Origin of the sequence: Sphingomonas bisphenolicum (assembly GCF_024349785.1) — a bacterium.
GTDB lineage: Bacteria > Pseudomonadota > Alphaproteobacteria > Sphingomonadales > Sphingomonadaceae > Sphingobium > Sphingobium bisphenolicum.
Window position 1 is genome coordinate 1086590 of record NZ_AP018817.1, and the last position, 451105, is coordinate 1537694.

Here is a 451105-nt window from a genome sequence, read left to right on the forward strand (position 1 = left end):
GATCAAGAAGGAAGGCGAAAGCGGCCGCAAGAAGCTGAACCAGTGGACGCGCTATGGCACCGTGGGCCTGACTGCGGTGCAGGGCTATTTCATCGCCGTGGGCCTTGAAAGCTTCGGCGCCCAGTCGGGTGTCGCGGCGGTGATCGAACCGGGCCTGCTGTTCCGCCTGACCGCGGTCGTGTCGCTGATCGGCGGCACCATGTTCCTGATGTGGCTGGGCGAACAGATCACGTCGCGCGGGATCGGCAACGGCGTGTCGCTCATCATCATGGCGGGCATCGTCGCCCAGTTGCCGGTTACGCTCAGCAATCTGTTCAAGTCGGGCAGCGAAGGGTCGATCTCCGGCCTGCTCATCATGTTCGTCATGGTGATGGCGCTGGGCCTGATCCTGCTGATCTGCTTCATGGAGCGGGCGCAGCGCCGGGTGCTGATCCAATATCCCAAGCGCCAGACCCGCCAGGGCCTGATGCAGGCCGACCGCAGCCATCTGCCGCTCAAGGTCAATACCGCGGGTGTCATCCCGCCGATCTTCGCCAGCTCGCTGTTGCTGATGCCGCTGACCATCTCGCAATTTGCGGGCCAGACCGTGGCGGGCGAAAGCAAGTGGGGCGATTTCGTCCTGACGCTGAACCAGTATCTGTCGCATGGCAGCCCGGTCTATATGGGGCTCTATGGTCTGGGCATCGTCTTCTTCTGCTTCTTCTACACCGCCGTGGTGTTCAATCCCGAAGAGACGGCCGATAACCTCAAGCGCAATGGCGGCTTCATTCCCGGTATTCGTCCGGGCAAGAATACCGAAAATTATCTGGATTATGTGCTGACGCGCATCACCGTCATCGGCGCGGCCTATCTGGCCTTCATCTGTCTGGTGCCGGAATTCGCCATCGCGCGGGCGGGCATTCCCTTCTACCTTGGTGGGACTAGCCTGTTGATCGTCGTCAATGTTACGGTGGACACCGTGACCCAGATTCAAAGCCATCTGCTCGCTCACCAATATGGCGACCTGATCAAGAAGGCGAAGCTCAAGGGGCGCCTGCGCTAGGCGACCACAGATAGGGCGCACAACAGGGGAGTATGCGCGCAATGAACATCATTCTGCTTGGCCCGCCGGGGGCCGGCAAGGGAACGCAGGCGAGCCGACTGGTCGAGCAACGCGGCATGGTGCAACTGTCCACGGGGGACATGCTGCGCGCTGCGGTGAAGGCCGGAACGCCGGTCGGACTTCAGGCCAAGGCGCTGATGGAATCCGGCGCGCTGGTTCCCGACGAAGTGGTGTCCGGCATCATCGGCGAGGCGCTCGACGCGCTGGCGCCCGAGACGGGCGTTATTTTCGACGGCTATCCGCGGACCGAGGCGCAGGCCCATTCGCTCGACACCATATTGTCGGATCGCAGCCGCACGCTCGACCATGTGATCGAGCTGGAAGTGGACGAGGATGCGCTGGTCGAGCGGATCACCGGTCGCTTCACCTGCGGCACCTGTGGCGCGGGCTATCACGACCTGTTCCACAAGCCCAAGGTCGAAGACACGTGCGACAAATGCGGCGGTCACGAATTCAAGCGCCGGCCGGACGATAATGAGGACACCGTGCGTACCCGCATGGCCGAATATCGCGCGAAGACCGCGCCGATCCTGCCGATCTACGAAGCGCGCGATATCGTGTCGCGGGTCGATGGCATGGCCGATATGGGCGAGGTGAGCGCGGCGATCGCGGCCATATTGGACGGCGACGCGGCCTGAGCTAGTGTCCGCCCTTCGGACGAGGGGAGGGCGGATATGCGCATTATCACATTATTGGGATGGGCTGGTGCGGCGATGGCCGCCCCGGCCCATTCCGCCGTTACGGCCACCGGCGATGTCGGTTTCGTCATTGAAAGCAGCGTCGAGATCGCAGCCGGTCCCGATGCCGTCTATGCACTGCTGCTGACGCCGGGCCGCTGGTGGAGTGACAGTCACAGCTATAGCGGCGATTCGGCCAATATGACCGTGGATGCCCGCGCCGGCGGCTGCTTCTGCGAGACGATCCCGGCGGCAGGCGGGGCGTCGGGGTCGGTCGAGCATGGGCGCGTCGTCTATGTCGCGCCGGGGCGGCAATTGCGCCTGTCCGGCGCGCTGGGGCCTTTGCAGGCCGATGCGGCGACCGGTACGCTCGACCTTGTGCTCACGCCGGCGGGGAAGGGGACGAAGGTCCGCATGACCTATGTGGTGGGGGGCTATCTGCGTACGCCTCCGGCCCGGATTGCGCCGTTGGTTGATCGGGTGCTGGATGAGCAGTTGCAGGGGTTGAAACGGGCGGCGGAAGCGCCTGCGCCCTGAGCCGCGTGGCACGACGCGGCCGATCGAAGCTGTCGGGAAAGAAAACAGCAAAGAAAAGCGCATCGGCCGCGCCCGTTAACCATGATCGTAGCAGATTCATTGCTCCGCTGTTGCTATGGAGGCGCATGGACGGATCGCTGCGCGCTCGTGGCCGCTTGACGGAATTGGACGCTTTACGCGGGATCGGCGCGCTGTGTGTGCTGATTTTCCATTATTCGACCCGCTTCCACGAACTGTTTCCGCAAGCCTCGCATGTGCCGTTCAGCTTTCCCGGCGGCAATTATCGCGTGCTGCTGTTCTTTACTATTTCGGGCTTCGCGATTTTCTTCACGCTCGATCGCATCCGTACCGTCGCCGACTTCATCGTCAATCGCTTCGCCCGTCTCTATCCCGCCTATCTGGTGGCGATGCTGCTGACGCTGGGGATCGAATATCTGGCGCAGGCGACGCAGTTGCTGGTCGGCCCGGTCGCGATCCTCGCCAATTTCACGATGCTCCAGGGCTTCGCCTTCATGCCGGAGGTGGATGGCGCCTATTGGACACTGACGGTCGAGATCGCCTTCTATTTCTGCATGATCGCGATCTGGAGGTTCTTCGGCATCCGGCGGCTGGAACCGGTGCTGGCGTTCTGGCTGGCGGTGCGCTGGCTGTTCTGGCTGTGGCCGGACATGCCGGAACGAATCATCATGCTGCTGGTGTTGCGCTATACGCCCTTCTTCGTGATCGGGATGCTGGCCTATCGCCTCTGGTCGGGTCAGCGGACGTTGATCCAGCAGGCCCCCTATGCGGCGCTCGCGCTGCTGTCGATCGCGACCATGGAGACGTGGGACGTGACGATCGTAGGCTGTGTCCTGATGATCACCTACCTCGCGCTGATCCATGGATATTTGCGCTTCCTCAGCCTGCGTCCGCTCTTGTGGCTGGGAGGGATCAGCTACAGCTTCTATCTGATCCACCAGCATGTCGGTTTCGTCGTCATGCTGGAGTTCGCCAAGGCGGGCTACAGTCCGTGGCTCGGCTTTGCCGCCGCCTTTACCGTGGCGCTGACATTGGGCACGGTCATCAACCGGGTGGTGGAGCGGCCCGTCGGCGAAGCGATCATCGCCTGGTGGAAGCGCCGCCGCGACGCCCAACTGGCCACGACGAGTGCGGTGACCAGCGAGGGCTGAACAAAAAGGGCGCCGCCGTCGTCGGCCGCGCCCCGTCTTATAGCTGCGCTATCGCCTTATTGCGCGACGGGCGCCGCAGCGGCCGCATTTTCGGGCAGGCCGCCCATCTGCGTCACCATCTTGGTATAGGCGTCCAGATAGGCCAGCACGATCACCTGACCGATATCGGTATTCTGGTAGCCGCCACCCCCGACCGCGGCGAGGCCGCCCATCCAGCCCAGGCCGCCGCCGCCGCCGAAGCTCAGGTCCGACTTGCGGAAATAGCCCTCGGCCATCACTTCTTCCTCGGTGGTGCGGGCGTTGACGACGGAGAGCATGACATTGGCCTCGCTCTTCTTGACCGAGATGCCGCCGGCCAGTGCACCCAGCGTCCGTCCGCCCAGGAAGCCGCCGACCAGCCCGCCAAGGGCGTTGCCGCCGCTATTCTTGTTGGTGGTGACGATATCGGGCTGGATGAAATAGTCCGCCGCCTTGACCTGGCCCTTGCCCAGGTTCGACCCGGCCTGCAATTCGCCCGAATCCGCCATGGCGCGTTCCATGTTGCGGCTGGCCATCGACCGGCCGCGATTGACGATGCCGAAACAACCGGACTGCTGGACGAACAGCTTGATGATCGCTTCCGGGCTGCCCAGGTTCAGTTCGCGCCACCACTGATTGTCCGGCTCGACGATGGCGACGGTGCCAAGGCGCTTGGTGCAGCGGGGAATTTCCATCTGCTTCCTGGTCTGGGCCTGACGACCCGACGATCCCTTGTCCGCTGCGATCGCTTGCGGCGTCGCCATGGCCAGGCAGACCATGGCCGCCGTCAGCTTGTTCAATCCACGCATTTCAAGAACCCCGTTTGTTGCTTGATCGAGAAAATGTCGTGCGCCCCGTCTTTTGCGAAAGCGTATCACAGGGCAGGGACGCTTCCAAGCAATGTGGGCCATGGATGACGGGCTTTGTCATCCTGTGCGCGATCCTGCTGACAGGGGGCGCAACTGCTGCTATCGGCGCGCAATGACCGATCTCAGCCATATCCGTAACTTCTCGATCATTGCCCATATCGACCATGGCAAGTCGACGCTCGCCGACCGCCTGATCCAGCGCACCGGCGGCCTGACAGACCGCGAGATGAGCGCGCAAGTCCTTGATAACATGGACATCGAGAAGGAGCGCGGCATCACCATCAAGGCCCAGACGGTCCGGCTCGACTATGTTGCCAAAAATGGCGAGACCTATGAGCTGAACCTGATGGACACGCCGGGCCATGTCGACTTCGCCTATGAGGTGTCGCGCAGCCTGGCCGCGTGCGAGGGCGCGCTGCTGGTCGTGGACGCCGCGCAGGGCGTGGAGGCGCAGACGCTGGCCAATGTCTATCAGTCGATCGAGCATGACCACGAGATCGTGCCGGTGCTGAACAAGATCGACCTGCCCGCCGCCGAACCGGAAAAGGTGCGCGCGGAAATCGAGGAGGTGATCGGCCTCGACGCGTCCGAGGCGGTGCTGGCCAGCGCGAAGTCGGGCATCGGCATCGACGATATATTGGAAGCGATCGTCAAGAAGATCCCGCCGCCCAAGGGCGACCGCGACGCGCCGCTGGAAGCGATGCTGGTCGATAGCTGGTACGATCCCTATCTGGGCGTCGTCATCCTGGTGCGCGTGATGAACGGCGTCATCAAGAAGGGCCAGAACGTCAAGTTCATGATCGGCGGCACCGAACATCTGGTCGACCGCGTCGGCTGCATGCGGCCCAAGATCGAGCAACTGCCCGAACTGGGGCCGGGCGAGATCGGCTTCATCACCGCGCAGATCAAGGATATCAGCCAGACCCGCGTCGGCGACACCATCACCACGGTCAAGAACCCGGCGGCCAAGCCGTTGCCGGGCTTCAAGGAAGTGCAGCCGGTGGTGTTCTGCGGCCTGTTCCCGGTGGATGCCAACGACTTCGACAAGCTGCGCGACAGCATCAGCAAGCTGCGGCTCAATGATGCCAGCTTCTCCTTCGAGATGGAGAGCAGCGCGGCGCTGGGCTTTGGCTTCCGCTGCGGATTCCTGGGCCTGCTCCATCTGGAGATCATTCAGGAGCGACTGACCCGCGAATATGATCTGGACCTCATCACCACCGCGCCGTCGGTGGTGTACAAAATCCAGCTCACCTATGGCGCGGGCGAGATCGAGCTGCACAATCCGGCCGACATGCCCGATCCCACTAAGATCGACGAGATCGAGGAGCCGTGGATCGAGGCGATCATCTATTGCCCCGACGAATATCTCGGCTCCATCCTGAAACTGTGCCAGGATCGGCGCGGCATTCAGAAGAACCTGACCTATGTCGGCGGCCGCGCGCAGGTGACCTATGAACTGCCGCTCAACGAAGTGGTGTTCGACTTCTACGATCGCCTGAAGTCCATCAGCCGGGGTTATGCCAGCTTCGACTATCACCAGATCGGCTATCGCGAGGGCGATCTGGTCAAGATGAGCATCATGGTCAATTCAGAGCCGGTCGATGCGCTCAGCATGATCGTCCATCGCGGCACCGCCGAATCGCGCGGCCGCGGCATGTGCGAGCGGCTGAAGGACCTGATCCCCCGCCATCTGTTCAAGATCCCGATCCAGGCGGCGATCGGCGGCAAGGTGATCGCGCGCGAGACGATCGCGGCGATGCGCAAGGACGTGACCGCCAAATGCTATGGCGGCGACATCAGCCGCAAGAAGAAGCTGCTCGACAAGCAGAAGGAAGGCAAGAAGCGGATGCGCGAATATGGGTCGGTCCAGATTCCGCAGGAAGCCTTCATCGCCGCGCTGCGCATGGGCGACGAAAGCTGATCCCATGAACGACCGCCGCGCCGCAGGATCGTCCCGCCGTTGAACGGGAACGATCTTGTCCTGTGACGGCGCAACGTCCGGGCCGTTGACCGGCAAGGGTCAACCGGACAATGGGCTGGCCGGGCAGGTCGCACGGATCGAGCGGGCGGCGGCGTTTCTGGCCAATGGCCTGTCGCTGGGCACCTGTCCCGACGCGGCGGGGCGACGGCGCGACGCCATGCCGGCCAAGTTGATCGGCAACGGTTTGCGCGAACTGGACCTGTTCCTGACCGACCTGATCGTGGAGGCGGGGCGGGTCCACCGGCTGGGCGCGGCGGCCGGGGGCGATCCGGGCGTGCATCCGGGTCGGCGCATCTATAGCGCGGCCGAGGCCTGGCGGCGCACCGGGCCGCAACTGGGGCTGGCGATGGACGCGCGCGCGCGGTTGCGCGAAATGCGCGCGGCGCAGAACCGCCATTGTTTCGGACGCCTGCGCGGGGAGGGCGCCGAGGCCGCGATGCAACGCGCCTGCGCCGACTATGCGCGGTTGGCGGGCGAGGTGCTGGCGGCGGTCAGGGGACGGGCGGGAGCGCCGAATTTCGACACCGCCGCAGGAAAATGATGCTTCAACAGCGCGGTTTCATGCTTCCGCGGTTGCAGGAAGGTTGAGGATTGGCGCCACGAGCAAAGTCCGACGCAATCCTGACTATTGGTAAAAGAGAACCCTGTTTCGACCGGATTCCTTGGCGCGGTACATCATCCCATCCACCAGGGACAATAGCTTGTCCTGATCGTCCATTTTACTCTGCACCAGCAGCGCGCCGATGCTGGCCGTAACGTTGATATGCTGGTCCGCCTCGGGAATATAGACGGATTCTATGGCTTTTGTGAAACGGTCGAGCACAGTCAGCATTCCCGGCTGGCTGATATCGGGTATCGCTACACAAAATTCCTCCCCTCCCATTCTTGCGATCAAATCGCCATCGCGGCAACTGTCCGCCAAGGCTTCCTTGACACGGATGAGCACCCTGTCCCCGGCGGAATGTCCATAGCGGTCGTTGATGGCCTTAAAATGATCGAGATCGATCATGGCGATGCCCAACTGCGCCTTTTTCGGGTCGCCGCGGGCGTCCCAGTCGGCCGACATGGCCGCGAATTTTCGAGCAAATGCGCGCCTGTTCAGGGCACCGGTCAGCGGATCAATATCCGCCAATGTCCGCATTTCGTCCACCTGATGATGAATGCGGAGCGACGACGCCACCCAATGGGCCATAGCCTGTAATCGTATTAGGTCCGCCACATCCTGCGCATTTCTATGGCAATGACCGATGTTAATTGTACCAAAACAGCGCGACCCGCTCAGCAAGGGAACATCCAGGCATGACTGCAGCCCCTTGCTGGTCAGCATTTTACAGTCCCAATCCTCCGATAAGGTGAGGTCGGGGCATATTTCCGCTTTCCCCTGCGCAAAGACGCGTCCGACCATCGTGCCGGCAATAGGGACCGGCATATCCAAAGGAATGGCGTCATTCCCCTCCATGGCCACCAGGCGAAGATGCGTAGCGTCAACCGGCAGAGCGATTGTTACGCGATCGGCACGGAAAATCGCGCGCGACCAGCGCGCTATCACTTGCATAATGGTATCGATGTCCGGAGCTACAGATAGCTCTACGATAAAACGAACTGGAAGCTCGATCGACAAGTCGTTGGCGCAAGCTTCGTCTACGGATCTCTTCAGATCGCCGTCGCTGAGACTATAATGGTGAGGATTAGCGTTATTGCTCGTCACGACCCTCTATCTTCGACCCGTTTCTCTTGTTTTAGCGCCATATTTCCCAATGGCAAATAAGGAGCGCATGAGAGGGGAAGATACTGTATCCCCTATCTGTCTCTAGCCCGTAGCCGACTGGCCCGGCATCGATCCAACCTCTTTTTCTGCGCCGGGGGGATGAAGGCTCTCGGGCGTCCAGCCGCACCGGTGGGATTGCCCTGCAATCGGGATACCGCGCGACCGGGGCCGCCCCATCGGCGGCGGGGCGCATAGTCGATGGCGGAGCAATGCGTTGCTTGCAGGTCCGCATAAATATCCCGTACTGGTATATGCAGAGCGGCGAAAATATGGCGATCAGGACGCGCACCAGTCGATCGGGTTGCGCGACCAAGCCCTGGCATGGCCCTTAAGGATCATCAACTGGCCGATCGACACGCCGTCGCGCAGCAGCAGCCGGGCGGAGGGATCGGGATCGGCGGCGTCGGGCCGGGCCTCGAACGCGCCGCCGTTCAGCATCGCGGCCAGCGCGGCGCGGCCCTTTTGCGCGCGCGCGGCTTCGGCCGAGCAGCGGGGGGCGGTGTCGCTGGGGACGCTGATGTCGGAGAGATGATAGCGTGTGCCGCGCCAGGCATAGGCGTTGGCGGACAGGATGCAGGCGTCGCCCCGGACGTCGTCGCACAGCGCGAACCGTGCGTTGATGCTGGTGGGCGCGGCGACGTCTTTCGCGGCGTCGCCGGGGGCGGGCAGAATATGTGCGATGAGCAACGCCACGGCCCCGGCAATGCCGAGCGCGGCAAGCAGCAGGCCGATCGGGACGACGCGCGTGCGCTGTTCCTGCTTGTCGTTCAGCCAGGCGCCGGCGTCATCCGGGTGGCGATCGCCGACGTCGTACAGATTGCGTGCCATGGTGCATCCCAAATGGAGCGGATGCTTTACCATCGCTTATGGAAAATTTCGGTTAACCAGCCGGAGCGCCGCTTTGCAACGGCGTGCGGCCTCACGGACTGGCCGGTTGACGGATCGGCCGGGCCATGGTCAAGTCGGCGGGCTGTAGCGACGGAGGCGGCGTGAGCGATACCTGGTTGTATGACGAGCATCCTGCGATGTTCCGGGCGCATCCCGTCCTGTTCCTGCTGCTGCTGGTTTCGGTGGTCGGCATCGTCGCGATCGCGATCTGGTGGGTGCTGCACAAGGGCGAACGACTGGCGCTGAGCGAGCGCGAAGTGCTGATGGAGCGCGGATTGCTGGCCAAGCAGCGGACCGAGGTCGCGCTGTCCTCCATTCGGTCGGTGCGCATCACTCAAAGCCTGGGCCAGCGCATCTTCGGCGTCGGCCATGTCGAGCTGTTCAGTGCCGGCGATATCGCCGAAATCGCGATCAAGAACATGCCGCGGCCCGACCGCATCCGCGCGATCGCCGCCGCGCGCAACCTGGACCTGCTGCCGCAAAGATAGACTATTTCGTCCAGCCCCTTGACTTGAGCCGATTTATTTCAACGATAGGGTTAACAAAAGAGGGGCCGCAGAGCCTCAATTCGCAAGAGGACGCCATGTCAGGAACGTCCGTTCACAAAGGGGTGAACGGCGGGATAAGGGGTCGTCTTCCATGGTTGGTTTGCGAGTGATGCCGTCTTTGCCGGACCTGACGGCCGAGCAGCGCGCCGAAATCCGCCACGCCTGCGGCTTTGCCTGCGTGCGGTGCGGCGTCACCATCTACCGCTATCTGGGGCTGCCGGACGGGCCGGGGGCGACCTTGCTGTGCCCGACATGCCACGGATTGGTGGAGGAAGGGCGGCTGACCGCGACCCAGGTCCACAGCTTCCACGCCAATCCGGTGGTGCGCCAGCGCCATTTCGCGCGCGACCGGCTGCCCTTTTCGGCGGAATTGCCGCAACTGATCGTCGGTGGATCGCGGCTGCTGCGCGACACGCCGATCCCGATCACGCTGGAGGGCGAGCCGATCCTGATCTTCGCGCCGCCGCGCCGGACCAATGGCGCGACGCGGATCAGCGTGCGGCTGGGCTCGCCCGACGGGGTGGCGACGCAGATCATCGACGGCAATGAATGGAAGCCGACCGATGGTAGCTGGCATTTCCTGCTGCGCGGCGACCGCTACAGCATGATGGCGGCGCGGGGCGATGGCCTTGCGGTGCTGCGGATCGTCGCGCGCAACCGGATCGCGGTGGAGCATCTGCGCACCACGATCAACGGCCGCCGGCTGGAGGTGACGCCCGACTGGCTGGAGATTGACGGCAAGCGGCATGTCGACCAGATCGGCAGCGGGACGCTGATCGGGCTGGAGCTTTAGGGCGCAACCTGCGGTTTCGGGCGGGGGCGGAAGTCCAGCGCGACCGGGCGCATGACGCCGTCGGCGCGGACCCGGACGCGGACCAGCCCTTGCAGGCGCGGATCGGCCAGCTTGCGGGAGAGGGCGATCGCCTGGCCCTGCGAGGCGTAGAATATCCCGCTTTCAAGCCTGCGGACCTCCTGCCGCGCGCCCAATGTCGCACGGAGGATGATGGCGCAGTCCCCGGTCGCATCCGTTGGGGATACAGGGCGCACCGTTCGGATGTGCGGCGCGATGCCGGTGACGCACAGGGCGCTGGCATAAGCGGGGTCGACCCGGCTCTCCCCCTCGCGCAACGGCGCGGTCGGCCAGGCGTAGCGATAGCGCACATAATGGCCGCGCAGCAGGTCGCGCGGGTCATAGCCCTCGATCGGGATCAGCCAGTCCTCCCCCTGCTGCGCCTGCCGGTGGATCATGGCCCAGCTTGCCAACAGGGCGGCGAGCGGCAGCAGCAGCGCGGCGGCAAGGATCAGGCGATGGCGGGCTGGCGTCATGCGCCCTCTCCGCGCGCAGGGGCATAACGGCGCGACAGGCGGATCGTGGCCCAGGCGACGGCCATGGCGAACAGGCCCGACAGAATCAGCCCCACGCCGCTGCCCAGCAAATCGTCATTCAGTTCGAAGCTGAGGATGATGATGCGCAGCGCGACCAGCGCGACGGCGGCCTGGAAGATGCGCCGCCAACGGGCATGGATCGCACCGGCGGCGACCGCGCCCCAGAGCGCGAGGAAGAACAGGCTGGCGATCCAGGTGCTGGCGTAGTGGCTCAGACCGGGCAGCAGCGCCTGGCCCAGATGCAGTACCGCCGCGACGACCAGCAGCGCTGCGGTCGCGCGGCCGGACGCGGTGCGCCGGGCATAAGCGGTCGCCGCGGCGGCGCAGAGCAGGGCGACGCTCTGGATCGCGGCGCTGCCGGGCAGGATCGCGCTGTCGCTGTCCCAGCCGCGCAGCAGCAGGACGATGCTGACGCCCGCGAAGATCGTCGTAGCGGCCATTTGTTCGATCAGCCGCCAGAAGGCGGGGCGATCGCTCCTGTCGCGCATCAGGGCGGCGGCGCCGGCGACCAGGATCGGCGGGCAGGCGATCAGTCCCCAATAGAGCGACGGATGCGTCGGCGAGACGCGACCGAATAGGGACCAGACACGGTCATGATCGTCGGCGTGCGCCCACAGCGTGCCCAGCAGCCCTGCCATCCACAGGCCCGCAACCGGCCAGCCGCGCCCGAACAATAGAAGCAGCGGCGAGAAGAGCAGCAGCCAGGCGAGCAGCGGCTGCCACAGCGGCGAACTGGTCTGGTAGACCTGCCCCAGATGGCCGAAAAAGGTGAGGCCCAGCACCGCCGCCACGAAGAGCAGGGCGTCGCAGACTATTGGGTTCAGATCGCCTTTCAACAACCGCCACCCGATCCATGCCGCGAGCGCGGCCATGATCGCAAAATGGATCGCCAGCCGCGCCGTGCCGGGAATCGCCTCCCAATTGGCGGCGACGATCGACACCAGCCCCAGCCCGATCGTCAGCGCGCCCAGCCCGACGATCGCCCAGACGCCGATCGGCCGGCTATGCGCGGCTTCCCACGCGCCGATCGCGCTGGCGGTATCGGCGTCGATCAGCCCCGCCGCCTGCCACGCCCTGAGTTTCCGTTCCGACATGGCGGGGAGAGTAATGGGGCCGGCGCGGAGGGCAATGGGGTTGTGAGGGTGGGGCAACGAGGCGATTGCTTATTGGCGCAGTCTGCGAGCGGTCAGAAGCGGGCGCTAGGTAGACGGATTTTTACGTCGCCTTTCGCGTGAAGTCTCGCGCAAAGCAGACCGCGCGAAATCGCCCAAAAATGGACATGTTCCCCCTGCCGCTGGCAGGAGTGGAATGGAAGGAACCACCCATCCGCGCAACCCTCCCTTACGCTATCACCAATTCCATCCCCGCCTTCACCCGGTCGAGGGCGAGGAAGCTGTGGAAGCTGGCGACGAAGTCGGTGTCCGACAGCAGGCGGCGGGTGGTGGCGTCATAATGGCGCATGTCGGGCGATACGATCAACAGGATGAAGCTGCAGCCGCCCGTCACATAATAGCATTGCTGCACAGCCGGATCGGCGCGGAACAGCGCCTTGGCGCGGTCGACCGTGGCGGAGCGTTCGTCGGTCAGATGGACTTCGACGATCGCGGTGATGTCCAGGTCCACTGCATCGGGATCGACGATCGCGGCGTTGCGGGCGACGATCCCGGCCTTTTCCATGGCGGCGATGCGGCGTTGCACCGCTGCGGTGGAGAGGTTCACCGCCTGCGCGATGGCGCGTTGCGGCGTGCGATTGTCGCGCTGGATGATTCGCAGGATCGCGCGGTCGAACGGGTCTGGAGTGCGCATATCGGGCATGGACGAGTAATTGTTGCATTTTCTGGGGCAATCAAGAGCATTTTTCCCGCTGTTGTGATGATAATATTCGGGATCGACAGGCGGTCGGGCGGGAAAGACGGACGGGTATGACCAAGGGATCAGGCGGAACGATGCTGGCGGGCATCGCGTGCGGTGTGGGCGCGGGGGCTCTGTGGGGGCTGGTGTTCGTGGCGCCCGAAGTGGTGCGCGGCTTCACCCCGTTGCAGCAGGCGGTCGGCCGTTATCTGGCCTATGGCGCGCTGTCGCTGATCCTCGTCGCGCCGCGCTGGCGGATGCTGGCTGCGCGGATGACGCCGCGCCTATTGTGGGCGCTGGCCTGGCTCGCGCTGGCCGGCAACCTCTTTTACTATGTGCTGCTGGTGAGCGCGGTGCAGATGGGCGGCGTCGCCATGACATCGCTGGTGGTCGGTTTCCTGCCGGTGGCGGTGACGATCATCGGCAGCCGGGAGGCGGGCGCGGTGCCGCTGCGACAATTGGCGCCCTCGCTGCTGCTGTGCGTCGCCGGCGCGCTGTGCATCGGCTGGCAGGCGGTGGTCATGCCCGGACCGGGGCCGGTGGCGACGCGGCTGCTGGGCTTTGCCTGCGCGGTCGGGGCGCTGATCTCCTGGACCGCCTTCGCCATCGGCAATAATCACTGGCTGCGGCGGCAGGGCGACATGCCAGCGCAGGACTGGAACCTGCTGATCGGGCTGGCGACAGGATGCCAGGCGCTGCTGTTCCTGCCGGTCGTGCTGTGGCTGGGGCTGGGCCGGCATGACGCCGCCGCCTGGACGCAGTTCGCCACCGTCTCGGTCGCTGTCGCGCTGCTGGCCTCGATCGTGGGCAACGCGCTGTGGAACCGGGCGAGCCGGTTATTGCCGCTGACCATGGTCGGGCAGATGATCCTGTTCGAAACCGCCTTCGCGCTGATCTATGGCTTCGCCTGGGAAGGGCGCTGGCCGACCGGGCTGGAGAGCGCGGCCTTCCTGCTGGTGGTGCTGAGCGTCGTGACCTGCATCGCGGCGCATCGGCGGCCGGTGGCGCAGCTCGTCACAACCGCCTGATTGCGCGCTTTCCCCTTCGACGGATTCGCTATAGGGCGCTTTGCATGACCAATATGTTTCTTGTGATGGGCGGGGGCGCCGTGGGCGCCGCCTTGCGCTATCAATTGGGGCGCTTCGCCGGGCAGATGGCGCCCGGTACGGCCTGGCCCTGGGGTACCTTCGCCGCCAATCTGATCGGCGGTTTCGCCATGGGGCTGCTCGCCGGATGGCTGGCGCGCGGGGGCAGCGTGTCGGGCGAACCGATCCGCCTGTTGCTGGGCGTGGGCGTGCTGGGCGGCTTCACCACCTTTTCCGCGTTCAGCCTCGAAACCATGCTGATGATCCAGCGCGGCGATATCCTGCTGGCGAGCGGCTATGCGCTGGCGTCGGTGATCGGCGCGATCGTGGCGCTGTGCGTGGGCCTGACCGTGATGCGGAGCGTCGTGGCATGAAGGGGCGTCCTCCCGCCAGGCCCGGCGCGGGCGCGACCGGCGGCAAGAGGCCGCGCGACGGCAAGCCTGCGGGCCGATCCGCAAGCGGCAAGCCGTCGGACAAGCGCTTCGGCGACAAGAAGCCGGGTGATAAAAAGCCCGCTGACCGCAAGTTCGACCGGAAATCCGCCGACGGCAAGCCCGGCGCGCCCGGCCGCGCCCGTGGGGGCGCGAAGGCGGCAAGTGCGCGCAAGGGGGAGGGCGGCAAGCCGCCGTTCAAGCCCCGCACGAAAGCCGCTGCGCCCGCCGCGGCCAAGGCCGCACCGGCCGCAGCCAAGCCCGTCGCCGCCAAGAGCAGCGCCGCCAAGGGCGTGTCGCTCGACGTGCGCCAGTTCCGCGTGGCCGCCGACGATGACGGCATCCGCCTCGACCGCTGGTTCCAGCGGCATCTGCCCGATGTCGGCTTCAATATCGTGTCGCGCTGGTCGCGCACCGGCCAGTTGCGGGTCGATGGCGCGCGCGCCGCGCCGGGCGACCGCATCGTCGAGGGGCAGACGATCCGCGTCCCCCCCGCCGAAGCGCGGCCCGATATGCCCGAAAAGGCGAAGCGCGTCCGCGTCATCGACCTGACGCCCGACGAGATCGCCTATGCGCAGGAGATGGTGATCCATCGCGATGCGCAGGCCATCGTCATCAACAAGCCGCCGGGGCTGGCCACGCAGGGCGGGACCAAGACCGACGAGCATGTCGACAAGCTGCTCGACGCGCTGCTGTTCGATTCCGAATCGCGCCCCAAGCTGGTCCACCGGCTGGACAAGGACACGTCGGGCGCGCTGCTGCTGGCGCGGACCAGCCGGTCGGCCGCGCATTTCGCCAAGACTTTCTCCAGCCGCACCGCGCGCAAGGTCTATTGGGCGCTGGTGATCGGCGTGCCGTCGATCAATGACGGCATGATCGAGCTGCCGCTCGCCAAGCAGCCGGGCACCGGCGGCGAGAAGATGCATGTGGACGAGGAAGAGGGGATGCCCGCCCGCACGCGCTATCGCGTGATCGAACGGGCCGGCAACCGCGCCGCCTGGGTCGAGCTGCAACCCTATACCGGCCGAACGCACCAGTTGCGCGTCCATCTGGCGGCGATCGGCCACCCGATCGTGGGCGACGGCAAATATGGCGGCAAGGACAGTTTCCTGACCGGGTCGATCAGCCGCAAGATGCACCTGCATGCGCGCCGCATCCGGGTGGATCATCCCGATGGCGGGCGGGTGGACGTGATGGCGGACCTGCCGACCCATTTCGCCAACAGCCTGGAGGATCTGGGCTTCGACCTCTCCCTGGGCGACATGCCGCTGGACGACGAGATCGACCGGACCCCGACCCGCGAGGACGAGAAGAAGTTCGCGCGCCAGCACGCCAAGCAGGTGCGCAAGGATCGCAAGGGCGAGCGCCGGTCGCGGGGTGGCGGCCGCGGCGAATGACGCCGGGGGCGCCCTATCGCTGGACGGATGAGGCGGCGATCCGCGATTTCGTGGGACAGGCGGGCTTCGGCCTGCTCTGCGTCGCCGCGCCCGACAGGATGCATGTGGTGCATCTGCCTGTCGTCTGGCTGGACGATCGGCGGATCGGCCTGCACATCCATCGCGCCAATCCGATCGTGCGGCATCTGGACGGAGCGGACGCACTGATCGTCGTTACCGGGCCGCATGGCTATGTCAGCCCGGACTGGTATGGCCTGCCCGACAAGGTGCCGACCTGGAACTATCTGTCGGCCGAATTGCGCGGGCCGATGGCGCGGCTGGACCGGGACGCGACGATTGCGCAGATCGATGCGCTCACCCAGGAGCAGGAGCGGCGGCTGGCGCCAAAGCCGGTCTGGACCCGCGACAAGATGGGGGCGGGCCAGTTCGACCGGCTGCTCGGTGGGCTCGTCGGCTTCGCCATGCGGGTGGACGCGCTGCACGGCACTGCCAAGCTGGGGCAGGACAAGCCGGAAGCGGCGCGGATCGGCGTGGCCGATGCGCTGGACGCCGGTGGCAATGCGCCGCTGGCGGCGCTGATGCGGGCGACTCTGGGCGAAGGGGACGCGGCATGAGCAATCGCCTGGTCGTCTTCGATTGCGACGGCACGCTGGTCGACAGCCAGCACAGCATCTGCACCGCCATGGTCCGCGCCTTCGAGGATGTGCAACTGCCGCCGCCCGAACGGCTGGCGATCCTGTCGGCGGTGGGCCTGTCGCTGCCGGTCGCGATGGCGCGGCTGCTGCCCGATGCGGAGGCGGATTTCCACGATCATCTGGCCGATCGCTACAAGCTGGCGTTCCAGGCGATGCGGCGCGAGCAGGGGGTGCAGGAACCGCTCTATCCCGGCATCGCCGATCTGGTGGCGGAACTGGACGCGGCGGGATGGTTGCTGGGGGTGGCGACCGGCAAGTCGGACCGCGGCCTCAACCTGTGCCTCACCCATCATGGTATCATCGACCGGTTCGTGACGCTGCAGACCGCCGATCGCCACCCGTCCAAGCCGCACCCCTCGATGCTGATGACCGCGATGGCGGAAGCGGGGGCGGCGCCCGACACCACGGTGATGATCGGCGACACCAGCTTCGACATCGCCATGGGGCTGGCCGCGGGCGTGCGCAGCATCGGCGTGGCGTGGGGCTATCATCTGCCGGGCGAACTGGTCGCGGCGGGCGCCCATGCGGTGGCGATGGACAGCGCGGAATTACGCGGCCATATCGGCGCGCCATGACCGATCTTCCGCCCGCTCCGCCGCCCAAACCCAATCCCGATTCGGTCGCGCGCCAGCGCCATTTCGCGATCGGCCTGTTTCGCCTGTCGGGTGCGCTGATCGTGATGTTCGGCTTTCTTGCCATCATGCAGCGCTTCGCCTGGGTGCAGGGCGACAAGGCCAAGGCATTCGGCGCGATCATGGTGGTGACCGGCCTGTTCCAGTTCATCGCCGTGCCGCGCATTTTGCTGGCGCTGTTCCGCACGCGGCCGCCGCAATGAAGCGTTTCTACACCGACGTGACGATGGTCGCCGAGGATGGCGGCTTCGCCATCCGGCTGGACGGCCGCGCCGTCCGCACCCCGGCGCGCGCGCTGCTGGTGCTGCCGACGCCCGCGCTGGCCGAAGCGGTCGCGCAGGAATGGCGGGCACAGGGGGAGACGGTCGATCCGCCGTCCATGCCGATGACCGGCCTCGCCAATGCGGCGATCGATCATGTCGCGCCCAGGCCGGCAGCCTTTGCCGACGGGATAGCGCAATATGCGCAAACCGACCTGCTCTGCTATCGCGCCGACGGGCCGGCGACGCTGGTCGCGCGGCAGGCAGCGGCGTGGGAGCCGCTGCTCGACTGGGCGCGGACGCGCTACGACGTGACGTTCGCCGTTACGCAGGGGATCATCCCGGTGCCGCAGCCGCCCGAAACGCTCGCCCGGCTGGGCGCGGCGGTCGCGGCCTGCGATCCTTTCACGCTGGTCGGCCTGTCGACGCTGGTGTCGCTCAGCGGATCGCTCGTCTGCGGGCTGGCGATCGTCGAGGGGGGACATGACCTCGACCGGGTGTGGCAGGCGGCCGAAATCGACGCGGCGTGGCAGGTCGAACTATGGGGCGAAGATGCGCTGGCCGCCGCGGCCACGGCACGGCGCACGGCCGATTTTGCCATGGCCGGCGCCTTTTCCGCGATGAGCCGGTGCTAAAGCGTTAGGAACCCGAACGCTGTTTCGTTCATTCTGTTGTTGGCAGGGGCGCATAGCGTCCGGCCAACTATCCAATGCCGTGACAAGGGAGACCCAGACGTTGGCATCAACGTTCCGCAACACCGCTTTGACCCTCGTTTCGATGCTCGCCGCGCCGCTGGCGCTGGCGCAGCAGACACCCGATGCCGCTCCGCCCGAAGCGCCGTCGGCCGAAGCCGCGCCCGCCGCCGCTGAAACGCCCGTCGCGCGCGAACTGACCCCGGCCGAAATCGCCGCCTTCAACAAGGCCGTGACCGACTTCACCGCCGGCCAGGCGGCCCAGCAAAAGGGCGACAATGCCGGTGCGGTCGCCAAATATGACGCCGCCATGCCGGCGATCCGGACAGCGGTAGAGGCCGACCCGTCCAAGGGCGACAATGTCAATTTCCTCGCCAATGCGCTCTATGCCGATGCCGCCGCCTATGGCGCGCTGGGGCAGATGGACAAGGTGATCGCGCTCTATGGCGAATCGCTGCCGCACTGGCGCAAGGTGGTGGAGGCCAAGCCCGCCGATGCGGCCGGCCGCAACATCCTGGCCGGCATCCTGATCCAGATGGGGAACCAGGAATTGCGCGACCATGACCGGGGCGCGGCCGATACCTATTATGAGGAAGCATTGACCCTGGCGCGCCAGACCGTAACGGATCAACCGGGCGACGCGGTGAGCAGGAACGTGCTGCTGTCGGCCCTGATCGGCGCCAGCCAGACCTCAACCGAGGAGGGGTTACGCGACGAGGCCATCACGATGGGCAAGGCGATGATGGCCGACGGCACGATCGACGCCATGAACAAGCCATCGATCGAAACGATGACCGGGCCTGCGGGCACGGTGGGGTAGGTTCCATCCCCGACAAGACGAAAAAGGCCGGGGCGATGCTTCGGCCTTTTTCGTAGGCCGGTTCGGTTGGCTGGAATGACGGCTGAGGGAGTGCGCTTCGCTTCGCGACCGCTGCGTCAGCCGTTCCCGATCTTGTCGGCGTAGAGCATCCGGCCCGGCCCCAACAGGCCCAGCACCTGCGGCACGATATGGGGGGCGACAGCGAAACAGCCTTCGGAGCGACCGCATTTGCCCCAGGCGGCGACATGATCCTCGCTCACATAATCGGCGCCATGGATGACGATGGCGCGCGGTTCGGCATTGTTGTTCTGGGGGTCGAGGCCCAGCAGGCGCATCGACCGGCCATGCTGGCCGAAATACATGTCGCCCGTCTTGAACGCGCCGGACGAACTGGCGAGCGAGTTGAACTCGTTCGAGAAACTGTGCAGCCAGCCGGAATGTTCGGGGTCGGAGCCGCGGCCGTGCGAGACCAGATAGCTGCTGGTCTGGCCGCCAATCAGGTCGACGATATGCATGCGCGGATTTTTCGACGGGGCGTCGAAATCGACGATCGCCAGCCGGTCGCGCAGGGCGAAGGCGTCGGCATGGCGGTCGAGCGCCGCCTTGGCGCGTTCCAGCAGCGCGGCATAGGGCTTTTGCGCCACTGCGCGCGGCGTTGCAGGCACGGTGGGAACCGGCGCCGGACTCAATGGTTCAGGCCCTGTCGAGGACAGCGCGGCGCGACCCATGCTGTCCGACAGAAACGAAAAGGCGAGTCCGCTTAAAGCGAACTTCGTAAAATTGCGGCGATCCATGGCCGCAATATAGCAAAGGCGACGCCCCGGTCCAAGAGCGGGGCGGGCGCTTTCACTCGCCTGTCGTGCTCGTCCCGTCCGCTGGCTGGCTCTGTTCGCCGCCTTCGGGCAGGCGCGAGGTCATGCCGGTCGCTTCCGCATCATCCTGAATCTGCTGCTGTTCCGACACCGAAGGCGGCGGCGCGGCCGGAGTCGCGACGGCATTGTTCTGCGGCTCGGGCTGCGGCGCTTCGGGTTCGTCCACGATCACATTTTCGACCGGCGGCTCGACCAGATTGTTGGTGACGGTCGGGGTGTCCTCTTCCTTCTTGCCGCAGGCGGAGAGGAGCAAGGCGCCGGCGAGGGCGGCGAAAGCGAGTGTGCGCATGGATCAGTCCTTCGATGCGATAGCGGGAGAGGGGGCGGCGGTGGGATCGACGCGGCGGCTGGACGCCTCGATCTTCTGCGCGAGCAGCTTGTCCCAGCCATAGGGGTCGGCGCGGAAGCTGACCGTGCCGTTATTGCCGGCGAAAGCCGTCCAGTAGAGCAGATAGACCGCCACCTGGCTGGGCAGCGATACGCGCTGGGTCTTGCCTTCGTCGATCAGCGTCTGGATCTGGCCGTTCAGATTGGGGTCGGCCGCGACCATCAGTTCGGCCAGCGCCACCGGCTTTTCCAGGCGGATGCAGCCATGGCTGGCCAGCCGGTCATAGCTGGAGAATTTGCCCCGCGACGGGGTGTCGTGCAGATAGACGGCGAAGGGGTTGTTGAAGTCGAACTTCAACCGGCCGAGCGCGCTGCCGGGGCCTGCCGGCTGGACGATGCGTTCGCCGCCTTCGGGCGTCTTGACGATCTTGTAGCCCTGTCGCGCCAGCGCCGCCCGCCCCTTGGGAAACAGTTCGCGATTGGCGATCGACATCGGCACGTTCCAGGGCGGATTGACCACGATCGAATGGATGCTGGAGGTCAGCATCGGCGTCTGGTTGGTCGGGCTGCCGGTGACCGCGCGCATCGAGGTGACCGGCTGGTCGCCTTCGAACACGGTCAGCACGGCGGCGGCGATGTTCACCTGCACCCGATTGACCGGCAGGCTGCGCGGCATCCAGCGCCAGCGTTCCATATTGGCCATGATCGCGGCGATGCGGTCATCGACGCCGACATTGAGTTCGGCCAATGTGCGCGTGCCGAGCGTGCCGGTGGGTTCGAGACCATAGCGGCGCTGGGCGCGCTGGATCACGTCCACCAGTTTTTCATTCTGGGTGACGGCCGGATCTTCCAGCGCGATGCGCGCGCGCACCACATCGGGCGCGCTGGACGCGGTCAGCGTCGGCCAGCCGCCCTTGTCGCGGATCGCCTCATATTTGGCGAGGCCCTTGCGCAGCGTGTCATAACCCGACCAGGGCGGGGTGAGGCCGGTGGACCATTGCGACAGCCGATCCTCGCTCACCGCCTTGGCGAGGCCGGGGCGCGGGTCGAAGGCGCCGGGGCGCAGCGCCCAGATCTGGAGGAAGTCGGCGGTGTCGACGCGGCCGGTGCTGAGCGCCTTGGCGCGATCGAGCAGGGCGCTCACGAGCGCATCGCCGCTCAGCGGGCCGCTCGCCTTCTGCCGGGCCATCAGCCCTTGCGCCGCGCCATTCTTCAGCCAGTCATTGGCCCAGGCCTCCTGCGCCGGGGACAGCGCCGGGATCGGCACGGGCGGCGGGGGGACCGGGACGGGCTGGATGGTCGGCACAGACAATGTGGGCGCCACGGCGGGCGGCGGGGTCTGCGCCACGGCGGGGAACGCGGCGACGCCAAGCAGCGCCAGCAGCGGGATACGGATCAGATCGGGACGGTTCATGCTGGACCAGATAGCGCAAAGCCGCCACGGTTCAAATCGCCATAGCGGAAAAGATCATGCTGCACGTTGTTCACCATCCCGCCTATGTCTCCCCTGCAACAGATGGCGGCCGATTTCGTTTCGACAAATATGGGCTGGTGATGGATGCACTGCGCGAAAGCGGCCTGGATTTCCAGACGGTTGAGCCTGTGCCGATGCCGCGCGCCTGGATCGAGGCGGTGCATGATCCCATCTATGTGGAAGAGGTCGTAACCCTGACGGTGCCGCCGGAAAAGGCGCGGCGGATCGGCTTTCCGGTGACGGAGCGGGTCATGCGCCGGTCGATGCTGTCGCCCGGCGGCACCTGGGCGGCGGCGAAGCTGGCGAGGGCGCATGGCTATGCCGCCAATGCCGCGGGGGGCAGCCATCATGCGCTGCACGATACGGGGGCGGGCTATTGCGTGTTCAACGACCTGGCCATCGCCGCCCATCGGCTGATCGCGGAGGGCGATGCGGGGCGTATCCTGATCCTCGACCTCGACGTGCATCAGGGGGACGGCACCGCGTCGCTGCTGGCCGGGCGCGGCGATATCTTCACCCTGTCGATCCATGCGGAAAAGAATTTCCCGGTGCGCAAGGCGCGCTCGACGCTCGATGTCGGGCTGGAGGATGGGACCGGCGACGCGGCCTATCTGGCGGTGCTGGCGGAGGTGCTGCCGCGCGTGCTGGACGATTTCGCGCCGGATTTGATCCTCTATCAGGCGGGGGTCGATCCGCATGGGGCGGACCGGCTGGGACGGCTGGCGCTCACGGATACCGGACTGGATATGCGCGACCGCTATGTCATGCGGCAGGCGCGGGGGCGGGGCGTGCCGCTCGCCAGCACCATGGGCGGCGGCTATGGCGAGGATCGCATGGCGATCGCCCGGCGCCACGCCGCCTGCATGATCCGGCTGGCGGAGGAAGCGTCCGTTTAATGCAACGTGCCGGCATCCGCCGCGGCCGTGGCTTCGGCCTTCGTCTCCATCAGCCTGGCTGCGATCAGGCCGGCGAGCGCCAGCGCGACGAAATCGCTGAAGGCGAGATAGAGAATATAGCCCCAGGGCGCATGGTTGAAGACCGCCTGGCCGATATGCAGCCATAGGACGGCCGCCAGCGCGAACAGGATGGAGGCGCGGGCGCGGCTGGCGAAATCGGCCAGTGCGAAACGCAGGGCGAGCGCGATCAGCACGCCCACGACCAGCGCCAGGATCAGCCCGCCGATCAGCGCGCCGCTATCCATCACCGGAAAGCCGCCTTCATTGTAGAATATCTGCGCTACCGGCCCCTTGCCGTAGAGGATGGTGCCCTGCGCCGTCGCGGGGTCGGGGATGACATAGACGCCGGTGCCGGTCGGGGTCAGCGCCTGCGCCATCGCGGCCTGCAGGTTTGCGCTGGCCTGTTCGTCGGTGCGGCTGAGCGCCAGCGCGGACAAGGGCGTGCCCCAGAAGATGAAGCCGGTGATGAAAATGGCAAAGCCGCCCAGAAGGCCGCCGACAAGAGTGCGAACCATGATGCCTCCCCCTTTTCCTGATATGAAGCTGACGCATCAACGCAGGGCGGGCAACATCTTTCCCCAATGGGGCGTCAATCCACCGGGCGCGCGGCCTTTTCGGCGATGCCCGACACGCCTTCGCGCCGGTCCAGCTCGTCCAGCACCGCGTCGAGCGGCACATCGACATCGGCCAGCAGCAGCAGCAGATGGAACAGCAGGTCGGCGCTTTCGCCGATCACTGCGTCGCGATCGTCCGCCATGGCGGCGATCACCGTCTCGACCGCTTCCTCGCCGACCTTCTGCGCGATCTTGGCGCGGCCCCTGGCGGTCAGCTTGGCGACATAGGAGGCCGACGGGTCGGCGCTCCGCCGCTGGCGGATGGTCTGTTCGAGGCTATGAAGGGTCGCGCGCATGGCCGCCATCAAGCGCCGTGCGCGCGACCCGTCAATCGATTATTTGCGCTTGCGGGCCGCAAAGAACATGCGGCCGGCCAGAACGGCCGCACCCATGCCGAACAGCGCCATCTGTTCCGGCTCCGGCACCGGCGTGGGCGTGCCGCCCGACGAGCCGCCGCCGCTGGTCGAACCACCCGACGACGAACCACCGCACTTTCCGAACCAGCACCAGAAAGTGGCGTTGGCGGGCGCCGGCACGGCAGCGCCCATGAGGCCGACGGCGCCGGCCATGAGAAGCATCTTAGGAAGTTTCATATCAAATCACCCCGTTTGCGTTGAACCTGTAATGGTTGAACGCGACCCGGACTTGGTTAAGCAGGGTCCATGCCATGGGGTAGAATTCCCAGTATTTCAGGGAAGAATGATGGTTAACATCGCAGCGGAAATCATGGTTGCTGTAAAGTAAATCGACATTTTCAGGCCGACCGTACCGGCACGCCCGCCGCCGCGAGCGCGCGATGGGCCTCAGCGATCGTGTGTTGGCCGAAATGGAAGATGGACGCGGCCAGCACTGCGCTGGCATGGCCCTGCACCACGCCCTCGACCAGATGGTCGAGTGTGCCGACCCCGCCGCTGGCGATCACCGGAATCGATACCGCGTCGGCGATGGCGCGGGTCAGCGCCAGGTCGTAGCCCGCCTTGGTGCCATCTCCATCCATCGAGGTGACGAGCAGTTCGCCCGCCCCCAGGTCCGCCAGGCGCAGCGCATGTTCCAATGCGTCGATGCCGGTCGGCTGGCGACCGCCATGGGTGAAGATTTCCCACCGGCCTTCGCTCACTTTACGCGCATCGACGGACCCGACGATGCACTGGCTACCGAAGCGGTCGGCGATGTCGGCGACCAGTTCGGGCCGGGCGACCGCCGCGCTGTTGACCGCGACCTTGTCCGCGCCTGCCAGCAGCAGCGCGCGCGCATCGTCCGGCGTGCGCACCCCGCCACCCACGGTGACGGGCATGAAGCAGACTTCGGCGGTGCGGCGCACCACGTCGAGGATGGTGCCGCGCGCTTCATGGGTGGCGGTGATGTCGAGGAAGCAGAGTTCGTCCGCCCCGGCCGCGTCATAGAGCTTGGCCTGCTCGACCGGGTCGCCGGCATCCTTCAGATCGACGAAATTGACGCCCTTGACCACGCGCCCATTGGCGACGTCGAGGCAGGGGATGACGCGGGTGCGGACGGTCATGCGACTGGTTTCCAATACCCGTGGGATGTCACGTTACTCACGCCGCCGCCTTGGCGACCGCCAGCGCGGTCTTGAGGTCCAGCCGCCCGTCATAGAGGGCGCGGCCGGTGATGACGCCTTCGATCCCCTCGTCGGCATGGAGGCTGAGGATGCGGACGTCCGCGATCCCCGCCACGCCGCCGCTGGCGATCACCGGAATGTCGGTGGCGCGGGCGAGATCGACGGTCGCGTCGATATTGCAGCCCTTGAGCATCCCGTCGCGGCCGACATCGGTGAAGAGCAGCGATGCGACGCCGGCATCCTCGAACCGGCGGGCGAGGTCGATCACTTCCATATCGCTCTTTTCCGCCCAGCCGTCGGTCGCGACGAAGCCGTCGCGGGCATCGACCGCGACGACGATGCCACCGGGAAAGTCGCGCGCCGCCGCCTTGACGAAGGCGGGGTCTTTGAGCGCTGCGGTACCGATCACGATGCGCGAGACGCCGAGGTCGAACCAGCGCTCCACCGCTTCGCGATTGCGGATGCCACCGCCCAACTGGACATGGCCGGGAAAGGCGTCGACGATCTTCTCGACCGCCTGCGCATTGACGGCATGGCCGGCGAAGCTGCCGTCGAGGTCCACGACATGGAGATGCTGCGCGCCCGCTTGCGCGAACAGCAGCGCTTGCGCGGCGGGATCGTCGCCATAGACGGTGGCGCGGTCCATATCCCCCTCGGCGAGGCGGACGACCTGGCCGTTCTTCAGGTCGATGGCGGGAAAGACGATCAGGGACATTATGCGACTTCCAAAATTCCGTTCGGTTCGAGCTTGTCGAGAACCTGTTGCGCGAGGGTTCTCGACAGGCTCGAACCGAACGGATGTTGCATTATATCACGGCTTCCAATCCAGAAACCGCGCTATAAAGGCCAGCCCGTAACGCTGGCTTTTCTCGGGGTGGAACTGGCAGCCGATGATGGTGTCGCGCGCGACTGCGGCGACGAGAGGCCCGCCATGGTCGGTCGTCGCGGCGACATGGGCGGGATCGGCGGCCTCATAATGATAGCTGTGCAGGAAATAGGCCTCACCCGCCTCGATGAGCGGCGGCGCGCCGTTCAGCACCACATCGTTCCAGCCCATATGCGGCACCTTGACGGCGGCGTCGGTCGGTTCGATCCGGCGGACGGTGCCGGGAATCCAGCCCAGCCCCTCATGCCGGCCGAACTCTTCGCCGGCATCGGCCAGCAACTGCATGCCCACGCATACGCCCAGGAACGGCGTGCCGCGCCCGTTCACCGCCTCGTTCATGGCGTCGACCATGCCGGGGATCGCGACCAGCGCATCGCGGCAGGCGCGGAAAGCGCCCACGCCCGGCAGGACGATGCGATCGGCCCTGGCCACGACATCGGCGTCGGCGGTGATGGCGACATCGTGCGCGCCAGCCTTGCGCAGAGCATTATGGACCGAATGGAGATTGCCCGCGCCATAGTCGATCAGGGCGATCATGCGAGCAGGCTCTCCAGAGTGACGCCCGCCGCCGCGCGCACCGGGTTGAATGCGATCACCTCAGCCGTAGCGGCGCCGTTGACGACGAAGGGATCGGTCGCCGCCTTCGCCTCGATCGCCGCGCGATCGCCACGGGCCAGCAATATGCCGCCGGTGCGCGGCTCACGGCGGCCGGCCAGCAGCAGCCAGCCATCGGCAATGCCGCGGTCCAGCCAGGCCCGGTGGTCCGCCAGATGGCCGTCCAGAATATCGGCCGGAGCCGTATAGGTCAGCGATATGATGAACATGGGTCCAGCCTTTCGTTGCGCTGTTACAACATGCCCTTGGTCGAGGGAATCGCGTCCGCCTTGCGCGGGTCGATCTCCACCGCCTGGCGCAGCGCGCGGGCCAGACCCTTGAACGCGCTTTCGACGATATGATGGTTGTTGCTGCCATAGAGCAGCTCGATATGCAGCGTGATGCCGGCTGCCTGGGCGAAGCTGTGGAAGAAATGCTCCACCATCTCCGTGTCCCATTCGCCGACCTTGGTGACGGTGAAAGGCAGCTTGCACACCAGCCAGGGGCGACCCGAAATGTCGAGCGCCACGCGGCTCAGCGTCTCGTCCATCGGCGAATAGACGCTGCCATAGCGGCTGATCCCACGCTTGTCGCCCAGCGCCTTGCCCAGCGCCTCGCCGATCGCGATCGCGGTATCCTCGGTCGTGTGATGCTGGTCGATATGCAGGTCGCCGACCGTCTTCACATCCATGTCGATCAGCGAATGGCGCGACAGTTGCTCGATCATATGATCGAGGAAGCCGATGCCCGTCGACACCGTATAGAGGCCAGTCCCGTCGAGGTTGACGGTGACGTCGATCTGGGTTTCCGCCGTGTTGCGGTGAATCTCGGCCGTGCGCATGGCCGCCCTATAGCGTGTAGCGCCCATCATGCAATCTGCTCATGCAATCCGCCTGCGGGGGTTGACCGCCTGTTTCGGGCCGTTAGGACATTGCGCCATGAGCGAAGATCTGCCCGACAGCCTGATTCCCTATGACGAAATCGTGCAGGAGGCCCTGCGTGCAGTCGTCGGCCGCGTGCTGGGCGAGGTGCAGCAGTCCGGCGGCCTGCCGGGCGCGCATCATTTCTACATCACCTTCAAGACGAACGCGCCGGGCGTCGACATCCCCAAACATCTGGTGGAGCGCTTCCCGGACGAGATGACGATCGTCCTCCAGAATAAATATTGGGACCTGAAGGTCAGCGACCATCATTTCGAAGTCAGCCTGACCTTCAACCAGGTCGCGGCCCACCTCAACATTCCCTTCAGCGCGATCACCGCCTTCGTCGATCCCGCGGTCAATTTCGCGCTGCAATTCCAGGTCGCGGCGGATGAATTGCCCGAACCGCATGACGAAGCGGAGAATGACGGGCCGCAGGTGACGGCCGAAGACGGCTCCAATGTCGTAACGGTGGACTTCGGGAAGAAGAAGTAAAGCTGTCCGTCGGCGGGGCAGGTCACCCCGTCGGTCATTGGAATTTTCCAGCCTTACCTTACATGACAGTCTCTTGAGATTCCTTCTCAAAAGGAGACTGTCTTCATGCCCGCCACCACCCGCACCGAAACCGACAGCATCGGCGCCATAGAGGTGCCCGCTGCCGCCTATTGGGGCGCGCAGACGCAGCGGAGCATCGAGAATTTCCCCTTCGGCGACACCGAACGGATGCCGCTCGGCATCGTCCATGCGCAGGCGATCGTGAAGCAGGCGGCGGCGCGGGTGAGCGGGACGCATGGGCTGGACGCCAGCCTCGTCGCCGCGATCGAGGATGCGGCGCAGCAGATCGTGTCAGGGGCGCTGGACGACCAGTTCCCGCTCGTCATCTGGCAGACCGGGTCGGGCACCCAGACCAATATGAACGTCAACGAGGTGATCGCGGGTTTCGCTAATGAGCAACTGGCGGGCACGCGCGGCGGCAAGAGCCCGGTCCATCCCAACGACCATGTGAATATGAGCCAGTCGTCCAACGACAGCTTCCCGACCGCGCTGCACGTCGCGACCGTGATGGCGACGCGCGACCGGCTGATCCCGGCGCTCGAAAAGCTGACCGGGGCGTTGACCGCGAAGGCGCAGGCCTGGAGCCATATCGTCAAGATCGGTCGCACCCATACGCAGGATGCGACGCCCTTGACGCTGGGCCAGGAGTTTTCCGGCTATGCCGCGCAACTGGTCAGCGGCCGGGCGCGGATCGAGGGGGCGCTCAACGGCAATATCCGCAAGCTGGCGATCGGCGGCACGGCCGTCGGCACCGGCCTCAACGCGCCCGAAGGCTGGGCCGAGGATATGGTCGCGGCGATCAGCGATATCGCGGGCACCCCGTTCGAAAGCGCGCCCAACAAGTTCGAGCAGCTCGCCGCCAAGGATGGGCTGGTCTTCTTTGCGGGCGCCTTGAGCACGCTGGCGGTGTCACTGACCAAGATCGCCAACGACATCCGCTTCCTGGGATCGGGGCCGCGATCGGGGCTGGGCGAACTGGACCTGCCCGCCAACGAGCCGGGCAGTTCGATCATGCCGGGCAAGGTCAACCCGACCCAGTGCGAATCGCTGACCATGGTCGCGGCACAGGTGATCGGCAATGCGCAGGCGGTGACGATCGGCGGGATGCAGGGCCATTTCGAACTCAACGTCTTCATGCCGCTGATCGGCGCCAATGTGCTGCGCTCCATCCACCTGCTGAGCGTCGGCATGGAGAGCTTCGCCGAACGCTGCGTCGAGGGTCTGGTGGCGAACGAGGCGCGGATCGCCGAGCTGGTCGACCGGTCGCTGATGCTCGTGACCGCGCTGGCGCCCGAGATCGGCTACGACAATGCCGCCGCCATCGCCAAACATGCGCACAAGAAAGGGCAGACGCTGAAAGAGGCCGGGCTGGAGCTGGGGCTGGTGGATGAGGCGACCTTCGACCGTCTGGTGCGGCCGGAAAATATGGTCTGATCCAGATCAACATGGCGGAACCGGCCGGGCTTCGATACATTAACCCTGTATGAAGAAAACACCCCTCACCCCCTCCGCCCCGCTGGTGACGATCCGTCCGCCGAAAAAGGCGGGAATGCTGCGAAAGGCGGCGCGGGTCGGGGCGACGGTGGTCGCCGCCCGGGTCGCGGCGGCGACGGGAAAGAAGGGCGTGTTCGGCCTGATCGCAGGCGCGGGCGCCAAGCGGATCATCATGCGCTACCCCGCCGGCGCGCTGTTCGTAACCGGGGCCTATATGGCGGGCAAGCTGTACGAGGCCAAGCGCGAGGCGGAGCGCAAAAGGAACCTGAAACTGCTGCCAGACAAGAGCGGCGAGCCGATCCCGATCGAAACGGCGCGGAAAGCCAAGGGTTAAAGCGCCGCCTGCCAGTCGCGCACCGCGTCGATCGGCCAGGTCAGCATCAGGACGTTGAGCGTCAGATTGTCGCGGATCACCGCGAGCGCAAGCAATTCCAGCGCGACGGCGAGCGTGACCGTCACCCAGACCGGCGCGCGGGCGGCGAACAGGAAGCCCAGCGTCATCATGCCGATATCGCTCATCGAATTCAGGATCGTGTCGCCCGAATAGCCCAACGCGATCGTCGCCGTGCGATAACGGTCGATGATGATCGGCGAATTCTCCAATATCTCCCATGCCGATTCGATCAGGACGGCCAGCGCCAGCCGAGGCCCGATCGGCCGGCGTTTCAGCAACAGGCGCGCGCCCGCGTAGAACAGGAAGCCGTGGATCACATGGCTGAGGCTGTACCAGTCGGCGATATGCTGGCTGTTGCCGCTGTCGAGCGCGCCATGCCACAGTTCCACATGGCCGCAGGTGCAGATGGGTGGGCGGTGCATCAGAAACAGAATGATGCAGGCGGCCAGCGCGATCAGGGCGGCGGCGATGAAGCCGCGCCGGTTGGCCAGTCGTCTGCGTCGCATCGTCTCTCCCCACCGCCCTCTTGCAAAATCGCGTCTCAGGCGTCACTAGCGGCCATGGCCGACACCATTCCTTCAGAGACCCCCGATTTCAAGCGGCGGGGCGTTCTTTTCGTCCTTTCCTCCCCTTCGGGCGCGGGCAAATCCACCATTGCGCGCAAGCTGCTCGCCGCCGAACCGGACCTGTCCATGTCGGTATCCGCGACCACGCGGCCGATGCGACCCGGTGAAGTCGATGGGAAGGATTATCATTTCGTCGATCTGGAAGAATTCCGCCGGATGACGAGCGACCATGAATTCCTGGAATGGGCGCATGTGTTCGGCCAGCGTTACGGCACGCCACGCGGCCCGGTCGAGGCGATGCTGAAGGCTGGTCAGGACGTATTGTTCGACATCGACTGGCAGGGCGCGCAGCAGTTGCACCAGATTGCCGGCGGCGACGTGGTCCGCATCTTCATCCTGCCGCCGTCGATGGAGGAGCTGGAGCGGCGCCTGCGCGGGCGGGCGACCGACAGCGAGGCGGTGATCGAGGGTCGCATGGCGCGCGCCGCGGGCGAGATCGCGCATTGGGACGGCTATGACTATGTGCTGTGCAATGTCGATGCCGACGATTGTTTCGCGCGGGTCCAGACCATCCTCCACGCCGAGCGGATGAAGCGCAGCCGGCAGACCGGCCTGATCGGCTTCATCCGCAAGCTGGGCCGCTACCACCAGGAAGATTAAAGCCGGTCGAACCCGGCCGGGTCCGCCCAGTCGGGATGGGTCCAGGCCATCGCCTTGAACAGCGTCCCCATCTCCGCCGCGTCGGTCAGGCGATGGCGGGCCGCCTCCACCTCCGCAGCGCGGGCAGGGGCGGTGCGGGCGAGCTGGTCGGCGCGGGCGTCGATGCCGAGCTTGCGCAGATAATCGCCCTGGCCGACCGGGCCATGAACCCGCAGGCCCGCCTGGCGCGCCATATTGCCCAGCACGTTGAAATCGACATGGGTCGTCAGGTCCACCTCGCCCGGATCGGTGAAGGGATCGGCGAACTGGTGCGCCTTGACCGCCTGCAACGTGTCGCCCAGCGCCGGGCCTTCATGGCCATAGTCGATGATGATCGCGGCGCCGCCCTGCCTGGCGATGCGGTGGGCCAGGGCATAGGCGATGCCGGCGCCGACGATCGGCGATTCGAGGATCGCGCCTTCGGGCGCGTCCACTGCAAAGGGTGGCAGGCCCGATTCGATGCGGCGATAGCCGGGGACGGGGAGGAAGCGGCCCTCCGCCTCGCGACTGACGACGACGCGCTCGCGCCATTCGTCCCCGACGCGGATGCACTGGCGGACGGGCAGGGCATCGAAAAATTCATTGGCGACCACCAGCAGCGGGCCGGTTTCGGGCAGGCTGTCGATGCTGTCATGATGGATGGCATGGGGCAGCAGGGCGAGCTGGCGACCGCGCAGCGCGGGGCTGGTTTCGACCAGATGCACTTTGGGCGCGAGCGCCGCCCGCTCCATCGCCCGCAGCGCGTCGGCCGCCAGCGTGCCGCGGCCCGGCCCCAGCTCGGCATAGACGGTTTCGGGGCGGCGGCCCGACCGCATCCAGACGTCGGCCAGCGCCAGGCCGACCAGCTCGCCGAACATCTGGCTGATTTCCGGCGCGGTGGTGAAGTCGCCGTCCGCGCCCAGGGGGTCGCGGGTCGCGTAATAATGCTGGTTCGCCTCCGATATATAATGGGCGACCGAGATCGGCCCGCCCGAGGCGATCTGCCGCGCCAGCCGATCCGCCAGCGATGCTGTTTCAGGCGACACTGTTCGCCCCGGCGATCGGTTCCACCCGCACGCGGCGGCGGCCGGCGGTGCCGATCAGGTAGAGGCCGCCCAGGATCATCGGCACGCACAGCCATTGGCCCATATGCAGGCCGGTGCGCGCGGCGAACTCCATCAACTGCGCGTCGGCCTCGCGGAAATATTCCACGCCGAAGCGGAAGCAGCCATAGCCCAGCAGGAAGATGCCGACCAGCATCCCCGGCTTGTAGCGGGCGCGGGTCTTCCAGAAGGCGAAGGCGAGGATCAGGAACAGGACGACGCCCTCCAGTCCGGCTTCGTAGAGCTGGCTGGGATGACGGGGGTAGGGGCCGCCGGTGGGGAATATGATGCCCCAGGGGACGTCGGTTTCCTTGCCCCACAATTCCCCGTTCACGAAATTGGCGAGGCGGCCGAAGAACAGGCCGAAGGGCACGACGCAGGCGACATAGTCATGGATGCGCAGCCAGCTCAGCTTTTCCTTCCAGGCCATGTAGAGAATGCCGAGCGACACGCCGACCGCGCCGCCATGGAAGGACATGCCGCCATGCCACAGCTTGAAGATGTCGAGCGGATGGGCCAGGATTTCGGGCTGGTAGAAGATCACATAGGCCAGCCGCCCGCCGATGATGATGCCGAGCGTCGCATAGAAGATCATGTCGTCGGCATGGCGCCGGCCCATCGGCGACCCCGGCTGCGCGACCAGCTTGAGCAGATACCAGTAGCCGATCAGGATGCCGGCCAGATAGGCGAGGCTGTACCATTTGAGCGTGAAGAAGCCCAGATTGAGGGCGACGGGGTCCAGCCCCAGATCTTCAAAGCGAATGGCGCCCGAAGCGGCGGCGGCAAGGTCCAGGATCAAAATGGCGTCCTCTTGGGAATTGGAGTGCGGACATAGAACAAGCGGCGGCCAAGATGAAGGGGGGACGGGGATTTGATGGTGCCGGCGGGTCGCGACGGGGCCGGGTGGGCGCCGCGGCCGAAGTTCACGCCGTTGTCGGGTGATTTGCGCGAAAAGCGCCGCCGACGCGCCTGCGACGCTATCGCGAGGCTACAGGTGGGTGAAGGGACGGTCATGATCGGTTCACACCAACGCGACGGGGACGCGACAGGGACGCGCCGGGTTCGCGCCATCCACGCGCCACGGACGCCATGGGCCAGCGGCTGGCAGGCGTGGGGGGTGACGAGGGGAGGGGCTGGTCCATCGGTGAGGGTAAACCAGAGAATGGGGGAATAGGAAAGACGGTGGTGCGGAGGAGCGAAAGCGGACTGGATGCCTGTCCGCTGACGGGGTGAGCGATGACCGCTGACGACCATTTTAAGCCTGTCGCCCCTTAAAATAACTTTCTCAATTGCTGCCGTTCTCTTCGTTCCGTAGCCCTGGCTTAGTTGGAGGACGCAGGATGAAATTTAAGAGCATCGCAGAAAACATTTCGGTTGAGAATGGCGTCGCGCAAATCGCATTCGACCTAAGTGGGGCGCCAGCCGCTTACATTATAATCTCACGTCCCTGTGACGGAAACGTGGTGGCAGAGTTCTTTGGTGAAGATCATTATGTTGAGGTTAAAGATCAGCTTTACGGCGGCTACGGGCAAATTGAGACGCTTCTTATCGAAGATACCTGCCGGTTTCGTATACGGCTCAGGAACACGATTCCCGATATTGGAGCCGATCTCACTATCATGACGTGCCTGCCAATGCCGGAAGCGATCTTGAACCAATTGCGAACCTTGGAGCGCGGCTGACCGGATTGTCTGATATCCCGCACTCGAGCTTGAAAGCCGACAGTCCCCTATCCACCCAAATCAGTCCACCGCGCCCGCATCCTCCAGCCCCTTCGCCGCGCGCACGCCCTGGCGGCCGCGCTGTGCCAATGCTTGTTTCAGCGCGGTCGGATGTGGAGCGATCAGGAAGCCGAAGCTGACCGTGCCATGCTTCGTTTCGACCGCATGGTGCAGGCGGTGGGCCTGGACGATGCGCTTCATGTAGCGCGAGCGCGCGACATAGCGGTGCGTCACCCGCTGATGCACGATGATGTCGTGAAAGCCCAGATAGATGGCGCCATAGGCGGCGATGCCCGCGCCCACCGCGGTCGCCCAACTGCCCCAGCCCCATTGCACGCCACCGAGCAGCAGCAGGATGGAGGGCAGGGCGAAGATCACGAAATAGAGGTCGTTCGCTTCCCAAAAGCCGGTGCGCGCGCGGTGATGGCTGGCGTGGAGGAACCAGCCAGGGCCGTGCATCACCCAGCGGTGCATGACATAGGCGAACCCCTCCATCGCGGCGATCGTGGCGAGGAAGAGGAGCAGGAGGGTGAGGGGCGACATCAGGGCAATATAGGGGCGGCGGGGGGCGGTGGCGACCCCGTAATGATCCATGAGCGCCGTCCTTCATCCGTTCGTTCGAGCGACACCATGTCGCCCCGTTCGGCCCGGACGGATTCGCAGCCTGTGTCGCGCACGCGAAAAGGGCCGCGATCGCTGGCGCGGTCGCGGCCCTTTTCACCTCCGGAAGGCGTGTCGGATCAGAAGGCCGCGGTCAGCGTGCCGACGACGCCGGCCTTGCTGATATTGTGGCCCGCCGGCGAATAGAGCGACTTGTCGGTGTCGACATAGGAGACGCCGAAGGTCAGATGCTGCCAGGTGTAGGTCGCGCCGATATTCCAGTCGGTATAGCCCTTGCCGATGGTCAGGTAGCTGGGGCCGAAGCTATGCGCCAGATGCGCCGACACGCCCAGCGGGGTGTTGGGGATCGAGGCCGACAGGTCGCCTGCGACGTAGAGATTGTCTTCCTTGCCGTTGCCGACGGACAGCGCCTTCGCCTTGGGGGCGTAGTTGACGGTCAGCTTGGCGGTGGCGGGGCCGAAGGTGCCCTTGACCGAGGCATAGGGCTCGACGAAGTCGGTGTTGAGGCCGGCATTGCCGGGATAGTAATAATAGAGCACGCCGACGTCGATCGTGGCGGCGCCGACCGTGGTCGTATAGCCGCCGATCAGGTCGAGTTCCTGGTCGGAGCCGGCCGCGACATAATCGTCGATCGAGCTGCCCCAGACCGACGCGTAGAAGCCCGAAGCGTGGCTGACGGTGATGCCGCCCTGCAGCGCGAACTTCTTGTTGGTCTGCGAAATGCCGCGGAAGCGATAGTCGGTGACGACGGCCGCGTTGCCGGTGACGGTGATCTCGGGCGTGGGCTCGTCCTGGGCCATGGCAGGCGCCGAAACGGCGGCGAGCGCGCCGACAAGAGCGCCGACAAAGACGGGGGCCGAGAGGCCGAGAATGGACTTACGCATATTAATCCCCTTGATGGTTCTGCGATCGTCCCGCCTGCGTCCAGGCGCCCGCCTCTATGCTTCCCCCGCTCGGGATGGGCCGGCTGCCTCAACATGTGTGGAAATGCCTGTCCTCATTGCGCTGCACAAGATTTTATTGCTCGCCAATGTCTTTTGCTGCCCTAATGTTGCTGGACTGCAACAAAATTCCGTTAGGGCCACGCGCGATCAAGCCCGCCGACAGGTCAGAAGCGCGCAATTGCTGGGGGTAGCCGCTTATGGTCGCCCTGTGTCGGGCGCGTGGTGGATGACGCGCTGCGGGTAGGGAATGGCGATGCCATTGTCGCGGAACAGCTGCCAGACGCGACCCAGCACGTCCGACTTCACATTGCCCACGCCGCCTTCGGGGTCGCTGATCCACACCAATATGTCATGTTCGACGCGGCTTTCCCCGAAACTGGTGAGCCAGACATTGGGCCTGGGATTGCGCAGTACGCGGGGGCTGTCCTGTGCGGCCTGGAGCATCAATTGCTGGGCGAGCTTGAGGTCGGAGTCGAAGGCGATGCCGACAGGGATGCGAACGCGGACGTTGCGGTCGGAATAGGACCAGTTCTCCACCTCCTGCGTCATCAGATTCTCGTTGGGAATCAGATGTTCCTTGCCGTCGCGAGTGATGACGGAGACGGCGCGGACGCCGATCTTGTTCACCCAGCCGAAACTGTCGCCCACGACGATGACGTCGCCCGGCTTGATCGAGCGGTCCATCAGCAGGATGATGCCGGCGATCAGATTGCCGAAGGTCTTTTGCAGGCCGAAACCGATGGCGAGGCCGAGCGCGCCGGAGAAGACGGCGAAGGCGGTCAGGTCGATCGACAGCAGATCGACGCCGATGAAGAAGGCGGCGACGATCACCGCGATGGCGGCGAGCTTTTGCGCCAGCAGCTTCTGCGTCGGATCGAAGCCGTCGGTCTTCTGGATCGATCGACCGATGAGGCGATTGGTCAGGCGCACGGCGGCGAAGAGCGCGACGCAGGTGGCGGCGATCGAGAGCAGACCGAGCAGGGTGATGCGGCGCTTGCCCAGGGTGAAGCCGATGCGATCGAGCATCTCGCCCACCGGGACGATGCCGCCGCTGCTGCCCGACACGATCAGGATGAAGAGGATGAGCGCGAGCGGCGCGACCGCCCAGCGGGGTATGGCGAGGCCGCGCAGGATGTGGGTGGCGAGCAGCGCCACCGCCCCGCCCAGCGCCGTGCCGACGACGAGATGGGCGAGCGATCCGGTCGGCCAGAGGACGAGCGCCAGCGCCAGCAGCAATGCGGCGACGCCATGGCGCAGGATAGCGCGGACATGGCCGGCCAGCGCGTCGCCCAGCGGCGGCAGGCGATGACGCAGGCGCGGGGCGAGGGCGCGGCCGATGGCCCAGGCGGCGGCATAAAGCAAAATGGCGAGCAGCAGCGCGACCATCGGGTGGACGATGTCCGGGTCGCCGGGCAAGAGCGCCAGCAAATGGGTGGCGCCAGGGGTCATCGGCGGGGTCATTTTCTAGCCGGCATCCCGTATCGCCCGGAAGCGGGCGAGGCCGGCGTCGAGGTCCGCGATCAGGTCGGCCGGGTCTTCCAGGCCGATATGGAGGCGGACCGCCGGGCCTTCGGCGTTCCATATCGTCGCGCTGCGATAGCGGGCGGGATCGACGGGCAGGGCCAGGCTTTCGAAGCCGCCCCAGCTATAGCCGATGCCGAAATGGGCGAGGCCGTCGATCAGGGCGGCGCGGGCGGCCTCGTCGCCGCCATCGAGGATGAAGGTGAAGAGGCCGGTCGAACCGCTGAAATCCCGCTGCCACAGGGCGTGGCCGGGGCAGTCGGGGAGCGCAGGATGGAGGACGCGGGCGACATCGGGCTGGTCTTTCAGCCAATGGGCGATGGCGAGCGCGCTGTCCTGATGCTGTTGCAGCCGGACGCCCAGCGTGCGCAGGCCGCGACTGGCGAGCCAGGCGTCGTCGGGGCTGACCATCTGGCCCAAGAGATAGGCGGTCTGGCGAATCCTGGCGAACCAGTCGGCGGTCGCGGTCACGCTGCCCATCATCACGTCGCTATGGCCGACGATATATTTGGTGCAGGCGAGGATCGCAATATCGACCCCATGGCTGAGCGCGGGGAAATAGAGCGGCGTCGCCCAGGTATTGTCGAGCAGAGTGACGATGCCGTTCGCCTGCGCCCAGGCGGTCAGCGTGGGCACGTCCTGCACCTCGAAGGTCAGGCTGCCGGGGCTTTCGAGGAACAGGGCGCGGATCGGGCCGCCTTCAAGATAGACATCGAGCGAGACGGTTGCGGGATCATAATAGATCGTTTCGATACCGTAATTATCGAGCAATTGGGTGCAGAAATTGCGGGTCGGGTCATAGGCGCTGTCCACCATCAGCAGCCGGTCGCCGGGCTTGAGGACGGCCATCAGCGCGCAGGCGATCGCCGCGACGCCCGACGGGTAGAGCATCGTGCCTTCCGCGCCCGGCTCCATTTCGGTGAGCGCGTCGGCAAGGGACCAGGCGGTCGGCGTGCCCTTGCGTCCGTAGAAGAGCCGTTCATGCGTGCTGCTGCCCGCGGCTTTGCGCAGATGGGCGACATCGTCATAGAGGATGGTCGAGGCGCGCCAGACAGGTGGGCTGACAATTGCGCCGGGCTGGCCGGGCATCCCGGTCCATTCGGGCTTGCGGCCGGCTTGCGCGAGTTTGGTGAGGGGCCTGCGCCCATCCTTGCCGGAAGCGTCTTCGCTCATGCTGCGCCCGTCGCCTTGGGCGTGGCGGGGTCGAATCCCCATTCCGACCAACTGCCGTCATAGAGGGTGACGGCGTCGTTGCCGAGCGTTTCGAGGCCCGCGAGCAGGATCGCGGCGGTGACGCCGCTGCCGCAGGTGGTGATGACTGGAGCGGCCGGGTCGATGCCTGCGCCCTCGAACAGCGCGCGCAGCTCTTCGCCCGCCTTCATGCTGTTGTCCGGGTTGAACAGGGCGGAGGAGGGGAGATTGCGCGATCCGGGGATATGGCCCGACGCCATGCCGGGGCGCGGTTCGGCCTCTTGCCCGGTGAAGCGGCCTGCGCCGCGCGCGTCCAGCACCTGTTCCGCGCCGCTCGCGACATTGGCGATCAGGTCCGCCTTGGTGCGGACCTGACCGGCTGCGCGACGGGCGATGGCGGTGCCGGGGGCGGGCGTTGCCGCGCCGCTCTGCGTCGGCCGTCCCTCCGCCACCCATTTGGGCAGGCCGCCGTCGAGAATCATCGCGGATGCGCCAAGGCCATAGAGGCGCATCATCCACCAGCCGCGCGCGGCGCTGTGGGTGGGGCTGTTGTCATAGACGATGATGCGGCTGTCGGGATGGATTCCCAGCGCCTGGACACGCTGCGTCATGAGATTGTCGGGCGGCAACATGCCGGGGGTCGGGTCGGCCGGATCGTTGAGGGTCGGCAGGTCGAGAAAGACGGCGCCCGGGATATGGGCGGCTTCATATTCGGCGCGCGGGTCGCGGGGGGTGCCGGGCAGGAACAGGCTGGCGTCGAGGATGACGAGGTCGGGCTGGCCAAGCTGGGCGGCGAGGTCTGCGGTGGACAGGAAAATGGTCATGCGGCGTCCTTCGGCCCTTGTTCGCCCCTGTCTTAGAGCGGGACGGCAAGGGATTAAAGGGCGTTGCGCCTATCAGGCCGGCGTAAGTTCCGCCGCGGCGCGGGCGGCGGGGCGGCGATATTGGCGCGGCCCCTGGTCCAGGCGGAGCGGGGCGAGGCGCTCGGCCGGCGGCTCCTGCTCCTGCCCGACGATGAAGGCGCGGGCGGTGCGGCCCTGTTCGACCGGATCGGCATCCTGCGGCCCCCAGCGATAGGCGGCGTCGAAGGCGGCCAGCGGGATCAGCAGGCTGCGCTGGCCCATCGTCACCGGCACGATCTGGTCGGGCGACAGGCGCAGCTCGCCCGCAAGCTGGAGCGTTTCGCCCGATGCGATCGATACGGCGCTATGCAGCGGCAGGCCGTCGTCGCCGGTGAAGAAGCCGTTGAGCAGGGCCTGCTGCTGCGCGCCGCCATTGCCCAATATGCCGCGCACCAGCACGTCCTGCGCCGGGCGGTCGCCGCGATTGTGCAGGATCAGGCTGTAGCTGATTGTGACGCCCATCAGGGAATAGCGCGCCTGCGACACGGTCATGTCCATGTCGAGCCAGGGACGCTCGGCCGGGGCGGAAGCGGGTGCGCGCGCGGTGGCGGGGGCGGCGGGGGTGAGTCGCACGGTGTCGGCAGGCGGTGGTGGCGCGGCGGGCGGGGCGACCGGATCGGCTAAGGGTTCCGCAGCCGGTTCGGCCAGCGGTTCCGCGGTCGGACGGCGGCGGCGTAGCAGAAAGGCGGCGGCCAGCACGGCCAGGGCGAGTAGGCCGCCGATGATCCAGGGCAGGGACAGGGGGCTGGCGTCTTCCGCCGCCGAGGCGGGCGCGGCGGCCGGTTCCGGACTGTCCGTGGCGTTGGTCGCGGGCGCGGGAGGCGGCTGGAGCGTTGGCGCGACCGCGGCGCTGGCGTTGGCCGGGGCGTCGTCGGGCGCGGGCTGCGCCGGCGTGGCGGCGGCGGGTGCGGCTTCGGGCTGGCGCGTCGGCTGCGCGGGCGGCGGCGTCGCGCGATCGGTGGGACGCGGCGCGCGGGGCGTTTCCGACGGCGTCGCGGGTGGGGCAGGGCGCGGTCGGCTGGGCTGCGGCGTCGGCTGCACCGTGGCGGGCGGCGGCGTCACCGTGGGTGCTACGACCGGGGGCGTAACGCTGGGCGTGACGGGATCGCGATAGACGTTCAGTTCCGGGCCCTGCCGGTTGGGATTGGGCGCGGGCGTCGTATTGGCGGGCGGTAGCTGGAAGCCGGGGGCGGTTTCCGCCGCCTGTTGGGCATGGACGGGCGCGGCGGAAAGTGCGGCAATTGCCAGCAGCGGCGCCGCGAACGGCAACGGACGAATATGAGACCCCATGGCCCTGCCAAGGCACAAGAATGGCTGAACCGCAAGTGAACAATGCAGGCCGATGACATCAGGCGTGCAATCGCGTAGATGGCCGGGCATGACCGACCTTCCCACCGCGCCCCTGCATCTGGGGCAGAGCAGCGCCCTTCCCGCCAGCCCGGAAGCGGCCGTGCTGGATTATGTGCCCAATCCGCGCCCCGGCAAACCCTATCTGGTGCGCTTCACCGCGCCCGAATTCACCTCGCTCTGCCCGGTGACCGGCCAGCCCGATTTCGCCCATCTGGTGATCGATTATGCGCCGGGCGCGACGATCGTCGAATCGAAATCGCTCAAGCTGTTCCTGGGCGCGTTCCGCAACCACGCCGCCTTTCACGAGGATTGCACCGTGGGCATCGGCGAGCGGTTGTTCGCCGAGATGGACCCGGTCTGGCTGCGCATCGGCGGATACTGGTATCCGCGCGGCGGCATCCCGATCGACGTCTTCTGGCAATCGGGCGAGCCGCCGGCGGGCCTGTGGCTGCCGGCGCAGGATGTGCCGGGATATCGCGGGCGGGGGTAAATCCCGAACGGAGATGGGGCGGGTCGGCCCTGTTTGACAAACGGGCAACAGGGTTCGACCAACGACATGCCGGCCGTACGCCATCGCTTGACCGATGCAGCGAAACGGCCGATCCCGCGTTTATTGCGCGTGAGACATGATTTCATGCGCTCCCAAGACGTGTCGGAGTCTTCATCCTATGCCCCTCAAGACCATTCTGCCGCTGCTGATCGCGGCTGCGCCTGTCGCCATTGCGGCCCCCGCCCTGGCGCAAAGCGCGCCAACGCCCGGTTCCATGCCCACCGGCCCCGCCGCCGGGATCACCACGCAATTGCCGCGCGGCGCCGCGCCCAGCCATTATGCGATTCAAGTGACGCCCGATGCGGCGAACCTGAAGTTCAGCGGCAAGGTGACGATCGATGTCAGCGTCGCGACCGTGCTGCCGGCGCTGGTGCTGAACGCCGCCGACCTGACCGTTTCGTCCGTCATGCTGACGCCGGCAAAGGGCAAGGCGATCAAGGGCACCGCCAGGATCGATGCGGACGCCCAGACCGTCAGCCTGGATTTCGGCAAGCCGGTCCAGCCGGGCAGCTACAAGCTCGACATCGTCTATGCCGGCGTCATCAACCAGCAGGCGAACGGCCTGTTCGCGCTCGACTATACCGACAATGCGGGCGCGGCGAAGCGCGCGCTCTTCACCCAGTTCGAAGCGCCCGATGCGCGCCGCTTCGTGCCGAGCTGGGACGAGCCGAGCTACAAGGCGACGTTCGACCTGTCCGCGGTCGTTCCCGCCGACCAACTGGCGGTCGGCAACATGCCGGTCAAGACGAGCAAGGATATGGGCGGCGGCAAGAAGCTGGTCACGTTCGGCACCAGCCCCAAAATGTCCTCCTACCTGTTGTTCTTCGGCCTGGGCGAACTCGACCGCGCCACCAAGATGGCGGGCAATACCGAAGTCGGCGTCATCACCGGCAAGGGCAATACGGGCAAGGCGCAACTGGCGCTCGACGCGTCGGCCAGCATCCTGCCCTATTATAACGATTATTTCGGCGTCCCCTATCCGCTGCCCAAGCTGGATAATGTCGCGGGACCAGGCCAGAGCCAGTTCTTCAGCGCGATGGAGAATTGGGGCGCGATCTTCACCTTCGAGCGCGCCTTGCTGGTCGATCCGCGCTTCACGTCGGAAGCGACCAAGCGCCGCATCTATGAAACCGTCGCGCATGAAATGGCGCATCAGTGGTTCGGCGACCTCGTCACCATGGCCTGGTGGGACGATCTGTGGCTGAACGAGGGGTTCGCAAGCTGGATGGCGACCAAGGTGACCGACAAGCTGCAACCCGACTGGGAAATGCTGCTGACCCGCGTGGACGGGCGCGAGGCGGCGATGAGCCTCGATTCGCTCGCCACCACCCATGCCGTGGTGCAGAAGATCACCACCGTCGATCAGGTGAACCAGGCGTTCGACGCCATCACCTATCAGAAGGGTGAGGCGGTCATCACCATGCTGGAAGGCTATGCCGGCGAGGATGCATGGAAAGCGGGCATCCAAGCCTATATGAAGGCGCATGCCTACGGAAACACCGTGACCGACGACCTGTGGAAATCGGTCGAGGGCGCGGGCGCCACGGGGCTGGTTTCGATCGCGCATGACTTTACGTCGCAGCCGGGCATTCCGCTGGTCACCGTCGACAGCGCGGTCTGCAAGGGCGGATCGACCGTCCTGACGCTGAGCCAGGGCGAATTTAGCCGCGATCAGAAGAGCAAGACGCCGCTGCGCTGGAACGTGCCGGTCAAGGCGCAGACCATCGGCGGCGAAGCGCAGCGTCTGATTTTGCAGGGCAAGGGCACGGTGACGCTGCCGGGCTGCGGCGCCTATGTCGTCAATGCGGGGCAGACGGGCTATTATCGCTCGCTCTATCCGGCGGCCAATGTGAAGGCGCTGGCGAAGGATTTCACCAGGCTGGCCAGCATCGACCAGACCGGCTTGCTTGCGGACAACTTCCAGCTTGGTTTGGGCGGGTATCAGCCGATCGGGCTGGCGATGGACCTGGTGGACGCGGTGCCCGCGACCGCCAGCCCCGCCGTGCTGGCGGAGGTCCCGGAATATATCAGCGGCGCTTATGACATGCTGGAGAGCGACAAGGCGGCGCAGGCGAAGGTGGCGGCCTATGGCTCGGCCAAGCTGGGGCCGGTGCTGGCGGATATCGGCTATGACGTGAAGCCGGGCGAAGCGGCGCAGGCGCCGGTGCTGCGTCAGGCGCTGGTGGCGACGCTGGGCGATATGGGCGACAAGACGGTGGTGGCCGAAGCCAATCGTCGCTTCGCCCAGCCTGCCCTGCTCGATGGGCCGCTGCGCAACACCTGGCTGTCGATCATCGCCAAAAATGCCGATCAGGCGACCTGGGACAAGCTGCGCGCCATGGCCAAGGGCGCGACGACCGACCTGGAGAAGAGCAGCACCTATGCGCTGCTGGGCGGCGCGAAAGACGAGAAGCTGGCGGCGCAGGCGCTGGACCTCGCTTTGACCGACGAGCCGGGCAAGACGACGAGCGCGGCGATCATCAGCGCGGTCGGTTACGAGCATCCGATGATGGCGGTCGATTATGTGCTGGCGCATCGCGCGCAATATGAGGCGCTGATCGACGTCTCGGCGCGCAGCCAGGCGCTGGCGCGCCTCGGTGGCGGGTCGGCCGACCCGGCGATGGCGACCAAGCTGGACGCCTATGCCACCCAATATCTGACGCCCGAATCGCGCAAGGTGGTGGATCGCGCCATTTCCGCGATCAAGACGCGGATCGAGACGCGGGGCCGGTTGCAGGCGCCGCTCACCGCCTGGTTCGCGGGCAGGAAATAAGCAGGAAGGGCGGTGGCGCGATCCACCGCCCTTTTTGATTCAGAGGATTCGCCGTTCGCGCGCGGCGCGTTCCAGATCGTCGCGGAAGGCGGGGTGGGCGATGGCGATGAGCGCGCGGGCGCGATCGGCCAGGCTCTTGCCCTTCATGTCGGCGGAGCCGAATTCGGTGACGATGATATGGGTATCGGTGCGCGGCGTCGTGACCGGGCCGTCGAGCCAGGGGACGATGCGCGATATCGTGCCTTTCGCGGCGGTCGCATGGCAGGCGATGATCGACCGGCCGCCCTTCGACGCATAGGCGCCGCGCACGAAATCGAGCTGGCCGCCGGTCCCGCTATATTGGCGGCCGTTCACGAATTCCGAATTGCAGGCGCCCGACAGGTCCAGTTGCAGCGTGGCGTTGACCGAAAGCATGGCGTCATTCTGCGCGATGACATGCGGCGCGTTCACATATTCGACAGGCCGGGCGTCGAGCGTCGGATTGTCGTGCAGGAAATCGTAGAGCGGCTGGTCGCCCATGGCGAAGGTGAAGACCGATTTGCCGGGGTGCAGGCTCTTGGCGCTGTTGTCGACCACGCCTGCCTGGATCAGGCTGACGAGGCCGGGCGAGAGGAGTTCGGTGTGGATGCCCAGGCGCCGATGGCTCATCAGCGCGGCGCAGACCGCGTCGGGCACCGCGCCGATGCCCATTTGCAGGCAGGCGCCATCCTCCACCATGGCGGCGATGATCGCGCCGATCGCGTCGTCCGTGGCGTTGCGGGGGAGGGACGGGGTCTGGCAGAGCGGGACATGATGTTCGACCAGCGCAGCGACGTCCGACACATGGATCAGGCAGTCGCCATGGACATAGGGCATGGCGGGGTTGACCTCCACGACTAGCCGCGTGCCGCTGCGCGCGACCGCCAGCGCATAGTCGGTGTCGGTGCCGAGGCTGAAATAGCCATTCGCATCCATCGGCGAGACGGTGGTGATGAAGCTGTCCACGCCGATATGCTCGGTCAGGGCGCGGGGTATCTGGTGGAACGGGACCGGCAGCAATTCAGCCAGGGGACCGGAGCTGGGGTCGGATTCGGTCGCCGACAGCGCGTCGTTGGCGCGCTCCACGCCGCCATGGAACAGGCTGATCCGGCGGATGCGGTCGGCGAGGTCCGGTGCGAGGATCGCGGCGGCGGACGCTGCGGGCGCGAGCATGGCGTAGAGGGTGGCGTCGCGCAGCGCGCCGGCGCGCACCCGATCGGCCAGCGCCGCCGCCAGCGCGGGCGGGAAACTGACGGCGAGGCCGGCAGCGATCTGCGCGCCATCCGGGATCAGCGCGACGGCCTGCTGCGCCGACATCCGCTTCGCGTCATATAGTTCCTTGATGGTCATGCCCTCTCCCCGGCGCTTTGGGGCCTTGTCGCCCGGCGCCGCGGAGAGGGCAATCCACCTTTAGTGGGAAGTCAGCGTGGCAGCCCCAGCGCCTTGCCGATGTCGTCCCAGGCGACCAGTTTGAAATTCTGGGCGGCGGTCGCATTGTGGCTGTCCTGCGCCACGAACAGCCCGCCGGGATAGGCCGGGCCGAAATCGCCGAGCATCAGGTCGATGCCGTCGGTTTCCTCCGATCCGCCGATGGCGCCGTCCACCACGCGGAAGCGACCGACATAGGAGTCGTCGCTGATCCGGTAGACGACATAGGCATTGTCGCCCTGGCTGGACACGAGGACATAGCCGTCCTTCGCGCCGATCGGCGCGATGGCGACGCCTTCGGCATCCATGACCAGATTCTTCCCGTCGGCCGCGGCGATCTTCGTCGGCGTGGGCGATCCGGCGGCGCGCGCGTCGAAGCGCCACAGGCCGACATCCTCCTCCGCCACATAGAGGGTGCCGGTGCGATCATCGACGGCGCAGCCTTCCGACTGGGTGCCGAGCTTCATGGTGCGGACGATCGTGCCGGTCGGCATCGCGCCCGATGCGTCGAGCGCGACCTGATGGATGGTGCCGTCCTTCAGCACGATGAAGCCGTAGGTCGCCGCGCCTTCACGCGACAGGCAGACGCCATAGGCCTCGCCGGTCCCGGCATCGACCTTGCCCAGCGCCGTGAGCTTGGCCGTGGCGGGGTCGAGGCGGAAGAGCGCGAGCTTCGCGTGGGCGACATCGCTGCGGTCGGACGCGACGACGAGGATGCCGGGCTGGCCGCCGATCGTCACGCCGTCGCGCAGATCGACATTGTTGACCCGGCCCGCGTTCAGGAAATCGCGGGTCTTGCCGTCGAGGCCATAGACGTACAGCCCGGCCTTCTTGTCGGTCCCCACGATCAGGCTCTGCGCCGGGTCGGCGGCATTGCGCCAGATCGCCGGATCGTCGGCCGCGTCGGCATTGGCCGTGCCGACCGGGGTGGTTTCGCCGCGCGCGGTGACGTTCACCGCCGGCGTGGTGTTGGCGATGCGGGTCGCGACGGGGACTTCGGTTTCCGTCGTGGCGCAGGCGGCGAGGGCGAGAAGGCTGGTGAGGCCAAGGGTCAAACGGATCATGCGGGTTCCTCTTATTTGCCGCGGGCGACGCATTTGCCGCCGTCCGGGCCGATCAGGCCGGTGCAAGTACGCTGGGCGATAGTCGGCTCGGTCGTGTCGGTCAGGTGATTGCCGTCCGCCCGCTTTTCCAGGTCGAAGCCGTCATAGAGCTTGCCCGATGCGGTGAAGGTGCGAAATGTGAGCCGGTCGATACCGCCGTCATTGGCCACATCCACCACCTGATAGAGTTCGGTCGCTTCGGCAGTCTTGTCGGGCTGGGTGCGGGCGCGGTCGTTGAGGCCGTACATTTTGGCGCCGGTGACCGAGACAAGATAAACCGGCCCCTGGATCGCGCCATTCCTGCGCGTCGTGGCGGAGGCTTCGCGTCCCGCTTCGGAGGTCAGGCGGCTGTAGCAATGGTCATGGCCTTGCAGCACCAGATCGACCTTGCGCTTGTCGAACACCGGCTTCCACGCGGCCTTAATCTCCGCCGTGTCCTGCGGCCGGGCGCAGGTGAAGACGGGCTGGTGGAACAGCACGATATTCCATGTCGCCTTGCTGGATGCCAGCGTGGCGTCGAGCCATTTGGTCTGCTGCGCCATGGTGCCGAGATCGATCGCCGAGGTGCCGTCGAGGATGATGAAGCGTACGCCCTGATAGTCCACGAAATAGGTCGTCTTCAGGCCCGGCACGCCATTGTCGGGCAGGGCGAACTGGAGCGGGAAATACGGGCCGAGCCGGCGGCTTTCCGTGCCGTCCGGCAGCGCCACGTCGACATATTCATGATTGCCGGTGGCGGGCAGTTGCGGGACGATCGACCAGTTATAGCCGCCCGCCTGGTTCCATTCGCCCCATTCGTCGTCATGGTCGAGATCGTCGCGCTGCGCCGCGAGATCGCCGGCATGGGCGACCAGTTCGATGCCGCCATTGGCATGGAAGGCCTGACGAATGACGCGGCTGGCATAGGTCAATATGCCGTTCTGGATGTCGCCCAGATAGAGGAAACGGAAAGGCTTCGCCTCTGTCGAAGCCGTGCGGAATTGCAGCCATTCGCTCCAGCCCGCGCTGCCCTTGAGCCGATAAGCGTAGACGGTGTCGGGAGTCAGATTGTCGAAGCGGATCTGGTGATAGAGGGCCGGGCCGTTGGCGCTGTCCTTTGCCGTTCCAGGCGAACCCGCGATGGTCTGCGCCTTTTCCTCCAGCGTCGGGCCGTCGACCGCGATGGCGATCTGCGCTTCGCTGGGCGACTGGGCGGCGTCGGTGCGATAGGCCACCGCCATGCCGCGGGCCGGATCGGCGGCGGGCGTCAGGATGATGCGGTCGGGCAGGCTGCGCGCGGCATAGGGCGTGCCGGTCGAGCGCGGGACGGGTGGCGTCGGTGTCTGGGCATGGGCGGGCGCCGTGCCGGCCAGCAGAGCGATGAGGGCGAGGCGGATCATGGCCTGGACTCCGGTAAAAGCAAAAAGCCGGCCGGGTAAGGGAACCCGGCCGGCAGAGGGGAACAAGGGGCGGATCAGAAGCTGGCGGTGACGCCGAACTTCGCGGTCCAGTTATATTCTTCATATTGCAGGATGCGCTTCGACCCGGCGTAGTTCTGATAGGCGAAATAGGGTTCGTTGGTGGCGTTGATCCACTCGGCGAACACGCGCACGCCCGGCGCGACCCGGTATTTGGCGCTCAGGTCGAGCTGGAAGTGATTGTCGACATAGCGGTCCTGATCGGCTTCGCTGCCCAGTTCGTCCAGATATTTGTCGCGATAGGTGCCGGCCGCGCGCAGCGAGACCGGACCCTTTTCGTAGCCCAGCACCAGGTTGAAGGTGTTCTTGGACGAGGACATCAGCGGGATTTTGCGCGGATCGCTGATGTCGCCGTCGGTCGGCACCGTGCCCTTGGCGTCGGTATAGGTATAGTTGGCGTTGAGCAGCAGGCCGTCGAACGGCGCGGGCAGGAAGCTGAACACCTGGCTGTAGGACAGTTCCAGTCCCTTGATCTTCGCCTTGTCGCCATTGATGTAGGTGGTCAGTTCCTCATAATCGACGCCCATGATCGTGCCCGGATCGGTGATCCGCTGTTCGACCACGAAGTCCTTGACCGACTTCCAGAAGAAGCCGGCGGTCAACGCCGCATTGGTGCCGAAATACCATTCGGCCGACAGGTCGGCGTTCCACGCCTGATAGGGTTTGAGGTTCGGGTTGCCGAAGGTCGCCTCGCGATCCTCGTTGATGTCGAAGCGCGGCGCGAGGTTGGACAGCTTGGGACGCACGAGGCTCTTGTAGCCGCCCGCGCGGAAGACGAGGTTGCGGACGGGTTCGTAGCGGACCGTCAGGCTGGGCAGCCAGTTGGTGTAGTTGCGGATGAAGCGGTTGGGCGTGATCGTGACATTCTCGTCCGAGTCCGTTTCGGTCAGGAAGGCGCGGATGTCGTTGCGGGTCTGCTCCATGCGGACGCCACCGATGACGCGCAGCGTCTCGCTGTCCCAGCGGCCCAGCAGGTAGGTCGCGAGGATGTCTTCCTTCACCGAATAATCCGATGTCGCCGAATTGAGCGTGGAGTCCAGCTCGTTCCGTTCGAAATTGGCGATGTTGTCGTAGAAGAAGTCGGTCGGGCCGGTGTGGCTGGGCAGGGGCAGGATGTCCTGGATGCGGTAGGTCTGGCCGCCCAGCACGTCGGCGAGCGTGTAGTCGCCGTCATAGTCGTCATAGACGTCGGCCTGAAGGTCGTAGCTCTTCTTGCGCCAGCGCGCCTTCATGCCCGTCTGCACCGTGAAGGTGCCGCCATCGCTTGCAAAGGCGCGCGAAATGTCGCCCTTGATCATATATTCGCGGTCCTTCGAATTGGACAGCGTGGTGCGCTCCAGTTCGTTGAAACCATAGCTTTCGGGGTCGAAGAAATCGGCGGTGTTGCCGCTGACCGTGAAGGTCGGCTTCATCGGGTTGGAATAGTCGAAATTCACGTCGACGCCGTCCCCGTCGAAACGGGCGCGGAAACGGGTGGGATCAATCGAGCCATTCTCGCGCTCGCTCGATTCGGACCAGCTGCCGGCATAGGTGGCCTTCCACGGGCCGGTTTCGGTGACGCCGCCCAAGGTCAGCGACTTGATCCGCTGGCGCTCGAACCGATCCTTCATGCGGCGGCGTACTTCGATGCGGCCGTCTTCGTCGCTGAACTGGACGGTATCGCCCGAAGCCGATGCGGGAGGCTCGCTCATGATCAGGGTCACGTCGCCGCGATATTCCTGGTCGTCGAACTGGCTGTAGATGCCGCGCGCATAAAGTTTGGTCGTGTCCGTCGCGAGCCAGTCGAGGCTGAGCGAACCACCGAGGCGCTTCCGCTGCACGTCATAGTCGCGATACTGGACTTCTTCGGCATAGGCGGTGCCGTCGTCGGTCTGGTTCCAGTCGGCCGCCTCGATATTGTCGGTCTGGAACTTGCGCTTATAGTAGCTGACGCCACCGGCGATGCCGAACCGGTCGGTGATGCGGGTCGAAAAGTCGAAGCTGCCCTTGGGCGTCAGTGCATCGGCATAGTCGTTATAGCTGCCTTCCAGCTTGACCGTGTAGAGATCCTTCTTGCGGTCGAAGGCGCTGGTGGTGTTGATCTCGATCGACGCGCCGATGGTGTCGGCGTCCATGTCCGGCGTCAGCGACTTCTTGATTTCGATCGATTCGATCAGTTCCGACGGGATGACGTCGAGCGCGACCGAGCGGACGTCGCTTTCCGGTGCGGGGATGCGCGTGCCGTTGATCGAGGCGGCGTTGAGTTCGGGATCGAGGCCGCGGACCGAAACGAAGCGGCCCTCACCCTGGTCGTTCAGGATGTTGACGCCGGGCAGGCGGCGGATCGATTCGGCGACATTCTGGTCGGGGAACTGGCCGATGGCGTCGCGGGTCAGGACGCTTTCGACACCGTCGGCGGCGCGCTGACGGGACAGCGTCGAGGCCTGGTTGGCGACCTGGCCGACGACGATGATCGATGCGTCGATATTCGATCCGATCCGGATGTCGGCATCGACATCGCCGCTGGCGGGCACGATGACGGTGGTGCGGACCGGATCGGCGCCGACATAGCGGGCCTCGATCGTGTAGGTGCCGGGCGCGACATCGGGAAAGCGATAGCTGCCGTCACGGCCCGCTTCGGCGATGCGGCCGGTTTCCACGATGCGCAGTTGCGTCGATTGTAGCGCGCGCGTGCCGGTGCCGTCGGACACGGTGCCGGCGATGGTGCCGGCAAAGGCCGCTGCGGGGGTCGCGAGCGCGAGCATGATGGCTGCGCGGCTCGCGCCGCGAAGTAGGTGGTTCATCGATATTCTCCCTGTTGGCGCGGCAATGCGGCGTCGTTCCGCCTGCCAGTCGTTGAGGCGCGCAGTGGGAGATTGATGTTACGACTTCATTCCAGAGCCGTGACAGATCCGTGAATATCGCAGATATTAGACAGGGAAAAAGCGCGCGGCCCGGATCGGGCGGGCGTCCGAAGGTCGGAGGCTATTCCCGTTCCCGGCCCTTGCCCACGTTGAGATAGGCCGCGACCGCATCGACGCTGTCGCCGACGATGTCGACGGCCTCCTCCAGTTCATCGGGCGACACGTCGAAGCGGCAGGTCCAGTAAAGCAGCGCCGCTTCATCATCCAGCGTGACGCGATCGACATCCCGATCCGGTTTCATGATGCGTCCTCCTGTCCCATCGGACAGGCAGAAACGCATAAATGGCGGCGCTTTTCCGCTTCCCTTTGGGACAGGTGACCGGGAAAGGCTTAGCTGAGCGGGCTGCTGGCCCAGTTTTTGAGCTTGGCGTAGAGCGCGGCGATAACCCCGGCGAAGATCAGGATCGCGAGCGGCACGGCCCAGGGATTTTCCGCCACCAGCGCCAGCGGCGCGTCGCTGTCGGTGCTGGCGACGATGCCGGCGAAGGCGACGCCGAACAGGCTTTCGCCGACGATGAAGCCGGTCGCCATCAGCACGCCCATGCGTTCGGCAAATTCCGGGTTCGACTGGCGTAGCGACCAGCGGTTGTAGAAATGGCCGATCACTGCGCCGACCGGGATCAGCAGGGTCAGCGCCATCGGCAGGTAGATGCCCATGCCGACCGCGAGCGGGGGCAGGCGCAGCTTGCCGGCGCGGCCGAGCAGTTCGTCGACCAGCACCACGACCGCGCCGATCCCTGCGCCGATGCCGATCAGCCCCCAGTCGAGATCGCCGCCCAGCACGCCCTTGGCCAGCGCGGAGATGAGCGCCGCCTGCGGTGCGGGCAGGGCGTTTGGCCCGGCGCCGGGCGCGCCGGCGAAGCCGAAGGCGCTGTTGAGCAGGTCGAGCACCGGCGGGATCACCAGCGCGCCGAACAGCACGCCCAGGATCAGCGCGATCTGCTGCTTCCACGGCGTCGCGCCGACCAGCTGGCCGGTCTTGAGGTCTTGCAGATTGTCGTTGGAGATGGTCGCGATGCCGAAGACGATCGCCGTCGTGAACAGGGCATAGGCGATCAGCGCCTGCGTCTGCTTGGGATCGCCGCCGCCCGATCCGTAGATGGCGGCCAGCATCAGCGAAGCGCCCAGCACGGCGAGGATGCCGACGCCCGAAATCGGGCTGTTCGACGCGCCGATCAGGCCCGCCATATAGCCGCAGACCGACGCGATCACGATGCCCGCGACCAGCACATAGGCCAGGGTCAGGCCGATCACGGGCACGGGGTTGGCGGCGATCGGGCCGCCCTGCGCGAAGACCCAGAGCAGGAAGCCGATCGGCACCAGCGCGGCGAGGATGGTGCCGCCGACGATGGAGATAGGCAGGTCGCGCTCGGTAATGTCGAGGTCGGCGGCGTTGCCTGCCTTGCGCGTGGCGTTGGCGACCAGTGCGGAGCGGATGCCGCTGACGATGGGGCCGAGGATCTTGAGCAGGGTCCAGATCGCCGCGACGCCGATCGTGCCCGCGCCGATGAAGCGCGCCTTCATGCGGAAGGTGGTGCCGACGAGGTCGGCCAGGTCCGCGCCGGCGGGAACAGGCGTGGTCAGATAGGGCACGATGCCGACCCAGCTGATGAGCAGGCCGATGAACATGGCGACGCCGACCGACAGGCCGACGAGATGGCCGACGCCGATCAGCGCCATCGAAAAGCTGGTGGAGACCGACGTCGCGCCCGCGCCGAATTTGAAGAAGGTGGCGGCTTCTTCGGCCAGGATCTTCGTCTTGGCGATGATCGAGAAGCTGGCGGCGGCGATCGCGCTGGCGACGATCGCGGCGAGGCCGCGGCGGTTTTCCTCCAGCCCCTCGCGCGAACCCGCGCCGACCTTCAGCACTTCGGCGGCGGCGACGCCTTCGGGATAGGGCAGGTCGGAGCCGGTGACGAGCGCGCGGCGCAGCGGCACCGAATACATGACGCCCAATATGCCGCCCAGCGCGATGGTGCAGGCCGACAGCCAATAGGGGAAGCCCTGCCACCAGCCGATGATGACCAGGCCAGGCAGCACGAAGATGATCGCCGAGAGCGTGCCGGCGGCGGACGCGATGGTCTGGACGATATTGTTTTCCAGGATCGTGCCGGTCGCAAACAGCCGCAGCACCGCCATGGAGATGACCGCCGCGGGGATGGAGGTGGCGAAGGTCAGGCCGATCTTGAGGCCCAGATAGACGTTCGCCGCGGTGAAGATGAGGGTGATGAGCGCGCCGAGGATCACGCCCCTGATCGTCAGCTCCGCCATCGGCGTTGCCTTGCTATCCGTCGTCACCCGCATGTCCCCTTGGCTTTTTCTGGCGTCCTTGATCCGGCTGGTAATAATGTTGCTTGGCTGTGGATCAATCGGAAAGTGATATGCAACCGACTATGGACCCGCGATGGGCATGAGGACAGAGCAAAAAGGCGGCGCTGTTCAGGAAGTTTTGCCGCCACTCGTGCCGACCGGCCGGGCATGGTCGAGATAGGCGTCCACCAGTCCCGTCCAGCGCTGATAGCCGCGCGCATTCATGTGCAGTCCGTCGGGGCGGAAGAGCGAGGCGTCTGGCAGGCCGTCGCGCGCCAGCAAGGCGGTGCCGACGTCGAGATAGTCGAATTTCTCCGCTCTGGCGCGTGCTGCGATGGCGGCGTTGACCTGCGCCATCTTGGGCCAGAGCGTCCAGCGGATCGGGCTGGGCTTGAGCGAGAGCCAGACGATGGCGGCGCGGGGATAATCGGCGCGCAGCCGCTTGAGCAGGGTCAGGATGTCGCGCGATACGGCGTCAGGCGTCGTGCCGGCGGCCAGATCATTCTCGCCCACATAGACGACTACCGAGCGCGGCGGGACGGGCGGGAGCAGCCGCTTGTAATAATGGAGGACATGGGCCGTGGTCGCGCCGCCGAAGCCGCGATTGACGGTGCCGATGTCGGTGAAGCTGCCCGCTATGTCCCACAGCCGGATGCTGGAGCTGCCCAGGAAGAGCGTGGCGTCGCGCATCGGGGGACCGGCGCTGTTGGCTTTGGCGAAGGCCTCCACCTCATTGGAGAAGGGGAAGGTCGGGTCGGCATTGGGGCCAGGGCCGGGGGCGGCGCGGGCGGGGGCTGGCGGCGGCACGGCCGCGGCAGGAGCCGCCAGCGCGCAGGCGAGCAGCAGCGTCAGCGCCGTGCGGCGCAGGCCCGCGGCCGGCAATCCGATGCCCGGGCCGATGTCCAGCACCTTAGTGGCGGTGGAGCGGGCGCAGGCGATATTTGCCGTCCGCATAGGGGCCGAACATGCCGGTGATGGCGGGATGATCGACCGGCTCGTCGCTGTCGTCGGTGACCAGATTCTGCTGGCTGACATAGGCAACATAGCTGGATTCGCCATTTTCGGCGAGCAGGTGATAGAAGGGCTGGTCCTTGTCTGGCCGCGCGGTTTCAGGAATCGCTTCATACCATTCCTCGCTATTGGCGAAGACCGGATCGATATCGAACACGACGCCGCGAAAGCCGAACATGCGATGCTTGACCACATCGCCGATATTGAAGCGGGCATGGACGATCGGCGGGGCAGTGACGCCGGCGCCGAAAATCTGAATCGTGTCTTTCATTCCCCCAATTTAGGATGCTGCCCGGCGGACACAAGAAAAATACCGGAAAGGCCGCTTGGCAAGCGCGATTTCATTCGCTAATGGCCGCCCCTCGACCGGGACGGCGCAGGCCGGACCTTCTGCGGAGAGGTGGCAGAGTGGTCGAATGCACCGCACTCGAAATGCGGCGTGCCCGAGAGGGTACCGTGGGTTCGAATCCCACCCTCTCCGCCAGTTTCTCCACGAAATCTGTTTTCGTCGCTCTCGAAAAGGGCGGCTGTACGTGTCGATTCACGCCTCTTTCTCTTGACGGCCAATATGGGATCGCGGGGCGGCGTGCGATATGTCGATCCGGTTCGTGTCATCGATAGTGACGACGCGCTGGCGCGCAACGCGCGCCTTGCCGCCACTGCCGGTCTGGAGGGCGCGAAATCCGGGCCCTGGAGCAGAACCCTGCCCAAAGGACGGCCTTCGGTCCGCCCCGCAGCGATCAATGATTGCTGACGAGCAGAACCCTCAATTCCTCCCACAGCGGACTGTTGAATTGCAGAACATATGTCCCCGCGACATTATAGGGCGCCTCTGTGAGGTCCAGGCAGCGAAAGCCCCCTGCCTCGATGTCGATATTTTGGGGCGTATCCAGCTTCCGATAGGAATTTGTCAGCAGACAATATTTGAATTTGGGGAAAAGCTTTGCGGCAAATCCCATGATGACGTCATCGGGCAGATGCTGAAGCACGTCTTTCATGATCAGCAAATCGCCGCCTCTGACATCCATGACATCGTCCGGCATGACGTCGAAATTCGCGTCATCCGATGAGTGAAGCGCGATATTTTGAGCGACTATGGTGGGAACGACATCATATCCCTGATAGGATACGCCGTCGTAATTGATGAACTTCGAAAACTGCCAGTCGCCGCAGCCGACGTCTGTCACCGAACGAATATTGTTCAGGGCGATGAATTGCTCAAGAAACATACGGTATGCCATGGTGTGATATGGGCTTGATCCGCTGCCCGAATGGCCACCCCAATCCGAAACATCCTTGTCGTATTTGTGTGAAAACACAGACGCTAACGGTAGGGACTGCATGTTATCTCTCCACTTCACGCTATGAGGAGATGGGATAGCCGCGCTACATGACATGTCAACCGATGTGCTGCCGTCATGATGTCCTTCCATTGCCGGATTATGGGGCGTCGCTGCGTCGGTGTCGGAAAGCCGCTGTCTGCCGTAGTCCGACCGGCGCATTTTGGGACGGAGTTCGCGCAAGATCGACCGATTGTCGCCGGGAGGCGGCGATGCCGTGGCCCCGTCCCAGGGCAATCTTTCCGGCAGCGGCCGATACCGGACCTTGGAAACGGTAAGTTTCGATTGAGAACCGGAACAGAAACATTTGTCAGAATTTTAGCCCCTGCGCGGCGGGGACCTGCCCGTTCGGTGGCGGGCGCCATCGACCATCGAGACGAGGAATTTCCAATTGCCCGAACGTCGTAGCTGGCCAGCCATCATCCTGGGTTTCGTCATCGCCGCCATAGGCGTGGTTTTGACAGGCGGGGGCATATGGCTCGCTACATTAGGCGGCTCGCTTTATTATGGGCTGGCCGGGGTAGCGATGCTCTTCGCCGGCGTGATGCTGATGCGCAGTCGGATGCTGGGCGCCTACGCCTATATCGCCGTCGTGGCGGCCACCGTGCTCTGGGCCTTTTTCGATGCCAGCAGCAATCTCGTCTGGGCGCTGGTGCCGCGCATCATCGCGCCGGTCGTGCTGCTGGTCGCGACCTTCCTGGTCATGCCGACGCTGACGCGGGCGGCCAATCGCTGGAAGCTGGCGGGCGCGGGCGTCGGCGTTGCGGTGGTGGCGACGGCGCTGTTGTTTACCTTCCTGGGTACGCGCGACGTTTCGGTCGCGGCGCTGCCTGCGCCAAATTCGATAGGGATGATGGACCCGTCGGGCATGGCGACGGGCGCGGACTGGCCCGCTTATGGCGGTACCGGCGCGGCGCGGCGCTATTCGCCGCTGACCCAGATCAATGCCGGCAATGTCGCGCAGCTCAAGCAGGTCTGGCTGGCGCATACCGGCGACATGCCGAGCGACGCGGCCGCCGCCGCCCAATATGGCGCCGAAACGACGCCGCTGAAGGTCGGCAATGCGCTCTACCTCTGCTCCGCCAAGAATATCATGATCTCGCTCGACGCGGCCACGGGCAAGGAGCGCTGGCGCTTTGACCCCAAGGTGCCGAACGCCTGGATTCCCTACACGGCCGCCTGCCGCGGGGTGAGCTATTATGCCGTCCCGAACGCCGCGCCCGGATCGCTCTGCGCCAGGCGGCTGATCGAAGGGACGCTGGACGCCCGCCTGATCGCGGTCGATGCCGAAACCGGGCGTCCCTGCCCCGATTTCGGAACCAACGGCCAGGTCGATGCCAAGATCGGCATGGGCAAGGTCTTCCCCGGCCTCGTCTCGATCAACTCGCCGCCGGTCATCATTCGCGGTATCGCGGTGACCGGGCACCAGACGCTGGACGGGCAGCAGCGCTGGGAGCCGTCGGGCGTGATCCAGGGTTTCGACGCGGTCACCGGCAAGCTGCGCTTCGCCTGGGACATGAAGCATCCCGAATGGAATAGCTATCCGCCCGAAGGCCAGCAATGGTCGCGCGGCACGCCCAATATGTGGACGATCGCCAGCGGCGACGAGGCGTTGGGGCTGGTCTATCTGCCGATGGGCAACAGCACGGTCGATTATTGGAGCACGATGCGTTCGCCGGTGGAAAACAGCTTTGCTACCTCGATCGTCGCGCTGGACGTGACGACGGGCAAGCCGCGCTGGACGTTCCAGGCGGTCAAGAACGACGTATGGGACTATGATTTCGGCAGCCAGCCCACGCTGATCGATTATAAGGGCAAGGCCGCCCTGCTGGTGTCGTCCAAGCAGGGCGACATCTATGTGCTGGACCGGGCGACCGGCCGGCCGCTGACGCCGATCGGCACGATCAGGGCGCCGGGCGGCGGCGTCGAACCCGGCCAGCGCGCGCCGACGCAGATCGTCTCGCTGTGGCAGACGCTGCGCAAGGCGCCGCTGACGGAGTCCGACATGTGGGGCATGTCGCCGATCGACCAGATGATCTGCCGCATCAATTTCCGCCGGGCGAGCTACAAGGGCTTCTTCACGCCCCCTGAAACGACCCGCCATTCGATCGAATATCCCGGCTATAATGGCGGGACGGACTGGGGCAGCGTCGCCGTCGACCCTGCGCGCGGCGTGATCGTCGCCAACTATAACGACATGCCCAATTATGTCCGCCTCGTGCCCCGCGCCGAGGCCGACAAAAAGGGCTGGTTCACCCGCGAGCAGAAGGCCGACATGGCCAGGCAGGACAAGGGCGGCAACGCCAGCCGGGGCGGCAAGCCCCATGCCGAGGGCGCCGGCGATCCGCAGGCGGAAACCCCCTATGCGATCGATGTGAATGCAGGATGGCAGATGCCCTTCACCGGGATGCTGTGCAAACAGCCCCCCTATGGCGGCATCCGGGCGATCGACATCGCCACCGGCAAGACGATCTGGGACCGCCCGTTCGGATCGGCGCGCAAGAATGGCCCGTTCGGCATCCCCAGCTATCTGCCCTTCACCATCGGCACGCCCAATAATGGCGGCTCGGTGGTGACGGCGGGCGGCCTGATCTTCATCGCGGCGGCCACCGACGACCTGTTCAAGGCGATCGACCTCAGGACCGGCAAGATCATGTGGCAGACGGCGCTGCCCGCTGGCGGACAGGCGACGCCGATGGTCTATGAACAGAATGGCCGCCAATATGTGGTGCTGATGACCGGCGGCCATCACTTCATGAAGACCCCGATCGGGGATCAGGTGATCGCCTGGGCCCTGCCGACCAAAGGATGATGCGTGACGTCCCATACAGGCCAGCCAGCGGCGCCGTTTGAATGAGCGATCCGGGGTGGACCGCCCATATCCGGGCCAACATCGTCCTCTACGGCGCGCTGGCGGCCAATATGGGGATCGCGGTCGCCAAGTTCGTGGCGGCTGCGATCACTGGATCGTCGTCGATGCTGACCGAAGGCTTTCATTCGCTGGTGGACAGCGGCAACCAGTTGCTGCTGCTTTACGGCCAGAAGCGCGCACGCCGCCCCGCCGATCGCGCCCATCCCTTCGGCTATGGCCGCGAACTGTATTTCTGGGCGTTCGTCGTCGCGATCCTGATTTTCGCCGTGGGCGCGGGTGTATCGATCTACGAGGGCTGGGCGCATATCCAGGCGCCCGAGCCGCTGCGCGACCCCGCGATCAACTATATCGTCCTGGGCATCGCCTTTGCGATGGAGGGCGCGTCCTGGCTGATCGCGATGCGCGACTTCGATCGCAAACGCGGTGCGGCGAGCTGGTGGCAGTCGGTGCGGCGATCGAAAGATCCCGCGGGCTTCATCGTCCTGTTCGAGGACAGCGCGGCCCTGATCGGCCTCCTCATCGCGGGCGCCGGCATCTGGGCGAGCCATCATTATGGCGATGCCCGGATCGATGGGATCGCATCGATCATCATCGGCCTGGTGCTGGCCTTCGTCGCCATCATGCTCGCGCGCGAAGCCAAGGGCCTGCTGATCGGGGAAAGCGCCGACCCGGCTTTGATCGAACAGGTGTGGCGTGCGGTCGAGCGTCGGCCGGAGATCGTGGCGGTCAATCATGTCAGGACCATCCACACCGCGCCCGATGCGGTCTTCGTCGCGATCAGTGCGGATTTCGAGGATGCGCTGACCATGGGCGAGGGCGAAACCCTGATCGAAGCGATCGAAGCCGAACTCAAGCGCGCCATGCCGGAGCTGACGTCCATTTATATCCGGCCGGAAAAGCGGGAAAATGCCGTTCATGTACTTTAGGACATTTGCAGGCCGTCACAACGGAATGTCGACCGGCCCCGGATAACCAGGAACACCCCAATTTCCTTATACTGGCAAGGCGGTCGTATATTTGGTGAGCGACAGCGCGAAATGCGACGACGCGCCGCCGACGGCGGGATGTTCCAGCAGGACGCGCATCAGGAAGCGCTCATAATCCTCGACGTCCGCCGCGACCACGCGCAGCAGATAATCCCAGTCCCCCGACATGGAATAGCATTCGATGATCTCCCGCCGCTCGCGCACGAACGCCTCGAACGGCGCCCGCACCTCGCGCGCATGGCTGCGCACGCGGATGTTGCAGAAGACATTGACCTTCCGGTCGATCGCCACGGCATTCAGCAATCGGACCGCCGGGCCTAGCACCCCCGCCGCCTCCAGTGCCTTGACCCGCCGCCAGCAGGACGCGGCGGAACTGCCGACCCGATCGGCCAGTTCCGCATTGCTGAGCGTGGCGTCCGATTGCAGCTGGTCGAGAATGCGCCGATCGACGGCGTCCAGATCGATCATGTTTCATATTTCCTAATATTGTGAAACCTGTGGTTCAATTTATGGCGATAACCCGCATATATTGAAACAGGATTTCGGCTTTTCCATGCGATAAGGTCGGCATGGGACAGGATATGCACGAACGACCGAAGGGCGCTGCCGAGGACTGGACCATTGCCCAGGACTGGGGCCGTTATACCGCGGCGGAACATGCGATGTGGGACCGCCTGTTCGAACGGCAGGGGAAGATGCTGCCCGGCCGCGTCGTGCCGGAATTTATGGCGGGCCTCGACATATTGCGCATGGACAAGCCGGGCATTCCCAATTTCGATGCGCTGTCGGAACGGTTGATGAAGGCGACAGGGTGGCAAGTCGTCGCGGTGCCCGGGCTGGTCCCCGACGCCGTATTTTTCGACCATCTCGCCAACCGTCGCTTCGTCGCGGGGCGCTTCATCCGGACCCCCGACCAGATCGATTATCTGGAGGAGCCGGACATCTTCCATGACGTGTTCGGCCATGTGCCGCTGCTCGCGAACCCGGTATTCGCCGATTACATGCAGGCCTATGGGCAGGGCGGGCTGCGCGCCGACGGCCTGGGCGCGATCGAGCGGCTGGCGCGGCTTTACTGGTATACGGTCGAATTCGGCCTGATCCGCCAGGACGACGGGCTCAAGGTCTATGGTGCCGGCATCGTCTCCTCCTATGGCGAATCCCTGTTCGCACTGGACGATCCGTCGCCCCATCGGCTCGGGTTCGATCTGAGGCGGCTGATGCGGACCAACTACAAAATCGACGATTATCAGCAGAGCTATTTCGTGATCGACAGTTTCGAAGACCTTCTGCGCCAGACGGCCCAGACGGATCTCGCGCCGCTTTATGCGGAACTGGACGGTCAGCCCGACCTTGCCACCGACGCGCTGTTGCCGGGCGACCGGGTCTTCACCCGCGGAACGCAGGCCTATGCCCACAGCCGGCGGCGGCCGGTGCATGAGAGCGCTGAAGACGCCGGCCCTGTTTCATGACTGACATAAAGAGAGAGGATTTGCCCATGGCCACTCACGCCAGCCCTGCAGCGGAGCCTACGACCGACAATCCGCTCGGCCTCAACGGTTTCGAATTCGTCGAGTTCACCTCGCCCGATCCGGACGGCATGGCCGCGCAGTTCGAGCAGCTTGGCTTTACCGCGACGCATCGCCATCCGGTGAAGAACATCACCCGTTACAAGCAGGGTCGCATCAACCTGATGCTCAACCGCGACGATGCCGGTCGCGTCGCGGCGTTTCGGGGCGAGCATGGCGCATCCGCCAGCGCCATGGCGTTCCGCGTCAACGACCCGCAGGCGGCGATGCGCTGGGCGCTGGACCATGGCGCCAGGCGCACCGACGAGGATGACACCGTGATCCAGGGCATCGGCGGCTCCTACCTCTATTTCGTGGCGGACGATGCCGATCTCTATGCCGACTGGGCGGCGTTCCCCGGCTGGCGCGAAGCGGAAGCGCGAAACAATGTCGGCCTCGACCTGCTCGACCATCTGACCCACAATGTCCGGCGCGGCCAGATGCGGGTGTGGAGCGAATTCTACCGCACGCTGTTCAATTTCGAAGAGCAGAAATATTTCGATATCAAGGGACAGGCCACCGGCCTGTTCAGCCAGGCGATGATCGCGCCGGACAAGGCGATCCGTATTCCGCTGAACGAAAGCCAGGACGACAGGAGCCAGATCGAGGAGTTCATCCGCCAATATAATGGCGAGGGTATCCAGCATCTCGCGCTCACCACCGCCGATATCTACGACACGGTCGAGCGGCTGCGCGGGCGCGGCGTAACGTTGCAGGACACGATCGAAACCTATTATGAGCTGGTCGACAAACGGGTGCCCGGCCATGGCGAGGATCTGGAGCGGCTGCGCGCGAACCGTATCCTGATCGACGGCGATGTGGAGAGCGAGGGCATATTGCTGCAGATCTTCACCGAGAATATGTTCGGCCCGATCTTCTTCGAGATCATCCAGCGCAAGGGCAATGAGGGTTTCGGCAACGGCAATTTCCAGGCGCTGTTCGAAAGCATCGAGCTGGACCAGATCCGGCGCGGCGTCATCACGGTGGACGAATGACGGACCTGTTCCTGACCGGCTTTGGCAACCATCATGCGACCGAGGCGATTGCCGGCGCGCTGCCGGTCGGACGCAACTCGCCGCAGCGCGTGCCCTTTGGCCTTTACGCCGAGCAGTTTTCGGCGACCGCCTTCACCGCGCCGCGGCACGAAAACCGGCGTAGCTGGCTCTACCGTATGCGGCCGAGCGCCGGTCACGGCCCGTTCCTGGCCTATGATCGCGACAGCCTGCTGCGATCCGGTCCCTTTGCCGAAAGGCCCGCCTCGCCCAATCGCCTGCGCTGGAACCCGCTGGACATGCCGGTGGAACCCACGGATTTTGTCGATGGCCTGGTCACTTATGCCGGCAATGGAGATGTCGCGGCGGGGGTGGGTTGCGGCATCCATCTCTATGCCGCGAACCGGTCGATGGTCGATCGCGCCTTTTTTTGCGCCGATGGCGAACTGCTGATCGTGCCGCAGGTCGGTGCGTTGCGGATCGTGACGGAGATGGGCGTCCTGACCGTTGCGCCGTTGCAGATCGCGCTGATCCCGCGCGGCATCCGTTTCCGGGTGGAACTGCCGGGCGGGCCTGCGCGCGGCTATGTCTGCGAAAATTATGGTGCGCTGTTCCGCCTGCCGGACCTTGGCCCGATCGGGTCCAACGGCCTGGCCAATCCGCGCGATTTCGAAGCGCCGGTCGCGGCGTTCGAGGATGTCGAGCGGCCGACCCAGATCGTCCAGAAATTCGGCGGCAGGCTGTGGGCGACGACGATCGACCACAGTCCCTTAGATGTGGTCGCCTGGCACGGCACGGTCGCGCCCTATCGGTACGATCTGACGCGTTTCAACACGATCAACACGGTCAGCTACGACCATCCCGATCCGTCCATCTTCACCGTGCTGACATCGCCCAGCGACACGCCCGGCACGGCCAATATCGACTTCGTGATCTTTCCGCCGCGCTGGATGGTGGCGGAGGACACGTTCCGCCCGCCTTGGTTCCACCGCAACGTCATGAGCGAATATATGGGGCTGATCGAGGGCGAATATGACGCCAAGGCTGGCGGCTTCGCACCGGGCGGCGCCAGCCTGCACAATGCCATGTCCGGTCACGGGCCGGACGTGGCGAGCCATGACAAGGCGGTCGCCGCAGCGCTGGCGCCGCAGCGGATCGAGGGGACGATGGCCTTCATGTTCGAGAGCCGCCACATGATACGGCCGACCGCCTGGGCGATGGACACGCCGCTGCTGCAATCCGACTATGATGCCTGCTGGGCGGGCTTCCGCAAGGCGCAATTGCCGGTCGCAAAGGGGGATTCGTGATGGCGGACTGGTGGACGACCGACGCGACGCATGACCCGGCGCTGACCAGCTGGGTCGAAAGCGCGCAGGGCCATGCCGATTTCCCGATCCAGAATCTGCCGATCGGGCTGTTCTCCCCATCCGGTCTGGCGCCGCGCATCGGCGTCGCGATCGGCGACCGCATTCTCGACCTGCGGGCCTGCGCGGATGCGGGGTTGCTGCCCGACGATCTGGCGGCCGCCTGCCGCGGCAGCGTGGTGAACGACCTGCTCGGCTTGCCGGCCGACCGGCGGCGGGCGCTACGCCATGGCGTGAGCGGATTATTGTCCGATCCGGCGCATCGGTCAGCGGCGGCTTTTTTGCATGCCGCGGCGGACTGCACCCTGCACGTCCCCGCGCGGATCGGTGACTATACCGACTTCTATGTCGGCATCCATCACGCCAATAATGTCGGCCGCCAGTTCCGGCCCGACAATCCGCTGTTGCCCAATTATAAATATGTGCCGATCGGCTATCATGGTCGCGCCTCCTCGATCCGGGCATCGGGCGTGCCGCTGCGGCGACCGCTGGGCCAGCGCAAGCCGCCCGAGGCCGATGCGCCGGTCGTCGGGCCGACCACCCGCCTCGACTATGAGCTGGAGCTGGGCGTATGGATCGGGCCGGGCAATGCGCTCGGCACCCCCATTCCGATCGCGCAGGCCGCCGATCATGTCGCCGGCTTCTGCCTGCTCAACGACTGGTCCGCGCGCGATTTTCAGGCGTGGGAATATCAGCCGCTCGGCCCCTTCCTGGCCAAGAATTTCCAGTCGACCATCTCGCCGTGGATCGTCACAGCCGAGGCGATGGCGCCTTTCCGCATGGCCCAGCCCGCGCGGCCGCAGGGCGATCCGCAGCCGCTGCCCTATCTGCTGGACCCGGGCGATCAGGCGCATGGCGCGCTCGCCCTCACGCTGGAAGCCTGGCTGCTGACCGCGAGGATGCGGGAGGCGGGGGGGACGCCCGTTCGCCTCAGCCGCGGTCCTGCGACCAGCATGTACTGGACCGTGCAGCAGATCGTCGCCCATCATGCGTCCAATGGCTGCAACCTCAATCCGGGCGACCTGCTGGGGACGGGCACCATTTCCGCGCCCACAAGCGACGGTTTCGGCAGCCTGATGGAGCTGAGCATCGGCGGCAAGGAACCGATCACCCTGCCCAATGGCGAAACCCGCGCCTTCGTGGAGGATGGCGACGAGATCATCCTGCGCGCCCATGCGTCGGCGCCGGGGCGCGTGTCCATCGGTCTGGGCGAATGCCGGGCGATGGTGATGCCAGCGCCATGAGCGAGGTCGTCCTGCATGGCTATTGGCGATCGTCGGCTGCCTATCGCGTGCGGATCGCGCTCAACCTCAAGGGCGTCGCCTATGCGCAGGTCAATCACGACCTGCGCATAGGCGCCCAGCGCGACGACGCCTATCTGGCGATCGCGCCGCATGGACTGGTGCCCGCGTTGCAGGTCGGCGACACGGTGCTGATCGAAAGCCCGGCCATTCTCGAATGGATCGACGCCCGGTGGCCGGAACCGGCTTTGCTGCCGCAGGATGAGGACGACAGGGCGATCGTCCGGTCGATGGCGGCGCTGATCGCGTGCGACATTCATCCGCTCAACAATCTGCGCGTCCTCCGGGCGCTGAAGCAGGATTTCGGCGCGGATCAGGCGCAGATCGATGCCTGGAGCCATCGCTGGATCGGCGCGGGCTTCGCGGCTCTCGAACAGATGGTCGCGCGCCATGGGGCCGGCCATGCGTTCGGCGACGCGCCGACGCTGGCGGACTGTTATCTCGTGCCGCAGCTTTTCAACGCCCGGCGCTCCGGCGTCGACCTGATGCCTTATCCCGCGCTGGTGGCGGCCGGTGACAAGGCCGCCGCCTTGCCGCTCGTTGCCGCGGCGCATCCCGAGATGCAGCCGGACGCCGACGCATGAGCGAAGGGCGGGTGGCGGCGACGCCGGCGGGAGTCCGATTGTGCCCGCTCGATAGCCTGGAAGACGGCGCCGCCCGGAATTTCGTGTTGCAGATGCGCGCGGGCCGTTTCCACGGCTTCGTCGTGCGCGATGGCCATCATCTGTCGGGCTTTGTCGATCGCTGCCCTCATGCCGGCCTGCCGCTGGCGCAAAAGCTGGACGACTATCTGACACCCGATGGACGCTTCATCGCCTGTAGTTGGCACGGCGCGTTGTTCGACAAGCAGGATGGCCGGTGCGTCGGCGGTCCCTGCGTCGGCCAGTCGCTCGGCGCGTGGCCGGTGGCGCTGGTCGAAGACTGGGTGGTCACGGCCTGATGGCGCGGCCTATGCCATGTGGATCAGGGCGGACCGCCGCGCCGGATATCCGGCAAAATTTTCTGTCGTCCGAACGAGCATTGCTTGTAGGACGCTTCTCTATAAGATCGATAGATAAGCCGCATGAGTCGGCGCGGAGTGTCTATGCAGGACGGACAGGAGCAGGATGGTTACGGCCCCGAGGGCCTGTTCGGGCGCTGGCGCGCGCGGCTGGCGCAGGCCTTGTTGCGCGAACCGTCCGTCGTGTTGATCGAGCGGGACGCCGACGCGCTGTTTCCCTTTACCCTCCCGGACGAGGCTTGCCTGCCGCCGCGCGAAACGGTGAATTGACGGAACGATCATTTCGCTATCGCGAAACATAGCCTAGATCGGGCACCTCATTCCCATCGCCCCATTTTTCAGGAGATAGCATGGCCACTAATCCCCGCGCCGTCACGCGCGCCGTCGACAGCCTGTTTCTGGAGCGCTGGTCGCCCCGCGCCTTCGATTCCTCGGCGATTCCGCAAGAGGATCTGGACACGATCTTCGATGCTGCGCGCTGGGCGCCGTCGGCGTTCAACTATCAGCCCTGGCGCTTCCTCTATGCGCACCGTGACGGCGCCGACTGGTCGCGCTTCCTGGACGTGCTGCTGCCCTTCAACCAAGGCTGGGTGCAGAATGCTGGCGCGATCGTCTTCATCCTGTCCGATACGCTGATGGCGGCGCCGGGGTCCGACGATTTCAAGCCGTCGCACAGCCACAGCTTCGACGCGGGCGCGGCCTGGGCGTTGCTGGCGCTGCAGGCGACGCGGCTGGGCTATCACACCCACGGCATGACGGGCGTCGATTTCGACAAGGCGCGCGCCGAACTGGCGGTGCCCGAACGCTTTCGTATCGAAGCGGCGGTCGCGATCGGCCGGCAGGGCGACAAGGCGATACTGCCCGAAGCATTGCAGGCGCGTGAAGCGCCCAGCGACCGCAAGCCGGTCGAAGCCTTCGCCCATGCGGGCAGTTTCGCGGGCTGATCTCCGATGGTGCTCCCCCGCCTTGCGGTGGGGGGGCGATCTGGGGCAGGATGGCCAAGGGCGTCGCAGCGGCGGCGCGTCTTCGCCACCACGAGTGCCTGTCGTTCATGTCCCTGTCCGAAATGATCGCCGGAAGCGCCGTCGCCGCGGTCCTCACCAATCCCCGACTGCCCGATAATCCGATCGTCGCGTGCAACGACGCCTTCGTGGCGCTGACCGGATACCGGCAGGCGGAAGTCGTCGGGCGCAATTGCCGTTTCCTGTCCGGCGCGCATACGGAGGCGGCGGGGATCGACGCCATCCGCGCCGCGCTGCGTGACTGGCGGCCGGTGCTGGTCGAACTGCTCAATTATCGCAAGGACGGTACACCGTTCCGCAATGCGGTGATGATCGCGCCGATTTTCGGAACGGACGGGGCGCCGGACTATTTTCTCGGTTCCCAGATGGTGGTCGAGGATGCGGCGACGCAGCGGGCGGACGACGCCGCCGCGCTGATCGCCACGTTGACCGAGCGCCAGCGCGCGGTGCTGGTCGGCATGGCGCAAGGCCGCCTCAACAAGCAGATCGCCTATGATCTGGGCCTGACCGAACGCACAGTGAAGATGCACCGTGCGGCGATGCTGCGCGCGCTGAACGTGCGCACCGCGGCGGAGGGCATCAGGCTGGCGATCGAGGCGGGGCTTTAGCATGGCGGGGGCGCATCGCTGATGGTGCTGCTGGGCATTGCGATCATCGTGGCGGGATTCCTGCTGCGCTTCCATCCGCTGCTGGTGATCCTGGCGTCGGCGATCGTCACCGGGCTGGCCGCGGGGCTCGATCCGCTGGCGATCCTCGCTGCCTTCGGCAAGGCGTTCAACGAGGCGCGTTATGTCAGCATCATCTGGATCGTGCTGCCGGTCGTCGGCCTGCTGGAGGCGCATGGGTTGCAGGAACGGGCGCGCGGCCTGATCGCGACGATGCGCGGGGCGACGGTCGGGCGCTTCCTGACCTTCTACCTGATCCTGCGGCAGATGCTGGCTGCGGTCGGGCTGACGTCGGTCGCCGGGCATCCGCAGACGGTGCGTCCGCTGGTCGCGCCGATCGCCGAGGCGGCAGCCGAAACGCAGGCGGGCGAGCTGGACGAGGATGCGCGCGAAGAGATCAAGGCTTGGGCCGCGGCGACCGACAATGTCGGGCTGTTCTTCGGCGAGGATATCTTTTTGGCCATCGGATCGATCCTGCTGATCAAGGGGCTGCTGGAGCAATATGGCATCAGCCTGGAGCCGTTCCAGCTATCGGTCTGGGCGATCCCGACCGCGATCGCCGCGCTGCTGATCCATGGTTTTCGCCTGTGGCGGCTCGACAAGCGGCTGGCGCGCATCCGGGCGGAGCGCGCGCCATGATCACGCTGCACTGGGTTTATGCGCTGGCGGGCGCGGTGTTCGCCGCCTTCGCGCTGCTGGGCGTGGCGGACCGCGGCAACCCGCGCCGCTGGACGACGGCCGCCTTCTGGGCCTTGCTCGCGACATCCATGTGGGCGGGTGATGCGCTGGGCGACCTGGGCAATGGCGTACTGGTGCTGGGCCTGGTCGCGCTGGGTGCGCTGGGGCTGGGCCGGGGCGACGGCGGCGTGCCGGCGGAGGTGCGGCAGGCGCGGGCCGATCGCTTCGGCAACCGGCTGTTCGCCATCGCGCTCATCATTCCGGTGACGGCGCTGGCCGGCACCTTCCTGTTCAAGGCCGCGCCCGGCTGGTTCGACCCGAAGCAGGCGACGCTGATCGCGCTGGCGCTGGGCGTGCTGATCGCGATGACGGCGGGGTGCCTGTGGCTGCGCGCCGGAGCGAGCGTGCCGTTGCAGCAGGGGCGGCGGCTGATGGATTGTGTCGGCTGGGCCGCGATCCTGCCGCAGATGCTGGCCAGCCTGGGCGCGGTGTTCGCGCTGGCGGGGGTGGGCGATGTCGTGGGCGCCATCGTACAACAGGCGATCCCGCAGGGCAGCCTGATCGGCGCGGTGATCGCCTATGGCCTCGGCATGGCTCTGTTCACCATGGTCATGGGCAACGCCTTCGCCGCCTTTCCTGTGATGACGGCGGCGATCGGTATTCCGCTCTTGATCCGCACCTATCATGGTGACCCCGCCATCGTGTGCGCCATCGGGATGCTGGCGGGCTTCTGCGGCACCCTGCTGACGCCGATGGCAGCCAATTTCAACCTGGTCCCGGCCGCCCTGCTGGAACTGAAGGACAAGCATGGCGTCATCAAGCGGCAGGTCGGCACCGCCGTCCCGCTGCTGATCGTCAACATCGCGCTCATCTACTGGCTGGCTTTCCCATGACGCTTCTGACGCCCGATATCGCGAACCTTTTCGCCGCGCTGACCCTGTCGCATCTGGGGCGGCGCTATCCCTACAAGATGGACCTGGTGCTGGGCGGGCCGGAGGATGCACGCCCGCCGGAGGATCATCACCCGATCTTCCACGGCAGTTTCGACTGGCATAGCTGCGTCCATGGCTGGTGGCAGGTGATGCGGCTGATGCGCCTCTTCCCCGACATGGCGCAGGCCGGCGAAATCCGGGCGCGGGCCGACGCAATGCTGGTGCCGGACAAGGTGGCGGGCGAACTCGCCTATCTGCACCGGCCCTTGAGCGCCGGGTTCGAGCGGCCCTATGGCTGGGCCTGGGCGCTGGCGCTGGATGCCGAACTGGCGCGGCACGATGCGCCCTGGGCGGCGGCCTTCGCCCCGCTGGCGGACGCCTTCGCGGCGCGGTTCCACGCTTTCCTGCCCAAGCTGACCTATCCGCTGCGGGTCGGCACCCATTTCAACATCGCCTTTGCGCTCACCCTGACGCTGGACTGGGCGCAGACGCGCGATCCGGCGCTGGTCTCGCTGATCCGCGACAAGGCGATCGGCTGGTTCGGGCGGGACCGGGGGTGCCAGGCGTGGGAGCCGGGCGGTGACGAATTTCTCTCGCCCGCTCTATGCGAAGCGCTGTTGATGAGCCGGCTGCTGGACCGCGCGGCCTTTGCCGACTGGTTCCACGCTTTCCTGCCCGATCTGGCAGGGGGCGAACCGGCGACCTTGTTCACGCCGGCCAGCGTGTCGGATCGCAGCGACGGCAAGATCGCGCATCTCGACGGCCTGAATTTGAGCCGTAGCTGGTGCTGGCGCGCGATCGCCGCTGCGCTGGGGCCGGACGATGCAGTCGCCACCTTGGCGCGCGACGCCGCGCAGGTCCATGTCGCCGCCAGCCTGCCCCATGTCGCGGGCGACTATATGGGCGAACATTGGCTCGCCACCTTCGCCCTGCTGGCGCTGGAGTAAGCGCTAGTTCGTGACCGAATGGACGAACATATAGCCTTCGTTGCGAATGGTGCGGATGACCGGGCCTTTGAGGCCGCAGGCGGACAGCTTGCGACGCAGGCGGCAGAGCTGGACGTCGATCGACCGGTCATAATGGTCGGCGGTCGCGCCATGGACACGGTCGAGCAGGCGGCTGCGGTCCAGGACCTGGCGCGGATGTTCGACGAAGACGCGCAGCAGCTGAAATTCGCCGTCGGAAAGGGACACGGCCGCTCCTTTCGGATCGAATAGCTGGCCGGTGGTCATGTCCACGCGCCAGCCTTCGAACGAGGCGAAGCCGCGCGCGGCGGGGGCGTCCGCGCGCGCGCCCGGCGCCATCCGGCCGCGTAGCGCGGCGCGGATGCGGGCCAGTAGTTCGCGCGGGTTGGCGGGCTTGCACAGGCAATCCTCCGCGCCCAGCTCCAGCGCGGCGATCCGGTCCGCTTCGCCGCAGGCGGCGCTATGGACGATGACCGGCAGGCGGCGCTCGATCGCCAGTTCGCGCAGCAGCGCCGCCCCCTGTTCCGGGGCGATGGCGGGGTCGAGCACCACCAGCGCATAATCATGCTGCGCCAGCGCCGTGCGCATCTGCAATGGCGATTCGGCGCACTCTACGATCAGGCCGTAGCGGGCGAAATTGTCAGCCAGCTGGGCGAACTGGGCGCTGTCGTTATCGACGATGAGAAGGCGACTGTGCGAGATCGTCATGCCCGCAAGGACGCTGCCGCCAGCGCAAAACCGTCCCGTCTCGCTTGTCCATGCGCGCCTGCCATTGCAGCCGCGCCGTCAGCAGGCGTTCGCCCGCAGCGTAATGGGCGCGTAGCTGGCTGGCCAGCGCGTCGTCGAGCAGGTCGCGCGTCGCCAGCGGGCGGCCGAACCGGCCGGACGCGTTGGCGCGGCGCAGCAGGCGACGGCTGACGCCGTACCAGCCGGGGATATCGATCAGCCAGCTCTTGTCGGCGACGGCGCGGCGGGTGAAGAGGTTCATCGCCCGCGCCAGCCAGAGCAGCGGGCGGCTGAGCGAAGGATTGCGCGCGCTCCAGTCGATATAAGCGAGGTCGACGTCCAGCCCGAAGCGCGCGGCATAAGCGGCGGCGAAGCCGCGCAGGTCGGCGCGGAAATCCTCATAACGAAAGACATGGACCTGGTCCGGCCCGAACAGGGCGTCATAATGGGCGATCAGGCGGATCGTGTCGAAATGGTCGAGGCGGAAGCCCGGCGCCTCGTCGCGTTCAGGCGCCACCGGGCTGAGCGAATCGCGGCCGAACAGATAGCGACGCAGGCCGAAGGTGCCGCCGCCCTTCACATATTGCAGCCAGGCCGACACGATCGCCGACAGCGGATCGCGCACGAAGATGACGATCTGCGCGTCGGGCAGGGTACGGCGGATGCGATCGGCGACATCCTTGCTGAGGTTGCCGGCCAGGCCGCCATTATGCAGCCCGCCGGTCAGATTTTCCTCGCACAGGATCATATCGTCAGGCGCGTCGCCCAGCCGTCGCCGCGCCGCCGCCGGATCGAAATGCAGCGCCCCCGCGTCGAGGAAGGCGGCGCGCACGGTCGCGCGCGGAATATAGCGGCGGTTGCGGATGGCGGGGTAGAAGCTGTCCTGGAACCAGGTCGTGCCGGTCTTGTGATAGCCGATATGGACGATCGCGGCCATCAGGCGGCCTTCGCGAGGGTTGCAGACATGGCCACATCCGCATCGCCTTCGCCCAGGCACAGGCGGCAATGCCGGTCCCATGAGAGGCTATCCGCCGCCCAGGCCCGCGCCCTGTCGCCGATGCGGCGGCACAAGGCCGGGTCGGCGACCAGCAGGTCGAGCGCGGTGCGGATCGCGTCGATCGACTGGCCATCGACGATGAAGCCGGTCACGCCGTCGCGGACGAATTCGGCCGGGCCGCCATCGCGCCCGACGATGCATACCAGCCCCTGCGCCATGGCGTCGGCGACCGACAGGCCGAAGCCCTCGATCTCCGCGCCGTCCTCCATCGTAATCTGCGGGTGGAGGAAGATGTCGGCGGCGGCATAGGCGTCGGCCAGGTCGGCGGTCGACACATAGCCGGCCATGGTGACCACGCCGTCGAGGTCGCAATGGCGGATCGTCTCGCGCACCCGTACCGAATCGATGCCGCGGCCGACGATGACATGGCGCAGATGCGCGCCGCCCTGGACGCAGCCGGCGACGGCCCGCACGGCGGCGGCGATATTCTTGCGCGCGACGAGCCGGCAGACGGTGAGCAGTTGCGCGCCGCCCGCGCCCCGCGCGAAGGCGGTAGGCGCGCGCTCGGCCGGCATGATCACGCCGTTCCAGGCGGTGAAGGTGCGGTCTGTCAGATGCGGCAGGCGATCGAGCAGCAGCGCACGCGTCACGTCGCTGACCGCGACGATCCGCCGCGCACGGCGCAGCGCCAGTCGCAACAGCAGCAGCGCGATTCCGCGTGGCCGCCCGACCTCCCGGCCATGGACGGTGACGACCAGCGGACGCGGGAAGAGCAGGGCGGGCAGCGCCGCGCGCCAGGTGCAGGCATGGATCAGCGCCGGGCGATCGCCGCCCAGCCAGGCGCCCAGCATCGCCCGGAACAGTCGCGCATAGACCACCAGCATGGCCGCCGCGCCGACGTCGATCAGATCGACGCCATCCTGTCGCACCCGGCCCGGGCCGGCGGAGGATTTGGCGAAGACGGTGACGCGGCGACCCTGCGCGGCATAGGCGCGGGCGACTTCGCGCGCATAGGTCTGCACACCGCCCTCATCGGGGGCATAGACGCGGGCGACGAGCCAGAGCGATGGGGGCGCTTCAGACATGGGCGACCCGCTCCAGCCGTGGGAGGCCATCTAGGGCGGGGCGCGCCGCCGACTGGCTGCGCGCGAGATAATGGGTGAGCGCGCGCGCCGCCCGGACGCTGGCGGTGTCGCCAAGAGCGTCGAATGTGCGGGCGACGCCCTGCTGCTGCGCCTCCACATAGGCTGTATGGCTGGCGATGGCGTCGGCCGCCGCATCGGCGATGCCCTGCGCCGACTCCAGCACCGGGCCATAGCGCCAATGGCCATAGCTGCGGTCCTCCTGCCAGTCGGCGCGATGGCCGTTCAGGAACAGGCAGGGGCGGGGGCGGGCGAGATATTCGTAGATCTGGCTGGAGACGTCGCCCAGATAGAGCGAGGCCATATGGACATAGCGCATGTCGATGCTGGCCCGGCTGCCCAGGTCGATATGGACATGGGGCAGGCGCGCGAGGTCGGCGAGGCGGCGCTTCATCGCGGCGCGGCGTCGCCGATTGTCGAACAGGCGGATGTGCGGCGCGACGATCAGGTTGAACCGGTCGTCCTGCGCGAACTGGCGGATGACATCCTCCCCCATGGCCGGCCAGGAGGAGAGGCGGGGCGAGAAATGCGGATTGTAGAGAATGACCGGCCGGTCCTGTGCGAACAGGCGCTGGCGGTCGCTTTTGGGACCGGTCAGGTCGAACTTGCTGTAGCCGGTGATGGCGTAATGGCCTTCGCGGATCAGCCCTTCGTCCAGCATCCGCCGCCGCTGCTTTTCGCCCGCCAGCAGGACGAAGTCGAACCGGGCGATGCGCCGGTCATAGCCGACCGCCCGGTCGCCCGCGCCGTGACAGGTATGGATGAAGCGGGTGCGCGACAGGCCCAGCCGCTTGAGCAGCAGCGATGTGCGTTCGGGCACGACGATCGCGTCATAATCGGCAAGCTTGCCCCGTGCGGCGAGCAGGACGGCCAGTTTGGGCGGGGTCGTCCCGCCGGTCAGCCCGGCCAGCGCGTCCAGCCAGCGCCCGCCGCACCGCAGGAAGCGGAGCGCCCCGGCCCCGCGGGTGGCGGCGATGTCGCGCGCCAGCGCCAGATGGTCGTCGGTCGCGGCCATGACGTCCACGGCGAAGGCGGGGTCGCGCGACAGTGCGATCGCGACCGGCAGGGCGTGGAATAGCTGGTGGATTTGCGCGTTGAAGAAGAAGCACAGCCGTTGTGGCGGGGCCAACGCCGCAGCATCGCTCCGGTCGAACCAGTCGCGTCCCATGATAAACTCCATTCGATCAGACCCGAATGGAGGGATGGCGGACTTTTATCGCGGAGGAATTTCAGCATGCGTCAGGGCGTGGACGGCTTGCAACATTCGCGCGACGTAACGGCCGGGCAGCGTCATGAACGCCGGCCGGCCGATAGGGTTTAGTCGCGCAGCAGCTCGTTGATGCCGGTCTTGGACCGGGTCTGGGCATCCACGCGCTTGACGATCACGGCGCAATAGAGGCTGGGGCCGGGCGTGCCGTCGGGCAACGGCTTGCCGGGGAGCGAGCCGGGGACGATCACCGAATAGGGCGGCACTTCGCCCATGAAGACCTCCCCGGTGGCGCGGTCGATGATCTTGGTCGACTGGCCGATGAACACGCCCATCGACAGGACCGACCCCTTGCCGATACGCACGCCTTCGACCACTTCGGATCGCGCGCCGATGAAACAGTCATCCTCGATGATGACCGGATCGGCCTGGAGCGGCTCCAGCACGCCGCCGATGCCGACGCCGCCCGACAGATGGACATTCTTGCCGATCTGCGCGCAGCTTCCCACAGTGACCCAGGCGTCGACCATCGTGCCTTCATCGACGAAGGCGCCGATATTGACGAAGCTGGGCATCAGGATCGCGTTCTTCGCGATATGCGCGCCGGCGCGGGCGAAGGCGCCGGGGACCGCGCGGAAACCGGCGGCGCGGAACTCCGCCTCGCCCCAGCCCGCGAACTTGCTGGGTACCTTGTCCCACCAGAAACCGCTGCCCGGGCCGTTGTCGATCAGCGCATTATCGTTGAGGCGGAAGGACAGCAGCACCGCTTTCTTGAGCCACTGGTTGACCTGCCAGCCATCGGCGGTCGGCTCGGCGACGCGGCCCTTGCCGCTGTCGAGCAGGGCGAGCGCTTCATTGACCGCATCGCGCACCGCGCCCTGCGTGGTCAGGCTGACATTGGCGCGGTCGTCCCACGCGGCGTCGATAGTGGCTTGCAGGTCTTGGCTCATGGATGCTCCCCAATGATGGCGGCCAGAAATGGCGTCAGATGGTCGGTTTCATAATCGATGAAATCGGGATGATGGTCGTGATTGCCCGCTTCCGAGCCATTATTGACCCAGATGGTGGTCATGCCGATCGCCTTGGCGGGCTTGAGGTTGCGGGCCATATCCTCGAAAAAGGCGGCGCGGGTCGGATCGACGCCATGGACGCGGCACAGCGTGGCATAGCCCGACGGATCGGGCTTGGGCACATATTGGCAAGCATGGACGTCGTGAATCAGTTCGAACGCGTCGCCCAGGCCCAGCCGGTCCAGCACCCGCCGCGCATAGGCGGCGTCGCCATTGGTGAAGATCAGGCGGCGGCCGGGCAGGGCGACGATATGGGCGTTGAGCGCCGGGTCTACCTCCAGCCGGTCCATCGATATGTCGTGGACATAGTCGAGATAGGCGTGCGGTTCGATGCCATGATGATGCATCAGGCCCGCCAGCGTGGTGCCATGCTCCATGAAATAACGCTTCTGCGTTTCCCGTGCGATCGCCGGGTCGCAACCGAGCAGCCCCTGGATAAATTCGCCCATCTTCACGTCGATCAGCGCGAACAGGTCCGCCTTCGCCGGGTAGAGCGTATTGTCCAGATCGAAGATCCAGCTATCGATATGGGCCATATCCGCGCGCATGGCCGCGCCCTAGTCCGGTGCGGGGGGAAGGGCAAGGCCTCTAACCCTTCTCCCCATACGCCCTTATCGTCATCGCCGCGCAGGCGGGGATTCATCTCCCACCCTGTAATCCCGCCGCAAGGTCTGGAGATGCATTCCCGCCTTCGCGGGAATGCCGAGCCTATATCCTATCCTCTCAACATCCCAGCGCTTCGCTGTCCTGATAGAAAGCCTGCACCGCATCCCACGCATCCTCCGCCGTCTCCACCCAGGTCAGCAGATTGAGGTCGCTGTGCGAAATCACGCCCTCATCCGCCAGTGCCTCGAAATCGACGACGCGGTTCCAGAAATCCTTGCCGAACAGCAGGATCGGGATCGGTTTCATCTTGCCGGTCTGGATCAGGGTCAGCAGCTCGAACATCTCGTCGAACGTGCCGAAGCCGCCGGGGAAGACCGCCAGGGCGCGGGCGCGCAGCAGGAAATGCATCTTGCGCAGCGCGAAATAGTGGAACTGGAAGCTCAGCTCCGGGGTCACGAAGCGGTTGGGCGCCTGTTCGTGCGGCAGGACGATGTTCATGCCGATCGTGGTCTGGCCGGCATCCTGCGCACCGCGATTGGCGGCTTCCATGATCGAGGGGCCGCCGCCCGAGCAAACGACGAAATGGCGGCATCCCGCCGCGTTCACCGGATATTGCGCGGCGATCCGGGCCAGACGGCGCGCTTCCTCATAATAGCGCGCCTTGGCGCCCAGATTCTCCGCGACCCGCTTTTGCTCCGGCGTCGTCGCGGCGTCGATCCGCGCCTGGACCTGATCCGGTTCGGGGATGCGCGCCGAACCGTAGAAGACGAAGGTCGATTCGATTTTCGCTTCGTCCATCAGCAATTGGGGTTTCAGCAGCTCGAGCTGGAAGCGCACCGGGCGCAGATCTTCGCGCAGCAGGAATTCGGTATCCTGGAAGGCCAGCTTGTAGGCCGCGCTCTGGGTCTGGGGCGTGTCGAGCTGCTTCCTGGCGTCATGGGCCTCTTCGCGGGCCGGACGGAATTTGCGTTCTTCGATTTCTTTTTTCGTCATTTGCACCAACTTAGTGTGCCGCAATGACAAATCCAAGTCTGCTTGGTTCGGACGGAATGCTCGACCCCATAATCCGTTAGCGGCAAAAGCCGCCGCGGCCGCCCATGTCAAAATGGAAATGGTCATGATGGGCGGCGTTGTAGTCGGGGCTAAGGACGGTGTTGAACCGCTTGCAGGCGCTGGCGTGGACCAGTTGCAGGAACTGGCGGGTCTGTCTGTCGCCGTCCCAGTCCTTCTGGATGCTGATGCGCCGCCCGTCGGACAGGACGAAGGCGGATACGTCGATCGCATTGCTGTGCGCATGTTCGGACAATTTGCCGCTGCCCGCGATCGGCCGGCAATTATAGGTGCCGAACGTCTCGATCTTCTCGATCTCCGCGCCGAAGATCACGCGCGCGGCGGGTTGCACGCCATAGCGCGCCCAGGCGGCGAAATTGGCGGCCAGATTGCACGTCATCGCGCCCAAATTGGTGGCGGGCACGCCGATGTCGATCAGCTTCACGCTGTTCACCGCGCTGCATCCGCCCCCGAAATTCCGGTCGGGCAGGGGAGTGAAAGCGACCGCCTGCGATTGCAGTTTCGCGAAACATTGGCGCGTTTCCAACGCCGGTTGTGCGGGCGCACGCACCGGCTGGGACGGGGGCGTCGGCGTGCGCGCCACCCGACCGCGCGGCACCAGGTCGCCGCTACATCCGCTCAATCCCAGCGCCAACAGCGCGGCCAGCGCGACGCCGTGCGCCGTCCCTATCCTTTTCGCCCACTCGCTCATGAGTCGGGATGCTAACAGGCAGAATCTTTACGAAGGTTAACGCCGCATTCGCTTCGTCCGATTTTCCTATGCCGCTTGACACTCCAGCCGAAATCTCTAGTGCCGCCGACGGGCCACGCGGTCCCAACGCCGCGCTGCTCTCTGTAAGGAGACGCTACATGACTGATCTGACTGCCGTTGACGCCACCCTTGCGCCTGCCGCAAAGCCCGCAACCCGTCCGGCCCGCCCCTTTTTCTCTTCCGGTCCCTGCGCCAAGCCTCCGGGCTGGGATGCTGCCAAGCTGGCGACCGAGTCGCTCGGCCGTTCGCACCGCGCCAAGATCGGCAAGACCCGCCTCGCCTACAGCATCGACCTGATGCGCGAGCTGCTCAATCTGCCCGACACCCACCGCATCGGTATCGTCCCCGGTTCCGACACTGGCGCCTTCGAAATGGCGATGTGGACGATGCTGGGCGCCCGCCCCGTCACCACGCTGGCCTGGGAAAGCTTCGGCGAAGGCTGGGTGACGGACGCCGCCAAGCAGCTCAAGCTCGACCCCACCGTCATCCGCGCCGACTATGGCCAGTTGCCTGACCTGACGCAGGTCGATTTCAGCAATGACGTGCTGTTCACCTGGAACGGCACCACCTCGGGCGTGCGCGTGCCGAATGCCGACTGGATTCCGGCCGACCGCGAGGGCCTGACCTTCGCCGACGCGACCAGCGCGGTGTTCGCCTATGACATCGATTGGGCGAAGATCGACGTCGCCACCTTCTCCTGGCAGAAGGTGCTGGGCGGTGAGGGCGGCCATGGCGTGCTGATTCTCGGCCCCCGTGCCGTCGAGCGCCTTGAAACCCACGCTCCCGCCTGGCCGCTGCCCAAGGTGTTCCGCCTGATGGCGATGGGCAAGCTGGCCGAAGGCGTGTTCAAGGGCGAAACCATCAACACGCCGTCCATGCTGGCGGTCGAAGACGCGATTTTCGCGCTGGAATGGGGCAAGTCGCTGGGCGGTTCGGCCGGTCTGATCGCGCGCAGCGACGCCAATGCGGCGGCGCTCAGCAAGATCGTCGCGGAGCGCGACTGGCTCGGCCATCTCGCCGTCGACGAAGCGTCGCGGTCGAAGACCAGCGTCTGCCTGACCGTCGAAGGCGCCGACGAAGCCTTCATCAAGGCCTTCGCCGCCCTCCTCGAAAAGGAAGGCGCCGCCTATGACATCGCCGGTTATCGCGATGCCCCGGCCGGCCTGCGCATCTGGTGCGGCGCAACCGTAGAAACGGCGGATATCGAGGCGCTCGGCCCATGGCTCGACTGGGCCTACGCCCAGACCAAGGCTGCCGCTTAACTTCTATTTTTACCGTCATTCCCGCGAAGGCGGGAATCCATCTCCGGTCCTATCGACATAGGCAATGTCGGGAGATGGATCCCCGCCTTCGCGGGGATGACGGATATATTTCCAAAGGAAACACACATGCCCAAAGTCCTTATTTCCGACAAGATGGACCCCCGCGCAGCCGCGATCTTCCGTGAGCGCGGCGTGGAAGTCGACGAGATCACCGGCAAGACGCCGGAAGAGCTGATCGCCATCATCGGCGACTATGACGGACTCGCCATCCGCAGCTCGACCAAGGTGACGAAGGCGATCCTCGACGCCGCCACCAACCTCAAGGTCATCGGCCGCGCCGGCATCGGCGTCGACAATGTCGACATCCCCTATGCCTCGGCCAAGGGCGTGATCGTCATGAACACGCCGTTCGGCAACTCCATCACCACCGCCGAACATGCCATCGCGCTGATGTTCGCACTGGCCCGCCAGTTGCCAGAGGCCAATGCCCAGACGCAGCAGGGCCTGTGGCCCAAGAACGGTTTCATGGGCGTGGAAGTCACCGGCAAGACGCTGGGCCTGATCGGCGCGGGCAATATCGGGTCGATCGTCGCCAGCCGCGCGCTGGGCCTCAAGATGAAGGTCGTCGCCTTCGATCCGTTCCTGACGCCCGAACGCGCCATCGAAATGGGCGTGGAAAAGGCCGATCTCGACACGCTGCTGGCCAAGGCCGACTTCATCACGCTGCACACGCCGCTGACCGACCAGACCCGCAACATCCTGAGCAAGGACAATCTCGCCAAGACCAAGAAGGGCGTGCGTATCATCAACTGCGCGCGCGGCGGGCTGATCGACGAAGCCGCGCTCAAGGAGGCGATGGATTCGGGCCATGTCGCGGGCGCCGCGCTCGACGTGTTCGTGCAGGAACCGGCGAAGGAATCGCCTTTGTTCGGCACGCCCAACTTCATCTGCACCCCGCATCTGGGCGCGTCGACCGACGAAGCGCAGGTCAATGTGGCGCTCCAGGTCGCCGATCAGCTCTCCGACTATCTGCTCGACGGCGGCATCACCAATGCCCTCAACGTGCCGTCGCTGTCGGCCGAGGAAGCGCCCAAGCTCAAGCCCTATATGGCGATCGCGGAGAAGCTGGGCAGCCTCGTGGGCCAGTTGGAAGGCGACCAGATCACCGGCGTCGCAGTGGAGGTGGAAGGCCATGCGGCCGAACTGAACCAGAAGCCGATCACCGCCGCCGTGCTGGCGGGCCTGATGCGCGTCTATTCGGACACGGTGAACATGGTCAACGCGCCCTTCCTGGCGAAGGAGCGCGGCCTGGACGTCCGTGAGGTCCGCCACGACCGCGAAGGCGATTACCAGACGCTGGTGCGCGTCACCGTGACCACCGAAAATGGCGAGCGCTCGGTCGCGGGCACGCTGTTCGGCCACGCCCAGCCGCGCCTGGTCGAACTGTTCGGCATCAAGGTGGAGGCCGATCTCGACGGCACCATGCTCTACATCGTCAATCAGGACGCGCCGGGCTTCATCGGTCGACTGGGCAGCAAGCTGGGCGAATCGGACGTCAATATCGGCACTTTCCACCTTGGCCGTCGCAACCAGGGCGGCGAAGCCGTGCTGCTGCTGTCGGTCGACGGCACCGTCACCGAACCGCTGCGCTGGGAAATCTGCAACCTGACCGGCGTGAAGCAGGTGAAGCTGCTGCGCTTTGCCTGATCTAAGTCGGAACGGAAACCGTTCGGTTCGGGCAGCTTCGAGCGAAGTCGAGAAGCGTCGTCGAGAACAGGTCTCGACAAGCTCGAACCGAACAGCGGATGGGGATGGCCTAGCCCAAAATTTCCGCTAAAGGGCCTGTCCCATGACCACCATCCCGCCAAGCCTCCTCCCCGAGGGCCTGTCCGATCGCCTGCCGCCGCAGGCCGAAGCCTCCGCGCGGCTGGCGCGCCGCGTGCTCGATACGGTCGCGACCCATGGCTATGAGCGCGTCATGCCGCCGCTCGCCGAGTTCGAGGACACGCTGACCCAGCGTCTCAAGTCCATGCGCGCGCAGGATCTGGTCCGCGCCGTCGATCCGGTGTCGCAGCGTAGCCTGGCGTTCCGCCCGGACATGACCGCGCAGGTCGGCCGCATCGCCGCCACCCGGCTGCGCGCCGCGCCGCGCCCGTTGCGCCTCTCCTATGCCGGGCCGGTGATCCGCCAGAAGGCCAGCCAGCTCCGCCCTGAGCGCGAAAAGATGCAGCTTGGCGCCGAACTGATCGGCAGCGACAGCGCCGCCGCCGCGGTGGAGATCGTTAATATCGCGATCGAGGCGCTGACCGCCGCGGGCGTCACCGGCATCACCATCGACTTCACCTTGCCCGACCTGATCGATGCATTGGCCGCCGGCCCGCTGCCGCTCGATCCGCAGGAGATCGAGGCGGTTCGCGCCGAACTGGATGCCAAGGACGCCGGCGCGTTGGCTGCGATCAGCCCCGCGGCCGCCGCCTATCTGCCGCTCATCGAAGCGACCGGGCCTTTCCATGCCGCTATGGAGCGACTGGAGGCGTTCAGCGCACAATTGGGCGGCGCGATCGACAGCCGCATCGCCGGCCTGCGCGCGATCGCCAAGCCGATCGGCTGGGACATCACGCTGACGCTCGACCCCACCGAACGGCATGGTTTCGAATTTCAGAACTGGTTCGGCTTCTCGATCTTCGCCGAAGGATTCATCGGCGAGATCGGTCGCGGCGGCAGCTACGCCATCGCCCGCGCCGACGGGGCGGACGAACCGGCCATGGGCTTCTCCCTCTATCCCGACCCGCTGATCGACGCGGGCTTCGGCGGCGAAAGCCCTAAGCGGCTGTTCCTGCCGCTCGGCCATGACGCCACGCGCGCGACAGACCTGCGCGCGCAAGGCTGGCATACCGTCGCCGCCTTGTCCGGGGACGAGGATGGCGCGGCGCAACGCTGCTCGCACTGGCTGGACGGAACAGGCCCGCGCGCCTACTGACTTGACTTCGCCGGGGCAGCGCGGCTAACGCGCGCCCCGAACAGGGCGTGACATGCGCCCGCTTGATCCCACCGGCATGCCGAGTCCCGTCGAAGGGCATGGCCGGTCCGCGCGGCGGGCGGAGGACTGTATCTGTGGCAAATGTAACCGTGATCGGCGCTCAGTGGGGCGACGAAGGCAAGGGCAAGATCGTCGACTGGCTGTCGGAGCGCGCCGATGTCGTCGCCCGTTTCCAGGGCGGCCATAATGCCGGTCACACGCTGGTCGTGGGCGAGAAGGTCTACAAGCTCTCGCTGCTGCCGTCGGGCATCGTGCGCGGCACGCTGTCGGTCATCGGCAACGGCGTGGTGCTGGACCCCTGGCACTTCCGCGATGAAGTCGCGAAGCTGAAGGGGCAGGGGGTCGAAATCAATCCCGACAATCTCCAGATCGCGGAAACCTGCCCGCTGATCCTGCCCTTCCACCGCGACCTTGATGGTCTGCGCGAAGACGCATCGGGCGCGGGCAAGATCGGCACCACTCGCCGCGGCATCGGCCCGGCCTATGAGGACAAGGTCGGCCGCCGCGCCATCCGCGTTTGCGACCTCGCCCATCTCGACGATCTGGACCTTCAGATCGATCGTCTGACCGCCCATCACGACGCGCTGCGCGCCGGTTTCGGCGAAGCGCCGATCGACCGCGTCCAGTTGATGGCCGATCTCACCGAAATCGCCGATTTCATCCTGCCCTTCGTCAAGCCGGTCTGGCTGACGCTGAACAAGGCGAAGGCAGAGGGCAAGCGCATCCTGTTCGAAGGTGCGCAGGGCACGCTGCTCGACATCGATCACGGCACCTATCCCTTCGTCACCTCGTCCAACACGGTGGCGGGCACGGCGGCCAGCGGCACCGGCCTTGGCCCCAATGCGGCCGGTTTCGTGCTGGGCATCGTGAAGGCCTACACCACCCGCGTCGGCTCCGGCCCGTTCCCGACCGAACTGGAAGACGCCACCGGTCAGCGGCTGGGCGAGCGCGGCCATGAATTTGGGACCGTCACCGGCCGCAAGCGCCGCTGCGGCTGGTTCGACGCCGTGCTGGTGCGCCAGTCGATCGCCGTGTCGGGCGTCACCGGCATCGCGCTGACGAAGCTGGACGTGCTGGACGGCTTCGACACGCTGAAAATCTGCGTCGGTTACAAGATTGGCGACCAGACCTTCGATTACCTGCCCGCCCATGCGCAGGATCAGGCAAAGGCCCAGCCCATCTACGAGGATATCGAAGGCTGGCAGGACACCACGGCGGGCGCGCGAAGCTGGGCCGAACTGCCCGCGCAGGCGATCAAATATATCCGCCGGATCGAGGAACTGATCGGCTGCCCGGTCACGCTCGTGTCCACTTCGCCAGAACGCGACGACACGATCCTCGTCCGCGATCCCTTCGCGGATTAAGGGACATGGCCGAGCAACGCTTCGAACGCCACAAGCAGGCCTGGACCCAGGACGAGATTCAGAAGCTGCACACGCTGGCGAAGAAGGGCATGGGCCTTAAAGCCATCGCCAAGGCGCTGACCCGCACCGAGGAATCGGTCAAGGCCCGTGCCAAGGAAGACAGCCTGAACATCGCCAAGCTGCGGTGAAAACCATCCGTTCGTTTCGAGCGAAGTCGAGAAACGAATAGCATGAGCTTCGCGTCTGGACGCTCTCGAACAGCCATGCGAAGACCGCCCCGCACCAACAGGGAAGGCTTCGCATGGCGCTCGACATTCTCGTTCTCTACGGCTCCTATCGACGCGGCAGGTTGGGCATCCGCCTGGCCGACTATATCGTCCGGGAAATCGAAGCGCTGGGCCACAAAGCCGAACTGATCGACGCAAAAGCGGTCGATCTCCCCATGCTCGACCTGCGCTACAGCGACTATCCCGCCGGTGAAGCGCCCGCCGCCATGGCGCAACTGGCCAATCGCCTGACCGCCGCCGATGCGTTCGTCTTCGTCGCGGGCGAATATAATCGCGGGATGCAGCCGGGCCTCAAAAATCTGGTCGACCATTATCTCAAGGAGTTCGATCGCCGCCCCGCCGCCATCGCCAGCTATTCGATGGGGCGCTTTGCCGGCGTCAACAGCCATGCCGACTGGACGGTGACGCTGTCGGCCATGGGCATGGCGGTGGTGCCGGAACGCCTCAGCGTCGGCCAGATCGGTCAGACGTTGGACGAGCAGGCGCAGCCACAGGGCGACGGCGGCGCAGCGCTGGAACGCGGCTTTGCCGGCTTCGCGAAAAGCTTCATCTGGTGGGCGGAGGCGGCGAAGGCGAAGCGCTAAACCGCCGGTCGATCCACACCAGCACATAACCTGCCGCGACAAAGCTAATCGCGATCAGCACCGCGTTGATCGCGACCTGCCCCACGCCGAATTTCGTCACATTGATGAAGGGATAGGCGTAGCTGCCTTCCATCATCCCGCGCAGCAGGGCATAGGGCAGGTATAGCGCGGGAAAGATCGCCCAGACCCACGGATCGCGCCGGCCCAACTGCCCCTTGGGTGCGAAGCCGATCCACCAGGGCGGCACCAGCACCGGCGTCACCTTATGCAGCAGCGTATCCGCCAGCAACGCCCCGCCGCTCAGCGACAACAGCCCGCGCAGCAGCAGGCCATAGACGATGCCGACCAGCAGGATCGACAACAGCATCCCGCCCACAAGCCGGGGTGACACGCTGCGGCCCAGTGCAATCGCGCCCAGCGTCAGGACGACGAGGATATTGGCCCAGATGGTGAAGAAGCGCATCAGGGTCCACAGCGTCGCGCCGATCGATCCGGTCTGCGCCAGCGTGGCGTCGAACTGCACCGCCAGCCCGGTCAGGCTGACCAGCATGACGATCGCTGCGCCGATACGATAGCCGGTCATGTGGCGATCCTCCCCCGTTCATCCTCTTCGCCTGCCGCAATCACGGTCGCGGCCACCAGATCGCCGGTCACATTAAGCGCGGTGCGGCACATGTCGAGGAAACGATCGACTCCCAGCACCAACCCGATCCCTTCGGGCGGAACGCCGACCATGCCCAGGATCATCGCCACCACCGGCAGCGATCCGGCGGGCACGCCTGCAGTGCCGACCCCACCCAATATGCACACCAGCATCACCATAAATTGCTGCGTCAGGCTAAGGTCGACACCGAAAAACTGGGCGAGGAACAACACGGTGATGCCTTCGAACATCGCCGTGCCATTCTGGTTGGCGGTGGCGCCGATGGTGAGGACGAAGCGCGAAATGCGGCGCGGCAGGCGCAGCTTGTCCTCCGCCACCCGGATCGCGGTGGGCAGGGTGGCGTTGGAGGAGGCGGTGAAGGCCATGACGCTCGCCTCCTGCACCGCGGCGAAGAAGCGCAGCGGCGACCGCTTCGCCAGAAAGGCGATCAGCAGCGGATAGATGACGAACATCTGGATCACGAGCGCCAGCAGCACGACCCCGACATAGGCGGACAGGCGGATCAGCAAGTCCCAGCCGAACTGCGCGGCGAGATTGAACATGAAGCATGCGATGGCGATCGGGGCGAGGCGGATGACGATGCCGATCAGCCGCATCGTCACCTCGAACAGCCCCTCCATCGCGGTCAGCAATATCTTCGACTGTTCGGTCTGCACGAGCACGAGGCCAATGCCGAAGAAGAGGGCGAAGACCATCACCGCCAATATGTCGTTATCGGCCATCGCGCCGATGATATTGTCGGGAATGATCGCGATCAGCGCCTGCATGCCGCTCGGCGTGTCGCCGCTGCGGGCCAGGATCGCCTTGGCGCCCGAACCCGCATCGGCCAGCATCGCCTGCGCCTGCGCCGGGTCGACCCCGCCGCCCGGCCGCAGCAGGTTGACGAGCAGCAGGCTGATGACGACGGCGATGCCCGATACGACCAGTGTGTAGAGGAGGGTGCGGACCCCGATCCGCCGCAACGATCGCATCTCCCCCATTTCGGCGATGCCTACGATCAGCGCCGACACGAGCAGCGGGATGACGAGCATGAACAGCAGCCGCAGGAAGACCTGCCCGATCGGCCCGGTGACATAGGTGGTGACGATATCGACCCAGCGCGCCTCAGGGGCCGTCATATAGACGGCCAGGCCCAGGATCAGGCCGGTCAGGAAGCCGGCCAGCATCTGCCACTGGAGCGAGAGCGCCGCCTTCTTGCCGCTGCTGTCGGACGCGTCGCTGGTCACAGGCTTCTCCGCTGGATCCCCAATTCAACGAGTCGCGAGGGCGCGAGTTGCGTCGGCCCCGATATTTCGTTTCGCTATGGCATCAAGGGAGCATTTCCGCGACGCTGGCGTTACCGCAGTCGATTGTTTCCGGAGACCTGCATGATCGTCGATCCCGTTCCCAGCCTGCGCCGGCTGGCCGCCGAAGTCTGGAAGCCGCTGACCCTGTTGTTCGTCTGGGACTGCGCGGTCACGATCACTTATTATGTGTTGCCCTTCAAGGCGCCCTCGCTGCCGCTGACAATCTTCGGGTCGGCGCTCGCGCTGTTCCTGGGCTTCCGATCCAACAGCGCCTATCAGCGCTGGTGGGAAGGGCGGATATTATGGGGCGCGATGATCAATGCGTCGCGCAGCCTGGCCCGTGCGGCTCGCAACTTCCTGCCCGATCCGCAGGCCCGCGACCTGAAGCGCGAGATCGTGATGCGCCAGATCGCTTATGTGAACGCGCTGCGTTGCCAGTTGCGCCGCCAGCCGATCGGCGAGGATGTGACCAGTTTCCTGCGCGAAGAGGACAGGGGCAAGGCGCTGGCCCGCGCCAATCCCGCCAACGGCTTGCTCGACAGCACCGGCCGGCGCATCGACATCGCCCGACGCGAAGGCTGGATCGATACCATCCAGCAGGCGCAGATGGAGGCGGTGCTGGTCGATATCGCCAATGCGCAAGGCGGGATGGAGCGGATCAAGAACACGCCGTTGCCGATGCAATATCGGTTCTTGCCGACGCTGTTCGCCCATATCTTCTGCATATTGCTGCCGATCGGTCTGGTCGAATCGCTGGGTTTCGCGACCCCGCTGGGATCGACGGTGGCGGGCCTGATGTTCTTGGCGGTGTTGCGGATCGGCGACGATCTGGTCGATCCCTTCGACAACAGTGTGCATGACGTCCCGCTGTCGGCGATGTGCCGGACGATCGAGATCGACCTGCTCCAGTCGATCGGCGACCCCGCGCCCGAACCGGCGCAGCCGGTGCGCGGCGTGTTGTGGTGAAGGAGGCTCGTTTTCCCGCCTGCGCGGGAACATGTCAGCCTCTGCTTACCCCTTCTGCCCGTCGTCCACCATGTCCGGCGCCAGTTCCAGCCCCGCGCGACCATGGGCCGCGCCATGCGCCGGCGCCTTGGGATGTTCTACGTCGATCGGTTCCTCGACCTCCAGCATCCCTTCCCATTTGGTGATGACGGATGTCGCGATGGCGTTGCCCAGCACGTTGGTCGCGGTGCGGCCCATGTCCATGAAGTGATCGACCGCCAGGATGAAGGCGATGCCCTCCACCGGCAGGTCGAACTGGCCCAGCGTCGCGGCGACCACTACGAGGCTCGCGCGCGGCACCGCGGCGATGCCCTTGCTGGTGACCATCAGCACCAGCAATATGGTAATCTGCGTCGCGATCGGCAGGTCGATGCCATAGGCCTGGGCGATGAAGATGGTCGCAAAGGTCGAATACATCATCGACCCGTCGAGGTTGAAGCTATAGCCCAGCGGCAGCACGAAGCTGTAGATGCGGCGCGGAATGCCGAAGCGGTCGAGTTGCTCCAGCATCTTGGGGTAAGCCGCTTCGGACGACGCGGTGGAGAAAGCGATCAGGATCGGTTCGCGGACATAGCGGATCAGTTTGAACATCCGCTTGCCCAGGAAAATCGATCCCGCACCGAACAGCAGCAGCCACAGGCAGAAGAGCGCGATGTAGAATTCGCCGACCAGCGCGCCGTAGGTTTTAAGGACGCCCAGCCCCTGCACGGTCACCGACGACGCCAGCGCGCCGAACACCGCGAACGGCGCGACGCGCATGACATAGCCCGTCACCTGCAGCATCAGTTCGACCATCGATTCGATGACGGTGATGATCGGCTTGCCCTTGTCGCCGATGGCGGTCAGCGCAACGCCCACGAACAGCGAGAAGACGACGATCTGGAGGATCTGGTTGTCCGCCATCGCCCCGATCATGGAGGTCGGGAAGACATGGAGGATGAAGTCGCGGAAGTTGAGCGCTTCGGTGCTGACGCCCGCATCCGCACCGGAACGGACCAGGTTGAGGCCCTCGCCCGGCGCGAAGAAATTGACGAAGATCAGGCCCAGCGTCAGCGAAATCAGGCTGGCGATGATGAACCAGGCGAGCGCGCGCCCGCCGATCCGTCCCAGCGCCGCGCTGTCGCCCATATGGGCGATGCCCGCGACCAGCGTGGAAAAGACCAGAGGCGCGATGATCATCTTGATCAGGTGCAGGAAGATGTCGGCCAGCAGGTGGAAATAGCCCGCCACATCCTTCGCCAGCGTCTCGTCGCCGCCGACCCAAAGATTGGCCACGAAGCCGGTCAACACCCCCAGGACCATGCCGATGAGGATGAAGGCTGTCAGTCTGTTTCGCATCAAATCCCTTTAGGCTGCCCGTGCGCAGCCCCCGCCTATTGTACGTCTGTCAGGCCGACACCTAACAGGCGCATGGGCCACCCGCAATCGCGGCGCGTCCCCGCGCATCAGGGAAGACGAAGCAGCGCCGCCTTTCCACGCCCCTGGATGTGTGCGCTCAGGGGTAAAGCAGTCCTTCGCGCCAATCCCCTTGCGCGCCGACGCCGGCCCGTTCGAACAGGCGGCGCTCGTGCAGCCGATGTTCGCGATCCTGCCAGAACTCGATCCGTTCGGGGGTGAGGCGGAAGCCCGACCAGTGCGGCGGGCGTGGCACCGGACCTTCTGCGAAGCGGGCGCTGACCGTATCGAAACGGTCCATGAAGGTCTGCCGGTCGGGCAGGGGGCGGGATTGGTCGGACGCCCAGGCGCCGAGCTGGCTGTCGCGGCTGCGGGTCGCGAAATAGGCGTCGGCGGTCGCGTCGTCGACCGGGCCGACCGCGCCCTCGACGCGGATCTGGCGGCGCAGCGATTTCCAGTGAAAGAGCAAGGCGGCATGCGGGTTTTCCAGCAACTCGCCCGCCTTGCGCCCCTCGAAATTGGTGTAGAAGACGAAGCCGTCCGGCCCATGGCCCTTGAGCAGGACCATGCGGACGGCCGGCCGCCCGCGCGCATCGGCGGTGGCCAGCGCCATGGCGTTGCTATCGTTGATTTCGGTATCGCGCGCTTGGGCGTACCACTCGTCGAACAGGGCGAAGGGATCGGTCATGCCCGATCCTTAAGCGGCGGCCCCGGCCCTGTCGATACGCCGCTGTCGATAAGGGGAAGCAGGATCCGGGGCGGCGCATGGCCGCCCCGGATCGCGTGGGTGGATCAGAAGCGAAAGCCCAGGCCCGCCGACCAGCTGGTATAGCTGCCCGCCTTGATCAGGTTCATGTTGAAGCGGACGAGGTCGCGGGTGTTGCGCGCGCTTTCCTCGCGACCGCGCAGGCCCAGCGACAGCGTCACTTCATGGAATGTGTTGTAATAGAGCTTGTCGCCCGCATAATTGGTCATGGCATAGCTGACCCGCGCCGACGTGTTGCGCCCCAGCCCCCGGAACTTGAGCGGCAGGTCATAGGCGATGCCGTTGCGGAACGCCCAGTTCTTCAAGCCCGGATTGACGTTATAGCCGGTGATGCCGGTGCTCAGCGTGGTGGTATAGCCCACCATGTTGCCGATCACGAGCCGGCCGCGACCCAGGCCGTCGAACACGTAACGGCTGGCGATGGTGGTGGACAGCATGTTGCCGACCGATCCGAGCTGGTCCGACGCCGTGATGCCATAACCGACGCGCGGCTCCAGCGACCAGCGGCGGGCGATGACCGGAAATTCGACGCCGACGCCGAACTGGGCGGTGGCGGCGCGCGCGCCGTTCACTTCGGAATAGCTGACCGGCAGGTCGAATTTCAGCAGCGCGCGGCCGCCTTCGGTCAGGCGAAAGCTGCGGGCGACGCGCCCGTCGATCCGCATGAAGTCGTAACGACCGCCGTTCGACGATCCGCCGCTATAATTGGCGCCCATGATCCAGGGATCGCCCGCCGTGTTGGTGCCGCCGCTGGCCGCATCCTGTTCGATCGCCGAATCGCCCGACGTCAGGTCGAGGCTCGACCGAATGAGGCCGCTCTGCACCGATCCCGGATTGCCCGCGAGCGGATCGACCGGCGAATAGCGCGCCAGCGACTTGAGCAGCAGGCGGACCAGCCGTTCGGCCTCTGCATTATCGATATCGTTGAGATAGCTGTCGAACAGGTCGTAGGAGGCCTGTCGCGACGTGCCGTTGAAGCGATTCTGATAGACTTCGCCCGCGACGTCGAGCGCCGGGATCGAGATACGGAACACCGAACTGTTCACGTCATAATAGCCATAGATGGGCAGCCCCCGGAAATCGATCAGGCCGCTGACCGGCAGCAGGTCGTTATAGCGCGCGCCATAGCGTTCGCGCAGCCGCTGCGGATTCATGAAATCCTGCCCGTCATTGGCGATGTCCAGGCCATAGCTGTCGGTGATCGACACCCCGCCGCCCACGCCCAGCGTCACGCCGATACGGAACAGGCTCTGAATGCCGTCCAGCTGTTGCGGCGAAGGCGGCGGCGGCCCGACCTGCGCCTGTGCGACGGGCGCCATCGCCCATAGCGCGGCCATCGCGCCAACCGCGCTCCATCCGAATTTATGCATGTTTTACAACCCCCAAAAGATAGGTCCGCCACCCCGGGGCGGACTGCCTGCCGCTAGCAGCGCGATTTTTCGCGCACATACCCCGGCAGGGGTATCCGACGGCATCAAAGCCACGCACGGCTTGAATGTCGGCGCGGCATCGTCCACATAGTCGGCAAGTGATGCTTTTGTGCAACAGGTAGAATGATGGCCGATCCCTATTCCCTTCTGGGTGTGACGCGCAGCGCGACCGATGCGGAGATCAAATCCGCCTATCGCAAGCTCGCCAAGGAGCTTCACCCCGACAAGAACAAGGATAACCCACAGGCGGCGGACAAATTCTCCGCCGTCACCAACGCCTATGATCTGCTGTCCGACAAGGACAAGCGCGCCCGTTTCGACCGGGGGGAGATTGACGGCGACGGCAATCCGGCCGCGCCCTTCGGCTATGGCGGCGGGGGCGGCGGGGGCGGCGGCGGTTTTCGCGGCCAGCCGGGTGGCGGCTTCGATCAGGGCGGGGCGGACTTCGGCGATATCTTCGAAGGGCTGTTCGGCGGCGCCGGTCGCCGCGCGGGCGGGGGCGGCGGCTTTGGTGGCGGATTCGGCCGGCAGGCGCCCCCGCAGAAGGGCGCGAACGTCGCCTATCGCCTGGCGGTCCAGTTCACCGACGCGGCGACCCTCGCGCCGCAGCGGATCACCTTGCAGGACGGCAAGACCATCGACCTGAAGCTGCCCGCCGGGGTCGAAAGCGGCACCCAGATGCGCCTGTCGGGCAAGGGGCAGGCCGGGCCGGGCGGTGCGGGCGACGCGATCGTCACGATCGAGGTCAAGTCGCACCCCTTCTTCACCCGCGACGGCGACAATGTGCTGCTCGACCTGCCCATCACCCTGGATGAAGCGGTGAAGGGCGGCAAGGTCAAGGTGCCGACCGTCGACGGACCGGTCATGCTGGGCGTGACCGCAGGCGCATCCTCCGGCAAGACGCTGCGCCTGCGCGGCAAGGGCTTTACCGGCAAGGACGGCCAGCGCGGCGACCAGTTGGTGACGATCCAGATCGACGTGCCGTCCGACGACCCGGCGATCAAGGCGCTGGTCGAAAGCTGGCAGGACGAACGGCCGGTGCGCGCCCATCTGGGCGTGTGATGCGTTAACCCGCCCATGCCGATGCCATCGCCCCTGTCGCCCGAATCCCGCCGCCAGGTGGCGCAGGAGGCGCGGGCGCATTTCCATCGGCAGATGGACCGGGTGCGGCCCGGTTCCCAATTGTTCGAGGTGGTGAAGCGGGTCGCGGTCGGCACCTATAGCGACGGCTTCATCCATGCCGGCAATCTGGCCTATCTGTCGCTGATGACGCTCTTTCCCTTCTTCATCGTCGCGGCGGCGGTGGCGAGCATCTTCGGTCGCACGCAGGACGGGGTGCAGGCAGTCAACGCCTTCCTTTACACCGTGCCGCGCGGCGTCGCCGATGTGGTGCGCCAACCGATCAGCGACGTGCTGACCGCGCGCAGCGGCCCGCTGCTGTGGCTGGGCGGCCTGGTCGGGCTGTGGACGGTGGGCAGCCTGATCGAGACGATCCGCGACATCCTGCGCCGCGCTTATGGCACCAAAAGCACCAAGCCCTTCTGGCGCTATCGGCTGGGCGCGATCGGCATCACCCTGGTCAGCGTCTTCGCGCTGATGTTCGCTTTTTCTTTGCAGGTCGCGATCACCGGCCTCGACCAGTTTCTCCATCAGATACTGCCCTGGGCGGACGAAGCGATCGGTCTGGTCGCTTCGGCCAGGCTGGTGCCGATGGCGATAACCTGCCTCGCCTTATGGTCGCTGTTCGCGGCCCTGACCCCCACCGCCTATAAGCCGCGCCGCTTTCCCAAATGGCCCGGTGCGGTCGCGACATCGCTCTGGTGGTACGGCACCGTGCTGCTCTTGCCGCCCACCCTGTCGCTGCTCGGCGGCTATGGCCGGACCTATGGCAGTCTGGCGGGTGTCATGATCACCCTCATTTTTTTCTTTCTCGTCGGGCTTGGCGTGGTAATTGGCGCGGAATTGAATGCGGCGCTGGCGGAATTTCCCGAAGAGGAACTGGACGCGGCGGCGAAGGACCAAGGGAACGGAACGACGATATGAACGGCTTGATGGCAGGAAAGCGCGGGCTCATCATGGGGCTGGCGAACGACAAGTCGCTCGCCTGGGGCATTGCCCAGCAATTGCACGCGCAGGGCGCGGAACTGGCCTTTTCCTATCAGGGCGACGCGCTGGCCAAGCGCGTGCGGCCTTTGGCGGAGCAGGTCGGCTCGGATTTCCTGATCGACTGCGACGTCACCGACATGGACAAGCTGGATGCGGCGTTCGCCGAGCTGGAAGCGCGCTGGGGCACGATCGATTTCGTGGTCCACGCGATCGGCTTTTCCGACAAGAACGAACTGCGCGGCCTCTATGTCGACACCAGCCTGGATAATTTCCTGCTGACCATGAACGTCTCTGCCTACAGTTTTGTGGCAGTCACGAAGCGCGCCCGCGCACTGATGCCGAACGGCGGCAGCATCCTGACCCTGTCCTATTATGGCGCGGAAAAGGTCATCCCCCATTATAACGTCATGGGCGTGGCGAAGGCGGCGCTGGAAACCAGCGTCAAATATCTGGCGATGGACCTCGGCCCGGAAAATATCCGCGTTAACGCCATCTCCGCCGGCCCGATCAAGACGCTGGCGGCCAGCGGCATCGGCGATTTCCGCTACATCTTGAAGTGGAACGAACTGAACTCGCCGCTGCGCCGCAATGTCACGATCGAGGATGTCGGCGGCGCGGGCCTCTATCTGCTGTCGGATCTGGCGTCGGGCGTGACCGGCGAAATCCACCATGTCGATGCGGGCTACAATGTCATCGGCATGAAGGCCGAAGACGCACCGGACATCGCGCTGGATAAGTGATACCTAAAAAAGCCCTCTCCCCTCGGGGGAGAGGGAGGGGCCCGTCGCGAAGCGATGGGAGGGTGAGGGGGCCATGCGACGACCTGATCCTGAAAATGCTGACTCCCTGAACAGGGCGCGCGCCATGCGTCGTGATCCGACCGAACCAGAAAAGCGACTTTGGTCGAAACTGCGCGACCGGCAGTTGGGCGGCGTCAAGTTTCGCCGACAGGTCTGGCTGGCGGGCTTCATTGTGGATTTCTACGCCGCCGATCTCCGGCTGGTTATCGAAGTTGACGGCGACGACCACGCCGCTAGGGAAGCAGCCGATGAGAAGCGATCCCTGATATTGCAACGCGAAGGGTTTCGGATCATCCGTTTCGCCAATGCGGATGTGATGCGTAATATCGAAGGGGTTTTGGAGACAATATCGATGACGGCGCGCCTTGCCCCCTCACCTTCCCACTCGCCTGCGCCGAGCGGGCCCCTTCCTCTCCCCCAAGGGGAGAGGAAAATATGAGTTTCAACAGTTTCGGTCGCGTCTTCCGCTTCACCACTTGGGGCGAGAGCCATGGTCCTGCCATCGGTGTAGTCGTCGACGGCTGCCCTCCCGGCCTCCCTTTAAGCGAAACCGACATCCAGCCCTGGCTCGACCTGCGCAAGCCGGGCACGTCCAAATTCACCACCCAGCGGCGCGAAGCCGATGAGGTCCGCATCCTGTCCGGCGTGTTCGAAGGGCGCACCACCGGCACGCCCATCAGCCTGATGATCGAAAATACCGACCAGCGGTCGAAGGATTATTCCGACGTCGCCAAGGCGTACCGCCCCGGCCATGCCGACTATGCCTATGACGCCAAATATGGCTTCCGCGACTATCGTGGCGGCGGACGCTCCTCGGCGCGCGAGACGGCCAGCCGGGTCGCAGCGGGCGCGGTCGCCCGCGCGGTCATTCCCGAAGTCGATATCTTCGCCTATGTCAGTGAAATCGGCGGCGACGCGATCGACTACGATAATTTCGATGCCGCCCAGATCGGCCAGAATCCCTTCTTCTGCCCGGATGCGGAGGCCGCCGTCCGCTGGGAAGCGCTGGTCGATAGCGCGCGTCTGGACGGATCGTCGCTCGGCGCGGTGGTTGAATGCGTCGCGTCGGGCGTCCCGGCGGGGTGGGGCGCGCCGCTCTACGCCAAGCTCGACAGCGAACTGGCCAGCGCGATGATGAGCATCAATGCGGTCAAGGGTGTCGAGATCGGCGACGGTTTCGCCGCCGCCCGGCTGCGCGGCGAGCAGAATGCCGATCCCATGCGGCCTGCTGCGGATGGGGGCAATGACGGTCCCATCTTCCTCGCCAACCATGCCGGCGGCATTGCCGGGGGCATTTCGACGGGCCAGCCGGTCAAGGTCCGCATCGCTTTCAAGCCGACCAGCTCGATCCTGATCCCGGTCGAAACCGTGACGCGCGAAGGTGAAGCATCGGACATCGTCACCAGGGGGCGTCACGATCCCTGCGTCGGCATCCGCGGCGTGCCGGTGGTCGAAGCGATGATGGCGCTGGTGCTGGCCGACCAGAAGCTGCTCCACCGCGCGCAATGTGGCGATCGGGACGACGACTGACGCGCCGAACCGCGCCAATCCCGCGCCCAACGTCGAATCGACGCGAGACGACTCGCTTCTATTACGATAGGATGACGGTCATCGCCCGCGGGAGGGCGAGCGGCAGAGCGTAAGCATGGGGAGCGTCATTACGCGTCAAAGCGTTTTTCTCGAAAAACGCTGAGATTAAAAATGCGGATTGACGGTCAAAACGTCCCCTTAAAGCCGCGACACGGGCCAGCCATGCAACCATGGCTGGCCCATTTCGTTTCACCCCTGAAAGGACACGCGACCACGCGATCCGCAGGGGGGCCATATGCATTTCATCACCGCGCTGCTGGGCGTCTACCGCGCGGAAATCGGCCTGCTCATCCTTGCCTGCATGTTCGTCGCCTTCGTGCGCGAACGCTATTCGCCGACCGTCATCGCCGTGGTCGGCGCCTGCGCCTACGGCATCTTCGGGATGCTGAATGAAAAGGCGATGTTCTCCGTCTTTTCCAACAGCGCGCCGCTGACGGTCGGGGCGATGTTCGTCCTGTCGGGCGCGCTGGTCCGCACCGGCGTCATCGGTCGTGTCGCCGATCTCATCATGACCCGCGCGGAACGGCATCCGCGCATCGCGCTGGCCGAAGTGGCGCTGGGCGCATTGCTGCTGTCGGCCTTCCTCAACAACACCCCGGTCGTCGTGCTGCTGATCCCGATCATGTTCAAACTGGCGCAGGCGACCGGTTATCCGGTCAAGAAGCTGCTGATCCCGATGAACGTGATCGCGGTTCTGGGTGGTTGCCTGACCTTGGTCGGCACCTCCACCAATCTGGTCGTGGCGGGGATCGCGGCCGAACAGGGGATGGACCGGTTCGGGATTTTCGACATCAGCCTTTATGGCGCGGCTGGCGCGGCGGCGGGCATCGTGGCGCTGCTCTGCCTGTCCTTTCTGCTGCCCAGCGATCCCCCGTCGATCGCGGGCGAGGATGGCGGCGCGGTGCAGGATTATCTGACCGAACTCGTCGTACCGCAGGACAGCGACGATATCGGGCGCGAAATCGGGGCGCTGGGCCTGTTCGGGCGATCGGTGCAATTGCTCGGCCTCAAGCGTGGCGGCGACATCAGGCGACAGGAACTGGACGCGGAGGAATTGCGTTCCGGCGACCATCTGATCGTGCGGGCGGATGGCGCTGCGATCATGACATTGCGCGAATCGGGCCGATTCGAACTGGGCGTCGCCGCCGATTCGCGCACCAGCGCGCAGGATGGCACCGTGGTCGAGGCGATGATCGCGCCCAGCCACCCGTCGATCGGCGAGCGGTTGATGGACATTCCCTTCCTCCATGCCCTGCGCGTGCGGATCATCGGCATCCATCGCGCACGCCACCTGCCCGGCCCCGATCTCGCCGAAACCCGCGTTCGCGGCGCGGACCGGCTGCTGGTGGCCGGCGGCGACGATGCGATGCGTGCGCTCAGGGACAATCCGCACCTGATCGGCGTCGATATCAGCCGCACCCGCGCCTTTCGCCCGCGCAAGGCTTGGATCGCCATCGCTGCGATGGCGGGCGCGGTGCTGCTGTCCGCCTTCGACGTGGTCGGCATCGGCCTGGCCGCCGTGATCGCCGTGGGCTTGATCCTGGTCACCCGCTGCATCGACCCGGAAGAAGCCTGGGGCGCGATCGACGGCGACACGTTGATCCTCATCTTCGCCATGCTGGCCGTGGGTCTCGCGCTGGAACAGGCGGGCAGCGTCGCGCTGATGGTCGGCTGGATCACCCCGTTGATGCAGGTCGCGCCGGTCTGGACGCTTGTCTTCATCGTCTATTTCGCGTCGCTGATCCTCTCTGAACTGCTCAGCAACAATGCGGTCGCGGCGCTGCTGACGCCCATCACGATTGCGTTGGCGCATCAGTTGGGCGTGGACCCGCGTCCGCTGGTGATCGCGCTGATGATCGGCGCGTCGGCCTGTTTCGCCACGCCGATCGGCTATCAGACCAATGCGCTGGTCTATGCGGCGGGTGACTATCGCTTCGCCGATTTCGTGCGGATCGGCGTGCCGATCAACATCGTCGTCGGGCTGGCGGTGTGCAGCGCACTGGTCCTTCTGGGCTGAACTGGCCCTGTTCCCGCGGCTGCGGTCGCGCCATCACCGCGCAAATGCACGAGGATTACCGTATGACCAGCCTGCACTTCACCCAGGTCGACGCCTTCGCCGACGCGCCCTTCACCGGCAACCCGGCCGCGGTGATGCCGCTCGACGCCTGGCTCGACGACGCCACGCTTCAGGCGATCGCGGCAGAGAATAATCTCTCCGAAACCGCCTTCACCGTCCCGACGCCGGATGATCCCGATGCGGATTACGCGCTGCGCTGGTTCACCCCCACGGTGGAAGTGAAGCTGTGCGGCCATGCGACGCTGGCCAGCGGCCATGTGCTGATGGCCGACGCGATGATCCGCTTCCGCACCCGCCATGCCGGCATCCTGACCGTCACGCGCGACGGTGACGGCTATGCGCTGTCCTTGCCCGCTTGGGACATGGCGCCCCGGGCGCTGCCGGATCTGGCGGCGGGGTTAGGCGGTGCGCCTGTCGAATCGCATTGGCGCGACGGCGGCTACAGCCTCTTTCTCTTCCCCGATGCGACCGCGATAGGCGCGTTGACCCCCGATTTCGCGGCGCTCAGGCGTCATGGCGACGTCATGCTGATCGCGACCGCGCCGGGGGACGACAGCGACATCGTCAGCCGCGTCTTCGTGCCGGGCGGCGGGGTCGACGAAGACCCCGTCACCGGATCGGCCCATAGCCTGCTCGTGCCTTTCTGGGTGGCGCGGCTGGGCAAGGCGCACCTCAGCGCCTATCAGGCATCGGCACGCGGCGGCCGTCTCGGCTGCACCCTGGCCGGGGACCGCGTTATCCTGGCCGGCCAATGCCGCACGATTATCGAGGGCCGGTTCTTTCTCTAAGCCGAACGGGGGACTACCCCGGAAACAGCCCCATCAACCTGGCCAGCGCCCCGCGCACGGCGGCGCGTTGCTCCTTCTCTGGCGACATGCCGATCCGCACCACCGTCAGCCGCTGCGACGGGGAGATGAGGATATATTGGCCATTATGGCCGACGCAGCCGAACAGGCTGTCGGGCGCGCGCCCCGGCATCAGCGCGCTTTCGTCGCTTTCCCGATTGAGCCACAGATGCGCGCCATAGGCGGGGTTGCGCGGCGAGGGCATACGCATGAAGTCCACCCATTTTTCCGGCAATATCTGATGCCCGTTGGGCGACCGTCCGTCGTTGCGCAGCAATTCGCCGAACCGTCCATAGTCCCGCGCGGTCATGTGCAGGATGCTGCCGCCGATCATCGTGCCCGCCGCATCATATTCGGGGGTCAGGCTGGGCAGCTTGCCCGGGGCCTTCAGCCGCCCGTCGATGAAGGTCGCCATCGCCTGTCGTCGTACGGCAGGGTCGGCGCTGCTGGTCAGCATCCGCGTCATCAGGTCCGACAGAATGACGCTGCTGCCGGTCGAATAGGAAAAGACCGCGCCCGGCGCATGGGCCAGCGGCTTGGATTCGGCATAGGCGCGCATGTCCCGCGCGCCGTCCGTAAACAACATACGGACCGTGTCGCCGCTGGTGATCGGCTCGCCATCCTCGACATGGTCGAGCCCCGACCGCATCTGGAGCAACTGGCGCAGCGTGATCTTCCCGCGCGGATCGCCCGGCTGGCTCCAAGCCGCGACCGGCACCGGTGAATCGAGCGCCAGCCGCCCGTCCGACACCATCAGCCCCACCAGCACCGCGGTCACGCTCTTGGCGATCGACCAGGACAATAATTTGGTGTCGGGGCCAAAGCCGGGGGCGTAGCGCTCGGCGATCACCTGGCCGTCGCGCATTACCAGCAGCGCGCGCGTCTCGCCCATCGCCTCATCCTCGAACAAGGGGTCGATCGCGGCGCGCAGCGCTCCGGCACCCACCACGGCGTCGCTGGCCACGGCATAGACGGGTGGGGGCGCTGGGGCCGCACGGACGACCAGCGTCCCCGCCACTACGACGCCCGCGGCACCCAGCGCCAGTCCAAGACGCTTTACGATTCGGCTATCGATCTGCATAAGCCGCCGCCCTTACAGAAGGGAATCGAAAAGGGCCATGGTGGTTCGACGCAAATGGTGGGTATCGGGCGGCTTGCTCCTTCTGGCGCTGCTCGCGCTCGTCGCTTGGCAATGGACGACGCTCAGCGCGCGGGCGCGCCTGGGCGCGGCCTATGGCGCGCGGATCGGCTGTTCCTGCCGCTATGTCGAAGGCCGCGCCATGGGCAGTTGCGAGGCGGACAAGGAACCGGGCATGGGCCTGGTGCGCCTGGAGGACTTGCCCGACCAGCGCGCGGTGGAAGCCAGTGTGCCGCTGCTTGCCAGCCGCACCGCGCGGTTCAGGCCCGGCTGGGGGTGTCTGCTCGATCCGGCGGGGTGAGGGGCGTCGAATGCGGCTGGTCTGGCAGCGACCAGTTATTGCTTATGGTCAGGATGCTTCGTTTGCCTGCTTGCAGACGTTGATGTGAGATGACACGCTGGCATCATGCGGTGCCTTCCTCATCTTTTCCTTCCCCTATTGTTTGTTGGGTGTTCTTCCCCCGCAGATGAACATCAGAAGGGGGCGATGAACAATATAGAACGTATGCTTGTCATGCCTGCGGAAGCTCGTCCGTGGCATGAGTATGCCCGGTATTATTCGGCGGAGCCTGATGGTAAAATCGTGGGGATATTCATTATCCCAGATGAACGAGATCGTCAAAATGAGTTTTATAATCTGCCTGCCGGCCAACGTCGTTGGGTAGATGACTATCGCAATTTGCCATCTATAAATGATGGTGGCTGTGGTGTTTTGACCGTGACGCTCTACCCGAAGTCTCAAAAACGAGAAGGCCCATTTTGCAATGGCGAGGCTTGATGTCGCGCTATCCAGCAAGAGCCGCAGAAGCTGCCATTCCGCTCCCCACCCATATTCGCCGCCCAAACCCCTAGCCCCACCACCCCCCAGCCGCTAAGGCTCCCCCATGCGGCCCGACATTCCCACGCTTCTCCACGACATATTCGGTTTCACCGCCTTTCGCGGGGTGCAAGAAGCGGTAGTGGGCCGCGTCATGGCGGGCCAGCCGACGCTCGCCATCATGCCGACGGGCGCGGGCAAGTCGCTCTGCTACCAGCTTCCGTCCGCCGCGCTCGATGGCTGCTGCGTCGTCGTCTCGCCGCTGATCGCGCTGATGCACGACCAGTTGCGCGCCGCCAACGCCGTGGGCCTGCGCGCCGCCAGCCTGACCAGCGTGGACGCCGACTGGCGCGAAACGCAGGATCGGCTGCGCAACGGCGATCTCGACCTGCTCTATGTCGCCCCCGAACGCGCCAGCCAGGAACCGTTCCGCAACCTGCTCCGCGCCGCGAAGGTCGCGCTCTTCGCGATCGACGAAGCCCATTGCGTCTCCGAATGGGGCCATGATTTCCGCCCAGACTATCGCCTGCTCCGCCCGTTGCTGGACGAATTTCCTGACGTCCCGCGCCTCGCGCTGACCGCCACGGCGGACGCCCACACGCGCGAGGACATTCTCGTCCAGCTCGGCATTCCGCGCGACGGGCTCATCATCTCCGGCTTCGACCGGCCCAATATCCGCTACGTCGTCCACCCGCGCGACGGCCTGACGCGCCAGTTGGCCGATCTCGTCGCCGCCAATCCCGGTCCCGGCATCGTCTATGCCCAGACCCGCGCCGCGACCGAGAAACTCGCCGAAACGCTGGGGAAGGGCGGCCGCGCCGTGCGCGCTTATCATGCCGGGCTGGACCCGGCGGTGCGCGCCCGCAACCAGGCGGCCTTCATCGCCAGCGAGGATATGGTGATGGTCGCCACCGTCGCCTTCGGCATGGGCATCGACAAGCCCGACGTGCGCTTCGTCGCCCATGCCGGCCTGCCCAAATCGATCGAGGGCTATTATCAGGAATCGGGCCGCGCCGGCCGCGACGGCGAACCGGCGGTCGCGCATCTTTTCTGGGGCGCGGAGGATTTCGCCCGCGCCCGGATGCGCATTGCCGAACTGGAGCAGAGTCGCCAGCAGGGGGAACGCACCCGCATCGCCGCACTCGGCGCACTGGTAGAAACCGCCACCTGCCGTCGCGCGATCCTGCTCCGCCACTTCGGCGAAAATCCGCCCGCCACCTGCGGCAATTGCGACAATTGCCTCTCACCCCCGGCCAGCGTGGACGCGACGCAAGTCGCCCGCAAATATCTCTCCGCCGTCTATCGCACCGGCCAGAGCTTCGGCGCGGGCCATATCGAAGCGGTGCTGACCGGCGCCCCCAACGACAAGGTGCGCGAACGCGGCCATGACAAGATTTCCGTCCATGGCATCGTGTCAGGCGAAGACGTCGCGTTGCTGCGTCCAGTGTCGCGCGCCTTGCTGGTGCGCGACGCGCTGGAGACAACCGAACATGGCGGCCTGATGCTCGGCCCCAACGCCCGCCCCATCCTGCGCGGGGAAGAAGAGGTGCGCATCCTCGTGCCGCCCAAGCGCGAACGGCGCGGCCGCAACGCCCGCAATGGGGCGGAGGCCAACCCGGTCGGCGATCCGCTGTTCGACGCCTTGCGCGCCTGCCGCCGCGAACTGGCGCAGGAGGCGGGCGTGCCGCCCTATGTTATCTTCCACGATTCGACCCTGCGCGAAATGGCCGAGCAGCGCCCATCCAGCATCCGCGCAATGAGTCACATCAGCGGCATCGGCCAGAAGAAGCTCGACGCCTGGGGCGATGCCTTCCTCAGCGCGATCCGGCCCTATCTCTGAACCAAATTTCTTGAAAGCGACAAGCTGAGCGCGCATGGCTCACCCAAAGGAGACGCATATCATGTTCCGCAAGCTGACCGACCGCATTCTCGTATCCCCGCAGATCAGCGTCGATCAGGTCGGCGAAGCCAAGGCGCAGGGCGTCACCCTCATCATCAACAACCGCCCCGACGACGAGGAGCCGGGCCAGGTCAACGGCGCTGAGATCGAGGCGGCGGCCAAGGCTGCGGGCATCGCCTATCTCGCCGTGCCGGTCGCCCATGGCGGCTTTGCCCCCTGGCAACTCGACGGCATGGCGCAGGCGCTGGAACAGGCGGGAGACGGCAAGCTGCTCGCTTATTGCCGCTCCGGCACCCGCAGCACGCTCCTCTGGGCGCTGACCCGCGCCCGCGCCGGCGACAATGGCGACGTGCTGGCGGCGCAGGCCGCGGCGGCGGGCTACGACATCGCTCCCGTCCGCCAGATCATGGACGCCCTGGCGCCGCAATAATCGCGCGCGTCACCACAGTACGCCATCGACCGGCTCTAGCGGCGGCGGAGCGGGCAGGCCGATCGCCTGATTGAGATCCGCCTCGATCGTGGTGGTGATGCTGGTCAGCGGCAGGTCATGGACATCGTTGCCGAACGGATCGACCAGGTCGTCGCCGATCTGCAGCACGGCCAGGAACATGAAGCCCGCCGCCGCCGACCCGATCGGCGTCGCCATCCCCAGCGTCTCGACCAGCCCCACGGGCAACAGGATGCAGAAGAGGCGGGTGAAATATTTGGGGAAGGCGCGATATTGCGCGGGCAGCGGCGTGTTCTTGATCCGCTCCATTCCGCCCTGCGCGTTGGACATGTCGACCAGCAGGGCTTCGATCCGGCTTTGCTGGATGGTGTCGATCCAGCCGCGCCGCACCGCGTCCATAACCTGTCGGTCCGACCCGTCCAGCATGCCGTTGGCCGGGTTGCGGCGATCCAGTTCGGGCACGGGGTCGTCCCCCAGCACCCGCCGCATGTCGGGTGCGGGATCTTCCCGCCGCAACTGGCGGCGCAGCGCATGGACATAGGCGACATGGCGCTTCACCAGCATCGTCGCCATCCCCCGCGCCTCGGGCGTATCGGGCAGATAGGCGAGGATCGCGCGTGCGAAGCTGCGCGACACATTGACCATCGCGCCCCACAGGATGCGGCCTTCCCACCAGCGCTGATAGGCGCTGTTGACGCGGAACCCCAGCACCAGCGCCAGCGCCGTGCCGAATATGGTCAGCGGCAGAGCAGGCGCGCGGAAGGGCGAGATATAATAGAAGATGGTGACCGCCAGGTCCCAGAAGAACAGCGCGATCAGCGCGCTCCATGCTTTCTCGAAACTCTGGCGGATGCGGGGGGAGCGTCCAACGATCATGACCTGTCTCTAAAGGGCGTCGCCGCCCTCATCGTCCAGTTTCAGCCAGGCATGGCGCAGCGCCAGGCTACCGACGATGCCGACCGCCTTCAGCGTCGCGGCATGGATGGACGGCGTGGTATCGGTCAGCGCGAAGCCAAGGCAGATCAACCCCAGCAGCATGGCGGCATAGATGGGCAGCGCTTCGATATCGTTCCAGGCCATTGGCGGATCGGCCTTCGGGTAGCGCGGGCTCAGCATCGACATGGGCGGATACTCCGTGACGAATTGCGGGAAACGCCCGTAAAATGATGCGCTGCAAAAGCTGCGGTCAACCGTCTGCGTCAGGCGCAAGCCAATGTTGCACGGCCTGAAATCCAGCAAGAAAGCCTTACAAAAAAGCGGGTTTCCAGAGACGGAGCAATGAAAGCATACGGTTCTGCAATAGGCGATCTATTGCGTTGCAGCATCGCTTCCCTAGCTTGATGCGATGCCCGATCGTTTTGCCGAAATCGAATCCTTCGTGAAGATCGCCGAATCCGGCACGCTGTCCGAAGCGGCGCGTCGCCTGGGCCTCTCGCTCGCGGCGACCAGTCGCCGCCTGTCGCAACTGGAGGCGCGGCTGGGGGTGATGCTGATCCGCCGCAACAGCCGCCACCTGTCGCTGACGGAGGAAGGCTCGCTGCTCTACGACCGGGCGGGGCGGGCGCTAAGTGCGATCGACGATGTGGAAACCGACGTCATGCGCCGCGCGACGGAGGCGACCGGGCTGCTGCGGGTGGTGACGACGATCGGCGCGGCGCGGATGCGTCTCGCACCGCTGTTTCGCCATTATGCGGCCTTGCACCCCGACGTCGCGATCCATCTGGAAACCGCCGCGCAGGCGACCAACATCGTCGAAACCGGTCATGACATCGCCATCTGTTTCGATCCGCCGCCCGATTCCGCCCTTACCATGAAGCGGCTGACCGACAATCCGCGGCTGCTGTGCGCCGCGCCCGCCTATCTCAACCGGCGCGGGCGCCCTGGCGCCATCGGCGACCTGTTGGTCCATGACAATATCGTGGTGGGCGAGGCGCAGCAGGAGCTATGGCGCTCCGTCGTCGGCAGCGGCCATGGGCCACGGGTGACCCTCAGCACCAATGATGGCGACATGGCGCGCGCCTGGGCGCTGGACGGCGCAGGCATCGTCATCAAGTCGCTCTGGGAAGTGGCGGATGATCTGGATGGGGGCCGATTGCAGCAATTGCTGCCCCATGTCGCGCTGCCCGCCGCCTCGATCGTCGCGCTCTATGTGCCGGGGCAGGGCGAGATGGCCAAGGTCCGCTCCTGCCTCGACTTCCTGTCCCGCCACCTCAAGAAAGGCTGGCCCGTCTCGCCCGCCGACAGGGCTACACCCGCCTGAACGGGAAGGGCGCCACGGTGCGCTCATAGCTGTGCAGGTCGAGCGCGCGCGTGACCGGCGGTAGCGCGCGGTCGGGGCAGGCGCGGCGTTCGCACAAAGGACAGGTCGGGCCGATCCCGGTCGCTTCGCCCCGGTCCACGTCGATTCCGTCGGCATGGGCGATCCGGCCCGCATGTTTGGCCTCGCACCCCAGCGCGATGACCGACCGGCCGCGCGCCGCCCCCGGCGACAGGCCGATCGCCAGCGTCAGGAAGCGCTTGCCGTCCAGCGTCTCGATCAACTGCGGTGCGACCCGATCCGCCTCCTGTGCGCCATGCGCGTCCCAGCGCGGGCAGGTGCCGCCGTAGCGGGCGAAGGGCCAGGCCTCGCCATCGAACCGCTTGGACACGATCCCGGCCCGGTCGACCTTCGCCATGAAGAAGGGGATGCCCCGCGCGCCGGTGCGGTTGAGGCTGGTCAGGCGGTGGGCGAGCTGCTCGGTCGACACCCCGAACCGGTCGCGCAACAGGGGCAGGTCGTGCCGACTCTGCTCGGCCGCCTGCCGGAAACGGTCATAGGGCATGATGAGCGCCGCGGCGGCATAGTTGGTCAGCGCCATGCTGGCCAGGCGGCGGCTGTCCTCGTCGGGCGGCGCGGCGCGGGCGATCTGGGCGGTGATCGCGTCGGCCAGTTCCTGCGCGCACAGATGATAGGCGATGGCGAACAGGCGGCCCGACGGGCGTAGTCGTTCGCTCAGCATCACCCGTCGCCGGTGCATGTCATAATGGCGCAGCCTGTCCGCCAGCACGTCGCCGCGCACCACCTGGCACGCCATGCCGTGCCGGTCCTTCAGCCGCGTGCGCAACTCCGCCTGCAACAATAGGGGGTCGTCGGGCAGGGTGGCGGCGATCGCCTCCGCCCCCGCGTCGATCTCGGCAAAATGATTGCCAGCCCGCGCGATCATCTCGCGCAGCCAGTCGACCGGCGCGACCAGCGGGACAGGGCCACCGTCGCCCCGCGCCAGTGCCTCGCCCGGCATTCGCCGCAGGTCGCTCAGCGCACGGTAGAAACGGGCGATCGCCTCGCTGACGCCGGGATAATTTTCCGCGACCTCCAGCACCTCGTCACGGGCGATGCCAATGTCGCGCACCAGCGCGTCGGACAGGATTTCACTCAGTTCGCCGGGGCCACCCTCCTGCGCCTGCGCCGTGAAATCGCGAATATCGATGTCATAGGTATTGGCCAGCCGCAGCAGCATCTGCGCGGTCAATGGCCGCTGGTTGCGCTCCAGATGGTTGAGATAGCTGGGCGACACGCCCAGTTCCTCCGCCATTTGCGTCTGGTTCAGTCCCAGTTCGCGGCGCAGCACGCGCAACTTGGGGCCAAGATAGAGTTTGCGGTCGGTCAGTTCTGCCATAAGGTCATAATGTCATAGAATGACATTATGACCAAATAGGATTGTGACTTCGGGCCACTCATCGGCCTTATAAAATGCGATTAACCTGTCTAACTCGGTGTCCATCAGCCCCGACGGGCGCAGCCGCGAAGGACACATATATGACCACCGATACGATCGCACAGACCCGCGAGCCGACCCGTTCGCGCGCCGTGTTCTCACCTGAAGATTTCGGCCTGATCCGCACCGCCATCGCCCATTATCTGCGTGAGGTTCAGGACCAGCCGGAATCGGTCAAATATGCCAATCTCTACCACCGTCTCGGCCGGGTCGCGTAACCAGCCGCATTGACTGAACGACAAAGGGCGCGGGATCATTCCCGCGCCCTTTCGCCTGCCCATTGAACAATAATCTGTTCCCGCCTGCGCGGGAACAGGCTGTGTCAGAAGAACCGCGTCATCCAGTAGAACAGTGCCCCGATCGCGGCGCTGGCCGGCAGGGTGACGACCCAGGCGACGATGATGCTCGACGCCACGTTCCACCGGACCGCCGACAGCCGCCGCGACGCGCCCACGCCGACGATCGCGCCGGTGATGGTGTGGGTGGTGGACACTGGAATGCCCAGATGGGTCGCCATGAACAAAGTGATCGCGCCGCCGGTTTCCGCGCAGAAACCCTGGGCCGGGGTCAGGCGCGTGATCTTCGATCCCATGGTGTGGACGATCTTCCATCCGCCCAGCAAAGTGCCCAGGCCCATCGCCGCCTGGCAGCTCAGCACCACCCACAGCGGGACATGGAAACCGCCGGTCAGCATCCCCTGCGAATAGAGCAGGACCGCGATGATCCCCATCGTCTTCTGCGCGTCATTGCCGCCATGGCCCAGAGAATAGAGCGAAGCGGAGACAAGCTGGAGCTTGCGGAACACGCTGTCCGCGCCCTGCGGCGTGAACCTGCGGAAGATCCAGCTGATGAGCAGGACCAGCATCAGCGCCAGGAACAGCCCGACTGCGGGCGATATCACGATCGCCGCGCTGGTCTTGAACACCCCGCTCCACACCACCGCGCCCAGTCCCGCCTTGGCGGTCCCCGCGCCCAGCAGTCCGCCGATCAGCGCATGGCTGGAGGAAGACGGTATACCCAGCCCCCAGGTGATGAGGTTCCAGGCGATGGCCCCCATCAGCGCGCCGAAGATCACCTGCGGATCTATGATGCTGGCGTCGACAATGCCCTTGCCCACCGTTTCGGCGACATGCAGGCCGAAGAAGAGGAAGGCGATAAAGTTGAAGAAGGCGGCCCAGGCGACCGCATATTGCGGCTTCAATACGCGGGTCGACACGATGGTCGCGATCGAGTTGGCGGCGTCGTGCAGGCCGTTCAGGAAATCGAACAGCAGGGCGACACCGATCAGCGCGATCAGCAGGGGGAGGGCGATGGGGTCCATGAAACTGTTGCGTAATCAGGCGTGGTCTATGACCAGGCCGGAAATCTCGTTCGCGACATCCTCGAACCGGTCGGTGACCTTTTCCAGATGGCTGTAAATCTCGTTGCCGACGATGAAGTCCATCGTGTTGCCGGCCTGCGCCTGCTGGAACAGCGCCTTCAGCCCGGCTTCGTGCAATATGTCGGCATGGCCCTCCAGCTTCACCAGCCGCTCGGTCAAATCATGCAACCGCGTGGAATTCAGGTTGAGCGAACGCAGCAGCGGCATCGCCTCGGCGGTAATGCGGGCACATTCGACGATCAGCGCGCTCATATCCTGCATTTGCGGGGCGAAGGTCTTGACCTCGTACAGCGCGATCGCCTTGGCGGTCTGGTTCATCTGGTCGATCGCGTCGTCCATCACGCCGATCAGGCCGGTGATCGCGCTGCGGTCGAACGGCGTCACGAAGATGCGGCGGACGTCCTGCAGCACGTCGCGGATGATGTCGTCCGCCTCATGCTCGCGGTCCGAAATCTCCTTGATATGCGCCGCCATGTCGGGGCCGCCCTTCAACAGCTTGGCCAGCGCGTCGGCGCCGAATACCAGGGTCGCGGCATGATCCTCGAATTGTTCGAAGAACCGCCCCTGCTTGGGCATCAGCGCGTGAAACCAGCGGAGCATTCCAGTCCTTTCATTCTGTCTGTCGCGGATCGCCAGCAGCAGCCGCAGGAACCAGCCCGGATCGGCGGGCGGTTCGCGGAAGGCCGCGATGATCGATTGCAGGTCGGGTTCGTCGACCGCTTTTGCGGCTTCGGCGACGGGGAACCAACGCAGCTCCCTTTGGCCCTGTTCGGGCCATTGCGTCAGGTGGCCGGTGACCGCAAGCGGAAAAACCTCGACCGTGGCCTCGCGCGACCCGCCCTTGCGCTTGCGCTTGTCATAGCTGTAGCGGCCCAGCGGCGCGGGGCAGGCGATGCCGTGAATGCCCGCTTCCTCATAGGCTTCCAGTTCGGCGGCGCGGTGCCCGGCGAGCCCCTTGATCCGGTTGCCCTTGGGAATCACCCAGCGTCGCGTCTCGCGCGACGTGATGAGCAGGATCTGCATCGATCCGTCGGCGGCGGTGCTGTAGGGCAGGGCGGCAATCTGGCGCATCAGCCGACCCTTCCTGGGGTCATGCCCTGTTCTATCCTCTTGCCCCCGACGCGTTCCATCCGCGCCTTGTAACGTAAATGTCATTTTTCGCAATCGGCCCCTGCGCGACATGTGCAGGGGCCGATGCATAGCATCAGATCGACAGGCGCGCCGTCAGGCGGATGTCGCGGCCGGGCAGCGGCGCATAATCTTTGAGGAAGCTCGCCGCGCGGCGTGCTTCGACATCGAAGATATTGTTCGCCGACAGCGTCAGCGTCGTGCGGTCATTGCCCTTGAGCGGCTTCCACGACAGCGACGCATTGACCAGGGTGAAACCGTCCGTGTCGGTCTCGCGAACAGCGGTACGGTTCTGGGCGAAACTATGCTCCACCTCGCCGCGCAGGCTCAGCCGGTCGCCCTGCGCTTCCAGCCCGCCCAGCAGCCGCAGCGGGGGAATGCGCGGTGCCGGGCCATTGCCCTTGATCGTCGCGCGGACATAGTCGGCCACGCCGTCGAAATTGATGGCATAGCCGCCGACCTGCGCCAGCTTGACCGTGGTTTCCGCCTCAAAGCCCATATAGCGGGCGTCGGCCTGATTATATTGATAGCAGGGGAAATCGAGTTCCGCGCCGCCGTTCACCGCCATGCAGGCGCTGTCGTCGACAAGCGCGTCATAGATATAGCCGCTGAACCAGTTGTGATAGGCCGACAGCGATATCGTATAGCCCTCCCCCTGGCCGCGCAGCGTGCCTTCGACGCCCCAGCTCTTCTCCTTGCCGAAATTCGGATTGCCGACCTCGAACGCCTGCGTGCCGGCATGATTGCCGCGGGCGAACAGCTCTTCGGCCGACGGCGCGCGCTCGGTACGCGACAGGTTCAGGCCCAGCCGCCAGCCCGGGGCGAGTTCATGGCTCGCCCCGATCGAACCGGACACCGTGTCGAAGCTGCGGTCGTAGGAGGGGTTGAACAGCGTCGCGTCGGCATCGGCGCTGACATCGGTATGTTCGAAGCGTCCGCCGACCTCGACCCGCGTCGTGCCCAGGTCGATCGACTGGAGCGTGAAGACGCCGATCTGGTCGGTCTGGTTGCGCGGCAGGAATTTCTCTTCCCCCACGACATAGAATTTGCGGGTGAAATACTGCGCGCCGACTGCGCCGTCCCATCCGCCGCGCTTGGCCTGCACCAGTTCCAGCCGCGATTCCATCGACTGGTTGTAGAAGGTCGTGCCGACCGCGCCCGTATCCTCGATTTCCTGGTGCTGGTAATCGGCGAACCCCGCGCGGAAGCGGATCGATTCCAGCAGGCTGCCATTGACCGGCAGTTCGGCGCGCATATCGACGCGGTCCTGCTTCATGTGCAGCCGCACCTGCTCCGCCTCGCCGCCGGCTTCCGTGGCGTAACGCACCGGCACGCCATAGAAATTGTCGGTATGCGCGACCGAAAAGCCCAGATTGCCGCCATCGGTGATCAGCGCCGCGCCGCCCGCAACCTCCCATGTCTCGGCCGCGCTGTTGGGCAGCTTGCCGCGCAGGGTCGACAGCCCTTCGATCTCCGGATCGCCGCTCGCCGCGGCCTGCGCGCGCAGCGCCGGGGTCAGGATATAGCTGCCCGTGTCGAGATTGCCGGTCTTGGTATAGCTGCCGTCGAAATGGACGACGAACTTGTCGCTTAGAGGGACTTCGATTTCGCCCGATCCGGTGCGCTCGTTCGACGCGCTGCCATAGGTGCCGATCGCGTCGATATGGACCGGCTCGTCGGGCACGCGGCGCGGGATGCGGCTGTCGATCACATTGACCACGCCGCCGATCGCGGACGATCCGTAGAGCAGCGCCGCCGGGCCGCGCAGCACTTCGATCCGGTCGGCGGTCAGCGGGTTGATCGCCACGGCATGGTCGACCGAGGTGTTGGAAACGTCGAAGCTGCCGATTCCGTCGGTCAGGATGCGCACCCGCTCCCCCTGAAAGCCGCGCAGCACGGGGCGCGACGCATTGGGGCCGAAGGAGGTGGCGGACACGCCCGGCTGGCGCGCCAGCGTCTCGCCGATGGTGGAGCGCAGTTCCCGCGTCAGCTTCTGTCCGGTGATGACCGACGTGCCCGACAAAATGTCGCCCTGCTTGCGCGGGATGATCGCGGTGACGACGATATTGGCCTGCGCGTCATGATAGGCCCCCTGGTCCCCGGCATCACCTGCGTCCGGAATCGGCGTGGTCTGGGCAAGAGCGGGCATGGCAAGGCACAGCGCGGTAACGGCGCAGCCTGCGCGCAGCATCAAAAAGCGGGACATGAGGATCAACCCTTTGGTTCTGGTCTATGTGATCCTGTATCCAGGATGATACATCATATCAAGATCGTTTCGCCGCATTTTTGCTGCGACGCGACATTATCACGCTTGATCAGAGGAAGAGAAATTCCGCCAACGCCTCGACCGCGGGCTTTTCCGCCGCGCGCGGCGCTACAGCCTGGCGAATCTCGACCGCGGGCAGGGGAATGTCCAGCGCCAGCCGCTTGATCCCGCTCATCCGGCCCAAGTCGCGGGCCAATGTCCCGAACGCTGCGAAACAGCCCGCGCCATCGCGCAATGCGGCGATGATCTCGAACATATTGTCGCTTTCCAGCAGCGGCATCACGTTGCGCACCCGGCCCTTGGCCAGCGCCGCATCGATGATGTCGCGCATCCCGCTGCGCGTTTCCATCGACAGCATCGGCGTCATGGACAGGTCGTCGCGGCTGACGCTGTCGGCCCGCGCCAGGGGATGGCCGCTATCGGCATAGAGGTTGAGCGGTTCCGACCAGCCATAGCGGGACTTGAGGTCGGCCGGCTCCTCCAGCGCATAGAAATAGGCGATGTCCGCCCGCCCATTGGCCAGTGCCACCGCCGCGTCCTGCGCCGTGTGGACATGCAGGTCCAACGTGATCGCGATATCCTCGTTCGCCGCCTCGAACGCGGCCAGCGCGTCCTGAAAATGCCCGAAGACAGGCGGGGGCGCGGCGAGGGCAATGAGCTGGCGAGGCGGCTCTTCCGGCGCTTCTGGTGGTGGTGGGAAAGGGGAGGCGGGCGAGGGCGTTGGCAGCGATGTGGGCGTGCGGTCCTGTGCCGTCTCCTCCACCGGCGCAGGCCTGTCTTCGCTCAGCAGCGTCATCGCCTGCGCCGTCTTGCGCCCCGCCGGCGTCAGCCGCGCGTCGCCGTCCAGATCCTCGAACAGGCGATAGCCCAGCCGCATCTCCAGCGACGCCAGGTCGCGCAGCACCTGCTCCACGCCGACGCCCAGCGCATCGGCGCAGCGCACGACGCCGCCCGCCGCCACCATCTGCGCGAATATGTCCAACTGGCGCAGGGAAGGGCTGTCCATGGGGCGGTGATAGAGGAAATATCGCAGGGGGTTAAGGGCGATCTTCGTCCTATCCTGCAATGGACTGTTGACGAGCGCCATCCGATGATGGCAGTGCGGCCGCCTGCCGGGCGGGTATAGCTCAATGGTAGAGCACTAGCCTTCCAAGCTTGTGATGCGGGTTCGATCCCCGCTACCCGCTCCACGCTGTTTCAGCGGCCCGGCGACGGCGGTCCCGAACTGCCCCTTTCGACCAGCGTGAACAGGAATTCCGGTGCATCGACCGGGCCGTTGGCGAGCGCGTCGATGACGGACCGGCCCATATCCTCCAGCGGCTGGCGCACGGTGGTCAGCGGCGGCCAGGATGTCAGGCTGGCGCTGGTGTCGTCGAAGCCCGTCACCGACAGATCCTCCGGCACGCGCAGCCCGATGCGATGCGCCAGCGTCAGCACGCCCAGCGCCATCTCGTCATTGGTGGCGAAAATGGCGCTGGGCGGCTGGGGCAGCGCCAGCAACGCCTCGCCCGCCTCGATGCCGGACGCGAAATCGAACCGGCCCTGCACGAACAGCGCGTCGTCGACCGCGATGTCCGCCGCCGCCAGCCCGTCGCGAAATCCCTCGACCCGGCGCAGCGCTGCGCGATGGGTCGGCGGCGGGGTGATGACGCCGATGTGGCGATGGCCGAGCGCGATCAGATGATCGGCGACCATCCGGCCCGCGGCGCGCTCGGGCGTATGGATGGTGAAGCTGGCCGCGACCACCGATCCGGCGATGCGCGCATAGGGCAACTTCATCTCCGCCAGCCGGGCCAGCAGCCCTTCGTCGTCCGACAGCGGCGGCACCAGCAGCACGCCGTCCGGGCGCAGCGCCGCCACCAGCCGGTCGAGCACGTCGAAACGTTCCTCGCCACCCGGCGAAATCGGCTCCACCACCAGATGATAGCCCAGTTCGCGGCAGCGCCAGGCCGCGCCGATCTGGATACGGCTGACATAGCCGGGCGCGGGGTTGTTGTAGAGGAAGGCGATCATGAAGGACTTGCCCCCCGCCAGCCGACGCGCCGACTGGTTGGGGCGATAGCCCAATTGCCTGATCGCGGCGTCTACCCGCGCCTGCAATTCGGGACTGACATTGGGCGCCTTGTTGACGACGCGCGACACCGTTTTGATCGATACCTGGGCGAGAGCGGCGACGTCGTGGATGCTGGTCATGGATCTTCGCAATGTTGGAGCGGAAGGACTGGAACGGGAAGCGTCGACCATGGCGACAGCGGATGGCGATTGGCAAGTCGGCCGTCGCAAGTTTATGATCGGGTCGCGGCACAGGAGCGACGGGAAGACCGATCATGACCAACATCGTCAATCTGCGGCAGGCGCGCAAGGCGAAGGCGCGCATGGACAAGGCGCAGGTCGCGCAGGAGAACCGCGCACGCTTCGGCCGGACCAAGGCGCGGCGCCTGGCGGATACGCAGGAAGAGCAGCGCCGCGCCGCCCTGCTGGATGGCGCAAGACGCGAGTCCGAAGAAGGCTAGGGCGTCGCACTATATCTATAGTGATTATTGGCGCGATATGCGGCTTATTCTGTAAATGAGCCATTCATATTGAGATGAACGCCTATTCATCTTGTTCATCCTGACCCCGAACTGTCACAATTCGTCGCGATTCTGATCCACTGCCTGCGTTGAATCGCGCAGTCGGCCGTTGGTCCTTTGCTATGACTGGAAATATTCGCACAAACCGCCCCGCCAGGGCCGCGATTGCCGCTGTTCTGGCTTTGACTGCAACCCCGCTGCTGGCCCAGACCGCCGCGCCGCCGGTCATCCCGACCGTTGCGCCTGCCACGGCCATGGCCGCGCCTGCGCCTATGACCGCCCCGATGACTGCGCCGGCCGCGACGCCGACCCCCGAATTTACGCCCAGCCAGCCGGTGGTGCAGGCCACCCCGCCGCTGGAGGAGCGCATCGCCGCCGCGACCGCCGCTGCGGAAGCGGAACAGGCTGCGGCCCCGGCCGCCAAGCCGCGTTCGACGCCCGCTCAACCCATCGCCCGGGCCGCCGCACGCACGGCTGATCCCGTCGCCCAACGCCCTGCGCCGCGTCCCGCCACTGTGACGCCGATCGCAGCCGCACCCGCGGAAACGGCCGCGCCGGCACAATCGACCCCGGCCGTTACGCCGGTGCAGGAGGCCGCGCCCGCTCCGGTCGCCCAAACGCCCGCACGCACCGACCAGGCGATGCTCTGGGCATTGGGCGGCGGCGCGCTGCTGCTGCTGGGCCTGGGCGGCGCTGCGCTGATGCGCCGTCGTCGTCCTGACGAGGATGCGGTCGATGCCCGCGTCGAGCCGGTCACGTACGCGCCTGCGCCGGTTGCCATTACACCGGCCCCTGCCATGGCTGCGAGCGCCCCGATCGCGCCCCGCCCGGCGCTGGCTGCGGCGCGCACGCAGGATGCGACGCTTGAAGCCATGGTCACTGCCGCGCCCAGTGCGGACAATCCGTTCCTCACCCGGACGAAGCGGCTGCGCCGCGCCCAGCATCTGATCGCTCAGCGCGAAGCCGCCGCGATCGCTGCGCCCGCGCCGCAGACGACCCATGCGGAACCGGTGCCCGCTGCGGCGCTCGACCGTAGCCAGACCGTCTATCGCTTTGGCAACGATCGTAAGCCCTCGGGCTTCCTGAAGCCGAGCACCAGCTAACGGCGCGCAACAGCGCATCCCATGGGACGGAAGGCCAACCGGCTTTCCGTCCCTTTTTCATGGGTCGCATCGGTTGCGCTTTGGGCCCCCGCCTGTTACCGGCGCGCCGGTCATTACCGCGCCATTTTACAGAAGGCTCGCCCGCACATGTCCGACAAGATCAACCGTATCGTCCTTGCCTTTTCCGGTGGTCTCGACACCAGCGTGATCCTGAAGTGGCTGCAGCAGACCTATCAGTGCGAAGTAGTGACCTTCACCGCCGATCTGGGGCAGGGCGAGGAACTGGAACCCGCCCGCGCCAAGGCGCGGCTGATGGGTGTCAAGGAAGAGCATATCTTCATCGACGACCTGCGCGAGGAGTTCGTGAAGGATTATGTCTTCCCGATGATGCGCTCCAACGCGCTCTATGAAGGCCTCTACCTGCTCGGCACCTCGATCGCCCGGCCGCTGATCGCCAAGCGCCAGATCGAGATCGCCAAGCAGTTGGGCGCCGATGCCGTGTCGCACGGCGCCACCGGCAAGGGCAATGATCAGGTCCGCTTCGAACTGGGCTATTATGGCCTGGCCCCCGACATCAAGGTGATCGCGCCGTGGCGCGAATGGGATCTGACCAGCCGCACCAAGCTGATCGAATTCGCCGAAAAGCACCAGATCCCGATCCCGCGCGACAAGCGTGGCGAAAGCCCGTTCTCGACCGATGCGAACATGCTGCACACCTCGTCGGAAGGTAAGGTTCTGGAAGATCCGTGGGAAGAAACCCCGGACTATGTCTATTCGCGCACGGTGAACCCGGAAGACGCGCCCGACGCACCCGAATATATCACGATCGATTTCGAGCGTGGCGATGGCGTGGCGATCAACGGCGTCGGCATGTCGCCTGCGACCCTGCTCGAAACGCTGAACGATTATGGCCGCAAGCATGGCATCGGTCGCCTCGACCTGGTGGAAAACCGCTTCGTTGGCATGAAGTCGCGCGGCATGTACGAAACGCCGGGCGGCACCATCTATCACCTCGCCCATCGCGGTATCGAGCAACTGACGCTCGACCGTGGCGCTGCGCATCTGAAGGATGAGCTCGCCCCCAAATATGCCGAGCTGATCTATAACGGCTTCTGGTTCTCGCCGGAGCGCGAGATGTTGCAGGCCGCGATCGACTATAGCCAGGAAAAGGTGACGGGCACCGTCCGCCTGAAGCTCTACAAGGGCGGCGTCTATGTCGTGGGCCGCAAGTCGCCTTATTCGCTCTACAGCGAAAAGGTCGTGACGTTCGAGGACGATGCCGGCGCCTATGACCAGCGCGACGCGGCAGGCTTCATCAAGCTCAACGCCCTGCGTTTGCGCCTCCTGGGCCGCCGCGACCGCTGATCTTTCCCATGCCGCCCGTTACATTATGCGACAAAGTGGCGGGCGGCATGACATATCTGCGGGACAACTGGCTTCCATAACCATCGTCAAGGGCGGCGGACATGCCGCCCATCAGATGCAAAGGAAGACAGACATGCTTCGCAAATTCTTCACCACCGTTGCGGTCGGTTCGCTGTTCGTCGGGGGCCTCGCGGCGACCCATCTTGCTTATGCCCAGCCCGGCGCCGAAGGCGGCCCGCGTGGCGGCATGATGGCCATGGCCGACACCAACAAGGACGGCAAGATCAGCAAGGCGGAACTGACCGCCGGGCTGGAAGCCCGCTTCGCCAAGATGGACGTCGATCGCGACGGCCAGATCACCCAGAAGGATCGCGACGCGATGCGCCAGCAGCGGCAGGACGCCCGCTTTGCCGCGCTCGACACCGACCGCAATGGCCAGATCAGCAAGACCGAATTCGTCGCCGGGCATGAGGCCCGCGCCGACAAGCGCCAGGAACGCCGCACCGAGGCCGGCAAGCCCGGCGAACGTGATGGGCGCGGCTGGGGCGGCCGTGGCGGTCATCGTCGCGGCCCCGGTCATGGCGGTCCGGGCGACGGCTTTGGCGACGCGAACAAAGATGGCGCCATGACCAAGGCCGAATTCATGGCCCGCCCGATCGCGATGTTCGACAAGGCAGACGCGAACAAGGACGGCTTCGTCACCGCCGAGGAGATGAAGGCGGCGCGTCAGGCGATGCGGGCGCAATGGCAGGACCGCAAGGGGCCGCCGCCCGCGCCCCAAAACTGATCGGCCTATCGGGTGGCGCAGGATGCGGGGTTCTTCCCCTGGCTCCGCACCGACGCCACCCGCACCGGAAGGACGAAGGCTTGTCCCCCCTGCTTTCCCCCTTCGCCCTTCCAACCTTTCTCCAGCCATGACAGACAGGCAGCATGAGCGACCGACCCCATCTCCTGCTCGTCGATGACGAGCGTTCGATCCGCGAACCGCTTGCCCAATATCTGGGCCGCAACGGCTTTCGCGTCACTGCCGTGGACAGCGCGTCCGAAGCGCGGCTGCGCCTCAACGCCAATGCGATCGACATGGTGATCCTGGACATCATGATGCCGGGCGAGGACGGCCTATCGCTCTGCCGCCACATCCGCGAGACGAGTGAAATTCCCGTCATCCTGCTGACTGCCCGCACCGAAGAGACGGACCGCATCGTCGGCCTCGAAATGGGCGCCGACGATTATGTGCTCAAGCCCTTTTCGCCGCGCGAACTGGTCGCCCGGATCAAGGTGATCTTCCGCCGCGTCGCCACCGGCGGCCAGCGCGTCACCGCGCCCGACGGCGCCAATTACAGCTTCGCCGGCTGGCTGCTCAAGACGCAGGAACGCACATTGGTCGATAGCGAGGGCGTGTCGCTGCCGCTCTCGACCGCTGAATATAATCTGATGCTCGCCTTCGCCACGCGCCCCAATTCGGTGCTCAGCCGCGACCAGTTGCTCGACATCACCCAGGGGCGGGAGGCGAATGCCTTCGACCGGGCGATCGACAACCAGATCAGCCGCCTGCGCAAGAAGATCGAGCCGGACCCGAAGAATCCCACGCTCATTAAGACCGTCTGGGGCGGCGGCTACACCCTGTCGGCAGAAGTCCGCAAACTGTGAAGCGGCCCACATGAAAAAGCTCCGTCTGTGGCCGCAAAGCCTGGTCGGTCAGGTCATCGCGCTGGTCGCGATCGCGCTGTTCGTGGCGCAGGCGATCAATTTCGGCCTGCTGCTGCGCGAACGGCAGCGGCTGGAACTGACCGGGCAGACCGCCCCCGCCGTCTATCGTGTCGTCGATGCGCTCGACAATCGGGCGGAACGCCGGGGCGATCGGGACCGGCAGCGTGAACGGATGCGTGCGCGCTTCGTGACCGGCGCGCCCTCGCTGCCCGGCCAGGCGCGTCCCGACATCGAACGCCGCGCCACCGCCATGTTCGAGGATATTGGCCTGCGCATCCTGACCGTGCGTGTAGTCGAAACGAGCGAAGTCATGCCGATCCGGCGCTGGGAACGCATCCGGATGCGGGCAAACGGGGATGGACCGCACGACCATCGCGTCGGCCTCCTGACCCTCGCGGCCGAATATGAGCCGGGCAAGTGGGTCGTGGCGCAGGCCCGCACCGGCGGCGACCGGCCGCAGCGCTTTGGCGGCTGGCTGGTCGGCCAGACCCTGATCCTCTACGTCATCGTCCTGCTGCCCCTGCTCTGGATGGGGCGTCGCCTCGCGCGTCCGCTGAAACAGCTCACCGGCTCGGCCCGGCAATTCGCCCGCACCGGCGCGGCCGACGCGGTGGACGAACGCGGCCCCGGCGACGTGCGCGATCTCACCATGGCGTTCAACGCCATGCGGGCGCGCATCATCGCGATGCTGGACGAAAAGGACCGGATGCTGGGCGCGATCGGCCACGATCTGCGCACCCCGCTTGCCTCGCTGCGCGTGCGCACCGAATCAGTCGAGGACGACGCAGAGCGCGCGCGCATGTCCGAAACGATCGACGAGATGAACCGGATGCTGGAGGATATCCTCTCGCTCGCCCGCGCGGGGCGCAGCACGCAGGCCGCGCAGAAGGTCGATCTCGCTGCGCTGGCCGACGCGGTGGTGGAGGATTTCATCGAATTGGGATCGCCCGTCGATCTCGCCGACTGCGACCGCGCCGTCGCCTTCGTCCGCCCCCAGCAAATCCGTCGCGCGCTGCGCAACCTCATCGAGAATGCGATCGTCTATGGCGACTGCGCCCATGTGTCGGTGCTGCATGAAAACGGCACGATCCGTATCGCCGTTGCCGACGACGGGCCAGGTATTGCAGAAGATCGGATGGAAGAGATGCTCCAACCCTTCACCCGGCTGGAAGGCTCCCGCAATCGTGAAACCGGCGGATCGGGCCTGGGCCTCGCCCTGGTCCGCGCGATCATGGCCGAACATCAGGGCGAACTGCGTCTGGCGAACCGGCCCGAAGGCGGGCTGGAAGCGAGTTTGGTGCTGCCGGCCTGACGGTCAGGGAAAGCCGCCGTTCCGCAAACCACCCTTTCCCGCCATCCAAAGACAAGCCGATCTCCCCACTTCCACGCGCCGCCTGTCCGGCATCCCGAAAACCGCTTTCCTACAGGATGAAGACAGCCCTAAGGGCCAGCCGATCTTTCATAGCGTGAAAACATGCCGAAACCGGCCCATTCCGCGGGCTCGGAGCCATGATGCGCATGTCCTATTCCATGAGTCACATGCAAGAAGTTAGGGAATATCCGCCCTAAGCGCCAAGCCCTCAATGCTTGCCCGGCTTGCTCGACGTCCCCGGCGCGGTGGGATTGATCAGCGCGGCGCCGCTGGGCAGGCCGGTGCCACCCATATCGAGCTTCTGCGCCTCTTCCTTCGCCACCCGCTGGGGATTGTCGCGTTCCTTGATCGCGGCCTTGGTTTCGGCGTCCTGGTCCGCATCGTCGGCATCACTGCCGCCGCGGGTCCAGCCCAGGATGATCGACATGCGCCGGTTGCGCGGATCATAGGCGTCGTTCTTGATGAAGGGTTCGCGGTCTGCCACGCCTTCGATCCGCGCGAAGCGGGCGTTGCCGATGCCGCTGTCCGCCAGGGCCCGGCGCGTCGATTCGGCACGGCTGGACGATAGCATCCAATTGTTCATGGTCCGGCCCGATGCATAGGGCAGGCCGTCGGTATGGCCGCGCACGATCAGCGGGTTGGGCATGGTCTGCAACACCGTCGCGACCTCGGAGATCAACGCGCGGGCCTGCGGCACCAGCCGATCCGTGCCCATCGCGAACATCGCGAAGTCCGCCTCGTCGATCAGGTCGATGCGCAACCCTTCGCGGGTCTCGGTAAAGCGCACATTCTTGCGCAGCTTGCCCAGCCCCTTGCGCGTCATCCGCTCTTCCAGGGTCTTCTTGATCGATTCGAACTTCTGCCGATCCTGCGCGCGCGTCGCCTTGCCGCCCTGATCCTTGGTGCCGGTGGCGTCGCGCGGGATGGTGATCGACAGGTTGCCGATGCCGCCCGTGGTCGGGTAGTTTTCTTTGCCCATCATGCTGTCGCCGCCCATCAGGCCGGTCGACCCGGCCGACGCCATCTTCAACTCGACCAGGGTGGGGGTGAAATAGTCGGCCAGCGCCTTGCGCTGCTTTTCGGTGGTTGCGCCCAGCAGCCACATCAGCAGGAAGAAAGCCATCATCGCCGTCACGAAGTCGGCATAGGCGACCTTCCAGGCGCCGCCATGATGGCCGCCATGCCCTTCGACGATGATCTTCTTGACGATGATCGGCCGCGGTTCCGGCTCGTTCGCGCCGCGCTTCTTTTCCGCCATGGCTTATTTGCCCCGCATACCGTCGAACACCTCGGCAAAGCCAGGCTGGTTGGCATGGGTCAGGCCCGACCGCGCGGCTTCGATCACCAGCGGCTGCGGATGGCCGTGCAGCGATGCGATGATGATCTGCTTGACGACATGATAGATCGCCCCGTCCGCCTCGATCACGCTGCGGCAGCGGTTGGCGAACGGATTGACCATGCCATAGGCGAGCAGAATGCCGAGGAACGTACCGACCAGCGCCGAACCGATCATCGCGCCCAATATGGCGGGCGGCTGGTCGATCGATCCCATCGTCTTCACCACGCCCAGAACCGCCGCGACGATGCCGAGCGCGGGGAGCGCGTCTGCCAGTCCTTGCAGATTGTCGGCCGGCTTGATCGCTTCATGGTGATGGGTTTTCAGAGCGTTATCCATCACGTCCTCGACCGCGTGCGGGTCGAGCGTACCGGACGAAATGACGACCAGACGCAGCGTGTCGCTGATCAGGTGGACCAGCGCCTTGTCCTTCATCAGCTTGGGATATTCGGTGAAGATGGTCGAACTGGCCGGATCTTCGATATGTGGTTCCAGCGCGACCGGCCCCTCGACCCGCAGCGTCTTCATCAACTTGCTGACGAGGAAGATGCAGTCGAGGAAATCCTGCTTCTTGTACTTGGCACCCTTGAAGACCTTGCCTAGACCACCGCCCAGCGCTTTCAGGTCCGCGCCGCTATTACCGATGACGAGCGCACCGACGGCCGCGCCGCCGATGATCAGCATTTCATGGGGCAGGGCGTGCAACACCGGACCGAGGTCGCCGCCGGTGAAGGCGAAGCCGCCAAACACCATGACGAGCAGAATGACGAGGCCGATGGCTGCGAACATGATTATCCCCGATTGACGCGCCCGGAGGCGGTAGCTTTCCGGCCTCGCGTGCGACGCCGTGTCCTTGTGGTTAATACGGACTGGTTAGCGTCCGGTTTAGGACCGCACCGCTTTTTACCGGGCGATCAACTGATCAGGTCGAACAGGGTCTTCTGGTTGATCCGGGCATAGGTCGATTGCGCCGCATCCAGCTGCAACAACTGCGCCTTCACATTGGCGATGACTTCCTGAAGATCCGTCGATTCCAGCCCCGCCCGTCGTTCGGTCAGGTCCAGGCCGATATTGGTCAGCCGCGTGCCCACCACCTCCAGCCGGTCACTGCGCACGCCCTGCTTGGCCTGCTCGACGGTGATATGACCCTGCGCCGACTTTACGCCCTCCAATGACGAAGCGATGGCCGTGTCGTCGCCACTTTGGATCGCTGTGATGCTCTGCCCCAATATGTCGTCGATCGACATCGGCGTACCGTTGACGTCGATGCCTTCGGACACTTCCTGTCTGGTGCCCACCACCGCCAGGTTGAGGCCCTTGCTGACCGGCACCAGCACGCTCTGTCCATCGTCGAAGACGGATACGCCCTGATAGTCCTTCTGGTTCAGCAGTTCGGTAATGGTGGTGCGGATGGTCGACATTTCCTCGACGATCGCGGCGCGGTTGGTTTCGTTGAGCGACCCGTTGCGGGCCGACGTCACCAATTCCTGGGCGCGCGTCAGCAGATTGTCGACTTCCGACAAATTCGCTTCGGCATTGCCCGAACGCGCGGTGCCATAGCTGATATTGGTCTGCCAGGCGGCTTGCTGCGCCTGGGCGCGGCCGATGTCGGACACCTGGACCCAGGCCAGCGCATTGTCGGACGGCTTGTTGAGCGTGACCCCGGTCGAGATCGCGGTCTGGCCGTCGACCAGATCCTGGGACAGTTTCTGCTGCCGGCGAATTTCGGCGAGCATGATCTTGTTGGTGATACCTACCATGGCTCAGTCCTTCGGTCAGATGATGTTCATGATAGAATCGATCGTCTCTTTGGCGATCTGCAGGATTTTGGCGGAAGCCGAATAGGCCTGCTGGATGCGCAGCAGGTCGGCGGCTTCCATATCCAGGTCGACGCCGCTGACGGCTTCGCGCGCGGCGACCGACTGGTCGTTGCGACTCGTCGCGGTGTCATATTCCGCCTTGGTCGATGCCAGCAAAGTGGCCTGCGACGCGATCAGCGTCGTCCAATTCTGTTCGACGCTGCCATTGCCGCGCAGGGTGGAACCGACCGTCAGCAGATTGCCGTTGAGCGTGCCGTCGGCTGACTTCAGCGCCAGTTGGGTCGGATCGGTCACCAGTGCGGACAGCGTCGCCGCCGTCGTGCCGGCCAGCAATGCGCCGCCGGCCGCGCCGGCGTCGGTCCGCCCCTGCGCGTGCCAGGCATTGACGTCGGTGACGAATTGCGCGGCCAGTGTATCCAGCGCGGTGCGTCGGTCGGCGACGGTGTCGGCGGCGGAAAACAGGCCGCCCAGCGTGCCGTTCGCAGGGGCGGCAAGGGCCGTGCCGTCCGCCAGGCTGAGCGACAATGTACCGTCGTCATTGGCGGCCATCGACAGGCTGGTCGCACTGTTGCCGCTGACCAGCGTCTGGCCGCCAAAGCTGATCTCCGCGCTGTCATGCGCGCCGAAGCTGATCGTGACGTTCAGATTTTCCGACAGCGTCTGCAAGGCCGAATCGCGACTGTCGAGCAACTGGGCATAGGCCGATGTGCCGGGCTGGGCGCGCAACAGGCTGTTGTTGATGTCCGCCAGCGACGCCAGCGACTGGTTGATCGTGGCGACCGATGCCTGGCCCTCGGTCGCAATCCCGGCGGATACGGTCGCAAGATCCGCGCTGGTCTGGTTGAAGGACTGGGCGACGCGGCTGATGCTGTCGAGCGTGGTGACGCGCAGCGACGTGTCGCTGGGGCTGGCCGCCAGCTTCTCCATATTCTGGAACATGCCGGTCATCAGTTGCCCGATGCCGGTGCCTGTGTCGTTGAGCGCGGTTTCCGAATCGGTCAGCCAGCGCAGGCGCGACGTCGCGCTGCCCAGCGCCATGCCGGTGTTGCGGACCGACGCGTCGAGATAGGGGTCGGATGCGCGGTCGATGCCCGCGACTTGCGTGCCGCCGAAATTGGCGCGCGAGATATAGGTTGCCATCGTCGCGGTGGACGACCCCGATTCGATCGTCGTGACCGACCGGCGCGCATAGCCGCTGGTGCTGGCATTGGCGATATTTTCGGCGATCGCGGCCATCGCCGATCGATAGGCCTTCGTGCCCGAAGCGCCGATGATGAAGAGGTCGCTCATGCGCTTGTCGCCGGCGTGGGGCCATTAGGGGCGGTGGGTGACGGCGTGTCGCTCACCCGGTCGCCAAATTGCTTCAGCAGCAGTTCGGCGATGCCCATCGCGCCCTTGCTGGCCATCGCGTCTGCGGTGCGGGAATCGGCCATGTCGCGAAACTGCTGGGTCGCCGCCGAATCGTCGATGCCCTCGGCAAGGCTCGCCGATCGCATCGCGCCGATCATCTGGCGCAGGAAGACGGCCTCGAACTGCTGCGCCACCTTCTGCAGCGACGCCTTGTTCGATTGTCCCGGGCTTGCGCTGGTCGGGGCGGGGGAGGTTGTCGTCGCTACCTGCATCACAGCACCACCAGTTCGGCTTTCATTGCGCCCGCCTGTTTCAAGGCTTCGAGGATCGCGACCATGTCCGCCGGGGAAGCCCCGATCGCATTGACCGCCTTGACTATATCGGCCAGCGACGCCCCACCTTTAAAATTAATCATCGGTTTCTTCTGTTCGTCGATGCTGATGCTGGTCGATTGCTCCACCGCGGTCTGCCCCTGGCTGAAGGGAGCGGGCTGGGAAATGCGGGGACTTTCGTTGACGCTGACGGTCAATTTGCCATGCGCGACCGCGGCCGGATGGATTTTGACCGCGCCGTTGATGACGACAGTGCCGGTGCGCGCATTGACGATCACCTTGGCCGGCGCATCGGCGGGCGAAATCTCGATATTCTCGATCATGCCCATCATCATGATGCGGTCTTCGGCGCCGGGTGCGGCATCGATCGCGATCGATACGGCGTCCATCGCGCGGGCGCGGCGGTCGCCAAAGGCATGGTTGACGCCGTCCGCGACGCGCAGCGCCGTGGTCAGGTCCGCTTCGGCCAGGTTGAAGGTCAGCGTCGGCGCGGTGTCGAACCCGGTCGCGACCGCGCGTTCCACCGTCGCGCCGCCGGGGATACGCCCGGCCGAGGGAATGTTGACCGACACCTGGCTGCCGTCCGCGCCGGACACGCCCAGGCCGCCGACGGCGAGGTTGCCCTGCGCCATGCCGTAAATTTCGTTATCCGCACCGCGCAGCGGCGTCAGGATCAGCGTGCCGCCGCGCAGCGACTTGGCCTTGCCCAGCGCCGATACGGTGACGTCCAGCCGCTGGCCCGGCTTGGCGAAGGCGGGCAGGTCGGCGGTGACGAGTACGGCGGCCGCGTTCTTCAGTGCCGGGTTCACGCCCTGCGGCAGGGTGAGGCCGAAGCGCGAAACGACGCCTTTCATGCCCTGCGTCGCATATTCGATGCTGTCGTCGCCGGTGCCCGCCAGGCCCACGACGATGCCATATCCGGTGAGCTGGTTGGGACGGACCCCCTGGAAGGTGCCCAGATCCTTGACCCGCTCGGCCTGGGCGGCGGGCGCGGCGACCAGCGCACACAGCGGCGCGAGGATCGGCAGGAGCAGGCGAAGCAGACGGAACATGGATTTGCCGCTTTCCATCAGAAGGGACTGATCGAGGAGAAGAAGCGCTGCAACCAGCCCTGACGGCTGGCATTGGCGATCTCGCCCTTGCCCTTGTATATAATCTTGGCGTCGGCGACGCGGGTCGATGCGATGCGGTTGTCGGGCGCGATATCGGCCTGACGTACGAGGCCGCTGATCTGGATGAATTCGTCGCCGCGATTGAGCGTCAGCGCCTTCTCCCCCTTCACCAGCATCGTGCCATTGGGGTAGGTCGCCGCGATCGTCACGGTGATTTCGCCGCTCAGCGCGTTGGACTGGCTGGCGTTGCCCTTGCCGGTGAAGCTGTTCTGGCCCCCGGCTGACACGTCGCTGGCGGAAAACAGCTTGGACAATATGCCGGTGCTCGGCGGCGTGATGCCGACCGATCCGTTGCGCGCCGTGTCCGCGCTCGTCGTCTTGCTCGCCTGCGTCCGTTCGACCAGCACGATGGTGATGATGTCGCCCACGCTGGTGGCGCGCGCGCCGCTGGTCAGCGGGGTATAGCCGGTCGACGCCTGAAAGATCGATCCGTTCGCGGGCGGCGCGACGGGCTGTGCGATCACGGTCGGCGCATAGAAATCGCGCTCGATGTCGCGCTTCTTCTGCTTGGCGGCGTCGGCGGGCGACGCGGCCAGCGCGATCAGCGACAGCGTGGCGACGGTGGCAAGGGTACGGCGCATCATCTGGCCTTAAATATTCTGGTTGACGTACTGGAGCATCTCGTCGGTGGCCTTGATCATCTTGCTGTTGACCTCATAGGCGCGCTGCGTCTCGATCATGTCGACCAGCTCTTCCACGATGTTGACGTTCGATGTTTCCAGATAGCCCGATCGCATCAAGCCGCGGCCTTCGAGGCCCGCGACACCGACCTGCGGCACGCCGCTGGCGGCGCTCTCGGTCAGCAGGTTGCCGCCGATGGACGTCAGGCCCGCCGGGTTCATGAAAGTGGCGATTTCGATCTGGCCCAGGTTGCTTGGCGCGCTTTCGCCCTGCAACGTGGCGGACACGGTGCCGTCATTGCCGATCGACACGGACGTTGCGCCCTGCGGTACGGTGATCTGCGGGATCAGCGGCAGGCCGTCGCTGGTGACGACGGTGCCTTCGGCGGTGACGCTGAAATTCCCGGCGCGGGTATAGGCGGTCGAACCGTCGGGCTGCTGCACCTGGAAATAGCCCGATCCTTCGATCGCGATATCCAGCACATTGTTGGTCTGGTTCAGCGTACCCTGCGTGTTGATCTTGCTCGTGCCCTGCAACGCGACGCCGGAGCCGAGATTGAGGCCGGTGGCGAATTTATTCTCGCTGTCCGAATTGGAGCCAGCCTGGATGATCTGCTGATAGGCCAGCGTCTCGAAATCGGCGCGGTCCTTCTTGAAACCGGTCGTGTTGACGTTCGCCAGGTTGTTGGCGATCACGCGCATCTTCGTGTTCTGCGCGTCGAGGCCAGTGCGGGCGACATGAAGGGCGGCGTTGCTCATCGTTCATTTCTCCGTGGCGCATCCCCGAAGGGTGCTTATGCGTCAGTCACAGCAAGATGCGTGCCAATATTAACCATCGAGTTTCATGAGCGACGCGCCGCCGTCGTCCAACTGCTTGGCGGTGTCGATCATCTTCACCTGGGTTTCCCAGGCGCGGCTGGCTTCGATCATCTGGACCAGCGCCTGGGTCGCATTGACGTTCGATCCTTCGACCGACCCCGATGTGACGGTCGCCAGCGGATCGGACGGCAGGGCGCCGCCATTGACTTCGCGGAACAGGTCGTCATTGCCTTTGGCGATGCTGGAGCCGGCGGCGTTGACCAGCTTGAGCTTGTCGACCTGCTGCGGATTGGCCGGATCGCCGCCCTGGGGCACGCCCCAGATGCTGCCATCCTTGGCTATGGAGATGCTGTCCATCTGCGGCAGGGTGATGGGGCCGCCTTCGCCCAGCACCGGCAAGCCGTCGCCGGTGGTGAGCAGGCCGCTGTCGGTGACCTTCAGGTCGCCGCGACGCGTATAGGCTTCGCTGCCGTCGGTGGCCTGAACGGCGAGCAGAGCATCGCCGTTCATCGCCACATCAAGCGGATTGCCGGTTTCGGTGACCGCGCCTTGCGCCATGTCGGCCGCGATCACCTGTTCCGACGCCTGCGCGCGGGTGTCGAAGGTGTCGCCCTTGATCCAGCGCGTCTCGGCATTGGCGATCTCGGCGCGAAAGCCGACGGTATTGACGTTCGCGAGATTGTTCGCGACCGCCGTCTGCCGCGCCATCGCGCCGCGCATCGCGGTAAGGGCCGTGTTGACGAGCCGATCCATGGGCTAAGCCTTCTGTCTGTGCCTGATCTTAGGTGCGCAGGTTGACGATGGTCGTGGTCAGCGTGTTCGCCGCCTCGATCGCCTTGCTGTTCGCCTGGAAATTACGCTGCGCCGCGATCAGGTTCACCAGTTCGTCGGTGATGTCGACGTTGGAGCGTTCCAGCATGCCGCTGTTCACCGCGCCGAACATGCCCTGATTGGCGGTGCCCAGGATCGGCGAGCCGCTGGCGACGGTCGATGTCCAGTGGGCGTCGCCCTCCTGCCGCAAACCTTCCTGGCTGTTGAAGGACGCCATGGCGACCTGACCCAGATAGACGGTGCTGCCATCGGCATACACGGCCGATACCATGCCCTTTTTGTCCACGCCCACGCTGGTCAGCTGCGCGCCGGTGGCCGTGCCGTCAAAGGTGTTGGGAATCTGCAGGTCGGTCAGGTCGGCCGGAGTCGCGCCAGTGGGGTCTACGGTCGTCGCGCCAGTGGTGGGATCGACAGCGAACACCTGGATGCGCGCGCCGGTCGTATCGACGGCATAGCGGTCGTCATCGACGGCGAAGGCGCCGTTGCGGGTATAGCTGATATTGCCGTCTTCGCCCTTGACCGTGAAATAGCCTTCGCCGGTGATGGCGAGGTCGAGCGTCTTGTCAGTGGTTTCCAGCGTGCCCTGCGTGAACTGCTGGGCGACGCCCTGCACGCGTACGCCCTGGCCGGCAACCTGGCTGGTGGTCTGCATCGGCGCGGCGGCGAAGATGTCGCCGAACTGCGCCTTGCTCTTCTTGAACGCGGTGCTGCTGACGTTGGCGACGTTGTTCGAGATGGTCGACAGGTCGGTCTGGGAGGCCTTGAGGCCCGAGAGGGAGATGTAGAAGGACATGGCGTTGCTCCTTGGGTGAAAAGGATGTGTGAAAAAGCGGTAGGTTTACATCAGGCTGATCGCGTCGGACGGGCTGTAGCTGCCGAGCGCGGTGATGAGTTTGGAGGACGAGCCGTCGGCGGGTGACTGGACCGCGGCGATGGTGGCCCAGGTCGCGACCTTGGTGGGGGTCGCGCCGTTGACCTTGACCTGCAGGGCGGAGGTGGCGACGGTTGCGCCCGTGTCATCCTTGCCGTCCCAATAGAAGGTCACGTCGCCCGCGGCCTGCGATCCCATGTCGATGGTCTTGACCACATTGCCGCTGCTATCGACCAGATCGATGGTCGCGCCTTCGGTGGCGGCGGGCAGGGTGATCTGGCCCGCATAGGTGCCGGATGCATCGGGCGCGGCGATATTGCTCTGCACCAGCATCGACTTGCCGATCCAGCTCGCCGCGTCGCCCAGTCGCGTGCCGGTCAGCTCGCTCGCCAGGCTTTTGAGGGTCTGGTTCATTTCCGCGATGCCGGACGAATTGGTGATGGTCGCCATCTGCGACACCATCTGCGCGTTATCGACCGGTTCGAACGGGTCCTGATATTGCATCTGCGCGGTCAGCAGCGTCAGGAAGCTGGCCTGGCCCATCTCCGCGCTGCCGGTGCCGACGATGGCCTTGGGATTATAGACCGACAGGCCAGCGCTGTCGGTTGCGGTGGTCGTCGTCATTTGCCGATCCTTATGGTTTCGAGCATCAGGGATTTGGCGGTGTTGAGCACCTGCACATTATTCTGGTACATGCGGGCGGTCTCGATCATGTCGACCAGTTCGGCATTGCCATCCACCGCCGCTTCCCAGACATCGCCATTCGCGTCGGCCAGCGGGTGGTTGGGGTCGTGGCGCTTGGTCGGCTCGGCATTGGTGGTGACGACATTCTTGACCTTCACCGTCGATACGCCGGGCGTGTCGGTGACGGATTCGAATACCGGCTTGATCGCGCGATAGGCCTCGGCGGCGCTGCCGGTGACATTGCCGGCATTCGCCATGTTGGACGCGGTGGCGTTCAGGCGCACAAGCTGCGCGCTCATGGCGCGGCCTGCAATGTCGAAGACGTTCATGGGCGGCGAGTTGCTCATGCTCATTCTCCCTTCAGGGCGCGGTTGATGGTGTTGATGCGACCCTCCAGGAAGGACAGGGTCGTGCGATATTTGACCGCATTTTCGGCAAACAGCGTCTGTTCGGTGCTGAGTTCGACGGTGTTGCCGTCCAGGCTGGGCTGCAACGGCACGCGATAGCCCATGGCATCGTCGGCGGCCTGCGACACGTCGGTCGCGCTGCTGCCGGCCCGGGTGGTCGCTTCCTTCAGCGCGGACTCGAAATCGATGTCGCGCGCCTTATAGCCCGGCGTGGAGGCGTTGGCGATGTTGGACGCGAGCAGCGACAGGCGTTGCGAACGCAGCGCCAGCGCCTTCCCATGTATCCCGAAGAGAGTGTCTTCCACCGACATTGTCATATTCGCTCTAAAAGTTTGTCGTCCCCCGCCGTTCTGACCCCTGATGGCGTCTCCTGCGGGTGATCCAGCCTGAGATCAGCAAGAGCCGTGCCAATTTGCGTGGGTGACGCATCGGCCGCACGGACAATCGCAGAAAACCAGGCTTTTCGCGGGATAGGCGGCAAGGGCGGCAAATTTTTGCCGGTCGGCGGCAGGGCGTTGCCGCCGTCGGACGAGACGACAAGGAATGGGCGCTCATGATCGCGATTATCGGCCATTTGTTCGATCCATTGACCCTGGCGGCGATGTTGGGCGGGATCGCTTTGGTGGCGCTGTTCCAGAATGGCGTCGGGGCGATGGCGCGCGCCATGGCGGCGCTGCATCCGCTGATGACCGCTGACCCGGCGCGCGATCGCGACGCCGCGCGGGCGGCGATGTTGAAGATCGACCAGGTGGCGCAGCTCCGCGGCCTGTCCTGCACCGACCGGGTAAAAACCGCCAATGTCTTCCTGACCGAAGCCGCACGCAAGCTGGCAAACAGCGATCGCGCCGACATGTTCGAACTCTGGGCGGCGCAGGCGTTGGCCGACCGGGCGCAGCGCCATGGCGCGGTCCACAAGGCGTGGTTGTCGATCGCGGACGCCGCGCCGGCGCTGGGCATGGCCGGCACGATCATCGGCCTCATTGGCATGTTCGCCGCCATGGATGATCCCGCCGCGCTTGGCCCCGCCATGGCGCTGGCGCTGCTCACCACCTTCTACGGCGTCGTCATCGCCAATATCATCGCCGCGCCGGTTGCTGCGCGCCTTGCCGACCTGTCGGAGCGCGAACTGGCCTGGCAGCGGGAAGTGGCGGACCGGATGCTGGCGATCGCGCGCCGCGAAAATGCGCCGGTGCGCCGCGCCACGATCCGCGAAGTCGCATGACCGTCCCGTCCGCCACAGCATCGGCCACCGCCGCCCGGCGCAATCGCTGGGCGGTCAGTTTTGCCGATCTGCTGCTCCTCCTCCTCGCCTTTTTCGTGCTGCTGCAGGCCAGCGGATCGCGACGCGACGCCATGCTGTCGCAGGTCAGCCAGCAATTTGGCGGACGGGCGATGCGGCAGGGCGTGGAATTGCGCGCCGCCGAGCTGTTCGTGCCGGGCGAAGCGCTGTTCAATGAGGCGGGGCGGGCGCAACTGGCTGCGGTCGCGCGCCGGTTCGCGCGCGAACCGGGCCGGGTGGAAATCCACAGCGACGGATCGGACCGGGGCCGCCAGCGCTTCGACGATTGGGATCTGGCCGCCGCCCGGCTGGGCGCAGTCGCCCGCGCGCTGCGGCTGGACGGCATCGCGCAGGATCGGCTGCTCATTCGCGGCCTCGACCAAGGCGATGGCAAGGCCGGGCAGGGGCAGCGCATCACCATCGCGCCGGGCCGTTAACGATATTTGGCACGGATATTGCTGAAATCCTGACAAAGACCGTTCGTCCGTCAGGAGACATGCCGTGTTGCGATTTTCCTCCCTTCTTCTTGCCGCCGTCGCGCTGACCGGCGTGTCGCCCGCGCTGGCTCAGGCCCAGGGAAGTCAGAAATTCGAGAATCTCGACCGGATCGACAGTCTGGTGGCGATGACCGTCGGCGCTAATCTGGGCGAACCGGGCGGCCCCGCCGCCCCGGTGGATCGCCGTCTGCGCCTGGCGGCCTGTCCGACCACGCCCAGCGTGGAAGGGCCGGTATTCGGCGCGGCGATGGTGCAATGCGCCGCGCTGGGCTGGCGCATCCGCGTGCCGCTGGTCGCGGGCGCGGCCGCCGCGGCATCGGGGCCGGTGCCGCGCGCCGCTCCGGCCTATGGCGCCGCCAACCGCTTCAACCGCGCCGCGCCGGTCGCGGCGAAAGAGGCGGTCGTGCGCAAGGGCGATCCTGTGCAACTGATGGCCGGCAACGCCGTTTTCAGCGTGTCGCGCATGATGGTCGCGGACGAGGATGGCGCCATGGGCGAGACGATCCGCGTGCGCGAAGACAAGAAAAGTTCGCCGATTTTCGCCCAGGTCGTACAAATGGGCGTCGTGCGCATTCCGGGATTTAATGATTTTTGAACTTGTCCGTTATAGGCAGTAGGGACGAGTGAAGGATTATCCAATGATCAAGTCTGTGGGCCAGAATATCAGCGCCGCCATAGAGGCGACCCGCCTGCGGGAAGGGGCCAGGACGCGCGCGTCGGCATCCACCGGATCGGCCACGACATCCGCCAGCGCCGCATCGGCCAGCCCTGCCGCGCGCATGGCGGCTGAAGGCGCGCCGGTCGATATGGACCGGGTCGCCGCCATCAAGGCTGCGATCGCATCGGGCAACTACCCGGTCGACGCCAACGCCATCGCCGAACGCATGGTCGCCCTCGACCTGTCGGCTGCCTGATAGAGGACAAACGTCATGCCACTGGGTCTCGCCGCGCTGGATGATCTCTTCGAAGCGTTCGAGGATCTTCGCGACGTGCTCGACGGCACGGATGCCACCGCGATCGAGGTCGCCAGCAATCGCGTCAGCCGCGCGGCTTCGTCCGTCCGCGCGATCGGCGCCTGGCGTTCCGACCCGGCCGTGATCGAACGGTTGAGCGTCATGGTGCCGCTGCTAGACAGCGCGCGCATCCGCGTCAAGCTGCTCGCCGATCATGCCCAGCAGCGACTCGCCATCCTTGCCGCCCATGGCGCGCAGACCGCCCCGCTGACCTATGGCCGGTAGACGCCGCTGAAAATAATTTCGAGTTTCGACTAAGGCTTGTGGGGATTCACCGGGAATTGATGACGGCTGCAGCGAGGTGGATCATGGCCTCGAAGCTGCGATCGGTTTTGCAGGCGCGCATGGCGATACGCTTGAATTCCTTGAGTTTGCAGAAGAAGTTTTCGATGAGGTGGCGCCACTTGTACATTTCGGCGTCGAGCGGGATGGGTCTGGCGCGTCGCGGGTGCTGCGAGATGACGATTTTTGCACCCCGCTCGTTGAGATCGGCGACGATATCGTTGCTGTCGAAAGCCTTGTCAGCGAGCAGTGCGCCGAACTTGATGCCGTCGATGAGTGGAGCAACGCCAACCGTGTCGAAGCGGTGGCCGGGCATCAAGCGGAAGCGGACAAGGTTGCCCAGCGCATCGGTCAAAGCCAGGATCTTGGTCGTCATGCCTCCTTTGGAACGACCAATGGCCTGGCTCTGAGTCCCCCTTTTGCGCCCTGGCCGTGCCGGTGAACCTTGACGATGGTGGCATCGATCATGGCGTATTCCATGTCGGGTTCATCCGACAGAGCATCGAAAATCCGCTTGAAAACATCGGCTTCCCGCCAATCGCGAAATCGGCGGAATGCCGTGCTCCAATTGCCGAACATCGCCGGTAGGTCGCGCCATGGACTTCCAGTGCGGACAATCCACAGCACTGCCTCCACGAACAGCCGGTTGTTTCTGCCGCTGCGTCCGGGGTCGGTGATCTTGCCCAGACAGTGCGGTTCCATCTGCGCCCATTGGGCGTCCGTCAGTACAAAGCGATCCATCCAGAGTGTGAATCACAACTCCAGCAAAAGGGGAATCCTAAATCCCCACAGCCCTTAAAGCGGCGCCCTTCGGCGCCGTTTTTCGTTGTAGGGCGCGAAATCCTTAATCGCGTTAACCAAATCTTGGCACAAGCCTTGCTCTAATGTCCTCGCTAGCAAGTGAGGATTTTAGTCGTGTCGGCTTTCGCAGACATATCAGCAACCGGGAGTTCGACAGGTAATCGCGTCACCAACGCGATTGCGATGGCGAGCCGCCGTACTGGTGTCGACTTCTCCTATTTGCTCGGTCAGGCCAAGATCGAATCCAGCCTGAACCCCACGGCCCGTGCGGCGACATCGTCCGCCACCGGCCTCTATCAGTTCATCGACCAGAGCTGGCTCGCCGTCGTCGACAAGCATGGCAGCGAATATGGGCTGGGCTGGGCGTCCGACGCGATCCAGCAGAGCGGCGGCCGCTATTATGTGGCCGACCCCGACCTGCGCAAACAGATATTAGACCTGCGCAAGCACCCCGAAACCGCATCGGTCATGGCGGCGGAACATGCGGCCGACAACAAGGCCTATCTGGAATCGAAGCTGGGCCGCGAAGCCCAGCCGGTCGATCTCTACCTCGCCCATTTCCTCGGCGTCGGCGGTGCCTCCAAATTCCTGGCGGTCCATGACCGCGCGCCGGATGCGACGGCGGCATCGCTGTTCCCGTCCGCGGCGCGCGCCAACCGTTCGATCTTCTTCGACAAGCAGGGCCACGCCCGCAGCTTCGCCGACATCCGCGACCGCTTTGCGTCGAAGCTCCAGAAGAACTCGGACGGCCTCGGCGCCGACATCCAATATGCTTCCGCTGCGCTGCCTTCGGGCGCGAAGACGGTCCAGCCCGCCGACTATGTGCGGATTGAAACCCAGCGCCTCGCCGAGCAGCCTGACATCATGGTCAAGCCGCAACCGCAGACCGCCCGCCTCGCCTATCTCATGCTCGCCACCCTCGGAAGGTAAACGGCCGCAATGTCTCCTGCCCAAGTCAAAGCGAAGATCTGGATGAGCGCCGTCAAGGGCGCCGTGCTGCCGTTCGCCACGCTGATGGTCGTCGTGTTCATGATGGTCCCGGTGCCGGCGATCATGCTGGACATCGGCTTCATCACCAACATCATGATTTCCCTTGCGGTGCTGATGGTGGCGCTGAACGCGGGCAAGCCGCTCGATTTCTCCAGCTTTCCCACCGTGTTGTTGTTCGCGACCCTGCTGCGCCTCGCGCTCAACGTCGCCTCGACCCGCGTCGTGCTGGTGCAGGGACATGAAGGCTCCGACGCGGCCGGGCAGGTGATCGAAGCCTTCGGCCACTTCCTGATCGGCGGCGACTATGTCGTGGGCATCTTTGTCTTCGCCATCCTGATGATCATCAACCTGGTCGTCATCACCAAGGGCGCGGGACGCGTGTCCGAAGTGTCGGCGCGTTTCACCCTGGACGCCTTGCCGGGCAAGCAGATGGCGATCGACGCCGACCTGAACGCCGGTTTGATGACGCCGGAAGAAGCCAAGATCCGCCGCGTCGAAGTCGCGACCGAGGCGGACTTCTACGGCTCGATGGACGGCGCCAGCAAGTTCGTGAAGGGCGATGCGGTCGCTGGCATCCTGATCCTGGTCATCAACATCGTCGGCGGCATCATCCTGGGCGTGGTCAGCCATGGCCTCGCCATTGGCGAAGCCGCGCAGACCTATATCATCCTGGCGATCGGCGACGCGCTCGTGGCGCAGATCCCCGCGCTGCTGCTCTCCATCGCCGCCGCCTCCATCGTCACCCGCGTCAAGAGCGAGCAGGATCTGGGCGGCCAGATCGCCGGCCAGTTCGGGTCGGGCCGCGCCTGGGTGCCGGTCGCCGCGATCCTGGGCTTTCTGGGCATCCTGCCTGGCATGCCCCATCTCATCATCCTGTCGGCCGCGGCGGTCGCGGGCGGCATTGCCTGGCAATTGCGCAAGGCTGTCCAGAAAAAGGCGGCCGAGCCTGCTCCGGTCGCGCCTGCGCCCAATCCGGCCGTCATCGAATGGGACGATGTGTCGGACGGCGCGATCCTGGGTCTGGAAATCGGCTATGGCCTCATCAGCCTGGTGGACGAACGCAAGGGCGCGCCGCTCATGGCCCGCATCACCGGCATCCGCCGCCAGCTATCCAAGGAACTGGGCTTCGTCGTGCCGATGGTTCGCGTGAAGGACAATCTGGCGCTCGAACCCAATCAATATCGCATCACCATCGCGGGCGTGGTCGTGGGCGAGGACGAAATCTGGCCCGACGATCTGCTCGCGCTCGACAGCGGCGCGCTGGAAGGCACGGTCGCCGGTCGCCCGGCCAAAGACCCGACCTTCGGCCTCGACGCCGTCTGGATATCGCAGGCCAAGCGCAGCGAAGCCGTGGTTGCGGGCTATACCGTCGTCGATCCGCCGACGGTGGTCGCCACGCACCTCAATCAGCTCATCGCGATGAACGCCGCCGAAATGTTCGGCCTGGATGAAGCGCGCAAGCTGCTCGACAATCTGAAGGACGCTGCGCCGCAACTGGTCGATGGCCTGACGCCCGGCACACTCAGCCTGACGCAGATCAGCGCTCTGTGTCGCGCCCTGCTGGGCGAAGGCATCGCGCTCAAGGACTTCCGCCGCATCTGCGAGGCGATGGTCGACGCCGCACGCCCCGACATGAGCCACGAACAACTGGTCGAGGCGGTGCGCCAGCGCATCGGCGCGCTCATCATCCAGGGGCTCGTCCCGGTCAAGATGCCGCTGCCGGTCATCACCCTTGACGGCGATCTCGAAGGCTTGCTGGCGCAGGCCATGCGCGTCGCGGGCGACGCCAAGCATCCGATCGAACCCGCGCTCGCCAACCGCATCGTGGAGGCGGTGATCCACGCCGCCCGGCCGCTGATGGGGCAGGCGCGCAACTTCGCCATCGTCACCTCGCCGGTCGCGCGCCGCGCGCTCGCCCGGCTGTTCAAGCCGCATCTGCCCGAAACGCCGGTGCTGTCCTTCCTCGAAATTCCCGATGGCAAGGGCGTGGAAGTGGTCGCGGTGGTCGGCAACGAGCAGCGCCCCACGCCCCGCCACGACCCCGCGCCGCGCCAGGACCAAATGCGCGAACGGGTTGCCTGAAAGGAGGCTGAGCCATGTATATGAACAAGATTGCGGCTGGCGCCCATACCTATGGCAAGCCCGGCGAAAATAGCCCGGAGCGGCTGGCCCGCCAATATATGCCGCTGGTGCGCAAGATCGCCTGGCACGTCCATGGCCGCGTTTCGACCGCGATAGAGATTGAGGACTTGCTCCAGATCGGCATGGTTGCGCTGGTCGAGTCCGCCAACAGTTTCGAGGATCGGGGGCTGGGCTTCGCCGCCTATGCCCAACTGCGCGTGCGCGGCGCAATGATCGACCATCTGCGGCGGCAGGCAACGATTTGCCGGTCGGCAATGGCCAGGCGGAAAGAACTTGCCAAGGTGCGCAACCGGCTGGAACAGAAGCTCGGCCGCCTGCCGACCGAGGCCGAAATGTCGGCAGACATGGGGCTTGAGCCGGCCGCCTATCGCGAGATCGCCGACAGCGTCGAAATGGTTCAGCATACCAGCATGGACGAAGTCTATTCCGACCAGTCGATGTGGTTTGCCGATGTCGAGGATCGCGCCGACGACATCATGGAACGCGAGTCCCTCAAAAAAGCGCTGGCCGCCTGCATCGGCGAACTGCCCCAGCGCGAAGCGATGGTCCTGCAACTCTATTTCGTCGAGGAACTGAACCTGGAGGAAATCGGCCACACGCTGGACATCGGCGCCGCCCGCGTCTGCCAGATCAAGAAAGCGGCGCTCGACAAGCTGCGCGAAAAACTGCGCGACTGGGACGACTGACATTCAGGCTGGCGGTGTTCCCGCGAAGGCGGGAACCCGGTCCTACGATCTCCATGACGCGCCCAACGGCTGATTACCTATCCATCACTCATCATTCGCCGCCAGCGGCCCGACCCGCCGCCCATCCGTCGTCGGCCAGCGGAACCGCAACGGACGATAGCTTTGCGTGCGCCACCACGGATCGGCGACCTGGAACAGGCCATGTTCTTCCGCCTTGCGCCCCAGATCCTTGCGCGCGGTCAGCGCGGCCAGCACCGGCGCGGCGAACAGGCCGGCGACCACCGGCGACATCCAGCCCAGGCTGCCGGCCTTCACCGCCATCGCGGTCAGCCCCGCGCCCAGCAGCAAATGCCATTTGAACAGCCAGATCGCACTGGTGATCGCCATGCCGTCGCGATCGCGGGTCTGCCCGTTCCAGCTTGCCTTGCGGCCCATCAAGATGCTGAACAGGTTGATCGTCTGCGTCAGCATCGCCACCGGCGCCATCAGGATCGACAGGATGATATCGACCAGAACGCCGCGCGTCATTCCCGCCGCGCCGCCAAAACCGATGCGCCGGGCCGGATCGGCCATCGCCCAGATGATCGCCAATATCTTTGGACCGAACAACAGCACCGCCGTCAGCGCCAGCAATCCGCCCGACGGCAGGATCGCGGCGGGCGGCCACACCCCGGCCAGCGCGCCACCCAGCACCACCAGCATCAGCGCCAGCCACAGCGGCGACGTGCAATAGGCCGACGCGCCGACCAGCAACTGGAACCGGCTGACCGGATGCAACCCGGCGATCTTCACCAGCAACGGCACATGCTGGATATTGCCCTGGCACCAGCGCCGGTCGCGGGTGAACAGGTCCGGCATGGAGGGCGGAAATTCCTCGAAACTGTCGTCGGCCGTGACCATATGCACGTCCCAGCCGCGCCGGCGCAGCAGGGCGGCCTCCAGCATGTCGTGGCTCAAAATATGCCCGCCGAACGGCGCACGGCCCGGCAGTTCGGGCAGGCCGCAACTTTGCGCGAAGGCGCTCACCCGCACGATCGCATTATGGCCCCAGAACATGCCCTCCGATCCCGCCCACCAGATCATGCCCGCGGCGGACGTCGGACCGAACAGGCGGCTGGCGAATTGCTGCCAGCGCGCGAACAACGTGGCCGCGCCCATCACGGTGGGGACGGTCTGGATCAGCCCGACATGCGGATGCCGCTCCATGTCGGCGGCGAGGCGGGCCATCGTCTGCCCGCTCACCACGCTGTCGGCGTCCAGCACCACCATATAATCGTACCCGCCGCCGAAACGCTGCACCCATTCGGCGATATTGCCTGGCTTGCGGCCGATGTTGAGCGCGCGCCGACGATAATGAACGGGGCGGGAGAAGGAGGCGCGCATTTCCTGATAGGCGCGGCGCTCCACCTCGCCACTTTCGGGACTGGAGTCCGACAGGATGAAAAATTCGAACCGCTCGCCGCCCATCACCTGCGCCAGCGACCGCTCCATGATCGACAGCCGGCCCAGCACGCCCAGGAAATCCTCATTGCACACCGGCAGCAGGATCGCGGTCTTGCCCTTCAGCGGGGTGGCGGCATTCAGCGGACGCGGCGTCACGCTCCGCCCCTTGCCAACCGTCAGCAGCAGGAAGCCGATCATTGCGGTGGCGAAGCCGAAGGCGATCCAGGCGAACAGCGGAATGAAGAGCGCGAGATAGACGCCTTCCCACGCGGAAATACCGTCCAGCCCGATCGATCGGCGCATTTCATGCGCAGCCATCGCGGCGGGCAGCAGGGCGAGCAGCACCACCAGCAGGCGGCGCGCCCAGATGTCGATATTGAGCGGGCGGCGCGCGATCAGGTCGGGCCGGGCGCCGAAATCCTGTTCCGGCATCGCCAGCGGATTTTCCGGCGGCACCTGTTCAAAGGCGCGCGCCAGCGGCTTTCCCCCGGCATCGGTGGTCGGCGCCTGCACGCCTCCATTCCCCATCATTCCTCAGACCCATCGCGATTGACCCAATATGTCACAACCGCCCGATGCATAGACGGTTCCCGCTAAGCGCCCAGCGGATAATGCACATATTCGCTCAATCCGCGATCGCCGGTCCGCAACTGGAGCCGAATATCGGCCGACTTGCCCTGTGCGCGCTTGATGTCGAGCACCGTGCGGAACAGGCCGTCGCGGCCCAGCACCGGATAACCGGCCTTCTTGATGAGCGTACCGCCGGCTACGTCCGCCCAGATATCGGGCTTGCTCCCCGCAGCTACGCCCGCAAAGTCGATCACCAGCCGATCGGCATCGCCGTCGCCGCGCCCGCGCCAGACATTCTCGACGATGGCGATGCCGGCAGAGGCCGGCGCGCGCGCCGCGGACCAGTCGAGCCGATAGGCCAGGTCGATCCGCGCGCCTGCGCGCGGCGCGGCATCGGGCGTCCAGTAGGCGGCGACATTGTCGGTATATTCGCTGTCGGTGGGGAAGGCGTAGAGGCGTACGGCGCCTGCACCCAGCGGCTCGGTCGGCGTCGACCAGAGCGAGGGGCGGCGATCGTAGAAGACGCCATCATCCTGATAATGGTCGAAGTCGCGGTCGCGTTGCAGCAGGCCGAAGCCCTTGGGGCTCACTTCCGTGAAGGCGCTGAAATGCGGCGCGGACGGGTTCACGATCGGCCGGGCATGGGCGGTCCCGTCGGCGCTGGCGATCGACAGCATGTCGCTGTCATGGATTTCTGGCCGCCAGTCGGTCCCCTGGATGCGGTTCGCCTGATCGTACCAGAACATGCTGGTCATCGGCATCAGCCCCAGTTCGGGGATGGCGCGTCGGGGGAAGAGGGCGGCGGTGATATCCTGCCGCACCCCCTGCGGCCCCAGGCTGCTGACGAAACGGAACGCGCCGCTGATCGATGCGCCGTCGAGCAACGCATAGATAGTGACGCTGCTTGCGCCCGTCCGTTCCAGCCAGAAATGGGTGAAGCGGGGAAACTCTTCCTTGCCGGCCAGACTGGTGTTGATCGCGATCGCGCGGGCCGACAGGCCGAATTGCTTCTGCGGGCTGGGCGCGCGGAAATAGCTTGCGCCGAGGAAGGACAGCCAGTCGCTGTCGCGCGCCGCATTCATGATGCGGAAGCCGGCAAAGCCCGCATCCGGCCCCAGCGCCGCCACGGCATTGCCTGCGGGCGTGTCGAACATGGTCGGATCGTAGCGCAGCGGGGCCGCGCGCCCTTTTTCCACGATCGCGATCGACACCGGCTGGGCGGCGTTCACCGAAAGCGGGAAGAAACGGACCCCGGTGTCGCCGGGCAGGTCGCCCCATAGGGTGCGCTCGTCGCGGAACCGCGCCTGATGCAGGGCGTCATAATCGACCTTCGCCGCGCCGGGATGCGGCGGCGTCTCCCTGAACGGCGCGCGGGCGAGGCGCTGCATCTGCCCGACCAGTCGATCCCATGAAAAGACGTCGCCGCCAGTCTGGGCCAGCAGCATGTCCGGAAGAAGAAGGGCGGATGCGGAGGCGGCGATCATCGCGCGCCGGTTGATCTGGGTCATGGCCTTTATCATGGGAGGCACAACCGGCGAAGCCAAGTCTGTATCCGCGCCTCCATGCGAAGAAGCCTCCGCCCGGGGGGACGGAGGCTTCAAACAGGCTGGTCGTTCGATCGAAGGTGTCGCCCCCGGCACGGTGGGGACTGTTGATGTGCCGGGGGCCACTTGGGCGGCTGGCGGTGACCAAGACCTCAGCCGACCAATCTTGTTACGCCTTAGCCGATCAGCTTGAGCACGCCCTGCTGGCTCTGGTTGGCCTGGGCCAGCATCGCGGTCGACGCCTGGCTCAGGATCTGCTGCTTGGCGAGCGCCGTCGTTTCGGCCGAGAAGTCGGCGTCTTCGATGCGGCTGCGGGCGTCGGTCAGGTTGGTGATGTTGTTGGTCAGGTTGTTGACCGTCGATTCGAGGCGGTTCTGCACCGCACCGAGGTTGGCGCGGGTCGTGGCGATCGAAGCGATCGCGGTGTCGAACGTGTCGAGGTCAGCCGAGGTGCCGGTGGTGACATCGACCGCCAAAGCGTTGGTCATTGCGGTCGTCACGTCGTCCAGCGTGATGTCGACAGTGTCGGACGCGTTGGCGCCGGCCTGGATCGTCACGGTGGCGGTGGAACCGTCGAACAGCTTCGTGCCGTTGAATTCGGTGTTCGCCAGCGTATCGGTGATCTGGGTCTGGAGCTGCGCGACTTCCGCCTGGATGTTCGCCTTGGCGTCGGTGTCGTTGGTGCCGTTCAGCGCCTGGACCGACAGTTCACGCATACGCTGCAGCATGTTGGTGACTTCGCCGAGCGCACCTTCCGCCGTCTGCGCCAGGCTGATGCCGTCATTGGCGTTGCGGACGCCCTGGGTCATGCCCTTGATCTGCGCCGTCATGCTCGAAGCGATGGCGAGACCGGCGGCGTCGTCCTTCGCGCTGTTGATGCGCTTGCCGGTCGACAGGCGTTCCATCGCGGTGCTCAGCGACTTGCTGGCCATCGACGAAGCATTGGCCGAGCGCAGCGCTGCAGTGTTGGTTCCGATAACAGTCATGGTGTTCCCTTTCGTTTCACTATCAGGTCGCTGCCATCCGTTAGAGCGCTTGCGGCCTCGAAAGGGGATAACGGCGGGGCGCCATGGGCTTTTAGCGCCGATGTCGATTTTTTTGGAAAGGGCGTGATTCGGGCGGTCCGAAAACCCCCTTACGCGGGCGCGACGCGCGCGCCTTAGACCAAGGTCGAAGATATTGCCGTTTTTGCCGGAAAAAAACTGCCGCATTGCGGCAAGCCGGCAGACGGCATTAACTATCTGATAACCACAGACGGGCTATTTGTTAACCATCGAAGGGGGTTGGGGCGTACGGGGGTACAAGCCAGCCAAATGATGGGGTTTTGTTCATGTCGACACTAGACGTGAGCCGTGGCGTCTGCGCGCTTCTTCCGGGGCTGCAGCACTGGCTTGAAAATGCCTTCTATGAAGTGCGCATCGTCGATGCGGCCGACCCCCGTGACAGGGACGACCGGCGTATCCTGCTGGCGACCGAGATCGGTCACGCCACCTATCGGGACATCCTGATCAACGTTATCGACGGTGCGCCTTCGCTGCTGTCCGCCGCCAATGGTCTGCCGGCGCGGGTCGCCTTTGGCATAGCGGACATGGGCTTCGCCTTCGCCCTCATCGCCGAACTGGCCCGTCCCTCCGCGATCCCCGCGGTCGGCGACAGCGGCAGCGCCCGCCTGATGACGCTGGCCGGCCGTGTCGCCCGCAGCGACGCCACCGTCCTGATCCAGGGCGACACCGGCACCGGCAAGGAAGGCATGGCGCGCTTCCTGCACGCCCAGTCGGGTCGCACCGCCCACGACTTCATCGCCGTCAACTGCGCGGCGCTCCCGGAAACCATGATGGAAGCGATGCTGTTCGGTCATAAGAAGGGCAGCTTCACCGGCGCATCCAATGCGTCGGAAGGGCTGTTCCTCGCGGCGGACGGCGGCACGCTCTTCCTCGACGAAATCGCCGAACTGCCGCTCTCGCTCCAGTCCAAGCTGCTGCGCGCGCTGCAGGAAGGCGAAGTGCTGCCGGTCGGCGCCACCCATCCGGTCCCGGTCAATGTCCGCATCATCGCGGCCTGCAACCGCAATCTCGCTAACGAGGTCGCGGCCGGCCGTTTCCGCGAAGATCTTTACTGGCGCTTGAACGTCATGCCGCTGGAACTGCGCCCGCTGGCCGAACGCCCCGGCGATGTCGCCGCGATCGCCGCCGCCATGCTGCTGCGTCAGCAGGACATGGGCAAGGCCGGCTTCGTCTGGCCGACCGCCGCGGCGATGGACAAGCTCACCGCCCATGTCTGGCCCGGCAACGCCCGCGAACTGGGCAATGTGCTCCAGCGCGCGCTGGTGCTGCGCGACGGCGAGATGATCGAGGCGGACGATCTGCATCTGGCCCGCGCGCCGCAGCCGCTGCGCGTCGTCACGCCGATCGTGGCGCCTGCGTCGGTCGCGGTCGAGCCGACCCGCCTGCGCGACGTCGCCCATCACAGCAAGCTGGAAGCCATCCGCATCGCCCTGCGCGAAACCGATGGCCACCGCGCCGCCGCCGCCCGCAAGCTGGGCATTTCCGAACGCACGCTTCGCTATCGGCTCGCCGAGATGCGCGAGCTGGCAGCGGCTTGAAGGAGGGCTGAACCATGGCCATCAACGGCATTTCACCCACCGACAGCGTGATGGCGATCCGCAACGCCATCCTGCAAAAGAATGCGGCTTTGCGCGATGTCGCCTCGACCGGTCCGGTCGACGGCGCGTCGGGCGCCGGCGGCACGCAGGGCACGGCGCCCGGCGGCTTCACCGAAGCGCTCAACAGCGCGCTGCAACAGGTCAACGGCCTGCAGAATCAGGCCGGCGAGGCGGCAGCGTCGTTCGAACGTGGCGAAACCACCGATATCGCCGCGGTGATGCTGGCCAAGCAGCAGGCGTCGGTCAGCTTCGAGGCGACCCTCCAGGTCCGCAACAAACTCCTGTCCGCCTATAAGGACATTATGAGCATGCCGGTCTAAGCCATGGAAAACGCACTCAGCACCAATGTCGGCGCATCGGCGCCTGCTCTCACCCCGGCGCCCGCCTTTGGCGGAGGCGCCAAGGGCGTGGACGCGCTCAAGGCGCGCTTCACCGGCTTCATCAAACAGCCCGCCGTGGCGAAAAGCCTGCCGCTGCTCGGCCTGCTCGGCACCGTCGCGGTGGCCGGGGCCGCCTGGCTCGCGCTGCGCGAACCGCCGCAGCGCGACCTGTTCCGCGCCTTGCCCGATACCGACAAGTCGGCCGTCGCGCAGGTGCTGGACCAGAATGGCATCAAATATGACTTCGATAACAGCGGCGGCATGACCGTTGGCCAGGACGATTATTTCAAGGCCAAGATGATGCTCGCCGCGCAGGGCCTGCCCAAGAGCGCGCCCGACGGCAACAGCATGATCGACAGCCTGCCGATGGGGGCTTCGCGCGCCGTTGAAGGCGAAAAGCTGCGCTCGGCCCGCGAAATGGACCTGGCCCGCACGATCGAGGCGATCGACAGCGTCGAAACTGCCAAGGTGCATCTCGCCGTCGAGCCGCCCAGCGTCTTCCTGCGCGAACGGAGCAAGCCGTCCGCTTCGGTGATGCTGCGTCTCGCCAATGGCCGCACGCTTACCGACCAGCAGGTCAGTGCGATCGTCCATCTCGTCGCCTCCTCGATCCCGGAACTCAACCCGGACGATATCTCGGTGGTCGACCAGAATGGCCGCCTGCTCAGCAACAATGACGGCAACGCCGCCGACGATCGCCAGCTCGCCGTTCAGGGCAAGATCGAGGATCGCTATCGCCAGTCGGTGATCGCGCTGCTGACGCCGATCCTGGGCACCGGCAATTTCTCGACCGAGGTCCATGCCGAACTGAATTTCGCCGAGCGCCAGGCGACTCGCGAAACCTATCCGCAGGACGAAGCCCGTCTGCGCAACGAAACCGGCACCTGGGCGTCCGATCCGCGCGGCCAGGGCGCGGGCGAAGCATCCGGCATTCCCGGCGCGCTCAGCAATCAGGCCCCGGTCAACCCGACCGTGACCCAGACCAACCCCAATGGCCAGGCCGTGGCGCAGGGCCAGACCGCGCAGGGCGCGCAGGCGGGTCAGCCCGGCACCCCGCCCAACCCGCTGATGAAGACCGAAGAAACGTTCAACCGCAGCTTCGAGCTGGGCCGCGAAGTGTCGGTCACCCGCGACGCCATCGGCACGGTCAAGCGCCTGTCGGTCGCCGTGGCGCTCGACACTGCGCCCGATGGCAAGGCCCGCACGCCACAGGAAATCGCCGCTTTGGAAGCGCTGGTGAAGGGCGCGGTCGGCTTCGACCAATCCCGTGGCGACGTGGTGGCGCTGTCCTCGCGCAGCTTCCTCAAGACGCAAGAGGCGACGACACCCTGGTATGAAGCCGACTGGATGTCGCCGCTGGTGCGCAACGTGTCGGCGCTGCTGGTCGCGCTCCTGGTCATCTTCGGCATCGGTCGCCCGCTGCTCAAGCGCCGCGCCGCCGCGCCCGACGCTTTGGCTGCGCCGACCCCGGAAGAAGGCCAACGCATCGGTCGCGAGATTTCCAGCGAAATCACCAAGCAGGCCGTCGTAGCCGGCCCGAACGGCGCCGAACCCAAGATCACGCTCGACATGATCTCCTCCACTTACGACTACGCCCAGCGCGCCGACCTGATCCGCAACTTCGTGAAGCAGGATCCCGATCGCGCCGCTCTGGTTGTCCGCGACCTGCTGAAGGAGGCTAAGAAGGAAAATGCCTGAGATCGTCCCCGGTCGCCCTGAAGCGCTGAAAGGCAGCGCCGCCGCCGCCGTCCTCCTGATGTTGTTCGATGAGGATGAAGCCGCCCAGATCCTGTCCCGCCTGGAACCCGAAGAAGTCCGTCAGCTCGGCTATGCCATGTATGACGTGCAGGATGTCGATCCCGAGGAGGTCAACGAAGCGCTCGATCATTTCGTGACCAAGGCGAAGAAGCGCACCACCATCGGCTATGGCGCGACCCGCCATATCCGTGGCGCGATGACCAAGGCGCTGGGAGAAGAGCGCGCGGAGACCATCCTGGCGCGTATCACCCCGCCGACCCGTTCAACCCAGCTAGAAATGCTGAAATGGATGGACGCCAAGGAAATCGGCACGCTGATCGAGATGGAGCATCCGCAGATCATGGCGATCGTGCTGGCCCATCTGGAAGCGCCGGTCGCCGCCGACGTGCTGCAATTGCTGCCGTCCGAATATCAGGAAGAGATCGTCTATCGCATCGCCACGCTCGGCCCGGTGTCGAACGAGGCGCTCGATGATCTGGAACAGTTGCTGCTGCGCGGCCCGGTCAAGAAGCAGGGCGCGGCGTCGCAGCGCGGCGGCACGGTCGAAGCGGCCGCGATCATGAACAATGTCCGCAAAGACAATGAACTGCGGATCATGAAGGCCGTCGCCAAGCGCGACAAGATGATCGCCCAGACGATCGAGGAAGAGATGTTCGTCTTCGACAACCTGATCGACATGGATGACAAGAATCTGGGCACGCTGATGCGCACTGTCGACAGCCAGGTGCTGGTCGTGGCGCTCAAGGGCGCGAACGACATGCTCAAGGCGAAGATTTTCAGCTCCATGTCCGCCCGCGCCGCGCAGGCGATCGCCGACGAGATCGAGGAACGCGGCCCGATCCGCCTCGCCGAAGTCATCGACGCGCAGAAACTCATCATCGCCACCGCGCGCCGCATGGCCGACGCTGGCACCATCATGCTGGGCGGCAAGGGGAACGACTTTGTCTAACTTTTGGGGGGGCGTTGCGGTTCAGGATGCGACGCCCGTTGCCGTCGCGGGCTTCCGCCCGGCAGAAGGCGGCTTTCGCAGCCTCTATGCCAGCCTGCCCGGCCAGACCGGGACCGGCACGATGCGCAATGGCGTGATCGAAGCGGAGCCGGAAATCGACCTGATGGAGGAGGCCCGGATGGAGGCCTTCACCATGGGCTTCGATGAAGGTTGCCGCGTCACCGCCCAGACCCATGGCGAAGAGAGCGACGCACGCGAGCGTTTGACGCAAGCGCTGGAAACGCTGTCACCTGCGCCCAGCGGGATGCTGTCCACCATGCTGTCGGCCACCGTCGTCCGCCTGGTCGAACAGATTGTCGGCGAAGTGGAGATCGACATCGAACGGCTGGTGCAGCGCTGCGACACCGTCGCCGCCTTCATCGAGGATAATGAGGGCAAGAGCGCCCTGCATCTCCATCCCGACGACATCACCCTGCTGGAAGGCGAGACGATCGGCGTCAAGCTGGTCGGCGACAAGGCCATGCATCGCGGCTGCGTGCGGCTCGAAACCGCCGATGGCTGGGTCGAGGACGGCCCGGACGTCCGTCTGGCCCGCCTGCGCGCGCTGATGGACGATATGGAAGGGAAAGCATGATCCGCGCCGCGCTGGCCCAGGCCGAAAGCCTGTTCGACCACCTCCAGGTCCAGAACCGCGCGCCCCGCCGGATCGGCCGTCTGGTCAGCCATGATGCGGGCATGTTGGAAGTTACCGGCTTTCGCCGTCCGATCGGCTCTGGCGCGCGCGTCATGGCCAGCGACGGCTCCGTCTGCCGCGCCGAAGTCGTGGGCTTTCGCGGCGACCGCACCTTGCTGGTCCCGCTCGATGCCGACGCCCCGCTGGAAAACGGCATCCGCGTCGAACCCGACAGCCAGGCCAATATGGTGCAGGTCGGCGATGGTCTGATCGGTCGCGTCATCGACGCCATGGGCCAGCCGCTCGATCGCAAGGGGCCGATCATCGCGGGCGGCACCTGGCCATTGAACGGTGTGAAGGGCAACGTCCTCGACCGGGGTCGCGTCACCGAAGCGTTCGACCTGGGCGTCCGCGCCGTCAACGCGCTGCTCACCGCCGGGCGCGGCCAGCGCATCGCCATCATCGCTGGCTCCGGCGTCGGCAAATCCGTGCTGATGGGCCAGATGATCGCCGGGGCCGAAGCGGATATCGTCGTCGTCGGCCTGATCGGCGAACGTGGCCGCGAAGTCAGCGACTTCCTGGAAACCAAGCTCAAGCACACGATGCACAAGAGCATCGTCGTCGCCGTGCCCGCCGATCATCCCCCGGTGCTGCGCCTGCGCGCCGCCGCGCGCGCCACCGCCATCGCCGAATATTATCGCGCGCGGGGCAAGAAGGTGCTGCTCCTCATCGACAGCCTCACCCGCTGCGCCCATGCCCAGCGCGAAATCGGCCTGGCGCTGGGCGAGCCGCCCGCGATGAAGGGCTATCCGCCCTCCGCCCTCGCGCTCATCCCCCGTCTGGTCGAGCGGGCAGGGGTGGACGCCCGCACCGGCGGGTCGATCACCGCGCTCTACACCGTGCTGGCCGATGGCGATGATACCGACGATCCGATCGTGGACGCCGCCCGCGCCATCGTGGACGGCCATTTCGTCCTCTCGCGCCATCTGTCCGAACAGGCGATCTTTCCCGCCATCGACATCGGCAAGTCGCTTTCGCGCGTCATGGCCGACGTGGCGCCGGACGAGCATCGCATGGCCGCCGCCAATTATCGCCGCCTCTGGGCCGCCTATGAGGAAAATCGCGATCTCATCCTGATGGGCGCCTATCGCCCCGGCAACGACCCGGTCATCGACGAAGCCGTCCGCCGCCGTCAGGAAATCCTCGACTTCATCCGCCAGGACCAGAAGAGCCGCATCGACCTCGACACCAGCGCCGATGCGCTGGTCGCGGGCTTTAGCGCATGAAGGGGCTGGTCGGCCGCCGTCAGCGCGTGCTGCGCGTCCGCCATGTCCAACATGCCATGGCGGTCGCGGAAACGGCTCGCGCGCGCGACGAAGCCGATGGCCTTGCCCGCAATATCGACCGCCTGCGCAAGGTGCGCAGCGAATTGTTCGAGACGGAGGGCATGGCCACCGGCGCGTCCTTCGCCGCCATGCAGGAACTGGCGACCCGGCTGGAACAGGCCGGGCGACAGCTTGACGGCGCGCTTTATGATGCCAAGCGCAAGGTCGAGGCCAAAGAAGGCATGACTCTTGCAGCGAACCGCGAGAAGGAAATCGCCACCCGCCTCAAGGACCGCGCCCGCGCGGATCTGGAGGAGTGGCGTGAGACAAGGCTTGCCGCGCTGCCGCGCTATCGCCGGATGCAGCGTAACGGGGACGTTTGATGATGACCATGCTGACCAGCCTCAAGGCGCTCTTGTTCGCCACGCCCGCATCGCCGGGTGTGAAGACCGACGCCATGTCGGCCGACGGCAGCACGGACTTCGCGCAAGTGTTGAACAGCGTGGGCACTATGCCGACCGTCGCCGCGCAGCCGGCTGCGCCGGTTGCCGCCGCAACGGAAAGTGTCGCGCCCGTTATAAATAGCATTGAAAATCAAGAGATTGATGTGCCTGACTGGCATCCTGCCATCGCGATTTCGACACCTCCGGTTGCCTCTGTCGCACCCTTGCCAAAATCGGGAAAACCCCAAACAACTGTCCAGCTCGTCGTCGCACTTTCCGAGGTGGACGAGGCGTTCGCGCCCGCCACGCCCGCCACGCCCGCCGCACCGGTCGAGCCACCAGTCGAGATCGTTTCCCTGAATGATGACGACGCGCGGGACGACATTTCCTTGCCGCAACAGGCGCAGGGTGCCGGGGCTGCTTCGGCGCTGCCCGCGACCATAATGGTTGCCAAGGCCCCGATCGCGTCTGCCACCGTCGAGCGGTCCGTGCCCGCGCCGGTCAAGGCGCATCCCGCGCGGCCGCACGATGCCGTTTCGGTCGATCCTGTCGCCGCCTCGCTGCCGACCGAAACATCCGGGGCGCTGGACACGCACGAACCGTCGGCGTCCGAAGACGAGACGATGCCCGTTGCGCAGGACGACCGCCAGCCGCCGGCTCAGCCGACCGCGCCTGTTCCAATCGCTGCGCCTGTCGTCGCGCAACCCGAAATAGCACCAGCCGAAGCAGCACCAGCCGAAGCGGTCCAGGCCAAGAAGGCCGCTGGTCCGTCCCCCGTCTCGCGATCGACCGCCGCACCGTCCCCCATGCCGCGGTCCGTCCCGGACGCATCGGTCGATCGACCCAGCCTCATCGCTGCGGAAGCAACAGCATCGCCGTCCCCCGTGATCCCGATGCCCCCGACCGTCGCGTCGAACGACGTCGCGCCGATGCCGGTCGAGGCCGCGCCGCTTGCGTCCGTCGCACCAGCGCCAGAGGCGAGCGCCGTGTCGCCGCTGCCGACGCAAGCTGCGATCGCCTCCGCCGATCTGCCTGTAGAGCAAAGGTCGATCGGCAAGCCCGCTGCCATGCCTGCCCCGGACGCCACGCACCCGGCCAGCCAGCCTGCTCCGGCTACCCTCATGCAGAATGCCGACCTCGCGCCAGCCGCCCGGCCGGTCCCGCAGGCCACTCCCGCATCGCCCGTCGCTGCACCGATCGCGGAAACCTTGTCGGCCACGCCGGTCGTAACGCCTGCGCCCGCGGCTTCGGAAGCGAACGACCTGGATCAGCCCATCGACATCGCACAGGCGAGCCTCCCCACCGGGCCCACCAAGCCGCGCGCGGAGGCCGTCTCGCTGCTCCAGTTGGTGCGCGATCATATGAGCTTGCGCGCGCCGCGCCGAACCGAAACCGCCGCATCAGTCCGCGACACGGTCCCCGACGCAGCGCCCGCGATCCTGCCGACGGCGATGAACGACGGTATATCGATGCTGGCACCGCTGGTTCAGCCAAGCACGCCGCCGCTCGCGACCATCGCAACCGCCATCCCGACCGTCGATCTCTCCGCCAGCCTCGGCGCGCAGGTGGTGGACATGAGCGTATCAGGCCAGTGGATCGACGGATTGGCGCGCGACATCGCCGGCCTGTCGGCCAATGGCGCGCAGGGCCGGTTCCAGATCAACGCCGACCAGCTCGGCCCGATCCAGGTCGATATCCGCCAAGGCGCCGACGGCGCCGCCGTCAGCCTGACAGTCGCGACCGACGCGGCCGAACAGGCCTTGCGGCAGGAGGGCGACCGGCTGAAGCTGGACGCGGGTCTGTCCGCGGTGCGCATCAGCGAGGTGAAGATCGAGCGTGCGCCGCCTGTCGCGGAAACCGCGCGGGCGGACAGCGGCGGCAACCAGAATTCGTCGCAACAGCCATCCGGCGGTCAGGGCCAGAACGCCCATCAGGCCATGGGGCAGGGAGCGGGTCAGGGGATGATGGGGCAGTCGTCGGCCCAGTCGCATATGCAGGGTCGCGGCCAGCCGCGTGAAAATATCGCCTTCGGGCATAAAGCGGGGAGTGATGCTGCCGTTCTTAACCATACGGACGTCGGCGAAAACGCCGGCGGGGCCGTTCGCGCGCGCTACGCGTGACCAGCACTTTATCCTAGGGGACCAGAACGATGAGCGACGAGCCTAAGGCCAAGAAAAAGAAGGGCGGGAGCATGAAGATGATCCTGCTGCTGGTCGTCGGCGTCGTCGTGGGTGGCGCAGGCGCAGCGGGCGGCCTGTACGCGGCCGGCTTCTTCAGCCCCAAGGCGGAAGGGCCGAAGGAAGACCCGAACAAGCCGGTGCTGGTGCTGGCGGGTGAGGATGCGCAGGCGATCGCGACTGCCCATGGCTGGGCGGGCGAAGCGGGCGGCGGCGGCGAAGGCGGCGGTCATGGCGGCGGCGGGGAAAGCCATGCCGTGTCCGCGGGCCATGCGCCCGGCAAGGGCATGGACCTGCCGACGCCGGCCAATCCGGCCGCCTATCAGGCGACCTATTTCCAGCTTCAGGCGCCCTTTACGTCGAACATGTCGGACACAGATGCCTTTGCGCAGATCACCATCGCCGTGTCGACCTATTATGACTATCGCGTGATCGCCGCGATCAAGCAGCATGAGATGCCGATCCGCAGCCAGGTGCTGATGATGCTGGCAGAGCAGCCGCAGGAAGTGCTCGATACGCCGAAGGGCAAGCAGATGCTCCAGGGCAAGATCAAGGGCATCATCAACGATATCCTGAAGCAGAAGACCGGTTATGGCGGCGTGGACAACGTCTATTTCACGAACTTCGTTATCCAGTAAGTGTACCGCAGAGCGTCCTCCGCAGCGCAACGAAACGGCTGAAACGGGCAAGGCCCGCCGCGATCGTCGCTCGCGCAGATCGTCGCCCTATTAACTCCAATTTTACCATTTTCGTTATTAATGGCCCTGCACCACAGGATCGGGACGTCCCCTGATCCGCTATGGGGCAGGGGACCAAGATGGACGACGTACAGACCTACGCCTTCGGGCGCGGGGATTCGCAGGCGCCGATCATGCTGCCGGGGCTGGACCGGCTGGGCGAAAAGCTCGGCCGGCGTATGCGCGCCTTGATCGAACCGATCGCCGGCGTGCGCCCGCATGTCGTAGCGCAGGACACGCGTGTGCTGGACTTCGCGGCCTGGACGGCGGAAGTTCCGGCCTTTTGCAGCCTGTCCATCTATCGTCTGCTGCCGCTCAAGGGCCAGATGCTGTTGCGCATGGACGCAGCCATGATCTCCACCATGGTCGATTGCTTCTATGGCGGCATCGGCAATCGCCCGCTGCCTACGCGCGGCGAGTTCACACCGACCGAAGACCGGCTGATCGCGCGCCTGTCCGATTCCATCGCCACCCGCCTGGTCGAAACCTGGGCCGACATCCTGCCGCTGGAGCAGGGCCTGGTTCTGCGCGAAAGCGCGGTGGGCTATGCCGCGGCGGCGCAACCCGGCGACCAGATGGTGCTGCAACGCTTCACCGTCTCCATCACCCGCGAACAGGAATGGCCGATCGACCTGGTCTTTCCCTTGTCAGCCCTGCGGGGCGTCGAGGCGCTGATGGGCAGCAACATCCCCGCCGACGAGGAGCATCTCGACCCCGTCTGGCAGGCGCGGATCGCCAGGCGGATGCGCGACATCCGCATGCCCGCGCGCACCGTATTGGCGCGCCCCAACCTCTCGCTGGCCGAGCTGATGCAGCTCAAGGTCGGCGACGTCATCCCCGTCACCATCGGCCGATCGCTGCCGTTGATCGTCGGAAACCGCATCGTCGCGCATGGCACGATCGGCGAACAGGACGGCCGCGCCGCCTTCCAGATTGAAAAGCTTGCACAGGGACCAGACCAATGAGCGACATGAGCGAAGCGCCCCGCATGGAGCGTGGCGAAGATCCGGTGAGCCGGATGACCAACAACCGCCAGTTCAAGCTGCTGGCCGATATCCCCGTCCGCATGTCGGTGGAGGTCGGCTCCACCTCGCTGCGCCTGGCCGAAGTCATGGACCTGGCCGAAGGCAGCATCGTCGAACTGGACCGCCAGGCCGACGATCTGCTCGACATCATGGTCAATGGCGCGCTGATCGCAAAGGGGGAGGTGGTGACGGTGAACGGCCGTTATGGCATCCGCATCGTCGATATCGCCGCGACCGAAAATCGCCTCGCCGGCATCGAACGGCGCGGCTGACGGGGCGCTTCTGATTTTACGCCATTGATTTTCAGCTTGCCTTCCGCCGCGAAACTGCGGATCGCAGGCGGGTTAACCATAGCTGCGGGCAGGCCATTTCATGTTCTGGTATTTCGTCAAACTGCTGATCCTGCTGCCGCTGGTGGGCGGCATGGCCTTTGGCGCGCTGTGGCTGTGGCGCAAATATCAGCCCGGCATGATGGCGGGGCAGGGCGACCGGTCCCTGAAGCTGCTCGAAGCGCTGCCGATGGGCGCCTTCGGCAAGCTGGCCGTGGTCGAGTTCGAGGGCAAGAAGATCCTGCTGTCCGTCACCCGCAGCCGGATCGAGAAGATCGCGGAAGGCGATCATGTCCGCCTGCGCTGAGGCCGGACCGTTGCGGCGGTGGTTGCCCGCCCTTGCGGCCATGATCCTTCTTGCGGTCCTGCTCTTCACCGTCCCCGCCTTTGCCCAGGCCGCGCCCGCCGCCGCACCACCCGTCGATAACAGCGGCGCATTGAGCCGCGCTATGGGTCAGATTTCGGGCGACGGCCGCTCGCTTTCGCTCAGCCTTCAGATCCTCGTCCTGATGAGCCTGCTGACGGTGCTGCCGTCGCTCGTGCTCATGATGACCAGCTTCACCCGCATCATCATCGTCCTGTCGCTGCTGCGCCAGGCGCTGGGCCTGCAACAAACCCCGCCCAACCAGGTGCTGGTCGGTCTGACCCTCTTCCTCTCGCTGTTCGTGATGCGCCCCGCGATCGACACCATCAATGCGCAGGCCTTCGATCCCTATGGCAAGGGCCAGATCAGCATCGAGGAAGCGGTCGGCCGCTCGGGCAAGGTGCTGCACGGCTTCATGTCGAAGCAGACGCGCGAAAGCGACCTCAAGCTGTTCCAGAATCTCGCCAAGGCGCCCGCCTTCCGCACGCCCGACGACATTCCCTTCACGATCCTGCTACCCGCCTTCGTCACCAGCGAATTGAAGACCGCGTTCCAGATCGGCTTCATGATCTTCCTGCCCTTCCTCATCATCGACCTGGTCGTCGCGTCCACGCTGATGGCGCTGGGCATGATGATGCTGTCGCCCACGATCATATCCATGCCGTTCAAGCTCTTATTGTTCGTGCTGGTCGATGGCTGGGCGCTGACCATGGGGTCGCTCGCGGGATCATTCGCGACATGACCAGCCATCCTCTCCCCCATCCATTGGTGCGGTAGGCCATGGAAAATGCCGATTTCTTCATGGGGTTGGCCCAACAGGCGCTGTGGATCACGGCGCTGGCTGCTGCGCCCGTGCTGATTCCGGCGCTGATCGCGGGCCTCATTATCGGCATGGTGCAGGCCGCGACCTCGATCAACGAACAGACATTGAGCTTCATTCCCAAGATCATCGTCGTCGGCGGTATGCTGGCGCTGTTCGGCGGGTCGATCATGGTGCTGATCGCCGACTTCACCCGCGAAATCTTCGAACGCATCCCGGACCTGCTCCAGTGAGGAACGGGCAATGATCGCGCCGGGCTTCGCCGGGGTCGAAAACCAGCTCTGGGTCTGGCTGATCGCCATGATCCGGCCGGGCGCGGCCTTCATCGCCGCGCCGGTCTTCGGCGCGCCCGCCGTCCCGCTGCAACTGCGCCTGATCCTCAGCCTGGCGCTGGGCCTCGCCGCGCTCAATAGCGTCACCATCACCCTGCCGCAGGACGGCGTCGCCAGCTTCGAAGGCGTGATGATGGTCGCGGGCGAAGTCATGGCGGGCCTCGCCTTGGGGTTTGCGGTCCAGATCGGCTATGCCGCCGCCTTCGTCGCGGGGGAGACAATCGGCAACGCCATGGGCCTCAATTTCGCGGCGATGGTCGATCCCTCGTCGGGCCAGTCGACCCAGGTGCTGGGCACTTTCCTCTCGATCCTCGCTACCTTCCTGCTGCTCGGCATGGACGGTCATCTGCTGCTCGCCAGCTTCGTGGTGCAAAGCTATCAGGCGATCCCGCCCGGCGCTGGCATATTGTCGAACGACACCGTCTGGCGCCTCATCTCCTTCGGCGGCGCGCTGCTGGGCGCAGGCGTCACCGTGGCGCTGCCGGTCGCTTTCGCGCTGGTGCTGGTGCAGGTGGTGATGGGGATGCTGGCCCGCGCCGCACCCTCGCTCAACCTGTTCGCGGTCGGGATGCCGGTGGCGATGATGGCGGGCCTGATCCTGCTCGCCATCGCCACGCCGATCATGGCTGAAGGCATGACCGCCTCGCTCAAGGCCGGGCTGGAAGAAGCCCAGTCGATCGCGGAAGGACGATAAGCGATGGCGGACAGTCCAGGCGGCGGCGAAAAGACCGAGAAACCGACCCAGAAGAAACTGGATGACGCCGCCAAGAAGGGCGACATCCTCCAGTCGCGCGAGTTGGGCACGGCGCTGGTGGTGATGGCCGGCATCGCCTGGCTGGCGATCACCGGCCCGTCGCTGATCGACGCCCTGTCGGACATGCTGACCGACGCGCTGCGCTTCCGTCGCGAGGATATTATCGACTTCTCGCCGGCCGCGCGGGGGGCCGAACTGCTCGGCGCGATCGCCCTGCCGGCGGCGGGCGTCATGCTCGCCACCTTCATCGCCGCGATCGCCGCGCCCGCCTTGCTCGGCTCGCTCGGCTTTCGTCCCGGCGCCTTCGCGCCCAAGGCGTCGAAGATGAACCCGGCGGCGGGCATCAAGAAGATTTTCGGCACGCAGGGCCTGATCGAACTGGTGAAATCCATCGCCAAGATCGGCCTGCTGGGCAGCATCGGCATCTGGTTCATCTGGGATCGGCTGACGGAGATCACGGCGCTGGGCAAGATGGGCGTCGCGCCCGCCATGGCGGACCTGGGCAATCTGTTCATCCTGACCTGTCTGGTGATGGCGGGCGGGCTGTTCCTGATCGCGGGCATCGATGTCCCCGCCCAGATCATGCAGCGCGCCAAGCGGCTGGGCATGAGCAAGCAGGAGATCAAGGACGAGCATAAGGAAAGCGAAGGCTCGCCTGAAATGAAAGGGCAATTGCGGCGCCGCCAGTTCGAGGTGCTGAACGGCTCCACCCGCCAGGCGGTGGCGGAGGCCAGCGTCATCATCACCAACCCGACCCATTTCGCCGTCGCCCTGCGCTACAAGCCGGGCGTCGACGCCGCCCCGATCGTGGTCGCGCGCGGCTGCGACGCGATCGCCGCGGCGATCCGTGAATTGGCGGACCAGAATGGCGTGACCGTCCTGCAATATCCCGACTTGGCGCGTGCCATCTACTTCACCTCGCGCGCCGGACAGATTGTGAATGAAGGGTTATATATGGCGGTGGCGACCGTCCTGGCCTTCGTCTTCCGCGTGGAAAACAAGATGGCGACCGAAATGGACCGGCCCTTCATCACCGTGCCCGAAGATCTGCGGTTCAACGCGGATGGACGCAAGCAATAAGCGCCATGGCAAACCGGCTGCACCTCTTATGGGTCGGTGCGGCCCTGTTGCTGCTGGTCTTCGTCCCCGCCTATATATCAACCCTGACGCCGGGGCACGGCATCCCGCGTGACGGCACTTCGCTGGTGGTCGGGCGCGATTTCCTCAATATCTGGATGTACGGCCGCGCCGCGTGGGAGGCGAACCCGCAGCGCTATTACGACATGGACGCCTATCTCGCCGCGCTGGGGCCGATTGTGGGCGGCGGATATCCCGGTCAGCTCTGGTCCTATCCGCCGGTCGCCATGTTGGTCGCCGCGCCATTTGGCCTGCTGCCCTATCTGCCCGCGCTGGCGCTGTGGACATTGTGTGGAACCGTCGCCTTCCTTGTCGCACTCCGCCTGTGGACGCGCGCATGGCGGGTCGTCGCCCTGCCGCTGGCCGCGCCCGCCGCGTTGCTGGGCGTCATGTCCGGCCAGTTCGCGCTGTTCGCCGCCGCGATCCTCCTGACCGTGCTGCGCTGGCGCGACAGCCGACCCTGGCTGGCCGGGGCGCTGGTCGGCCTGTTGCTGGTCAAGCCGCAGCTGGCCTTGCTCGTCCCGATCCTGTTCCTCGCCACCCGCAACTGGCGCGCCTTCGCCGCGGCCGCCCTGTCCAGCCTGGTGCTGGCGGCGATCGTCGCGCTGCTGTGGGGTGTCGATATCTGGCGCATTTATGTCGCAACCGGCATTGCCAACCAGTCGCTGGTCCTCAGCGATCCCGACCATCTCGCCGGCCCGTTCATGCCGACCCTCTTCATGAACCTGCGCGTCGTCGGAGTCCCTGTCTCGCTGGCGAGCGGGCTGCAAATGGCGCTCAGCCTGCTGGCCGCCACGCTTGTCTGGCTGCGCTTCCGCCACCGGCCTGCCGCCACCGACCTGTCGGCCAACCTGCTGTTCCTCGCCTGCGCCGTGTCGGCCACGCCCTATATGCTCTCCTACGACACCCTGTCCTTCGCTGCGATGGCGGTGCTGGCGCTCGCCGTCGGGCAGGGCGGCCGGATCGTGCCGAACCTGGCTTTTTTCCTGCCTTTGCTGCAACTGGCTGCCGGCATGGCAGGGCTGCCCGGCCCCGGCCTCATTCCCATCGCGGTCGCCCTTTATCTGATGCGCGAAAAAAATATGCATGATGCATTAAAGTTTAACCGCGCTCGTCCGTAATCTCTTCATTGGGGACGCATTAGGATTGGTGCGTCATGAACGACTATGTTTCCAGAAGCGAACTGACGCCCGTCGACAGGGCCGTTTCGCGCGCGCCATCACCCGTCCAGGCCGTGCCGCCTGTGGCGGCCAGTCGTTCTGCCGAGGTGCCCGTTCGGGAAAAAGTGCAGCCCGCGCCACAGACCAGGGCCGTCGTCGTCGATGACGATCTTGCCAGCGTCGCAGAATATGTGGAAGTTCATGCAAGGATCTCTGAAATTCTTGCCGACCTTCAGTCGGGCGGCGGCAGCGTCGATGATGCGGCTGGCGCGATCCAGGCGATGATCCCGCGCCCGATGGTGCTTGTGCCGCTGCCGCCCGCCAGCAAGGAAGCGGTGGAACATGCCGCCGTGCTGGCCCGGCGCATCGTGGAGCGCGCATCCTATTCCCACGCCGCGCAGGCGCATCTGTCGCGCGGGACGGTAGAGCAGGTCACCACGTCCGCGGGCTGAGTCCTATCGTTCCGGCGCAGCGAAAATCATTCCTAAAGGTCTTGCCGCTAGCGCCGTTCTATCCCCTTGAAAGGACGGCGCATGACTTCGGTAGGCAGCAGCATTTTGACGGCGCTCAACGCAGGGTCGGGTATCGACACCTCGGCGTTGGTCTCCAGTCTGGTGAGCGCGACCCGCGAGCCCAAGCAGACGGCGATCACCAGCCGCCAGACGCTCAACAGCTCACGCATTTCGGCGCTGGCTTCCGCCATCAGCTCGCTCGACACCTTTGCCGACGCCCTGACCGAAGTGCTGTCGGGCGCCGCCTATACCGGCACGGCCGCCTCCAACGACGCCAGCATCGCATCGGTCACCCTGTTGAGCGGCGGCAGCCCCAGCGGCCTGCCCGCCCAGTTGACGGTCGATCAGCTCGCTTCGGCCCGCGTCTATTCCTCCGCCGCAACCAGCGGCGCGACCGGCAGCACCGTGATCGGCACCGGCAGCTTCACCATCACCAACGCGGCCGGCGAAGCAACCACGATCACGCTCGATTCGAGCAACAACACATTTGCCGGCCTCGCCGCCGCCATCAATGCCGGCGACACCGGCGTCACGGCGCGGGTCGTCACCGATACGCAGGGCACGCGCCTGGTCTTCAAGGGCGCGACCGGTGCCGACAATGATTTCACGATCAGCACCAGCGCCGACGACAGCAGCAGCATCCTGGGCGGCATGAGCTTCACCAGCTCCTCCACCCCGCAGAACGCCAAGATCACGCTCGACGGCGTGGCCTATGAATATGCCAGCAACACGATCGACGATGCGATCCCCTATCTGCGGATCGACCTGAACAAGGCGTCGCCCGGCACCACCGTGACCCTGTCGATGAGCCAGCCCACGGCCGGTCTGTCCGATCTGCTCAAGGAATTTGTCGACGCCTACAATACGTTGATGAAGGCACTGAACACCGCAACGGCGACCGGTGCGGATTCGTCCAGTGCTGGCGTGCTGAACGGCGTGGCCGGCGTGCGCGACATGAAGCGCCAGTTGGCGTCGATCACGTCGACCCAGTTGTCGGCGACCGGCACCTACAAGACGCTGTCGGACATCGGCGTGTCGACCAATCGCGACGGCACGCTGACGCTCGACACCGCCCGGCTGGCCACGGCGATGGAAACCGACCCGGAAGGCGTCACCAACATGGTGAATCCCAAGGTGTCGACCACCGCCAGCCCCGGCCTATCCGCTCTGATGGACACCGTCCGCGACAATATCGAGAAGGACGACGGCCCGCTCAAGACCGCGCAGAAGCGCTACGACGCGGAGGCCGAGGAATTTACCAAGCAGCTCGAAGATCTGGATGAGAAGATGACCAATTATCAGGAGCATCTGACCACCATCTACGCAGCGATGGAGACGCGGCTGTCCGCGCTCAAGGCGACGCAAAGCTACCTCGAACAGCAGATCGAGGTCTGGAACAATAGCAACAGCAATTAATCGGGGACGCAGCAGACAATGTTCTACAATCAGGGTTATGCAGGCGCCAGCGCGGCACGCCGTTACGCCGCTGTCCATTCGGGCAGCCGCACCGAAGGCGCTACGCCACATGCATTGGTGAAAATCCTGTTCGACGAGTTGCTGCAGGCGCTCGAAGCGGCGGCGCTGGCCGAGCGCAACGGCGACCGGGTCAAGGTGTCGGACAAGCAGGCGCGGGCGATGTCGATCCTGTTCGCGCTCGAATCGAGCCTGGACTTCGACAAGGGCGGCGACATTTCGGTCGGCCTGGCGCAAATCTACCGCGAAGCGCGCCGGCTGCTGCTGGTCGGCGCCAAGGAACGGTCTGCCGAGCCGGTCGATCAGGCCCACGCCATCATCGCCGAAATCGCTGAAGCCTGGAACCAGATCGGTCGTTGAAAGCCGCGCGCCTGCCCATCCGGGCGGGGTTGCGCCCTCAACAAGCCACCTGTATAGGCGGCACTCGCACAAGGGCGGCCCGGCGGGGGCCGCCTTTTTGCGTTATATTCCCTGCGCATCGGACGCGCAGCATCAACCCAGAAAGGGAAGGCTCATGTCGATTACGCCGCTCATGCCCGTTTACCCCCGGTGCGATGTCCGTCCGGTGCGAGGCGAGGGCTGCTATCTGATCGGGGATCGCGGCGAGCGTTATCTCGACTTTGCCAGCGGCATCGCGGTCAACCTGCTCGGCCATGGCCATCCCAAGCTGGTCAAGACGATCGCCGATCAGGCCGCGACGCTGATGCATACGTCTAACCTCTACGGGTCGCCGCTTGGGGAGGCGTTCGCGCAGACGCTGGTGGACAACAGCTTCGCCGACACCGTCTTCTTCACCAATTCGGGCGCCGAAGCGGTCGAATGCGCGATCAAGACCGCGCGTCGCTATCATTATGCGAACGGCGAAGCGCACCGGCACAAGATCATCAGCTTCGACAACGCCTTTCACGGGCGGACGCTGGGGACGATTTCGGCCACCAGCCAACCCAAGATGCGCGACGGTTTCGAACCGCTGCTGCCCGGCTTCCAGGTCGTGCCGTTCAACGATCTCGATGCGGCGCTGGCGGCAATCGACGACAATACGGCCGGATTCCTGCTGGAGCCGGTGCAGGGCGAAGGCGGCGTGACGCCCGCGACGGTCGCGTTCCTGACCGGCCTGCGCAAGGCATGCGACGAACATGGCCTGCTGCTGATCCTGGATGAGGTCCAGTGCGGCTATGCGCGCACCGGCACCTTCTTCGCGCATGAGCAATATGGCATCACCCCGGACATCATGGCGGTCGCCAAGGGCATCGGCGCGGGCTTCCCGCTCGGTGCCTGCCTCGCGACCGAGGAAGCGGCCAAGGGCATGGTCTTCGGCACCCACGGCTCCACCTATGGCGGCAACCCGCTTGCCATGGCGGTGGGCCAGACCGTGTTGGAAGAGGTGCTGGCCGACGGATTCCTGGACCATGTGAAGGCGATGGGCGCGCGCCTGCGTGCGGCGCTGGAGCAGCTCATCCCCAATCATGACGCCATGTTCGAGGATGTGCGCGGCATGGGGCTGATGCTGGGGGTCAAGATGAAGGACGCCTATGATGCGCGCGCCTTCGTCGGCCATCTGCGCGACCATCATGGCCTGCTGGCAGTGTCGGCGGGGCAGAATGTGCTGCGCATCCTGCCGCCCCTCGTCATCGAGGAAAGCCATATCGCCGAATGTATCGAGAAGATCTCCGCCGGCGCGCGGACCTTCGCCGACGCCAAGGCGGCATAACACTAACTTCCGTTCGCCCTGAGCGAAGTCGAAGGGTATCGCCGAGCGAAGCGAGGTGCCTTCACTTCGTTCAGGCGAGGGCTTCGACTTCGCTCAGCCCGAACGGATTGGGGGGTGGTTTCAATGACCAAGCATTTCCTGAATCTCTCCGATGCGGGCGGCGACGCCATCGCCGCGATGATCGCGGACGCCATCGACCGGAAGGCCGCGCGGGCGGGCAAGCCCAAGGGCGCGGCGGATGCCGACGCGCCGCTGGCCGGCCACACGCTGGCGATGATCTTCGAAAAGAACAGCACCCGCACCCGCGTCAGCTTCGATATGGCGATTCGGCAGCTGGGCGGCTCGTCCCTGATCCTCGAAGGCGCGACCAGCCAGATCGGTCGTGGCGAGACGATTGCGGACACCGCGCGGGTTCTGTCGCGTATGTGCGACGCGATCATGATCCGCACCGACGATCATGCCAAGATCGAGGAAATGGCGCACTATGCCACCGTCCCGGTCATCAATGGGCTGACCGACCTGTCGCATCCTTGCCAGATCGTCGCCGACCTGCTGACCGTGGTCGAACATGGGCTGGCGCTGCCGGGCAGCCAATGGGCCTGGCTGGGCGACGGCAACAACGTCCTCCATTCGATCGTAGAGGCGGCCGGCCTGCTCAAGTTCGACGTCCGCATGGGCATCCCCGACGGCTACGATCCCGATCCGGCCTTTGCGCAGGCGGCGCAGGCCTCCGGCTCGACCATCACCCTGACCCGCGACGCGGCCGAGGCCGTCCGCGGCGCGGACGTCGTCGTCACCGATACCTGGATTTCCATGGGCCAGTCCCATGCGCAAGAAAAGCTGGCGGCGATGATGCCCTATCAGGTAACGCCCGATCTGATGGCGCAGGCCAAGCCACAGGCCAAATTCCTCCACTGCCTGCCTGCCCATCGCGGCGAGGAAGTGGTTGCGCAGGTTATCGACGGCCCGCAATCCCTGATCTGGGACGAGGCGGAAAACCGCATCCATGCCCAGAAATCGGTGCTGCTCTGGGCATTGGGGCGCCTCGGTTGAGTTTATGGGCGGGCTTCCTATCTAGGCAGTTCGCCCGCATCATCGGATGCCGCCATCTTGTCCGGTCGTTGAAACGCCGGACGACCGGAGCTGTACATTGACGTCTGCCGCCCATCTCGACCAGGCCCTTGGCTTCACCATCACCTCGCGCCACGCGCGCGGCCGGCTCGTGCGACTGGGGCCGGTGCTCGATCAGGTGCTGGCCGCCCATGCCTATCCGCCCGCGATCGAACGGCTGCTCGCCTCCGCCCTTGTCCTGGCGGCGCTGCTGGGCAGCACCTTGAAGCAAGCAAACGGCCAGCTGACCTTGCAGGCGCAGACCGAAAATGGCGTCGTCAGCCTGCTGGTGGCCGATTACAAGGATGGCGACCTGCGCGGCTATGCCAAGTTCGATGCCGACCGGCTGGCCGAGCAGGGTGCCGATCCGACCCTGTTCGGCCTGTTCGGCAAGGGCTATCTGGCGATCACCTTCGACCAGGCGGTGAGCGGCGAGCGCTATCAGGGCATCGTCCCGCTGGAGGGCCAGTCGCTGGCGCAGGCTGCCGAACATTATTTCTTCCAGTCCGAACAAATCCCCAGCGTGATCCAGATCGCGACCCGGCATGACAAGGGCGCAGGCTGCGTCGCGGCCGGTATGCTGCTCCAGCATCTGCCGGAGGGCGAGGTTGGGCGCGAGCGGCTGCATGTCCGCCACGACCATCCGGAATGGGAACATGTCCAGGCGCTGGCCCAGACGCTGAAGCCGGACGAACTGACCGACGACGCCCTGCCGCTGACCGATATCGTGTGGCGCTTGTTCCATGAGGAAGAGGAAGTGCGGGCGACCGATCCGACGCCGCTCGCCAAGGGCTGCCGCTGCGATATCAACCATATCCGCGACGTGATCGGCCGGTTTTCGGCCAGCGAACGGCTCGAAATGGCGGACGAAAAGGGCATTATCGGCGTGGATTGCGCCTTCTGCTCGCGCCTGTTTCCGCTCGCGCTCGACAGTTTCGTTGCGCATTGAACCGGCAAAGATTTCGCTAACGAGATTTGTAATTGGGGCAGCCCCGGTCGCTTGCGCTATGAAAATGCCGCAATTGGACGGCATGGACGATGTGGGCAGCCATGGGCGGCCAGAGCCTTTTGGCTGTTTACGGGATATGCGGGATCATGAAGAGGGCGGGACTGCACGCGCTCGGCGCGGTTGCGATGATGATGGTGGCGATGACCGTGGCGTGGATCGGCACGGGGGCGGCGGCGAACGTCCCGCCCCCCCGTTGACGCCCATGGCGCTGCGCACGCTGGAAACCGGCGAATGGGAGTTGCGCGGCCGTGGCGAAGGCGCGGAGACGCGCAAGCTATGCGTCAGCGACCTGCGCCAGTTGCTGCAGGTACGGCATGGCAAGGCGCTCTGTCGCAGTTTCACCATCAGCGACGACGCGCATGCGATCACGGTTACCTATGATTGCGCGGCGGCGGGCAATGGGCGTACCGACCTGCGCGTGGAAACCAACAAACTGGTCCAGATCCGGTCGCAGGGGGTGGCGCAGGGCGCGCCCTTCGCCTTCGCCGCGGAAGGGCGGCGCGTCGGCGACTGTTCCTGATCGTGGCGCCGCATCGTGCTGCGCTTGCACTGCGGCGTTCCGGGCGGTAGCGCGGGATCATGGTTGCCAATAATGGAAAATTCGCCGTCGTGCTGCTGTCGGGCGGTCTCGATTCGATGGTAGCGGGCGGACTCGCGCGGGAGGCCGGCTATGGCATCTTGGCCCTGTCGATCGACTATAATCAGCGGCATCGGGTCGAACTGCGCGCCGCGGCCCGGGTAGCCGAAGCGCTCAATGCGATCCGCCACATCGTCCTGCCGCTGGACCTGACCGCGTTCGGCGGATCGGCGCTGACCGCCGATATCGCCGTACCCAAGAGCGGGGTAGGGGACGAGATTCCCGTCACCTATGTCCCCGCGCGCAACACCATTTTCCTGTCGCTGACCCTGGGCCTGGCCGAAGTGGCGGGAGCGAGCGACATCTTCATCGGCGTCAACGCGCTCGACTATTCGGGCTATCCCGATTGCCGGCCGGAATTTATCGACGCCTTCCAGAAGATGGCGACGCTGGCGACCAAGGCGGGGGTGGAAGGCCATCCGATCCGCATCCAGACGCCGCTGCAATATATGAGCAAGGCCGACATCGCCCGCGAAGCCGACCGGCTGGGCCTGGACGCGGGGATCAGCTGGTCCTGTTACGACCCCACGCCCGACGGCAAGCATTGCGGTCTGTGCGACAGCTGCCGCCTGCGGTCGAAGGGTTATCAGGAAGCGGGCCTGCCCGATCCGACCATCTATGCCACGCAGCCCTGAACCATGAGCTACGCGGTCAAGGAAATGTTCCTGACCCTTCAGGGTGAAGGCGTGCAGGCGGGACGGCGCGCGGTGTTCCTGCGCTTTGCCGGCTGCAACCTGTGGAGCGGGCGCGAGCAGGACCGGCGCGATGCCGTCTGCCGCTTCTGCGACACTGATTTCGTCGGCACCGACGGTCTTGGCGGCGGCAAATTCGCCGATGCCGATGCGCTGGCCGATGCGGCGCTGGCCTTCTGGGGCGCTGGCGACGAAGGTCGCTATATTGTCCTGACCGGCGGTGAACCGATGTTGCAGGTCGACGATGGGCTGGTCGATGCGCTCCATGCACGCGGCTTCACCATCGCGATCGAGAGCAACGGCACCATCGCCGCCCATGCCGGCATCGACTGGATCTGCATCAGCCCCAAGGCGGGCAGCGACATCGTGCAGCGGTCCGGCCATGAACTGAAGCTGGTCTGGCCGCAGCCCGGCGGCGGGCATAGCCTGGCCGATGTGGCCGCGATGGAGGGATGGGCGTTCGACCATCATCTGCTGCAGCCGCTGGACGATCCCCACGCGGCTGACAATGCCCGCGCCGCGATCGCTCTGGTGATGGATCGGCCGCAATGGCGGCTGACGGTGCAGGCCCATAAATATCTGGGCCTGCGTTAAACGTCAGTCGATCAGGGCTTCACGCCCGTCCGGTTATTCCATGCCTGATGACAGGCGGGCAGCAGCACGCCCTTCTTCCAGCATTTGGGGTCGAAGGACGGCAGGGCCACCACATAATCATAGCCCGGCGTGCCGTAGAATTGCTCGCCCGCCGCAACCAGCGACTTCTTGATCGAACCCAGACCTGCGCGGCCGACCTCGTGCAATGTTCCGCGCTCGGCGAAGATCGCCTGCCGTCCGACTTCCGCCGTGGCCTGGCAAAAGCCCTTTTGCGCCTGCACCGTCGAATAGCCCGAATAGATGCGCGTATTATACATGTCCGACGCCGACTGGCCCGGCTTGCCCTTGCCCACGGTGCGCTGGAAATAGCCCAGCAGTGCAGCCTGCGCGCTGTCCAGCTCCGCATCATGATGGGCGATCATCGCATTGTAATTGCTGATCGCCAGCAAGGTGGGTTCGAACTGGCATTGCAGCGCCGCGACATTGAGCGCGGCTCGCAGGTTCCACGCCAGCCCGGCCTTCACTTCCGCCGCGGTGGCGCCCGGCAGGCCCATGGCGGCGGCTGCGGCGTCGTCGGTCAGCGGCGGGGCGCTCATGTCGGGAGGCGACCAGAAGAACTGGGCCGCTGCCGGTTGCGCGATGATCGGCGCGATGGCCAGGGTGAGACCGGCCAGCGCGCGGCGCAACGGGAAACGCAATGTCATCGAATCAGCCTCTCTGGAAGGTCGTGGTAAACCGACGCCTTCATATTGTTCTGTCATGATATCAGGCATGAACGATCTGGCCAGCGTTACTGGTCGGACAGGACTTCCGCATCTTCGGCAGGCGCTTTTTCCGCCACGGCCTTGGCAGGCATACTGCTGTTTTCGGCGGCATTGCCGCTGGGCAGGGCGATGGCGGTGCCTTCGCTCTGTACGCCATCCAGGTCGGTCATGGCATCGGTAGCGGTGCCGTCCACCACTTCCATATCCTTCATCTGCACCTTGTTTCCGCCCTGCTCCTTGTCGCCGCATCCGGCGAGTGCGATGCAGCCTGCCAGAAGCGCGGCGGTAAGGGCGGTATTGGTCGTCCGGCGCATCCGGGTCTCCTTGAAAAAAGGGTTCAGGCCCGGCCCCCGCCCGGCGAAAGAAGGCGCGAACCTAGCGGCCCGTCTCGCATTGCTCAACCCCTGTGCCGCAACGGGCCAAGCGACTGAGAAAAAGCGGGAAATGATCGCGAAGGGCGGAATCGAGCGCGGCCATGGAGGCGTTGCCGCCCAGCGCGGCGATGCTGGTCACCGGAAATTCGCTGATGCCGCAGGGTATGATGCCCTCGAAATGCGACAGGTCGGGATCGACATTGATCGAAAAGCCGTGAAGCGTGACCCAGCGCCGCACGCGAATGCCGAGCGCGCCGATCTTTGCTTCCCGGCCATGGGGGTCGTCGGTCCAGATGCCGATCCGGCCCTCCGCGCGGCGCGCCGCGATCCCAAGGTCGCCCAGCGCCGCGATCATCCAGCCTTCCAGATGATGGACGAAATTGCGGACATCCTTGCCGCGTTCCCGCAAGTCGATGTTGAGATAGCCGATCCGCTGCCCCGGCCCATGATAGGTATAGCGCCCGCCGCGCCCGGCGTCATAGACCGGAAAGCGCGGAGACAGGAGTTCGACCGGATCGGCGCTCGTCCCGGCGGTATAGAGCGGCGGATGCTCCAGCAGCCAGACCCGCTCCTGCGCCTGCCCTTCGTAAATGGCGGCGGCGCGCGCCTCCATATCGGTCAGTGCGGCAGGATAATCGACCGGTGCAAGATCGATTCGCCATTCGACCTGATCGGGAAAGGTCGGGCGAGCGGGCGGAAGGTCGGGCATGGGGCGCTTCCTTGACTTGCGCGGGGCGAGCGATCAAGTCTCGGGCCGCATTTTCAACATGACGCTTTTCAGCATTTTGGGGCAGGCAGTATAGATATGGCGACAATGTCGATCGGCAAGGCGTGGGAGGAGGCGGTCGCTTTCGTCGCGCGCGAAGCGACCCTGCTGTTCCCGGTGGCGCTGCTGTTCGTGGCGCTGCCTGGCCTCATCCTGCAGGAAATGACGCCGCCCGAATTGCAGGCCTGGTTCGCCGCGCCCAAGGCGGACACGATTCCCGCCATGCCGCCCGGCTTCGGCCTCGCCATGCTGCTGACCATCATCCTCATCTGGTTCGGGTCGCTGGCGTTGTTCGCGCTGGCGCTGCGCCCCGGCATCAGCGTGGGGGAAGCGTTGCGCCTCAGCTTTGCGCGCCTGCCGGTGCTGATCGGCACGGCGCTGGTGGTGGTGGGCGCCGTGGCCGCGGTCTTTGTTGGCGCCGCGCTGGTCGGCGTCGTCCTGTCCCTCGCATCGAAGCAACTGGCTGCGGCGATCGGACTGCTATTGGGCTTCGGCGCCGTCGCGCTCGTCTTTTTCGCCAGCATCCGGCTCGTATTGCTCAATCCGGTGGTGATCGACAGCAGGGCGGGGGTGATGGACTCGCTGCGCCGCGCCTGGGCGTTGACGCGCGGCTATTTCTGGCGGCTGTTTGGCTTTCTCATCATCGTGATGCTGCTGTCCACCATCGCCGGATCGGCAGCGCAGGTCATTGTCGGTCTGCTCGGCGGCCTGATCGCCGGTGCGGAAGGGGCGCGGCTGGCTGGCGGCCTGGCCGGGGCGGCGGTGTCGAGCGTGGTCCAGGTCTATATGCTGGTGATGCTGGCGCGGCTCTATCGTCAGGCCGCCGACTGATCCAGCAGCGGCACATGCGGGGCAGCATCGCGCGGCAATATGCCGGCCAGACGCGGGTCGACGAAGGTTTCGATTTCTCGCCCATAAGGCACGAAACCCGACCTTAGATAGAAGGTGAGCGCCGCCGGGCTGTCGAGCGTGCAGGTATGGACCCAGAACCGTTCCACCCCCTTGCGCCAGGCCAGCGATTTGGCCTGCGCCATCAGCCAGCGACCCAGCCCCTTGCCACCCAGTTCCGGCACCAGCCCGAAGAAGCTGAGTTCGCAATCGGGAAGCGAGCGGAAGTCCAGTTCCAGCAGGCCGACTTCGGTGCCGCGCGGGTCGGTGACGGCATAGACCTCCACGGCCGGGTCGTGGAGAATCGCCGTGAGCGCCGAATCGGTCATCACCAGTCGCGAAAACCACAGCCATGGTGCCCCGACCCGCCGGAACAGCGTGCGATAGGCGGCCAGGTCGGGTGTCTTCCATGGCACCAGCCGCAACGGGGCGGGCGGAACCGGCGCGGGCCGCGGCCGGTCCCGCATCTCCAGATGGGTGACGATCGTCGCCACCATGCCCGGCTCCACCGGCGTCAGCGCCATGGGGTTCAGCTCCAGCTCGCCATCGGCGGCAGGCTCATCAGGATCGCGTCGATATTGCCGCCGGTCTTCAGGCCGAACAGCGTGCCGCGATCATGCACCAGGTTGAATTCGGCATAGCGCCCGCGCCATTCCAGCATGGTGCGATAGTCTGCCTCGTCCCATGCGTCGCCCATGCGCCGCCGCACGATCGGCGGGAAGGCGTCGAGGAAGGCGTCGCCCACGGCGCGGGTGAAGGCGAAATGGGCGTCGAACGCCGCATCGTCCGCACATTCCAGATGATCGTAGAAAATGCCGCCGACGCCGCGATGCACGCCGCGATGGGGAATGAAGAAATATTCGTCGGCCCATGCCTTGAAGCGCGGATAATGATCGGCGTCATGCGCATCGCAGGCGGCCTTGAACACGCCATGGAAAAAATCCGTATCCTCCCCGCGCGGCAGTGGTGGATTGAGGTCGGCGCCGCCGCCGAACCAGCTCTTGGTCGTCACGAGATAGCGCGTATTCATATGCACGGCGGGCACATGGGGGTTGGCCATATGCGCGACCAGGCTGATGCCGGTGGCGAAGAAGGCGGGGTTATCGCCCGCGCCATGGATGGTCTGGGCGAAACCCGGCGCAAATTCGCCACCCACGGTGGAGACATTGACGCCGACCTTCTCGAACACCTTGCCCTTCATCACGCCGCGCACGCCGCCCCCACCTTCGCCCGGCGTCTGGCCCTCGGCCTCCCGGTCCCAGGCGGTATAGTCGAAGCGCGCCTCGCTGCCGGCCTCCCGCTCGATCGCCTCGAACGCGGCGCAGATGCGGTCGCGCAGCGATTCGAACCAGTTGCGCGCCGCCTGCTGCCGCGCATCGAGGGCGAAGGGCACGGCGGGAATCGGGTTGCTGGCGGTCATTGTGGAAACTTTCCGGTCTGGCGAAGGGCCTCGGCGACGGCGATGCCCGTGGAAACGGCGATGTTCAAGGATCGAAAGCCTGGCGCCATCGGGATGCGGACGCGGATGTCGGCCAGGTCGCGCACGTCGTCGGGGACGCCCGCGCTTTCCGATCCCATCATCAGCACGTCGTCCGGCTGGAACTGGACGTCGGGCAATGTCTGCGAGGCATGGGCGCTCAGCAGCAGCAGGCGGCGGCCTTCCGCGCGACGCACCGCGTCGAAGGCGCCGAAATTGGCGTGGCGGGTGACGTCCGCGGCCTCGCCATAATCCATCGCCGCGCGCTTCAGGCGGGTGTCGGAAAAGGCGAATCCGGTCGGCATGATGATGTCCACGGGCACGGCGAAACAGGCGGCGAGGCGCAGGATCGCGCCGACATTGCCGGCAATCTCGGGTTGATAAAGGGCGATACGCATGGCCCGCGCCTTAATGCACTGCGGCAAATTGTCATAGGGGGCGCGAGTTTGCTGTTGGCAAAGAGCGCGCAGTCCGGTTATCAGGCGCGCAAACCACGCCGGGGGGTAGGCGGGGACCGTACTTGCACGGCACCCTAAATCCCTTGATAAACAGAGTCGGTCACGGCATTGCGGCGGGGTCAGGGACGTTATTGCAAGGGTAGAGGTGCATGGCGAGCGTTGAACATATAGACGGCACGGGTCCATCCGGCGAAGATGGCGTGCGCCGCCGCGATTTCATCAACATCGCTGCGGTGAGCTTCGCAGGGGTCGGGGCTGTCGCCACCGTCCTCCCGCTCATCGACCAGATGAACCCCAGCGCCGACGTGCTGGCGCTCGCATCGACGGAAGTCGATCTTTCCGCGATCCAGCCGGGACAGGCGATCAAGACCACCTTCCGCAGCCAGCCGCTGTTCGTGCGCCAGCTGACGCCGAAGGAAATCGCCGAGGCCGACAAGGTGGACGCTTCGACGCTGCGTGATCCGCAGACGCTGGAAGAGCGCACCGTCGACGGGAAGAAGCAGTGGCTGGTGACGATGGGTGTCTGCACCCATCTGGGCTGCGTGCCGCTGGGCGCGGGCGAAGGCGAGAATCGCGGTGAATATGGCGGCTATTTCTGCCCATGCCATGGCTCGTCCTACGACACCGCCGCGCGCATCCGCAAAGGCCCCGCGCCCAAGAACCTGGAAGTGCCGAAGTTCAGCTTCACTTCCGACACCGCCATTCTCGTAGGCTGAGGTAAGAAACCATGAGCTTTCCCTGGGCTGAGCAATATACGCCTAAGCATCCCGTGATGCAGTGGGTCGATGAGAAGCTGCCGCTGCCGCGTCTCGTCTATAACGCTGTGGGCGCGGGCTATCCCGTGCCGCGCAACCTCAATTATTTCTGGAACTTCGGTGTTCTGGCCGGCCTCGCGCTGGTGATCCAGATCGTTACCGGCGTCATCATGGCGATGCATTATGGCGCCAATGACCTGGTCGCCTTCAGCACCGTCGAACAGACGATGCGCGACGTCAACGCGGGCTGGCTGATGCGCTACGCCCATGCCAACGGCGCCAGCTTCTTCTTCATCGTGGTTTATCTCCACATCTTCCGCGGCCTCTATTTCGGCTCCTACAAGGCGCCCCGCGAAATGGTGTGGCTGCTCGGCCTCGTCATCTTCCTGCTGATGATGGCGACCGCCTTCATGGGCTATGTGCTGCCCTGGGGCCAGATGTCCTATTGGGGCGCGAAGGTCATCACCGGCCTGTTCGGCGCGATCCCCGTGGTGGGCGAGCCGATCCAGACCTGGCTGCTGGGCGGCTTCGCTCCCGGTAACGCCTCGCTCAACCGCTTCTTCTCGCTGCACTTCCTGCTGCCCTTCGTGATTGCAGGCGTCATCATCCTGCACATCTGGGCGCTGCACATTCCGGGTTCCTCGAACCCGACCGGCGTGGAAGTGAAGGGGCCGCAGGACACTGTGCCCTTCCATCCCTATTACACCGCCAAGGACGGCTTCGGCGCGGGCATCTTCCTGATCGCCTTCTCCATCCTGCTGTTCTTCGCCCCCAACTTCCTGGGCCATCCGGATAACTATATCGAAGCGAACCCGCTCTCGACCCCCGCGCACATCGTGCCGGAATGGTATTTCTGGCCCTTCTACGCCATCCTGCGCGCCTTCACGGTGGACTTCTTCTTCATCCCGGCCAAGCTGCTGGGCGTGCTGGCGATGTTCGCGTCGATCCTGCTGCTGTTCTTCCTGCCCTGGCTGGACACCTCGCCGGTGCGTTCGGGGCGCTATCGCCCGACCTTCCGGAAATTCTGGTGGATCCTGCTCGCGGACGTAGCGGTGCTGGGTTACTGCGGCGGCGCGCCGGCGGCGGAACCCTTCGTGATGATCTCGCAGATCGCGGCGGCCTATTATTTCGCCCATTTCCTGATCATCCTTCCGCTGATCTCGCGCTTTGAAAAGCCGCTGCCGCTGCCCGGCTCGATCACCGAGGCCGTGCTGGCGAAATATGGCAAGACCGACGGCGAAACCGTCGCGGTCCCGGCCGAATAAGGGGTAGAGGTAATATGGTACGCATCGGCGCATTTCTCGTCGGCCTCTTCTTCGCGGGCTGGCTGGTCATTTCCTTCCTCGTAGGCGCCTATGCCTATGTCACTGAGCCGCCGGCGGCCACGGTGGAGCATGAGTTCCACCTGGCGCCCAAGCATGTGTCTTTCTCGTTCGACGGACCGCTCGGCAAATATGACCAGGCGCAGTTGCAGCGCGGCTTCCAGGTGTTCAAGGAGGTCTGCTCGGCCTGTCACAGCCTGAAATTCGTCGCTTTCCGCGACCTCGCGGCGCTCGGCTATAATGAAGCGGAAGTGAAGGCGATCGCCAAGCAGTGGGCGATCAAGACCCCGTCGGTCGATCCGGCCACGGGCGAAGCGTCCAGCCGCGAACCGGTTCCGGCCGATCACTTCCCCAAGCCCTTCGCGAACAATGTCGCGGCGGCAGCGGCGAACAACAATGCGATCCCGCCCGATCTGTCGCTGATGACCAAGGCCCGCCATCATGGCAGCGCCTATGTTTATTCGCTGCTGACGGGCTTCCAGGCGCAGCCGGCCGAATTGCTCAAGGAGTTCCCGGACTCCAAGACGCCGGAAGGGCTGCACTACAACCCATATTTCGCCAACCTGAACCTCGCCATGGCGCCGCCGCTGACGGCCGAAGGCCAGGTGACCTATGGCGACGGCACCAAGGCGACGGTCGACCAGATGGCGCAGGACGTAGCTGCGTTCCTGACCTGGACCGCCGAACCGAAGCTGGAAAATCGCCGCCGTGCAGGGCTTGCGACCATCCTCTTCCTGCTGATCGCGACGGGCCTGGCCTATATGTCCTACCAGAATATCTGGGCGGACAAGAAAAAGGCCGCCGCCTGACGGCCGATGTCCGCAGGGACGACAGACTAAAGGGGGCGCGGTTTCGATTGGAACCGCGCCCTTTTTCATTATGGAGACGCCATGAGCATCGACAGCCTGACCGCGCTGGTCCGCACTATCCCCGATTTCCCCAAGCCGGGCATCCAGTTCCGCGACGTGACTACCCTGCTGGCCGACGCCAGGGGGCTGGCCGAACTGGTCGATCATATGGCTGCGGTGGCCCGGCCGCTCGATCCGGACCTGATCGTGGGGATAGAGGCCCGCGGCTTCATTCTGGGCGCGGCGCTGGCGCTGGCGCTGGGCAAGGGCTTCGTGCCGTTACGCAAGGCAGGCAAGCTGCCCGGCAAGACCGTGGGCATCGACTATGTGCTGGAATATGGCACCGACCGGCTGGAATTGCACGAAGGACAGGTGCCGCATGGCGTGCGGGTGCTGCTGGTCGACGATCTGATCGCCACCGGCGGCACCGCGCTGGCGGCCGCGCAACTGCTGCGCGAACAAGGCGCGAGCGTCCTGATGGCCCTGTTCGCCATAGACCTGCCCGATCTGGGCGGCATGGCCGCGCTGGAGGCGGACGGCGTCGCGGCGCAGGCGATCATCGCCTTCGACGGCGACTGACCTTCGACGGCCATGTGGTGGGGTTGAGGCATATGCTGGCAAGGGCGAACCGGTCGATCTCGGGCATCCGTCACGCCGTCCTCGCGTTTGCGCTCCTGATATCGGGCTGTGCCGCGCCCTTGCCCTTGCGATCGCTAGCGTGCGGCGGGGGCGCCCCGATCATCGCTGCGACGCCCGACGGACAGATGGCCGCCACCACATTGTCCGTGCTCACCTATAATATCGAGGGGCTGGGCTGGCCCGCCCGCACGGGCCGCGCACCGTCGTTGCGCGCCATCGGCGATCGCCTCGCAAATCTGCGCGCAGCGGGACAGGCGCCCGACATCATCCTGTTCCAGGAAATGTTCAGCGGGGCAGCGAAGCGGGCGGTCGCCGCCACCGGCTATCCCGCGATCGTCACCGGTCCCCGCCGCACCACCCGCGCCCGTGGCGTGACGAAGGAAACGCTGCCCGGCCGATCCCATATCAAACGCGGCGAGATCGGCCTGCACCTGACCGGCAGCGGCCTGGCCATCGCGTCGCGCTATCCGATCGTGGAGGTCGATATGCACGCCTATGGTCGTCGCTCCTGCGCGGGGATCGACTGCCTCGCCAATAAGGGGATCGTGCTGGCGCGCATCGTCATTCCCGGCGTGCCGACGCCGATCGACATTTACGACACGCATATGAACAGCCGCGGTGCCTCGCGTGCGCCGGCTCATCGCAACCTCGCCGCGCACGACCGCCAGTCGCTCGAAGCCTCGGCCTTCATCGACCGCAGCCATGACGATGCCTATCCGTTGATTTTCGGCGGCGATTTCAACATGCGCCATTCCGAATCGCGCTGGGAGAATTTCTCGCGCTATCAGTCGCTCGATCTGGTGCATCGCATATGTGCCAATCCTGCGTCGGATTGCGACGTGCGCCTGTCCTGGGACGGCGACGAACCGTGGATGGACACGCAGGATCTGCAATTTTTCTGGCCGGGCGACAGGGTGTCGATCCGCCCGATCCGGGTCGAGGCGATGTTCGACGGCGGCCTGAGCGGTCCGCGATTATCCGACCATGACGGCTTTTTGGTCACCTATCGCCTGTCCTGGCCCCGCGGCCAGCCCCCGCAGGGCTGTTAAACTCAGGCGGCGCGCGCCAGCGCTTCTGGCAGCAGGTCCACCGCCGCAGCCAGCCGTTCGTCGAGCAAGTCCAGCAACTCCATCCAGCCATGAATGTGATCCAGCTCGCCTGGTCCGTCCGATATGCCGCGCAGGCCCATCAGCGGCACGTCGAAGCGTGCGCAGGCCCGCGCCACCGCGAATGTCTCCATGTCGACCATGTCCGCATCGATCGTGGCATAGTCCGCACCACCCACGATATTCGCGCCGGTCGACAGGCGAGCGAGCGGCAGAGCCAGCGGCGTCGCCAGCGGCAGGTCGACGGGATGGTCGATGAAGGGGGTCACGCCCCTGGTGAAGCCCAGTCGCGACGCATCCATGTCGCGCCACGATACACTCGCCACCTGGAATATATCGCCGAGCGGGCAAAGGCGCGATCCCGCGGATCCCAGGCAGACTAGGAGGTCGGGCAAGGCACGTTGCCGCTCCATATCCTGCAGGGCCATGCCGGTGGCCAGCGCCGCTTCGACCGGTCCGACACCGGTCAGCAGCGGCGTGAATCGCGCGCGCAGATGCGGTCCATATTCGGCTTCGACCGCCATCACGAACAGCACGCGCCGACCGCCCATGGTTTCGCATCCCGTCGTCATGGCCGATCCTTTGCCCTCATTGCCTGTCTGTAATGTTCGGGACATCCCCGTGACAGCAGCGCAGCTTATAGTCGAGAGCCTGTTTCCCCGTGAGTCGACCATGCGCATGCCCATTCCCATTCCCTTCCCCGTCCGATTCTCCGATGAGGAAACGATCACCGCCGCCGACATAGAAGCCTGGGCAAAGGTTGAGCGTGCCCTGGCGGGCAAGCGCGACGCCTGCCAGAAGCTGCGCCGGGGAGTAGCTGCGGCACGCTAGGCCGGATCGATCAAAGAAAGGAAAAGAGAAAGCCCGCCGCTTCGAGAGAAGCGACGGGCTTTGTCATGGTGGGCGTGGCAAGGATTGAACTTGCGACCCCTGCGATGTCAACACAGTGCTCTACCACTGAGCTACACGCCCGCCGTGGAGGGGGCCAATAACGGGGGTAGGGCGACCGCGCAAGCGGGAAATTGAAACGCGCCGATATTCTTCTGGCCGATATTCTTCTGGACAGGCCGGGGGTGACTCATATGCTGCGATCCAAACAGGGGGACGCCAAGACATATGCTGCCATCGCCATCTTCGCCGGTTCAGGCGGCGTCCCGGCTGCCCTTCTATCGCCAGCTCTATGTCCAGGTGCTCGTCGCGATTGCGCTGGGCGTGCTGATCGGCCATGTCTGGCCCGACGCAGGCAAGCAACTCAAGCCGCTGGGCGAGGCCTTCATCAAGCTGGTGAAGATGGTCATCGCTCCGGTCATTTTCCTGACCATCGTCACTGGCATTGCGGGAATGAAGGAGCTGGGCGCGATCGGCCGGGTGGCGGCCAAGGCGTTCGCCTATTTCCTGACCTTCTCCACCCTGGCGCTGGTCGTCGGCCTCATCGTCGCCAATGTCGTGCAGCCCGGTGCGGGCCTCAACATCGATCCCGCGACGCTCGATGCCGGCAAGGTGGCGGACTATGCCCATCAGGCGCATGAGCGCACGCTGACCGGTTTCCTGATGAGCATCATCCCGTCGACCATGGTGTCGGCGGTGGCGGACGGCAACATCCTTCAGGTATTGTTCGTGGCGATCCTGTTCGGCATTGCGCTGACCATGATCGGCGACAGGGCGCAGCCGCTGATGACGGTGCTCGAATCCGCCAGCCATGCGGTGTTCAAGCTGGTCGCCCTGCTGATGAAGGCGGCGCCGATCGGCGCCTTCGGGGCGATGGCCTTCACCATCGGCGAATATGGCGTCGGCACGCTCGCCAATCTCGCCGGGCTGGTGGCGACCTTCTACCTGACCTCGCTGCTGTTCGTGCTGGGCGTCTTGGGCACGGTGGGCTGGTTCGCGGGGTTCAACATCCTCCACTTGATCCGCTATCTGAAGGCGGAACTGCTGCTGGTGCTGGGCACATCCTCATCGGAAGCCGCGTTGCCCAGCCTGATCGAGAAGATGGAGCGCGCCGGTTGCCGCAAGTCGGTCGTAGGGCTGGTCGTGCCGACCGGCTACAGCTTCAACCTCGACGGCACCAATATCTATATGACGCTGGCGGCGTTGTTCATCGCGCAGGCGTGTAACGTCCATATCAGCCTGGAGCAGCAAATCCTGCTGCTGCTGGTCGCGATGATCTCGTCGAAGGGCGCGGCGGGGGTCACCGGCGCGGGCTTCATCACGCTCGCCGCGACGCTCTCGATCGTGCCGTCGGTGCCGGTGGCCGGCATGACGCTGATCCTGGGCGTCGACCGTTTCATGAGCGAGGTCCGGGCTCTCACCAACTTCATCGGCAATGCCGTGGCGACGATCGTGGTGTCGGCCTGGGAGAAAGGGCTGGACCGCGAGCGGTTCAACGCCGCCATGGCGGGGCGGCCGCTCGATCCGACGCCCGACATGGAGGAAGTGGTGCCCGATTAAAGCCGGGCGTCGCGGGAGCCGGTTTTAGGGATTGTCCGTCGAGGCCGGGACGCTTTCGCTGCCGAACATTCGCTCGACCTCCAGCACCAGGTCGCGCAGGTGGAAGGGCTTGGACAGCACCTTGGCCTGCGGCACCGCCTTGCCGGCCTTCAGCGTGACCGCGGCGAAGCCGGTGATGAACATGATGCGCATGTCCGGCGCCACCGACGCGGCATGTTGCGCCAGTTCGATACCGTCCATTTCGGGCATCACGATATCGGTCAGCAGCAGGTCGAACCGGTCCGTGTCGATATGGGGCAGCGCGTCGCGGCCATTCTCCACCGACACGACCTCATACCCCGACCGTTCCAGCGCACGGGCCAGATAGGTCCGCATGCTCTCGTCATCTTCGGCCAATAAAATGCGAACCATCGCCCCCAACACTCTCATCCGGCCGCCCCGCAGCCCTTGGCGCGCACCCGACGGGGTGGCGCGAAGCCCCTTTATATGCGACAAGGTGTAAATATTATCCAGCCGGGCAAGTTTTTTCGGCGCGCTGGCGAAAGGAGCCGCATTGGATCATTCCGCGCCGCGCGCCCCGACCCATAGCGAAGCCGCCTTCGACCTGTACGGTCCTGCGATTCCTGATCGTCCCGCCGTGATTTCTGTCCCCCATGCGGCCCGCGACTATGGCGACGATCTGCTGGCCGACGCGCGCGTGCCCTTGTCGATCCTGCATCGGTTGGAGGATCGCTGGGCCGACCTTCTGGTCCACCCTTTGATCGCGCTGGGTTTCACCGTCGTCGTCGCCCGCGCGCCGCGCGCGCTGATCGACCTCAACCGACATGAGCGCGAGATCGATCCCGGCATGATCGCCGACCTGCCGCGCGACGCCGCGCTCCAGAGCAGCGCCAAGCTGCGCGGCGGCCTTGGCCTCTTCCCGCGTCGCCTGCCGGGCGCGCATGAATTGTGGCGCGGCCCGATGCGCTGGGCGGAGGCCCGCCGCCGGATCGAAACACTGCACCGGCCCTATCACGCGGCGTTGGCCCAGGTGATGGCCGCGGCGCGCGACGCGCACGGCCATGCGATCCTGATCGACATTCATTCCATGCCGCCGCTGCCTCCGTCCGGCGCCGGCAGGCCGGCGCCGGCTATTGTGCTGGGCGACCGGTTCGGTCGCAGCGCCTCGACCCGGCTGATGACGCTGGCGGCCGATGTCGCGGGGGGTCAGGGCCTGATCGTGGCGCAGAACCACCCTTATGCCGGCGACCATCTCATCGACCGGCATGGCCGGCCGGAGCACGGGTTACACGCGCTGCAGGTCGAAATCGATCGCGTGCTCTATCTGGATGCGACGCTGGACCGACCGGGGCCGGGTCTGGTGCGGATGCAGGCGGTCGTGACGCGCATGGTGCAAGCGCTGGCGGCGGAATTGCCGCGCGCGGGCTATGCACTGGCCGCCGAATAGGGGTCAGCGGCCGGCTGCGATCACCCACCGCGCACCCGTGGTGCTGAGATGGTGCGAATCGAAATAGAGCGGCTCGCCGTCGCGTTCGATGGCGCAGGAGCCGGTCGGGCACAGGGCCGCGACGGGATCGATCAGCGACACCCCACGCGCCTGCCAGCGGGCGAAGAGGGCGCGCAGATGCGCGGTTCTTGCTTCGACATGGGCGCGGTCGATGCCGCGTGCCTCTGCCAGCTTTCCGGCCTGCGCCAGATGGGCCAGATGGCGCGGTACGTCGAACGGCTGGGGCGGCACCGGCCCGATCAGCACCACCTGCCGTCCTTCGGCACGGATGGCGGCGATGGTGCGGTCCAGCTTGGCGACGAAGGCGGGATCATCGAAATCGCCATTGGCCCAGAAGGCGGCCAGGTAAATGCGCCGGATTGCCGGATCGGCGCGAATCGCATCGAATGCCGTCTGGTTCGCGGCGGCGCAGCGGGCGTCCTTCGCCTCATAGCCCAGCACAGGCGGGCAACTCGACGTGGTACGTTCGATCAGCGATCGATTCTGCGCCTTGGCATCCAGCGACAAGGCGTAGGCCAGTTCGACGCCATGGCTGTCGCCCCACAGCATAGCGTCGGGCGGCACCGATGCGCCGAGGGTGCAGGGCGTCGCGTTACGCATGAATATGTCGTGGCATTGCTTGCGCGTCGGCGCGAAATCCTTCTGCCCTGCCATCTGCGCCAGCACCTGCGGACCGAAGCGCGAGGGCCAGCCGCCCATCGCCAGCAGCGTCAACGCCAGCGCGCAGAGCAGGCTCATCGCCGCCGCGGTGAACAGGAAGATCGTCCGCGCCGGCATGCGTCGTGGATCGCGGAAGGGGCGCTCGACCAGGCGCCAGGACAATGTTCCCGCCAGCAGCGCTGCGCCGATAACCGCGATCCGCGTCCCTCCCGCGAGCGGCAGGTCGGTCGCATATTCGGTGAAGACGATCAGCGGCCAGTGCCACAGATAGAGTGAGTAGGAGATCAACCCTATGCCGACCAGCGGGCCCCAGCCCAGCAACCGGCCGATCCGCGTGTCGGGGGCGGCATGGATCAGTGCAGCGGCGCCCAGCACCGGGGCGAGGGCGGTGATGCCGGGAAAGATCGTGGTGCGATCGTACAAGGCGACGGCCAGTGCGATCGCGAGCAGCCCCAGCCCGGCCACCAGTTCGCGCAGCCAGCGCGCCCGGATCGCCGGCACGGCGCCCAGCGCCAGCAAGGCCCCGGCAAACAATTCCCAGGCGCGGGTCGGCAACAGGTAGAAGGTGAAGCCGCTGGTGTCCCGTTGCATGACGATCGCGAGCGCCAGCGATGCTGCGGCGATGGCGGCCACGACCCCGGTGCGCCAGCGCGGCGCATAGCGCGCCAGCAGCATCAGCAGGATCGGGAAGCCGATATAATATTGCTCCTCCACCGCCAGCGACCAGGTATGGAGCAGGGGCTTCACGTCTGCGCCGCCGGAAAAATAGCCGGTGTCGGTGAAGAACCACAGATTGGAGGCGAACAAGGTCGCCGCCAGCGCCGACCGCGGCACGCCTTCCAGATCGCCGGGCAGATAGAACCAGGCCACGCCAGCCAGCACGATCAGGATCATCAGCGCCAGCGCGGGCATGATCCGGCGGAAGCGGCGTTCGTAGAAACGGGCGAGCGAGAAGCGGCCGTCATCGACTTCGCGGGCGATGATCCCGGTGATCAGATAGCCCGATATGACGAAGAAGATGTCGACCCCGACATAGCCGCCCGAAAAGCCCGGCACATGGGCGTGGAACAGCAGCACCGGCAGGATCGCGAGTGCGCGCAGTCCGTCGATGTCGCGGCGATAGCGCGCGGCGGAATGGGGGGCATTGGCGGTTCCATCCGCCGGTCCCGAAGCGGGAACTGGTCCGTGCATGGCGCCGGGCTTAACGGCCAAGCCCTGACATTTGCTTTATGCGGGCGGATGCGACTCGGAAAAAGAGTGCGACTGCGCAGCAGGCTGCGACGGCGGCGCGGTGTGTCGGCGCCCGATTGCGGAATTTGCAATCGCACCTCTGTCCTTCGCATTTGCGAAAATCCGGCCGGCGAGACAAAAAGACTGTGCCTTTCAGGCATCCTCTCCTAAAACTTTCGGGCCGGTCTTGCGATCGGCCTTTTTTTTGTCATTCGGTTGGGCTAGAGCGACATTGCTGTTCGGCGCGCCATATAACAAGTTTCTGGAGAGGAGCCGCCGGTAAGACCGGCAAGGCGAGCCGAAGTATCAGGGGGATCGAGCGCCAGCCGCGCTCTCCCCCTTTTTTCTCGCCCGGCTCAGGCCGTCTCCATTTCCTTGCCATAAGCGACGACCGCCGCCACTTCGGCCTTGTCGCCCAGCACCACGCCGACGCGCTGGTGCAGGCCGGTAGCGGCAACGTCCATGATGGGCATGAAGCCGTCGCTCGACGCGCCGCCCGCCTGCTCGATCAAATAGCTCATCGGATTGGCTTCATACATCAGGCGCAACTTGGCCTTGCCCGGATTGCGGTGGTCATAGGGGTACATGAAGATGCCACCGCGCTTCAGGATGCGATGCACGTCGGCCACCATGGAGGCGGTCCAGCGCATGTTGTAATCCTTGCCGCACGGCCCCGCGCCACCCGCGACGCGCTCGTCGATATAGCGGGTGATGGCGGGCGACCATTGGCGGCGGTTGGACATGTTGATCGCGAACTCGCACTTGCCCTGGGGCATCTTCATGTCCGGGTCGGTCATGACCCAGCTTCCCACTTCGCGGTCGAGCGTGAATTCGAACACGCCGGTGCCGACGCTGAGCACCAGCAGCGTCTGCGGCCCGTAGATGGCGTAGCCCGCAGCGACCTGCTGACGGCCGTCCTGGAGGAAATCCTCTTCCGTCACCTGCCGCCCGGCGCAGGCGTCGGGCGCCTTCAGAACCGAGAAGATAGTGCCGACCGACAGATCGACGTCGATATTGCTGGAGCCGTCGATCGGATCGAACAGCAGCAGATATTCGCCCTTGGGATAGCGATTGGGGATGAGATGGATCGTCTCCATCTCTTCCGAGGCCATCGCGGCCAGATGCCCGCCCCATTCATTGGCGTCGAGCAGCAGTTCATTGGCGATCACGTCCAGCTTCTTCTGCACCTCGCCCTGCACATTCTCGCTGTCCAGGCTGCCCAGCACTTCGCCCAGCGCACCTTTGCTCACCGCATGGCTGATCGTCTTGCACGCGCGCGCGACGGTTTCGATCAGCAGGCGCAGTTCGCCGGGCAGGACATTGGCGTTGCGTTGCTGTTCGATCAGGAAACGGGTCAGGGTGGTCCGGGACATATGCCGCCTTTCGCAAGAGATGGGTTTTGCGGCGCTATGCCGCGGCATGGAAGGGAACGGCCCGTCGCTACGGCACCCGTCCGCGCAAGTCCAGACGCCGCATCATCCTTCCGTCGCCCGCCGTTGCGCGTCGTCGCGCCCGACCGCCAGGCCGCGGACGCGGGTTGCATCCTCCTCCGCGCCGCCGGCCTGGCGATAGGCGTGCTCGGCCCCGGCATAATCGCCGGCCCGTTCTGCGCACAGGCCGGCGTTGAACAGCAGCGACGGGTGGCCGGGCAGCGTCCCCGCCATTGCCGCCCATTGGCCGCGGGCCGCCACCGGATCGCGCTGCGACAGGCGGATGCTGTCCTTGAACGCCTGTCCCATCGCCTTGTCCATGCCCTCGCGCCCTTCGCGCAGGCGGATGCGATAATCCTCATGGCGCGGCAGAATGTCGTCGGCGAAGCGGTCGGCCGCGGTCCGCACCATTCTGGCGACGACCTCCCTGGGGCTGGGCTTGCCCTTGTCGCCGGGGCAGGTGGTGATGGTCTCGCTCTGCGGCCGGGTCTGGGTATAGAGGATGCGCCCGTCGTCGCTGCGCGCCACGCGCAGGGGGGAGGAGAAGCTGACCATTTCCTGCAGGCAGGTCGCCTCCACCTTGTCCTTGCGCACGCATTTGTCGCCCTGCTTCTCGGCGCATTGCTCGACCTTGCGCTTGACGTCGCCCTCGCGCACCGATGCGTCGGCCATGCCGCTGACCAGCACATCGGCGTCCGGCCCGCGGCGCGACAGGGCAACGAGGTCGTAATAGGGCCGCCCATCGGGGCCGCGCCGGCTCAACTGCCCCTCGATCGCCAGCCCCAGCGCCATGCCGTCGCGGCCGGCGATCCGGTCGATGCCGATGCTGCGGGCCAGGCTGACCTCGCGATAGGGCGCCGGAAAATGGCCGTTCATTTCGAAGACTTCGGCATAGGCCGGCGCCGCGAGGCCCAGCGCCGCAAGGCACAGCATGAAACGCATCGATATTCCCCCCAAATCGAACGGTCCAGCATTAGAAACTGGGCCTTCGGGCATCAAGCAGCAACAAAGCGACGCTAGCATGATCGCGCCGTTTCGGTACGCTGCTGCTTGTCCCGACCGGGTGCAATAGAGGATGCTATGGACAGTCTGATTACCGCCTTCACCGACCCTACGGCCCTTGCCGCGCTTGTTGCGCTGGTGGTGATGGAGGTGGTGCTGGGCATCGACAATCTGGTCTTCATCTCCATCCTGACCAACAAATTGCCCGAAGCGCAGCGGCCCAAGGCGCGCAAGATCGGCATCGGCCTGGCGCTGGCGATGCGGCTGGTGCTGCTTTCCATGATCGCGTGGATCGTGGGACTGACGCAGCCTGTGTTCGACCTGGGGCTGAGCGGCCCGCTGGACCAGCATGGCGCGCCGACGTTCGAAACCAATTTTTCCTGGCGCGACCTGATCCTGATCGCAGGCGGCCTGTTCCTGATCTGGAAGGCGACGCGGGAAATCCACCATAATGTCGATCCGACACCGGCGGACGGGGGGCTGGACAAGAAGGGCGTAGCGACCATGACCTTCGGCGCGGCGATCGTGCAGATCATCCTGCTCGACATGATCTTCTCGCTCGATTCGATCCTGACGGCGGTGGGCATGACGGACAATCTGGCGGTCATGTACATCGCCGTGATCGTGGCGGTGACGGTGATGCTGATCGCGGCCGATCCGCTCGCCAACTTCATCGCGCGCAACCCGACCGTGGTGATGCTGGCGCTGGGCTTCCTGCTGATGATCGGCGCCGTGCTGATCGCCGACGGTTTCGGCGTGCATGTGCCCAAGGGCTATATCTACGCGGCGATGGCTTTCTCCACGCTGGTGGAGTGTCTGAACATCTTCGCGCGCCGCGCGCAGCAGCGGAAGAATGCGGCAGAGTAGGGGCGGCAAGGTCATAGCGCCGAAGTTCACACCGTTGTCGGGCGATATCGGCCCGACGCGCTTGCCAAGCGCCTGCAAGGCGTCCCCGACGCGTCCCTTCCTACACCATGGCGGCACGACCGGCGCGCCAGGGACGCGGCGCTTTTCGCGAGGCAGGGGAGGGCAGGCATGGTGATCCATCGATCAGGATAGATCAGATGAAATCCTACATTGGAAGCTTATTGGATTGTGCCGGATCGATTGCGCAGGCGGGCGGAAGATGCAAAAGGCCGCCGCGACTATCAGGACAGGACTAAGACCCATGCTGGCAAAAATCGAACCGGGCGCGACCTTCAAGGATAATCTGGCCGGGCTGCCGTCGATCGACGGGCTGGCGCGTATCGACCTGACGGATGCGCGTGGCGCGATCGTTGCGACGATCGAAAACCAGCCGGGCAAGCAGGGCTCGCTCGCGGTCTATCATTATCTTGGGCAGGCGTTCGGCGCGCTGGACGCGGCTGCGGCGGACCATGGCCTGGCCCTATTCGCGGAACATAGCGCCGATGCCCGCAACCGTCCGGGCGCGCATCCCAATGTCGATCGGCTGATCGCGATTGCCGAAGGTGGCGCGGCGCTGGACATCGTGGTGGTGGCTGAGGGCTGACCGGGCCTTTTGTTGCTTTCAGAAGAAAGAGGCTTCGACAGGCTCAGGCGTAACATAGAGCAAGGGGGCAGGATCGCATGATCCCGCCCCCGTTTTTTCGTCAGGCCGCGGCGCGGCGTTCCTTCAGTTCTTCATTGAGCATTTCGGCCAGCAGGAAGGCCAGTTCCAGGCTCTGCGCCGCGTTCAGGCGCGGGTCGCAATGGGTGTGGTAGCGGTCGGCGAGGCCCTCGTCGGTGATGGCGATGGCGCCGCCGGTGCATTCGGTGACGTTCTGGCCGGTCATTTCGGCATGAATGCCGCCGCCGAAGCTGCCCTCGGCGCGGTGGACGGCAAAGAAGCCGCGCACTTCGGCCAGGATGCGCTCGAACGGACGCGTCTTGTAGCCGTTCGCCGCCTTGATGACGTTGCCGTGCATCGGGTCGCAGGACCAGATGACCGGATGGCCTTCGCGCAGCACCGCGCGCACCAGCTTGGGCAGGCCCGCCTCGATCTTGTCATGGCCGTAGCGGGTGATGAGCGTGATGCGCCCGGCTTCCCGCTTCGGGTTCAGCGTGTCGAGCAGGCGTAGCAGTGCATCCGGTTCCAGGCTGGGACCGCATTTCAGGCCGATCGGATTGCCGATGCCGCGCAGATATTCGACATGGGCCGACCCTTCGAAGCGGGTGCGGTCGCCGATCCACAACATGTGCGCGGACGTATCGTACCAGTCGCCGGTCAGCGAATCCTGGCGGGTCAGCGCCTGTTCGAACGGCAGCAGCAGCGCTTCATGGCTGGTGTAGAAGCTGGTGCCGCCCAACTGGGGCACGGTTTCGGCGTCCAGACCGCAGGCGCGCATGAAGTCGAGCGCCTGGCCGATCTGGTCGGCCATCGCCTCGAATTTCGCGGCCCAGGGGCTGCGGCCCATGAAATCGAGCATCCAGCCATGGACGCGATCCAGCGACGCATAGCCGCCGGTCGAGAAGGCGCGCACCAGGTTCAGCGTCGCGGCCGACTGGTTATACGCCTGCACCATGCGCTGCGGGTTCGGCTCGCGGGCTTCGGGCGTGAAGGCGATGTCGTTGACATTGTCGCCGCGATAGCTGGGCAGTTCCACGCCGCCGATCGTCTCGGTATCGGCCGAGCGCGGCTTGGCGAACTGGCCGGCCATGCGGCCGACCTTCACCACCGGCAGCTTCGACGCGAAGGTCAGCACCACCGCCATCTGAAGCAGCACGCGGAAGGTGTCGCGGATATTGTTCGGATGGAATTCCGCGAAGCTTTCCGCGCAGTCGCCGCCCTGCAACAGGAAGGCGTCGCCGGTCACGACCTTGGCGAGATCTGCCTTCAGGTTGCGTGCCTCGCCCGCAAAGACGAGGGGCGGAAACTGGCCAAGCTGGGCCTCTACCGAGGCAAGCGCCTCTGCGTCCCGGTAAAAGGGCATCTGGATGCCCTTATGCTCCCGCCAGCTTTCCGGCGTCCACTTCGCCGCCACGTCGAGTCTCCTTCGCACAAGATAAAATAGGCGCCGCCCCTACGCTTGTCTGCGGAGCAAGGCAAGAATGTACCAGTTAGGCCATGGGCGCACGCAATGAATTGTCGCGATCAGGCTTTCAGAGGAACCTGGTCGGCTCGCTCTATTTCGTGCAGGGCCAGCGCTCGTTCAAGGCCACGCTGACGAGGACCGAGGCGGGCGTCTTGCGCTGGTCGGGCCAGCGTTCGAGATAGGCGATGACGGTCTTGCGGGCTTCTTCCGCGCTCATCCGGTCGGGCCAGCAGACCGGGCGGGCGCGGCCGATGAACATGTCCTTGCGGATGCCGTCGACCACGCCGACGATATAAGCGGTGCAGGCGAGCGCATATTCCGGCGCCTTGTTGCGGCATTTGGCGAGCAGGGTCGTGCCGGTTTCGAACATGAAGGCCTGCGCCGCGACCGGGGTGGGGGATGCGGCGAGCAGGGCAGCGGCTAAGGGGAGGAGGCGCATCATCATGTGTCCCTTATCCTGTTCCGGCCTGCGCGGGAGCAGGCTGTTTTTTCTTCAATTCTTTCGCTTCGCGGTGAAGGCGAAGGTCAGCGCCACCTGCGGACCAAGCCCGCCGCTGCTGTCGCCATTGCCCACGCCGAAAAGCGCGCGGGTGATGGTGGCGCTGCCCGACACCTTGCGGGTAGCGTCCTTGCCGGACAGGGTGAAGCGGATCGTCTGCGGTTTGGATACGCCCTTGAGCGTCAGCGTGCCGCGGGCGCGGTAGCTGTTCGGACCGGTGGCTTCCGCGCCCTTGGCCGTGAAGGTTGCGGTGGGATGAGCGGCGACACCGAAAAATTCGTCGCCGGGCAACATCCCGTCCTTATAGGCGTCGCCCACGCTGGCCGAGGCCATGTCGATCGTCACCTGGATATCGGCGCTGTCGGGATGATCGGGGTCCATGACGATCTGCGCGGTCCATTTGGAAAAGCTGCCGCTGATCGTCTCGCCATCATTGCCGACGGAGAAGCCGATGCGGCCGCCGGGCTGCACGGTCCAGGCGGGCGGCGGGCCGACGGGTAGTTCGGCGGCGGCTTCGCTGGCGTTGGCTGCTGCGTTTTCAGCCGGGACGGCGGCGTTGGCGGCTTCCGCGACATTGGCGTCTTCCGCCGCGGCATTGGCGGGGTCTTCCGCGACCGGGACGGGCGCCGATGCAGCCTGCGGCGCGGGCAGGATCGCGCGGCCGGCGACGAAGCCGACCAGAATCAACGCGGGCAGCCCGATCAGCAGAGCGGTGGAGCGCCCCGGCACCATCCGCCAGATGAGGCCATCGCGCATCAGCAGATGATGGCGCAACGCGCCCGCGACGTGCAGCGCCAGCAGCGCGATGCCCAGCCAGGCGAGCAGGCCATGGCCGTTTTCGGCGAGGCCATGCGCACTCGCTGGCAAGGGCAGATGGGGCAGGGGGATGACGCCGAACAGCAAGGTCGGCACCTTGACCTTTGCGGTCGATACCAGCGCCCAGCCGGTGAGCGGCGCGCCCAGCATGAAGGCGTAGAGACCGACATGTACGCCCGACGCGAGTGCGCCCTGCCAGCCATTCTCCAGCTTGGCCGGGCGCGGCTTCCAGAAACGCACGGCAATCCGTGCCAGTGTCAGCGCGAGCACGGTCATGCCGACCGACTTGTGCAACTGGTAGAGGGCGAAGCCGCGCGCGCCCAGATCCTCCAGCGCCCAGCCGACGGCGATCTGAAAGGCGAGCAGGGCGGCGATCGCCCAGTGCAGGAAGATGGCGGCCCGGCTATAGCGTTGCATGGTGGTCCCCTGGATCATGGCGGACCCGAAACTATGACGCCCGTGCGGCCAAGTCCATCGTCCGGGCGCGAAACGCTTCGTTGCCGCCGCACCGCCTTATGTGTCCCAAAGGACGCAGTTGCGGCATTTTTATGGGCGCGATTGCATCACCCGCTATCCGGGTTAAGAGGCTTATCTGTTGGATTGACGCGATTTCCGGCGTCCGATCGGAAGTCGCTACGGCACGCTCATAATCAGGGAAATAGCAGGACATGGCCAAACCCGAATCCTGGCGTCTGAACCCGGAGGCTTATCGCTTCGTCACCAGCATCGACACGCGGTTCCAGGATCTCGACACCATGGGCCATATCAACAATGTGGCGATCTCCGGCATTTTCGAAACCGCGCGCATCCGTTTCCACCATCATATGGGCCGCCATCCGCAGGAGCAGGGCGTGCGCTGGCTGGTCGCGAACGTGAACCTGAACTTCGTCGAGGAATCGCATTTCCCCTATCCGTTCGAGGTGCATTGCGCGATCGGCCATATCGGCCGCACCAGCTGGACGATCAGTTCGGCCGGCTTCCAGAAGGGCGTGTGCGTCGCCACCTGCGACACCACGGTCGTCACCCATGGCGCCGAAGGCCGCCGCGCGATCGACGACACGCTGCGCGAGGCGATGGAGCTGAACTTCCTGCGCCAGCCGGAGTGATTTCAAGCGCCATTTAAGCGTTGCGTGTTCCCGCCTGCGCGGGAACACGCAGGGCGTTAGTCAGCAGTCAAGGGACTGAATGTCGATCGGTCCTAGCGAAATCCCGCCATGCGCCGGCTCCATTGCACCGCGATCACCGCGCCCTTGACCGGCTGGATCATCGCCACGGCCAGCAGCACGGCGAGGCTGGGCCAGATCAGCGCCTGCCAGCCCAGCGGGATGGCGAGGGCGCTGTTCACCTCGATCATCAGGGGCACCAATATATGGCCCAACAGCAAGATGACGATATAGGCGGGGAAGTCGTCCGCCTGATGCGCGTCGAGCGCCAGGCCGCAGGACGGGCAATTGGGCGCGGTCTTGAGGAAGCGGGCGAACATGCGCCCCTCGCCGCAGGCCGGGCATCGTCCCCGCAGCCCATGCCCGATGGCGGCGCCGGTCGGGCGATCGGACGGGGGTGCGGGATCGGTCACGTCCCGGCAGCTAGGGGCTTTGAATGCCGGGCGCAATGGCGCGTCTGTGGCTTACCGCCTTTCGCCGATTGTAAAGCCTGTTAAGAAGCGCCCATGCGTCTGCCCGGTCCCAACGAAGCCTATTGCCTGTTCGACGACGCGCGCGCGCGCAGCGTGGCGCCCGCGCGCCTCTACCGCGACCCGGTGGAGGTCGTCGTCGCCCGCCGCATGGCCGATGTGCAGCCTGCGCTCGACCGCATCGCCGAAGCGCAGGAGAGCGGCCTGCATGTCGCGGGCTATATGGCCTATGAGGCGGGACTGGCGCTGGAGGAGCGGCTGGCGCCGATCGCGCACCGGCAGGACGCGGGCGCTGCGCCCCTGCTGTGGTTCGGCCTGTTCGAAGGGGTGCGGCTGATCCCGCCCGGCACGCTGCCCGACCTGCTGCCCGACCCGGCGGGCGCGACCGTCGGCCCGCTGCGCCCCTTGGTGGACGAGGCCGCCTATGGCGTCGCCTTTGGCCAAGTGCAGGATTATATCCGCGCCGGCGACATCTATCAGGTCAATCTGACCTTCCCCTGCGATGTCGATGTCGCGGGCGACCCGCTCGCCCTCTATGCCGCGGTCCGGCCGCGCGCCGCGGCGGGCTATGGCGGGGTGATCCGCACCGGCGATCGATCGATCCTGTCCTTCTCGCCCGAACTCTTCTTCACCCAGGTCCGCGGCCAGTTGACCGCGCGACCGATGAAGGGCACCGCCACCCGCGCCGCCGACCCGAATGCAGATGCGGCGCAGGCCCGCTGGCTGGAAAGCGACGCCAAGCAACGCGCCGAAAATCTGATGATCGTGGACCTGCTGCGCAACGACCTGTCGCGGGTGTCGCGCGCGGGCAGCGTGATCGTGCCCGACCTGTTCAAGGTCGAAACCTATCCCACCGTGCATCAACTGGTGTCGACGGTGCGCGCGCGCATCCTGCCCGGCCTGTCGCCGGTGGACGTGCTGCGCGTGTTGTTCCCCTGCGGCTCCATCACCGGCGCGCCCAAGGTGCGGGCGATGGAGATCATCGATGCGGTCGAACCCCATGCGCGCGGCGTCTATACCGGCACGATGGGCTGGATCGATCCGGAAGGCGACGCCGCGTTCAATGTTGCCATCCGCACCATTTCCGTCGAAGAAGGCGCAGGGACGGGGCGGCTCGGCCTGGGGTCCGGTATCGTCGCGGATTCGGATTGCGCATCCGAATGGGCGGAGTGCCTGGCCAAGGGGCGCTTCCTGTCGCTCCCTTGACCCTGGGCCTGATCCCTTAAGAGTGGTTGACTTTTGGCGCGGTGGGGCTTGAAAAGTTTCAATGGCATTGGCTGACGGACGGTTCGACCTCATCGAAACCATGGCCTTCGATCCGCTCGAAGGCATCAGGTTGCTGGAACTGCATCTTGAGCGGATCAAGGCGAGCGCCGACGCGCTCGGCTTCCATTTCGATCGCCATGATGTGCGCAACGAATTGCAGGCTGCGACCTTCCGCCTGCGCGACCGCAGCCGGGTGCGGCTGATGGTGTCGCGCGGCGGGGCGATCGCGATCGAGGTGCGCGGTCATCTGGGCTGGCCCGACCCGATCATGAAGGTCGCGGCCGTGCCGCGCCATGCGCCCGCGGATGACCTGCGCCTGCTGCACAAGACCAGCGATCGCAGCCTCTACAAGGACGCGCTGAAACGTGGCGGCACCTATGAAGTGCTGCTGATCGATGCGCAGGGCTATCTGACCGAAGGCTGCTTCTCCTCCATCTTCGTCGAACGGGGCGACAAGCTGGTGACGCCGCCTCTGGCGCGCGGCATCCTGCCCGGCATCTTGCGCCAGAGCCTGATCGACATGGGGGAGGCGGTGGAAGGCGACCTGCGCCCCTACGACCTGGAGCGCGGCTTCTTCATCGGCAATGCGGCGCGCGGCATGGCCGCCGCGACATGGTCGCGGTGACCGGGTAACGCCGAATATGGCGCGATAGCCGCGCTATTGTGCCGTAAAGCCAATAAGCGGCATCTGGCCGGTTGCCCCTTTCTCCGTTGCACATTAAGGGACGCCGCGTCCGCTTTTGTTGCGGACGTTGGGGATTCTATATTTTTTTGACGCGATTTCCGAGTCAACAGGCTGTTTCGCCTAGTTTGAAATCGCTCTGAGGAAAGATTGTTGCCATGAGCCAGACTTCTGCCGCCTTGGGTCGCATCCAGCCGTCCGCCACGCTCGCCATGAGCGCCCGCGTGAACGCGCTCAAAGCCGAAGGCGTGGACGTTATTGGCCTGTCGGCCGGCGAGCCGGACTTCGACACCCCCGATTTCGTCAAGGAAGCGGGCATTGCGGCGATCCGCAACAACCTGACCCGCTACACCGACGTGGACGGCACCGCCGATGTCAAGGAAGCCGTCGCCTTCAAGTTCAAGCGCGACAATGGCCTGACCTACAAGCGCAGCCAGATCAGCGTCAATTCGGGCGGCAAGCACACATTGTTCAACGCGCTGGTCGCGACCGTCGATGCGGGCGATGAGGTCATCATCCCGGCGCCCTATTGGGTCAGCTATCCCGACATCGTGAATTTCGCGGGCGGCACCCCGGTGTTCATAGAAGGCCCGGCGAGCCAGGGCTACAAGATCACCGCCGCCCAGCTGGACGCCGCGATGACTCCGCGCACCAAATGGGTGATGCTGAACTCGCCGTCCAATCCGTCGGGCGCGGCCTATTCGGCCGACGAACTGAAGGCGCTGGCCGACGTGCTGCTGCGTCACCCGCATGTGCTGGTGATGACCGACGACATGTATGAGCATGTCTGGTACGCATCGACTCCCTTCGCCACCATCGCGCAGGTCTGCCCGGAGCTGTACGACCGCACCTTGACGGTCAATGGCTGCTCCAAGGCCTTCTCCATGACCGGCTGGCGCATCGGTTTCGCCGGTGGCCCCGAATGGATCATCAAGGCGATGAGCAAGCTCCAGTCGCAGTCGACCAGCAATCCCTGCTCGATCAGCCAGGCTGCCGCCGTCGCCGCGCTGACCGGCCCGCAGGACTTCCTGGAAGAGCGTAACGGCGTGTTCCGCAAGCGCCGCGACATGGTCGTCGCCATGCTGAACGACGCGCCGGGCCTGGATTGCCCGACGCCCGAAGGCGCCTTCTACGTCTATCCCGACGCCAGCGGCGTGATCGGCAAGGTGACGCCCAAGGGGGTGACGATCGACAGCGACGAGACGCTGATCGGCTATTTCCTAGACGAAGCGAAGGTCGCCGCCGTTCATGGCGCGGCCTTCGGCCTCTCGCCGGCCTTCCGCATCAGCTATGCGACGTCGGACGACGTGCTCAAAAAGGCCTGCACGCGGATTCAGGAGGCGTGCGCCGCGCTTCGTTAACGAGAAAGCCGCACCAGTCTTCAAGCGAGGCATGTGACTCGCTTGAAGACTGGTGCGGTTTCGCGCGGCATCGCTGCGCCCAGAAATATCACAAAATGGAAACGGTCCTTTTCGCACCGCGCCGTCTTGCGATTGACGCGGCATGGCTTATATGCCCGTTGCATAGAGAAACTGATTTAAGGACTGCCGCCTTTCGTCGTTCTGTCCCTGGCACTGGTCGAAACCCGCTCCCGCGCGGCCGGCCGTTCAGTCAGGGGCAAGGCGCATGGAGGTAGTCGACAGGTCGAGACGGCCTGAACCATATTTTAGAAAGGCGTTGGCCATGGTGGCATTCCTGAAATCCGATCTGTTCCTGCGCTTCCTGGGCGGGTTCGCGATCGGCGCGGTGGGCATGTTCATGCTCCAGCCGGAGGAGGCTCCGGTATTCGGATCGCCCGCGATTGCGGCGACCTCGACCAACAGTGCGGCGCTCTGACAGCCTCGCCCTGATTGCTCTGGCGGCGCTTGTCGTCGCCACGCCTCTGCGCGCCGAGCGCGCCGTCCTCGCCCCCGTTCCGACCATCGACGCCGCGCCCACGCGCAAGCTGGAGACGGCCGTGTTCGCCGGCGGCTGCTATTGGGGCGTCGAGGGGGTCTTCTCCCACGTCAAAGGTGTCCATCTCGTCGTCTCCGGCTTTGCCGGCGGACCGCGCGATCGCCGTGTCGACTATGACATGGTGAGCGGCGGCGACACCGGCTATGCCGAGGCCGTGCGCGTCACCTACGATCCCGCGCAGGTCAGCTACGGCACCTTGCTGCGCATCTTCTTCTCGGTGGTGGCCGATCCCACCACGCTGAATTATCAGCAGCCCGATCATGGCACCCAATATCGCAGCGCGCTGTTCCCGCTGAACGACGGGCAGGCCAAGGCGGCGACCGCCTATCTGGCGCAGATCGGCAAGGCAGGGCTGTGGCGCGATCCGATCGTGACCAGGGTGGAGCGCTTCACCGGCTTCCAGAACGCCGCGCGGGACCATCAGGATTTCATGCGGAAGAACCCGCGCCATCCCTATATAATGCGCTGGGACGCGCCGAAGCTGGCCGCGTTCAAGGCGATGTTTCCGACCCTCTATCGCGAGACGCCGTCGGCCTGAAGGCCGGGCGAGAGGGCTGGCCATGGGCCAACCCTCTGCATCCTGTCACCAGCCGATGGTAAAGCCGGCGCGGGCGGCCGTCTTGCCGCCCCGGTTGAAGCCGGTTGCCACGCCGGCGTTCAGCGCGACATGCGGGGTCACGAGAGCCCCGACCTGCATCGCGCCCGCATGAGCCCCGCCATAGGTCGCCACGTTGGCCGTCAGGTTGAACTTCATATCCGGCAGGAAGGTCGCACCACCCATTGCGACCGCGACCGCGGTGCCGCTGGATACGCGATCTTCCATCCGATCGAGCCGACCGTCGATCTGATCCAGTCGATCGCCGAGCGCGTCGATTCTGGACGAAAGCTGGAGGTCCGCCGTCATGCGGGCGTTGGTTTCGCCAGTCAAAGCGCTAGCCAATGCTTCTCGCGCCGACGTTTCATTGTCGATCCTTTGATGAATCTGAAGGTCATTTTGCGCACGCTGCTGCGCTTCGTCGATGATCTGGCCGGACAGGGTGACATCGGCCGCCTGGCGTGTCGCCGCTTCGGCGGAGAGGGAATTGGCCAGAACGCTATCGGCTGCGGCGCGCGTACCGGCTTCGTTGGCAATGCTGTTTGCAAATGCGATGTCGGCGTCGGTCCGTGCCGCTTTTTCTTCATCGATCCGGCCCGCAAGAGTGGAATCGGCGGCAATGCGGGCAGCCGCTTCGCTGTCCAGTTGCCCCTTATTGACCGCGTCTCCGGCCGCGACGCCATCGGCCAGATTGCGAATGCCGCTGCCGTTCATCTCTATCCCCTGGGTTACGCTCACCTTGGGTGTAACCAGTCCGGTTTCGTCAAGCCGCGTCGTTTCCTGTGCAGCGACCTGATATTGCAGCGAAAAAGGCGAGAAGACGGCGGAGTCGGGAATGGGCAGGGGGGAGAGTGAAGGGGCGCTGACCAAGACCGCATCGCCGGACAATGTCCCGAACACGATCGCGCCTGCGTCCGAGGTCGTCCGATAATTGCCTGTCAGTGCGGTGCGGTCACCGTTGACGATGGCGGTGGGATCGATCGATTTCAGATTATAGCTATAGTCCTGGCCCGTGGTTTCATCGTAGCCAGAAGCGCCCTGGATATCGACGCCGATATTGCGCACTGTCGTTTGATAGTCGGAGTAGCGATTGAAATAGCCTATGGCGTTCGGATCGTTAATCGGCGTCAGCGAGCGAGACTTTCTGCCGATATATTGGGTCGTCAGATCGACCGTCGCGGCCGAATAGAAATTTGACGGATCCAGGCCTCCGAACGGGCCGGTCACTATGCCATCAACGGCCAGCGTGCCGTCGAAGTTGACCTGATATATACGTGACAGGCCATTGCCCACCTCTTCCGACAGAAATGTCACGTTCCGCGTGCCGGCCGTCCTGCAAATAGCAGGGGCATAGCCGCCATTTCCATCGCAATCGACGTCGCTGAGGGGGGTCTGGCTGATGACGGGTACAGTCTGGGCATGAGCCACGGCGTTCATCGGAAACGGAAGACAGGCAAGCGAAGTCGAAAGGCAAAACGCCTTCAATCCCAAGTTCATGGATAACCCCCATTGAAATGGCAAGAACCCCCACGGTTCCGGCCATGTTCAAATTCTTAAGAGTCCATTTTCATTGTGCAAGTCTTCGACATAGTGGAATAAAATATTCCAGCGCGTTGCGCCGGCAGCATGTAATTGCCGGGGCAACAAAAAAGGGCGGCCCCTTGCGGCGCCGCCCTTTTTAACGCTCTTGACGTCGCTTATTTCGGCGACAGCACCATCAGCATCTGGCGGCCTTCCATGCGCGGATAGGCTTCGACCTTCGCGACTTCCTGGACATTTTCGGCCACGCGCTGCAGCAGGGCCATGCCGAGCTGCTGGTGGCTGAGTTCGCGGCCGCGGAAGCGCAGGGTGATCTTCACCTTGTCGCCGTCGCCGATGAAATCATGCACCTTCTTCATCTTCGTATCATAGTCATGATCGTCGATGTTCGGACGCATCTTGATCTCTTTGAGTTCCTGCGTCTTCTGGGTCTTGCGGGCGATATTCGCCTTTTTCTGGGCTTCGTACTTGAACTTGCCGATGTCCAGAAACTTGCAGACCGGCGGGTCGGCATTGGGGGAGACTTCGACCAGATCGAGGCCGACATCGGCCGCCTGCTCGATGGCTTCCTGCGTAAACATCACGCCCAGATTTTCGCCTTCGTCGTCGATCACGCGCACCTTGGGCACGGTGATGAACTCGTTATACCGGGGGCCGGACTTCGGCGGCGGCGCCAGCGGGCGGCGCATCATCGGGGGACGTATAGCAGTATCTCCTATGGTCGTTTCAAAAACGAATGGCTCTTAGCGGCTTTTTGGCAAAGCCGAAAGGGGTCCGTGTCCCCGCCGTAACGGAATCACGAACCCTTGTGGCATTGCTGCCTCACCGCATATCGGGTGCAAGGCTCTCATTTGCAAGGCGCGAAATGACATCGTCGAGCGAAAGGACGCTTTGCCCCTCCTTGCCCAGTTCGCGCAGCGCGACCGTCCCCTCGTCCGCCTCGCGCCGTCCGACGACCAGCAGGTTCGGCACCTTGGCAAGGCTGTGTTCGCGGACCTTGTAATTGATCTTCTCGTTCCGCACGTCGATTTCGGCGCGGATTCCCGCCGCGCGCAGCTTCTCGACCGCTGCCTTCGCATAATCGTCCGCATCGGACACGATGGTCGCGACCACGGCCTGCACCGGCGCCAGCCAGAGCGGGAAGCGGCCCGCATAATGTTCGATCAGGATGCCGATGAAGCGTTCATAGCTGCCGAAAATGGCGCGATGGAGCATGACCGGCCGGTGCCGCTCGCCATCTTCGCCAATATAGCTGGCGTCGAGTCGTTCGGGCAGCACGCGGTCCGACTGGATCGTGCCGACCTGCCAGGTGCGGCCGATCGCGTCGGTCAGATGCCATTCCAGCTTGGGCGCATAGAAGGCGCCTTCGCCCGGCAATTCTTCCCAGCCATATTCGGGCGTGTTGAGGCCGGCGGCGGCGACCGCGTTGCGCAGCTCATTCTCCGCCATGTCCCACATCTCCTCGGTGCCGAAGCGCTTTTCCGGGCGCAGCGCCAGCTTGATCGAGTAGGTGAAGCCGAAATCCTTGTAGATGCGGTCGGCCAGCGCGCAGAAGGCGCGGACTTCCTCGACGATCTGGTCTTCGCGGCAGAAGATATGCGCGTCATCCTGCGTGAACTGGCGCACGCGCATCAGGCCGTGCAGCGCGCCATGCGGCTCGTTGCGGTGGCAGCAGCCATTTTCGTAGAAGCGCAGCGGCAGGTCGCGATAGCTTTTGATCCCCTGACGGAAGATCAGGACATGCGCCGGGCAGTTCATGGGCTTCAAGGCCATCCAGTCGGCGTCGTCCGACACCAGCGGGCCTTCATCGTCCACATTGGGCACTTCGTCGGGGATGACGAACATATTCTCGCGATATTTGCCCCAGTGGCCGGACGTTTCCCACTGGCGTGCGTCCATCACCTGGGGCGTCTTCACCTCGCGATAGCCCGCTGCGTCGATGGCGCGGCGCATATAGGCTTCCAGTTCGCGCCAGATGAGATAGCCCTTGGGATGCCAGAAGACGCTGCCATGCGCTTCCTGCTGGAGATGGAACAGGTCCATTTCCGCACCCAGCTTGCGATGGTCGCGCTTACCCGCCTCTTCAAGGCGCGTCAGATGCTCGGCCAACTGCTTTTTGTTGAGCCAGCCGGTGCCATAGATGCGGCTGAGCATCGCATTCTTCTGGTCGCCGCGCCAATAGGCGCCCGATACGCGCGTCAGCTTGAACGCGGCGGGGTCCAGGCGCCCGGTGGAAGCCAGATGCGGGCCGCGGCACATGTCGTACCAGTCGCCGGAGCGATAGACCGTCAGTTCCTCGCCCTCGGGCAGTTCGGCGGCCCATTCGGCCTTGAACGTCTCGCCGGCCGCGCGCCAGGCGGCGATCAGCGCGTCGCGGTCCATCACTTCGCGCACCAGCGGCTTGTTGGCGGCGATGATCTTGCGCATCTCCGCCTCGATTCCCGGCAGGTCTTCCTCGGTGAAGGGCCGGTCCCTGGGCGCGAAGTCATAATAGAAGCCATCGTCGGTCGACGGGCCGAAAGTGATCTGGGTGCCGGGGAACAACGCCTGCACCGCTTCGGCCAGCACATGGGCGAAATCGTGCCGGGCCAGTTCCAGCGCGTCGGCCTCATCCTTGCTCGTCACCAGGGCGAGGTGGGAATCCTGTTCCAGCGGGCGGCCGATATCGCGCAGTTCGCCATCGACGCGCGCGGCGATGGCGGCCTTGGCCAGGCCCGGCCCGATCGCCGCTGCAATGTCCGCCGGGGTAGTGCCGGGCGCGACTTCACGCACGGAACCATCGGGCAGGGTAATCTTGAGCATGGCGGACACGGACATGGCTTTCTGTGAAATGGGCGGGTTGCGCGGCCCCAATTGCCGCGCATTCCCCTTAAATGGGCGGCCCGCACTGTCAATAGAAGGGTTCGGAGGCGGACTGGCGCCGCCGGCGGCTCATGGAACGCTGCATCGCGAGAGCGCTCTTGCCAACGCCGGTCGCGAAGCGCATGTTTCATGTGTTGTTATAACATATTTCAACAGGAGGGTTTATGGCCTTGCACCGTGCACGCCCGGAGTCCGCAGACGCACCGATGGGCGAGATGAACACGACGCCGCTGATCGACGTCATGCTGGTCCTGCTCATCATGTTCATCATCACCATTCCGATGCAGACCCACAGCGTGGGCATCGACCTGCCGCAGGCGCCGGTTCAGCCGGCCCGGTTCACGCCCGACCCGGTCAAGAACAAAGTGACGATCGACGCCGCCGGCATAATCCGCTGGAACGGGGCGGCGATCGATCGGCTGACGCTGCGCCGCTATCTGGCGCGGTCGCTGGCGTTGCCGGTGGAGCCGGAACTGCAATTCCAACCGGATGCCGCGGCGCGCTACGTCATAGTGGATGAAGTGCTGGCCGACATCCGCCGGTCGGGCGTGACCAAGCTCGGCTTCGTCGGCAACGAACGCTATCGGGATTTCTGAAAAACGGCCTGCGCCTTGCCCCCGGTCTGCATCGCCGATAGCATCGGCGATGCGGAAAGGAGGGCAGGGCGCATGAAGACGGTTCGCTATGGTTTGATCGCCTGCTTCTGTCTCGGAGCGGCCTGGGGCGTTGCCCATCTCGCCACCCCGCCGCGTGCGGACGCGCTGGCGACGCCGGGTCTGTCGATCGCTCCCGCAGCGCATGACCGGTCGCAGGAGCGGTGGCGCTACCTGCCGATCCTGCGATAGCATCAGGCGAAGAGTAGCCGGGCCTGATCGTCGGTCGCTTGCAGGAAGCCGACCGGTCCGCCCGTTTCGACGCCTTCGGGAAGGTCCGTCGCCGTCATGCCGCACAGGGCAAGGCCGCTCTGGCAGGCGATCAGCGTCACGCCCAACCCCAGTGCTTCATTCAGCAGTGCGGCCAGATCGGGCAGGCCGGCGGCGCGATGGGCCACATCGCGGGGCGCGACGATCGGCGCGCGCAGCAGCGCCACCGCATCCAGTTGCAGGAAGAGGGTCGCCGCGCCGCCCAGAGCGGCCTGCGCCGCCGCCAGCACCAGCGCGCCGCGCAGCCGCTCCGCATCGGCCGTCGCGACCAGGATGTTCAGGGCGCGCATAGAGCCACAGCGCATGCCGTACAGGCGGGGTCTTTGGGCACATCCAGCGTGCGGAAGCGCATCGAAAGCAGGTCGGCGATCAGCAGCCGCCCGGCCATCTCCGCGCCGAACGGCACCAGCGCGCGGATCGCCTCCAGCGCGGCCAGGCTGCCCATCGCGCCGGTCAGTGCGCCGATGACGCCGGTTTCGGCGCAATTGCGTTCCGGCGCATCCTGCGGCGCGCCGACCAGGCAGCGATAGCAGGGCTTGTCCGCTTCCCAGCCGCGATAGGTGGCGATCTGCCCCTCGAACGGGCCGACCGCCGCGGATACCAGCGGGATGCGCAGGCGCTGTGCGCTGTCCGCCACCGCCAGCCGGGTGTCGAAATTATCGCAGCCGTCCAGAATTACGTCCGCGTCCCGCAGCATGATCGCGGCATTGTCCGCGTCGATCCGCGCGTTGATCGGGATCAGCTTCACGTCGGGGTTGAGCCGCGCGACGGCCGCCATCGCGGCCTCCGCCTTGGGCGCGCCGATATCGGCGGCGCCGAACAAAATCTGCCGCTGCAGGTTGGACAGGGCGACCGCGTCATCGTCGATTACCCGGATCGTGCCGACTCCGGCGGCGGCAAGGTAGAGGATCGCCGGGCTGCCGATGCCGCCCGCCCCGATCACCGCTACGTCTGCCGATAGCAGCCGGGCCTGTCCCGCGCCGCCAATTTCCTTCAGGATGATGTGCCGGGCGTAGCGGTCCAGTTGATCGTCGCTGAGCGTCACGGCGCGTCGGACCAGAGGAAGCGGACCTGAGAGCGCATCCAGCGAGGCTCCGCCGCCCCGGTCTTGGGGAAGGAACCGCGCAATGTACCGAGGATGCGGCCGCTCACATATTTTTCGACCTCGGGGCAACGCGCATTGACCGGCGCGATCTTGAGCGGCTTGCCTTCGCCCGACAGCAGGAACAGCATGTCGATTTCCAGCAGCCGCGATCCTTCATGATTGACCGCACCACTGCATTCGCCACGACGATAGAGTTTCGCGACATCGTCCGACCAGCGCGGCGACACCTTCCGCCCCAGCCAGCCGTCGATGACCGGGACGGCGGTCAAATCCTGCGGCATGGGCGGTGCATCGCCCGGAACCGGGCCTGGCATCGGGGTTGCAGCCAGCATCAGCGAAAGCAGCATCGTCATCGCGTCACACTCCTGTGGAACCGAACCCGCCCTGTCCCCGGACGGTATCGTCGAGACTATCGACTTCCGCGAAGCTGGCAAGCTGCACCGGCGCGACGACCAGCTGGGCGATCCGGTCGCCGCGCTGTATCGGGAAGGGCGCGTCGCCCAGGTTGATCAGGATGATCTTCAATTCGCCGCGATAGTCGGCGTCGATCGTACCGGGCGTGTTGGGCAGGCTGATGCCGTGCTTGAGCGCGAGGCCGGAGCGGGGACGAACCTGCACCTCATAGCCTTCGGGGATCGCCATCGCGAAGCCCGTCGCCACCGCATGGCGGCCACCCGGTTGCAGCACCAGTTCCTCGGCCGAAACGACGTCCATTCCTGCGGCATGGGCGGTCGCATAGGCCGGGACCGGCAGGCCCTCGCCATGGGGCAGGCGCTTGAGCCGGATTTCAATCGACGAGAGCGGAGAGGGCATGGGCGACCTTTTCGATGAGTTTGTCGGCGACCTCGCCCTTCGGCAGGCTGGGCCAGGATTCGATGCCGGCGGCGGTGACGATCTGCACGGCGTTGGCGTCGCCGCCCATTACGTCGCCGGATACGTCATTGGCGACGATCCAGTCGGCGCCCTTCTTCGCCAGCTTGGCCCGGGCATGGGCGGCGATCTGCTGCGTTTCGGCGGCAAAGCCCACCAGCAGGGCCGGGCGCTGCGCATGGCGGCCCAGAGTCGCGAGGATGTCGGGATTTTCGACCAGTGCGAGCGGCGCGGGCTGGCCGGAGCCGTCCTTCTTCAGCTTCTGGTCGGCGGCGTCTGCGGTGCGCCAGTCGGCGACCGCGGCAACCATGATCGCGGCGTCTGCCGGCAGGGCGGCTTCGACCGCGGCCAGCATCTGCCGTGCGGTTTCCACATCCACCCGGTCGACCCCCGCGGGCGTAGGGAGATGTACCGGCCCTGCGACCAGCGTCACCCGCGCGCCGGCCCGCGCGGCGGCGGCGGCGATCGCGAAGCCCTGCTTGCCCGACGATCGATTGGCGATGTAGCGCACCGGGTCGATCGGCTCATGGGTGGGGCCTGCGGTGATAAGGATGTGGCGACCCTGCAAAGATCCGTTCGTCTCGAGCGAAGTCGAGAGACGCTGGGCATCGCTGGCAAAATCGGGCTGACCCGCGAGCGGATCGGCGCCCCTGGGCAATGCCAGCAGCCGCTCGATTTCCACAGCGATCGCCTCGGGCTCGGGCAGTCGCCCCTTGCCATATTCGCCGCACGCCATCGCGCCATCGTCCGGCGTCATGACATGGACGCCGTCGGCGTGGAGCCGCTCCAGATTGCGCTGCGTCGCCTTGTGATGCCACATGCGCACATTCATCGCAGGGACCGCCAGCACCGGCTTGTCGGTCGCCAGCAGCAGCGTGGTGGCCAGATCGTCGGCGATGCCGTTCGCCATCTTGGCAAGGATATTGGCGGTCGCGGGCGCGACGACGACCAGATCGGCCTGGCGCGATAGCTGGATATGGCCGATTTCCTGCTCGTCCTTCAGGTCGAACAAATGGGTGAAGACCTGATCTTCGGTCAGCACCCCCAGCGACAGCGGCGTCACGAACTGCTGCGCGCTTTCCGTGAGCACCGCCCGCACCGCAACGCCGCGCTTGCGTAGCAGCCGCACCAGTTCGAGCGCCTTATAGGCGGCGATACCGCCAGAGACGATGAGGAGTACGCGCTGTTGAGTCATAGATGCAGATGTAGGAGCGCGGAGCCCAGCACGCCAGCCGCCGCCGCGATCGCCGCCACCAGCGCATAGCGCCAGCCGCCGCCTACGCGGATCAGCTTCACTTCCGTCAGCGGCGGCGGTGGCGGGGCGCCGCCCTTTTCGGGGAAGGCGTCCTCGATCCGCTTGACCAAACCCGGCAACCGCTGGAGCGTGCGCCAATTTTCGATCAGCGTGTCGGCGGCCTTCGCCTCCGGTCCCAGTTCGTCGCGCAGCCAGCCTTTCACATAGGGGCCGCTCGTCTCCCACAGGTTGATGTCGGGGTCGAGCGCGGTCGCCACGCCCTCCACCATCACCATCGTCTTCTGGAGCAGCAGCAAATGCGGCTGGGTCTGCATGTCGAAGTCGCGGGTGATCGCGAACAACCCGTCCAGCATCCCGCCGACCGAGAGTTCGCGCACCGGCTTGCCGCGCATCGGTTCGCCCACGGCGCGCAGGGCGGTGGCGAATTCGTCGACATTATGATGGCCGGGCACATATTGCGCCTCGAAGTGAATTTCGGCCACGCGCTTATAATTACCGGTGATCAGGCCGTAGAGAATCTCCGCCAGCCACATGCGCGCGCGCCGGTCGATCCGGCCCATGATGCCGAAATCGATCGCGACGATGTCGCCATTGGCCGTGACGAGCAAATTGCCCTGATGCATGTCGGCGTGGAAGAAGCCTTCCGCAATCGCCTGTCGCAGGAAGGCGTTGACCAGCCGGGCGGCCAGATCCTTCACATCATGGCCCGCCGCGATCAGCGCATCGCGATCGGAAATCTTGATGCCGTCGATCCACTCCATCGTCATGACCTTGCCGGTCGTGCGGTCCCAGTCGATGACGGGAATGCGATAACCGGGCATCGCCTCCATGGCTTCGCTGAGTTCGGAGGCGGAGGCGGCTTCGCGGCGCAGGTCCAGTTCGCGCACGGTCCAGCGCTTGAAGTTCGCGATGACCAGGCGCGGGCGCAGGCGCGCGATCTCGCCGCCCAGCATCTCGACATGGGCGGCGGCCCATTCATAGGTCTGGATGTCGCGATTAAACTTGTCGATGACGCCGGGGCGGATCACCTTGACCGCGACGTCGCGGCCGTCGGTCGTGACCGCGCGATGCACCTGCGCGATCGACGCGGCACCGACCGGCACCTCATCGAAGCTCTTGTAGATGGCGTCCAGCGGACGGCCGAAACTCTGCTCGATCTGTGCCCGGATCGTGTCGAACGGCACGGGGGGCAGGGCGTCCTGCAAGCGCAGAAGATCGTTCGCCGCATGATCGCCGACCAGATCGGGCCGGGTGGCGAGCGTCTGGCCCAGCTTGATCGCGGCCGGGCCGATCGACTGGAAGGCGTCGGCATAGCGTGGCTGCTTCGGCACGCGCGCGCCGAGCCGGGCGATGCGGACCAGCCGCCGGACGGGGCCGGGGGTCAGCGGATCGCGCTCGATGCCGGTCAGCGCGCCATGCCGCGCCAGGGTGCGCCCCCATTTCAGGAGGCGGAAGATATGGGTGATATGGGCGGTCATCCGGGCGTCAAATCTTCCAGCCGCTGTGAATGGCGACCAGCCCGCCCAATATCGGTTCGACCTTGGTATTCACGAAACCGGCGTCACGGATCATGCCCTCGAATTTGGGCATGGGCGGGAAGCGGCGGATCGATTCGATCAGATAGCGATAGCTGTCTGCGTCATTGGCGAACAGCTTGCCGAGGTGCGGCACCAGCTTGTGCGAATAGACGTCATAGACGTCCGAGAAACCCGGCCATGTGGTGGTGGAAAATTCCAGGCAGAAAAAGCGCCCGCCAAACTTGAGAACGCGGTGCGCCTCGCGCAGCGCCTGGTCGATATGGGTGACGTTGCGGATGCCGAAAGCGATCGTATAGGCGTCGAACGCCCGATCGCCGAAGGTCAGCGCCTCGGCATTCTGTTCGGACCAGATCAGCCCGTCAAACCCCTTCTTCTGCGCCCGCTCGACGCCAACGGCCAGCATCTCGGGATTGATGTCCGAAACGGTGACCTGCGCGCCATGCTTGTGCATCCGAAAGGCGATGTCGCCGGTGCCGCCCGCCATGTCGAGTATCTGTTCGCCGGCGCGGGGCTTCACCCGGCGCACGAACTGGTCCTTCCACAGACGATGCGCGCCGCCGGACATGGCGTCGTTCATCAGATCATATTTCGCCGCGACGTTGGAAAAGACTGCGCGGACCATGCCCTGTTTTTCGGCGGCATCGACGTCGCGATAGCCGAAGGATGCTGTGTCGTTCATGGGCTTCGCTCTAGAGCATCGCGCGCAAAAGTGGGAACCGGTTTTGCGCAAAAAGCGATGCGACAACAAAAAAATGAAAACAGGTGACGACTTCATCGAGCGCCGACTGGCTTTTGCCGCTGTTCCGGTGCCATGCCAGTGGGAAGGCGAGGGGCGGAACGTTTCGTGAGCGTCATCCATTTTTCAGGCAAACCATGTCGGGGGAGCCTCTAATCGTGCGTCCAGTCCTTGCTGCCCTTGCCGCCATGCTGTGCCTGGCCCAGGCCGCGCCGCAAACGTCCGCGCCGCCGCCCGGCCCGCAGCGCATCTACGGCCCTCTGTTCGAAGCGGTGCAGCGCGAGAAGATCTTCCCCGACGGCAAGACCTTCGTGGACGCGGTGCCCAGGGCCGATGCCGCGACGATCCTCGATCGCTATCGGCAGGAAAAGCCGCAAGGGCCGGCGCTGCGCGCCTTCGTCCTCAACTATTTCGATGTGCCGGGCGAACAGGCGGCGGCGCAGGGCCTGCGCGGCCATATCAGGGCGCTCTGGCCGCAACTGACGCGCCCGGCGCTCAGTCCGCCGGCGGGGTCGTCCGCGCTCGCCTTGCCCGCGCCCTATGTCGTGCCGGGCGGGCGCTTTCGCGAGATTTATTATTGGGACAGCTATTTCACCATGCTGGGACTCAAGGCCGACGGGCAACAGCCTTTGATCGATTCGATGCTGGTCGATTTCGAAAGCCTGATCGACCGCTACGGCTTCATCCCCAATGGCACGCGGACCTATTATCTGGGCCGGTCGCAGCCGCCCTTCCTGGCGCTGATGGTGGATATGGCGAGCAATCCCGGCGATCCCCGGCACCTCAAAGCCCTCCGCGCCGAGCATGATTTCTGGATGCGCGGCGCGGAGGGGCTGGCGACGGGCGCGGCCGACCGGCGCGTCGTGCGGATGCCCGATGGCGCGCTGCTCAACCGCTATTGGGACGACAGACCGGGGCCGCGCGACGAGAGCTGGGCGGAAGATGTCGCCACCGCCGGGCAAAGCAACCGCCCGGCCGCCGCCATCTATCGCCACCTGCGCGCGGGTGCGGAAAGCGGCTGGGACTTTTCCTCGCGCTGGCTGGACGACCCCAGGCGGCTGTCCACGATCCGCACGACCGACATCGTGCCCGTGGACCTCAACAGCCTGCTCTGGTCGCTGGAGCGGGCCATCGCTCGCCGCTGCGCCGCGGCGGGGGACGCCGCCTGCGCCCGACAGTTCGAATCGCTGGCCACCGCGCGCGCCAAGGCGATCGCCCGCTGGCTGTGGCAGCCGCGCGAAGGCCGTTATGCCGATTGGGACATGCAGGCGCGCAAGCCCACCGCCATCGTCTCTGCCGCCACGCTCTTCCCGCTCTTCGTCGGGCTTGCGGATCGGCCACAGGCGGACGCCGTCGCTCGCCTGGTCCGCGCGCAGTTGCTGGGGGAGGGCGGCCTGCGCACCACCCGCATCGCCAGCGGCCAGCAATGGGACAGCCCCAATGGCTGGGCGCCGCTCCAATGGGTGGCGGTGGAAGGACTGGCCCGCACGGGTCATGAAGCGTTGGCGAGGGATATCGCCCGTCGCTGGATCGGCACGGTCGATGCGGCCTGGCGCGAAACCGGCAAGATGCTGGAAAAATATGATGTCGAGACGCGCAAGCCCGGCGGCGGCGGGGAATATGCATTGCAGGACGGGTTCGGCTGGACCAACGGCGTCACGAGCGCGCTGATCGACCGCTGGCCGGATCTCGAGCCCGATACCCCTGTTGCAGCCGCCCGCTAACGCCTACATGCATCGCCATGCCTGAGCTTCCCGAAGTCGAAACCACCGTCGCGGGCCTGCGCTCCGTCCTCCAGGGGGCGGTGCTGACGCGAGTGGAGCCGCGCCGCGCCGACCTGCGCTGGCCGATCCCCGTCGACCTGCGTCAGCGGATGACCGGGGCGACGGTGACGGGGCTGTCGCGCCGCGCCAAATATGGCCTGATCGAAACCGATCGCGGCGACATGATGATTTTCCATCTCGGCATGTCGGGTCGCTGGCGAATCGACCCGGCGGAGATCGGCGCGCACGACCATCTGCTGCTGGAAACAGGGCATGGCCATGTGCTGTCGCTCAACGACCCGCGGCGATTCGGTTCGCTGGACCTGGTGCGATCGGACGCATGGCAGGCCTACACGCCCTTCACCCGCATGGGGCCGGAACCGCTGGGACCGGACTTCGACACCACCCGCCTGGCCGCCGCGCTCAAGGGCAAGGCGACCTCGATCAAGGCGGCCTTGCTCGACCAACGAATCGTCGCCGGGCTGGGCAATATCTATGTCTGCGAAGCGCTGAACATGGCGGGCATCGCCCCGACTCGCGCGGCGGGCAAGATCGGGCGCGTGCGCCTCGGCTTGCTGGTGGAGGCGATTCGCGATGTGCTGTCCGCCGCCATCGTCGCGGGCGGCTCCACCCTGCGCGATTATGCGCGGCCCGACGGGGAGTTGGGCTATTTCTCCAAACAATGGCGCGTCTATGGGCGGGAAGGCGAATCCTGCCTGTGCGGCGGCACGGTGCAGCGTCGGGTGGACGGGGGGCGATCGACCTTCTTTTGCCCCAAATGTCAGAAATAGCGTCGCCCGAATCCGTTGACGCCTGCCCCGAACCTCTGTAAGGGGCGCACCTTCACGAGGCATGTCGGTCGTTCGACGGGCCTCTTCCCGAGATTTGATGAGAACCGAGGAATAGAATGGCCAATACGCCGCAAGCCAAGAAGCGCATCCGTCGCAACGAGCGTCGCGCCGCAATCAATGGCGCCCGCATCAGCCGGATCCGCACCCTGGTGAAGAAGGTGGAAGCCGCCCTCGCCGCTGGTGACAAGGACGTCGCTGCCACCGCCCTGCAGGCCGTCCAGCCCGAGCTGGCCCGTGGCGTCGCCCGCGGCGTGCTGCACAAGAACACCGCCGCGCGCAAGTTCGGCCGCCTGACCAAGGCTGTCAGCGCGCTCGCCTAACCCCTCCGGGTTTTTCGGCAGATCATAAGGCCCGCCCCATCGCTGGGGCGGGCCTTTCGTCGTTCCTTCACAATATGGTCATTTTTGACGATTGGCCAATTTCCCGCGATTCGACGCACTGCGGCACGATTATTTCCTTACAAACTGTTGAAATAAGGTGATAATTTCATTCTCGTTCGATTCCCGCGGCTTTGCTGAGTCAACGGCTTTATTTCACTTTTTTGAACCATGCTGCCCTTGATCCGGCGCTGTCCCCCTGTCTATTTTTGAAATCCGGCCGCTGTCGAATCACCTTGATGCGGCCGTCATGTGAGATTGCATATCGTAAGGAACTCGGGATGGCGGGGGCTTTTCCGATCGAGTATCCTTGCGTCTTTTTTCCTGCCCGGATCAGGGGGCACAGTTGGTGGGGTCGTCAAAGTCTATGAAGGATGTTGTGGGCGTGGTTGGTTGGCAGGACGGAGAGATTAGCCAGGCCGATGCGGGCCTGGAATCCGCCTGGACCAGCATCCGCGCCGGCCTGCGCCGCGATGTCGGCGCACGGATGTTCGATCAGTGGCTCAAGCCCGTCCGCCTCGGTGACTATTGCGCCGAATCGCAGACGCTCGACCTGCTGGTCGCCAGCGATTTCAGCGCCAATTTCGTGTCCGGCCAGTTTGGCGACCGCCTGCGCATGGCCTGGCGCAGCGCCGGGGCCGGCGTGCGCGAGGTGCGGTTGCGCCGTGCGCCCGACGCCACCGGGCCGCGCCTGCTGGAAGTCGTGCATGTCGAGCCGCCGGTGCCGACTGAAACCGCCGCGCCCGTCGCCATCGCCTCCAATTTCCTGCCGCGCCACGGCTTTGACGATTTCGTCATGGGCGAAACCAACCGCCTTGCCTGTTCGGCCGCCCAGGCGATGGCCGGCGAAGCCACGCCGCGCTTCAGCCCGCTGTTCATCCATGGCGGCACGGGCCAGGGCAAGACCCACCTGCTCCACGCCATCGCCCGCGCCTTTTCCGCCCATGCGCCCACGTCCCCCGTGCTCTACATGTCGGCCGAACGCTTCATGATGGAATTTGTGAACGCGATGCGCGCCAATGAGACGATGGCGTTCAAGGGCCGGCTGCGCGCTGCCCGGCTGTTGCTGATCGACGATATCCAGTTCATTGCGGGCAAGGGATCGACGCAGGAGGAATTCCTCCACACGATCAACGACCTGATCGACAGCGGCGCGCGTATCGTCGTGACCGCCGACCGACCGCCGCAGATGCTCGAATCGATCGATCCGCGAATCCTGTCGCGCCTCGCCGGCGGCCTGGTCGCCGATATCCAGCCCGCCGGGCTCGACCTGCGCCTCGCCATCCTCGAATCGAAGCGCGCGGTGGCGGGCGACCCGCCGGTCCCCGATGCGGTGATCGACTTCCTCGCCCGCTCGATCCGCTCGAACGTGCGCGAACTGGAAGGGGCGTTCAACAAGCTGGTCGCTTATGGCCAACTGACAGGCCGCTCGATCGACCTCGACTTTGCGCAAGGGATGCTGGCCGACGCGGTGCGCGCCAATGCGCGGCGGATCACGGTGGACGAAATCCAGAAGGCCTGCGCTGCCCATTTCAAGATCGACCCGTCGGAAATGCGTTCCAAGCGCCGCGCCCGCGCCGTCGCCCGCCCGCGCCAGGTGGCGATGTACCTCGCCAAGAAGATGACGCCGCGTTCGCTGCCCGAAATTGGCCGCATCTTCGGCGGGCGCGATCACAGCACGGTGATCCATGCCGTGCGCACGATCGAGGCGCTGCGCGAAAGCAACCCGGACATGGACGCCGATGTTCGCGCGCTCCAGCGCCTGCTGGAGGGCTGACTGGCCCCTCTGGCGTCCGGCGGCGGAGAAGCTAGGGTGAGCGTATGATTCGCGTCCTTGCTATCCTGCTCGCCGCCCTTCTCGGCTTTTCGGCCGCCTTGGCCCAGACACCGCCGGCGCCAGCGCCTTCGACCGACGTTCGCGTCGCGCTCGACACCGATGCAGGACGCATCCTGATAGCGGTCCATGTCGACAAGGCGCCGGTCACCGCCGCCAACTTCCTCAAATATGTCGACCAGAAACGGTTCGACGGCACGCTCTTCTATCGCGGCGTGGGCGCGTCCGATTATGGTTTCGTCCAGGGCGGGGCGCAAAATGATCCGAAACGGATATTGCCGCCGATCAAACATGAACCAACCACCCAGACCGGCCTCACCCATGACGACGGCGCACTGTCGATGGCGCGCTATGCGCCGGGCAGCGCGACCGGCGACTTCTTCATCGTGCTGGGCAAGATGCCGGCCATGGACGCCCAGCCCCAGCAGGCGAGCGGCGACAATCAGGGCTTTGCCGTCTTCGCCCATGTGGTCGAGGGGATGGATGTGGTGAAGGCGATCCTCGCCGCGCCCAAATCGCCCACGGCCGGGGAGGGCGTGATGAAGGGGCAGATGCTCGCCGCACCGGTGACGATCCGTACGGCGCGGCGGGTGCCTTGATCTTGTGATCCAAGCCTTCCAACAGGTTTAGGATGCGTCCGCCGCCTGCCGATCCAAAATCCGGGCCGCCGCCATGTCGGCGGTGACATTGCCGACCGTGCGGAAGATGTCGGGCACCGTCTCCACCGCCAGCAACAGCGGCAACGCCTCCACCGGCACGCCCATGGCGAGGCAAATGGGGCCGGTGGTGGTGAAGAAGGTGATCTGGCTGGGCAGGCCGACCGCCGCCAGGCTGACGATCGCGGCCACCAGCACCCCCATCGCCAGTTGTGCCGGGCCGAGCGTCACGCCGTTCATCGCCGCCACATAGAGGGCGACGCCCAGATTGGCGGGCGGGCTGGTGATACGGAACAGCGATATGGCGAGCGGCAGGACGATGCTGCGCGTAGTTTCGCGCACCTCAAGCGGTTCGTCGCTCGCCTGGATCATCGCGGGCAGGGAGGCGATCGAGCTTTGCGTCGAAAAGGCGATGGCCTGGGCGGGCAGGGCGGCGCGGGCGAAGCGGCCCAACCCGATCCGCCCGGCGACCACGACCAGCGGATAGACCAGCAGCGTCACCGCGACGCAGATCAGCACGATGAAGCCGATATAATGAAGCAGCGCCCCCGCCGTCGCCAGCCCCGACCGCGCGCCCGCGACCAGCGCCAGCGCGAATACGCCGATCGGCGCCAGCCACAGCACCCAGCCGACCACGACCAGCAGCGCGTCGGCCAGCGCCTGGAAGAAGCCGGTCAGCTGCGCGCGCCGGTCCGCCGCGATGCGGGTGACGGCGAAACCGAAGACCAGTGCGAACAGCACCACGGCGACCACCTGCCCCTCGCTCGCGGACTTGAGAGGATTGACCGGGATGAAGCCCAGCAGCCATTCGGCGGACGGGCGCATGTCGGGTACTTCGCCTACCCCATCGGCGCCCGCCAGCGCCCCGACCGCGCCGGCCGGCACTGGCCACAGATGCAGCATCAGCGGCCCGATCAGCGCGGCGACCGCCGCCGATGCCGTCAGCAGGATTGCGAACAGCGCGATCGCGCGGCCGGCCATGCCGTTGGTCCGGACGCTGGTCGCCGCCTGGGTGATGCCCGTCACCAGCAGGGCGAAGATCAGGGGGATCAGCGGCATCTGCAGCCCGCCCAGCCACGCCTTGCCGATCGGCTGCGCCACCGCGATCACGCCTGTCCCCCAGTCTCCGCCCCATTCGGCCAGCGCGATGCCGCTACCCAGTCCCAGCACGAGCGCGATCAGGATGCGGACGGTCAAGGACATAGGCGTGGTTCCCCGGTGGCGCTGCCCATGGCAACGGACCGCGGCAGGCTATCCGCTATGATGGGGCATGGAACAGCGGAAAATGGCGCAGGGGACAATGCGGGCGGGACAGAAGGCGCGGCATGACAACGAAAAAGCCCGGCGCTTCGATGAAGCGCCGGGCTTTTCACATCTTGTTCGAGCCTGTCCTAGCCCTTTTTCTCGGGCGGCAGAGTGATCTTCACATCTTCCCCATTCTGGCCGGGGAAGTTGGTGAACATCGCGTCGATCAGGTTGGGCACCAGATAGGTCAGCTTGTTCGACAGCGACTGGGCGCTCGCCTTGCCCTCGAACAGGCGGCGGTTGTCGGCCGCGCGGTCGATCTTCATGCTGAGGTCGCTGGTGTAGACGGTGTAGCTCGACACGTCGTTATAGCCGCCACCGCCGAAGAGCCAGGGATCATAGAAGCCATAGCCCCATGGGCGACCCCAACGGCCGCCGAAACCGCCACCCCAGGGGCCGAAGCCACCGCCATAAGGGCCGCCGAAGCCGGTCGAGCGCACCTTCTCGCGCCCATTGTCGACATCATAGGCGACGCGCACGATCAGGTCGGCGCGGGCCGGGTCACTAGCCTGCACATAACCGGTCTGTGCCAGACGTCGCCCGACCATGTCCGCATAATGGGCGAACTCCAGCCCGCCCGCGAGCTGCGGATTGTCGGCGACGACAATATAGCTCTGCCCGGCGGGCGCGGGGAGTTGCTGGAAGCGGGCGACATCGGCTTTGAAGCCTGTGGTGCAGCCCGACAGCGCCACCAGCGCCAGAGCTGGCGCCGCAATCAGGCCGAACTTCTTGAAACGGGTCATTTTTCTGCGTCCTGTACCAAGGCATGAGCCTTTAAACATCATTGCGCTCTGCGATAGCAAAACGCAACTGAACATCGTTTGAACGCGCGAACCGACCGAACGGGCGCAAACCATGTTCCTGTCAGATCATGGACGACGCTCGCCCTGCTTTTCCGTAAACGACCATGCCCAGCGTCAGCTATTTAAGCCGATCCTGTGACATTATCGCATCAGCCCCATTGCGTCATAGGCCGCGCGCAGGGTCGGCTCCGCCGCCGCCGCTGCCTTGGCCGCGCCCTTGTCCAGGATGGCGTCGAGTGCGGCATCGTCGGTGCGCAATGCGAGAAACCGCTCGCGAATCGGGCGCAGAGTTTCGACCAGCAGATCGCCCAACGCCGGCTTGAACGCGCCGAACCCCTTGCCCGCGAACGCCGCGCAGACTGCGTCCGGCGTCGTGCCCGACAGGGTGGCGTAGATGCCGATCAGGTTGTTCGCCTCTGGGCGGCCGACCAGCCCGGCGGCCGTTTCGGGCAAGGGTTCGGGATCGGTCTTGGCCTTCTTCACCTTGTTCATGATGGCGTCGTCGTCATCGGTCAGGTTGATACGGCTCATGTCCGATGGATCGGACTTGGACATTTTCGCGCTACCGTCGCGGAACGACATGATCCGCGCCGATTCCCGGGGAATGATCGGATCGGGCAGGGTGAACAGTTCGACGCCGAAATCGCTGTTGAACTTGGCCGCAATGTCGCGCGCCAGCTCCAGATGCTGCTTCTGGTCCTCGCCCACCGGGACATGGGTGGCGTTATAGAGCAATATGTCGGCGGCCTGCAGCACCGGATAGACGAACAGGCCGATCGAGGCGCCCTCGCGGTCCTTGCCGACCTTGTCCTTGAACTGCGTCATGCGATTGAGCCAGCCGATGCGCGCGGTGCCGTTCAGCAACCAGGCGAGTTCCGCATGGGCGGGCACGCGCGCCTGATTGAACAACACGCTGCGGTCCGGGTCGATCCCGGCGGCGACCAGTGCGGCCGCCATGTCGCGCACGTTGCGGATACGCTGCTCGCGCCCTTCATGCACGGTGATCGAATGCATATCGGCCAGGAAGAAGAAACACTGACTCTGGCTGTCCATCTCATCCTGCATCCGCACCCAGTTGCGGATCGCGCCTAGGTAGTTGCCAAGGTGCAGATTGCCGGTCGGCTGGATGCCGGAAAGGACGCGCATGTCTGAATCCGTTCTTACTTAGGTTGCACTTTTGCGGCGCATCAGCGCCTTGATGTCGGAGAGCCGATAGGCCCCCGTGACGAAGGAGGCCAGCCCGTACAGCGCCACACCCGCGCCGACAAGCAGGGCGAGCGCGACATAGCGCTGCACCATCGCGCCGGTCAGCCAGGGATCGAGCAGATCTTCACCCGTCCACAGCGCGACACCCATGATGAGCGCGGCGACGGCGAGCCGGGGCAGGCGACGGCGCAGCCCCGCATCGGCGGCGAAATGGCCGCGCCTGACCAATGTCCGATAGAGCATCGCGACATTGACCGTGGAGGATAGCGCGGTCGCCAGCGGCGGGCCGATATGGCCCAGGGTCGGGATCATCGCCAGATTGCCGATGATGTTGATCACGATCGACAGCATCGCATAGCGCACCGGCGTCTTCGTGTCGCCGCGCGCATAATAGCCCGGCGTCAGCACCTTCACGAGAACATAGGAGGGCAGGCCGATCGAGAAGGCCGACAGTGCCCAGCCGCATCGCATTGCGTCCTCCGCGGTGAAGCGGCCATATTGGAACAGGCCGCGCACAATCGGTTCCGCCACGACCAGAAAGGCCACGGTCGCCGGCAGGGTCAGGAACAGGGCGAGTTCGATGCCCCGATTCTGCGTCTCCATCGCCGCGGCGTCCTCGCCCTTGGACAGCATCCGCGAAATGGTGGGGAGCAGGATCGTACCCAGGCCAATGCCGATCAGGCCCAGCGGCAACTGGTTCAGCCGGTCGGCATAATAGATATAGGTGATGGAGCCGGACGCGAGCAGCCAGCCTGACAGGGCGGTGGAAATCAGCAGGTTGATCTGCGACGCGCCCGCGCCCGCCGCTGCCGGAACGACCAGGCGCAGCAGTTCGCGCACATCCTTGTCGAGGCGGGGGCGTTTCAGCGTCATCGACACGCCCGCGCGCCTGCACGCCCAGATCAACCAGAGCAGTTGCAGCGCGCCGCCGATCGTGACCGACATGGCCTGCACCCGCGCCGTCTCATATTCGTCGGCACCGTGAAAGAACCACAGGCCCGCGATCATCGCGACGTTCAGCAATATCGGCGCGGCGGCATTGACCCAGAATTTGTCGAGGGAGTTGAGGATGCCGCCCAGCAGCGAGGCCAGGGAGATCAGCGCGAGATAGGGAATGGTGATGCGGGACAGGGTAACGGCGAACGCGAATTGCTCCGCGCTCGGGTTCTGGCGGGAAAAGCCGCCCGACAGCGCCCAGGTGATCGGCCAGGCCGCGGCAATCAGGATCAGGGTGAAGAGGATCAGGACCGGCAGCAGCACCGCCAGCGCGCGTTCGGCGAAATCATAGCCCGCCGGTAATCCGCCTTCCCCTGCCGCCTTCTTGTTGAACAGGGGGATGAAGGCGGCGGAAAAGGCGCCCTCGGCAAAGAGCGCGCGGAACATATTGGGCAGGCGAAAGGCGACGCCGTTGAACGCGTCCGACGCGAAACCCGCGCCGACATAACGCGCGGCGAGCGAATCGCGCACCAGCGCCAGCACCCGGCTGGCGAGGGTCAGCCCGCCGACCGAGCCAAGGGCGCGTACCAGTTTCATGCGCCCAATCCCTGTTCCGTTCGCCCTGAGCTTGTCGAAGGGCTCCCTTTTTCTTGCGAAGAACAGCAAGGGGCTTCGACAGGCTCAGCCCGAACGGACGTGGGGGTCATGGCAGATTATCAGGCGTGACCGGCCGGTTCGCCCGTCGTCACTTCCATCTGCTCGGCCTGCTGCAGATACAGCGCGCCGAAATCGATCGGGTCGAGCAGCAGCGGCGGGAAGCCGCCGTCGCGGATCGCGTCAGCCAGCACCCGCCTGGCGAAGGGGAAGATCAGGCGCGGCGCTTCGGCCAGCATGAAGGGCTGGATCTGGTCTTCTGGCACGTTGCGCATACCGAAAATGGCCGCGTAGAGCAGTTCGACGGCAAAGGCGGTGCCTTGCGGCGCGATCGCCTTCACTTCGATCTTCAGCGCGATTTCCAGCACTTCGTCGGCGACCCGTTCGGCGCCGATGTTGAACTGCACGTCGATCTGCGGCTGGTCCTGCCACTGGTAGACGGCCGGCGCGTTCGGATTTTCGAACGACAGATCCTTCACATATTGGCTGATCAGCGCGATCTGCGGCGCGGTGTCGGCGCCATTGCCCAGATTCGTCGTGATGTGATCCGTTTCGTCGGCCATGCTCTTCCCTAGACTTTCGCTGTTGGCGGCGGCGCCAGGCCCCCGGACAATGATGACCCGCGCGCTTAGCAGGGGCGTTGGATCAGGGCAATGGCGGGACGCCGGGAAAGACCAGCCCAAGCGCCTATTTGAAGTTGCGTGCAAACATGCCTATGTTGGCCGGAACATTGTCCCACACAAAAGGGTATAGCCTTCCGTGTATGTGATCGTCATCCTCGCCATGATCGCCGGTTTTCTGGCGCTGCGGCTCTATTCGGTGCTCGGCAAGCGTACGGGCCACGAGCAGGAGCCTGCCCTGCGCCCGGCCGACGAACGCGCCAAGGTGACGGTGCTGCAACCCGGTCCGGTCGCGCAGAATGGCGGCGATTCGGTCCGTCTGGCCGAAGGACTGATCGGCCCCGGCGCGGAAAATGGCGTCCGCGCGCTGATCGCCGCCGACCGCAGCTTCGATGTTCCGCAGTTCGTGGATGGCGCCAAGAGCGCTTACAAGATGGTACTGGAAGCCTTCTGGCGCGGCGACCGCGACGAACTGGCCTGGCTGTGCGACGATGACGTCCGCGCCTCCTTCGAGGACGCGATCGCTGCGCGCGAAGCCGATGGCCATGTGCTCGACAACCGTTTGGTCCGCATCGAAAAGGCGCAGATCGTCGAGGCGTCGCTCAATGGCCGCATCGCCGAAGTCGCACTGCGGTTCGAGGCGGACATCGCCGCCGTCACCCGCGACAAGGATGGCAACGTCGTCGCGGGGTCGATGACCGATGCGGTCGGCACCAAGGATGTGTGGACCTTCACCCGCGACATCCGCAGCGCGGACCCCAATTGGAAGCTTAGCGAAACCGACGAAGCGGCATGATCGCGCGTCAGTCGGGGGCGGCGCTGCTTGCAGCGCTGATGCTGCCTGCCTGCGCGGGCGGCATGATCCCGCCATCTGCCGGCGGTCCGGCCCCTTCCCGTCCAGTTCCGTCCGGCGAGGGCGCAACCCGTCCCGTTCCGGCTACACCGCGCCCGACCCTGCCGGTCGAATTGCCGGCCGATCCTGCGCTCGACAAGGGTATGGCGGCAGGTCTGGGCGTGACCCGTGGCCCGGATATTGCCAGCCTCATCCCATCGGGCGAACGCGCCCGCCTCGCGCTCCAGGCATTCCGCATCTCCTGCCCGACGCTGATGAAGCGCACCGACGCCAGCGGCCTGACGCGCGGCGCCGACTGGAACAATAGCTGCGCCGCCGCATCAAGCTGGCCCGAAGCATCGGCCGCCGAATTTTTTGCCCGCTATTTCGAAGCGGTGCAGGTGGGCGACGGCGCGGCCTTCGTCACCGGCTATTATGAGCCGGAAATCGCCGGATCGCGCGCCCGCCAGCCGGGCTATGAAGTGCCGATCTACCGTCGCCCGACGGACCTGATCGATGTCGATCTCGGCCAGTTCAGCGACAGCCTGAAAGGGCGCACGATCCGGGGCAAGGTGAGCGGCAGCAAGTTCGTCCCTTATGACGATCGCAGCCAGATCGTGTCCGGCGCGCTCGCCGGGCGCGGGCTGGAACTGGCCTGGGCCGCCGATCCGGTGGAATTCTTCTTCCTTCAGGTGCAGGGCAGCGGCCGGCTGAACCTGCCCGACGGCGGCGTCATGCGCATCGGCTATGAAGGGCAGAATGGTCGCGACTATACGGGCATCGGCAAGCTGATGAAGGATCGCGGACTGATCCAGGCCGGGTCGATGCAGGACATCATGCAATATCTGCGCGCCCATCCGGCCGAAGGCGCGGCTATCATGAACGAGAATAAGAGCTTCGTCTTCTTCCGCGAACTGACCGGGGCCGGGCCGATCGGCGCGCTTGGCGTGCCGGTGACGGCGGAAGCGACGGTGGCTGCCGATCCCAAATTCATCCCGCTGGGCGCGCCGGTGCTGCTTTCGCTCGACCGGGCCGAACCGGCAGGCGTGTGGATCGCGCAGGATACCGGCGGCGCGATCAAGGGCGCCAACCGCTTCGACAGTTTCTGGGGCGCAGGCGCACGGGCGCGGGGCATTGCCGGCGGCATGTCGGCGCGGGGCAGCGCGCTGGTGCTGCTGCCGATCGGCTCGGCGGCGCGCCTCGTTCGCCCCTGATCGGCGCCATGGCCCGGCGCCGCCTGTCCAGCGAGGAAGAAGCGCTCTGGTCGGCGCTGGCCCGCACCGTGCGGCCGATCCGACCGAGCGCGCGGGCCGCCGCCAGTCCGACCATGGCGCCGCTGCCGATCGAGCCGTCGGTCAAGACAAGGTTAACGCCACCACCGGCGCGGATCATTGCCGCACCGCCTGCACGGACGCCCGCAGCGGTGCTCGACACCGGCTGGGAGCGGCGAATCCGTAGCGGTACGATCAGCCCCGACACCAGCATCGACCTGCATGGCCACACCCTGTCGACCGCCCATGCCCGCCTTAACCAGGCGATCGCCGCCGCCCTGTCGCGCGATGCGCGGGTGTTGCTGGTCGTCACCGGCAAGCCGCCCAAAAGCGCGGCAGCGAACGGAAATGGAGGCGGGGCGGGACGTCGCGGCGCGATCCGCGGTGAAATCGGTCATTGGCTCGAAACCAGCCCCTATGCCGATCGCATCGCCAGCGTGCGCGTCGCCCATCCGCGCCATGGCGGAGACGGCGCGCTCTATTTGATATTGCGCCGCAAAAAGTGACGATTTTCGGACGCTTTGCTGACCCTTTCTTAACCACTGTCCTTCATATCCGGCTGATCGGGGGTCCTGCGGGACCGGTATCGGGCTGGGAGGCACATGCAGGGCGTGACGTTGAAAAGCCGCGCTGCCGCCTTCGCCTGCGCCGCGGGGGCGCTGGTGTTCATCCTGTCGCTGGTGCTGGGCTATACGCCGGGCCAGGAAGATGACCTGATCCAGATCGGCCGTTCGCTGATCATCGCCATATTGTGCGGCACGATGAGCTGGGCGTCGGCCCGGCGCACCATCGCCACCACCGCCACCGCCATCGACGCCGCCACCGACCGGCTGCTGTCCGCCGCCCATGGCGACCTCCATTCGGGTGTCGCCCGCGAGATCGGGCACGAGCTGCCCGACCTGTCGGTCGCGATGGAAAGCCTGTTCAGCCAGGTCCGCACCAATCTCGACCATGTCCAGGCGCTGGCGCTGTTCGACCAGATCACCGGCCTCGCCAACCGCACCAGCTTCTGCCGCCAGGTCGAACGGTTGCTGGCGGAGCGCGACGACAATGGCCTCGCCACCCTCTTCTTCATCGATCTAGACGGCTTCAAGGCAGTCAACGACACATTGGGCCATGCGGCCGGCGACCAGTTGCTGGCGCGCGTTGCAGGTCGCCTGCGCGAAGTCGTGATGGCGCAGGTCAGTACGGGCGGCGGCGATGCCGTCATCGGCCGCCTCGCCGGCGACGAATTCACGATGTTCTTCCCCCACCTGTCCGGTCCGGCGGCGGCGCAGCGGATCGCGCGCGCCATCCAGTTCGCACTGGGCGAACGGTTCGACCTGGGCAGCCAGCATGTCGACCTGGGTGCGTCGATCGGCATCGCCTGTTATCCCGACCATGGCGCGACGCTGGCCGATCTTTTGCGGGCCGCCGACATCGCCATGTATCACGCCAAGCATCAGGGGCGCGGCCGGGCGGAAATCTACACCGACGCGCTGGCGCTGGAGGCGGAGGATCGCGCCGAGCTGGAGCGCGACCTGCTGCGTGGGTTGGAACGGGAGGAATTCCTGCTCGAGTTCCAGCCGCAGATCGATGTCGCCAGCGGCTACGCCGTCTCGGCCGAAGCGCTGGTGCGCTGGGCGCATCCCGAGCGCGCGCTCGTCATGCCCGGCGCCTTCGTGCCGGTGGCGGAGGAAAGCGGCGCGATCGTCGCGCTGGGCGACTGGGTGATGAGCCGCGTGTGCCAGACCGCGGCCCGCTGGGCGCAGACGGGCGTGCATCAGCGGATCGCGGTCAATATCTCCACCCGCGAACTGGCGCAGGCCGACTTCTTCCTGCGCCTGCGCCACGCCATCGCCACCCACGGCACCCCGCCCGCCATGCTGGAGCTGGAGATCACCGAATCTCTGGCGATGGAGATGGACCCGCGCGTGCTGGAGCAATTGCGCGCGCTGCGCCGCGATGGCGTGCGCATCGCCATCGACGATTTCGGCACCGGCTATTCCAACCTGTCGCGGTTGAAGGAACTGCCGGTCGACCGGGTCAAGATCGACCGCAGCCTGGTCCGCGACATCGCCACCTCCGCCGAAGCCCGCACCATCTACTCTGCCGTCGTCGGGCTGATCCAGGGGCTGGGCATGGAAGTGGTGGTCGAGGGGATCGAAAGCGAAGCCCAGATGGACGTGCTGCGCGTTATCGGCTGCACCCTGTTCCAGGGCTATCACCTGGCGCGCCCGACCGGGGAACAGGAGTATCTGGCGCAATTCGGCGCGCGGCCAGGAGTTCAGGTTCGCGACGCTGGATAGGGTCTGGATGGGGCGGCCGATTGGGATGAAGGCGCCTTGTTCCGGTGGGTTCGGCGAGCTGCTGTCCTGTCCGCGATGAAGCGGTCGGCGCAGCGCATCTATTCTCCGGACCGGTGATGGACGCCGCCGATCCACCAATGGCAGAAGCCAGGCTTTGACGGCGCTTGCCGCCGGCTTGCCGTCGTCCACGAAAAAGGCGGCAACCGTAACGGCGCCGCCCTATATCCGCCGGCCAGAGCCGGGCCAATGTGCCCCGCATGTAGCGGGGCGCACCGATTACTTGAGTTCGACGGTCGCGCCGGCTTCTTCCAGCTGCTTCTTGACCTTCTCGGCCTCGTCCTTGCTGACGCCTTCCTTGACGGCCTTCGGCGCGGATTCCACCAGCGACTTGGCTTCGGTCAGGCCCAGGCCGGTGATGGCGCGGACTTCCTTGATGACGTTGATCTTCTTGCCACCGTCGCCGGTCAGGATCACGTCGAATTCGGTCTGCTCTTCAGCGGCCGGAGCGGCGGCGGCGGCAGCCGGGCCAGCGACGGCGACGGCAGCAGCGGCGCTAACGCCCCACTTTTCTTCCAGAGCCTTCGACAGCTCGGCGGCTTCGAGGACGGTGAGGGCCGAAAGCTGGTCGACCAGAGCGTTGATGTCTGCCATTTGTCAATTTCCTTATTTGGGGCGCTGCGCCCCGTCAGATGAGGGTCAAAAAATCGGGTCGGGAACGGCTCAGGCCGCTTCCTTCTCCGCATAGGCGTTGAAGACTCGCGCGAGCTGCGCAGCCGGTGCCTGGGTGACGGTTGCGAGCTTGGTAGCCGGAGCGACGATGAGGCCGATCAGCTTTGCACGCAGTTCATCCAGCGACGGCATCGATGCCAGGGCCTTGACGCCCTCCGCATCGAGCAGCACTTCGCCCATCGCGCCGCCAACGATCTCAAGCTTGTCGTTGGTCTTGGCGAAATCGATCGCAACCTTGGCGGCTGCGACCGGGTCGGCCGAGGTGGCGAGGCCGACGGGGCCGGTCAGCAGGTCGCTGAGCGGGCCGTAGGCGGTGCCATCAAGGGCGATACGGGCGAGGCGGTTCTTCGTAACCTTGTAGGTGGCTCCTGCGTCGCGCATCTTCTGGCGCAGGACAGTCGACTGGGCGACGGTCATGCCGAGGTTGCGGGTCACGACGACCACGCCAACTTCTGCCAGCTCTGCGTTCAGCGCGGAAACGACCTCAGCTTTCTGATTACGATCCATGCCATTACTCCACTTCATGTCCGACCGCTTGCACGGACGAACGACTAAACCCACGCCGGAGGCATGGGGCACTAAGTCCGAGGGGAGAGATCGACTGGCCCGCATCCATCAAAGGAACAGGCAGACCCGAATCGGGCATAGCGCCCGTCCGGCAAAGAACTTTTCCCCGTCTCGGCTGGAGATTAAGAAGGGCAGATCCCTTCACCAACTGTCTCGGACGGTGAACCCCGAAGGGTTCGCTGCGGGCGCCTTTACAGAGTCGGGGCAGCGATGTCACGCGGAAACTGGCGCGGGGCGGGTGCGCAGGAGCCGCGGGGCACGGGCCGGAAGTCACAGCAGCGCGCCACCGCCGAAGTTCACACCGTTGTCGCGGTCCGCCGACGCAAAATGTGGAAAAATAGAAGGCGATGCAACTGTAAAGCTCCCGCGAAGCCACAGAGAAGCCACAGAGGGGTAAGCCCGGCGCGCCTGCCGGGTCACGACCGGGTCATAAGGACGCGCCGCCGACGCGCCGCATTGCGCAGGAGGCTCCGTGCGTGGCCCGCAAGCGTGTGCGGTGCGGAGGGCGAAGGGGTGGCGCATCCATGAGGATAGACCAGAGAAAATCCTATTTTGGAAGGGGCCGCGTGGGCGGGTTTCGGAAGTGCCGTCGGGGCGGGATGGCTATGGCTGTCCTTCGGCTTTTGCCGGTCGGCATGAGGTGAGATAGATCGACCGACGAGTATTCCCGACCATCCGGCTACAAGACCATCCTGTCCGGGCACGAAGATTTTGCTTCGGGAAGCCTTGGGCGTCGATTGGGTGGTCCATGGATAGTCAGTTCTGGTCGAGCCTGGCGCCAGGCAGCCGCGGGCCATTTAACTGGATTTTCAACCTTCTTGGGCAATGCTGAGGCGATCGCTCCGTCGTCGCTGAAGAATTGCCGCCATGTCCTTCCTCGCCTCGTCCAGTCTAGGCCCGTTCGCGAGTGCCTATCCCCTGTCGCCAGCGATGCTCCGGCACAGCCTCATGGATCAACCGCTCCTGTCCATCGAGGCGCTGGCGCAAGCGGCGCTCGACCTGCCACCGGAATATGTCGAGCGCCGGATTGCGAACGCTCCCCATGGCGGCGATTTCGCGATGGACCGATCGGACGACGCCGATGCCGCAAGCGTCATTCGCGCCATCAAGACGAGCGGCAACTGGGTCATGCTCCGCTTCGTCGAGCAATTGCCGGCCTATCGGGACTTGTTGGACAGGGTGATGGGCGAGATCGGGCCCGTGATCTTTCCAGCGACCGGTCCGGGCCTGACGGTCAGAGGGTTTATCTTCATTTCATCGCCCGGCACTCTGACGCCATTTCATTTCGACTGTGAATATAATATCCTGTTCCAGATTGCGGGCGACAAGCAGTTCGCGACCTATCAACCCATGCCGCCCTGGCTGCCGCTCGACCGGCATGAAGCCTATTATGGCGCTGGCGACAATATGTTGCCCTGGAACGATGCCTATGAGGCGGAGGCGAATATCCACCCGCTGCGTCCCGGCGATGCGCTCTTCATTCCTTATGCGTCGCCGCATTGGGTGAAGGCAGGCGCGGAGCCGACCATTTCGCTGTCGATAACCTGGCAGAGCGCATGGAGCCAGTCGGTTGGGGCCGCCATGCAGATCAATCCGCTATTGCGCCGCTGCGGATTACCGGCCGGGGACATGCCCGCATGGCCAAAGGCGCCGAAATGGCGTTCGCTCGGTTGCCGTGTCGCCCGCAAGGCCCGGCTGTTATGAGCCGTCTATCCCCCGCCAGCGTATTTCGTGCGGGCAATCGCCATGAATGGCCGGTGGCGGGCGCCGGCCGGCCAACCGTTCGCCTGGTGCGTCACGCCGACCTGACGGCGCATGATCGGGCATGCTGGGCGGCGCTGTCCGCACAGGCCGGGGATGCGAACATCTTTGCGCAGGACTGGTTCATGGAAGCCGCGCTGTGCCAATCCGACGACGGCCATGAGGCGCTGCTGGCGGTCGTCAGCCATGAACATGGGCCGTGGCTGGGCGTGATGCCGCTGATGGCCGAATGGCGATTCGGGCGCTGGCCTGCCCGCATATGGCACAGCTGGTCGGCAACCAACCAGTTTCTGGGTACGCCACTGGTGATGGCGCAATCCGCCGATATTTTCTGGGAAAGCTTGCTCGCCTTTCTCGATACGTGCGCTGGTCGCGCAATATTGCTGCATTTCGAGAAATTCGACGCAGATGATCCGATCAGCATCGCGCTGTTCGACCATTGCAAGCGGGAAGGGCGTGCGGTCCACGCCATCCAGTGCGTCGAGCGCCCGGCACATCGCGCCGGCGACGAGGCCGAGGCGCGCAGCGACGCCAAGACGCAAAGCCGGCTGCGCAGCCTGTCGCGGCGGCTGGAGAGCGATCATGGGGCCGTTACGGTGACGATGCTCGATCCGGTTGCGCCATGCACGCCTTGGATCGACGCTTTCCTGGCGATGGAAGCATCCGGCTGGAAGGGCCGCGTGGGCAGCGCGCTCGGCAGCAGTGCGGCCACGGAGGCTCTGTTTCGCACCGTCATCGCGCGCGGCCACGCCAATGGCAGCGCGCGACTGAGCAGCTTGTCGGCCGGTGGCCGCGTGATCGCCATGTCGTGCTGGTTTGAATCCGCGACCTGGGGCCATGGGTTCAAGATGAGCTTCGATGAAGACTATCGCGCCTATGCCCCCGGTCAGCTTTTGATGCGGGAAATCAGCGAGGGGATCAGCCGCCGGCCCGACCTGTCTTTCGACACTTGCGTGCCACGCGACGCAAGCCATTGTCATCGGCTGTGGCGCGGCAATCGGCGGATCGTCGATGGAGCCGTGGCGATCGGCTCGACGTGGCAACGGTTGCATTTCGACGCCTTGATAAAGGCGCGGGCGGCTTATGCGGCGGTCAAAGCCCATCTTTCCAGGCTGCAAATGCCGTAGATGCAGTTCTCGCAGGCGATGCGCAAGGGGCTTAACGACGGCTAGTTCGGGACAGGCGATTGGCCCCCTGATGGGTGGGCCGTGCCCCCGCCACCGGTCCTCCTAAACCCGATCCGCCTGCACCACGACGTCGATTGCCCGCAACGCCGACAAGATCCGGTTCAGATGCTGCGCATCCGCCACTTCCAGGTCGATGATGTCGGTGTGGAAGGGGCCTTCGCGGTTTACCAGTTGCAGGTTCAAAATATTCGCCTTGGTCGCGCCGAAGACGTTGGCGACGGCGGCCAGCGCGCCGGGCTGGTTCTTGACGATGACGGACAGGCGGGCGGTGCCGCCCTTCGACTTGCCGTCCCAGGCCAGATCGATCCAGTCGTCGTCCTGCTCCACCTCCAGCGACCGGCAGTCGATGGTATGGACTTCGATCGGTTCCCCGGTGCGGCGCACGCCGACGATGCGATCGCCGGGGACGGGATGGCAGCAATCGCCCAGATTATAGGCGATGCCCGGCGTCAGGCCGCGGATCGAGACGGGTTCGTGCTGGCGGGGATGCGCCTCCTCCATGCCCTGCGCGCTGGTGGAGCCGGGCATCAGCGCCTCCATCACTTCGGAATCGAGCAGGCGATGGGTGGCGATCGCGACCATCAGCGACGCGCGATCGTCCAGCTTCAGCCGCTTGAGCGCGGCGGTCAGCGCCTTGTCGCCCAGCTCTTTTGCCAGGTCGGGGGAGAAGCGACCGACGATTTCCTCATAAAGCTTCTCGCCGAGCTGGATTTCCTCGCCGCGCTGCTTCTGGCGGATATAGCGGCGGATTGCGGCGCGCGCCTTGCCGGTGATGGCGAAGGTGAGCCAGCCAGGTTGCGGCTCCTGCCCTTCGGATTTCAGGATTTCGACCTGATCGCCATTTTCGAGGCTGGTGCGCAACGGTACGACGCGGCCATTGACCTTCGCGCCGACGGTCTGGTTGCCGAGCGAGGTGTGGACGGCATAGGCGAAGTCGACCGGGGTCGATCCCTTGGGCATCTGATGCAGTTCGCCCTTGGGCGAGAAGGCGAAGATGCGGTCCTGATACATCGCCATGCGGGTATGTTCGAGCAGTTCGTCGGCGTCGTGGCTCTGCTCCAGTATCTCGACGAGGTCGCGCAGCCAGGCGGCGTGATGATCGGCGGCGTCGCCCTTCTGTTTATAGGCCCAGTGTGCGGCGAGACCGAGTTCCGCGTCATTGTGCATGTCGCGGCTGCGAATCTGCACCTCGATCCGGGCGTTGTCCTGATGGATGACGGTGGTGTGCAGCGACTGGTAGCCGTTGCGCTTGGGGGTGGAGATATAATCCTTGAACCGCCCCGGCACCATCTTGAACGTCTGGTGGATGATGCCCAGCGCGCGGTAGCAATCCTCATGGCTTTCGGTGATGACGCGGAAGGCCATGACGTCGGTCAGCTGTTCGAAGCTGATATGCCGTTCCTGCATCTTCTTCCAGATGGAGAAAGGGTGTTTTTCGCGGCCCGACACGCTGACCGACATGCCCTTGCCGCTGAGCAGCAGTTGCAGTTCCGCGCCGATCCGGTCGACCTTGTCATGGCCGCCTTCCTTCAGTTGTTCCAGCCGCCTGGTGATGCTGGCATAGGCTTCCGGCTCGATCTCGCGGAAGGCGAGCAGCTGCATCTCGCGCATGAAGTCGTACATGCCGATCCGCTCGGCCAGCGGCGCGTAGATGTCCATCGTCTCGCGGGCGATGCGGCGGCGCTTGTCGGGATTTTTGATGAAGTGCAGCGTGCGCATATTGTGCAGCCGGTCGGCGAGCTTGACCAGCAGCACGCGGATATCGTCCGACATGGCGAGCAGGAACTTGCGGAGATTTTCCGCGGCCCGCTCATTTTCGCTCATCGCCTCGATCTTCGACAGCTTTGTCACGCCATCGACCATGCGGGCGACATCCTTGCCGAAGGCGCCCTCTATTTCCTCATAGGTGACCAGCGTATCCTCGATCGTGTCGTGCAGCAGCGCGGTCACGATCGTCTGGTCGTCGAGGTTGAAGTCGGTCAATATGCCCGCCACCTCGATCGGATGGCTGAAATAGGGATCGCCGCTGGCACGCTTTTGCGAGCCATGTTTCTGGACCGAAAAGACATAGGCGCGGTTGATCATCGCTTCGTCCGCATCCGGATCGTAGCGCTTTACCCGTTCGACAAGTTCATACTGGCGTAGCATCGTTTCCCGATTGTGTTGGAAGACCCTTGTCGTGCAACAAAAAAATCCCATCTTGCACGAATAAGGCGGCGATTTTGCAACGCCTGCGGCTTTGCGCTATGCGTGATGATATATGAAACATAATCTGGCCCAGGATCTGGAACAATGTGCGCTGCCCAGCGCGCTGGAGATGATGGGGGAGCGCTGGTCCTTTCTCATCCTGCGCGGCGCATTGTCGGGCATCCGCCATTTCGAGGAGTTTCAGTCGACGCTGGGCATCGCCCGCAACATCCTGGCCAACCGGCTGTCCCGGCTGGTCGAGAACGGCATATTGGTGCGCCAGCCGATGCAGTGCGACCGGCGCAAGGTCGAATATCGGCTGACCGAAAAGGGGCAGGGGCTGGCCCCCGCGATGATCGCGCTGCGCCAGTGGGGCGAGCGATGGGGCTGCGGCACGCCGGCGTGCCAGGTGCTGGCGGACAAGCGCGACGGCCAGCCGATCCGCCCGATCGGCATATTGGCGCATGACGGCCGCACCCTGGAGCTGTCGGACCTGGTCTGGCTATGCACCGACGAGGTGACGCCGATGACCGAAGAGCCGGCCGCAGCGGCCTGATCCCCGCCCTTCCGCAACCGGGCTCGCCGAAACCGGCTTTGACCGGCGGCCCAAATCGCTTAAGCCTGCACGCAATGTCCGTGACCGTGCCCCGCATCAAGCCTCAGCCCTTTTTCGCTGACAAGAACCGCGCCTTCTGGAACCTGCAGTCGCTCGGATGGGCCGGCGCGTTCCTGCTGCGCGGCTCGTCCACCATCGCCAATGGCCAACCGCTGTCCAGCCTGGTGCCGGTGCTGATTTCCACCGTCTCGGGCTATTCGGTGACGCTGCTGATCGCGGTGATGTTCCGTTTCCTGTTGAAGCGGCGGCCGATCGTGACCTGGGGCGTGTCGATCGTGACCGTGGTCAGCGCCGCGGCGCTGGTCGCCTTCATCGACGCCTGGGTCTTTTCGACGCAGAACCGGGGTAGCGAGACGGCGGGGTTGCAGCTTTTCCTGGGCGCCTTCTACCTGTCGATGACGCTGCTGGGCGCCTGGTCGGCGCTCTATTATGCGATCAATTTCTACCTGACGGTGGAGGAGCAGGCGGACCAGTTGCTGCGGCTGGAAAATCAGGCGGCCAATGCGCAACTGGCGATGCTGCGTTACCAGCTCAATCCGCATTTCCTGTTCAATACGCTCAACTCCATATCGACGCTGGTTCTGCTCAAGCAGACCGACCGGGCCAATGCGATGCTGTCGCGGCTCTCCTCCTTCCTGCGCTACACGCTGATTAACGAGCCGACGGCGCAGGTGACGATCGAGCAGGAGATCGAGACGCTGAAACTCTATCTGGAGATCGAGAAGATGCGGTTCGAGGAGCGGTTGCGCCCGTCCTTCACCATCGATCCGGCGGTGGCGCAGGCGCGCTTGCCCTCGCTGCTGCTCCAGCCGCTGGTCGAGAACGCGATCAAATATGCGGTGACGCCCAAGGAGGAGGGGGCCGAAATCGCCGTCAGCGCGCAGCCTGCCGGGGATAATGTCCGGATCGTCGTATCGGACAGCGGACCGGGATTGAACGAAAGCGGAATGAGGCCGCACATCCCCATGAGCGAGGGGACCGGGATCGGCCTGCCGAACATCCGGGACCGGTTAATTCAGGCCTTCGGGGAACGACAGAGCTTCGAAACGCGTTCCACGCCGGGCGGATTTTCGGTCATCATCGAAATTCCGCTTAACATGGATGAAACATCGAAAGTGGCCGCATGACCATCAGAACAATCCTCGTCGATGACGAAAGCCTGGCCATTCAAGGGCTTCAGCTACGTCTGCAAGCGCATGAGGATGTCGACATTATCGAAACCTGCACCAACGGCCGCGAAGCTATTCGCGCGATCAAGACGCATAAACCTGACCTTGTGTTCCTTGATATCCAGATGCCCGGTTTCGACGGCTTTTCCGTCGTCCAGGGTTTGATGGAAGTCGAACCGCCGCTGGTCATCTTCTGCACGGCCTATAGCGACCATGCGATCCGCGCATTCGAGGCGCAGGCGGTCGATTATCTGATGAAGCCGGTGGACGAAGGCCGTCTGGCCGATGCGCTCGACCGGGTGCGCCAGCGGCTCACCGAAAAGCGGCAGGTGCAGGAGATCGAGAAGCTGCGCGAAGTGCTGGCCGAGGTTGCGCCCCAGGCGATGACCGATTTCGCCGCCGACGACGACGCACCCGCGTCCAACCGATTCGAAAAGCTCATCAACATCAAGGATCGCGGCCAGATTTTCCGGGTGGACGTCGATTCGATCGAGCGGATCGATGCGGCGGGCGACTATATGTGCATCTATACCGCCGATAACTCGCTGATCCTCCGCGAGACGATGAAGGATCTGGAAAAGCGGCTCGATCCGCGCAATTTCCAACGGGTGCATCGTTCGACCATAGTGAATTTGTCGCAGGTGCGGCAGGTGAAGCCGCACACCAACGGCGAATGTTTCCTGGTGCTGGAAAGCGGCGCGCAGGTGAAGGTCAGCCGCTCCTATCGCGACGTGGTGGCGCGCTTCGTGCATTGATTTTTGGCAGAACGTGTCGCTGTGCGGGCACGCTAGGCGCCTTGCCTGACCTGGGTTCCCGCCTGCGCGGGAGCACGGCGATACCTTATTTGAACACCCACTGCCGGTTCAGCCCGAACATCACCGCAGGCGTCACGAAGATCATCGCCGGTATGGGCGACCATTCGGGCCAGCTCATGTAAGTGACGCACAGGAAGACCCATAGCGCGTTCAGCGCATAGCTGATGAGCGACACCGTCACGAACTTCACGCCGCGCGCCGCGTGGTTCGCTTCGCCGCCATGGCCGCGGAAGGTGAAGAGGCTGTGGCTGACATAGCCGATGGCGACGGCGGCGAGATAGCCGATGAAATTGGCGGCCTGCGGATGGAAGCCGGCCAGCGCTGCCAGGGTCCAGTAGATCGCGGCCTGGCAGGCGGTGACGAACAGGCCGGTCACGCCGTAGCGGACGATCTGCCAGAACAGGGCGCCATGCTCTGCATAAAGTCGTGACAGATATTTCATGGCTCGCCCCGTTGCGCTTTGAGGCGGACGCTCTAATCCACGCGCATGACCTTGCCTAGCGTCCAAACCCTGCGCGCCCATCCCCTCTATGCCCGCGCCCGGCATTGGGCGCCGATCCTGACCGCTTACGCCCAGCGGCACTGGAAATGGCTGACCTTGCTGATCTGGATCGTGACCGCGGTCACAATGGTCGCGACCCGCTGGCCCGCCATCCACTGGCTGGTGCTGAGCGATACCGATGACAATATCCGCTATGTGCAGGTGAAGGACTGGCTGGCGGGCCAAGGCTGGTATGACCTGCGCCAATATCGGCTCGATCCGCCGGGCGGGGCGAATATCCACTGGTCGCGGCTGGTCGATATCCCGATCGCGGGCCTGATCCTGTTCTTCCGCGCCTTTGTCGATCAGGGGCTGGCCGACCGGCTGGCCTGCGGCATTGCGCCACTGTTGCCGCTGCTGCTGCTGATGCTGAGCCTGGGGTTCATCGGGCGGCGGCTGGCCGGGCCGAACGGCTGGCTCCTCGCCGTGCTGGCGCCGCTGGCCGCGCAGATGGGGCTGGGCATGTATGCGCCGATGCGCATCGATCATCATGGCTGGCAACTGGCGCTGGCGGTGACGATGCTGGCAGGCGTCATCGACACCAACAGGCTGCGGGGCGGGGTGATGGCGGGGGTCAGCAGCGCGCTGTCGATCGCCATCGGCATGGAGATGATCGTCTATCTGGCGGCGGGCGGTGGCCTTATAGCGCTGCGCTGGGTGTTCCGGCCGGGGGCGGAGCGGCGGATGCTGCCCTATGCGCTGAGCCTGGGCGGGGCGACGTCGCTCTGCTATCTGCTGTTCGCCAGCTACGCCAATCGCGCCATGGTCTGCGACGCGCTGTCGCCGATCTGGGTCGCGGTGTTCGGGGCGGCGTCGGCGGGCATGGTGCTGCTGTCCTTGGCGCCGTTGCGCGGCTGGGCAGTGCGGCTGGCCGCGGGTGCCGTGGTGGGCGGCGCGGTTGGCCTCTTCTTCTGGCTCAACTGGCCGCAATGCCTGTCCCCCTATCAGATTTCGCCCGAGCTGGAGCGGCTGTGGCTGGCCAATATCCGCGAGGCCAAGCCGATCACGGCGCAGGCGCAGAGCATGGTGGTGCCGTTGCTGGCGATCCCGCTGGCGGGCCTTATCGGCCTGATCTGGGCGCTTTGGGAATCGCGCCGCGACGGCGAGCAGCTCTGGGCCTGGGCCACGGTGGGGCTGATGATGGTTTTTTCCACCGCCTTGCTCTTCTGGCAGCTACGCGCCGGGCCGGCGGCGCAATTACTGGCGATCCCGCCTGCTGCCTGGGCTGCGCACCGGCTGATCGGCATGATCCTGACGGGATCGCGTCGGGTGAAGATTGCGGCCGGAACGGGGGTGGCGCTGCTCGCGGTCATCGCCTGCGCCTATCCGCTCTATCCGCAGGTGGTGACATTCTATCAGGAAGCGACAGGCACGAAGCCCAAGCCATGGCGTCCGTCCGCCGTCGCCCGCACCGCGGCGATCAAGAAGGCGAACGGACGTTGCCGCACCCTGCCGGCGCTGGAGATATTGGACCAGCTGCCGCCCGCGACGATCTTCACCATGGTCGATCTGGGGCCGCGGCTGATCGCGACCACCCATCATAGCGCGCTGGCCGGCCCCTATCATCGCAACGGAGCGACGATCCTGGACATGCACCATGCCTATGACGGCCCAGCCGAGGCTTTCCGCCCGATCGCGGCGAAGCATCATGCGACCTATCTGCTGGTCTGCCCCAATTTCCCCGAAGGCACGATCTACCAGTCGCGCAGTCCGAGCGGCTTCTATGCCGGGTTGATGCGGGGGACGATTCCCCGCTGGCTGGTGCCGGTCACGCTCAAGTCGGGCATGACCCTGCCCTATCAACTCTATCGCATCGATTATGGGGCGGGACGTTCAGCGCCGGGCGGCAAAAAAGTCCCGCAGCAGCGCTGAGGCTTCGGCTTCGGCCAGGCCGCCATAGACGTCCGGCCGATGCAGGCATTGCGGCTGGGTGAAGAGGCGCGGCCCTTGCTCGATCGCGCCGCCCTTGGGATCACCGACCGCATAATAGAGCCGCGCGATGCGGGCGTGCGAAATGGCGCCCGCGCACATCGGGCAAGGCTCCAGCGTGACCCACAGGTCGCAGCCGGTCAGGCGGAAGTCGTTCAGATGGGTCGCCGCCGCGCGCATGGCGACGATTTCGGCATGGGCGGTGGGATCATTGTCGCGGCGGTTGCGGTTCTGGCCCTCGCCGATGATCGCGCCATCCTTCGTCACGACTGCGCCGATGGGCACTTCGCCCGCCGCCTGCGCCAGCCTGGCGAGGTCGAGCGCGCGGCGCATCGGGGCGGGAAGCGGGAAGGGCGGGGCCATAAGCCCCGCCGTTACAGGATTGCGGCGCTTTACGAAAGGCGCGCCAAAAGCGGCCTAGGGCTTCTTGACCGCGACGGTGGGCACTTCGACCGTTTCGTTGCGCGTGCCGACTTCCACCTTGGCGACGTTCGCCTCATATTTGGGCAGCGCGCCCTGCTTGACCGCGATTTCGGGCAGGCGGCCCTCGCTGGTCTTTTGCAGATCGATGAATCCGGTTGCTATCCCGACGCCGACCACGATAAGCGCGATCAGCAACAGTCCGCCGATGAAACGCATAATTCCTCCTCTATCCGATTGCAGGGAAGAACGCGGCGTCGGGCAAAATGGTTGCGCAAGCGCCACGATCGGCACGGCCAAATTCATGCGCGTGGTTGACGCTGGCCGCGAATCTGTTTATCGGCGCGGCTTTCCGAACGAACCCGAATTCAAAGGTTGATTGACTATGTCGCGCATTTGCGAGCTGACCGGCAAGGGTCGCCAGGTGGGTCACAATGTTTCCCACGCCAATAACAAGACCAAGCGCGTGTTCCTGCCGAACCTGCAGAACGTGTCGCTGATCTCCGAAACCCTGGAAACCAGCGTCAAGCTGCGCGTGTCGACCCATGGTCTGCGTTCGGTCGAACATAATGGCGGCCTGGACAACTGGCTGGTCAAAACCAGCGACGACAAGCTGTCGCTGAAGGCCCGTCGCCTGAAGCGCGACATCGTCAAGAAGAAGGCTGCCGTCGCAGCCTGATTCCCGCGATTCGTTTCGGCATAAGGAGCGGCCCCTCACCGGGCCGCTTTTTTGCGTGGACTTTGGCTCGACACGGCCCGCAGGCCGCGACTTTCTGCGCTGCCGGTGCTCACGTGCTGAAGTAGGCTGCGCGCCGGTTCTCGACATTCACGGCCTGCGAACCGGCTCGAACCAAATTCGCGCCGCTTAATCCATCCCGAATTTCAGCAGCAGGGTGCGCTGGAAAAATTCGTGATTGTCGTCGGAGACGATCCAGATGATCGGGCGGCCGCCTTCCTGGCTGACGGCAATCCCTTCGAAATTATCGGCCAGCAGCGGCGGGGCCAGCCGGGCGAGGGTGCGCGCCTTGAGGTCCATGCCCGGCGCCAGCTTTTCAGGCAGGTCCACGATCGCGATGGTGGCGGTGAAAAGCTGTTCCATCGTCAGGCGGCGGTTGAGTACCAGCAGGTGGCGGGCGTCCAGCGCGACCGCATCAGTCGGGCGATAACCGCGCGGCGGGGTGTAGCGCAAGTGGATGGGGGCGGGGGTGTCCCTTTCCGCGGGGTCGCCGGCGAATAACAGGCTGTCGTGCCGTCCGTCGGGCGTCATCCCTATCTCGCCGATCGCCAGGAAGCGGCCGTCGGGCAGGCGGGCGAGCGATTCGACCGACCCGGTCTTGGGCCAGGCAAGGATTTCGGGCCAGGTCCGGCACGCCTCCACCCGCGCGAAGCCGGGGGCATAGCGGCAGATCGCCTGTTGCAGTTCGAAGCCCACCCAATAGCGGCCGCTGACCGGATCACGGGTCATCGATTCCGAATCCCAGGCCCACCAGGGGCGATGACGATCCTGCGCACGGATCGGCAAGGGGGCGATGAAGGGGTGGCCTTCGCCTTCGCCGGGGCCGATGTGGAAACCCATCAATATGCCGGAGTCGCTGAGGCCCAGCATATCGCCGGCCGGTGACACCAGCAGGGAGGACAGGCCGCCGAAGCCGGGATTGGCGCTTTTCAGCTCCCAGCCGCCGAGATAGGCGAGCGCGCCCACATGATCGAGCGTCGGATCGATGCTGCTGAGTGGCAAGGCGCGCGCCGTCACCAGCAGCGCCCCGGCTGTCACTCTTTCCGGTTTGCCCATGTGCGGGGCCGGCAGCAGCAGGACGGCAAGGGCAAGGACGATCAGGATTCGCTGCATCGCGCCTGCCATAGGGCATAATCCGGCAGGACGCAGCAGGGCTGTGACAGGCCGTGTCCATCTGAACGGGGGCTGTCACCCCCATTCAGGCTTGGCTCAAGCCGACTCATGCATACAGACGTCAATCGAAGGGCAATCCCGTGTTTTTCATGCGACCGCCCAAGAGGATGGTATTGAGGAGCAACGCCATGAAGATGCAATTTCTTGTGAATATGGGAGCCGCTCTGGCGATGGGCGCTGCCTCCCTCGCGGCCGTGACGGCCACCCCGGCGATGGCGCGCGATCATTATTATTCGCGCGGCTATGATCGTGGCGATTATTATCGCGGCGGGTATGACCGCGGCTATCGCGGTTACGACCGTGGCGACCGCTATTATCGCGGATATAATCGCGGCTATCGCGGCGACGGCTATTATCGCAACAGCTATCGCGGTGGTTATCGCGGCGGCTATCGCTGCCGGGACAATGGCACGGGCGGCACCATCATCGGTGCGATCGCCGGTGGCCTGCTCGGTAACGAAGTCGGCAAGGGTTCGGGCCGCTACGGCCGTCGCGGCGACGGCACCACGGGCGCCATCATCGGGGCGGGCGTGGGTGCGCTGGCCGGCCGGGCGATCGATCGCAACTGCTAACGCGCTTGCGCATGCAAAAAATGGGAAGGGCCGTCCTGCGAGGGGCGGCTCTTTCCGCATGTCTGGGGTCGATTATCAGGGCGGCGGCGAGGGCGCCGTGCGGTTTCGGTCCGCGCGCGCGGCCGCCACAGCGGCGGGGTTGAGGCCGGGATCGGCGCTCTGCGCCGCGCCGGTCCGCGCATCGAGCCTGGCGGCCGCTTCATTGAGCGCCTTTGCCTCGCCAGCGCTCACGCCGCCGACGCCATCTTCCGAGCCGGAGCCGCAAGCGGCCAGCGCGAATGCGAGCGCAAGGGAGAAGAGGATACGGATCATGGACGGCGCTCCAAAGAAAAGGGCCGCGCCGTTGCCGGTGCGACCCCCTTCATCAATTCAAGACCCGAACGGGACCTGATTACATCGCGTTCGCGACGTTGTTGGTCGCGTTCGACGCAGCGTTCGCGGCGTTGTCGGCAGCGTTCAGCGCGGCGTTCATGGCGTTGTCGGCAGCGTTCGACGCGTTCTCGGCCGAGTTGGCGGCGTTGTTGGCGGCGTTTTCGGCACCGCCCGAGCAAGCAGCCAGGCCGAGCGAAGCGGCGAGAACGAGCGAAAGAGCAATCGACTTGGTCATGGGCACAAACCCCTCTCTGAGAAAAACAAAATGCAGACCACTCTCGGAGAAAAGCTCACCCCCCATTGCGCCTGCGCGCCGATTCGTAATGCTTTGGGCACAGCAAGGCAATCCCATTCATGCGGGGGAAAGGTCGGATGCGCGCCATTTTGCCGCTTCCTGGCCGAAAAATCCTTAGAAAAATGCCTGATCAAACGACCGCATTGACGTATATAAAGATTTCTTTATATGATGCTGCCATGCACGCGGCACTCGATATTTTCCGGGCACTTGGCGACCCGACGCGCTTGCGCATCGTCCATCTGCTGCGGGCGATGGAGCTGGCGGTGGGCGAGATTGCGCAGGTCGTGAGGCAGAGCCAGCCGCGCGTGTCCCGCCATGTGCGCATCCTGGCGGAAGCGGGGCTGGTGGAGCGGCGCAAGGAAGGCAATTGGGTGTTTTTGCGGCTGGGCAAGGCTACGTCGGTGGTCCCGTTCCTGGCCCTGTTCGATCGGCTCGACCCGTCGGAGGGCGAGATATTGTGGCAGGCGGCGGACCTGGCGCGGCTGGCCGCGGTGCGGGCCGACCGGGCGCAGGCGGCGGAAAGCTATTTTGCCGAACATGCGGAGGAATGGGACGCGATCCGATCGCTGCATGTCGCCGAAGCCGAAGTGGAGGCGGCGATGACCGCGCTGCTGGGCCGCGAACCGATCGGTCATCTGCTCGATATCGGCACCGGCACCGGGCGGATGATCGCATTGTTCGGCGAGGCTGCGCAGCAGGTGACCGCGCTCGATCGCAGCCCGGACATGCTGCGACTGGCCCGTGCCAAACTGCCGCAGGATGCGGGCGATAAATATGCGCTGCTGCTGGGCGATTTTTCCGCCCTGCCGCTGGATTCGGGCAGCGCCGACACGGTGGTGCTGCATCAGGTGCTCCATTATGCGCAGGCGCCCGAACTGGTGATCGCCGAAGCCGCGCGCGTGACGGCGCAGAATGGCCGGGTGCTGATCGCCGATTTCGCGGCGCATGAACGGGAAGAGCTGCGGCTGCGCGACCAGCATGCGCGGCTGGGCTTTTCCGACGAACAGATCGAAAGCTGGTTCGCGCAGGCGGGTCTGGCGCTGGAGCGGGTGGAGACATTGCCCGGCCAGGAATTGACGGTGCAATTGTGGCTGGGACGGCGCGCAAGCGCGCAGGTGCTGCCCATCGAAGAACGGATTTCCGCATGACCCTGAATGATCCCGTGGCACCGCTCTATGCCGATCTGGCCGGCGACGCGCGCGTCAGCTTCGAATTCTTCCCGCCCAAGACGGAGAAGATGGAAGCGCAGCTCTGGTCCGCGATCGAGACATTGGCGCCGCTGGGGCCGAAATTCGTGTCCGTCACCTATGGCGCGGGCGGCTCCACCCGCGAGCGCACCCATAATACGGTCGCCCGCATCGCCAAGGAAACACCGCTGGCCGCCGCCGCGCATTTGACCTGCGTAGCGGCGAGCAAGGATGAAATTGGCGAGATCGCCGACGCCTATTGGGAGGCGGGCGTGCGCCATATCGTCGCGTTGCGCGGCGATCCGCCGGAAGTCGGTGGCGCGTTCGAGCCGCATCCGGACGGGTATAAGGGCGCGGCCGAGCTGGTCGAAGGGCTGATGAAGCGGCATCCGTTCGAGATTTCCGTGTCGGCCTATCCCGAGGTGCACCCCGAAGCCGCGAGCGCGCAGAGCGATCTCGACAATCTCAAGCGCAAGCTGGACGCCGGGGCGACCCGCGCGATCACGCAATTCTTCTTCTCGCCCGAGGCCTATTTCCGTTTCCTCGACAAGACGGCGGCGGCGGGCATCACGGCCGACATCGTGCCGGGCATCATGCCGGTCAGCAATTTCGCCGCGACCCAGCGCATGGCCGCCATGTGCAACACGCAAGTGCCCAACTGGATGGCGCGGCTCTTCGAAGGGCTGGACGATCATCCGGCCTCGCGCCAACTGGTGTCGGCGACGATCGCGGCGGAACTGTGCCGCAGCCTTTACACCGGCGGCGTGCGCGACTTTCATTTCTATACGCTCAACCGGGCGGAGCTCAGCTTTGCGATCTGCCATCTGCTTGGGCTCAGGGCCAAGCTGATCGTGGGAGAGATGGCGTGACCTATTCTTTTCCGTTCGCCCTGAGCTTGTCGAAGGGCTTCACCGACCGCACGGAGGTATCTTCGCCTCCGCTCAGACAAGGGCTTCGACTTCGCTCAGCCCGAACGGAGTTTTTAGTATGACAGCCGAAGCCCAATTGCGCGCCCTGGCGGCGGACAAGATCCTGATCTTCGACGGCGGCTATGGCACATCGATCCAGAAACATGGGCTGACCGAGGCCGATTATCGCGGCGACCTCGACCTGGCGAAGGACCAGAAGGGCAATAACGACCTGCTGTGCCTGACCCGGCCGGACATCGTGGAGGGCATCCATGCCGCCTATCTGGCGGCCGGCGCGGACATGATCGAGACGAATACCTTCAGCTCGACCAAGATCGCCATGGCCGATTATGGCTGCGAACATCTGGTGTGGGACATCAATATCGCGGCGGCCAAGCTGGCCCGCAGCGCGTGCGAGAAGGCGACGGCGGCGGACGGCAAGCCGCGCTTCGTGTGCGGTTCGATCGGCCCGACGAACAAGACGCTGTCGATCTCGCCGGACGTCAACGATCCCGCCTATCGCGAAGTCGATTACGACACGCTCAAGGCCGATTATCGCGAACAATGCGAGGCGCTGATCGCGGGGGGCGTGGATTTCCTGCTGGTCGAAACCTGCTTCGATACGCTGAACGCCAAGGCGGCGGGCATGGCTGCGCGTGAGGCGGAGGAAGCGGCGGGCCGATCGGTGCCGCTGATGCTCAGCTTCACCATCACCGATATGTCGGGCCGCAACCTGTCGGGCCATACGATCAACGCCTTCTGGTATTCGCTGCGGCATCTCAAGCCGCTGACCATCGGTGTGAATTGCGCGTTCGGGGCGGATTTGCTGCGGCCCTATCTCAGCGAATTGTCGAAGAACGCTGACACGCTGATCCTGGCCTATCCCAATGCAGGGCTGCCCAACGAACTGGGGCAGTATGACGAACTGCCCGAAACCACCGCGCGGCTGATCCGCGACTGGGTGGATGAGGGGCTGGTCAACATGGTCGGTGGCTGCTGTGGCACGACGCCCGCGCATATCGGCGCGGTGGCGAAGGCGCTGGAGGGGCACAAGCCGCGCTTGGTGCCGGAACTGGAGGTCGTGACGCGGCTTGCGGGGCTGGAGCCGATGCATATCGCCGCCTGAACCCAACCGCCGTTCGTGTCGAGCGTAGTCGAGACACGGGCGCGAATGCTTCTCGACTTCGCTCGAAGCGAACGGACCCTTTGAAACATGACTCAGAAATCGACCGCCAATTTCGTCAATATCGGTGAACGCACCAACGTCACCGGCTCTGCCAAATTCAAGAAGCTGATCATGGCGGGCGACTATGCCGCCGCCATCGACATCGCGCGCGAGCAGGTGGAGAATGGCGCGCAGATCGTCGACGTGAATATGGACGAAGGGCTGCTCGACGCGGTCGAGGCGATGACGACCTTCCTCAAGCTCATGACGTCGGAACCGGACATCAGCCGCGTGCCGGTGATGATCGACTCTTCCAAATGGGATGTGATCGAGGCGGGCCTGAAATGCGTCAGCGGCAAGCCGATCGTCAATTCGATCAGCATGAAGGAGGGCGAGGAAGCCTTTCTGTTCCATGCCCGCAAATGCATGGCCTATGGCGCGGCGGCGGTCATCATGGCGTTCGACGAGACGGGCCAGGCCGACACGAAAGAGCGCAAGGTCGAGATTTGCGAGCGCGCCTACAAGCTGCTGATGACGATCGGTTTTCCGCCCGAAGACATCATCTTCGATCCCAATATTTTCGCCGTGGCGACGGGGATCGAGGAGCATAACAATTACGGCGTCGATTTCATCGAGGCGTGCCGGGAGATCAAGGCGCGCTGTCCGCATGTCCATATTTCGGGCGGCCTGTCCAACTTCTCCTTCTCCTTCCGTGGCAACGAGCCGGTGCGCCGGGCGATGCACAGCGTGTTCCTCTACCACGCCATTCCCGCTGGCCTCGACATGGCGATCGTCAATGCGGGCCAGCTCGATGTGTATGACACGATCGACCCGGCGCTGCGCAAGGCGTGCGAAGATGTCCTGCTCAACAGCGATTCCGACGCGGGGGAGCGGCTGGTCACGCTGGCCGAAAGCTATCGCGGCAAGGATGCGGCGACCGAAAAGGCGGCGCAGGAATGGCGCGGCTGGCCCGTCGCCAAGCGGCTGGAACATGCGCTGGTCAAGGGCATCGACATGTATGTGGTCGAGGATACGGAGGAAGCCCGCCTCGTCGCCGCCAAGCCGATCGAGGTGATCGAAGGGCCGCTGATGGACGGCATGAACGTGGTCGGCGACCTGTTCGGCGCGGGCAAGATGTTCCTGCCCCAGGTGGTGAAATCCGCCCGCGTCATGAAGAAGGCGGTCGCGCATCTGCTGCCCTTTATCGAGGCCGCCAAGGAACCCGGCGCCAAGGGCAAGGGCAAGATCATCATGGCGACGGTCAAGGGCGACGTCCATGATATCGGTAAGAATATCGTCGGCGTCGTGCTGCAATGCAACGGCTTCGACGTGGTCGACATGGGCGTGATGGTGCCGTGGCAGGACATCCTCAAGGCCGCGAACGACCATGACGCCGACATGATCGGCCTGTCCGGCCTCATCACCCCCTCGCTCGACGAGATGGTGACGGTGGCGCAGGAAATGCAGCGCGCGAACATGGTGATGCCGCTGCTGATCGGCGGGGCGACGACATCGCGCGTCCATACCGCGCTGCGGATCGATCCGGCCTTTACCGGCCCGGTCGTCCATGTGCTGGACGCCAGCCGCGCGGTGGGCGTGGCGACGGCGCTGGTGTCCGAAACGCAGAAGGACGCCTTCGTCGCCAAGACCAAGGATGATTATGAGCATGTCCGCGTCGCCCGCGCGAACAAGGGGCAAAGCGCGCTGGTGCCGATCGAGGATGCCCGCGCCAACGGCTTCGAGATCGACGAGAGCCTCAAGGCGCCGCGGCCGCGCCTGCCCGGCGTGCATCGCTTCCCGAACTGGGATCTGGCCGATCTCGTCCCCTATATCGACTGGACGCCCTTTTTCCGCGCGTGGGAACTGGCGGGCAATTATCCCGCGATCCTGACCGACGCGGTGGTGGGCGAAAGCGCGTCAAGCCTGTTTGCGGACGCGCAGGCGATGCTGGACAAGATCGTCAACGACAAGTGGCTGACCGCGCGCGGCGTGGCGGGCCTGTGGCCCTGCCGTCGTCAGGGCGACGACATCATCGTCCATGTCGAGGATGAAAAGCATGTCACCCTGCCGATGCTGCGCCAGCAGATCCAGAAGCGGGAAGGGCGCGCGAACATGTGCCTGGCCGACTTCATCAGTCCTGACGGCGACTGGATGGGCGGGTTCGCCGTGTCGATCCACGGCATCGAACCGCATCTGGCGCGCTTCAAGAACGCGATCGATGACTATTCGGACATTCTTTTGAAGGCGCTGGCCGATCGTCTGGCCGAAGCCTTTGCCGAGCGGCTGCATCATTATGTCCGCACCGCGCTATGGGGCTATGCCGAGGGCGAGCAACTGACCAACGAGGCGCTGATCAAGGAGCAATATCGCGGCATCCGCCCGGCGCCGGGCTATCCCGCCTGCCCGGAACATAGTCTCAAGCCGATCCTGTTCGACATGCTCGACGCGCATCATGCGACCGGCGCGACGCTCACGGAAAGTTTTGCGATGCTGCCGACGGCGGCGGTCAGCGGCTTCTATTTCGGCCATGCGCAGGCGGAATATTTCGGCGTGGCGCGGGTCGGGCGGGATCAGTTGGAGGATTATGCGGCGCGGCGCGGCATCGATCTGGAGACGGCGGAACGCTATTTGCGGCCGAATCTGGACTGATCTCCCTTGCATAATCCCCCTCCCTTTAGAGAGGGGAGGATAAGGGGCATCGTCGCCGCGACGGCATAAGGGCTGGCGCTCCGCCACCCGCACCCCATCTTCATTCAATGAAAATCTTCACCATCGGCTATGAGGGCGTGACCCAACCCGAACTGGTCGCCGCGCTGCAAGCGGCCGGCGTGCGCCTGCTGGCGGATGTGCGGGCGGTGCCCCTGTCGCGTCGCCCCGGCTTTTCCAAGAATATCCTCGCCGCCGGGTTACGGGATGCGGGGATCGACTATGTCGGGCTGAAGGCGCTGGGGACGCCGGCCGAAGGGCGGGAGGCAGCGCGCAAGCACCAGCATACGCGGCTGGCCGACATCTATGCGCGCCAGCTCGACCTGCCCGAAGCGATCGTGCAGGCCGAGCAATTGAAGGAGATGGCGGCGGAAACGCCCACCGCCTTGCTCTGCTTCGAACGCGATCCATCGGGGTGTCACCGATCGCTGCTGATCGATGCGGTTATGCCGGATGCGGAGCGGATCGATCTCTTCCCCGGCTGACACCGAGGCGGGCGGGATTTCCATAATTCAGGTTAAGTCTATCGGAATCCATCTATTCTTGTCGGCAAGAATATGATTATGTCCATGCCGAACCGGCAATTTGCCGGATCGGGGGGACATTCATGAAAGCGATTGCCGTTATTCTGGGCGCCTGCGCCCTGTCTTTTGCCGTGCCTGCCTTCGCCGGTGATCAGGACTTTACGCTGTTCAACAAGACCGGCTACGATATTTCCGAAGTCTATGTCTCGCCGGCCAAGTCCAAGAACTGGGGCGACGACGTGATGGAGGACGAAGTGCTGGAGGACGCGCACTCCGTGCCGATCACCTTCAAGGCCAAGAACGCCATCTGCAACTATGACCTGAAGGTCATTTTCACCGACGGCGACGAAGCCTATTGGACCAATTTCGACCTCTGCACGATCAGCAAGATCCAGATTTTCTGGAACCAGAAGACGCAGAAGGCGACGGCCAAGTGGGAATGACGCGGCGTTAACCCGGAGAACCGCTTCCGTCCCGCGATGGGGCAGTTTTTCGTTAACCCTATCCGTGCGTTGGCGCATGGGGGCGGGCGCTGTAGGCCTGTCGCCATGCGCATCCTGTCCACGACTCTGCTGCTGTCCGCAGCCATCACCGCGACCGCCTTTGCCCAGGGCGGCGGCGCGCCCTTCTCCGTGGCGGAAACCGGTCGCGCCTACGGCCGGCTGGGCGATGCGCTGGCGTCCATCGGTGACGGACAGGGCACGGTCGTGGTGGCGCCGGGCACCTATCGCCAATGCGCGGTGCAGCAGGGTGGCGACGTCACCATTCGCGCAGCGACGCCGGGCACGGTGATCTTCGACGGCGTGCCGTGCGAGGGGAAGGGCGCCTTCGTCCTGCGCGGCCGGTCCAGTACGGTCGACGGCATCATCTTCCAGAATATCCGCGTGCCCGACGGCAATGGCGCGGGCATCCGCCTGGAGAGCGGCAACCTGACCGTCCGCAACAGCCTGTTCCGCAACAGCGAGGAAGGCATATTGACCGGCGATCATGACGGCGGGCAGGTGGTCATCGACAAGTCGACCTTCCGCAAGCTGGGCCGCTGCGATCGCGATCTCGACTGCGCGCATGGCATCTATATCGGCCGGCTGGCCAGCCTGAGCGTCACCAACAGCCGCTTCGACCAGGGCGATGGCGGCCATTATCTCAAGACCCGCACCGCCCGCGTCAGCATCAGCGGCAACAGCTTCGACGACAGCGGCGGGCACCTCACCAATTATATGATCGACCTGTCCAATGGTGCGACCGGCACCATCACCGGCAATGAAATGGTGCAGGGCAAGGACAAGGATAACTGGTCTGCCTTCATCACCGTGGCTCCGGAAGGGCGTGAACATTCGAGCGCCGGACTGGTGATTGAAGGGAACAAGGCGGGCTTCGTGCCGGGGCTGGAGCGCGGCTCCACCTTCGTCGCCAATTTCACCGACGATGCGGTGCGGATCGGCGCGAACGAACTGGCGCCCAGCATGAAGGTCAAGGACCGGCGCTGACTTGGCCGCGTTGGCGTGATAGGATGGCCTCATGCGAACCACTTATGACAGCGCGACCGTCCGCCTTTATCATCTGGGCGATGATGGGGCCGCCATGACGATCATGTATGGCCCGCTGAGCCAGGCCCTGCATGTCGCCGAGCAGCAGCCGGCCGAGGTGCAGGATGGGCTGTTCCTGGCGACCGACAATGATGTGGTCGCCTATCTGGACCTGATCGAGCAGTAATTAGCCGCTCAGCAGCGCGAGTTGCTGGCGGATGACGTCCAGATTATGCTGCGCCAGATGGCTGCCGCGCCCCTCCACCGATCCGTCTAGCTCGGGGCGTTCGCCAATCTCCAGACAGCGTTCCCACGCCGTTGCGGCGAGGGGTAGCCATTCGGTGAGCGCATGAGCCGGCTCGGCCAGCGCCCGGTCCATGGCGAGGTTGCCCAGAACGAAGAAGAAATCGGGCGACTCCTGCCAATGGGGCATCTGCTCGCCGGCGATGGCGATGCCCTGTTCCGATGCACCGGACTGGCCAAGGCAGTGGAGCCGGCGGATCAGCAGCCCATGCGTCCATGGCGCGCCATCGGGAGTGCGGGCGCTGGCCTGTTCGTACCAGTCCGCCGCGCGGCCATAGTCGCGCGCCGTCTCCGCTTCCTTGCCCAATTGGTAGAGGAGATAGGGGTTTTGGGGATCGTTGCGCAGTTCCGCCAGCAGCATCGGCGTGTTGCGGTCGCGCTTGTCCGCCGCCTGCGCATCCTCATAGCCGTCATGGTCGAGCAGAAGGTCGATCCGCTCGACCGGCAGGCCTGACACCGGCTGTTCGTGGATGCGCCCGGTATAGCGGACGCCGCGCGGCAGCAGTCGGGCGATCCAGCTTCGGGTCGAAGGCAGGGCGTTGCCGCCATGTTGCGGCAGGTCGAAGCTGCTGCGAATGCAGAGCGCGCCGAGGCGCGGCGGACCGGCGCACCAGTCGCGCAAAGCCTCGCCGCCGGACACGATCCATTCGTCGCAGTCGATCACCAGATGCCAGTCGGCATCGGCCAGCGTCAGCACATGGTTGCGCGCGGCAGCAAAATCGTCGGGCCAGTCGAGATGATGGACCTGCGCCCCGCACGCCCGCGCGATCGCGACGCTGCCGTCGGTCGATCCGGTGTCGAGCACGACCATGGCATCGACATGAGGCCGCACGCTGTCGAGGCAGCGGCGGATGCAGCGCGCTTCGTTGCGCATGATGAGCGTCGCGGCGATCCGGGGCGGTGTGGCGGTCATGCCTCTGTTTCGCTTGGCCGGCCTAAAATCCTGTTAACCACGGCTGGCGCTCAACCATCGGCAAAGCCGAAGGGCGCGCGGGTGCGGCGATAATCGTCAGGCAGCATGTCGCGGCCGATCGGCGGGGCGGATCGGGCCATGCACTGGCTGCGGTGGCACAGGCGGCAGGTGACACCGATCGGCGTGGGTGCTGGCGGCGGCGAATCCTGTGTGTAGATCAGCCGATGGGCGTGCTCGGCCGCGCAGCAGAGCGCGATGGCACGCTCCACCCGTGGCGCCCCCCAGCCGCCACCCCCCGCCGTCACCGTGCGCGCGATCGAGAAGAAACGCTGGCCGTCGGGCAGCTCCAGCCATTGCGTCACCACTTCGCGTGGGGTTTCGAACACGCGATGCACCGACCAGAGCGGGCAGGAGCCGCCATGGCGCGCAAAGGGAAAGCCCGCGCCGTCGAGCCGTTTCGACACATTGCCGGCGGGATCGACCCGCAGGAAGAAGAAAGGAACACGCTCCTGTCCCGGCTTTTGCAGCGTGGTCAGGCGATGGGCGGTCTGTTCGAAGCTGGCGCCGAACTGCCGGGCCAGCGCCTCGACATCGTAGCGGCGCGCCTCCACCGCCTTGGCGAAGGCGGTATAGGGCATCAGGATCGCGGCGGCGGCGTAGCTGGCCAGCGCGCGGCGGGCGAGGCGCTGGCCGCTTGTCCCGGCGAACTGGCCGTCCTTCAGGATCGCGTCGAAGCTCTTGCGCAGGTCCAGATAGGCGATCTGGAGCGCGAGCTGGAAGGATGAACTGGCGCCATCCAGCGCATCGTCCAGCAGCACCGCGTCGCGATGCCGGTCGAGCCGCCGCATCGATCCCGCCATGACGTCGGAGGGCAGGCGGCGCACCCGCAGATTATGCTTCGCCTTGAGCCAGGCGATGAGGCCGCCTTCGGTCTCTGCCTCCACCGCCAGTTTCTCCGCCGCATCGTCCAGCAGGGGGAAGCTGTTGCGGCGGGCGGCGAGGAAGCGGCGCGATTCGGCGACGGGATCGGCAACGTCCTCCTGCGGCTGCGCATCCGCCCCTGCGTCCCGATCCGCCAGCGCCAGATGCTCCTCGCGATAGCTGGTATAGAGGCGCAGCAGCGCTTCGGTGATGCCGGGATAATTGACCGCCACATCCCCGGTCGCCAGTTGCGGCAGGTCGATATCGGCGAACATCGGGTCTTTCAGCACCGCCTGTAGACGCGCCGTCTGCTCCGCGCCGCCGTCGCCCGCCACTTCGGCCATGTCGAGCTTGTACGTCCGCGCCAGCCGCAACAGCATGTCAGCAGTCAACGGCCGCTGATTGCGCTCCAGCAGCGCGACATAGGAAGCGCTGATTTCCAGATCGGCGGCCATGTCGGCCTGGGTCAGGCCCAGTTCGCGCCGGAGCCGCCGCAGTCGCGGCCCCATATAGACGGGACGATCCTTGGCCATGACTCACGCTCCTGTGTAGGCTTTACAACTTTACAGCAGATTTTTGTAAAGATCGACAACTGAACTTCAGAAGGGCTGCCGCACTGCACAAGACACGCGTAGGCGAGGGGCAACAGCTCACCGACCGCAAGGACAACGGCCCATGACCTATCAGGACAATATCGCGAAGGCGCAGAGCCTCATCGGCAGCCACCCCGGCACCTGGGACGGCATCAATGCCGAGTCCGTCGCCCGCATGAAGTTGCAGAACCGTTTCAACACAGGCCTCGACATCGCCAAATATACCGCTGGCATCATGCGCCGCGACATGGCCGCCTATGATCTTGATCCGGCCAACTACACCCAGTCACTGGGCTGCTGGCACGGCTTTATCGGTCAGCAGAAGCTGATCGCGATCAAGAAGCATTTCGGCACGACCAGGCAGAAATATCTGTATCTGTCCGGCTGGATGGTCGCCGCGCTGCGCAGCGATTTCGGCCCGCTGCCCGACCAGTCGATGCATGAAAAGACCAGCGTCGCCGCGCTGATCGAAGAACTCTACACCTTCCTCAAGCAGGCCGATGCCCGCGAACTGGGGATGATGTTTCGCGATCTCGACAAGGCGCGCGAGACGGGCAATGAGGTCGAGGCCCAGCGCCTGACCCACGCCATCGACAATTATGAAACCCATGTCGTTCCCATCATTGCGGATATCGACGCGGGCTTCGGCAATGCGGAAGCGACCTATCTGCTGGCCAAGAAGATGATCGAGGCGGGCGCCTGCGCGCTCCAGATCGAAAATCAGGTCAGCGACGAAAAGCAATGCGGCCATCAGGACGGCAAGGTCACGGTGCCGCATGAGGATTTCCTCGCCAAGGTCCGCGCCTGCCGCTACGCCTTTCTGGAACTGGGCGTCGACGATGGCATCATCGTCACGCGGACGGACTCGCTGGGCGCCGGCCTGACCAAGCAGATCGCGGTCAGCAAGGAGCCGGGCGATATTGGCGACCAGTATAACAGCTTCCTCGACTGCGAGGAGATCGACCCGGCAACGGCGAAGAATGGCGATGTCATCCTGAACCGCGACGGCAAGCTGCTGCGCCCCAAGCGCCTGCCCAGCAACCTGTTCCAGTTCCGTGAAGGCACCGGGGCGGATCGCTGCGTCCTCGACTGCATCACCAGCCTCCAGAATGGCGCGGACCTGCTGTGGATCGAGACGGAAAAGCCGCATATCGAGCAGATCGCGTCGATGGTCGACCGCATCCGCCAGGTCATCCCCAACGCCAAGCTGGTCTATAATAATTCACCCAGCTTCAACTGGACGCTGAACTTCCGCCAGCAGGTGTATGACGCCTGGGTCGAAGCCGGCAAGGATGTCAGCGCCTATGACCGGGCGAAGCTGATGAGCGCGGACTATGATGCGACGGAATTGGGTCGCGAAGCCGACGAGAAGATCCGCACCTTCCAGAAGGATGCGGCGGCGCGGGCGGGGATTTTCCACCACCTCATCACCCTGCCGACCTATCATACGGCGGCGCTCAGCACCGATAACCTGGCCAAGGACTATTTCGGCGAAGCAGGGATGCTCGGCTATGTCGAGGGCGTCCAGCGCAAGGAAATCCGCCAGGGCATCGCCTGCGTGAAGCACCAGAATATGTCCGGCAGCGACATCGGCGACGATCACAAGGATTATTTTGCCGGGGAAGCCGCGCTCAAGGCGGGCGGCGCCCATAACACGATGAACCAGTTCGCGGCGTAAACTTAACCGAAACGGCTAATAACTTTGCGGCGTACAGGCCGCAAGCGCCTCCATCTTCTCGGCGGGAACCCGATACCGGCCGGGAAGATGGTTGCTTCAAATTCGCGGCGAAAGCCGTGAGACGAGCCAGTTCGCGGGGACTTCGACACCCTCGCGATTTGGGTGGAAGAGACTGGACGACCCGGCGGCGCACCGCCGGGTCGTTTTTTACCTTTTACAAGGAATGCGTGTTCCCGCGTCTGATCCGGGTTCCCGCCTGCGCGGGAACACGCTGTGTATTTAAGCAACCCCCATCCGCTGCCGCACGGTCTGCTTCAATATATCCAGCGGCATCGCGCCCAGCGTCAGCACGTCATGGAACGCCTTGATGTCGAACCGCGCGCCCTGCTTGGCCTTTACCTCGTCGCGCAACTGCGTCCACACGGTATGGCCGATCTTGTAACTGCACGCCTGGCCCGGCCAGACGGTGTAGCGGTCGATCTCGCCCTGGCTGCGGCCGCGCGCGATGCCGGTGGTGGCGATGAGGTAATCGGTCGCCTTCTCGCGGCTCCAGCGCTTGGCGTGCATCCCGCTGTCGACCACCAGACGGGTGGCGCGGAACAGGAGCGATTGGAGATAGCCGACCTGCCCCAGCGGGTCGCCCTCATACATGCCCATTTCGTCAGCCAGTTGCTCCGAATAGAGCGCCCAGCCTTCGGAATAGCCGCTGTAGAAGCCGCGCCGGCGGATCATCGGGATCGAATCCGATTCCAGCGCCACCGACACCTGCAGATGATGGCCCGGCACCGCTTCATGATGGGTGAGCGTGGCGAGGCCGAATTTCGGCCGGTCGAACGTGTCGCGCAGGTTGATGAAATAGATGGCCGGCCGCGACCCGTCGAGCGAGGCATTCTGATAATAGCCGCCCGGCGCGCCCGCCTGGATCGTCACCGGCACGCGGCGCACCTCGACCGGCGCCTTGGGCACGGTGTTGAACGATTCGCCAAGACGCGCCTGCATCGCCTTGATCTGGGTGTTGAGCTGCGCCAGCAGCGCCTCGCGACCCGGATCGGTGTTGGGGAAGAGCTGATCCGGGCGTTTGTTGAGCGCGACCAGCCGGTCGCCGACGCTGCCCTGGCTCATCCCTTCGCCCTTCAGGATCGCGTCGATCCGCGCGCTGATTTCGGCGACCTGATCCAAGCCCAGTTGGTGAATCTCGTCGCCGGTCAGCTTGGTCGTGGTCGCGGCCTCGGCGGCGGCGGCGTAGAAGGCTTCCCCATCGGGCAGGCGCCAGCAGCCCGCGTCATGGCTGGCCTTCGCCCGCAACTGCTGCACCAGAGCGCGCTGGCGATCGACGGCGGGGAAGATTTTCTCCGCGACGATCTTTTCCGCCTGGGCGGCGCGTTCGGGCGGCAGGCCCGCGGCGGCGAGCTTCTTGGCGAAACTGGCGACCAGCACGGTCTGCGCAGCGGGCTGGTCGCGCAGTGACGCCTGCATCTTCATCGTGGTGTCGAGGATATAGTCGGGCGCAAACACGCCCTTGGCCGCATCCGCTTTCTGCCGGGCCAGTTCGCCGTCCATGGCGGTCGGGAAGGCTTCGAGGCGCGAGAGATAGGCGTCGGCGTCCGCGGCGTCCTTCACCCGATGCTGCGAATCGAGGAAGTCGGGGACTTCGCGATAACTGCCGGTCAGTTGGCTGAGGATATAGGGCGCGTAACGGCCCGCCGTCTCGCCATAGCCGAAGCGTTCGCCGCCGACCGTGCGGTCGAGCTGATAGGCGACGACGTCATAGTCGAGTTGGCTGGCCGGGCTGAGCTTTGCGCGATCGACGCTGGCCAGTTGCTTCACCTGCGCTTTGGTGCGGGCCAGGCTGCGGGCCGCGCCCGCTGCGCTGGTGTCGGACAGCTTGCCGCGCAACGCTGCGCGCGCGCCGGTGTCGAGGCCGAGGCGCGTCGCCTGTTCGGGCGATTCGGCGAGGCGGCCGTAGAAGAAATCGTCCAGCATGGCGCGGAAACGGGTGTCGGCACCGCCCGCCTGCGCGAAGGCGCTGGGGGTGGCGGCGGCGATGGCGGATGCGCCACTGGTGGCGAGAAATTGGCGTCGGTTCACGACAAAAGGCTCCGTGGTTCAGGGGAGGGCGGCGAGGGGGCACCGCCCGCGATGCGCTCTTTTGACGTGCGTTCAACAGCTTGGCTAGGCCCACTCGCAACCTCCGTGCGGTTCGAGCCCTTCGACACGCTCAGGACAGGCTTGTCGAGAACGGGGGCAGGGTTCTCGACAGGCTCGAACCGAACGGACCTTGTCTGATAAGCCCAGCTTGTAAGCTGCATGGATCGTTGCCGCTGTATCGCCGTTGTCCGATACGGTAAGCCGCGCGCACCTTGCACAGGGAGGAACCGCATGTCCTACACGCTCATCACCGCCAACCGTAACTACAGCAGTTGGTCGCTGCGCCCCTGGGTGCTGATGCAGGCGTTGGGTATCCCGTTCGAGGATCGGATCGAGCCGTTCGCATCCGCGACCAACTATGCCGCCTTCCGCAGTTTCTCGCCGACGGGGCAGGTGCCGGCGCTGGTCGACGGGGCCGATGGGGAAGAGCGCACCGTCTGGGATTCTCTGGGCATCATCCTTTATCTGGCGGATCGCCATCCGGGCGTCTGGCCCGCGGACGAAGCGGCGCGCGCCTTCGCCCAATGCGCGGCAGCGGAAATGCACAGCGGCTTTGCGACGCTGCGCAACGATTGCACGATGAATGTGGGCGTGCGGGTCGAGCCGCATATCCATTCGCCCGCGCTGGGCCGCGACATCGCCCGCCTGCGCGAATTGTGGGAAGAGGGGCTGGACCGGTTCGGCGGCCCGTTCCTGGCTGGCAGCCGGTTCACGGCGGTCGACGCCTTCTACGCGCCGGTAGCGTTCCGCGTGCGCACCTATGGCCTGGATGTCGGTCGGCAGGCGCAGGCCTGGGTCGACCATATGCTGGCCCATCCTGCCATGCTCCGGTGGGAGGAAGAGGCGCTGGCCGAAACCTGGCGCGAGGACAGTCATGAGGCGGAGATCGGCGCCGCCGGAAAGATCGTAGCGGACTACCGGGCAGTGTAACATTCTTGCCCGGTCGGTAGGAAAAACTGCCGATTTCGGTCGCTCACCCCCTTTCCCGATCGGTCGGAGGGGTCTAGGGGATGAGGACTATGGTCAAAGCTCGCACCCTCTACGAAAAGATCTGGGACGCGCACGTCGTCGAACGGCGTCCCGATGGCACCTGCCTCATCTATATCGACCGCCATCTCGTCCATGAAGTGACGAGTCCGCAGGCGTTTGAAGGGCTTCGCCTCGCCGGTCGCAAAGTGCGCCGACCCGATCTGACGCTCGCGGTGCCGGACCATAATCTCCCTACGACGCCGCGCCGCGATGCGGACGGGCATCGCATTCCGATCGCCGATCCGGAAAGCGCGCAGCAGCTTGCCGCGCTGGAGCGCAACGCGCCGGAATTCGGCGTGCGCCTGATCGGCGACGCGGATCTGGAGCAGGGCATCGTCCATGTCGTCGGCCCTGAACAGGGCTTCACCCTGCCGGGCACCACTTTGGTCTGCGGCGACAGCCATACGTCCTCGCACGGCGCGCTGGGCGCGCTGGCGTTCGGCATCGGCACGTCGGAGGTCGAGCATGTGCTGGCGACGCAGACGCTGCTGCTCAAACAGTCGAAAACCATGGAAGTCGTGGTCGACGGCGTGCTTGCGCCCGGCGTCACGGCCAAGGATGTCGCGCTGGCGATCTGCGGCACGATCGGCACGGCGGGCGGCACCGGCTATGTCATGGAATATCGGGGTTCCGTGTTCCGCGACATGTCGATCGAAGGGCGGCTGACTGTCGCCAACATGTCGATCGAGGCAGGGGCCAGGTCCGGCCTGTTCGCGCCGGACGACAAGACCTTCGCCTATATCGAGGGTCGCCCGATGGCGCCCAAGGGCGCGGATTTCGACGCGGCCGTCGCCTATTGGCGCACGCTGCACACGGACGAAGGCGCGGTGTTCGACAAGACCGTGGTGATCGACGCCGCCGACATCGTGCCCAACGTCACCTGGGGCACCAGCCCGGAAGACGTCGTCGCCGTGACCGGCGTGGTCCCCGATCCGCTGAGCTTCGAGGATGCGTCCAAGCGCGCCGCGGCGCAGAAGTCGCTCGACTATATGGGGCTGACCGCGGGGCAGAAGATGGCCGACGTCGCCATCGAACATATTTTCATCGGCAGTTGCACCAACAGCCGGATCGAGGATCTGCGCGCCGCCGCCGCGCTGCTCAAGGGGCGGCATATCGCGTCGGGCATCAAGCATGCGATGGTCGTGCCGGGTTCCGGCTTGGTCAAGCGCCAGGCGGAGGAAGAAGGGCTGGACCGCGTCTTCCTCGACGCCGGGTTCGAATGGCGCGAGCCGGGTTGTTCGGCGTGCCTGGGCATGAACCCGGACAAGGTGCCCGCGGGCGAACGCTGCGCGTCGACCAGCAACCGCAATTTCATGGGCCGGCAGGGGCCGGGATCGCGCACCCATCTGGTGTCGCCCGCCATGGCGGCGGCGGCGGCGATCACTGGCCGGCTGACCGATGTCCGTGAACTGTTGCATGAAAAAGAGGGTGTGGTCGCATGAAGAAGATTTTCTGGCTGCTGACGCTGGGCGCACTGGCCAGCGCGGCGATGGCCGCGACTCTGGGCCGTGCTGAAGACACGCCCGCTGCCGAGGCGAAGAAGGTTCACTGATGGACAAGCTCACGATCGTCGACGGCCGGGCCTATCCGTTCGGGATGAAGAATGTCGATACCGACATCGTCATCCCGGCACATTGGCTCAAGACGATTTCGCGCAACGGCCTGGGCCGCGGCGCGTTCGAAGTGCTGCGCAAGGAACCGGGCAACGTCTTCGACGATCCTGCCTATGTCGGCAGCCCGATCCTGATCGCGGGCGACAATTTCGGCTGCGGGTCCAGCCGCGAACATGCCGCCTGGGCGCTCGGCGACCTGGGGATCAAGGTCGTGATCGCACCCAGCTTTTCCGACATCTTCTCCGGCAATGCCTTCAAGAACGGCATCCTGACGGTAGTGTTGCCGCAGGCGGCCATCGACCGTCTGATGGACGTCGCCAAGGGCGTGAACGGGACGCCCGATCCGATCCATATCGATCTGGAATCGCAGACCGTCACCACCCGGTTCCAGGATCGCTTTGCCTTCGAGATCGATCCGTTCCGCAAACATTGCCTGCTGGGCGGCCTGGACGAAATCGGCCTGACTCTGGACCAGTCGGACATGATCGGCCGCTATGAGGCCAGCCAAGCGCAAGACCGCCCCTGGATCGTGCCCGCAGCCGTTGCGTAACGGCGCGCTTCTTCCTATCTTTCGTAATCAGACGGCATTTCAACGGGGCTTTGACGCATGACCACCTTTGACGATCGCGAACGGGCGTTCGAAAATATGTTCGCCAACGATCAGGAACTGCAGTTCCGCATCCAGGCGCGGCGCAACCGCCTGCTGGGCGAATGGGCGGCGGCGAAGATGGGCCTGACCCCGGAAGAAACCGACGCCTATGCCAAGGCGGTGGTGCAGGCCGATTTCGAGGAAGCGGGCGACGAGGACGTTATCCGCAAGCTGGTGGGCGACATGACGTCGGCCGGGATCGACATCGACGAGCCGGGCGTGCGCGCCGCGCTGGACGAGCAGGCGGTGATCGCCCGCCGCATGTTCATCGAAGCCCAGTAAGGCGACGATCCATGCCGATGGCCGCCGACGATATTGCGGACATGATCCGCGCCGCGATTCCGGATGCTGAGGTCGAGATTACCGACCTGGCCGGGGATGGCGATCATTATGCGGCGAAAGTCGTGGCGGAAAGCTTTCGCGGCATGAGCCGGGTCGCGCAGCAACGCGCCGTCTATGCGGCGCTGGGCGGACGCATGGGCGGCGTGCTGCACGCCTTGCAACTGACCACCGCCGTTCCCAACTAATCCTTCGATAGATTTGCGCTCCGCGGACGGGGCGCCAGACAGGACTGGACCTTAGACATGACCGACGCCGTGCATCAGCGGATTGCCGAACTTGTGGGCGCCCATGACGTGGTGCTGTTCATGAAGGGCACGCCGCTCTTCCCGCAATGCGGCTTTTCCAGCCGCGCCATCGCGATCCTGGAGCATCTGGGCGTCGCCTACGACACGGTAGACGTCTTGCAGGACCAGGCCGTGCGCCAGGGCATCAAGGCCTTCTCCGACTGGCCGACCATCCCCCAGCTCTATGTGAAGGGCGAATTCGTCGGCGGCAGCGACATCATGATGGAAATGTATGAAGCGGGCGAACTGCAGCAGTTGATGACCGACCAGGGCGTCGCCGCCAGTTAAGCGGGGCTGGGTTCGACGGTTTGCGAAGGGCGGTCCGGGTTCGGCCGCCCTTTTTTGTTGCTTTGGGTGGTTTTCCGCCATTCCCGTCCCGCTTGCGGGAGGGGGAACATGTCCGATTCCGGTCGCACACAGTCACTTCGAGAGCATTGTCGAGGGATAAAGGGATAGCGCCACCGGGTGGGGGATGCTGGCGGAGACGGCCTGCATCCCCCGATAGGTAAACGGTGGGAACGCGACCAAAGTCGCAATGACTGTGCCACAATGGCGCGTTTGCGGGAAAGCACGGGTTCCAAAGGTTAACGCCTCGACAGCCTTCATCCGCTTTGTCAAAATTTCCGACATGTCGCGCCTTTTCAATGCCAAGAACCACGTCCGACCCATTGCGAACGGCTATTGACTACATCCGTAATCGATGCGACTACATCTGTGGTTGTTAAACATGCGAGTCGGATGAAGCCCAGTGAGCGAGAAGATCAGCGAAGCGGAACTGGTGGTGATGGAGGCGTTGTGGGAAACCGCGCCGCAGACCGCCAATGATGTGTCGGATCGGGTCGCCGCCGACCGCGACTGGAGCCTGCAGACGGTCAAGACATTGCTGTCGCGGCTGATGGCCAAGGATATCATCGCCGCCGACCAGGATGGCCGCCGCTTTCTCTATCGCCCGATGGTGGCGCGCGACGATTATGTCGCGGGCGAATCCGGACGGTTGGTAAACCGGCTGTTCGGCGGGCGCATATCGCCGCTGGTCGCCCAACTGGCGCAACAGGATCAATTGACGGCGGACGATATCGCCGAGCTTGAGGCTATCCTGAAGGGGTTGAAATCATGAGCGTCTGGCTGGCCGAAACGCTGATCGCCACCACTTTGCTGATGGCGCTGGTCATGATGCTGCGGCGGCCGGTGGCGCGCTGGCTGGGGGCAGGGGCGGCCTATCTGCTCTGGGCGCTGCCGCTCGCGCGGATGCTGTTGCCCGCGCTGCCACGCGACGTCGATCCCTCGCCGCTGCATGTCGCGGTCGATCAGGTTGGCTTGCCGGACCTGCTGACGGTCGCACCCGCCGCATCGGTCGCTTCATCCGCGCCGTCTTTCCCCTGGCTGGAGATCGGCATCGGCATGTGGTTCGTCGGGCTGCTTGCTTTTCTGGCAGTGCAGGCCGTGGGCTATGGGCGGTTCCGCCGCCATATGCTGGATGGCGCGACGCCGATCGGGGAGGAGGGGCGCATCCGCCTCATCACCAGCCCCCATGCGTCCGGGCCGCTCGCCTTCGGGGTGTTGCGCCCCTATATCGTGCTGCCCGCCGATTTCGCGCTGCGCTATGACGCGCAGGAACAGGATATGGCGATCGCCCATGAACGGGCGCATCATGAGCGCGGCGACCTGGCCGCCAACATGATCGCGCTGCTGCTGCTGGCGGTGCATTGGTGCAATCCGGTCGCATGGATCGCCTATCGCGCCTATCGCGCCGACCAGGAAACCGCCTGCGACGCGCGCGTCCTCTCGCTCTACGGCCGCGATCAGGCCCATGCCTATGGCCGCGCCATCTTGAAGGCGGCGGGCGGCCGGCAATTTGCCGGCGCCTGCCATCTCACCCGTATCACGACGTTGAAAGGGAGGCTGAAAATGCTGTCCAACCATGATGTTTCGCTCCAGCGTATCAGTTGGGGCATGGCCGCCGTCGCCATCGTCACCGCCGCCGGCCTGGCGCTCACCGCATCGGGCAGCCGCGCCGCGCAGCAGATGGCGGCGATCACCGACAAGGTGGAAAGCGCCGACTTTGCCAAACTGTCTGACTTGGTGTCGCAGCCCGCAGCGGCGACCGCGCCAGCGCTGGCTGAAGTCGCGGCGGTCCCATCTGTGCCAGCCGTCCCCGCGGCCCAGGCGGCCGATGAATCCTGGCCCTCGCCAGCCCCCATGGCCCCGCCCGCGCCGATCGTGCCCGCTGCCGACATGATCGCCCCGGTGCCGCCCGTGCCGCCGGCCCCGCCCATCGTCCGCAATGAAAAGGGCCGGATCACCGTGACCCATGCCGACGGTCGCGTCGAAACGCATCGCGTGCCGACCGAGGCGGAGATCGCCCGCATGGTGCCGGTGGTCGACGTCCGTGAAGGCTGCGATGGCGGCAGGGACGTCACCACCCGCCGGGAAAGTGTGGACGCCAGCGGCCGTCGCCATATCCGGGTGCGCATCTGCAACGCGGCGATCGAGCGGGCGGCCCAGCGCTCCGCCGACATGGCCGGGATGCAAGCCGATCGCGCCGCGCGGCAGGCGGATATTGCCGAGGCCCGCGCCGAACGGGCGGCCCGCCGTTCCGAGCAGGCGGCCGACCTTCAGGCGGACCGGGCGGAGCGGCAGGCCGACATCGCCGAAGCCCGCGCCGAACGCGCCGCGCGTTCCGACCATGTTGCGGCGCTGAATGGCCTGCGCACCGCGCGGGGCCAGATCGCCCGCAACACGTCCATGCCTGCCTATGCCCGCGCGCAGGCGCTGCGCGAAATCGACCAGTCGATCGCGGAACTGCGTAACGACCAGCCCTGATGTTACCGAGCGGCCCTAGACCGCGACCACTTCGGGCAGGATCGCGTCGAGCAGCAACATGCCGGCCGGCGCGACCTGCAACCGGGTGCCGGTCAGGCGGATGAGGCCGAGGCCGGTGAGCTGGTCGATCGCCCGTTCGTCGACCAGCCGGTCGGCCTTGATCCCCGACAGGGCGGCGATTCGGGCCAGGTCCACGCCTTCGCCCAGCCGCAATCCCATCAGCAGCGCCTCGCGCGCCCGGTCCTCGCCCGACAGCGGCTCTTCGCGCTGGAGGCCGTGACCGTTGCGGCCGACCGCGCTCATCCAGTTTTCGGGCTTCTTGTGGCGCAGCGTCGCCATGCCGCCGCGGCGGCCATGCGCGCCCGGCCCGATCCCGGCATAGTCGCCATAGCGCCAATAGGTCAGGTTATGCCGGCTTTCCTCGCCCGGCCGGGCGTGATTGCTGATTTCATAGGCGGGGATGCCGGCCGCACCCGTCATCGCCTGCGTGAGTTCGTACAGGGCCGCGCCATGGTCCGGGTCGGCGGGCGTCAGCTTGCCCTGCGCGACCAGCGTGGCGAAGCGCGTACCCGGCTCGATCGTCAGTTGATAGAGCGAGAGATGGCCAGTGCCGAAGGACAAGGCGCGGGCCAGTTCGGCCTGCCAGTCCGCCTCGCTCTGGCCGGGGCGGGCATAGATGATGTCGAAGCTCACCCGGTCGAACACGGCCTGCGCGGTGTCGAGCGCAGCCAGCCCTTCCGTGACGTCATGGGCGCGGCCGAGGAAATGCAACGCCTCATTGTCGAGCGCCTGCAGGCCAAGCGAGGTGCGGTTGACCCCGGCGGCGGCCAGATCGGCGAAACGCGCCGCCTCGACCGAATTGGGATTGGCCTCCAGCGTGATTTCTATGTCCGACGTGAAGCCCCAATGATGCTGCGCCGCGTCGATCAGCGTCTCGACCAGCGCGGGCGGCATCAGGGAGGGCGTGCCGCCGCCGAAGAAGATGGAGGAAAGCGGCCGCCCCGCGGTCAGCGCCGCCTCATATGCCATGTCGGCCAGCAGCGCGGTCCGCCACGCGTCGATGTTCACGCCGTCGCGGACATGACTGTTAAAATCGCAATAGGGACATTTGGATACGCAAAAGGGCCAATGGATATATAAGGCTTGGGCGTCGGCACGGACAGGGTCTGGGGCCGTTGCGATTTGGGGGGTAAGGGACGACATGGCTGGGGGCAGCCCTAAAGCGTTTTTGCGCGCTTCGCTATGGGCAGCGACGCTGCCGGTTCTGCTGGTGACGGCGGGCGGCGCACAGGGGGCGAGCGATAGCGACGGGGCAGGGGCGCCCAAGGGGGGCGCGGCGGGCGCGGTGATGCCGGCGGCCTATTATGGCATGGCGGAAGCGGCGCGCGGCGATTCGCTGCTGCGCGCGGTGATGCTGGACGCGCATAATGGCGAGCGGGCATCGCTCGGCCTGCCCTTGCTGGACTGGGACGATGCACTGGCGGCCGATGCGGCGCGCTATGCCGACGACATGGCGCATAGCGGCGTCTTTCGTCATTCGCCGCGCACGGGCCGCACCATCCCCAGTGGCGAAAATCTGTGGATGGGACCGCGCCGGCTCTATGGCTACCAGGCTATGGTCGGGTCGTTCCTGGACGAAAAGCGCTTCACCCGGATCGCGGGCAAGCTGCCCGATCTCAGCAGCACCGGGCGCTGGCAGGATGTCGGCCATTATGCCCAGATGATCTGGCGCGGGACGAGGCAGATCGGCTGCGCGCTGGGTGAAGGGGCCAATGCCGATTATCTGGTGTGCCGCTATTTCCCGGCCGGCAACGCCTTCGGTCGGGGGCCGCTGGATGCGGATGCGGCGCCGATGGCGGAAACGCAGGTCGCCAGCGCCGCCAAATAGGCGGCAATGGATATTTCTCCCGACGGCGTGCATTGAGCAGGGAAGATCGCCAGAGGAGAAGAGGATGCGCCACGCGTCATTGTCAGGGATCGTTTCGGGCTGCGCGTTGCTGGCGCTGAGTGCCTGCGGGACGCCATCACAGCCGGAGCGCAAGGCGGACGAACTGGCCAGCAATGGCGTCGCGGCCCCGGCAGTCGAAACGCCCGGCAACCAGAATGTGGCACAAAGCCCCATGCCTGATGCCGCGCCGGCTGCCGAGAGTGCGAGCGCCGCGCCGCTATCCTGCGCGGCGGATATCGGATCGGCCGCGGCGGCCAAGCGCGTGGCGATCTGTCGCAACGTGTCGCCCGCCACCCATCCGCCCTGCAATGCCGCCAATAGCTGCGCCATGATCGAGGATGAAATCGCCCGCAGTTGCGCCCTGTTCGACGGCAAGGGCGAACCGATGGCCGGATGCGATCCCGCGCCCAAGAGCATGGCGGCGGCGGTCGCGGTGGTGCAGCGCTATTATTCGGCGATCAACGCGCGTGACTATGGCACGGCCTGGGAGCAATGGGGGGATGACGGCCCGCCCAACCAGACGCTGGACAAGTTCCAGGCGGGCTTCGCCGGCACCCGATCGACGCGGGTGACGATCGGCAAGCTGGAACCGGGCGATGCCGGCGCAGGATCGATCTACCAGACGGTGCCGGTGACTGTCGATTCGCAACTGCAGGACGGGACGCGCCAGCGCTTCGCCGGCGACTATGTCGTGCGCCGCGTCAACGATGTCGACGGCGCGTCGGCCAGCCAGTTGCGCTGGCATATCGGCCAGGCGAAGCTGAAGGCGGTGCCGGCGCGCTGAAACGCCGGTCACTTTTGATTAGAAAACTGCGGCCACCAGCTTGTCGAAGGCCTTGGCGCGGTGGCTCATGGCGTGCTTGGCGTCCGGGTCCATTTCGCCAAAGCTGATATCATGCTCGTACGGCACGAACATCGGATCATAGCCGAAGCCCTGGTCCCCGCGCGGCGGCCATACCAGCGTGCCGTCGATCCGACCCTCGAACGCCTCGACATGGCCGTCGGGCCAGGCGAGGGCGAGGGCGCAGATGAAATAGGCGCCATGGCCGGCGTCCGGCCCCTTGGCTTCCACACCATCCCACACCGTCTGCATCGCCATGGCGAAATCCTTGGTCGGGCCGGCCCAGCGCGCGGAAAACAGGCCGGGATCGCCGTCCAGCGCCTCGACGCACAGGCCGCTATCGTCGGCGAGCGCGGGCAGGCCGGACAGGTCGGCCGCCTGCATCGCCTTCAATTCGGCATTGGCGATGAAGGTTGTGCCGGTTTCTTCCGGTTCGGGCAGGTCCAGCGACGCGGCGGAAATGGGCTCGATCCCGAACGGGCCGAGCAGGGCGGCGATTTCGCGCACCTTGCCGGGATTGTGGCTGGCGATCACCAGCTTGCCGGGGGCGAGCTTGCGGATCGCCTGTTCCTGTCCGAAATCGTCGCTCATGCAGCTTACTATCTCCGTTCACTTCGAGCTTGTCGAGAAGCGGTTTCAAGGAAAGGTTCTCGACAGGCTCGAACCGAACGTCTGTGCTTACCGGCCCGTCGCGACATCCTGCGCGGCGAAGATATTGGCGCAGCCGATGCGGGCGAGGCGGAGCAGGCGGAGCAGCTCTTCCTCGTCATAGGCGGCGCCTTCGGCCGTCGCCTGCACTTCGGCGAACTTGCCGTCGCCGGTCAGGATCAGGTTGGCGTCCGTCTCGGCATTGCTGTCCTCGGCATAGTCGAGGTCGAGCACCGGCGTGCCTTCGAAAATGCCGCAGCTGATCGCGGCAACCTTCTGGATGATCGGGTCTTCCTTGAGCGCGCCCGACGCCAGCAGCTTGTCGACCGCGATTCGCAGCGCGACCCAGCTACCCGAAATGGCTGCCGTGCGCGTGCCGCCATCGGCCTGGATCACGTCGCAATCGACCACGATCTGGCGCTCGCCCAGCTTCTTGAGGTCCACGACCGTGCGCAGCGACCGGCCGATCAGGCGCTGGATTTCCTGCGTGCGGCCCGACTGCTTGCCCTTGGCCGCCTCTCGGCTGCCGCGCGTATGGGTGGCGCGGGGCAACATGCCATATTCGGCCGTGACCCAGCCCGACCCCTTGCCGCGCAGGAAAGGCGGCACCTTTTCCTCGACCGATGCGGTGCACAGCACGCGGGTGTCGCCGAAGCTGATGAGGCAGCTTCCCTCGGCATGGATGGTGAAGCCAGGCTCCATGGTGATGTCGCGCATCTGGTCGGGCGCGCGGCCGGAAGGACGCATAATTTCTACTCCGAAGCGTTCAGATAGCGGCCGTCCCTGCGGAATGCCGCCAATGCGCCGAAAAGCGCACTTAACAGGCCGCTTAGCGCCCGCTGACGTTTCTTGCCAGTGTCACGGCGACAATTAGGCGATAAGGAGGGGGCATGGGACGCATATCGACACTCACCGCCATGCTGCTGCTGGCCGGTTGCACGGCCGCCGAACCGGGGCTGGAACCGCCCAAGGCGCCGGGCGACATCATCCGCTTTACCGCCGGGCGCTGCTTCGGCGCCTGCCCGGCCTATACGTTGCAGGTGTCGCCGGACGGGTTGGGGCTGCTGGAGCCGGAACGCTTCACCTCCGTTCCCGGCCCGACGCGCTTCACCGTGACGAGTGCGCAATATCGCAAGCTGGTGACGACGCTGGCGCCGCATCGCCCGGCGGCGGGGACGGTGCAGAAAATCGCTCACGGCCAGAATTGCGAGCGTTTCGCCACCGACATGCCCGGCTATGTCGTGGAATGGAGCCGCCCGGGGCAAAATGCGACGCGGCTGGAATTCCAGTCCGGCTGCATGGATACGCGCTATGGTCGGCTGCGGGTCGCTTTGGCGGCGGTGCCGAAGATATTGGACGTGCAATCCATGCTCAATCCCAAGGCGGTCGCGCCTTGAGCCTGCGCCCCCGTCTGCCTAGATAAGAACCATGTCGGTCACTCCGATCTCCGAATTGAACGAGCGCGCGCGCGATGTCTTCCGCCTGGTGGTGGAAAATTATCTCGGCACCGGCCTGCCGGTGGGATCGCGCACGATCAGCAAGCTGGCGACATTGAGCCTGTCGCCGGCGTCGATTCGCAACGTCATGCAGGATCTGGAGGAACTGGGCCTGCTCGCTGCGCCGCACACCTCCGCCGGGCGGATGCCGACCGAAACGGGGCTGCGCCTGTTCGTCGACGGGATGATGCAGGCGGCGGCGCCGTCGGCCGAAGAACGGCGCGCGATCGAGGCCGGGCTGGTCGAAAGCGGCCCGATTGAGGAAGCGCTGTCCGCCGCCACCGCGGCGCTGTCGGGCCTGTCGGCCTGCGCCGGGATCGTCATGGTGCCGCGGCGCGAGCCGGTGCTGCGCCAGTTCGGTTTCGTGCCCCTGAACGACCGGCAGGCGCTGGCGGTGCTGGTGGGGCAGGACGGATCGGTCGAAAACCGGGTGCTGGACCTGCCGCCAGCCGTCACCCCGTCGATGTTGAACGAAGCGGCGAACTTCATGTCGGCGCGTTTTGCCGGGATGACGCTGCGCCAGGCGGGCGACCAGTTGAGCCGGGAGATGGAGACGGAGCGCAGCCTGCTCGACGGCGCGGCGCGCGAACTGGTGGAACGCGGCATCGCCATCTGGTCGCAGGATGCCGACGATCGGCCGGTGCTGATCGTGCGCGGGCAGGCGCATCTGATCGATGACGGCACCGCCGCCGACCTGGAACGGGTGCGCCAGTTGCTGGAACAATTGGAAGGCAAACAGGAGATTTCCCGGCTGCTGGAAAGCGCGCTGGCGGGCAGCGCGACCAAAATCTTCATCGGCTCGGAAAACAAGCTCTTTTCCCTGTCGGGTTCTTCGGTCATAGCCGCCCCCTACCGTGGCGCGGACGGCCGGGTCGTCGGCGTGGTCGGCGTGATCGGCCCCACGCGCTTGAACTATGCGCGGGTGATCCCCATGGTGGACTTCACAGCACAGACGCTATCGAGATTGATGAGATGAGCGAAAACAAAGACACTATCGAAAACACCGAAGTCGTGGACGCGCTGCCGGAAGACGCCGCGCCCGCTGGCGATGCCGCAGCCGAGAAGATTGCAGCGCTGGAGGCGGAACTGGCCACCGCCAGGCAGGACATTCTCTACGCCCATGCCGATACGCAGAATGTGCGCCGCCGGCTGGAAAAGGAACTGGGCGACGCGCGCGCCTATGCCGCAACGGCCTTCGCCCGCGACATATTGTCGGTCGCCGATAATCTGAGCCGTGCGCTCGCCGCCATTCCCGCCGACCTGCGCGAGGATGAGAAGTTCAAGGGTCTGGTCATCGGTCTGGAAGCCACCGGCCGTGAACTGGACAGCGTGTTCGGCCGCAACGGCATCACGAAGATTGAATCGGTCGGCCAGCCGCTCGACCCCAACAAGCATCAGGCGATGATGGAAGTTCCCTCGGCCGACGCCGCGCCGGGCACGATCCTGATCGAGATGCAGGCTGGCTATATGATCAAGGACCGTCTGCTGCGTCCCGCCATGGTCAGCGTGGCGAAGGCGCCGGAATAAGCTTTTCGATCCGTTCGGGCTGAGCCTGTCGAAGCCCTTTCTTTTCTTAAAGAAGAGAGGCCCTTCGACAGGCTCAGGGCGAACGGAGATTATAGGTGCGCCACGACCTCAACCTGACCACCGATCGCCCCACTTTCGTCACCCATCTGGAATGTTCGCTGACCGGCGAGCGTTATGGGGCCGATGAACTGCATGGGCTGTCGGCGGCGGGGAAGCCGCTGCTGGTGCGCTATGATCTGGACGGCGTGCGCGCGACGTTGACCAAGGCGGCGTTGGCGCAGCGGCCGATGGACCTGTGGCGTTGGCGAGAATTGCTCCCGGTGCGGCAGACCGCCAACATCGTCAGCCTGGGCGAAAATGCGACGCCGCTTATCCCGCTGCCGCGCACCGCCGCGCGGCTGGGCGGGGCACATCTGATGGCCAAGGATGAGGGGCGGTTACCCACTGCCTCGTTCAAGGCGCGCGGTTTGGTCATGGCGGTGTCCATGGCCAAGGAACTGGGCGTGACCCAGGTGGCGATGCCGACCAACGGCAATGCCGGCGCGGCGCTGGCCGCCTATGCCGCGGTCGCGGGGATGGAGGCGATCATCTTCTGCCCCGACGACACGCCTGAGATCAACGTGCGCGAGATCGCGGCACAGGGTGCGCGCGTCTATCGCGTCAACGGCCTGATCGACGATTGCGGGGCGATCGTGGGGCAGGGGGCGAAGGCGCGCGGCTGGTTCGACTTCTCGACGCTCAAGGAGCCCTATCGGATCGAGGGCAAGAAGACGATGGGGCTGGAACTGGCCGAACAGCTCGGCTGGGAGCTGCCCGACGCGATCTTCTATCCCACCGGCGGCGGCACCGGCCTGATCGGCATGTGGAAGGCGTTCGACGAACTGGAGAAGATCGGTTTCATCGGCGCTAAGCGGCCCAAGATGTTCGCGGTGCAGGCCGAAGGTTGCGCGCCGATGGTCCGCGCGTTCGAACAGGGCGTCGAGTTCGCCGACCGCTGGGAGGATGCCCACACCGTCGCCATGGGCATTCGCGTGCCGCGCGCGGTGGGCGACTTCCTGATCCTGCGTGCGGTGCGAGACAGCGGCGGTGCGGCGCTGGCCGTGTCTGACGCGGCGATCATGGCGGCGGTGTGCGATGTCGCGCGCGACGACGGACTGCTGCTCTGTCCGGAGGGCGGGGCGACGTTGGCGGCCTATCAACGCGCGCTGGACGAAGGGCTGATCGGGCGGGAGGATCGCGCGGTGCTGTTCAACTGCGCCAGCGGCCTGAAATATCCGCTGGAGGACCAGAGCCGCACGCTGGATCGCCACGCGCCGATCGATTTTGCTGCGCTCTGAAGCTGGCTCCGTTCAATCAGGCTGCGTGTTCCCGCGCAGGCGGGAACCCAGTCCCGTGGTCTAAGGGCTGTGGGGATTTAGGATTCCCCTTTTGCTGGAGTTGTGATTCACACTCTGGATGGATCGCTTTGTACTGACGGACGCCCAATGGGCGCAGATGGAACCGCACTGTCTGGGCAAGATCACCGACCCCGGACGCAGCGGCAGAAACAACCGGCTGTTCGTGGAGGCAGTGCTGTGGATTGTCCGCACTGGAAGTCCATGGCGCGACCTACCGGCGATGTTCGGCAATTGGAGCACGGCATTCCGCCGATTTCGCGATTGGCGGGAAGCCGATGTTTTCAAGCGGATTTTCGATGCTCTGTCGGATGAACCCGACATGGAATACGCCATGATCGATGCCACCATCGTCAAGGTTCACCGGCACGGCCAGGGCGCAAAAGGGGGACTCAGAGCCAGGCCATTGGTCGTTCCAAAGGAGGCATGACGACCAAGATCCTGGCTTTGACCGATGCGCTGGGCAACCTTGTCCGCTTCCGCTTGATGCCCGGCCACCGCTTCGACACGGTTGGCGTTGCTCCACTCATCGACGGCATCAAGTTCGGCGCACTGCTCGCTGACAAGGCTTTCGACAGCAACGATATCGTCGCCGATCTCAACGAGCGGGGTGCAAAAATCGTCATCTCGCAGCACCCGCGACGCGCCAGACCCATCCCGCTCGACGCCGAAATGTACAAGTGGCGCCACCTCATCGAAAACTTCTTCTGCAAACTCAAGGAATTCAAGCGTATCGCCATGCGCGCCTGCAAAACCGATCGCAGCTTCGAGGCCATGATCCACCTCGCTGCAGCCGTCATCAATTCCCGGTGAATCCCCACAAGCCTTAAACTGGGTTTCCGCCTACACGGAACACGTAATCTTTTTCTCTTGGCGACGGCCTCCGATACAGAATGATACATTTAAGATCTATCGTAACTCTTGACGGCCAAGATTTTTAAGATATATCGCAATGCATCATGACATATATGAAAGACCTAATGATGCATTTCCCCTATTCTCATCGCGGCCGCCATGGCGGTCATCATCCCGGCGCTGGCCGATTCGGTTCGCCTGACGGCTTTGGTCGTGGCGACGGATTCGGCGGGGGGCGTGGCGGCCCGTTCGGTGGCGATCCCTTCGGCGAGGACGGCCTGCGCGGCGGCGGCCATGGTGGCCGGGGCGGTCGTGGCGGCGGCGGCGGTCGCCGACGTCTGTTCGACAATGAAACGCTGCGCCTGATCCTGCTGAAGCTGATCGCCGACGAGCCGCGCCATGGCTATGAGCTGATCCGCGCGATCGAGGCGCTGTCGGGCGAAGCCTATGCGCCCAGCCCCGGCGTCGTCTATCCTACGCTGACCATGTTGGCGGAGATGGACCTGATCGTCGAGGAACCGAGCGAAGGCAGCCGCAAACGCTTCGCCATCACCGATGCCGGGAAGGTCCAGATCGAGGAGCGCAAGGCCGCGCTCGACCTGGCGCTGGCCCGGCTGGCCGCGCTGGCGCAGAAGGCGGAGCGGGTCGATGGCGCGCCGGTGCGCCGCGCGCTGCACAATCTGCGCATCGCCATCCAGCATCGCCTTGAAAAGGAGGGCGCCGATAACCAGACCATGTTCGATGTCGCGTCGTTGATCGACGAGGCTGCGAGCAAGATCGAAAGGCTCTGACATGACCGTGACCGCAAACGTGCCGACCACCCATGCCAGCCGCTATCTCCAGCAGTTGTGCAAACATTGGAGCCACAAGTTCGAAACGGATTTCAGCCCCGAACAGGGCGTCATTGCCTTCCCGATGGGGCCGATCCGCATGGCGGCGCAGCCCGAGGCGCTGGTGGTGACGCTGGAGCCCAATGCGGACGCCGACGTGGAGCGGTTCAAGCAGGTGGTCGCCGATCATCTCGACCGCTTCGCCTTCCGCGAAGCGCCGCTGCCGTTCGACTGGCGGTAGGTTGCGTGTTCCCGCTTTCGCGGGGAACATGTCTATCCTCAAATATCCTCGATCATCTCCGCCAGCACCGCCAGGCAATCCTTGGCGAGCTGGATCGACCGCGCCGGAGACCAGCCGAAATCGGCGTCCGGCAGGTCGTCATTATCCTTGAACGGCATCTCCAGCGTCATCGCCACCGCGCCGAAGCGTTCGGCGAGCTGGTTAGTGGACATGGACAGGTTCGCCTTGCCCGCGCCCGCCACCGGATAGCCCAGCCGCGTCTGGAAATCCGGGGTGCGGGCCGCCAACGTGTCGCGATAGCGGTGATAGAGCGCGACCTGCCGATCGGTGATCGACGGGATACCCTCGAAACCCGCGATGAACACCGCGGGAATCGCCTCGTCGCCATGGACGTCCATGGCGAAATCGACGCCGGTCTCGTCCATCGCATTGCGCGCCATCAGCACTTCGGGGCTGCGCTCGGCCGTCGGCTCATGCCATTCGCGATTGAGGTTCACGCCGACCGCATTGGTGCGCAGATGGCCGCGGCGGCTGCCATCCGGGTTCATATTGGGGATCAGATGGATCGTCGCTTGTCGGCGCAGCAGGCGGGCCACCGCATCTTCCTCGTCGCACAGCCGCTCCAGCGCGCCTTCCATCCACCATTGCGCCATCGTCTCGCCGGGATGCTGGCGCGCATAGAGCCAGATCTGCTTCGGTCCGTCGCCGATCGTCAGCAGGTCGAGCGGCTGGCCGTCCAGGGTCAGCCCCAGTTCGCGATGTTCGACGCCCGGCTGGGTCGCGGCCCAGGCGATGAGGTCGTGGTGCCGCTCCATCGAATAGGGCGCGAAATAGGCGATCCATACCGCATTGCTGTCCGGCTCCAGCCGGATCGTCAGCATGCCGTCGGCATAGCTTGTGTCGGCCTGGACCCAATTGTCGCGATCCTCGCTCACCCGCGCGCTGTAACCGGCCCAGCCGTCGGGATAGGCCGATCCCGCCGCGTTCACGATCGCCAGTTCCACTTCGCGGCCCGCCGCATTGGCGAGCCGGAAATGGAACCATTGGTAGAAGTCGCTCTGGTGATCCGTCACGATCTCCAGCACGGCGCGGACGCCGGCCGGCGTGTCGGCGATGGAGAGGACGCGAATATTGCCGCTGTCGAAGCCGCTGGAAATGCTGATGCTCATTTGACCGTTATAGTGCGCCCCGATTCACCCGGATAGCCCCCGATCAAGGCTGAAGCGAGTTTCTGGGCGGCGGTGGCGGGTTGGGCCGCGGCCGACCCCTGCTTCGCCTGGGTCGATGCGCGGCCTTCCCAGATCGCCGTCGAATCGGACCTGCGGCGCAACTGCACATGGAGTTCGGTCGTCACGATATCCTTGGGCTTGCCCGACAGGTTGATGCCGACGCCCAGGCCAAGCCCGCCGAAGGTGCCGCCACGGCGACCGCCCCCGCTGCCGATCCCGCCGCCCACGCCGACGCTGACCGGGCTTTCGCTGCGGCGGTCCGGTCCGGATGGGCGGAAGGTGCGGGTGAAGCTGACCAGCGCGACATAATCGCTCTGGGCGCCGTCCCCAGCGGTGAAGCCGATACGCTGCAATTCCTGCGATACCGCGCTGGCATAGGTGCGGAATTCCAGGCTGATATCCGGATTGCCCGGCATTTCCTCTACCGCGACGGTGCCCGACTGGGCAGGATTGCCCATATGGAAGCGGGTCACTTCCACGCGCGGCGCGGCCGTCGCGCTGGCGCCAAGGGAAAGGCCGCCCAGAAGGAGGGCGCCCAGAAAAAGCTTTGGGGCGGCAAGGCGGGGACGGCGCTTCGACATGAGTTCAACTCCAACGGGCATGCGGCATGACAGGGCACCACATAGACGGTGCGGGGGCCATAATCCCCTCAAACGCTTGAAGCCACGAACTTGCTGCATAGGGGATGAACAGAGTCGAAAGAGCGGCTGCCACCCTTGACTTTGGCCCGCCCGACCCATAGGGGCTGCGCTTCGAAATTCGACCACACCAGATTCATCAAGGGCCGTCTGCCATGAAGATCCGCAACTCGCTCAAGTCGCTCAAGGGCCGCCACCGGGACAACCGCGTGATCCGTCGTCGCGGCCGCACCTACGTCATCAACAAGACCAACCGCCGCTTCAAGGCCCGCCAGGGCTAAAAGGCAGGAGCTATCGCCCATTCGGGCGGTGGGTCTTTAGGCAATGTGGCAGGCGCCCGGTCGATGATCGGGCGCCTTTCCGCGTTCGCTTGGGTGCGTGATTTGCCGAATCGACGGTCGGGTTTCCCAAGGCCGTTCGTTTCCAGCGAAGCCGAGTTTAGCGAAGCTGAGCGCAAAGCTCGGTGCTACCGCTTCTCGACTTTACTGGAAGCGAACGGAGGGAATTGGCCTCACCCGGCCTGCGTTCAGCCCTCGTCGCGGCCCTTCAACTCGTCGCCGCGAATCGCCGTGACGTGCAGCACGTTGGTCGATCCGGGCGTGCCGAAGGGAACGCCGGCCAGCACCACGATCTTGCCGCCCTTTTCGGTCATGCCGTGGCGCAGCGCCATACGCCGGGCCTTGCCGATCATTTCCTCGAACGTGCCGATATCCTTGGTGCGGATGGCGTGGACTCCCCAGGTCAGGCCCAGCTTGCGCGCGGTGTCGGTGCGCGGGGTCAGCGCCAGGATCGGCGCGTCGGGGCGTTCGCGCGCGACGCGGCGCACCGTGCTGCCCGATGAAGTGAAGCAGGTGATGGCGCTGGCGCCTACCACCGCGACGATATTGCCCGCCGCTTCGGCCAGCGCGTCGGCGGTGGTCGGGTCCGGCTTCGTCTCGGTGTAATGGAGCCGGCCGAAATAGCCCGGATCGCGCTCCACGCTATGCGCGATGCTGTCCATCATCGTCACCGCCTCAACCGGCCAGTCGCCCGCCGCGGTTTCCGCCGACAGCATGATCGCGTCCGCGCCGTCATAGACCGCCGTCGCCACGTCCGACACTTCGGCGCGGGTGGGGGAGGGGGACTTGATCATCGATTCGAGCATCTGGGTCGCGACCACCACAGGGCGTCCCATCCGCCGCGCGGTGGCGACGATCTGCTTCTGGAGCGGCGGCACGGCCTGCGGCGGCAGTTCGACGCCCAGGTCGCCGCGCGCCACCATCACGCCGTCGGCCAGTTCGATAATCTCCTCCAGCCGCTGCACGGCCGACGGCTTCTCGATCTTCGCCATCAGCGCGCCATAGCCGCCCATCAGCTTGCGCGCCTCGGCCAGATCCTCGGGCCGCTGCACGAAGCTCAAGGCAATCCAGTCGCAGCCCTGGCTCATCGCGAAGCTGAGGTCGCGCCGATCCTTGTCGGTCAGCGCCGGCACCGGCACCACTACGTCGGGCACGTTTACGCCCTTGCGGTTGGACAGGGCGCCGCCGACTTCGACGATCGTGTCGATCCGGTCGGCGCCGATCGCCTTCACCCGCAGCACCAGCTTGCCATCGTCCAGCAGCAGCCGGGTTTCTGGCACCAGCGCGGCGTAGATTTCGGGATGGGGCAGGTTGACGCGGCGGGCATTGCCCGGCGTTTCGTCCCGGTCGAGGATGAAGGCCGCGCCCGTCTCCAATATGGCGAGGCCCTTTTCGAAGGTGCCGACGCGCAGCTTTGGTCCCTGCAGGTCGCCCAGGATCGTCGTGGGCCGCTGGAATTCTTTTTCCAGCGCGCGGATGATGGCGATGCGCGCGGCATGATCCTCATGCGCGCCATGGCTCATATTGATGCGGAAGGCGTCGGCCCCGGCGACGAACAGCGCCCGGATCATTTCGGGCGTATCGCTCGCAGGACCAAGGGTCGCCAGGATGCGGACCTTGCGTGAGCGGGGCGGTAACTTCGTCATGGCTTCTCCTGACCGTCATGATCGTCCCCGGCTTGGCCTTGTCGGCCTTGCCAGTGCGTCGTTATGGGTTATCCGTACTGCACGACAGGATGATGTAGATCAGCGAAAGGTTTCTCACGCCGATGACCGACAGCATAGTCACAGATGCCGTGGCCGCAACCGCCTTCCGCCGTCTGGTCGCGCATTTGCAGCACCGCACCGACGTCGAGAATATCGATCTGATGGGGTTGGCGGGCTTTTGCCGCAACTGCCTGGCCGACTGGATCGCGGAAGCGGACGGTGAGATGACGCGCGATCAGGCGCGCGAAATCATCCACGGCATGCCTTTTTCGGAATGGAAGGACCGGCATCAGGGCGAAGCGACACCGCAACAGATCGCAAAGATGCAGGAGAGTGTGGCGAAGAACGCGGACAGGCATTAGAGGCGTCCGCCAGCCCGATTCACATTTCACACCTGCACGGAGATTCCCATGAGCGAACCCAATGTCGCCGCCGACCAGCTACGCCTCTTCATAGAGCGCATCGAGCGCCTGGAAGAGGAAAAGAAGGGTATCGGCGACGATATCAAGGACGTCTATCTGGAAGCCAAGGCCAACGGCTATGACGGCAAGATCATGCGCCAGATCGTCCGCCTGCGGAAGATGCAGCCGCATGACCGCCAGGAAATGGAAGCCATCCTCCAGACCTATCTTGCTGCGCTGGGGATGGAATAACTTTTTACAATCAAGGAGAAGCGCCCATGTCCGAGATCATCGTCAGCACCACCAGCCGCCTGGAAGGGCGACCGGCGAAGGACTATCTCGGCATCGTCACCGGCGAGGTGATCGTGGGCGCCAATCTGTTTCGCGACCTGTTCGCCAGCGTCCGCGACATCGTGGGCGGGCGGTCGGGCGCTTATGAGGATGTGCTGCAACGCGCCCGCGAACAGGCGATCGCCGAAATGCGCACGCGCGCCGCGACGCTGGGCGCCAATGCCGTGGTCGGCGTCGACCTTGACTATGAAGTCATCGGCTCCAACGGGTCGATGCTGATGGTGTCGGCGTCGGGCACCGCGATCCTCTACTGAGGCAAAGAGATGCCGGCAGCGGCTGGACCGCGCTGGCGGTTGCCCTTTGGGCGGCCGCTGGTGTAAGGGCGCGCATCACAGTCAACCGGCAGATAAGAATTCAGGACCATGGCAGGCCATTCCAAATTCAAGAACATCATGCATCGCAAGGGCGCGCAGGACAAGAAGCGCTCTTCGATGTTCTCCAAGCTCAGCCGCGAAATCACGGTCGCGGCCAAGATGGGCATGCCCGACCCGGACATGAACCCGCGTCTGCGCCTGGCGGTCAACGCCGCCAAGGCCCAGTCCATGCCCAAGGATAATATCCAGCGCGCGATCGACAAGGCGAACGCGGCGGGCGGCGAGAATTACGAGGAAGTGCGTTACGAGGGCTATGGTCCCGCCGGTATCGCCATCATCGTCGAGGCGCTGACCGACAACCGTAATCGCACGGCAACCAACATCCGCACCGCCTTTTCCAAAAATGGCGGCAATCTGGGTGCGTCGGGTGCGGTCAGCCATGGTTTCGACCGGGTCGGCCTGATCAGCTATCCGGCGAGCGCGGGGGACGCCGACGCGATCTTCGAAGCGGCGCTGGAAGCGGGCGCGGAGGACGTGTCGTCCAACGAGGACGAGCATGAAATCTGGACCGCCATGGACGCCCTTCACGAGGTCGCCAAGGCGCTGGAAGCCAAGCTGGGCGCCGCCGACAGCGCGAAGCTCGCCTGGAAGCCGCAGATCACCGTCGATGTCGATGAAGCCAATGCCGCCACGCTGATGAAGCTGGTCGACACGCTGGAGGATGACGACGACGTCCAGACCGTCTGGGGCAATTATGAAGTGTCCGATGCTGTGATGGAGAAGCTGGGTTGATGCGTCTGCCCTCTCCCCACGGGGAGAGGATGCGCGCATGATCCTGCTTGGCCTGGACCCCGGCCTTGGCACCACCGGCTGGGGCCTGATCGCCGCGGATGGCAATCGGCTGACCCATATCGGCAATGGCCAGATCAAGACCGACAGCAGCATGGCGCTCTCGACGCGACTGCTGGCGCTCGACCTGGCGCTGACCGACCTGATCCTCGAACATCGGCCCGATGGCGCCGCAGTCGAGGAGGTGTTCGTCAATGTGAACCCGCAATCGACGCTGAAGCTGGGGCAGGCGCGGGGCGTAATTCTGCTCAATGCCGCGCGATCGGGCATGGAGGTCGGCGAATATGCCGCGCGCCTCGTCAAGAAATCGGTGGTTGGCGTCGGCAATGCGTCGAAGGAGCAGGTCCATGCGATGGTGTCGCGCCTGCTGCCCGGCGCGAAGATCGTGGGGCCGGACGCATCCGATGCGCTGGCGGTGGCGATCACCCACGCCCATCATCTCGCCAGCGCCCGGCGCATTCCGACCCGTTAAGACAGTCCTGTTTTCGGCTTTTATCCGAACAGGTCGCCCAGAAAATCCGTCATCGCGCGGAAGCTGCGCCGGTCGGCGCTTGGGCTATAGGCCAGTCCCTTTTCCGGCATATTGACGCCCTCGTCGGTGAAGGCGTGGCCGGTGCCGCCATAGGCGTGAATCTGCCAGTCGCAGCCCGCATCGGTCAATTCGCGGGCCAGACCCACGGTCGCCTCTGGCGGTGCGATCGGGTCGTCCCAGCCGTGGCAGACCAGCAATTTGGCCGTGATCGGCGCGTTGGGGAAAGGCGTCGGGTCATAGACGCCGTGGAAGCTGACTCCGCCGCTAATGTCCGCGCCGGAGCGGGCGAGGTCGAGCACGCATTTGCCGCCGAAGCAGAAGCCGATCGCGGCCGTCCGGTCGGCATCGACCTCCGCCAGCCCCTTGAGCACTGCATGGGCGCCATTCGCCCGGTCACGCAGCAGAGCGCGGTCGGCGTTCAGTTCGGCCATATAGCGCCCGGCATCGGGATCGGCGCGGGTGGTTCGCTTGCCCTGGCCAAAGACGTCGGCGACCAGCACGGCATAGCCGAGCGCCGCGACCTTTTCCGCATAGGCGAAGTCGGCCTCCTTGGCGCCCAGCACATTGGGGAAGAGCAGCACCCCCGGCAGCGGGCCGGCGGCTGCGTCGACCACGGCCAGGCTTTCGAAAGGCCCATCCGGGCCATCATGCAGGGTGACGCGGCGGATGATGGCCATGGCTGAGCTCCTCTAAAAGTTCAGATACTACCGAAGCCGGGCGCTTCGCCCCGCGCGGCCGGATTGATGCGGCGCGGCCGTTTCCAGCCGATGCTGGGCCGCTTGCGCAGGCGCAGGGTCGGCCATTCGCCGCGGTCGCTGCGTTCGGCCAGCCGCATTCCCTGCGCACGATAGGCGGCGATCACCGCGTCCGCCTGCCCGTTGAGCAATCCGGCCAGGACGATGGTGCCACCATCCTCGACCAGCGCGCACAGCGTCGGGGCCAGTTCGATCAGCGGCCCTGCCAATATGTTGGCGATCAGCAGGTCGTAGGGCGCGCGCCCGATCAGCGCGGGATGGTTGCCGCCCGCCGCCGTCACCAGCGCCAGCCGGCCCGCCCCGTCGCCCAGCGCTACGCCATTGGCGCGCGCATTGTCGGCGCTGATCTCTACCGCCACGGCGTCGATGTCGGACGCGATGGCGCGGGCGCGGGGCCACAGGTTCATCGCGGCGAAGGCGAGCAGGCCGGTGCCGGTGCCGATATCGGCGACATGGGCAAAGCGCATCCCCACCCGGCGCATCCGGTCGAGCATGGCCAGGCAGCCCGCCGTCGTTTCATGCTGCCCGGTGCCGAAGGCGCGGCCCGCCTCGATCAGCAGATTGACGTGGCCGGGCAGTTCGGGATCGCTCGCGATGTTGCGGACATGGAAGCGGCCGGCGGTGACAGGCTCCAGCCCCTGCTGGCTCAGCGTCACCCAATCCTCGTCGGGCAGCGCCTCGACAACGGGTTTCACGCGGCCCGCGCTGGGCACCAATGTCTTGAGCAGCTTGATCGCGGCCACGCTGGGCTTGCCTTCGAAATAGGCGTCGAGTTGCCAGGCATCTTCCCCCTCTTCCTCACCATCGGGCGTCGCTTCGCTGGTCATCAGCACCGGCGGATGCTCCATCAGCGTGAAGGCGGCGATGTCCCCGTCCAGCGCTTCGGCTTCGGCGCGGGTGCAGGGCAGGGTGACTTTCCAGCTTTGGACTGAAGGCGCGACATCGTTCATCCCGCCGCCTTTAGCCGAGGCAGAGAGGGAGGGGAAGCGGGATGGGATGGCGGCGGCTTAGGCTACCTGCCGACCGAAGTCGGACGAAGCGTTGCGCAGGCTGGCGAGCTTGCCCTCGACGCTGACGAAGCCGCGTTCGAGCTGGTCGATTTCCGACGCCACCACTTCGGTGTCCTGGCGGATCGCGGAAATGGTGGTCGACATCGAATCGGCGGCCAGCGCGGTTTCGTCGACCGCGGCGGTGATCATGGTCACGGTCTGCGCCTGCGCATCCATGGCGTGGCGGATGCGCTCGGCGCTGGCCTTGACCTCGCCCACCGTGTCGCGGATGCGTTCGTTGGTTTCGACCGACTGGCGGGTCGATGCCTGGATATCGGCGATCTTGCCGGCGATCTCGTCGGTGGCGCGGGCGGTCTGGTTGGCCAGGCTCTTCACTTCCTGCGCGACGACGGCGAAGCCGCGCCCGGCGTCACCGGCGCGGGCGGCCTCGATCGTGGCGTTGAGCGCGAGCAGGTTGGTTTGCCCTGCAATGTCGCGGATCAGGCCCAGGATCGATTCGATCGACTTGGCATGGTCGGACAGGGTGGAAGACATGGACACCGCATCCCCCGACTGGGCGGAGGCGCGCTGGGCGACCTCTGCCGCGCTTTCGACTTCGGTGCGGGCATCCTCGATAGCGCGGATGAGCCCGGCGGAGGTGCGGGCGGCTTCGCGCATGGCGAGGGCGGATTGTTCGGCGGCGGCCGCCACTTCGGACGCCTTGCCCAGCATGCCGCGCGTGGCGGCGGACGCATCCTTGGCCTGTTCGCGCAGCGATTCGCCCAGTTTCGACGCGCCGTCGATCTCACCGACGATCCGCTGTTCGAACAGCGTGCCGTAACGCTGGCGTTCGGCGCGCTGCGCTTCGGCCTGGTCGGTGGCCAGCACATTGCTCATGAAACCCGAATCGATCATCGCGATCTGCAGCATCATGCGCAGCAACCGGCGACAGCGCGGCGCATCATCATGGCACCGTTCCCAGATCAGGTCGGTGACGCGTTCGTTGGCATTGGCGACCGCGTTCAGGACCGCGCGCACCGATACGTCATGCTTGCGGGCGTGGCGCACGCAGTCGGCAGCCGACCGCGCCCAGCGCCCCTCCGCGAAATGCATCAGCTTTTCGCGGACATAAGTATCGGCTTCGCGTTCGATTCGGGCGATGACGCCGCTGCCCAGCCGGTCCTGAAGGCCGGTTTCGCGCATATAGCTGGTGAAGAAGGCGGCGCCCACGCTGCCCAGATCATCGCCGATCAGGTCGCCCACTTCGCGCGCGGCGCGGGCGACATCGCCGTTGGGATCGACTTCCGCCAGAAAATCCGATGTGGCGGTGGCGGAAGAAAGACTGGACGGCATGAGGGAACGGCCCTTGCTGATGACGTGATCGGTTGGACGTCGATCTTTAGCGCACGTTGGTTAACCACTTCTTATGGCTGTCCGGGCTGATCGCAGAAAGCGGCGTCGGCAATCTCCCGCTTTCCGCTTCTTGCCCTCTTGGCGTATCGCTCTTAAGGGGGGCGGACTCAGGGACAAGTATCTAAGGACTAGGGTAGACATGGCGCGTTCCAACAGCCGGCCGCTCTCGCCGCATTTGACGATCTGGAAATGGGGACCGGCCATGGCCGTGTCCATCATGCACCGCGTGACGGGCAATGGCCTTGCCACCGCCGGCGCGCTCGGCCTCATCTGGTGGCTGATGGCCGCCGCGACCGGTCCGGAGGCCTATGCGACCTTCGTCAAGTGCGCGACATCGCCGATCGGCTATCTGGTGATGATCGGCCTGACCTGGTTCTTCTTCCAGCATCTCTTCTCGGGCCTGCGGCACTTCGTGCTCGACATGGGCGCGGGGTATGAGCTGAAAAATAACAAGATGTGGTCGATCGCGACCTTCGTCGCATCGCTGCTGGTGACCGGCTTCGTCTGGCTCACCATCTTCGGAAAGGCGCTCTGATGGGCAACGGTACTGGCATCGGTCGCGTTCGCGGCCTGGGTTCGGCGCATCATGGCGCGCATCACTGGCTGGCGCAGCGCTATACGGCCGTCGGCAATCTGCTGCTGACGCTGTGGCTGCTGTTCAGCCTGCTGAGCCTGCCCGGCCTCGATTATGAAAGCGTCGTCGGCTGGATCGCCAACCCGGTGGTCGCCGTGCCGCTGATGCTGATGATCGTCAGCATCTTCTGGCACCTGCGCCTCGGCATGCAGGTGATGCTGGAGGATTATGTCCATGACAAGGGCCTCGCCTTCTTCTCCATGCTGCTGCTGAATTTCTATGCCTTGGGCGGCGCTGCCGCGGGCATTTTCGCGATCGCCAAGATCGCCTTCATTGGGGTCGTCAAGCCATGACCGAAGCCTATAAGATCATCGACCACACCTACGACACGGTCGTCGTGGGCGCGGGCGGCTCCGGCCTGCGCGCGACCATGGGCAGCGCCGAAGCGGGCCTCAAGACCGCCTGCATCACCAAGCTGTTCCCGACCCGGTCGCATACCGTCGCGGCGCAGGGCGGCATCGCGGCCTCGCTGGGCAATAACAGCCCCGACCACTGGACCTGGCACATGTACGACACCGTCAAGGGGTCCGACTGGCTGGGCGACCAGGACGCGATCGAATATATGGTGCGCGAAGCGCCTGCGGCCGTGATCGAGCTGGAACATGCCGGCGTGCCGTTCAGCCGTAACGAGAATGGGACGATCTACCAGCGTCCCTTCGGCGGCCATATGCAGAATATGGGCGCCGGCCCGCCGGTGCAGCGCACCTGCGCCGCGGCCGACCGTACCGGCCACGCCATGCTGCACGCGCTGTATCAGCAGTCGCTGAAATACGACGCGGACTTCTACATCGAATATTTCGCCATCGACCTGATCATGGAAGACGGCCCGAACGGCAAGGAATGCCGCGGCGTCATCGCCATCTGCATGGAAGATGGCTCGATCCATCGCTTCCGCAGCCATGCCGTCGTGCTGGCGACGGGCGGCTATGGCCGCGCCTATTTCTCCGCCACCTCGGCGCATAGCTGCACCGGCGACGGCGGCGGCATGGTGCTGCGCGCTGGCCTGCCGCTCCAGGATCTGGAGTTCGTGCAGTTCCACCCGACCGGCATCTATGGTGCGGGCGTGCTGATTACCGAAGGCGCGCGTGGCGAAGGCGGCTACCTCACCAACTCCGAAGGCGAGCGTTTCATGGAACGCTATGCCCCATCGGCCAAGGATCTGGCGTCGCGCGACGTCGTGTCGCGGTCCATGGCGATGGAAATGCGCGAAGGGCGCGGTGTGGGCGAGCATAAGGATCATATCTTCCTGCACCTCGACCATATCGATCCCAAGGTGCTGGCCGAACGCCTGCCCGGCATCACCGAAAGCGGCAAGATTTTCGCGGGCGTGGACCTGACCCGCCAGCCACTGCCGGTTACGCCGACCGTGCATTATAATATGGGCGGCATCCCCTGTAACTATCATGGCCAGGTTGTGACCAAGAAGGGCGACGATCCCGAAGTGATCGTGCCCGGCCTGTTCGCGGTCGGCGAAGCGGCCTGCGTGTCGGTCCATGGCGCGAACCGCCTTGGCTCCAACTCGCTGATCGACCTTGTCGTGTTCGGCCGCGCCACCGGCCTGTTCCTCAAGGACAACCTCAAGCCCAACGCGTCGCACAGGGCGCTGCCGGCCGATGCGGCGGACCTGGCGCTGTCGCGCCTCGACCATTATCGCAATGCCAAGGGCAGCACGCCGACGGCGGACATCCGCCTCGACATGCAGCGCACCATGCAGAAGCACGCCGCCGTGTTCCGCGACAGCGCGCTGCTGGCCGAAGGCGTCAGCCAGATGCAGGCGGTCAACAAGCGGCTCCAGGACGTCAAGGTCACCGACCGTTCGCTGATCTGGAACACCGACCTCATCGAGACGCTGGAACTGGACAACCTCATGAGCCAGGCCATCTGCACGATGGAAGGCGCCGAAGCCCGCAAGGAATCGCGCGGCGCCCACGCGCACGAGGATTTCCCGAACCGCGACGACGAAAACTGGATGAAGCACACCATCAGCTGGTTCGAAGGCTGGGGCGGTTCGGGCGGCAAGGTGACGCTCGATTACCGGCCGGTCCACGACTATACGATGACCGACGAAGCGGAATATGTGAAGCCCAAGGCGCGCGTCTACTAAGACCGTATCTACGGCTCAACATTCTGGAGGGGGCGAGCCGCAAGGCTGGCCCCCTTTTCGATTCTGGACGGGAATGATGACGATATGACGCAGGACGCGGTGGCCATCCTCTATCAGGCGCTGCCGCCGCCGGTGATCGACGGGCTGCGCAAGGATGCCAAGCCCGGCGGCTATTCGGATGGCGGCGCGGATATCGGCTTCGTGCTGCGCGGGCAGGGGCATCATGTCCTGACCCCGATAGCCGATCCCGATCCGATCCGGCCGCTGGACTGGGTGTTTCCCGATACCGCGGAAGGCATCGCGGCGGCGATCGCGGCGGGTGCGACGATCCTCTGGGCGAACAGCGTGCTGTTCGAAGGCCATCCGATCGAAACTGTCGTCGGGCAGGTACGGATCGTTGGGCAATTGCCGACCCTGACGCAGCGCTATGACGACAAGTTCACGACAAACCGGATGCTGGAGGAAGCAGGCCTGCCAGTGGCACGGTCCTTCCTGATGGCGCAGGCTACGCGGCCGGGCGTATGGGCGTTGGCCGATGTAGAGGCTGCGCTGACGCAGGCGGCCCTGACCTTGCCGCTGATCGTGAAGCCGGTGCGCGGGCGGGGCAGTCAGGGCGTCACGCGAGTCGCCGATCTGGCAGCGCTTCGCACGGCGGCGATCCTACTGATCGAGGACGCAAAATTCGGTGATACGCTGATCGTCGAGGAATATCTGGATGGTGAGGAAGTCACGGTGACATTGATGCCGCCAGCCTCGCCGCTCCCGTCGGGGGCGGTGCGGGCCGCCCACTGGCCGCTGCGCCCGGTCCGCCGCTTCGACCAGAAGGACGGCATCGCTCCCTATAATGGCGATGTCGCGGTGACAGCCAACAGCGTGGCGATCGACGTGGAGGAACTGGCGACACCGGCCGTGCAGGCGATGCTGGCCGCCTGTGTCCGCGCCGCAGGGCTGGTGGATGCGCGGGCGCCGATCCGCATCGACTGCCGGGCCGCTGCGACTGGCCATTTCAAACTGTTCGATCTCAATATGAAGCCCAACATGACCGGCCCCGGCCGTCCAGGCCGTGACGATCAGGACTGCCTGTCCGCCATCGCGGCGCGGGCGGAAGGTTGGAACTTCGCGCGGCTGCTGAAGGCGATGCTGGCGGCGGCCTGGTGACAGCATGATCGGCAGCAAGCGACCAACATCGGACATGTGCCCGCTCGCGGGAGGGGGTTAGGGGGTGGGCAGGACGTCGCAACGGCCCACCCCGCTGCGACCAACGCGCTCCGTGCGCAAGTCTCGCTGCCCCTCCCGCAAGAGGGAGGGGCATGGCGGAAAAGTAGCCAAATCAGCCCCGCTTACTCTCTGAACGGCAACAGCGCCTCATACACCGCCACCCCCGGCTTACCGGCCACCGCGACGCCCCGTCGCAGCAGAAACGCATGTCGCACGATCTCCGCCTGCTGCTCGATGCCGTAACGCGCGAACGGCTTGCCCGGCACGACGTCATAGCCATAGCGGCAAAAGGGATGGCGCATCAGCGGCAACCACCACTTGCCCGACCGCTGGGCCTGCCAGACATGGGTCATTTCGTGGATGAAATGCCCCTGCAAATGCAGCGGCCCGTCACAAAAATCCGCGCAGAACAGGCCGCTATCGGGGTGGAACCACAGGTTCCCATCCGGCGCCATCGTCACGCCCTTTGGCTGGAACGGCCACCATTTGCGCTCATGCACCCGCACCCGGCCATAGTCGATTGCGTCGCCGAACATGCCCCGCGCCAGCGCGACCTCCTGCTCCGTCAGCGCGCGGCTGCTCAATGGCCCTCATGCCCTTCCGGCTTGGGCGAAGCCGCACCGGCGGCTTCGGGCTTGCGGATCACCGCATCGACCAGCAGCCGGTCGCCATTGCCCATCAGGAAGGTGAGTTGCATCTTGCCCCGGCTGATCGCGGTGTCGTTGATGCCCCACAGCATCAGATGCTTGCCGCCAGGTGCGAAGGCGACCTGGCCCTTGGCCGGCACATCGACCGTGTCGATCGCCTCCATCGTCACCATCCCGTCCTTGTCGATGCTTTCATGCATCGCGACCTTGAGCGCATAGTCGGTCAGCACCCCGCGCAACTGCGTGCCCGCATCGCCGCCATGGATGACGAAATAGCCGGCCGACGGCCTGTCCTTGTTCGGCGAAAGCTGCACCCAGGCCTGGTCGATATAGCTGGGCGCTGGATCGCCGCAGGCGCCGAGCAGCATCGGTGCGGCAAGGGCGAAGAGGATAAGGGGCGCGCGCATCGGATGCTCCATGACTGTCTCGTTTCCGGTCGAGAGCATAGGTAATCGCCACAACTTCTTGTGCCAAGCGAAAGCGCGCCTATATCCCACCTGCAAACCGGCCTTGCCTTGGCGCTTATGTGAGGTATTGGGCCGTCAACCGCTGAATAGAATTTGGGGTTCAAAGAGGACACAATGGCAAAAGTTATCGGTATCGACCTTGGCACCACCAACAGCTGCATCGCCGTGATGGATGGCGGTAAGCCCAAGGTCATCGAAAATGCGGAAGGTGCGCGCACCACGCCCTCGATCGTCGCCTTCGCCAAGGATGGCGAGCGCCTGATCGGCCAGCCGGCCAAGCGCCAGGCGGTCACCAATCCGGACAACACGATTTTCGCGGTGAAGCGCCTGATTGGCCGCCGCTTCGACGATCCCATGACCAAGAAGGACATGGAACTCGTCCCCTATGACATCGCCAAGGGTCCGAACGGCGACGCCTGGGTCAAGGCCGGTGGCGAGGATTACAGCCCGTCGCAGATCAGCGCCTTCATCCTGCAGAAGATGAAGGAAACCGCCGAGAGCTATCTGGGCGAAACCGTGACGCAGGCGGTCATCACCGTTCCCGCCTATTTCAACGACGCCCAGCGTCAGGCGACCAAGGATGCCGGCCAGATCGCCGGGCTGGAAGTGCTGCGCATCATCAACGAACCGACCGCGGCGGCGCTGGCCTATGGCCTCGACAAGCAGGACGGCAAGACGATCGCGGTCTATGACCTTGGCGGCGGCACCTTCGACATCTCGATCCTGGAGATCGGCGACGGCGTGTTCGAAGTGAAATCGACCAACGGCGACACCTTCCTGGGCGGCGAAGATTTCGACGCCAAGCTGGTGGAATATCTGGCCGCCGACTTCAAGAAGGCAGAAAGCATCGACCTGACCAAGGACAAGCTGGCCCTCCAGCGTCTGAAGGAAGCCGCTGAAAAGGCGAAGATCGAGCTGTCCTCGGCCCAGACGACCGAAGTCAACCTGCCCTTCATCACTGCCGATCAAAATGGTCCCAAGCATTTGGTGAAGACCATCACCCGCGCCGATCTGGAGCGTCTGGTGGCGGACCTCATCAAGCGCACGATGGAACCCTGCAAGAAGGCGATGGCCGACGCAGGCGTTTCGGCCAGCGAGATCAGCGAAGTCGTTCTGGTCGGCGGTATGACCCGCATGCCCAAGGTGCGCGAAGCCGTGAAGGAATTTTTCGGCAAGGAACCGCATACCGGCGTGAACCCGGACGAAGTCGTCGCCATGGGCGCGGCGATCCAGGCGGGCGTGCTTCAGGGCGACGTCAAGGACGTGCTGCTGCTCGACGTGACGCCGCTGAGCCTCGGCATCGAAACCCTGGGTGGCGTGTTCACCCGCATGATCGACCGCAACACCACCATCCCCGCCAAGAAGTCGCAGGTCTATTCGACCGCCGACGACAATCAGCAGGCGGTGACCATCCGCGTGTTCCAGGGCGAGCGTGAAATGGCGGCGGACAACAAGATCCTGGGCCAGTTCGACCTGCTCGGCATCCCGCCCGCACCACGCGGCGTGCCGCAGATCGAAGTCACGTTTGACATCGACGCCAATGGCCTGGTCAACGTGTCCGCCAAGGACAAGGGCACTGGCAAGGAACAGCAGATCCGCATCCAGGCGTCGGGTGGCCTCAGCGACTCCGACATCGACCAGATGGTGAAGGATGCCGAACGTTTTGCTGAGGACGACAAGAAGCGTCGCGAGGCGGCCGAAGCGAAGAACAATGCCGAAAGCCTGGTCCACACGACCGAAGCGCAGCTGGCCGAACATGGCGACAAGGTCGATGCCAGCCTGAAGGGCGAGATCGAAACCGCGATCGCCGACACCAAGGCGGCGATCGAGGGCGGCGAGCCCGAAGCGATGAAGGCCAAGGCGCAGGAACTCGCGACCGTCGCGATGAAGCTTGGCCAGGCGATTTACGAGAAGGAGCAGGCTTCGGCCGCCGCTCCGGGTGCGGACGCGCCCAAGGCCGATGACGATGTCGTCGACGCCGAATTCTCGGAAGTCGACGAAAACAACAAGGCGTAAAACTATGCCCATCGCCCGTCATTCCGGCGCAGGCCGGCATGATGGGCGATGCAGGCGGGGGCCTCTATGACCACCGAAGTTGATTATTATGAGCTGCTCGAAATCGAGCGCACCGCCGACGGTGCGGTGATCAAAAGCGCCTATCGCAAGATGGCGATGAAATATCACCCGGATAAGACCGGCGGATGCGCGGACAGCGAAGCGAAGTTCAAGGCCGTGTCCGAAGCCTATGACTGCCTGAAAGACCCGCAGAAGCGCGCGGCCTATGACCGGTTCGGCCATGCGGCCTATACCCAGCAGCAACAGGGTGGCGGCGGCGGCGGTTTCCGCGGCGGCGGCGCGGGCGGCTTTTCCGATCTGGGCGATATTTTCGAAACGATCTTCGGCCAGTCCGGTTTCGGCGGGCAGGGCGGCGGACGCCAGGCCAATCGCCGCGGCGCGGACCTGCGCTACGATATGGAGATCACGCTCGACGAAGCCTATCATGGCAAGAAGACCGAGATCGAGATCGAGGTGTCTACGGCCTGCGATAGCTGCGAGGGATCGGGCGCGCAGCCCGGCACCGGCGTCAAGACCTGCGGCACCTGCAAGGGTCATGGCCAGGTCCGTGCGCAGCAGGGCTTTTTCGTGGTCGAACGCACCTGTCCATCCTGCCACGGTGCAGGCCAGGTGATTGAAAGCCCGTGCCGTTCCTGTCGCGGCGAAGGGCGCACCGACAAGCCCAAGACCCTGTCGGTCAACATCCCCGCCGGCGTCGATGAAGGCACGCGCATCCGCCTGTCGGGCGAGGGCGAGGCTGGCGCGCGTGGCGCACCGGCGGGCGACCTCTACATCTTCCTGCATGTGAAGCGGCACAGCCTGTTCGAACGCGACGGCACGACGTTGTTCTGCCGCGCGCCGGTCAGCTTCACGACGGCTGCGCTGGGCGGTTCGATCGACGTGCCGGGTCTGGACGGCAACCGGCACGAGATCAAGATTCCCAGCGGTATCCAGTCGGGCAAGCAGATCCGCCAGCGCGGCGGCGGCATGCCCGTGCTGAACGGGCGCGGCCAGGGCGACCTGGTGGTCCAGATCGACGTCGAGACGCCGACCAAGCTGACGGCGAAGCAGAAGGAACTGCTCGAAGCGTTCCGTGAGACGGAAACCGGCGAAGAATGCCCGCAGGTCAGCGGCTTCTTCTCCAAGCTCAAGGATCTGTGGGCGGATTGAGCGCCTGCTACGCTCAGGGTTAGTAACGTACAGCGTGTTCCCGCGTAGGCGGGAACCCAGTCCCGCCGTCTGAACTGGATTCCCGCCTGCGCGGGAACACGGCGTGCGTTGCTCAATCGGCGGTTCGCTCCCGCCGCGCCCACCAGTAGAAGGGCAGGCCGGCCGCCATCAGCAGGATGCTCGACCCGCTGGCCACTAACCCAGCGCCCCACAATGTCCAAAGCGCATAGCCCAGCCCGATGACCGCCGCCGGCACCACCAGCCGGAACCGCAAGCTCGCCAACGCGCAACCCACATAGAGCCACAAGGTCGCTGACGTCGCCAGCAGCGCCATCGCCGTGAACAGCGCCACCAGCCCTTGCAGGCTGTTCGCTATCAGCAACAGGCTGGCCAGCAACGTGGACAGGATCAGCCCGCGCACCGGCGTTCCCTTGGCATTGGTGCGCGCCAGCCAGCGCGGCAGTTCGCCTGCGCGGGCCATCGCCAACGGCACTTCCCCCTGCAACAGGGTCCAGCCATTGAGCGCGCCCAGGCAACTCACCACCACGAAGATGGCGATATAGCGCGCCGGTCCCGGTGACCAATAATGGCTCACGAACGCTCCAAAGGGTGATCCGGTCTGGGTTTCCGCCGCGGGCAGGGTCAGGGCGATGCCCGAACAGACCAGCAGGTAGATCAGTCCCGTCGCCGCCGTGCCGATCAGCGTGGCGCGCGGGATGGTGCGGGCGGGGTCGCACACCTTGTCTGCCGCGACGCTGGCGGATTCGAAGCCGAGCAGCGCCCACAGCGTCAGCGCGGCCGACGCGGTGATGCCCGCGCCGGTCAACCCCTGTGCGGGAAAGGGCGCGACCTGCGCCTCGCCGCTGCCCAGGATCAGCACCAGCAGCACCATGACCACGATGATGGGGATCAGCTTGATGCAGGTCGTGGCGATCTGCGTCATTCCCGCCGCCCGCGCGCCGATCAGGTTGACGCCGGTCATTGCCCAGAGAAAGCCGATCGAGCAGATCGCACCGACGCCCGGCTTCGCCAACACCGGCAGCACGCTGCTGAGGTTCGCGGTCGCCGCCACCGCGATGGTGACGTTGGTGATGATGATCGACAGCCAGTAGATCCAGCCGATCGCGAACCCCGCCAGCGGCCCATAGGCGCGCGCGATCATCTGCGACGCATTGGCGTCGGGCAAGGCGACGGTCAGCCGGGCGATGACGAAGGCCAGCACCAAAGACCCGGCGATGGTGAAGACCCACCCCGCCACCGCATCCCAGCCGAACGGCGCGAGGGCGGCGGGCAACAGGAAAACGCCCGATCCGATCATATTGCCCATGACCAGCGCTATGCAGGCGGCCAGACCCAATGTGCGGGATGCGGAGGGCGTCGAAGGCGCGGCGATGTCGGGGGCTTGCATGGGTGGATGCTAACGGGAGCCGGGAGTGATGGCTAGTGTTTCAGGGTGCTGCGTGCTCCTGCAAATACTATGATGCGGGTCATGGAATACATTAACTGCAATCGCCTTGACCCGCATTGCATTTGCGAAGGCCCGCCCAAAAGCCCAGATGAACCTTGATGCTGCAACGCAGCAAATCCATCAATCGAGGCTCTACGATGTTTTCCCTTCTGTCGCTCTATTTCGCCTATCGCCGTGATGTCGTCACCGCCGAACGCTATATCGCCGGACTGGCCAAGGTGCAGGCGCCGGTCGCGGACGATGTGACGCCGACGCCGGTCGAGGAGCAACTGCCGCTCGCGGCCTGACGCAAAGAAAAGGGCGACCCACAGGCCGCCCTTCCTTCGCACGATGCTGGTCGTTACGATCAAGCCGCCAGAAACATATCCGGGTCCAGCGCCATCAGCGCGTCGGCGCCGCCCTCGATCTTGCGGCGCAGCGATCCAGCGTCGGGCATGATGCGTTCGGCAAAGAAGCGCGCCGTCACCAGCTTGGCCTCCAGGAACCTGGCGTCCCCTTCGCCCGCTTCCAGCAGCGTCACCGCCGCCTTGCTCATGCGTAGCCACATCAGCCCGGTCGCGACGATGCCCATGATGTGCATATAATGATGCGCGCCGGCCCCGGCATGTTCGGGGTTCTTCATCGCATTCTGCATCAGCCACATGGTCGCCGCGCCCAACTGGGCGCTCGCCTTTTCCAGCGCCTCGGCAAAGCTGCTCAGCTTCTCATGCCCCTTGGCGTCGGCCACCTCGTCCGCGACGATCTTCAGGAAGGCCTGCAACGCCCGCCCGCCGTTCATCGGCAGCTTGCGGCCGACCAGATCCATCGCCTGCACGCCGTTGGTGCCTTCGTAGATCTGGGCGATGCGCGCGTCGCGCACATACTGCTCCACGCCATTTTCCCAGATATAGCCATGGCCGCCGAACACCTGCTGGCAGGCGACCGCCACGTCGAAGCCCTTGTCGGTGCCATAGCCCTTGATGACCGGGGTCAGCAGGCTGATCAGGTCGTCGGCGGTCTGGCGCTCTTCTTCCGTGGCGGCATGGTGCGACAGGTCGACCTGCAATGCGCCCCACAGGATGAAGGCGCGCAGCCCTTCGGTGATCGCCTTGGCCTCCATCAGCATCCGGCGCACGTCGGGATGGACGAACAGCGTGTCGGCCTTTTCGTTCGGCTCCTTCGGTCCGGTCAGCGCCCGGCCCTGACGGCGATCCTTCGCATAATGAACCGCATTCTGGAACGCGATCTCCGCCTGGCCCAGCCCCTGCAGGCCCACGCCCAGCCGCGCGGCGTTCATCATGATGAACATCGCGGCTAGGCCCTTATTCTCCTCGCCCACGATCCAGCCGGTCGCGCCGTCATAATTCATGACGCAGGTGGCGTTGCCGTGAATGCCCATCTTATGCTCGATCGACCCGCAGGACACGGCATTGCGGTCGCCCACTGTACCGTCGTCACCGACGAACAGCTTGGGTACGACGAACAAGGAAATGCCCTTGCTGCCTTCGGGCGCGTCGGGCGTCTTGGCGAGGACGAGGTGGATGATATTTTCCGACAGGTCATGTTCGCCCGCCGAAATGAAGATCTTGGTGCCGGTGATGCTGTAGCTGCCATCGGCCTGTGGTACCGCTTTCGTCTTGATGAGGCCCAGGTCCGTGCCGCAATGCGGTTCGGTCAGGTTCATCGTGCCGGTCCATTCGCCCGACACCATCTTGGGAATATAGCGCTGCTGCAATTCGGCGCTGCCCTTGGCGATCAGCGCCGCGACCGCGCCGGCGGTCAGGCCATGATACATTTCGAACGCCTGGTTGGCGGACAGCACATATTCGTCCACCGCCGTCGCCAGCACGCTGGGCAGGCCCTGGCCGCCAAATTCCGCCGGGCCGTGGATCGTCGTCCATCCGCCCGCGACGAATTGGTCGAACGCCGCCTTGAAGCCGGTCGGCGTCGTCACGCTGCCGTCCGGATGCCGGGTGCAGCCTTCCTTGTCGCCCACCGCGTTCAGCGGAAACAGCACTTCGGACGCCATCTTGCCGCCTTCGGTCAGGATCGCCTCGACCAGGTCGGGCGTGGCGTTCTCGAAGCCGGGGAGGTTGGCGTAGCGGTCCAGCCCGACCACATGGTCCAGCACGAAACGGGTGTCGCGAACGGGGGCGGCATAGCTGGGCATGGTCTTCTCCTGCGATATTTTTATTGAAGGGTAGGGGAGGGAATTAGCGCTGTTCGATGGTCGCGACGAAGGCGTCCAGTTCGGCAATCGCAGCGTCGATATCTTCTTTCTGCCGGGTCAGAAGGTCGATTCGCGCCTTGCACTTGTCCACGGTGACGCGGCGCTGGGCCTCATGCTCTTCGTCGGCGTCGTACAGATCGATCATCTCGCGGATTTCGGTCAGGCTGAAACCGACGCGCTTGCCGCGCAATATCCAGGCGAGCCGGGCGCGGTCGCGCCGCGAATAGATGCGGGCCAGCCCCTGCCGTTCCGGCGAGATCAGTCCTTCATCCTCATAGAAGCGCAGCGCGCGCGCGGTGACGCCGAACTCCTCGCTCAGGTCGGTGATGCTGTAGCTCTGCCGTTCGCTATGGTCGGGCAGTTCGATTCCGGCGATGCTGCTGCGGTTGTCCATCCATAAGGATGTAAATCGACTTTACGTTTACGTCAAGGTTAGTAAGCGGCGCTCGTTGGACCTTTTTGACCGGATGACAGAACGTCCCGTCGCCGCTAGGGAAGCGCCATGATGGGGGCGATCAGACAATCGGAGGGCGCGCGCGACTGGCTGGCCGCTCTGGCGCTGCTCGTCCTCGCCATCCAGTTGATCGCGCCCGCAGGCTTCATGCCGGTGCGCACCGAAAAGGGCGTCGTGGTGACGCTATGCACCGGGCAGGGCGCGGTCAATGTCGTGGTGCCCCGTGGCGAGGCGCCGGGCAGGCATGGCCAGCCGGACGATGGCATGACCGGCCAACAATATTGCCCCTTCGCCGCCTCGATCCAGCCCGTGGTGCCGCCGCTCGTCGCCGCCGACCTGCCGTTGCCGGCCTGGCAACTGGCTTATGGCGTTATAGCGTTCGCGCTCAAGACCGGCGTCATCGCACGGCTGGCCGCGCCGCCGCCGCCCTCATCCGGGCCACCTGCGACTTTCTGATTTTCCACGCGCTCTCGTGCCAGGATGACGTGTTCCCGTGAAGGCGGGAAACCAGTCCTGCCGTCCGACCTGGGTTCCCGCCTACGCGGGAACACCCGGATTCGAGCGCCGATCCTGCATTTTCCATTTCCAGAAAGTCGTTCCATGCGTCCTATCCATGCCGCGCGCAGCCTGTCGCTGTGCGCCCTCATTCTCGCCCTGTCCGCCGTTCCCGCCTTTGCCGAAGACGCCGAACACAGCGCCATCATCGTCACCGCCAGTCCCGCCGTAGAGGCCGCCGCCGCCCGCGTGCAGCGCACCCCCGGCGGCGTCGATGTCATCGCCGCGGAAGCGTTCGAGAATAAACTCGCCGTCTCCCTGCGCGATGCGCTGGCCTTTTCGCCGGGCGTCTATACCCAGCCGCGCTTCGGGCAGGAGGTACGGATATCGATCCGCGGATCGGGCCTGTCGCGCGGCTATCATATGCGCGGGCTGACGCTGTTGCAGGATGGCGTGCCGATCAATTCCGCAGACGATAATGGCGATTTTCAGGAACTGGACCCGCCGCTCTTCCAGCATATCGAGGTCTATCGCGGCGGCAATGCGCTGCGCTACGGCGGATCGACGCTGGGCGGGGCGATCAATGCGGTGACGCCGACCGGCCGCAGCGCGCCGGGGGCGGAGCTGCGCATCGATGGCGGCAGTTTCGATACGATCCGGGCCAAGGCCGCCTATGGCTATGCCGACGACCATGGCGACGCCTATGCCGCGCTGACCGCCGACCGATCCGACAGCGACCGCGCCCATGGCGATCGCAAGGCGCTGCGCTTCAACGGCAATGTCGGGTTGAAGCTGAGCGAGCATGCCGAAACCCGCTTTTACGCCAGCGCCCAGACGATCCGCCAGAAACTCGCCGGTGCGCTGAGCGAGCGGGATGCCCTGAACAATCCGGCCAAGGGCAATGTCACCGGCGATCAGGCCCGCGACATCGATTCGATCCGTCTGCAAAATCGCACGACCGTTGACTTTAGCCATGGCGCACTCGCCTTCGGCCTCTTCTACAACGCCAAATCGCTGTCCCATCCCATCTATCAGGTGATCGACCAGAAATCGGAGGATCGGGGCGTCTTCGCCAGCCTCGATCTGGCCGGCGACCTGGGCGGCATGCCGCTGGAACTCACGCTGGGCAGCCAGGCCCGTTTCGGCGCGGTGCAGGCGCGCCAGTTCGTCAATACCGGCGGACGCAGCGGCGCGATTACGGCCAACGCCCGGCAAAAAGCCCAGACCATCAACAGCTATGGCGAAGCGCGCATCGCGCCGGTCGCCAATCTCTGGCTGATCGCCGGCGGCCTCTACAGCCATGGAGAGCGCCGCATCGCCAATCGCTTCGCCCCCGCGCGCAGCGGCAATGCGGATTTCGACGCCTTCGCGCCCAAGGTTGGCCTGCTCTACCAGCCCTCGCCGGCCGTGCAGCTCTACGCCAATTATAGCCGATCGGTCGAAATGCCCGGTTTTGGGGAACTCAGCCAGACGCCCGCAGGCGGCGCGCCCGGCTTTACCCCGGTCGGCCTGCAAAGGGCATGGACCGCGGAGGTCGGCACGCGTGGCCGGCGGGGCATAGCGCGCTGGGACGTCAGCCTCTACCGCGCCGACATAAGGGGCGAGATGCTGCAATATAGCGTGGTGGCCGGCACCATCCCCGCCGCCACCTTCAACGCCGATCGCACCCGGCATCAGGGGCTGGAGGCCGGCCTCGACCTGATATTGGCGCCCTGGGCGACGCTGCGGCAGGTTTATAGCTATAGCGACTTTCGTTTCCGCGACGACATGCAGTTCGGCGACAATCGCCTTCCAGTGGTCCCGCGCCACGCCTATCGCGCGGAATTGACGCTGGGGACGGACCGTCTCAGCCTGTCGCCGGCGATCGAATGGCTGCCGCAGGGCGCCTGGGTCGATTATGCCAACACGAAGCGCGTGGGTGGCTATGCGATGCTGAACCTGGGCGCGCAGGCGCAGGTGCGCAATGGCCTCACCCTGTTCCTCGACGCCCGCAACCTGACCGCCCGGCGCGCGATCGGCGATATCAGTGCGCTCGTCCGCTACACGCCGGACAATGCCGCCACCGCCGCCGACGAAGGCAGCGTCGCTTTCTACCCCGTCGAACGCCGCGCGGTTTACGCCGGCGTGCGTGCGCACTTCTGACGGGGAGCCGAACCATGGCGGAAGGCGCATTCTATCGGGCGATGTGGCGCTGGCATTTTTATGCCGGTTTGATCGTCCTGCCCATATTGGCGTTGATGGCGGTGACCGGCGCGCTCTATCTCTACAAGTCGGAGGTGGAGGCCTTGCTCTACCCGATGCGAATTACCGCGCCGCCCGATGCGCGGCCATTGCCGCCCTCGAAAATCATTGCGATATCGCAACGAATATCGGGCTATCGGGTTACGCAGTTGTTGATCCCGGCTGCTCGGACGGAAAGCTGGCGGGTCACGGCCAGGGCCGAAAATGGCGATTCAACTGTCCAACTCGTTGACCCATTTAACGGTCGCGTCCTCGGCGCGATGCATAGTGGCGGGGTCATGAAGACGATCAAGGATCTGCACAGCCTGGCGCTGACCGGCCCGATCGGCAACCGGCTGGTGGAGGTCGTCGCGGGCTGGGCGATCATTTTATGCGTCACCGGCGTCTATCTGCGCTGGCCCCGCCGGGGACAGCCCGCACTGGCGATCCGGGGACGGACCGCCGGGCGGCTGTTCTGGCGCGACCTGCACGGCACGCTGGGTTTCCTGTCGGCTGGCGTCATCCTGTTCCTGGCGGTGACGGGGATGCCCTGGACCGACATCTGGGGTGGCGGATTGCGCGCGGTCGTCGCCGCCAACGATTGGGGCCGGCCGAAAATGGCGGTCATCCCATGGACCGCACCGGCCAGGGACGCGCTGCCCTGGACCCTGCGCGACGGCGGCGGCGCGGTGGGGACCATCGGCGACATCGGCGTGGATGCGGTCGCGGGGATCGCCGCGGCGCGCGGGCTGCGCCATGGCTATCAGATCATCCTGCCGTCCCATCCCGGCGCGCCCTATCTGGTCGCGAGCCTGGTGCAACGCGCCGACGACGCCCGCGCCCTCACCATCGACGCGGCCAGCGGCGCGGTTGTGCAGAATATCGACTGGCGCATGTTCGGTCCGGGGGCGAAAGCGGTCGAATGGGGCATCGCCGCCCATCAGGGCCAGCAATATGGCGAGGCCAATCGCCTGCTGATGCTGGCGGGCTGCCTCTGCCTGCTGGCGCTGTGCATCACCGCGCCGATCCTGTGGTGGAAGCGGCGCAAGCATGGCCGCCTGCTCGCGCCGCCCGCCACCACGCCCGCCGCCCGGCGCATGGTCGCAGCGCTGATGCTGGGACTGGGCATATTCTTCCCGCTCACCGGCCTGTCGATGCTGGCCGCGCTGGCGGGCGAATGGCTGGTCGGGCGGGTGCGGATGGCCTGACCGCCATTTCATTTCCGGTCCCGACGCACTATGGGCGATGCCATGATCCGCCTGTCCGGCCTGAAATTGCCCCTCGACCATAGCGCCGAGGCGATGCCCGCCGCCATTTGCGACCGCCTCGGCCTGGAGCCGCACGAATTGCGCGGCCATAGCCTGGTGCGGCGCGGCAACGACGCGCGCCGCCGCTCCGCCATCCTGCTCGTCTACACGCTCGACGTCGATCTGGCGGACGAGGCGGCCGTGCTGGCGCGCTTCGCTGACGACCATGACGTCCGGCCGACGCCCGACACCGGCTATAAGTTCGTCACCCATGCCCCAGACGGCTGGCAGGGCAAGCGCCCGGTCGTCATCGGCGCGGGGCCGTGCGGCCTGTTTGCAGGACTGATCCTGGCGCAGATGGGCTTCCGCCCGATCATCCTCGATCGCGGCAAGGTGGTGCGCGAACGGACCAAGGACACATGGGATCTTTGGCGCCGTGCCGAGCTGAACCCCGACAGCAATGTCCAGTTCGGCGAGGGCGGGGCAGGCACCTTCTCCGACGGCAAGCTCTATTGCCGGGTGAAAGACCCGCGCTTCCTGGGCCGCAAGGTATTGGAGGAGTTCGTCGCCGCCGGTGCGCCCGACGACATTCTCTGGGAAGCCCATCCCCATATCGGCACGTTCCGGCTCGTCACCATGGTCGAGGCGATGCGCCGCCAGATCGAGGCACTGGGCGGCGAATATCGCTGGCAGCAGCGCGTCGACGATCTGGTGCTGGAACGCACGGGCACGGGCGAACAGCGCTTGCGCGGCCTCGTCCTCCACGACGGCAGCGTGATCGATACCGACCATGTCGTCCTGGCCGTCGGCCACAGCGCCCGACCCACCTTCGCCATGCTCCACGGCCGCGGCGTCCATATCGAAGCCAAGCCCTTTTCGATCGGCGTGCGGATCGAACATCCGCAAAGCTGGGTCGATCGCGCCCGCTACGGCCAATGCGCCGGCCATCCCGATCTGGGCGCAGCCTCCTACAGCCTCGCCCATCACTGCGCTAACGGCCGTACTGTCTATAGCTTCTGCATGTGTCCCGGCGGCCGCGTCGTCGCCGCTACCTCGGAAGAAGGGCGCGTCGTCACCAACGGCATGAGCCAATATAGCCGCGCCGAATTCAACGCCAATTCCGGCCTCGTCGTCGGCATCGATCCGGCGCGCGACTATCCCGACGGGCCGCTGGCCGGGATCGACCTGCAACGCCATTGGGAATCCATGGCCTATGTCGCGGGCGGCTCCTCCTACTGGGCGCCGGGCCAGACCGTGGGCGACTTCCTCGCCCGCCGCCCTTCGACACAATTAGGCGAGGTCGTGCCGTCCTATAAGCCGGGCGTGACCCCGACCGACCTGGCGCGCTGCCTGCCCGATTATGTGATCGAGGCGTTCCACGAAGCGCTGCCCGCCTTCGGCCGCCAGATCGCCCATTATGACCATCCCGACGCGGTGATGACGGGCGTGGAAACGCGCACCTCCTCGCCCATCCGCATCACCCGCGGCAAGGATTTCCAAAGCCTCAACGTCATCGGCCTCTATCCGGCGGGCGAGGGCGCGGGCTATGCCGGCGGCATCCTGTCCGCTGCGATCGACGGCATCAAGGTGGCGGAAGCGGTGGGCATTCAATTGGCATAAGCCGCCTGCGTCAGCGATGAAGCTTGACTGGCTCACATCCTTCCGCGACCTTCGGGCCATGACTCCGATCGAACGCGCCGCCCGCGCTCTATGCGCCCTTGATGGCCAGCCTGAAGACGCACCCGTCGCTGACGGGCTGATGTGGCACGGCTACATGCCCCAGGCGCTGGTGGTGATAGAAGCGCTACACGAGCCGAGCGCGCGGATGAGCGAAGCCGGAGCCGAACTCGTTCGCTATGTGAGTCCTGAACAGCCCCTGCCGGCGCATCAGGGGGATGCCGCCAATATATGGCGTATCATGATCGACGCGATGCGGAAGGACATACCCTGATCTGCCCATGAGCATGGCGCGCATATCGGCGCCTTTGCCATGTTGCGGCGTGACTATCTGGGGAAGTTTTGGATGCCCGACAAGGACTCGAACCTTGATTGACGGAGTCAGAGTCCGCTCTCTTACCATTAGAGGATCGGGCATCAGCCAAGCGCGTGTCTCGCTTGGGAGGCCGCAAATAAGCGCGGTTCTGGCGATGGTCAAGAGGTTTGTGACACGGATCGACCCACTTTTTGAAAGTCGGGCGACCGATTTTTCCCCGCAAAAAGAAAGCCCGCCGGCACGCATGGCGCGTCCGGCGGGCACGGTCTTCTCTCCCTTGCGGGAGCGAAGGGCATGGGAGCCACCGCCTATATAGGAAGCGGCTCCCGCAGTTTCAAAGGGCTTATTCGCCGTCGCTCTTCAGCAGGTAATCGCCCGCGTCCGCATCGGTGCCATGGGTTTCCCCTTCGACAGCGGCCAGCGGATCGTTGCCGATCGCTGCTTCCGGACCCTGCGCCAGTTCGGCCGCACGTTCGGCTGCGGCCGACTTGGGGGCGATCAGATCGACCTGGCTCGAAGCGCGCAGCGCGGCCCGCAACGCCGCGTCACGCGACGAGGCGGCGACGCGCAGGCGGTTCATGCCCGCACCGGTACCTGCCGGGATCAGGCGGCCGACGATGACGTTCTCCTTCAGGCCGACCAGCGTGTCCTTCTTGCCCTGGACCGCCGCTTCCGTGAGGACGCGGGTGGTTTCCTGGAAGGACGCCGCCGAGATGAACGAACGGGTCTGCAGCGACGCCTTGGTGATGCCGAGCAGCACCGGCTTGCCCGCCGCGGGCGCGAAGCCCGCTGCCAGCTTGCTGTTGATCTCGTCCATTTCCTCGCGGTCGATCTGCTCGCCCACCAGCAGGGTGGTGTCGCCGGACTCGATGATCTCGACCTTTTGCAGCATCTGACGAACGATCGTTTCGATGTGCTTGTCGTTGATCTTCACGCCCTGCAAGCGATAGACTTCCTGGATTTCGGCGACCAGATATTCGGCCAGCGGCTCGATGCCGAGCACTTCCAGAATGTCGTGCGGATCGGGCGAACCGCCGATCAGGTTGTCGCCGCGCTTCACGAAGTCGCCTTCCTGAACGTCGATCACCTTGCTCTTGGGGATCAGATATTCGACCGGCTCGCCGCCATCTTCGGGATTGATGGCGATCTTACGCTTCGCCTTGTAATCCTTCAGGAACTGGACGCGGCCCGACACCTTGGCAATGATCGCATTGTCCTTGGGCTTGCGGGCTTCGAACAGCTCGGCGACGCGCGGCAGACCACCGGTGATGTCGCGGGTCTTGGCCGCTTCGCGGCTGACACGCGCCAGCACGTCACCGGCCTGCACCTGGGCGCCATCGTCGACCGACAGCGTCGCACCCACTGCCAGCATATAGCGGGCGGCTTCGCCGGACTGATCGTCCAGCAGGGTCAGGCGCGGGCGAAGGTCTTCCTTGGTGCGGGCGGCACCACGATGTTCCGTCACGACGCGCTGGGCGATACCGGTGGCTTCGTCGGTCTGTTCGGTCAGCGTCTTGCTGTCGATCAGATCGACATATTTCACGATACCCGGCTTTTCCGTGATCACCGGCATGGTGAACGGATCCCACTCGGCGAACCGCTCGCCCTTCTTCACGGCGTCGCCATCGGCAAACAGGATGGTGGCGCCATAAGGCAGGCGATGGGTTTCGCGCTCGCGGCCTTCGCTGTCGATGATTGCGATCTCGCCGTTGCGGGCGAGCGACAGGCGACGGCCATGCTTGTCGGTGATGGTCGGCATGTCACGCAGTTCGATCGTGCCGTCCGCCATCGATTCCAGGTTCGACGTTTCGTTGAAGTTCGCCGCGCCGCCGATGTGGAAGGTACGCATGGTGAGCTGCGTGCCCGGCTCGCCGATGGACTGCGCCGCGATGACGCCGACCGCTTCGCCGATATTCACCGGCGTACCGCGGGCAAGGTCACGGCCGTAGCATTTGCCGCACACGCCCATCCGGCTTTCGCAGATCAGGGGTGAGCGGATCTTGACGGCCTGGGTGCCGATCGCTTCGATCTTGGCGATCATCGGTTCGTCCAGCAGGGTGCCGATCGGGATGACGATGCTGCCATCCTTGCTGTCGACGATGTCCTGCGCCGTGGTGCGGCCCAGGATGCGCTCGCCGAGCGAAGCGATGACGGAACCGCCCTGGACGATCGCCTTCATCTCCAGCGCCTTTTCGGTGCCGCAATCTTCCTCGACGATGGTGCAGTCCTGCGACACGTCGACCAGACGGCGGGTCAGGTAACCCGAGTTCGCCGTCTTGAGCGCCGTATCCGCCAGGCCCTTGCGCGCGCCGTGGGTGGAGTTGAAATATTCAAGAACGGTCAGGCCTTCCTTGAAGTTCGAGATGATCGGCGTTTCGATGATCTCGCCCGACGGCTTGGCCATCAGGCCACGCATGCCGGCGAGCTGCTTCATCTGGGCCTGCGAACCACGCGCACCGGAATGCGCCATCATGTAGATCGAGTTGATCTGCGCGAGGCGGCCGGTCTGCGGGTCCTTGGGCTGGGCCTTGATCTCGTCCATCATGGCGTTCGCGACCTGGTCGCCGCAACGGCTCCAGGCGTCGATCACCTTGTTGTACTTTTCCTGCTGGGTGATCAGGCCGTCCTGATATTGCTGCTCGTAATCGGCCACCAGCGCCTTGGTTTCGGCGACGGTGCCTTCCTTCGAGTCCGGGATCACCATGTCGTCCTTGCCGAACGAGATGCCGGCCTGGAACGCGTGGCGGAAGCCCAGGCTCATGATGGCGTCGGCGAACAGCACCGTGTCCTTCTGGCCGGTGTGGCGATAGACCTCGTCGATCACGTCGCCCACATCCTTCTTGGTCAGCAGGCGGTTGACGACGTCGAACGGCACCTTGTGCGACTTGGGCAGGCATTCGCCCAGCAGCATCCGGCCCGGCGTAGTCTCGTAGCGCTTGAGATAGGCGTTGCCCGCCTCGTCGGTCTGCGGCACGCGACTGATGACCTTGGAATGCAGCGTCACCGACTGGGTGAAGAGGGCCTGATGGACCTCCTGCATGTCGGACAGCAACATGCCTTCGCCCGGCTCGCCTTCGCGTTCCATCGACAGATAATAGATGCCCAGCACCATGTCCTGCGACGGCACGATGATCGGCTTGCCGTTGGCGGGCGAGAGGATGTTGTTGGTCGACATCATCAGCACGCGCGCTTCCAGCTGGGCCTCAAGGCTCAGCGGAACGTGGACGGCCATCTGGTCACCGTCGAAGTCGGCGTTGAAGGCCGAGCAGACCAGCGGGTGAAGCTGGATCGCCTTGCCTTCGATCAGCACGGGTTCGAACGCCTGGATGCCCAGACGGTGCAGCGTCGGCGCGCGGTTCAGCATGACCGGATGTTCGCGGATCACTTCGTCCAGGATATCCCAGACTTCCTTGCGCTCCTTCTCGACCCACTTCTTGGCCTGCTTCAGGGTCATGGACAGACCCTTGGCGTCGAGGCGGGCGTAGATGAAGGGCTTGAACAGTTCGAGCGCCATCTTCTTGGGCAGGCCGCACTGATGCAGCTTCAGCTCAGGACCGGTCACGATGACCGAACGACCCGAATAGTCGACGCGCTTGCCGAGCAGGTTCTGGCGGAAGCGGCCCTGCTTGCCCTTGAGCATGTCGGACAGCGACTTGAGCGGACGCTTGTTCGCGCCGGTGATGACGCGACCACGACGGCCATTGTCGAACAGGGCGTCGACGGCTTCCTGCAACATGCGCTTTTCGTTGCGGACGATGATGTCCGGCGCGCGCAGTTCCATCAGCCGCTTCAGGCGGTTGTTGCGGTTGATGACGCGGCGATACAGGTCGTTCAGATCCGACGTCGCGAAGCGGCCGCCGTCCAGCGGCACAAGCGGGCGCAGTTCGGGCGGAATCACGGGGACGACGTCCAGGATCATCCATTCGGGGCGGTTGCCCGATTCCAGGAAGCTCTCGACGACCTTCAGGCGCTTGATGATCTTCTTGGGCTTCAGTTCCGACTTGGTGACGGCCAGCTCGTCCAGCAGCGCCTGCTTCTCGCCTTCCAGGTCGAGATCCATCAGCATCTGCTTGACCGCTTCCGCGCCGATGCCGGCGGAGAAGGCGTCTTCGCCATATTCGTCCTGCGCGTCGAGCAGTTCGTCTTCGTTCAGAAGCTGGAACTTTTCGAGCGGGGTCAGGCCCGGCTCGGTGACGATATAGGATTCGAAATAGAGGACGCGCTCAAGCTGCTTGAGCTGCATGTCGAGCAGCAGGCCGATGCGCGAGGGCAGCGACTTGAGGAACCAGATGTGCGCGACCGGGGCGGCCAGCTCGATATGGCCCATGCGCTCGCGGCGCACCTTGCTCACCGTGACTTCGACACCGCACTTTTCGCAGACGATGCCCTTGTACTTCATGCGCTTATACTTGCCGCACAGGCATTCATAATCCTTGATCGGACCGAAGATGCGCGCGCAGAACAGGCCGTCACGCTCGGGCTTGAACGTGCGGTAGTTGATGGTTTCCGGCTTCTTGATCTCGCCGAAGGACCAGGACCGGATGCGTTCGGGCGAGGCAAGGCCGATCTGGATCTGGTCGAAGGTTTCCGGCTTCTGGACCGGGTTCGCGAAGTTGGTCAGTTCATTCATAATATCAGTCCCTCTAGAGGGTAAATGTCCGGGCGAAGAAGGGGAGCGGGCACTGTCTTCGGGAGACAGCGCCCATAGAGTCCCTTATTCTGCCGCCTGCGCGAAGCCGTCGTCGTCGGGCACCTCGTCCATCGTGGCGAGTTCGACGTTGAGGCCCAGCGAGCGCATTTCCTTGACCAGCACGTTGAAGCTTTCGGGAATACCGGCCTCGAACGTGTCGTCACCCTTGACGATCGCCTCATAGACCTTGGTGCGGCCGACCACGTCGTCCGACTTCACCGTCAGCATTTCCTGCAACGTATAGGCCGCGCCATAGGCCTGGAGCGCCCAGACCTCCATTTCACCGAAGCGCTGGCCACCGAACTGCGCCTTACCACCCAGCGGCTGCTGCGTGACAAGCGAGTAGGGGCCGATCGAACGGGCATGGATCTTGTCATCGACCAGGTGATGCAGCTTCAGCATGTAGATGATGCCCACGGTCACCTTGCGGTCGAACCGATCGCCGGTGCGGCCGTCATACAGGTCCGACTGGCCCGAAGTGTGCAGGCCGGCCAGCGACAGCATCGCAGACACGTCCGCTTCGCGGGCGCCGTCGAACACCGGCGTCGCCATCGGGATGCCCCGCTGGAGATGCTCGGCCAGATCGATGATCTGCTCGGGCGAGCGTGCTTCGATCTGCTCGGCATAGCGCGGACCATAAGAGGTCAGCAGCCGTTCCTTGACCGCGTCGGGCATGTCGCCCGCCGACGGGTTCGGATTGGCCTCGCGCCAGTCTTCCAGCGCGTGCTTGAGCTGCTGGCCAAGGCCGCGGGCAGCCCAGCCCAGATGCGTTTCGAAGATCTGCCCGACGTTCATGCGTGACGGCACGCCCAGCGGGTTCAGCACGATGTCGACATGGGTGCCGTCTTCCAGGAACGGCATGTCCTCGACCGGCAGGATGCGCGAGATGACGCCCTTGTTGCCGTGACGGCCGGCCATCTTGTCGCCCGGCTGCAGCTTGCGCTTCACCGCGACGAACACCTTGACCATCTTCAGCACGCCCGGCGGCAGTTCGTCACCACGCTGGAGCTTGTCGACGCGATCCTCGAACTTGTCGACGATCGACTTCACCGCTTCGTCATACTGACCCTTGATCGCCTCGATCTGGGCCTGGCGGCTGTCGTCCTCGACCGCGAATTTCCACCACTCGTGACGCTCGACTTCGGCCAGCAGGGCCTCGTCGATCACGACACCCTTCTTGACCCCCTTGGGAGCCGCAGACGCGATCTGCGTCAGCAGCATTTCGTGCAGCCGGTTGAAGGTGGCGCGGTTGAGGATGGCGCGTTCGTCCTCGCGATCCTTGGCGAGGCGGTCGATTTCCTCCCGCTCGATCGCCATGGCGCGCTCGTCCTTGTCGATGCCATGACGGTTGAAGACGCGGACTTCCACGACGGTCCCGGCAACGCCCGGCGGCAGGCGCAGCGACGTGTCGCGCACGTCGGACGCCTTTTCGCCGAAGATCGCACGCAGCAGCTTCTCTTCCGGGGTCATCGGCGATTCACCCTTGGGGGTGATCTTGCCGACCAATATGTCGCCCGGCTCCACTTCGGCGCCGATGTAAACGATGCCCGCCTCGTCGAGGTTGCGCAGCGCTTCTTCACCGACATTGGGAATGTCGCGGGTGATGTCCTCCGGCCCCAGCTTGGTGTCGCGGGCCATGACCTCGAACTCCTCGATATGGATCGAGGTGAAGACGTCGTCCTTCACGATCCGTTCGGAGATCAGGATGGAGTCTTCGTAGTTATAGCCGTTCCAGGGCATGAACGCGACGAGCGTGTTCCGGCCCAGCGCCAGCTCGCCGAACTCGGTCGACGGGCCATCGGCGATGACGTCGCCGGCTTCGATCAGGTCGCCCACCTTCACCAGCGGACGCTGGTTGATGCACGTGTCCTGGTTGGAACGCTGGAACTTCTGGAGCGTGTAGATGTCGACGCCCGACTGACCGGCTTCGATGTCGCCGGTCGCGCGGATGACGATACGGGTCGCGTCGACCTGATCGACGATGCCCGCCCGCTTGGACGCGACGGCCGCGCCGGAGTCACGGGCGACCGTGCCTTCCATGCCGGTGCCGACGAACGGCGCTTCGGCCCGTACCAGAGGCACGGCCTGACGCTGCATGTTCGAACCCATGAGGGCGCGGTTCGCGTCATCATTTTCCAGGAACGGAATGAGCGATGCGGCGACCGACACCAGCTGCTTGGGGCTGACGTCCATCAGGGTGATGTGATCGCGGGGCGCCATCAGGAATTCGCCGGCTTCGCGCGAGGAGATCAGATCCTCGACGAAATGACCGTCGGCATTCACTTCGGCGTTGGCCTGCGCGATCGTGTGCTTGGCCTCTTCCATCGCCGACAGATAGACGACGTCATCGGTGACCTTGTTGTCCACGACCTTGCGGTACGGGGTTTCGATGAAGCCGTACTTGTTGACGCGGCTGAACGTCGCGAGGCTGTTGATCAGGCCGATGTTCGGGCCTTCAGGCGTTTCGATCGGGCAGATGCGGCCATAGTGCGTCGGGTGAACGTCGCGGACTTCGAAGCCTGCGCGCTCGCGCGTCAGACCGCCCGGCCCAAGCGCCGACACGCGGCGCTTGTGGGTGACTTCCGACAGCGGGTTGGTCTGATCCATGAACTGCGACAGCTGCGACGAGCCGAAGAATTCACGCACCGCGGCCACGGCGGGCTTCGCGTTGATCAGGTCGTTGGGCATCACGGTCGACACGTCGACGGACGACATGCGTTCCTTGACAGCGCGTTCCATGCGCAGCAGGCCGACGCGATACTGGTTTTCCAGCAGTTCGCCGACGGAACGGACGCGACGGTTGCCGAGGTTATCGATATCGTCGATTTCGCCCTTGCCGTCCTTCAGGTTCACCAGTTCCTTGACCACGGCGAGGATGTCCTCGACGCGCAGGGTGGTGACCGTGTCCTCGGCATCGAGGTCGAGGCGCATGTTGAGCTTCACGCGGCCCACGGCCGACAGGTCGTAGCGCTCCGGATCGAAGAACAGACCGGCGAACAGCGCTTCGGCGGTTTCCTTCGTCGGCGGTTCGCCAGGACGCATGACGCGATAAATGTCGCTCAGCGCCTGATCGCGATCCTCGGCCTTGTCGGCCTTGAGCGTGTTGCGGATCCAGGGACCGGTGCCGACATGGTCGATGTCCAGCAGTTCCAGGCGGTCGATGCCCGCCTTGTCCAGCTTTTCGAGATTTTCAGGCGACACTTCGTCGCCGGCCTCGATATAGATTTCGCCGGTGCTCTCGTTGATGAGGTCATAGGCGCTGTAGCGGCCATAGACTTCCTCGGTCGGGATCAGCAGCGTTTCCAGGCCGTCCTTTTCCGCCTTGTTGGCGGCGCGCGGCGAAATCTTGGTGCCGGCGGGGAAGATCGCTTCACCGGTCTTCGCATCGACGATGTCGAAGGCGGGCTTCAGGCCGCGCCAGGCTTCGGCGAGATAGGGGATCACCCAACCGCCTTCGCCGCGGACATAGGTCACCTTGTTGTAGAATTCGCCCAGGATATCTTCCGGCGTCAGGCCCAACGCGAACAGCAGCGCCGTGACCGGCAGCTTGCGCTTGCGGTCGATACGGACGTTGACGATGTCCTTGGCGTCGAATTCGAAGTCGAGCCACGAACCGCGATAGGGGATGACACGCGCGGCGAACAGATATTTGCCCGACGAGTGGGTCTTGCCACGGTCATGGTCGAACAGGACGCCCGGCGAACGGTGCATCTGCGACACGATGACGCGCTCTGTGCCGTTGACGATGAAGGTGCCGTTGCCCGTCATCAGGGGCATGTCGCCCATGTAGACGTCCTGCTCCTTGATATCCAGGACCGAACGGGTTTCGGTGTCCTGATCGACTTCGAATACGATCAGGCGCAGGGTAACGCGCATCGGCGCCGCATAGGTGATGCCGCGCTGACGGCATTCCTCGACGTCGTACTTGGGGTCTTCCAGCTCATAATGGACGAAGTCCATTTCGGCGGTGCCGGCGAAATCGCGGATCGGGAAGACGCTGCGCAGCGTCTTTTCCAGGCCCGACACATAGCCGATCGACGGGTCGGACCGGAGGAACTGTTCATAGCTCTCCCTCTGGACCTCGATCAGGTTGGGCATCTGCACCACTTCGTGGATGTCGCCGAACACCTTTCTGATGCGCTTCTTCGCGCCGGTGTTGCTGATCGGGGGGAGAGCTCTGGTCGCCATGCGTTGTCCTTGCCTTCATTCGTCGCGTTTTTCCGCATCCCAGCGAAAACTCAGTCCAAGCGCGATGGAATAGGGGGTGATTCGCACCCGCCAATCCACGCAAAAAAGTGCGGGCCGGGACTGTCCGATCCGCACTATCAGCACTTTGTGACCCGCCAAAATTCGCCCAATTCCGCCAGCTTCGCGCGCAATTCGAAGCCAGACCCCGAGCGATCCGGGGGACGGCCTATCCCGTTACGCACAGCGCAGAGGACGACCGGATTGCCGCCGATATAGGCGCTGGCGCCCGGTTTGTGAAGGGGGCAGGCAAGCCGCCAAAACGCCAAGCGTTCAAGGTGTCGCTGTTCTTGTCTCACCGGCGGGCGTGATCGGCGCGATCTTCACCGTTTCGAACCGCCCCTTGCGCCGGACACCGGCCAGCGCTTCGGTGGGCAGGGTGGGGACAATGGTCGGCAGGCGCTGGCGCATACATTCCCCCTTCGCCGTCCGCGGCGTCTGCGCGCAATTCCACAGCGCCCGCTGCAAGCCGCTGCCGGCGTTATGGATATAGGCGAAGCTCATCGTCGCCATCTGCGCGTCGCTGAGAGGCAGGCCCGCCGGTGCAGCGCCCTGTCGCCAGGCCATGATCCGGCATTCGGCGCGCCCCGCGCAGAAGGTCTGCGCCATCGCCGGCCAGCCATCCGCGCCGCCGCTGCCGGCGGGCAGTTCGACCAGGAAGCTCTTCGCCCCCGGCGCGATCGCGATCAGCCGAACTCCCGCCACCGTGCGCCCCAGCGAATCCGCGCCGATCGTCTGTTGCGGCCGGGCGGCGAGCGCTGCGGCAGCCTCCGCCGCCGCCACGGTCGGCGGCGGCATCAAGGGGGTATCCGTCCCACCCTGGTGCGCAGGCGAGAAGCGCGCGATCCGGCCGATCAGCGGCTCGCCCTTGTCCTCGCTCTGGCGGAAGGCGGGGGGCGTCCCCCACCAGCCGCGCCAGCGAAAGAAGAGGTGCGTGCCCACCGCCGCGATCTTGTCCAGGCTGCCGCTCCAGTATGGCACGACCCAGTCGGTATGATAATGGGTGGCGTGGCCGACCGGCTTGTAGACCTTGCCCGCCAGCGCGGCGCGGGCGATCTCGCGCGCGCGGCCCCAAGCGGCCTCGCCCGGCGTGCGGGTCAGCGCCCCGTCGCAACTGAAGGTGAACTGGCATCCGGTGCGCCGTTCCTGTCCCTGAAACACGACGCCGCAGACCGTCTTGGGGAAGGCGGGGTGGCGCACGCGGTTCAGCACCACCTGCGCCACCGCCTGTTCGCCCACGGCGTCGTCGCCCGCCTCGAAGATTTCCGCCGCCGCCAGGCAATCGGTCGCACGCGCCAGATCGGTTTCGGAGCCCGAAAAGCGGAAGGGCCGGGCGGCCGGGTTGGGATCTCGCGAAAAGGGGATGGTCGCGTTGAACGCCACCGCCTGGTCCCGCTCTAGCGCGAAGACCTCGACCGGCTCCACTGGTGGCGGCGGCGTGGTGGGGCGTTTCATCCGCCCGGCTTCGACCACGGCCATCCGGCGCGCGCCCGCGTCCGGCCGCGCCCGCGTGTCCCAGGCGGCGACCAGTGCGGGCAGGCCGACGAACAGGAGTGCCCAGACCAGCCACAGGAAAGGATGCGGCCGGGCCGGGGGAGGTAGGTCGGTCATGCCTCGCTTGCCGCCAATAGCCTATTCGGGCAGGAAGTCGGGCACCGACAGATAGCGTTCGCCGGTATCATAGTTGAAGCCCAGAACCCGGCTGCCCGCGGGCAGTTCCTTCAGCTTCTGCGCGATCGCCGCCAGCGTGCCGCCCGACGAGATGCCGACCAGCAGGCCTTCCTGCGTCGCGGCGCGGCGGGCATAGTCCTTGGCGTCGGCCGGATCGACCTGGATCACGCCGTCCAGCAACTGGGTGTGCAGGTTGGCCGGGATGAAGCCTGCGCCAATGCCCTGGATCGGGTGCGGGCCGGGCTGGCCGCCGCTGATGACCGGGGACAGGGTCGGTTCGACCGCGAAGATCTTGATCGCCGGCCACGCCTTTTTCAGCACTTCGGCCACGCCGGTGATGTGGCCGCCTGTGCCCACGCCGGTAATCAGCGCGTCGATCGGCGCGTCGGCGAAATCGGCCAGTATCTCCTGCGCCGTGGTGCGGACATGCACGTCGATATTGGCGGGATTTTCGAACTGCTGCGGCATCCAGCTACCCGGCGTCTGCGACACCAGTTCCAGCGCGCGTTCGATCGCGCCCTTCATGCCCTTTTCGCGCGGCGTCAGGTCGAAGCTGGCGCCATAGGCCAGCATCAGCCGGCGGCGCTCGATCGACATGCTTTCGGGCATGACCAGCACCAGCTTGTAACCCTTGACCGCCGCGACCATGGCCAGGCCCACGCCGGTATTGCCCGATGTCGGCTCGATGATGGTGCCGCCCGGCTGCAATTCGCCGCTGGCCTCGGCCGCTTCGATCATCGCCAGCGCGATACGGTCCTTGATCGACCCGCCGGGATTGGACCGTTCCGACTTGATCCACACTTCGGTGCCGGCGGGCGCATCGCCGAACAGCCGGTTGATGCGGACATGTGGCGTATTGCCGATGGTTTCGAGAATCGTGGCAGCTTTCATGGGTTTTTCTCCTGGCTGTTCTCTTCTCGCCCGATGTCGGGTGGATCGAAGCTTCGTGCAAGGCGCAATTCGGGAAAGAGTCGCGCCCAGAATAGGGTGATGATGATAGCACCGACGCCGCCGCCGATCACCGCCGCGACCGGGCCGACCAGCGCGGCGAGGAAGCCGGACTCCGCCTCGCCCAGTTCGTTGGAGGCAGAGATGGTAAGCTGCGACAGGCTGGACACCCGCCCGCGCATTGCATCGGGCGTGTGCAGCTGGACCAGCGACTGGCGCACGAATACCGACACCATGTCCGCGCCGCCCAGCACGACCAGCGACGCGATGCCCGCCTCGATCGCGATGCTGCGCGGCAAGAAGGCGGTGCAGCCGAAGGCGATGGTGGCCAGGCCGAACAGGATGACCGATCCCAGCATCTTCATGCCCACTTCGGTCTTCATCGGGCGGAAGGAGAACCAGAGCGCGGTGACCGCCGCGCCGATGCCGGGCGCGGCCGCCAGATGGCCCAGCCCGGCCGACCCCACATGCAATATGTCGCGGGCATAGACCGGCAGCAGCGCGGTCGCGCCCGCCAGCAGCACCGCGAACAGGTCCAGCGTGATCGTCGCCAGCACCAGCCGGTTGCCCTTCACATAAGTGAAGCCGTCGATCATTTGGCGCACGGGGTGGCGCGTCGTGTCGCGCGGCGGTTGCGGCACCGGGCCGATCAGCAGCATCGCGCCCAGCGCTACGCCATAGAGGATGGCCGCCAGCGCATAGGCGCCCCAAGGGGTGGCGGCATAGGCATAGCCGCCTACCGCCGGTCCCGCGATCATCCCGGCCTGCCACGAGACGCTGGAAATGGCGATAGCGGTGGGCAGCACGGCTGGTGGCACCAGATTGGGCGCCAGCGCGCCATAGGCCGGGCCGTTGAAGGCGCGGGCGATGCCCACGATCACGGCGATCCCGAAGATCAGCGGCAGGTTGACCCAGCCTTCATAGGTGGCGAAGGCAAGCAGCCCGGCCGCGATCGTCAGCAAGGTGAGCGTCAGCCGGGTGATGATCCGCCTGTCATAATGGTCGGCGACCCATCCGGTGACGGGTGTCAGGAAGAAAAGCGGCAGGAACTGCGCCAGCCCGATCAGGCCAAGCTGTGCGGAGGCGCCTGCCGTCGTCATTGTTTCGCGCGCGATATTATAGGCCTGCCACGCCAGCACGATCATCATGCTGTATTGCGCCAGCACGGCGCAAAGCCGTCCCGCGAGATAGGCCCGGAAATTGCCGAAATGCAGGGGGTGGCGGGGGGAGGGGGCAGCCGTCATGGCCACGGCTTTAGCGGCGCTTATATTGCCGAAGCAACAGGGGTGCGGCCCACCATGCAACAAGATTTGCTTTGCGACCTATGAGCGGGGCGGGCGGCGATCCATCGCTCCGCCCCACATAGCCGATCAGCGTTGCAACAGCACGCTGCTGACCGATCCGTTGCGCACGGAACACATGAAGGGCACGGCCCCGCCATCGGCAAAGCCGATCTCGCCCTCCACCTCCCACCCGGTCGCCATGGTGCTGGCGCGGGGTCGACCGATCAGCTTGCCGTTGGGGCCGGCCTGGTAGAGCGCCTTGGCAGCGCAGGCGTCGCGCGCGGCGGCGACCGATGCGATCGGGCCATAGCCAGGTGAGGCATAGGGCGTGCGACGGGCGTCGCGCTCGGCCTGCCGGTCACGCGCGATGTCGCTGGCGATCGCAGCGCCGATGACATGATGGGGATCAATCGTCTGGGCGTGGAGCGGGCTGGCCGCGACCAGCGCTATTACTGTCCAAATCGCTGTCTTCTGCATGACGCGCCGCCTCCCTGCCGGTAGACCGGCATAGCCTATTTGAACAGGCTGCCCAAGATGCCGCGGACCAGATTGCCGGCGATCCCGCCCGACGACGACTTGCGGCTCGTGCCCCCGAACACCGCGCGGCCCAGTTCGTTGGCGACCTGCCGCCCGACCGACGATCCCGCCGCCCGCGTGGCCGACTGGATCGCCTTGTCGAAGGCGCTGGGCTTGGCCGCCTCGCGCGCTTCGGCCGCGTCGCGTCGCGCTTGCTCCTTCAGTTCCGCTTCGCGCTGCTTCGCTTCGACCTTGGCCTGCGCCGCAGCGGCCTTGTCGGCTTCCGCCTGCGCCTTGGACGCCTGCGCGGCCGCAGCCGACGCCTGCCCGCGGGCGGCAAGGATTTCCTCGGCCGATTCCCGGTTCACCGCGTCATCATATTTGCCGGCGCAGGGCGATATCGACTGGATGATCGCGCGCTCTTTCGGTTCGACCGGGCCGAGGCGCGATCGGGGCGGGGCTATCAGCGTGCGCTGCACGATGCCGGGCGATCCATCCTCCTGCAGCAGCGACACCAGCGCCTCGCCCACTTTCAATTCGGTGATCGCCGTCTCGACATTCAGGTCGGGATTGATGCGGAAGGTCTCCGCCGCCGCCTTGATCGCGCGCTGGTCGCGGGGCGTGAAGGCCCGCAGCGCGTGCTGCACCCGGTTGCCCAGTTGCCCGGCCACATCTTCTAGAATGTCGATCGGGTTCTGCGTGACGAAATAGACGCCCACCCCCTTGGACCGGATCAGCCGCACGACCTGTTCGATCTTGTCGGTAAGCGCCTTGGGCGCGTCGTCGAACAGCAGATGCGCCTCGTCGAAGAAGAAGACCAGCTTGGGTTTGTCCGGGTCGCCCACTTCGGGCAGCGTCTCGAACAGTTCGGACAGCAGCCACAGCAGGAAGGTCGCGTAGAGCTTGGGACTCTGCATCAGCTTGTCGGCCGCCAGCACGTTCACATAGCCGCGGCCTTTCTCGTCCACTTGCAGCATGTCATGGATATCGAGCGCGGGTTCACCGAAGAAATGGTCGCCGCCCTGGCTTTCCAGTTGCAGCAATTGCCGCTGGATCGCCCCGACGCTGGCCTTGGTAACATTGCCGTAGCGGGCCGACAGCGTATCGGCATTCTCCGCGCAATAGGCCAGCATCGCCTGCAAATCGCCCAGATCGAGCAGCAGCAGCCCTTCCTCATCGGCATATTTGAAGGCGATGGACAGCACGCCTTCCTGCGTCTCGTTGAGGCCCATCAGCCGCGCGAGCAGCAGCGGCCCCATCTCGCTGACGGTGGTGCGGATCGGATGGCCTTGCTCGCCATATAGATCCCAGAAGATCGCCGGATTGTCGGCATAGGCATAATCGGCAATGCCGACTTCCGCCGCGCGCGCCACCAGCTTGTCGGCATTTTTGGCGGTGGGCGATCCGGCCATGGATATGCCGGCCAGGTCGCCCTTCACATCGGCCAGGAACACCGGCACGCCCAGCGCGGAAAAACTCTCGGCGATGCCCTGCAACGTGACGGTCTTGCCGGTGCCGGTCGCCCCGGCGATCAGCCCATGGCGATTGGCGCGGCGCAGGTTCAATGTCTGCGGGACGCCCCCGTCCTTGTCCGGTGCGCCAAGCCCGATGAAGATACCGTCGCTCATCTGAAATCCCCGAAAAAAGAAGACCCGCTCGCCCCGGGCCTGTCGCGCGATGTCGACAGGCCCGGCCCGAACGGGTCTGATTGGCTATCCCAACTCTAGCGAGCCAGACACCATCGGCAAGTGCCGCTTATTTGTCGCGCAGGCGGATCGGCAGGAAGATGGCCGGCTGGCCGCGGCGCAACACCTGCAGCAGGATGGCGTTGCGGCCCTGCGCCGCCACGGCCTTCGCCTGCGCGTCCAACTCGGCTTGGGTCGCGACCGGGCGGTTGTTCGCGCTGATGATGACGTCACCGCGACGCAGGCCCTTGGCGCCCGCATCGGTCGATCCGTCGACGGCGGTGATGACAACGCCTTTCGTGTCAGCCGCAACGCCGAGCTGGCGGATGATGCCGGGCGTCAGCGGGATCGCCGAAATGCCCAGCGCCTGCTGCGTCGCCTGGCCCGGATTCTGGTCCTGCTGGCTGAAATCTTCGTCCCCCTGCGGCTGGGCGAAATTGTTCAGCTCGTCTTCGGAAGGCCGTTCGCCGACGATTGCCGTGACGGTCTGGCGCTGGCCGTTGCGGATCAGGACGATCGGCACGCGCGCGCCGATATTCTGGTTGGCCACGATTGACGACAGATTCTGGTCCGCGGTCACTTCCTGGCCGGCGACGCTGACGATCACGTCGCCCGCCTTGATCCCGGCCTTCTCCGCGCCCTTGCCCGGTTCCACGCCCTGGACGAATTCGCCGCGATTCTTGGCCAGGCCCAGCGAGTCGGCTAGGTCTTCGCCCAGCGGGCTGATCTGCACGCCCAGATAGCCGCGCTTGATCGCCTGACCCTTGCGCAACGTATCGACGATCGGCGCAGCCTGTTCCGAGGGGATGGCGAAGCCGATGCCGACATTGCCGCCCGATGGCGAGAGGATCTGGCTGTTGATGCCGATCACATTGCCGCGCATGTCGAACATCGGGCCGCCGCTATTGCCCTGGTTGATCGACGCATCGGTCTGGATGAACTTGTCGTAGCTGCCGCCGGTGCCGCGATGCAGGGCGGAGATGATGCCTGCCGTCACCGTGCCCGACAGGGCGAAGGGGTTGCCGATCGCGACCACCCAGTCGCCCACGCGCGACTTGGTGCTGTCGCCGAACTTGACGAAGGGCAGGGGCTTTGGCGATTCGATCTTCAGCACCGCCAGGTCGGTCGCGGCGTCGCGGCCGATCAGCTTGGCGGGAAATTCCTGCTTGTCGGTCATCGTGACCGTGATCGAATCGACGCTCGCGCCCTCGGCCCCGGCCGACACCACATGGTTGTTGGTGACGATATAGCCGTCGGCGGAGATCAGGAAGCCCGATCCCAGCGACTGGGCCTGGCGGGTCTGCGGCTGTCCGCCCTGCTGGCCCTGGCCGAACAGATCGCCGAACGGCGTACCGGCGAAGGGGTTCTGCACCTTCACCCGCTGCTTGGTGGAGATATTGACCACGGCGGGTTGCAGCTTCTCGACCATGTCGGCGAGGCTGGCTGGCGCGCCCGCGGGCGCTGCTGCCGTCAGGCCTTCATTCTGCGCGGTCTGCGCCCCGACATTGGAACTGGTGGTGACGGCAATGGCAGTGCCGCCGAGGAGCAGGGCGCCGGTGATGGCATAAGCGTAACGCACTCGTGACGGTCCTCTTCAAAGCTTCAGGGGTAAGGAAGGCGGGACTTTTAGGAAGCCCTCAGATGCTCCGCCTTGCCTTAACCCTCATTGAATGACGCTGGTTCCGTAATGATCTCCGGGGGATCATGACGAAAGTTTAACGTCGTCCCTGAAATTGCCGCAGGAATTCATTGTCCGGCGACAGGATGATGTTGGTCTGGCCCGGCCGATCGGGCGCGAAGGTGTAGCGATAGCTCTGCATCCCGCGATAGAAATCGTAGAAGGACGGGTCCTTTCCGAAGCTCTCGGCATAGATGCGCGCAGCGTTGGCGTCGGCTTCCGCGCGGATGATCTGCGCCTGCTTGGCGCCCTGGGCGCGAATGGTGAGCGCTTCCTGCTCGCGCGCGGTGCGCATCCGGGTGAAGGCGCTTTCCAGCGGCGTGCCGTCGGGCAGGTCGGCGCGCTTGATCCGCACGTCCACGATCTCCGCGCCATATTGGCGCGCGACCCGGTCCAGCCCCGCCTCGATATTCTGCATCACCTGGCCGCGTTCGGGGCTGAGCAGTGCGGCGAATGGCCGCTTGCCCAGTTCGTTGCGCAGCGCGGACCCCAGGATCGGGCGCAGCGCCTCGCCCACGCGCTCCTCATTGCCCGCCGCGATATACATGCGCAGCGGATCGACGATGCGATAGCGGGCGAAGGCGTCGACCTGCAGGCGCAACTGGTCGGTCGACAGCACCTGCTGCCGCTCCATCTCGACCGAGAGGACGCGCTTGTCGATCCAGACGATCTGGTCAACGAACGGCCAGCGCCAGATGACGCCAGCGCCCGTCTGGCCGAAGCTTTCATTGGGACGGTAGCGGTTGATGATCTCCTTGGGGTCGCCGAAACGGACGACCACGCCCTGCTTGGTTTCGGGCACGATGGCGATCGTGCTGCCGACCAGGATCAGCAGGCCCAGCAAAACCAGGGCAAGGGCGACCGGATGACGCAAGATACCGGGCATCACTGGCCTCCCGTTCTGGTGGCGTCCGCCGGGGCGGCCTGCGCACGGCGCTTGATTTCGGGTAGCGGCAGGTAGGGCGTCACATTGTTACCTTCGACGATGGTCTTGTCGACGTTCGACAGCACGCCCTCCATGGTTTCATAATACATCCGGCGGCGGGTCACGTCGGGCGACAATTTATATTGTTCATAAACCTTGTCGAAAGCCGCGGCCTCGCCCTGCGCCTTGGCCGTCACCTGCTGGGCGGCGGCGCGCGCTTCGTTGAGATAGGTCTGCGCCGTCTGCTGCGCGGCGGACACCGCCTTGAACGCGTCGTTGACGGCGGTCGGCGGATCGGCCTGCTTGATCGCGACGCCCTGGATGCGAATGCCCGACTTGTAGCCGTCCAATATCTCCTGCATCCGCAATTCGACCTGCTGTTCGATCGCGGTGCGCCCGGCGCCCAGCGCATCGTCCAGGCTGACGCTGGCGAGCACGGACCGCATCGCGCTTTCCGCAACCTCGCGCACGCTGGCGTCCGGGTCCGACAGCTGGAACAGATAGAGTTCCGGATTGCGGATATTCCAGCGCACCGAATAGGCGAGGTCGATGATATTCTGGTCGCCCGTCAGCACCAGATTTTCGCTCTCCGCGCTGGCGGAGCCGATATCGATGGTGCGGATTTCCTCGACATCGACCGTCGTCACCGCCTCGAACGGAGCGGGCAGGGTCAGGCTGATGCCCGGCGTCAGGGTGCGGCTATATTTGCCGAGCAGGGTGACGACGCCGCGCTCCTGCGGCCCGACCCGGTGGAAACTGGTCAGGACCAGCCACAATATCACCACTATGCCGATCGCCGCGGGCCACAGCGCCTTGCCGGCCCCGCGCGGGGGATGCCGCCAAAGCCGCCGCCACCACCGCCCTGGCCGAAGCTTTCGCGGCCGCGGCGCAGCAGTTCGTCGATCGCGGACGGTCCCTTCTGACCGGCGGTGGGCTTGCTCGGCTGGGTCCATGGGTTGCGCGGGCCGCCGTCGCCGCCGCCCTTCTGCCCGTCCCCGTCGGGTCCGTCATTCTTGCCGCCCCAGGGGCCTTGGACCATCGCTGCGATCGCGGGCATCCACCCGAATATTCTTCTCATGGCATCTTCTATAGGAAGGCTCTTCTCCGAAAAACAGTGCAAATGGCCGCGATTATTTCCTACAGGGCATGGCCATGACCGATCTTGCCGATTTCTCCGCCCGTCTGACCGCCCTGACCGATGGCCGCGCCAGCGCGCCGCGCCTCAAGGACGGGGTGATGACGATCGCCCTCGACGTGGGCGGACTGGACCCCGACCGGCGCGAAGGGCTGGCCGCGGCGATCCGCGAAGGCGCGCTGACCGTGTCCGGCGTCACCGACGTCCGCATCGCCATGACGGCGGAGCGGAAACCCGGAGAAACGCCGGCCCCCAAGGCGCCGTTGCGCATCCTGGCCGTTGCGTCGGGCAAGGGCGGGGTGGGCAAATCGACGCTATCGGCCAATCTCGCCGTCGCGCTGCACCGGCTGGGGCTGAAGGTCGGGCTGGTCGACGCCGATATCTACGGCCCGTCGCAGGCGCGGCTGATGGGGAGCGAGGATCAAAAGCCGCAGGCCCGCGACAAGAAGCTGATTCCCGTCACCGGCACGCTGGGCATCCCGATGCTGTCGATGGCGCATCTGGTGGAACCGGGCAAGGCGCTGGCCTGGCGCGGGCCGATGGTGGGCAATGCGCTCAGCCAGTTGATCGACGCCGAATGGGGCGACGCCGAATTGCTGGTGGTCGACATGCCGCCCGGCACCGGCGATATCCAGTTGACCATGGTGCAGAAGCACAAGCCCGCCGGCGCGGTGATCGTGTCCACGCCGCAGGATCTGGCGCTGATCGACGCCACCCGCGCGGTCAGCCTGTTCCATCAGGCCGGGGTGCCGATGATCGGCCTGGTCGAAAATATGGCCGGCTATGCCTGTCCCCATTGCGGCGAAGTCTCCGATCCTTTCGGCCATGGCGGCGCGGAAAGCACGGCTGGCGACCTGTCCATGCCCTTCCTCGGCCGCGTGCCCCTGGCGATCGACATCCGTCGCCGCTCCGACGCGGGCGATCCGCCGGCGGCGGGCGAGGGCGTCCATGCCGACGCCTTCCACGCCATCGCGCGCAAGGTCGCCGACTGGCTCAGGGCATCGGCCTGACTACAGCATCAGATGCAGATATTGGCTGAAGCCGTTGGGTTCATAATCGCCGAACGCGTCGCCATCAGTGAAGCCATGGGCGCGGTAGAGCCACAGGGCCGGTTCGAACGCGGCGCCCCGGCCGGTTTCCAGGCTCAGTCGCGCCATGTCACGGTCGCGCGCCGCCGCGATGATGTGCCGCAGCAGCGCTTTGGCCACCCCACGCCGCAGATAATCGGGATGGGTGCGCATCGACTTGATCTCGCCCTGCTCGCCATCCAGCATCCGCAACGCGCCGATTCCGGCGATGGCCGCGCCGTCCCATAGGGTCCACACGCTGATATCGGGCGATCGTAGCCCGGACAGGTCGAGCGCGAACACCGCGTCGGCCGGGCTGTCGGTCTGCATCCCGGCCAGGTGGAGCGCCAGCAGCGCGCGGGTTTGCGGGTCGGTCAGGTCGTCGGGGCGAATGGCGAACATGGCCTGTGATTATCGCGGATGCGCGATGAAAGGAACGTCTTGCGTTCGCCCGCGTCCTCCCCATCTCGGTCGCAAAGGAGATACGCCATGCCGCTCACCGCCCCGCAGGACATCGCCGCCTTGCTGTCGGAAACCCGCACCATCGCGCTGGTCGGCATTTCCGATCGCCCGGACCGCCCCAGCTATGGCGTAATGAAATTCCTTCAGGACCATGGCTATCGCGTCCTGCCGGTCAATCCGCAGATTGCCGGTGAGCATGTCCATGGCGAATTTGTCTGGGGCCGCCTGTCCGACATCGGCGTGGCCGTAGACATGGTCGATATCTTCCGTCGCAGCGAAGCGGCGGGGGAGGCGGTGGACGACGCCATCGCCGCCGGGGCCAAGGCGGTGTGGATGCAACTGGGCGTCGTCAACGAAGCGGCGGCAGCGCGCGCCGACGCGGCCGGGTTGAAGGTGGTGATGGATCGTTGTCCGGCAATCGACATCCCCCGGCTCGGCCTCGCGCCGATAGGTGCCGATTAACGCTAGGCAGCGCGCGCCTGCGGCTCTATCAGGCTGGCATGGCGCGCACCCCGCGGAAGCAATCCGGCAAACATCAGGGCATCAACCGGCGCACGCTGCTGATCGGCGGTGGCGCAGCGGCGGGGCTGCTGCTCGCCTGGGGCGTATGGCCGCGCAGCTACCAGCCCAATCTCAACGCCGGTCCCGGCGAAACCATCGTCAACGCCTTCCTGAAGATCGATGCATCCGGCCAGATCATCGTCGTCGTGCCGCAGACCGAAATGGGGCAGGGCGTCACCACCGTCCTGCCGCAGATATTGGCCGACGAACTGGGCGCCGACTGGCGCACCATCGCGGTGCAGAGCGCGCCGATCAGTCCGCTCTACGCCAACACCCTGCTGGCGCGTGAATGGCTCGCGAGCGACTGGACGCGGCTGCTCGGTGACGCTGGCGACTGGGCGATCGGCCAATATGCGACGCGCGGCGCGCTGATGCTGACCGGCGGCGGCACCTCCGTTCCGATGTTCCGCGATGCTTATCGCGACTCCGGCGCCGCGGCTCGCGTTCTGCTGTGCAAGGCGGCCGCGGCGCGCTGGACCATTCCCTGGGAAAGCTGCGACATTCAGGATGGCATCATCTCTGACGGCGGCGCGCGCCGCATGAAGATCGGCGATGTGGTCGCGGATGCCGCCCGGTTCGACCTGCCCGATATCCTGCCCTATCGCCAGGGGCAGGATGGCCGCCTTTCCGGGCAGGATCTGCCGCGGCTCGATACCCCGTCGAAGATCGACGGCAGCCATAATTTCACCGCCGACATTCGTCTGCCCGACATGGTCTATGCCTCGATCCGGCAGGGACCGATCGGCGACGCCCTGCTGGCCGGGCTGGACGAACGCGCCGCCGGCAGCGTCACCGGCTTCCTCAAGCTCGTGCGGCAGGAACGCTGGGTCGCCGCGGTCGCCAGCAATTGGTGGGCCGCCAACAAGGCGCTCGACCTCGCCGACCCGGTCTTTACCCTGCGCGGCGTCCCGGTCAGCAGTGGCGGCATCGACGATGCGCTGGAGGCGGCTTTTGCGGGATCGGACGGTCGCCGCCTCTATGCCCAGGGCGATCTGGCCCCGGTGTTCGAGGGGGCGACCATCCTCGCCAGCGAATATCAGGTCGATGCCGGGCTGCATCTGGCGCTCGAACCCCAGTGCGCCACCGCCCGCGTCACCGACGACGGCGCGGAAATCTGGATGGCGACGCAGGCGCCCGGCCTCGCCCGCGCGGCGATCGCCGATGCGCTGGGCCTGCCGGAACGGGCGGTGACGCTCTATCCGCTCCATGCCGGCGGGTCGTTCGGCCGCAGGATGGATTGGGATGCCGGGGTGCAGGCGGCGCTGCTGGCGCGCGACATGGGGCGGCCGGTGCAACTGCTCTGGTCGCGGCTGGAGGATGTGGTCCAGGATCGGCCCAGCGCCCCCGCCCACGCCCGCATGGCGGCCAAGCTCGGCCGCAACGGCGCGATCGAAGGCTGGCTGGCGAAGGTCGCCGCGCCCTGCGCCCTGACGCAGACATGGGCGCGCATCGCCGATGGCGTCTTGCCGCACGTTGCGGCGGCGGATGCAGTGGACAAGGCGACCCGGCTGGCCGTCGCCGGCATGGCCCCGCCCTATGCCATTCCCAACTGGGCGGTCGATCATTTCCCGACCGACGTCGGTCTGCCGCTCGGCTTCACCCGCGGTAATGCCCATCTCCACGGCGCTTTCTTCACGGAAAGTTTCGTCGATGAACTGGCGCATCTGTCGGGGATGGAGGCCATGTCCTTCCGCATCCAGATGCTGGGCGGCAATCCGCGCCTCGCCCATTGCCTGTCGACCGCGGCGTCGATGGGCGGCTGGCAGGGCGGCATAGCGGGCAGCGGGCAGGGGCTATCCGCCCATATGATGGACGGCGCCTATGCCGCCATCATGGTGGAGGCGGCGATGAACGGCGATAAGCTCAGCGTCAGCCGCATCGTCGCGGCCGTCGACGCCGGCGATCAGGTCAATCCCGACATCGCCCGCCAGCAGATCGAAAGCGGGCTGGTCTATGGCCTCGCCTATGCGATGGGCGCCTCCATTCCCTATGAGCGCGGCCTGCCGACCCGCGCCATCCTCGGCCGCATGAACCTGCCGCGCCTCGCCGACATCGGCGAAGTCACGGTGGAACTGATGCGCAGCACCGCCGATCCGGCCGGCGTCAGCGATCTGGCCGCCCCGCTCGTCGCGCCCGCCATCGCCAACGCCCTGTACACATGGACAGGGCAACGGCTGCGCAGTCTGCCGCTAGTGGGCACCGCATGACCCTGCCACCCGATCATCCCGCCATCCCCACGCCCAAGGTCGGCGTGCTGCTCATCAACCTCGGCACGCCGGACGCGCCGGACGCCGGTGCGGTGCGCCGCTATCTGGCGGAATTTCTGTCCGACCGGCGCGTGGTGGAGATTCCGCAACTCCTCTGGCAACCGATCCTGCGCGGCGTCATCCTCACCACCCGGCCGAAGAAATCCGCCCATGCCTATCAGCAGGTGTGGACGCCGGACGGTTCGCCGCTGGCCGTCCATACCCGCGCCACCGCCCATGCGCTGCAACAGGCGATGGGGCAGGGCGTGGTGGTCGACTGGGCGATGCGCTACGGCAATCCCGCCATTGCGGAGAAGCTTGCGGCGATGAAGGCGCAAGGCTGCGAGCGCATCCTGCTCGCGCCGCTCTATCCCCAATATTGCGCGGCCACCACGGCGACCGCCAATGACGCTGCCTTCGCCGCGCTGGCCGCGATGCGCTGGCAGCCCGCCATCCGCACCCTGCCGCCCTATCATGACGATCCGGCCTATATCGCCGCGCTCAAGGCGTCGATCGACCGGCATGTCGCGGCGCTCGACTTCGTGCCCGACGCCTTGCTGGCCAGTTTCCACGGCATGCCCGAACGCACCCTGCATCTGGGCGATCCCTATCATTGCCAGTCGGTCAAGACCGTTCGCCTGCTCCGCGAAGCGCTGGCTCTGCCGGTTCATATGAGCTTCCAGTCACGCTTCGGCCGGGCCAAATGGCTCGAACCGGAAACCGAAGCGACGCTCGCCAGATTGGTGAAAGACGGTGTCCGCAATATTGCTGTGGTCACGCCCGGATTCGCGGCGGATTGCCTTGAAACCCTAGAGGAAATCGCCCTGCGCGCGAAAGCGGTTTTTTTGGACCAAGGTGGCGAAAAATTTGCCCTTTTGCCCTGTCTAAACGCATCAGCGGAAGCTATCACTCTCTATCAGAGGCTTATGGGCCGCGAGCTTTCGGGTTGGATCGACTGACCCCTGTTGCAGGAAGAGGACGCTGATATGTCGAGAGTGGCGATTGTGACCGGCGGAACGCGCGGCATCGGCGAGGCGATCAGCCTGGCGTTGCAGGAGATGGGCTATACCGTCGCCGCCAACTATGCCGGCAATGAGGAGAAGGCGAAGGCCTTTACCGACAAGACCGGCATCGCGACCTTCAAATGGGACGTCGGCGATCATCAGGCCTGCCTCGACGGCTGCGCCGCGGTGACCGAAGCGCTCGGCCCGGTTGACATCGTCGTCAACAATGCCGGCATCACCCGCGACGGCGTGCTGGCCAAGATGAGCTTCGACGACTGGAACGAGGTGATGCGCATCAACCTCGGCGGTTGCTTCAACATGTCCAAGGCGACCTTCGGCGGCATGCGGGAACGCGGCTGGGGGCGGATCGTCAATATCGGCTCGATCAACGGCCAGGCCGGCCAATATGGCCAGGTCAATTATGCCGCCGCCAAGTCCGGCATCCACGGCTTCACCAAGGCCCTAGCGCAGGAAGGCGCCAAGTCCGGCATCACTGTCAATGCGATCGCGCCCGGCTATATTGACACCGACATGGTCGCCGCGGTGCCCGCGCCGGTGCTGGAGAAGATCGTTGCCAAAATCCCGGTCGGCCGCTTGGGCCAGGCCAGCGAGATTGCGCGTGGCGTCGCCTTCTTCTGCAGCGAGGAAGGCGGCTTCGTGACCGGCAGCACCCTGTCGATCAACGGCGGCCAGCACATGTATTGATGGTGACGGGCGACCCTGACGATAGCCCGGAAGGGCTGGAAGGGTCGCCCTTCGCGCCGCCGGTCAAGCGGAGCGTGACCATCGCCGGGCATCAGACCGCAATCAGCCTGGAACCGATCTTCTGGGACGCCTTGCGCGCCCATGCCACCCGACACAATCTCCCGATCAACGCGCTGGTCGCCCGCATCGACGCGGCGCGGCTGGCCGTGCCGCATCCGCCCAATCTGGCCAGCGCCATCCGCTGCTGGCTGTTTGCTGATACATTTTGCGACAACGATAAGAATTATTCTCAATAGCGTTGACTCTGAGAAAGACTCTCAATAGCAGTTCCCCAACAATCAAAGGGGGATCTGCGAACATGCCGAAGTCCGGGAATATAACGTCCTTTCTGGCGCTGAGCTGCGTCGGCGCAATGGCCTTTGCGACGACCGCGAGCGCGCAGGAAGCTGAAAAGGGGCCGCGGCTGGGCGGCATGACCGTCACCGACACTGCGATCGATGAATCGGCGATCAAGGTGGAAAAGGCGGAATCGCCCAAATATACCCGGCCCCTGCTCGACACGCCGCAGACCATCACCGTCATCGGCAAGGAAACCATCCAGCAGCAGAATCTGCTCACCCTGCGCGACGTCCTGTCCACCGTGCCCGGCATCACCTTCGGCGCGGGCGAGGGCGGCTTCGGCTATGGCGACCGCATCATCCTGCGCGGCCAGGACGCGAAGAACGACGTGACCGTCGATGGCGTGCGGTCTGGCGCCTTCCTCAACCGCAACGAAGTCTATAATATCGAGCAGGTCGAGGTCACCAACGGCGCCAATTCGGTGATGAACGGCGGCGGCTCGGTCGCCGGCACGATCAACCTCGTCACCAAGCGGCCGCTGGCTGACGACCAGACGATCCTGAACGCGGGCATCGGCACCGACAATTATTACCGCGCCACGATCGACGCCAACCAGCGCGTCAACGACCTGATCGCGGTGCGCCTCAACGCCGTCTATCACAAGAATGACGTGCCCGGCCGCGACGTCGAAAATTACGAGCGCTACGGCTTTGCCCCCGCGCTCACCATCGGCATCGACGGCCCCACCAGCCTGACGCTGCAAGGCGAATATCTGCACGACGACGCCATGCCCCAATATGGCGTGCGCTATTATCCGCGCGAGGGCGGCTTCCTGAAGGAATTCGACCGGTCGGGCTATTATGGCTTCGCCAATCTGGACCAACAGAACAGCAGGACGCGCTCGCTCCAGGCCATCTTCAGCCATGCGTTCAGCGACATGGTGAAGATTCGCAACCTGACCCGTTACGAACATATTCGCCAGAACACGATCACCAGCCAGCCCAACGGCACCTTCTGCCTCGCCTCCACGGGGCTTCAGCCGCCAGACGTCAACACAGGGATCGGCGCGGCCTGCACCACCACCGTCAACGGTGCGAATTTCACCGTACCGGCCGGCTATTATCTGCCCACCGGCGGCCGCGGCGTACAGCGTTTCATCAACAACACCACCGCCTATAACCAAATCGACCTCAGCGCCGATTTCGACACCGGCGGGATCGGCCACACGCTGGTGCTCGGCGCGTCGGCGATGTGGGAACAATATCGGCAGGAGCAGGGCGCGCTTCCCCGCAACGCCGATGGCTCGACCCCGCTCTTCCCGTTGGTCAGCATCGCCAACCCCGGCGACATCGTCCAGGGTCCGGCGGGATACACCTATGGCAACAACGACTATAATGGTCCCATCAACTTCATCCGCTCGGCCCGGTCGCTCGGCGAACAGACCAGCTATGCCGCCTATCTGTTCGACACGATCAAGTTCAGCGACTTTTTCGAGATCAACGGCGGTCTGCGTTATGAAAATGTGAAGGGTCTCAGCCGCAGCTTCGCCTACAGCACCGCGGTCGACGCGACGCTCGGCCAGTTGACCAGCGTGACCAACCCGCCGCGCACCGACGACAATCTCTTCTCCTATCGCATCGGCGCGGTGGTGAAACCGACGCCCGACACCAGCCTCTATGTCGCCTATGGCAACAGCAAGCTGCCTTCGAAAGCCTCGGTCGACGGCACCTGCACCGTGGCCAATGCGGCGGGCGGCAGCGGCACCTGTTTCGTGAAGCCGGAAACCACGAAAAATTACGAAGTCGGCGCCAAGGCCGACCTGTTCGACAGGAAGCTGCTGCTGACCCTCGCCGCCTTCCGCAACGATCGCGACCAGATCAAGGTCGTCTCGGGCGATCCGACCCTGCCGGACCAGGCGACCGACGGGCATCAGCGGGTCGAGGGGATTTCCTTCGGCGCGTCGGGCAATATCACCGGCAACTGGACGATTTCTGCCAATTACATGTATCTGAAATCGAAGATCAAACAGGGCGTTTCGGATTACTGCCTCGCCCATCCTGGGGCCACGGACCCGGCGGCCGGCACCTGCGCCAACAGCCCGGCCTTTCCCGATCCGACGGCCGGCTATGCGCTGACCAACACGCCCAAACATTCGGGCAGCCTGTTCACCACCTATCGCTTCGCCTTCGGCCTCGAACTGGGATATGGCCTCACTTATCAGGGCAGGTTCTTGCTGAACCAGCCGACGCTGGCCCAGCTTACGGCGGGCACCTATGTCGGCTATCATGTGCCGAGCTACACCATCCATCGTCTGATGGTGAACTATCCGATCACCCCGAACCTCAAGGCGCAGGTCAACGTCCAGAACTTCACCAACGAGAAATATGTGACGACGGTGCGCAATGCGATTGGCGGAAGCTGGGCGCAGCCTGCGCCGACGCGGTCGGCCGTGTTCAGCCTGAACTATCAGTTCTGATGTCCGCCCTTTCCCCGGTCCGATGCGGCCGGGGACGCAGGACGGGCGGCGATTTATCCCACCGCAAAGGCCCATGCGCTCCGGGTGGCCGCCCGTCTCATTCTTTCTCCATGTTTCTCTGCAAACATCGCAATTGATTCGCATTAGTCTACAGGCTATCGGCAAACGCTACGGGGTCACGCAAGGGAAGACACTGTCATGTTGCAGGCGGCGAGCCAGCCAATCGACGATTATGATGCGGTTTCGGAGCAGGCGAACGCGTCCGCTTCGGTTGCGTCCAGGTCGTTCGAATCGTGGGCGACATCGCCGGACGATCGCTATGGCGCGCGATCCCGCCCCAATATCTCCGCCATTGCGGCCATCCTTGTCGTCCACGCGCTGTTGATCGGCGCCCTGATCCAGGTGCGTAACCATGTGCAACGGGCGGAAATCGCCAAGCTGACCGTGGTGAACCTGTCGCCGCCGCCCCCGCCGCCGCCCGCAGCGGAAACCCCACCGCCGCCGCCTTCCGCGCCGCAAGTGGTCGCGCCGCCGCCGATCGTGCAGACGCCGGTGCCGCCGGTGCAGATCCAGACATCACCCGAGCCGGTTCCGGCGCCGACGCCCGTACCTGTCACCGTGGCCGTGCCGGGACCGCCCGCACCCGTCACCGCGCCGCCTGCGCCGCCCAGCATGGTGCAGGGCGGCGACCTCGGCACGCAGATGGTTGCGGGCAAGCCGCCGCGCTATCCGATCGACAGCCGCCGCAAACATGAGCAGGGGACCGTGGTGCTGACGATCACGCTCGCCGTGGATGGCGGCGTCGAAAGCATCGCCGTCAGCCAGAGCAGCGGTTTCGCCCGGCTCGACAATGCCGCCAGGGATGCGGTCAAGGGCTGGCGCTGGAAGCCCACCATCCGCGGCGGACAGCCGGTCCGCGTGCGGGGCGTGGTCGAAATCCCCTTCATCCTGCGCACCGATGCCGCCTGACGGACACGCTTTTCCATGCTGATTGCCATACCCGACCTGATCGATGCCGCCGGCGTCGCCGCCATTCGCGCCGTCGTCGATGCTGCGGACTGGGTGGATGGCAACATCACCTCCGGCCATCAATCGGCGCTGGCCAAGCGCAACCTGCAATTGCCCGAAGACTGCGACGCGGCCCGGCAGGCGGGGCAGATGGTGCTGGATGCGCTTGGCCGGTCGCCGCTGTTCATCGCCGCCGCGCTGCCGCTCAAGATATTCCCGCCCTTGTTCAACAGCTATGCCGGCGGGCAGAAGTTCGGCGTGCATGTCGACAATGCTGTGCGCATCCAGGCGGGGACGGGTTTTCGCGTGCGCTCCGACCTGTCGATCACCGTCTTTCTGGAAGAACCCGACGCCTATGATGGCGGCGAACTGACGATCGAGACGCAATTCGGGGTGCAGCAGGTGAAGCTCTCCGCCGGCCATGCGGTGCTCTATCCTTCTTCCTCGCTGCACCGGGTCGAGCCGGTGACGCGCGGACGGCGCGTGGCGAGCTTCTTCTGGCTCCAGTCGATGGTGCGGGACGATGGCGCCCGGCAGATGCTGTTCGACCTCGACCGCAGCGTCCAGGGCGTGGCAGCGGCCATGGGGCAGGATCATGACGAGGTCATCCGCCTGACCGGCGTCTATCACAACCTCCTGCGCCGCTGGGCCGACGCCTGACGGGGAACGGCCTTTTTCGGCCATATCCCTCTGGGATGACGGAGGAAAGCAGACAGTCCGCTAACCACCCGATCCTGCCACCCGTCTCTGTCCTACATCGCCCGATTCCGCTATGGCTTCGGGCGGCTCCTTCCCATCGTCAACGCCCCTCAGCCGCCAGCCGGCACCCGCTGGCGGCAAAGTCGCGCGAAAAATTCGCCATGCGCGATATGCATGAAGTTCCGGAAATTCCGGCGCCCGCGGCCGGGGCCGGGGCCGGCAAAATCAGCTGCGCCTTGTCCGGCAAGGCCGCATTTCCGGCCCCGGTCACGCCAGCATCGCAGCCAGCGCGGGGGTCATATATTCCTGCGCGCCACCATCCGTGCGCAGCACCAGCCGGGCGGCGAGATCGTGGCGGGTGGCCAGCGCCATGCCCCGATCCGGCCCCATCACGGTGATGGCGGTGGCCCAGGCATCGGCCAGCATGGCGCTGTCGTGCAGCACGGTGACGGAGGCGACGCCGGCCGCGATCGGGGCGCCGGTCGCGGGATCGATACTGTGGGACAGGCGCGCGCCATCCTCGATGCGGAAGCGGCGATAGTCGCCCGAAGTCGCGACCGACAGGCTGCACAGCGCGATGCGCAGCTTGGGGACGGCCAGGTCGGGCGGCGCTTCGACATCGACCCACCAAGGCTGAATATCGGGCTTGACGCCCTTGCCGCGCAGCTCCCCGCCGATCTCGATCAGGAAATTGGCGACGCCCATGGCGCGCAACTGCGCTGCGGCTGCATCGACCGCGAAGCCCTTGGCAATGCCGGAAAAGTCGAGCGCGACGTCGGCAAGTCGGCGGGCGCGATCGTCTTCGACTTCGATGCTCGTCCAAGGAGCGGGAACGGTAGCTGACGTCGCGGGCTGGAGGCCGGGGCCGAAACCCCATCGGTCCACCAGCCGACCGATCGCGGGATCGAAGGCGCCGCCGGAGCGGCGGGCCATGTCCAGCCCGGCGCGCAACACCGTCAGCATGTCGGCGGGGAGCCGCATCCATTCGCCCACGGCCAAGCGGTTGAAGCGACTGATCGCGGAATCCGTTTCCCAATTGCTCATCTGGTCGATGACGCGCGCCAGCACCGCTTCGATGGCGCTTTCGCAGCGCGCGGGCGGATCGACGACTTGCGCCGACCAGCTCGTCCCCATGGTGGGTCCACCATATGGGACGATAGCGCCCCTGCGCTGTCGCCCGACAAAATGGTCAGGCGACAGGCCGGGCGCTATCGCGATGCGGATACCGTGGGGATTGGCCGGGTTCAGGGCGCCAGCACTTCCAATGTGGTGATATAGGCGGCGCGCCGCTGCGGCGGGCCTGCGGGCGCCTGCGGACGGGGCGCTGGCGGCGCGCCTGCCCCACCCGCGCCACCTTCGCCGCCCGTACCACCCGGACCGCCTTCACGGCCGCCGCCGATGCTGGCGTTCAGCCAGTAGAGGCCCGGCTGCGGCCAGGTGACGGCGACCTTGCCGTCCTTGTCGGTGGTCAGGTCGATCTGGCCCAGCGCATCCCGGTAACGAATGCCGCCGGGGATGACCGTGACCTTCAGGTCCGACGCAGGCTTGCCGTCGAGCAAGAACTGGAAGGTCGCGGCTTCGCCCGACACCAGGTCATTGGGATGGGTGACGGGGACCAGTTCGATGCCGCTGCCAGTCGGCTTGAAGATGGTGGTGCTGGGCGCGCCCAGCGTTACGAAAATCTCGTTGCGGTTCGACATTTCGGCCGTCTGCACGTCGGTCGCGCCAGCGGGGATGGCGGTGGCCAGCTTGTCCTTGGTCGTGCCGCGGGGCAGGCGTTCCTGCTTGCCGTTCAGCATATAGCTGCCCATCACGCCGGTCGAGACGCTGGCGATGCGATAGGTGCCGGGCTTGGTCAGATGCACGTCGAAGGTGGAGCGATAACGGCCCTTGGCCGCATTCTCGATCTTGCCCGTCGCGCCGTCAGGCTCGGTCACGACGATATTGTCGGTCTGCATCGGGAAATGTTCGAAATAGAAAAGGTCGTTGGACACGGCGGCGTCGACCGTCACCCAGCTATCGGTGCCTGACAGGGTGGTGGAGGAGGGGAGCATCCACTGACGATGCGCCTGTGCCGCGCCGGAGACCATCAGGACAGCGAGCGCGCCCGCGATGAGAAATCTGCTTTTCATGGTTTAATCCCTGTTATTTGCCGAAAGTGAGGGCGATAGCGCCCAGTTCGCTGCTGCCCTGCACCTTGACGGTCGCGCCGGGCTTGGGTGGCCAGGCGAAGGGCAGGCGCAACACTTCGCGTCCGCCCACTTCGCGCGCCGCCTCCACGATCAGCGTGTAGTTGCCGGGCCCGAGCGCGCCCAGCGGCCCCTTGCCGGCGGTGAAGGCGATCTTCTGTTCGCCCGGCGCGCGCGTCGCGCCGGAAACACCGTCGGCCGGGAAGCTGAGCGACCGGCCCGATGCGCGCCACCACTGGCGCACGTCGCGCAGCCATTTGGTGCCTTCGCCTTTCGCCTTGTCGACATCATACCAGACCGACAGGGTGCGGGGGGCGGCACCCTCTTTCTCGATCCAGATGGCGACATAGGGACGATGATATTCGGCGACCGACAGGCGCGGGATATTGACGCTGAGATTGAGCGTCTGCGCGATGGCGGGCGCAGCCGCGGTTCCGGCCGCGCCGAGCGCCGCCGCGCCGGTCAGAGCCAGACGATGGCTGATCTGCATGGTTGGTCCCCTTTAATGGATGAAGATGATGGCGAGTAGCGCCGGAAGCGCAAGGCCGATCGCAACCAGCGGCCAGGTGCTGGGCCGCTTCTTGGCGTGAAGCTGAAGCAGCACCAGCCCGGTCAGCGCGAAGACGAAACAGGCGATCGAGAAGATATCGATGAACCATTTCCACACGCTGCCCGCATTGCGCCCCTTGTGCAGATCGTTCAGATAGCTGATCCAGCCGCGACTGGTGCTTTCGCTGGTGACGGCGCCGCTATGCCGGTCGATCGATACCCAGCCGTCGCCGCCGGGACGGGGCAGGGGCAGATAGATTTCATCGGCCGACCATTCGGCATTGCCGGCGCCTGCCTGTCCCACGGATTGTTGGACCCAGGCGGCGACGGGCGCGGGCAGGGGCTTTTTCACGTCGGGCGCGTCGTCGGCCGCGACCTGTGTCAGCAGGTCGGCGGGCAGGGTGGCGCTTTTCTCGATGGTCCGGGGCGATGCCTCGACATCGGCGGCATGGTTCAGCGTGATGCCGGTAAAGGCAAAGAGCAGCAGGCCGATCAGGCTGACGGCGGAACTGACCCAATGCCAGGTATGGAGCTGCTTCATCCAGAAGGCTTTGGCGCTCTTCTTTCTGGGCGACTGGATACGGGTGGTTCCATGCATGGGGTAGGATTGTTCCTGCGATATACTGCCCCTCGCATAACGAGAACGACTCGCAGTTGCAAACGAGTCGCAGCAGGAATTTTGTATCAAAATGTATAGGGTGGCCGATCGACTGCGGTGAGCGGCCTCTTCAGACCGGTCTAGGGCATGGCCTTGCTATTGACGATCATGGCCACCACCTCTAGCCGCACCATATGCCTGATGTAACACGGATTAAACATGTCCGGGACGTCACGGCTCTTGACGGCTGCGCGGGGGAGAGCGTGTGGCCGCTGCTAGGACATGAATATGCTATTGCCGGCCGTTGCTGCGGGAATGATGATGATCGGGACGCAGGCGGAAGCCGCCGCGCCGCAACTCGCTGTGGCCGCGGAAGTCGCAGCCGGGTCGCAGGATGCCGCGCCGTCCGTTCCGCCCGCCGATCCGGCGCCCGCGGCCCAGGCGCTCGCCGCACCACCTGATCCGCAGGGCGACGCGGCGCAGGATATCGTCGTGACCGGCGACAAGGGCGCGCCCAAGGGCGATCCGCTGGAGCAGCTTAACGCCAAGAGTTTCGAGGCGGTGCAGTCGGTCGACAAGGCGGTGGTTGAGCCGGTGGCGAAGGCCTATAACAAGGGCCTGCCGCGCCCGGTCCGCAAGGGGTTGCGCAACTTCTTCTCGAACCTGGGTGAACCGGTCGTGGCGGCGGCTTATCTGCTGCAATTCAAGCCGGGCAAGGCGTTCGAGACGGCGGGGCGTTTCGGCGTCAATACGACGCTGGGCTTCGTCGGCCTGTTCGATGTTGCAAAGCGCAAGCCGTTCAACCTGCCCCATCGCGACAATGGCATCGCCAATACGCTGGGCTTTTATGGGGTGGGGCCAGGGCCTTATATGTATCTGCCGATCGTCGGGCCGACCACGCTGCGCGATATCATCGGCGACACCGCGGACAAGATGATCCTGCCCTTCGCCTTGGGCGGCAAATTCTTCAAGCCGGCCTATGTCATTCCCGCGACGATCCTGAACCAACTGGGCGAGCGCGCCGCGTTCGACGAGACGATCACGGCGATCCGGAAAGAGGATGATCCCTACACCGTCTACAAGACGCTGTATCTGAAGCAGCGGCAGGCGGAGATCGACGCGCTGCATGGGCGGGTATCGGCCGAACCGGTCATCCCCATCTACGGCGACGCCATCCCCACGCCGGGCAAGAAGGACGCGCCCAAGGTGGTGCTGCCCGATCCTTATGGGGACGATGACGCCGCCGAACCGGCGACGGACGCGCCGCAATAAGGGTTGCATTCGCGCGACACAGAAAGGGCGTCATTCTTTTCGCGAGAATGACGCCCTTTCTGTAGGCGGCTAAAGCATCCCGTGTTCCCGCGCAGGCGGGAACCCAGATCAGACGGTGGGACTGGGTTCCGGCCTTCGCCGGAACACGCCCGTTTTTTACCGCCCCAGCAGGCCACGCGCCTGGCCCGCTATTTCGGCGAGCATCGCGACATTGGGCGTTGCGGCGGCCTTTGCGCGCTGGACCAGGGTGCGGAATTGACGGATGCGCGCGCCCTTGGCCTGTAGCCAGTCCTCGACATGAATGGGGATGTCCTTGCCCTTTCCGTGCGCGAGGAAATCGAGCCGGACCTGCTGCATGTCGCGGGCGACGCCGGAAATGAGCAGTCGTTCCCACGGATCGGTCGGTTCCATGCGCGCGGCGGCGGACTGGACCCAGTCGATGCCGACCGCTTCGCCCAGATGGGTGAAGGCGCGGGTGAGCGCGACTTCGTCCACGCCCATGCGCGCGGCAAGGGCGGCGATGCCGACCGCGCCGTCGAGCTTGAACAGACCCGCCGTGCGCAGCGCCAGGGTTTCGGGCGCGCCAAGGCCGAGCAGCCGGTCGGTGACGGCAGCGGTGCGGCGTTGCGCCTCGCTGGTCAACAGGTCGTCGACCTGGGCAGCCAGGGTGCCGACGCCCTTGGACAGGCGGTCATGCCCTTCGCTGGGCAGCGTCCCGGCAGGCAGGGCGCGCAATATGTCCGCGATCTGCGCGCGCATGCCGCTGGCGATGTCACTGAACAGGGCAAGGCGGGCGCCTTCGGCCATGTCCGCCGCGTCGATATCCGCCCAGAGCGCGCGAATATCATAGAGCCGTTCGGCGATCAGGAAGGCGCTGGCAAGGTCGGCCATCGAGCAGCCTTCCTCCTCCGCCAGTTCGAACGGATGGATGAGGCCGAGGCGATTGACGATGCGGTTGGCGACCTTGGTGGCGATGATCTCCTTGCGCAGCGCATGGGCGGCGATGGCGTCCGCTTCCTTCTTCTGCATCGCGGCGGGGAAGGCGGCCATCAGTTCGCCGGTCATGCTGTCGTCGGTGGCGAGGTCGCCATGCTCGATCGCATCCTGCAGCGCCAGCTTGGCGGTCGAGAGCAGCACGGCCAGTTCGGGCCGGGTCAGCCCCTGGCCGTCCTGTCCGCGGCGCAGCAACTGGTCGTTGGCGGCCAGCCCTTCGACCTGGCGGTCGAGCCGTCCGGTTTCCTCGAATGTTTCGATCAGGCGGACATAGGAAGCCAGGTCGGCCGCGCCGCCGGCTTCGGCGATGGAGAGGCCCAGCGCCTGGAGGCGGTTATCCTCCAGCACGATGTCGCCCACTGCGTCGGTCATGCTTTCGAGCAGCGCGTTGCGCTTCTCGAAGGGCAGGCGGCCCTCGATCATTTCCTTGTTGAGCGCGATCTTGATGTTCACTTCGTTGTCCGAACAGTCGACGCCAGCGCTATTGTCGATGAAGTCGGTGTTGATCCGCCCGCCATGCAGCGAGAAGGCGATGCGGCCGGCCTGCGTCGTGCCGAGGTTGGCGCCTTCGCCCACCACCTTGACGCGTAGTTGTTCGGCGTTGATGCGCAGGCGGTCGTTGGCGGGATCGCCGACATCGCCATGGCTTTGCGCTGCTGCCTTCACATAGGTGCCGATGCCGCCGAACCAGAGCAGGTCCGCCGGCGCCTTGAGGATGGCGGATATCAGCGCGGCCGGTTCCATTTCCTTGTCGGTGACGTCCAGGACCGCCTGCATTTCGGGCGTCAGCGCGATCCGCTTGAGACTGCGCGAGAAGACGCCGCCGCCCTTGGAAATAAGCTTTTTATCATAATCCTCCCAGCTGGAGCGGGGCAGGGCGAACATACGGTTACGTTCTTCCCAGCTCTTCGCCGGATCGGGCGTGGGATCGAAGAAGATGTGGCGATGGTCGAAGGCGGCGACCAGTTTGATGGCCTTCGACAGCAGCATGCCATTGCCGAACACGTCGCCCGACATGTCGCCGCAACCCACGACGCTGACCGGCTCGCTCTGCACATCGACGCCCATTTCGGCGAAGTGGCGCTGCACGCTGATCCAGGCGCCGCGCGCGGTGATGCCCATCGCTTTATGATCATAGCCGTTGGAGCCGCCGCTGGCGAAAGCATCGCCCAGCCAGAAATCGCGGTCCAGCGCGATCGCGTTGGCGACATCGGAGAAGGTTGCGGTGCCCTTGTCCGCGGCGACGACAAAATAGGGATCGTCGCCATCATGGATGACGACCTGGGCCGGATGCTTCACCTTGTTCTTCACGATATTGTCGGTGATCGACAGCAAGGACCGGATGAAGATGCGATAGCTTTCGGTGCCTTCCGCCAGCCAGGCGTCGCGATCGACCAGGGGGCTTGGTAATTGCTTGGGATAGAAACCGCCCTTCGCGCCAGTCGGCACGATAACGGCGTTCTTCACCCGCTGCGCCTTCATCAGGCCCAGGATTTCGGTGCGGAAATCGTCGCGCCGGTCGGACCAGCGCAGCCCGCCGCGGGCCACTGGACCGGCGCGCAGATGGATGCCCTCCACGCGGGGGGAATAGACCCAGATTTCGCGCCAGGGGAGCGGCGCGGGCAGGCCGGGGACCAGCGCGCTATCCAGCTTGAACGCCAGCGCTTCCTGCGCGGCGGGCGCGTAAAAGTTGGTCCGCAGCGTGGCGGTGATGACGGCGCGCAGCAGACGCAGCACGCGGTCTTCGTCAATCGCCGTGACCTGTTCCAGGCCCGCCTCGATTTCCGCCTGGGCATGGGCGATGCGGTCGGCCGCGCCATCCTGCGCCGCCGGATCGTGCAACGCCTCGAACAGGATGATGAGGTTGGCGGTCACGCCCTGCGCCTTGCGCAGCGTTTCGGCGAAGGTCGCCATGCCATAGGCGACGCCGGTCTGGCGCAGATAGCGATAGAGCGCACGGAACAACACGACCGATCTCGGCGACAGGCCGGCTGTGACGATCAGTTCGTTGAACCGGTCATTTTCCGCCCGGCCTTCGAGCACCTGGGCGATCGCTTCGGTCACGACGTCGGCGCGGACGATGACGGCCTGCGCATCGCCACCCGCGGGCAGTTCCAGCACGAAACGCTGGACATGGCCGAGCGTGCCGCCGTCGATCGCGGTTGTCATTTCCTCGATCACGCGGAAGCCGAAATTCTCGAACACCGGGACGACTTCGGACAGGGCGACGGTATGGCTGCTGTAGAGTTTGAGCCGCAGCCGTTCGCTGCTGTCTTCCGGATTGCGGTAGATGCGGATCGACTTGTCGCCTTCACCCGACAGGCCGTGGAGCAGGCGGATGTCGATGGCAGCCTCGGCCGGGCCGGCGCCGTTGCGATAGGCGAGCGGAAAACCGGGCGCGAAGCGCTGGGCCAAGGCGGCGGCGCGACCGCCTTCCTCGTTTTCGGCAAGCGCCTCCTCGACGGCTGGCACCCAGCCGCGCACCATCTGCTTGAGCTGGCGGTCGAGCACGGCGTCATCGGGCACCACGCCGCCTTCGCGCAGGTCAAGCGTGATGCGGAGCAGCGCAAGACCGCCTTCTTCGAGCGCGATCGACCAGCTCAACACGGGGCCGTTCGCCGCCTTCGCCAGCATATCCTGCACCGCAACGCGGCGGGCGGTCGACAACTCGTCGCGCGGCAGCCACACGAAGGCATAGAGATGGCGGGCCAGTGCGCTGGTGGCGAGCGCCAGCTTCGGGCGTGGCCGGTCGGTCAGCGACATGAAGGTCAGCGCCAGCCGCTCCAGCGTGTCGCGGTCGAAGCCGATGGTGATGTCGTGCGGCAGGGCAGTCAGTGCATGAGCCAGCGTCTTGCCGGCATGGCCGACTGGATCGAAGCCGAACTTGTCCATCAGGGTCGAGAGCGCCGAGCGCAGCAGCGGCACCTTGTCGGGGGTCGCCGACAGGCCGGAGCTGGTCCACATGCCGGCGTGGATGGACAGCGCCTTGACCTCCTTGCCTTCGCGCACGGGCACGATGACGAGGTCGAGAAGCACCAGGCGATGGACGCGCGAGATGCGGCTGGACTTGATGATGAGCGGCGTGCGCTTGCCTTCCTCGAACCAGGCGAAGGCGGCTTCCAGCGAGGCGGGAGCGATCAGCGGCTTGTCGTGGCGGGTGCAGATGCCGAGCGGCGCGCTGCTGCTGCCGTCGCGCTTGACGATCTCATGGCCGGTCTGGGTGAAATGACGCGCCAGGAACCAGCGCAGCAAGGCCGCGCCTTCCTCGTCGGGCACGGCGTCCGCGTCGGCGCCCATGGCTGCCTGCATCTTGGGCCAGTCCGCCACGGCGGCCCGCACATCGGCCAAGGTTTCCTGCAGAGCCTTTTCAAGCGCGCGGCGCGCCTTCGCGTCGGCGCGATCGGTTTCGACATAGATCATGGATTCGCGTCGCGCACCGGGCGTGTCGTCATCCAATATGGCGGAGAGGGCGCCATTCCCGTCGCGCGTCACCGACAGCACGGGATGGAAGAGGCGGTGGATGGTGATGTCGGCTGCGGCCAGCGCATTGGCGATGGAATCAACAAGGAAGGGCATGTCGTCATTGACGATGGCCAGGCGCATGAAGCGGCCATTGGCCCCTTCGCCCAACGTTTCGACCAGGATCGCCGCCTGTCCCGGCTTGCGGCCATTGGCTGCGCGTCCCAGGAAAGCGGCGGCGGCGGCCAGCGCGGCTGCGTCAAATCCCTCGCTCTCGCCCGGCAGGGCGCCCCGGCTGAGTGCGCCTTCCAGCGCCTCGCGGATGCTGTTGTCGACTTCCTTGTTCTTCGCTTCCGCCAGCGCCGTCATTCGCTCACCTCTCAACGCGGTTAGATCCGCTTCGATCATGAAGGAGGAGACGCTGGATCGCCGCCATACGACTCCTCGGCTTTCAGGGCGCCTATATGCGCCCGGCAGGGAGGCGGCTCAACCCTCGCGAGAAATAAAATTTCTGATTCTTGAAATTAAATGATGCAGCGCAATAAGGCCCGCGCGAAGCCCGCGGGACCTGCCATCGAGGCGACTATCGACCAGCCAGCGCCGCATGTCGAGCGTCGATGCGACGCCATTTGCGGCATTTTACCATGGATGCTGGAGGTGCCACAGCGGGAGATGCCGCGTGTCAGCGCGCGACGGCGCTGATTACCCGCTGGTTGAGGTCGCTATCCTCCGGAAGGGCGGCGACGATCGCCAGCGTCCCGTCGGCTTCGCGTCGGGCGATGACGACGGCCAGGCCGTCCGCATCGGTGGCGACCGCCACCGGATCGAGCGCCGCGGCCGCCTTGACCGCATCGCGCGCGATCCTGCGGCGATCGGGCTTGGCCGGCTTGTGCGACCGACGGAGCGCGCGCTCGTCACGGACCAGGGCCTTGAGGCCCCCGGCATAGGCGGAGAGATAGGCGGCGAGCGATCCGACGCTGAGCCGGGCCGCCAGCGCATGATCGAGCGCGGTAGCATATTCGGTGATGCGCGTCTTGTCGTAGGTAGCGCCGAAGACCAGCTTGATGACGGCGGTCATGGGGCTGCGTGCCTGCGCCTTGATGCCATAATCATGCAGCAGTTCGGCATAGTCGTCGGGGCGGACCTGCGCGACCTGGGCGAAGTCGTAGGACAGGCTGACGGCGCGATAGAGAGCGGCATGGCTGCGTGCTTCGCTGATGCGCACGCGCGCGGCGCCGTCGCGGGCGAGCGCCAGCCAGTCGGCGAGCGGCGCATCCTCGGTCGGGCATTCCATGCCGGCCAGGTCGAGTGCGTCGTCCTCATCCTCTTCGATGTCGAACGCCAGGCTGTTGCTCTGCTGGTCGGCAGCCGGCCCGTCGGCCCAGATGGGGGTGGCATCGCGCGCGGCAGGTGCGCTGCGCATCGCCTCATCGACCTCCAGTTCCAGCGCGTCGGACAGGCTGCGGCTGGCCAGTTCCTTCCAGTTGATGACGCCGAACACGAAGTCGATCGTCTCGTCATCGGAGGAGAAGGGCATCAATATACCGCGATACATGATCTCCGCGCCGCGCTGATTGACGAATTCGGCTTCGAAGCCGATCGGCGCGGCATTGGCGATGATCTGCAGATAATGGTCTGTCAGGCGCGACAGCAGCGAGCGGGCCGGGACGTCATCGATGTAGTCGATCGTGCCCTCGATCTCGCATTCCTGGCGCAGCGCGGTGCCTAGATAGACGATGGCGGGATTGTCGAGGCCGACGCTGAAGTCGAGCAGCACCGCATGCGGGCCGAAATCCTCAAGCTGGTCGGGATTGAGGTCCTCGATCGAGGGCAGGGTGCGATCGCCCAGCAGCGACGCCCAATAATTATAGGCGCGCACCTGCATACGCCGCTCGTCGGATATGACGGCGGGCGGCGTTTCGATCAGCGCGTCGCCGGCATAGTCGAAATCGTCCTCGTCATTGGCGGCGTCGTGCCCCCGCAGCGTGTCCATCCGATCGTCCTACTTTCAGGTCAAAATACTATTCCGGGACTCGACAGTGGCATGGGATGGTAAATTTCGTGTAAACAGGGCTGGCGTGATCGGGACCGGACGAGGCGGTTGCGCCAGGGTCGGAAAAAAGGCTCTGCGGCGGGAAATGTCTGCTTGTCCTTCGTCCCGTCCGCTGTTATCTGCCCGCCCCGACGCCGCTTTAGCTCAGTTGGTAGAGCACATCATTCGTAATGATGGGGTCACGTGTTCGAGTCACGTAAGCGGCACCAGAAAATCCAAGAAAATCAACGGTTTCTCGCCGCTCCATGGAGCCGGTAGCGAGAAACTTTGAGCGTAGCATACATTCTGGCATACAGCGGCGGCTACTTGGAGAAATCCGAGGCAACGGCCGCAAGCGATGCACGTGAATAATGAAAACGGCTCACGGCGTTTCGTAAGCTGGCTCCCATCAGGCGAATGATGGGACATATGATGTTGAAAGCATGGAATCACAAAGCTCTGCTGGCTTATGGCTATGGCGGCGAAGGCGGGAAACCAGAACGGCTTCGCGACCCGACGGGCAATGCGCTTTTCCTTAAAGTGTCAGCGTCCAGTAAAACATGGATCGTCCAAATGCGGACGCCGAAACCAACGACGATCACAATAGGCAAGTTTCCGGCCGTTGGGCTGAATGATGCGCGTCGACGCGCGGCAGACCTGCAACAGAGGAAGGAAGCAGGCACCCTGCTGGCACCTGTTTCTGAGCCCGTTAAAGCGATGACATGTCAGGAAGCATGGGACATGTGGATCACCGCTTTGACCACCGGGACCAACTTCCACGGACGTAAGAAGGTGAACAAGCCCAACACGCTGGCTGCAAAGCAGGTATCATGGCGCAACGTGTTTCAGGATGCGATCGGGAATCGTTCCGTCTGCGACATCGGAGAAGACGAACTTGCCGACTTGATCGATGAAGTGCGTGATGATGGCCTTTATGCGAAGGCGGACGCAGCAGTCCGGCACATCAGAGCTTTTTTCAGTTGGGCAAAACGAACGGCGCGGAAGACAGGCGTCAAAGCGAACCCTGCGGAAAACCTGATAGTGGGCGAGAGGGCCGAACGGAAGCGGCACTTCACCAACGAAGAGGTGAAGTGGTTCGCGATGGCAGTCATGAAGGAACCTCCGATCTGGCGCGATGCATATTTGCTGACGCTGTTAACTGGCATGCGTCGCTGCGAGGCTCTCCATCTGGCACGAGCGGAAGTGAATACGGAGCAACATAGTCTCGATCTGCCCGCTTCGCGTATGAAGCCCGGTGTAGATTTCCGTTTTTCAGTGGGCCCTGTCGCATGGCAGATTATCGAACGCAGGCTGCGATCATCCAACAGCGCGTATTTGTTCCCGTCCACTTCGTCGAAGGCGGACAGCCCGATTTCCGGTTATTCATCGGTCCAGCGGCGTGTGCGCAGGAATATGCAGTTGGAAGCTGAGAAGGCGGGCAAGATCATCGAACATTGGATACTTCATGATCTGCGCCGGACCTTCTCTAGTGGAGCTAACGCCATGATGGATAGAAATGAATCCCGGCTGCTTCCAAAAGATCATATCGAGCGTTGCCTGAGCCATGTCATCGGTGGCGTTGAAGGCACATATGACCAAAACGACTATTTCCGCGAGAAGCGGCGGGTTTGGTCCTGCTGGGAAGGTGAGGTTCGCAAAATAATTGGCCACAAGCTGTTCGGGAATATTGAGAATCCCGTAGGCGATTGACCATGGTGGGCGGGCAACAAATGAAAGAACATCAATGTCCGTCCATCATTTTGTGGATCGGCGTGCAAAAAGGACCCCGTTAGCGGGGTGATCGGCGTCTAAAAGGGACCCCTCATTTCGATGGTTTAAACAGCTGCCTGGATTTTCAGGCGGCGAGATCGGGATGTTGGTTTTGGAGACAGTTGTTCGGATCCGGCGCGAGTATGCCGGGGGCAAGGCGATCAAGGCGATCGCGCGGGATCTGCATGTGTCGCGGAAGGTCATCCGTAAGGCGATCCGAGCGCCGGAGGGCGCATTCGACTATCAGCGCAAGATTCAGCCACTGCCCAGGATCGGTCCGTTTCAGGATCGTCTGAACACGCTGCTGGAAGAGAACGAGGTGCGCGGCAGGCGTGAACGGCTGCGGATGACGCGGATCCATGACCTGCTGGTGCGCGAAGGCTTTGAGGGTTCCTACGATGCCGTGCGGCGCTACGCGGCGCGATGGAAGATCGAACGGCGCAAGGATGCCGGCGATGGCGTCACCGCCTTTATCCCGTTGATGTTCAGGCCAGGCGAGGCCTACCAGTTCGACTGGAGCCATGAGGATGTCGAGATCGCCGGCAAGCCGATGCGGGTGAAGGTCGCGCATATGCGACTGTGCGCGTCACGCGGGGTCTATGTCCGAGCCTATCCTCGCGAGAGCCAGGAGATGCTGTTCGACGCGCATGCGCGCGGCTTTGCCTTCTTTGGCGGCGTGCCGGAGCGCGGCATCTACGATAATATGAAGACGGCGGTGACGAGCGTGTTCACCGGCAAGGAACGAGTCTTCAACCGGCGGTTCCTGATCATGACCGACCATTATATGGTCGAGCCCACGGCCTGCTCGCCTGCGGCGGGATGGGAGAAGGGCCAGGTCGAGAACCAGGTGCAGACGATCCGTGGCCGCTTCTTCCAGCCCCGGCTGCGGTTCGCCAGCCTCGAAGAGCTTAATGGCTGGCTGGAGGCCGAGTGTCGGCGCTGGGCGGAACGGCAGGCCCATCCCGAACAGGGAGAGCTGACCGTGGCGCAGGTGCTGGAGATCGAACGATCCGCGCTGCAGCCGATGCTGGGGCCGTTCGACGGCTTCAATGAGAGCGAGCATGCCGTGACGGGCACCTGCCTGATCAGCTTCGACCGCAACCGTTACTCGGTGCTCTCGACGGTGGCACGGCGCACTGTGCAGGTCCGCGCCTATGCCGATCGTATCGTCGTTCGCTGCGGCGAGGAGGTTGTCGCCGAACATCCTCGCTACTTCGGGCGCAACCGCACGATCTATGATCCCTGGCATTATCTGCCGGTGCTGGCCCGCAAGCCCGGCGCGCTGCGGAACGGCGCCCCCTTCCAGGGCTGGGATCTGCCACCGGCGCTTGCCCGCCTGCGCCGCAAGCTGGGTAATGGCGACGATGCTGATCGCCGGTTCGTCCGTGTGCTGTCGGCTGTGTTGACCGATGGCCTGGAGCCTGTCGAAGCGGCGGTGCGCGAGGCACTGGCGACGGGCACGGCAAGCGACGACCTGATCCTGAACATCCTGGCGCGACGCCGGGAACCGCCGCGTCCACTCACGATCATCACCTCCGAGGACAGCGCGCTGCGCCATCCTCCGATCGCCGACTGTGCCCGTTACGACCAGCTGAGGACCTTCGATGCAGCGGCATGACATGATCGAGGCCATGCGCGGGCTCGGGCTCAAAGGCATGGCAGGCGCGTTCGACGATGCGGTCACCACCGGCCTTCAGCGCCAGCGCACCACGATGGAGATATTGACCGATCTTCTGAGGGCGGAAGCGACGCATCGCCACGCCGCGTCGATCCGATACCGGATGGCGGCCGCGAGGCTGCCGATCGTGAAGGACATCGACGCCTTCCGGTTCGAGGGCACCCCGATCAACGAAGGACTGGTGCGTTCATTGCACAGCGGCGCGTTCCTGCCCGCGCGGCGCAATATCGTCCTGGTCGGCGGTACAGGCACCGGAAAGACCCATCTGGCCATCGCCATCACCGCTAATGTCGTGCGCTCGGGTGCGCGGGGCCGCTACTTCAACACCGTTGATCTTGTGACCCGTCTCGAAGAGGAGGCCAGGATCGGCAAAAGCGGCACACTCGCCGCCCAGCTATCCCGCCTCGATCTCATCGTGCTCGATGAACTGGGGTATCTGCCGTTCGCCCGATCGGGCGGCCAGTTGCTGTTCCATCTGATCAGCAAGCTCTACGAGCAAACCAGTGTCATCATCACCACCAACCTCGCCTTCGGGGAGTGGCCCACCGTGTTCGGTGATCCCAAGATGACCACCGCGCTCCTGGATCGCATCACCCATCATTGCGACATAGTCGAGACCGGCAATGACAGCTGGCGCTTCAAAAACCGGAGCTGATCCTCCCCATCGGCCCTCAATTAAAAGATGCTTTGCGCTGCGCGCGCCTTCGGTCGGGCTACGCCCTCCCTACGCCGCGCGCAGCGCAGGAGAGCGCGTCAGATCAACCTTGCGCCATCTTGAAATGGGGTCCCTTTTGCGCGCCGATAGGGGGTCCCGTTTGCACGCCGATTGACAGCGTCACGCATTCCTGTATTCTGGCGGACGGCTCCGAAAAAACAATCAAGGCCGCTGTGAAGGCTGTATATGACGCATCCCGGCGAGCCTACGGTTGGCAGGGTTCAACGCCAGAGATGTTTGAATCCGTCCTGCGCGGAAAATGATAGATTGAGTAGCCCCTAGTTTTCTAGACGCCGTCTGCTTTCAAAATCTGCTGCCGTTCGAACTGGGCGGGTGACAGCATTCCGTTCCTGGCGTGCTTGCGCACCGGGTTGTAGAACATCTCGATGTAATCGAACACGTCCTGCCGGGCTTCCTCGCGTGTTTTGTAGGTCCGGCGCCGGATACGCTCTCGCTTGAGCGAGGAGAAGAAGCTCTCGGCGACGGCGTTGTCATGGCAGTTGCCGCGCCGGCTCATCGAATGCTCAAGATTGTGAGCCCGGATGAAGGCAGCCCAGTCCATGCTGGTGAACTGCGAGCCCTGATCCGAATGGATCAGCACCCGCTGCTTCGGCTTGCGCCGCCATACCGCCATGTGCAGCGCCTGCAGCACCGCATCGGTGGTCTGCCTGCTCTGCATCGACCAGCCCACCACGCGGCGGGAATAGAGATCAATCACAACGGCCAGATAAGCAAAGCCCTCCAGGGTGCGGATGTAGGTGATGTCGGTCACCCAGGCCCTGTCGGGGGCAGCGACGTCGAACTGCCGGTCCAGAGTATTGTTGACCGCCAGGGATGGCTTGCCGCCATAGCTCCCCGGCCGACGCTTGTAGCCGATCTGCGCCTTGATACCTGCCAACCTGGTCAATCGGGCAACCCGGTTCGGGCAGCAGGTCTCGCCCTGATCCAGTAGGTCGTCGTGCAACTTGCGGTAGCCATAGACTTTGCCGCTGTCGTTCCAGGCTTGCCGGATCAACTTCGTCTGCCGAACATCTTCCCGGGCCCGCGTGCTCAGTGGGCTCTTCTGCCAGGCATAGAAACCGCTGGGCTGGATGCGCAGGCACCGACACATCGACCGAACCCGGAACTGGTCACGATGCTCGGCAACAAATGCGTATCTCACTTTGCATCCCTGGCGAAATACGCGGTGGCTTTTTTTAGGATGTCGCGCTCCTCGGTCAACCGGGCCAGTTCGCGCTTCAACTGGCGGATCTCGGCATCCTTGCTGGCATCGCCAGACACCACCGTCGCCAGTTGCCGCTTCCATGCGTACAGCGAATGCTGACTGACGCCGAGCCGTTCAGAAACCTCCGCTACCGGATACCCGCGCTCAGTGATCTGGGCCACCGCATCACGCTTGAACTCATCGCTGAAATTAGCATTCCCCATCGTCGTCTCCTGTCCTCAAAATTAGGACCCAAGGCGTCCAGAAATCTAGGGGCCATTCAACCGGTCCCAGCTAAACTGCCGCAACGTCCGGACGCGCCGTCCCCCAAAGCAATTTTGCCTCATCGGAATCCAGCAACTCGGGAACCAGCCAGGCGCGATCGGGGCCGGTTGAACGAAGTTTGTCGAGATAGTGCCCCATCCCTTCTTCATCGGCATCACGCTTTAACGCGAGCCGATAGGCGGTCCGAATATATTCAGAAGGGCTGAGTTGCCTATCCTGCATCAGCAGCAGCAACTCCACTCCAATGGCGCCGCTTTCTTGGGAGGGTTCTTCGTCTGAAAGCGGAGACTGATCTTCGACATGCAATCTGACGGCGTCTTTGAAAAAGGCGCTTGATTGCAGCCGGGCAGGCGAAAGTCGGACCTCGGATGTGTTGGTCAGATGAGAGACCAGGTTTTCTGTCCCGAGTTCCGCCCACTCGGCCAGCCAATAATTGACGTCTTCCACCGACTGATCATGGTCAAATGGCAATCTCAGCAATGCTCGCATCGCTTCTGAACGCTTATGTTGGGCGGACCCGAAGCGGCTGGCGTAAAGGGTCGCCATCACGGCGCAATCCCAAGCATTTGGCTTGCTTCCGCCAGATGCCATGGAGGGCACCTGGGCGAGATTGGCTCGCGTGCTTTCGCGCCAACTGGCGGTTGGCTCCAGCAGTTGCGCAAATTGCACTTTCATGCGCGCAATATAGGCGTGCCGCTCATATGTTGCGGCGTGTATCTCGACTGACTCCTGCCAAGCGTCGATGGGGAGGCGGCCAAGGTCGCACAAGACTTCCTGCGACAGAATGGCGTCGCAAAATCCAACCAACGCCTCCGTCAGTTGATCGACATTGCCTGCAGCATGGGTCAGGCTAAAACCGCCGCCGACCTCCCGCAACGCTCCGGCATCCGAACAAATGACGGGTGTTCCCGACAGCAAAGCCTCAACGACCGGCATACCGAAACCTTCATGCATAGAAGGCAGCACGAAGGCATCGGAGGTCAGATATAATTGCCGTATGTCAGCCCGGTCCAGGTCGAACGCAAAGCTCACCTTCACGTTCTTCGGGAGATTGGCAGCCAGCAGCTTTAGATTTTCGATATATCCCTTTTCGGAAAACTGTCTTTTGCCGGCCAAGGTGAGATGGATCGGATGCGCAATGCGACCGTCCACATTAATCAGCGCTTCAAGTAACTGATCGACGCCTTTGCTCGACGCGAAGCGTCCGCAATAGAGAAGTTTGATCGGATCATCGCCGTCGGGTATCGCTTTAAGATGCGGCGAGATCGACGGCTGATTAGGCCCGAACAGCGGAACGACCTCGATGTCCAGGTCCATGCCATAGCCAGCGAGCTGGCGTGCCGAAAAATCCGATGCTGCGAATATCTTGTCGGCGGTCAGGAAATTCCCAATCTGCTGGTAGGATTGATGAATCAACCATTCCGCAGAAGGCGCGCAAAATTGCGGCTGCGTCACATTGTGGAAATATATCGCCATTTTTGCATTGCGCCGGGCGGAATGCATGGCGTGATGAATGTCGTTAAATATTCCAAAGTGGAAATAATATATATCGCTCGTTTTGAAATGATCGTCGTTGATCACTTCATCCAATGTATTGGTGATGCAAACGCGCGTATCATTCAGGTCAGATTCCCGGCAGAATATTTTTACATCGAAATTCCTGCGCGTTTCGGCGGACAGCGCATCGATCGCTTCGATATCTGCAAGGATGGTTTCACTAATCGCATCGCCTTTGTTGACGATGCCCGAAATAATCGAAATGCGCGGAATATAATTATTGTACAGCATCGCGGCTCACCCTTGAGAAGAGGCTGGCGTGGTGGGTTTCAGCAGACTCAGCATTTCCCCAAGCGTCTGATCGATGACGATTTCATTTTCATAGACCTGCAGAAACCGTTTGCGCGCCGCCTTGCCGATGCGCGTTCGCAGCGACTTGTCCATGACCAGCCGTTCCAGCTCTGCCTGAATGGCGGCACTGCTTTCCCGGGCGCAAAGTATGCCGGTCACTTCATTTTCGATGATGTCGCGCGCGCCGCCAATATCCAGTGCGACGACAGGCAACCCATAACGCATGGCTTCGATAAAGATGATGCCAAAGGACTCGTAACGCGACGGCACGCAGAAAATGTCGGCGTCATGATATAGGTCCGGCAAAGCCGCGTTCGGCAATTCGCCGTGAAAGACCACATTGGTCTGGCCGGGATATATCCGTTCGAATTGCGTTCGCAAGCTGCGGTCGGGATCATCGGCATGACCATCCCGTCCGACTATGTCCACCTGAACATCGCCATGCTTGCGAACCAGACGAGCAACCGCCTCCAGGAAAAGATCGGTCCCCTTCCTCTTTTCGAGCCGGCTGACGTACAGAATTTTCACCCCGCCATCCCTTGTCGGGGCCTTTCGGGCTGGAGCAATTTCTGCGGACATGGACGGCGCGTCCTCGACGCCGTGGGGGGCATGAACGATCCTGACATCCGGTCCGACCTGAAAATCGTCACGAAGATGCTCTGCAGACGAACTGCTGTTCGCGTGAAACAGCCTGGCTGATCCGACATACAGATTTTCCAGCATCGTAAGCTCCTCGATCGTCGCCCGCGCCAGATTGCGGAACTCGATATCAGCGAAGCGACGAAAGGTCGTGTTCATGGAAACCACTGTGGTGAGGCGGCGGTCGAGTACGCAATAAAGCCCCTCCTGATCCCACACCGGCGCCACGACGAGGTCGATATAGCGATCTTGTCGCAAGCGCAGAACCTCGGCATGAGCCGCCTTGGCCCAGCCGATATTCAGTTTCGCAGCACCTGATTCCAGATGGCCGAACACGTCCGCGACGTCGGAATCGATTCCATCATTCTGCAAGGCGTCTTTTGAGATATGACGGATCCACAGCCCGTCATGAAACTCCACCGATGAAGGGCCGTCCGTCAGCGTGATCAGGTGCGTTTCATGCCCGAGCCGGGCGAAACCGAGCGACAGATCCCAGATGTAACGCGCTATCCCGCCACCGCCCTTGCGGAAGTTGCCCCGAGAGATGAACACAAAGGTTTTGCGTCCGCCAGCAGGTTTTTGCGTCGGGAATGGCAATAATGCTTCGGGCTTCGCAGGCGTGATCTCCACCGATTTGCGGCTTTGTTTCAGCGCACGCTCCTTGCCATCATGCAGACCGCGTTCCACATCCCGCATGAAGGAATCATATTCCTTGCGGGTTATGCCGCCATGATCCAGCTGCCAGCGCGCACCGTCCCGCAATTCCTGCAGCCAGTCGTCGCATTGCGTAAGATAGTCGCTCAGCGATCCCCCGTTGCGTCGCCAATCGGATAAGCAGACATAATATTTATTTTTCACGACGGGATAGGGATGAGTCAGGAGTCGCCGCTCATCGCGCGTGATGCCTGGCGCAAACTGGTGATGAACCGACGCGCCTTCATTCAGGAAACGAATCTTCCGCCCGGTTTCTGAAATCCGTCGGCAAACCTCCGACTCGTCCAGAAAATATTCAATTTCCTCATCAAATCCGCCAATTTCCATCAACGCTTCCCGGCTGAAGGAACTGGAAGCACCCAGAATATGCGGGATCGTGTGCGCCCCAGCGAATTCGAACCCCCACAAGGGCGGCTGCGCTTCGAAGTTGGGGTTATAATATTTGTCGATGAGGAACGGGTTCATCTGCCACCGAAAACCGGTATGATCGTATACGCGCGTCCCTACGCCGCCAACCGCATCATCTTTATATCCCGCGACAATGTTGGCGATCCAATCCGGTTCGGCGAAGGCGTCATCATCCAGGAAAAGAACCAGCTCTCCCGATGAGAGGTTTATACCAATATTCCGAGATTTCGAGAGATTTGCTTCGTCCAATTCACCGATAACGATGCGGCCGGAATATTTGTCGAGCACATCTGTCGTGTGATCCGTGGATGGGCCGTTCACTACTACGACTTCGAAGTTGGAATAGTTTTGCTGCTCTAGAGACTTAAGGGATTTTTCCAGCAACGTCGCACGATTTAGCGTAGAAATCACAACGCTGACCGATACTTCAGCGGTATGCAACTGTGGATTGGACATTGAAATCCCCGAGATTAGGACATTTTTGGACATAGCTGTGGGAGATTTTTGATTAATCGATCTTCCCCAACGACCGACTTACGACCCTGATTCGACGTTCATGTTACTCTTAACTGTATTGAATCGGTTGTCGAGTTGTCATTGGCTGGGCGCTTCGACGCTTCGATATGGGGCGAGGGATGCCTTTTCATGGTCTCAGTCGAGGCGCTCGACCCCCAATTCCTTCGCCAGCAATCGGAGCGCAGGCGATGCCTTGCCTGAAGTCGATCGCCATTGCGGAGCGTTGGGATATCCCACAGGATGTTGTTCTTCGGGTAGAAGAAAATAATAGAAAGACGGTTCAAAGGAAAATATTGTTGCTCGTCCTTCCAGCCCGCGTTTCATCCACTGGATGATTACGGATGAGGGGCAGCTTTTCTGATTGGCGCAGGTCCAGGATTGATCGGACAGGCCGAGCGCGTGGACAGTATGCCCGACCGCTGGTCGATATCGCTTTAACCAGCTTTGCCAGGCGCTGTCATTGGTTCGTGCCGCTTCGCCGGGCAGGTTGTTGGCAAATTGCAGGACGAGAAGGTCGCTATAGCGCCCCGAAGCCAGAAGCGTGGCCAGTTGCTCTTCTTGCGCGATCGTCCCTTGATCCCACTTCCAGTCGGACCAGAGGATCATCATCCGATGGCGTCTGGCAAATTCGAAAAATGGCCTGATCTTCGACGGTTGGAGAATGTTCCGCTGACGTAGATTGCGTTGGAAGTGATCGCACCAGTCAACCCGGTTCGGCCCGGACTTACTATCAAGGCACGCCTTAACCGTAAAATCCACCGCAGCTACTTCATGGAAGCGAATGCCAGCGAAAAACGGCCCGATCAACGGATCGCGCTTTATCTGCTCCAATGCTTTCAAAGAGATGGCGAGCCCTTCATGCGGGATCGCATCGGCGCGCACGCGCGTGCCAATATTCCCGATGGCTATCACATCCGAAGAATAGACGTCGAGGATGAACCGCATCCGATGCCGTGCCGTCGCGGCCAGCACGCGCTTGAGCCTGTCCGTCCGTGCCGTCAATGGCGAATAGAGGGCATAGACCTTGTATTTGGTTTCGAAACTCTGGACCGTGTCTAGTGCCCGATCCAATCCGCCCAAATCCAGATTCTCGATTATGCCGTTGGGCATCCCCTGGTCGAGATTGAAGATGAGAGAAACGCTTTTCGGCTTCTCTTGCGTTGCTCCATTGGACGATGAGACCATGCTCAATGCCATCAAGGCGAGCAGGAACCGCCCATAATATCTGTGCATGAGGCTCTTCATCTCCATGTCCCATATGTCGGCGAGTGCCGTCGCATGGCGGTCATGGCAAATGCACCGTCAAACAAACCGTTGATCGGGGCAGGTCGAGGCATTGTCATGGGGTCTCTGCCAACAGCGTCTTCCATGCCGCGCCAACGATGTGCGGACTGTAATGCGCCGTGATGTGGGAATGTGCCGCCCGCCCCAGCGTTTCGCGCCAATCGGCATCCTCCACCATCCGGACCATTGATTGGGCGGCGCGCCGTAGGTCAGGCTCCGCCCAGCGCTGTCCACGGCCGAAGGGATAGTCGCCATCCTTGAGCGACCGAAGTCCGACGGGCACCAGCGCTGCATTATCAAAATTCGTGAAATCCATATTGCCCGAATGCGCGCTGACGATCACCGGCTTCTTCAGCATCATCATCTCTGCGATGTTGCGCCCGAAGCCTTCGCTGCGATGGAGCGATATAAAGGCGTCGGCCGCGCGATAGAGATCCAGCAAAGATGGGCGAGATAGGGACGCGGTGATCAGATATATGCGCTGATCCGCCGCCGCGATCCTTTCGATTTCCGCCCAGGCGGCGTCGTTGGCTACCCGCAGCCCCTTCAGCACCAGTCCGACCTTGGCATCGGCATTGGGGAAAGCATGTTGGAACGCCTGGATGCACCCCAACGGATTCTTGCGCGCAAAGGATGACAGTCCGTCGAAGGCATGAAGAAACAGGAAGCGATCGTTCGGCAGGCCAAAATCCGTTCGGGTTTTCCCCTCGCCGTCGGAAACCGACACGGCCATGGGTACGTGGCGGACCGGAATGGGTGACGATCGTGCGTATGCCGCATAGCTATAATGGCTGGTCGCCCAGATTTCGTCGACCGTTTGATAGGCATGTGACCAGAAGGGTGGCCACTCCTCCAGCTCCCACGGCCACATCCCGATATAGCGCCGGCTACCATCTCCCAGGGCGCGATCGTTAATGACCGAGGTGACCGTCGTCATGCCGGTCATGCAAAACAGGTTTGCCGAATAAGGCAGCTCTTTCGAATAGGCATCCCGTAGCTGGCTATCGTCCTCTTCCATATGCGCGCCAGGGGCGACATTGTAGATCGAGAAGGGAATGTCCGCGCTCGTCAAGGATAGCGCGGCCATGCGTATATCCTCGCTCAAGCCCGACCGGCTGAGCGCATGGCCGATCAGGTTGACCCCCCACGGGCGAGGCATGACGCGATTGCGGGGCGGTATGCCGATGTCGATCCGCTTATGCGCAAGTATGGGATAGTCTCTTGCGCCAGAGGTGCGGCACCAGAGCAGAAAAGCGGGGTCTTCGGCAGACCCATAGGCTGCGCGCAACTGGGGATCATTTTCCCAGATCAGATGATGGAGACGTGACGCATTCCCCGTCTCTTCCCTTTTCGAAAGAAGCGCGTCGGCCTGCTGCTGCGTCAGGAATTCGTCGAGGTGGAAATCGGTTAGCCCCTTGGTAAAATACCAGGCCAATAGTTGCGCCTGACCCTCGGGTGTTTTCCGCGGCGGAAAAGCAATATCGCTGCGTTTGCGCATCTCCCACATCAGCCAGGTCACAGGCAGATAGGTATGTTGTGGAAGCCTGGCGATGGGCGTGTTCAGCAAAGGCGCCATGGCGAGGCTGTCCGCATCTCCTCGCAGGCCCAGCTCCCGATACGCATGGAACAGGTACCAGATGAACAGTCCCTCGCGCCCCGCTGTGCGGTCCAGGTCGAAACTAGCCTGAAGATCGGGGCGCTGGCGCCAGATCATCAGGAGGCGGGGAACCAGGGCCGCACGGCGTGGCAGGCGCTTGCGCCTCATCAGCGCCGCCATCGGCCGATAAACGGGCCTCGGGTGGTTTTGCATAAGGTGCATTGTCCGGCTCACACGCACCATATCATCCCTATGCCATGTCCCGGAGGTCGAGATGCGTGCATTTCGGCGTCATCATGCCTTCATCATAGCGACGGGGCAGGATCGGAGGCATTGAAATGGCCGGACTTCACCAATTCGACCACCTTCTTGACGTCTTGCGATCGGCTGCGGGGCATCACCAATATACCGCTGGCGGTCGACACGACAATCATGTCTTCCAAACCCAGCGCCGCGATCGGGGGACCGTCTTCGACGTAGAGAAGATTGCGCTGCGCGTCCACGGTCAACGCGGCGCCCTTTATACAATTGCCATTCTCGTCCCGGTCGCGGACCGCCCATAGAGCTTCCCAGGACCCGACATCCGACCATCCCATTTCAACGGGAACCACGACCGCCTTCTGTGTCTTTTCCATGACAGCATAATCGATCGATAGATCAGGCGATGACAGGAATGCAGATGCTTCGGGATAAACCAGCGGATTTTCCCTGCGCGCATTCGACAGCGCTTCGGCGCACGCGCGAAGCACTTCAGGAGCCCATTGCCGAAGCTCTTCAATATAACTGCGAGCCGAGAGCAGGAAAATGCCCCCGTTCCAGTGATATCCACCGTCCGCAACAAATGTTTCCGCTACCGCCAGAGTAGGTTTTTCAACGAATTTCGCCACTTCATACACGCCCGGCACCCCAGGAAGCGGGGCGCCTTGTGCGATATATCCATAACCGGTTTCGGCATGAGCGGCGTGTATCCCGAATACGACAAGTTGCCCATCGGCCGCGGCAGGCAGTGCAAGGGCTATGGCCCGCCGGAACGAGTCGACATCGGCGATGACATGATCCGAAGGCATGACCAGCATGAGCGCATCGTCCTGCTGTTCCAGCAGCCACAGAGCCGGCAAGGTGATCGCGGCCGCGGTGTTTCGGCCGGCGGGCTCCAGGAAAACCGCGCTCGGCGGCATATCCATATCACGCATCTGTTCGATGACCGTGTCGGCATGTCCAGCGCTGGAAACAATGATCGGCTCGGCAAAGCCTTCATGAGCGGGCAAGCGCAACGCCGTATCCTGCATCATAGTCTTGTCGGTGATAAGCGGAATGAACTGCTTGGGACGTTTTGATTGCGATAACGGCCAAAGCCGCGTGCCAGATCCACCGGAAAGAATAACGGGATGAATGGCAATGTGACTGTCGACCGGCTGCTCTGGCACTGTAATCCTCCGATTGCACAAAAGCTTTTGACCGATACGCCCCCTATTGCAAGCCCTAGTTTTTGGGGCAAAATTGTTTCATTCCCGAACATTGATGGCCGTAACGAGAGCCGTCGCGCGGCGGTTATGCTGGGTCAGGACCATGCCGGACCGGCGGCGCGTGGGGGCCTTTTGCAGTGGGTTGAGGCATGGCGGAAGTGCTTGAGGTGAAAGCCGATCCGTCCGCGATAGCGATGCTTGTCATATTGGATGGATCGCTGGGATTGCGCCTGTCGGTGAGGGCAGGGGACGTCGCTTGATCGCCTAATGTCCAGTGGCGTTTGGCGTCTGGCCGTGATCGGCGCTGCCGCATTGGTGAATAGGAGCCTCCACGCTCCGGCGTTGCAGCGCATCATCACAAAGTGAAAGCCAGTATCTTGGTTTGAATGCCAATCAGTTGATACGCTCAAGCAGGGTCTGTTTGCCCGAAAGACGAGGGGAGAATGAGGCTTCGCAATGCTGTTGCGCCGCTGGGCCGACGGTGCGGACTGTCGACGGGGCCGCGAGGGTGGGGTCGGTTGACTTGACACGCGAACGCAAGACGCTGTTGCCCTTGGAAGGGCATTCTGTTGTAGCGCAGCCTTCACGACCCTTCACGCAATAAGAATCGACTGCGAGAGCAAATCCAGACTGATTTATGAATGTATTATCAGAGACAATATTGTTGTTTGAAGCATCTCTGAATTTGATTTGATCGCCGCAACCCTTTTCGAATATGTTGTTTTCAATCCTGTTGTTTGATGACATGGATCTTAAATATATTGAATGCATGCCTCGGCAGCTATTTACATTCTCGATATTGAAAAAATAATTATTTGAAATAATGTTATTTCTCGAATTTACTAAAATAATGGCGCTAAAGCTTTTTCCAGGATTATTGCCGAAAACGCCGATATTTCTAAACGACATATTACGAACTATATTTCCACCATTCCACTTGGCTGCGTTTTGCTTGCTGCCATAGAAAATAATGGCTTGGCGGTAATTTCTCACCGTTATATTTTCTATTATAACATTACTGGGTCTGCCATATTGTGCTTTTATGCTTAGCCAGCTTTTTGGAAGTGAACTCGGCGCGACCATGCTGCCATCAAAAATGGTTTGATCCGGGGTCTTTCCGCTGCCGGCTATGACAATCTTTCGGATATTGGGAGAAAAAGGATCGAGTACGACGGTTTCGTTGCGATACACGCCCGGTGCAACCGCAATCCGGACTTCGGCTTCGCCTCGATAGCGGCGACGAAATTCCGCAATGCCGGCCGCAAGAGTGGAGATCGCGCTGCCCGGCGCAACACGGATTGTTAATGATTGAGGGGAAGAGGCTGCCACTGCCGTTGTCGAGCCCAAAAATACGACGGATAATATCATCAGGCCAAGGCAGATCAGGCGTGAATTAAAAGGCATGTGATCTGTCCTCGCCAATATATTCATTCGGCAGCGATAAGCGTTTCTTCGTCACAGATGATGTCGTTCAAAACCGTCGACATCGGCCGTACTTTTTTGCCGGCTTTACGGGGAGAGGCCGCTTTTGCCGATCGATCAAGGAAGGTTTCTGCAAAGCAACGCATGACATGAGCGACGCCCTCCGGCTTCACTTCCCGCAAATCATCGTCAAAATATGCGCCACGGTTATAGGCGCCCGTGATAATCTCGTATGATGGGAAATATTCGCAGTCGCTCAAGGCGGCCGTCACTTCTTCAGCCGCCACCCGCAGGGCGGCTTTCGAATATGTGGTCGATACCAGAACATGGCGATGCGCGGCGGTTGCGATAAGCGGCACTGGCGATACGGTTACGACAAAGCGGACGTCGGGATTTTTGGCGCGAATGAATTCCAGCGCCAGACGAAGGTCGCTGGCAGTTTCAGACGCAGTGAAATTCACAAACTCATATCGATCGGGATCGAACGTGCCTGTGCCGCAACCGGGGCACACGGGAAACACCGCTCCATCGATCCGCGATACCCAGGCCTCGGTCAATCCGAGCGTAAATACGAAAACATTGCATTCTTCGACCATCCGCCGGACCGCTGCGAAATGTTCCTGGCGATCCGCCAGGTAACTTGCTTCGTCAGGGAATCCCTGCGGCTGAATTAGGGGGCGATAAGGGTCGTAATAGCGATCGCCCTCGATCCAGACATCTTCGGCCGGTTGAAACGACCCATATGCCCGGTGGAACAGCTGCAGAAGCTGGCGCGGCGTGTATATGTTTCCGAACCTGGCCGAAAACGTTCCGTAATTATATTTCTTCCCTAGGTCAGGCGGCACGATGGGATGCGCATTTTCGGGAATGAAATAGTTATAGCCCGCGCCGACCAAATGACGTGCGATATGTTGCGCGAAACAGCTTCCAGCCGTCGCGACCGCATCCGTCTGAGCAATCCTGAAGCTGGGCTTGCTTGCGGGATTAACATCCTTCGCTGGCGTCTGCACCAACGCCTTTCGCCAATATGCCTCTGCTGGAAGTGAGCGGAACGGACATGTGGAATGACTGTCGCGGTCAGCCATGAGCAATACCTTCCTGCTGGGCCTTTATTAGATTCGCCGCCTCATCGAGTATGGCCGTACCCCATTTGGCGTTGCCGTGGATTGCGTCTCCGGCCGAATCGAGTCCACGAAATCCGTCATCATCGATCAACGCGTTCGTGGGAGCCAGATAATGTACTCCCAAGCGTTCGCAAATGGCCTGGGTCACCCTGGATTCCAGGCGCCACATGCGCAGCCGCGAACTGTCCGGCGATATCTCGATGTCGTCTTTGGTGGCGCCCCGCCGGAGCGCCGCATTGATCGTGCGTTCGGACAGCAGGCCGCGGACCTGCTCGGCCCCGCGCAGCGGGGGCGGGGGGGCAATTTGCACGACGCCCTCCACGGACTGCCGCACGAACAGGCCCAATGCGCGTTCAAGCCCCTCCAGATGGCGCTGCATGACATCGACGAGAAGGTCATAGGGCAACAACCTGGCGGTCGGATCGACCGGCTCGCCCGGATGGAAAGGGTCGACAAAATCGAACGGTTCGGGATGGCGAAGCAGGGACAGCCGATTGGCCTCATTGCCGCTCAGTGCCGAAACCAGCCAAACTCTGGGGGTCGGCTTGCGCCGTCGATATGTCGCCAAAGCTTTATGGATGATGGGCGAGAGCATTGGCTGCCCGTCTGCCCGGAAGACGGTCGCGCCGCCCGGCAGCCCGTCGGTGCCATGTGCCAAAACGCGAAAAACGAAACTGGATGTGTCTGTCTCGAACGTTTCGTTCGCTCTTTTCAGAGCATTGGCATGGCTGGCGCCAACCAGCAGGGCGACCGTCTTACCGACTGTAGGCGCAGGTTCAGAAGGCGGAGCTTCCAGAGTATTGACGGCCACGGGTATGCTTGCCTCCCAGTTCAGTCAATGTGTTGCTATCTGACTCAATATATTCCGCAGGGAGGCTCGTCCAGCGCTTTCGTGCTGCATTGCCGCATACCGCACAGTTCGGATTTCGCCACATCCCATTCTTCATATGATCGACGATCTCAAGGCGTCGATTGCGAACGTGGCGAAATTTTGGCCGGCGCAATCTTCGACTATTCCATTCCGTGCGATCCGCGGGGCTCGCAGGGAGGGGCATCGAATTAGCGTCGGTGCCCTCGTCAGGAGCCTGGCTTCTCCATGGCGACCAAGGTCTGCCAGAATGCGCCGTGCTGCGTATCGTCATCGCCATCCGTGAAGCGTGGAGAGGTGAAGCCGATCCTTTTCGCCCATAAGGTAATCCAGTCGCGATGGAGAAAAGTGTCCAGCAACGGGTTTTGATTGCCCCTGCGCAGGGTTTCGACACGGTTGTCGAAAACAACGCCATGCAAGGGTTCGTTGATTTCCAGGAATGAGAAGATCAACTTGCCCCCCGGCTTCAGGGCGCGGAAGCTGTCTTCCATGTAGAGAAAACATTCTTCGACCGACAGATGCGTGAAAACAGACCAGTGGTAAAGCATGTCGATTGTGCCCGATGCAGCCCGGATTGTCGGCTGGCGGTGCACATAGGCTTCATAGGTCGGGCATTTTTCCCTGAGTTCTCCAATCAGGCCATCGACGACATCCGTGCCGGTATATGTGCCGCTCCACCCGTTGCGCTGCAGCGCCTGCGCGGTTCTCCCGCATCCGCAGCCTAAATCGAAGACCGCCATGCCATCGGCAAGCCCATGGTGTTTCAGCACCCTGAAATGCCCGTCGCCCTGCTCCCGGAACAATTCCATGGAGGTCGCCCCGATCGCTTCGGCAAAGGCGAGTTCACGATCGCCCTTTCTCGCCTTCAGGCGGGAATTTAAATAACGGGTATAGGCTGTTGTGGAATCATATCCTCTCTGACGTACTTTTCGTTTCAACAATCGCCATATGCCCATGTCAGAATCCACTTCAAAAAATATCCGAAGCCCGCCAACTGCTCCGTGGAGGAATCGTCCAGGCGCCGCTGGAGGCCTTGCCGGCCGGAAAAATCAGTTTGCGTTCAATTCGATCGGGCTGCTGCTGCGATAACCGATGGGTTATCTCCGGGGTGGGGGGCACTCACGCCGTTCGGGCTGAAAGCTTGGATGGAGCAGTCCTTGCCCTCGCGCGAAACCGCGCCACTAGTGGACGGAAAGCCATGCCTCTTGTCGATGCTTTCGCGCATGATGGCGATCGAGGCCCTTGAAAATGGCACGCGCCGGTGGGGCTGGGACGCCATCCGCAGAGCGGTACGGGGTTGTGCGATTTCGACCGGCGCTTCGTCAAAGTCAAAAGCCGTCAATTCTTTCACGAAAATCCCCAGACTTGCAGCATGATCGTTGCAATCGAACATGGACTAGCCATCATACCGTATCGCGTCCATATGGTTGACACTGAACCAGCATTTTCATTGGCTATGGCATCCGGGCGGCAACGACGCCGATGTTCTCGGAACGTTATATGGAAGTCAAACCAATTAGAAAGCCTTCTTCTGTCTCGATGTGAGGCCGGCGATGAAGGCGAACTTGCAGCCGCTTGCCTGCTCCAGCCTTCGATGTTAGGCGCCGGTGCATATGCGATCTGCCTCTTAGGAACCTGATACATGAAGCAACTGATAGCGTTCGATCTCGATGGGACTCTGGCGGAGAGCAAGCAACCATTGGGGGACGCGATGGCCGAAGCGCTCACCCGTCTGTTGGGCGTCGCCCATGTTGCCGTGATTTCGGGTGGGGACTGGCCACAGTTCGACAAGCAGGTGGCGAGCCGCCTGCCGGGAGAGGCCGATCGGTCTCGCCTGTGGCTGATGCCGACGACGGGTACGAAGCTCTACACCCATCAGGAGGGTGCCTGGACGCCGGTCTATGCGGAACTATTCGACGATGAACAGAAGCGGGCGATCCTGGAGGCATTTGATGCGTCGTTGGAAGCAACCGGCTTTGTGCCCGAACAGACATGGGGTGAACGGATCGAGGATCGCGGCAGCCAGATTACCTTCTCTGCTTTGGGTCAGCAGGCGCCGATCCACGCAAAGGAAACATGGGACCCGGATTTCGCAAAGCGTAAGGTGATCCAGGCAGACCTGCGCACGCGCCTGCCGGGCCTGTCGATCAATATGGGCGGCGCGACATCGATCGACATCACGCGGGAGGGCGTGGACAAGGCTTACGGCCTTAAGAAACTGCGCGACGCGAGCGGCATTGCGCTCGACGCCATGATGTTCATCGGCGACGCGATCTTTCCGGGCGGCAACGACTATCCGGCCAAGGAACTGGGCCTCGACACAGTGCGTGTGCGCGATCCGCAGGAAACATTGTCGGTGATCGACGCGATCGTGGCCTGCCAGAAGGCGTAAGGCGCGGCGTTCATCTCTTTCGTGAGCGCCTGTCGGCTATCTCCTGCAGCGACTTATGCCGTGTCGGATCTGCCCGTGGTGCCGCCGAAATTTGACATCGCCGGCGGCGGCACGTGTGGACCATTGTGCCGCCGGCCGCGGATGCCTCTTCCGCAAGCCCGATGAGAGCAGCCCTACAGATTCCTACGATCGTTCTGTCGCTTTCGCCCAACGTCTGTAGCCTATGGCGGCCAACAGGATCATCGCTGCATAAAGACCGGCCGTCAGTCGCAAATCCTTGAAAGCGAACATGCCGACATAGACGATGTCCACTGCAATCCAGAGCAGCCAGCTCGCGGCATGGCGGCGCGCGGTCCAATATTGGGCAACAAGGCTGAAACTGCTGAGCGCCGCATCCATCCAGGGCAGCGCCGCATCGGTGAAGCGATGCATGAACCAGCCGATGGCGATGGCGCCGATCGCGCCGGCAGCCAGATTAGCGGCGGCCCGCGTGGGCGGGAGAGGCATCGCCACCACCTCTCCGGCATCGTCCCGGCCCCGCGCCCAGCGCAGCCAGCCATAGAGGATCGCGACGCCGAACAGCGATTGCAACAGCATGTCGGCATAGAGGCGGACGTCGAGGAAAATCTTGAAATAGAGGGCGCAGGCCAGCAGATTGACCGGCCAGCACAGCATGCGTCGTTTCGCCGTGAGCCATATGCCGATGAAGCTGACGGCGACGGCGACGATCTCCAGCATCGACATCAGGCCATCGCCTCTTGTGCGAACCGATGCAGAAAATCCTGTCCCGGTGCGGACAGGAACCAGTCGGCGTGGCCGATCAGATAATCCCGCCAGGCGACAAGCGCCTGATCGGGATCGCCGACGATGCCGGCGAAATAGTCGATTTCCGACAGGGCGAATTCCACATGGACCAGCGGCAGGAGATGCACGAGCGCGTCCACATCGGCGCGCCCGAGCGGCATCATCGTCCGATAGCCGGCCAGGATCGCCATGGCTGCATCGACATCCCCCAGCGCGTCGTCCTGCCCCATGTCCAGCCATCGGAACGCGGTGCGCTCGATCGCGGTGGCGAGGTCGTAGAGGGCGCAGGTGCGCGTCGCCAGTCCGAAATCGAAGATGGTGTCGACCTTGCCATCCGTCGACCAGAGGAGATTGGACGGATGCCAGTCTCCATGAGTCCAGAGCGGTGCCTGCCCAGCCAGCCGCTCGGCAAGTCCTTCGCCCAACGCTGCGAACAGGCGCGCCAATGTCTGCCTCCAGGGCTTGGCCGCCAGATAGCGCGCAAGCGCCGGACGGGCTGCGACATAGGCGTTAGCGGCCGCCAGAGGATCGCGGGCGGGCAGGATGGTGAAGCTGGCGATCAGCGGATGGTCGCCGCGCGCCGGTGCCGTGAAATCCTGCGCGGCGCGGTGCAGCCGTCCCAGCGCCGCACCGGCTTCACAGGCATGGCCCGGCGTCAGGAACGGCGTCCAGGACAGCCGGTCGCGGTACAGGTCGATGCCCGGCGCATCGCCGTGCAGTTCATAGGTCCATGCGCCCAGCGCGATGGCGCGCGCGCCGTCCGCCGCCGCCATGACATCGGGCACCGAAAGGCCTGCCGCCCGCAGATGCGCCATGAACCCATGTTCCTCCGCCAGCGCGGCAGGCGTGCGGAGCCGTTGATGATGGCGCTTGAGGAAATAGGCGCCCCGGTCGGTGTCGATCAGCGTCGCCGCCGAAAAGGGGCGCGGCGAATGCCAGCGAAGATCGATCAGTCGCCCCGCATCGGGAAAGCGATCCAGCACGACTTCCGCCTCGGCCCGCGTGACGGCCGGCCATGTCGGCGCTTCGAGCGCCGTTCCCATGCCATGCACGCGATGGCCGCCGCTCATGGTCAGAAGGCCCGCGACAGCGTCGCCACGAACGCGCGTCCGCTGCCGATATAATAGCTGGGGGCGGAACCCGCGATCAGCGTACCGTTGCGGCCGATCGTATCGCGCGCATTGCTGCTGATCGCCGATACGCCCGACAGGACGCGCGGGTTGGTGACGTTGATCGCGTTCAGGCGCAGGTCCATGGCGTTCGCGTCGATCAGACCGGCCAGATGCACGCCGATCGCCAGGTCCAGCGTGGCATAGCCCTTGATGCTCTCATCATTCATGAAGGTCGCATATTGGCGGCCGACATATTTGAGCGCGGTGCTGCCGAACAGGCGACCGTCATCATAGGTGCTGCCGACGGCGAACTGGACGCGCGGGCTGCTGACGGCGTGCTTGCCCTTGGTCGGCAACAGATCGCCACCCACCAGCAGATCGTCGTTCAGCCGCGTGTGCAGATATTCGCCCGAGGCATAGAGGCTGAACCCCTTGGCCGGGCGATAGTCGATCTCGCCATCCAACCCGTAGCCGGTCTGGCTGCCGCCATTGATGGTCGAATTGACCAGCGCCCCGCCGCTATTGACCACTGTTGCGACTTGCCGGTTGCGGAACCGATAGTGAAAAGCGGTCAGCGAAAGCGACAGGTTGGGGCCGATATAGCGATAGCCCAGTTCCTGCGAGACGCTAGTTTCATTCTTGAGCGCGCCGGTGCCCTGGCTGACCAGTTCGCCACCATAATAGCTGTTGTAGAGCGCGAACTCGTTGGGCGTGCGGAAATTGGTGGTGATGTTGGCGAACAATTGCTGCCGATCGTCCAGCCGGTAATGAACCGCCGCGCGGGGCAAGGCGGCGAAGCTGTCGACATGCACTTTGGACTGCGGCCCCGGCAGATAGTTGCGGCCATTGCGCAGCAGGCTGACGCCCTTGAACCCCATATCGACGGTCAGGCGCGGCGTAACCGCAATGCTGTCCGCGAGGAAGAAGCCCTTGGTCACGGTCACGGTCCGCTGATTTTCATAGGCGAGCAGCCGCCCATCGGCGGTGCGGATCGCCTTGTCCTGATAGCCCCAGACATCGACTGGCCGCCCGCTCGCATCGATCGAGGTATAGCTTTGGGTCACGCGGTCGGTGCCATAGTCGAACCACAGGCCTGCGGTGATGGTGTGGACGCCCGCCTGCACCGTCAGCTTGCTCACATCGCCGACGCGCCGCTGCTTGCCGGTCCAGTTGCCCAGCACGGTCGCCACGCCGTCCACCGCGCCCGGCAGCGCGATCGGCTGCGTCAGTTCTTCCGTGCCCAGATAATTGCCGGTGGTGGCGAGTTGCGTGCCGTAAGGCGAATTGCCGTGACCCATTTGCAGATAAGCGCTGCTGTCGAAGGTCAGCCCGTCGCTCAGTTGCAGATGCACCGGCGCGGCGAAATAGAGGTTGCGGAACGGGGCGCGATAAAGCCGCCAATAGCTGGTGTCGCCTTCGCTGTATCGTTGGGTGAAGTTGAAGCCACGCCCATTGGCCTTCCAGTCCGCCATGGTGGGGCTGGGATAGGTGGAGGTGATGGCGTCATTATAGGAGACGGCCAGGCTCGCGCGGTTGCCCTCCCCCCATTCGTGCAGCAGCTTCGCGTCGATATGCTGGCGCTTGTCAAAGCCCGCCCCGCGCCAGTTATCCGCGCGGTTGTTGGAGTAGGAGACGAACGCCTTGAGGCCGCTCTGCCCGATCTCCCCGGTGTCGAACCGCAGGAAGGCGCGCCGCTGGTCATAGGAACCGACCGACAGATTGAGCAGTCCGCCCATATCCGCCTTGGGATCGGCCAGCGTCAGCGACAGCGTGCCGCCCGCCGCCGCAACGACCGGTGCATCGATGTCCGCCGCGCCCTGCGCCAGCGCGATCTGCCGCACATTTTCGGCGTCGGCGAATTGCGAGGGATAGGCGTAATAATAGCCGATGTCGTTCTGCGGCGCGCCTTCCAGCAGCACGCCGATCTGATCCTGCCCCAAACCCCGCAGCGTCAGGCTGGAGGTGGCGGACAGGCCATAGGGATCGCTGGACGACACATTCGCGCCGGGCAGCAGGTTGACGAGCTGGAAGGCGTTGAGCGTCGGCGCCTGTTTGTTGATGAAGGCTTCGGCGATCGAACTGACCGCCTTGGGCGCGCTCTGGTCGGGCAGCAACCCTTGGGGATCGGGATAGCCTATGACCTCTATGGTCGCGCGACCCGGCTCGTCGGCCTCCGCCGCCCATGCGATATTGGAAGAAAAGATCAGCGCGGTCGCCAGCGCCGCACGGCCAACAGGGATAAATGCAATCGTCATCGTCACGCGTCCACTCCACATGGAGGGACTAGCAGACACGCCGCTTTGCCCTCCCTACGCCGGTATCAGCCGGATCAGGTTCAGCGGGTCGTGGTCTGCTGACCACCTCTCAGCCGCGCATGAGCGGCCCCCCGGGGATGCGCCCCTCTAATATGCGGAAGGCGACGTGGAAAGGCCTATCGGTCGACAACGGCTTGGTTATGGCGAAACAGGCAGGATGCGGCTGTCGCAGGAGAGTAGGAACAGGCCTAATGCTATTCGCGCATGGTCACGACCAGCGCGGAAAGCCGCTCGGCTTCGCCGATATCGTGCGTGACGTAGAGGATCGGGATCGGGCTGCGTCCACGGATCTGGTCGATCGCGTCCAGAATATCCGCCTTGCGGTCACGATCGAGCGACGACAGGGGTTCGTCCAGCAACAAAAAGCGCGGACCGGATAGCAAGGCCCGCCCGATGGCTACGCGCTGCGCCTCACCGCCGGACAGGCTGTGCGGCCATCGGTCGAGCAGATGTCCGATGCCCAGGAAGGCGAGCACATCGTCCATGTTCATCGTGGTGGCAGCGCGCCGGCCATATGCCAGGTTGGCGCGCACGCGCATATGGGGGAACAGGCGACGATCCTGAAAGACGTATCCGGCCTGCCGTTGCGCGGCGGGGATGTCGATCCCGGCGTCGCTGTCAAACAAGGTCTGTCCGGCTACGGCGATGCGGCCCCGGTCGGGCGAGGCGATCCCGGCGACCATATCGAGGACGCTGGTCTTGCCAACGCCGGATGGGCCGACCAGCGCTACCAGCGGAGATTCCGTGCTGCAGGATAAGGCGATCGATCGCCCTCCGACCGTTCGTTTGACGTCGATGTCAAATGACATGACGTCCTCCCCGCGCGATCCGCCGCACCAATATTTCCGATAGCATCAACGCGCCGAGCGACAGCAGGATCGATATTATGGCGAAGCGGGTGACGATCGGCTCCCCATTCGGCATCTGCATGGCGGCGTAAATGGCGATGGGCAGGGTGCGGGTTTCTCCCGGCACGTCGGACACGAAGGTGATCGTTGCCCCGAATTCGCCCAGCGACCGGGCGAAGCCCAGCACGACCGCGGCCAGCACGCCGGGCAGCGCCAGCGGCAAAGAAATGGTGAGGAAAATCCGCATCCGCGAGGCGCCCAGGGTCGCAGCCGCACACTCCAGCCGCCCGTCGATCGCCTCGATCGACAGGCGGATAGCCCGCACCATTAACGGCACCGCCATGATGGCGGCAGCGAGCGCTGCGCCGGTCCAGCGGAACAACAACGTGACGCCCAGCACTTGGGATAACCAACTCCCGATCAGTCCGTTCATGCCGAACAGCAACAGGAGCAGCCATCCGGTTACCACGGGCGGCAGCACCAGCGGCAGATGGACCAGCGCGTCGACCAGCAATTTTCCCGGGAAATGCCAGCGCGACAATATCCAGGCGAGGAAGAAGCAGATCGGCAGGCTCAAGGCGACGGCGACCAGGCTGACCTTGAGCGACAGGGCCAGGACGATCCATTCGTCAGGCGACAGGGGGGCGATCAAGGCGCGGTGAAGCCGTAGCGCGTCAGCACGGCGCGCCCCTTGGGCGAAAGCAGGAAGCGGCGGAACCCGTCGGCATCAGCGTGCCGGCTGTTCTTGAGCCGGGCAACGGGATAGCGGATAGGCGGGTGGCTGGCGGGCGGGAAGATCCCCACGATCTGCACCTTGCGCGACGCGCGCGCGTCGGTCGCATAGACGATGCCGAGCCGCGCTTCGCCGCGCTCTACCAGGGCCAGCGCGGCGCGGACATTTTCCGAACGCACGACTTTGGGCGCTACCGCCGACCAGACACCAAGCGTCGTCAACGCGGCCTTGCCATATTTGCCGGCTGGCACGCTGTCCGGGTCGGCCATGGCGAGCCGCGACGAACCCAGCGTCTTGGCGATCGGCATGTCCCGACCTATCGTCAGCCGTACCGGCTGACGGAGGGGGGAGACCAGGACCAGCCGATTGCCGGCGATGTCCGCCCGCGTGCCGGCCTGGACCGAGCCTGCCTTCTCGACGACGTCCATCCAATCCTCGTCGGCGGAAACGAACAGGTCGGCTGGCGCCCCGGCCCGAATCTGACGCGCCAGTGCGGATGAACCGGCGAAGGAGAGGATCGGCTGCGGATGCCCCTGTCGCGCCCATTCGACCGCCGCAACCGCGAGCACATCCTGCAAGCTGGCGGCGGCCAGCACCAGCGGGCCGCGTTCATTCGCGGCGCCGGCCGGGTTGGACAGCGCCAGAATGAGCATAGCGGCGAAGGATCGAAGGAGAGCGCGCATCATGCGGCCTTTTTGCGCCGCATCGTCGGGCAACTCAACCGCGAACGCGCTTTGCGATCTTTTTCCCGACATCCCGATCGGTTACATGCGCGATGATGACGGCAATTAAAACGCTATGCGGCCGATGCGCCATGGGCTGTGGCGTGCGGGCCATGGCTGGCCTGAGCGACGACGATGCGCGGGGCGTCTTCATCGAGGGCGACCGCATTCACCCGACCAATATGGGCTGGCTCTGTCCGGCAGGCGAGGCGCTTGCCGCTGACACGGGACTGGATGGCCGGCTATTGCATCCGTTGCTGGCCGGCAAGCGCGTCGGCCGGGACCGCGCGATCGCCCATGCCGCGCGTCGCCTGTCCGACATCATCGCCCAGCATGGTCCCGCAAGTGTTGCACTCCATGTCGCAGGCGACCTGCCGACCGAGGATTATTTCGCGGCCAACAAGCTGATGAAGGGTTTCATCGGTTCGGCGCATATCGATGTTCCGTGGAATAACATCGCCACGCGTGCGCAGATTGCGGCCTTCGGTGAAGATGTTATGCCCGCGAGCGGCGAGGATGTCGATGGCGCGGAACTGATCCTCGCAATCGGTGCGGGCGTGCTGCGGCGCCATCCGGTGCTGGCGCACCGGGTCGCCATGGCGCGGGAGGAGAGGGGCACGCAACTCGTCATCGTCGATCCCGATCCCGGCGCGCGGCTTCTGCCTGCGGACCTTCATCTGGCGCCGGCGTCCGGCAGCGTCGCCACATTGCTGGGCGGACTGTTGTTGCACTTGCACGACGCAGACTTGCTGGATCGGTCGTTCGTCGCGAAAAATGTGGCGGTGCCGGACGGCTATTGGGAGGCGCTGCGGCCGGGGCACGACCTATGGTCGGTGGCGGGCATGACCGGCCTGCCGATCGCGGCGATACGGGAGTTTCAGGAGTTGTCCGCGCGCGCGCCGAGCATGGTGACAATGTTCGATCCCGACGTTGGGGACGGGGATGCGCGCGCGGCGGAGGCGATCCTGGCCCTGCACCTCGTCACCGGCAGGATCGGTCAGCCTGGTGCGGCGCCTTTCGCGCTGCCCGGGGCGCCCAACGCCATGGGCGCGCGCGAAGTCGGATGCATTGCAACGGCCTTGGCCGCGCATCGGGATTTTTCGGCAGATGCGCTGGCTTCCGTCAGTCGTTTCTGGTCGACGGACAGAGTGGTCGTGACGCCCGGCCTGTCTGGAGATGCGTTGCGCGAGGCGATCGGCGATGGCCTTATCAAGGTGCTGCTGATGCTCGGGGATGCGCCCGCCGCCTTGCTGGATGCCTTTCCCGACAATCGTCCCTTCACACTCTTTGCCGGCGACCGGCTCGATCCCGCGATGGCGGATCGTATCGATCTGGCGATACCGATGCCTGGACTGCTGGAGCGCGACGGCACGATCACCGGCGCAGATCGCCTGATCAGCCGACAGCGGTCAGTTTTTGCCCTGCCGGGTGAAGCGCGACCGGGTTGGTGGATCGTGACGCAGATTGCGCGCGCCATGGGATGGCACGACGCCTTTCATTACGAGCGAGCGGCGGACATCTATCGCGAACATGCCCGGCTATCGGTCTATCAAGGCGCGGGGCGGCTGCTCAACCTGCGTCGTCACGCGCCATTGTCAAACCCGGCCTATCAGGAGTTGACGCCCTGGCGTTGGGGGGAAGTGCCCTTCGACGGCGGCCATTTCCCGACATCGGATGGCAGAGCCCGGCTGCTGCGCTTCTGGGACTAGGTTTCCGCTTTTCCCGCGATCGCCTGAAGATGGGCCAGCAAAGTGTCGCCATTGGCGGTCCAGGTGAAGCGCAGCGCTGCCTCTCGCACATCTTTCGCCGCAGGCGGGGCATCCAGTATCGCTCTGATCGCCTCGGCGATCGCTTCTGGTTCGCGCGCGACGATCCGACCGGCTTCAGACCGATCCAGCAACTCGCGTGCGCCGCCGACGTCGGTGATGACGATCGGCGTGCCGCAGGCGAGCGATTCCACCCAGGCGTTGGCCAGCCCTTCGGATTCGGACGGCAGCACCATCACGTCGGCCGCCGTATAGATACGGGGCAGTTTGTGATGCGGCACCGATCCCAGGAAGCCGATGCGCCTTTCCACGCCCAGTTCCTGCGCCAGATTTTCCAGCGTGCGCCGGAAGGCGCCCTGGCCTGCCAGCAACAGCGTCACATCCGGCAGCATGGGGAGCGCGCGCACCAGAAGATCCTGCCCCTTGCGCGGGATGAGCGCGCCGACGCACAGCAGGACCGGGCCGCTGAAATCCAGCGCGGCCTTGGCGGCATCGCGGTCGCCCATCTCGAATGTGTCGAGGTCGACGCCCGTATAATGGACACGGATTTTGTCCGCATCGATCCCCATTCGCGCCATCGACCGGCGCATCGCGTCCGATACGGCGAGCAGGCCCGCCGCGCCGTCTGCCGCTTGCAGCACCATCTTGCGCGTGCCGCTTTGCGTGCCCCAATAATGGATGTCCGCACCGCGCGCCTTGACCGAGTAGGGAATGCCCAGCGCTTTCGACAGGCGCTGGGCCACCGGGCCATCGGGAAAGAAGAAGCTGGCGTCGATCACGTCGAACGGCTTTTCGGCGTGCAATCGTTTGACCAGGGGCAGGATGGCGCGGGTCATGGCGCCGACATTGGTGCGGCCGCCGAATTTGGGGATGATGGGGAAGGTCGGCCGATAGACCGTCAGTTCACGCCAGCGTTCCTTGCGCGGCAGCGCGCGCAGGGGGGCATAGCGCGCCGCCAGCGACAATGGCCACGGCGGCAGGCCGACGGGCGCGACCACGGTGACGTCCGCTTCGGGCCGACTTGCCAGTTCGCGCGCCTGCCGTTCCACGAATACGCCGAAATTGGGTCGGCTGATGTCGGGAAAGAGGGTCGATAGCATAAGGACGTTGAGCGCCATGGCCTCTCTTTCGCAGCATAGTGTTTAGCGGATGGTTAAGCAGCCTCGTACCGCCTTGGCTAGAGGCGTCGGACGAGTTGCACCGCCACCGCGGCCCATGGCGGGTCGGTCAGCACCAATTGCCGCGCACCGGCGCCCAGCGGCAGCAGTTGCAGGCGGTCGCCTTCGCGGCCGATCAGGCGCCCGAACAGGAAACGGCCGGCGGGACGGGGAAATAATATGTCGCGATTGAGCGCGCCCGAAAACTCGTCGGGTGCGATGCGGCGGCACCAGATCGCGTCTCCGCTGCGATAATCGCCGATACTGGCGCTGACATGCACGCCGACCATCCCGTCGGAGACAAGCGGCGATGGGAAGGCGAGCGGCCGCGTCGGCGCGCGCGCGCCATCCGGCCCGAGCAAAGCGGCGACCGCTATGTCGGCTTGTCCCGGCAAAGCCACCAGTTCGGCGGTGGTGGCGCCCAATGCCAGCGCGATTCGGTTGAGCCATTTGACCGAGACGGTGCGCGTGCCGGTTTCCAGCCGCCCGATCGTCTGGGCCGTTGTGGGTGGATCGCACAACGCGCCGACCTGTTCAAGCGTAAGCCCCTTGGCCTTGCGGACCTCGCGGATACGGGTAATCATCTGCACCTCGAAATAGAACCTATTTGGTTTTCTCTTTCCTACAAACTATCCCACATGGCAAGACCCTGCATGTCCAATCCCGTCAGCAAGGAGATGCAGATGGTCGCTACCCATGTCGAGCAGATGATCGAAGACCCGGAAGGCCTGACCCAGGCCGTGCTGGTGCATGTCGGCGAATCGCCGCTCGCCTGGCTTCATGCACGGGGGCATTTGAGCGAGCGCCACTATCTGGCGGGCGACCTGCTGCGCCGCGATTGGGAAAAGGCCGGGCTGGGCGCACGGGTCACCATGCGGTGGGATGGAGCGCCGCGCAGCGCCATTGGTGGGGGAGGGGCTGCCGATCCGACATTGGCCCAGCTGTCGGCGCGCGAACGGTTCGATGGCGCCATCCGCGCCGCTGGTCCCGGCCTTGCCGACATATTGTGGCGCGTCGCCTGTGCAGGCGAGGGGCTGAACGCTGCGGAAAAGGCGCTGGGCTGGCCCAGTCGGGCGGGGAAACTGGTGTTGACCCTGGCGCTCGACCGTGTGGCCGGATGGTATCGCGTGCCGTGATGTGGCGCTGACGCTATCAGTCCCGATGTCCGAGCGGGGCTGAAACGAAGATGCGTCAGGCAACCATGCCCGTACCGAGCAGCAGCAGGAGCTTCACGTCCATCGCATAGCCCTGCTCGCGCCAGATGGCGATCTGGTCGGGCAGGGTGGCGAGGGGTACGCGATGGACGTGAATATCCTCCTCGTCTACTCCGCCGCCCGCGCCGGTCTTTTCCAGGCCGTGTGCGCGGAAGAGGGTGAAACTCTCCGACACCATGCCTGGCGAGATGTAGAACTGGCCAAGCGATTCGAGGCGGTGCGGACGGAAGCCGGTTTCCTCCTCCAATTCGCGCGCGGCCGCAATGCCGGCCTCCTCGCCCTCCTCTCCGTCGCCGACGAGACCGGCGGGCAGTTCGATGCAACGTCGACCCAGAGGCACACGATACTGATCCACCAGCAGAACGTGAGGGCCATCATCCGTGTCGTCGATCGCCAGAATGACGGCGGCGTGGATACCGCGCGCGCGGCCGACATATTCCCATTTGCCACGCTTCTTGGCGGTGATGAAACGCCCCGTCCACATCACTTCTTCGGGTGCGTTCCGGTCGGGGTCGGTCATAATTCGATCAGCCTATCGGGCAGTTCGTTAATGTCGTCGTCGGCGCGCGGGAAGTGGGCGGTCAGCACGACGCCTACTTGTCGCACGGCATCCGCCAATCCCTCGCCGGCGCGGCCTGCGCGGATCGCGTCTATCAGCGCTGCCATTGCGTCGCCCCAGGCTTCCGCCGCGACCTTCTCGTTGATCGCCCTGTCGGCGACGATTTCGGCGCGATGCTCGTCGAGCGAGAGATAGATGAGAACCCCGGTGCGGCCGAGGGTGCGCGCTTCGGCGGCGGTGCGGAACAGCAGGATGGCGCGTCGCCGCACCCGCCGCGCCTTGGTCGTACGCGGCGTCACGGCCATGCGCAGCGGCATGATCGCCAGCAGATAGCGTATGACCAGGAATTTGAGGATGAGAAGGCCGAGCAGCCCCATCAGCAGCTTCCAGTCGGCCAGCTCATGCTCCCAGTCGAGCAACAGCGCTGACAGGAAGGCGCGGAGATAGCCCGGAAATGCGGCCATCAGCGCCAGCGCGATGAACACTGCCGCCGCTGCCCAGCTCAGGCCGACATCATGATAGCTGTCGGACCGTCGTGCGACGATGGTCACGATTTCGCCCGACGTATGGGCTTCCGCCTCGGTCACGGCGGCCGAAACCAATTCGTGATCGGCCTGCGTCAGATGAAGCTGCATCACCAATCTCCCGACGCGCCGCCGCCGCCGAAGCTGCCGCCACCGGAAAAGCCGCCGCCGCTGTCGCCGCCGCCCCAACTCGATCCGCCCCATCCGGAACCGCCGCCCGATCCCCATCCGGAACTGCCGGTTCCCGGACCCCAGATGATGATCGGGGCGCTTCCGCCGCCGCGGCGATAGCGTGTCCCGCCCCGTGCGCGCGACAGCATCGGCAGGGCAACGAAGAAGATGATGAACAATATGATCCAGAAGCCGATGATCGCGCCGCCCCCGTCATCCTGTTTCCGGGCGTCCGCTTCGGCCGCCGCTGCGCGCGCCTTGGCCTCGTCCGGTGGCAGGGCCAGCAGGCCCGTGATCTGATCGACGCCTGCATCGATACCGCCCGGCATGTCCCCGGCCTTGAAACGCGGGGCGATGGCGTTGCGAACGATCTGCGAGGACAGCGCATCGGTCAGCACGCCCTCCAGGCCATAGCCGACTTCGATGCGTATCTTGCGCTCGGCCGGCGCGACGATCAGCAGCGCGCCGTTGCTGTCCTTGTCGCCGATGCCCCAGGCGCGACCCAGGCGATAACCATAGTCAGATATGTCATAGCCCTGAAGATCAGGAATTGTCGCCACGACGAGCGAACGGCCGCTCGCTTTTTTCTGCGCGATCAGTTTCTGGCTGAGCGCCTGCTCCTGTGCAGGATCGAGCAGGTTCGCCGCATCGACCACGCCCTTGTCATCGAATGTGGGAAAGCTCTGCGCCCACGCCGCCGGCGCGAGCGCCAGCAGCGTGAGGATCAGGACCAGGCGGCGAAGCATCCGATCAGTTGCCGAAGTCGACCTTCGGCGCCTCCTCCGCGCCCGGCGTAGTGGCCTGGAACGGGGTCATGGGCTTCGCGCCATGGATCAGCTTGGCGCCGATCGCGTCGGGGAAGGTACGGATGCGGGTATTATAGGCCTGCACTGCGCCATTATAGTCGCGGATGGCGACGGCGATGCGGTTCTCCGTGCCTTCCAGTTGCGACTGGAGTTGCAGGAAATTCTCGTTGGTCTTGAGGTCGGGATAGGCCTCGACCGTGGCGAGGAGGCGGCCCAGCCCCTGGCTCAGTTGGGCTTGCGCCGCCTGGAACTGCGCCACCTTGGCGGGATCGGACAGATCTTCGGCGTTGACCTGGACCGACGTCGCCTTGGCGCGGGCTTCGACCACAGCGGTCAGCGTCGCCTGTTCCTGCTTGCCTGCCGCCTTCACGGTGGCGACGAGATTGCCCGTCAGGTTGGCGCGGCGTTGATATTGCGCCTGGACGTCGGCCCATTTCGCCTTCGCCTCCTCTTCGGCGGTCGGCACGCTGTTGATGCCACAGGCGGACAGGGCAAGCGCCCCGAACATCGGTAGCAGGACGGTGGAGAAGCGGCGCAGGAGCGTCATGGAACATCCTCGGCTTTTTGTTTCGCCTGTGGAAATAGGGCGTTGTCCTGAAAGGCGCAACGGGCCATCCTGATATTATCGTAGACAGCGCAAGGAGTTCCCCATGGGACTGATTTCCGAATTCAAGACATTCATCAACCGCGGCAATGTGATGGACCTCGCGGTCGGTGTCATCATTGGCGGCGCCTTCGCCACCATCACGAAGTCGCTGACCGACGACCTCATCATGCCGGTGGTCGGCTACATCTTCGGCGGCGCCGATTTTTCCGGTTATTTTGTGCGGCTCGGAGAGTTGCCGGCTGGCTTCAAGGGCAATCCTGACAGCTATACCGATCTGAAAGCCGCCGGCGTCGCGATGTTCGGCTGGGGACAGTTTTTGACCGTGCTGGTCAATTTCATCATTCTCGCCTTCATCATCTTCTTGCTGGTCAAGGCGATGAACAAGCTTACCGCCAAGCCCGAACCTGCGCCGGCCGCGCCGGCCCCCACGCCCGAGGACATCGTGCTGCTGCGCGAAATCCGGGATTCGCTTAAAAAATAATCGTTTTTGCGACGAAACGAGGCCGCGACGGGAACCATCATGCATGCGGCCGGTTGATCCGCGTCAGGGTTCCAGATGGCGTGGCGCCGATGGAATCCCGTGCCGAATGACGTCAGCCCCCGGGGGCGCAAACAGGAGAATACGCCGTGAAAACTTTCGTCACAGTCCTGGGCCTTGCCAGCCTTGTCGCGCTCGCCGCGTGCGATTCCGCCAAGGAAAACAAGGTCGAGAACGCTTACGAGAACCAGGCGGACGCACTCGACAACCAGGCCGACAATATGGAGGCGATGGCCGACAATCTGAGCGGCAACGCCGAGAATGCGGCTGAAAACGCCGCCGACGCGCTGGAGAACAAGGCTGCCGCCACCCGCGAAGCGGGTGACAAGGCTGAGGATGCCGTCGAAAAGCATCAATAAGCAGCGGTTCACTACCCGAGCCGACAAGGGCGTCGCGTCTGTGCGCGGCGCCCTTTTTGCATGAACGCATTACGCCGCTCGTCTCGCCTTTAACGGCCCTTTAACCACGCCCCGCCATGGTGCCCCTGCGCGCATCCGTGGGGCCCATAGGGAATGGACGAACTACTTCAGGAATTCATATCCGAGACCCAGGAAACGCTGGAGGCTCTCGCAGGCGAAGTGGTCGCCTGGGAAGCCGATCCATCCGACCGGGATCGGCTGGATGCCATCTTCCGCTTTTTCCATACGGTGAAGGGTAGCTGCGGCTTCCTGAATTTGCCGCGCTTCGAACGGCTGAGTCACGCGGCCGAGGATGTGCTGTCCGAGATTCGCGCTGGAAAGCGTGGGGCGGACCCCGCCACCGTAAGCGCCGTACTCGGCATCATGGACCGGATTGGCGAACTGACCGAGGCGGTCGCCATCGGTGCGGCCCTGCCCAGCGAGAATGATGATTTTCTGATCGGCGCTCTGAGCGCCCAGCCCGAACGCGCCGCTCAGTCAGCGATCGAAACGGCCGCAGCGCCCGTTGCCGTCGCGCGGCAGGGTGGGGCGCAATCGGGGCCGCGGACCATTCGCCTGCCTCTCAGTCTGATCGATCAGTTGATGAATGGCGTGTCGGACATGGTGCTGGCGCGCAATGAATTGTCGCGCAAGCTGCGCGAGCGTTCCGCCGATCCCGAACTGGATAATGTGTTCGAACGGCTGTCGAGCTGCGTCGCCGACATGCGCGACGTGATATCCAAGACGCGGATGCAACGGGTCGATCGCCTGTTTGCGGCCATCCCGCGTATGGTGCGCGACCTTGGCCGCGACCTTGGCAAGCGCATCGACCTCACGCTGGAAGGCGGCGATGTCGAAATGGACCGCGAAATGGTGGAGATGGTCGTCGATCCGCTCACCCATATCGTGCGCAACAGCATCGATCACGGTATCGAGACGCCTGAAAACCGGCGCGCCGCGGGGAAACCGGACGCGGGGCGCTTGCGGCTGGAAGCACGCCAGTCGGGCAATCAGATCGTCATTGCGATCGCCGACGACGGTGCAGGCATCGACACGGCGCGTCTGGTCGACAAGGCCATCGCCGCAGGCCGGCTGACCCGGCAAGCCGCCATGCGTCTTTCCGAAGAAGACAAGCTCGACCTTATTTTCCAGGCCGGCCTTTCGACCGCGAATCAGGTGACCGCCATTTCCGGCCGGGGTGTCGGCATGGATGTGGTGCGCGCCAATGTGGAGCGTATCGGCGGGGTTATCGCTCTCGACAATCATCCGGGGCAGGGGTTGTGCATTACGTTGCGCGTGCCGTTGACGCTGACGATCATTCCCGGGCTGATTGTCCGGGCCGGCGGTCAGCATTTCGCGATCCCGCGCTCGGCGGTGGTCGAAATCCTGCACGACAATAATGAAACGTTGCAGGTCAGCGAGGTCGGGGGCGCAAAGATCGCGACGATTCGCGCGATCCGCCATTCCATGGTCGATCTTGAAGATGTGCTGGGCATGGAAAAGCCCGTTCAGCAGGGGCCGCGCGCTATCATGGTGGTGCGTTCGGCCACTGGCGTACCCTTCGCGATGGGCGTGTCGGCGGTCGACAATCATGAGGAACTGGTGATCCGTCCGGCCTCGCCCCTGGTGATGGCGACCGGGGTCTATGCCGGCATGACCCTGCCTGACAATGGCAAGCCGATGCTGTTGCTCGACGCCGCCGGTCTCGCCAACGCGGCGCGTCTGCCCAACATCGTGGACGATCGGGCTGCGCGGCAGCAGGAAGAGCAAGCCGGCGCGCAAGCCGGCGTCGAGATGGTCGCGGCACTGCGTTTCGAGGAACTGACGGGCGAACGCCGCCTGCTCAAATTGTCACTGATCGAGCGGGTCGAAGATATCGATGCAAGCCTGTTCGGCAAATCGGGCGGCCGTGCGTTCGTGCGGCTCGACGAGCGGCTGGTGCCTGTCGCCAACGGCCTGTCGCAATTCGATCGGGCCAAGGTGTCCGCGCTGCGCTTGCGCGACGATCGGCGCGAGGCCTGCTATCCCGTGGCAAGCGTACTCGACATCGTCCAGATGCCGGCCGTCCCGGACATGGTCGCCATGCATGGGATGTTGAGCGGCGTCGCGGTAGTCGATGGCGAGCATCTCGAGGTGATCAATCCCTTCGCCCTTTTCGCCGGTTTGCCCGAAGAAGGGGCGGTCGAGCGTGCGCGGGGGCGATGCGTGCTGGCCGACAGCGGCGATGGATGGACGCGTGAGATATTGGCGCCATTGCTGCGGCAGGCGGGGCATGAGGTGGTTCTGGGCCTGCCCGGCGACTGCGCCGTCGATCCGGAAGACGTGGTCCTTTGCACGGAAGCGGATGCCGCGCAGGCGGCCGAAATCATGGGGTGTCGCGTCGTGCATCTGCGCGCCTCGCCTCGCCCTGAAGGGCCGCAGGACGTCAGCATTTATCGCTATGATCAGGATGCGCTGATGGCGGCGATCGCCGGTCGGCGGGCTTAAGGAAGGCGGCCATGGATCAGCTCTATCTTCTTGCGACTCTGGCCAACACGCGGATCGCGGTCGAAACCGGAGAGGTTGAGGCGGTTGTCCGCCTGACCGATATATCCCCGGTGCCGGGCATGGGGGCGCATGTCGCCGGCCTTTCCGCCTTGCGCAGTCGCGTCCTCACCATCATCGATGTCGCCGCATTGATCCACGGCCGGGCTACCCCGGCCGAGCAACGCGGCCTCGCCATCATCGCCAATATCAGCGGCCACAGCTATGGCCTGATGGTCGATGGCGTGTCGGATATCTGCCGCGTGCCGGAGGGGGAGCTCCCGTTGCGTGGTCAACTCGACCCTGCCTGGGCGCCGTATGCGCGCGCGCTGGTCGAACATGATGGCCATTCCTGGCTGCTGGTTTCGCTGGCTGCATTCATCGAGGGCGGCGCCTTGGCCCAGGCGGCATAAAGAATGGTGCGTCGTTTACCAAATACTTGGCTTTGCCGGTTAAGCCCGCTGCAACGGGACGCAAAAAACCTAAGGGACGCTTCATGAAGAATTGCCTGGTCGTCGACGATTCAAAGGTCATCCGCAAGGTTGCCCGCCACATTCTCGAATCGCTGGACCTGACGGTCAGCGAGGCGGTGGACGGACAGGACGCGCTGACCAAATGCGAGGCTTTCCCGCCCGATGTCGTGCTGCTCGACTGGAACATGCCGATCATGAGCGGCATGGAGTTCCTTCAGGCCCTGTCCAGCGCGAAGATGGCGGCACGGCCCAAGATCATCTTCTGCACCACCGAAAATGGCATCAGCCATATCAAGGCGGCGGTCGAGGCCGGTGCCGACGAATATGTCATGAAGCCATTCGACAGGGAGACATTGGAAAGCAAGCTGGCGATTGTCGGCGTGATCTAGCGGCGCCTTCCCGCTGATCCAGGAGTGCCCGATTTCCATCTGATCCTTCCGCGCAGAAAGTCCATGATGAACGCGATCATGCCGATACCATCCAGCCGCAGCAGTGAACGACGCACCGTTCGCACGCTGGTGGTCGATGATTCGGTCGTCGTGCGGACAGTCATCGAACGCATTCTTCATGGCGATCCGGGCTATAATGTGGTGCACAAAACCAACAGCGCCGAACATGCGCTGGGCTATCTGGCGGAAAATGTAGTCGATCTGGTGCTGCTCGACATTGAGCTGCCGGGCCAGAGCGGTCTGGCTGCCTTGCCGCAGATATTGCGCGCGAATCCGGCCGTGAAGGTCGCGATTCTGTCGGGGCGATGCGAGGAAGGCAGCGCCGCCGCGATCGAGGCGCTGGCGCTCGGGGCCAGCGATATCGTGTCCAAGCCAGGCAGTGGCAGCTTCGGCGAACAATTCCCCCAGGCGCTCATAGACCGGCTGAACCGGCTGTTTGGCGATCGACTTGCAGCACCGCCGCTGCCGCGTCTACCCACCCCGCCATCGGTTGATCCTGCCACCGCGCCGCTCGCCTGCATTGGCATCGGCGCATCGACCGGTGGCATTCATGCCTTGGGCCAGCTATTTCAGGGGCTCGCTGCGCCGTTGGGCGTGCCGCTGCTGCTGACCCAGCATCTCCCCGCCAGCTTCACTGTTTATTTCGCGCAGCAACTGTCACGGATGACCAGCCTGCGTGTGAAGGTGGCGGAAACCGGCGATCTGCTGACACCCGATATCGTCTATGTCGCACCCGGTGACGCCAATATCCAATTGCGGCGCGGCTTGCATGGCCGTGTCACGATCCTCCTCAATCCCGAACGCACGCCGGCTGGCAATCTGCCCGGCGTCGATCCGATGTTTGCCAGCATGGCGGAAGTCTATGGAGCGGGGGCCGCGGGCATCGTGCTCACCGGCATGGGGCGCGACGGAACATTAGGCGCGCGCGAGATCGTCGCGGCCGGCGGCTGGATCGTCGCCCAGGACGAAGCGAGCAGCGTGGTGTGGGGGATGCCGGGTTCGGTCGCCGGGGCCGGGCTGACCTGCGCGGTCATGGAGCCCTTGGCGATCATGAATTTCGTGGCCCGCCGTGGAAAGATTGCCGCCTGATGCCGCTGCCCCCAACCGGAGCCGCGATTTTCCAGGGCGCTGAGCGCATCCTGTCGGGATTGCTCGAGGCAAGAACCGGGCAAGTGCTGTCCGAAGGTCGCGCCTGGCGGATGGAAACCGCGCTGCGCCCCGTCCTGCGCGCCCATGGGTTGCAGGATATCGATGATCTGGCCGCTCGGCTGTTGCGCAGGCGCGATCCGCGGCTGGACGAGGATGTCGTCAATGCGCTGCTGAACAATGAAAGCAGCTTTTTCCGCGATCTTCAGATTTTCGACATGATCCATCGCCAGATTCTGCCGCATATTCAGGACGCTCGGCAGGACCGCACGCTGCGTATCTGGAGTGCGGGCTGTTCGACCGGGCAGGAAGCCTATTCGCTCGCGATCCGCTTGCGCAACGATGCTGCGCGCTGGCTGGGGTGGCGGATCGAGATATTGGCGACGGACATTTCCACCGCCGCGATCGAGCAGGCGAAAGCCGGCACCTTTTCGCAGATGGACGTGCAGCGTGGTTTGGCCGTGGGCGACCTGATCAAATGGTTCGAGCCGCATGGGGAAGAGTGGCGGGCCAGCCCGGAACTGCGCCGGATGATCGATTTCCGGCATGATAATCTGTTCGATCCGCATGCTCCGACCGGGGAATATGATCTGATTCTCTGTCGCAACGTGTTGCTCTACTTCACGCCCGAACGACGCGGGGAAGTGCTGCGACTGCTCGCCCGGCATAGCCATGCAGGATCGGTCCTGTTGCTGGGCGCAGGGGAAACGGTGATCGGCCAAGGCGATGATTTCCTGCCGCACCCGGATTTCCGTGGGGGCTATGCGCCCAAGGCCCTGCTGCCCCATTGCGCCGGTGGACCGATGCGTCGCGCGGGCTGAACCGGCTTCATCCGCATTAACCCTGCTTGATTGCTGCGCCGGTCTCGGTCATTGTCCATTAGAGGCCGCCAGAGAGGCGCGCCGGAAGGGTGCGATGATCGAGCCGCTGCAAGTGACTGGCCTTCCCCGATGACCGACATGCCGATGATCGAAACGCCGTCGCCCAATTTTGACGATCGCAGCCTGCCGATCACGATGTTGGTGCTGCACTATACCGGTATGCCCGATGCGGCGAGCGCCATCAATTGGCTGGCCAACCCGGAATCGAAAGTGTCGGCCCATTATGTCGTGACCGAGGACGGCCAGATCATCCGCATGGTCGACGAGGGTAAACGGGCCTGGCATGCGGGCCGATCGCACTGGCGCGGCGTCGATGACGTCAATTCGGCCAGCATCGGCATAGAGATCGTCAATCCGGGGCATGAATGGGGCTATCGGCCTTTCCCCGAAACGCAGATGGGATCGCTGATTCCGCTGGTTCATGCGATCGTCCAGCGTCACCGCATCACGCGTGGCAACATCGTCGGCCACAGCGATATCGCGCCCGCGCGCAAGCAGGATCCTGGCGAGCTTTTTCCTTGGGGCCAACTCGCGCGCCTGCGACTGGCGCTCCCGCGACCCACCAAGAATCTGATGGACCCGCACTGGACCGACGGCGGCTTCATGCTGGCGCTCGAACGTTTCGGCTATGACATCGCCGATCCGCAGGCGGCGGTGGTCGCCTTCCAGCGCCGCTTCCGGCCGGAGCTGATCGACGGAGTGATCTGCGGCGAATGTCGCGCCATCCTGCTGGCCCTGCTGCTGCCCAAGCCGCGCGGCGATGAATAAGCGGGATGACGGGGCCGACAAATCGGTCTAAGGCCCGTTTCGCCAGAGGGCCGGGCGGCCGCGGCGTGGCGGGTAACTGCCACGGCGAGGAAAGTCCGGGCTCCACGAAATGACGGTGCCGGTTAACGACCGGCTGGAGTGATCCAAGGGACAGTGCAACAGAAAGCAGGTCGCAACGGCCTAGGCCATGCGAAATTGAAAGGGTGCGGTAAGAGCGCACCGCGTCTGCGGCAACGCAAGGCGGCACGGTAAACCCCACCGGGAGCAAGACCGAATAGGGGCGGCGCGCGGCTTCGACCGCTAGGCCTGTTTCGGCCGAGACCGCCCGGGTTGGTTGCTTGAGGAACGGAGCAATCCGTTCCCTAGAGGAATGGTCGCCTATCCCTGGAAACAGGGTGGACAGAACCCGGCTTACAGGCCCTCTGGCATTTTCCCGCGCAAATATGCCCGCCGGGCTGGCGTTTGCGCGGCTTATTCCCTAATTTGGCCGGATGGCAAGACAGAGCCGATCCAATGACTGGGGATTTCCCCGATGGCGCGCCTATGGCGGATCGCGTGAGGCGCAGAAGGTGCGCCTGTGCGACCGCTATGGCTGCGACCGCCCCGGCGACTGCCCCGCGCCCAAGTCCCCCAACAGCCCGGAACGCTGGTATTTCTGCGCTGATCATGCCGGCGAATATAACCGCAACTGGGACTATTTTCAGGGGCTGGACCAGGAAGAACGGGCAGCGCGCGAGCAGGCCGAACGGCGGGATGCGGGCGGTTATCAATCCAGCGCCTATCATGGCTGGGGCGGGCCGGGCGACGGCAGCCGATCGCGCGACGAACTCCACGCGCTCAAGGCGCTGGAGCTGGAGGACGATGCTGGTTTCGAGGATGTGAAGAAGAGCTGGCGCCGGCTTGCCAAGGAATATCATCCCGACGTGAAGCCAGGCGACAGCGATGCCTCGGTGCGGTTCCAGGCGATTCAGGCCGCTTATGAAGTACTGCGTGCGGCAGAGGAACGGCGGACCTGGAAACCGCGGGGAGCGAGTGATTGAAGGATTATGTCCGTTCGAATTGGACGAATGTGGTGCTAGTTTGCCGCAAATGTTCCAAGAAGTTGGACGGCGGTTTTGGTCCGGACGGCGGCGAACGGCTGGCCAAGGCGCTGCGCAAACATCTGTCCTTGAAAAAGGGTCGCAAGGCGACGGCGGGCGTGATGGAGGTCAATTGTCTGGGCATATGTCCCAAGGGCGCCGTAACGGTAGTGGATGCTGCGGCCAGCCGCGACTGGCTGCTGGTCCGGCCGGGCGCCGATCTTGACGAACTCGCGGAATCCTTGGGTCTCAATGCGTCGGAATATCCTTAATATTATCCTTACCAATTCCACCTAATCGGGTGGAATGAAGTTATCTGCGTCCTTTAGGTCCGTGCTGCCCATGGCAGGCCAGTGCATCGTCATTCTGTTCGGCCTGCTGGGATTATACGCCGTTCCGCCGGCCAGCGGCAGGATGCTGCTGGTGCCGCTGACCCAGGAGGCGGTTGCCGCGCTGGCGCCAGTCGCTGTCGCCCATGGCGCGCGACTGGTGGCGAAAGGCCCGTGGGCAGGTTCCCTTCTGGTCGAGGGGGAGCGCGACGATCTTGCCCCGGCGCTTCTGCATCACGGAATCGTCGCCCTTTCGGCGCAAATGGGCGGATGCGGAGCGTCGGCCTGATGAGCGCCATGACGAGCCTGGATCGGCTGCGGCTGCAGGGGCTGCGCATCCTCCTTTTCGCCAACTGGCTCTGGACCGTGGCGATCGGCCTCATGGGTCTGCTGCTGGGGGTGGAGCATAGCGGTCGCGCCCTGTTCCTGTCGGCTCTTGTCAACGCGCTTCCCACCATCCGGGTCATGCGCGCGCGACGTGACCTCGAAGCGCGCCTGGCCATGGGGACATTGGCCGCGGTTCAGCCGGCGATCGGGCTGTATCTGCTGTCAGGCCATAGCTGGCAGATGGACGGTCATATGTTCTTTTTTGTCGCATTGGCGGGGCTGGCGCTGCTGTATGATTGGCGCCCCATCCTGCTTGCTGCGTCGCTGACGGCCGCCCATCACCTGGTGCTCAGCCTGCTTCTGCCGGCCTGGGTTTTTCCTGACAACTCCAATATCGGCCGGGTGGCTATCCACGGCATAGCGGTCGTGTTGCAGGCAGCGGTGCTATGCTATCTTACGGTTCGGCTGCGCGTCATGCTGCTCGCGTTAGACGGGCATGTGGTGCAGGCCAGCCAACTCGCCGAAGAGGCTGACCAGGGCCGGAGTGCGGCAGAAGCTGCCATGGCGACGAGCCGCGAAATGGACGCCAAGGCTGCGCAATTGCGTGGGCAACAGGAAGCGGAAAAGGCGCGCATGGCGATGGAGCGGCGAGCGATGACGCTTGCGCTGGTCGGGGATTTTCGGCGGTCCGTGGCGGAAATCGTCGGCGCGGTTGGAGCAGCCGCGCAGGAACTCGACGATTCGGCGCGTCAACTCAACCATCTGGCCCAACGTGCAAGCGCCGGCACCGAGGAAACGGTGGCGATTGCCGAACAATCCTCCGCCAATGCGACGATGTTGGCGCGGCGTATCGATCAATTGTCGGAATCGATTACGGCGATCGCATCGGCGTCGCACCAGCAGGCCATGCTCGGCGGCGAAGCGCAGCGCGTGTCTGCTACGGGGCATCAGGCCGTGCACGAACTGGAGGGACGTACCACCTCCATCACCAGCTTCGCCGATTCCATAACGGATATCGCCGCGCGCACCAACCTTCTGGCGCTGAATGCCACGATCGAAGCGGCGCGCGCCGGCGATGTCGGCCGGGGTTTCGCGGTGGTGGCCGGAGAAGTAAAGCAATTGGCTGGCCAGGCCGCAAATGCGACCGGGGAAATTCACGCTTTGGCTTGGTCCGCCCGTCAAGGGGCCGGGGTGGCACGTGAGGCGCTATCTGAAGTCGCAGGCGCCGTCGAGCAACTGGCGGAGGCGGCGGATGCGATCCAGCGGGCAGTCGTCGATCAGCGCGATGCGACCAGCGCGATAGGTGAATCCGCGCGTGATACGGCGCAGGACGCGGCCATCATGACGCGACAGATGGAAGATGTCGCCGATGTCGCGCGCGACACCGAAAGCCTGTCGGCGCGCGTGTCCAGTGCGGCGTCCAGTCTGTCGAGCACGGCGAAGACGTTGCAGCGAGCGGCCGAACAATTTGTGACGCAACTGGAAGCGGCCTGATCCCGCCGAGTGCGTTCACGCGTCGTGGAAACGGGGACCGGTTGTATGCGCCCGGTCCCCTTTTCGATATCAGGCCGGCTGGTCGGCGCGGCTGGCGCCTTCACCGTCGAGGTTCAGCGCCGCAAAGTCCCAGTTGATCGCTTCCTTGAGGATGCGGTCGGCATAGCTGGGGCGCAGGTTGCGATAGTCGATATAATAAGCATGTTCCCAGACATCGACGATCAGCAGCGGCGCATGGCCTTCGTGCGCGACGGGGGTGTCGGCATCGTGATAGCTGGTCACTTCGAGCTTGCCGTCCTTCAGGACCAGCGCGGCCCAGCCGCTGGCGAAATGGCCCACCGCTTCGGCTTTCAGCTTTTCGATCAGCGCATCGACTGATCCGAAGGCTTCGTTGATCTTGGTCAGCAATTCGCCGGTCGGTTCGGTCTTCGTGGGCGACAGCGACTGCCAGTAGAAAGTGTGGTTCCAGATCTGGCCGACCTGGTTGAACAGGCCGCCCTTGGCCGACTTGATCAGCTCGACCAGCGACTTGCCCTGCAGGCTTTCGTCCGCGGCGACCAGTTCATTGGCCTTCACGACATAGGCGTTGTGATGCTTGCCATGGTGGAAGTCGAAGGTTTCGACGGACAGGATGTCGCCAAAAGCATCCTTGGCATAGGGCAGGTCGGGCAGAACAAAGGCCATGGCGGAACTCCTCGGGTTCGTTATGGGGCGGCCGCACGCAGGGTGGAGCGGCCGATTGGTCATATGGTCCATGCGGGGCGTGGACGCCTCCGCCGTTTCCCATATGCTGCCCCAACGCCCAAGAAAACAGATATGTGCCTATTGCGAAACGATCGCAGAAATTGGTGGTGGAAGTTGGCCGAAGTAGGGCGCGTGTCGGGTTCGCTTGACAGAGCGGTCCTGGTCCAACAGGATCGGATCATGCAAAATGGCGCCGCCTTTTCGCGCTTCCGTCATCACGGGGGCCAACTTCTCGCGGGCGATCCGCCCCGGACCTGACAGGCGATCGGCCGGCAGGGTCCGGGGCACCTTCTTGACGCCAGAGGCCCGCAGTCGGGCCGATCCTCTATCAGGAAGCCTTTCCATGATCCTGCATCAGAACGGGGCGGCCGTGCCGCCCATCCACCTTGTCGAATCCGAAGCGGACATGATCTCCGACCTGGCCTGGGCGGCGCGCGACCGCTTCCCCGATGTGTGCCAGTTGCTGCAGCAGGAGGTCGGGCGTGCGCAGCTTTGCGCGTCGGCCGACTTGCCCTGTACCGTCGTCGCCATGGGATCGGATGTGGCCTATCGCGATGGCCGTGACGGTGCGTCGCGGCGGGTCCAATTGGTCTATCCCGGTCATGCCGATGTAGCGCTGGGCCGCATTTCAATCCTGACGCCGATCGGTGCGGCGCTGATCGGGATGCAGGCCGGCGCGTCGATCCTGTGGCCCGACCGGGACGGCCATCTGCGCGACATCATCGTCGACGAGGTGGCACAGGCGCGGGCGGCTTAACTCAGCCTTGCGGCGGGGTGGTTTCACCCACCTCGTCGCTGTCGAGGCCATCGCCGAGCGTCAGGCCGTGGCGCATCAGCATCGGGATATTGGCGGCGGCAAATGCGACCGAGATGATGGTGACTCCCCACACCTTGACTGCGAGCCAGCTGTCGAAACTCATCGACCGGCGCATCACCTCGTTCGCGATCGCCATGGCGACGAAGAACAAGGCCCAATTGCGCGATAGCTTCATCCAACCGGTTTCGCTGAGGCCGTCATAGGCGGCCTGGAGCAGATATTTGAGCAGCGGTTTGCCACGCAACAATCCGGCGAAGAGCATCATCGCGAAGAAGCTGTAGATGATCGTGGGCTTCAATTGGATGAAGCTCTGGTCGTGAAAGTAGATGGTGAGGCCGCCGAAAAACAGGATCAGCAGCGCCGACAGCCAGAGCATCGGCGATACCCGGCCCAGCTTCACCCTGGAGATGACGACCGCGATCACGATCGCCGCCATGAAGGCGGCCGTGCCGAAGGTCATGGCGGTGATCGGATTGCCCGCGCCCCAGAACCACCCGGCACCCTTGTAGGTCAGGAAGAAGACCAGCAGCGGCCCGAAATCGAGCGCCAGGCTGAGCGTGCCGCCATGGGCGGGCTTTGCAGCGGGCTTGGTATCGACCATCAGTTTTGCTCCGTCATCCCAGCGAACGCCGGGATCCCACTTTTCTTCATGCGCCGCAAAAGGAAGAAAGACGCCAGCCTTTGCCGGCATGACGAACGACAATGCTCACCGTGCATAGGCCGTCCCCGCAATGGCGCGCGCCATGTCGCCGGGATCGAACGGACGCAGATCCTCGATTTTCTCGCCCACGCCGATCGCATGGATGGGCAGGCGGAATTTCTCCGCCGCTGCGACCAGCACGCCGCCGCGCGCGGTGCCGTCCAGCTTGGTCATGACCAGCCCCGTCACCTGCGCCGTTTCCTTGAAGACTTCGATCTGGTTCAACGCATTCTGTCCTGTCGTGGCATCCAGAACCAGCACAACGTCGTGCGGGGCGGCGGGGTTCAATCGACCCAGCACGCGACGCACCTTGGCCAGCTCATCCATCAGCTCGGTCTTGTTCTGGAGGCGCCCGGCGGTGTCCACGATCAGCACGTCGATGCCGGTTTCCGTCGCCTGCTTGACCGCGTCGAACACGATGCCCGCCGCGTCGCCGCCTTCCTTGCCCGCCACGATGGGGATGCCCAGCCGCTCAGCCCAGACCTTGAGTTGGCCGATCGCCGCCGCACGGAACGTGTCGCCGGCGGCCAGCATCACGCCATAATCCTGCTCCAGGAAATTATTGGCCAGCTTGGCGATAGTGGTGGTCTTGCCCGAACCGTTGACGCCGATGACCAGGATCACCTGCGGCCGCGGAAAGGCCTCGATCTCCAGCGGGCGGGCCACGGGGGCCAGCACCTTCTCGATCTCCTCCGCGATGATCTGGCGCAGATATTCCTCGGTCAATTCCTTGTTGTAGCGCCCCTCGGCCAGTCGTTCACGCACGCGCCCGGCCATGGCCGGGCCAAGGTCGGAGACGATCAGCGCCTCTTCGATCTCGTCGAGCGTCTGGTCGTCGAGCGCGGCCTTGGAGAAAAGGCCGGTGAGGTTGTCGCCAAGCCTGTCGGATGTGCGCTTCAGTCCGCCGAAGAGGCGATCGCGCCAGCTGGTGCCGGTATCTGTCATTATGCGGCCTCTTGCGCGATCAGCGCGCCATTCTCAAGCGCCGTGATGGGAACGGGAACGATGGAGGAGGGGGGCTGCGCCGCCGCGAAGCGCACCGGCGCAAAATTTTCAGCATGGCCGGTCAGGCCGCTGCGTTCGACCAGCACCGACTGGGTCGTGCCGATCAGGCTGCGGAGCCAAGTTTCGCGTCGCGCGGCGCAGGCGTCGCGCAGGCGGGCGGCGCGGGCCTTGATCGTCGCGCGATCGACCTGCGGCATACGTGCGGCAGGGGTGCCGGTGCGCGGCGAAAAGGGAAAGATATGGCCGTGGACGATGTCGCATTCGTCGATGAGCATGAGGCTGTTCTCGAACATCGCGTCATCCTCGGTCGGGAAGCCGGCGATGATGTCTGCGCCGATGCTGATGCCGGGGCGGGCGGCCTTGAGCCGTTCCACGATGGCAATGGCGTCGGCGCGGCTGTGGCGGCGCTTCATGCGCTTGAGGATCAGGTCGTCGCCCGCCTGCAGCGACAGATGTAGATGCGGCATCATACGCGGATCGTGCGCGATGAGATCGAACAGCCGTTCGTCGATTTCCACGCTGTCGAGGGAGGAGAGGCGCAGGCGGGTCAGATCGGGCACGCCCTTCAATATACGTTCGATCAGCAGGCCGAGCGACGGGCTGCCGGGCAGGTCCGGGCCGTAGCTGGTGACGTCCACGCCGGTCAGCACGATTTCCCGATAGCCGGCATCGACCAGTTGCTTCGCCTTGTCCACCACCGCGCCGGCGGGGACGGAGCGGCTGTTCCCCCGGCCATAGGGAATGATGCAGAAAGTGCAGCGATGATCGCAGCCATTCTGGACCTCCAGAAAGGCGCGGGCGTGGTCGGCGAACGCGCTGGCCATATGCGGGGCGGTGTCGCGCACGGCCATGATGTCGGAAACGCGGACCTTCTCCGTTATCGCGGCGAAGCTGCTCGCCTCCATCTTCTCCCGATTGCCGATCACGCCATCGACTTCGGCCATGGCGGCGAAGGTCTCCGGCTCGGTCTGGGCGGCGCAGCCGGTGACGAGGATGCGGGCGTCGGGTCGTTCGCGCCGGGCGCGGCGGATCGCCTGGCGGGTCTGGCGCACCGCTTCGGCCGTCACGGCGCAGCTATTGACCACGATCAGATCGTCCTGGCCGGCCGCCATGTCGCGAATCGCCTCGCTCTCCGCGATGTTGAGGCGGCAGCCCATGGTGATGATGTCCGGCGCTTTGGTTGAGGCAGGGGGCATCAGAAGCGGTCCCAGTCAGCCTCGCCATCGAAGACGTGGGTGGCGGGGCCGGTCATGCGGATCGTGCCGCCCGGTGCCCAGTCGATCACCAGATCGCCGCCCGGCAGACTAACCGTCACCGGACCCGTCATCAGCTTGCGGCGGATGGCGGCGACGGCGGTGGCGCAGGCGCCCGTGCCGCAGGCGCGCGTCAGCCCCGCGCCGCGTTCCCATACCACCAGACGGAGATGATCGTCGCCCACGACCTGCGCGAAATTGACGTTCACGCGGGCCGGGAACAGCGGATCATGCTCGATCAGCGGGCCGAGACGGTCGAAGTTCACACCGTCCAGATCGTCCACGAAGAAGATGACATGCGGGTTGCCGACATTGACCGCGGCGGGGGCGGGCAGCTCTTCCCAACTGGCGCCCATGGTCAGCGTGTCCATGGGATAGGCGAGCGGGATCGCATCCCAGTCGAAGCGCGGCGCGCCCATATCGACGCTGGCGCCGCCATCCACGCTCTTGGCGTCGAGCAGGCCCGCTTTGGTGCGGATCAGCACATCGCGGCCGACAAACAGGGGCACGCAGCGGGTCGCGTTGCCGCAGGCTTCGACTTCGCTGCCGTCGGCGTTGAAGATCTGCATCGACACGTCGGCGTCAGCGGCATTGCCGATGAGGATGAGCTGGTCGCAGCCGATCCCGGCATGACGGTCGGCGATGGCGCGCGCGCGCGCCTCCGTCATGTCGATCGCTTGTGCGCGCGCGTCAATGACGACGAAGTCGTTGCCGAGGCCATGCATTTTGGAGAAGCGTCCCATGGGCGCGCATGTAGTGGGGGTGAAGCGAAAAGGCCAGCGCTCAGCACCAATGTAACGCATCGGTTGACATTTGGCGTGGTGTAACTTATGGCGTTACGCATGGAGATGCGAAGCATCGCGCACAAGGGTTTGCGCCGCTTTTTCGAGACCGGCAATGTTAAGGGTTTGGTCGGGGATGTGGCAAGGCTGGGAAAAATGTTGGCCTTCATTGATGCTGCAACATCGTTGGAGGTGCTGTCCCAGCCCCCTAATTACGGACTCCATCCGTTGTCAGGTGATCGGGCCGGTACTTGGTCGATGACGGTAACGCGCAATTGGCGATTGACCTTTCGCATTGATGCACAGGATGCGCTGATCGATATGGATTTGGAGGACTATCATGGCGCTTAAGATGCACGCATCGCTGGCGGTTCATCCGGGCGAATGGCTGAGGACGGAGATTGTCGAGGCGCATGGCCTCAAGCTAGGCGATCTGGCTGATCATCTGGGGGTCACCCGGCAGACAGTCAGTCGCCTGCTCAATCAGCGGCAGGATCTGACAGCGGAGATGGCGATCCGTTTTGAAAAACTGTTCGGCATCGATGCCGAGACGCTGATGCGCATGCAGACGCGCCATGAACTGGTCATGGCGCGCCAACATGCGGACGCACTGGCGGTTAAGCCGCTGGCGGCCTGATCAGCGGACGACAGCCGCCCGTCGCTGCCCATAGAGAAAATAGACCCCCAACCCAATGGCATTCCATACCAGACAGGCGACGATCGTCTTCATCGGCAGGCTGACGAAGAGATAGGCGCAGCCGCCGATCGCACCCAGGCCCACGAACCAGGCGGCGGGTGTGCGGAAGGGGCGGCGCAGGTCGGGGCTGCGGCGGCGCAGGACGAGCAGGCACCAGCCGACGGCCGTGAAGGCGATCAGCGTGCCGGCATTGGCCAGCGCGGCGATCTCGTCGATCGGCAGCAAGCCGGCGATGACGGCGACCAGCGCGGCAGTGACCGCAGTGATGCGCGCGGGGGTACCGCGCTTCGAAATCTTCGCCAGGCTCTGTGGCAGGAAGCCGTCGCGCGCCATCACCAGGAAGATGCGGCTCTGGCCGTAGAGGAAGCCGAGCAGCACAGTGGGCAGCGCGATCACCGCGGCGATGGCGACGATGCGGGCGATGCCGCCCTGGCCCATTTCGCGCAGGATCAGCGCCAGCGGCTCGGGGCTGTCGGCGAAACGGGTGAAGGGCAGCGCGCCGATCGCGGCGGCGGCCACCAGCACATAGATGAGGGTGCAGATGACGAGCGATCCGACGATGCCGATGGCCAGGTCGCGATCCGGGTTCTTGGCTTCTTCCGCTGCGGTGGAAATGGCGTCGAAACCATAGAAGGCGAAGAAGATGATCGCCGCGGCGGCCATCACCCCGCGTTCGACGCCGTCCGGCCCCATATGTTTGGCGAAGCCGAAGGGCATGAAGGGGTGCAGGTTCTGCGCGTCGAAGGCGGGCAGGGCGACGGCGACGAACAGGCTCAGGGTCGCGATCTTGATAAGGACCAGCACGCTATTCAGGCGTGCGCTTTCGCGCGTGCCGAGCATCAGCAGCCCGGCGACCACGGCGATGATGAAGATGGCGGGCAGGTTGATAAGGCCGCCCAGCTCCGGTCCCTGCGTCAAAACCTGCGGGAAGCCGATCGCAGTGAGCAAAGGCGCGGCATAGCCCGACCAGCCCACCGCCACGGTGGACACGACCAGGCTATATTCCAGGATCAGGCTCCATCCCACGACCCAGGCGATGCCTTCGCCCAGGGCGACATAGCTATAGCTGTAGGCGCTGCCCGCCGCGGGCATCATCGTGGAGAGTTCGGCATAGGCGAGCGCAGCGCAGGCGCAGATCGCGCCCGCTATGGCGAAGGAGAGCAGCACCGCAGGACCGGCGCGATCCGCGCCGACGCCGATCAGGGTAAGGATGCCGGTGCCTACGATCGCGCCGACGCCCAGTGCCAGCAGATGCGGCCAGGACAGGGTGCGGGCCAGTTGATGGCCTGCGTCCCTGGGGGTCATCGCCTCCATCGGCTTGCGGCGTGTCCAACTCATGATCGCGGTTCCCCTTCCTGCTTTATCGCTATCTGCTGGCGCAAAGCCGGGTTGCGCGCAAGCGGATCGGCGCGCGCTTGCCGCTTGTTGCCGAACGGATGGTCCGCACGGCATGAAGATTCCGCCTTGAGCGACACGGGCGCAATCCCGGTTGCGCTATCCCATGCGACTCGATGGACATGGTCGCGATGGTTGCATCTCCCGCCATGGTACGCTAAGGGCGCCGAGCAATCGGGCGGCTTGCCGTTCGGTCCCTGACAAATCCAGGACGCCCAGATGGGGCATCGGATGGACGCTGGTTGGCGAGGTTTCGCCCACCGGCGATTTTGTCGTTTGGCAGGGAGGCAGGATTTTCCGGGCCTTTGCGGTCCAAATGAGGTGATGATGTTCGATTCGCTAAGCGATCGTCTGAGTGGGGTATTCGACAAACTGCGTGGGCGCGGCGCGCTTACGGAGGACGATGTCCGCGCCGCGATGCGTGAAGTGCGAATCGCGCTGCTGGAAGCCGACGTCGCGTTGCCGGTCGTGCGCCAGTTCGTCGATCAGGCCACGGAGCGGGCGGTCGGCAGCGACGTGCTGCGATCGGTCACGCCGGGGCAGATGGTCGTCAAGATCGTCTCGGACACGCTGACCGAAACGCTGGGTTCCGAAGCGTCCGACCTGCTGATCGACGTGACCCCGCCCGCCGTGATCATGATGGTCGGCCTGCAGGGATCGGGCAAGACCACCACGACCGCCAAGATCGCCAAGCGCCTGAAGGAAAAAGAACGCAAGAAGGTGCTGATGGCGTCGCTCGACGTCCAGCGCCCGGCCGCGCAGGAACAGTTGGCCGTGCTCGGCACGCAGATCGACGTCGCCACGCTGCCGATCGTCGCGGGGCAGCAGCCGGTCGAGATCGCCAAGCGCGCGTTGCAGTCGGCCAAGCTCCAAGGCTTCGACGTGGTGATGCTCGACACCGCCGGTCGCCTCCATGTCGACCAGGCGTTGATGGACGAGATGAAGGCGGTCGCCGACGCTTCCAACCCCGCTGAAATCCTGCTGGTGGTCGATTCGCTGACTGGCCAGGACGCGGTCAATGTCGCGACCAACTTCTCGGGCCAGGTGCCGCTGACCGGCGTGGTGCTGACCCGCATGGATGGCGATGCGCGCGGTGGCGCGGCGCTGTCGATGCGCGCCGTTACCGGCCGTCCGATCAAGTTCGCCGGCACCGGCGAAAAGCTCGATGCGCTGGAGCTGTTCCATCCGCAGCGCGTCGCGCAGCGCATATTGGGCATGGGCGACGTCGTCAGCCTGGTCGAGCGCGCGGCCGAGACGATCGACGCGGAAGAAGCCGACAAGCTTGCCAAGAAGATGGCCAAGGGTCAGTTCGACATGAACGACCTGCGCAGCCAGCTCAATCAGATGCGCCGCATGGGCGGCCTGGGCGCGCTGGCGGGCATGTTGCCGGGCCTCAAAAAGGCGCAGGCGGCGATGGCCAATAGCGGCGCGAACGACAAGACGCTGGTGCATCTGGACGCCATGATCGGCTCCATGACGCCCAAGGAGCGGGAGAAGCCCGCTTTGATCAACGCCAAGCGCAAGATCCGCATCGCCAAGGGTGCCGGCCGCACCGTGCAGGACGTCAACCGTCTCCTGAAAATGCATCAGGAAATGGAAGGCGCGATGAAGAAGATCCGCAAGATGGGCGGCCTCAAGGGGCTGGCCAAGATGTTCACCGGCGGCGGTGGCATGGGCGGATTGGGTGGCCTGGGTGGTCCGGGCGGCGGCGACGGGCAGGGCGGTCCGCCCGATCTGTCGGGCCTGGGCGGATTGGGCGGCAATATGCCCAAGCTTCCACCCGGTTTTCAGAATTTCATGAAGAAATAAGCAATTTCAACATATTGGTTTGAGTAGAAAGGTCTAGTTCCATGGCAACCTCCATCCGTCTGTCGCGCGGCGGCTCCAAGAAGCGCCCCTATTACCGCATCGTCGTGGCCGACAGCCGCGCCCCGCGTGACGGCAAGTTCATCGAGCGTATCGGCAGCTACAACCCCGTCCTGCCCAAGGGCGACGAGAAGCGCGTCGTTCTGGACGTCGAGCGCGCGAAGCATTGGGTTGCCGCCGGCGCCCAGCCGACCGACCGCGTGGCCCGCTTCCTGGACGCCGCTGGCGTGAAGGAGCGCAAGGCGCGCAACAACCCGAACAAGGCGGAGCCGGGCCAGAAGGCCAAGGATCGCGCTGAAGACCGCGCCGCCAAGGCTGCCGAAGCCGCAGAAGCCGCCGAAGCCGCCAAGGCGGCCGCTGCCGAGGCCGCCGCTGCTCCGGCTCCGGCTGCCGAAGAAGCCGCTCCCGCCGAGGAAGCTGCTGCCGAACAGGCCGAGGGCTGAGTCTCTTGACCGACAAGCCCGTCACTCTCGCCGCGATCGTTGGTGCGCATGGAGTGGCGGGCGATGTCCGTCTGAAGCTTTTTGGTGAAGGGGCCGAAAGCCTCAAAAACTACAAGAGCTTCGATGCGGCGGGGCGCATATTGACGTTGAAGTCGGTGCGCCCCGGCCCCAATGGCGCGGTCGCCCGTTTCGCCGAGGTCGGCGATCGGGGGGCGGCCGAAGCCTTGCGCGGCACGGCGTTGACCGTGCCCCGTTCCGCCTTGCCGCCGCTGGGCGAGGGCGAATATTATCATGCCGACATCATCGGCCTGTCCTGCCTGTCCAGTGCCGGCGAGGCGCTGGGCGAGATCATTGCGATCGAGAATTTCGGCGCGGGCGACATCATCGAGGTGGAGCGGCCGCCGGCGGAGGACAAGAAGGGCAAGCGCTTCATGGCGCCCATGCACGCGGTGACGCTGGAGGCGGACCGCGCTATCATCGACGCAGCCTTCGTCGAATAAGGGGTAAATGGCCCTTGCGGCCATGGTGCAGCATGGCATGTTCGATCCTCCGTCGCTGGAGGGATGTCGATGCGCCTTGCCGCCTGCCTGCTTTTGATGATCGCTGCCGCGCATCCGGCCTACGCCGCCGACGCGCAGAAGATCGCGCAGGCGATCCCCGCGATCGATCGCCTGTTTGCCGATTTCCAGGTGGACAGCCATGCGCCGGGCCTGGTCTACGGCATCGTCGCAGATGGGCGGCTGGTCCATGTGAAGGGGCTGGGGGTGCAGGATCTGGTCCATAAGCGGCCGGTGACGCCCGACAGCCTGTTCCGCATCGCGTCGATGACCAAGGCCTTCACCGCGCTGTCGATCCTGAAGCTGCGCGAAGAGGGCAAGCTTTCGCTCGACGATCTGGCCGAGACCTATGTGCCGGAGATGCGCGGCTGGACCTATCCGACCAAGGATAGCCCGCGCATCCGCATCCGCGACCTGCTGACCCATAGCGCGGGCCTGGTCGACGACAATCCTTGGGGCGATCGGCAGACACCGCTGCCGGAGGCGGACTTCACGCACATGCTGCAACAGGGTGTGCCGTTCAGCAGCGCGCCGGGCAGCCATTATGAATATAGCAATTTCGGTTTCGCGCTGCTCGGCCGGATCGTCGCCGCCGTCTCCGGCCAGCCCTATCGCCGCTATGTCGAGCAGACGCTGCTGACCCCGCTGGGTATGACGTCCAGCGGCTATGAGGTCGGCGAATGGCCGCTGGATCGGCGTGCGATCGGCTATCGTTGGGAGGAGGGGCGCTGGAAGGCGGAGCCGACGATGCGCGACGGGGCATTCGGTGCGATGGGCGGGTTGCAGACCAGCGCCAATGATTATGCCCGGTGGCTCGCCTTCCTGCTGTCCGCCTGGCCGGCGCGGGACGATCCCGATGCCGGGCCGGTGCCGCGTGCGGCGGTGCGGATGCTGGCGGAGGGGAGTAACTTCGTCACCGTCGCGCAGCGCAACGGCGTAAGCGGACCGTCCGCCTGCCGTCAGGCCACCGCTTACGGCTTTGGGATGCGGGTGGCGCAGGATTGCGACCTGGGTCTGACGTTGGCCCATGGCGGCGGCTATCCGGGCTATGGCAGCCATGTGATGCTGATGCCGGATCACGGCGTGGGCATCTTCGTCTTCACCAACCGCACCTATACTGGCGGGGCCGGTCCGGCCTGGGACGCGGCCATGGTCTTGCAGAAGGCGGGGGCGCTGGTCGAGCGGGTGCTGGCAGTGTCGCCTTTGCTGGCGGATGGCTATGCCGCGGCGGGGCGAATCTATGCCGCAGGGGATGTCGGCGTGTCGCGCGACCGGCTGGCCATGAACTTCCTCATGGACAACGACATGGACAGTTGGCGCAAGAAACTGGCGGCGCTCAAGGATGAGGTCGGCGCGTGTCGCATCGACGCGCCGATCAAGGCCAGCGGCAATCTGTCGGGCAGCTTCACCTGGGCCTGCGAGAAGGGGCGCGTGGCGGGGTCGATCCTGCTGGCTCCGACGCGGGGCGCGCAAATCCAGGAACTGAAACTGGCGGTCAAGGCGCCCTGAACGGCAGGCTGCGGCGGGAACTGGACGAGGCGACGCGCTTGTCCTAAGCGCGGGCCATGGCGCAAATCCTCACCGCTCTTTATCTTCTGGCAATGCTGGCCGCCGGTTGGCGCCTGTTCGGCATCGGCTGGTCGCGCGGCGTGAAGGCAGCCAGCGCAATTGCGCTGGTCTGTCCGATCCCGTTGCTGGTCCTGATCCCGGGCCTGCTGCATCCCGAACGGCCCTTTGCCGGACTGCTCCAGAGCATCGGAGTCGCCCTGCTGATCTGTGGCCTTCTGTGCATGGGCGGCGGGGCTTCGGCAGCCTGGTTGCGATCGCGCCGCAAATGAGCTTCGCAGCGCAGATATTGACCCTCTACCCCGACATGTTTCCGGGGCCGCTCGGCCTGTCGCTGGCGGGGCGGGCGCTCAGTGAGGGAAAATGGGCGTGCGATCCCATCCCTATCCGCGATTTCGCCGCCGACCGGCATCGCACCGTGGATGATACGCCCGCGGGCGGGGGGGCGGGCATGGTGCTGCGCGCGGACATATTGGCCAAGGCGGTCGACCATGCGCTGGAGAAGCGGCCTGACCTGCCCGTGCTGGCGATGACGCCACGGGGCAAGCCGATCACGCAGGCGCGCGTGCGCAGCCTGGCGGAAGGACCGGGCGTGACCCTCCTGTGCGGCCGGTTCGAGGGCTTTGACGAGCGCCTGTTCGACGCCAGGCCGATCGAGCAGGTCAGCATGGGCGACATCATCCTGTCGGGCGGGGAAATGGCCGCTTTGCTGCTGCTCGACGCTTGTGTTCGCCTGCTTCCCGGTGTAATGGGCGCGGCTTCCAGCGGAGTCGAGGAATCCTTTGAAACGGGATTGCTCGAATATCCGCATTATACCCGCCCGGTAGAATGGGAAGGGCGCATGATCCCGCAAGTGTTGCGATCGGGGGATCATGCGAAGATCGCCGCCTGGCGGAAACAACAGGCGGAAGATGATACACGGCTAAGGCGGCCGGACCTTTGGGAACGTCACATCGGCGTTCGGGTCCAGTCGCCCTCTGGTGCGCAACGAACGACCAAGGACTGAGTTGACATGAACATCATCCAGCAGATCGAGGCGGAAAACATCGCCGCCCTCGCCAAGGATATCCCCGAATTCCGCCCCGGCGACACGCTGCGCGTCGGCGTGAAGGTCATCGAAGGCGAGCGTAGCCGCGTTCAGAACTATGAAGGCGTGTGCATCGCCCGTTCGAACAAGGGCATGGGTTCCAACTTCACCGTGCGCAAGATTTCGTTCGGCGAAGGCGTGGAGCGCGTGTTCCCGCTCTATTCGCCCAACCTCGATTCGATCACCGTCGTCCGCCGTGGCGTCGTGCGTCGTGCGAAGCTCTACTATCTGCGCGGCCGCACCGGCAAGCGCGCCCGTATTGCCGAGCGTCGCGACAACCGCGAAGGTTGATTGCGCGAAGGTCAATGGCCCGAGGGCCGAGTGCCTAAAAACGCTTCTTGACAGTTGTAAAAAAGAAACAGGCGGTGACCCCCGAGGTCGCCGCCTTTTTCTTTATGTTGCAAGGATTTGGCAACTTTGGACGGCCGTCCCGCTTTGATCGGAGCGGAAGGATTTTGCAGTGCGGCATAAATGCTATTTCGCCCGTTGCGGTTTTGTGTCAGCTTTTCGTTTCCAGACATTGCCGAGTGTTTCTGGCGTCGGGCCATGTGCTTCCGGCGGTGGGAGCGTTCGTGCAAAATATCGGAGAGAACAGGGGTAAGAATAAAAGGACGATATAGGAGAGGCCTCAATCAATAAGAAATATTAGGGGGCTGTTTCATGAACTATAAGGGTCTCGTTTCTCGCGCTGCTATTGCGATCGCCATCAGTTCTTCCGCTACCGTCTTCGCACAGGATAATGCGCCGCAGGCCGCCGCAGTCGATGAGGGCGCGGCCATCATCGTCACCGGCACCCGCGCCACGGGCGTCACCGCCGCCGAAAGCGCGGCGCCGATCAAGGTTCTCGACAGCGCCGCGTTGGAAAAGGTGGGCCAGCCCAACCTGAACCAAGTGCTGAGCCAGCTCGTACCGTCTTTCACCGCCGAAGCCTTTGGCGGCGATACCGCCAACCTTACCTTGTCGGCGCGCCTGCGCGGCCTCAGCCCCAACCACGCGCTGGTGCTGGTCAACGGCAAGCGGCGCCACGGCACATCCAACCTCCATGTGCTGAGCGGCCCCTATCAGGGTGGCGCCGCGCCCGATCTCGACATGATCCCGCCAGGCGCGATCGGCCGCATCGAGGTGCTGGAGGACGGCGCGGCCGCGCAATATGGGTCGGATGCGATCGCGGGTGTCATCAACATCATCCTGAAGGATGAAAAGGACAGCATTTCCGGCAGCTTCACCGGTGGCCAATATTATGAAGGCGACGGCACGACCTTTTCGGGCAGCATCACTTTCGCGCCCAAGATCGACGACGACACCTATCTGAACTTCACCATGTTTCACCGCTTCCATGGCTTTTCCCAGCGCGGCGGCGTCGATTCCCGCATCTATAACAAGGACGGCACGATCAGCGACAGCCTGAGCGCCGAACATGCGGCGATGGTGGCGATCGGCCTGCCAAATGCGCCTTACACCAACCGCATCGTCGGCGATTCGCGCTCGACGCTCAGCACGGTGATGTACAATGCTGGCCATGATTTCGGCGGTGTCGAAATCTACGCCTTCGGCAGCTATGGTCGTCGCGAGGCGAGCGCCTATGAAAATTACCGGCAGCCCTGGCGCGTATCGCGCTCCCCGGTTCTGGGCGTGGCGGGCGAGGAAATCCTGTACAGCGCCACCGGCTTCAACCCGCGCGAGGCGATCAAGGAGGATGATTTCTCCAACACCGGCGGCATCAAGGGGGAAATGGGCGGTTTCCGCTGGGAGGTCAGCACCACCTATGGCCAGGATTATGCCAAGCTCTTCACGCTGGATTCGGCCAACCGCACGCTGTTCATCAATACCGGCACCACGCCGGGCAATTTTTATGACGGCTTCCTGAAGGCGTCGGAATGGACCACCAACATCGATATCGCCAAGGAGATCGAGGCGGGGATGGCGGCGCCGATCAACATCGCCTTCGGCGGAGAATATCGCGAAAATCTGTTCCAGATCGGCAAGGGCGACTTCGCCTCCACCTATTTCGAGGGCGGCCAATCCTATCCGGGCTTCCTCGCCACCGACGCAGGCAAGCACAAGCGCAACAACAAGGCGGCCTATCTGGACATCGCGCTGAACCCGGTGGATATCTGGAAGATCGACGGCGCGGTGCGTTTCGAGGACTATAGCGACTTCGGCACCAAATGGACGTGGAAGGTGACGAGCCGCGTCGACTTCACCGACCAGGTGGCGGTGCGCGGGACGGTCAGCACAGGTTTCCGGGCGCCCTCGCTGCTCGAATCCTATTACAGCTCAACCAATGTCGGCCCAACGTCGGCCTATGTGCAATTGCCGCCGAACAGCGCGGCGGCCAAGCTGCTGGGCTATGACGACCTGAAACCCGAAACGTCCACCAACTACAGCCTGGGCCTGGTGCTGCGACCCATTCCCAAGCTGAACATCACGCTCGACGCCTATCAGGTGAAGATGAAGAACCGCATCGTCGGCACCGGGTCGATCGTCGGCCTGACCGGCGGCGTCGTGACCAACCAGGCGGTGCTGGATGCAATCGCAGCGCATGGCAATGTGCTCGATCCCTATGTGCTGGAGGTGGGCGACGCGGGCATCAACCTGTTCACCAACGGCGCGGACACCCGCACCCGCGGCGTCGATCTGACGGCGAGCTATCCGACGTCGGTCGGCGAGGGATCGATCCTCTGGTCGCTGTCGGCCAACTACAACACGACCAAGATCACCAAGCTGCGCCTGCCCGACTCGCTCTATGCGGCGGATGCGCGCAGCGTGCTGGAGGACGCATCGCCGAAATATAAGGTCATTGCCGGCGGCCTGCTGACGATGGGCGGGCTGAGCGTCAACCTGCGCGAAACCTTCTACGGCAAGTCGTCGCAGGTGGTGATCTATAACGGCACGACCCCGACGGTGAAGGCCGGCGCGGCGGCGATCACCGATCTGGAGGTCAGCTATGCCCTGACCGAGGGGCTGACGATCACGGCCGGCGCCAACAACCTGTTCGACAAGAAGGCATCGACCGTACCCAACGGCCCGGACGGCCTGCCGATCGACGGCGGTGCGGTGCTGGATGCGCCGGTGACCTTCACGCCCTACGGCATCAATGGCGGTTACTGGTACGGCAAGGTCGGCTTCAAATTCTGAACTGACAGCAGTCGGCAGAGGCCGGTCCCTTGCGCGGGGCCGGCCTCTGCTGTTTCAGATCGGGCCATGACCATATTGACCCACCGCCTGGCCACCATCGCCGACGAAGCCGCCTTGTCCGCCCTGATGACATTGGCGATCGAGCGGCTGCAATCGGCGTATCTGACGCCCGATCAGGTGGCGGCCAGCCATGCCTTCATGGGGCTGGACAGCCGGCTGATCGCCGACGGCACCTATTTCGTCATCGAGGATGCGGGGGTGATAGCGGGTTGCGGCGGGTGGAGCCGGCGGGCGACATCCTATGGCGGCAGCCATAGCGCCGGGCGCGACGACCGGCTGCTCGATCCGGCGACCGAGGCGGCGCGGGTGCGGGCGATGTACACCCATCCCGATCATGTCCGCAAAGGCGTGGGTACGCTGATCCTGTCGCTGTGCGAGGCGGCGGCGCGGGCGGAGGGCTTCGGGTCGCTCGAACTGTCGGGGACCATGGCCGGCGTGTCGCTCTATCGCAGCTTCGGGTTCGAGGGAGTGCGGGCGTTTGAGGACAGTGGCGTGCCGATGCTGCTGATGCGCAAGGTCATTGGACCGGCGCCGCGCGGCTGGTGAACCAGAGGCCGCCCAGGCTGATGAGCGCGGCCGCCGACATGTAAAGCCCGACCAGGCCGACGCCCTGCGCGCCGATCAGCCAGGTCGCGACGATCGGCGCCAGCGCACCGCCGATGATGCCGCCCAGGTTGAAGGCGAAGGACGCGCCGGTATAGCGTAGCTGGATCGGGAAGAGGGCAGGCAGATAGGCGCCCAGCGGGCCGTAGATGAAGCCCATGACGAACAAGGCCAGGCTGAGCGCCGCGAAGATCGGCAGCAGCGCGCCGGTGCCGATCAGCGGGCCGAAGACGAGGCCCATCGCCACCGTACCGGCGCAGCCCCAGGCGAGGGCATTGGTGGGCGTGGTCCGATCCGACCACCAGCCGGCGATGACGATGCTGAGCGCCATGAACAGGATCGCGCCGAGCTGGATGGCGAGGAAGATTTCGCGGTCGATCCTGAGCGCGGTGGTGCCGTAGCCGAGCGCGAAGGCGGTCGCGATATAGTAGACGGCGAAACAGGCCGCGCAGGCGAAGGTGCCGGCGATCGCCGCGCCGAGATGTGAGGAAAGCAGGGTCGCCAGCGGCACGGCGGGCGGCGGCGTCTCCTTTTGCGCGGCGGCGAATTCCGGGGTTTCGGTGAGTTTGAGGCGAACCCAGAGGCCCAGGATCACCAGTACTGCGCTGCCGAGGAAGGGCAGGCGCCAGCCCCAGGCGAAGAAGTCTTCGTCGGTCAGGAAGGCGCCCAGGATCAGGAACAGGCCGTTGGCGGCGATGAAGCCGACCGGGGCGCCCAGTTGCGGGAACATGCCGAAGCGCGCGCGCCAGCCCGGCGGGGCGTTCTCCACCGCCAGCAGCGCCGCGCCGCCCCATTCGCCGCCGAGGCCAAAGCCCTGGCCGAAGCGCAACAGACACAGGATCAGCGGCGCCCAGTAACCGATCATCTGATAGGTGGGCAGGAAGCCGATCAGCAGCGTGCAGCCGCCCATCAGCATCAGCGAGGCGACCAATGTCGCCTTGCGCCCGATCCGGTCGCCATAATGGCCGAACACCGCCGCGCCCACCGGCCGGGCGAAGAAGGCGAGGGCGAGGCTGCCATAGGAGGCCATCAACTGCGCCGAGGGTGAGGAGGAGGGGAAGAAGAGCGAAGGGAAGATCAGGCTGGCGGCCGTGGCGTAGATGTAGAAATCGTAGAATTCGACTGCCGTGCCGATCAGGCTGGCCGCCAGCACGCGCTTGTGCCGCCACATTTCGCCGATGCCATTCGTCTGTGTCACGCCTTTACCCCCTATTCGTCATGCCAGCGGCGGCTGGCATCTCTCTTCTTCCGTCGCTCAAGAGAAAAGCGGGATCCCAGCCTGCGCCGGGATGACGGTGATTATGATCTGCGTTTCTGGTTCAACAATTCATAGGCCATGACCGCCGTCGCCACCGCCGCGTTCAGGCTGTCCGCCTTGCCCAGCATCGGCATCTTCACCAGCAGGTCGCATTCGGCCTCGTAGGCTTCGGGCAGACCCTGCGCTTCGTTGCCGACCAGCAGGAAGCTGGGGCTGGCGTAGCGCGGTTGCTGATAGTCGTGGGTCGCCTTCAGGCTGGTGCCGATCAGTTCGCCCGGTCCCTGCCGCAGCCAGTGCATGAATTCGCCCCAGCGCGCCTGGGTGATCGACTGGGTGAAGAGCGCCCCCATGGAGGCGCGCACCGCTTCGACCGAGAAGGGATCGACGCAGTCGTCGATGAGGATCAGGCCGCCCGCGCCGACCGCGTCGCCCGTGCGCAATATGGTGCCGAGATTGCCGGGATCGCGCAGCGACTGGGCGACGATCCAGATATCCGCCTTGGTACGGTCCAGCCTGTCGAGCGGGGTAAGCCGGTCGCGATAGACGCCGACAACCGCCTGTGCATTGTCCTTGCCGCTGATCTTGGACAGGATGTCGGGCGTGGTTTCGATGACGTCACCGCCGGTCGCCTCCATCGCGTCGATCAGGTCCAGCGCCAGGGGATGGGTGGAGCCGGCGTGGAACAGCATTTCGGGCAGCACGCCTTCCTCGCGCGCTTCGGTCAGGATGCGCAGCCCTTCGGCCAGGAACAGTCCCTCCGCCTTGCGATGCTTTTTTTCCCGCAAGCTGCGGACGCGCTTCACCAGCGGGTTGGAAAATCCGGTGATCTCGCGTGCCACGTCTGTCGCTGGTCCCAAATGAGCGGAAGGAAGCGGCTTCCTTAGCCATGGAAAGGTGAAAAGGACAGGGGGAAGCCGATGCGCATCTTCCACGATGGATTTGAATCGCGAATTTTGCGAAGGGTCGCCGATGGACGCCAAAACACCCCCGCCACCCGTCACGCCCGCCCCGGTGCCGCCGCTGCATGTCTCGCCCCGCATCGAGGACGGATTTTTCCTGGGTGTCGTGCTGGTCGTGTCCATCGCGTTCGCGCTGGTGATCGAGCCTTTCTTCGCCGCCGTGCTGTGGGGCGTGATCGCCGCGATCCTGTTCGCGCCGCTCAACCGGCAGATATTGTCGGCCATTCCCACGCATCGCAATGGCGCGGCGCTCATCACCCTGTTCCTGATCCTGGGGGTGGTGATCGTCCCCGCCTTCGTGCTGGGCGCGGCGCTGTTGCAGGAAGGCGCCTATTTCTATGCCAAGATCCAGTCGGGCGAGATTAATTTCGTGCGGCTGTTCGGGCAGGTGTTGGCGGCGGTGCCCGATTGGGCGACGCCCTATCTGCGGCGGCTGGGCCTGACCAATTTCTATGCGGCGCAGGATATGGTGACCAAGGGCGTCACCAGCAGTTTCCGCACGCTGGCGGCGCAGGCGTTCCAGATCGGGCAGAGCGCGTTCAGCTTCTTCGTGGCGCTGGGCGTCATGTTGTACCTGACCTATTTCCTGTTGCGCGACGGGGAAATGCTGTCGCAGCGCATCGCGGCGGCCGCGCCGCTGCGGGCCAGCCAGCGGCAGGCGCTGATCGAACAGTTCGTGATCGTCATCCGCGCCACGATCAAGGGCAGCATCGTCGTCGCCATCGTGCAGGGCTTGATCGGGGGCATCGTCTTCTGGGCCTTGGGCATACAGGGCGCGCTGCTGTGGGGGGTGTTGATGGGCGCTTTCTCCCTGCTGCCCGCGGTCGGCACCGCCATCGTCTGGGTGCCGGTGGCGATCTACCTGTTCGCGACCGGGGCGATGTGGCAGGGGGGCGTGCTGGTGGTGTGCGGCGCATTGGTCATCGGGTCGGTCGACAATGTGCTGCGCCCGATCCTGGTGGGGCGCGAGACGCGGATTCCCGACTATGTCGTACTGATATCGACGCTCGGTGGGCTGGAGATGTTCGGCTTCAACGGCATCGTCATCGGCCCGGTGATCGCGGCCCTGTTCATCGCGACCTGGGATATCTTCACGCGGATGCGGAGCGCGGCGGAGGCGGTGGAGGGATAGCGATGGCGCCCCTCGCCGAAGTTCACACCGTTGTCGGGTGAATCGGGCAATAGTGCCGGTAAAGCCACGGGGAAGTAAGGCTGGGGCCATGGCGACGCCATGGTTGCGTAACGGGTGGGTCACGGCGACGCGCCAGTGACGCGGCGCGTGCGCGACAGGTGCGCGGTGGCGGCGGTTGGGCAGGGGGCGTGGCGGGACTGGTTCATCTTTCAGGATAGACCAGAGAAAATCCTACATTGGAAGGGGTTTGGGGAAGGGGTTTGGGGAAGGGGTTTGGCCGGGGGCGCTTCGGCGTCACGGTTGCACGCTCGCTGCGCATGCCGCCCACCCCTAACCCCTTCCTTGAAAGGGACGGGGATGTCTTGGAGCGACCAGAAGCGGAAGTTGACGTCTGGCTCAGACAACATAAGATTTTATGATGATTAGACAGATTCTGTTCGTCGCGACAGTCGCCATATTTTCGCCCGCGCCAGCCTCGGCTTTGACATGCGCGCCGGGGCCATGGATCGTGTTTTTCGATGAAAATGCAGCATATGCCGATAGAAACGCACGGGATGTGCTTAACGATGTAAGCCGAGCAATTGGCAGTTGTGGCTCGCCTCGGGTAATGCTGGAGGGGCACACAGATACTCAAGAAAATAGACGATTAGCGTTTGACCGGTTGGACATGGTTCGCTCCTATCTTGAAGCGCATGGAATGCCGCATCGATCAATTACTGTTCGATCTTTCGGTTCTCGTCATCCGCGCATCGCTCGGAAAGATGATATGACTGAACGACAAAATCGTCGCGTTGAAATATATTTTGCGCCCCTGATGTAAAGCTCGACCCAAAATGCGGTAGGCCCGTTTTCCACCCATGACGAACAACCGCAGCCTCACTCCTCGCCGAACTTGTCCTCGACCAGGCCGACCAGCTTGCCCAGCGAATCGGCGGCTTCGGGACCGGTGGCCTTGATTATGATGCTGTCTCCCATGGCGGCGCCCAGCATCATCAGGCCCATGATCGACGTGCCGGTGACATGGTTGCCGTCCTTGCTCACCAGGATGTCGGCAGGCAGGCCGCTGGCCAGGGTCACGAATTTGGCGCTGGCGCGGGCGTGGAGGCCGCGCTTGTTGCTGATACGGACTTCCTGGCTGATTTCATTCATGTGGTGCTGCCCAACAGTTCCGACGCGACGCTGATATATTTCTGCCCGGCTTCGCGCGCGGCGGCAACAGCGGCGCGCACGTCCATCACCTTGCGCGCACTTTCCAGGCGGATGAGCATGGGCAGGTTGATGCCCGCGATCACCTCGATCTCGCCGGCTTTCAGCAGCGAGATGGCGAGGTTGGAGGGGGTGCCGCCGAACAGGTCGGTCAGCAGGATCACGCCCGATCCGTCATTGACGCGGGCGACCGCCGTCGCGATGTCCGCGCGGCGCAGTTCCATGTCGTCTTCCGGCCCGATGCAGATCGTTTCGATCTGCTGCTGGGGGCCGACAACATGTTCCATGGCCACGACAAATTCGGTCGCCAGCGACCCATGGGTGACGAGTACGAGTCCAATCATGTGCTTCTGCGGCCCACCTGCTTCATGATATTGCTTTCGGGCCTCCCGGACGGCGCTTCTCCAGACTATCCTGGGGCGTCGATTCAATATTGCGGTGCAAGACCGTGGGCGAAAAGCCCGCATCTTGCAAGTAGTTCGCGACGCGCTCTGCCACATGGACCGAACGATGCTTGCCCCCGGTACAGCCGAAGGCCACGGTAATATAGGCCTTTCCGCCTTCCGAATAGCGCGGCAGCAGGGTGGCGAGCAGGTCCTCGATCTTGCCGACCGCTTCCTCATAGGCGGGATCTTCGCGGATATAGGCGGCGACCTCCGGGTCCAGCCCGGTCCGTGGGCGCAGGCTGGCGTCCCAGTGCGGATTGCGCAGGAAGCGCATGTCGAACATCAGGTCGGCATTGCGGGGCACGCCGCGCGAAAAGCCGAAGGAGAGGATGGTCAGCACCGGGTCGGACAGGCGTTCGCGGGAAAAACGGCTGCGAATTTCCTGTTGCAGGGAATTGCTGGTGAAGCCGGTGGTGTCGATGACCTGGGTCGCCCAGCGGCGCAGCGGTTCGGTCAGTTCGCGTTCGCGGGCGATGCCGTCGGCGGCCGGGCGGTCGAGCGCGAGCGGGTGGCGGCGGCGCGTCTCGGCGAAGCGGCGTTCCAGTTCTGTGCCGGAGCAATCGAGGAACAGGGTTTCGATGTCATGGCCATGGCGTTCGCGCATCGCCTTGATCCGCTGGACGATGGCGTTGGCGTCGAAATCGCGGGTGCGCGCGTCGATGCCCAGCGCCAGCGGCCGCTCGTCCGCACCGGCATGGCCCGCGGGCAGGGGCGTGTCGAGCAGCCGGTCGAGCAGGACGAGGGGTAGGTTGTCCACTACCTCCCAGCCCATATCCTCCAGCGTCTTGAGCGCGGTGGTCTTGCCCGCGCCCGACAGGCCGGACAGCAGGAGGATGGTCTTGGGCTGGGTCATGGCGCCGCCGCATCCTTCAGCCCCAGCGCCTTGAACGCCAGTTCGACCTTGATCGGGGCGGAGGCTTCGAACGGGGCGATCTTCACCACCGGCACATCGATACCCGCGACGGTGCGATGGACCGGTTCCAGCGGCATCCGGTCGACCGGGTCGAACAGGTCGGCGATCAGGGCGACCGGCGCGTCGGACAGCGCGGCCATCGCGACGATGCCGATGCCGCGTACCTCCATCTTGCCCCGGATCGTGTCCGGCGCGGTGGCGATGAGGCGCCCGTCGACGCGTTTCACCAGCGTATAATCGTCGCTGACCAGCACGGCGCCACGGTCGATCAGGCGCAGGGCCAGGTCGGACTTGCCGCTGCCGCTTGGCCCGCGCAGCAATATGACGCGGCCATCAATGGCCACGCTCGTTGCGTGGAGCGTTTCTGATGAAAGTGCGCGCGCCATATCCCCGACCTCCTTCTAGCCTGAGTCGGCGATGATGGGAATGCCGTTGCCGCCGCCTTTCGTCCTATTCCGAAACGATGCCGGGATCGCGCTCCACCGCCATCGGCAGGCGCAGGATGAAGCGGGCGCCGCTCTGGGCATCCTCGCGGTCGCCGATGCCGATCTTGCCCTGATGCCCTTCGATGATCGAGCGGGCGATGGCGAGGCCCAGGCCCGAATGCTTGCCGAACGCTTCCCCTTCCGGCCGGACGCTGTGGAAGCGCCGGAAAATATGTTCGCGCTCGGACGGCGGGACGCCCGGCCCTTCATCCTCGACGCTGACCAGCACTTCATGATCGGCGACGGTGGCGATGATCTGGACCAGGCCGTCGTCGGGGGAGAAGGACACGGCATTGTCAATCAGATTGTCGAGCACGCGGATCAGCCGGCCTTCCTCGCCTAGCACCACGGCGACATCCTTGCGCGGGCGGGCAAAGGCGAGGCGGATGCCGCGCGGCACGCCGCGCGCTTCGCGGGCGATCACCATGCGTTCGATAAGCAGGCCAAGGTCGATCGGCTCGAAGCGGGTGCGCGACAATTCGGCATCGACGCGCGAGGCTTCGGCGATGTCGGTGACGAGGCGATCGAGCCGGCGGACATCATCCTGCGCGATTTCCATCAACTGGTCGCGCAGGTCGGGCCGGTCCGCCCCGACCCGGTCGAGCGCGTCGAGGGCGGAGCGCAGCGAGGCGATCGGGTTCTTGAGTTCATGACTGACATCGGCGGCGAAGGCGTCGGTCGCGTCGATCCGCTGGCGCAGCGCATGGCTCATGTCGGACAGGGCGCGGGCGAGCATCCCGATCTCGTCGCGCCGTTCGGGCAGGCGCGGCACGGTCACTTCGCGCGCCCGGCCGAGGCGGACACGGACGGCGGCGCGGGCGAGGCGCTGGAGCGGGCGGACGATGGTGCGCGCCAGGAACAGCGAGAGCAGCACCGAGGCGAGCGCCGCGACGGCCAGCACCATGCCCAGGCGCAGCCGTTCGGCGCGCACGATGCGGGTGATGTCGCGGGCGTTTTCGGTCGCCAGCAGCGCCGTGCCGTCGCGCACCTGCGTCGCGGCCGAAATCATGAAGGTGCGGTCGGGGGCGTAGCGGTTCATCGCCTGCGGCTGGCCGGTCTTGCGGGCCAGCAGCAGTTCGGGCCAGGCCTCGGCGCGGTCGACCGTGGGCTCGATGAAATCGGGCGGGCGGTCGGCCGACACGATCCGGTCCACCGCCTTGTCGAGGAAACGGGCGACATGGCGCTGCCATTCCTCTTCGGACGGCAGGCGCAGGCGGTAGCGCGGCGCATCCATGGTGAAGCTGTCGGCAATCAGGCCACCGCCGGCCGCATAGCGGCGCACCCGGTCGCCGGTCTGGCGCGAATAGGCGGCGATCAGCGCATCATGCCGATCGGCAGGGGCGTTTTCGAGGCCGATAGCGAGCAGCTTCAATTCGCGCGCGGATTGTTCCAGCCGGGCATCGACGATGCGCGTGCGATAGCTGTCGAGATAGAAGAAGCCCCCCGCCAGCAGCGCCAGCGCGAAGACGTTGACGGCCAGGATGCGCGGGGTGAGGCTGATCCGGCCGGACCAGCGCAACCCGGCATCGCTGCCGTCACTCCTCCGAGAAACGATATCCGGCGCCATAGAGGGTGTCGATTGCATTGAAGTCGGAGTCCACCTCGCGGAATTTGCGCCGCAGCCGCTTGATATGGCTGTCGATCGTGCGGTCGTCGACATAGACGTCGTCCTGATAGGCGGCGTCCATCAACTGGTTGCGGTTCTTGACCACGCCGGGGCGCTGCGCAAGGGTTTCCAGAATAAGGAATTCGGTGACGGTCAGCGTGACGTCCTGGCCGTTCCACTTCACCCGATGGCGCGCCGGGTCCATTTCCAGCCGGCCGCGTATGATCGGGTCGGCGACCGGCTCGTCCGGTGCGTCGGGCGTCTTGCTGACTTCGGCGCGGCGCAGGATGGCGCGGATGCGCGCCAGCAGCAGCCGCTGGGAAAAGGGCTTGGCGATATAATCGTCCGCGCCCATGGCGAGGCCCAGCGCTTCGTCCAGCTCATCCGCCTTGGACGTCAGAAAGATGACCGGCATCTGGCTCTTTTCGCGCAGGCGGCGGAGCAGCTCCAGCCCGTCCATGCGCGGCATCTTGATGTCGAAGACGGCGAGGTCGGCCGGGTTGTCCAGCAGCGCCTTGAGCGCGCTTTCGGGATCGGAATAGATGCGCGTGAGAAAGCCTTCGGTCTGCAGCGCGATCGACACCGATGTCAGGATATTCTTGTCGTCATCCACCAGGGCGATGGTTGCGGTCATGCGGTGTCCCATGGTCGTGGAAGGGGGATATGGGCCAGCGTTAGACCAAGGCGTTGCGCGTCGCAAGAAAGGCGCGCAGGATGGTCCTGCGCCACAAGCGTCGATATTCGGGACAAATGGCTGCGCGCGGGGATTTGACGCTTTCCCCGCAAAGCCCTATGCCTTTGATTGTCAGCAGCAAGGGACGCCGTGCCATACAAGCGGCGCCCAAGGGGCGGATCGGTCGCAAGCATGACGAATGACGCGACGCGAGCACAACATATTCAGGAGCAAAGGCGTGCAGGCCAAATCCTCAATCACCCTGGCCGACCAGGGCATCAAGACCAACGCCACCCAATATTGGAATCTGGGCACTGCGCCGCTGGTCGAAGCAGCGGTCCGCAACGGCGAGGGCATATTGTCCAAGGACGGCCCGCTGGTCGTCAAGACCGGCAAGCATACCGGCCGCAGCGCCAAGGACAAGTTCATCGTCCGGGACGCCGAAACCGAATCGACCGTCTGGTGGGGCGACACCAATCGCGGCATGACGCCCGACCATTTCGCGGCGCTGAAGGCGGATTTCTTGCATGCGCTGGGCGAGAAGGACACGCTCTATGTCGCCGACCTGTTCGGCGGATCGCAGCCCGAACATCGCGTCAATGTGCGCGTCATCAACGAGCGGGCCTGGCACAACCTGTTCATCCGCACGCTGCTGGTGCGGCCCACCGCCGATGAACTGACGGGCTTCGCGCCCGAATATACGATCATCGACCTGCCGACCTTCAAGGCTGATCCGGCGCGTCATGGCTGCCGCAGCGAAACCGTGGTCGCGGTCAATTTCACCGAGAAGCTGATCCTGATCGGCGGCACCGCCTATGCCGGCGAGATGAAGAAGTCGGTCTTCGGCATCCTCAACTATCTGCTGCCGACCAAGGGCGTGATGCCGATGCATTGTTCCGCCAACATCGGCGCGAACGGCGACACGGCGGTCTTCTTCGGCCTGTCCGGCACCGGCAAGACGACGCTGTCGGCCGACGCCAGCCGCACGCTGATCGGCGATGACGAGCATGGCTGGTCGGACACGGCGGTCTTCAATTTCGAGGGCGGCTGCTATGCCAAGATGATCAACCTGTCGGCCGAGGCCGAGCCGGAAATCTTCGCCACCACCAAGCGCTTCGGCACGGTGCTGGAAAATGTCGTGATCGACGAGGAGACTCGCGAGATCGACCTGGACGACAACAGCCTGGCCGAGAATAGCCGCGGTTCCTACCCGATCGACTTCATCCCGAACACGTCGGAAAAGAATCTGGGTCCGGTGCCCAAGACCATCATCTTCCTGACCGCCGATGCTTATGGCGTGCTGCCGCCGATCGCCCGGCTGACTCCGGAACAGGCGATGTATCACTTCCTGTCCGGCTACACCGCGCGCGTCGCGGGGACAGAAATTGGCGTGACCGAGCCGACCGCGACCTTCTCGACCTGCTTCGGTGCGCCGTTCATGCCGCGTCATCCGTCGGTCTACGGCAATCTGCTGAAAGAGCGGATCAACAAGGGCGGCGTCACCTGCTGGCTGGTCAATACCGGCTGGGCGGGCGGCAAGGCGACGATGCCGGGGATCAAGCGGATGCCGATCAAGGTGACGCGCGCGCTGCTGAACGCGGCGCTGGACGGCAGCCTGAACCAGGCCGAATTCCGCACCGATCCCAATTTCGGCTTCGACGTGCCGGTGGCGGTCAATGGCGTGGAGCCGACCATCCTCGACCCGCGCGCCATGTGGGCGGACAAGGATGGCTATGACGCGACGGCGGCGACGCTGGTCAAGGCGTTCGTGGATAATTTCGCCCAGTTCGTGGACCATGTCGACGATGGCGTGCGCGGTGCGGCGCTGGTCGCCGCCTGATCCGAAGCGACTACGTGCAGAAAGAGAGCCGGAGGGGCGACCCTCCGGCTCTTTTGCTTTTGGGCGGACGTGGGTGGTGCTATGCTGGACCCCAATCTTTTTGCGGGAGTGCAAGGGCATGTTCGAGGATATGATCGGGAAGTTCGGCGGGCTGGAAGCGATCGCGGCGCAGATCGGCGTGACGCCAGAGCAGATGCAGGGCCTGATGAGCGAGATCAGCGCCAAGATCGGATCGGGCGAAACCAGCGTGACGGCGCTCGCGGAAACGGCGGCCGAACATGGCGTGTCGGCGGACAAGTTGCAGGCGTTGCTGGGCGCGTTCGGCGGTCCGGAAGCGATATTGGGCAAGCTGGGCGGCATGTTCGACCGCGACGGCGACGGCAATCCGCTCAACGAACTGGGCGGTATCGCCAAGGGCCTGTTCGGCTGACGTTCGGCTTTGGGGCGCCTGCAAAAGCGCGCCCTTGCCGGTAGCAGGTTTATGGCCCCCAAGTTTTTTTGGCCTTGCCTTCACGCGGCGGAGGGGCCATTCGCGGACCTCGATATTATTGCGAACGATCCGCAAAAAGTGTCGCCCGTTGCGACGCTTTGCGCACTGCGAGGATAAGGTGTTGACCGACGTGACGATCGAAAAGCCGGTACTGGAACCCACCGGCGCGCTTTCCGTGGAAACCGTGCTGTCGGTGAAGCACTGGAACGAGCATCTGTTCAGCTTCCGCATCACCCGTCCGGCCGCCTTCCGCTTCCGGTCGGGCGAGTTCATCATGATCGGGCTGAAGGGCGACAATGGCAAGCCGCTGCTGCGTGCTTATTCGATCGCCAGCCCCGCCTGGGACGAAGAGATCGAATTCCTGTCGATCAAGGTGCAGGACGGTCCGCTGACCAGCAAGCTCCAGAAGATCGAGCCGGGCGACCAGATCTATCTCGGCCGCAAGCCGACGGGCACGCTGGTGACCGACGCGCTGCTGCCGGGCAAGCGTTTGTTCATGCTGTCGACCGGCACGGGCCTGGCCCCGTTCCTGAGCCTGCCGCGCGACCCGGACGTCTATGAGTTTTACGAGCAGGTCGTGGTCGTGCATTCGGTGCGCCGGGTGAGCGACCTGGCCTTCCGCGACGAGATGGAAGGCAAATGGTCGGAAGACCCGCTGGTATCGGAGCAGGCGCCTAACCAGTTCCATTATGTGCCGACCGTGACCCGTGAGCCGTTCGATGGTCACACCGCGCGGATCGACAAGCTGGTCGAGAGCGGCGCGCTGTTCGAGGGGATTCCGGGGGCGGCGAAGTTCGATCCCGAAACCGACCGGATCATGATGTGCGGCAGCATGGAGATGATCAAGCAGTTCGGGGCTTATTTCGAGGAACAGGGCTTCACCGAAGGTTCCAATGCGGCGCCGGGGCAGTTCGTGATCGAGCGGGCGTTCGTCGGGTAAAGCAGGTCGAGATGAAGTAGGAAAGGGCCGGGGGAGCGATCCTCCGGCCCTTTTTTGTTTGCGCGATCCGTTCGCCCTGAACGAAGTCGAAGGGCGTGACCGAGCGGAGCGAGGTCGGCTTCGCTCCGCTCAGCAGAAGGCTTCGACTTCGCTCAGCCCGAACGGGTTTGTCATGCCCCCTTCCGCTCCGCGACCCAGCTATCGATGCTCTTGCCCAGCACGGTCATCGGCACGCCGCCGCCCTTGACCACCGCGTCGTTGAAGAGGCGGAAGTCGAACCTGTCCCCCAGCGCCTGTTGCGCTTGTGCCCGCAGGCGGACGATTTCGCCATGGCCGACCTTGTAGCCACAGGCCTGGCCCGGCCAGGCGCAGTAGCGGTCGACTTCGCCCTGAACATCCTCGACCGTCGAGCCGTTGGTGGTGGCGAACCAGTGGATCGCCTTGTCGCGGGTCCAGCGCTTGGCGTGGAGGCCGGTGTCGACCACGAGGCGGCAGCAGCGATAGGCGATCGACTGGAGATAGCCCAGCCGCCCGGCGATATCGCCATCATAGGCGCCCAGTTCGTCGCCCAGTTGCTCGGCATAGAGCGCCCAGCCTTCGCTATAGGCGTTGAAGGCGAGGAGCGAGCGGATCAGCGGCAGTTTATAGGTATATTCGCCCTGCCAGATATGGCCCGGAATCCCTTCATGATAGCAGAGGGTGGGCAGCGCGTAGCGCGGCCAGATGCTGGTGTCGCGCAGGTTGATATAATAGTTGCCGGGGACCGATCCGTCGATTGTGCCGGGACCGGCATAGGCGCCGGGCGCGCCCGCCTCGATCTCCACCGGCACGCGCTTGACGATCAGTTTGGCGGGCACCAGCGTCGCGAAGGCGCGGGGCAGGCGGGTGCGGATGTCGGCAAGGCGGCCGTCGATGAAGGACAGGATCTGCGCCCGGCCGGCGTCGTCGTTGGGGAAGAGATAGCGGGGGTCTTTGCCCATCGCGGTCATGCGTTCGCCGACCGTGCCTTTGGTCATGCCGAGCTTGCCGAGCAGCCCGTCCATTTCGGACTGGAGCGCGGCGAGCTGGTCGAGGCCGAGCCTATGGACCTCGTCGGGCGCCATGGTCGTGGTGGTCCCGGCCTTGAGCGCCCAGGCGTAATAGCCATCCCCCTGCGGCAGTTTCCACACGCCCGCGTCCATCGTCGCGGTGGCGCGCTGGCGGGTGAGTTCGGCGACCTGGGCGGCGAGGGCGGGGGCGACCTGATCATGGACGATGGCCTGCGCCTTCGCGGCATAATCGCCGGGCATGTCCTTCGTGCGGCGGGCGAGCGAGGCGACCGGCACCCACTGGTCGAGGGGCAGGGCCTGCACCGCCTTCATCTGGCCCAGTGTCTTGTCGAGCAGGAAGGCGGGAGCGGTGACGCCGATGCCGGCGTCATGCTTCAACCGCTCGGTTTCGCCGGCCAGGTTCGCGGCATAGGCGGTCAGGCGGGCGAGATAGGCGTCGGCGTCGGCTGCGTCCTTTATGACATGGTTGCTGTCGAGGAAGTCGGGTGTCTCCACGAAGCTGCCGGTGTTCTGGGCGACCGCATAGGGGCTGTTGCGGTAGGACCAGTTGCTGTTCATGATCGCCATGTCGCCGAAGGGAAAGGCGAAGCCTTCCGCCGCGGTGTCGTGGGCGGTGCGGACCACCTCCACATCGATGCGGGTCGCGGGCGAGAGCGGGGCGAGATCGATGGCGCGCAGCCGGGCGAGGCGGTCCTGCACATGGGCGGCGATCTGCGCCTGCCCGGCGGGCGTCTTGTTGCCGAGGCGGCTTTTGAGCGGCGCGCGCGCGCCGGTGTCGATGCCCAGGCCGCTGGCGCTTTCGGGCGCGTCGGCCAGCATCGCTTCGGCCATGTCGGCCAGCAGCGCCTGCGCGGCGGCGTCCGGGCCGGCGGCGGCACGGGCGGGGAGGGCGGTCAGGCTGAGGGCGGACGCGCCGGCGGCAAGGAAATCGCGGCGATTGGTGCGCATGGGGTCGGGGGTCTCCGGTGAATAGGGTTACCCTTAACTTCGCATATTTCCCGCTAATTTCGACATCTTATTTCCCATGAGGGACAGATTGTGACAAGGGCGCATCGATCGCCGGATCGCCCCGCAGCGCGGCAAGCGCGGGTCGAAGCAAAGCCCATTCGGCCGGATTGAAGGGCCCGAGCTCAGCGAGGCGTGCGCCTATCGCGCGGATGGCGATCCGCGTCCGATGCGGCATTGCCGCCCGCGCGCCGGTCCGTTCCGCGCCCAGCGCTCGCAAGGCGGCGAATAGCAGCCGATGATTGGTTTCAATCCGCGTTCCCACCACGCGACCCCGCCGAACGATCGGCCGCTCCTGTCGTTCTCGCGAAAGGGCAATCGCCCTCGCGCGGCTTTCGTCCAGCCCCATGTCCAGCGCCCAGTCCCAAGCCGCGGCGAAGCTTTCAGCGCCGGGGCGGCCGCGCAGATAATAGGCAGAGCGTGGCGAACAGCCGACGCTGCGCGCGGCCTGTGCCACCACGCCGTAGCGGGACAGCGCGGCGATAAAGGCGATTTGTGCGTCGACGGTCCAGCCGCGCGCGCGGCGGGTATGGGGCACGGGGGTGAAATGGAGCAGGTGGGTTTGGTCTGTCATGACGCGAACGCTATCATAGGCGCGATGTTGTAGGACAGGCCTTCGACCCGACTGTGCGACGGCGAAACCTGGGGGGACATTCGTCCATGCATTTGGATCAAGGCGGATCGATCGTGGCGGTTCTTCTGCGTCATTGCGGCGATAGGGGCGGTCGCCCGCGATCATGCAATGGATGAAAATAATGTTGTGCAAAAGTAATGATTATGGGATGATAAGATATAAATATTGAGGAAGGTCGCTATCATCAAAGTTTGGGGCGAGGATTATCATGCGACATCTTACGCGGGCGCTGCTTAATTATTGCGATATGACGCGGTGGGCAAGAATATGCTCCGTTTCGGTGATTGCAATTTCATGTCCGTCTTGCTCCTATGTCGCGAAAGACCTGCGCTCGACCGGCGGCGTTGTGGGAAGCGTGCTGGATCAGCGCATGTTTGATGCGCGGCAATCAAAGCAACTCGTGGTCCTGCGCGGCGCCATATTGGTTGCCATGGTTGCGCGGGCCGGGACGGTATATGCGCGGGACCAGCGGGACGCCGACGCCTATGTCAACTATATGACCGCCGCCGCTGACGAGATCAACATCCTGATGGGGCAAATCCAGGGTGATCATAGCGGGCTGGCCTGTGATGTGCGCGATAGTGGGGCAAGCCAGGAAATCGCGCTGGTTCGATCGAGCAGGCTGACCAGCAATCAAGTCGCCACCCAGAGAGCAGAGACGACGGACGAAAAAGACATCCCCTCGGATCGTCCCAACGGGGACGGATGCTATACCTACAGCGTCAATTTCGAGTCAGATCTACCTATGCTGGAACGTCGCCTGTTTCGATTGGCGATGGCGGCACTGCCCCAGGAACAGGCCAAGAAATTTCTCGACCAGGTCACAACCGGCAATGCGTTCGGTGCGGCGATGGCCGCGTTGAATTTTTCCGCAAAGGCGCTGGATGGGCTGCATAGCGGCGCGGCGGTGCATCGGACGGGCGTCGAACTGATCTTCAATCAAAGAACAGCCAAATCGAGAAACGACACATGCCAGACCTATGCGACCGTCTATTATGCGGCTGCCTGTATGGGACTGGACCCGGACAGCCTGTTCGTCGGGAAACAGGACAAGCCCGAAGATTATAAGCCGGTGGTGGATGGCCGATCATTCTACGCCATCATGCGCAATATTCGGGACAGTTGCCGCATGATCCCGATGGGCATCGGCGAAGAACTTGGCGCCAGGGAAGTCGATCTGAACGCACTGAGGCAGAAGCGGATCGATCAGTGCGACTCGATCGACTATAGTCCCAGATCGCGTTGGGAGCCATCGCGGACCCAGGTGATGCCGGCGCCCGTGCAGAAACCGGCAAATTAAGGCAGCGGTGATTTCTGGCCGCGCCTATTCCACCCGCAGCATCGTCCCGTCCGCGCCCACGACCCGCACCCTCGCGCCAGCGTCCGCATCCGCGCCGGTGGCGGTCCAGACGCTGTCGCCGACTTTCACCCGGCCTTCGCCGCCGACGATCGGCTCCACGACCGTCACGGTCTGGCCGATCAGGCGGGCGGTGCGGTCGTTGAGGAGGGGGTCGGTGGAGGCGACCGGATTGTCCACATACCAGCGGCGGCCGGCATAGACCGCCGCGATGCTGAGTGCTGCGAAGAGCAGGAACTGGAACGGCAGCGCGATCGGCAGGGCGAGCGCGACGAGGCCGGTGATGGCGGCGGCGATCGCGATCCAGATCAGGAAGACGCCGGGGATCATCACCTCCGCAATGCCCAGCAGGGCCGCGAAGACCAGCCAGCCCCAATGATCCTGGAGCAGGGAGAGAGTGGCAGTCATGGGTGGATGGTCCGATTACGCGTTGGGGAGGTTGGTTTGAAGGACGTCGCAGCGATGTGGAGAAGGAAGGGAAGGGGCTTCGACAGGCGCGGGACGAACGGCCGGGCGCTTGTAACCGTCCAGCGTGATGTAGCTGTCACCATGCTCATCACCCCTGGCTCTGGCCGAAGGGGCCGCGGCGGGGCGGTGCCGGCGGGGTGGGCGCGGGGGTGCCGTCGGCGCCCAGCGCTTCCTTCGCCAGCGCGCCGATGCCGCCCAGCGTACCGATCAGCTGGGTCGCTTCGACCGGGAAGAGGATGGTCTTGGCATTGGGGCTGGTCGCGAACTGACTGACCGCCTCGGTATATTTTTGCGCGATGAAATAGTTGAGCGCCTGCGGATTGCCGGCGGAGATGGCGTCAGAGACCATCTGCGTCGCCTTGGCTTCGGCCTCCGCCTCGCGCTCGCGCGCCTCGGCGTCGCGGAAGGCGGCTTCGCGGCGGCCTTCGGCCTGTAATATCTGGCCCTGCTTTTCGCCCTCGGCGCGCAGGATCTCGGCGGCGCGGGCGCCTTCGGCATCCAGGATGTTGGCGCGCTTCTCGCGCTCCGCCTTCATCTGGCGGCCCATGGCGTTGACGATGTCGGCGGGCGGGCGAATGTCCTTCAGCTCGACGCGGGTGATCTTGATGCCCCAGGCATTGGTGGCGTGATCGACCACGGAAAGCAGGCGGGCGTTGATCTCGTCGCGCTTCGAGAGGGTTTCGTCGAGGTCCATCGAGCCCATGACGGTGCGCAGGTTGGTGGTCGCGAGCTGCATGATCGCGACATAGAGTTCGGACACTTCATAGGCGGCCTTGGCGGCGTCGAGCACCTGGAAGAAGACCACGCCGTCGACCGACACCATGGCGTTGTCCTTGGTGATGATTTCCTGCCCCGGAATGTCGACGACCTGCTCCATCATGTTGATCTTGCGGCCCACGGCGTAGAAGAAGGCGGGGTAGAAATTGAGGCCGGGCCGGGCGACTTCGGTGAAACGGCCGAAGCGTTCGATCGTATATTGATAGCCCTGCCGCACCACCTTCACGCTGACCGCGAGGTAGAAGAGGACGAGGCCCGTGAGCGTCAGTGCGAAGGTCGTCAGCATATCCATGTCTCTCCCCCGGATGTGGGCTTGGATTATGCGCCCTAATCGTTAACGGGGAAAGGCAAACCGCTACCCAGGAGAGTATCATGTTGCTGCGCCACGCCCGTTCGCTGCTGTTCCTGCCCGCGTCCAACGCGCGCGCCATCGTAAAGGCGCGGACATTGCCGTGCGACATGGTCATATTGGACCTGGAAGATGCGGTGGCGGACGACGCCAAGGAAGAGGCGCGGGCCGGCGCGATCGCGGCGCTGGGCGAAGGCTTTGGGGGGCGGATCGGCGCGGTGCGGATCAATGTCGCGGGAACGCGCTGGCATGGGGCGGAGATGGTGGCGGTCAAGGCATCGGCCGCGGACTATGTCGTGCTGCCCAAGGTGGAGACGGCGCGGCAGGTGAAGGATGTGTTCAGCGTCTGCCAGAAGCCGGTGATCGCGATGATCGAAAGCGCGCGCGGCGTGCTGGCGGCGGCGGAGATCGCGGCGGGCGAGGGCTGCGCGGCGCTGTTCATGGGCAATAATGATTTGCGCAAGGATCTGGGGATTCCGGCGGGCGCGGGGCGCGAAGGGCTGTCCCATGCGATGCAGGCGGTCGTGCTGGCGGCGCGGGCGGCGGGCATTGCGGTGTTCGACGGCGTGTTCAACCGGCTGGAGGACGAGGCGGGGCTGGAGGCGGAATGCGCGCAGGGGCATGCGCTCGGCTTCGACGGCAAGACGCTGATCCACCCGAGCCAGGTGCCCGTGGCGAACCAGGTGTTCGGGCCGGACATGCAGGCGGTGGCGGACGCGCGACGGCTGATCGAGGCGGCGACCGGCGGGGCGGAACGCTATGAGGGGCGGATGATCGAGACGATGCATGTCGAGGAAGCGCGGGCGCTGATCGCGCGGGCGGAGGCGGTGGGAGAGTAGGCCGATGCCGTAGCGGAAGAGGTGGCGAACCGTCCCGATCCGCTGTCGGATTGTGTTAAACATACCGTGTTGCAGCGATGCTACAGCAAGCAATAAAAGCGCTACAATAGCCTCCGTTCGTCGCAGCGGCGTTGACCTGGCGCGGCAGGACGCGCGTTTTCGGGACATTCGAGTTCTCCCCCCGAACTCTTGGAAACAGAGGGAAATCTATGGTTCGCACCGCAGCAGCGGCGCGCCGGCTCCTTGCAGCCAGCGCGCTTTCTACCCTGTTCGTTCTGCCGGCGATGGCGCAGGACGCTACGCCGGCCGATGACGGCGAGACGATCGTCGTGACCGGCAGCCGCATCCAGCGTAGCGACTATAATATCGCCAACCCGCTGGTGACGGTGACCGCCGAGACGCTGGAACAGTCGGGCAACGTCCAGATCATCGATACGCTGGCGCAGAACCCGGCGCTGATCAATTCGCTCGGCGGCGCGCGGACGTCCGGCTCCAACAGCGATTTCGGCGCGGTCGGCGTCGCGTTGCTCGATCTGCGCGGGCTGGGCGAGAACCGGACTCTGGTGCTGGTCAATGGCCGCCGCCATGTGGCGAGCCTGTCGGGATCGGCCGCGGTCGACATCAACACCATTCCCAACGATCTGATCGAAGGCATCGACGTGTTGACCGGCGGCGCATCGGCCATCTACGGCGCGGACGGCGTTTCGGGCGTGGTCAATTTCCGTCTGAAGCGTGATTTCGACGGTTTCAAGGCGAGCGGCCAGGTCGGCATTTCCAGCCGGGGCGATGCGGGCCAGCGCTATGGGTCGCTGACCTATGGCAAGAATTTCAGCGACGGCCGCGGCAATATCGCCCTGTCCTACGAATTTCGTGAGCAGGACCGGCTGAGCAGCTTCAATCGTAGCCGTACCGGCAATCCGCTGAACACCTATGGCATCGTGCGTGATCCGTCGGATATTCCCGACGATCCCAACGTCCCCGACCGCCGGCCGTTCAATAATCTGCGCTATGCCGACAGCTCGCTGGGTGGGGCGATCGACGTTGATCTCGACGGCATTCCCGACTTCACCGGCGAGGGCAAGGTCTATGATCGTGGCCTGTTGCTGCCGTCTTCGGGCGGCCTGACACAGGGCGGCGACAGTACGCCGCTGGCCGGCTATCAGGGCGATCTGCAGGCCTATAACCGCGTGCACAATTTCAACCTGCTGTCGCATTATGATTTCAGCGACGCGGTGAAATTCTTCTTCGAAGCCAAATATGTGAAGAACAAGACGTTCACGCTGGCGCAGCCCTCGTTCGACTTCTTCACGTATCTGACGCCCGACAACGCCTATCTGCAGGACCAGTTCGGTGCGCTCGCGCCAGACGGTGCGCTGGTGTCGCGCGACAATTTCGACATGGGCGTACGCGGGGAGCGCAACGAGCGCGAAACGATGCGCTTCGTCGGCGGCTTCGAGGGGGCGATTTCCGATCATGCCCGCTACGAGCTGTCCTATACGTTCGGCCAGACCAAGTCGAAGGTGCTGCTGACCGACTATCGCATCGGCGATCGATACTGGGCGGCGATCGACGCAGTACGCGATCCGGCGACGGGCCAGATCGTCTGCCGGTCGGACCTTGACCCCACGGCAAACATTAATCCCGACAATTATGACGCGCCGGCCACCACCTTCACCCCCGGCGCAGGAAGCGGCTGCCGTCCGCTCAACCTGTTGGGCAATGGCGCGCCGAGCCAGGCAGCGCTCGACTGGGTAAATGCGGATATTTTGAATCGCGCCAAGATCCAGCAGCATGTCGTGTCGGGGTCGATCTCCGGCGATTTCGGCCAGTTCTTCGAACTGCCGGGTGGTCCGATCGGCTTTGCGTTGGGTGGCGAATATCGCAAGGAAAAGAGCAGCTTCCTGCCCGACGAACTGTTGCAGCAGGGCGCTTTGCAGGATTTCTCGCTCCAGTTGCCGGAAAAGGGCAGCTTCGACGTGAAGGAAATCTTCGGCGAGTTGTCGGTGCCGGTGCTCAAGGACATGCCCTTCGCCCATACGCTGTCGTTCGGCGCGGCGGTGCGCCTGTCGGATTATTCGACCGTCGGCAAGACCACGACCTGGAAGGTGGACGGCACCTATGCGCCGATCCCCGATATCACCTTCCGCGGCACATTGTCCGAAGCGGTGCGAGCGCCTAACATCACCGAACTGTTTGCCCCCCGCAATGGCGGCTTCTCTTTCATCGGTGATCCCTGCGATCCGGTCTATATCGGTGAAGGCACGCAATATCGCGCCGCCAATTGTCAGGCCTCGCTGACGGCGGCCGGTCTGACGCCGGACCAGATCGCGGCCTTCAACCCTGAAAATGACCCGACGGCGACGGTCAGCCTGCCGGGCAATTCGGGCGGCAACCGCAATCTGAGGGAGGAAACGGCCCGAACCTGGACGGCCGGCACCGTCCTGCGCCCGCGCTTCATTCCCGGCCTGATCGCGTCGTTCGACTGGTATGACATCAAGATCAAGAATGCGATCAATACGCCGACGGCGGAAGAACTGGCCGGCCTGTGCGTCGATCAGCCGACGCTCGACAATGTCTATTGCCAGAATATCACCCGCGCCAATGGCACCGGCTACATCTCCGGCTATTTCGTCCAGCCGCAGAATGTCGCCAATTTCAAGACGGCGGGCGCAGACATCAAGCTGAACTACAGCTTCGACACCGCCAAGGCGGGGGCATTCAGCATCTCGCTTGTCGGTGGCTATCTCGACAAGCTGCAGTTCATCGCGACGCCGGGCGCAGAGGTCAATGTCGATCGTCTGGAAGCCTATTTCCCCAAATGGAACGCCACTGGCGACATCACCTGGAAGCTCGACAAGCTGACCGTCAACTATGGCGTCAGCTGGTTCAGCAAGACGCGACGCTATACGACCGAGCAGTTGGACGCCAATCCGGATATAGCTGCGCCGAAATATCAGTGGTACAAGGAAAAGTGGCAGCACGACCTGTACCTCGCCTATGATGTGGACGAGCGGTTCCGCTTCTATGTCGGTGCGAACAACCTGTTCGACCAGCAGCCCTCGATCGCCTCATCCAACTATCCGATCAGCTATGTCGGCCGCTATATGTATGCGGGCGCCAAGATCACGATGTGAGGCGCACGCCCATATCATGAAGGAGGAGGGGCGGTTTTCCGCCCCTTTTCTTTTTGCGAACGGTCCTGCCCGCTCAGCGCTTTTCATATTTCCAGTTGCGGCCCTTGCCCTGCGCGATCCATTCGAGGGCGGTGGCGATGCGCTTGTCGCGCGTGGCGTCGCTCTTCGCTTCGCCGATCCATTCGCAATAGTCGCGGATCTTGCCGGGCGGGAAGGCGGACCAGACGGCCAGCGCCGCCGGATCGGCGTCGAGCGCGACCTGGAAGGCGGGGGGAATGGGGAGCGGGGGCTTGGGCGGCTTGGGACCGGAGCGGGGTTTGTCGCCGGCGTCGATCAGGGCCATGGCGCTGGCGATCAGCGTGGCGATTTCGGCGTCCGGGGGCAGGTCGGCCAGGGTTGCGATCTTGCCGAACTGGCCCATCGCCTCGTCGCTGGCACCGTCGCGGGCGACCTTGTCATGCCAGAAGCCGAAGGCGGCATGGCCCTTGAACGCGGCCATATTGGCGAGATTCTGGCCCTTATAGGTGAAGAAGGGCATGCCCCATTTGATCGCTTCGCCGATGTCGGGCGAGGCGGCGCGCATCAGCGCGCGGATATGGGTCAGAATCGGCCGGGCAAAATCGGCCTGACGGGCGATATAGGCGTCGATGTGGGACTGTGCGTCGCTCATGGGCGGCTCCGTTCGGTGGTTCGCCCGTTGCTACAGCAGGCGGGTGTGCCGGAAAAGCGTCAGGGCATCGGCGCCCATCGGCCGCCGGCATTTTTGCGGACCAGGGTGAGCGAGCGCGGGTCGATCTCCGGCGCTTCCTGGCCGAGGTCGAAATGCCAGGCATGGCCCTGGCTGATGCGCCAGTAGAGTTGCGACCCCTGGTCCAGGCCGAGCGGGCCGCAGGCGCTGCGGATTTCGTCCTGCGGCAGGCTGGCGGCCTGGGCGGCCGGGATATCGACCACCAGTGCGTCGGCGGGCCAGCCGGGGATGTCCGCCTGGCGCACATGGCAGCCATCGTCGTCGGCCGGATCGGTGATGGCGGCGCGGGTCAGGGCGAGAATGGTCGATTGCGGATCGCGGCGATCGGCCGGGGCGAAGGCGACCAGCGGCGCGCCCCTAGCCTGATCGCCGCCCATCGGCGAGAGGGCATAGACGAGGCGGGCGAGCGGCTTGCCGGCGGCATAGGCGAGGGCGGTGGTCTTCCCGTCGCAACGGGCGGCGCGATAGAGCAACCATATGTCGTCCGGCAGGGCGGCTTCGTTGACCGACCAGGTGCAGCCCTCCGCGAGCGAGGGGCGATCGTCGGCCGTAAGCAGGGCAGCGGCGTCCGTGGGGCAGAGGCCGGTGCCAGAGAGGCGGGCGGCCTTGTCGGGACAGACGGCTGCGCGGGTGACGGGCGCTGCCTTGGGGGCCTGCGCATCGTTGCCCGGCTGGTCGGCGGGGGAAGGCGCGCAGGCGCCCAGCGATGCGAGCAGCACGCAGAAGGGCAGGTGGCGCATCTTGGGCAGTCCTGTTTAAGGTGAGCGATCAGTCGTCCCGGTGCCGCGCCGTCAGGAAATAATCGATCGCCTTGTTGGCCGACAGGGTGAAACCGCGACCGGGATCGAAGCCGAGTCCGCTGCTGTCTGTCACGTCCAGTCCGGCCTGTTCCAGCAGGGCCGTCAGTTCGTCGGGCGTCAGGAATTTATGCCAGTCATGCGTGCCCCTGGGGATGCCGCCGATGCTTTCGCCGATCGTAATCATGGCGAGGCGGGAGAGGGGGGTGCGGTTGGGGGTGGAGAGGATCATGACGCCGCCGGGCGCGAGTTTGGCCGCGAGCGCGCGGATGAAGGCGGCGGGATCGGCGACATGCTCGATCACCTCCATCGAGGTGACGAGGTCGAAGCCTGACTCGGGCATCGTCTCTACCGGAGTGGCGCGATAGTCGATGGGTAGCCCCTGCGCTGCGGCATGGGCCTGCGCCGCGGCGATATTCTCCGGTGCGGCGTCGAGGCCGGTGACGGTTGCGCCCAGGCGGGCGAGCGGTTCGGCAAGGAGGCCGGCGCCGCAGCCGACGTCCAGCGCGCGCTTGCCGGCGAGCGGGCGGAAGCCGTGCGCGTCACCCGGCCAGTGGCGGTCGATCGCGGCGCGGATATAGCGCAGGCGCACGGGGTTGAGCTTGTGCAGCATGGCGCTGGAGCCATCGGGATTCCACCAGTCGGCGGCCATGGTGCCGAAATGGGCGGCTTCCCTGGGATCGATCGTGGCGGTGGTTTCGGTCATGATGCGCCTTGCTCTGCGGCCCCCGAACAGAAGAACAGCCCTTCGACAGGCTCAGGGCGAACGGGGAGGGGTGGTGTCGATTATCCTGACGGCGCTTTTAGCAGGCCATGGGCGGCAGGCAAATGGGCCTATCCCGTTGAACCGAAAAGAACCGGCCTTTCATAGGGCAGCGCGAGCGGCAGGATTGCTTGCCATATGCGCGGCGGCTGCTAATAGGAGCGCCGTTTGGCCCTTTTGGGACATTTTCTTTCATAATAGCGGATAAGGCTCGACACACACATGGCGCGCATCGTGATGAAATTCGGCGGCACCTCCATGGCGGGGATGGAGCGGATTCGCAACGTGGCGGCGCGCGTCAAACATGTCGTGAGCCAGGGCCATGAAGTCGCTGTCGTCGTATCCGCCATGGCGGGCGAGACGGACCGGCTGGTGGGCTTCTGCAAGGAAGCGTCCGCCCTGTACGATCCGGCCGAATATGATGTCGTGGTCGCCGCGGGCGAGCAGATCACCAGCGGGCTGCTGGCGATGACATTGAAAGCCATGGACGTCGATGCGCGGAGCTGGCTGGGCTGGCAATTGCCGATCCGCACGATCGAGGCCCATGCCAAGGCGCGGGTCAGCGATATCGACACGCTGGACCTGCTGGCGTCGATGCGGTCGGGCACGGTTGCGGTGATCCCCGGTTTCCAGGGCATGATGGCCGACGGCCGGGTGTCGACGCTGGGCCGGGGCGGGTCGGACACGTCGGCGGTCGCGGTGGCCGCTGCGATCAAGGCCGATCGTTGCGACATCTATACCGACGTCGACGGCGTCTATACGACGGACCCGCGGATCGTGGCGCGTGCGCGCAAGCTGGACCTCGTCACCTATGAGGAAATGCTGGAACTGGCCTCGGTCGGCGCCAAGGTGTTGCAGACCCGGTCGGTCGGCCTCGCCATGAAGGAGGGCGTGGTGGTGCAGGTGCTGTCGTCCTTCGACGATCCCACGCAGCAGGATTTGCCCGGCACGCTGATCGTCAGCGACGCGGAACTGGAAGCCAAGCTCAAGGAAGACAAGATGGAACGTCAGCTCATCACCGGCATCGCCCATGACAAGAATGAGGCGAAGATCATCGTGACGCGCGTGCCCGACAAACCCGGTGCGGTCGCCAACATCTTCACCCCGCTGGCCGATGCGGCGATCAATGTCGACATGATCATCCAGAATGACAGCAAGGACAATGAAGAGACGGACGTCACCTTCACCGTCCCGCGCGCCGACCTGGCCCGCAGCGTCGACATATTGGAAGCGAACAAGGACGCGATCGGTTTCCGCCGGATCATCACCGACACCGAAGTCGCCAAGATCAGCGTCGTGGGTGTGGGGATGCGCAGCCATGCGGGCGTCGCGGCGACCATGTTCAAGACCCTGGCCGAACGCGGCATCAACATCGAGGCGATCTCCACCAGCGAGATCAAGGTTTCGGTGCTGATCGACGAGGATGAGACGGAACTGGCGGTGCGGGTGTTGCACACGGCCTATGGCCTGGACGCGCCTGTGGCATAACCGCTATTCGGCTGAGGCCGGGCTGCAAATACCACTTTTCTGCGCTTCCGGTGCTCACGTGCTTTAAGCACGCTGCGCGCCGGTTCTCGAAAAGTAGCATTTTCGCCTCGGCCTGAGCCGAATATCGGCTATGCCAGTGTTGCTCTTTACTTCGATCGCTATTCCCGCGAAGGCGGGAATCCATCTCCGGCTTTTTCGGCTGGGGATGGTTTTTGATTCTAGAGGCTAAATTCATGACCCACGCCAAGCTTACGTCCCTGATGGCCCGCGGCGCCGCCTTTTTCGGGTGCGAGAGCGCGATCCTGTGCGGGGCGATGAGCTGGGTCAGTGAACGCAACCTGGTGTCGGCCATCTCCAATGCCGGCGGGTTCGGCGTGATCGCGTGCGGCGCGATGACGCCCGAACTGCTCGACGCGGAGATTGCCGCGACCAGGGCGCTGACCGACAAGCCGTTCGGCGTGAACCTGATCACCATGCATCCGATGCTGTTCGACCTGATCGATATTTGCGCGAAGCATGACGTTACCCATATCGTGCTGGCGGGCGGCCTGCCGCCCAAGGGCAGCATCGAGGCGATCAAGGCCAAGGGCGCGAAGCTGATCTGCTTCGCCCCGGCGCTGAGCCTGGCGAAGAAGCTGGTGCGGTCGGGTGTCGATGCGCTGGTGGTCGAGGGGATGGAAGCGGGCGGCCATATCGGGCCGGTGGCGACCAGCGTGCTGGCGCAGGAAATATTGCCGGAGATGGCCGCCCAAGTGCCGGTGTTCGTCGCCGGTGGCATCGGCCGGGGCGAGGCGATCGCCGCCTATCTGGAAATGGGCGCGGCCGGCGTGCAACTGGGCACCCGCTTCGCCTGCGCGACCGAGAGCATCGCGCATCCGAACTTCAAGAAAGCCTTTTTCCGTGCGTCGGCGCGAGACGCGATCGCCAGCGTGCAGATCGACCCGCGCCTGCCGGTCATTCCGGTGCGCTCGCTGAAAAATGCGGGGATGGAGAATTTTACCGCCAAGCAGCGCGAAGTCGCCAATCTGCTGGATGAAGGTGCGGTCGATATGCTGGAGGCCCAGTTGCAGATCGAACATTATTGGGCGGGCGCGCTGCGCCGCGCGGTGATCGACGGCGATGTCGAGGGCGGGTCGCTGATGGCGGGCCAATCGGTCGGCATGGTGACGAAGGAAGAGCCGGTCGCGGAGATCATCGCGCAGTTGATGGATCAGGCCGCCGCCGCGCTGGAGCGGCGAGTCGCCTGAGGGGTTGCGGCGAACCGAGCGTTAGGCATATTTCCTCCGCACAAAATGCACGGCATGACCGGCGCACAGTCCCATCGGAGAATTTGATGTTGTCATCGCGCCGTCCAGGCCGTCTTTCCCTCGTGTCGCTGGCCGTGCTGGCGGCCTGTTCGACCCCGCCGCCTCCGCCGCCGCCGGCCCCGCCGCCGCCGGTGGTGCCCACGATCAAGCCCATGCCGCCCGCGAACGCGGTCGAGGGCATGAGCATCCCCGAACAGGCGGCGGACGGCAAATATCTGACCGCCAATCGCGGCGTGACGTCCAATACTGCGTTGTGGCACCTGCGCATGGGGCTGAACGTTGCGGCGCTCAATTGCGACAAATATGGCCCGACCGCGCGCAACCAGTATAACCAGTTGCTGGCGGTGCATAAGGCGGCGCTGAACGGCGCCAATGCCGCGGTCGACCGCAACTACAGCGTTGCCTATGGCAGTTCGGGCATGGCGTCGCGCGAACGGCTTAACACGGTGGTCTATAATTTCTTCGCACTGCCGCCGGTCATCAAGAGCTTTTGCCCGGTCGCGGTCACGGTCGGCGCGAAGATGATCGCGATGCCGTCGAGCCAGTTGCTGGAAGCAGCGCCGGCGCTTTTGGCCGAACTGGAAAAGCCGTTTCAGGATTTCTACGCCGCCTATGCCGACTATCTGCGCCGGCTGGCCGAATGGCAGTCGCGCTTCGGCGCGACCGTGACGGTCGTGGTGTCGCCCACCCCGCTGCCGCCGCCGCCGGTTCCGCCGGGCGAGGCCCCGCCCAAGGGCTGGACGCCCAGCTACAAGAGCGCGCTGGAGGCGACCCCGCCGCCGCCGTCGGACATCGCCGCCACGCCGGGCGTGGCGCCGTCGGCCCCCATGTTGGGGCCGCCGGCCGCCACCCGCACCTTGCCCGACAATAGCCAGCCCAAGCTGGTCGTGCAGCCGCTGCCGACGAACAACGAATAAGGCGTCAGTCGCGCGCGTCGAAGCTGGCGCGCGCGGCTTCGACCGTGTCGAGATGGCGTTCGGCCCACATCCAGACGCCGCAAAAGGCGGCGCTTAGGCTGTTGCCGAGCGGGGTCAGCGCATAATCGACGCGCGGCGGCACCACCGGATGGACGGTGCGGGTGAGCAGGCCGTCGCGCTCCATCTGGCGCAGCGTCTGGGTCAGCATCTTCTGGCTGATGCCGTCCACCTGCCGGCCGATGGCGGTGAAGCGCAGCGTGCCCTTTTCCTCCAGCAGTTCCAGCACCAGCAGCGTCCATTTGTCGGCGATGCGACCGATCAGCTCGTTGACGAGTCGCTCCACCCTGGGGTCGATCTCGGCGGGCGGTTCGGTCGCAAGATAGTGTTCCGCCTGCGCGATATCGTCTGCGTGGAAACGGTTCTGGAGCGGATTTGCCATTTCTTACCTTTGGGTGACTACAGCACTTTTCGGTGCCTACTTTCCAAAAGAGAGTATAGAGCTAAATTGCCTTTCAAGCCAATTGAAAGGACAGACCCATGCAATCGACAGGCAACACCATCCTCATCACCGGCGGCGGTTCGGGCCTTGGCGCGGCGCTGGCGCATGAATTTCACATAGCGGGCAACCAGGTGATTATCGCCGGGCGGCGGCAGGCGGCGCTGGACGCGGTCGTGGCCGACAATCCCGGCATGGCCGCGATGGTGCTGGACATGACGGATGCGGCCGCGATCGTCACCTTTGCGCAGAAGCTGGTGGCGGACTTCCCGGCCCTGAACGCCGTGCTGCTCAACGCCGGGATCATGGTGGCGGAGGACAAGATCGATCTGGCCACGGCCGAAGCGACGATCGCCACCAATTTGCTCGGCCCGATCCGGCTCGCCCATGCGCTGCTGCCGCATCTGGAGGCGCAGCCGGCCTCGACGATCCTGACCGTGTCGTCGGGCCTTGCCTTCGTGCCACTGGCGGCGACGCCGACCTACAGCGCGACCAAGGCGGCGATTCATGGCTGGTCGCTGGCGATGCGCGCGCAGTTGCAGGCGACCAGCGTCGAGCTGATCGAGATCGTGCCGCCCGGCGTGCAGACCGACCTGATGCCCGGCCATGCGGACAATGACCAGATGATGCCGCTGGCCGACTTTATTGCAGAGACGATGGGGTTGCTGCGGCAGCAGCCGGCGCTGGCGGAAATCCATGTCGAGCGGGTGAAGTTCCTGAGCGAAGCGACGCAGCGCGGCGAGTTTGCGCAGGTGTTCGGGATGTTGAACGGGGGCATTGAGCCGACACGGCGGCGATAGCCTTGCCGTCGGGAGGCCATGCGCCTATCTGAACCCCTGCAAGCGAGGCCACGTCCTCCCCCGCGTGCGGGTTTCAAGTCCGGGACGGCCTGGCTCTCTGACGAAGGAGAGCCATCATGGCCTGGATTGCGTTGTTTTTTGCCGGTCTGCTGGAAATCGTCTGGGCCTTTGCGATGAAGCAGTCGCATGGGTTCAGCCGGCTTGTGCCCAGCCTCATCACATTGGGCGCGATGGTCGCCAGTTTCGGGTTGCTGTCGCTGGCGATGCGCAGCCTGCCGCTGGGGACGGCCTATATGATCTGGACCGGGATCGGCGCGCTGGGCGCCTTTGCGGTCGGCGCGGCCTTTCTGGGCGAGGCGGTCAGCCCGATGCGGCTGGTCGCGGCGGGCCTGATCCTGACCGGGCTGGTCATGATGAAGCTGACCGCCCAGAGCTGAATCAGGGGGCGTTGACCATGTCGGGCGCCTTGGGGGGCAGGGGGAAGAGGGTGGCGAAGCGGTCGGCGAGCGCCCGGTCGCCCTCGACGCTCAGCGCGCCCGCCATGTCCGCATAGCTTGCGCCGCCATAGAGGACCGCGACCAGCGCATTCTGGTCGCCGCTGATGATGGCGTCCGCGCCCGCCGCCGCGCCGCGGTCGATGAGGCAATCGCCGTCCTTCAGGATGGCGCGAAACTCCTCCTCGCCGAAGCGGAAGCCGATCGTCGCGTCCAGGTCGCCGAGGCGGCTGCGGTCGATCATGGTGCGCATCGACAGGATCACCGACACCTGGCTCATCGGCTTGCCCGGCTCCATCGTGGGCGAGCGGCAGGCCCAGCGGCCCAGCACCTGAAACAGGATTTCCGACTCGCGGCCCCAGTCGGTCAGATCGTAAATCTGGCTGGCGGCGGGCGGGGGCAGGCGGCGACGGATCAGGATGCTCGCCGCTTCCAGATCCTCGAGCCTTTGCGTGAGCACGTTGGCGCTGATTCCGGGCAGCCCGGCGCGCAGGTCGGTGAAGCGCTTGGGACCGAGCATCAGTTCGCGCATGATCGGCATCGCCCAGCGATCGCCGATCATGTCGAGGGCGTGGGCGACGGCGCATCCGTCCTGATAGGCACGTTTCTGACTCATCAGTTATCTTTTCTAACTTAACTGTTGCATAAAATAATCATGGAGCGCAGAAAGTGCAAGCGGTGAGTCGCCCGATGGAGAGAAAGGGCGCGGCCGAAGCTGAACATTCCGAGGAGAAATGCGATGGCGAACACCCCCGCTCCGAAGATGATTTTCGTCAATCTGCCCGTCAGCGACCTCGCGGCGTCGGTCGCCTTCTATGAAGCGGTAGGCGCTGTGCCGAACATGGATTTCGCCGACGACAGCGCGCAGATGCTGAGTTTTTCCGAGACCATCCATGTGATGCTGCTGAACCATGAGCGGTTTGCCAGCTTCACCACGCGCGCCATCCCCAATGCCCATGACACCGCGCAGGTGCTGCTGTGTCTGAGCGAAACCAGCCGCGATGCCGTCGACGCGACGGTGGACAAGGCGCTGGCGGCGGGGGGCACGGAGCCGAACCCGAAGCAGGATCATGGCTTCATGTATGGCCGCGACTTCGCCGATCCGGACGGCCATATCTGGGAAGTGGCCTGGATGGACATGGAGGCGGCGCTCGCATCCAAACAGCAACCCGCCGACGCCTGACCTGACGACAAGGAAGGAGAGAGACAATGGCCTATATGGACGGCTTCGTGATCCCGGTGCCCAAGGGCAATAAGGAACGCTATCGCGAGGTTGCGGCCTATGCCGCGCCGATCTTCATCGAATATGGCGCGACCCGCGTGGTCGAATGCTGGGGCAATGACATCAAGCCGGGCAAGACCAACGACTTCCGCACCGCCGTGATCGCGGAAGAGGGAGAGGAAGTGGTCTTTTCCTGGATCGAATGGCCCGACAAGGCGACCCGCGACGCCGGCGCCGAAAAAGTCATGAAAGATGAACGCATGCAGCCGAAAGAGGGCGAGGACATGCCCTTCATCGGCGCGCGGCTGATCTATGGCGGGTTTGAGGTGTTGCTGGACGCAAAGGGTTAGGGCGCGGGAACACGCAGCTAAGCAGGAGACGGATGATGACCGATCTGACCGGCAAATTCTTCTGGTATGAACTGATGACCAGCGATCCCGAGGCGGCGCTGGCTTTCTATGGCGATGTCGTCGGCTGGACGTCGCAGCCCTTTGGCGGCGAGCGAACCGACGATCCCTATCATGTCGTGTCGGGCAGCGCCGGGCCGCTGGGCGGGATCATGGCGATCCCGGCCGAGGCCCGGACGTGCGGCATGACCCCCTGGTGGGGCGGCTATGTCGGGTCGGCCGATGTCGATGCCGACGCCGCACGGCTGAGCGCGGCGGGCGGCGCAGTGAAGCGCCCGGCCGAGGACATTCCCGGCGTCGGCCGCTTTGCGGTGATGGCCGATCCGGGCGGCGCGATCTTCATGCTGCTCAAGGGCTCCAGCCCCGACGGGATGGAGGCGCCCGCGGGTATGCCGCTGGGCCATGTCAGCTGGCACGAACTATATAGCGGCGATTTCGACAAGGATCTGGCCTTCTATGGCGCGCAGTTCGGCTGGGCGAAGGGCGAGGCCATGGATATGGGCGAAATGGGCCTGTACCAGCTCGTTTCGCAGACCGGCGGCACGGATTTCCCGGACATGACCGGCGGCATCATGCCGCTTCCCAAGGAGATGCCGACACCGCTCTGGCTCTTCTACTTCACGGTCGGCGATATCGATGCGGCGGTGGAGCGGGTGACGGCGGCTGGCGGGACCGTGCTGAACGGGCCGATGGCGGTGCCCGGCGGCGCGTGGATCATTCAGGCGACCGATCCGCAGGGTGCGATGTTCGCACTGGTGGGCAGCAAGGGAGACGCATGATGAGCAAGATATCCCCCTGCCTCTGGTTCGACGGCCAGGCCGAGGAGGCGGCGCATTATTATGCGTCGGTCTTCGGCGGGTCGGTCGATCATGTGAGCTATTATCCCGACGAGAATCTCTCGCCGTCACCGATGGCGGGCGGCAGCGTGCTGCTGGTCGAGTTCACCCTGTTCGGGCAAAGCTATCAGGCGCTGAACGGCGGTCCCCAATTCACCTTCGACGAGGCGATATCGCTCTCCGTCGGGTGCGCGGACCAGGCGGAACTGGATCGTTATTATGACGCGCTGACGGGCGATGGCGGCAAGCCGGGGCCGTGCGGCTGGGTGACGGACAAATATGGCCTGTCCTGGCAACTGGTCACCAACGCGATCATGGCCAATTATCATAGCGACGACAAGGCGGCGATCGCCCGGATGATGGCCGCGATGATGACGATGCAGAAGCTGGACACCGCCGCGATGCAGGCGGCCTTCGATGGAGAGGCGGCATGAGCGGCGCCGAGCATGAACTGACCGTCACCTGCCATATCGCCGCGCCGCGCGCGATCTGCTGGAAGGTGTGGACCGACCTGAAGGACGAATGGTTCTGCCCCAAGCCCTGGCGCGCCGAGGTGATCGAGGAGGATCTGCGTCCCGGCGGGCGCAGCGCGGTGCAGATGTTCGGGCCGGATGGCGAGGAGACCGGGCCGATGGAAGGCGTCTTCCTGGAGGTGGTGGCGGGCGAGCGGGTGGTGACGACCGATGCCTATGCCGCGGGCTGGGTGCCGCAGACGCCCTTCATGACGGCGCTATGGCAATTTGCCGACGAGGATGTGGACGGCGATGGCGGCACGCGCTTCACCGCGACCGCGCGCCATTGGGATGCCGAGGCGAAGGCGCGGCATGAGGAGATGGGCTTCCATCCCGGCTGGGACATGATGGTGGAGCAATTTAAAGCGCTGTGCGAGACGTCGGCGGCGAGCGCTTGATCCATTGAGGGCCTGAACGGTTCATCATCGAGCCTTCGCCACTTCCACCGCGTAGATGGCGGGCTTGCCCTCCACATTCGCGCGATAGACCAGCCATTTTCCGTCGGGGGTGAAATGCTGGTTTGGTTCCAGCGTATAATCCTGTTTCGACAGGTCGGCGAGGCGTTCGGTTTGCAGGTCGCCGGCCGCGATCAGCGTCTCCCCGTCCAGCGTGTCGCGGGTGCGCGGGTTGGTGTCAGGACGGGGATGGAACAGGCTGATATATTTGCCCTCATCATTGCCGTCGCCCGCGAAGGTCCGGCTGTCAGGCGAGGAACTGTAATGATAGCTGCCCTGGCCCGGTCGCAGCGCATACCAGCGCCGCGCGCCGCTCACTACGTCGAAGCTGGCCAGCCAGCGCACGCCCATCGGCTGGATCAGGTCGTACCAGATGGTGCGGCCGTCGGGCGCCCAATATTCATGGCCGGCGATCTCACCCTGGAATGTGCGCTGGTGGACTTTCGTTTTCCGGCTGCCGTCGGTGCGGATGGTCCAGATGCGGTCGACCTTCTGCCACGGCCCTTCATGGCAATAGGAGAGCAGGGTTGGGTCGGCGGGCGAGAAGAGGACATGGTTGAGCCAGTCGTTCGACCGGGTGACGGTTTTCCGGGCGCCGGTGCGGAGGTCGATGGTGAAGATTTCCATCGGCACCCCGGCGGCGAGGCGCTTGGCCATCCATTGCTCCTTGGCGACGGCGAAGGGCAGCGGTTTTCCGTCCGGGCCGTTGGCGGCATAGGTGGGGGAGCCGGTCTTGGGATCGCGATTGCCCTGCGCGGCGATGGCGGCAGGCGGCGGGGCAAGTTCGCGATGGCCGGCGAGCAGCGTGTCGTCGGCATTGATCGAGGCGATGCGGCCGCCGGGCAGGTCGGCGATGCGGCGGCGCTCGCCGCTGTCCAGATCGACCGACCAGACAGTCGAGGCGGCTTCGTTGCCGATCGGGCTGGTGCTGTAATAGGCGATCGGAGCGCGGTTGCCGACGAAGAGCAGGCGGTCGATCTTTTCCTTCAGGACCAGCTTGGTCGTCCAGTTGCTTGTGTCGGCGACGCGGATGCCCTCGGGCGTCAGATAGATCATCCGCTTCCCGTCCGGGGTGAACGGGTTGTAGTTGAAATAGAGGCCATAATTGCCGGGGCGGTCATCGACGCGGACGATGCGGTGGCCGGTGGTGGGGTCAGTCCATGACGCGGGTTCGGGAGCCGGTGCGGCTGCGGCCAGCAGCGGCAGCGCCCATGTCATTAGCAGCCCTTTTCCACGCATCCTCGTCTCCAAATGTCCATTTAGTGGAACATGGTAATGCATGGAGGGATTTTAAGCAAATCAGGGCGCCTTGTTCCAGTCGGCGACCCTGGCCTTCGTATCGGCCAGCATGGAGTCGAGCGCGGCGCGGTCGTAGCTTTTGCCGCGCATGACGACGGTGGCGATGGCGCGGGTGGCGTTGATATCCTGCAACGGATTGCGGTCGAGCAGGACGAGGTCGGCGGCCTTGCCGGCCTCTACGCTGCCATAGCGGTCGAGCTGGCCGAACCAGGCGGGGCCGGCGCGGGTCGCGGCGGACAGGGCCTGGGTTGGCGTGAGGCCCTCTTTCACGAACAGGGACAGTTCGTCATGCAGGCCGATGCCGGGATAGTTGAAGCTGTTGAGGAAGCCCGCATCGGTGCCGGCGATGATCGTCACGCCCGCCTTTTGCAGCAGCGGCAATATGGCGGCCACGCGTTCGAAATGATCGTGGCGGGCGGCGGTGGCGGCAGGGTCGGCCCCTGCCGCGCGCTGGATGCGCCAGTCATAGGTCTTGCGCAGTTTCGGCCCGATAAAGGCGAGATAGGGATCGTTCGCGTGGCTATCGCGGTCGAGATAGGCGAGGATGCGGCTGCCGTTGAGCGTCGGGGTGACGAACACGCCCTTCGCGGCGAAATTGCGATAGGCGGCCATGGCGGTGTCGGTGTCGAAACCGGCGTCGATGCGGCGATTGGCCTCCGCCCGGTCGATGCGGCCGGCGGCGAAATCGGCGGCGATGGCGGCTTCGTCCTTCACGCCCGCCTTATAGGCATAGTCGAGATGCTCGATCGAACTGATGCCGGCGTCCACCGCCTGTCCGACGGTCAGCGCCATCGGGATATGGCCCGAACTGCGCAGGCCGTGGGCCTTCGCCTGCGCTACGGCGTAGAGGAACAGGTCGGGCTTCAAGGTGCTGTCGGTGATCTTCACGAAGTCGACATGGTCGCGTTGCTGGAGTCGGGTGATGGCGGCGTCGACATCGGCTCTGCTGCCGACTTCGATCGTGCCCTTCCAGACCGGCGCGATCCCCTCGATCTTCGCGCCGGAAGTGAGGAGGCGCGGGCCGAACAGGCTGCCGCTCGCGATATCGTGGCGCCATGTCAGCACGCTGTCGGGCAGGTCACCGGAACAGTCGCGGATGGTGGTGATGCCATGGGCCACATAAAGGGGAAGGAGCGCCTTATTCTCCTCGATCAGGTCCGGGCCGCCGCCGAAATGGACATGCATGTCCCAGAGCGCGGGAATGAGGAAGCGGCCCTTGCCTTCGATCGCGCTGGGCGTGCGCCATGCCTTGCTGATCGCGCGGTCCGGGCCGACGGCGACGATGTCGGCGCCGCGCAGGACGACGGCCTGATCGGCATTGGCGCGACCATGCTCGACGTCGATCACGGAAACGTGGCGGATCATCATGTCGCCCTGTTGCGGGGAGGCCAGTGCGGGCGATGCGAACAGCGCGACCAGGGGCAGGGCGGTGGCCAGCAGTGTCTTCATCGTCGGTCTGCGCTCCGGTGGGGGAAGGACGATTTTAGCGGCGTCGCCATCATGCGCAAATTAGATGTTGGAATGGATAGTATGCATAGTGATAATGACGTCTATGTTCGATCCCTGCCTGCTGCGCAGCTTTGTCGCCATTGCCGATAGCGGCAATTTCACCCATGCGGCCGAGCGGCTGAACATGACCCAGTCGACCATCAGCCAGCAGATCGGCCGGCTGGAGGCAATGGCGGGGCATCGGCTGGTCGACCGGTCGGCGCGGCCGGTTTGTCTGACGGCGATGGGGGAACGGCTGATCGGCCATGCCCGGCGGATATTGCTGCTGAATGAGGATGCCGCGTTGCTGCTGCGCGATCCGGCGGGGACGGCGGCGATCTCCATCGGCCTGCCGGAGGATCTGGCGACGGGGGCGATGGCGCAGGCCTTTGCCGGCTTTGCGCGGGCGCACCGGCATATCCGGCTGGACGCGACGACGGGGCTGAGCCGCGATCTGGCGCAGCGATACCGGCAGGGAGAGTTCGATATCGTCATCGTCAAGGAAGCGGTGGCCGGGCCGGATTGCCGCGCGAGTTTTGCGGAGCCTTTGGGCTGGTTCACGGCGGCGGAGGGTGGCGCGATGGAGGAGGAGGAGGCGTTGCCGCTGGTCTGTTTTCCGGCGGGTGGCCTGTATCGCGAGGCGATGTTCGCGCAGCTGGAGCGGGAGGGGCGACGCTGGTTCGTCGCCTTTTCGGGAAGCAGCCTGCAAAGCGTCGTGGCGGCGGTCGCGGCCGGGGTGGGCGTGTCGCTGCTGCCGCTGGCGGGCGTGGGCGGGGCGGCGGTGGTGCGGCGGCGCGATCTGGGCGGAGTCGCGCCGATGCTCGTGTCGCTCTACGCGCGCGAGGGCGACGGGCCGCTGGCGAACCTCGGGCGGGAGATGATCGCGGTGCTGGCGGCGCGGGCGGGGTGAGGGTGAACATGTGCAGGTTCCCCCTCCCGGTTACGGGAGGGGCATACATTATTCTCACCTTCATTCACCATCACCAAAAAAGGCGCCCGGTTGCCCGGACGCCTTTCTGCGCGCCTATGGGTGGCTCAGCCTTTAGGCCTTGTAGACCTTGTCCACGGCGGCGCGGAACTTGGCCATGTCGTCGGCGCTGCCGACGGTCACGCGCGAAACATTGGGCCAGATGGGCCAGTTGCGGCCGATCTGCACCTTTTCCGGCGACGCCAGAAGCGCGGCCTGCATTTCCTTGGCCGGCTTGTTCCAGTTGACCATGAACATGTTCGCCTGACTGCCGGGCTGTACCTCGATGCCCTTCTTGGTCAGCCATGCGATCGTCTCGTCGCGGTTGGCGATCATTTCGGCGCGGCGCGCCTTGATGAGGGCGGCTTCCTTGTAGACCGCATTGCCGCAGTGCATGGCGGTGATCGCCAGGCCGCCGGCCGAGGGGCCGAACAGCGAAATGCGCTTCTGCACTTCGGGATCGGCGAAGGTCAGGCCAAGGCGCACGCCCGCCATGCCGAACAGCTTCGAGAAGGTCCGCATGACGATGATGTCCTTGCGGGTACCGATCAGCGAGGCGGCGCTGGGGGCTTCGGAGAAGTGGATATAGGCTTCGTCGACCAGCAGCATCGCGTCGGCGGGCTTGTTGTCCAGCAGCCACTTGATGTCGGCCAGCGGGGTGATGGTGCCGGTCGGGTTGTTGGGCGTGCAGATATAATAGAGGCCCGCATTGGGGTTGGCGGCCAGCATCGCCTTGACGTCATGGCCCTTGCCGATCGCCTGGGGCGCCTTGGCAATGGGGGCCTTCATGTAATCGGCGGTGCGCCAGGCGGATTCGAAGGTCGGATCGGCCGTCACCAGGCCCTTGGTGGGCGAGCAATAGGCCGCGACGATGCTGACCAGCGGACCGCCCGAACCGGGCCAGGGCATGACCTGCGCTTCGGGAATACCTTCGACGCCGGCGACGGTCTTGATGAGGTCGCCCTTATAATTGTCGGGGTCGTACCAGTTGCCGAACGAGGCGGCTTCGGCGGCGGCCTGAACGCCCGAGGGGAAGGGCCCGGTCCAGCATTCGTTGGAGCCGATGCGCACTGCGCCCTTGACGCCGCGCGCGGCCTGCTGCTGCGCCATGGCGCTGCCGCCCAGCAGCGAACTGGCGGCGACGCCGGCACCGAGCAGCGCGGCAACCTCACCCAACTGGCGGCGCGAATAGCCGCGCTCGATCATGTCTTCCTTGGCGTCTTTGGTCAGCATCATGGTCATGTCGTCCGTCCCCGTGTGATTTCGGTTTCAAATCTCATGGGGGAAAACGAAAGGGCGGCGCATTTCCACAATGCGCCGCCCTGAGATTTCGTAATTTTTATGCGTTTTTCGGGTCTGCTGCGACTATGCCTTCCAGACCTTGTCGACCGCGGCGTTGAACGCTTCCATTTCCTCCATCGAGCCGACCGACACGCGCGACACGGTGGGCCAGATCGGCCAGTTGCGACCAATCTGCACATTGGCGGCGAGCAGGGCGGCCTGCATCTCCTTGGCGGTCTTCTTGCCCCAGTCGATCATGAACATGTTCGCCTGGCTGCCGGGGATGACCTTGATCCCCTTGGCCTTCAAATGGCTGACCGACTTTTCGCGGGCAGCGACCATTTCGGCGCGGCGGGCCTTGATGAGGGCGGCCTCGCCGACCGAGGCGGTACCGCAGGCGACGGCGGTCATCGGCAACATGCCGGTCACCTGGCCGCCATCATAGCGCATCATCTTTTCCATCAGCGCGGGGCTGGCGAAGGTGAGGCCGAGGCGCATCCCCGCCATGCCGAACAGCTTCGAGAAGGTCCGCAGGATCAGCACGTCGTCGCGCGTGGCGGCGAGCCTGGCGGCATTGGGGCCATCGACCCAGTGGATATAGGCTTCGTCGACGACGAGGATCGCATCCTTGGGCTTGTTGTTCGCCAGCCATTCGATGTCGGCGATCGGCGTGATGGTGCCGGTCGGGTTGTTAGGCGAGCAGATATAATAGACGCCCGCATTGGGATCGGCCGCCAGCATCGCCTTCACGTCATGGGCGAAATCCTTGGTCAGCGGCACTTTCGTCACCTTGGCGCCGAGCCAGTCGCCGGTGCGCCAGATCGCTTCATAGGTGGGGTCGGCGGTGACGATGCCGCGCGTGGGCGAGGCATAGGCGACGGCGACGCGGCTCAGCGGGTCGGACGAGCCGGGCCAGGCGGTGACGCGGTCGGCGGGAATGCCCTCCACCGCGGCGACGGCGTCGAACAATTTCTGATGTTCATTGTCCGGCTCGTAGCGATTACCTTCCTGCACCAGCTTGAAGGCGGCCTGCGCGGCCACCGGGAAAGGGCCGGTCCAGCATTCATTGGCGCCGATGCGCACGGCGCCGGCCACCGCCTTGGCCGCCTGCTGCGCGCCCGCGCCGGTCACGCGGATCGCGGCGGCCCCCGCGCCGAGCAGGGCGGCGACCTTCGCCAACTGGCGGCGCGAATAGCCGCGATCGATCAGATCCTGTTCCATTGCCGGTTCGAGTTGCGTCGCCATGATCCCTGTTCCTCCCTGCACGCCCGTAACGGGCTTCCAGCTTGCTGGACGATTGTACAGAATGTTTCCGCCATGCAAATAAGGTCTGCTCAACAATATTGGCGCGGCGATCATAGGAAACGCCTTGGAAAGCGGGGCTTCAATCTGTTAGCGCTGCTATCATGCCCAGCACACCCGCCGCCGCCGCCCGACAGATTCTCGTCCGCCTGCAGGAGGTGATGGCTGCGCGCAACAGCGCGCAGACCAAGCTGAACAAGGTCGTGGAGATTATCGGCGAGTCGCTGTCGAGCGAGGTCTGCTCCATCTATCTGGTGCGCGAGGGCGTGCTGGAGCTGTTCGCGACCCGCGGCCTGAAACAGGAAGCGGTCCATGTCACCCGCATGGCGATGGGCGAGGGCCTGGTCGGCCTGATCGCCACCAATGTCGAGACGCTGAACCTGGACGAGGCGGCGTCGCATCCCGATTTCTCCTATCGTCCCGAAACCGGCGAAGAACTGTTCCATAGTTTCGCAGGCGTGCCGATCGTACGGCGCGAGCGCGCGATCGGCGTTCTGTGCGTGCAACATGCCGATCCGCGCAAATATGAAGAGGTGGAGATCGAGGCGCTCCAGACCGTCGCCATGGTGATGTCCGAGCTGATCGCGAACGCCGAACTGGCCGATGACGGCCCGGCCGACCAGCGGGTGACAGACACCGGCACGACCATGTTGCACGGGTTGCAACTGGTGATGGGCATGGCGCGCGGCCATGTCGTCTTCCACCAGCCGCGCGTCCATATCGAACATACCGTCGCGGAGGATACCGAGGCGGAGCGGCAGCGCGTGATTTCCGCCTTCACCAAGATGCGCGAGCAGATCGACCGGATGACCGGCGCGGCCGAGTTCGGCATGGAGGGCGAGCATCAGGAGGTGCTCGAAACCTACAAGATGTTCGCCTATGACGAGGGCTGGACGCGGCGCATCAACGAGGCGATCGACAGCGGCCTGACCGCCGAGGCGGCGATCGAGCGGGTGCAGCAGCGCACCCGGATGCGGATGCGGCAGATCGACGATCCGCTGCTGTCCGACCGGATGCACGATCTGGAGGATCTGGCCAACCGCCTGCTGCGGATCGTTTCGGGGCAGTTGGGTACGGCGGCGCAAATGGGGCTGCGGCAGGACGCGATCCTGATCGCGCGCAATCTGGGGCCGGCGGAGCTGCTGGAATATGACCGCCGGCGGCTGAAGGGCGTGATCCTGGAGGAAGGGTCGCTGACCGCGCATGTCACCATCGTCGCGCGCGCCATGGGCGTGCCGGTGCTGGGCCGGGTGCGCGACATCCGCCATCTGGTGAATGAAGGCGACCTGATCCTGATGGACGTCGGGGCCAACACGCTGCTGATTCGCCCGACCGCCGACATGGAAGAGGCGTTCGAAAGCAAGCTGCACGTCACGCAGAAGCGCCGCGCCGAGTTCGTCGCCATGCGCGACCTGCCGTCGGTGACGGCGGACGGGCAGCGGGTCGAACTGATGGTCAATGCCGGGTTGCGCGAGGATGCGCAGGCGCTGGACATGGTGGGCGCGGACGGGATCGGCCTGTTCCGCACCGAATTCCAGTTCCTGGTGTCGGCCACGCTACCGCAGCGCGAGAAGCAGCAGCGGCTCTACAAGGATGTGCTGGACGCGGCGGGAGACAGGCCCGTCATCTTCCGCACCGTCGATATCGGCGGGGACAAGGCGCTGCCCTATATGCAGCGCGACGATGACGAGCATGAGGATAATCCGGCGATGGGCTGGCGCGCGCTGCGGCTGGCGCTGGATCGAGACGCCCTGATGAAGGCGCAGGCGCGCGCGTTGCTGGAGGCGAGTGCGGGCAAGGTGCTGCACGTCATGTTCCCGATGGTGTCGGAACCATGGGAATATGAAGAGGCGCGCGCGCTGGTCGAGCATCAGCGTGAATGGCTGCAGGGGCAGAAGAAGAAGCTGCCGATCGCGGTGCGCTATGGCGCGATGCTGGAGGTGCCGGCGCTGGCCGAGGTGCTGGATATCCTGCTGCCCAAGCTGGATTTCCTGTCGATCGGCACCAACGACCTGACCCAGTTCCTGTTCGCGGCCGACCGGGCGCACCCCAAGCTGGCCGAGCGCTACGACTGGCTGAGCATCGCGATCCTGCGCTTCCTGGACCGGGTGGTGCGGACATGCCACGACTATCAGGTGCCGGTCGGCGTGTGCGGCGAAATGGGCGGGCGCACGCTGGAGGCGCTGGCGCTGATCGGGCTGGGGGTGCGACGGCTGTCGATCACCCCTGCGTCGGTCGGGCCGGTGAAGGCGATGATCCGCGCGATCGATGCGGAGGAATTGCGCGTGCTGATGCGCGAGTTGCTGGACGCCGGGGTCATCGACATTCGCGGGCGACTGACGCAATGGGCGGTCGAACGGAACATCGAACTGAACTGAATGGGCGGACGCGGCGTTGACAACGCCCGTCCCGCAATGAGACAAGGCCGGCCATCACAGGTCGCGGAGCAGCATGGCAGACGAACCAGAACTCGAAACCGGGGCGGAAAGCGCGCCGGAAGCGCAGCCTTCGACCCCCGGCGCCAAGCTACGTGCTGCGCGGGAGGCGCAGGGTCTTTCGATCCAGGACGTCGCGACCCGCACGCGCATCGCCCAGCGCCAGCTTGAAGCGGTCGAGCGCGACGATTATGCGGCCCTGCCGGGCATCCCCTATGCCGTCGGTTTCGCCCGCGCCTATGCTCGCGCGGTCGATCTGGACGAGGTGGCGATCGCGGCCGAGGTGCGCCATGGCGTGCATAATAGCGACATGGGCGCGCGGTACGAGGCGTTCGAGCCGGTCGATCCCGCACGGGTTCCGCCGCGGCGGCTGGCATGGGTGGTGCTGGCGATCGTGATCGTGCTGATCGCGGGCTATACCATCTGGCGGACCCAGTTGATGACGCCGCCGACCGGCGAAGAAATCGCGCAGGAGCAGGCCCAGCCCGCGGCCGAACGTACCCCCGGCGTCGCGCCTGTCGCGCCCGCCGCCCAGCCGGTGGTGTTCACCGCCGTCGACGACGTGTGGCTGCGCATCTATGACGAGGCGGGCGAGCGGTTGAAGGACGGCTTGCTCAAGAAGGGCGAGAGCTTCACGCTGCCGCCGTCCGCCAAGGGACCGATGATCCTGACCGGACGCCCCCAGGCGCTGAGCGTGACCGTAGGGGGCAAGCCGATCGCGCCGCTCGGCGCGGCCGATCGCACCATCGCGGACGTGCCGGTCAGCGCCGAAGCGCTGCTGGCGCGCGGCGCTGCGCCCGTGGCCGGCCCGGCCGTGGCGCCGGCCCGTCCGGCGCCACGCCGGACAGGCGCGGGGCAGGGCGGAACCGGGCGGAGCGAGGCGAGCAGCCCAGCCGTTCCGACGCCTGCGCCGGTTGCACCCGTCGGCGACGGGACCGCTGCACCGCAACCCTGACGGGGGCGGTCGGGCGGACAGGCGACGTCGCGCTTTACCGCGCGAAATATCGCCTTATGGTTAAGCCAGGAATATCAGTCGGGGATCATCATGCGTAACGCCCTTCTTGCGACAACGGCGGCTTTGCTGGCCGTTGCCATGCCTGTCATGGTCCAGCCCGCCGCTGCGCAGAACGCGCCGGTGGAGGTGCGGGTCGACCGGCTGGAAAAGGAAATGCGCGCGGTGCAGCGCAAGGTGTTTCCGGCCGGTACCCCGATCGAGGCGGAGATCAGCCGCCCGGCCACGCCCACGATCGCGCCCGGATCGCCCGCGTCCACCCCGATCGCCGACCTGACCGCGCGGGTCGGCGCGCTGGAATCGCAGCTCGCCTCTATCACGGGCCAGGTGGAGGAGAATAGCTACAAGCTCCGCCAGCTGGAGGAGGCGTTCAACAAATATAAGGCGGAGAATGACGCGCGCATGGCCGAGCCGGCGCCCGTCGCCGTGCCCACGCCCCGGCCGTCCGCATCCGCATCCGTACCGGCAGAGGCCGCGCCGATCGCGGCCCAGCCCCGGCCCGCCGCCGCCAAGCCGGCCCCTGCTGCTGCGCCGCCGGTCGCGAGCGACGCACGCAAGGCCGCCGTCGCGGCGGTGGAGCGGCCCGACACCGGCGATGCCGCCAGCGACGCCTATAATTATGGCTATCGTCTGTGGGACGCCAAATTCTATCCCGAGGCGCAGGGCCAGCTAAAGGCGACGGTCGAGAAATATGGCGCCAGCCCGGTCGCCAGCAAGGCGCAGAACCTGCTTGGCCGCGCCTATCTGGACGATGGCAAGCCGGCGCTCGCGTCGGTCGCCTTCTATGAAAATTACCAGAAGCGCCCGCGCGGCGACCGTGCGGCGGACAGCCTCGCCTATCTGGGCGATGCGCTGATCCAGCTCAAGAAGCCGGCCGATGCGTGCAAGGTCTATCAGGAGCTGGAGCAGGTCTATGGCGGCAGCCTCTCTTCCACCCTGCGCGGCATGATGACTGCAGGCCGCGCCAAGGCGAAGTGCAGCTAAGCAGCGATGCGACCGCGCTGGTAGCGCGGCTGGACGCGGCGACGCGTGCGCTGGTCGGGGACGACCGGGCGGCGCGTTTCGGCGTGGCGGTGTCGGGCGGGCCGGACAGCATGGCTTTGCTGTGGCTGGCCGTGCGCGCCTTTCCGGATCGCGTGGCGGCGGTAACGGTCGATCATCAACTGCGCGCAGAATCGGCAGATGAAGCGGCGATGGTCGCGCGCTGGTGCGCGGATCGGGGTATCGCCCATGCGACGTTGACGCCCGACCGGCCGGTGGCGGGCAATGTTCAGGCCTGGGCGCGGGCGCTGCGCTATCGGTTGATCGAGGCATGGCGGGCCGGGCAAGGGATCGACTGGGTCATGACCGCCCATCATGCCGACGACCAACTGGAAACGATGCTGATGCGCCTTAACCGCGGGTCGGGCGTCGGCGGACTGGCCGGGGTGCGCGCGCGATCGGCATCGGGTGCGGGCCGGGTGATCCGCCCGCTGCTGGGGGTGCGTAAGGCGACGTTGCAGGCGCTGGCCGACGGGGAGGGCCTGCCCCATGTCCATGATCCGTCCAATGCCGATCCGCGCTTCGACCGGGCGGCGCTGCGGACGGCGCTGAGCCAGGCGCCCTGGCTGGATGTCGAGGCGGCGGCGCGCAGCGCGGCGGCGCTGGCGGAGGCGGACATGGCGATCGGGTGGAGCGTGGCGGCATTGGCCGCAGAGCATGTGCGCGCCGACGGGGCGGGGTGGCGGCTGGAACGTACGGACCTGCCGCGCGAATATTTGCGGCGGCTCTTGCTGCTCATGCTGGAGCGGGGCGAGGCGCAGCCGCCGCGCGGCGACAGCCTGGATCGCGCCATGGCGGCCGCAATGGCCGGCGGGCAGGCGAGTATGGGCGACTGGCTATTAAAGGGTGGGACGCAATGGACGCTGCATCCTGCGCCGCCGCGGCGCACGCCGCAATAATCGTTACGGAAAGGTTCCACGGATTGTCGCGCAAGCCCCACGCTTCGCCGATTTGATGCGGTGCAATGACCTTTCTTTAACGGCCGCCATGGCTATCCTGCGGCCTTTATAGCGGGGAATCTGGTGCATGGTGGAATTTGCGGCACTGACCTATGGCCTGTTGGCCAGTGTCATTCTTTCGGCGGCGCAGCGTAATCGCAAGCGCGGGCGGCCGCATTCGCCGTTGCTGCTCTATGTCGGTTATCTGCTGTGCGGCCTGTCGGGCGGGGTGGCGCTGGCGCTGGCCTATGTCGCGCTGACGCTGCTGGGCGTCGCCTGAACCCTGGCGCGCGGCGCGTGAAATAGCGGTCGGGACGGGACTGCGTGCGCTTGCGCTTTTGCCGGCGCGCCCTATCTTGGCCGGTGAAAGCGAGTGATGATGAACGACGAGAAAGACCCGCAGGGCAACCCCTGGATCAAGAGCGCCATGATTTGGGCGGGCGTGATCGTCGCCCTGCTGATGTTCGTGTCGCTGTTCGACAGCCGGACCGCGTCCAGCGCGGGGACCGGCATCGCCTATTCGGAATTCCGGTCCAAGGTGCAGGAAGGCCAGGTCAAGGACGTCGCCATCGCACCGGACAAGATCAGCGGTACATTGTCGGGCGGACAGAAGTTCACCACCATTCCCGTCGCCGATCCGGGCCTGACCAGCCTGCTGGACGATAATGGCGTCAAATATTCGGGCCAGGCGCAGGACCAGCCCAGCTTCTGGCAGATCCTCATCTACCAGTCGCTGCCGTTCCTGCTGATCCTGGGCATCGCCTTCTTCGTGCTGCGCCAGATGCAGAAGGGCGGCGGCGCGGGCGGCGCGATGGGCTTTGGCAAGTCCAAGGCCAAACTGCTGACCGAAAAGCATGGCAAGGTGACGTTTGACGACGTCGCCGGCATCGATGAGGCGCGCGAAGAGCTTCAGGAAATCGTCGAGTTCCTGAAAGACCCGACCAAGTTCGCGCGTCTGGGTGGCAAGATTCCCAAGGGCGCGCTGCTGGTCGGTTCGCCCGGCACCGGCAAGACGCTGCTGGCCCGCGCGATCGCGGGGGAGGCGGGCGTGCCCTTCTTCACCATTTCGGGGTCCGACTTTGTCGAGATGTTCGTGGGCGTCGGCGCGAGCCGTGTGCGCGACATGTTCGAACAGGCCAAGAAGAATGCGCCCTGCATCGTCTTCATCGACGAAATCGACGCGGTCGGCCGCCATCGCGGCGCGGGCCTGGGCAATGGCAATGACGAGCGCGAGCAGACGCTGAACCAGCTTCTGGTCGAGATGGACGGCTTCGAAGCGAACGAAGGCATCATCATCGTTGCGGCGACCAACCGCCCCGACGTGCTGGACCCTGCGCTGCTGCGGCCGGGCCGCTTCGACCGCCAGGTCGTCGTGCCTCGTCCCGACATCGACGGGCGCGAGAAGATCCTGGCCGTGCATATGAAGAAGGTGCCGCTGGCGCCCGACGTCGATCCCCGCGTCATTGCGCGCGGCACGCCGGGCTTTTCCGGCGCGGACCTCGCCAATCTCGTCAACGAAGCGGCGCTGACCGCGGCGCGGCGGGGCAAGCGGCTGGTCGCGATGGACGAATTCGAATCCGCCAAGGACAAGGTCATGATGGGTGCGGAGCGCCGCTCCATGGTCATGACCGACGACGAGAAGAAGATGACCGCCTATCATGAGGCCGGCCATGCCATCGTGTCGGTCCACGAAGCCGCGTCCGACCCGATCCACAAGGCGACGATCATCCCGCGCGGCCGCGCGCTGGGCATGGTGATGCGCCTGCCGGAGCGGGACAGCTACAGCTATCATCGCGACAAGATGCACGCGAACATGGCCGTCGCCATGGGCGGACGCGTCGCCGAGGAGATCATCTTCGGTTACGACAAGGTGTCGAGCGGCGCGTCGGGCGACATCCAGTACGCCACCAAGCTGGCGCGCGACATGGTCACCCAATGGGGCATGTCCGACAAGCTGGGGCCGCTGCAATATGAAGAGCAGCAGGGCGAGACCTTCCTGGGCTATTCGCAGAGCCAGCGCGTCCATATGTCCGACGAGACCGCCAAGCTGATCGACGCGGAAATCCGCGGGCTGGTGGAACAGGGCTATGCCCGCGCGCAGGAACTGCTCAAGGGCCATGAGGACCAGTTGCACCTGCTCGCCAACGCGATGCTGGAATATGAGACGCTGAGCGGCGAGGAAATCCGGGCGCTGCTGGAAAAGGGCGAGATCACCCGCGACGACGGCACGACGATCAAGCCGTCGGTGATCCCGGCGGCGGGCTCCTCCATCCCGCGCATCCGCAAGCGCAAGGGCCCGTTCGGCGAGGCGAGTCCTGCAGGGGCGTAAGGGCTGATCGCAGCGATGTTATAATGAGGGCGCAGCCGGTGGTTGCGCCCTTTTTTGTTGGGCGGTTCAGTGTCCGCAGGCGACAAGAAGCCGATTGTTCCTCCTCCCGCCTAGCGGGCGGGGCATAAGACGCCGCCAGTCCACTATCCACCCACAGCTGACATCTTGCGAGGCTCATCACGGTTCGCCCTTTTCCCCGCAATAAAATCCCCCAAGGGGTCTGGCCGTCCGCGCCCATAGTGGTTACATGGGCCGCCACAAATCCCCCGGAAGCGCTGCCTTTTTCGGCGTCGGTTCCGCAGCAGAAAGTGGCTTTTTCCATGGATATCCGCCTCGGTCTCACCTTTGACGACGTGCTGTTGCAGCCCGGCGAATCCGATGTGCTGCCCAGCCAGGCGGACACGTCGACCTATGTCACGCGCGAGATCAAGCTGAACATCCCGATCCTGTCGTCGGCGATGGACACGGTGACCGAGGCGGACATGGCGATCGTCATGGCGCAACTGGGCGGCATCGGCGTGCTGCACCGGAACATGACCGTCGAGGAACAGGCCGACGCGGTGCGTGCGGTCAAGCGGTTCGAGAGCGGCATGGTCGTCAACCCGATCACCATCCTGCCCACAGCGACCTTGGCCGATGCGCAGATGCTGATGCAACGGCACAGGATCAGCGGCATTCCGGTCGTGGAACAGAGCGGCAAGCTGGTCGGCATCCTGACGCATCGCGACACGCGCTTCGCGGAAAATCCCAAGCAGCCGGTCAGCGAACTGATGACCAAGGATAACCTCGCCACCGTCAAGGTCGGCGTCGGCCAGGAAGAGGCGCAACGGCTGCTGCACCAGCGCCGGATCGAAAAGCTGCTGGTGGTGGACGAGGGCTATCATTGCGTCGGCCTCATCACCGTCAAGGATATCGAGAAGGCGGTCACCTATCCGCAGGCGACCAAGGACGGCACTGGCCGCCTGCGCGTCGCCGCCGCGACGACGGTGGGCGACAAGGGGCTGGAGCGCAGCCGTGCGCTGATCGACGCGGAATGCGACCTGATCGTCATCGACACCGCCCATGGCCATAGCAAGCAGGTGTCCGCTGCCGTCGAAGCGGTAAAAAAGCTGTCCAACCATGTGCAGGTGGTCGCGGGTAACGTCGCCACCGCCGAAGCGACCAAGGCGCTGATCGGCGCGGGCGCGGATTGCGTGAAGGTCGGCATCGGGCCGGGATCGATTTGCACCACGCGCGTGGTCGCGGGCGTGGGCGTGCCGCAGTTGACCGCGGTGATGGATTCGGCCGAGGAAGCCGCCAAGCAGGGCGTGCCGGTGATCGCCGATGGCGGGCTGCGCACGTCGGGCGATCTGGCCAAGGCGCTGGCGGCGGGCGCGGGGTGCGTCATGGTCGGGTCGCTGCTGGCGGGCACGGCGGAAGCGCCGGGCGAGACGTTCCTCTATCAGGGCCGCGCATACAAGAGCTATCGCGGCATGGGCAGCGTCGGCGCGATGGCGCGCGGGTCCGCCGACCGCTATTTCCAGGCGGACATCAAGGACCAGATGAAGCTGGTGCCCGAAGGCATTGAGGGCCAGGTGCCGTTCAAGGGACCGGCCAAGGATGTCATCCACCAGCTGGTCGGCGGCGTGAAGGCGGCGATGGGTTATACCGGCAGCGCCACGATCAAGGATTTGCAGGAACGCGCGCGTTTCGTGCAGATCACCAATGCGGGCCTGTCGGAAAGCCATGTCCATGACGTGACGATTACGCGGGAAGCGCCCAATTATCCGACGCGGTAGGTACTTTCTTAATCCCCCTCCCTTTTAAGGGAGGGGCTAGGGGTGCGTGGCGAGCGTAGCGAGCTTCAACCGCCTCAAGGTTGCAAGCGCCGCTTGCGCGGCGCACCCACCCAAGTCCCCTCCCTTGAAAGGGAGGGGGGAAGAATGGCATGACCCCCTCCGCCAGAATTCAGGCCGCGATCGATCTGCTCGACGCCATCATCGCATCCGCGCGCGATGGCGGGCCGGCGGCCGATACGCTGATCGCGCGCTATTTCAAGGAACGGCGCTATGCCGGGTCGCGGGATCGGCGGGCGGTGCGCGACCATGTCTATGATGCCATCCGCCGGGCGGCCGAGCGGCCGGAGACGGGACGCGAGGCGATGATCGGGCTGGCGCTGGAGCGGCCGGAGGTCGCTGCGCTGTTCGACGGATCGACCCATGCGCCGCTGCCGATAGAGCCGGGCGAGATGGGCGCGGAAGCCGGTGCGGTGCCGCGCTGGCTGCAACCGTTGCTGGCGGACAAGGTGGAACAGGACGCGCTGCTGGGCCGTGCGCCGGTGGATGTGCGCGTGAACCGGCTGAAAGCGACGCCGCCGGATGTCGCGCCTTTGCTGCCCGACGCGACGCCGATCGCTGGCCTGCCCGACGGACTGCGCCTGCCCGAAGGCTTTCCGGTCGAGCAGCAGGCGGCATGGAAGGATGGGCTGGTCGAGGTGCAGGACGCCGGCAGCCAGTGGATCGCGGCAGCGTGTGCCGTGCAACCGGGCATGACGGTGATCGATCTATGTGCGGGGGCCGGCGGCAAGACGCTGGCGCTGGCGGCAGCGATGGGCGGGCGGGGTAATTTGATCGCCGCCGATACGATCCGGTCACGGCTGGCGCGGCTGGAACCGCGCGCGGCGCGGGCGGGGGCGACCTTCATCGAGACGCTGCTGCTGGACCAGAGCCATGAGGCGCGGGGGCTGGAGAGCCTGAACGGACAGGTGGACGTCGTACTGGTCGATGCGCCCTGTTCGGGTACCGGCACCTGGCGGCGCAACCCGGAGGCGCGCTGGCGGTTGACGCAGCCACGGCTGGACCGGCTGGTCGCGGAACAGGCCCGCATCCTCGATTTCGCAGCGTCGTTGCTGGCGCCGGGCGGGGCGCTGGTCTATGCCACCTGCGCACTGACCGAGCGGGAAGGGCGCGGCCAGGTCGATGCCTTTCTGGCGCGCCATGCCGGATGGACGGCGGAACCGATCGCCCTGCCCGTCGGCCGGGCGCATGGCGCCGGGTTGCTGCTGACGCCGGGGCATGACGGCAGCGACGGCTTCTTCTTTGCGCGGCTGCGCCGGGAGGCGTGAAACAGGCCATGGACAAGCGCCCGCAAAATCGCGACACTTGGGGCGTGGGCTATGGGCCGAAATCAACGCCTGAAACATGGCTGGAGACATTAATGCGTTTTACCCCCGCCTCGATCGCGCTCGCCGTCGTCCTGACCACCGTGTCGAGCGTCGGGCTGAGCCAGAAGCCGGACAGCCAGATCAGCCCGCAGTCGATCGAATGGCAGAAGGCGGGCGAGGCCGCGCACAAGGCCGGCAATCTGGAAGGCGCGACCGATGCGCTGGAAAGCGCGCTGGCGATCGATCCGCGCAACCGCGCCGCCTTCATCGAACTGGCGGAGGTCGCGCGCGCGCAGGGGCTGCAGGGCAAGGCGATCCGCCTCTACAAGGAAGCGCTGCTGCTCGATCCCACCGACGTCGCCGCACTGACCGGGCAGGGCGAAGCGATGGTGGAAAAAGGGGCGATCGCCAAGGCGAAGGATGTGCTCGCGCAGGCGCAGGCCCTGTGCAAGGGCGACTGCGCGCCGGTCGGCAAGCTGGCCGCGGCGATCCAGAAAGGGCCGCCCGCCGTCGCGATGACGACCAAGGAAGCAGTGACCGTGCCCAAGGAAGCGCCGACCGAAACGCCCTGAATATGATGGCTATTCGCCGCGTGCTTTGACTTCGTCGGCATCGCACGGCAAGGCCGGTAGGCGGGCGCATGAGGCGGATCGCTGAAACGCGGGCAGCCCATGCACTTCACAGATTTCGACGCCGACCTGTTCCTGCGCGACTATTGGCAGAAGAGGCCGCTGCTGATCCGCAATCCGTGGGCGGGATGGGCCAATCCGCTCGATCCGGACGAACTGGCGGGTTTGGCCTGCGAGGAAGGCGTCGAGTCGCGGCTGATCGGCCAGGGCGACGGGCGCTGGATGGTCGAACATGGGCCGCTGCCCGAAGACCGGTTCGGCGCGATGGGCCGCAGCCCCTGGACGTTGCTGGTGCAGGCGGTGGACATGCATGTGCCGGCAGTCGCCGCGCTGGTGGCGCCGTTCCGCTTCATCCCCAACTGGCGGATCGACGACGTGATGGTCAGCTACGCCACCGATGGCGGCGGCGTGGGGGCGCATTACGATCAATATGACGTGTTCCTGATCCAGGGGCTGGGCCGGCGGCGCTGGCAGGTGGGCGGGCGGTGCGACGCCGATACGCCGCTGATGCTGCATGAGGATCTGCGCCTGCTGGCCGATTTCCAGCCCGAAGCCGAATGGGTGCTGGAGCCGGGCGATATCCTCTATGTGCCGCCGGGCGTCGCGCATAATGGCGTGGCCGTGGGCGACGATTGCATGACCTATTCGGTCGGCTTCCGCGCGCCGTCGCGCAGCGAGCTGGTCGAGCAATTTTGCGCCCATGTCGTCGGCGGCATGGAGGATGACGACCGCTATGCTGACCCGGACCTGACGATGCAGAGCAATCCGGGCGAGATCGGCGCGGCGGCGCTGGCCCGGTTGCAGGCGATGGTGGCGGAGGCTTTGAACGACCGCGCCGCCTTTGCGCGGTGGTTCGGGGAGTATAATAGCGAGCGTAAATATCCCGAACTAGACTTCCGGCCCGACGAGCCGATCGCGGTCGAGGATGTGCGCGAACTGGTGGAGGAGGGCGTCGCGCTGTGCCGCAATCCGGCGAGCCGCTTCGCCTTCGTGGCGCAGGAGGCGGGTTCGATGGCACTGTTCGTGGATGGCGAGAGCCATGATTGCAGCGGCGATGTTGCGGCGCTGGCCCGGCAGATTTGCGCGACGGACAGCGTCGTGATCGATCCGGGGCTGATCGGGTCCGACGCAGCGATGGAACTGGTGGTGACGCTCTACAATGAGGGCAGCGTCAGCTTCCTGCCCGAGGACTGAGCGATCCGTACGCGCCTGAGCATCTGTGCGCGCAAGAGGCGGTTCGGCTCGCAGGAGGCGGCCCTGGTGGCGGCGTTGGAGGGGAGCGTGCCGCTGCGTTTCTATCGCTGCGACCGGTGCGGCCAATATCATCTGACCAGCCGGACCAAGGGCAAGCGGGTGTTGCTAACCCCCGGTGAGGATGATCAGCCGACCTGAACCTCGCGCCATTCGCCCGGTTGCAAGCCATCGAGCGTCCAGTCACCGATGCGCCAGCGGACGAGGCGCAGAGTGGGATGGCCGACCGCCGCGGTCATGCGGCGGACCTGGCGGTTGCGGCCTTCGCGGATGGTAAGGCTGATCCAGCAGTCGGGAATGGCCTTGCGCACACGGATCGGCGGATTGCGGGGCCAAAAGCCCGGATCGTCGATCCGTTCGACATCGGCCGGACGGGTGAGGCCGTCCTTGAGGTCCACGCCGCGGCGAAGCGTGGCCAGCGCGGCATCTGTGACGTCGCCCTCGACCTGCGCCAGATAGGTTTTCGCGGTCTTATATTTGGGGTCGGCGATGCGCGATTGCAGCCGGCCGTCATCGGTCAGCAGCAAAAGCCCCTCGCTATCGCGGTCCAGCCGACCGGCGGGGTAGACGCCCGGCACGGCGATGCAGTCGGACAGGGTTGCGCGCGCCGTATCTGTGCCGCGATCCGTGAACTGGGACAGCATGTCATAGGGCTTGTTGAACAGGATGAGGCGGGACATCGGGTTTCCAGACCAGAAGATAGCCGTTCGTTTCGAGCATAGTCGAGAAACGCTGGCACGGCGCTATCGGCTTGTCGACTATGCTCGAAGCGAACGAATGAGGGCTATTATTTAACGGCTCAATATCCGGGCGATTGCCACGAATTCCTCTACGCCAACGGTTTCGGCGCGACGTTGCGGATCGATGCCGAGGCTGTCCAGCGCTTCGAGCGCACCGGGCAGACCTTTCAGGCTCTGGCGCAGCATCTTGCGGCGCTGGCCGAAGGCGGCGGCGGTGAGGCGTTCGAGATATTTGAGCTGCACCCCTTCGGGCGCCGGCTTGGGGGTGATGTGGACCACGGCCGACATCACCTTGGGCGGGGGGTGAAGGCGCTGCGATGCACTTTCATCGCGATCTTCGCGTCGCTGCGCCACTGGGACAGGACGGCAAGGCGGCCATAATGATCGGAGCCGGCCTTGGCGACGATGCGCTCGGCGACTTCCATCTGGAACATCAGCGTCAGGCTGGACCACCACGGCAGTGGCGCCCATTGCGCCGACAGCCAGCCGACGAGCAAAGGCGTGCCGACATTATAGGGGAGATTGGCGATGATATGGGCGCCGTCACCCGCCTCGGCATGGGCGTCGGTCGCCATCGCGTCGCCGGAAATGACGCGGAGCTGGCCGGGAAAGGCCTCCTCCAGTTCGGCGAGCGCGGGCAGGCAGCGTCGGTCGCGCTCGACCGCGACCAGTTTTGCCCCCGCGCGCAAGATGGCGCGGGTGAGGCCGCCGGGACCGGGGCCGACTTCGAACGCGGGCGCGTCCCGGAGCGGGCCGGGGATGGCGGCGATCCGGTCGAGCAGTTGCTCGTCGAGCAGGAAATTCTGGCCCAGCGCCTTGCTGGCGGCAAGGCCATGGCGCGCGATCACGTCACGAAGAGGCGGCAATGCGGGGCGCGTGTCAGCCATGGGCGAGGCGGGCGCGGGCGGCTTCGGCCGCCATCTTGAGCGCGGCCATCATCGCGCCGGGATTGGCGCTGTCGGTGCCGGCGATGCCGAAGGCGGTGCCATGGTCGGGCGATGTGCGCACGATCGGCAGGCCCAGCGTGATGTTGACGCCTTCGTCGAAATAGAGCGTCTTGATCGGGATCAGCGCCTGGTCGTGATACATGCAGAGCGCGGCGTCATAGGCTTCGCGGGCGCGGGCATGGAACATGCCGTCGGCGGCGAGCGGACCGACAATGTCGAGGCCGTCTTCGCGGAGCAGATCGATGGCGGGACGGATCACGTCGATCTCTTCCCGGCCCAGCGCGCCATTTTCGCCGGCATGGGGGTTGAGCCCCGCCACGGCGAGGCGCGGGCGAGCGATGCCGAAATTGCGCTGCAATCCCTTGGCGGTGGTCAGCGCACGCGCGCGGATCAGGTCGATGGTCAGCACCGACGGTACGTCGGCCAGCGGAATATGGATGGTGATCGGCACGACTTTCAGCGACGGTCCGGCCAGCATCATCACCGCATTGTGGGGGGACACGCCGCAGCGTTCGGCCACGAATTCGGTCTGGCCCGGATGGGTGAAGCCGACGCCGTAGAGCTGTTCCTTGCCTACCGGCGCGGTCACGATTCCGGCGGCCGATCCCTGTCTGGCCAGCCCGACCGCCACTTCGAGCGCCTGGAAGGCGGTGCGGGCGCCGTCGATGCTGGGGCTGCCCGGCACGATTTCGCCCGCGTCGGCGACCTGAAGGCAGGGCAAGGCCGTGCCGAACGCGCCGGCAGCCTCTTCAGGCGCGCCGATGATCGCGATCGGTCCCAGCCATACTGCGCGGAGCGACGCGGCGTCGCCCACCGCGAAGAAGGGCGGCAGGCCGCGCGCTTCGCGCATCACCCAGCTTTTCGCGACGATCTCCGGCCCGATCCCGGCGGGATCGCCGAGCGACACCGCAAAGGGTGCGAGAGGCGCGGCGTCAATTATATTCGATGACCGCATCGCGACGAAGGTCACGCAGATAGATGCGTGCGCGCTTGTTGACCCGTTCTTCCTCAAGCTGGGCCTGGATCTGTTCGGCATTGGGGGCATTGGCCGACGCCGGATCGTCGCGGCCGCAGACCACCAGCACGCGGACGCCGTCGGTGATCGAACCGAAGGGCGGGGTCGATTCGCCCACTTGCAGGTTCATGAGGATGTCCTGCAACTGCGGCGGCAGGTCGCGCACCTTCACATTATCGTTATCGACGACGTCGGCGCCGATCTTTCCGCCGATCTCATTGGCTTGGCCGCAGCCCTTGATCTCCTTGACGGCGGCGGCGAATGTGGCGGCTTTGGCGCTGGCCTGATCCTTCGTCGTACCCTGGGGGAAGAGCACGGAGAGCTGTTTCAGGCTGAGCAGCGAATCGCGCGGATCGGCGGTCAGCACCTTGCGCTTGTCCATGACATAGACGAGCGACAGGCCGCCCGCGACGTCGATCGGGCCGGCGATCTGGCCGACCTGCATCTCCGCTGCGGCCTGCGCCAGTTCGGGCGGCAACTGGGCGGGGCGAACCCAGCCCAGATCGCCGCCGACCGCCGCGGTCGACGCTTCGGAAAATTGCCGGGCATAGGCCGGGAAGCTGCCGCCCTTTTGTATCTGTTCGATGATGTTGCGCGCGTTGGCGACGATCTGGGCGTGATTTTCCGGTGTCGCCGACAGATAGATTTCGCCGATGCGATATTCGTCGCTGCCCTTGGCGGCGTTGAGGCGATCGACCACCGACTTCACTTCGTCTTCCGACACGTTGACGAAGGGCTGGATGTTGCGGCGGAGCAGGCGGCTCCAGGCGAGTTCGCCCTCGATCTGGCGCTTGATGCTGGCCGGGGCGCTGCCTTTTTCGCGCAGATAGCCGTCGAACTGGGTCGGCGACTGGCGGAAATTGGCCGCGACGCGCTCATAGCTCTGCTGCACTTCGGCCGGATCGACCTTGATGTCGTTGGCGGCGGCTTCCTGGATCTGGAGCGTTTCGTCGATCAGGTTGCGCAGCACCTGTACGCGCAGACGCTCCTTTTCCGCCTCTTCCACCTTGCCGCCATTGGCGGTGATGATGAGGGCGAGGCGCTGGTCGATGTCCGTCCCGGTGATGATCCGGCCGTTGACGATCGCCGTCGCCTTGCGGACATTGGGGTCGCTCTTGCCGAAGAGCGTGACGTCCTTGGGCAGGTTGAGCTGCTGCGTCGCGACGTCGCTGCCGTCATCGACCGTCTGGGCGAGAAGGGGCTGGACGCCGGTGCCGAGCAGCGCCGAAGACAGGAGCAGGGTGCGAAGACCCGAACGGACGCCATGCATCATGCGGTTGGGAAACATGCGGTTGGGCGAGGAAGCGACAGGCAGCATTGTCGGCAAAAATCTCCAATACGAACCGGCGCGTGATGCGCTGGTCCGCCTTAACCAGTCCTGACGGTAGGCGGGAGCCTGTTCCTTATATGCCAATATTGCGGAAAGCTAGCCGTAGCTGGAAGCCATTGCCCTTTCGCGCGTCGCCATTGGCCTGATAGTCGCGGCGCCAGGTGATGCCGAGCGTCAGGCAGTCGTCCTCATAAGCGATGCCGAGGCGGTGACGGACCGGCTCATAGCCGTCCGAGACGCTGAGCGGATCTTCCTTCGCATCGGTCAGGTCGATGACGGTCGAGCCGAACACCGACCAGAAGCGTGCGAACTGAACCCGGCCGCCCAGGCGCAGTTCCTCGCGATCCTGCAAATCCTCCAGCCCCGACGCCACGTCGCGGTTGAGCCGCAGATAGCCGACCATCGCATAGGTCTTCTTACTGCCAACGGTCGCGTCGATCTCGTTGCGGCGAACGGAAAGATTGTCCTTGTCCACGCGGAAGCGGTGGGTGAGGGCGACGAAATCCTTGTAGCGGACGGTGGTGCGGCCGACGATGTCCGACGTGCGGTCGGACAGGCCAGTGCCGTCGGGCAGGATCGCGGGGCGATTGTCGATCCGGTAGCTCTGGCCGACGATGCTTTCGAGCGAGAAGTCCGGCAGCGCCAGGCTATATTCCAGGCCATAGGTGATGCGAGTCGAATCCTCGAACCGGTCATAGCCCGCGAAGCGATTGAGCGCGAAGAGGTTGCTATCCTCCAGATCGACGGCGCGCGCGTCTTCATTGGGCAGCGACAGGTTGGCCAGATGCGGCGCGGCGACGATCTGGACCCTCGGGGCGATGCGCTGGACGCCGCCAAAGGCTTCGCCGACGAAGGGCCAGCGCATATCCACCGCAGCGGCGGCGATGCCGCGCGCCTGCCAGCCGGGATCGCCGGCATAGCTCACGACCGAGGTCAGGGCGTTGTCGCTGCTGTGATAGACGTCGCCGCGCAGATAGCCGGTGAAGGTGACTTCCTGCCCCAGCCCGGTCAGCGTGCGCAGGTTCCATTCCGCCGCGGCGAAGGCGCGCTGCGTGTCCTGGCCGCTGGTGCGGGTGATGGCGAGCGTGTTGGCCTGCAACTGGAGCACGCCGCCCAGCAGCGGGTCTTTCAGCCGCAGGCGATAGTCGATGACCGGCAGCGCGATCGGCGTCTGCCCTTGCGAATCGCCTTGGCGCAGGGTCTGCACCGCCCAGCCGCGAATCGAGAAATAGCTGTTTTCGCCGATCCGCTGCGCGCCGAGCGTCGAACGCAGACGGTCGTCGCGGCTGATATCGTAGCGACGCAGGAAGGTGCGAT

The 451105-nt window shown here is 64.9% G+C and carries 449 protein-coding genes, 5 tRNA genes, 1 other RNA gene, 3 pseudogenes and 1 riboswitch (2 of these 459 cut by a window edge); of the genes and pseudogenes, 252 read left to right on the forward strand and 206 right to left on the reverse strand.

Annotation, left to right across the window (positions count from 1 at the left end; all coding sequences use genetic code 11):
* The 4 genes from secY to SBA_RS05425 form a co-directional block, all read left to right on the forward strand.
* Positions 1-1042: the 3' portion of a preprotein translocase subunit SecY gene (gene secY / locus SBA_RS05410; RefSeq protein WP_224550558.1), read on the forward strand. It extends 323 nt beyond the left edge of the window; the window shows 1042 of its 1365 coding nt (coding positions 324-1365); the start codon falls outside the window, past its left edge; the stop codon is at positions 1040-1042.
* 41 nt (positions 1043-1083) lie between these two features.
* Positions 1084-1740 carry an adenylate kinase gene (locus SBA_RS05415; RefSeq protein WP_224550557.1) on the forward strand — a complete coding sequence of 219 codons (657 nt, stop codon included), beginning with the start codon at positions 1084-1086 and terminating at the stop codon, positions 1738-1740.
* A 36-nt stretch (positions 1741-1776) separates the two neighbouring features.
* A complete protein-coding gene (locus SBA_RS05420) occupies positions 1777-2316 on the forward strand; it encodes an SRPBCC family protein (RefSeq protein WP_224550556.1) in 540 nt (179 codons plus the stop codon).
* A 125-nt stretch (positions 2317-2441) separates the two neighbouring features.
* Positions 2442-3485 carry an acyltransferase family protein gene (locus SBA_RS05425; RefSeq protein WP_261936148.1) on the forward strand — a complete coding sequence of 348 codons (1044 nt, stop codon included), beginning with the start codon at positions 2442-2444 and terminating at the stop codon, positions 3483-3485.
* 56 nt (positions 3486-3541) lie between these two features.
* On the opposite strand, the gene SBA_RS05430 is transcribed toward SBA_RS05425, so the two are convergent.
* Positions 3542-4312 (reverse strand): CsgG/HfaB family protein, encoded by a 771-nt coding sequence (locus tag SBA_RS05430; RefSeq protein WP_261936149.1) that lies wholly within the window; start codon positions 4310-4312, stop codon positions 3542-3544.
* Between the two features lie 172 nt (positions 4313-4484).
* On the opposite strand from SBA_RS05430, the gene lepA reads away from it, so the two are divergent.
* Together lepA and SBA_RS05440 are read left to right on the forward strand one after the other, a co-directional pair.
* Positions 4485-6293 carry a translation elongation factor 4 gene (gene lepA / locus SBA_RS05435; RefSeq protein WP_224550553.1) on the forward strand — a complete coding sequence of 603 codons (1809 nt, stop codon included), beginning with the start codon at positions 4485-4487 and terminating at the stop codon, positions 6291-6293.
* 55 nt (positions 6294-6348) lie between these two features.
* On the forward strand, positions 6349-6894 hold the full coding sequence (locus SBA_RS05440; protein WP_224550552.1) for a hypothetical protein: 546 nt from the start codon (positions 6349-6351) through the stop codon (positions 6892-6894).
* 84 nt (positions 6895-6978) lie between these two features.
* On the opposite strand, the gene SBA_RS05445 is transcribed toward SBA_RS05440, so the two are convergent.
* Together SBA_RS05445 and SBA_RS05450 are read right to left on the reverse strand one after the other, a co-directional pair.
* Complete coding sequence (locus SBA_RS05445) at positions 6979-8061, reverse strand: sensor domain-containing diguanylate cyclase (protein WP_261936150.1); 1083 nt, start codon at positions 8059-8061, stop codon at positions 6979-6981.
* A 336-nt stretch (positions 8062-8397) separates the two neighbouring features.
* On the reverse strand, positions 8398-8949 hold the full coding sequence (locus SBA_RS05450; RefSeq protein WP_261936151.1) for a nuclease: 552 nt from the start codon (positions 8947-8949) through the stop codon (positions 8398-8400).
* Between the two features lie 161 nt (positions 8950-9110).
* On the opposite strand from SBA_RS05450, the gene SBA_RS05455 reads away from it, so the two are divergent.
* Complete coding sequence (locus SBA_RS05455; RefSeq protein WP_224550549.1) at positions 9111-9497, forward strand: PH domain-containing protein; 387 nt, start codon at positions 9111-9113, stop codon at positions 9495-9497.
* Positions 9498-9648: 151 nt separating this feature from the next.
* Positions 9649-10350, forward strand: coding sequence for a hypothetical protein (locus SBA_RS05460; RefSeq protein ID WP_261936152.1), 702 nt, complete (start codon positions 9649-9651; stop codon positions 10348-10350).
* Here the strand turns inward: SBA_RS05460 and SBA_RS05465 are convergent.
* The 3 genes from SBA_RS05465 to SBA_RS05475 all read right to left on the reverse strand — a co-directional run bounded on the left by SBA_RS05465 (position 10347) and on the right by SBA_RS05475 (position 12758).
* The gene (locus SBA_RS05465; RefSeq protein WP_261936153.1) at positions 10347-10883 is read right to left on the reverse strand and encodes a GDYXXLXY domain-containing protein; all 537 of its coding nucleotides are present in this window, start codon (positions 10881-10883) and stop codon (positions 10347-10349) included. The genes SBA_RS05460 and SBA_RS05465 overlap by 4 nt on opposite strands.
* The gene (locus SBA_RS05470) at positions 10880-12037 is read right to left on the reverse strand and encodes a DUF2157 domain-containing protein (RefSeq protein ID WP_261936154.1); all 1158 of its coding nucleotides are present in this window, start codon (positions 12035-12037) and stop codon (positions 10880-10882) included. The genes SBA_RS05465 and SBA_RS05470 overlap by 4 nt, the downstream gene beginning before the upstream one ends.
* Positions 12038-12284: 247 nt before the next feature.
* Entirely contained in the window at positions 12285-12758 is a 474-nt protein-coding gene (locus tag SBA_RS05475) for an Lrp/AsnC family transcriptional regulator (RefSeq protein WP_261936155.1), read from the reverse strand.
* Between the two features lie 107 nt (positions 12759-12865).
* Between SBA_RS05475 and SBA_RS05480 the strand changes: the two genes are divergently transcribed.
* The 8 genes from SBA_RS05480 (at position 12866) to SBA_RS05515 (ending at position 18806) form a co-directional block, all read left to right on the forward strand.
* A complete protein-coding gene (locus SBA_RS05480; protein ID WP_224550545.1) occupies positions 12866-13822 on the forward strand; it encodes a DMT family transporter in 957 nt (318 codons plus the stop codon).
* A 44-nt stretch (positions 13823-13866) separates the two neighbouring features.
* On the forward strand, positions 13867-14253 hold the full coding sequence (crcB, locus tag SBA_RS05485) for a fluoride efflux transporter CrcB (RefSeq protein ID WP_224550544.1): 387 nt from the start codon (positions 13867-13869) through the stop codon (positions 14251-14253).
* A complete protein-coding gene (locus SBA_RS05490; RefSeq protein WP_261936156.1) occupies positions 14250-15707 on the forward strand; it encodes an RluA family pseudouridine synthase in 1458 nt (485 codons plus the stop codon). Before crcB ends, SBA_RS05490 begins: the two co-directional genes overlap by 4 nt.
* Positions 15704-16321: an FMN-binding negative transcriptional regulator gene (locus SBA_RS05495; RefSeq protein WP_261936157.1), complete on the forward strand. Its 618-nt coding sequence runs from the start codon at positions 15704-15706 to the stop codon at positions 16319-16321. Before SBA_RS05490 ends, SBA_RS05495 begins: the two co-directional genes overlap by 4 nt.
* Complete coding sequence (locus SBA_RS05500) at positions 16318-16977, forward strand: HAD-IA family hydrolase (RefSeq protein ID WP_261936158.1); 660 nt, start codon at positions 16318-16320, stop codon at positions 16975-16977. The genes SBA_RS05495 and SBA_RS05500 overlap by 4 nt, the downstream gene beginning before the upstream one ends.
* Complete coding sequence (locus SBA_RS05505; RefSeq protein WP_261936159.1) at positions 16974-17237, forward strand: hypothetical protein; 264 nt, start codon at positions 16974-16976, stop codon at positions 17235-17237. The genes SBA_RS05500 and SBA_RS05505 overlap by 4 nt, the downstream gene beginning before the upstream one ends.
* Positions 17234-17929 carry an ATP12 family chaperone protein gene (locus SBA_RS05510; protein WP_261936160.1) on the forward strand — a complete coding sequence of 232 codons (696 nt, stop codon included), beginning with the start codon at positions 17234-17236 and terminating at the stop codon, positions 17927-17929. Before SBA_RS05505 ends, SBA_RS05510 begins: the two co-directional genes overlap by 4 nt.
* A gap of 142 nt (positions 17930-18071) precedes the next feature.
* Positions 18072-18806: a tetratricopeptide repeat protein gene (locus tag SBA_RS05515; RefSeq protein ID WP_224550595.1), complete on the forward strand. Its 735-nt coding sequence runs from the start codon at positions 18072-18074 to the stop codon at positions 18804-18806.
* A 116-nt stretch (positions 18807-18922) separates the two neighbouring features.
* On the opposite strand, the gene SBA_RS05520 is transcribed toward SBA_RS05515, so the two are convergent.
* The 3 genes from SBA_RS05520 to SBA_RS05530 are packed head-to-tail and all read right to left on the reverse strand — an operon-like array spanning position 18923 to position 21419.
* On the reverse strand, positions 18923-19600 hold the full coding sequence (locus SBA_RS05520; protein WP_261936161.1) for a murein L,D-transpeptidase catalytic domain family protein: 678 nt from the start codon (positions 19598-19600) through the stop codon (positions 18923-18925).
* A gap of 52 nt (positions 19601-19652) precedes the next feature.
* On the reverse strand, positions 19653-19967 hold the full coding sequence (locus SBA_RS05525) for a hypothetical protein (protein WP_261936162.1): 315 nt from the start codon (positions 19965-19967) through the stop codon (positions 19653-19655).
* Positions 19968-19970: 3 nt separating this feature from the next.
* On the reverse strand, positions 19971-21419 hold the full coding sequence (locus SBA_RS05530; RefSeq protein ID WP_261936163.1) for a L,D-transpeptidase family protein: 1449 nt from the start codon (positions 21417-21419) through the stop codon (positions 19971-19973).
* 56 nt (positions 21420-21475) lie between these two features.
* Here SBA_RS05530 and SBA_RS05535 point away from each other — a divergent pair, with 56 nt between their 5' ends.
* On the forward strand, positions 21476-22375 hold the full coding sequence (locus tag SBA_RS05535; RefSeq protein ID WP_261936164.1) for a histone deacetylase family protein: 900 nt from the start codon (positions 21476-21478) through the stop codon (positions 22373-22375).
* On the opposite strand, the gene SBA_RS05540 is transcribed toward SBA_RS05535, so the two are convergent.
* The 8 genes from SBA_RS05540 to hisB form a co-directional block, all read right to left on the reverse strand.
* Positions 22372-22950, reverse strand: coding sequence for a hypothetical protein (locus SBA_RS05540; protein ID WP_261936165.1), 579 nt, complete (start codon positions 22948-22950; stop codon positions 22372-22374). The genes SBA_RS05535 and SBA_RS05540 overlap by 4 nt on opposite strands.
* Positions 22951-23024: 74 nt before the next feature.
* Complete coding sequence (locus tag SBA_RS05545) at positions 23025-23345, reverse strand: phosphoribosyl-ATP diphosphatase (RefSeq protein ID WP_224550533.1); 321 nt, start codon at positions 23343-23345, stop codon at positions 23025-23027.
* A gap of 39 nt (positions 23346-23384) precedes the next feature.
* Positions 23385-23642, reverse strand: a complete 258-nt coding sequence (locus SBA_RS05550) for a PEP-CTERM sorting domain-containing protein (RefSeq protein WP_224550532.1) — start codon at positions 23640-23642, stop codon at positions 23385-23387.
* 161 nt (positions 23643-23803) lie between these two features.
* On the reverse strand, positions 23804-24568 hold the full coding sequence (hisF, locus tag SBA_RS05555) for an imidazole glycerol phosphate synthase subunit HisF (RefSeq protein ID WP_224550531.1): 765 nt from the start codon (positions 24566-24568) through the stop codon (positions 23804-23806).
* A 37-nt stretch (positions 24569-24605) separates the two neighbouring features.
* Positions 24606-25343: a 1-(5-phosphoribosyl)-5-[(5-phosphoribosylamino)methylideneamino]imidazole-4-carboxamide isomerase gene (hisA, locus tag SBA_RS05560; RefSeq protein WP_261936166.1), complete on the reverse strand. Its 738-nt coding sequence runs from the start codon at positions 25341-25343 to the stop codon at positions 24606-24608.
* Positions 25344-25439: 96 nt separating this feature from the next.
* Positions 25440-26051 (reverse strand): imidazole glycerol phosphate synthase subunit HisH, encoded by a 612-nt coding sequence (hisH, locus tag SBA_RS05565; protein ID WP_261936167.1) that lies wholly within the window; start codon positions 26049-26051, stop codon positions 25440-25442.
* A complete protein-coding gene (locus SBA_RS05570; RefSeq protein ID WP_066606340.1) occupies positions 26048-26338 on the reverse strand; it encodes a YciI family protein in 291 nt (96 codons plus the stop codon). Before SBA_RS05570 ends, hisH begins: the two co-directional genes overlap by 4 nt.
* Before the next feature lie 23 nt (positions 26339-26361).
* Positions 26362-26949: an imidazoleglycerol-phosphate dehydratase HisB gene (gene hisB / locus SBA_RS05575; protein WP_261936685.1), complete on the reverse strand. Its 588-nt coding sequence runs from the start codon at positions 26947-26949 to the stop codon at positions 26362-26364.
* 97 nt (positions 26950-27046) lie between these two features.
* On the opposite strand from hisB, the gene SBA_RS05580 reads away from it, so the two are divergent.
* The 3 genes from SBA_RS05580 to SBA_RS05590 all read left to right on the forward strand — a co-directional run bounded on the left by SBA_RS05580 (position 27047) and on the right by SBA_RS05590 (position 29411).
* Entirely contained in the window at positions 27047-27523 is a 477-nt protein-coding gene (locus tag SBA_RS05580) for an SspB family protein (RefSeq protein WP_224550528.1), read from the forward strand.
* A gap of 105 nt (positions 27524-27628) precedes the next feature.
* Complete coding sequence (fumC, locus tag SBA_RS05585; protein WP_261936168.1) at positions 27629-29017, forward strand: class II fumarate hydratase; 1389 nt, start codon at positions 27629-27631, stop codon at positions 29015-29017.
* A 49-nt stretch (positions 29018-29066) separates the two neighbouring features.
* On the forward strand, positions 29067-29411 hold the full coding sequence (locus tag SBA_RS05590) for a hypothetical protein (RefSeq protein WP_224550526.1): 345 nt from the start codon (positions 29067-29069) through the stop codon (positions 29409-29411).
* On the opposite strand, the gene SBA_RS05595 is transcribed toward SBA_RS05590, so the two are convergent.
* A complete protein-coding gene (locus tag SBA_RS05595) occupies positions 29408-29977 on the reverse strand; it encodes a DUF2585 domain-containing protein (protein WP_261936169.1) in 570 nt (189 codons plus the stop codon). The two genes, SBA_RS05590 and SBA_RS05595, sit on opposite strands and share 4 nt — an antisense overlap.
* 54 nt (positions 29978-30031) lie before the next feature.
* Here SBA_RS05595 and gmk point away from each other — a divergent pair, with 54 nt between their 5' ends.
* Complete coding sequence (gmk, locus tag SBA_RS05600; protein ID WP_224550524.1) at positions 30032-30697, forward strand: guanylate kinase; 666 nt, start codon at positions 30032-30034, stop codon at positions 30695-30697.
* On the opposite strand, the gene SBA_RS05605 is transcribed toward gmk, so the two are convergent.
* Both SBA_RS05605 and lgt read right to left on the reverse strand, forming a co-directional pair.
* Positions 30694-31761, reverse strand: coding sequence for a class I SAM-dependent methyltransferase (locus SBA_RS05605; RefSeq protein ID WP_261936170.1), 1068 nt, complete (start codon positions 31759-31761; stop codon positions 30694-30696). The genes gmk and SBA_RS05605 overlap by 4 nt on opposite strands.
* Positions 31751-32617 (reverse strand): prolipoprotein diacylglyceryl transferase, encoded by an 867-nt coding sequence (gene lgt / locus SBA_RS05610; RefSeq protein WP_261936171.1) that lies wholly within the window; start codon positions 32615-32617, stop codon positions 31751-31753. Before lgt ends, SBA_RS05605 begins: the two co-directional genes overlap by 11 nt.
* A 541-nt stretch (positions 32618-33158) precedes the next feature.
* On the opposite strand from lgt, the gene SBA_RS05615 reads away from it, so the two are divergent.
* A complete protein-coding gene (locus SBA_RS05615) occupies positions 33159-33500 on the forward strand; it encodes a hypothetical protein (RefSeq protein WP_261936172.1) in 342 nt (113 codons plus the stop codon).
* A gap of 60 nt (positions 33501-33560) precedes the next feature.
* Here the strand turns inward: SBA_RS05615 and SBA_RS05620 are convergent, their stop codons facing one another.
* The 6 genes from SBA_RS05620 to SBA_RS05645 form a co-directional block, all read right to left on the reverse strand.
* Complete coding sequence (locus SBA_RS05620; protein ID WP_261936686.1) at positions 33561-34082, reverse strand: sterol desaturase family protein; 522 nt, start codon at positions 34080-34082, stop codon at positions 33561-33563.
* Between the two features lie 197 nt (positions 34083-34279).
* Positions 34280-35044, reverse strand: a complete 765-nt coding sequence (locus SBA_RS05625) for a TorF family putative porin (RefSeq protein WP_261936173.1) — start codon at positions 35042-35044, stop codon at positions 34280-34282.
* A gap of 255 nt (positions 35045-35299) precedes the next feature.
* Positions 35300-36553, reverse strand: a complete 1254-nt coding sequence (locus tag SBA_RS05630; protein ID WP_261936174.1) for a mechanosensitive ion channel family protein — start codon at positions 36551-36553, stop codon at positions 35300-35302.
* A 15-nt stretch (positions 36554-36568) separates the two neighbouring features.
* Positions 36569-37798 (reverse strand): cystathionine beta-lyase, encoded by a 1230-nt coding sequence (metC, locus tag SBA_RS05635; protein WP_261936175.1) that lies wholly within the window; start codon positions 37796-37798, stop codon positions 36569-36571.
* A complete protein-coding gene (locus SBA_RS05640) occupies positions 37795-38640 on the reverse strand; it encodes a sulfurtransferase (protein ID WP_261936176.1) in 846 nt (281 codons plus the stop codon). Before SBA_RS05640 ends, metC begins: the two co-directional genes overlap by 4 nt.
* 72 nt (positions 38641-38712) lie before the next feature.
* Positions 38713-40008, reverse strand: coding sequence for a hypothetical protein (locus SBA_RS05645; protein ID WP_261936177.1), 1296 nt, complete (start codon positions 40006-40008; stop codon positions 38713-38715).
* An 88-nt stretch (positions 40009-40096) separates the two neighbouring features.
* Between SBA_RS05645 and queF the strand changes: the two genes are divergently transcribed.
* Positions 40097-40558, forward strand: coding sequence for a preQ(1) synthase (queF, locus tag SBA_RS05650; protein ID WP_066606263.1), 462 nt, complete (start codon positions 40097-40099; stop codon positions 40556-40558).
* A 178-nt stretch (positions 40559-40736) separates the two neighbouring features.
* Positions 40737-43391, forward strand: a complete 2655-nt coding sequence (locus SBA_RS05655) for a M1 family metallopeptidase (protein ID WP_261936178.1) — start codon at positions 40737-40739, stop codon at positions 43389-43391.
* A 39-nt stretch (positions 43392-43430) separates the two neighbouring features.
* Here the strand turns inward: SBA_RS05655 and SBA_RS05660 are convergent, their stop codons facing one another.
* The 8 genes from SBA_RS05660 to hspQ form a co-directional block, all read right to left on the reverse strand.
* Positions 43431-44759: an acetyl-CoA hydrolase/transferase family protein gene (locus SBA_RS05660; protein ID WP_261936179.1), complete on the reverse strand. Its 1329-nt coding sequence runs from the start codon at positions 44757-44759 to the stop codon at positions 43431-43433.
* Between the two features lie 71 nt (positions 44760-44830).
* Entirely contained in the window at positions 44831-45901 is a 1071-nt protein-coding gene (locus tag SBA_RS05665) for a phytase (RefSeq protein ID WP_261936180.1), read from the reverse strand.
* A gap of 11 nt (positions 45902-45912) precedes the next feature.
* The gene (locus SBA_RS05670) at positions 45913-47319 is read right to left on the reverse strand and encodes a purple acid phosphatase family protein (RefSeq protein ID WP_261936181.1); all 1407 of its coding nucleotides are present in this window, start codon (positions 47317-47319) and stop codon (positions 45913-45915) included.
* A gap of 74 nt (positions 47320-47393) precedes the next feature.
* Positions 47394-50180: a TonB-dependent receptor gene (locus SBA_RS05675; RefSeq protein WP_261936182.1), complete on the reverse strand. Its 2787-nt coding sequence runs from the start codon at positions 50178-50180 to the stop codon at positions 47394-47396.
* A 181-nt stretch (positions 50181-50361) separates the two neighbouring features.
* Positions 50362-50541 (reverse strand): DUF3606 domain-containing protein, encoded by a 180-nt coding sequence (locus tag SBA_RS05680; RefSeq protein WP_224551015.1) that lies wholly within the window; start codon positions 50539-50541, stop codon positions 50362-50364.
* Positions 50542-50630: 89 nt separating this feature from the next.
* Positions 50631-52598, reverse strand: coding sequence for an OPT family oligopeptide transporter (locus tag SBA_RS05685; protein ID WP_224551016.1), 1968 nt, complete (start codon positions 52596-52598; stop codon positions 50631-50633).
* 141 nt (positions 52599-52739) lie between these two features.
* Positions 52740-53564: a GDSL-type esterase/lipase family protein gene (locus tag SBA_RS05690; protein ID WP_261936183.1), complete on the reverse strand. Its 825-nt coding sequence runs from the start codon at positions 53562-53564 to the stop codon at positions 52740-52742.
* Positions 53521-53892: a heat shock protein HspQ gene (hspQ, locus tag SBA_RS05695; protein ID WP_261936184.1), complete on the reverse strand. Its 372-nt coding sequence runs from the start codon at positions 53890-53892 to the stop codon at positions 53521-53523. The genes SBA_RS05690 and hspQ overlap by 44 nt, the downstream gene beginning before the upstream one ends.
* 123 nt (positions 53893-54015) lie before the next feature.
* Between hspQ and SBA_RS05700 the strand changes: the two genes are divergently transcribed.
* A tRNA-Ser gene (locus SBA_RS05700) sits at positions 54016-54105 on the forward strand.
* A gap of 256 nt (positions 54106-54361) precedes the next feature.
* On the opposite strand, the gene SBA_RS05705 is transcribed toward SBA_RS05700, so the two are convergent.
* Positions 54362-54964: a methyltransferase domain-containing protein gene (locus SBA_RS05705; protein ID WP_224550441.1), complete on the reverse strand. Its 603-nt coding sequence runs from the start codon at positions 54962-54964 to the stop codon at positions 54362-54364.
* A gap of 388 nt (positions 54965-55352) precedes the next feature.
* On the opposite strand from SBA_RS05705, the gene SBA_RS05710 reads away from it, so the two are divergent.
* Together SBA_RS05710 and SBA_RS05715 are read left to right on the forward strand one after the other, a co-directional pair.
* The gene (locus tag SBA_RS05710) at positions 55353-57773 is read left to right on the forward strand and encodes a membrane-bound PQQ-dependent dehydrogenase, glucose/quinate/shikimate family (protein ID WP_261936185.1); all 2421 of its coding nucleotides are present in this window, start codon (positions 55353-55355) and stop codon (positions 57771-57773) included.
* A gap of 41 nt (positions 57774-57814) precedes the next feature.
* Positions 57815-58759 carry a cation diffusion facilitator family transporter gene (locus SBA_RS05715; RefSeq protein WP_261936186.1) on the forward strand — a complete coding sequence of 315 codons (945 nt, stop codon included), beginning with the start codon at positions 57815-57817 and terminating at the stop codon, positions 58757-58759.
* 66 nt (positions 58760-58825) lie between these two features.
* Here the strand turns inward: SBA_RS05715 and SBA_RS05720 are convergent, their stop codons facing one another.
* The gene (locus tag SBA_RS05720) at positions 58826-59287 is read right to left on the reverse strand and encodes an Lrp/AsnC family transcriptional regulator (protein WP_224550444.1); all 462 of its coding nucleotides are present in this window, start codon (positions 59285-59287) and stop codon (positions 58826-58828) included.
* A gap of 113 nt (positions 59288-59400) precedes the next feature.
* Between SBA_RS05720 and phhA the strand changes: the two genes are divergently transcribed.
* From phhA to SBA_RS05780, 12 genes are all read left to right on the forward strand, one after another.
* Positions 59401-60288, forward strand: a complete 888-nt coding sequence (phhA, locus tag SBA_RS05725) for a phenylalanine 4-monooxygenase (protein ID WP_390902391.1) — start codon at positions 59401-59403, stop codon at positions 60286-60288.
* A 26-nt stretch (positions 60289-60314) separates the two neighbouring features.
* Positions 60315-61379 carry a 4-hydroxyphenylpyruvate dioxygenase gene (gene hppD / locus SBA_RS05730; protein WP_261936188.1) on the forward strand — a complete coding sequence of 355 codons (1065 nt, stop codon included), beginning with the start codon at positions 60315-60317 and terminating at the stop codon, positions 61377-61379.
* Positions 61376-62683: a homogentisate 1,2-dioxygenase gene (gene hmgA / locus SBA_RS05735; protein WP_261936189.1), complete on the forward strand. Its 1308-nt coding sequence runs from the start codon at positions 61376-61378 to the stop codon at positions 62681-62683. The genes hppD and hmgA overlap by 4 nt, the downstream gene beginning before the upstream one ends.
* Positions 62683-63984 carry a fumarylacetoacetase gene (gene fahA, locus SBA_RS05740; RefSeq protein WP_261936190.1) on the forward strand — a complete coding sequence of 434 codons (1302 nt, stop codon included), beginning with the start codon at positions 62683-62685 and terminating at the stop codon, positions 63982-63984. Before hmgA ends, fahA begins: the two co-directional genes overlap by 1 nt.
* Positions 63981-64625, forward strand: a complete 645-nt coding sequence (gene maiA, locus SBA_RS05745; protein ID WP_261936191.1) for a maleylacetoacetate isomerase — start codon at positions 63981-63983, stop codon at positions 64623-64625. Before fahA ends, maiA begins: the two co-directional genes overlap by 4 nt.
* The gene (locus SBA_RS05750) at positions 64622-64981 is read left to right on the forward strand and encodes a Rieske (2Fe-2S) protein (protein ID WP_261936192.1); all 360 of its coding nucleotides are present in this window, start codon (positions 64622-64624) and stop codon (positions 64979-64981) included. Before maiA ends, SBA_RS05750 begins: the two co-directional genes overlap by 4 nt.
* A 123-nt stretch (positions 64982-65104) precedes the next feature.
* Positions 65105-65311: a hypothetical protein gene (locus tag SBA_RS05755; protein WP_261936193.1), complete on the forward strand. Its 207-nt coding sequence runs from the start codon at positions 65105-65107 to the stop codon at positions 65309-65311.
* An 80-nt stretch (positions 65312-65391) separates the two neighbouring features.
* Positions 65392-65985, forward strand: a complete 594-nt coding sequence (locus SBA_RS05760; RefSeq protein WP_261936194.1) for a nitroreductase family protein — start codon at positions 65392-65394, stop codon at positions 65983-65985.
* Positions 65986-66092: 107 nt separating this feature from the next.
* Positions 66093-66671 (forward strand): LuxR C-terminal-related transcriptional regulator, encoded by a 579-nt coding sequence (locus SBA_RS05765; RefSeq protein WP_261936195.1) that lies wholly within the window; start codon positions 66093-66095, stop codon positions 66669-66671.
* Positions 66672-66689: 18 nt separating this feature from the next.
* The gene (locus SBA_RS05770) at positions 66690-67367 is read left to right on the forward strand and encodes a DUF969 domain-containing protein (protein ID WP_224550516.1); all 678 of its coding nucleotides are present in this window, start codon (positions 66690-66692) and stop codon (positions 67365-67367) included.
* Positions 67364-68299: a DUF979 domain-containing protein gene (locus SBA_RS05775; protein WP_224550454.1), complete on the forward strand. Its 936-nt coding sequence runs from the start codon at positions 67364-67366 to the stop codon at positions 68297-68299. Before SBA_RS05770 ends, SBA_RS05775 begins: the two co-directional genes overlap by 4 nt.
* On the forward strand, positions 68296-69285 hold the full coding sequence (locus SBA_RS05780) for a DUF2891 domain-containing protein (RefSeq protein WP_261936196.1): 990 nt from the start codon (positions 68296-68298) through the stop codon (positions 69283-69285). Before SBA_RS05775 ends, SBA_RS05780 begins: the two co-directional genes overlap by 4 nt.
* Positions 69286-69288: 3 nt before the next feature.
* Here SBA_RS05780 and SBA_RS05785 read toward each other — a convergent pair whose 3' ends face one another.
* The 8 genes from SBA_RS05785 to SBA_RS05820 form a co-directional block, all read right to left on the reverse strand.
* Positions 69289-70011: a winged helix-turn-helix domain-containing protein gene (locus tag SBA_RS05785; RefSeq protein ID WP_261936197.1), complete on the reverse strand. Its 723-nt coding sequence runs from the start codon at positions 70009-70011 to the stop codon at positions 69289-69291.
* The gene (locus SBA_RS05790) at positions 69974-70966 is read right to left on the reverse strand and encodes a sulfotransferase (protein WP_261936198.1); all 993 of its coding nucleotides are present in this window, start codon (positions 70964-70966) and stop codon (positions 69974-69976) included. Before SBA_RS05790 ends, SBA_RS05785 begins: the two co-directional genes overlap by 38 nt.
* A complete protein-coding gene (locus tag SBA_RS05795; RefSeq protein ID WP_261936199.1) occupies positions 70966-72111 on the reverse strand; it encodes a glycosyltransferase family 4 protein in 1146 nt (381 codons plus the stop codon). The genes SBA_RS05790 and SBA_RS05795 overlap by 1 nt, the downstream gene beginning before the upstream one ends.
* The gene (locus SBA_RS05800) at positions 72104-73336 is read right to left on the reverse strand and encodes a glycosyl transferase (protein ID WP_261936200.1); all 1233 of its coding nucleotides are present in this window, start codon (positions 73334-73336) and stop codon (positions 72104-72106) included. The genes SBA_RS05795 and SBA_RS05800 overlap by 8 nt, the downstream gene beginning before the upstream one ends.
* 149 nt (positions 73337-73485) lie before the next feature.
* Positions 73486-74325 (reverse strand): 2,3,4,5-tetrahydropyridine-2,6-dicarboxylate N-succinyltransferase, encoded by an 840-nt coding sequence (gene dapD / locus SBA_RS05805; RefSeq protein ID WP_261936201.1) that lies wholly within the window; start codon positions 74323-74325, stop codon positions 73486-73488.
* Positions 74322-74993, reverse strand: coding sequence for a pyrimidine 5'-nucleotidase (locus SBA_RS05810; RefSeq protein WP_261936202.1), 672 nt, complete (start codon positions 74991-74993; stop codon positions 74322-74324). The genes dapD and SBA_RS05810 overlap by 4 nt, the downstream gene beginning before the upstream one ends.
* 175 nt (positions 74994-75168) lie before the next feature.
* On the reverse strand, positions 75169-76044 hold the full coding sequence (locus SBA_RS05815) for an LOG family protein (protein ID WP_261936203.1): 876 nt from the start codon (positions 76042-76044) through the stop codon (positions 75169-75171).
* Between the two features lie 76 nt (positions 76045-76120).
* Complete coding sequence (locus SBA_RS05820; RefSeq protein ID WP_261936204.1) at positions 76121-76813, reverse strand: extensin family protein; 693 nt, start codon at positions 76811-76813, stop codon at positions 76121-76123.
* Between the two features lie 158 nt (positions 76814-76971).
* Between SBA_RS05820 and SBA_RS05825 the strand changes: the two genes are divergently transcribed.
* The 6 genes from SBA_RS05825 (at position 76972) to SBA_RS05850 (ending at position 83410) form a co-directional block, all read left to right on the forward strand.
* Positions 76972-78135, forward strand: a complete 1164-nt coding sequence (locus SBA_RS05825) for a phosphoserine transaminase (RefSeq protein ID WP_261936205.1) — start codon at positions 76972-76974, stop codon at positions 78133-78135.
* Positions 78136-78261: 126 nt separating this feature from the next.
* The gene (gene serA / locus SBA_RS05830; RefSeq protein WP_224550465.1) at positions 78262-79842 is read left to right on the forward strand and encodes a phosphoglycerate dehydrogenase; all 1581 of its coding nucleotides are present in this window, start codon (positions 78262-78264) and stop codon (positions 79840-79842) included.
* A gap of 142 nt (positions 79843-79984) precedes the next feature.
* A complete protein-coding gene (locus tag SBA_RS05835; RefSeq protein ID WP_261936206.1) occupies positions 79985-81115 on the forward strand; it encodes an ATP phosphoribosyltransferase regulatory subunit in 1131 nt (376 codons plus the stop codon).
* Between the two features lie 134 nt (positions 81116-81249).
* On the forward strand, positions 81250-82539 hold the full coding sequence (locus SBA_RS05840; protein ID WP_261936207.1) for an adenylosuccinate synthase: 1290 nt from the start codon (positions 81250-81252) through the stop codon (positions 82537-82539).
* Positions 82540-82544: 5 nt separating this feature from the next.
* On the forward strand, positions 82545-82727 hold the full coding sequence (locus tag SBA_RS05845; RefSeq protein WP_088185239.1) for a hypothetical protein: 183 nt from the start codon (positions 82545-82547) through the stop codon (positions 82725-82727).
* A gap of 113 nt (positions 82728-82840) precedes the next feature.
* Positions 82841-83410: an NADPH-dependent FMN reductase gene (locus tag SBA_RS05850; RefSeq protein WP_261936208.1), complete on the forward strand. Its 570-nt coding sequence runs from the start codon at positions 82841-82843 to the stop codon at positions 83408-83410.
* On the opposite strand, the gene SBA_RS05855 is transcribed toward SBA_RS05850, so the two are convergent.
* Together SBA_RS05855 and SBA_RS05860 are read right to left on the reverse strand one after the other, a co-directional pair.
* On the reverse strand, positions 83373-83993 hold the full coding sequence (locus SBA_RS05855; RefSeq protein ID WP_261936209.1) for a Pr6Pr family membrane protein: 621 nt from the start codon (positions 83991-83993) through the stop codon (positions 83373-83375). The two genes, SBA_RS05850 and SBA_RS05855, sit on opposite strands and share 38 nt — an antisense overlap.
* Entirely contained in the window at positions 83990-85240 is a 1251-nt protein-coding gene (locus tag SBA_RS05860; RefSeq protein ID WP_261936687.1) for a dicarboxylate/amino acid:cation symporter, read from the reverse strand. The genes SBA_RS05855 and SBA_RS05860 overlap by 4 nt, the downstream gene beginning before the upstream one ends.
* Before the next feature lie 201 nt (positions 85241-85441).
* Here SBA_RS05860 and SBA_RS05865 point away from each other — a divergent pair, with 201 nt between their 5' ends.
* Complete coding sequence (locus SBA_RS05865) at positions 85442-86326, forward strand: bestrophin family protein (protein ID WP_261936210.1); 885 nt, start codon at positions 85442-85444, stop codon at positions 86324-86326.
* A gap of 45 nt (positions 86327-86371) precedes the next feature.
* Here SBA_RS05865 and SBA_RS05870 read toward each other — a convergent pair whose 3' ends face one another.
* The 3 genes from SBA_RS05870 to SBA_RS05880 all read right to left on the reverse strand — a co-directional run bounded on the left by SBA_RS05870 (position 86372) and on the right by SBA_RS05880 (position 89896).
* Entirely contained in the window at positions 86372-87703 is a 1332-nt protein-coding gene (locus SBA_RS05870) for a dicarboxylate/amino acid:cation symporter (protein WP_261936211.1), read from the reverse strand.
* A 157-nt stretch (positions 87704-87860) separates the two neighbouring features.
* Positions 87861-88448 (reverse strand): pyridoxamine 5'-phosphate oxidase, encoded by a 588-nt coding sequence (pdxH, locus tag SBA_RS05875; RefSeq protein WP_261936212.1) that lies wholly within the window; start codon positions 88446-88448, stop codon positions 87861-87863.
* Positions 88449-88552: 104 nt separating this feature from the next.
* Positions 88553-89896, reverse strand: a complete 1344-nt coding sequence (locus SBA_RS05880; protein WP_261936213.1) for a hypothetical protein — start codon at positions 89894-89896, stop codon at positions 88553-88555.
* Positions 89897-90082: 186 nt separating this feature from the next.
* Between SBA_RS05880 and SBA_RS05885 the strand changes: the two genes are divergently transcribed.
* The 7 genes from SBA_RS05885 to SBA_RS05915 all read left to right on the forward strand — a co-directional run bounded on the left by SBA_RS05885 (position 90083) and on the right by SBA_RS05915 (position 97317).
* Positions 90083-91018: a DnaJ C-terminal domain-containing protein gene (locus tag SBA_RS05885; RefSeq protein WP_261936688.1), complete on the forward strand. Its 936-nt coding sequence runs from the start codon at positions 90083-90085 to the stop codon at positions 91016-91018.
* A gap of 15 nt (positions 91019-91033) precedes the next feature.
* Positions 91034-91999 (forward strand): YihY/virulence factor BrkB family protein, encoded by a 966-nt coding sequence (locus tag SBA_RS05890; protein WP_224550474.1) that lies wholly within the window; start codon positions 91034-91036, stop codon positions 91997-91999.
* A complete protein-coding gene (gene fabI, locus SBA_RS05895) occupies positions 91996-92802 on the forward strand; it encodes an enoyl-ACP reductase FabI (protein ID WP_224550475.1) in 807 nt (268 codons plus the stop codon). The genes SBA_RS05890 and fabI overlap by 4 nt, the downstream gene beginning before the upstream one ends.
* A gap of 73 nt (positions 92803-92875) precedes the next feature.
* Positions 92876-93301 (forward strand): endonuclease domain-containing protein, encoded by a 426-nt coding sequence (locus SBA_RS05900; protein ID WP_261936214.1) that lies wholly within the window; start codon positions 92876-92878, stop codon positions 93299-93301.
* Positions 93298-94392 carry a chorismate synthase gene (gene aroC / locus SBA_RS05905; protein ID WP_261936215.1) on the forward strand — a complete coding sequence of 365 codons (1095 nt, stop codon included), beginning with the start codon at positions 93298-93300 and terminating at the stop codon, positions 94390-94392. Before SBA_RS05900 ends, aroC begins: the two co-directional genes overlap by 4 nt.
* Before the next feature lie 295 nt (positions 94393-94687).
* Positions 94688-96469, forward strand: a complete 1782-nt coding sequence (locus SBA_RS05910; RefSeq protein WP_224550478.1) for an SLC13 family permease — start codon at positions 94688-94690, stop codon at positions 96467-96469.
* Positions 96470-96531: 62 nt separating this feature from the next.
* Positions 96532-97317 carry a PhzF family phenazine biosynthesis protein gene (locus SBA_RS05915; RefSeq protein WP_261936216.1) on the forward strand — a complete coding sequence of 262 codons (786 nt, stop codon included), beginning with the start codon at positions 96532-96534 and terminating at the stop codon, positions 97315-97317.
* 13 nt (positions 97318-97330) lie between these two features.
* Here the strand turns inward: SBA_RS05915 and SBA_RS05920 are convergent, their stop codons facing one another.
* Positions 97331-98455 (reverse strand): serine hydrolase domain-containing protein, encoded by a 1125-nt coding sequence (locus SBA_RS05920; RefSeq protein ID WP_261936217.1) that lies wholly within the window; start codon positions 98453-98455, stop codon positions 97331-97333.
* A gap of 37 nt (positions 98456-98492) precedes the next feature.
* On the opposite strand from SBA_RS05920, the gene SBA_RS05925 reads away from it, so the two are divergent.
* From SBA_RS05925 to SBA_RS05940, 4 genes are all read left to right on the forward strand, one after another.
* On the forward strand, positions 98493-98813 hold the full coding sequence (locus SBA_RS05925) for a hypothetical protein (RefSeq protein ID WP_261936218.1): 321 nt from the start codon (positions 98493-98495) through the stop codon (positions 98811-98813).
* Between the two features lie 186 nt (positions 98814-98999).
* A complete protein-coding gene (locus tag SBA_RS05930) occupies positions 99000-99290 on the forward strand; it encodes a hypothetical protein (protein WP_261936219.1) in 291 nt (96 codons plus the stop codon).
* 106 nt (positions 99291-99396) lie between these two features.
* Positions 99397-101169 carry a DNA helicase RecQ gene (gene recQ / locus SBA_RS05935; RefSeq protein WP_261936220.1) on the forward strand — a complete coding sequence of 591 codons (1773 nt, stop codon included), beginning with the start codon at positions 99397-99399 and terminating at the stop codon, positions 101167-101169.
* 61 nt (positions 101170-101230) lie between these two features.
* Positions 101231-101659, forward strand: a complete 429-nt coding sequence (locus tag SBA_RS05940; protein ID WP_129926037.1) for a TIGR01244 family sulfur transferase — start codon at positions 101231-101233, stop codon at positions 101657-101659.
* Positions 101660-101668: 9 nt separating this feature from the next.
* On the opposite strand, the gene SBA_RS05945 is transcribed toward SBA_RS05940, so the two are convergent.
* Positions 101669-102553, reverse strand: a complete 885-nt coding sequence (locus tag SBA_RS05945) for a bestrophin family protein (RefSeq protein WP_261936221.1) — start codon at positions 102551-102553, stop codon at positions 101669-101671.
* A 9-nt stretch (positions 102554-102562) separates the two neighbouring features.
* The gene (locus tag SBA_RS05950) at positions 102563-102799 is read right to left on the reverse strand and encodes a hypothetical protein (RefSeq protein WP_224550485.1); all 237 of its coding nucleotides are present in this window, start codon (positions 102797-102799) and stop codon (positions 102563-102565) included.
* Positions 102800-103022: 223 nt separating this feature from the next.
* Between SBA_RS05950 and SBA_RS05955 the strand changes: the two genes are divergently transcribed.
* Positions 103023-103937, forward strand: coding sequence for a LysR family transcriptional regulator (locus tag SBA_RS05955; protein WP_261936222.1), 915 nt, complete (start codon positions 103023-103025; stop codon positions 103935-103937).
* On the opposite strand, the gene SBA_RS05960 is transcribed toward SBA_RS05955, so the two are convergent.
* A complete protein-coding gene (locus SBA_RS05960; RefSeq protein WP_261936223.1) occupies positions 103924-105333 on the reverse strand; it encodes a helix-turn-helix domain-containing protein in 1410 nt (469 codons plus the stop codon). The two genes, SBA_RS05955 and SBA_RS05960, sit on opposite strands and share 14 nt — an antisense overlap.
* A gap of 140 nt (positions 105334-105473) precedes the next feature.
* On the opposite strand from SBA_RS05960, the gene SBA_RS05965 reads away from it, so the two are divergent.
* Entirely contained in the window at positions 105474-105650 is a 177-nt protein-coding gene (locus SBA_RS05965; protein WP_261936224.1) for a hypothetical protein, read from the forward strand.
* Positions 105651-105754: 104 nt separating this feature from the next.
* Here the strand turns inward: SBA_RS05965 and SBA_RS05970 are convergent, their stop codons facing one another.
* The 4 genes from SBA_RS05970 to SBA_RS05985 form a co-directional block, all read right to left on the reverse strand.
* Positions 105755-106753, reverse strand: a complete 999-nt coding sequence (locus SBA_RS05970) for an inorganic phosphate transporter (RefSeq protein WP_224550489.1) — start codon at positions 106751-106753, stop codon at positions 105755-105757.
* A gap of 15 nt (positions 106754-106768) precedes the next feature.
* Positions 106769-107884, reverse strand: a complete 1116-nt coding sequence (locus tag SBA_RS05975) for a DUF47 family protein (RefSeq protein ID WP_066606105.1) — start codon at positions 107882-107884, stop codon at positions 106769-106771.
* Positions 107885-108017: 133 nt separating this feature from the next.
* Entirely contained in the window at positions 108018-110147 is a 2130-nt protein-coding gene (locus tag SBA_RS05980; RefSeq protein ID WP_261936225.1) for a TonB-dependent receptor, read from the reverse strand.
* 109 nt (positions 110148-110256) lie between these two features.
* Positions 110257-111213 (reverse strand): LysR family transcriptional regulator, encoded by a 957-nt coding sequence (locus SBA_RS05985; RefSeq protein ID WP_261936226.1) that lies wholly within the window; start codon positions 111211-111213, stop codon positions 110257-110259.
* Positions 111214-111323: 110 nt separating this feature from the next.
* Between SBA_RS05985 and SBA_RS05990 the strand changes: the two genes are divergently transcribed.
* A tRNA-Gly gene (locus SBA_RS05990) sits at positions 111324-111397 on the forward strand.
* Positions 111398-111404: 7 nt separating this feature from the next.
* Here SBA_RS05990 and SBA_RS05995 read toward each other — a convergent pair.
* Positions 111405-112400 (reverse strand): LacI family DNA-binding transcriptional regulator, encoded by a 996-nt coding sequence (locus tag SBA_RS05995; RefSeq protein WP_261936227.1) that lies wholly within the window; start codon positions 112398-112400, stop codon positions 111405-111407.
* A 134-nt stretch (positions 112401-112534) separates the two neighbouring features.
* Between SBA_RS05995 and SBA_RS06000 the strand changes: the two genes are divergently transcribed.
* The 6 genes from SBA_RS06000 to SBA_RS06025 all read left to right on the forward strand — a co-directional run bounded on the left by SBA_RS06000 (position 112535) and on the right by SBA_RS06025 (position 118270).
* The gene (locus SBA_RS06000) at positions 112535-112720 is read left to right on the forward strand and encodes a DUF4169 family protein (RefSeq protein ID WP_261936228.1); all 186 of its coding nucleotides are present in this window, start codon (positions 112535-112537) and stop codon (positions 112718-112720) included.
* 182 nt (positions 112721-112902) lie between these two features.
* Entirely contained in the window at positions 112903-113883 is a 981-nt protein-coding gene (locus tag SBA_RS06005; RefSeq protein ID WP_261936229.1) for a hypothetical protein, read from the forward strand.
* A gap of 147 nt (positions 113884-114030) precedes the next feature.
* Complete coding sequence (locus tag SBA_RS06010) at positions 114031-115248, forward strand: argininosuccinate synthase (protein WP_261936230.1); 1218 nt, start codon at positions 114031-114033, stop codon at positions 115246-115248.
* A gap of 133 nt (positions 115249-115381) precedes the next feature.
* A complete protein-coding gene (locus tag SBA_RS06015) occupies positions 115382-116035 on the forward strand; it encodes an EF-hand domain-containing protein (RefSeq protein WP_261936231.1) in 654 nt (217 codons plus the stop codon).
* A 143-nt stretch (positions 116036-116178) separates the two neighbouring features.
* Positions 116179-116898: a response regulator gene (locus tag SBA_RS06020; protein ID WP_261936232.1), complete on the forward strand. Its 720-nt coding sequence runs from the start codon at positions 116179-116181 to the stop codon at positions 116896-116898.
* Between the two features lie 10 nt (positions 116899-116908).
* Positions 116909-118270 (forward strand): ATP-binding protein, encoded by a 1362-nt coding sequence (locus SBA_RS06025; RefSeq protein ID WP_224550498.1) that lies wholly within the window; start codon positions 116909-116911, stop codon positions 118268-118270.
* Between the two features lie 268 nt (positions 118271-118538).
* On the opposite strand, the gene SBA_RS06030 is transcribed toward SBA_RS06025, so the two are convergent.
* The 14 genes from SBA_RS06030 to SBA_RS06095 all read right to left on the reverse strand — a co-directional run bounded on the left by SBA_RS06030 (position 118539) and on the right by SBA_RS06095 (position 129146).
* A complete protein-coding gene (locus SBA_RS06030) occupies positions 118539-119588 on the reverse strand; it encodes a flagellar motor protein MotB (protein WP_224550499.1) in 1050 nt (349 codons plus the stop codon).
* Between the two features lie 3 nt (positions 119589-119591).
* Positions 119592-120455 carry a flagellar motor stator protein MotA gene (motA, locus tag SBA_RS06035; protein WP_224550500.1) on the reverse strand — a complete coding sequence of 288 codons (864 nt, stop codon included), beginning with the start codon at positions 120453-120455 and terminating at the stop codon, positions 119592-119594.
* Between the two features lie 125 nt (positions 120456-120580).
* Complete coding sequence (locus SBA_RS06040; RefSeq protein WP_261936233.1) at positions 120581-121426, reverse strand: flagellin; 846 nt, start codon at positions 121424-121426, stop codon at positions 120581-120583.
* 15 nt (positions 121427-121441) lie between these two features.
* Positions 121442-122776, reverse strand: a complete 1335-nt coding sequence (flgK, locus tag SBA_RS06045) for a flagellar hook-associated protein FlgK (protein WP_224550502.1) — start codon at positions 122774-122776, stop codon at positions 121442-121444.
* Positions 122773-123108 carry a rod-binding protein gene (locus tag SBA_RS06050; RefSeq protein WP_261936234.1) on the reverse strand — a complete coding sequence of 112 codons (336 nt, stop codon included), beginning with the start codon at positions 123106-123108 and terminating at the stop codon, positions 122773-122775. Before SBA_RS06050 ends, flgK begins: the two co-directional genes overlap by 4 nt.
* A complete protein-coding gene (locus SBA_RS06055) occupies positions 123108-124220 on the reverse strand; it encodes a flagellar basal body P-ring protein FlgI (RefSeq protein ID WP_261936235.1) in 1113 nt (370 codons plus the stop codon). Before SBA_RS06055 ends, SBA_RS06050 begins: the two co-directional genes overlap by 1 nt.
* A gap of 17 nt (positions 124221-124237) precedes the next feature.
* Positions 124238-124921, reverse strand: a complete 684-nt coding sequence (locus tag SBA_RS06060; protein WP_261936689.1) for a flagellar basal body L-ring protein FlgH — start codon at positions 124919-124921, stop codon at positions 124238-124240.
* Between the two features lie 9 nt (positions 124922-124930).
* Positions 124931-125719 (reverse strand): flagellar basal-body rod protein FlgG, encoded by a 789-nt coding sequence (flgG, locus tag SBA_RS06065; protein WP_261936236.1) that lies wholly within the window; start codon positions 125717-125719, stop codon positions 124931-124933.
* Between the two features lie 69 nt (positions 125720-125788).
* Positions 125789-126532 carry a flagellar basal-body rod protein FlgF gene (gene flgF, locus SBA_RS06070; RefSeq protein ID WP_261936237.1) on the reverse strand — a complete coding sequence of 248 codons (744 nt, stop codon included), beginning with the start codon at positions 126530-126532 and terminating at the stop codon, positions 125789-125791.
* Between the two features lie 28 nt (positions 126533-126560).
* On the reverse strand, positions 126561-127403 hold the full coding sequence (locus tag SBA_RS06075) for a flagellar hook-basal body complex protein (RefSeq protein WP_224550507.1): 843 nt from the start codon (positions 127401-127403) through the stop codon (positions 126561-126563).
* 45 nt (positions 127404-127448) lie between these two features.
* The gene (locus SBA_RS06080; protein WP_224550508.1) at positions 127449-128105 is read right to left on the reverse strand and encodes a flagellar hook assembly protein FlgD; all 657 of its coding nucleotides are present in this window, start codon (positions 128103-128105) and stop codon (positions 127449-127451) included.
* Positions 128102-128512 (reverse strand): flagellar basal body rod protein FlgC, encoded by a 411-nt coding sequence (flgC, locus tag SBA_RS06085; RefSeq protein ID WP_224550509.1) that lies wholly within the window; start codon positions 128510-128512, stop codon positions 128102-128104. The genes SBA_RS06080 and flgC overlap by 4 nt, the downstream gene beginning before the upstream one ends.
* 2 nt (positions 128513-128514) lie before the next feature.
* Positions 128515-128883: a flagellar basal body rod protein FlgB gene (flgB, locus tag SBA_RS06090; protein ID WP_261936238.1), complete on the reverse strand. Its 369-nt coding sequence runs from the start codon at positions 128881-128883 to the stop codon at positions 128515-128517.
* Between the two features lie 2 nt (positions 128884-128885).
* Positions 128886-129146 (reverse strand): hypothetical protein, encoded by a 261-nt coding sequence (locus tag SBA_RS06095; protein ID WP_224550510.1) that lies wholly within the window; start codon positions 129144-129146, stop codon positions 128886-128888.
* Between SBA_RS06095 and SBA_RS06100 the strand changes: the two genes are divergently transcribed.
* The 5 genes from SBA_RS06100 to SBA_RS06120 all read left to right on the forward strand — a co-directional run bounded on the left by SBA_RS06100 (position 129126) and on the right by SBA_RS06120 (position 131586).
* Complete coding sequence (locus SBA_RS06100) at positions 129126-129794, forward strand: MotA/TolQ/ExbB proton channel family protein (protein WP_261936239.1); 669 nt, start codon at positions 129126-129128, stop codon at positions 129792-129794. The genes SBA_RS06095 and SBA_RS06100 overlap by 21 nt on opposite strands.
* Positions 129791-130288 carry a flagellar motor protein MotB gene (locus SBA_RS06105; RefSeq protein WP_261936240.1) on the forward strand — a complete coding sequence of 166 codons (498 nt, stop codon included), beginning with the start codon at positions 129791-129793 and terminating at the stop codon, positions 130286-130288. The genes SBA_RS06100 and SBA_RS06105 overlap by 4 nt, the downstream gene beginning before the upstream one ends.
* A 64-nt stretch (positions 130289-130352) precedes the next feature.
* Positions 130353-130943 (forward strand): flagella basal body P-ring formation protein FlgA, encoded by a 591-nt coding sequence (locus tag SBA_RS06110; RefSeq protein ID WP_224550513.1) that lies wholly within the window; start codon positions 130353-130355, stop codon positions 130941-130943.
* 43 nt (positions 130944-130986) lie between these two features.
* Positions 130987-131262: a flagellar biosynthesis anti-sigma factor FlgM gene (gene flgM, locus SBA_RS06115; RefSeq protein WP_224550514.1), complete on the forward strand. Its 276-nt coding sequence runs from the start codon at positions 130987-130989 to the stop codon at positions 131260-131262.
* Positions 131263-131277: 15 nt separating this feature from the next.
* The gene (locus tag SBA_RS06120; protein ID WP_224550515.1) at positions 131278-131586 is read left to right on the forward strand and encodes a hypothetical protein; all 309 of its coding nucleotides are present in this window, start codon (positions 131278-131280) and stop codon (positions 131584-131586) included.
* 46 nt (positions 131587-131632) lie between these two features.
* Here SBA_RS06120 and SBA_RS06125 read toward each other — a convergent pair.
* Positions 131633-132384, reverse strand: a protein-coding gene (locus SBA_RS06125; protein WP_261935108.1) for an IS5 family transposase whose coding sequence is annotated in 2 segments (ribosomal slippage) — positions 131633-132054 and positions 132054-132384 — 753 coding nt in all. Because the reading frame shifts where the segments join, the coding sequence is not laid out codon by codon here.
* 174 nt (positions 132385-132558) lie between these two features.
* On the opposite strand from SBA_RS06125, the gene SBA_RS06130 reads away from it, so the two are divergent.
* From SBA_RS06130 to SBA_RS06140, 3 genes are read left to right on the forward strand one after another with little or no spacing between them, the layout of a single operon-like run.
* The gene (locus SBA_RS06130; protein ID WP_261936241.1) at positions 132559-133374 is read left to right on the forward strand and encodes a lysozyme family protein; all 816 of its coding nucleotides are present in this window, start codon (positions 132559-132561) and stop codon (positions 133372-133374) included.
* Between the two features lie 9 nt (positions 133375-133383).
* Complete coding sequence (flhA, locus tag SBA_RS06135; protein WP_261936242.1) at positions 133384-135516, forward strand: flagellar biosynthesis protein FlhA; 2133 nt, start codon at positions 133384-133386, stop codon at positions 135514-135516.
* A gap of 14 nt (positions 135517-135530) precedes the next feature.
* A complete protein-coding gene (locus SBA_RS06140; RefSeq protein WP_261936243.1) occupies positions 135531-136262 on the forward strand; it encodes a sigma-70 family RNA polymerase sigma factor in 732 nt (243 codons plus the stop codon).
* 84 nt (positions 136263-136346) lie between these two features.
* On the opposite strand, the gene mdoH is transcribed toward SBA_RS06140, so the two are convergent.
* The 3 genes from mdoH to SBA_RS06155 form a co-directional block, all read right to left on the reverse strand.
* On the reverse strand, positions 136347-138236 hold the full coding sequence (mdoH, locus tag SBA_RS06145; protein ID WP_390902392.1) for a glucans biosynthesis glucosyltransferase MdoH: 1890 nt from the start codon (positions 138234-138236) through the stop codon (positions 136347-136349).
* 62 nt (positions 138237-138298) lie between these two features.
* Positions 138299-139783: a glucan biosynthesis protein gene (locus SBA_RS06150; protein WP_261936244.1), complete on the reverse strand. Its 1485-nt coding sequence runs from the start codon at positions 139781-139783 to the stop codon at positions 138299-138301.
* Between the two features lie 212 nt (positions 139784-139995).
* Positions 139996-140805, reverse strand: a complete 810-nt coding sequence (locus SBA_RS06155; protein WP_224548543.1) for a flagellin N-terminal helical domain-containing protein — start codon at positions 140803-140805, stop codon at positions 139996-139998.
* Positions 140806-141149: 344 nt separating this feature from the next.
* On the opposite strand from SBA_RS06155, the gene SBA_RS06160 reads away from it, so the two are divergent.
* From SBA_RS06160 to queE, 26 genes are all read left to right on the forward strand, one after another.
* Positions 141150-142421 carry a sigma-54 interaction domain-containing protein gene (locus tag SBA_RS06160; RefSeq protein ID WP_261936245.1) on the forward strand — a complete coding sequence of 424 codons (1272 nt, stop codon included), beginning with the start codon at positions 141150-141152 and terminating at the stop codon, positions 142419-142421.
* Between the two features lie 20 nt (positions 142422-142441).
* Positions 142442-142801, forward strand: a complete 360-nt coding sequence (gene fliE / locus SBA_RS06165; protein ID WP_224548779.1) for a flagellar hook-basal body complex protein FliE — start codon at positions 142442-142444, stop codon at positions 142799-142801.
* A gap of 3 nt (positions 142802-142804) precedes the next feature.
* Positions 142805-144559 carry a flagellar basal-body MS-ring/collar protein FliF gene (fliF, locus tag SBA_RS06170; RefSeq protein ID WP_261936246.1) on the forward strand — a complete coding sequence of 585 codons (1755 nt, stop codon included), beginning with the start codon at positions 142805-142807 and terminating at the stop codon, positions 144557-144559.
* A complete protein-coding gene (fliG, locus tag SBA_RS06175) occupies positions 144552-145568 on the forward strand; it encodes a flagellar motor switch protein FliG (protein WP_261936247.1) in 1017 nt (338 codons plus the stop codon). The genes fliF and fliG overlap by 8 nt, the downstream gene beginning before the upstream one ends.
* Positions 145561-146202 (forward strand): FliH/SctL family protein, encoded by a 642-nt coding sequence (locus SBA_RS06180; protein ID WP_261936248.1) that lies wholly within the window; start codon positions 145561-145563, stop codon positions 146200-146202. Before fliG ends, SBA_RS06180 begins: the two co-directional genes overlap by 8 nt.
* Complete coding sequence (locus SBA_RS06185; RefSeq protein ID WP_261936249.1) at positions 146199-147527, forward strand: FliI/YscN family ATPase; 1329 nt, start codon at positions 146199-146201, stop codon at positions 147525-147527. The genes SBA_RS06180 and SBA_RS06185 overlap by 4 nt, the downstream gene beginning before the upstream one ends.
* Complete coding sequence (locus SBA_RS06190) at positions 147524-147949, forward strand: hypothetical protein (RefSeq protein WP_224548554.1); 426 nt, start codon at positions 147524-147526, stop codon at positions 147947-147949. The genes SBA_RS06185 and SBA_RS06190 overlap by 4 nt, the downstream gene beginning before the upstream one ends.
* Complete coding sequence (locus SBA_RS06195) at positions 147949-150129, forward strand: flagellar hook-length control protein FliK (RefSeq protein WP_261936250.1); 2181 nt, start codon at positions 147949-147951, stop codon at positions 150127-150129. Before SBA_RS06190 ends, SBA_RS06195 begins: the two co-directional genes overlap by 1 nt.
* Before the next feature lie 29 nt (positions 150130-150158).
* Entirely contained in the window at positions 150159-150824 is a 666-nt protein-coding gene (locus tag SBA_RS06200) for a flagellar basal body-associated FliL family protein (protein WP_261936251.1), read from the forward strand.
* A gap of 179 nt (positions 150825-151003) precedes the next feature.
* Positions 151004-151888: a flagellar motor switch protein FliM gene (locus SBA_RS06205; protein WP_261936252.1), complete on the forward strand. Its 885-nt coding sequence runs from the start codon at positions 151004-151006 to the stop codon at positions 151886-151888.
* Positions 151885-152220, forward strand: a complete 336-nt coding sequence (fliN, locus tag SBA_RS06210; RefSeq protein WP_224548561.1) for a flagellar motor switch protein FliN — start codon at positions 151885-151887, stop codon at positions 152218-152220. The genes SBA_RS06205 and fliN overlap by 4 nt, the downstream gene beginning before the upstream one ends.
* A 100-nt stretch (positions 152221-152320) precedes the next feature.
* Positions 152321-152584, forward strand: coding sequence for a FliO/MopB family protein (locus SBA_RS06215; RefSeq protein WP_066600044.1), 264 nt, complete (start codon positions 152321-152323; stop codon positions 152582-152584).
* A 40-nt stretch (positions 152585-152624) separates the two neighbouring features.
* Positions 152625-153383 (forward strand): flagellar type III secretion system pore protein FliP, encoded by a 759-nt coding sequence (fliP, locus tag SBA_RS06220; protein ID WP_261936691.1) that lies wholly within the window; start codon positions 152625-152627, stop codon positions 153381-153383.
* A gap of 38 nt (positions 153384-153421) precedes the next feature.
* The gene (gene fliQ / locus SBA_RS06225; protein ID WP_066600048.1) at positions 153422-153694 is read left to right on the forward strand and encodes a flagellar biosynthesis protein FliQ; all 273 of its coding nucleotides are present in this window, start codon (positions 153422-153424) and stop codon (positions 153692-153694) included.
* Positions 153695-153704: 10 nt separating this feature from the next.
* Entirely contained in the window at positions 153705-154487 is a 783-nt protein-coding gene (gene fliR / locus SBA_RS06230) for a flagellar biosynthetic protein FliR (protein WP_066600050.1), read from the forward strand.
* A gap of 3 nt (positions 154488-154490) precedes the next feature.
* Positions 154491-155627, forward strand: a complete 1137-nt coding sequence (flhB, locus tag SBA_RS06235) for a flagellar type III secretion system protein FlhB (protein ID WP_224548566.1) — start codon at positions 154491-154493, stop codon at positions 155625-155627.
* A gap of 5 nt (positions 155628-155632) precedes the next feature.
* Positions 155633-156805, forward strand: coding sequence for a glycosyltransferase family 87 protein (locus SBA_RS06240; protein WP_261936253.1), 1173 nt, complete (start codon positions 155633-155635; stop codon positions 156803-156805).
* Between the two features lie 35 nt (positions 156806-156840).
* Entirely contained in the window at positions 156841-157296 is a 456-nt protein-coding gene (locus SBA_RS06245) for a hypothetical protein (protein WP_261936254.1), read from the forward strand.
* Positions 157297-157377: 81 nt separating this feature from the next.
* Complete coding sequence (fliD, locus tag SBA_RS06250) at positions 157378-158772, forward strand: flagellar filament capping protein FliD (protein ID WP_224548572.1); 1395 nt, start codon at positions 157378-157380, stop codon at positions 158770-158772.
* Between the two features lie 18 nt (positions 158773-158790).
* Positions 158791-159189, forward strand: a complete 399-nt coding sequence (locus tag SBA_RS06255) for a flagellar export chaperone FliS (RefSeq protein WP_261936255.1) — start codon at positions 158791-158793, stop codon at positions 159187-159189.
* 154 nt (positions 159190-159343) lie between these two features.
* Complete coding sequence (locus SBA_RS06260; protein ID WP_261936256.1) at positions 159344-160540, forward strand: aspartate aminotransferase family protein; 1197 nt, start codon at positions 159344-159346, stop codon at positions 160538-160540.
* A gap of 123 nt (positions 160541-160663) precedes the next feature.
* The gene (gene argF, locus SBA_RS06265) at positions 160664-161593 is read left to right on the forward strand and encodes an ornithine carbamoyltransferase (RefSeq protein ID WP_224548575.1); all 930 of its coding nucleotides are present in this window, start codon (positions 160664-160666) and stop codon (positions 161591-161593) included.
* 97 nt (positions 161594-161690) lie between these two features.
* Positions 161691-162599, forward strand: a complete 909-nt coding sequence (gene hslO / locus SBA_RS06270; protein ID WP_261936257.1) for an Hsp33 family molecular chaperone HslO — start codon at positions 161691-161693, stop codon at positions 162597-162599.
* Between the two features lie 262 nt (positions 162600-162861).
* The gene (locus SBA_RS06275; RefSeq protein WP_390902393.1) at positions 162862-163179 is read left to right on the forward strand and encodes a DUF3617 domain-containing protein; all 318 of its coding nucleotides are present in this window, start codon (positions 162862-162864) and stop codon (positions 163177-163179) included.
* 59 nt (positions 163180-163238) lie between these two features.
* The gene (queC, locus tag SBA_RS06280; protein ID WP_261936258.1) at positions 163239-163931 is read left to right on the forward strand and encodes a 7-cyano-7-deazaguanine synthase QueC; all 693 of its coding nucleotides are present in this window, start codon (positions 163239-163241) and stop codon (positions 163929-163931) included.
* A 3-nt stretch (positions 163932-163934) separates the two neighbouring features.
* On the forward strand, positions 163935-164582 hold the full coding sequence (queE, locus tag SBA_RS06285; RefSeq protein ID WP_261936259.1) for a 7-carboxy-7-deazaguanine synthase: 648 nt from the start codon (positions 163935-163937) through the stop codon (positions 164580-164582).
* Positions 164583-164593: 11 nt separating this feature from the next.
* Here queE and SBA_RS06290 read toward each other — a convergent pair whose 3' ends face one another.
* The 3 genes from SBA_RS06290 to lipB all read right to left on the reverse strand — a co-directional run bounded on the left by SBA_RS06290 (position 164594) and on the right by lipB (position 166429).
* Positions 164594-165286: a hypothetical protein gene (locus SBA_RS06290; protein ID WP_224548580.1), complete on the reverse strand. Its 693-nt coding sequence runs from the start codon at positions 165284-165286 to the stop codon at positions 164594-164596.
* A gap of 86 nt (positions 165287-165372) precedes the next feature.
* Positions 165373-165660: a hypothetical protein gene (locus SBA_RS06295; RefSeq protein WP_224548581.1), complete on the reverse strand. Its 288-nt coding sequence runs from the start codon at positions 165658-165660 to the stop codon at positions 165373-165375.
* A 61-nt stretch (positions 165661-165721) separates the two neighbouring features.
* Positions 165722-166429, reverse strand: a complete 708-nt coding sequence (gene lipB / locus SBA_RS06300) for a lipoyl(octanoyl) transferase LipB (RefSeq protein ID WP_261936260.1) — start codon at positions 166427-166429, stop codon at positions 165722-165724.
* A gap of 96 nt (positions 166430-166525) precedes the next feature.
* Between lipB and SBA_RS06305 the strand changes: the two genes are divergently transcribed.
* The gene (locus SBA_RS06305) at positions 166526-167317 is read left to right on the forward strand and encodes a hypothetical protein (protein ID WP_224548583.1); all 792 of its coding nucleotides are present in this window, start codon (positions 166526-166528) and stop codon (positions 167315-167317) included.
* On the opposite strand, the gene SBA_RS06310 is transcribed toward SBA_RS06305, so the two are convergent.
* The 3 genes from SBA_RS06310 to SBA_RS06320 are packed head-to-tail and all read right to left on the reverse strand — an operon-like array spanning position 167302 to position 169249.
* Positions 167302-167898, reverse strand: coding sequence for a GNAT family N-acetyltransferase (locus tag SBA_RS06310; protein ID WP_261936261.1), 597 nt, complete (start codon positions 167896-167898; stop codon positions 167302-167304). The genes SBA_RS06305 and SBA_RS06310 overlap by 16 nt on opposite strands.
* Positions 167899-167903: 5 nt before the next feature.
* Positions 167904-168794, reverse strand: a complete 891-nt coding sequence (hemF, locus tag SBA_RS06315; RefSeq protein WP_261936262.1) for an oxygen-dependent coproporphyrinogen oxidase — start codon at positions 168792-168794, stop codon at positions 167904-167906.
* The gene (locus tag SBA_RS06320; protein WP_261936263.1) at positions 168791-169249 is read right to left on the reverse strand and encodes a tRNA (cytidine(34)-2'-O)-methyltransferase; all 459 of its coding nucleotides are present in this window, start codon (positions 169247-169249) and stop codon (positions 168791-168793) included. Before SBA_RS06320 ends, hemF begins: the two co-directional genes overlap by 4 nt.
* A gap of 209 nt (positions 169250-169458) precedes the next feature.
* Between SBA_RS06320 and petA the strand changes: the two genes are divergently transcribed.
* The 5 genes from petA (at position 169459) to SBA_RS06345 (ending at position 173922) form a co-directional block, all read left to right on the forward strand.
* Positions 169459-170025 carry a ubiquinol-cytochrome c reductase iron-sulfur subunit gene (gene petA / locus SBA_RS06325; protein WP_224548588.1) on the forward strand — a complete coding sequence of 189 codons (567 nt, stop codon included), beginning with the start codon at positions 169459-169461 and terminating at the stop codon, positions 170023-170025.
* A gap of 11 nt (positions 170026-170036) precedes the next feature.
* Entirely contained in the window at positions 170037-171329 is a 1293-nt protein-coding gene (locus tag SBA_RS06330; protein WP_224548589.1) for a cytochrome b, read from the forward strand.
* 14 nt (positions 171330-171343) lie between these two features.
* The gene (locus tag SBA_RS06335; RefSeq protein ID WP_224548590.1) at positions 171344-172195 is read left to right on the forward strand and encodes a cytochrome c1; all 852 of its coding nucleotides are present in this window, start codon (positions 171344-171346) and stop codon (positions 172193-172195) included.
* Between the two features lie 81 nt (positions 172196-172276).
* A complete protein-coding gene (locus SBA_RS06340) occupies positions 172277-172813 on the forward strand; it encodes an adenine phosphoribosyltransferase (RefSeq protein ID WP_261936264.1) in 537 nt (178 codons plus the stop codon).
* 32 nt (positions 172814-172845) lie between these two features.
* Positions 172846-173922: an endonuclease/exonuclease/phosphatase family protein gene (locus SBA_RS06345; protein ID WP_261936265.1), complete on the forward strand. Its 1077-nt coding sequence runs from the start codon at positions 172846-172848 to the stop codon at positions 173920-173922.
* A gap of 2 nt (positions 173923-173924) precedes the next feature.
* On the opposite strand, the gene SBA_RS06350 is transcribed toward SBA_RS06345, so the two are convergent.
* Positions 173925-174551 (reverse strand): 5'-methylthioadenosine/S-adenosylhomocysteine nucleosidase, encoded by a 627-nt coding sequence (locus tag SBA_RS06350; protein ID WP_261936266.1) that lies wholly within the window; start codon positions 174549-174551, stop codon positions 173925-173927.
* Positions 174552-174651: 100 nt separating this feature from the next.
* Between SBA_RS06350 and SBA_RS06355 the strand changes: the two genes are divergently transcribed.
* Positions 174652-174810, forward strand: coding sequence for a hypothetical protein (locus SBA_RS06355; RefSeq protein WP_224548594.1), 159 nt, complete (start codon positions 174652-174654; stop codon positions 174808-174810).
* Between the two features lie 66 nt (positions 174811-174876).
* Here the strand turns inward: SBA_RS06355 and SBA_RS06360 are convergent.
* A tRNA-Val gene (locus SBA_RS06360) sits at positions 174877-174951 on the reverse strand.
* 144 nt (positions 174952-175095) lie between these two features.
* Between SBA_RS06360 and SBA_RS06365 the strand changes: the two genes are divergently transcribed.
* Positions 175096-176427 carry a dicarboxylate/amino acid:cation symporter gene (locus SBA_RS06365; protein ID WP_261936267.1) on the forward strand — a complete coding sequence of 444 codons (1332 nt, stop codon included), beginning with the start codon at positions 175096-175098 and terminating at the stop codon, positions 176425-176427.
* Positions 176428-176451: 24 nt separating this feature from the next.
* Here the strand turns inward: SBA_RS06365 and cpdR are convergent, their stop codons facing one another.
* Complete coding sequence (gene cpdR / locus SBA_RS06370; RefSeq protein WP_224548596.1) at positions 176452-176838, reverse strand: cell cycle two-component system response regulator CpdR; 387 nt, start codon at positions 176836-176838, stop codon at positions 176452-176454.
* A gap of 142 nt (positions 176839-176980) precedes the next feature.
* Here cpdR and SBA_RS06375 point away from each other — a divergent pair, with 142 nt between their 5' ends.
* Positions 176981-177874, forward strand: coding sequence for an N-formylglutamate amidohydrolase (locus tag SBA_RS06375; protein WP_261936268.1), 894 nt, complete (start codon positions 176981-176983; stop codon positions 177872-177874).
* 3 nt (positions 177875-177877) lie between these two features.
* Here the strand turns inward: SBA_RS06375 and SBA_RS06380 are convergent, their stop codons facing one another.
* From SBA_RS06380 to SBA_RS06390, 3 genes are all read right to left on the reverse strand, one after another.
* A complete protein-coding gene (locus SBA_RS06380; protein ID WP_390902436.1) occupies positions 177878-179785 on the reverse strand; it encodes an acyltransferase family protein in 1908 nt (635 codons plus the stop codon).
* Between the two features lie 395 nt (positions 179786-180180).
* Positions 180181-181197: a class 1 fructose-bisphosphatase gene (locus SBA_RS06385; RefSeq protein ID WP_261936270.1), complete on the reverse strand. Its 1017-nt coding sequence runs from the start codon at positions 181195-181197 to the stop codon at positions 180181-180183.
* A 102-nt stretch (positions 181198-181299) separates the two neighbouring features.
* Complete coding sequence (locus SBA_RS06390; protein WP_261936271.1) at positions 181300-182196, reverse strand: tetratricopeptide repeat protein; 897 nt, start codon at positions 182194-182196, stop codon at positions 181300-181302.
* A gap of 138 nt (positions 182197-182334) precedes the next feature.
* On the opposite strand from SBA_RS06390, the gene SBA_RS06395 reads away from it, so the two are divergent.
* Complete coding sequence (locus tag SBA_RS06395; protein ID WP_261936272.1) at positions 182335-183123, forward strand: TerC family protein; 789 nt, start codon at positions 182335-182337, stop codon at positions 183121-183123.
* Between the two features lie 301 nt (positions 183124-183424).
* The gene (locus SBA_RS06400) at positions 183425-183766 is read left to right on the forward strand and encodes a DUF2322 family protein (protein WP_261936273.1); all 342 of its coding nucleotides are present in this window, start codon (positions 183425-183427) and stop codon (positions 183764-183766) included.
* A 100-nt stretch (positions 183767-183866) separates the two neighbouring features.
* On the opposite strand, the gene SBA_RS06405 is transcribed toward SBA_RS06400, so the two are convergent.
* From SBA_RS06405 to SBA_RS06415, 3 genes are all read right to left on the reverse strand, one after another.
* On the reverse strand, positions 183867-185237 hold the full coding sequence (locus SBA_RS06405) for a class II 3-deoxy-7-phosphoheptulonate synthase (RefSeq protein ID WP_224548608.1): 1371 nt from the start codon (positions 185235-185237) through the stop codon (positions 183867-183869).
* Positions 185238-185379: 142 nt separating this feature from the next.
* Positions 185380-185727, reverse strand: coding sequence for a Rap1a/Tai family immunity protein (locus SBA_RS06410; protein WP_315975809.1), 348 nt, complete (start codon positions 185725-185727; stop codon positions 185380-185382).
* A gap of 54 nt (positions 185728-185781) precedes the next feature.
* On the reverse strand, positions 185782-187020 hold the full coding sequence (locus SBA_RS06415; RefSeq protein WP_261936274.1) for a YceI family protein: 1239 nt from the start codon (positions 187018-187020) through the stop codon (positions 185782-185784).
* A gap of 251 nt (positions 187021-187271) precedes the next feature.
* Here SBA_RS06415 and SBA_RS06420 point away from each other — a divergent pair, with 251 nt between their 5' ends.
* On the forward strand, positions 187272-187709 hold the full coding sequence (locus SBA_RS06420) for an acyl-CoA thioesterase (RefSeq protein ID WP_224548611.1): 438 nt from the start codon (positions 187272-187274) through the stop codon (positions 187707-187709).
* 92 nt (positions 187710-187801) lie between these two features.
* Here SBA_RS06420 and SBA_RS06425 read toward each other — a convergent pair whose 3' ends face one another.
* Positions 187802-188179, reverse strand: a complete 378-nt coding sequence (locus SBA_RS06425; RefSeq protein WP_066600185.1) for a DUF983 domain-containing protein — start codon at positions 188177-188179, stop codon at positions 187802-187804.
* 93 nt (positions 188180-188272) lie between these two features.
* Between SBA_RS06425 and pabB the strand changes: the two genes are divergently transcribed.
* The 5 genes from pabB to msrA all read left to right on the forward strand — a co-directional run bounded on the left by pabB (position 188273) and on the right by msrA (position 192678).
* Positions 188273-189442, forward strand: coding sequence for an aminodeoxychorismate synthase component I (gene pabB, locus SBA_RS06430; RefSeq protein ID WP_261936275.1), 1170 nt, complete (start codon positions 188273-188275; stop codon positions 189440-189442).
* A 61-nt stretch (positions 189443-189503) separates the two neighbouring features.
* On the forward strand, positions 189504-190127 hold the full coding sequence (locus SBA_RS06435) for an aminotransferase class IV (RefSeq protein WP_224548614.1): 624 nt from the start codon (positions 189504-189506) through the stop codon (positions 190125-190127).
* Positions 190128-190342: 215 nt separating this feature from the next.
* Positions 190343-191545, forward strand: a complete 1203-nt coding sequence (locus tag SBA_RS06440; RefSeq protein ID WP_261936276.1) for a pyridoxal phosphate-dependent aminotransferase — start codon at positions 190343-190345, stop codon at positions 191543-191545.
* A 322-nt stretch (positions 191546-191867) separates the two neighbouring features.
* Positions 191868-192020, forward strand: coding sequence for a hypothetical protein (locus tag SBA_RS06445; RefSeq protein ID WP_224548616.1), 153 nt, complete (start codon positions 191868-191870; stop codon positions 192018-192020).
* A complete protein-coding gene (gene msrA / locus SBA_RS06450; protein WP_261936277.1) occupies positions 192007-192678 on the forward strand; it encodes a peptide-methionine (S)-S-oxide reductase MsrA in 672 nt (223 codons plus the stop codon). Before SBA_RS06445 ends, msrA begins: the two co-directional genes overlap by 14 nt.
* A 45-nt stretch (positions 192679-192723) precedes the next feature.
* On the opposite strand, the gene SBA_RS06455 is transcribed toward msrA, so the two are convergent.
* The 3 genes from SBA_RS06455 to thrS all read right to left on the reverse strand — a co-directional run bounded on the left by SBA_RS06455 (position 192724) and on the right by thrS (position 197076).
* Positions 192724-194049: a YadA-like family protein gene (locus SBA_RS06455; protein ID WP_261936278.1), complete on the reverse strand. Its 1326-nt coding sequence runs from the start codon at positions 194047-194049 to the stop codon at positions 192724-192726.
* A gap of 383 nt (positions 194050-194432) precedes the next feature.
* On the reverse strand, positions 194433-194966 hold the full coding sequence (infC, locus tag SBA_RS06460; RefSeq protein ID WP_066600201.1) for a translation initiation factor IF-3: 534 nt from the start codon (positions 194964-194966) through the stop codon (positions 194433-194435).
* A gap of 130 nt (positions 194967-195096) precedes the next feature.
* Positions 195097-197076 (reverse strand): threonine--tRNA ligase, encoded by a 1980-nt coding sequence (gene thrS, locus SBA_RS06465; protein WP_261936692.1) that lies wholly within the window; start codon positions 197074-197076, stop codon positions 195097-195099.
* 224 nt (positions 197077-197300) lie between these two features.
* On the opposite strand from thrS, the gene SBA_RS06470 reads away from it, so the two are divergent.
* Entirely contained in the window at positions 197301-197732 is a 432-nt protein-coding gene (locus SBA_RS06470; protein WP_261936279.1) for an ExbD/TolR family protein, read from the forward strand.
* Positions 197733-197804: 72 nt separating this feature from the next.
* Entirely contained in the window at positions 197805-197981 is a 177-nt protein-coding gene (locus SBA_RS06475) for a hypothetical protein (RefSeq protein ID WP_261936280.1), read from the forward strand.
* A gap of 2 nt (positions 197982-197983) precedes the next feature.
* Here SBA_RS06475 and SBA_RS06480 read toward each other — a convergent pair whose 3' ends face one another.
* The 7 genes from SBA_RS06480 to SBA_RS06510 are packed head-to-tail and all read right to left on the reverse strand — an operon-like array spanning position 197984 to position 203506.
* Positions 197984-198349 carry a DsrE family protein gene (locus tag SBA_RS06480; RefSeq protein ID WP_261936281.1) on the reverse strand — a complete coding sequence of 122 codons (366 nt, stop codon included), beginning with the start codon at positions 198347-198349 and terminating at the stop codon, positions 197984-197986.
* Complete coding sequence (locus SBA_RS06485; RefSeq protein WP_261936282.1) at positions 198337-199104, reverse strand: HesA/MoeB/ThiF family protein; 768 nt, start codon at positions 199102-199104, stop codon at positions 198337-198339. The genes SBA_RS06480 and SBA_RS06485 overlap by 13 nt, the downstream gene beginning before the upstream one ends.
* A complete protein-coding gene (locus tag SBA_RS06490; protein WP_224548630.1) occupies positions 199101-199517 on the reverse strand; it encodes a hypothetical protein in 417 nt (138 codons plus the stop codon). The genes SBA_RS06485 and SBA_RS06490 overlap by 4 nt, the downstream gene beginning before the upstream one ends.
* Positions 199518-199521: 4 nt before the next feature.
* Positions 199522-199977: a dUTP diphosphatase gene (gene dut / locus SBA_RS06495; RefSeq protein WP_224548632.1), complete on the reverse strand. Its 456-nt coding sequence runs from the start codon at positions 199975-199977 to the stop codon at positions 199522-199524.
* On the reverse strand, positions 199952-201229 hold the full coding sequence (locus SBA_RS06500; protein WP_261936283.1) for a bifunctional phosphopantothenoylcysteine decarboxylase/phosphopantothenate synthase: 1278 nt from the start codon (positions 201227-201229) through the stop codon (positions 199952-199954). Before SBA_RS06500 ends, dut begins: the two co-directional genes overlap by 26 nt.
* Positions 201226-202767: a 2-polyprenylphenol 6-hydroxylase gene (gene ubiB, locus SBA_RS06505; protein WP_261936284.1), complete on the reverse strand. Its 1542-nt coding sequence runs from the start codon at positions 202765-202767 to the stop codon at positions 201226-201228. Before ubiB ends, SBA_RS06500 begins: the two co-directional genes overlap by 4 nt.
* Before the next feature lie 7 nt (positions 202768-202774).
* Entirely contained in the window at positions 202775-203506 is a 732-nt protein-coding gene (locus SBA_RS06510) for a class I SAM-dependent methyltransferase (RefSeq protein WP_261936285.1), read from the reverse strand.
* Positions 203507-203700: 194 nt separating this feature from the next.
* Here SBA_RS06510 and treA point away from each other — a divergent pair, with 194 nt between their 5' ends.
* From treA to SBA_RS06535, 5 genes are all read left to right on the forward strand, one after another.
* On the forward strand, positions 203701-205287 hold the full coding sequence (gene treA, locus SBA_RS06515) for an alpha,alpha-trehalase TreA (RefSeq protein ID WP_261936286.1): 1587 nt from the start codon (positions 203701-203703) through the stop codon (positions 205285-205287).
* A gap of 17 nt (positions 205288-205304) precedes the next feature.
* Positions 205305-206117 carry a bifunctional DNA-formamidopyrimidine glycosylase/DNA-(apurinic or apyrimidinic site) lyase gene (mutM, locus tag SBA_RS06520; protein WP_261936287.1) on the forward strand — a complete coding sequence of 271 codons (813 nt, stop codon included), beginning with the start codon at positions 205305-205307 and terminating at the stop codon, positions 206115-206117.
* Between the two features lie 116 nt (positions 206118-206233).
* A complete protein-coding gene (rpsT, locus tag SBA_RS06525) occupies positions 206234-206497 on the forward strand; it encodes a 30S ribosomal protein S20 (protein ID WP_261936288.1) in 264 nt (87 codons plus the stop codon).
* A 424-nt stretch (positions 206498-206921) separates the two neighbouring features.
* A complete protein-coding gene (dnaA, locus tag SBA_RS06530) occupies positions 206922-208331 on the forward strand; it encodes a chromosomal replication initiator protein DnaA (RefSeq protein WP_224548640.1) in 1410 nt (469 codons plus the stop codon).
* A gap of 44 nt (positions 208332-208375) precedes the next feature.
* A complete protein-coding gene (locus SBA_RS06535) occupies positions 208376-208987 on the forward strand; it encodes a peptidylprolyl isomerase (RefSeq protein WP_261936289.1) in 612 nt (203 codons plus the stop codon).
* 27 nt (positions 208988-209014) lie between these two features.
* On the opposite strand, the gene SBA_RS06540 is transcribed toward SBA_RS06535, so the two are convergent.
* The 5 genes from SBA_RS06540 to secB all read right to left on the reverse strand — a co-directional run bounded on the left by SBA_RS06540 (position 209015) and on the right by secB (position 214511).
* Positions 209015-210247, reverse strand: coding sequence for a dicarboxylate/amino acid:cation symporter (locus tag SBA_RS06540; protein WP_261936290.1), 1233 nt, complete (start codon positions 210245-210247; stop codon positions 209015-209017).
* Between the two features lie 188 nt (positions 210248-210435).
* Positions 210436-211092, reverse strand: a complete 657-nt coding sequence (locus tag SBA_RS06545; RefSeq protein ID WP_261936291.1) for a DUF4136 domain-containing protein — start codon at positions 211090-211092, stop codon at positions 210436-210438.
* Positions 211093-211293: 201 nt separating this feature from the next.
* The gene (gene trpS / locus SBA_RS06550) at positions 211294-212298 is read right to left on the reverse strand and encodes a tryptophan--tRNA ligase (protein ID WP_261936292.1); all 1005 of its coding nucleotides are present in this window, start codon (positions 212296-212298) and stop codon (positions 211294-211296) included.
* An 18-nt stretch (positions 212299-212316) separates the two neighbouring features.
* Positions 212317-213891, reverse strand: coding sequence for a murein biosynthesis integral membrane protein MurJ (gene murJ, locus SBA_RS06555; protein WP_261936293.1), 1575 nt, complete (start codon positions 213889-213891; stop codon positions 212317-212319).
* 119 nt (positions 213892-214010) lie between these two features.
* Positions 214011-214511 carry a protein-export chaperone SecB gene (gene secB, locus SBA_RS06560; protein ID WP_224548648.1) on the reverse strand — a complete coding sequence of 167 codons (501 nt, stop codon included), beginning with the start codon at positions 214509-214511 and terminating at the stop codon, positions 214011-214013.
* A gap of 196 nt (positions 214512-214707) precedes the next feature.
* Between secB and SBA_RS06565 the strand changes: the two genes are divergently transcribed.
* From SBA_RS06565 to SBA_RS06580, 4 genes are all read left to right on the forward strand, one after another.
* On the forward strand, positions 214708-215364 hold the full coding sequence (locus SBA_RS06565) for a Tim44/TimA family putative adaptor protein (RefSeq protein WP_261936294.1): 657 nt from the start codon (positions 214708-214710) through the stop codon (positions 215362-215364).
* On the forward strand, positions 215361-216614 hold the full coding sequence (gene mltA, locus SBA_RS06570) for a murein transglycosylase A (RefSeq protein WP_261936295.1): 1254 nt from the start codon (positions 215361-215363) through the stop codon (positions 216612-216614). The genes SBA_RS06565 and mltA overlap by 4 nt, the downstream gene beginning before the upstream one ends.
* A gap of 8 nt (positions 216615-216622) precedes the next feature.
* Complete coding sequence (locus tag SBA_RS06575; RefSeq protein ID WP_261936296.1) at positions 216623-217177, forward strand: Smr/MutS family protein; 555 nt, start codon at positions 216623-216625, stop codon at positions 217175-217177.
* 96 nt (positions 217178-217273) lie between these two features.
* Positions 217274-218959 (forward strand): putative bifunctional diguanylate cyclase/phosphodiesterase, encoded by a 1686-nt coding sequence (locus SBA_RS06580; RefSeq protein WP_261936297.1) that lies wholly within the window; start codon positions 217274-217276, stop codon positions 218957-218959.
* Between the two features lie 276 nt (positions 218960-219235).
* On the opposite strand, the gene rplL is transcribed toward SBA_RS06580, so the two are convergent.
* Both rplL and rplJ read right to left on the reverse strand, forming a co-directional pair.
* Positions 219236-219610, reverse strand: a complete 375-nt coding sequence (gene rplL / locus SBA_RS06585) for a 50S ribosomal protein L7/L12 (RefSeq protein WP_224548658.1) — start codon at positions 219608-219610, stop codon at positions 219236-219238.
* Positions 219611-219679: 69 nt separating this feature from the next.
* Positions 219680-220195: a 50S ribosomal protein L10 gene (gene rplJ / locus SBA_RS06590; RefSeq protein WP_224548660.1), complete on the reverse strand. Its 516-nt coding sequence runs from the start codon at positions 220193-220195 to the stop codon at positions 219680-219682.
* Positions 220196-221203: 1008 nt separating this feature from the next.
* Between rplJ and SBA_RS06595 the strand changes: the two genes are divergently transcribed.
* Positions 221204-221959 carry a cupin-like domain-containing protein gene (locus SBA_RS06595; RefSeq protein WP_224548662.1) on the forward strand — a complete coding sequence of 252 codons (756 nt, stop codon included), beginning with the start codon at positions 221204-221206 and terminating at the stop codon, positions 221957-221959.
* On the forward strand, positions 221956-223143 hold the full coding sequence (locus tag SBA_RS06600; RefSeq protein WP_261936298.1) for a GNAT family N-acetyltransferase: 1188 nt from the start codon (positions 221956-221958) through the stop codon (positions 223141-223143). The genes SBA_RS06595 and SBA_RS06600 overlap by 4 nt, the downstream gene beginning before the upstream one ends.
* 102 nt (positions 223144-223245) lie before the next feature.
* Here the strand turns inward: SBA_RS06600 and SBA_RS06605 are convergent, their stop codons facing one another.
* A complete protein-coding gene (locus SBA_RS06605; RefSeq protein ID WP_224548665.1) occupies positions 223246-225351 on the reverse strand; it encodes a RelA/SpoT family protein in 2106 nt (701 codons plus the stop codon).
* Between the two features lie 112 nt (positions 225352-225463).
* On the opposite strand from SBA_RS06605, the gene SBA_RS06610 reads away from it, so the two are divergent.
* The 3 genes from SBA_RS06610 (at position 225464) to SBA_RS06620 (ending at position 227930) form a co-directional block, all read left to right on the forward strand.
* Complete coding sequence (locus SBA_RS06610; RefSeq protein WP_224548667.1) at positions 225464-225946, forward strand: winged helix-turn-helix transcriptional regulator; 483 nt, start codon at positions 225464-225466, stop codon at positions 225944-225946.
* An 80-nt stretch (positions 225947-226026) separates the two neighbouring features.
* The gene (locus SBA_RS06615; protein ID WP_390902396.1) at positions 226027-227133 is read left to right on the forward strand and encodes a sensor histidine kinase; all 1107 of its coding nucleotides are present in this window, start codon (positions 226027-226029) and stop codon (positions 227131-227133) included.
* Positions 227130-227930, forward strand: coding sequence for a LytR/AlgR family response regulator transcription factor (locus SBA_RS06620; protein ID WP_224548671.1), 801 nt, complete (start codon positions 227130-227132; stop codon positions 227928-227930). Before SBA_RS06615 ends, SBA_RS06620 begins: the two co-directional genes overlap by 4 nt.
* Positions 227931-228015: 85 nt before the next feature.
* On the opposite strand, the gene SBA_RS06625 is transcribed toward SBA_RS06620, so the two are convergent.
* Positions 228016-228432: a GtrA family protein gene (locus SBA_RS06625; protein WP_261936300.1), complete on the reverse strand. Its 417-nt coding sequence runs from the start codon at positions 228430-228432 to the stop codon at positions 228016-228018.
* A gap of 45 nt (positions 228433-228477) precedes the next feature.
* Here SBA_RS06625 and SBA_RS06630 point away from each other — a divergent pair, with 45 nt between their 5' ends.
* Complete coding sequence (locus tag SBA_RS06630) at positions 228478-230403, forward strand: hypothetical protein (protein WP_261936301.1); 1926 nt, start codon at positions 228478-228480, stop codon at positions 230401-230403.
* Here SBA_RS06630 and SBA_RS06635 read toward each other — a convergent pair.
* Together SBA_RS06635 and SBA_RS06640 are read right to left on the reverse strand one after the other, a co-directional pair.
* On the reverse strand, positions 230365-230823 hold the full coding sequence (locus SBA_RS06635) for a nucleoside deaminase (RefSeq protein WP_261936302.1): 459 nt from the start codon (positions 230821-230823) through the stop codon (positions 230365-230367). The genes SBA_RS06630 and SBA_RS06635 overlap by 39 nt on opposite strands.
* A 54-nt stretch (positions 230824-230877) precedes the next feature.
* The gene (locus SBA_RS06640) at positions 230878-231099 is read right to left on the reverse strand and encodes a hypothetical protein (protein ID WP_224548676.1); all 222 of its coding nucleotides are present in this window, start codon (positions 231097-231099) and stop codon (positions 230878-230880) included.
* A 166-nt stretch (positions 231100-231265) separates the two neighbouring features.
* On the opposite strand from SBA_RS06640, the gene rpmB reads away from it, so the two are divergent.
* Positions 231266-231559 (forward strand): 50S ribosomal protein L28, encoded by a 294-nt coding sequence (gene rpmB, locus SBA_RS06645; RefSeq protein WP_066604556.1) that lies wholly within the window; start codon positions 231266-231268, stop codon positions 231557-231559.
* Between the two features lie 186 nt (positions 231560-231745).
* Here rpmB and SBA_RS06650 read toward each other — a convergent pair whose 3' ends face one another.
* On the reverse strand, positions 231746-232729 hold the full coding sequence (locus SBA_RS06650; protein ID WP_261936303.1) for an esterase-like activity of phytase family protein: 984 nt from the start codon (positions 232727-232729) through the stop codon (positions 231746-231748).
* 188 nt (positions 232730-232917) lie between these two features.
* Between SBA_RS06650 and SBA_RS06655 the strand changes: the two genes are divergently transcribed.
* On the forward strand, positions 232918-233361 hold the full coding sequence (locus tag SBA_RS06655) for a glycine zipper 2TM domain-containing protein (RefSeq protein WP_224548677.1): 444 nt from the start codon (positions 232918-232920) through the stop codon (positions 233359-233361).
* A 75-nt stretch (positions 233362-233436) separates the two neighbouring features.
* On the opposite strand, the gene SBA_RS06660 is transcribed toward SBA_RS06655, so the two are convergent.
* Positions 233437-233673, reverse strand: coding sequence for a hypothetical protein (locus SBA_RS06660; protein WP_261936304.1), 237 nt, complete (start codon positions 233671-233673; stop codon positions 233437-233439).
* 79 nt (positions 233674-233752) lie between these two features.
* The gene (locus SBA_RS06665) at positions 233753-233968 is read right to left on the reverse strand and encodes a circumsporozoite protein (protein ID WP_119747887.1); all 216 of its coding nucleotides are present in this window, start codon (positions 233966-233968) and stop codon (positions 233753-233755) included.
* Between the two features lie 239 nt (positions 233969-234207).
* Here SBA_RS06665 and SBA_RS06670 point away from each other — a divergent pair, with 239 nt between their 5' ends.
* From SBA_RS06670 to SBA_RS06705, 8 genes are all read left to right on the forward strand, one after another.
* Positions 234208-235179, forward strand: coding sequence for an ArsR/SmtB family transcription factor (locus SBA_RS06670; protein WP_261936305.1), 972 nt, complete (start codon positions 234208-234210; stop codon positions 235177-235179).
* The gene (gene metF, locus SBA_RS06675) at positions 235176-236087 is read left to right on the forward strand and encodes a methylenetetrahydrofolate reductase (RefSeq protein WP_261936306.1); all 912 of its coding nucleotides are present in this window, start codon (positions 235176-235178) and stop codon (positions 236085-236087) included. The genes SBA_RS06670 and metF overlap by 4 nt, the downstream gene beginning before the upstream one ends.
* 118 nt (positions 236088-236205) lie before the next feature.
* Positions 236206-237252: a homocysteine S-methyltransferase family protein gene (locus SBA_RS06680; protein WP_261936307.1), complete on the forward strand. Its 1047-nt coding sequence runs from the start codon at positions 236206-236208 to the stop codon at positions 237250-237252.
* An 87-nt stretch (positions 237253-237339) separates the two neighbouring features.
* The gene (gene metH / locus SBA_RS06685) at positions 237340-239940 is read left to right on the forward strand and encodes a methionine synthase (RefSeq protein WP_261936308.1); all 2601 of its coding nucleotides are present in this window, start codon (positions 237340-237342) and stop codon (positions 239938-239940) included.
* A gap of 107 nt (positions 239941-240047) precedes the next feature.
* Positions 240048-240482: a DUF488 domain-containing protein gene (locus tag SBA_RS06690; protein WP_224548685.1), complete on the forward strand. Its 435-nt coding sequence runs from the start codon at positions 240048-240050 to the stop codon at positions 240480-240482.
* Positions 240483-240604: 122 nt separating this feature from the next.
* Positions 240605-240964, forward strand: coding sequence for an argininosuccinate lyase (locus SBA_RS06695; RefSeq protein ID WP_224548686.1), 360 nt, complete (start codon positions 240605-240607; stop codon positions 240962-240964).
* A 105-nt stretch (positions 240965-241069) separates the two neighbouring features.
* Positions 241070-242008 (forward strand): right-handed parallel beta-helix repeat-containing protein, encoded by a 939-nt coding sequence (locus tag SBA_RS06700; protein WP_224548688.1) that lies wholly within the window; start codon positions 241070-241072, stop codon positions 242006-242008.
* 31 nt (positions 242009-242039) lie between these two features.
* Complete coding sequence (locus SBA_RS06705) at positions 242040-242234, forward strand: hypothetical protein (RefSeq protein ID WP_224548689.1); 195 nt, start codon at positions 242040-242042, stop codon at positions 242232-242234.
* Here SBA_RS06705 and SBA_RS06710 read toward each other — a convergent pair whose 3' ends face one another.
* Positions 242235-243263, reverse strand: coding sequence for a glycosyltransferase (locus tag SBA_RS06710; protein WP_261936309.1), 1029 nt, complete (start codon positions 243261-243263; stop codon positions 242235-242237).
* Between the two features lie 50 nt (positions 243264-243313).
* A complete protein-coding gene (locus SBA_RS06715) occupies positions 243314-244717 on the reverse strand; it encodes a helix-turn-helix domain-containing protein (RefSeq protein ID WP_261936310.1) in 1404 nt (467 codons plus the stop codon).
* A gap of 142 nt (positions 244718-244859) precedes the next feature.
* On the opposite strand from SBA_RS06715, the gene SBA_RS06720 reads away from it, so the two are divergent.
* A complete protein-coding gene (locus SBA_RS06720; RefSeq protein ID WP_261936311.1) occupies positions 244860-246455 on the forward strand; it encodes an isocitrate lyase in 1596 nt (531 codons plus the stop codon).
* A gap of 279 nt (positions 246456-246734) precedes the next feature.
* On the opposite strand, the gene SBA_RS06725 is transcribed toward SBA_RS06720, so the two are convergent.
* Complete coding sequence (locus SBA_RS06725) at positions 246735-248543, reverse strand: DUF885 domain-containing protein (RefSeq protein WP_261936312.1); 1809 nt, start codon at positions 248541-248543, stop codon at positions 246735-246737.
* Positions 248544-248834: 291 nt separating this feature from the next.
* On the opposite strand from SBA_RS06725, the gene SBA_RS06730 reads away from it, so the two are divergent.
* The 8 genes from SBA_RS06730 to SBA_RS06765 all read left to right on the forward strand — a co-directional run bounded on the left by SBA_RS06730 (position 248835) and on the right by SBA_RS06765 (position 255343).
* Entirely contained in the window at positions 248835-249533 is a 699-nt protein-coding gene (locus SBA_RS06730) for a glutathione S-transferase family protein (protein ID WP_261936313.1), read from the forward strand.
* An 89-nt stretch (positions 249534-249622) separates the two neighbouring features.
* Positions 249623-251074: a 3-isopropylmalate dehydratase large subunit gene (gene leuC / locus SBA_RS06735; RefSeq protein ID WP_224548697.1), complete on the forward strand. Its 1452-nt coding sequence runs from the start codon at positions 249623-249625 to the stop codon at positions 251072-251074.
* 109 nt (positions 251075-251183) lie between these two features.
* Positions 251184-251795, forward strand: coding sequence for a 3-isopropylmalate dehydratase small subunit (gene leuD, locus SBA_RS06740; RefSeq protein ID WP_261936314.1), 612 nt, complete (start codon positions 251184-251186; stop codon positions 251793-251795).
* A 57-nt stretch (positions 251796-251852) separates the two neighbouring features.
* Complete coding sequence (locus SBA_RS06745; RefSeq protein ID WP_224548699.1) at positions 251853-252176, forward strand: DUF1476 domain-containing protein; 324 nt, start codon at positions 251853-251855, stop codon at positions 252174-252176.
* 11 nt (positions 252177-252187) lie between these two features.
* Positions 252188-252421: a BolA family transcriptional regulator gene (locus SBA_RS06750; protein ID WP_261936315.1), complete on the forward strand. Its 234-nt coding sequence runs from the start codon at positions 252188-252190 to the stop codon at positions 252419-252421.
* Between the two features lie 57 nt (positions 252422-252478).
* Positions 252479-252808 carry a Grx4 family monothiol glutaredoxin gene (gene grxD / locus SBA_RS06755; protein ID WP_066604514.1) on the forward strand — a complete coding sequence of 110 codons (330 nt, stop codon included), beginning with the start codon at positions 252479-252481 and terminating at the stop codon, positions 252806-252808.
* 460 nt (positions 252809-253268) lie between these two features.
* On the forward strand, positions 253269-253637 hold the full coding sequence (locus SBA_RS06760) for a BlaI/MecI/CopY family transcriptional regulator (RefSeq protein ID WP_224548700.1): 369 nt from the start codon (positions 253269-253271) through the stop codon (positions 253635-253637).
* Positions 253634-255343, forward strand: a complete 1710-nt coding sequence (locus tag SBA_RS06765) for a M56 family metallopeptidase (protein WP_261936316.1) — start codon at positions 253634-253636, stop codon at positions 255341-255343. The genes SBA_RS06760 and SBA_RS06765 overlap by 4 nt, the downstream gene beginning before the upstream one ends.
* Before the next feature lie 15 nt (positions 255344-255358).
* Here SBA_RS06765 and hemW read toward each other — a convergent pair whose 3' ends face one another.
* Positions 255359-256546, reverse strand: coding sequence for a radical SAM family heme chaperone HemW (gene hemW / locus SBA_RS06770; RefSeq protein ID WP_261936317.1), 1188 nt, complete (start codon positions 256544-256546; stop codon positions 255359-255361).
* Here hemW and SBA_RS06775 point away from each other — a divergent pair.
* Complete coding sequence (locus tag SBA_RS06775) at positions 256545-257231, forward strand: CAP domain-containing protein (RefSeq protein ID WP_261936318.1); 687 nt, start codon at positions 256545-256547, stop codon at positions 257229-257231. The two genes, hemW and SBA_RS06775, sit on opposite strands and share 2 nt — an antisense overlap.
* Positions 257232-257295: 64 nt before the next feature.
* Complete coding sequence (locus SBA_RS06780; protein ID WP_261936319.1) at positions 257296-258075, forward strand: hypothetical protein; 780 nt, start codon at positions 257296-257298, stop codon at positions 258073-258075.
* An 18-nt stretch (positions 258076-258093) separates the two neighbouring features.
* Here the strand turns inward: SBA_RS06780 and rdgB are convergent, their stop codons facing one another.
* A complete protein-coding gene (gene rdgB / locus SBA_RS06785) occupies positions 258094-258723 on the reverse strand; it encodes an RdgB/HAM1 family non-canonical purine NTP pyrophosphatase (RefSeq protein ID WP_261936320.1) in 630 nt (209 codons plus the stop codon).
* 87 nt (positions 258724-258810) lie between these two features.
* The gene (gene rph / locus SBA_RS06790) at positions 258811-259527 is read right to left on the reverse strand and encodes a ribonuclease PH (protein ID WP_224548707.1); all 717 of its coding nucleotides are present in this window, start codon (positions 259525-259527) and stop codon (positions 258811-258813) included.
* A 143-nt stretch (positions 259528-259670) separates the two neighbouring features.
* On the opposite strand from rph, the gene SBA_RS06795 reads away from it, so the two are divergent.
* The 7 genes and pseudogenes from SBA_RS06795 (at position 259671) to SBA_RS06825 (ending at position 265123) form a co-directional block, all read left to right on the forward strand.
* A complete protein-coding gene (locus tag SBA_RS06795) occupies positions 259671-260177 on the forward strand; it encodes a DUF6438 domain-containing protein (RefSeq protein WP_261936321.1) in 507 nt (168 codons plus the stop codon).
* A gap of 31 nt (positions 260178-260208) precedes the next feature.
* Positions 260209-261252: a heat-inducible transcriptional repressor HrcA gene (hrcA, locus tag SBA_RS06800; RefSeq protein ID WP_224548710.1), complete on the forward strand. Its 1044-nt coding sequence runs from the start codon at positions 260209-260211 to the stop codon at positions 261250-261252.
* Positions 261249-261803 carry a nucleotide exchange factor GrpE gene (grpE, locus tag SBA_RS06805; RefSeq protein ID WP_224548711.1) on the forward strand — a complete coding sequence of 185 codons (555 nt, stop codon included), beginning with the start codon at positions 261249-261251 and terminating at the stop codon, positions 261801-261803. The genes hrcA and grpE overlap by 4 nt, the downstream gene beginning before the upstream one ends.
* A 95-nt stretch (positions 261804-261898) precedes the next feature.
* The gene (locus SBA_RS06810; protein WP_261936322.1) at positions 261899-263140 is read left to right on the forward strand and encodes a threonine synthase; all 1242 of its coding nucleotides are present in this window, start codon (positions 261899-261901) and stop codon (positions 263138-263140) included.
* A 157-nt stretch (positions 263141-263297) separates the two neighbouring features.
* A pseudogene (locus SBA_RS06815) lies at positions 263298-264010 on the forward strand (IS5 family transposase).
* A gap of 167 nt (positions 264011-264177) precedes the next feature.
* Positions 264178-264843, forward strand: a complete 666-nt coding sequence (locus SBA_RS06820; RefSeq protein WP_261936323.1) for a PadR family transcriptional regulator — start codon at positions 264178-264180, stop codon at positions 264841-264843.
* A gap of 1 nt (position 264844) precedes the next feature.
* Positions 264845-265123 (forward strand): DUF2218 domain-containing protein, encoded by a 279-nt coding sequence (locus tag SBA_RS06825; RefSeq protein ID WP_066604472.1) that lies wholly within the window; start codon positions 264845-264847, stop codon positions 265121-265123.
* A 38-nt stretch (positions 265124-265161) separates the two neighbouring features.
* Here SBA_RS06825 and SBA_RS06830 read toward each other — a convergent pair whose 3' ends face one another.
* Together SBA_RS06830 and SBA_RS06835 are read right to left on the reverse strand one after the other, a co-directional pair.
* On the reverse strand, positions 265162-266292 hold the full coding sequence (locus SBA_RS06830; RefSeq protein ID WP_261936324.1) for a M14 family metallopeptidase: 1131 nt from the start codon (positions 266290-266292) through the stop codon (positions 265162-265164).
* Positions 266289-266933: a hypothetical protein gene (locus SBA_RS06835; RefSeq protein WP_261936325.1), complete on the reverse strand. Its 645-nt coding sequence runs from the start codon at positions 266931-266933 to the stop codon at positions 266289-266291. The genes SBA_RS06830 and SBA_RS06835 overlap by 4 nt, the downstream gene beginning before the upstream one ends.
* Positions 266934-267145: 212 nt before the next feature.
* Between SBA_RS06835 and ykgO the strand changes: the two genes are divergently transcribed.
* Positions 267146-267271 carry a type B 50S ribosomal protein L36 gene (ykgO, locus tag SBA_RS06840; RefSeq protein WP_004210176.1) on the forward strand — a complete coding sequence of 42 codons (126 nt, stop codon included), beginning with the start codon at positions 267146-267148 and terminating at the stop codon, positions 267269-267271.
* Between the two features lie 245 nt (positions 267272-267516).
* Here the strand turns inward: ykgO and pyk are convergent, their stop codons facing one another.
* Entirely contained in the window at positions 267517-268974 is a 1458-nt protein-coding gene (gene pyk, locus SBA_RS06845; protein ID WP_224548723.1) for a pyruvate kinase, read from the reverse strand.
* Positions 268975-269096: 122 nt separating this feature from the next.
* Here pyk and SBA_RS06850 point away from each other — a divergent pair, with 122 nt between their 5' ends.
* The 5 genes from SBA_RS06850 to ruvC all read left to right on the forward strand — a co-directional run bounded on the left by SBA_RS06850 (position 269097) and on the right by ruvC (position 271421).
* The gene (locus SBA_RS06850; protein WP_224548724.1) at positions 269097-269396 is read left to right on the forward strand and encodes a DUF1244 domain-containing protein; all 300 of its coding nucleotides are present in this window, start codon (positions 269097-269099) and stop codon (positions 269394-269396) included.
* Positions 269397-269444: 48 nt separating this feature from the next.
* On the forward strand, positions 269445-269687 hold the full coding sequence (locus SBA_RS06855) for a DUF2312 domain-containing protein (protein ID WP_066860048.1): 243 nt from the start codon (positions 269445-269447) through the stop codon (positions 269685-269687).
* A gap of 26 nt (positions 269688-269713) precedes the next feature.
* Positions 269714-270040, forward strand: coding sequence for a heavy metal-binding domain-containing protein (locus tag SBA_RS06860; RefSeq protein WP_224548725.1), 327 nt, complete (start codon positions 269714-269716; stop codon positions 270038-270040).
* A 108-nt stretch (positions 270041-270148) separates the two neighbouring features.
* The gene (locus tag SBA_RS06865; protein WP_261936326.1) at positions 270149-270892 is read left to right on the forward strand and encodes a YebC/PmpR family DNA-binding transcriptional regulator; all 744 of its coding nucleotides are present in this window, start codon (positions 270149-270151) and stop codon (positions 270890-270892) included.
* A gap of 37 nt (positions 270893-270929) precedes the next feature.
* A complete protein-coding gene (gene ruvC, locus SBA_RS06870) occupies positions 270930-271421 on the forward strand; it encodes a crossover junction endodeoxyribonuclease RuvC (RefSeq protein WP_066604456.1) in 492 nt (163 codons plus the stop codon).
* 20 nt (positions 271422-271441) lie between these two features.
* Here ruvC and SBA_RS06875 read toward each other — a convergent pair whose 3' ends face one another.
* Genes SBA_RS06875 through SBA_RS06885 form a run of 3 tightly spaced genes read right to left on the reverse strand, consistent with a single transcriptional unit; the run spans position 271442 to position 274578 of the window.
* Positions 271442-272158, reverse strand: coding sequence for a dienelactone hydrolase family protein (locus SBA_RS06875; RefSeq protein ID WP_261936327.1), 717 nt, complete (start codon positions 272156-272158; stop codon positions 271442-271444).
* A gap of 20 nt (positions 272159-272178) precedes the next feature.
* A complete protein-coding gene (locus SBA_RS06880) occupies positions 272179-273186 on the reverse strand; it encodes a 50S ribosomal protein L11 methyltransferase (RefSeq protein ID WP_261936328.1) in 1008 nt (335 codons plus the stop codon).
* A 57-nt stretch (positions 273187-273243) separates the two neighbouring features.
* A complete protein-coding gene (locus tag SBA_RS06885) occupies positions 273244-274578 on the reverse strand; it encodes a methyl-accepting chemotaxis protein (RefSeq protein WP_224548732.1) in 1335 nt (444 codons plus the stop codon).
* A 199-nt stretch (positions 274579-274777) separates the two neighbouring features.
* Between SBA_RS06885 and sdhC the strand changes: the two genes are divergently transcribed.
* The 4 genes from sdhC (at position 274778) to SBA_RS06905 (ending at position 278534) form a co-directional block, all read left to right on the forward strand.
* The gene (sdhC, locus tag SBA_RS06890) at positions 274778-275173 is read left to right on the forward strand and encodes a succinate dehydrogenase, cytochrome b556 subunit (RefSeq protein WP_224548734.1); all 396 of its coding nucleotides are present in this window, start codon (positions 274778-274780) and stop codon (positions 275171-275173) included.
* Positions 275173-275565 (forward strand): succinate dehydrogenase, hydrophobic membrane anchor protein, encoded by a 393-nt coding sequence (sdhD, locus tag SBA_RS06895; protein ID WP_224548735.1) that lies wholly within the window; start codon positions 275173-275175, stop codon positions 275563-275565. The genes sdhC and sdhD overlap by 1 nt, the downstream gene beginning before the upstream one ends.
* Positions 275562-277376, forward strand: coding sequence for a succinate dehydrogenase flavoprotein subunit (gene sdhA, locus SBA_RS06900; protein WP_261936329.1), 1815 nt, complete (start codon positions 275562-275564; stop codon positions 277374-277376). The genes sdhD and sdhA overlap by 4 nt, the downstream gene beginning before the upstream one ends.
* Before the next feature lie 84 nt (positions 277377-277460).
* Positions 277461-278534, forward strand: a complete 1074-nt coding sequence (locus tag SBA_RS06905) for a D-alanine--D-alanine ligase family protein (protein WP_261936330.1) — start codon at positions 277461-277463, stop codon at positions 278532-278534.
* Between the two features lie 182 nt (positions 278535-278716).
* Here SBA_RS06905 and SBA_RS06910 read toward each other — a convergent pair whose 3' ends face one another.
* Positions 278717-279178: a vgr related protein gene (locus SBA_RS06910; protein ID WP_261936331.1), complete on the reverse strand. Its 462-nt coding sequence runs from the start codon at positions 279176-279178 to the stop codon at positions 278717-278719.
* On the reverse strand, positions 279175-279648 hold the full coding sequence (locus SBA_RS06915; RefSeq protein WP_261936332.1) for a copper chaperone PCu(A)C: 474 nt from the start codon (positions 279646-279648) through the stop codon (positions 279175-279177). The genes SBA_RS06910 and SBA_RS06915 overlap by 4 nt, the downstream gene beginning before the upstream one ends.
* Before the next feature lie 174 nt (positions 279649-279822).
* Between SBA_RS06915 and dnaK the strand changes: the two genes are divergently transcribed.
* The gene (gene dnaK, locus SBA_RS06920; protein WP_261936333.1) at positions 279823-281724 is read left to right on the forward strand and encodes a molecular chaperone DnaK; all 1902 of its coding nucleotides are present in this window, start codon (positions 279823-279825) and stop codon (positions 281722-281724) included.
* Between the two features lie 66 nt (positions 281725-281790).
* Positions 281791-282933, forward strand: a complete 1143-nt coding sequence (dnaJ, locus tag SBA_RS06925; protein ID WP_261936334.1) for a molecular chaperone DnaJ — start codon at positions 281791-281793, stop codon at positions 282931-282933.
* A gap of 112 nt (positions 282934-283045) precedes the next feature.
* Here the strand turns inward: dnaJ and SBA_RS06930 are convergent, their stop codons facing one another.
* Positions 283046-284341 carry an amino acid permease gene (locus tag SBA_RS06930; protein WP_261936335.1) on the reverse strand — a complete coding sequence of 432 codons (1296 nt, stop codon included), beginning with the start codon at positions 284339-284341 and terminating at the stop codon, positions 283046-283048.
* A 197-nt stretch (positions 284342-284538) separates the two neighbouring features.
* On the opposite strand from SBA_RS06930, the gene SBA_RS06935 reads away from it, so the two are divergent.
* Complete coding sequence (locus SBA_RS06935) at positions 284539-284688, forward strand: hypothetical protein (protein ID WP_224548753.1); 150 nt, start codon at positions 284539-284541, stop codon at positions 284686-284688.
* A gap of 59 nt (positions 284689-284747) precedes the next feature.
* Here the strand turns inward: SBA_RS06935 and SBA_RS06940 are convergent, their stop codons facing one another.
* Together SBA_RS06940 and SBA_RS06945 are read right to left on the reverse strand one after the other, a co-directional pair.
* Positions 284748-286550: an acyl-CoA dehydrogenase C-terminal domain-containing protein gene (locus SBA_RS06940; RefSeq protein WP_224548754.1), complete on the reverse strand. Its 1803-nt coding sequence runs from the start codon at positions 286548-286550 to the stop codon at positions 284748-284750.
* Between the two features lie 43 nt (positions 286551-286593).
* Positions 286594-287004 carry a MerR family transcriptional regulator gene (locus SBA_RS06945; protein WP_224548755.1) on the reverse strand — a complete coding sequence of 137 codons (411 nt, stop codon included), beginning with the start codon at positions 287002-287004 and terminating at the stop codon, positions 286594-286596.
* A gap of 108 nt (positions 287005-287112) precedes the next feature.
* On the opposite strand from SBA_RS06945, the gene SBA_RS06950 reads away from it, so the two are divergent.
* The 5 genes from SBA_RS06950 to SBA_RS06970 all read left to right on the forward strand — a co-directional run bounded on the left by SBA_RS06950 (position 287113) and on the right by SBA_RS06970 (position 292977).
* Positions 287113-287520, forward strand: a complete 408-nt coding sequence (locus tag SBA_RS06950; RefSeq protein WP_261936336.1) for a DUF2946 family protein — start codon at positions 287113-287115, stop codon at positions 287518-287520.
* A 144-nt stretch (positions 287521-287664) separates the two neighbouring features.
* Entirely contained in the window at positions 287665-289701 is a 2037-nt protein-coding gene (locus SBA_RS06955) for a TonB-dependent receptor family protein (RefSeq protein ID WP_261936337.1), read from the forward strand.
* A 14-nt stretch (positions 289702-289715) separates the two neighbouring features.
* Positions 289716-290987: a PepSY-associated TM helix domain-containing protein gene (locus SBA_RS06960; RefSeq protein ID WP_261936338.1), complete on the forward strand. Its 1272-nt coding sequence runs from the start codon at positions 289716-289718 to the stop codon at positions 290985-290987.
* Positions 290988-291029: 42 nt separating this feature from the next.
* Entirely contained in the window at positions 291030-292646 is a 1617-nt protein-coding gene (locus tag SBA_RS06965; protein ID WP_261936339.1) for an NAD(P)/FAD-dependent oxidoreductase, read from the forward strand.
* 58 nt (positions 292647-292704) lie between these two features.
* A complete protein-coding gene (locus SBA_RS06970; RefSeq protein ID WP_224548760.1) occupies positions 292705-292977 on the forward strand; it encodes a hypothetical protein in 273 nt (90 codons plus the stop codon).
* Between the two features lie 69 nt (positions 292978-293046).
* On the opposite strand, the gene SBA_RS06975 is transcribed toward SBA_RS06970, so the two are convergent.
* The 11 genes and pseudogenes from SBA_RS06975 to hflK all read right to left on the reverse strand — a co-directional run bounded on the left by SBA_RS06975 (position 293047) and on the right by hflK (position 311738).
* A tRNA-Gln gene (locus tag SBA_RS06975) sits at positions 293047-293120 on the reverse strand.
* A 242-nt stretch (positions 293121-293362) separates the two neighbouring features.
* Positions 293363-297649 carry a DNA-directed RNA polymerase subunit beta' gene (gene rpoC / locus SBA_RS06980; protein ID WP_261936340.1) on the reverse strand — a complete coding sequence of 1429 codons (4287 nt, stop codon included), beginning with the start codon at positions 297647-297649 and terminating at the stop codon, positions 293363-293365.
* An 84-nt stretch (positions 297650-297733) separates the two neighbouring features.
* The gene (gene rpoB, locus SBA_RS06985) at positions 297734-301897 is read right to left on the reverse strand and encodes a DNA-directed RNA polymerase subunit beta (protein ID WP_224547374.1); all 4164 of its coding nucleotides are present in this window, start codon (positions 301895-301897) and stop codon (positions 297734-297736) included.
* 330 nt (positions 301898-302227) lie between these two features.
* Positions 302228-303565 carry a cell wall hydrolase gene (locus SBA_RS06990; protein WP_261936341.1) on the reverse strand — a complete coding sequence of 446 codons (1338 nt, stop codon included), beginning with the start codon at positions 303563-303565 and terminating at the stop codon, positions 302228-302230.
* 21 nt (positions 303566-303586) lie between these two features.
* Positions 303587-304516, reverse strand: coding sequence for a cysteine synthase A (gene cysK / locus SBA_RS06995; RefSeq protein ID WP_224547369.1), 930 nt, complete (start codon positions 304514-304516; stop codon positions 303587-303589).
* Positions 304513-305817, reverse strand: a complete 1305-nt coding sequence (locus SBA_RS07000) for an MFS transporter (protein WP_261936342.1) — start codon at positions 305815-305817, stop codon at positions 304513-304515. The genes cysK and SBA_RS07000 overlap by 4 nt, the downstream gene beginning before the upstream one ends.
* A 126-nt stretch (positions 305818-305943) precedes the next feature.
* Positions 305944-306333 carry a hypothetical protein gene (locus tag SBA_RS07005; protein ID WP_261936343.1) on the reverse strand — a complete coding sequence of 130 codons (390 nt, stop codon included), beginning with the start codon at positions 306331-306333 and terminating at the stop codon, positions 305944-305946.
* 35 nt (positions 306334-306368) lie between these two features.
* The gene (locus SBA_RS07010) at positions 306369-308000 is read right to left on the reverse strand and encodes a DUF853 domain-containing protein (protein ID WP_261936344.1); all 1632 of its coding nucleotides are present in this window, start codon (positions 307998-308000) and stop codon (positions 306369-306371) included.
* 127 nt (positions 308001-308127) lie between these two features.
* Positions 308128-309636: a Do family serine endopeptidase gene (locus SBA_RS07015; RefSeq protein ID WP_224547365.1), complete on the reverse strand. Its 1509-nt coding sequence runs from the start codon at positions 309634-309636 to the stop codon at positions 308128-308130.
* A 136-nt stretch (positions 309637-309772) separates the two neighbouring features.
* Positions 309773-310621 carry a protease modulator HflC gene (gene hflC / locus SBA_RS07020; RefSeq protein ID WP_224547364.1) on the reverse strand — a complete coding sequence of 283 codons (849 nt, stop codon included), beginning with the start codon at positions 310619-310621 and terminating at the stop codon, positions 309773-309775.
* A pseudogene (gene hflK / locus SBA_RS07025) lies at positions 310621-311738 on the reverse strand (FtsH protease activity modulator HflK). The gene hflC and the pseudogene hflK overlap by 1 nt, the downstream one beginning before the upstream one ends.
* Before the next feature lie 74 nt (positions 311739-311812).
* On the opposite strand from hflK, the gene SBA_RS07030 reads away from it, so the two are divergent.
* The gene (locus SBA_RS07030; RefSeq protein WP_315975800.1) at positions 311813-312805 is read left to right on the forward strand and encodes an Mrp/NBP35 family ATP-binding protein; all 993 of its coding nucleotides are present in this window, start codon (positions 311813-311815) and stop codon (positions 312803-312805) included.
* Here SBA_RS07030 and SBA_RS07035 read toward each other — a convergent pair whose 3' ends face one another.
* Positions 312806-313264 (reverse strand): GNAT family N-acetyltransferase, encoded by a 459-nt coding sequence (locus tag SBA_RS07035; RefSeq protein ID WP_261936345.1) that lies wholly within the window; start codon positions 313262-313264, stop codon positions 312806-312808.
* Between the two features lie 87 nt (positions 313265-313351).
* On the opposite strand from SBA_RS07035, the gene SBA_RS07040 reads away from it, so the two are divergent.
* The 8 genes from SBA_RS07040 (at position 313352) to SBA_RS07075 (ending at position 322323) form a co-directional block, all read left to right on the forward strand.
* Entirely contained in the window at positions 313352-313786 is a 435-nt protein-coding gene (locus SBA_RS07040) for a CoA-binding protein (RefSeq protein WP_261936346.1), read from the forward strand.
* 38 nt (positions 313787-313824) lie between these two features.
* The gene (locus tag SBA_RS07045; RefSeq protein ID WP_261936347.1) at positions 313825-316092 is read left to right on the forward strand and encodes a xanthine dehydrogenase family protein molybdopterin-binding subunit; all 2268 of its coding nucleotides are present in this window, start codon (positions 313825-313827) and stop codon (positions 316090-316092) included.
* Positions 316089-317090 (forward strand): ferrochelatase, encoded by a 1002-nt coding sequence (hemH, locus tag SBA_RS07050; protein WP_261936348.1) that lies wholly within the window; start codon positions 316089-316091, stop codon positions 317088-317090. Before SBA_RS07045 ends, hemH begins: the two co-directional genes overlap by 4 nt.
* 27 nt (positions 317091-317117) lie before the next feature.
* Positions 317118-317840, forward strand: coding sequence for an acetoacetyl-CoA reductase (phbB, locus tag SBA_RS07055; protein ID WP_224547356.1), 723 nt, complete (start codon positions 317118-317120; stop codon positions 317838-317840).
* Entirely contained in the window at positions 317840-318136 is a 297-nt protein-coding gene (locus SBA_RS07060; RefSeq protein WP_224547354.1) for a ribbon-helix-helix domain-containing protein, read from the forward strand. Before phbB ends, SBA_RS07060 begins: the two co-directional genes overlap by 1 nt.
* Before the next feature lie 62 nt (positions 318137-318198).
* On the forward strand, positions 318199-320655 hold the full coding sequence (locus SBA_RS07065) for a TonB-dependent receptor (protein WP_261936349.1): 2457 nt from the start codon (positions 318199-318201) through the stop codon (positions 320653-320655).
* 198 nt (positions 320656-320853) lie between these two features.
* Positions 320854-321624 carry an energy transducer TonB gene (locus SBA_RS07070; RefSeq protein ID WP_261936350.1) on the forward strand — a complete coding sequence of 257 codons (771 nt, stop codon included), beginning with the start codon at positions 320854-320856 and terminating at the stop codon, positions 321622-321624.
* Positions 321625-321639: 15 nt separating this feature from the next.
* On the forward strand, positions 321640-322323 hold the full coding sequence (locus SBA_RS07075) for a Fe2+-dependent dioxygenase (protein ID WP_261936351.1): 684 nt from the start codon (positions 321640-321642) through the stop codon (positions 322321-322323).
* A 306-nt stretch (positions 322324-322629) separates the two neighbouring features.
* On the opposite strand, the gene SBA_RS07080 is transcribed toward SBA_RS07075, so the two are convergent.
* From SBA_RS07080 to SBA_RS07095, 4 genes are all read right to left on the reverse strand, one after another.
* The gene (locus tag SBA_RS07080; RefSeq protein WP_224547347.1) at positions 322630-323496 is read right to left on the reverse strand and encodes an FAD:protein FMN transferase; all 867 of its coding nucleotides are present in this window, start codon (positions 323494-323496) and stop codon (positions 322630-322632) included.
* Positions 323497-323606: 110 nt separating this feature from the next.
* Positions 323607-324494, reverse strand: a complete 888-nt coding sequence (locus SBA_RS07085; RefSeq protein ID WP_261936352.1) for a DUF4198 domain-containing protein — start codon at positions 324492-324494, stop codon at positions 323607-323609.
* 13 nt (positions 324495-324507) lie between these two features.
* A complete protein-coding gene (locus SBA_RS07090) occupies positions 324508-325041 on the reverse strand; it encodes a DUF2271 domain-containing protein (protein ID WP_261936353.1) in 534 nt (177 codons plus the stop codon).
* A gap of 12 nt (positions 325042-325053) precedes the next feature.
* Complete coding sequence (locus SBA_RS07095; protein WP_261936354.1) at positions 325054-325698, reverse strand: PepSY-associated TM helix domain-containing protein; 645 nt, start codon at positions 325696-325698, stop codon at positions 325054-325056.
* Between the two features lie 288 nt (positions 325699-325986).
* Here SBA_RS07095 and SBA_RS07100 point away from each other — a divergent pair, with 288 nt between their 5' ends.
* Positions 325987-326970 carry an MlaA family lipoprotein gene (locus SBA_RS07100; protein ID WP_224547426.1) on the forward strand — a complete coding sequence of 328 codons (984 nt, stop codon included), beginning with the start codon at positions 325987-325989 and terminating at the stop codon, positions 326968-326970.
* Positions 326971-327126: 156 nt separating this feature from the next.
* On the opposite strand, the gene SBA_RS07105 is transcribed toward SBA_RS07100, so the two are convergent.
* Positions 327127-331791, reverse strand: coding sequence for an NAD-glutamate dehydrogenase (locus SBA_RS07105; RefSeq protein ID WP_261936355.1), 4665 nt, complete (start codon positions 331789-331791; stop codon positions 327127-327129).
* 313 nt (positions 331792-332104) lie between these two features.
* Positions 332105-333415, reverse strand: a complete 1311-nt coding sequence (locus SBA_RS07110; RefSeq protein WP_261936356.1) for a PAS domain-containing protein — start codon at positions 333413-333415, stop codon at positions 332105-332107.
* Positions 333416-333608: 193 nt separating this feature from the next.
* Here SBA_RS07110 and SBA_RS07115 point away from each other — a divergent pair.
* From SBA_RS07115 to istB, 4 genes are all read left to right on the forward strand, one after another.
* A tRNA-Thr gene (locus SBA_RS07115) sits at positions 333609-333684 on the forward strand.
* A gap of 199 nt (positions 333685-333883) precedes the next feature.
* Positions 333884-335164: a tyrosine-type recombinase/integrase gene (locus tag SBA_RS07120; protein WP_261936357.1), complete on the forward strand. Its 1281-nt coding sequence runs from the start codon at positions 333884-333886 to the stop codon at positions 335162-335164.
* A 163-nt stretch (positions 335165-335327) separates the two neighbouring features.
* Entirely contained in the window at positions 335328-336842 is a 1515-nt protein-coding gene (gene istA / locus SBA_RS07125; RefSeq protein ID WP_261934293.1) for an IS21 family transposase, read from the forward strand.
* Positions 336829-337557 (forward strand): IS21-like element helper ATPase IstB, encoded by a 729-nt coding sequence (gene istB, locus SBA_RS07130; RefSeq protein ID WP_261936358.1) that lies wholly within the window; start codon positions 336829-336831, stop codon positions 337555-337557. Before istA ends, istB begins: the two co-directional genes overlap by 14 nt.
* A 346-nt stretch (positions 337558-337903) precedes the next feature.
* Here the strand turns inward: istB and SBA_RS07135 are convergent.
* The 11 genes from SBA_RS07135 to SBA_RS07185 all read right to left on the reverse strand — a co-directional run bounded on the left by SBA_RS07135 (position 337904) and on the right by SBA_RS07185 (position 352385).
* Positions 337904-339045 (reverse strand): IS3 family transposase gene (locus tag SBA_RS07135; RefSeq protein WP_261936359.1). Its coding sequence is split into 2 segments (ribosomal slippage): positions 337904-338805 and positions 338805-339045, totalling 1143 coding nucleotides; the frame shifts between segments, so codons are not numbered across the junction.
* 70 nt (positions 339046-339115) lie between these two features.
* The gene (locus tag SBA_RS07140) at positions 339116-340894 is read right to left on the reverse strand and encodes a glycosyltransferase (RefSeq protein WP_261936360.1); all 1779 of its coding nucleotides are present in this window, start codon (positions 340892-340894) and stop codon (positions 339116-339118) included.
* A gap of 6 nt (positions 340895-340900) precedes the next feature.
* Positions 340901-343171 (reverse strand): glycosyltransferase, encoded by a 2271-nt coding sequence (locus tag SBA_RS07145; RefSeq protein ID WP_261936361.1) that lies wholly within the window; start codon positions 343169-343171, stop codon positions 340901-340903.
* 195 nt (positions 343172-343366) lie between these two features.
* Positions 343367-344476 (reverse strand): hypothetical protein, encoded by a 1110-nt coding sequence (locus SBA_RS07150; RefSeq protein WP_261936362.1) that lies wholly within the window; start codon positions 344474-344476, stop codon positions 343367-343369.
* Positions 344477-344570: 94 nt separating this feature from the next.
* Complete coding sequence (locus SBA_RS07155; RefSeq protein ID WP_261936363.1) at positions 344571-345533, reverse strand: glycosyltransferase; 963 nt, start codon at positions 345531-345533, stop codon at positions 344571-344573.
* A gap of 884 nt (positions 345534-346417) precedes the next feature.
* The gene (locus SBA_RS07160) at positions 346418-347539 is read right to left on the reverse strand and encodes a mannose-1-phosphate guanylyltransferase/mannose-6-phosphate isomerase (protein ID WP_261936364.1); all 1122 of its coding nucleotides are present in this window, start codon (positions 347537-347539) and stop codon (positions 346418-346420) included.
* A 432-nt stretch (positions 347540-347971) separates the two neighbouring features.
* Complete coding sequence (locus tag SBA_RS07165) at positions 347972-348982, reverse strand: right-handed parallel beta-helix repeat-containing protein (protein WP_261936365.1); 1011 nt, start codon at positions 348980-348982, stop codon at positions 347972-347974.
* Positions 348983-349005: 23 nt separating this feature from the next.
* Complete coding sequence (locus tag SBA_RS07170) at positions 349006-350085, reverse strand: GSCFA domain-containing protein (protein ID WP_261936366.1); 1080 nt, start codon at positions 350083-350085, stop codon at positions 349006-349008.
* Positions 350078-350935 (reverse strand): hypothetical protein, encoded by an 858-nt coding sequence (locus SBA_RS07175; protein WP_224547328.1) that lies wholly within the window; start codon positions 350933-350935, stop codon positions 350078-350080. The genes SBA_RS07170 and SBA_RS07175 overlap by 8 nt, the downstream gene beginning before the upstream one ends.
* Before the next feature lie 266 nt (positions 350936-351201).
* Positions 351202-351948: a class I SAM-dependent methyltransferase gene (locus SBA_RS07180; RefSeq protein ID WP_261936367.1), complete on the reverse strand. Its 747-nt coding sequence runs from the start codon at positions 351946-351948 to the stop codon at positions 351202-351204.
* Positions 351949-352052: 104 nt separating this feature from the next.
* Positions 352053-352385: a hypothetical protein gene (locus SBA_RS07185; protein ID WP_224547324.1), complete on the reverse strand. Its 333-nt coding sequence runs from the start codon at positions 352383-352385 to the stop codon at positions 352053-352055.
* Positions 352386-352634: 249 nt separating this feature from the next.
* Here SBA_RS07185 and SBA_RS07190 point away from each other — a divergent pair, with 249 nt between their 5' ends.
* Positions 352635-353384, forward strand: a complete 750-nt coding sequence (locus SBA_RS07190) for an HAD-IIB family hydrolase (RefSeq protein ID WP_261936368.1) — start codon at positions 352635-352637, stop codon at positions 353382-353384.
* A 183-nt stretch (positions 353385-353567) separates the two neighbouring features.
* On the opposite strand, the gene pnuC is transcribed toward SBA_RS07190, so the two are convergent.
* The 6 genes from pnuC to modA form a co-directional block, all read right to left on the reverse strand.
* Positions 353568-354128 carry a nicotinamide riboside transporter PnuC gene (gene pnuC / locus SBA_RS07195; protein WP_261936369.1) on the reverse strand — a complete coding sequence of 187 codons (561 nt, stop codon included), beginning with the start codon at positions 354126-354128 and terminating at the stop codon, positions 353568-353570.
* Positions 354128-355258: a phosphotransferase enzyme family protein gene (locus SBA_RS07200; RefSeq protein WP_261936370.1), complete on the reverse strand. Its 1131-nt coding sequence runs from the start codon at positions 355256-355258 to the stop codon at positions 354128-354130. Before SBA_RS07200 ends, pnuC begins: the two co-directional genes overlap by 1 nt.
* Before the next feature lie 2 nt (positions 355259-355260).
* Positions 355261-357555, reverse strand: a complete 2295-nt coding sequence (locus SBA_RS07205) for a TonB-dependent receptor (protein ID WP_261936371.1) — start codon at positions 357553-357555, stop codon at positions 355261-355263.
* A gap of 34 nt (positions 357556-357589) precedes the next feature.
* Positions 357590-357699, reverse strand: a riboswitch (TPP riboswitch).
* Positions 357700-357809: 110 nt separating this feature from the next.
* Positions 357810-358424: an ATP-binding cassette domain-containing protein gene (locus SBA_RS07210; protein ID WP_224547314.1), complete on the reverse strand. Its 615-nt coding sequence runs from the start codon at positions 358422-358424 to the stop codon at positions 357810-357812.
* Complete coding sequence (modB, locus tag SBA_RS07215; protein ID WP_224547424.1) at positions 358414-359112, reverse strand: molybdate ABC transporter permease subunit; 699 nt, start codon at positions 359110-359112, stop codon at positions 358414-358416. The genes SBA_RS07210 and modB overlap by 11 nt, the downstream gene beginning before the upstream one ends.
* A complete protein-coding gene (modA, locus tag SBA_RS07220) occupies positions 359112-359882 on the reverse strand; it encodes a molybdate ABC transporter substrate-binding protein (RefSeq protein ID WP_261936372.1) in 771 nt (256 codons plus the stop codon). Before modA ends, modB begins: the two co-directional genes overlap by 1 nt.
* A gap of 92 nt (positions 359883-359974) precedes the next feature.
* On the opposite strand from modA, the gene SBA_RS07225 reads away from it, so the two are divergent.
* Positions 359975-361627 (forward strand): molybdopterin oxidoreductase family protein, encoded by a 1653-nt coding sequence (locus tag SBA_RS07225; RefSeq protein WP_261936694.1) that lies wholly within the window; start codon positions 359975-359977, stop codon positions 361625-361627.
* On the opposite strand, the gene SBA_RS07230 is transcribed toward SBA_RS07225, so the two are convergent.
* Entirely contained in the window at positions 361624-362802 is a 1179-nt protein-coding gene (locus tag SBA_RS07230) for a glycosyltransferase (RefSeq protein ID WP_224547310.1), read from the reverse strand. The genes SBA_RS07225 and SBA_RS07230 overlap by 4 nt on opposite strands.
* A 59-nt stretch (positions 362803-362861) precedes the next feature.
* Positions 362862-363425: a helix-turn-helix domain-containing protein gene (locus SBA_RS07235; protein ID WP_261936373.1), complete on the reverse strand. Its 564-nt coding sequence runs from the start codon at positions 363423-363425 to the stop codon at positions 362862-362864.
* Between the two features lie 99 nt (positions 363426-363524).
* Here SBA_RS07235 and SBA_RS07240 point away from each other — a divergent pair, with 99 nt between their 5' ends.
* Positions 363525-363977: a DUF6456 domain-containing protein gene (locus SBA_RS07240; protein ID WP_261936695.1), complete on the forward strand. Its 453-nt coding sequence runs from the start codon at positions 363525-363527 to the stop codon at positions 363975-363977.
* Positions 363978-364032: 55 nt separating this feature from the next.
* On the opposite strand, the gene SBA_RS07245 is transcribed toward SBA_RS07240, so the two are convergent.
* From SBA_RS07245 to SBA_RS07260, 4 genes are read right to left on the reverse strand one after another with little or no spacing between them, the layout of a single operon-like run.
* Positions 364033-364575, reverse strand: a complete 543-nt coding sequence (locus SBA_RS07245) for an NUDIX hydrolase (RefSeq protein WP_261936374.1) — start codon at positions 364573-364575, stop codon at positions 364033-364035.
* Positions 364572-365249, reverse strand: a complete 678-nt coding sequence (locus SBA_RS07250) for a TPM domain-containing protein (protein ID WP_261936375.1) — start codon at positions 365247-365249, stop codon at positions 364572-364574. The genes SBA_RS07245 and SBA_RS07250 overlap by 4 nt, the downstream gene beginning before the upstream one ends.
* Complete coding sequence (locus tag SBA_RS07255) at positions 365249-366055, reverse strand: TPM domain-containing protein (protein ID WP_261936376.1); 807 nt, start codon at positions 366053-366055, stop codon at positions 365249-365251. The genes SBA_RS07250 and SBA_RS07255 overlap by 1 nt, the downstream gene beginning before the upstream one ends.
* Before the next feature lie 4 nt (positions 366056-366059).
* Positions 366060-366662 carry a LemA family protein gene (locus SBA_RS07260; RefSeq protein ID WP_261936377.1) on the reverse strand — a complete coding sequence of 201 codons (603 nt, stop codon included), beginning with the start codon at positions 366660-366662 and terminating at the stop codon, positions 366060-366062.
* Between the two features lie 103 nt (positions 366663-366765).
* Between SBA_RS07260 and mscL the strand changes: the two genes are divergently transcribed.
* The 13 genes from mscL to SBA_RS07325 all read left to right on the forward strand — a co-directional run bounded on the left by mscL (position 366766) and on the right by SBA_RS07325 (position 377127).
* Entirely contained in the window at positions 366766-367203 is a 438-nt protein-coding gene (gene mscL / locus SBA_RS07265; RefSeq protein ID WP_261936378.1) for a large conductance mechanosensitive channel protein MscL, read from the forward strand.
* A gap of 146 nt (positions 367204-367349) precedes the next feature.
* The gene (locus tag SBA_RS07270) at positions 367350-367619 is read left to right on the forward strand and encodes a hypothetical protein (protein WP_224547296.1); all 270 of its coding nucleotides are present in this window, start codon (positions 367350-367352) and stop codon (positions 367617-367619) included.
* Between the two features lie 153 nt (positions 367620-367772).
* Positions 367773-370145: a chemotaxis protein CheA gene (locus SBA_RS07275; RefSeq protein WP_261936379.1), complete on the forward strand. Its 2373-nt coding sequence runs from the start codon at positions 367773-367775 to the stop codon at positions 370143-370145.
* Positions 370146-370156: 11 nt separating this feature from the next.
* Entirely contained in the window at positions 370157-370594 is a 438-nt protein-coding gene (locus SBA_RS07280; RefSeq protein ID WP_261936380.1) for a chemotaxis protein CheW, read from the forward strand.
* A gap of 83 nt (positions 370595-370677) precedes the next feature.
* Positions 370678-371043: a response regulator gene (locus SBA_RS07285; RefSeq protein WP_224547290.1), complete on the forward strand. Its 366-nt coding sequence runs from the start codon at positions 370678-370680 to the stop codon at positions 371041-371043.
* A gap of 66 nt (positions 371044-371109) precedes the next feature.
* Positions 371110-372192, forward strand: coding sequence for a chemotaxis protein CheB (locus tag SBA_RS07290; RefSeq protein WP_224547421.1), 1083 nt, complete (start codon positions 371110-371112; stop codon positions 372190-372192).
* Positions 372192-373070 (forward strand): CheR family methyltransferase, encoded by an 879-nt coding sequence (locus SBA_RS07295; protein ID WP_224547288.1) that lies wholly within the window; start codon positions 372192-372194, stop codon positions 373068-373070. Before SBA_RS07290 ends, SBA_RS07295 begins: the two co-directional genes overlap by 1 nt.
* Before the next feature lie 129 nt (positions 373071-373199).
* Positions 373200-373898 (forward strand): N-acetylmuramoyl-L-alanine amidase, encoded by a 699-nt coding sequence (locus SBA_RS07300; RefSeq protein ID WP_224547285.1) that lies wholly within the window; start codon positions 373200-373202, stop codon positions 373896-373898.
* 42 nt (positions 373899-373940) lie between these two features.
* Positions 373941-374328, forward strand: an RNA gene (gene rnpB / locus SBA_RS07305) — RNase P RNA component class A.
* A gap of 61 nt (positions 374329-374389) precedes the next feature.
* On the forward strand, positions 374390-374938 hold the full coding sequence (locus SBA_RS07310; protein WP_261936381.1) for a J domain-containing protein: 549 nt from the start codon (positions 374390-374392) through the stop codon (positions 374936-374938).
* Positions 374935-375249: a (2Fe-2S) ferredoxin domain-containing protein gene (locus SBA_RS07315; RefSeq protein ID WP_261936382.1), complete on the forward strand. Its 315-nt coding sequence runs from the start codon at positions 374935-374937 to the stop codon at positions 375247-375249. The genes SBA_RS07310 and SBA_RS07315 overlap by 4 nt, the downstream gene beginning before the upstream one ends.
* A 70-nt stretch (positions 375250-375319) precedes the next feature.
* Complete coding sequence (locus SBA_RS07320; RefSeq protein ID WP_261936383.1) at positions 375320-375595, forward strand: hypothetical protein; 276 nt, start codon at positions 375320-375322, stop codon at positions 375593-375595.
* The gene (locus tag SBA_RS07325) at positions 375595-377127 is read left to right on the forward strand and encodes a methyl-accepting chemotaxis protein (protein ID WP_261936384.1); all 1533 of its coding nucleotides are present in this window, start codon (positions 375595-375597) and stop codon (positions 377125-377127) included. The genes SBA_RS07320 and SBA_RS07325 overlap by 1 nt, the downstream gene beginning before the upstream one ends.
* Positions 377128-377196: 69 nt before the next feature.
* On the opposite strand, the gene SBA_RS07330 is transcribed toward SBA_RS07325, so the two are convergent.
* Entirely contained in the window at positions 377197-377811 is a 615-nt protein-coding gene (locus SBA_RS07330; RefSeq protein ID WP_224547280.1) for a superoxide dismutase, read from the reverse strand.
* 403 nt (positions 377812-378214) lie between these two features.
* On the opposite strand from SBA_RS07330, the gene rnk reads away from it, so the two are divergent.
* Positions 378215-378628: a nucleoside diphosphate kinase regulator gene (gene rnk / locus SBA_RS07335; protein WP_261936385.1), complete on the forward strand. Its 414-nt coding sequence runs from the start codon at positions 378215-378217 to the stop codon at positions 378626-378628.
* Between the two features lies 1 nt (position 378629).
* Here the strand turns inward: rnk and ispZ are convergent, their stop codons facing one another.
* From ispZ to dapF, 4 genes are all read right to left on the reverse strand, one after another.
* The gene (ispZ, locus tag SBA_RS07340; RefSeq protein WP_261936386.1) at positions 378630-379289 is read right to left on the reverse strand and encodes a septation protein IspZ; all 660 of its coding nucleotides are present in this window, start codon (positions 379287-379289) and stop codon (positions 378630-378632) included.
* Positions 379290-379394: 105 nt separating this feature from the next.
* A complete protein-coding gene (gene ftsY, locus SBA_RS07345; RefSeq protein ID WP_261936387.1) occupies positions 379395-380333 on the reverse strand; it encodes a signal recognition particle-docking protein FtsY in 939 nt (312 codons plus the stop codon).
* Positions 380333-381589, reverse strand: a complete 1257-nt coding sequence (gene mtaB / locus SBA_RS07350) for a tRNA (N(6)-L-threonylcarbamoyladenosine(37)-C(2))-methylthiotransferase MtaB (RefSeq protein ID WP_261936388.1) — start codon at positions 381587-381589, stop codon at positions 380333-380335. Before mtaB ends, ftsY begins: the two co-directional genes overlap by 1 nt.
* Entirely contained in the window at positions 381589-382389 is an 801-nt protein-coding gene (gene dapF, locus SBA_RS07355; protein ID WP_261936389.1) for a diaminopimelate epimerase, read from the reverse strand. Before dapF ends, mtaB begins: the two co-directional genes overlap by 1 nt.
* Before the next feature lie 99 nt (positions 382390-382488).
* Between dapF and SBA_RS07360 the strand changes: the two genes are divergently transcribed.
* Both SBA_RS07360 and SBA_RS07365 read left to right on the forward strand, forming a co-directional pair.
* Positions 382489-382779 carry a type II toxin-antitoxin system RelE/ParE family toxin gene (locus tag SBA_RS07360; protein ID WP_261936390.1) on the forward strand — a complete coding sequence of 97 codons (291 nt, stop codon included), beginning with the start codon at positions 382489-382491 and terminating at the stop codon, positions 382777-382779.
* The gene (locus SBA_RS07365) at positions 382769-383065 is read left to right on the forward strand and encodes a HigA family addiction module antitoxin (protein ID WP_261936391.1); all 297 of its coding nucleotides are present in this window, start codon (positions 382769-382771) and stop codon (positions 383063-383065) included. Before SBA_RS07360 ends, SBA_RS07365 begins: the two co-directional genes overlap by 11 nt.
* Here SBA_RS07365 and SBA_RS07370 read toward each other — a convergent pair whose 3' ends face one another.
* The gene (locus SBA_RS07370; protein WP_261936392.1) at positions 383066-384463 is read right to left on the reverse strand and encodes an amino acid permease; all 1398 of its coding nucleotides are present in this window, start codon (positions 384461-384463) and stop codon (positions 383066-383068) included.
* Positions 384464-384844: 381 nt separating this feature from the next.
* Here SBA_RS07370 and ffh point away from each other — a divergent pair, with 381 nt between their 5' ends.
* From ffh to SBA_RS07415, 9 genes are all read left to right on the forward strand, one after another.
* The gene (gene ffh / locus SBA_RS07375) at positions 384845-386329 is read left to right on the forward strand and encodes a signal recognition particle protein (protein WP_224547267.1); all 1485 of its coding nucleotides are present in this window, start codon (positions 384845-384847) and stop codon (positions 386327-386329) included.
* 41 nt (positions 386330-386370) lie between these two features.
* A complete protein-coding gene (gene rpsP / locus SBA_RS07380; protein WP_261936393.1) occupies positions 386371-386829 on the forward strand; it encodes a 30S ribosomal protein S16 in 459 nt (152 codons plus the stop codon).
* A 5-nt stretch (positions 386830-386834) separates the two neighbouring features.
* Positions 386835-387329 carry a ribosome maturation factor RimM gene (gene rimM / locus SBA_RS07385; RefSeq protein ID WP_261936394.1) on the forward strand — a complete coding sequence of 165 codons (495 nt, stop codon included), beginning with the start codon at positions 386835-386837 and terminating at the stop codon, positions 387327-387329.
* 63 nt (positions 387330-387392) lie between these two features.
* On the forward strand, positions 387393-388895 hold the full coding sequence (locus SBA_RS07390; protein ID WP_261936395.1) for a serine hydrolase domain-containing protein: 1503 nt from the start codon (positions 387393-387395) through the stop codon (positions 388893-388895).
* A 56-nt stretch (positions 388896-388951) separates the two neighbouring features.
* Positions 388952-389224: a hypothetical protein gene (locus SBA_RS07395; RefSeq protein ID WP_224547262.1), complete on the forward strand. Its 273-nt coding sequence runs from the start codon at positions 388952-388954 to the stop codon at positions 389222-389224.
* A complete protein-coding gene (trmD, locus tag SBA_RS07400) occupies positions 389221-389958 on the forward strand; it encodes a tRNA (guanosine(37)-N1)-methyltransferase TrmD (RefSeq protein WP_261936396.1) in 738 nt (245 codons plus the stop codon). Before SBA_RS07395 ends, trmD begins: the two co-directional genes overlap by 4 nt.
* Before the next feature lie 6 nt (positions 389959-389964).
* The gene (gene rplS / locus SBA_RS07405) at positions 389965-390330 is read left to right on the forward strand and encodes a 50S ribosomal protein L19 (protein ID WP_150411837.1); all 366 of its coding nucleotides are present in this window, start codon (positions 389965-389967) and stop codon (positions 390328-390330) included.
* 369 nt (positions 390331-390699) lie between these two features.
* The gene (locus SBA_RS07410; RefSeq protein ID WP_261936397.1) at positions 390700-393177 is read left to right on the forward strand and encodes a TonB-dependent receptor plug domain-containing protein; all 2478 of its coding nucleotides are present in this window, start codon (positions 390700-390702) and stop codon (positions 393175-393177) included.
* 66 nt (positions 393178-393243) lie between these two features.
* Positions 393244-393783 carry a GNAT family N-acetyltransferase gene (locus SBA_RS07415; RefSeq protein WP_261936398.1) on the forward strand — a complete coding sequence of 180 codons (540 nt, stop codon included), beginning with the start codon at positions 393244-393246 and terminating at the stop codon, positions 393781-393783.
* Here the strand turns inward: SBA_RS07415 and SBA_RS07420 are convergent.
* Together SBA_RS07420 and SBA_RS07425 are read right to left on the reverse strand one after the other, a co-directional pair.
* On the reverse strand, positions 393755-395011 hold the full coding sequence (locus SBA_RS07420) for an MFS transporter (protein ID WP_261936696.1): 1257 nt from the start codon (positions 395009-395011) through the stop codon (positions 393755-393757). The two genes, SBA_RS07415 and SBA_RS07420, sit on opposite strands and share 29 nt — an antisense overlap.
* Positions 395012-395139: 128 nt before the next feature.
* The gene (locus SBA_RS07425; protein WP_261936399.1) at positions 395140-395937 is read right to left on the reverse strand and encodes a TrmH family RNA methyltransferase; all 798 of its coding nucleotides are present in this window, start codon (positions 395935-395937) and stop codon (positions 395140-395142) included.
* A gap of 130 nt (positions 395938-396067) precedes the next feature.
* On the opposite strand from SBA_RS07425, the gene SBA_RS07430 reads away from it, so the two are divergent.
* Together SBA_RS07430 and SBA_RS25270 are read left to right on the forward strand one after the other, a co-directional pair.
* Positions 396068-397189 carry an AI-2E family transporter gene (locus tag SBA_RS07430; protein WP_224547253.1) on the forward strand — a complete coding sequence of 374 codons (1122 nt, stop codon included), beginning with the start codon at positions 396068-396070 and terminating at the stop codon, positions 397187-397189.
* A 418-nt stretch (positions 397190-397607) separates the two neighbouring features.
* Positions 397608-398009 (forward strand): OmpA family protein, encoded by a 402-nt coding sequence (locus tag SBA_RS25270; RefSeq protein ID WP_224547420.1) that lies wholly within the window; start codon positions 397608-397610, stop codon positions 398007-398009.
* A 56-nt stretch (positions 398010-398065) separates the two neighbouring features.
* Here the strand turns inward: SBA_RS25270 and SBA_RS07435 are convergent, their stop codons facing one another.
* The 6 genes from SBA_RS07435 to SBA_RS07460 all read right to left on the reverse strand — a co-directional run bounded on the left by SBA_RS07435 (position 398066) and on the right by SBA_RS07460 (position 402479).
* Entirely contained in the window at positions 398066-398338 is a 273-nt protein-coding gene (locus SBA_RS07435; protein WP_224547251.1) for an HPr family phosphocarrier protein, read from the reverse strand.
* Positions 398335-398739: a PTS sugar transporter subunit IIA gene (locus SBA_RS07440; RefSeq protein WP_037477253.1), complete on the reverse strand. Its 405-nt coding sequence runs from the start codon at positions 398737-398739 to the stop codon at positions 398335-398337. The genes SBA_RS07435 and SBA_RS07440 overlap by 4 nt, the downstream gene beginning before the upstream one ends.
* A gap of 22 nt (positions 398740-398761) precedes the next feature.
* Positions 398762-399694, reverse strand: a complete 933-nt coding sequence (gene rapZ / locus SBA_RS07445; protein ID WP_224547249.1) for an RNase adapter RapZ — start codon at positions 399692-399694, stop codon at positions 398762-398764.
* Positions 399691-400140: an HPr kinase/phosphorylase gene (locus SBA_RS07450; protein ID WP_224547247.1), complete on the reverse strand. Its 450-nt coding sequence runs from the start codon at positions 400138-400140 to the stop codon at positions 399691-399693. The genes rapZ and SBA_RS07450 overlap by 4 nt, the downstream gene beginning before the upstream one ends.
* Before the next feature lie 64 nt (positions 400141-400204).
* The gene (locus SBA_RS07455; protein WP_224547245.1) at positions 400205-401806 is read right to left on the reverse strand and encodes a sensor histidine kinase; all 1602 of its coding nucleotides are present in this window, start codon (positions 401804-401806) and stop codon (positions 400205-400207) included.
* Positions 401775-402479, reverse strand: coding sequence for a response regulator transcription factor (locus SBA_RS07460; RefSeq protein WP_224547243.1), 705 nt, complete (start codon positions 402477-402479; stop codon positions 401775-401777). Before SBA_RS07460 ends, SBA_RS07455 begins: the two co-directional genes overlap by 32 nt.
* A gap of 277 nt (positions 402480-402756) precedes the next feature.
* On the opposite strand from SBA_RS07460, the gene SBA_RS07465 reads away from it, so the two are divergent.
* From SBA_RS07465 to SBA_RS07475, 3 genes are all read left to right on the forward strand, one after another.
* Positions 402757-404358, forward strand: coding sequence for a phosphoenolpyruvate carboxykinase (locus SBA_RS07465; RefSeq protein ID WP_261936400.1), 1602 nt, complete (start codon positions 402757-402759; stop codon positions 404356-404358).
* Between the two features lie 118 nt (positions 404359-404476).
* A complete protein-coding gene (locus SBA_RS07470; protein ID WP_261936401.1) occupies positions 404477-404788 on the forward strand; it encodes a hypothetical protein in 312 nt (103 codons plus the stop codon).
* A 181-nt stretch (positions 404789-404969) separates the two neighbouring features.
* Positions 404970-405788: a ferredoxin--NADP reductase gene (locus SBA_RS07475; protein ID WP_224547239.1), complete on the forward strand. Its 819-nt coding sequence runs from the start codon at positions 404970-404972 to the stop codon at positions 405786-405788.
* A gap of 170 nt (positions 405789-405958) precedes the next feature.
* Here SBA_RS07475 and SBA_RS07480 read toward each other — a convergent pair whose 3' ends face one another.
* Together SBA_RS07480 and SBA_RS07485 are read right to left on the reverse strand one after the other, a co-directional pair.
* Positions 405959-407785, reverse strand: a complete 1827-nt coding sequence (locus SBA_RS07480) for a DUF885 domain-containing protein (protein ID WP_261936402.1) — start codon at positions 407783-407785, stop codon at positions 405959-405961.
* A gap of 67 nt (positions 407786-407852) precedes the next feature.
* Positions 407853-408416: a hypothetical protein gene (locus SBA_RS07485; RefSeq protein ID WP_261936403.1), complete on the reverse strand. Its 564-nt coding sequence runs from the start codon at positions 408414-408416 to the stop codon at positions 407853-407855.
* 307 nt (positions 408417-408723) lie between these two features.
* On the opposite strand from SBA_RS07485, the gene SBA_RS07490 reads away from it, so the two are divergent.
* Positions 408724-409776, forward strand: coding sequence for a hypothetical protein (locus SBA_RS07490; RefSeq protein WP_261936404.1), 1053 nt, complete (start codon positions 408724-408726; stop codon positions 409774-409776).
* A gap of 24 nt (positions 409777-409800) precedes the next feature.
* Here SBA_RS07490 and SBA_RS07495 read toward each other — a convergent pair whose 3' ends face one another.
* The gene (locus SBA_RS07495) at positions 409801-410241 is read right to left on the reverse strand and encodes an NfeD family protein (RefSeq protein WP_261936405.1); all 441 of its coding nucleotides are present in this window, start codon (positions 410239-410241) and stop codon (positions 409801-409803) included.
* 148 nt (positions 410242-410389) lie between these two features.
* Entirely contained in the window at positions 410390-411364 is a 975-nt protein-coding gene (locus SBA_RS07500) for an SPFH domain-containing protein (RefSeq protein ID WP_224547419.1), read from the reverse strand.
* A gap of 86 nt (positions 411365-411450) precedes the next feature.
* Here SBA_RS07500 and SBA_RS07505 point away from each other — a divergent pair, with 86 nt between their 5' ends.
* Both SBA_RS07505 and SBA_RS07510 read left to right on the forward strand, forming a co-directional pair.
* Positions 411451-412266, forward strand: coding sequence for an HpcH/HpaI aldolase/citrate lyase family protein (locus SBA_RS07505; RefSeq protein WP_261936406.1), 816 nt, complete (start codon positions 411451-411453; stop codon positions 412264-412266).
* Positions 412267-412475: 209 nt separating this feature from the next.
* On the forward strand, positions 412476-415400 hold the full coding sequence (locus tag SBA_RS07510; protein WP_261936407.1) for a TonB-dependent receptor plug domain-containing protein: 2925 nt from the start codon (positions 412476-412478) through the stop codon (positions 415398-415400).
* Between the two features lie 73 nt (positions 415401-415473).
* Here SBA_RS07510 and SBA_RS07515 read toward each other — a convergent pair whose 3' ends face one another.
* The 3 genes from SBA_RS07515 to ubiG are packed head-to-tail and all read right to left on the reverse strand — an operon-like array spanning position 415474 to position 417651.
* Positions 415474-416070, reverse strand: coding sequence for a YdeI/OmpD-associated family protein (locus SBA_RS07515; protein WP_261936408.1), 597 nt, complete (start codon positions 416068-416070; stop codon positions 415474-415476).
* Between the two features lie 59 nt (positions 416071-416129).
* Complete coding sequence (locus SBA_RS07520; protein WP_261936409.1) at positions 416130-416888, reverse strand: hypothetical protein; 759 nt, start codon at positions 416886-416888, stop codon at positions 416130-416132.
* Between the two features lie 28 nt (positions 416889-416916).
* Positions 416917-417651 carry a bifunctional 2-polyprenyl-6-hydroxyphenol methylase/3-demethylubiquinol 3-O-methyltransferase UbiG gene (gene ubiG / locus SBA_RS07525; RefSeq protein WP_261936410.1) on the reverse strand — a complete coding sequence of 245 codons (735 nt, stop codon included), beginning with the start codon at positions 417649-417651 and terminating at the stop codon, positions 416917-416919.
* Positions 417652-417930: 279 nt separating this feature from the next.
* Here ubiG and SBA_RS07530 point away from each other — a divergent pair, with 279 nt between their 5' ends.
* From SBA_RS07530 to SBA_RS07540, 3 genes are all read left to right on the forward strand, one after another.
* A complete protein-coding gene (locus SBA_RS07530; protein ID WP_261936411.1) occupies positions 417931-419196 on the forward strand; it encodes an aspartate kinase in 1266 nt (421 codons plus the stop codon).
* 233 nt (positions 419197-419429) lie between these two features.
* Complete coding sequence (locus tag SBA_RS07535; protein ID WP_261936412.1) at positions 419430-420443, forward strand: NAD(P)H-dependent flavin oxidoreductase; 1014 nt, start codon at positions 419430-419432, stop codon at positions 420441-420443.
* Positions 420444-420529: 86 nt separating this feature from the next.
* Positions 420530-421420 (forward strand): hypothetical protein, encoded by an 891-nt coding sequence (locus tag SBA_RS07540; RefSeq protein ID WP_261936413.1) that lies wholly within the window; start codon positions 420530-420532, stop codon positions 421418-421420.
* 4 nt (positions 421421-421424) lie between these two features.
* On the opposite strand, the gene SBA_RS07545 is transcribed toward SBA_RS07540, so the two are convergent.
* Positions 421425-421859: a winged helix-turn-helix transcriptional regulator gene (locus SBA_RS07545; RefSeq protein ID WP_261936414.1), complete on the reverse strand. Its 435-nt coding sequence runs from the start codon at positions 421857-421859 to the stop codon at positions 421425-421427.
* A 98-nt stretch (positions 421860-421957) separates the two neighbouring features.
* On the opposite strand from SBA_RS07545, the gene SBA_RS07550 reads away from it, so the two are divergent.
* Positions 421958-422716, forward strand: coding sequence for an SDR family oxidoreductase (locus SBA_RS07550; RefSeq protein ID WP_261936415.1), 759 nt, complete (start codon positions 421958-421960; stop codon positions 422714-422716).
* Positions 422717-422832: 116 nt separating this feature from the next.
* Positions 422833-423153, forward strand: a complete 321-nt coding sequence (locus tag SBA_RS07555; protein ID WP_224547224.1) for a DMT family transporter — start codon at positions 422833-422835, stop codon at positions 423151-423153.
* Position 423154: 1 nt separating this feature from the next.
* Here SBA_RS07555 and SBA_RS07560 read toward each other — a convergent pair whose 3' ends face one another.
* On the reverse strand, positions 423155-423826 hold the full coding sequence (locus SBA_RS07560) for a winged helix-turn-helix transcriptional regulator (protein ID WP_261936416.1): 672 nt from the start codon (positions 423824-423826) through the stop codon (positions 423155-423157).
* A 123-nt stretch (positions 423827-423949) separates the two neighbouring features.
* Here SBA_RS07560 and SBA_RS07565 point away from each other — a divergent pair, with 123 nt between their 5' ends.
* The 5 genes from SBA_RS07565 to SBA_RS07585 are packed head-to-tail and all read left to right on the forward strand — an operon-like array spanning position 423950 to position 426585.
* Positions 423950-424393 (forward strand): VOC family protein, encoded by a 444-nt coding sequence (locus SBA_RS07565; RefSeq protein WP_261936417.1) that lies wholly within the window; start codon positions 423950-423952, stop codon positions 424391-424393.
* A 26-nt stretch (positions 424394-424419) separates the two neighbouring features.
* Positions 424420-424782: a DUF1428 domain-containing protein gene (locus SBA_RS07570; RefSeq protein ID WP_261936418.1), complete on the forward strand. Its 363-nt coding sequence runs from the start codon at positions 424420-424422 to the stop codon at positions 424780-424782.
* A 35-nt stretch (positions 424783-424817) separates the two neighbouring features.
* Complete coding sequence (locus SBA_RS07575) at positions 424818-425618, forward strand: VOC family protein (RefSeq protein ID WP_224547418.1); 801 nt, start codon at positions 424818-424820, stop codon at positions 425616-425618.
* Positions 425618-426109 carry a VOC family protein gene (locus tag SBA_RS07580; RefSeq protein ID WP_315975810.1) on the forward strand — a complete coding sequence of 164 codons (492 nt, stop codon included), beginning with the start codon at positions 425618-425620 and terminating at the stop codon, positions 426107-426109. The genes SBA_RS07575 and SBA_RS07580 overlap by 1 nt, the downstream gene beginning before the upstream one ends.
* Complete coding sequence (locus SBA_RS07585) at positions 426106-426585, forward strand: SRPBCC domain-containing protein (RefSeq protein ID WP_224547217.1); 480 nt, start codon at positions 426106-426108, stop codon at positions 426583-426585. The genes SBA_RS07580 and SBA_RS07585 overlap by 4 nt, the downstream gene beginning before the upstream one ends.
* Positions 426586-426609: 24 nt before the next feature.
* On the opposite strand, the gene SBA_RS07590 is transcribed toward SBA_RS07585, so the two are convergent.
* Together SBA_RS07590 and SBA_RS07595 are read right to left on the reverse strand one after the other, a co-directional pair.
* On the reverse strand, positions 426610-427860 hold the full coding sequence (locus SBA_RS07590; RefSeq protein WP_261936419.1) for an oligogalacturonate lyase family protein: 1251 nt from the start codon (positions 427858-427860) through the stop codon (positions 426610-426612).
* 81 nt (positions 427861-427941) lie between these two features.
* A complete protein-coding gene (locus SBA_RS07595; RefSeq protein ID WP_261936420.1) occupies positions 427942-429390 on the reverse strand; it encodes an amidohydrolase family protein in 1449 nt (482 codons plus the stop codon).
* Positions 429391-429484: 94 nt separating this feature from the next.
* Between SBA_RS07595 and SBA_RS07600 the strand changes: the two genes are divergently transcribed.
* Positions 429485-430339 (forward strand): LysR family transcriptional regulator, encoded by an 855-nt coding sequence (locus SBA_RS07600; protein ID WP_261936421.1) that lies wholly within the window; start codon positions 429485-429487, stop codon positions 430337-430339.
* Between the two features lie 132 nt (positions 430340-430471).
* Here the strand turns inward: SBA_RS07600 and SBA_RS07605 are convergent, their stop codons facing one another.
* Positions 430472-431638, reverse strand: coding sequence for a pyridoxal phosphate-dependent aminotransferase (locus tag SBA_RS07605; protein ID WP_261936422.1), 1167 nt, complete (start codon positions 431636-431638; stop codon positions 430472-430474).
* A 123-nt stretch (positions 431639-431761) separates the two neighbouring features.
* Positions 431762-432922: a pyridoxal phosphate-dependent aminotransferase gene (locus tag SBA_RS07610; protein WP_261936423.1), complete on the reverse strand. Its 1161-nt coding sequence runs from the start codon at positions 432920-432922 to the stop codon at positions 431762-431764.
* Between the two features lie 161 nt (positions 432923-433083).
* Here SBA_RS07610 and ptsP point away from each other — a divergent pair, with 161 nt between their 5' ends.
* From ptsP to SBA_RS07665, 11 genes are all read left to right on the forward strand, one after another.
* On the forward strand, positions 433084-435357 hold the full coding sequence (gene ptsP / locus SBA_RS07615; RefSeq protein WP_224547211.1) for a phosphoenolpyruvate--protein phosphotransferase: 2274 nt from the start codon (positions 433084-433086) through the stop codon (positions 435355-435357).
* 73 nt (positions 435358-435430) lie between these two features.
* Positions 435431-436369, forward strand: a complete 939-nt coding sequence (locus tag SBA_RS07620; protein ID WP_261936424.1) for a helix-turn-helix domain-containing protein — start codon at positions 435431-435433, stop codon at positions 436367-436369.
* 90 nt (positions 436370-436459) lie between these two features.
* The gene (locus tag SBA_RS07625; protein ID WP_261936425.1) at positions 436460-437410 is read left to right on the forward strand and encodes a tol-pal system YbgF family protein; all 951 of its coding nucleotides are present in this window, start codon (positions 436460-436462) and stop codon (positions 437408-437410) included.
* Positions 437401-438366 (forward strand): tRNA lysidine(34) synthetase TilS, encoded by a 966-nt coding sequence (gene tilS, locus SBA_RS07630; protein ID WP_261936426.1) that lies wholly within the window; start codon positions 437401-437403, stop codon positions 438364-438366. Before SBA_RS07625 ends, tilS begins: the two co-directional genes overlap by 10 nt.
* A gap of 127 nt (positions 438367-438493) precedes the next feature.
* Positions 438494-438685: a hypothetical protein gene (locus SBA_RS07635; protein ID WP_224547206.1), complete on the forward strand. Its 192-nt coding sequence runs from the start codon at positions 438494-438496 to the stop codon at positions 438683-438685.
* A 99-nt stretch (positions 438686-438784) separates the two neighbouring features.
* Positions 438785-440734, forward strand: coding sequence for an ATP-dependent zinc metalloprotease FtsH (ftsH, locus tag SBA_RS07640; RefSeq protein WP_224547417.1), 1950 nt, complete (start codon positions 438785-438787; stop codon positions 440732-440734).
* Between the two features lie 320 nt (positions 440735-441054).
* The gene (gene guaB, locus SBA_RS07645; protein ID WP_224547205.1) at positions 441055-442512 is read left to right on the forward strand and encodes an IMP dehydrogenase; all 1458 of its coding nucleotides are present in this window, start codon (positions 441055-441057) and stop codon (positions 442510-442512) included.
* Positions 442513-442661: 149 nt separating this feature from the next.
* A complete protein-coding gene (locus SBA_RS07650; protein ID WP_224547204.1) occupies positions 442662-443837 on the forward strand; it encodes an RsmB/NOP family class I SAM-dependent RNA methyltransferase in 1176 nt (391 codons plus the stop codon).
* A gap of 92 nt (positions 443838-443929) precedes the next feature.
* Positions 443930-444448: a tetratricopeptide repeat protein gene (locus SBA_RS07655; RefSeq protein WP_261936427.1), complete on the forward strand. Its 519-nt coding sequence runs from the start codon at positions 443930-443932 to the stop codon at positions 444446-444448.
* 99 nt (positions 444449-444547) lie between these two features.
* Entirely contained in the window at positions 444548-445699 is a 1152-nt protein-coding gene (locus tag SBA_RS07660; RefSeq protein ID WP_261936428.1) for a ribosomal protein uL16 3-hydroxylase, read from the forward strand.
* 66 nt (positions 445700-445765) lie between these two features.
* Complete coding sequence (locus tag SBA_RS07665) at positions 445766-445897, forward strand: hypothetical protein (protein ID WP_315975801.1); 132 nt, start codon at positions 445766-445768, stop codon at positions 445895-445897.
* Here the strand turns inward: SBA_RS07665 and SBA_RS07670 are convergent.
* The 5 genes and pseudogenes from SBA_RS07670 to SBA_RS07690 all read right to left on the reverse strand — a co-directional run.
* A complete protein-coding gene (locus SBA_RS07670; RefSeq protein WP_261936429.1) occupies positions 445885-446436 on the reverse strand; it encodes a pseudouridine synthase in 552 nt (183 codons plus the stop codon). The two genes, SBA_RS07665 and SBA_RS07670, sit on opposite strands and share 13 nt — an antisense overlap.
* Positions 446437-446547: 111 nt before the next feature.
* Positions 446548-447383: pseudogene (gene rsmA, locus SBA_RS07675) on the reverse strand (16S rRNA (adenine(1518)-N(6)/adenine(1519)-N(6))-dimethyltransferase RsmA).
* The gene (pdxA, locus tag SBA_RS07680) at positions 447376-448398 is read right to left on the reverse strand and encodes a 4-hydroxythreonine-4-phosphate dehydrogenase PdxA (protein WP_261936430.1); all 1023 of its coding nucleotides are present in this window, start codon (positions 448396-448398) and stop codon (positions 447376-447378) included. Before pdxA ends, rsmA begins: the two are co-directional and overlap by 8 nt.
* Entirely contained in the window at positions 448376-449776 is a 1401-nt protein-coding gene (locus tag SBA_RS07685) for a peptidylprolyl isomerase (RefSeq protein ID WP_261936431.1), read from the reverse strand. Before SBA_RS07685 ends, pdxA begins: the two co-directional genes overlap by 23 nt.
* 85 nt (positions 449777-449861) lie before the next feature.
* A protein-coding gene (locus tag SBA_RS07690; protein WP_390902401.1) for an LPS-assembly protein LptD crosses the window boundary here: on the reverse strand, positions 449862-451105 show its 3' portion. 1039 nt of this gene lie beyond the right edge of the window; the window shows 1244 of its 2283 coding nt (coding positions 1040-2283); the start codon falls outside the window, past its right edge — the gene reads right to left on this strand; the stop codon is at positions 449862-449864.

Coding starts and splice junctions, on each gene's coding strand:
- rapZ (WP_224547249.1), bottom strand. CDS start 399,694: ATGACCCAGCCCAAGACCATCCTCCTGCTGTCCGGCCTGTCGGGCGCG.
- SBA_RS07655 (WP_261936427.1), top strand. CDS start 443,930: ATGCGTTTTACCCCCGCCTCGATCGCGCTCGCCGTCGTCCTGACCACC.
- flgG (WP_261936236.1), bottom strand. CDS start 125,719: ATGAGCAACGCCGCCCTTCATGTCGCCCGCACTGGCCTCGACGCGCAG.
- SBA_RS07320 (WP_261936383.1), top strand. CDS start 375,320: ATGGCAGGCCAGTGCATCGTCATTCTGTTCGGCCTGCTGGGATTATAC.
- SBA_RS06720 (WP_261936311.1), top strand. CDS start 244,860: ATGACCTATCAGGACAATATCGCGAAGGCGCAGAGCCTCATCGGCAGC.
- SBA_RS05955 (WP_261936222.1), top strand. CDS start 103,023: ATGCCCGATCGTTTTGCCGAAATCGAATCCTTCGTGAAGATCGCCGAA.
- SBA_RS06960 (WP_261936338.1), top strand. CDS start 289,716: ATGGCGGAAGGCGCATTCTATCGGGCGATGTGGCGCTGGCATTTTTAT.
- SBA_RS06060 (WP_261936689.1), bottom strand. CDS start 124,921: ATGCGCCGTACCCTTGCCACCGTCGCCACGCTGTCGCTGATCGCGCTG.
- SBA_RS05670 (WP_261936181.1), bottom strand. CDS start 47,319: ATGATCCGCCTCGCCCTCATCGCTCTGCTGGCCGGCACGGCGCCCGCC.
- SBA_RS05845 (WP_088185239.1), top strand. CDS start 82,545: ATGGCCGAGCAACGCTTCGAACGCCACAAGCAGGCCTGGACCCAGGAC.
- SBA_RS07430 (WP_224547253.1), top strand. CDS start 396,068: ATGGACGCCAAAACACCCCCGCCACCCGTCACGCCCGCCCCGGTGCCG.
- SBA_RS25270 (WP_224547420.1), top strand. CDS start 397,608: ATGATTAGACAGATTCTGTTCGTCGCGACAGTCGCCATATTTTCGCCC.
- SBA_RS06965 (WP_261936339.1), top strand. CDS start 291,030: ATGATCCGCCTGTCCGGCCTGAAATTGCCCCTCGACCATAGCGCCGAG.
- SBA_RS06260 (WP_261936256.1), top strand. CDS start 159,344: ATGTCGATTACGCCGCTCATGCCCGTTTACCCCCGGTGCGATGTCCGT.
- SBA_RS06695 (WP_224548686.1), top strand. CDS start 240,605: ATGAAAGCGATTGCCGTTATTCTGGGCGCCTGCGCCCTGTCTTTTGCC.
- SBA_RS06330 (WP_224548589.1), top strand. CDS start 170,037: ATGAGCTTTCCCTGGGCTGAGCAATATACGCCTAAGCATCCCGTGATG.
- dapD (WP_261936201.1), bottom strand. CDS start 74,325: ATGAGCCAAGACCTGCAAGCCACTATCGACGCCGCGTGGGACGACCGC.
- gmk (WP_224550524.1), top strand. CDS start 30,032: ATGGCCGACACCATTCCTTCAGAGACCCCCGATTTCAAGCGGCGGGGC.
- SBA_RS05880 (WP_261936213.1), bottom strand. CDS start 89,896: ATGCATAAATTCGGATGGAGCGCGGTTGGCGCGATGGCCGCGCTATGG.
- leuD (WP_261936314.1), top strand. CDS start 251,184: ATGGACAAGCTCACGATCGTCGACGGCCGGGCCTATCCGTTCGGGATG.
- SBA_RS07005 (WP_261936343.1), bottom strand. CDS start 306,333: ATGCAGAAGACAGCGATTTGGACAGTAATAGCGCTGGTCGCGGCCAGC.
- SBA_RS06320 (WP_261936263.1), bottom strand. CDS start 169,249: ATGCGTATCGCCCTTTATCAACCCGAGATTGCCGGCAATGTCGGCGCG.
- SBA_RS07030 (WP_315975800.1), top strand. CDS start 311,813: ATGACCGATCTTGCCGATTTCTCCGCCCGTCTGACCGCCCTGACCGAT.
- metF (WP_261936306.1), top strand. CDS start 235,176: ATGACCCTGAATGATCCCGTGGCACCGCTCTATGCCGATCTGGCCGGC.
- pnuC (WP_261936369.1), bottom strand. CDS start 354,128: ATGTCGATGCTGGAGATCGTCGCCGTCGCCGTCAGCTTCATCGGCATA.
- SBA_RS07180 (WP_261936367.1), bottom strand. CDS start 351,948: ATGGGCATATGGCGATTGTTGAAACGAAAAGTACGTCAGAGAGGATAT.
- SBA_RS06025 (WP_224550498.1), top strand. CDS start 116,909: ATGAAAAAGCTCCGTCTGTGGCCGCAAAGCCTGGTCGGTCAGGTCATC.
- SBA_RS07470 (WP_261936401.1), top strand. CDS start 404,477: ATGTTCGAGGATATGATCGGGAAGTTCGGCGGGCTGGAAGCGATCGCG.
- SBA_RS07060 (WP_224547354.1), top strand. CDS start 317,840: ATGGTGACGGGCGACCCTGACGATAGCCCGGAAGGGCTGGAAGGGTCG.
- SBA_RS06930 (WP_261936335.1), bottom strand. CDS start 284,341: ATGCAAGCCCCCGACATCGCCGCGCCTTCGACGCCCTCCGCATCCCGC.
- SBA_RS05510 (WP_261936160.1), top strand. CDS start 17,234: ATGAAGCGTTTCTACACCGACGTGACGATGGTCGCCGAGGATGGCGGC.
- SBA_RS06400 (WP_261936273.1), top strand. CDS start 183,425: ATGCTGGCAAAAATCGAACCGGGCGCGACCTTCAAGGATAATCTGGCC.
- SBA_RS06140 (WP_261936243.1), top strand. CDS start 135,531: ATGTATATGAACAAGATTGCGGCTGGCGCCCATACCTATGGCAAGCCC.
- SBA_RS07480 (WP_261936402.1), bottom strand. CDS start 407,785: ATGCGCACCAATCGCCGCGATTTCCTTGCCGCCGGCGCGTCCGCCCTC.
- SBA_RS05720 (WP_224550444.1), bottom strand. CDS start 59,287: ATGATCGATCTGGACGCCGTCGATCGGCGCATTCTCGACCAGCTGCAA.
- crcB (WP_224550544.1), top strand. CDS start 13,867: ATGACCAATATGTTTCTTGTGATGGGCGGGGGCGCCGTGGGCGCCGCC.
- SBA_RS07165 (WP_261936365.1), bottom strand. CDS start 348,982: ATGCCTTTTAATTCACGCCTGATCTGCCTTGGCCTGATGATATTATCC.
- SBA_RS06275 (WP_390902393.1), top strand. CDS start 162,862: ATGGCGCTGCGCACGCTGGAAACCGGCGAATGGGAGTTGCGCGGCCGT.
- SBA_RS07570 (WP_261936418.1), top strand. CDS start 424,420: ATGGCCTATATGGACGGCTTCGTGATCCCGGTGCCCAAGGGCAATAAG.
- SBA_RS07255 (WP_261936376.1), bottom strand. CDS start 366,055: ATGCTTCGCCGCCTGGTCCTGATCCTCACGCTGCTGGCGCTCGCGCCG.
- SBA_RS06040 (WP_261936233.1), bottom strand. CDS start 121,426: ATGGTAGGTATCACCAACAAGATCATGCTCGCCGAAATTCGCCGGCAG.
- SBA_RS06095 (WP_224550510.1), bottom strand. CDS start 129,146: ATGGCCGATAATCGCGATCATGAGCGCCCATTCCTTGTCGTCTCGTCC.
- SBA_RS07370 (WP_261936392.1), bottom strand. CDS start 384,463: ATGAGTTGGACACGCCGCAAGCCGATGGAGGCGATGACCCCCAGGGAC.
- SBA_RS06765 (WP_261936316.1), top strand. CDS start 253,634: ATGAGCGTCTGGCTGGCCGAAACGCTGATCGCCACCACTTTGCTGATG.
- SBA_RS07095 (WP_261936354.1), bottom strand. CDS start 325,698: ATGCATGGAACCACCCGTATCCAGTCGCCCAGAAAGAAGAGCGCCAAA.
- SBA_RS05680 (WP_224551015.1), bottom strand. CDS start 50,541: ATGAAACCGGATCGGGATGTCGATCGCGTCACGCTGGATGATGAAGCG.
- SBA_RS07390 (WP_261936395.1), top strand. CDS start 387,393: ATGTCGATGCGCCTTGCCGCCTGCCTGCTTTTGATGATCGCTGCCGCG.
- SBA_RS06190 (WP_224548554.1), top strand. CDS start 147,524: ATGAAGGGGCTGGTCGGCCGCCGTCAGCGCGTGCTGCGCGTCCGCCAT.
- SBA_RS06600 (WP_261936298.1), top strand. CDS start 221,956: ATGAGCCGTCTATCCCCCGCCAGCGTATTTCGTGCGGGCAATCGCCAT.
- SBA_RS05570 (WP_066606340.1), bottom strand. CDS start 26,338: ATGTTCATCATATCGCTGACCTATACGGCTCCGGCCGATATTCTGGAC.
- flgK (WP_224550502.1), bottom strand. CDS start 122,776: ATGAGCGACCTCTTCATCATCGGCGCTTCGGGCACGAAGGCCTATCGA.
- SBA_RS06860 (WP_224548725.1), top strand. CDS start 269,714: ATGTCCGAGATCATCGTCAGCACCACCAGCCGCCTGGAAGGGCGACCG.
- SBA_RS06605 (WP_224548665.1), bottom strand. CDS start 225,351: ATGCTACGCCAGTATGAACTTGTCGAACGGGTAAAGCGCTACGATCCG.
- SBA_RS07515 (WP_261936408.1), bottom strand. CDS start 416,070: ATGAGCGACGCACAGTCCCACATCGACGCCTATATCGCCCGTCAGGCC.
- SBA_RS06875 (WP_261936327.1), bottom strand. CDS start 272,158: ATGGCCATCATCCGCCGCGTCACCCTGCATGATGGCCCGGATGGGCCT.
- SBA_RS05535 (WP_261936164.1), top strand. CDS start 21,476: ATGCTGCACGTTGTTCACCATCCCGCCTATGTCTCCCCTGCAACAGAT.
- hemW (WP_261936317.1), bottom strand. CDS start 256,546: ATGTCGTCCCTTACCCCCCAAATCGCAACGGCCCCAGACCCTGTCCGT.
- flhB (WP_224548566.1), top strand. CDS start 154,491: ATGGCGGACAGTCCAGGCGGCGGCGAAAAGACCGAGAAACCGACCCAG.
- SBA_RS05450 (WP_261936151.1), bottom strand. CDS start 8,949: ATGGCACGCAATCTGTACGACGTCGGCGATCGCCACCCGGATGACGCC.
- ruvC (WP_066604456.1), top strand. CDS start 270,930: ATGATCCTGCTTGGCCTGGACCCCGGCCTTGGCACCACCGGCTGGGGC.
- SBA_RS06215 (WP_066600044.1), top strand. CDS start 152,321: ATGTTCTGGTATTTCGTCAAACTGCTGATCCTGCTGCCGCTGGTGGGC.
- SBA_RS06775 (WP_261936318.1), top strand. CDS start 256,545: ATGGCTGGGGGCAGCCCTAAAGCGTTTTTGCGCGCTTCGCTATGGGCA.
- pabB (WP_261936275.1), top strand. CDS start 188,273: ATGCGTCTGCCCGGTCCCAACGAAGCCTATTGCCTGTTCGACGACGCG.
- hflC (WP_224547364.1), bottom strand. CDS start 310,621: ATGCCCGGTATCTTGCGTCATCCGGTCGCCCTTGCCCTGGTTTTGCTG.
- hisA (WP_261936166.1), bottom strand. CDS start 25,343: ATGTCCCTGATCGTCTTTCCCGCCATCGACCTGAAGAACGGCCAGGTC.
- SBA_RS06595 (WP_224548662.1), top strand. CDS start 221,204: ATGGATCAACCGCTCCTGTCCATCGAGGCGCTGGCGCAAGCGGCGCTC.
- ispZ (WP_261936386.1), bottom strand. CDS start 379,289: ATGGTCGATACCAAGCCCGCTGCAAAGCCCGCCCATGGCGGCACGCTC.
- SBA_RS06350 (WP_261936266.1), bottom strand. CDS start 174,551: ATGACGACGGGATGCGAAACCATGGGCGGTCGGCGCGTGCTGTTCGTG.
- hemF (WP_261936262.1), bottom strand. CDS start 168,794: ATGACCGCCAGCAACCCGATTCCCGCCGTGCCCTTCGCCCTCGATGCG.
- SBA_RS06395 (WP_261936272.1), top strand. CDS start 182,335: ATGGACAGTCTGATTACCGCCTTCACCGACCCTACGGCCCTTGCCGCG.
- rpoB (WP_224547374.1), bottom strand. CDS start 301,897: ATGGCGACCAGAGCTCTCCCCCCGATCAGCAACACCGGCGCGAAGAAG.
- SBA_RS06105 (WP_261936240.1), top strand. CDS start 129,791: ATGACCGTCCCGTCCGCCACAGCATCGGCCACCGCCGCCCGGCGCAAT.
- SBA_RS06340 (WP_261936264.1), top strand. CDS start 172,277: ATGAGCATCGACAGCCTGACCGCGCTGGTCCGCACTATCCCCGATTTC.
- SBA_RS05885 (WP_261936688.1), top strand. CDS start 90,083: ATGGCCGATCCCTATTCCCTTCTGGGTGTGACGCGCAGCGCGACCGAT.
- ftsH (WP_224547417.1), top strand. CDS start 438,785: ATGAACGACGAGAAAGACCCGCAGGGCAACCCCTGGATCAAGAGCGCC.
- rnk (WP_261936385.1), top strand. CDS start 378,215: ATGATCCTGCATCAGAACGGGGCGGCCGTGCCGCCCATCCACCTTGTC.
- SBA_RS07490 (WP_261936404.1), top strand. CDS start 408,724: ATGACGCGGTGGGCAAGAATATGCTCCGTTTCGGTGATTGCAATTTCA.
- SBA_RS05540 (WP_261936165.1), bottom strand. CDS start 22,950: ATGGTTCGCACTCTTGTCGGCGGCCTTCTGGGCGGCTTTGCCATTTTC.
- rplL (WP_224548658.1), bottom strand. CDS start 219,610: ATGGCAGACATCAACGCTCTGGTCGACCAGCTTTCGGCCCTCACCGTC.
- SBA_RS07235 (WP_261936373.1), bottom strand. CDS start 363,425: ATGATTACCCGTATCCGCGAGGTCCGCAAGGCCAAGGGGCTTACGCTT.
- SBA_RS06885 (WP_224548732.1), bottom strand. CDS start 274,578: ATGCCGTCCAGTCTTTCTTCCGCCACCGCCACATCGGATTTTCTGGCG.
- SBA_RS06100 (WP_261936239.1), top strand. CDS start 129,126: ATGATCGCGATTATCGGCCATTTGTTCGATCCATTGACCCTGGCGGCG.
- SBA_RS05775 (WP_224550454.1), top strand. CDS start 67,364: ATGATCACGCTGCACTGGGTTTATGCGCTGGCGGGCGCGGTGTTCGCC.
- SBA_RS06820 (WP_261936323.1), top strand. CDS start 264,178: ATGATGCATTTCCCCTATTCTCATCGCGGCCGCCATGGCGGTCATCAT.
- SBA_RS06390 (WP_261936271.1), bottom strand. CDS start 182,196: ATGCGTTTCATGCTGTGCCTTGCGGCGCTGGGCCTCGCGGCGCCGGCC.
- SBA_RS05525 (WP_261936162.1), bottom strand. CDS start 19,967: ATGCGCACACTCGCTTTCGCCGCCCTCGCCGGCGCCTTGCTCCTCTCC.
- SBA_RS05860 (WP_261936687.1), bottom strand. CDS start 85,240: ATGCTGGCCGGCTTCCTGACCGGCCTGATCCTGGGCCTGGCCGTCTAT.
- SBA_RS06365 (WP_261936267.1), top strand. CDS start 175,096: ATGCTGCCATCGCCATCTTCGCCGGTTCAGGCGGCGTCCCGGCTGCCC.
- SBA_RS07590 (WP_261936419.1), bottom strand. CDS start 427,860: ATGACATGGGCGCTGCCGCTGCTGGCCGCAGCCGCACCGGCTCCCGAA.
- SBA_RS05855 (WP_261936209.1), bottom strand. CDS start 83,993: ATGACCGGCTATCGTATCGGCGCAGCGATCGTCATGCTGGTCAGCCTG.
- mdoH (WP_390902392.1), bottom strand. CDS start 138,236: ATGATGGGGAATGGAGGCGTGCAGGCGCCGACCACCGATGCCGGGGGA.
- SBA_RS05660 (WP_261936179.1), bottom strand. CDS start 44,759: ATGACCATCAAGGAACTATATGACGCGAAGCGGATGTCGGCGCAGCAG.
- infC (WP_066600201.1), bottom strand. CDS start 194,966: ATGATGCGCCGCCCGCTGGCGCCGCCGCCGAAGTCCGGCCCCCGGTAT.
- secB (WP_224548648.1), bottom strand. CDS start 214,511: ATGGCCGACGAAACGGATCACATCACGACGAATCTGGGCAATGGCGCC.
- fabI (WP_224550475.1), top strand. CDS start 91,996: ATGAACGGCTTGATGGCAGGAAAGCGCGGGCTCATCATGGGGCTGGCG.
- SBA_RS06715 (WP_261936310.1), bottom strand. CDS start 244,717: ATGGCCAAGGATCGTCCCGTCTATATGGGGCCGCGACTGCGGCGGCTC.
- grxD (WP_066604514.1), top strand. CDS start 252,479: ATGACCGACGCCGTGCATCAGCGGATTGCCGAACTTGTGGGCGCCCAT.
- SBA_RS07105 (WP_261936355.1), bottom strand. CDS start 331,791: ATGACGGCGCTGGCGGAAGCGAAGAACAAGGAAGTCGACAACAGCATC.
- sdhC (WP_224548734.1), top strand. CDS start 274,778: ATGGCGCGTTCCAACAGCCGGCCGCTCTCGCCGCATTTGACGATCTGG.
- SBA_RS06580 (WP_261936297.1), top strand. CDS start 217,274: ATGCAGGGCGTGACGTTGAAAAGCCGCGCTGCCGCCTTCGCCTGCGCC.
- ubiG (WP_261936410.1), bottom strand. CDS start 417,651: ATGACCGAAACCACCGCCACGATCGATCCCAGGGAAGCCGCCCATTTC.
- rplS (WP_150411837.1), top strand. CDS start 389,965: ATGAACATCATCCAGCAGATCGAGGCGGAAAACATCGCCGCCCTCGCC.
- SBA_RS05810 (WP_261936202.1), bottom strand. CDS start 74,993: ATGCGCGCGGATATGGCCCATATCGATAGCTGGATCTTCGATCTGGAC.
- SBA_RS06620 (WP_224548671.1), top strand. CDS start 227,130: ATGACCATCAGAACAATCCTCGTCGATGACGAAAGCCTGGCCATTCAA.
- SBA_RS07560 (WP_261936416.1), bottom strand. CDS start 423,826: ATGAGTCAGAAACGTGCCTATCAGGACGGATGCGCCGTCGCCCACGCC.
- fahA (WP_261936190.1), top strand. CDS start 62,683: ATGGCGGACTGGTGGACGACCGACGCGACGCATGACCCGGCGCTGACC.
- cpdR (WP_224548596.1), bottom strand. CDS start 176,838: ATGGTTCGCATTTTATTGGCCGAAGATGACGAGAGCATGCGGACCTAT.
- SBA_RS06445 (WP_224548616.1), top strand. CDS start 191,868: ATGGTGGCATTCCTGAAATCCGATCTGTTCCTGCGCTTCCTGGGCGGG.
- SBA_RS06200 (WP_261936251.1), top strand. CDS start 150,159: ATGAGCGACGAGCCTAAGGCCAAGAAAAAGAAGGGCGGGAGCATGAAG.
- SBA_RS07210 (WP_224547314.1), bottom strand. CDS start 358,424: ATGTCATTTGACATCGACGTCAAACGAACGGTCGGAGGGCGATCGATC.
- trmD (WP_261936396.1), top strand. CDS start 389,221: ATGAGCTTCGCAGCGCAGATATTGACCCTCTACCCCGACATGTTTCCG.
- hrcA (WP_224548710.1), top strand. CDS start 260,209: ATGTCGGTCACTCCGATCTCCGAATTGAACGAGCGCGCGCGCGATGTC.
- SBA_RS06990 (WP_261936341.1), bottom strand. CDS start 303,565: ATGACCGACCTACCTCCCCCGGCCCGGCCGCATCCTTTCCTGTGGCTG.
- SBA_RS06490 (WP_224548630.1), bottom strand. CDS start 199,517: ATGACGATGCTGCTTTCGCTGATGCTGGCTGCAACCCCGATGCCAGGC.
- SBA_RS07190 (WP_261936368.1), top strand. CDS start 352,635: ATGAAGCAACTGATAGCGTTCGATCTCGATGGGACTCTGGCGGAGAGC.
- SBA_RS06150 (WP_261936244.1), bottom strand. CDS start 139,783: ATGACCCAGATCAACCGGCGCGCGATGATCGCCGCCTCCGCATCCGCC.
- mscL (WP_261936378.1), top strand. CDS start 366,766: ATGGGACTGATTTCCGAATTCAAGACATTCATCAACCGCGGCAATGTG.
- SBA_RS07635 (WP_224547206.1), top strand. CDS start 438,494: ATGGTGGAATTTGCGGCACTGACCTATGGCCTGTTGGCCAGTGTCATT.
- SBA_RS05430 (WP_261936149.1), bottom strand. CDS start 4,312: ATGCGTGGATTGAACAAGCTGACGGCGGCCATGGTCTGCCTGGCCATG.
- SBA_RS07610 (WP_261936423.1), bottom strand. CDS start 432,922: ATGGCGACGCAACTCGAACCGGCAATGGAACAGGATCTGATCGATCGC.
- SBA_RS05580 (WP_224550528.1), top strand. CDS start 27,047: ATGAGCGAAGATCTGCCCGACAGCCTGATTCCCTATGACGAAATCGTG.
- SBA_RS05515 (WP_224550595.1), top strand. CDS start 18,072: ATGCTCGCCGCGCCGCTGGCGCTGGCGCAGCAGACACCCGATGCCGCT.
- SBA_RS06535 (WP_261936289.1), top strand. CDS start 208,376: ATGATTCGCGTCCTTGCTATCCTGCTCGCCGCCCTTCTCGGCTTTTCG.
- SBA_RS05615 (WP_261936172.1), top strand. CDS start 33,159: ATGAAATTTAAGAGCATCGCAGAAAACATTTCGGTTGAGAATGGCGTC.
- fliP (WP_261936691.1), top strand. CDS start 152,625: ATGATCCTTCTTGCGGTCCTGCTCTTCACCGTCCCCGCCTTTGCCCAG.
- SBA_RS05900 (WP_261936214.1), top strand. CDS start 92,876: ATGCGACGACCTGATCCTGAAAATGCTGACTCCCTGAACAGGGCGCGC.
- SBA_RS06575 (WP_261936296.1), top strand. CDS start 216,623: ATGGCCCGGCGCCGCCTGTCCAGCGAGGAAGAAGCGCTCTGGTCGGCG.
- SBA_RS05690 (WP_261936183.1), bottom strand. CDS start 53,564: ATGCGGACGGCAAATATCGCCTGCGCCCGCTCCACCGCCACTAAGGTG.
- SBA_RS07155 (WP_261936363.1), bottom strand. CDS start 345,533: ATGGAAGAGGACGATAGCCAGCTACGGGATGCCTATTCGAAAGAGCTG.
- fliN (WP_224548561.1), top strand. CDS start 151,885: ATGAGCGACATGAGCGAAGCGCCCCGCATGGAGCGTGGCGAAGATCCG.
- SBA_RS06160 (WP_261936245.1), top strand. CDS start 141,150: ATGTCGACACTAGACGTGAGCCGTGGCGTCTGCGCGCTTCTTCCGGGG.
- SBA_RS06970 (WP_224548760.1), top strand. CDS start 292,705: ATGACTCCGATCGAACGCGCCGCCCGCGCTCTATGCGCCCTTGATGGC.
- SBA_RS05715 (WP_261936186.1), top strand. CDS start 57,815: ATGAGCGATCCGGGGTGGACCGCCCATATCCGGGCCAACATCGTCCTC.
- SBA_RS05945 (WP_261936221.1), bottom strand. CDS start 102,553: ATGATCGTTGGACGCTCCCCCCGCATCCGCCAGAGTTTCGAGAAAGCA.
- SBA_RS06355 (WP_224548594.1), top strand. CDS start 174,652: ATGCGCATGCCCATTCCCATTCCCTTCCCCGTCCGATTCTCCGATGAG.
- maiA (WP_261936191.1), top strand. CDS start 63,981: ATGAGCGAGGTCGTCCTGCATGGCTATTGGCGATCGTCGGCTGCCTAT.
- SBA_RS06310 (WP_261936261.1), bottom strand. CDS start 167,898: ATGGCGCTGACGCCGGTGGAGCCGGGCATGGTGGCGACGATCGTCACC.
- SBA_RS06120 (WP_224550515.1), top strand. CDS start 131,278: ATGCCACTGGGTCTCGCCGCGCTGGATGATCTCTTCGAAGCGTTCGAG.
- SBA_RS05915 (WP_261936216.1), top strand. CDS start 96,532: ATGACCAGCCTGCACTTCACCCAGGTCGACGCCTTCGCCGACGCGCCC.
- queF (WP_066606263.1), top strand. CDS start 40,097: ATGACCGACCTTCCCACCGCGCCCCTGCATCTGGGGCAGAGCAGCGCC.
- SBA_RS06950 (WP_261936336.1), top strand. CDS start 287,113: ATGATGGGGGCGATCAGACAATCGGAGGGCGCGCGCGACTGGCTGGCC.
- SBA_RS07660 (WP_261936428.1), top strand. CDS start 444,548: ATGCACTTCACAGATTTCGACGCCGACCTGTTCCTGCGCGACTATTGG.
- SBA_RS07485 (WP_261936403.1), bottom strand. CDS start 408,416: ATGACAGACCAAACCCACCTGCTCCATTTCACCCCCGTGCCCCATACC.
- flgM (WP_224550514.1), top strand. CDS start 130,987: ATGATCAAGTCTGTGGGCCAGAATATCAGCGCCGCCATAGAGGCGACC.
- SBA_RS06625 (WP_261936300.1), bottom strand. CDS start 228,432: ATGAAATATCTGTCACGACTTTATGCAGAGCATGGCGCCCTGTTCTGG.
- SBA_RS07035 (WP_261936345.1), bottom strand. CDS start 313,264: ATGTTCGCCATTCGCCCCGACGACCTGACCGACCCGCAAACCCGCGCG.
- SBA_RS06155 (WP_224548543.1), bottom strand. CDS start 140,805: ATGACTGTTATCGGAACCAACACTGCAGCGCTGCGCTCGGCCAATGCT.
- SBA_RS05470 (WP_261936154.1), bottom strand. CDS start 12,037: ATGTCGGAACGGAAACTCAGGGCGTGGCAGGCGGCGGGGCTGATCGAC.
- SBA_RS06305 (WP_224548583.1), top strand. CDS start 166,526: ATGGCGACAATGTCGATCGGCAAGGCGTGGGAGGAGGCGGTCGCTTTC.
- SBA_RS07420 (WP_261936696.1), bottom strand. CDS start 395,011: ATGTGGCGGCACAAGCGCGTGCTGGCGGCCAGCCTGATCGGCACGGCA.
- SBA_RS06050 (WP_261936234.1), bottom strand. CDS start 123,108: ATGCAGGTAGCGACGACAACCTCCCCCGCCCCGACCAGCGCAAGCCCG.
- SBA_RS05490 (WP_261936156.1), top strand. CDS start 14,250: ATGAAGGGGCGTCCTCCCGCCAGGCCCGGCGCGGGCGCGACCGGCGGC.
- SBA_RS07285 (WP_224547290.1), top strand. CDS start 370,678: ATGAAGAATTGCCTGGTCGTCGACGATTCAAAGGTCATCCGCAAGGTT.
- SBA_RS07650 (WP_224547204.1), top strand. CDS start 442,662: ATGACCCCCTCCGCCAGAATTCAGGCCGCGATCGATCTGCTCGACGCC.
- flgC (WP_224550509.1), bottom strand. CDS start 128,512: ATGAGCAACTCGCCGCCCATGAACGTCTTCGACATTGCAGGCCGCGCC.
- SBA_RS06185 (WP_261936249.1), top strand. CDS start 146,199: ATGATCCGCGCCGCGCTGGCCCAGGCCGAAAGCCTGTTCGACCACCTC.
- SBA_RS05500 (WP_261936158.1), top strand. CDS start 16,318: ATGAGCAATCGCCTGGTCGTCTTCGATTGCGACGGCACGCTGGTCGAC.
- SBA_RS06655 (WP_224548677.1), top strand. CDS start 232,918: ATGAAGATGCAATTTCTTGTGAATATGGGAGCCGCTCTGGCGATGGGC.
- SBA_RS06935 (WP_224548753.1), top strand. CDS start 284,539: ATGTTTTCCCTTCTGTCGCTCTATTTCGCCTATCGCCGTGATGTCGTC.
- SBA_RS06435 (WP_224548614.1), top strand. CDS start 189,504: ATGGCATTGGCTGACGGACGGTTCGACCTCATCGAAACCATGGCCTTC.
- SBA_RS05970 (WP_224550489.1), bottom strand. CDS start 106,753: ATGGACCCCATCGCCCTCCCCCTGCTGATCGCGCTGATCGGTGTCGCC.
- SBA_RS05995 (WP_261936227.1), bottom strand. CDS start 112,400: ATGACCAGCATCCACGACGTCGCCGCTCTCGCCCAGGTATCGATCAAA.
- SBA_RS06750 (WP_261936315.1), top strand. CDS start 252,188: ATGCCGATGGCCGCCGACGATATTGCGGACATGATCCGCGCCGCGATT.
- SBA_RS06380 (WP_390902436.1), bottom strand. CDS start 179,785: ATGCACGGACCAGTTCCCGCTTCGGGACCGGCGGATGGAACCGCCAAT.
- SBA_RS05460 (WP_261936152.1), top strand. CDS start 9,649: ATGGTTGGTTTGCGAGTGATGCCGTCTTTGCCGGACCTGACGGCCGAG.
- SBA_RS05755 (WP_261936193.1), top strand. CDS start 65,105: ATGAGTCGGCGCGGAGTGTCTATGCAGGACGGACAGGAGCAGGATGGT.
- dut (WP_224548632.1), bottom strand. CDS start 199,977: ATGCCCTCTCCGCTCTCGTCGATTGAAATCCGGCTCAAGCGCCTGCCC.
- SBA_RS06000 (WP_261936228.1), top strand. CDS start 112,535: ATGACCAACATCGTCAATCTGCGGCAGGCGCGCAAGGCGAAGGCGCGC.
- SBA_RS06670 (WP_261936305.1), top strand. CDS start 234,208: ATGCACGCGGCACTCGATATTTTCCGGGCACTTGGCGACCCGACGCGC.
- SBA_RS05655 (WP_261936178.1), top strand. CDS start 40,737: ATGCCCCTCAAGACCATTCTGCCGCTGCTGATCGCGGCTGCGCCTGTC.
- SBA_RS06245 (WP_261936254.1), top strand. CDS start 156,841: ATGAACGACTATGTTTCCAGAAGCGAACTGACGCCCGTCGACAGGGCC.
- mutM (WP_261936287.1), top strand. CDS start 205,305: ATGCCTGAGCTTCCCGAAGTCGAAACCACCGTCGCGGGCCTGCGCTCC.
- SBA_RS07200 (WP_261936370.1), bottom strand. CDS start 355,258: ATGAGCGGCGGCCATCGCGTGCATGGCATGGGAACGGCGCTCGAAGCG.
- SBA_RS05645 (WP_261936177.1), bottom strand. CDS start 40,008: ATGGGGTCTCATATTCGTCCGTTGCCGTTCGCGGCGCCGCTGCTGGCA.
- phbB (WP_224547356.1), top strand. CDS start 317,118: ATGTCGAGAGTGGCGATTGTGACCGGCGGAACGCGCGGCATCGGCGAG.
- SBA_RS07230 (WP_224547310.1), bottom strand. CDS start 362,802: ATGGCGCTCAACGTCCTTATGCTATCGACCCTCTTTCCCGACATCAGC.
- SBA_RS07620 (WP_261936424.1), top strand. CDS start 435,431: ATGGCAGACGAACCAGAACTCGAAACCGGGGCGGAAAGCGCGCCGGAA.
- SBA_RS05815 (WP_261936203.1), bottom strand. CDS start 76,044: ATGACGAAAAAAGAAATCGAAGAACGCAAATTCCGTCCGGCCCGCGAA.
- hisH (WP_261936167.1), bottom strand. CDS start 26,051: ATGATCGCCCTGATCGACTATGGCGCGGGCAATCTCCATTCGGTCCAT.
- SBA_RS05835 (WP_261936206.1), top strand. CDS start 79,985: ATGACCACCATCCCGCCAAGCCTCCTCCCCGAGGGCCTGTCCGATCGC.
- SBA_RS07415 (WP_261936398.1), top strand. CDS start 393,244: ATGACCATATTGACCCACCGCCTGGCCACCATCGCCGACGAAGCCGCC.
- SBA_RS07275 (WP_261936379.1), top strand. CDS start 367,773: ATGGACGAACTACTTCAGGAATTCATATCCGAGACCCAGGAAACGCTG.
- SBA_RS05980 (WP_261936225.1), bottom strand. CDS start 110,147: ATGTCCCGCTTTTTGATGCTGCGCGCAGGCTGCGCCGTTACCGCGCTG.
- SBA_RS07395 (WP_224547262.1), top strand. CDS start 388,952: ATGGCGCAAATCCTCACCGCTCTTTATCTTCTGGCAATGCTGGCCGCC.
- SBA_RS07075 (WP_261936351.1), top strand. CDS start 321,640: ATGCTGATTGCCATACCCGACCTGATCGATGCCGCCGGCGTCGCCGCC.
- SBA_RS05750 (WP_261936192.1), top strand. CDS start 64,622: ATGAGCGAAGGGCGGGTGGCGGCGACGCCGGCGGGAGTCCGATTGTGC.
- SBA_RS07000 (WP_261936342.1), bottom strand. CDS start 305,817: ATGACGGCTGCCCCCTCCCCCCGCCACCCCCTGCATTTCGGCAATTTC.
- dnaA (WP_224548640.1), top strand. CDS start 206,922: ATGAAGGATGTTGTGGGCGTGGTTGGTTGGCAGGACGGAGAGATTAGC.
- SBA_RS05705 (WP_224550441.1), bottom strand. CDS start 54,964: ATGCAGTCCCTACCGTTAGCGTCTGTGTTTTCACACAAATACGACAAG.
- SBA_RS06710 (WP_261936309.1), bottom strand. CDS start 243,263: ATGACCGCCACACCGCCCCGGATCGCCGCGACGCTCATCATGCGCAAC.
- hisF (WP_224550531.1), bottom strand. CDS start 24,568: ATGACCGTCCGCACCCGCGTCATCCCCTGCCTCGACGTCGCCAATGGG.
- SBA_RS05950 (WP_224550485.1), bottom strand. CDS start 102,799: ATGTCGATGCTGAGCCCGCGCTACCCGAAGGCCGATCCGCCAATGGCC.
- SBA_RS06825 (WP_066604472.1), top strand. CDS start 264,845: ATGACCGTGACCGCAAACGTGCCGACCACCCATGCCAGCCGCTATCTC.
- SBA_RS06420 (WP_224548611.1), top strand. CDS start 187,272: ATGGCCAAACCCGAATCCTGGCGTCTGAACCCGGAGGCTTATCGCTTC.
- SBA_RS07600 (WP_261936421.1), top strand. CDS start 429,485: ATGACGTCTATGTTCGATCCCTGCCTGCTGCGCAGCTTTGTCGCCATT.
- SBA_RS07040 (WP_261936346.1), top strand. CDS start 313,352: ATGCCGCTCACCGCCCCGCAGGACATCGCCGCCTTGCTGTCGGAAACC.
- SBA_RS06205 (WP_261936252.1), top strand. CDS start 151,004: ATGGACGACGTACAGACCTACGCCTTCGGGCGCGGGGATTCGCAGGCG.
- SBA_RS05975 (WP_066606105.1), bottom strand. CDS start 107,884: ATGCGCCAGATTGCCGCCCTGCCCTACAGCACCGCCGCCGACGGATCG.
- SBA_RS06295 (WP_224548581.1), bottom strand. CDS start 165,660: ATGCGCCGGACGACCAATACCGCCCTTACCGCCGCGCTTCTGGCAGGC.
- SBA_RS06745 (WP_224548699.1), top strand. CDS start 251,853: ATGACCACCTTTGACGATCGCGAACGGGCGTTCGAAAATATGTTCGCC.
- ftsY (WP_261936387.1), bottom strand. CDS start 380,333: ATGACAGATACCGGCACCAGCTGGCGCGATCGCCTCTTCGGCGGACTG.
- SBA_RS07250 (WP_261936375.1), bottom strand. CDS start 365,249: ATGCAGCTTCATCTGACGCAGGCCGATCACGAATTGGTTTCGGCCGCC.
- SBA_RS07435 (WP_224547251.1), bottom strand. CDS start 398,338: ATGAATGAAATCAGCCAGGAAGTCCGTATCAGCAACAAGCGCGGCCTC.
- SBA_RS07145 (WP_261936361.1), bottom strand. CDS start 343,171: ATGTCCAATCCACAGTTGCATACCGCTGAAGTATCGGTCAGCGTTGTG.
- SBA_RS07185 (WP_224547324.1), bottom strand. CDS start 352,385: ATGTTCGATTGCAACGATCATGCTGCAAGTCTGGGGATTTTCGTGAAA.
- SBA_RS06415 (WP_261936274.1), bottom strand. CDS start 187,020: ATGCAACGCTATAGCCGGGCCGCCATCTTCCTGCACTGGGCGATCGCC.
- SBA_RS06290 (WP_224548580.1), bottom strand. CDS start 165,286: ATGACATTGCGTTTCCCGTTGCGCCGCGCGCTGGCCGGTCTCACCCTG.
- SBA_RS06255 (WP_261936255.1), top strand. CDS start 158,791: ATGTTCTACAATCAGGGTTATGCAGGCGCCAGCGCGGCACGCCGTTAC.
- SBA_RS06705 (WP_224548689.1), top strand. CDS start 242,040: ATGCGAACCACTTATGACAGCGCGACCGTCCGCCTTTATCATCTGGGC.
- SBA_RS06500 (WP_261936283.1), bottom strand. CDS start 201,229: ATGACTCAACAGCGCGTACTCCTCATCGTCTCTGGCGGTATCGCCGCC.
- SBA_RS07110 (WP_261936356.1), bottom strand. CDS start 333,415: ATGGACACGCTGCGGGGGCACGACGCCGCCAATGACGAGGACGATTTC.
- SBA_RS05425 (WP_261936148.1), top strand. CDS start 2,442: ATGGACGGATCGCTGCGCGCTCGTGGCCGCTTGACGGAATTGGACGCT.
- SBA_RS06850 (WP_224548724.1), top strand. CDS start 269,097: ATGACCGACAGCATAGTCACAGATGCCGTGGCCGCAACCGCCTTCCGC.
- SBA_RS07280 (WP_261936380.1), top strand. CDS start 370,157: ATGGATCAGCTCTATCTTCTTGCGACTCTGGCCAACACGCGGATCGCG.
- fumC (WP_261936168.1), top strand. CDS start 27,629: ATGCCCGCCACCACCCGCACCGAAACCGACAGCATCGGCGCCATAGAG.
- leuC (WP_224548697.1), top strand. CDS start 249,623: ATGGTCAAAGCTCGCACCCTCTACGAAAAGATCTGGGACGCGCACGTC.
- SBA_RS07510 (WP_261936407.1), top strand. CDS start 412,476: ATGGTTCGCACCGCAGCAGCGGCGCGCCGGCTCCTTGCAGCCAGCGCG.
- SBA_RS07080 (WP_224547347.1), bottom strand. CDS start 323,496: ATGGGGACGAGCTGGTCGGCGCAAGTCGTCGATCCGCCCGCGCGCTGC.
- SBA_RS06475 (WP_261936280.1), top strand. CDS start 197,805: ATGAAGACGGTTCGCTATGGTTTGATCGCCTGCTTCTGTCTCGGAGCG.
- SBA_RS05920 (WP_261936217.1), bottom strand. CDS start 98,455: ATGCAGATCGATAGCCGAATCGTAAAGCGTCTTGGACTGGCGCTGGGT.
- SBA_RS06015 (WP_261936231.1), top strand. CDS start 115,382: ATGCTTCGCAAATTCTTCACCACCGTTGCGGTCGGTTCGCTGTTCGTC.
- recQ (WP_261936220.1), top strand. CDS start 99,397: ATGCGGCCCGACATTCCCACGCTTCTCCACGACATATTCGGTTTCACC.
- SBA_RS06830 (WP_261936324.1), bottom strand. CDS start 266,292: ATGAGCATCAGCATTTCCAGCGGCTTCGACAGCGGCAATATTCGCGTC.
- SBA_RS06610 (WP_224548667.1), top strand. CDS start 225,464: ATGAAACATAATCTGGCCCAGGATCTGGAACAATGTGCGCTGCCCAGC.
- SBA_RS06665 (WP_119747887.1), bottom strand. CDS start 233,968: ATGACCAAGTCGATTGCTCTTTCGCTCGTTCTCGCCGCTTCGCTCGGC.
- SBA_RS07460 (WP_224547243.1), bottom strand. CDS start 402,479: ATGACCGCAACCATCGCCCTGGTGGATGACGACAAGAATATCCTGACA.
- pdxA (WP_261936430.1), bottom strand. CDS start 448,398: ATGCGGTCATCGAATATAATTGACGCCGCGCCTCTCGCACCCTTTGCG.
- ubiB (WP_261936284.1), bottom strand. CDS start 202,767: ATGACCGCCCATATCACCCATATCTTCCGCCTCCTGAAATGGGGGCGC.
- thrS (WP_261936692.1), bottom strand. CDS start 197,076: ATGCTCAAGATTACCCTGCCCGATGGTTCCGTGCGTGAAGTCGCGCCC.
- SBA_RS06440 (WP_261936276.1), top strand. CDS start 190,343: ATGAGCCAGACTTCTGCCGCCTTGGGTCGCATCCAGCCGTCCGCCACG.
- SBA_RS05820 (WP_261936204.1), bottom strand. CDS start 76,813: ATGAGCGAGTGGGCGAAAAGGATAGGGACGGCGCACGGCGTCGCGCTG.
- fliF (WP_261936246.1), top strand. CDS start 142,805: ATGGAAAACGCACTCAGCACCAATGTCGGCGCATCGGCGCCTGCTCTC.
- lepA (WP_224550553.1), top strand. CDS start 4,485: ATGACCGATCTCAGCCATATCCGTAACTTCTCGATCATTGCCCATATC.
- SBA_RS06905 (WP_261936330.1), top strand. CDS start 277,461: ATGACGCAGGACGCGGTGGCCATCCTCTATCAGGCGCTGCCGCCGCCG.
- SBA_RS07585 (WP_224547217.1), top strand. CDS start 426,106: ATGAGCGGCGCCGAGCATGAACTGACCGTCACCTGCCATATCGCCGCG.
- SBA_RS05940 (WP_129926037.1), top strand. CDS start 101,231: ATGTTCCGCAAGCTGACCGACCGCATTCTCGTATCCCCGCAGATCAGC.
- SBA_RS05965 (WP_261936224.1), top strand. CDS start 105,474: ATGACCACCGATACGATCGCACAGACCCGCGAGCCGACCCGTTCGCGC.
- SBA_RS06010 (WP_261936230.1), top strand. CDS start 114,031: ATGTCCGACAAGATCAACCGTATCGTCCTTGCCTTTTCCGGTGGTCTC.
- rph (WP_224548707.1), bottom strand. CDS start 259,527: ATGCGTCCTTCCGGCCGCGCGCCCGACCAGATGCGCGACATCACCATG.
- SBA_RS05925 (WP_261936218.1), top strand. CDS start 98,493: ATGGTGGTTCGACGCAAATGGTGGGTATCGGGCGGCTTGCTCCTTCTG.
- SBA_RS07575 (WP_224547418.1), top strand. CDS start 424,818: ATGACCGATCTGACCGGCAAATTCTTCTGGTATGAACTGATGACCAGC.
- treA (WP_261936286.1), top strand. CDS start 203,701: ATGTCGGGGGAGCCTCTAATCGTGCGTCCAGTCCTTGCTGCCCTTGCC.
- SBA_RS05595 (WP_261936169.1), bottom strand. CDS start 29,977: ATGCGACGCAGACGACTGGCCAACCGGCGCGGCTTCATCGCCGCCGCC.
- SBA_RS07120 (WP_261936357.1), top strand. CDS start 333,884: ATGATGTTGAAAGCATGGAATCACAAAGCTCTGCTGGCTTATGGCTAT.
- motA (WP_224550500.1), bottom strand. CDS start 120,455: ATGTTCGCAGCCATCGGCCTCGTCATTCTGCTCGTCATGGTGTTTGGC.
- SBA_RS07565 (WP_261936417.1), top strand. CDS start 423,950: ATGGCGAACACCCCCGCTCCGAAGATGATTTTCGTCAATCTGCCCGTC.
- trpS (WP_261936292.1), bottom strand. CDS start 212,298: ATGCGCGTCCTTTCCGGCATCCAGCCGACCGGCAATCTGCACCTTGGC.
- hisB (WP_261936685.1), bottom strand. CDS start 26,949: ATGCGCACGGCCGAGATTCACCGCAACACGGCGGAAACCCAGATCGAC.
- SBA_RS05785 (WP_261936197.1), bottom strand. CDS start 70,011: ATGACGATCTCGCACAGTCGCCTTCTCATCGTCGATAACGACAGCGCC.
- SBA_RS07100 (WP_224547426.1), top strand. CDS start 325,987: ATGCTATTGCCGGCCGTTGCTGCGGGAATGATGATGATCGGGACGCAG.
- SBA_RS07505 (WP_261936406.1), top strand. CDS start 411,451: ATGTTGCTGCGCCACGCCCGTTCGCTGCTGTTCCTGCCCGCGTCCAAC.
- SBA_RS06650 (WP_261936303.1), bottom strand. CDS start 232,729: ATGCAGCGAATCCTGATCGTCCTTGCCCTTGCCGTCCTGCTGCTGCCG.
- SBA_RS05795 (WP_261936199.1), bottom strand. CDS start 72,111: ATGTCTGAAGCGCCCCCATCGCTCTGGCTCGTCGCCCGCGTCTATGCC.
- cysK (WP_224547369.1), bottom strand. CDS start 304,516: ATGAAAGCTGCCACGATTCTCGAAACCATCGGCAATACGCCACATGTC.
- sdhA (WP_261936329.1), top strand. CDS start 275,562: ATGACCGAAGCCTATAAGATCATCGACCACACCTACGACACGGTCGTC.
- SBA_RS05475 (WP_261936155.1), bottom strand. CDS start 12,758: ATGCCCGATATGCGCACTCCAGACCCGTTCGACCGCGCGATCCTGCGA.
- SBA_RS07450 (WP_224547247.1), bottom strand. CDS start 400,140: ATGGCGCGCGCACTTTCATCAGAAACGCTCCACGCAACGAGCGTGGCC.
- SBA_RS07260 (WP_261936377.1), bottom strand. CDS start 366,662: ATGACGCTCCTGCGCCGCTTCTCCACCGTCCTGCTACCGATGTTCGGG.
- SBA_RS07245 (WP_261936374.1), bottom strand. CDS start 364,575: ATGACCGACCCCGACCGGAACGCACCCGAAGAAGTGATGTGGACGGGG.
- SBA_RS06345 (WP_261936265.1), top strand. CDS start 172,846: ATGCTGGCAAGGGCGAACCGGTCGATCTCGGGCATCCGTCACGCCGTC.
- SBA_RS06545 (WP_261936291.1), bottom strand. CDS start 211,092: ATGACCCGTTTCAAGAAGTTCGGCCTGATTGCGGCGCCAGCTCTGGCG.
- SBA_RS05825 (WP_261936205.1), top strand. CDS start 76,972: ATGACTGATCTGACTGCCGTTGACGCCACCCTTGCGCCTGCCGCAAAG.
- SBA_RS07205 (WP_261936371.1), bottom strand. CDS start 357,555: ATGACGATTGCATTTATCCCTGTTGGCCGTGCGGCGCTGGCGACCGCG.
- SBA_RS06680 (WP_261936307.1), top strand. CDS start 236,206: ATGACAGCCGAAGCCCAATTGCGCGCCCTGGCGGCGGACAAGATCCTG.
- SBA_RS06470 (WP_261936279.1), top strand. CDS start 197,301: ATGGCCTTGCACCGTGCACGCCCGGAGTCCGCAGACGCACCGATGGGC.
- SBA_RS07360 (WP_261936390.1), top strand. CDS start 382,489: ATGGAGATGCGAAGCATCGCGCACAAGGGTTTGCGCCGCTTTTTCGAG.
- dnaJ (WP_261936334.1), top strand. CDS start 281,791: ATGACCACCGAAGTTGATTATTATGAGCTGCTCGAAATCGAGCGCACC.
- SBA_RS05665 (WP_261936180.1), bottom strand. CDS start 45,901: ATGATCCGTTTGACCCTTGGCCTCACCAGCCTTCTCGCCCTCGCCGCC.
- SBA_RS07550 (WP_261936415.1), top strand. CDS start 421,958: ATGCAATCGACAGGCAACACCATCCTCATCACCGGCGGCGGTTCGGGC.
- SBA_RS06880 (WP_261936328.1), bottom strand. CDS start 273,186: ATGAACGATGTCGCGCCTTCAGTCCAAAGCTGGAAAGTCACCCTGCCC.
- SBA_RS07325 (WP_261936384.1), top strand. CDS start 375,595: ATGAGCGCCATGACGAGCCTGGATCGGCTGCGGCTGCAGGGGCTGCGC.
- SBA_RS06635 (WP_261936302.1), bottom strand. CDS start 230,823: ATGGCCCCGCCCTTCCCGCTTCCCGCCCCGATGCGCCGCGCGCTCGAC.
- queC (WP_261936258.1), top strand. CDS start 163,239: ATGGTTGCCAATAATGGAAAATTCGCCGTCGTGCTGCTGTCGGGCGGT.
- SBA_RS07530 (WP_261936411.1), top strand. CDS start 417,931: ATGGCGCGCATCGTGATGAAATTCGGCGGCACCTCCATGGCGGGGATG.
- SBA_RS07090 (WP_261936353.1), bottom strand. CDS start 325,041: ATGCAGATCAGCCATCGTCTGGCTCTGACCGGCGCGGCGGCGCTCGGC.
- pdxH (WP_261936212.1), bottom strand. CDS start 88,448: ATGACCGATCCCTTCGCCCTGTTCGACGAGTGGTACGCCCAAGCGCGC.
- SBA_RS07410 (WP_261936397.1), top strand. CDS start 390,700: ATGAACTATAAGGGTCTCGTTTCTCGCGCTGCTATTGCGATCGCCATC.
- SBA_RS06480 (WP_261936281.1), bottom strand. CDS start 198,349: ATGCGCGCCCTGAACATCCTGGTCGCGACGGCCGATGCGGAGCGGCTG.
- SBA_RS05930 (WP_261936219.1), top strand. CDS start 99,000: ATGAACAATATAGAACGTATGCTTGTCATGCCTGCGGAAGCTCGTCCG.
- SBA_RS05420 (WP_224550556.1), top strand. CDS start 1,777: ATGCGCATTATCACATTATTGGGATGGGCTGGTGCGGCGATGGCCGCC.
- lipB (WP_261936260.1), bottom strand. CDS start 166,429: ATGCCCGACCTTCCGCCCGCTCGCCCGACCTTTCCCGATCAGGTCGAA.
- hmgA (WP_261936189.1), top strand. CDS start 61,376: ATGACGGACCTGTTCCTGACCGGCTTTGGCAACCATCATGCGACCGAG.
- SBA_RS07140 (WP_261936360.1), bottom strand. CDS start 340,894: ATGCTGTACAATAATTATATTCCGCGCATTTCGATTATTTCGGGCATC.
- SBA_RS06055 (WP_261936235.1), bottom strand. CDS start 124,220: ATGTTCCGTCTGCTTCGCCTGCTCCTGCCGATCCTCGCGCCGCTGTGT.
- SBA_RS05800 (WP_261936200.1), bottom strand. CDS start 73,336: ATGGGACGCGACTGGTTCGACCGGAGCGATGCTGCGGCGTTGGCCCCG.
- SBA_RS05415 (WP_224550557.1), top strand. CDS start 1,084: ATGAACATCATTCTGCTTGGCCCGCCGGGGGCCGGCAAGGGAACGCAG.
- SBA_RS07330 (WP_224547280.1), bottom strand. CDS start 377,811: ATGGCCTTTGTTCTGCCCGACCTGCCCTATGCCAAGGATGCTTTTGGC.
- SBA_RS06660 (WP_261936304.1), bottom strand. CDS start 233,673: ATGATCCGTATCCTCTTCTCCCTTGCGCTCGCATTCGCGCTGGCCGCT.
- modA (WP_261936372.1), bottom strand. CDS start 359,882: ATGATGCGCGCTCTCCTTCGATCCTTCGCCGCTATGCTCATTCTGGCG.
- SBA_RS05620 (WP_261936686.1), bottom strand. CDS start 34,082: ATGTCGCCCCTCACCCTCCTGCTCCTCTTCCTCGCCACGATCGCCGCG.
- SBA_RS05850 (WP_261936208.1), top strand. CDS start 82,841: ATGGCGCTCGACATTCTCGTTCTCTACGGCTCCTATCGACGCGGCAGG.
- SBA_RS06410 (WP_315975809.1), bottom strand. CDS start 185,727: ATGCGCCTCCTCCCCTTAGCCGCTGCCCTGCTCGCCGCATCCCCCACC.
- SBA_RS05630 (WP_261936174.1), bottom strand. CDS start 36,553: ATGACCCCTGGCGCCACCCATTTGCTGGCGCTCTTGCCCGGCGACCCG.
- hemH (WP_261936348.1), top strand. CDS start 316,089: ATGACCCTGCCACCCGATCATCCCGCCATCCCCACGCCCAAGGTCGGC.
- SBA_RS05675 (WP_261936182.1), bottom strand. CDS start 50,180: ATGAACCACCTACTTCGCGGCGCGAGCCGCGCAGCCATCATGCTCGCG.
- fliQ (WP_066600048.1), top strand. CDS start 153,422: ATGGAAAATGCCGATTTCTTCATGGGGTTGGCCCAACAGGCGCTGTGG.
- SBA_RS06080 (WP_224550508.1), bottom strand. CDS start 128,105: ATGACGACGACCACCGCAACCGACAGCGCTGGCCTGTCGGTCTATAAT.
- flgB (WP_261936238.1), bottom strand. CDS start 128,883: ATGTCGGTGGAAGACACTCTCTTCGGGATACATGGGAAGGCGCTGGCG.
- aroC (WP_261936215.1), top strand. CDS start 93,298: ATGAGTTTCAACAGTTTCGGTCGCGTCTTCCGCTTCACCACTTGGGGC.
- SBA_RS05480 (WP_224550545.1), top strand. CDS start 12,866: ATGACCAAGGGATCAGGCGGAACGATGCTGGCGGGCATCGCGTGCGGT.
- pyk (WP_224548723.1), bottom strand. CDS start 268,974: ATGACGAAGTTACCGCCCCGCTCACGCAAGGTCCGCATCCTGGCGACC.
- petA (WP_224548588.1), top strand. CDS start 169,459: ATGGCGAGCGTTGAACATATAGACGGCACGGGTCCATCCGGCGAAGAT.
- fliG (WP_261936247.1), top strand. CDS start 144,552: ATGCCTGAGATCGTCCCCGGTCGCCCTGAAGCGCTGAAAGGCAGCGCC.
- SBA_RS07455 (WP_224547245.1), bottom strand. CDS start 401,806: ATGGCGCCGGATATCGTTTCTCGGAGGAGTGACGGCAGCGATGCCGGG.
- guaB (WP_224547205.1), top strand. CDS start 441,055: ATGGATATCCGCCTCGGTCTCACCTTTGACGACGTGCTGTTGCAGCCC.
- SBA_RS05790 (WP_261936198.1), bottom strand. CDS start 70,966: ATGGCCGCGATCGTCCATATCGGCTATCACAAGACCGGCACGACCTGG.
- ykgO (WP_004210176.1), top strand. CDS start 267,146: ATGAAGATCCGCAACTCGCTCAAGTCGCTCAAGGGCCGCCACCGGGAC.
- SBA_RS06700 (WP_224548688.1), top strand. CDS start 241,070: ATGCGCATCCTGTCCACGACTCTGCTGCTGTCCGCAGCCATCACCGCG.
- SBA_RS05545 (WP_224550533.1), bottom strand. CDS start 23,345: ATGCGCGCGACCCTTCATAGCCTCGAACAGACCATCCGCCAGCGGCGG.
- SBA_RS05465 (WP_261936153.1), bottom strand. CDS start 10,883: ATGACGCCAGCCCGCCATCGCCTGATCCTTGCCGCCGCGCTGCTGCTG.
- SBA_RS06795 (WP_261936321.1), top strand. CDS start 259,671: ATGGGACGCATATCGACACTCACCGCCATGCTGCTGCTGGCCGGTTGC.
- hppD (WP_261936188.1), top strand. CDS start 60,315: ATGGCCACTCACGCCAGCCCTGCAGCGGAGCCTACGACCGACAATCCG.
- rpsP (WP_261936393.1), top strand. CDS start 386,371: ATGGCAACCTCCATCCGTCTGTCGCGCGGCGGCTCCAAGAAGCGCCCC.
- SBA_RS07625 (WP_261936425.1), top strand. CDS start 436,460: ATGCGTAACGCCCTTCTTGCGACAACGGCGGCTTTGCTGGCCGTTGCC.
- phhA (WP_390902391.1), top strand. CDS start 59,401: ATGCACGAACGACCGAAGGGCGCTGCCGAGGACTGGACCATTGCCCAG.
- queE (WP_261936259.1), top strand. CDS start 163,935: ATGAGCTACGCGGTCAAGGAAATGTTCCTGACCCTTCAGGGTGAAGGC.
- metC (WP_261936175.1), bottom strand. CDS start 37,798: ATGAGCGAAGACGCTTCCGGCAAGGATGGGCGCAGGCCCCTCACCAAA.
- SBA_RS06195 (WP_261936250.1), top strand. CDS start 147,949: ATGATGACCATGCTGACCAGCCTCAAGGCGCTCTTGTTCGCCACGCCC.
- SBA_RS07065 (WP_261936349.1), top strand. CDS start 318,199: ATGCCGAAGTCCGGGAATATAACGTCCTTTCTGGCGCTGAGCTGCGTC.
- SBA_RS07540 (WP_261936413.1), top strand. CDS start 420,530: ATGTTGTCATCGCGCCGTCCAGGCCGTCTTTCCCTCGTGTCGCTGGCC.
- SBA_RS07300 (WP_224547285.1), top strand. CDS start 373,200: ATGACCGACATGCCGATGATCGAAACGCCGTCGCCCAATTTTGACGAT.
- SBA_RS06510 (WP_261936285.1), bottom strand. CDS start 203,506: ATGAACGACACAGCATCCTTCGGCTATCGCGACGTCGATGCCGCCGAA.
- SBA_RS07240 (WP_261936695.1), top strand. CDS start 363,525: ATGGTCGCTACCCATGTCGAGCAGATGATCGAAGACCCGGAAGGCCTG.
- SBA_RS06955 (WP_261936337.1), top strand. CDS start 287,665: ATGCGTCCTATCCATGCCGCGCGCAGCCTGTCGCTGTGCGCCCTCATT.
- hspQ (WP_261936184.1), bottom strand. CDS start 53,892: ATGAAAGACACGATTCAGATTTTCGGCGCCGGCGTCACTGCCCCGCCG.
- SBA_RS05780 (WP_261936196.1), top strand. CDS start 68,296: ATGACGCTTCTGACGCCCGATATCGCGAACCTTTTCGCCGCGCTGACC.
- SBA_RS07295 (WP_224547288.1), top strand. CDS start 372,192: ATGCCGCTGCCCCCAACCGGAGCCGCGATTTTCCAGGGCGCTGAGCGC.
- SBA_RS07685 (WP_261936431.1), bottom strand. CDS start 449,776: ATGCTGCCTGTCGCTTCCTCGCCCAACCGCATGTTTCCCAACCGCATG.
- SBA_RS06690 (WP_224548685.1), top strand. CDS start 240,048: ATGAAAATCTTCACCATCGGCTATGAGGGCGTGACCCAACCCGAACTG.
- istB (WP_261936358.1), top strand. CDS start 336,829: ATGCAGCGGCATGACATGATCGAGGCCATGCGCGGGCTCGGGCTCAAA.
- SBA_RS06335 (WP_224548590.1), top strand. CDS start 171,344: ATGGTACGCATCGGCGCATTTCTCGTCGGCCTCTTCTTCGCGGGCTGG.
- fliD (WP_224548572.1), top strand. CDS start 157,378: ATGACTTCGGTAGGCAGCAGCATTTTGACGGCGCTCAACGCAGGGTCG.
- SBA_RS06630 (WP_261936301.1), top strand. CDS start 228,478: ATGACCTTGCCTAGCGTCCAAACCCTGCGCGCCCATCCCCTCTATGCC.
- SBA_RS07520 (WP_261936409.1), bottom strand. CDS start 416,888: ATGCGCCACCTGCCCTTCTGCGTGCTGCTCGCATCGCTGGGCGCCTGC.
- rdgB (WP_261936320.1), bottom strand. CDS start 258,723: ATGAGCGACGATTTCGGACAGGAACAGGCGATCCGCAAGCTCGCCCCC.
- SBA_RS05960 (WP_261936223.1), bottom strand. CDS start 105,333: ATGGCAGAACTGACCGACCGCAAACTCTATCTTGGCCCCAAGTTGCGC.
- SBA_RS07070 (WP_261936350.1), top strand. CDS start 320,854: ATGTTGCAGGCGGCGAGCCAGCCAATCGACGATTATGATGCGGTTTCG.
- SBA_RS05550 (WP_224550532.1), bottom strand. CDS start 23,642: ATGAAACTTCCTAAGATGCTTCTCATGGCCGGCGCCGTCGGCCTCATG.
- SBA_RS06915 (WP_261936332.1), bottom strand. CDS start 279,648: ATGCGCGCGCCCCTTATCCTCTTCGCCCTTGCCGCACCGATGCTGCTC.
- SBA_RS05870 (WP_261936211.1), bottom strand. CDS start 87,703: ATGCGAAACAGACTGACAGCCTTCATCCTCATCGGCATGGTCCTGGGG.
- mltA (WP_261936295.1), top strand. CDS start 215,361: ATGATCGCGCGTCAGTCGGGGGCGGCGCTGCTTGCAGCGCTGATGCTG.
- SBA_RS07605 (WP_261936422.1), bottom strand. CDS start 431,638: ATGACCATGATGCTGACCAAAGACGCCAAGGAAGACATGATCGAGCGC.
- SBA_RS05590 (WP_224550526.1), top strand. CDS start 29,067: ATGAAGAAAACACCCCTCACCCCCTCCGCCCCGCTGGTGACGATCCGT.
- SBA_RS06640 (WP_224548676.1), bottom strand. CDS start 231,099: ATGCGTTTCATCGGCGGACTGTTGCTGATCGCGCTTATCGTGGTCGGC.
- metH (WP_261936308.1), top strand. CDS start 237,340: ATGACTCAGAAATCGACCGCCAATTTCGTCAATATCGGTGAACGCACC.
- SBA_RS07010 (WP_261936344.1), bottom strand. CDS start 308,000: ATGAGCGACGGTATCTTCATCGGGCTTGGCGCACCGGACAAGGACGGG.
- SBA_RS05505 (WP_261936159.1), top strand. CDS start 16,974: ATGACCGATCTTCCGCCCGCTCCGCCGCCCAAACCCAATCCCGATTCG.
- istA (WP_261934293.1), top strand. CDS start 335,328: ATGTTGGTTTTGGAGACAGTTGTTCGGATCCGGCGCGAGTATGCCGGG.
- SBA_RS07545 (WP_261936414.1), bottom strand. CDS start 421,859: ATGGCAAATCCGCTCCAGAACCGTTTCCACGCAGACGATATCGCGCAG.
- flhA (WP_261936242.1), top strand. CDS start 133,384: ATGTCTCCTGCCCAAGTCAAAGCGAAGATCTGGATGAGCGCCGTCAAG.
- SBA_RS06835 (WP_261936325.1), bottom strand. CDS start 266,933: ATGTCGAAGCGCCGTCCCCGCCTTGCCGCCCCAAAGCTTTTTCTGGGC.
- SBA_RS06075 (WP_224550507.1), bottom strand. CDS start 127,403: ATGTCCTTCTACATCTCCCTCTCGGGCCTCAAGGCCTCCCAGACCGAC.
- SBA_RS07310 (WP_261936381.1), top strand. CDS start 374,390: ATGGCAAGACAGAGCCGATCCAATGACTGGGGATTTCCCCGATGGCGC.
- SBA_RS07500 (WP_224547419.1), bottom strand. CDS start 411,364: ATGCTGACGACCTTCGCACTGACGCTCACGGGCCTCGTCCTCTTCTAC.
- serA (WP_224550465.1), top strand. CDS start 78,262: ATGCCCAAAGTCCTTATTTCCGACAAGATGGACCCCCGCGCAGCCGCG.
- SBA_RS05760 (WP_261936194.1), top strand. CDS start 65,392: ATGGCCACTAATCCCCGCGCCGTCACGCGCGCCGTCGACAGCCTGTTT.
- grpE (WP_224548711.1), top strand. CDS start 261,249: ATGAGCGAAAACAAAGACACTATCGAAAACACCGAAGTCGTGGACGCG.
- mtaB (WP_261936388.1), bottom strand. CDS start 381,589: ATGCCCCCTGCCTCAACCAAAGCGCCGGACATCATCACCATGGGCTGC.
- SBA_RS07045 (WP_261936347.1), top strand. CDS start 313,825: ATGGCGCGCACCCCGCGGAAGCAATCCGGCAAACATCAGGGCATCAAC.
- SBA_RS05910 (WP_224550478.1), top strand. CDS start 94,688: ATGCATTTCATCACCGCGCTGCTGGGCGTCTACCGCGCGGAAATCGGC.
- SBA_RS07150 (WP_261936362.1), bottom strand. CDS start 344,476: ATGAAGAGCCTCATGCACAGATATTATGGGCGGTTCCTGCTCGCCTTG.
- SBA_RS05495 (WP_261936157.1), top strand. CDS start 15,704: ATGACGCCGGGGGCGCCCTATCGCTGGACGGATGAGGCGGCGATCCGC.
- argF (WP_224548575.1), top strand. CDS start 160,664: ATGACCAAGCATTTCCTGAATCTCTCCGATGCGGGCGGCGACGCCATC.
- SBA_RS07555 (WP_224547224.1), top strand. CDS start 422,833: ATGGCCTGGATTGCGTTGTTTTTTGCCGGTCTGCTGGAAATCGTCTGG.
- SBA_RS07440 (WP_037477253.1), bottom strand. CDS start 398,739: ATGATTGGACTCGTACTCGTCACCCATGGGTCGCTGGCGACCGAATTT.
- SBA_RS05625 (WP_261936173.1), bottom strand. CDS start 35,044: ATGCGTAAGTCCATTCTCGGCCTCTCGGCCCCCGTCTTTGTCGGCGCT.
- SBA_RS07225 (WP_261936694.1), top strand. CDS start 359,975: ATGACGGCAATTAAAACGCTATGCGGCCGATGCGCCATGGGCTGTGGC.
- ptsP (WP_224547211.1), top strand. CDS start 433,084: ATGCCCAGCACACCCGCCGCCGCCGCCCGACAGATTCTCGTCCGCCTG.
- SBA_RS06780 (WP_261936319.1), top strand. CDS start 257,296: ATGCGCCACGCGTCATTGTCAGGGATCGTTTCGGGCTGCGCGTTGCTG.
- SBA_RS06855 (WP_066860048.1), top strand. CDS start 269,445: ATGAGCGAACCCAATGTCGCCGCCGACCAGCTACGCCTCTTCATAGAG.
- rpoC (WP_261936340.1), bottom strand. CDS start 297,649: ATGAATGAACTGACCAACTTCGCGAACCCGGTCCAGAAGCCGGAAACC.
- SBA_RS07535 (WP_261936412.1), top strand. CDS start 419,430: ATGACCCACGCCAAGCTTACGTCCCTGATGGCCCGCGGCGCCGCCTTT.
- rplJ (WP_224548660.1), bottom strand. CDS start 220,195: ATGGATCGTAATCAGAAAGCTGAGGTCGTTTCCGCGCTGAACGCAGAG.
- SBA_RS07495 (WP_261936405.1), bottom strand. CDS start 410,241: ATGACTGCCACTCTCTCCCTGCTCCAGGATCATTGGGGCTGGCTGGTC.
- SBA_RS06005 (WP_261936229.1), top strand. CDS start 112,903: ATGACTGGAAATATTCGCACAAACCGCCCCGCCAGGGCCGCGATTGCC.
- flgF (WP_261936237.1), bottom strand. CDS start 126,532: ATGGATCGGCTCGTCAACACGGCCCTTACCGCGATGCGCGGCGCGATG.
- SBA_RS07290 (WP_224547421.1), top strand. CDS start 371,110: ATGAACGCGATCATGCCGATACCATCCAGCCGCAGCAGTGAACGACGC.
- SBA_RS05520 (WP_261936161.1), bottom strand. CDS start 19,600: ATGGATCGCCGCAATTTTACGAAGTTCGCTTTAAGCGGACTCGCCTTT.
- SBA_RS06020 (WP_261936232.1), top strand. CDS start 116,179: ATGAGCGACCGACCCCATCTCCTGCTCGTCGATGACGAGCGTTCGATC.
- dnaK (WP_261936333.1), top strand. CDS start 279,823: ATGGCAAAAGTTATCGGTATCGACCTTGGCACCACCAACAGCTGCATC.
- sdhD (WP_224548735.1), top strand. CDS start 275,173: ATGGGCAACGGTACTGGCATCGGTCGCGTTCGCGGCCTGGGTTCGGCG.
- SBA_RS07170 (WP_261936366.1), bottom strand. CDS start 350,085: ATGGCTGACCGCGACAGTCATTCCACATGTCCGTTCCGCTCACTTCCA.
- SBA_RS06865 (WP_261936326.1), top strand. CDS start 270,149: ATGGCAGGCCATTCCAAATTCAAGAACATCATGCATCGCAAGGGCGCG.
- SBA_RS05890 (WP_224550474.1), top strand. CDS start 91,034: ATGCCGATGCCATCGCCCCTGTCGCCCGAATCCCGCCGCCAGGTGGCG.
- dapF (WP_261936389.1), bottom strand. CDS start 382,389: ATGGGACGCTTCTCCAAAATGCATGGCCTCGGCAACGACTTCGTCGTC.
- SBA_RS06240 (WP_261936253.1), top strand. CDS start 155,633: ATGGCAAACCGGCTGCACCTCTTATGGGTCGGTGCGGCCCTGTTGCTG.
- ffh (WP_224547267.1), top strand. CDS start 384,845: ATGATGTTCGATTCGCTAAGCGATCGTCTGAGTGGGGTATTCGACAAA.
- SBA_RS05765 (WP_261936195.1), top strand. CDS start 66,093: ATGTCCCTGTCCGAAATGATCGCCGGAAGCGCCGTCGCCGCGGTCCTC.
- SBA_RS06940 (WP_224548754.1), bottom strand. CDS start 286,550: ATGCCCAGCTATGCCGCCCCCGTTCGCGACACCCGTTTCGTGCTGGAC.
- SBA_RS07595 (WP_261936420.1), bottom strand. CDS start 429,390: ATGAAGACACTGCTGGCCACCGCCCTGCCCCTGGTCGCGCTGTTCGCA.
- SBA_RS06385 (WP_261936270.1), bottom strand. CDS start 181,197: ATGTCCCGGACCACCCTGACCCGTTTCCTGATCGAACAGCAACGCAAC.
- SBA_RS06945 (WP_224548755.1), bottom strand. CDS start 287,004: ATGGACAACCGCAGCAGCATCGCCGGAATCGAACTGCCCGACCATAGC.
- SBA_RS06030 (WP_224550499.1), bottom strand. CDS start 119,588: ATGGCGGAAAAGAAGCGCGGCGCGAACGAGCCGGAACCGCGGCCGATC.
- SBA_RS07085 (WP_261936352.1), bottom strand. CDS start 324,494: ATGAAAAGCAGATTTCTCATCGCGGGCGCGCTCGCTGTCCTGATGGTC.
- SBA_RS05640 (WP_261936176.1), bottom strand. CDS start 38,640: ATGACCATTTTCCTGTCCACCGCAGACCTCGCCGCCCAGCTTGGCCAG.
- SBA_RS06540 (WP_261936290.1), bottom strand. CDS start 210,247: ATGTCCTTGACCGTCCGCATCCTGATCGCGCTCGTGCTGGGACTGGGT.
- rpmB (WP_066604556.1), top strand. CDS start 231,266: ATGTCGCGCATTTGCGAGCTGACCGGCAAGGGTCGCCAGGTGGGTCAC.
- SBA_RS05530 (WP_261936163.1), bottom strand. CDS start 21,419: ATGAACCGTCCCGATCTGATCCGTATCCCGCTGCTGGCGCTGCTTGGC.
- rpsT (WP_261936288.1), top strand. CDS start 206,234: ATGGCCAATACGCCGCAAGCCAAGAAGCGCATCCGTCGCAACGAGCGT.
- SBA_RS06730 (WP_261936313.1), top strand. CDS start 248,835: ATGTCCTACACGCTCATCACCGCCAACCGTAACTACAGCAGTTGGTCG.
- SBA_RS05865 (WP_261936210.1), top strand. CDS start 85,442: ATGATCGTCGATCCCGTTCCCAGCCTGCGCCGGCTGGCCGCCGAAGTC.
- SBA_RS05985 (WP_261936226.1), bottom strand. CDS start 111,213: ATGGACAGCCCTTCCCTGCGCCAGTTGGACATATTCGCGCAGATGGTG.
- murJ (WP_261936293.1), bottom strand. CDS start 213,891: ATGAAACTGGTACGCGCCCTTGGCTCGGTCGGCGGGCTGACCCTCGCC.
- SBA_RS07365 (WP_261936391.1), top strand. CDS start 382,769: ATGGCGCTTAAGATGCACGCATCGCTGGCGGTTCATCCGGGCGAATGG.
- fliR (WP_066600050.1), top strand. CDS start 153,705: ATGATCGCGCCGGGCTTCGCCGGGGTCGAAAACCAGCTCTGGGTCTGG.
- SBA_RS07580 (WP_315975810.1), top strand. CDS start 425,618: ATGAGCAAGATATCCCCCTGCCTCTGGTTCGACGGCCAGGCCGAGGAG.
- SBA_RS07670 (WP_261936429.1), bottom strand. CDS start 446,436: ATGTCCCGCCTCATCCTGTTCAACAAGCCCTATGACATGCTGTCCCAG.